This is a genomic window from Paenibacillus sp. QJM3NY_38, from assembly GCF_056173265.1.
Genome location: NZ_CM149665.1, coordinates 2,469,387 through 2,930,759, shown reverse-complemented (window position 1 = coordinate 2,930,759; position 461,373 = coordinate 2,469,387). Strand labels below are relative to the sequence as shown.

Sequence of the window (461,373 nt, the reverse complement as noted above, 5' to 3'; positions counted from 1 at the left end):
GTTGCTTCTCTATGCGTCATCCGTATGTTTGAGTTGACACCAAAAGTGTAAACCCTGTTTCCATATTCATCTAGTTTGTATGAATCCTTTACCGCCTTGATCTTTCCCGAATCATTTAGGGCGACGTTGGCATCAATGATGCATACAGTCATAGCATAAGACCAGAACACTAATGACTTTTGTTTTAATCTGTTTAAGGCATTATCTACACTTCTCGTTAGTGAGTCCCTGGATAGATCGTAGAACTCATATATCTCCTTTTCGCTTATGTCAGTATGTATACTTAATTTGGGGATGTGCTTACGTGCATAATTGTAGTTTTCATGTGTCATGTTGAGTAAAAGGAATAAAGAACTTTTAGGCAAGAATGATTGACCGTTCCAATCCTGCATGAGTAGATCAAGTATTAACTCTTCAATATCGCTTATATATCCGTATCTGCTGAGTTTGTGTCTAGGTTTCTTATACACTTTATCAATGAAAAACTTATGACCTATCCTAGTATATGCAAAATATATTAACCAGTCTTCTAATTGTTTTTGTTTAGCTGCACCCGTTTTAATAGGTTCATTTATAAATTTGCATATTTCCTTGTAATTCTTGAATGTTAAACCTTTCTTTAGTTTGGATGTGTCGATGTTGATTCCTCCTTTATGTATGTGATGATGTCAATGTGTATATGGAAATGGATATACACTGTTTTATTGTAACATAATTTATTTAGTATGTATATTTTTATTTTATTTATGAATTGTGAGTGGGTAATACATGATCAGGTGATAGTGTATACCGTGAATGAGCGTGTGTAGGTTGATTGTATATACACTTAGGCGTATATATGGATGCATATGAGAACAGAGTATAATAGTATCAGGAGATTGGAATATAATAGAGTTGAACATAGTAATGATCGATAGTAATAAATAAACCAGATACAAGATGAGTAAAAGTTAGTGTATTAGTTATATAGTACAGTATATAAGTCTTGCAGAAAAGTCGGCCTGTTACTATACGATTCTAAGGGACAAAAAAACGTCCCACAGGAGGGAAAAGGAATTCCCCTTTTGAAATCGCACAAAAAGTAACAATTTTTTACAGAAATTTTTCGCTCAAAATTTTGACCATCCCAGCAGCTGATCCCGTCCCAACTGACACATAATATATCTTATATACCAGATAGGAGGGTATAGGGGGGGTAGAAAAAAGTATAAAAAGTGGTCAAATTACCAAAAATTTCGGCAGCACTTCCATCTACACACTCAACTTATTTATTTGCTCTCCCTCCTCTTTTACATATCTTATTTCCGTCACTTTTCCCTATTTTCACCTAAAATTGAATCGTAAACGCAATCGTAACACACTCGTTTTCTCCTTATTTTATATACGCTTTTTACCATCACTTTTTTACGTAATCCCCTCATTTTTATCAATTTTGCCTCCAAAATAGCCATTTTTCCCTTATTTTATATAGGTTTATACGATAAAAACGTATCCGATCACCTATTTCGAGCACTTTTTCACCTCATTTTGATCAATTTTCCCTTATTTTATATGCACTTTTACAATTGATCTGTTAATCGTCCCCCTTTCCCCTGGTTTCCTGGGCAGAAACTTTTGTTAAATGTTTCCCTCAGTATTGATAAATTGTGGTAAGATAAGATCAATAATGCAGATTAGGATTTTTGGCATATCATTTACTTTAGGGGGTCGTTTTTTGCGTACTATACTTCCTCTGATACTTGTTGCTGCAGGTGTTATTTTAGGATTGAATGAGAATTCAATGTTTTATCTTCTCTCTGTAGTCGGATTGGTTTGGTATATCAGTGTATACAATGCCGACAAGAAAAGGGAGTCTGAACAACAGCAAGAAATCTCCAATAAGCAGTATGAAATCAGCAGTTACACACCGTCACAACAATTCTCAGCATACGGCAAAGCAATTTCCATTGATGAAAAGTCAAATAAATTGGCCATTTCTGACCTGAACAATAACTATACATTCAACTTTTCAGATATCATTGAATCAGAGATCATTGAAGATGACTCAACCATAACCAAGACATCACGTACATCTCAAATTGGAGGAGCATTGGTTGGTGGTGCATTAGCTGGAGGTGTAGGGGCTGTAGTTGGAGGATTGTCTGGTTCCAAAACAAGCGAAAAAGCGGTCAATAAGATAACCCTAAAGATTGTGGTTAACAACTTACAGACTCCAAACTTCTATATTGACTTCCTGAACAGTGCTAATCCGCTCAACAACAGTGATTCACGTTTGATTGAAGCAAGAGACAAGGCTAATCACTGGCACAGTTTGCTAAGCGTAATTATCAAAAGACAAACAGCATAAACAACAAAAGAACCTCTTTTACCAGGAGGTTCTTTTAACATTATCCTCAAACATCCATTTTGAGTTCCAATTCATTGATAATTAATAATGAATTTCAGACACATCTATCCTCGGACGACCAAACACCTTAACTAAACCATATGCATCAAAAATCATGTAAATTAATCATGATTTCAGACCAACTTTAACATCATACCAAAACAACTAAGATTATCACCTAATTCAAACCATATTCCAACAATTTATAACAGTTATCCTATACCCTATCCCTCAACATCAAATCTAAGCTTCAAATTGTAAATAATTTATCAGTAAATCAGAAGACAACTCCCCTTCAAGGTACAAATACCCTCCCTTAAAATTACAACTTCAAAATTCATAATAAATTATCATCAAATTTAACCATTCCTCATCCTCAACAATTTAACCATTCCTCCACCCCAAACAAGCAATGGCAAATCAGGGGGCAAAAGTTTTCCGGCCCCCTATTAAATACTGATTTTATATGTTTATTATTTATATATTTTTAACTCTTTATATACGTGCAAAAATTACCACTTATAACTTGCATATTTTGCACTTCAGTCTGGTAATTCTTGCACCCTAAGTGGTAATTTTTGCACTTAGGAATTTCAATGCCTGAAATCGGGGGTTTCAAAGGCAACAAAAAAGAGACTAAAGTAAATTCTCTAGTCTCACATCATAGTGATTATTCCACCTGTTCCAGTTTACCTCTCCCACTTCATCATATTCGGGTAAGGGGTCATGTTGCGTCACTTTTAACAATCTTGATTTCACCAATTTTTTATTATACTCGATAATACTTCTGTTCGATAATTTTGTTTCAGACTTAATTGTCTCTTGGGATGGGTAGCAGTATCGTCTAATACTATCTTTTCTGTTGATGTAGCTCTCATAATAAAACATTAGTCTTATTCCTGGATATCCAATTTCATTTATGTATTTAAATATTGAAGCTGGCAAGCGAGTAAAGTTGTTTTTCAGATTAAACCTGGATGTATTAATAATAACAGAACTCGTGGAGCGCCTGTTTAATTCGACCTGATCACAAATATATTCTAGTTTCCTGAGTCTGTCGAATGAACCCTTGAGTGTTCTGTTGTCGCTAATATTTAGCACTTCCTTAAACTTTGTAGCGTCTATATTTACTTGACCGTTAGAGCCAGAAGTAAACATTAGAAACAACAGTCTGGAGAACACGCAAAAATCAATACTCAACAAATTCCCATCACGCACAATCTTATTGGGAACATGCACAAACAACGGGCTACTCATTTATATTCACACCTTGTTTTAGCAGTTCACACAAATGTGTGTTTCTCCTCTTGCTTTCCACTTTACGGATAGCAAAATTAATCGTTTCTGCTTGACTCAATAAGATTGCCTTCTTCTTACCCCTAGTTAGCATTGTGTATAGCATGTTTGCAGTAACCTGAAATTTATGTGATCGGTCAACAATACTCAGTACTGCAGGAGCGCTATCCCCTTGTGCCTTATGTCCTGTTCTGCACCAGGCTGCTAATAACTGACCAGCATTACTAAAATCAAATCTGAATGGTCCAGTATCGAACTCAATAATAATCCCTTTCATTTCAGATTCCAATAAATCTTCATCATTGCTCTTCTTGTCATCCTCAAATTTTATATTGACTACTGTTCCAGAATCTCCATTAACAATATCAACTTCCTTATTCTCAATGTTTATTTTTCTATACATATTTACGGTGTTTAAAACATAATCCCCAACTCGCACAATATTTTCTTTGTCTTTTCCATATGTATATTCAAGCTTTTCGTCACTCTCTGGATTTACTATACTCTGTATATATTTATTTATTTGAACTGTTCCAAGCTTGTTCTTCTTTGTTGGAGATAAAACCATAATTTCTTGCGGAGTGAATTCGCTAAGTAGGTAATTGTAATAATGTTTGTACCCCTTCTCCATATCTGGCTGCTGAACACAGTGTATAAGCAGATCCTTACCAAAAAGTTTCTTTCCTTGAAAATTATCCGGTAGAAAATATTCTCCTTTACGGATTTTGGTTGCTATATCAAGGAGACCGCCTTCCTCTTGCCTAAAAACAATATCAAGTTTTGTAATTGGCAATACTCCACTTTGAATCGCATCATGAAGGAAGTTGCCTGCTGCTATTGACAAAAATTGGAAGTCATCGCCCACAAATAGTATTCTTGCTTTTGGATTCTTTATCTTAGATAACAGTGTAGAAAGGATAAATACATCGGTCATTCCTGACTCATCAATAATTACAAAATCTTCGGTGATCACATAATTTTCTTGTTCTTCTTTTGGGGCTCCGTAACCTATCTTTCTATGTATTGTAATAGCATCAAAGTTCGTGTATGTTTTTGTTACTTTGGCAGCTTGAGCAGATGGTGATAGTAGTACATAAGACAATTTCAGTTCATTCAATAATTCAATTAAGAATTTCTGCAACTGAGTTTTCCCACTGCCAGCATATCCTACAAGCAATCCAACTTTATGTTTCTGAATCATTCTAAAGAAATCTTTCTGTTGGTGTGTTAGTCCTTTCTTTAGAATATCCTTGTGTTCACTTTCTATTTCGCTAATGATCTCCTCGGGATTAAATCCTAACATTTCGTTGGGGCTTTCTAAGTGCATCTTAATAAGAGTACTTGCAATGTATCTTTCGGCATTATAGGTTTTTTGAAGAGACACCTTATCATCAATAAATATCAGTTCTTCTGTAATATCTAATGTTTCTTCAATCAACGATTGGTTAACCTCAAGTATTTCGATTGCCCTTCCTATCAATTCATCCCGATAAATAAAAGTATGTCCTTGCTGTTCGTTATCTTCAATGGTGTATCGGATTCCATACTTTAATCTCTCAACGTCATCTAGTTGTACACCCATTGCCCTGGCAATCTTGTCTGCTTTTTTAAATCCATATCCACTGAGTTGAGTTAAAACATAAGGGCATTCATCGAGCTTCTGACTTGCCAATTGCATTGATCCAAAGATGTTTTTTAGTTTAACAAGTGTATCATAGTTAATTCCGAATCGAGCATACTTGCCCAACATATCTTTAAACTCTAAGTTTTGTTCAATCCGTTCTTTAATTCTCTTAACAGTTTTTTCACCAAAGTGCTTCACTTTTTTATGATCTAACTTATCTTCAAGAATTAGTTTTATAACATCTTCATCAGGATAAGCCTTGTAAAGTTCAGTAAGTTGAGTCTCCGTCATCATGGTCGATAGAAAATCTCGTTGTCCGTCTATGGTTTCCGGAATTTCTTGATAAGGATGTGTCACCACATTATATGTAGCACCGAACCTTGGATCGACTTTATCAAGTGTTATTTCTGCCGAGTATTCAGTTCCTAACTCTAGTCGCTGCATTACCCCTTTGATTGAAAAGCAATCGTAACTGTTTAACATCACATCCTCATGTTTAGCTATACATGAATAGATTCTAAAGTCATTTCTATTTGCAGCTTCCGTCTTGGGGTACAGCATCTTGACGGGGGTCAATTTTAGTTTAATAATATCCAATTACACATCTCCTTTTGATTTAATGATCTCTTGTGCTTCTTTCTGCATATTTAAAACTGCACCTGCTCCCTGGTTCATAATTAGTGATATCAATTCTTCCTTGCTTAATTCATGAAATACAGAGTCATCAACCTCCTGTCCCACTCGTAAACTCAAGCTTTGACTATAATCTTTGGTCTTATGTCTGTAGTATTTATTAGTGGTATTAATGTTGCTGTGGTTTAGGTGATCTTTTACCTCCTCCAAAGTTCCATAACTCGCCGCTACATTTCTAAAGCTATGGAAGACAATGTTTCGTTCCACTGGAATATTCATTTCTTCTTTTAAGGAATCCATCATGCATTGAATTGTTGTAGTGCTTAGATGAAATATTTTATTATCTTTATATTTCTTGTAATAGGGTTGATCTTTAATCAAGAGCAGTTCATTGTACAAAGAAGCAGAAATTGGTACAGTATGTTTCTTGCCGCCTTTACCTATTGTATTTATCAAATAAAAAGCATCATTCGGATTCTTCGTAATATTTGACCATTCAAGATCAAGCAAGGAACTTTTGCGTAAGCTTGTTGTGTACGCAAGTCGTATTAATGCGGACTTCTCATGGCCTTTGCGCTGCTTTCGAACCAGATCAGCCATCATTTCAGCTTCGTGATGATAAAGAGCTCCAGCGCCCTCAGAATCGTCTGGTAAGACATCAACTTTGACATGCTTAGAGTTTACATCATAACCATTAATCTCTAAGAATTCATATAGACTTTGAATTGCGGCCATAGCAGCGTTAATTGTTGTGTTTGAATAATTTGCGGTATGTTTTCTTAAAAAAGTTTGATACTTAATTACATCAGCATTCCTAACATGAAGATCACCCCTGTCCAACATTTCTAAAGTTTTTCCATTTGCAAACCACATAAAGAAATTCCTTAGATGTCGTTCATAATTAAGCTGCGTATTAGTACTCTGGAACTTATCAATGAAAATACGAATATCTTCATATACAGATCCTGTACGCAAACCAACAACTGCATTCTTAATTGCGCTCATACGTTTAACTCCTTTCAATATAATTGTTGATTCTATTTTAATACTCGAACGAATTATTTGTCAATAAAATAAATATATTTAATTTGTTGACACATTAAAAGTATCATGTTATATTTGATTCACAGGAACAAGATTTCCTGAAAATTCTAAATAAAAGGAAGGATGCAAAATGTTTAATGGCAAAGAAATCTTTATTACACCGTAACTGGGAGGAACTATACTATGACGGAGAAGTGGATTATTTCGATGAAAGAGATGTTTCATTAGATATGAAGCAAGGGACTAATGATTGTATTAAATACATAGAAGAAGAATCTGATTATGATATCCTATGGTACAAAAATGAAGCACAAAAGAAATATTATCGTGAACCATATAATCCAAAGCAAGTTGCAGAAATTTATTAAAAATAAATATAATTATTTTATTATATGGAGGAATTATGACAAATCACAATGAGTTAGATATTTGTCCTCACTGCGAAGAGATATATCAGTTTTGCGAGTGCGAAACCGAAGACTCAGTTGCAGAGGGGTTAGGTTTTATTGTGGATGATGAGGGAAGATGGGTATATGATAGCAGATTACATTATTAATTATAGGAGGTAAAATTATTGACTGAACTTCACAAGCCCGTATACATACCGTCTATTGAGGGTAGTGACATATACAACCATATGTTCAGGGGTAGAGAATTAGATTTAAAATACATAGGAATGATTCCATCAAGTTTAGAACTGAATAAATTAATAAGTATCGGATTTAAAACAACAACTAAAAAAACTAACGGAAAATTACTATCTAACGACATCATTAATGTGAAGTTTAGGCAGAAAGTTGATTCAGGAAAACAGGTAATCAAGAAATTAGAGACTAAAATAGCAAAGTTAGAGGACAAACATGAATACTGTGAGAAGTTAAATAACTTCATTGAACTGATTCGGTCAGAATCCGACCTGCAAAAATGGGACGGGGTTTCACAATCAGAACTTAGAAATAAACTATATACAGAAGGCTTCGTATTAAATGGTGTTAAATATGTGGTATATAAGCGATCAAGTGCTAAGTCACGAGTTGGCCAATGCTTGTTTATTAAAGAGAGATTTTATGAACCAATGATTAAATGGAGTCGTATGGGAATTGAGTTTCGAGACGATAACATTGATATCGACTTTCCCTCCCTACTCGCCTATGAGAGTCTTGTGGGATCATCGCTTGAAGATACCGTACAGATAGACCCCAATAACATATTAATAATTGATGACGTAAATAGTACTTTTAAAAGGATATCAAATGTAGTCAGGACTGGTTCTGATGGTTACCTAGACAGTTTCCTTGAAGAGTCCTTGATTACAAATAGTTTGTTTGATGGGGAATCTCTACTAGAATCTAATTATTTTCCTGAAGGAAAATCAATGATGTTACTTCGAAACCACATGTTTAAAAGTGCGGCCTTTAATTGTAATATACAAAAGTTTTTAAGGCAGCATTGTCCTCCAGAAGTCAATTATGATGAGTGGGAACTCACCAACATGTATTCAGAAAAAATCTTGGCAAAAGATGTTCACTTAATTACTACACCAAGTAGCCTTAAAGCTTTGAAATTTAGTCACCTTAAGGGCTCAGAAAAGAGCATGTGGAACTATTGGAAGAAAATTGTGGCAAAAGATAACTGTGTGTTCGGTGTTTGCAAAAGTGAAAAGAAGTCAAAACGAGGATATGACGATGCTGGCAGAGTTTTGCAACAAACTAGTTACCAAATGCTAAATTCATTGCCTATGACTAAAGAAGACATAAAGAACTTTACTTCTTTTGAAAAAGAATACATAAACAGGTTAAAAAATGAGGATAGTTTTTTTATTTCATACTTAGAGCAGACTAAAAATGACATGAATACAAATGAGATGTTTGTTGACCTCTACAATACCAACCAGGATATAGTTAAAACAAAATTATTTAAAAACTTTCGAAAAAAGACCATTTCATCTTATGTTACACACGTCAAAAATGGTAAGGTACGTTTAAATGGTGACTACTGTGTGATGCTGGGCAATCCTATAGAGTTCTTGTATCACGCAATTGGGAAACTAGATACTGAAGATCCGAAGGCAGTTGATCTCAAGGATAATGAAGTTTATACAACCTTGTTTGAGGAAACTGAACTAAGTGGTTTTAGAAACCCCCATACAAGTCCAAACAACGTTTTGCTAGTTAAAAACAAGAAGAGTCAGTACATAGATAACTATCTTAACTTGACAGACAATATTGTTTGCGTAAATGCTATTAATTTTCCTTTACAGGATATCCTTTCAGGAAGTGATTATGATAGTGATACAGTCCTTCTCATAAAAGACAAACACTTACTGAAATTAACTAAAAGAGTTTTTGGAAAATATAATGTTTGTATAAATCAGGTCTCAAGTAGCAAAAGAAAATACAAGGTAAGCAATAAAGATATGGCAATCATTGATAACGAATTATCAAATAGTCAAAAATATATCGGTCGTACCGTGAATATTGGTCAACTCTGTATGTCTCGGTATTGGGATATGCTGAACAAGGGACTTTCTGAAGAAGAGATTTCGGGACTTATAAAGAAAATTGATGTGGTCACTGTACTATCAGGTATATGTATTGATCTTGCTAAAAAAATGTTCGATATTGATATCAATAAAGAGATAGACCGTATTTCAAAGACCAAGGAATTACTTAAAAAGAAGCCACTATTCTGGAAGTATGTTAGTCAATCTAATGAAATAGTCACTACAATGTACGATTGTCCGATGGACTTTCTGTTTAAGGAAATGACCATGTTAAACTACGCTGATCCAATCGAGGAGGTTCCATTTTACGATTTATTGGCTCCAGGAGAAACTAAAAAGAGTAACAGGCGACAAGAAATAAAAATTCTGAGTTACGTTGAAACAATGGTTACAAAGATAAATAATACATATTCAAGTAATTTATCGGAAGAGGAACGAGATCGAAAAATTGATGATATCATAAAGTATTACAGATTTTACATCGATAAAATTCAAATAAGTGAACCTACGATGCACTCGCTCTTGGTTAAAATTTCGAAAAACAAGAAAGATAAAATTGCATCAAGGTTGTTAAATACGCTCTATACTTCTCATAAAGACTTATTTTTACGCTGTTTTCGGCAAAAATTGCACACTTTTTAAATAAACATATGCAAATAAACCATATAAAATAAGGTTTTTTTGGAGATCCGAAAGGTCTCCATATGATAGGGGGTAAAATCTCTATCAAAACTACTAATAAAATTTAAAGGGAGAATATAAAAACATGAACAAGAAGGAACTAATCATTGCGACAGCCGCACAAACTGATTTTCAAAAAAAGGATGTAGAACTTGCAGTTGATGCAGTTTTTGAACAAATTACAAATGCACTGGTAAAAGGCGAGGAAGTAAATATTCCTGGTTTCGGTAAATTTTCAGTTAAAGAGAAAGCTGCTCGCACTGCAAGAAATCCTCAAACCAATGAAGCAATTAAGGTCCCGGCTAAAAAGGCTCCTTCTTTCAAATTTGCCAAAGCAATAAAAGATGTTGTTAAAGGCTAATAATATAAACATATATAAATCAAATATAGGAAACGCATGGTGGGGTATACTCCCACCCTCCTAGCTTTAGGAGGGATATTATTCTTTTATCAGATGTTTCAGGTTTTTCTAATGGTAGCAAAAAAATAGTATTAGTACAATGTGACTATTGCGGAAGCGTACAAGAAAAGATGTATTCCCAATACTTATTGTATGGAAGAAAAGAAATCCTTAACAAAGACAATTGTAAGTCATGCTTAAAATTGAAAGAGTTGGAGATTAGACTCTTACAGTTATTTATTCCCGATAAAGAAAAGTATTTAAAACACATGATTGAGAACAGGCGTTCCGATCTCTGCGGTATTTATTCCATAACAAATATAAACAACAATAAAAAGTATGTTGGTTCTTCTAAAAATGTATTTAAAAGATGGCAGGGACATCTAATTGATCTTGAAAACAATACACATCATTCAAAAGAATTAAATAACGACTATCTAATTGATGGCCCTGAGGCTTTTAAATGGGAACTACTGTATATACATAACAAAGAAAATTCAGTTGAATTAACAGATATAGAGTATGAATACATAAGAAAGTATAAGTGTTATGACATTCGATACGGATACAATATTGTATACAAGACTAAGGACGACATAGCGAAATGCTCTAATTGCAAAGAAAGAAAATTCGATAATTCGAATAAACTCAATGAGAAACAGGTAGTCGAAATAATTAAATTGTTGGCACATGGCCACCCTAACATTTACTTGGCTAATAAATTTAATGTTAATGAATCAACAATTAGTGATATTAAATGTGGGAGGACTTGGAGACACATTGATACGCCAGAACGCCAAGCCATTCTTTCTATTAATGACAACCTTAAAGGGCAAAATAATAGTTGTTCAAAACTAAAGGATGATCAAGTAAAAGAAATAAAACTCCTTTTATATGAAAATAAGGAAACGATGACATCGATTGCAAAGAATTATAATGTAACTAGAACAACAATAGGGCACATAAAAAGTGGAAAGTTATGGAGCCACATAACAATCTGACATAATGCTGTAAACAATCAATAAAAGTAATTTTATTTAGAAAAATATACATATAGACTTAATCAAAGAGGTATGGTCTCAAATAGACGATGCCTCCTCCCCATTCTACCGATGAGAGGTATCCCTTATGCCATTACCCAAAGATAATATGCTTTTTGGTTTTGCTCCTATTCTAACAACTGAGCAACGTTCTTACGTTGATAGCATTTTCGATAATCAGGTTACCATTGTTAATGCTTGCGCAGGAAGTGGCAAAACAACATTGGCAGTTGCTTGTGCGAAAGTCTTAAAAAGAGATTTAATATACATCTTCTCCCCTGTAGAAGAGAATGTTTTAGGATATACACCTGGTGATGTATTCGAAAAGGAAGAAAAATATACGGTCCCATTGAAAGATGCTTTGATGAAAATAAACGAAGATCCTTCAACGGCAATTGTTTCAGAAGATAACTTACAGAATGTGAAGAATGGCAAAGCGTGGGTTTATCCTATGTCTCACGTATTTGCTCGTGGAACTAATATTGAGGGTAACAAGCTTGTAATTGTGGACGAAGCACAGAACTTCACCCACGGGGAATTAAAGAAGATACTTACTCGAATCCATGATGATGTTATTGTCGTAATTATTGGCCATGACAAGCAATGTGATCTAGCAGATCCAACCATGAGTGGCTTTGTTCCTTATCTAGAGTTTCTAAAGGATGAACCATATGTTAATGTTTGCAAACTCTCGAAAAACTTTAGAGGAAGATTTGCCACCAAAGCTGATCAAATGGTTATTTAAACCAATATTAACTAATAGGGAGAAAATGATAATGGCAAAGAGCAAAACAACCGAGTCTTATAAAGGCGAATTCAATTACGAAACGATGGAATTAACGGAAGAAACCAAGGAAGGAATTTTTGTATATGACATCAAAGAAGCATTGAAGCGATTTGATGGCAAGAATCTTTCCTTTCAACTCGTAGAAGAAAATCCAGTGAAACCAAAGGAGTGATTGAATGACTCCTGAATTGAAACGCAAGTCCGAAGAAACAATTGAAGATTATCTTATTCGGCTTGGCAGTAATCTTGATGCTTACAATCTGACATGGACTACTGCTGCAGACTTGCTTAATAAAGAGTCTATGGAAGAATACACGGAAGCCAAGTGGAGAAAAGATTACAATGCATATCTTAAATGGAAACAATACATAGTTGAAAACATCGATAGTGATTTGGCACAAGATATTAAAGATGCCACTATTGAACAACGTAAAGAGCGTATTAAACTACAAACTGAGAAAATTGAATATAATAAACTCCTTCGCGAGGTGGCAAGGGCCGAACTTCTAGAGGAAAAAATCATCGAATCAGTCAACAATCGCCCCACTATCTCTATCCCCAACATTTACATTAAACCTAACAATAGTAAAAGGGATTTTATCCTCCCCGTTTGTGATATTCACGATGGCGTAGAATTTGAATTAACTGGTTGGGAGGGCGAGGTTCTTAACGCTTACTCTCCTGAAATTATGGAAAAGCGCATGTGGAACCTTCTGGAACAGTTTGTGAATGTTAATGATCAGTACAGAATCAACCATGTTACCCTGCCAAATCTAGGTGATAGTGTTGATGGTATCCTTCGTATGAGCCAATTGATGAGTCTTAAACTTGGTGTCACTGATTCCGCTATTCATTTTGCTGAATTTATGAGCCAATGGCTTAACGAACTTTCGAAATATTGTATGGTTGACTACTATTCTATTTTCGGTAATCACGATCAAATGCGGATGTTATCCGGTAAACGTGATGAATTCCCCCATGAGAATGCACAGAAATGGATTACAACGTTAATCAATGCTAATCTTCGTGGAAACAAGAATGTGACTGTGGCTAACTGTAATGAATTCATGTATCTAGATGTTTTAGGAACAAAGATTTTAGGTGTCCACGGTGAGAACGAAAAGAACCTGGAGAATAGTATCAAGGACTATGTTCTGACTTACGGCAAACCAGTAGATATTTTATTGTCAGGTCACTTACACCATTCACATGAAAAGACAATCGGCATGAACGGTATGAAAGATATTGAATACATTCAGTGTCCGTCTGTAATAGGCATAGATGATTACTCACTTAAATTAAAGAAAACCTCTAATGCTGGCGCTAAAATTATGATTATTGAAGAAGGTAAGGGTAGAACTATTACCCACAATATTAAATTAAAATAATACATATGGTAAGCATAGAGTTTTTATGCCGCTGCCTTCAATAAGGAGGCGCTTATTGTGACAGAAGATGAATATTTTGCATCTGAACCACCAGAGGAACAAGATCTCCCCTCCTCATTCTTGTCGGATGAGGATTTACCAGGAGAAACCAATGTTCTAGTTATTCCGAATTATAAACCAAATGTAGATTTAATATTGGATAATTATGTAGAGTATTGCGCAAAAGCCAAAACTAAAGATGAATTAAAGCAATGTCTTTTTGCACTGTGGGATCAAGCAACAGCGCATGGTGCATTATCTGAACGATTAGATAAGTTACAGTGTGATGTTGAAATGCTGCAAATCGATTTGATGAATATGAATGGCTATCAGATTGAATATGTTGATGATGACGAAATTGAATAAAGTACAAAGAATTTATTGGGCGATTGAACTAATCGTCTTTTTTGTTGTTTGTATTTTTAGTAAGAGGGGATTCCTGCCACAAGGAATCTTAAACAGGTACCTACTCCCTTCCTACCCTCTTACTTCAATAATTATGGGAGTAGACTGGAAGGTGAAACGATGAAAAGATTGGGAGCAAAACAAACTAGGCCTACAAAACTTTGTACTAAATGCAAAAAGGAACTAAGTTTAAATCAGTTTTATAATAACAATAATCCAATGTCGGATGGAAAATCACCTATTTGCAAAAAATGCATTACAGAACTGATTGATTATACAGATATTAGAACAATTTACTCAACACTCAGAGCAATGGATTTACCTTTTATAGTCGATTTATGGAACGGTTGTGTTAATCGTGGAGGCAATATTTTTGGTAATTACATGCGCCAAATAAACTCATTACCGAATCATAAGGGATCGACATGGGAAGATAGTGTGTTTGAAGAACAAGTGATAGATGATCAGATAAGTGGGGAAATCTCCCCAATCAGTGCTCAGACAATAGTGGTCACCCAGGAACTCATTGATAAATGGGGTAACTATCCTGCTGAGGAAATCATCCTTTTTGAAAAGAAATATCAACAGTTAAAAGTTAATTACCCTGAAAGAACAGCAATGCACATTGAGGCACTTCAGATATATGTTCGGTACCGTGTTAAAGAGGAACTGGCTACTCAAAAAGGGGCATCCAAAGAAGCTGAAAGTTGGGGAAAACTTGCAAAAGAAGCCGCAACAGCTGCAAAAATTAACCCTTCCCAACTTTCTAAATCAGATCTATCAGATGGATTAGACAGTTTTTCGCAATTAACCAGAAACGTTGAACAAGCGGTTGATATAATCGAAATACTGCCTAGATTTAAAGAAAAGCCGCAAGACAAAGTGGATTTTACGATTTGGTGTTATGCGAACTATGTGCGCGATTTAAAAGGTCTTCCACCAGTTGATTATAAAGAAATTTATCACTTCTACGAAGAACGCAAAAAAGAATATGAGAGACATATAGAGGACGAAGATAATGTCTTCCTATAAAAACTTTCAAAGTAATAGTGCAAAGCATACAAAAAATCGATCAGACCAAAGAGATCCGGATTTTAATAACAATATCCAAATGGTATCTGATTTACAGGTGGACAGTTTTACTAAAAATCTTCACAAATATAAGGACTTTGTAAGTTGGTGCCGATGGAATCCAGATCTTTGGTATGACTTGATTACTCCTGAAACTGGTGGCATAAGACTTGATTTAGATCAGCGTATCTTTTTAAGATGTATTGCAAGATTTATTTCTACATATGGAGTTTTTCCTCGGGGCTATGGTAAGACGCTAATCGAGGTAATGGGAATGGTTCATGCAGCGATCTTCTATCCAGATATTGAAATATCAATGACAGCCCAAACATTACAAAATGCGAGCAGCATTTTTGAAGATAAGTGGAGAGAGTTGACGAGATTCTATCCTTTGCTTAAAAACGAGGTTTCGGGTAATCCTTCTTTTACTAAGGATAGCGCTGAAGTTAATTTTATCTCTGGAGGAAGAATTGATATTCTTGCTAATGCACAGAGCAGTAAGGGACAGAGAAGAAAAAGACTTCAGATTGAGGAATCTGCCTTGCTGAATAATGCATTATTTGAGGACTGTTTAGAGCCAATCCCTAACGTTCCAAGAAGAACCATCGGGAAAGAAGCGATGATAAATCCCGAAGAGCTCAATGGGCAAATTAATTTTTTTACAACATCGGGATTTAGAGGATCGGATGAGTTTGAAAGAAATCTAAGAATGATTGACGAAATGGCAGAACTGAAAGGGAAGATTGTGCTAGGTTCTGATTGGCAACTTGCTGTCAACTATGGTCGTGGGGAACCCAAGTCGGCAATCTTAGATAAGAAAGCAAAATTAAGTCCCACATTTTTTGCGATGAACTATGAAAGTAAATGGGTTAACAATATAGCCCCTTACGATGGCGACATCGTAAGTAAACTCAGTGAACCTGTACTTGCAGGGTGTGCTTCAATATTGAAGTGCTATCGGTGGAAATCTAAACTATTATTTGGCTAACTCTTTGATGAGGTGCAAGAAAATAAAGTGGTCAATTGAATCTGTTGATGAATTCGTCAAAAGCAATAGCAGCAGTATATTACTAAGCAGTACATATATAAGTACCAAGAAAAAGTTATTATTTTTATGTAACTGTGGCAATAAATTTCTTACGACTTTTGAAAAGTTCAAGGATAGAAATAAAAGAAAGTGTAATAAATGTAGCTATGCTATTGAAGCAATAAGAAATTCTTTTTCTTATGAAGAAATAAAGCAATATATTAAAACTAACAGCGACTGCGAATTACTGAGCAAGGAGTACATCAGAGGCGATGCGCCATTGAGTCTGAGATGTCATTGTGGTCGTATTTTTAAAACTACTTTTTATTATTTTAAAAAGAATAACTCCAAATGTTGCAATTATTGTGGGAATCTTTTTTCGCGTGGGGAAAAAGTCGTTGAAGAATATCTCAAATCAATAAACTTAAGATATGAATCCCAATTTAAGTTTGATGAACTACGGGCAGATAATGGGAAGCATAGATTGCGCTTTGATTTTGCGGTATTTAATAATGATAATTCCATTAGATTTCTTATTGAGTATGATGGAAAACAACATTTTCAGGCAGTTGAATATTTTGGCGGACACAAATCTCTTCTTCAGACAAGAAGAAACGACAGAAAAAAAGAGAATTTTTGCAAAAGTAAAAATATACCTCTGGTGAGAATTCCGTATAGTTACAATAATGAGCAAGTTGAAGAATACATAAATAATATAGTTAGCCAAACTATAGCATGACAATACCGAGCCAAGCCATTCGATTGTTAATTCGATTTGGAAGGTGTAACGACTATTCCGTAAGGAAGTAGGTTTACGGTGAAAGTCCGTATTCCGAAGCGCTGAGCATCCAATAACTTAGTTGGATGATGATATAGTCTAGTCCCCATATAAATATGTCGAAAGACAGGGTATAAACGCGGAGCCTCAGATGGCGCAATAGTAAACATTAACAAGGTTATTGATTTAAGGACTCTCAATACGCCGGAATTTAAAAGTGATGGCAAGTCCGAATACATTCTTTCTGTTGACGTTGCTCGATCATCCTCACAAAACAATAACCAAACCTCCATTTCCGTTCTAAAACTTAAGAGAAATAAAGATGGAAAAATATTGAGAATTTGTTTGGTCAACCTCATAAATCTCCCTAATGGATTAAACTTTACTGCTCAAGCAATTGAAGTTAAGCGATTAAAACAAATATATAATGCCCTTGCAGTTATTGTTGACGTAAATGGTGTCGGCGCAGGCTTAAAAGATGAATTACTAAAAGATACTGTTGATCCCATAACAGGAGACAGTTTGGGATGTTGGGATACTATAAATACTGATGATGAACCAGAATCTAGTGATTCGGAAAAGATCGTTTATGCCCTTACTTCTCAAGGTATCAACCATGATATAATAGTTAATTTCATAGATATGGTAGAGAGTAATAAACTACAACTTCTGGTCAAGAACACGGACAATAACTATGATATTAACGACAAAGAACATGTAAAAAGAATCTATCCTCACACTCAAACGGATTTATTACTCGAAGAAATTGCTAACCTGAAACTTAAACAACTATCGAGTGGAAAATACACAGTTGAACAGTTAACGAAGCGTGTAGATAAGGATAGATACAGTTCTTTAAGTATGGGTCTATGGTACATAAAAAATTTTATGGACAGAGTAAAAGAAAAACCTCAAATAAACCCATATGACTTCCTGCTAATGAGAAAACCCAACATTTATTTTAAACGGTAAGGTGGTGATAATTTGAGTGATATACAGTCACAGCAGGAGATAGATGGTAAGCAACTAAAAAATCAGATGTTGGAGACCTTCAAGAAAATTGCTTTGATTAATCTAAATCAAGAAAATGCTTCAAGTCGTGTAGTTGGTCACTACACTAAAGAAGAAATAAAAAAATACTTAAGCAATTTATCGAACTTAGAGAGTCAAAAGAAATTAAGGAAAATTAGTAGGCAGCTTTACTATACCTCGTCTCAATATAGGCGCTTAATTAACTACTACTCCACCCTATTCAACCTTGATTATGTAGTTGAAGGTTATGGAAACAATCCCGAAAAGATCAATATTGATAAATACAGAGAGTCTTATTTCAAACACGTAGACTATATTGAAAAGATGAATATTAAACATGAATTTACAAAGGCAAGGTTAATTGCCTATAGAGATGGTATATTTTTCGGGTATGCAAGAGTCAGCAAGGATGGATTCTTTATTCAGGAAATAAACCCCGATTACTGCAGACTCTCCTTTATAGATCCCTCGACAGGATTATTGGGTTATTCTTTCGATTTTTCAACTATCAATAATTCGACAAATAAAATAGAGATGTATCCTGAAGAGTTTCAAAAGATGTACAAGAAGTTTCAGGATGGCAAGATGCAATCAAATCTCCAAAAGATTCAATCTCCATTCGCCATATGCCTAAAAACAAATTGCGATACATATGCTATTCCCCCATTCGTTTCTCTATTCGAAGATTTATTGGATATTGCTGATTTCAAAGCATTAAATAAAAATAATGAGGAAATTGGTAATTATAAATTACTCTTTCAGAAGATACCTATCAAAACGGATAAGGATGCATCTGCAAACTCATTCTTGATTGACAAAGACTTTGCACAAGTATTTCATGACAACATCGAAGCAAATCTCCCCCCTCAAGTTGGCTTAATGACTTCCCCAATGGATATCGAAGCCATTAACTTTGATCGTGATGCAGTTGACAAGAATAAAGTTGGCCAAGCAACTAGTCAATATTGGAACGAAGCTGGTGTATCGGAACTATTGTTTGGTTCAAGTGCGAATACTAGCACAGGTTTAAAATCCTCTATTATTGCCGATGAGTCGGATGCGTACCTTCTGATCAAAGATATTGAAAGATGGATTAACGAACATTTGAAGCATACTCATGATAGTTCTCACAAATTTAGAGTGAGAATTCTAAAAACCACAGAGCATAATGTGAACAGTTACCGAGATGCAAGGCTTAAAGAAGCTCAATTTGGTATGCCAGTTAAAAATGAAATTATGGCTACTACAGGAGCACAGCCGAGTTCTATCTATCTCAACGCATTTTTGGAGAATGAAGTTCTGCAGCTTACAGATAAGTTGATACCACTTAAGTCTTCACATATTGGCGATACAAACAACGATGAGGGCGGAGCTCCAGAGAAGGACGAAAGTGATTTAACTGATAAGGGAATGCAAACAAAGAATCTTGGTAGTAATGAATCCGAGTAAGGAGTCATATAAGGATGGAATATGGGTAAACCGAAAAAACAAAAGTGGACTGAGGAAGAAAAAGATATTCTTGTTAGAATGTACGGAAAGTTTCCATTAGAACATATTGCCCAACAACTACCCCTATGGAATATCTCTTCTATAAAGACTAAGATTCGCAAGATGAAATTAAATAAAAAAATCTATGTTGATAACTCTTCCCTGCCAGATCTCTTTAAATCTTATAAAGATGTTTTGAACGGCAATCAAATTAAACTCTATTGTGTAGGAATTAAAAGAGAACATCTAATCTTGCTGTTTAAATACTATTTAAGTAAAAACAGTATTCAGACGGATAGAAACTTTTGGATTAATTCTATAATAGGCAGTGTTCTTGAAAAAGCAGGTTTAAAGCAAAGAGTAAAAAAATCATTTAAGGGCTATTATGATTTCATCTCTTGCTGCTATCCGAAATATAAATTTAAAGAGTGGGAATTCAGATGGTTAAATGTTAGCGATGGGTTTTGGGACGACCAGGCCAATAGGATTTCCGCCATTAAATTTGGAATACAAAAGATGTTGTCTGATGGGATTATTAAAAATGAAATTGAAGCATTATCCATATCCAGCTTTCACTTCGAAAAATACTTTCATCAAACACTTATTACTTATCGTGGTTATGGATTTCTATATGAATACTTTAACTTCAATAAAATTAATATTGAAGGTTATGACCGTAGGTATTGTGAGGGTATATTGTTTTCAAGTAAAGAAGAAAAGGACGTATATCTTTTTCTTAAAAATTACTTCCCAAATATAAGAAAATGTAATAGTACAGATAAATTGTATAATTATGATTTCAACGAAAACTATATACCTGATTTTATCGCAGATGATATAGTCATCGAATATTATGGGATGTATAAAAGTAAAAATAATAATATTCATGATATCTATAAAACTTATAAAGAGAAGACATTGAGAAAGCATAGGTTTTATGAGAAATCAAATTATAGATATCTCCCAATATTTAAAGAAGATATGAAGAAAAATGGACATAAATTACTATCAAAAATAATTAGAATTAAAGGAGGTGATAATTTAAATGTCATTTAGAGTAAACACCTCATTTCCTATCGCTTTTGAGAAAGTTAATAATTATCATGACAGCAGATTTACATTTGTAAAAATATACCTTTGCCACGTTGGAGAGAATTTAAACAACAGTTATTTTTCAAAAGAAGTACTCACTAGAATGTCCGATTCTCTAGGACTTATACCTATTCTTGGCTATATATCTAGCGATAATTATAACGGAGACGACTTTAATGGGCATGAGTCTAGAATTATCATTGAAGAAAATGGAATCAAATATGAATATATTGGAAGACCATATGGTGTTATTCTAGAAAATCATAATGCTAGATTTGAAAATAAGTTATGTGATGATGGAGTAACAAGAGAGTTTCTTGTTTGCGATGGTGCCTTGTGGAATAAGTTCACTGATTGTGTTGATATCTTTAATAGAGACGGTGTCAAATCGCAGTCAATGGAACTGGAGCCATCATCAATAAAAGGAGAATACAAAGAAGATAGACTATTTCACTTTAGTCAAGCTAGAGTTGAAGGTGCCTGCATTCTTGGAGAAGGAGTCATTCCAGCTATGACAGGAAGTACTATTGAGAAGTATTCTCTAAACAAAAATTCTATCATCAATGAGTTTTCAAAAATGATGCTTGAACTAAAGTTTTCTTTAACAAAATCAACCTCTTTTGAGGATGATATAAATAACAAAGATACACAAGGAGGAAATAAAGTGGATAAAATCCTTGAAATGCTTGCTCGTTATAGTGTAACCCTTGATGAATTGCAGGCAAAAGGTATTAACCACGAAGACTTCTCTCTTGAAGAACTAGAAGAAAAAGTTAAGTCGGAGTTTGCACAAACAAATGAAGATATTAAATCGGATGATACCGATGAGGATAAACAAACTTTTGCACTAACTGGTTCCCAATTGTTTGAGGAAGTTGCTCGTGAAATTAATACATTTGGAAATGTAGATTTTTATGGTTACGAGTATCCGAGATATGCTCTCGTAGATGTAGATACTGAGAATGGAAAAGTAATCACTCAAGACTACGAAAATTGGTATTTAGTGGGCTTTGATTACAGCATGTCTGGTGACCAAGTAAATATTGACAAAGAGTCCGCCAAAAGATTTAAGGTAAGTTATTCACCAATGGAACTAGAATCTGAAGAGAACTTTTCTACTGAACTATTCAAGAAATTTGCCGAGGAAATTAAGACTAAAGCAGAAGAAAAAATTACTGCTGATTTCCAGGTTAAGTTGGCTGAGAAAGATAATGAACTCTCTGATCAGTCTCAAAAATATAGTGAACTTCAAGAACAGTTTGCTCAAGTGTCTGAGAAGTATGCAGCAAAGATTCAAGAAGAACGAGAGACTAAAGAAGCAGAATTGTTTTCGTCCTTCTCTGCAGAACTAACAGATGAGGAAATGAAAGAAGTAAAAGAGAAAAAGTCAGATTATTCTCTTGATGAACTTCAAGACAAACTTTTTGCTTTGGTTGGTAAAAAGAAAGCCAAGTTTAGTTTAGAGAAACCAGCAGTCATCGACTTAAATACGGATGAAACCAAGAAGAAAAAGCCTGGAAAGTCTTACGATGTTTTATTTGAACAAGAGTAATACATTTTTCAACACACTAATAGTGTGTTTTTTATTTTGCTTAAAATCTAAGGAGGATTATATTAATGGCTATTCGCACAGATAAATTGCAAGCAGTTTATGCAGGCAATATTGAAACAGTTGTTTTTACTAAGGATGTTCAAAACGGTGAGATTTGTGTTCTTGGAAATCAGGCAGGTCGGGAAGCTGTTCAAGCAGCAACTCCTACTGATGTAACCACTGAGGAAATCCTAATCGTTGCTTCACCAGAGATTGTTTATGATCAGTTGAAAGATGATCTTCTTGACTTTGTAAATAAGGCTGGAAGTATGGCTCGCGCCTATCATTTTACAGTGGGAGACATTATTACAGTTACTGATGATGTAATCGATGGAACCTCTGTAGTTAATCAATATCTTGTACCAAAGAACGGAAGTTCGAAACTTACTCCTGCTGCAGACCTGTCTGGAGGAACTCGATTTGCCGCTAAAGTAATTGAAAAAGGCAAACTTTATGGACAACCAGCAACTGCTTTCAGAGTATTGACAGTTTAAAACAATTATTATTCTAGGAGGATACATATAATTATGGAACGCAATATTATTATTGATCTAGCCACAGATCTGGCAAAAGGATCTATTACTAACTATTCTGCTGAAGAGGCTAATGAAAAACTACGTGAAGCCCTAAATAAACTAACAGGTACTGACGGTAAATTCGATGCAAAGAAATTCCGGCGAAACAAAAATGAAGTCTTTGAAATTTTGGAAGAAGTTGTCGATGCTCGTGTTGAAGAAGGTATTAAGAATCAATTTGATCAATTCGTTGATTATCGCAGTGTAGCATTTGGTGATAAACTTCAATTCCGTCCAGAAACGGACGAACTCTTTGAAGTTGCTAAAATTGCTGGTGGTACCAACAATCTTCGTCGTCAGCGCATCCATCAATATGAAACTTATCAAATCGATACTGAATGGAATGGTGTTAAAATCTATGAAGAACTAGAGCGATTCCTATCTGGTCGAATTGACTGGGTAAAATTGATTGATAGAGTTGAGCGCTCTTTTCAGACTGAAATTACTAACGATATTTTCACAGCTATTAAAGCAGCATACAACGGCCTGACTTCCCCTTACAAGGTAACTGGAGCATGGGATGTCGATGAGTTTAATGAGCTGGTAGAACACGTACGGGCTCAAACAGGTATGACACCAATGGTCATTGGTACTCGCCTGGCTGTTCAAAAAGCAATTCCATTGTATGTTTCCGGCGACATGAAAGATCAGCGAAACAAAGACGGGTACTTTAAAATGATTGACGGAATTACTTTTGGTATCATTCCTCAAGCACATAAAATTGGCACTAATGAGTTTGCTATTGATAACAACTTCTTACTTGTACTTCCTAACGGTAATGAAAAGATTGTAAAATTTGTAATGGAAGGCGAAGCAATGATTAAAGAGGTTCTTGGTCAAGAAAATGCTGACGATACGCAAGAATATACCCTTCGCAAGAAGTATGGTGTAGGAGTTGAACGTGCCGCCCATTACGGAGTTTACATTCTCGTATAATTTTAAATAAACATAATAAAACGAAGGGGTTTATGACCCCTTCTTAATCTTTTTGAAGGGAGTAGAGTATTTTGGCAAGATCCATGAGTAATAAAAACGATTCCAAGCAGGAGCAAACTAATAAGCAAGAAACGAAACAGCCAGAAAGAAAGGTCAAGAAAAAGCTAGACGAAAACATGCTTGTGCCTATCGTCAGTAATGTTGATGGTACATTGATTTACAAAGGTGGACGTTCAGGGCAAGTATGGAAGTTTACTCAATACGGCGATGAAGATGTTATGGAACTAAGTGAACTTCGGGCTATGCTTTCCTCTAATCGAGCATTTCTTGAAAAGGGTTGGCTTAAAGTTCTCGATGATGAAGTAATTGAATATCTCAACCTTCAACGTTTTCAGAAGAATGTTATTGATCGTGATGATATCGATTATATCCTTACACAAGATCCTGAACAAATCAAGCAATCCATTAAAGAATCAAGCACCAACACAAAAGCACTTATTTTCAGTTTCGCAAGAGATAAGTTCCTGCAAGGTGAATTAACAGATTATCATACAATTACAGCAATTGAAGAAGGTTTAGGTCAACCACTAAACCCCACAAAATAAGGGGTGTTGTAAGTGACTTCATTTGATGCCATATACGATGTGTTTTTAAGTCAAATTTCTGATCCTGCTTTTATGGAGCAAGATAGTGATGATCAATTAAAGCATAGGTATTTGCTCAATAGCATTCCAAGGTTCAGAAAGTGTAAGAAAGACCTTTCAAAAAGGGATGATTACGGATTCTCCGAAGAACTTACTGATGAAGAGGTTCTTATTTTGGGAACTTTGATGGTTGTTGAATATCTTAATCCATTAATCATTTCAATTGAAAACCTTAAACAATATTTATCTACAAGGGATTTCTCCATGACCTCACAAGCTGCACATCTAAGGGAATTACGAGAACTAAGAGAAATAAAAAGAAAAGACTCAGAGAAATTAATACTGGACTATACATATAACAATAGTGATCTAAGGAAATTAAGATGAGTTACAAGGACAAATACCTGAGACGAGACACATTTTATGGTGACAATATTAGAGAAATTAGAATCCAGGAAACGAAACGTAAACTTGCTCACCTGATGTATGATGTACCCAATTACTTCCGCGTAGAAAAATATGATTCTAAGAAATTGATTGATATTATTATTACAGATGACAGCGACAATCAAGAATTGAAAGGATTTATAGCAAAAATTGATGAAGATCTTTTTGATGGTGACTCATTTTATTGGAATGGTCAATTATGGATGGTTACTCATTATGATGAAATGGGTGAAATCTATAAGAGTGGCAAATTAAGACTCTCCCCTTCTACATTAAAGTGGATCGATGAGTCTGGGACGATTTTTGAATATCCTTTTGCATTTTTGACAGATAATCTATCTAATTTCGGAGTCGCTGAAGGTAGGGTAATATCACTTCTAAATGATCGAAGAAACATTACTATTAAATCAACAGCAGATACCCAATCCTTATCTGTCGGTCAACGGTTCATCTTCGATGAAGCTGCCTGGAAGGTCATATCAATTAATCGCCTAAATCCACTTGTTGAACTTGTTCTTGAATCCGACACAATAGATCCTAATAAAGACAATATGGAGCTTCGAATTGCTAATTATGTTAAACCAAATTACGAAATAATTCTTAATCAAACAAGCATTTCATTAACTATTGGCGAGACATTTCAGCTTAATCCGACCGTTACAAACAATGGAGAACCCATCCCCTCCCCCACCCTGTCATATACTTCTTCAAATTCTGATGTCTGCAGCGTAGATGAAAGTGGATTAGTAACTGCTTTGTCAGATGATACAGCAACTATATCAATTGGCTACATGGATGTCTCAGTGGATATTGATGTGATTGTCGAAACTTCCCCATCCAATAACTACTCAGTTGTAATAAATGGCGATGATGCAATTTATAAATCCCGAACCAAAACCTATTCCTGTATATTTTATGATAATGGGCAACCAGTTTCGTTGAATGGAACATTCAGCATTACTGATGTTAATGGTAACTCAACGACAATGGCAGTCATCGTATCTCAAGGAAATAATGTCTGCACTGTTCGAGGTGATGCAATCGGTACCGTGTTACTGGTCGTTACCGATTCAACTGGCTCAATAACCAACAATAAGAAAATTGTAATTAAATCTGCTTTATAAGGAGGCGAAGCAGTTGACGAGATTAGGGAATCTGGGTACTGATAAGACGACCATTATGTATCGAATAGCTGATTCTGCCGACCTTTGTAAAGCTCTGTACTACACTGAATCCAATTTTCTCGATCAGCCTGATATTGCCGACACTGGTGAACTCTTTTATAACAATATCTTCCCCTTTAGTCGTATTCCTTTATTGGCTGAAACAGGTAAAACCTATCTTACTATGGCCTTCAGGGATTATAAGAAAGTAAATAATTGTTTTAAAAGCGGATATATCTATTTTCATGCATTCACACATGCGAAACTGATAAGAACTGATCACGGCTTTCTTCGATACGACTTTATTGTTTCTGAGATTGATAAGTTAATAAACAACCAAAGAGGGATAGGCATAGGAAAAACAGAGTTTTATAAAATGGATGAGTACTATGTTAACGATCAGTATATGGGCATGTACATTGCCTATAAGTTGTGGGAGTTTGACTAGATGAATATCGATATTAGTGATGTTCAATTAAAAACATTAGCCAACATACCCTATGATTACAGTGGTATCCCTATCAGACCAAAAACAATCAGTGAAATCGTAGCATCATACAAAGATTATAATGAGAGTTTGAGTTTAATTGGGCTCACAACTAAAGATGTGTTCCCCAATATTGCAGAAGCAGATCCGAATGCCTATCTATTGGAAAAGTCACTGGTCGAAGTCTTATTGATTACGCGAAATTTTGACTTCCTTTTAAGTTATCTTTCAGCATTTGAGTATTTTATTGGCACCAGCATAGAGTTATTAACAGACGGAAATGCTTTGAAGATAAATGGTGCTCTCTTTGAATACGAAGAGTTAAATCATATCGCCACCATCTTGAAAATACAAAATTGTGTTATAAGCAAAGACGATGATGACTTTAATCCATTAAATGATAGGGCGAGGAAGTTAAGAGAGAAGATTCTACAGAGACAGAAGAAATTAAAAGAGATTAAGGGTTCAGATGCTGAAAACCAATTGACCTTTCAAGATCTAATATCAATTCTGGCTTCCAATGGAAATGGTATCAGCATTATCAATATATTCTCATTAAACTATTACCAATTCAATGATCAGTTCAATCGAATGAAGATGATAGATGAATACAATGTCAGTATACAAGCACTAATACATGGTGCTGATTCTAAGGATGTTCAACTTAAGCACTGGATTTCTAAGATGAGTTATTAGTCTCATCTTTTTTTGTTTTTGATTATACTTATATTTGGAGGAATTAACTTATGCGTTATGGCTCACGAGAAATTATGGATGTTGTTCTAAAAGATCCTGTTACACTTGAACCTAAAGTTTATCTCGAATCTTTAACAACAAGCTCTATGGAAGTTGCTGGTGCAACCGTGTATGCTCGCGGTGGTAAAGGACATCCAAAACTTATTGGATGGGATTCCGAGAAAGATATCACTATGAACATGGAAGATGCTTTGATTTCTAAAGAATCTCTTGGAGTTCTGACTGGTTCTAAGTTTACTGCTGGTGCTAAACCAGTTCACAAAAAGGAAGTACTAACTGTTGTTGATGATGCAGGTGATTTGATTGTAACTCTCTCAAAGCCTGTAGCAAGTGGAAAGCCAACTTTCTTCTTCAAGACTGATGATGGTACTTCTATTGGAGAAAAGTTAACCGGAACTGCTTCGGGTAATGAAGTTGTGTTTACGGGTACCGGAGTTGCTGCTGGAGACCTTATTATTGCTGACTACTACTATGAGAGTGCAGCATCTGCTAAAAGCATGACCATTTCCTCTGACGTATTTCCTGGAACTTATTTGTTAGAAGGTACTACCATGTGGAGAAATGAACAAGGATATGATGTGGAAGCTCTTTACACAATTCCAAAACTCAAAATCCTCCCTGGATTTACTATTAATATGGCTTCAAGTGGAGATCCACAACCATTCACTTTCACAGCCGAGGTACTTAAAGACTCCAAGTCTACAGCAATGGTTATCATCGATGTTCTAGAAGAGGACTAATTAAATAAAAATAGAGAGACAAGTGTTTTACTGCTTGTCTCTTTTTAGTTCAGTAGGACATTTTATAGAGCACTCTTTTAAAAAGCATGCTGTTGCAAATGTCTTAAATGATTATAAGGGAGATTACTAAAATGACAAAAAAACTTTCTGTTGCAGCCATCAATAAAGCCAATAAGTCACTTGAAATTAAGAAAAAAATTACTGTACTTGGTGAGTATGAGGTTCAAATTGATCAAACGTTTAAAGAATCTAAAATTGATAAGGTGATCTTTGATTATCTGAGTTTGTTTGAGGAAGTAAGTAGAAATGGAAAAGTCGATGAAGACTTTATTCGTGGAACAGGTGCGATTCTTCACACATTGATTCTACGCGAATTCTCAGATGTTCCGATGATTCCAAAGCAAAGAGAACTTGACAAGATTATCCAGGTCGCTACAACTCTTTATGATACCGGAATAATGGAAGAAGTAATGTCCAACTTTGATGAACTAGAGCTCAAGAAAATTTACAGCAAACTAGAAAATACCAGTAAACGTGCTGGTGAAATTCTTGGTGAATTTGCCCTCTCTTCTTCCCTAGCAGAAAGGAGCAATGAAGATGACAACAGCAAAGAACATGAAGGAACTGGAGAAGTTGATCCAACAGAAGATCAGTAAGGCCCTTCAGCAAAATGTTGCTCCTACAGTAAAACGTGTCATGAAAGAAAAGATTGAAGAAGTAGTTTACAGTGTCTATGATCCGACTATGTACGAACGAGATAAAGAACATGGTGGTTTGCTTGATGAGGACAATATGAAGGTAACAATGCTGAACGATACCACTCTCTCAGTTGAGAATGTCAGATCAGATGATGGTCGAAATGTTGCTGAAATCGTGGAGACGGGAGAAGGTTACGAGTTTGAGTTCCCTTATAATGGCATCCCACGACCATTCACTGAGGCTACCAGAGAAGAACTAAGAAGCACCAATGAACATACATATGCTTTTTACCAAGGATTGAAACGGCAAGGATTAGATGTAAAGATTAAATAAAAGAGTTATTTTATCAATACATAAATATAATTATTAAGGAATTGATTTCATGAGTGAAATTGCTGAGAAATTACCTCCCGTGACTCAGGAGGAGTACGATAAATTTCATGAGTTTAATAAAGAAATACTCTCAGAATTTTTAATGCAGGGTCATTTATCTCCGCACACGTTGAAGCAATATGAGTCTGCCCTAAAGATATTTTTCAGATTCGTATATGAAAAGTGTAAGAACCTTCCTTTGCACGAATTAAAGCCTAAACATGCCCTTCTATATCAAAATTATCTCATTGCTCGTGGTATGGCTTCTAACGCTGTAAAACTTAAGCGTTCCGCTGTATCTTCGCTTTGTGGGTACATGGAGATTTATTATGCTGACGAATATCCTCTATTTAGAAACATCTACAACAAAAAGATCCCAAATCCTCCGAAACAGGTTGTTCACGAAAAGAAACCTTTAACCCCTGATGAAATTGAGCATCTTATCTCCACTCTTGAAGATCAGAACGAGTGGCAAATGGCTGCTTACGTTCGATTTAGCTATATATCAGGCTGTAGACGCGCTGAATCTGTTCAGTTGTTAAAAGAAGTAGTTACTTACGATAAGGTTAAAGACCAAAAGTCTGGCGTTGAAAAGAACTATTATTTAACCAACCCCATTCGCTGTAAAGGTCGCGGAGCTGTAGGTAAGATCCGCAAACTACAGTTCGATGAAACCGCAAAGACTGCTATTCAAAAATGGCTGGATTACCGAGGCGAGGATGACTGTCCTTTTGTATTCGTACAAAAGACTAAAGACGGTAAAGTTTCGCAGTTAAACCCAGGAACATTCAACTACTGGTGCAGTGAAATATTCAGCGACATCGTTGGCCGCAGGGTTCACCCCCATCAACTTAGGTCTTCCCGTGCCACCAACTTGGCTATCTACGAAGAGAAAAATGTAGAAGGAATAAAGAGTTTGTTAGGTCATGAGAGTTCTGAAACAACCATGATTTATATCGTTAAAGAAAACGAAGATGAAGTTGACGATCTATTTTAAAGAAATCCATGTTTTATCAAGTTTTTCCGTTAAAAAAACCCTTATAAATAAAGGGGTTTATTTTTTATCCTCACTATTTTTGGAGGTGATTGCAACATGTTCTACTGTCCTAATTTTCGCCTCACTCATATAAAAAATATTATTAAGGAGTGACAAGTAAGAAATGATTAGCATTGGAATTAGAAGTGATATAGGCATTTCAACTGCCAATCAGGAAATTCTACCTGTAATTGATGCAGGGTGGACTTACCCTAGAGGAAAATATTATGAGTTTTCTTTTCTGAATACTCAACCTTGCACAGTGATAGTTAATGGTAAGGATAAAAATGTGCTCGATGCTGACCAGGGATTTCAAATTGACGACAATGATGCTGTGATTAAATCTGTGGTAATTGTTGAGTCTGGAATCAACTATAAGTGGCATGGCAAATATGGGGCGTGACATAGATGAGCGATAGATTATTCCCTAACGAACTTAGAAATCCAAAGAATAATGCCGATCTGTCAGCCAAAATTTCAAAACAAGAACGTTGGATTGAACAAAGAAAAAAAGAGATCATAAATGTGGTCGATTTTGGAGCAATTGGCGATGGGCAAACGGATTGCACACAGGCATTTATAGATGCCATGAACTTAGCAAATTTTAATGCCCAAGTTTATGTCCCTTCTGGTACATTTATTATTAAAGATACAGTTGAGGTCAAAACTAAACGCATCTTTGGTGATGGACCTTACATAAATACAGATACTCCAGGCACTCTAATTAAATTTGTTCCCACTGAATTTACAGACCTTAAAGGTGCTTTTAAAATCGATAAAGGCGGCGATAGCATTGTCGTTGAAAATCTCAGTGTTATTGGAGATATTAATTATACGACTTCGCGGCTAGTTGAGGACGGATTTATAGATAAAGCCATGTTTGAACAAAGTCGGTATGAAATGTTCGCTCCTGGCTGTACTGCTTTTGATGTTACAGGAAAGTCTAAGCCTATTTTTCGTAACGTTCGAACAAAAAGAATTAAAGTTGGTCTACTACTAGATACTGATAATGGACATGTTTCCTCGTACGATTGTTCCTGGTCAGGTTTGATAGGTGTATACTGTAAAAAGAATGCTTGGGATTACTTCTTTCAAGGTGGAGGAATAAACGGTAATTTCTGTGGTATCTTATTAGGGACAACGTTATATACAGGATACTATGGAGGTATTGGGGTTAAGATGCAGAGAGTACATATGGGATTCTCTCCTTTTGGATTCTATCAGTGCATTGATAACCTAACACACTATAATCAAGCTCAGAACGTTGGTGGATTGATTGGAACTTTGGAAACCGTACGCTTTGAGTCTACAGGTGAAGCTGCAATTAAACTATTGCCAAAATCAAAAACCGATAATTTGAAGATAACTGGTTTTGGTATTGGTGTGAACTACAATAACAATTATGCTTTACCAGGTAACCTGCTCCCCTCAGCTGATCGTCAAAAGTATCTAGCATACTTTGGTACAATGGCACCGGAAATAGATATTCGATCAGGTGATGCTGGTGGTCTATTTAAAGCCAAGTTAGGATCGGCATATATTTATAATTTGGAGGGTATTGGTAAGAACGGTACAATCGAAGGACTTTTACCTGAAAATATAGTATGTGATAGTATAGGCTCTAATGTAAATCTCAATCTGTCTTTAGCAACACTGGAACAGAGCGCGAGAACTAAGGTTACAAATCCTTTTGGATATGGTCAAATTGCAGCAAATCCAGAAGAAGAGAAGAATTGGGTAATACAAAGTGGTTTAAGTATTTGGAAACTAACAGATTTAACCGAAGTTCCACCATTCAGCAAAGAAATGATTGACCTATTGGGGAAAAACATTCCAGTAATAAAGTTTGGAGGGGGAACTGCTGGCACTACTTACAATGTTCGGTTAAAACCAAACGGAACTGACCCGTTAACTATTGACGTTGATCGTCCGATTAATTTTGAGTTTTTTGTTTGCTCGCTTGGTCAAACCTCATTCCGTAGCAGTCTCACATTTAGCGGAGCTCCATCCATGTATGATCAAACTCGTTCATTAGTTCCTGGGACTTGGACTCGTATTGTGGGTAGACTTCGCAAACCATCTTCAAATAAATTAACTGGAATAAATATGGGTGTTCGTGGCGAAGGTGTGTATATTGCTGGAGCACAAATAACTTATGATGATTTAGGAAGTTACAGTCCGTATCCACATGTTTTCACAAATGATGCCATAGAAACAAAGGACGGATTAATTCTAACTGATACTGTAACCGGAGCAAGATATAAACTCACTATTGTTAACGGAACCATAACAACAGAGTCAATCAATTAGTAACAAGATCCACCAAAATACAAAGCCTCCTCCCTTTTAATAAATATAATTAATTTTGCATTAAAAATAGATTGCAAAAGCAATTATTTTCCTGATACAATATGTATACATATTAGGATTGGAGGAATAGTTTTGAAGAGGTATGTTGAATTGGATTCACTCAGAGGGATAGCAGCACTTAGTGTAATATTTAGCCACTTTGTATTCGTTATGTCTGAAATTCCAGGCTGGATACAGATGGCAAATATTACACCCCTAAGATTTTTAAAGGGAGGCCATGAAGCTGTAATATTTTTCTTTGTACTTAGTGGATTCGTACTGTCACTCCCCTTTTTAAATCAGAATAAATATAAATATTCTGGCTATATTACTTCAAGAATATTTAGAATCTATGTGCCATACATTTCGGTATTGATTTTATCATTGTTGCTATATTATGCTACATTCTCACCCTCAATGGTTAACAGCCATTGGTGGAGCACTCCTATAACCATAGGTGAATTCTTCCGTCAATTACTTCTGGTTCCAGAGTTCAATGACAGTGCAATTAATCCCGTAGTTTGGTCATTGACTCAAGAAATGAGAATATCAATTGTCTTTCCTCTAATAATATTGGCCGTTGTTAAATTTAGATGGTATATTAACATTTCTTTAGGGATCGTGCTGTCTGCCTTATCACTGGTATTAAATTATCTTTTTCCTAGCTCTTACTTAAATCCAATTTCAACAAACTACTTCTACACCTTGCATTATATCGGTATGTTTATTGTAGGATCACTGTTAGCCTTACACAAAGATAAAATTATAGACCTAATCAAATCTTCATCTAAAGTATCTAAATTTATATTGTTTTTTACAGGGATTATTTTTTATAGCTATAGCGGAGGCTTAGACAAGGTTCTGAAGAAGGTCTTTTCTCCCAATCAAAATTTGCCATGGATGAATCTGATCGCAGATTGGAGTATCACCATAGGAGTCGCATTAATAATAGTTAGCGCACTTTCAATGACCAAATTCTCCAGTTTCCTAAAACTCAAACCTCTAACTTTCCTAGGTGATATTTCTTATTCTTTGTATTTGGTACACGCCGTTATCTTACTTTCATTTATTCATTTGTTCCAAAACACTGTGTCATTATGGCAAATAGAATTATTAGTAATGGTTGTGGTAATTCCTCTGGCTTATCTTAGTTACTTATTTATTGAAATTCCATCTAAAAAACTTGGAAAGAAAATCTCGAATAAATTCAAAAAAGTCCAATTAGAACGTACCATTACACCATCTTCTAATAAGGCTAACATATCTTAATAAAACTATTCTTTCATCAAGTCCTCCCTCCCCTACCCATTAGTTCTTGAAACAGATCGCATCAATATTGGTGCGGTCTTTTTTGCGTACTAACTAAAAACTCAAATGAATGCAGAAGCGATGTTGTGATCGCTTCTTTTTTATTATTTAAAAGGAAGTGAACACATGTCAAATTCAAATCTTTCCATATTAATATCAGCTGAGTTGAATCAGGGATTAGCTCTACGTGATATCAATACAGCAATTAAAGCCCTTGGTAAATCAAAGAATCTTCAAAAATTGAACTTGAAGATTGATGTTGATGACAGTTTTGTAAAATCCATCAACAAGTTTATTGAAGCAACCGGAAAACTAAATGTAGCACTGGCATCACAGAACAAGGTAGTTCAAGAAACAATTACTGAACACCGAAAACTCGATGGAACAATTGAAAGAACAACTGAGCAAATACTAAAGAATGGCGAGATAATCAATAAGACCAGGGTTATCCATGATGCAAATAAGAAGACTATACAAATGGAATCCCAAGGTTATGAGGCTCAAGTTAAAACCCTTCAACAACTCGAAAAGGAGCTTGAAGGCTATGCCCTTGCCAAACAAAAAGCCAATAAAAACGCTCATGGTCAAGTAACTAGTTACACCAATACATATAAGAACGAACTAGGACAATTGATCAATGTTCGTACCAATTCATCTGGAAAAGTTAAAAATTATGATGAAGTAACTAATTACCTCCAGCAACAGAAAGATGCTCTTGCTCAAGAACAAGCAATTAATAAACAGCGAGAGCAGATTGCACAAGAAGAATACAAAATTCGTAAGGCATTGCAAGACAAGACAGAAAAAGAGCAAGCTGCCCACTATAAGGAACTCGAAGCGCTTGATAAAGCCCACTATCAAGCATTGAAAACAAATAAAGAAAGAGAAGAAGCTTTAGAGAAAATGCACTATTTGGCTCTCCAGCAAAATGCTAAACGAGAGCAGCAGTATCTAAAGTCCTTATCGGATACCGAAACCAAAATTGCAGACATCAGAAGAAGATTCGGCAATGATACAAATGTAAGAAGTGGTCTTGGTGACATCGAATCTCAACTAAACCGTTTGAAGTCTACAGGAAGTATAGGAGACTTCAAATCGCAATTTGACAACATCAACTCACAACTAAAACAAGTAGCGGCAAATGCTAAAACAGCAACCAGTCACACACTTGGTTTTAGTGAGGCAATGAAAACAGCAATGACACGCTTTCCAATATGGATGGCATCGGCAACAGCGTTTTATGCGCCGCTTAGAGCGCTTCAGAATGGCATTCAGTATATTTATGATTTAGATACTGCAATGACCAACCTTCAAAAAGTTACAGATAATACTGCAGAAGAATATCGGCAATTTATCACAGAAGCTCAGGGTGTCGCTGACTCCATTGGTGGCCTAACTCTAGATGTTATTAAATCAACTACTGAATGGGCGCGTCTTGGATATACAATAAAACAAGCTAAAGTCCTTGCAGAAGAAACACTCGTTTACCAAAATGTCGGAGATATCAATACTGCTGAAAAGGCGTCTGAAGCACTGATAGCAACAATTAAAGGCTTTGGTGTTGAGGTAGACGCTCAGGGTAAAAATATTCAAAATGTCGTTGATATTTACAACGAGGTTGGTAATAAATTTGCTATTAGTTCAGCAGGTATTGGTGAAGCAATGAGACGTTCTGCTGCAAGTTTAAGTGGTGCAGGTAACACTATTGAACAATCAGTTGCTATGATCACAGCTGCCAATACAACTATTCAAGATCCTGCAAGAGTGGGTAACGCTCTAAAGACTATTTCAATGCGTATCAGGGGTGTTAGTGACGATGGAGAAGATTTAACCAAACTCCTCCCTACTCTTGAAGCGAAATTTAATTCAGTTGGTCTTTCTCTTAAAAAGAATGACAATACATTCAAAAGTACATATGAGATTTTTGAGGACTTATCTACCGTCTGGGATCGTCTTTCGGACTTCCAACAGGCAGAATTTGTTGAGTTAGTAGCTGGTAAGCATCAAGGCAACATTGCCGCATCAATGATTGCTAACTGGAAAGATGCTCAACTTTCTCTGGAGGCTGGTCTTAACTCTTTTGGCAGTGCCGCAAGAGAAAACGAAAAGTATTTAGAATCCATGGAAGGTCGAATCGCAAAATTTAAGAACGCGGCTAATGCTTTCTGGAGTGATAGTATTAGCACAGATTTTCTAAAATCTTTAATTGATTTTGGTACTGCGGCAATTAAGACTCTCGACAACTTAGGAAATACTTTTTTAATTGTTGGTGGCATAATTTTAACGTTTAAGAGTAGAGCTATTACTGGATTAATTAGTGGACTCTCCTCCACTATCACATCTTTATTTGCAACCAGAGCCGCAATTGTTGCAACGGGTAATGCTGCAAATACGACCGCTGTTGCTCTAACGGGAATGCAAAGAGCACTTGGTATTTTCGGTTTATTGGTATCTGTTGGCTCGTTGATCTACTCAGTGTTTAGTCAAACAAAAAGTTCCGTTGATCAAACAACTGAAAGTGTTGAGAATCTAAAAGAGAGTATTACAGATACATCTTATAGCATCTCTCAACTCGAAAGCCTGAATGAGCAATACAAATCGGGTAACAAGTCTCAAGAGGAACTGCTGTCGATTAGAGAACAAATGAGAGATATCATGCCTTCTATCATTAGTCATTATACTGATGAAGGTGAAGCTGTCTATAAAACCAGTCAAGAAATCGACAGATTGATTCAAAAAGAAAAGGAACTTCTCGCAGCAAAACAAGGCAGATTGGCGATGATGGCATCTGAGGCGTTAACACAGCCTACACAGGATATCGTTGACGCTATGGCAGTAGTTGAGCAAGCAAAAGTTGAACAGAAGTTAGCGGAAGCATCCAAAGCTGCTGCTACATATGTAGAGGAATTCCTTAAGAATAATCGAATCACAATAGATCAAGTTTTCGATCTTGAGGATGTCAGTAAATTAGACAAATTCCAAAGTGACATTGAGAAGATTTTTACAGATCGCGGATTAAGTCAGTATGACGCAAATAAATTCTTTGCGGCTATTGATTGGAATGATTCTGATTTTACCAAGTTCGTTGAATTCATCAATAAGAATTTTGCTAGAATTGACGAAACCATTTCTCTTAACAGTGCAAAAATTGATGAAGCCAAGCAGAAGTTCATTTCTAGTTTTGGAGATATCAATCAGGATTTATTAAACTCTCTCTCAAGCGATGACCAGAACCTAAAAAGTATCCTGGATAAAGTTGCTGAAGAGTATGTAAAGTCAGTTAATATTAATAAAGATAATAAAGACTTAATTATTTCAAACTATAGAAAACTTTCAAAAGATATTGCAACTGCAATAACCTCAGAAAAGATTGATTTATCTGAAATTTTTAAAAGTGGCGACTTCACTATCCTTTCAAACGCTTTATCTGGACTTGAGAAACAGTTCCCTCAAATAAGCACTGTTATTACAGACTTCTCAAACAGCACGAAAGAGGCAAACAAAGCAACGGCAGAACTCGCTAACACAGTTGTCACGCTTAAATCTCAATTAGATAACGTTGCCAAATCTAAAACAAACATTCAGTTGCTCAATAAGGCACAGAAGGAACTGAAAGACACTAATCACGTATCAATTGATACAATGATTGAGTTAATCGAGGTTTATGACGACTACATCGATGTGTCTAACGCCAGTAAAGAACAGATTTTAGACTATATTGAGGTTAAGAAACAAGAAGAGATAGCGGTAGTTGATGCTGAAAAAGCGATGGCTAAGGCCTTTATTAATACTGCCCGTGTTGGGCTATTGGCTATGAAGGCGGCTAACTCAGTTAGTCTCATTCCGATTCCAGAGACAACGTTTTTGGCAGCTGAACAGGCAATCGATCAGTTAGAGAAACGTCTTGGTGCATTGGATGCTGCAGCAGAGAGTCTTAAGTACACTGCAGAAGAAAATAATCGTGAACAAGAGAATAGTAATGAGACTTTTTCCGAGACAAATGAGATTCTAACTGAGACCCAAAAGAGATTACGTGCAATTCAAACCGAATTAGACAAACTAAATAACAAGCGAAGTAAAATTAAAAGAGGATCAGCTGAGTATCGTAAATCGCTAATGGAAGAGATTTCGTTACTCAAAGAACAAAAGAAGCTTTATGAAGAAGGTATCGCCAATCCTGAAAAGTTGGTATCAACTAAGATAACAACCACAACAAAGGGAACTGCCCCATCTTCATCTGCTTATGTTCCATCCTCTTCTACAAGTACAAGAACTACCTCTTCAGGTTCTGCTTCGGGAAGATATGCATCAATTATCAATCAGTATGCGACTCAGTTCGGTGTTGACCCTAGATTAATTGCTGCAATCATCCAGACAGAAAGCGGATTTAATGCAAATGCAGTTTCGTCTGCTGGTGCTCAAGGTTTAATGCAGTTGATGCCTAAAACAGCTAGAGGATTAGGTGTAAAGAATAGTTTTGACCCAGAACAAAACATTAAAGGTGGAACATCGCACTTTGCTCGTCTATTGGATAAATATGATGGCGATGTAACTTTAGCACTCTATGCATACAATGCTGGTGAAGGTAACGTAGACAAATGGAAGAAAACTGGACAACTTAACAATATTCCATTTAAAGAAACTAGAAATTATGCTCCAAAAGTATTGGCTGCTTACAATTCAATGGGTGGAACACTATCCACCACTACAAACACCACCACTGCTGCTCCAGTAGTAGCATCGCCAACTGTTACTTCTTCGGGGTCAGCAAAGAATAAAATTACCCTTCCATCTCAAAGTGAACTTGATGAAGCAAAAAACAATGCAATAAATACAGTTAGTCAGTTAGAAAACACAATCTATAGTAAGACAATTGATTTTATCAATGACGTAGTGCTTGAGTCCAATAATAAGCTTGAGAAGTTTGAGAATAATATCTCAAAGTCAGAAACTAAACAATCCAAATATTCCGAGACATCAAAAGAATGGCGAAAAGAAGAAATGTCTCAGATTAGCTATTTAACTAAGCAACAAGACGAGTTACATAATCAAAATGAGAAACTGAGACAACTTGTTAAAGATAAACAAATCACCTCTGGCGAATTTGATAAGTTAATGGAACAGAATAGTCTTAAATGGCTGGAAATTCAGGAACAGAAACAACAGAAGACTTTTGCTCTCTTTTCAAGTTCATTGAATGAGATTGATGAGCAGATTCAATCATATGGAGATAAGATTGCCTTCTCTAATGCAAAATTGTCAACCATGACTGAAGGCACAGAAAAATATAATAAGGAACTGCTCAGTCAGATCCCACTACTAAAACAACAGCAAAACCTTGCACATAAAGAAGCAGAGTTAATTCGTGAACAACTGAAAAAAGAGAAACTAACCATTTCTCAAAAGAAAGAACTTAGCGAACGATTAAATCAATTATCAACTGATTGGTGGGACTATGAAGCATCTATAAAAGGTGTAACATCAGCCCTCAATAATATCGCCTTTGGAAAAATTACAGACATCTTTGATACCCTCAAAGAATCTCTAAATGCTAGAGATGTGTTTGACATTGACGAGTTTGATGACTCGGTTGATGCTATCATAGCTTCACTCGATAAGATTGATGGAGTCCATCTGGAAGGCGTAAAGTTTGTTGATACATCCAATCAGGCTCGTTCTGAATTACAAGATTATGCGAACAGAGTAAAAGATATTGCTAAGCAAGTGAAAACTGCTCTGGATTTTAGTGTTGATTTAAGCAACGTAAATTTCAGTAACCTCTCTTCTCTTGCATCCCAAATCACTTCACAGGTCAATCTTATTGGTAGTTTAAAGAAAGAAATTGATAAATTAAACAATTCAATCAGAGACACTGAATTGCAGTATCGCAGAGAAGAAGATTCCCTTGAAGATTTAATCAAGAATACAGAGAGATCTTATGATGATCAAATTAATAGACAGCAAGAAATTCTGAAAAATTTAGACGAGCAAATAGAAAAAGAAGACAGACTTAAACGACTACAGGAACTTAATGATGAGATCAACAAAGTTAAGAATGACAAACGGTTCTCTTATATCACTGAAACTGGCGAAGAAATTCTAACATACGACAAAGCCCGAGTTGAGGAACTGGAAAAGGAAAAAGACGAACTAGTCAGACAGTATCAACGTGAAGATGTTAAGAAAGCTGTGCAGGATGAAATTGATAGATTACAAAAGCAAAAAGATGAAACTGTTCGCATACTTCAGGAAAAGCTCGAACGAACCAGACAGATTAATCAACAGAGTCTTGAGTCTATGCGACTTTATCAATCAAGTCTTTCTAATCTTTATTCTCAAACCGTGAATGACACTCAGAATAAAATGACAGAATTTCAAATAGCGCTTCAAAAAGGATTGGAAGACGGAACAATTTCCGCTGATGAAGGGACTAAACTCCTACAGTTTGTAGTTGATGGGTGGCAGGCTTCCTCACTCGTTAAATGGGATGTATATATAGGTCAAGTCCGATCCAAGCTTTCTGAATTACAGGCTATTTATAATGAGATGGCTTCACTAGCGGCTGCTATGGCTTCTATGTCCGCTGCTGCAACAAGTGGTGGTGGGTCTTCAGGAACACCATCAGGCTCTTTCAGCAACTCGTCTGGAAGTTTTACAAATTCACCTGGGCCTATCAGAGGAAAAGTCGTTAGCGTAACAAAGAAATATCACACTGGTGGTGTAGTTGGTGAAGAGCCTTTGGCTCCAAACGAACTGCCTGCTATTTTAAAAATGGGTGAATTGGTGCTCACCAAAGAACATCAACAGAAACTAAAAGAAATGGTAACACAGATACCTAAAATGGTTAATACAATTTCCGACTCTTTCAAGAACACCTTAGCAAATATAAACGTAATTAAACCAACATTAACCATGGACTCAGGAACAACGTACACATTCTCAGGGCCAATTACAGTAAAAGCAAACAACCCAATGGAATTCTTTAAAGGTCTTGAAACTCATATCCAATCCAATAGGAAATAACGGAGGGGCATTTCCCCTCCCTCCTATCTTCTAATAATCGAGGTGATCAAATGGCTATAATGGGTTACGATTTTTACGGCATTCACTTTTTTAGGAGTCCTGGAGGTGCACTTAAAAACACATATTATGGGGAACTAAAGAATGGAATATACGATGAGCTTGAGATTAGAGAAGCCACAGACTCATCGGTTTCTACGGGTAGTGAGAAAGGACAATGGGAAGTTGATACTCGTGCAATCTTTAAGTTTAACGGAGACCTTGAGGGCGGTAATATCAACAATAATGGACTTAAGATTGTATCCTTTATGATCAAACGTAGGAGAGCTGATGAACTCACTTCATATACTTTAGCAACAGTCCCTTTTCAGAATAACGTCAAAATCGAGTATATAGACTACACTCAACCAAACACAGATCTAATTTATAGTATTGTGCCTTTGGCAGAAAACATGTTAGATGGTAAGGCTGTGGAGGTTCAGGTTAGATCTGATTTCGTTGGATTCTGGGTTGTTGACAAAGACACTAATCAAGTACTGGGATTTGATAAAGCAATTGGGTCAATTGAAAATGTTGAAACACAACTTAATCAAGGGAGAACGATAATTGAAACATTAAGCAAGTATCCATCTGTTTATTATTCAGATAAGAATTACGAGACGTTCTCTCTCTCTACGGTAATAATTCCTGAAGAGTTTAGTCGTTCAGGATTAGATTATCAAAAGATTCTCCAAAACTTTATACATAATCATAAACCTTTCCTAGTTAAGTCTTCTGATGGAAGAATGTTTGTGTGCGATATTAGTAATCCAAGATCCTCTACCCCAATGAACACTTGGACTGGACATGATTATACTGTCATCACATTCGATTTCATGGAAATTGGAACTTATGAGGATTACATAAGAGGAGCCATCTAATGATACCATGCTCTCAGGAATTTCTAGACGCAATGAAATCACCAGTCAAACAAGTGTACCTAAAGTTTGAATTCTACGATTCAAAAATGAATTATATAAATGAATATACTAAACAGATTGTAGAAAGCGATCTAGGTTCAATATCAGTAGATTACTCAAGGCCTATCCGCAGAAATTTTACATTCTCTCTACTAAATAAAAATAATGAATTCTCTTTTGGTGAGAGGAATCTAATTTGGATAGACAAAAGAGTAAAAGTTTTTATCGGGCTTAAATTAAGAAACGGTAATATAGAGTATATTCCACAAGGGGTATTCATCCTAACAGAACCGGAAGACAACCACACAATGGACGGGAAAACGACTGTTATCAACGGTCAAGACAAGATGTACCTTTACACCGATAAGCGAGGAAAATTCAAATACCAAACAACCATAGAAGTTGGCGCAAATATAGCTACTGCAATAAAGACACTTGCTGCTAAAGTGGGTGAAACACAGTTTAACTTTGATACAGTTACTGAAACTGTTCCATACACTCTCACCTATGAACCAAACGACAGCCTGTATGATGCCATTTCAGAATTAGCTTTATTGGCAAAATGTGAAATTTACTATGATGTATTTGGCTTTCTAAGACTAAAGAAAATTGACTTGAATGACTTTGATTCACAGCCTATAACATGGACATATAGATACAACGATCCTAACGAAAAATTCTATGCTGGCAACATCAGAAAAATGGATGAATCAAATCTGGCCAATCGTGTTTTTGTATGCGGTGGGTCTTCCCAAACAGCAACTTGTAGTTATGAATTGGTTGTTACGGAATCCAAGCCCTATTGGAAGGATAGTCCATACACTATAGAAAAGATAGGTGACATTCTCTACTATCATAATAACGGAAATCCAGACCCATTATTAAAAACGAAGGAAGAATGCTTCTGGAGGGCCAAATACGAGTTAAAGGGTCGATTGGGTTACTCGGAACAATTGTCATTATCTATCAGCCCAAATTTTCTTCATGATGTTTATGACATTATCCAAATCATTGACCCTGAAAACAGTGTTGAAGGAAAGTTCTTGATCAAGAATTTCTCCTTACCTCTGAGACCTGAATTAATGAATGTTGAATGTGTAAAGCATAGAAAAGTAATTGATAATTGGGATTTCATTGAAATGGAGGCTCAATAATTGCATAACTCTAACTCACAAGACTATATCTACAAATTACTATCCGAAATAGTTCGCACAGAGATTAGAAATTTAGGCCTACTTAATGGAGATTGGCATCTCGGGAAGGTTGACTCTGTAATTAGTAATAAAATGCTTAACGTATTAATTGATGGTTCTTCTACACCACAACCAGTTCCTTGTAATCCCGATATTAATTTCTCCCCTCAAGACAACGTAATTGTGGTCTATATCAATGGAAATTCAAAGGACAAATTTGTCCTATGCAAACGTGCGGTTTAAGGAAGTGGACAAATGGCAATTCAAAAGCCTTTTAATATAAACATTCGCGGTCAAACTCTGGATGGTAATGACCCCACCCCTGTTACTTGGCAAGTCTCAGGAGATATTAGTGTTGCATTTCAAGTAACGGTCTATCGCAACTCGGATAATCAAACAGTCTACAATAGTGGAAAGTTAACATCTTATGCACAAAACCATATAATTCCTTCTGGCTCAATACAAAATGGACTGGAATATAAAATTGATGTAACGATATGGAATCAACAAGGTGCTTCAGCTACATCTGACAGAGAGATCTTCCAAACTTCAAGTAAGCCAACAGTTGTTATGAATCCTGTAGACACAGTCAATTCTCCCTCTTATGTATTTGCTGCAACCTATAGTCAACCTGAGAACATTCCAATTCGATCTTGGGTTATGTACTTATATGACGTTAATAAAACAAAGATATATCAGTCCACAATAAGCACTGACCCAAACATTAGCTTGTTGATTGAAAATCTACAGAGTGGAACAACTTATTATATAGAAACGCAAGCAACAAGCGCAAAAGGATTAGTTAATACATCTGGTTTGATGCAGTTTAAGGTTCAATATCAGCAACCAGACATCAAAGTTAATCTAACTGCTGAGAATGTTGATAATGCTGGAATTAAAATATCATGGAACACAATTCAGATTATTGGTAAAACCAAAAATCCACCTATTTTTATAGATGGAGAATACATAGATTTAAGAAATGATGTATTTGATTTCTCAGAGGGATTCAGTTTACAAGATGATTTTACAATCAAAATTTGGATGAAAGACATCAAAAGTGATGTGGATCTATTTTTCTTAAAGAGCGAAACCGGAACATTGTCACTCCAATACTGGAGTCGAGATAATTGCTTCCACGTGTTCAAAGATGTATATGGGTATCGTTCACATAATGTTAGTCCAAAAGTTGTAGGTACGAATTTGTTTGTTTGTATTCAACAGATTTTTTGTGACATGAATATATTTGCAGAGGTGATCTAATGGCATATTTTTCCAACTTTCCATCTGATATTGATTCGTTTACTTTCAAAACCGAAATTCTTGCTTCTGACGTACCAGCTATTCATCGATTCCAAGAGTTAAAACTTAAAGAAAATCGAACTCCAGCCGAGGAACAAGAATTAGGGCATCTAACTAATCAATTACGCTCCAAACTCATGTCTGCGGACGAATGGAATAAATTCGCAGATGCCCTTGTTAATATGGAAGTTTTCATACGAGACAAAGTGGTGGTCACTATTGACCAGCATAGAGATGCTGCTTTGCAAGCAATTGACCAAAAGACCAACAATGTTATTCAGTACCTGGATGGTACAACTGCTGGCCAATTACGTAATGATATTGGCATCATGGGCGATTTAACAACCACTGCTAAAGGGTCTTTGGTTCAAGCAATAAATGAAGTAAATAGTGAAGTAAAAAACATTCCAGATGCTTCACTCACCGAAAAAGGTTTAGTTCTTCTATCCAATGCAACAGATGGAACTAGAGAGAATGTGGCATCAACTGAAAAGGCGCTTAAAACCGCATTTGATCAGGGTACTGCTGGATTGACAGCTGCACAAAATGCATTAAATAAAATTAATGAAATTGAATCTAAACTATTATGGGGGGCGCTATAAATGCCAGATGTAAGCAAAAGATTAGGTAAGGGTACGTTTGGAACCGCGAGCGCGACTATATATACTGTACCATTCAATACGACCACTTTTATTAAAGCTGTTACCCTATGTAACAAAACAACCACTGATACAACAGTTACATTGACTTTAGCTGGTACTGAAGTTATTTTTCGACACGTAATTAAGGCGAATGATACGATTACTATTCCATTTCTTGATCAGATTTTGCAAGCCGGAGAGACGATAACGGGATACGCTGGAGCGTCGGGAAGTGTTAATTACTATATTAGCGGTCGTGAGGTGACGCCGTAATGCCCGTGTTGGATATTTACTCGCTGGATAACTTTAAATTAGACGGCCAAGGTGGATCTGCTATTTTCAAATCAGCAACAGGTTCTCTGACCGCCCAAAAAACAGACAATTACCCATATCAAGTCACGAATTTAGCGTTCAAACCTATGTTAATTGTGATTCAAATTTATTTGAGAATTGGTGGAGGCTATACAGCTTCGTCTAGAGGATATATAGCTGCCGATGCCTTTGGTTTCCTAAGTGACCCTGCGACTATTAATTATAACAATTCCAATGATGGAACTAGTGGTTCAAGTTCTACGGCGATTTCAACCGCCCTATTCGAAAACAATTCTGTTACTTTTACACTCAGCCACAAACTCGATTATGCGACTAACATTCCTTATGTAGTTTATGGAATTTAAAGGGAGATGTTAAAAATGGATCTAGGTCGAAAAATTTACTGGGATAGTATTACAGGGGGAATTATCATTGATCGGAGAGAGATGGGAGGTGCGGTAAGAGAATCTACAGTTGAAGAGGACTTTCAAACATTTATAAAATTGGCTGAAAGAACTCCAGAAACAGTGCTCGGGATATTATTGGACCATGGTAAATACTCACAAGATTTTGATGAAAGTGTTTCGTACAGTATTGTAGAAATATCAGAGCAGGTTGTAGGTATCACAACATTAATCGGTGATAAACATTACGATCTTAAATTTGAGTACCGTGATCCGAACAATCCAGAAGTACCACAAGAGCCAGTAAAACCATTAACACAAGAGATCGACGAGCTAAAACAGGCAGACATTGAAAATAAGCAAGCAATTGCCGAATTAACGATGATGATTGCGGCTCCAACAGCATGAGAGGAGGTGACCAAATATGGCATTTACAAAAGACAGTGGATTAGTTAAGGTTTGGGTTAGCCTGGTAATGGGTGGAACTTACACATTAGACCAAGTACCGCAATTGTACAATCTTAAGCCAGTTGTAACTGAAGTAGTAAACGGAACGGCATAAAAATAAAAATATTGATAAAAGAGACATTTTATTAAAACTATGTGTTCAAAAAAGCCTTATTTTATAAGGGTTTTTGAAATCATCAAATTATAAAAAATATAGAATTTTTGTTAGAGGGCTCTTCATTTGAGGAGTCCTTTTTATTTTGACTATTGGAGGCAATTCAGTGTATGAATCTACACTTTTCAAATTTTTTGTTTACACCTTAGGAGGCTCGGCAATAACATTTCTTTTTGGAGGTTGGAATCAATCTTTGACAGCTCTTGCCATCTTTGTGGTTGTGGATTATGTAACAGGCATTGCTGCTGCTTATTATGAGGGCAGAAAGAACCCTGGCGATAACACTAAGGGATTGAATTCAAATAAGGGATTCTGGGGAATTTTCAAAAAATTCTTAATGTTTATAGTTATTGCCTTACTCTTTCAAGTCGATAAACTCCTTGGTCTCAATGGGCATCTAAGCTTGATGGTTGGTGGGGTGTGGTTTTATTTGGGGAACGAACTTATCAGTGTCGCAGAGAATCTGGCAAGATTGGATGTCCCATTGCCCTCTCAAATCAAAACTGCAATTACAGCAATGAAAAGTAAGGGTGAAGATAAATCTAATCAAAAATAAAAGGATGATATTTTCTTAAAAGCCCCTACTAGAAGCAATTGCGAAAGTATCATCCCACAAAGATTATAGCATGCATGATGAGTGATGGATATAGCTATTTAGTCTCCCCTACCCTTTTTTATCCTGACTAATAAAATCAATAACTATCTTAAAACAGTTCTCCAATATGGAAACTGTTTTTGTTTATTTAAGGAGTGTTAGAAATATCTAAACCACTAGATGCAGTTAGCGGAATATATAAAATTGAAAACAAAATAAACAATAAGATCTATATTGGAAGCAGTATTAACATAAGACGAAGATGGAATGAACACAAAAGAGATTTAAGAAAACAATCTCATGATAACAAACATCTCCAAAATTCCTGGAATAAATACGGAGCAAGCAAGTTTAAGTTTGAAGTACTAGAGGTAGTTGAAGACAAGACAAAACTCCTCGAAAGGGAGCAATATTATCTAGATGCAATGAAATCGTATGACAAAAAGATTGGGTTCAACATTAATATTTCATCATCTCCAGGCCGCTTGGGAAGAAAACACACACAAGAAACTAAAAATAAAATTGGCGACGCTCACAGAGGGAAAAAATATTCAGAAGAAGTAAAAATAAGGATGAAAAAAGCCCAACAAAATAGAGCTAAATACTATATTGTAAGTGAAGATACGAAAAGGAAGATTAGTATAAGCTCAAAAGGCAGACGTCATACAGAAAAATCCAAAAGAGCCATTGGTGACAGTCGAAGAGGATCAAAAAATGCGATGTCTGCTTTGAACGAAGCGCAAGTTACTGAAATTAAACTTTTGCTTAAACTATCTAATCTTACAGAATCGGATATCGCAAATCTATATTGTGTGTCTTTTCAAACAATTAATAATATTAAAAGAAAACTTGTTTGGACTCATGTTACTATTTCTGACGAAGATAGATTGGATATACATTTAATTCAAACTGTCGAGCAAATCAATAGCAATAAGAAGAAGCCAGTGATTGGTGTACAGGAATATATATTAATTAAAGAATACTTAAAAAAGGGTTATAGAAATTCAGAGATCGTAAATATAACAGGGATTAAAAATAAACGTATCAGTGAGATTCGACATGGAATTATAACAAAAAAATTAAAACGAGATTTAGAGATATACTATTCAAACCCAGAAGAAAAAAATAAATATGACATCACATTCCAAGAACAGTAATAGAAAGGAATATGCGCAATGTCCTTCAAAATGAAATACAACATTATACCAAAATATTTAACCCCAAACACAAAACGCAGATCGGGCATCAAAGCACACAAAATTAAGTTTATTGTTGCTCATGATACAGGCAATAAGGGTTCTACTGCACTAAACAATATAAATTATTATGAGAATTCTAAAAATGAACAATCGGCATCTGCTCACCTTTTTGTTGATGATAAATACATCTTTGAATGCATTCCCGCACTCACGGGCACACCTGAGAAAGCTTGGCATGTCCTTTATAACAAACAAAAAGATAATGAAATGTTTGGTTGTGATGCTAATGATGCAGCAATCGGAGTTGAGTACTGTTACGGCTCTAATATAAATTCTAATGAGGCATATAAGCGTTACATATGGGTCATGGCATACATATGTTATAAGTTCAACCTTGACCCCAAGAAGTCGATTGTAGGACATTTCATACTTGACCCAGGTCGAAAATCAGATCCAAGATCGGGTTTATTGGACAGCCAAAGAACATACGAACAAATGTTAAAAGATGTTGTTACTGAATATGAAGATTGCCTAACCAATAACATTAAAGAGGATGATGAACCTATGACTCAATCTGAAAAACAAGAGTTTGAAAAACTACAACAGACAGTTAAAAATCTAAAGAATGAACTTGACGCACTAACCAACAGTAAAGATGTTCTTAAGAAAGGTATTCAAGAACAAGGAGCATCCATTAAGAATGTAAAGGAGCGCGTTGAATCGTTGGAAGGCAAACATGCAATGAACATTCCTACCTATGCCAAAGAAGCTGTTGAGGCTCTTACTAATCTTAAAGATCAGTGTGGTAACCCTGTTGTTAACACTCCTGAAGGTCGTAGTGCTGATTTCTACTCGCTTGTAACTGTTTTGTATCGTGCTGGTGTATTCAAATAAATATAATTAGGAGGACATTATGAACGATCTACATATTATTCTTATTGTTCTTGCAGCGGCGGTTGCAGGTTTATTTGTCGTACCTGCATTGAAAAAGCGTAACATCATCAATAAAGAAACAATGGAGCAAGTGTCTGATACATTTGACTTTGTTCGCTTGGTTCTTGATGTGGTTAATGTAAAAGGCATTGATAAGAACAAAGCGAACTTCGCTCTTGATGTTGCCGATGAAGTGGTTACACATGTTGGTAAGTTGTATCAGGCAGACAGTAAGGAAGAGAAACTGTCACTTTCATTAGAAATTACCGATAGTATTTTGAAGAAAATGGACGTAACTCCTAGTGAATCAGAGCTCAAATTGATGAAAATTATCGTTGAACAAAGCATTGAGCACTCAGAGAAAACGAAGACTGAATAAAAAGCAAAGCCCCTCTTAAGGATAAATTCCTTTTGAGGGGCTTTTTTTCACGAAATTATGCTTTCACTTTTATCTCCATTTTCCACTGCTGAAACCATATCATTCGGAAGGATCAGCATTAGATCCTGTTTAGATAATTTAGTATGCCTACTCATTAATCTAACAGCCTGATGTCGAATGGATTTTTCAATTAGGTTGCGGACAAGACGAGCATTGCTAAATATAGGTTCACTTATTTTCTCATCAAGTAAAATTTCTCTGAGTTTTCTGCTTGCTGCTTCGCTCAAAGTGTATTCACGTTCTTTAACCATCTTATTAGCAATAAGGATGAGTTCATCAACATCATAATCGCGGAAGTCTATTTTAATAGGAAAGCGAGATGGTAAACCGGTGTTTGTCTCCATAAAGTCAATCATCTCATCGGGGTATCCAGCAAGAATTATTATAAGATCATCCTTCTTGTCTTCCATTACTTTAACAAGACAATCAATTGCCTCTTTACCAAAGTCTTTTTCCCCTCCACGGGCTAGACTATAGGCTTCATCAATAAAAAGTACTCCACCCATCGCTTTTTTAACTAATTCTCTTGTCTTTTGTGCTGTATGGCCGATATATTCCCCAACCAAATCAGCGCGTTCCACTTCGATAAGGTGACCTTTACTTAGTAATCCCATTTTCTGAAACAGTTTGGCAACGAGTCGAGCAACTGTTGTCTTCCCTGTTCCTGGGTTCCCTTTAAATAACATATGAAATGACTGAGCACCAACCTTTAAGCCCACTTCACTTCTCAATTTCTCGATTTGAAGAAAAGCATAAATTTCATAAATCAGATCTTTAACCTTCTCCAAACCAATCATTGAATTCAACTCATGAAATATTTGGTTAATTGATTCATTCTGCTCTGTCTGCTTAGCCGATTCCTTTATCTGCTCCTTAATAAATTCCTTTTCCTCTTCTTGGTTTTTAAATGTAATGTTCATTCGGGAATCGTTAATCGTTATTTGTCTAAGGCTCCCGCCCAAAGAAATCACCTCGCAATAGCAAAGTATGTACTTGCTCATATTCCTCAAGGTGGGCCACTTTTGCATATTGCCTCTGAGACGTTCTATAAGGCCTCACAATCAATTTTATAACATATGTGGGGCTAACGAGTATCATCCTCATTACCTTCCCTTAAAACCTGTCTAGAAAAGGCTGGACTAAAGCCGTACTTTTTATATATCTCATTGAAAGATAAATTATGTCTAAAGTGTAATTCGTAAATTAACGGATACACCTTCTTCCTTTTTAGAGCTGCCCTTTGTTGGGTAGATAACCTGGGAACATTGTGTTTATTAAATAATTGTTTAATGCTCCACCAATCTATACCTAAATGTTTACCTATCTCCTCAAATGACATCAGTTCATCTTGATAAAGATGAATCATTTTCTCAAGATGCTCTTCATAAGAGTCTGGTTTTGATTTAAATTCTTTACCGCCCCACTTGGGCTTACCTAATTCGATTGAATCAAACACATGAAAATCTAAACCATCGCCTTGACCAGCGTATCGATCGCTTCCTTGCCAAAATCCTTCTCGCCACCGCGCGCCAAACTGTAAGCCTCGTCGATGAACAGGATCCCTCCAAGCGCTTTTTTAACCAGCTCTCTGGTCTTTTGTGCCGTGTGACCGATATATTCACCTACGAGGTCCGCCCGTTCCACTTCGACCAGATGACCCTTATTAAGCACGCCCATCTTCTGAAACAGCTTTGCCACGATACGGGCGACTGTTGTTTTCCCTGTTCCGGGATTTCCTTTAAAAATCATATGGTACACATGACCGCCGCTTAATAAGCCTGCTTCCGAACGCATCTGGGCCACTTGAAGCAAAGCATAGATTTCAAATACCAGGTCTTTGATTTGTTCAAGACCTACCAGTTGATCCAGCTCTTTCTGTATTTCCTGGAATAGACTGTGCTGGGAAACAGGGTTTGGCGAAGGGGCCGGTTCGCGTTCCGGAACCGCACTGCTGATGAGTGGAGGTTCCGCGCTGCGGAGCACGACATTAATCTGCCTGGATGGCCGTCCTTCAGATCGGCCGTTAGCGGCCGTTACACGCCCGTTCATTGCTCCTCACCTCTTTATCCAAAGGGCTGACTATCTATTCCAATGTATTCTATTTACAGCCTGCTTATTAGAAGTTTCGTCCTCATAGGACACCCATGGCGATCAACAGCCGATCGGCCGTCCATTTCGTATAAGCCAGCACTTCCCTAGACTTGTGTTTGGCCATCGGCAAAACGGTAGATTCCGTCAGCGATATAGAAGGACGATCATAACCAAGGGTAGTCGCAACCTCCATCGCCCTCGTCCCGTGATAGTCATGGGTTATTATAATGGCGGTCTTCCACCCATGCTCCTCCATTATTGCTTGGCTGAAGAGCAAATTCTCGTAAGTGCTCGTAGCTTCGTTCTCCAGGAAGATTTGTTCCTCGGGTACGCCCGCGTCGACCAAGAAATTTCTCATTCCTTCGGCTTCGGTAAATGGATACCCGGGCTTATCAAGGCCGCCTGAAACGATGAAGGTATCAAAACGGCCTGCATGGTATTCAACCAGTGCATGCTCAAGCCGTTCGCGAAGCCCAGGACTTGGCTGATCTCCCCACATGGAAGCACCCAAGATGATGCCGACATCCGCTCTTTCCGACGGACTGCTGACGGCGCTTTCGATCTTCCAATATGCATAACCTGACCATAGCACTCCAAGAACAACGAGAGAGAGCAGGGTAATCATCCCTCTCCGATACCATGCTCTCTTCTTGGTGCCTGCTCGTGGCAGACTCTTATGTATTTCCTGACGCATTATTTCTTCCTCCTGAACTCTCCGTTATGAAATAACTGGTCGCGATGCTTCAGAGACATCATAAAGTAAGGGAATTCATGCGCGTCGATGGCCCGAAGCAGATTCCGTGCGGTCACCTTGGCAAGCCTGTAATCATCCCGGGTAATGTCATTCCGCCCTAAGGCATCCTCAAGCTCATCTTCATCCAGCAGGAACACTTCACCATTTTTGACGACAACAACGTCCAAATACAGATCATCAAACCAAGGCACACCCTGATCCGTTACCCCTTGTTTCTTGCAAATATCGATGTACCATTGAACAATATTTCGTTTGTCATCAAACATGGCTGTCACGATGAAATGGCTGTCCTTCGGATAATACTGCAGCCATGAATAGCCTTTGTCCGCGATTCGGTAAGTATGACGGCCATACGTCTTCCACAACGGTTCTTTCAGGCCATATATGGTATATAACGTGAGATACCCTGTAAATTGCTCACATTCCACATACCGGGAAGTGAAGTGCCGGCGGGTGATACGGCGCCAATTCGCCCGATCTCCGAATTTACGTTTCATGGAACTTTTCCTCCCCATTCGTATTCCCAGCTTACCACATTTGGGTTTCACACTCAAAACAAAGAAGCCTCCGCAATCATGCGGAGGCTTTCAAAATCATTATGGACTGTCCTGGGACTCGTCAGATCCGTCAACCGGATCCGACGGCTCCACAATGGTTCCCGGTACCGTAGGAATATTGCCCGAATCGGTGTCGGTTCCTCCGGTGCCTGTGTCGCCATTATTAGATCCATCTCCTGAGCCATCCGATCCATCGCCAGGAATTTGACCATCTTGGCCATTCCCGGCTCCGTTTCCATTGTCAGGAGGATTCGTTCCATTACCATTACCGTTACCATTCCCATTTCCGTTGCCATTGCCTGGGCCTTCACCATTCCCTTTGCCTGGCTCGCCATTGCCGTTTCCGTTCCCGTTGCCATCATTTCCAGGAGGGAACTCATTGCCTGCTCCGTTGTCACCTTCATCAACCGGAGGCGGTTCCTGGGTGTCTCCCGGATCGGGTTCCAGATCCTCAGGCGGCAATTCCTCGGACACAGCCACGATTTGTAAAAGGTTCGAAGGTTCCGACTCATCGCCGGTAGATGGATCGAAGGCCGTCACGTAATAATCGTAAGTCAATCCTTCCATCGCACTCATATCCTCTATAGCGGTTCCTCCCAAGGAATCGAGAATGCGGGTGTATTCCGATTCCGACGTTTCCTTACGGTACACGCGGTATTGAATGTTGCCGTGAACCGGATTCCAGCTCAGTGATACAGTCTGAGTCTCCCCATTATAGGAGCCCGTCAAACCGCTGACTGCAGTTAATGTCGTTTCTTCTACAGGCGGCTGTACCGGCTCGGTACTCGGGAAGCTCTTGGCTTCATATCCCTGAACTGCCTTCTCCATCACTTTGCCCCATAGGGAAGCCGAAATCGAACTGCTTCGTTTAAGCAGATGCTGCCGGTCAGGGTTGTCATAACCCATCCATACAGCTGCCGTTAACTCCGGCGTATATCCGACAAACCATACGTCGCGGTTCGAGCTGACGCCCTTATAGCCGCTCTGCGTGGTCCCGGTCTTACCGGCTACCGGACGGCTGATCCGAGCATTTCTACCCGTTCCGTCCTCTACGACGCGCTTCATCATGTCCGTCATTTGCGAAGCCGTCGAAGCGCTCATTACGCGCTTCCCTTTGCTGCCTTTATTCTCAAACACAACCTTGCCTTTGTTATCTTTAATCTGTTTGATCGCAAAAGCCTCTTTAAATTCTCCGCCATTGGCAAAGGCGCTGAAAGCTTGTGCCATCTCAAATGTGTTCGTACCTGTATCCATTCCACCGAGGGCCAGGGATAAGTTCGCGTCGCCTTCGGTCATCTTGATGCCGAGACTCTGAGCAAACTCAAATCCGGCTTTTACGCCGATTTGGTTCAACAGCCATACGGCCGGAATGTTCTCGGAACGCTGAATCGCTTCCGGCATGCCAATGGTCTCCGAGTAACCGTGCAGGTTGTTCGGACAGTAATTGCTGCCAAAACATTGCTTTTTATTACTCAATCTGGAGTCCTTCGTAAACTTCCCGGATTCCAGCGCCGGTGCATACGATACAATCGGCTTCAAGGCGGATCCCGGCTGACGACGGCTGTCGGTAGCCCGGCTGAACCCGCCGCGCGTATATTCCCGTCCACCGGACATGGCTACGATACCGCCGGTTTCCTGGTTTATGATGACCATAGAACCTTCAACCGGCACGTCGTCCGGACTTTCTTCAAAGTTTTCCGGATTCTTGAACTCTTCTTCCATTGCCGTCTGGGCATTCACGTCCATCGTGGTGTAAATCTGATAACCGCCGATGTTAACGTCGTCCTCGGTAAGGCCCCACTTCTCTTCGGCTTCTTCCATGACATAATCGATAAACGCTGTATACTTCTGCTGTCTTTCAGGCGGTGTATAAGCATAGTCCACTTTCTTGGCTTCCGCCGCCTCTTCGGCAGTGATATACCCCTGCTGCTCCATCAAGGTCAATACGACCGCGCGCCGCTCTTTGGAGAGGTCTGGATTCTTAAGCGGATTATATCGGGACGGCCCTTTCGGCATCGCCGCAAGTGTCGCCATTTCCCATAGCTTCAGATCATTCAGATCCGACTTGCCGAAATAACGCTCAGATGCGGCTTTAATGCCGTAATAAGGTCCCCCGAAGTTAATCCGGTTTAAATACATCTCGATAATTTCCTGTTTGCTGTGCTGACGCTCAAGCGCCAGCGCGATCGACATTTCCGTCGCCTTGCGGAAGAATGTTTTGTCCCTGGTCAGGAATATATTCTTCGCCAGCTGCTGCGTGATCGTACTTCCGCCTTCGACCATGGAACGGGCCATGATATCCTTTACAGCTGCGCGGCCGATCGACCACATATCCACGCCGTTGTGCTCCATGAATCGTTTATCTTCTGTTGCAATAAATGCTTGGATCAATTTCTCCGGAATATCCTCGTACTTCACGGGATCACTCTTCTGGAGGGATAGTTCGCCCATCAGCGCGCCATTACGGTCATATACCTTGGAAGTACCGTATGCGGTCAGCTTATCCTGATTCTGCTCCAGCAGCTTTTCACCGCTGATCAGGATGAACAAATAACCTGCAAGCGCACAGAAGATCGCAATGACGGCGGTGAAAAACAACGCCCATGCGATTCGCTTTCCCTTGCCCTTTTTCTTCTTCGCATTCGGTTTCGTGGTTTTGGATGTCTTCGAGTTGTCTTTGTTTTTATTCAACCGTGACATCTGATTATCTTTTCCAGCCATTTGTCCCCCTCCTTACTCCCTTGCGGGATCAAGCCTTCTGACTATAGGTCATGCCTCGGAAAGAAAAGAACAACCTTCTCAGGTTGCTCTCTGCACTCCTTATAAGCTAAACGAATTATAAACCAAAAAGTTTCAAATTAATCAGTTGACGGTATGATTCTGCTCTTTATAAAACCATTCTAAAATCTATTGATCGCTGCTGTTATCCTGCATCAGGGACACATTACGCTGCGGCATGAACGTGGAGATAGCATGCTTGTACACCATTTGCTGACGGCCGTCGCTGTCAATCACGATGGTAAAATTGTCAAAAGCTTTGATCGTTCCACGGATCTGAAAGCCGTTTGTAAGGTATACCGTGGCCGGAATGTTCTCTTTGCGCAGTTGGTTCAAGAACGTGTCTTGGATGTTAATGGACTTGTTCATTAGCCGTACCCCCAATGGTTCATTTAGATTGTTTTGAAAATATATTCAAGATTTCAGTGAAACTTTCCTGCTATTATAGCACGGATTTTTTGATAGTTTGCAGAAAAATTTCCCGAGTCGGTGACGTCTACCCACTCGATGTCCTTCATGTGGCGAAACCAAGATAACTGCCGCTTAGCGAAACGGCGTGTATCGCGCTTGAGCAGCACGACGGCCTCCTCGTAGCTGAATTCTCCGCTAAGGTATGAAACGATTTCCTTATAACCCAGCCCTTGCATGGATACAAGTCCCGGAGCGAATCCTTTGTCCATGAGCGCCGCCACCTCATCAACAAGTCCCTGGCTCAGCATAAGATCAATTCGCTCTTCAATACGGTTATATAGCATTTGCCTGTCCATTGTCAAACCGACCAAGCATAAGTCATAGGGAGATTGCTTGGTTTGGGGCGCCAGCTGGGCCGAAAGTGGGATGCCGGTCATATGGTATACTTCCAAAGCACGAACGACCCGACGTAGGTCATTAGGGTGAAGCCGTTCGGCCGTTTCAGGATCAACCTCTGCCAATTTTTGATGAAGAGCCTCGGCTCCGTGTTCATTGGCATAGCGGAACTGCTCTTCCCTAAAAACTTCATCCGCTCCGGTCTCGCTAAACTGATAGCCGTAGCACACTGACTCCACATAAAGGCCGGTTCCGCCAACAATGAACGGAAGTTTTCCCCGCTGCGTGATCTCCGTAATGAGCCTTTGGCTTTGCTCTTGAAATTCGGCTACCGAATAGGGGTGATCGGGCTCGTGAATGTCAATGAGATGGTGGGGGACGCCTTCCATTTCTTCGACAGAAATTTTGGCTGTTCCGATATCCATTCCCCGGTATACCTGCATCGAATCGCCGGAGATAATCTCACATCCGAATTCCTTCGCAATTTCAATGCTCATTTTGGTTTTACCTACAGCTGTCGGTCCAATAAGAACGAGCAGTTTCGGTTTGGTTTCATCTATCAATGGAAATCACTCCGTACGTTATTTTCGATTTTCCCCGTTCAGGCAATGTAAAGCCAAGCCGTTCAAACTCTCCGCTGGATCGCGCTTCCTTCATGACAACGGTTTTGCGCGCGACCCTAACCGCTTCCCTCACACTTTCCATTTCCAGCGGCTCCCCGTTTGCATAATGTCTCAAAGGATGGATGGAAGCCGATTCGGCGATCGGTTCGCGGAACATCGGATCAAAATAAACAATGTCTACGCTCCGATCCGGCAGCGACTTCAAATAATCCAGGTAATGGCTGTGTCTGACCTCGATTCGCCTCATCGCCTGATCACTGGCCTCCAGATGGCTTTCATAGGTCCGAAGCCCTTCTTTCAGCAGCGCATACAAGGGAAGTGAGCTTTCCAGAGCAGTGATCCGACTGTTCGGGCCGCCCTTGCCCGAAAATACCAGGGAGTCGGCTCCAAGCCCCGCCGTACAATCCAGTACGGAATCCCCTTCCTCCATTCCGGAAGCCTCCAGCATAGGATCGGGTTTTCCGCTCAGTACGCGTTTCAATCGGACAAACCCCATACTCGGATGAAATTCCATGACCGAGCCGTCCGTTCCGCTTAGACGTACATGTCCGTTCAGTACGACCAACACGTCGTCATCTCCGAACCTGCGTGCTAATTTTCGCAATGAATGACCGCCGCGCTGGACATAACGGCAGCCGGTTTCCCGGGCTAAACTTATCGCGCGCTCCACAATGTCCGGCGCTTCCGCTTCTCCAGTTGTTATAATCATGAAGGTCCTCCTTGCTGTTACATAACGCGCTTAAACATTTTCTCCAAATCATAAGTCGAGAACGAAACCACAATCGGTCGTCCATGCGGACATGTGTATGGCTGCCGGCAGGCGCCCAAACGCTGTATCAACGTCATCGCCTCCTGCTCCGTCAGCTTCTGATTGGCTTTGATGGAAGCCTTGCAGGAACACATGATCGACGAGGTTTCTCTCAGCTTGGCGATATCGATATTGCGTTCGCTCAGCACCCATTCAGCCATCTCTTCGATAATGGCCTTCTCGTCGCCCTTGGGGAACCAGAACGGATGGGAACGCACCAGGAAGGTATGACCGCCAAAAAACTCCATATACACACCAACCTTCTCAAACCAGTGCAGCCGTTCCTTCACCTTCTCCGATTCCGAGGGCGTAAATTCCAGCGTAATCGGCAGCAGCAGCTCCTGGGATGCGTCTGCCGGGTTGCCAAACTGTTCGTAGTAATACTCGTAGTTAATCCGCTCATGCGCGGCATGCTGATCAATCAGGTACAGCCCGGTATCATTCTGCGCTATGAGATAAGTGCCGTGATGCTGGCCGATAAGCGTGAGCTCCGGAAATGGCGGGATCTCAGGAGCCGGTCCTGAGGCGGCCTGCAGCCACTCTTTCGTTACGGCAGGAATTCCAGCATTCCCCCTGGTCTCATTGCGGTATTCACTGCGGTAAGAAGAAGCTGCTGCCGTTTCCCGCATTTGCGAGGTGGCAGATGTACCTGCTGCTCCGGACCCATACGCGCGTTTGATATCCGGCTCAGACTGGGTGAAGACCTGCCCCTCCGGCCATTTCGATGCAGGCGGCACCCTGAGAGGCATGTTTCCGCCAATTGAAGGCTCGCCGCTTCCTGGGATTGCGATTTCCCGTTCATTGCCGCTGCCGTTCGCCGAGGCATGGCCTTGCGCAGGAGAAAATTGCAGCTGTTCCTGGATATAGGCGTTGTCGCTTTTACCAATATTTTGTTTGGCCGGGCGTGGAATCAGGATTTCCTGCTGCAGCACCTTGCGAATTTCTTCCTCTACCAAAGCGAACAGCTCTTGCTCTTTACTGAACCGCACCTCCAGTTTGGATGGATGCACATTCACATCAATCAATGAGGGGTGCATGGACAGTTGAATGACAACGAGCGGAAACCGGTTGATTGGCAGCAGCGTATGATAACCTCTCAAAATCGCCTGCATTAAACCGTAGTTCCGAATATACCTCCCATTGATGATCAGCGACATGCCGTTACGGTTGGCCCGGGTATAATCCGGGCGGCTGATATATCCGCTTAGCGTGTAGTCCATATTCTCCGCTTCAAACGGCAGCATCGCTTTGGCCGATTGGGTACCGTATATGGCCGCAATGACCTGAAGGGCATCGCCGTTGCCCAGCGTCTGCAGCAGCGAGTTTCCATTGTGCCTGAGCGTAAAGGCAATATCCGGCCGGGAAAGGGCCAGACGATACATATAGTCGGATATATGCCCCAGCTCGGTTTGGATCGTTTTCATATATTTCAGCCTTGCCGGCGTATTGAAGAACAATTCCTTCACGAGAAAATCCGTTCCTCGGGGTGCAGCCGTTTCTTCGTTCACGCGCAGATGACCGCCTTCGATTTCGATCACCCGTCCGCGGCCATCCTGAGCATTGGACGTAACCAGACGCACCTTGGATACGGCCGCGATGGATGGCAGGGCTTCGCCCCTGAATCCAAGGCTGGTGATTTGAAACAGATCGCGGCCTTCAGCGATTTTGCTTGTCGCATGGCGGTAAAAAGCCGTCTCGCAATCCTCCGGATCAATGCCGGCGCCGTTATCCGTTACGCGAATGCTGTCCAGTCCGCCTTCTTCGACCGTTACGTCAATCTTGGTGCTCCCGGCATCAATGGCGTTCTCGACTAGCTCCTTCACAACGGAGGCAGGCCGCTCCACCACCTCACCGGCAGCAATCTGGTTTGCAATATGCTCGTCCAAAATCCGAATAATCCCCATCGTTCCTACCTCCGTTTCATTTCATTCCCATGCTAAAATCACATATCCTTCGCTTGAAGCTTCAGGTCATTCAGGAATTGCATGGCCTGAAGCGGCGTCATATTCATCACGTCTACGCCTTTAACGGCAGCAATGAGGCTCTTGACGGCAGGATCTTGAGAAGCTTCCTGCGCCATGGAATGCTGATCCTTGCCAGGCTTAACACTCGGTTCAGGCACTTCCTCCTCGCCAAAAATGGAGAGCTGCACCACGCCGCCCTTCCGGTCGGCACCGCTCAAGCTTTCGGTATACAGCATCTTATTATCACGATGCTCATAGACAGCTTCCGGTCCGCTTCGTCTCTCATCGGAAGGAGCTGCGGCAGCTGGCTGCTCGCGCTGCATCACAATCCCTTGCTCCGATGCCACCGCGGCCAGCGAGGCCATCTCCAGGCCCTGCAGGAGCCCATAGGCGCGGTCAATGATGCTGCCGGGCAAACCTGCCAATCTCGCACAGTAAATGCCGTAGCTGCTGTCAGCCGCGCCAGGGATCAGCTTGCGGAGGAAATGCACTTTGTCTCCGCTTTCCTGAACCGCCATGGAATAGTTTTTGAGACCGCCAAGGCTTTCCTGAAGATGGGCGAGCTCATGGAAATGCGTGGATACCAATGCCTTACAGCCGATATGGTCATGCACATACTCAATCACGGCTTGGGCAATCGCCATGCCTTCACTCGTTGACGTACCGCGTCCCAGCTCATCAATAATAATCAGACTGCGGGGCGTTGCTTTTTCCGTCATGACCTGAATATCCGCCATTTCCACCATAAAAGTGCTCTGGCCGCCGATCAGATCGTCTGCCGCTCCGATGCGGGTAAAGATACGGTCCACCAGCGGGATAACCGCGCGCTCTGCCGGAACAAAGCAGCCCATCTGGGCCAAAATCGATAACAAGGCAACCTGGCGCATGTATGTGCTTTTTCCAGCCATATTCGGACCGGTAATCAGCAGGATCGAGGAGCCGTCCTTGCGTAAATCCGTCCCGTTCGCGATAAACGATGAATCCTTCATGACGGCTTCCACGACAGGGTGGCGACCGCCTTCAACGATATAATCATAACCTTCGCTCAGTTCCGGCTTCACGAACCGGTATTCCGCGCTGACCGCGGCCAGGGATTGATAGACGTCAATCTCGGCAATGCGCTCCGCGAGCTTTTGGAGCCGGCTCACTTGGGTATTCAGCTTGTCCCTGAGCTCGGTAAAGAGAGCGTACTCCAGATCCACCATCTTCTCCTGTGCCTCAAGGATCAATCCTTCCTTCTCCTTCAGCTCGGGCGTGACATAACGCTCCGCGTTCGCCAGCGTCTGTTTGCGCTCATACCGGCCTTCCGGCAGGGACGAAAGATTGGACTTCGTCACCTCGATATAATAGCCGAACACCTTGTTGTAACCGATCTTCAGCGACTTGATCCCCGTAGCGGCGCGTTCCTTGGCTTCCAGCTCGGCGATCCAGCGTTTGCCGCTGGTGCTCGCTTCACGAAACTCATCCAGCCGCTCGTGATAGCCCGGCTTGATGATGCCTCCGTCACGCACGGATACCGGCGGTTCGTCAACAATCGCATTCTCGATCAGTTCGCACAGATCGTCGCAAATATCCGTATCCTGAGCCACCCGGCGCAGCGTCTCGGAAGCAGACTGGGCACACAGCTCTTTTAAGGAAGGAATTTGTCTTAATGACAGCTTGAGTGCGTTCAAATCCCGTCCGTTCGCGCTGCCGAACGCGATCCGGCCGACCAACCGCTCCAGATCGTATATCTCTTTAAGCGCCATCCGCAAATCTTCACGCAGTATGTACTGGTTATACAAATGCTCAACAGCCTCCAGCCGCTCTTCAATCCGGCTGCGGGACAGCAGAGGTTTATCGATTCTCCGCCGCAGGAGTCTGGCTCCCATCGAGGTTTCCGTGCGATCCAGAAGCCACAGGAGCGAACCTTTCTTCGAACGCTCACGAACCGTCTCAACCAGCTCCAGGTTGCGTCTGGTGAACGGATCCAGAACCATGTATTGTCCCGGTTCATAGGAAGCAATCTGCGTCAGCTGCCCCAGCGACCGCTTCTGCATCTCGCTTAAATACGAGATCAGCAGGGATATGCAGGCTCTTCGCTCCTCTTCCAGGCGGGCCCAAGCCGGCTCACCGAACTGGGTGCGTACCAATGCGTCCTCCCTACGATCCCATGCCGTATAAACGATGTTGCGGCTGCCTGGAAGCGCCTGAGATGAAATGATATCAAGCAGCGCTGCATCCCCAATAATCTCGGAAGGCTCATAGAGGCCAATCTCATCCCGCAGCCATTCCTCCGAAGATGGAACTGACGTCACATAAAGCTCCCCGGTTGACAGATCGCATGCAGATAAAGACATCAAGCCGCCCGTTTCCGTGACACACACCATGTAATTGTTCGACTTGTCGTGCACAACCTTGCCGTCCATGATGGTCCCCGGCGTCACGACCCGAACGATTTCCCGCCGCACCATGCCTTTGGTGACTGAAGCATCCTCCATCTGTTCGCAGATGGCGACTTTGTACCCCTTCTCAATCAACCGCTGAATATAACCCTCCGCGGAATGATAAGGGACTCCGCACATCGGTATTTTCTCTGCACCGCCGCCTTCGCGGCCGGTCAGCGTAATCTCCAATTCCTTCGATGCAAGGATCGCATCATCAAAAAACATTTCGTAAAAATCGCCTAGGCGGAAAAAAAGAAACGCATCGCGCGCTTGTTCTTTGACCTTCAAATATTGTTCAATCATCGGCGTATATTTAGCCATGACGTACCTCCATTACCTTCTAGCTTGACCTCCATTATAACAGAAATTGACCGCAAGGCATTACGGTTTAACGTGCGCGTTCAAAAAGGTCGGTTTTCAGCACCGAGAAGGTTGGATGAAGCTAGGGAGTGAGGAGCGGAGCGTACGTAGTTTGTACGTGAGCACCGGAAGGCCCGGCTGAATTCAAGATTCGATGCCGAGTTGCTTCTTGATTCACTTCGTGATCAAAATCGGACTTTTTGAACAACCTCTTAAACGGGAATATTCCACAGTGGCCTGATATCTCTGCTTTCATCCCAAGCCCGCCCCGCTTCCATGTGAGCAAGCGCCAGTTCGATTTCGCGGGCAAAGTCCGAATATTCCGGCAGCGCTGATAAATCCCTGTGCCAGCCTGCGATACATTCTTTAAGCACGGACTTGTCGCCTTCATAATAGGCGCGATGGTAACGCTCCGTATTGAATGGCCTCGCCAGCAAACGATCGCTGTATCGAGCTGCCAGGTAGGCAACATACAATGACACCTTCGCGACAAGCGGGGAAACGAGAAAGCTGGGAAGCGTACGGTATTCAAACCCGCCATACGGCTGCCTCCGAAAATCCCCCAGGAACCCATAACGGGGTCTGCGAGAACGCCCCTTGGGGTCTTCGAGCAGCGCCAGCGGCAGAGCCAGATAATTATCCAGCGTCTGAAGAAGAGACAGGGAGAGCGGTACTCCGCTGAAATGAATATGACCGCCTAGCGGGAAATCACCATAAGGCAGGGCTCCTGCCCTCCATGTCAGTGAATGATCGGCAATCAGGCTCTGGGCTTGACGCAGAGCTTTTTGCATTTCAATCATTAACGCCTTCGGATTCGCTCTCGGTAACGGCCTGAGCTCGGCAATGGGGTAAATAACCTCACCCCGAAAACGAACGGCGTCACTGCCGACCGACCCGCCGTGCTCCATAAATTCGGATGCAAACACAATCTCCCCGTTATCCTTCATCAGCACAAACTCGGGATCCATCCCCATGAGCAGCGGCGCAGCCAAAGGGGATTCACCGTCTTCGTTATGCGCGTGAAAACCTGCCGCCGGCACCCCCTTCGCACTCATAACGGTTTTACTCCGGCCCGCTTTCATGCGGATGTCCTCGACTACATATCTTCGCCCTGGCCGGGCATTGATGATAACCTCTCCTTCATCCACACCCAGCGTATACAGCGACCGCAGGGCCGCTTTCTCCAATCGCCGATGCAGGCCATCCTCATACCTCCCGTTCTCGGGGTCAGGCTCAAACATGACTTCACTGCCGCCGAGCTGATAGGAGCGGATTGAGACTGCGGACAGCTGCTCAACATGAACCGCGTACCTGGCCGTGTAATGCTTTTCCTCAACCGAGCCCAAGCCCAGAAGGGACGGTATCCCGGATCTGGACAGACGCGCTTGCGCGAGAAGCACAGCAGCTCCCTTCAAGGGTACATATTCTTTTACAGCAGCTGGTTTTACTTTAAATTGAGCCATCTCCTAGTCCCCCTGTAAAAAAAATAAAAAAGAGGGCATCCGCCCTCCGCAAAGCTGCCCTCACTGCATATGCTAAGATTAGAATCATTCCTACAGGAGGGTTATCTTACAGTTCATCCTCCAGACCTTCGTAATCAAGGTCTTCGTAATCATCGACTTCGTCTCCCAGGACGTAATCGAATTCTTTGTCCTCGTAGTCGCCATGATGATGGCTGCATACTTTGACAACGACCTTGGTTTCGGCAATCAGCTCCACCGCGTACTCTCTCTCTACCCGCAGAATGACACTCGTGCCATTCGAGGATACGCTGGCCTCAACGCAGCTCGGCTCCTGTGTCGCTTCTGCCGACACTTCCACCGTGGATGCACGATGCTTCGGATCCAGATAGGAAAGAGGCACGCGTTCTACATACGATACCGTTTCTTTCGCCACATCGGTCTGTGAATTTTTGTCATAGGAATACCAGATGTTAACATCGTAAGTACCAATAACTTCAATTCCGTCTCCGGCGGCAACCGCCTCGTATTGATGGTTTATAATCCAAGCCCCCAAAATACTGGTCGGATTATTAGGCGGAGTCACGGTATGTGTTACGGTAGAGAATTTACGACCCTTGCCGCAGATCGCCTTCGTGATGATTTCTCTACATTGGTGTTTATGACTCAATGACATCTTCGAACCTCCTCCATACAATCATTCCATACATGTGTATGCAAGACATGGGCGAATGTTGAATGAAGTGGTCCAAATAAATTCATATGATGCTAAAAATATCAGATTTTTTTTTGCAAATCCCAGAGCTATACGGCCGAATCCGCGCGCTTCTGCGGTTTTTTTGCCGTGGGCGCCTTATACTTCTTAGAAATATTCAAATAGTATTCCAGCTCATGGCATAGCTGCAGGATCGCGGACCGGACCTCGAATTCTTCGCGGGTCGTCGGCAGTTCCATCTCCTTGAACCTGTCCTCCAGCTCAATCAGCAGTCCTTCGGACTTGCCCGTATACCCTTCGGCAACGACATCCTTGCTTAATTGATCGAATATTTCAGCCGTCAGCACACCGTGAGGAAGCCGCTCGTACACCTGGGATATTTGATGCATCATGCTCTGGATATTCTCCATCTGTTCCTTCCGCATATAAAAATAGATGTTCCAGGAGCCGTCCGGATGAATCATCTGGTTCTCCGATGCCCGCTTCGCTTCCTCAATTCCTTTCTCAATCTGCCGGTTGGCCTCAATCAGCTCTTTACCGTCCCATATATGTTCAGGATCCCGAAGCGTAAGCGAGAAGTGACGGAAAATGACGGAGAAGAGCCCGTCCACCTTCTGGCGGATCTCCATCATCGCTCCCTCGCTGTTCGGCATATAAACCAGGTTCACAAGCATGGCCGATCCGAGACCGATAATCAACAGTTCGATTTGGGTGAGCAAAATGTCCATACCAATCTCTTCCCCCTGGAACACCCGAAACACCACGACCGAACTGGTTACGATGCCTTCCTTGAAGTTCGCCTTTGAAATCGCGGGAAAGGCAAGCAATATGTATAGAGCCAATACCCAATAATGAAATCCGAGAAAATAAAATAGAATACACGCCAGCACCAGACCCAGCAATGAAGCGAACAATCTGGACGATATGGAGCGCACACTCCGTTTTCGCGTGACGTCAACGCCAAGTATAGCAAGAAGACCGGCGGACGTAGCCCCCGGTATGTTCAAGGCATCTGTAATTAAGATGGCAAGCAGGCTTGCCGCAGCCGTTTTGATGACACGAAATCCCATATGATGAAGAGCCTCCAGGCGAGTTGATGATGACTATATATGTTTCCTTATGTGACCACATATATAAGGTATCTTCATCCTAGCTTATTTTTATGCCATAAACAACCATGCCTGGGGGCAATAGACCAAGCCCATTAACGATGAGTCAGCAATTTCCTTTCTATATATACCACCATTTGATACATGGCTGTTGCCACGACGGCGATAATGAGCAGACTCGACAGCACAAGCGTGAAATTGAATACCTGAAACCCGTACATAATCAAGTAACCGAGACCCGATTGGGCGACCAGAAATTCGCCGACGATGACGCCGACCCACGCCATGCCCACATTGACCTTGAGCGTTGATACGATCGCCGGATACGAAGCTGGCAAAATAACCCGCTGAAACACCTGGCGCTTGGTTCCGCCGAACGTCCGGACGACCTTGATCAGATTGGAATCCACCTCATGAAAACTGTTGTATACAACAAGCGTGGTCACGATGACCGTGATGGATAACGTAGTGACAACAATAGCCGTAAAACCTGCGCCAAACATCACGATAAATATCGGACCCAGCGCTACTTTCGGCATACTGTTGAACACAACCATATAGGGATCCAGAACCTTGTTAAGAAACGGTGACCACCAGATGAATACGGCGAGCAGCGTGCCTACCAGCGTACCAAGCAGAAATCCGACAACCGTCTCCCCTACCGTGATCCCCAAGTGCCCCCATAACTCGCCGCTGATCATATTCCCCCATATGTTGGCAAAAATTTTGGTCGGATAGCTGAAGAGCAGCACGTCTATCCATTTGAATCTCCCCGCCGCTTCCCACCAGATAAAGAATAGCAGCAGCATGCTAAGCTGGACGGTCAGCACGCGTCTGCGTAAACTTTTCTTGCGCTTCATGTGTTTTACATAAATATCCTGGAGCCAGCCCTTCGAAGAAGAAGCATGAGGCTCATCCCTTGATGTCATAGGCTTCACTCCTTCCCGATCGTTTGCATTTCGCCCCAGATCTCATGAAACAATTCGTTGAACCCCGGCTCCTTACGAGCATAAAAAGGCTGTACCTGACGTATGTTCTCAGGAATATTGAACATTCGGTGAATCCTCCCCGGGTTGCGGTTCAGGAGAATGACCCGATCGCTCATCGCAATGGCTTCGGACAAATCATGGGTCACCAGGATGGCGGTCTTCCCGCGCTCCTTCAAGGTGTCCACGATCAGATCCTCAAGCTGCAGCTTCGTCTGATAATCCAGTGCGGAGAAAGGTTCATCCAGCAATAGCAGGCCCGGATCCGTCGCCAAGGTCCTTACAAGCGCAACCCGCTGTCTCATTCCGCCTGACAGCTGGGCGGGATAGAGGTTGCCGCTGTCCCCAAGGCCCATCTCCTTGAGCAAACTCTGAACGATACCGCGACTTTCCGGATTCAACCGCTCCGTCAGTTCCAAGCCGATCAAGGCGTTATCCATAATGGTGCGCCAAGGAAATAAATAGTCCTGCTGCAGCATGTACCCGACCGCCGGCGACGGCCCGGTTACCGGTTTGCCATTCACATAGGCGGCTCCTTTGGATGGCTGCAGCAAGCCGGCAATGACAGACAAAATCGTTGTCTTGCCGCAGCCGCTAGGCCCAACCAGGCTGATGAACTCCCCCGGTTCCACCTTCAATTGAATCCCTTCCACAGCCAGAGAGGCTTCCCGATCCGTGACATATACGTGAGCGATATCATTCAATTCAACTACCGGTACCATTGGTGCTCTCTCCCTTCGTTCTATGGATTAGGCTAATTCATCATTTGGCTTGTTTCGCTTTCTCGGCAAAGCTGTTGTTGACGATTCTTTCAGGCGCTACCCGTTCTTTCAGTTCCCCGGCCTGCTCCATCACGTCCAGCAGATTGTTCCATTCCGCCTCGTCCACGATCGGATCGGTCGCATAGCTGCCCTGCTCCTTGTAGCGTTTAACGGAAGACACTACGATGTCGCGGTCGCTATCCTTAAAATAAGGCATGATCGCATCCGCGATATCTTCCGGGCTGCTCGCATCCACCCATTGCTGTGCCTTGTAAAGGGCATTCGTAAACTTCTGCACCGTGGCATCGTTTTTGTCGATAAAGCTCTGTTTTGTCATGAATACGGTATATGGCAGTCGTCCGCTTTCAACGCCAAAGGAAGCGACCACCTTGCCTCGGCCTTCTTTTTCAAAGATGGAGGCCTGCGGCTCAAAGAGCTGAACAAATTCACCGGTGCCGGAAGCATAAGCAGAGGCGATATTTGCAAAATCGATATTCTGAATCAGTTCCAGGTCCGCATGCGGATCGATTCCTTTTTTACGGAGCGTAAACTCGCCTGCCATCTGCGGCATTCCGCCCTTACGCTGACCGAGGAATACTTTACCCTTCAGGTTGTTCCAGTCAAAAGCGCCCGCATCCCTGGCCATCAAAAATGTCCCGTCTGTCTGCGTCACCTGTCCGAAGTTAATGACCGGATCTTCAGAGCCCTGTTGATACACGTAAATCGAAGTTTCCGAGCCGACAAGTGCCACATCGATGGCTCCCGACAGCAGGGCCGTCATCGTTTTGTCTCCGCCAGGGGTCGTCTGCAGCTCGACATCAAGCCCCTCTTCCTTAAAAAATCCTTTTTCCAATGCGACATACTGCGGCGCATAGAAGATCGAGCGCGTCACTTCGCCAATCTTGACCTTCGTAGCCGATCCGCCGCCACCGCACCCGGCAAGCGCCACTCCGCAAACAAGCAGCATGGTTAACGCCAGCCCCCACCATTTTTGACGCTTCATCGTAACCCTCCATTCCCATTGACCCTTTGTTTCTTTTCAGCATATGCATGTGCCTGCCCAAAGGTTAAACGCCTGATAGATATGCTGGGGGCTGTGTTTGATTGGCAATATGGATATTTGGAAACAAATAACATATCCCTAATCCAAGATTACTCGGAACCACGAATCATAACAAAAACGTCTATTAACGCATTTTCACAGAAGACAGACCGTGTTTAGAGGAAGTTTTCTAGCGAGAAAAGGATGGAAGCCCTCGAAGGTGTATACTGTCTTAATACAAAAAAAAACGCAGCCACTTGGGCTGCGTTTATAATGTGGATCAAAGTTTGTAAATCTCTTTATACTTCTCTTCGAGATAATCGGCCAGATAGTCCGGATTCAGTTCTTCTCCGGTGACGCGCAAGATGATCTCGGACGGCTTCTCGCTCTTTCCGTACTTGTAAACCTTGTCCGTCAGCCATTCCTTGATCGGAGCCAGGTTCCCCTCTTCGATGAGCTGGTCGAGATTCGGCAGTTCTTTGCGCATCGTGTAAAGGAACTGAGCCGCATACATATTGCCGAGGGAATACGAAGCGAAATACCCGAAATCGCCGCCGGACCAGTGAACGTCCTGCAGGACGCCCATTCCGTCATTTGGCGGCATAATGCCGAGATATTCTTTATACTTCGCGTTCCAGGTCTCCGGCAGCTCCTTCACGGCCAAACCTTCGTTAAAGAGTTTCTTCTCGATCTCATAACGAATGATGATATGCAGGTTATAAGTAAGCTCATCCGCCTCAATTCGAATGAGAGAATTCTCTACCTTGTTCGCGGCCAAATAGAAATCCTCGATGTCCACGCCCTTCAATTGTTCAGGGAAATGCTGCTGCAGATCTGCAAAATAACGGCGCCAGAACGGACGGCTGCGACCAATCATATTTTCCCACAGACGGGATTGAGATTCATGGATGCCCATGGAGGTACCACCGGAGAGCGGCGTACCCGCAAGCTCCTTATCGATATTTTGCTCGTAAAGGGCATGCCCTCCCTCATGCAAAGAGCTGAATACCGCACTTAGCACATCATCCGGAAGATACATGGTCGTGATGCGCACGTCACCCGGGTTCAAGCCTGTCGCAAATGGATGCACGCTTTCGTCCAAACGTCCGGCTTCAAAGTCGTAGCCCATCTGCTCCAGCAGGAACAAACTGAATTTCTCCTGCTGTTCTTTCGGGAACAGCTGCTTCAAGAAATCCGTTCTTGGCTTGAAGGACGATTTCTGGATCGCATGAACCAGCGGTACCAGACGCGCTTTCAGGCGGTCGAAGATAGCATCCACCTTTTCCACCGTTAAATCTGGCTCATACATATCAAGGAGTGTGTCGTATCTGGTGTTTTTCACGCCCCAATAATCAATAAACTCTTGCTTGAACGCAACGATCTTCGTTAAGTAAGGTTCGAAACCTTCAAAATCGCTGTTCTTCTTCGCCTCCTCCCACTTCGTCTCCGATTGAGCGGCGAGAATGGAGTACTCCTGGAAGCGTTCAGGCGGGATGGATTTGCTCTGATCGTACACCTTTCGCACTTCCGCAATCATGCGGCGTTTGCGATCATCCAGCTGCTGCGCCTGTTTCGGCTCCGCAAAAAATGATAACAGCTGTCCCATCTCTTCCGATATTTGCAGTTTAAACGCCTCTGTGGATAAAACCCCGATCGTTTCCGAACGAATTTCGGTTCCCTTGCGTGGAGCACCTGTCCGTAAATCCCAATGAAGTAGGCCAATAGCTTCGTAATAACTCATAATTTTGCGAACCAATCGATCAAATTGTTCCCATTGTGGTAAATGTTGTACTGCCATTCCGGCACACCTTCTTTTTTTATAATAGGATTCTTCTATACTCTATTGATGATACGTTTTACAAGGTATATAATCAACTTCCAGAAAGAATAAATAACAATATACATATAAAGGAGTGTCATGAGGCCGTGAATATTCAACTCACCCGGCAAGCCGAGCTGAAGCTGAAGGACAAGCTCGGGGACAAGCCGGGCGCAATCAGGCTGATCTATGACACGGAGGGATGCGGATGTGCCGTCAACGGCGTCCCAAGCCTGCGTATTGTAGATGAGCCGACGACGGAAGATATCGCTGTCGAGACAGGAAGCACGGTGCCGTTTATCGTAAACCGCAAGCAGGCCGTTTTTTTCGAAGAGAAGATGAGGCTGGGCGCCGATCCAGCCACTTACTCCTTCCGGCTGGACAGCAGCGGACAGAACTACGGCACCAATATCCAAGTATTAGATGCCAGAGCGTAACTACAACAATTAAATTATAGATAGATACAAAGGAGAGAAAATCGATGGAAAAACACCTTAACAGCATACTGGAACACAATCGCAGCTTTGTAGAGAATAAAGAGTACGAATCCTACCTGACAGGGCGTTTTCCTGAGAAGAAACTCGTCATTATTACTTGTATGGATACACGATTGGTTGAACTGCTCCCTAAAGCAATGAATTTCAAAAATGGCGATGTCAAAATCATTAAAAACGCCGGCGCCATCATTTCACAGCCCTTCGGAAGTGTTATGCGAAGCGTCATGGTAGCACTGTACGAACTGCACGCCGAAGAAGTCATCGTTGTGGGTCACTACGAATGCGGCATGGCTTCCTTGAACGCCGATGATATGATCCAGCATATGAGAGACCGCGGCATATCCGATGAAGTGTTATCCACGCTGGAAAACTCCGGCATCCGGTTATCCAAATGGCTTCGCGGGTTCGATAACATTACGGACGGCGTAAAAAATACGGTGAGCCTGATCAAAAACCACCCGCTTCTTCCTCCAAACGTTCCCGTTCATGGCATGGTCATCGACCCTAACACCGGTGCGCTTGATCTGGTCGTAGAAGGATACGAGAACGAATAAATCAATCAAAGTCAAATGGAAGCACAAACGCGTACGCGTTTGTGCTTTTTTAGTCACAATTTTGCCAAAAGCAGAGAGAAAGCCCCCTCCCCCAGTTGTCAAACCATACAGTTTCAGTGTACACTTTTTATCAACCGGACCGATAGGCGGATGACCATCCACGCCTTAGCGTCCACGATATGCGTTTCAAAGGGAGTTATGTCCATGAATACGTTGTCATACGGCTTGTTAGGGTTACTAGCAAGAAGAGAATCATCAGGATACGATTTGATGCTTCGAATACAGCCCTTTTGGCAGGCCAAACACAGTCAAATCTATCCTCTGCTGTCCAGCATGGAGGAGAAACAGCTGTTGTCCTCGCATTGGGTTCAGCAAAGTGATAAACCGGACAAGAAAATTTATGCGATTACAGAAAAAGGCATGCAGAAGCTGCGTGAATGGATGTACCAACCGATCGCGCCTGCAGTCACCAAGGATGAACTTTCTCTTCGAACCTTTTGTCTGTGGCTGACGGAAATCGGCATCGCCGTCGATATTTTCGAGGACCGCAGAATCGGGTATCTGGAGAAAAAACGTTATTATGAGCAGATTTTAGAGGGAATTCCGGAGGATACCCGCGAGATTGGAAGCAAGGCTTTCAGCAATTATGTACTCGCTACCAAAGGGCTGATGATGGCTGAAACCGAGCTGAAATGGTGTGATTGGGTACTGGAATTACTGAGACAGCAGCAGCACACAACAGCCTCAAAACATGGTCGCACAAATTTTGAAACCTTATCGTGACTCGTCCGTATTACTCTTTATTACTCTAAATTTACTGGGAGGTTCGACAGAACACGATGAAAAAAGTATTGACGATTCTTGTAGCGATTACACTGTTCTTTGTAGCGCTGACGCCTGATTCCGCAGATGCCAGAAGAGGTGGCGGAGGTTTCAAATCCGGGACCAAGTCATACAACAGCACTCCGAAAAAGGATACTAATAATGTTCAACAAACGAACAACCGTTCCAATACAGGGGCAGCCGCTAACACGAAAAAACCAGGATTTTTCAGCGGCGGCAGCTTGATGAAAGGACTTATGATCGGTGGTCTGGCTGGCTTGCTCTTCGGCAGCATGTTCGCCGGCATGGGCTTCATGGGCGAAATCATGGGATTGCTCATTAACCTGATCGCAATCTGGGCTTTGATTATGATCGTTATGGCTGTTGTACGCGCCGTGAAGAACCGTCGTAAACAAAACGATCCTCGCGACAACAACAATAACAACAATCGGTACTAATCCATGGTTCTAAGCATGGACGAAATCGTCAATGCGGTCTGCCTTCATCAGGCGGAACGCAGAGGCGTCAAACCAACCGATGTATCGCTTGAGCTTAGCTGGGACGAAGATACCGGATATACAGCTGAAGTATGGGTCGGCGGAAGAACGCAATATTTGATTGAGGCTAACCTCATCGAAGCTATTCTCCGCTACCTGTACTCCGAGTACAATATCCGCGCTTACAGTGAGCAAGTACGACTTGAGCTGGAAGACGAGATTATCGCAATCGTTCAGCAATAATACCATCTATCGATAAAGGAGCCGCTTCGCTAATATGCGAAGCGGCTCCTTTTTTGATTACCTAAGATAAGTTCGTACATATGATATCCCCTACTCGCGTACAGCCGAGGCACCAAATGCACGATCATCAACGAGCTCATAGTACGATTGGTTTATAATTCAATGCCTTATCAACGATTTCCTCAGGTGTCAGATCTTTTTCCGGCCAAAAAATCAAATTGCTAATGTCGGGGTGGGGAACATTCCGCTGCAGCAATTCGATCCATTCCCCCACCTCGTCCTCGCTGCCTTCCCCATTATAGAGACTTGTCACCAGATCAAGGATTTGCGCTTTCGTTAATTCGTTCATGTACGGCTCCTTTCTTGTCATCGACCCAGCGCCGAATAAATTCCTTCTCAGACTTACTTCAACCGCTCTCCCTCGCTCTCAATGGACTTCATGTTTTTGTCCGGCTAAACCGTAAAAGAAAAGCTCCAGCAAGGTTTCCATGCTGCCGTTGACATGTTCCCGGTTCCCCGAATCCCAGCGTCGCCCCAGCTCATTCATGAACATCGAGAAGTACAGCATCGTAACCTCTTCGGTTTGGTCCTTATGAATATAACCTTCTTGTTTCCCCAGCGCGACAAACTTCATAAAAAAATCTTTCACCTTCTCCTCGCTGTACTGTTGGATCGTCTGACTAATGCCGCGCTCCTCGGAGGTTTGGAAATTCCGAAACTCTTCCGATAAAAAGGTCAGATTTTTAGCCTCCCGCAGCATGATTTCTTGGGTCTTTTCGGCAAATGAACGCCCGGAATCCAGAATGCGCTCATACACCGCCAACTGCTTGTCCGTCCAATCCCTGATCATATCCATATAGAGCTGATCTTTGGTTCCAAAATAGTTATATATCGTTGCAGGTGACACGCCTGCCTGTTGGGCGATTTCGTTAACGCTAACCTTTTGGTAACCGTGCCTCGAAAAAAGCTGGAAAGCGACAGCGTAGATTTGTTCCATTTTTTTATGCTTTCTGCGTTCATACCCGTTCATGTGTTCTCCACCTCAAATGAAGTATAAACCAAGTTTTAGAGTGTATCAATGTTTTCAGTACAAAACAATTGACATTCCCTGCTCGAAATTATACTCTTTTTGTAGTACATCACTTCATTTACTACATAACTTCAAATTAAATTACGATGAAATGAGGGCGGTATGAAATGAAAGCAATAAAGATTCCTTCGTTTCTGCATGAGGTTTTCGGTGAACAGCAATCCATTGCCACGATTCTTGTCATCTTGGCGTTCGGCGGATGTCTGACCCTAGCGGTAAGCCTTGTTTTTCCGGATATCCTGCATTCTTTGCCTTTATGGCGAGGTATCCTTGCTTTATTGCTTATTTTTGATATTTTCTGCGGCTGTATCGCCAACTTCACCCGCTCGACCAGTAATTTCTATGCAGCCCGTAAAAAACAGCGGATTGTGTTCATCGCAATCCACGTTCATATTCTCCTGGTCGCCGTATTGCTGGATACCGACATGGTGTATGCGGTAGGGATATGGGCATATACCATCGCTGGAGCCGTGATCGTGAATACGCTGATTGGGAAATCATCGCAGCATTTTATAGGAGGCTTGCTCTTGTCGATCGGCATTGGGGGTACGTTCTTGCTGTCCAACATCCAGCCCTACATGTTATTGATTGGCACCCTGTTTATGCTGAAAGTATTGTTCAGCTTCGCTGTCGACCATTATGGGGGAGCAGAACAACGGGCATAAATCCTGCCACGCACTCTATCAAGATCCGTTTCCATTCTTCCAGTCTATATCGGGTGTCATTGACCTGTGCTGTGAGATTGTCGATAATAGTAGATAGTAGAATAAGTTCACTATCTTCAAGGGATTGGAGCTATGTAATGAAATATCATAATCTGGAAGAATGCATTATGGATCTGGAGAAACATGGGCATTTGGTTCGTATACATGAAGAGGTTGATCCTCATTTGGAAATGGCAGCCATACATATGAAGGTCTATGCTGCAGGCGGCCCGGCGCTGCTGTTTGAAAATGTAAAAGGTTCGAGGTTCCGCGCGGTCTCCAACCTGTTCGGGACGATCGAGCGTAGTAAATTCATTTTTCGGGAAACCTTTGCATCCACGCAAGACGTCATTGCGCTGCGCAACGATCCGATGAAGGCGCTCAAAAATCCGTTCAAATATATCGGGACAGGATTAGCAGCTAAAACCGCGTTACCTATCAAAAAAACGGGGGGGCTGCCACCTGGGTTTCAGGAAATCCAAATTTCTGATATGCCGCTGATTAAACACTGGAAGGACGATGGTGGTGCTTTTGTCACGCTGCCTCAAGTCTATTCGGAAGATCCGGAGAAGCCGGGCGTCATGAATTCCAATCTGGGCATGTACCGGGTGCAGCTGACAGGCAACGAATATGAAACGAACAAGGAAGTCGGCATCCATTATCAGATCCACCGGGGCATCGGGATCCATCAAGCCAAGGCTAATAAATTGGGGCAGCCGCTTAAAGTAAGCTGTTTCATCGGGGGTCCTCCTGCTCATACGATTTCAGCGGTTATGCCGCTGCCGGAAGGCATGAGCGAGCTAACCTTTGCCGGCTTGCTGTCCGGACGCCATTTCCGGTACAGCTATGTTGACGGCTACTGCATTAGCCACGATGCGGATTTCGTCATTACAGGGGAAATCCATCCCGGCGAGACCAAGCCCGAGGGACCTTTTGGCGATCATCTGGGCTATTACAGCCTGGTCCATCCGTTTCCCGTCATGCGCGTGCACAAGGTTTACGCCAAACAGCAGGCAATCTATCCATTTACGGTAGTGGGAAGACCGCCGCAGGAAGATACGTCCTTCGGCGAACTGATTCATGAACTGACCGGCGGTGCCATCCGGCAAGAAATCCCGGGTGTCAAAGAGGTGCATGCAGTGGACGCTGCAGGGGTACACCCCTTGCTCTTTGCCATCGGCAGCGAACGTTATACCCCTTATCAACAAGTTAAACAACCAGCTGAGCTTCTCACGATTGCTAATCGGATATTGGGCACGGGCCAATTAAGCTTAGCCAAGTATTTATTCATCGCGGCTGAAGAGATGGAGCCTTTAAGCACACATCGCATCGAGGACTTCTTGACCTATATATTGGAGCGCATCGATCTGCAGCGGGACATCCATTTTCAGACCAATACCACGATCGATACACTCGATTATTCCGGGACCGGACTCAACACCGGCAGCAAGGTCGTATTCGCTGCGGTCGGGGATAAAAAAAGGGATTTGTGCCATGAGCTGCCTGAAGCCCTAAAGAATCTCCCCGGATACTCGCCGGCAAAATGGATCATGCCCGGCATTGTTGCGATCCAGGGAGCCCCTTTTACGAGTTATGCCGAAGTGGAGCAGGAAATGGCGAGCCTAAGCGATGCAATCCGCGAGCGAGGTTCGCTCCCGTCTTGTCCGATGATCATTCTGTGCGATGACAGTGAATTCATGAGTGCGACAATGAATAATTTTCTGTGGGCAACCTTTACGCGCAGCAATCCTTCCCATGACATTCACGGTGTGAACAGCCGCTATGAGCACAAGCATTGGGGCTGTGATACGGTCATTATCGATGCCCGTACGAAGCCGCATCAGGCCCCGCCATTAATACCGGATGAAGAGGTCGAACGCAGCATCATGCGTTTATTTGCGGACGGAGGCAGTTTAAGCCGGATTCCGATACGATAAGTGCTGAGCAATCCTAAAGCGGACTACTAACATTTAAATGAATGCAATTTAAACGGGCTGGTCCTTTTAAGGCCAGCCCGTTGTTATAATATTTCATTTTCTACTTGGGAGGAAGAATATGTTTCCAATACTAGAGACCCAGCGATTAAGACTGCGGGAGATCCAGCATCAGGATGCCGGGGCTATCTACAACTGCTTCTCGAATGATGACGTGACTCGCTATTACGGACAAGACACACTGACCACCATTGAGCAGGCTCTCCAATTCGTTGAGCTCTTCGCTAACAACTACAGGGAGAAACGCGGGGTTCGATGGGGCATCGAACGGAAAGATGCGCAGGGTCTCATCGGCACGATTGGGTATAACGTATGGTCCCCGCGGCATAAGAGGGCCGAGATCGGATATGAATTACATCCTGAATTCTGGGGGCAAGGTTATGCAAGCGAAGCCGCCTCCGCCGTTATCCCATATGGTTTTAAGGAGCTTGGTCTGACGCGCATCGGTGCCGTTGTTTTTATCGAGAACCAGGCTTCCCACGCCCTCCTGACCAAACTCGGATTTGAAGCGGAAGGTGTTCTTCGCCAATATATTTATCAAAATGGCGTGGCGCACGATACGCGGGTGTACTCATTATTAAAGAACCAGTTCCATTTGCGTTAGAGATTGTGCATAAACCGCCGAAGTTTTATTCTCCCGGGGATTCCTTGGCATCCAGAAACGGTTTGTTCACAAAATAATACATAAAACCCATCAGCAGCACGCCGCCAATCAAATTGCCAATCGTTACCGGAATCAGGTTATGCAGTACGCCTTCCAATGAAATCGTGCCGGGATGATTCAGCACGAGCGCAATGGCAAAGGTGCACATATTGGCAACGCTGTGCTCGTATCCGGAAATGAAGAAGCAGAATACAAACAGCATCATGGCGAACATTTTGGCCCCGTCGCCCTTCAATGACATCGGGATAAAAAAGGCAAGGCACACGAGCCAGTTACAGAGAATAGCCCTGAAAAACAGCTGCACCGTCGGGGTGGTCATTTTGTGCTCAACCACATCAAGCAGAAAACCGTTCACGGATGAATCCATGAAAAGTCCGGTCAAAAATATCAGCAGCGCAAACGTGCACGCCCCCAAAATATTCCCCGCATAGCTGAAGACCCACAGCTTGACGACCTCCAGCCACCTTAGTTTCTTGCGGAGAGCGGCGTACGTGTAGTAGAACGTATTCCCCGTAAACAAATCCCCTCCCCCATACGCGATTAGAATGATCGCCGCGCCAAACGTAATGGCGGCCATCGGGTAAGTCAGAGGGGAATGCTCCAGATAAAAGAAGTTGCCTGTCTTAAACGCAACAATGACGCCGAAGCCGATAAACATGCTGGCGAGCATGGAGCGGGCGATGTAACGAAGATGGCTTTGTTTGAAAATTTTGTGTTTTTTGATAGCAAGCTGCTCCACCTTGAGTAATGATTCGGTTTCCATAATTCCTCCTGAAAAAGTCGGTTCTATATAGATTACACGATTTTTCCAATAATTCATATCACCCCATCCATCATTACCCCATTCTCCCCGATGAAACATACATGGTGGGCAGAACTCGATCCACTCCGGGTATCAATTCTGATATTTCATCTTCATAGAATCGTAACCCAATGCCGCTTCGCTTCCACTATTATGGGAAGATAAGTTTGACACACTTGTTTGATGCACAGTGCATGTGGTAATTAGTTGTTACAAAGGAGAGGATGCAACATGAACTTGAAACATCCAGCAAAAAAAGCAATCGTCGCCTTGGCCATGGCAGGCGTCTTCGGCGTAAGTGCAATCGGCGTAAATCATGCTGTTTTTCCGCTTCAGCAAGCAGAAGCCGCCCAGGCCGCTAATTCCGGCGATTATGCTGCAAAGCAAGCGCTCAAGACACTTAACAGCTTTTATAAACCTGCTTTAAAGGGGCAATTCCCTGGAGCCGTCAGCGGTTTAACGATTGGCAAAAGCACGAAGCAGGACGTGTACAAAGCCATTGGCGAGCCTTCCGTGCCCGGCAAGCATGCCGATGCCTTCGATGTATACGGGGCAAACATGGGGAATCCAGGCTACGCCTTTTCCTATAAACTGAACAAAATCCGCGAGATGCGTTATTTTGGCACGAACGTGGAACGACAGACCAACATCGGCGGCATCACCATGAAAATGCTGAAGCAGAACTGGTTTGCACCGGATGCCACAACCACTTTCAAAACCGGAAAAATCAAACAAACCAAGCTCACTTACAACCGGGGAGAGTACAAATTGGAGTTCATCTTTAACAGCAGCACAGAGCTGGACCATATTAATCTGCTGAATTAACCGTGATTGGAAACACTTCACTTACCAATAGCATGTCCAGAATACATCGGAAAGGCCCGGTCTCTTAGAGAGCCGGGCTTTTCGGATTCACGAGAGATCTTCACAGCAAACACTGAAACAACATATCATCCAGCCATTCCTGGCTGTATTCCATCCGCTGAAATCCGGCAGCCAGCATATCCACTTGTTCCCTTAACACAGGAGACTCATCGGTCCCTTCCCGATAGCGGCTCAAAAAATGAAGAAACACATCCACCATACGCAAGCGCATGAGAACCGGAATCGCGCCAATCTCCTCGGCGCTCAGCCGTACGCGTTGGGCAAATCCTTCGCAAAACTGCCTTATGGCCTCCTTCTCGTCGGCCATTCCCATAAATCCCGATATGACGACCGCAGGCTCCATCGCTCTTACATCCTGTGTACAAAATTCAAAATCAAGCAGAGCGGTGACCGTGTGCGGGTGCTCTGCGTCCACCAGCAGGTTCGAAAAGTTCAGATCGCCATGAACCAGCTGCTGCGGCAGATTTTTAAGAGATTCTAGCCTGCTGCATATATCAGCGTACGCTTCTTTTAGTATATGAAGTGCCTCTCCTTGATCCTTGAATGCCGGTGGCGGCTGATTGCAAAAATCAAGTATGAACGCCTCGTTGCACACAGGATAGGACTGAAGCAGCTCGTAATACGGCGGGTACACCGGCTTCATTCCGATTGAACAAACCGCCAGGGCATTCACCAGCTCCCCCGTCTTCTCCCCGAAGGAATACGCTGCTTGAATGCTGCCTTCTTCCGGACGTACTCCCTCAATGTAGGCAAACAGGCAGGTGTAACGCTCACTCCCGTCCTGAACCCGAACCATCTTATCGCCAGACATGGATGGAATAGGAGCCGGTATCTTAAAGCTCAGCGGCACCCGCTGCAGCGAGTCCAGGACCGCAAACTCGAATTCGATTCTTGCCCTGTCTCGATGCGTATTGTAAATGCGCATGACCGAATGGCGTTGTTCATTATGAATAAAATGGGTCGTATTGTTCCAGCCCGTAGGACCTTTAGCCAGCCGACCGTTCCACTCCGGCCAGTTCGCTTGCAGAAGCTGCTGAATCATGATTTTACCTCGCTTACCTGTTAAATCTTAACTTATATAAAGTTATCTCGAATGGATCTTTATGTCTGTGCAACTTCTTCCGTTTTCGCCACAATGACCTTTACACCCATCTCCTGAATCCGGTCCATAACCCCCTGATCCGCCTTGTGATCGGTAATTAACACATCCAGATCTTCGACGGCGCCAGCTCTGGCAAAGCCATCCTGTCCAAGGATCCGATGCGTTGCCATGCCAATTCTGCGGCGGGATACGGCAGAGACCGCGCGTCCAAAAGCGGCAACTTCTGGAGTAGCCACGAATATTCCCTCATCGGAAATACCGCCTCCGCTAACGAAACTGATATCAAATTTAAATTGACGGATAAATTCGTTAGCCAACACGTCCGTGATATTTCCGGAAGGCTTCACCCGTCCGCCAATTAAATAAGTGTCAATCCATTCGCGCTCTCGCAGGGCATCCGCTACACGCATGCAGTTGGTCACGATTGTCAAGGGCATCTGCTCTGGAAGAAACTTCAGCAGTAAGTAGGTAAGCGAGCTGCTGCCAATGAATAACGTATCTCTTTCTCGGACGTATGAAACGGCTAATTGAGCAATGGCGTGCCCTTCCGGAGAGCCTTCACCATACCGCTGTTCCGGAGCCAAGGGCGGCTGCCTGACTTTCATGGAGGGGATGGCGCCTCCGTGCGTTTTCTGGAGTAAACCTTGCTCCTCCATGATTGTCAAATCCCGACGAATCGAATCAATCGATATTTCAAACCGCTCGGCCAAGTCCTTGGCAATCACCCGTTTATCTTGATGCAGCAAAGCAAGAATTTTCTGACGACGTTCCTCGGCAAACATTCCTGATTGATCTTGCACCATACACTTATCCTCCCGTTTATTCATTTTATTTCCACTTCACACCTCGATTATATTCATTTATGTTCCGCTTTTCAAGTGATAATCTTCCGTTTTGTTCATTAATATGCATCTTTGGGTGCGGATAATCCTGAATTTGCCTCATAATCATAATACAACATATCTCATGTTCTACTTTCTCTCCCTCACCACACGGAAACCGCAATTGCCCGTCGAGCTGTCAGGCGTATTCCCGCTGCGTGCCGCGACTCGATAACGGTTGCAATAGGATCTGTGGCACAGGTACGAACCGCCGCGCATCGACCTTCTACCCGTAGACTCACCAAAGAACGGATTGATGGGCGAGGTCATTTGATGATAAGTCGGGCTGAACCAATCGCCGCACCATTCCCATACGTTGCCGGACATGTTATATAGTCCGTAACCATTCGGTTTATAGGCATCTACCGGCGCGGTACCGATATATCCATCGCTAGCGTTATTTTTAACTGGAAATTTCCCCTGCCATATGTTGCATTGATGCTCTCCGTCCAACTTCAGCAGATCTCCCCAAGGATAGGTCCTGCCCTCCAAACCACCGCGCGCCGCATACTCCCACTCCGCTTCTGTGGGAAGCCGCACACCGGCCCAATGGCAATAAACAACCGCATCGTTCCAGGATATATGTACCACCGGATGGCTCATTCGGTCTTCGATGCTCGAATCCGCTCCCTCGGGTGCAGCCCAGTATGCGCCTTCGACCACCAGCCACCAAGGCACTTCCTGCGGAACTTGTGCAACTCTTGCCTTGGTCTCCTCCGAAGCCAGCAGTTCAAATACAAACGACCATCCGAAGTGCTCCGCTTCCGTGACATAACCGGTAGCTTCCACGAACCGTTGAAACTGTTCATTCGTAACGGCATACGGTGAGATTTCAAATCCGGAAACGGTTACGCTGCGAGCCGGACCCTCGCCGTCACGCGGGAACCCTTCATGTGAATTCGTGCCCATCGTAAACGTCCCTCCTGGGATCGTGATCATGTTGGAATGGAGCTCAAATTGAGACTGGTCATGATATTGGCCTTCACTTAGACTGTCCTGATGATCCTTCGGATCGGCTTCTCCCAACTGTACTTTCGCTCTCACGCCAGCGCAGCAAGAATGTTGTTCTCCCATGCTCGGTTCCTCCTATGCTAGATACAGAGAACAGGACAACCACTACCGGAGCGGTTATCCTGCTTCACTTTAACTATATATTTTATACGAATTCCTGCGGATGGCGACGTATCAATTCCGGCACCGCTTCCCCTCGGCCTGTATTCTTCAAACGCTCGATATACCGGGGCAGATGACCTTTCGCATGGTAAGGTCCTCCCTCCTTCATGACCGTCCACAACGGGTCCACGTCATACGGCATCGTTGACATCATATGATCATGCCATTCATTCAGAAGGTATACAGCCTCCCTGCACAGATCCGGTCTTTCAGCTGCCCGATTGTACTGCTCGTGGACATCCTCGGTGATATGGAACAGCATTTCTTTGTCGAACAGATGATAGCCGTCATGATACGTTCGAATGTAGAGCCATTCTCCAAATCGCACGCTTCGCTGACAGACATGGGCGCATTGAGACACCACCAGATACTCCCTGCCGCCGCCTTTACCGGTCCGCAGGCTCTCCGCATAACTGATGCCATCCCAGCTGCGTACCGGTGCAACGTTCAAATATTCCGCCATCGTTGGCAAAAGATCCAGATGATAGTGGAGCTCGGGATCCGTTACCCCCTTCACGATGCCAGGCCCCCGAATGATCATCGGAATGCGGCAAGTGCCCTGATCCGCTGTTCCGTGTTCTCCATAAATGCCAAGCTCCCCCATGTTCTCGCCATGATCCGCGGTAATGATGACAACCAAATCATCCATTACTCCCTTGTTCTCCAGCAATTCGAAGATCGCGCCGATATGCTCGTCCATATGGCGAATGCCGCAATCATAGCCATCCACCATCGTCCGCAGATCCTTCATCGTCCTGATCTCTCCGGGATGACGCGGATAATCGGGGGATACTTCACTATTATACATGTTAATTTCGTTCACCCCATGCGGTCCGACCTTCTTCTGGTGCTCATGAAGCACCTCTTCGGTAATCCAATCGGGAAGCGGCTCCTGCTCAAATGGATTTCCCAGCGACTGAGGTGCGCGATACGGTGTGTGCGGATCCCAGAAGTTCACATAGAGCATCCAGTTATCTTCATCGGCATTGCGATCCAGCCAATCCAGCACGACCGGAGATACTTCTTCCGCAGATTCCAACCCGCCCTTACCCGTATTATACATTTCATTGAAGCCCGCGTAGAAGGTCCATGCCGAATGACGTTCACCGAACGGACTGATCAAGGCGGTCTTCATGCCGGCCCTGCGGAATATAGCTGGAAAGCTCTCCGACCCCAGCTTGTCGCGGAAGTCACGGGTGATACCTTCATGGCGGACATCGGCAGCCGTGCCTCCATGACCGACGACACCGTTGTGAATGCCGAACTTACCTGTCATTAATGCGGTTCTTGAAGGAAAACATGGAGCATCCGAAGTATAGTAATTGTCAAAACGCACGCCTTCCGCCGCAATTCGGTCAATATTCGGCGACGTATTCCGATGATAGCCATAACAGCCTAAATGATCCGGCCTGGTCGAATCCAAATCCAGCAATAATACTCTCATATCCTCATCGATTCCTTCCTTATCTGAATTCACTTGACATCTTTCAAGACTTCACATGTCAGCGTTTACAATTTTTCTGCATTTGTTTGAAATTATAGTCCGCGATCCCTGCAGAGTCGATGTACATTTCGTCACTATGTTGTACGATTCTACTTCGATTTGAAATAACAGGATCACATAATCGAATCAATGAATACTCAAATGAAGCATTATTGTGCTAGGCTATAGGTATAAAATCACTGCGGGGTGTTGTCCTATGATCCAATTGATGAGCGTGAATTTTGATGATTACATACCGAATTGGCGAACCCAGCTGGAGACGATTGAGTACAATGTCCTTGTTGTGGTTAGAGAAGGCAAGGTGAGATACGAAATCAACGGGGAAGACATCATTGCCGAGAAAGAAGACGTACTCTATATCCCTCAGTCGACGAGACGAAGCGGAGGCAACTGGAAGGACACTGCACATCAAAAGCATACCATTCTCTTTACATTGGATCGCCAAGAACCCACAGGAATTCCATTTCTGGATGCGGGTCGATTCATGAAATTCAATCTCTCTCATATCCAATATGTCTACCGGCGCTGTGAGCGCCTGTATGAGGAAATGCGGGGTGGCAAAAGCTACCGTACCATGATCTGTCAGGGCATTATGCAGGAACTCATCGGCATGCTGGCCCGTGAGCTCGAGAAGAATGAGCTGGCACCCAGCAAACGAAACTACGCGGATACCATCAAATCGTATCTGCTGGAGCATTACCGCGAACCCATCGAAATCGATCGATTAGCAAAACTAATCCATCGCTCTCCGAGTTATGCAGCAGCCCTCTTCAAAGAGGTGTACGGTCTTTCACCGATTCGGTATATGCATCAGCTGCGCGTGCTGGAAGCTTGCAGTCTGCTGCTTCATTCGGACATGACCATCGCTCATATCGCCCACTATTTGGGTTATTATGACACGTCCTATTTTTATCGGATGTTTAAAAAACACACCGGCCTGTCGCCCTCCGACTATGTACAGCAAGACGATCGGTCCGATATTTCCATGCTGTTCACTTAATCCTCGCTCGTCTTCATTCATGTTCTTAACGGCTTCTGCCCAGCAAACTGAATGACATGGGACAAGCCTTGATGCCCCTGACCCTCATGACGAACGACCTCTCCCATAAAAAAGTGGACTATGCGCCAATCTGCAAAGGGCTCGAGGAAATCCTCAGGCACGTATAAAAATTGCTGATCCTGCGGTCCCCCGCTGCGATAAGGAATCTGGTACGGTGAATATACCTCAGTGAGGAAATATCCTCCGGGCTTCACCGCTGTCTTCACGCCTTCTAAAGTCCTCGTTCTCAATGCCTTGGGAAAATGTCCAAACACGCAAATGATCTCATCCCATTGGTCCTGCTTCCACAGCGCATCGTGGAGATCCACAAGCTCCGTGCGAATCTGCACACCGCTTGCTTCCGCCAGTCGATTGGCTTTGTTCAGGCCGGATTCCGCGTAATCCCATACGGTAACGTTCATGCCTTCCCGGGCCAGGAACACCGCATTCCGTCCTTCTCCCTCTGCGATAGCCAGTGCGTCGCCCGTTAAGCCTAATTTCTTATGCATATCGGCAATAAATACATTCGGGTCCGTTCCAAACACGTATTCATCTCCCTGAAACCGCTCATTCCATGGATTCATCGTTATTGCACCTCTTTCTTTAAAATCAACGCCATTCTATACACACTGAAGCTCATCCCCATCTTACCATTCCTGCCGCATCGATGTTAGCGTGACTTCCGAATGGTTCGGGGAAATAGCCTCTTTGTGCGTAATCTTCACTGAGCTCGGTCTGGAATAACCATAGTGATTTCCGGAGTCAGCCTTCATAGAATGTCCAGCCAAATTTTGATAGCCGTTGCCAGGATCAAAACTGCCAGCATGATCTGCAGGATCTTTGTGTTCATCTTCTTGCCCGCGGCCGCTCCCAGTGGAGAAGCGATCAAACTGGCAGCAACCATAATAAGGGCCGGGATATAATCCACTTGTCCCGTCGTCAGCTTCCCTACCGTAGAGCCGATGGATGAGATGAAGGTGATTGCGAGTGAGGACGCTATGGTCATCCGCGTCGGTATTTTTAATACAACCAGCATGATCGGAACGAGCAGGAACGCGCCGGCCGCCCCGACGATGCCGGCTCCGATTCCGACCACAAGAGCCAGCGAAGCGGCCAGCCATTTATTGAACTTGACCTGATCCAGCGGAATCTCGTCCACCCCTTGGTTCGGGATGAACATCATAATGGCCGCAATCAGCGCCAATATGCCGTAGATGAGATTGATGCCGCCTTCGCTCATCATCTTGGAGCCGAAACCGCCGATGAAGCTGCCCAGCAGTATGGCCGAACCCATATAGATAATGAGCATTTTGTTCAGATATCCGCCCTTGCGGTATGCCCACACGCCGCCGATCGTGGCGAAGAATACCTGTACGGCGCTTATGCCTGATACTTCATGCGCCGTGAAAGCCGCAAGGCCGAATAACGGCGGGATATACAGCAGCATCGGGTATTTAATGATCGAGCCTCCAATGCCAACCATTCCTGATATATAAGAGCCAATGAACCCGATTAAAAATATCGTAATGATGAAGGATATGCTTAGTTCCATCGTGCTGCCCCCTTATTTCTCTTTAGAAAAGGGAACCTGTCTGGTTCCCCTTGATCTCTTTTTCTCTTGTTTCATCCGATTATTAGCGATCCTTAAAATGAGCGCTGTATAATTCATATTTCTACCTCTTAACATCAGATCGCCATTGTCAAGATTAACGTACCGCGCAGCGGTTCGGCCCGATCTCCATCTCTCGCTGCTGCTCCGTATCCGGATTCATTTTCCCCATGTTCGTTTGGCGGATTTCCTGATAGCTGTTGGGCTGCGGCGGCAGATTTTGCGTGACCAACGTCCGGAACTCTGCCTCATCGGCGATGTTGAGTCCATGGTTTTCCCGGTAAAGCTCTCCCAGTTTCTTCGCGACGGTTCCGTCCTCGTTCAGTTCGTCCATGACCATGAAATGCGCCGGCAGCACGGTCAGATCTTCCGAAAGATGGGTGTAGCGGACATAGAGCGTTTCCCGCAAGTCGCCAACCCAATCCTCCGCCAGCCCCGCCAGATCCGGACGGCCGATGGAATCGATAAACAGAATATCGCCTGTCAGCAAATATTGATCATCAATTACAAACGAGGTGGACCCGATGGTATGGCCCGGAGAATGGAGCGCTTCAATGCGAATTGTGCTGCCGCCGATCGCCACTTCGCCTCCGTTCTTGAGCGGTTCGTACTTAAACGCCACCTCGCCGGCATCCTTTGGCGGAAGCCAGTATACGGCTCCTGTCTGCTTAGCAATCATTCGTCCTCCGGAAATGTGGTCCGCATGGAGATGGGTATCAAACACATGCTTGATGTTTGCATTCAGGCTTTTTGCGAATTCAAGATATACCTCCGTCATACGGGTTGCGTCAAACAATGCCGCTTCACCATTCGATACCGCCATATAAGACAAGCAGCCTTTGCCTATTCGAACAAACTGATAAAGCGTGCCTCCATCTGCCAAACTGCCGATCTTCAGGGGAACAAGGTGTTCACTCCAGGCCTTCATGCCGCCTTTCAAATACGCCACATGCCGGCCGTGCTCGGCCAGCATCTCAGCCACCATCACCGACGAGCCTTCCTTGGCGCATACGACGAGCACTTCTTGATCCTTCGGGATTCGATCCAAAATTTCTTCCACGCCGTCAATCAAATCAAAGTAGGGAATATTCAAATGCTGAATTCCTTCGCCTTCAATCTTCCAGTCCTCGTAATCCGATGGGTTCCGCACGTCCAATATGAACAGGCTCTCTTTGCGAATCGCCTTCATGGCCACTTCTTGCGCTTGCATTTCTCTTACTGTCATGTCGCCTTCCTCCTCATAATTTCAAATGGATCTGAAATGTTAAATTCCTTCCGGCTGCCTATTAAAAGCGCTCAGCATGTTTTTTCAACAGCCATCTTAAACTGCGTTATCGTTCAAGCCCACAGTTTCTCCACACCAGCCGCTCATGCCCGGTACGACGTTTCTAATGCCTGCAAAGCCGTTAGCTGAAAGCTTTTGCGCAGCCAGGTCGCTCCGCGTTCCGGTACGGCAGATGACATAGATTTCATCCTCTTTGTTCAGCTCAGCCATACGTTCATCCAGATCACCAAGAGGAATCGATACGGCATTGCGAATATGCTTGAAAGCAAACTCCGCCGCTTCCCTTACATCCAGAACGACGATTGACGCTTCGGACGCAAGTTTCTCCTCCAGCTGATTATTAGATGCTACATGCGGATAAGTTCGTTCTGCCGTTTCTTCTCCTGATGATTTGCGAAGGTAGTGCTTCAGCACATCCCCCTCTTCAATCGTTCCGAGATATTGATGCCCCGTGCTTTCCGCCCATGCCTGCATGTCGGCCTTGGAGCCTTTGTCGGTTGCCATTACCTCCAGTACATGTCCGGCTTCAAGATCCTTCATCGCTTTTTTCGTGCGGACGATGGGCATCGGGCAAGCCAGCCCCTTAGCATCCAGCCTCATATTCGATTTAATTGCTGCCATATTACATCGAACCTCCATTGTTTTGTTTTCGGACACGCATACCACCAGGGGTATATTTCAGTTCAAAAAAAGGGGGTGCCTATCACACCCATTCTTTTTCAAATAGACACAGTTACTCTGTATTGCCCTCCCATGCGAGCATACCGCCCGTCATATTGACGACTTGATAGCCTTGACCTTCCAAATATTCGGCTGCACGGCCGCTGCTCCCCCCGGAACGGCATACCAAGACATACTCTTTCGACCGATCAAGATCCTGTTTGCGGAATTCAATCAAACCTAAAGGAATGTTGACGGCGCCCGGAATTTTACCTTCCGCGACTTCCTCCGCTTCTCGTACATCGATGATAATCATGTCAGCTCCGTCACTCAGCATATGCTCTACTTCTTTTGGAGAAATCTCTTTCATGTTGTTCAGCGCTCCTTTTACTTTTTATAGTTTAAGACCAGCGATTCATGCCGCCCTTCACGTTAGTCACCATCTCAAAGCCTAATTTCTTTAATGTTTTGCTCGCTTTGTTGCTTCGCATGCCGCTTTGGCAGATCAATACCACTTCCATGTCTTTGGAGAGCGAATCGCTGCTCGACATGAGCCGGTCCAGCGGAATATTACGGAAACCCCGAATGTGATTCCCCTTGAACTCTCCCGGCGTCCGGACATCGATGAACTGCTTGTTTGTGTTTCTGTTTTTAAGCTCTTGCTTCAGCTGTGCCGAGGTAATCTGCCTGACTCCCTGAGCCGGGAGGATTCTCCAAACGACAAACAGAATGATAAGTGCAATGAACGATACATTGAGAATATCCATCTTTATTCCCTCTCTTTATAACAGCAGCCGTCGCCGCTGTTTTCCTTAAATGAACAAGTTAACATTGCCATCCTGAGCATCGCCCAAATACGCAGCAACCCCCGCATACTCAATGCCGTCAAGCAGTTCTTCTTGCTGCAGCCCTAGCAGATCCATCGTCATGGTGCATGCAACAAGCTTGATGTCCTGCTCCTGCGCCATCTCGATCAATTGCGGCAGCGGAACGGCGTTGTGTTTCTTGATCACATCCTTGATCATTTTTGGACCCATCCCGGCAAAATTCATCTTGGAAAGACCCATGTTATCGGATCCGCGCGGCATCATTTTCCCAAACATCTTCTCGATGAAACTTTTCTTCTTGGGCAGCATGACATCCTCGTCCTTACGCAGTGCGTTCAGTCCCCAGAAGGTATGGAATATCGTCACCTCATGGTCATAAGCGGCAGCTCCGTTCGCGATGATATAGGCGGCCATTGCTTTGTCATAATCGCCGCTAAATAATATAATCGTTGTTTTTTTTGTTTCCGTCACGTCGTGATCTCCCCTATAAAATTTGATATATAAATCTCAACGAATGCGTTTATACCCCCATAGGTATATTTTCGTTCAAAAAAAATTATCCCTTTCTAATCCAAAATTTCAATACGTCCCCATCCTCTGCCTGCTCCAGCATCTCGTTGCCCGACGACTTGGCCCATGCCGTCAAATCGCTCTTCGCGCCTCGATCCGTTGCATGAATCTCAAGCACTTGGCCTTGTTGCATCTCCTTCATCTGTTTCTTCGTTTTCACGATCGGCATGGGACATGCCAAGCCTTTCACATCCAATACTTTATCCGCGTTCATTAAAATTCCTCCTTAAAATGATACGTTTATCTGCTTTTCACTAGCAAATTGACCGCTTCAACCACAAGCTTCTCCGTGTCCTGCCCGGTCTCTTCAGCTTTCTGTACGCATTCCACAAGGTTGGAACTGACGACTACGCCGATCGTCCGATCTATTGCCGTCCGCGTTGCGGAGAGCTGGGTAATCACTTCCTTGCAATCCTTGTTCTCTTCCATCATTTTCAGAATGCCGCGCAGCTGACCTTCGATGCGTTTCACCCGATTTTTCATCTGATCATTGTAATCCATCTCGATCCCCTCCTGTCTCTGCACTTTTTAGGATGCATGATTAAAGCATACTGGCTCTGGCTTGCATGCCCTAAATATATACCCCCATAGGTATATTGTCAAATGGATAATTCTAACTTTATGTTTATCAGGACATGTCTGATAATTGTCACACTCTTCCGTGCTGCTATATGTTATTATACCCCGTAGGGTATATAGTAATCCATTTATCATATACACCAAATCAGGGAGGAATATTCGATGGGCAAAAAAATTCTCATTGTCGGCGGCGTAGCGGGAGGAGCCTCGGCAGCTGCCAGACTGCGGAGATTAGATGAGGACTCTGCCATTGTTTTAGTGGAGCGCGGTGAATATATTTCGTTTGCCAACTGCGGTCTGCCCTATTATATAGGAGAAACGATAACCGACCGCGATAAGCTCATGGTGCAGACCGTACCCGGCCTTAGCCGCCGCTACGAGCTGGATATTCGGAATCATAGCGAAGTTACGTCCATACTGCGCGATGAAAAAATGGTTATGATTAAAAACCTTATTACCGGAGAAACCTACACCGAGAGTTATGATTATCTGATCCTGTCACCTGGCGCGAAGCCGATTACGCCGGATATTCGCGGTCTGACCGGATCCCCAAACGTCTTCACTTTGCGCAATATCCCCGATACGGACCGGATTAAGCAGTACGTGGATGAAGTCCAGCCGAAGGAAGCCGTTATTGTCGGGGGTGGATTTATCGGGCTGGAAATGGCCGAGAATCTGGCGGATCGAGGCGTTCAGGTGACAGTCATCGAAATGGCCAACCAGGTGATGGCTCCGCTCGACTACGAAATGGCCGCGATCGTCCAATCGCATCTTAAGGAAAAAGGAGTCCGTCTGATTCTTGAGGATGGCGTAAAAGAGTTTCATAAGGGCGGCCAACAAATCGAGCTTTCCAGCGGCAAACGAATATCAACCGAGATGACTTTGCTTTCTATAGGCGTTCAGCCGGAGAGCTTGCTGGCGTCAGCTGCCGGACTTCCCGTCAATGATCGCGGCGGGATTCAAGTTAACGAATATATGCAGACCGCTGACCCGAGCATTTATGCCATCGGCGATGCGATTGAGGTAAAGGATTATGTCCTACAGAGCCAGGCCTTTATCCCGCTCGCCGGTCCTGCCAACCGGCAGGGGCGCCTGGTTGCAGACCACATCTATGGTAAAACCAATGGTTACAAAGGCACGCTCGGCTCGTCAATCGCCAAGGTCTTTGATCTAACGGTTGCTGCAACAGGCGTTAACGAAAAGCGCCTCAAGCAGATGAACAACCCTTATCAAGCCATCCATATTCACCCCTCGTCTCATGCCGGATACTACCCCGGGGCGTATCCCATTTCCTTGAAGCTGTTATTCCATCCGGAAACAGGTCAAATCTATGGGGCGCAAGCGATTGGAGCAGATGGCGTGGATAAGCGAATCGATGTCATTGCTACAGCAATCAAAGGAGATCTCAATGTATGGGACCTGGCGGAGCTGGAGCTTTCCTACGCGCCCCCTTATTCCTCCGCCAAAGACCCGGTTAACTATGCCGGATATGTTGCCGCCAACATCTTGGACGGTTTGGTTGAAACGGTGCAGTGGCATGAGATCGACGACCTGGTCGGAAACGGTGCAACCTTGATCGACGTTCGCGAGCCTAAGGAAAGGGAAGCGGGTTATATCCCAGGTTCCGTCAACATTCCACTTAACGATCTGCGCAGCCGACTGAAGGAATTGCCGGAGAATGAAATGCTGTACGTGACTTGCCAGGTTGGGCTGCGCGGATATTTGGCTGCCCGTATTTTGGCCCAGCATGGCTTCCGGGTTAAGAATCTCGACGGCGGCTGGAAAACATACGCAGCGGTTTACAAGCCATCATAATCGTTCCTAACTATATCCGTCTGAAATAGATGGAACATGCTGCTTGCAGTAAAAACATGCAAAAAAGCCCCGGAAACACGGGGCTTTTCTTATACAATAGATAATGGCTTAAATCAGCTTGTGCGCATACCATTTCTTGCCGCGGAAGCGCCATAGGAAAATCGCTCCCCGCACTCCCCATTCACAATTCATGGCCAGCCATACGCCAAGGATACTCCAGCCCAGAACGATCCCCATAATATAACCGAGGATCACCCGGAACAGCCACATGGTCAGCATCGAAGTGATTGAGGTAAAACGCGAGTCGCCTGCCGCACGCAGCGCCGAAGGCAGAATAAAGCTTATCGACCACAACGGAACCTGCACGAGCGTGTTGATCAACAGCACCACGAACAGATCGTTCACGATTTCCGGAGGCGGGTTGAACAGCCCTACCAACGGCCGGTAGAGCGGCATCAATATCAGTCCCATCAGGGCCAGCGAGATTGCACCAAGCCATAGAAAGGATTTGATGAACTTGCGGGCATCCGCTATATTGCCGCGACCGATGCATTGACCGACAACGGTCACAATCGTTAAGGACAACGCGCTGGCTGGAATTTGAAATACGGCGGCAAGCGAAGACCCGATCGCGTTCGTTGCTATGGCATACGTACCCAAGCTGACGATAAACACCTGGGTTAACAGCTTTCCCCCGTTAAAAAACATCTGTTCGGCTGCAAACGGAAGCCCGATAAACATAATTTTGCGCAGCATGGATATCGGGAAATGAAACAGATCTCGCAGGCGGATATGCAGCGTGGCATCCACTCTGAACAGATAGTAGAGCGCGCAGGCCGCACCGGCAAAGCGGGCGATGTTAATCGCCAGCGTCATGCCCATAACGCCCATATTCAGCAGGGTGATGAACACGATGTTGAGCAGAACGTAGAGCAGGTTCATGATTAACGACAATGCCAGTGAAGCCCGGGTCTTGCCGATCCCCCGCAGCGCGCCGCAAACCGCCTGCACGATGGCAATTCCGATGAAGGAAGTACTGCTACCGATCAGATACACTCGCGCACTCTCCAGCACCTCGGGTGACGCTGAGCCGAACAGCAGATTCAGCACCGGCTGGTGAAGCCCAATGATCAGCAGCGCGATTGCTAAAGCGATCATCGCCACGGATGTAACAGTAGCCGCTGAAGCCCGGGATACCATCATGGCATTGCCGCTTCCCTTATATTGTGCAACGACGACGGTGCCCCCGGTTGCTACCGCCACGAACACATTGATCAGGAAAATATTCAGGGAGTCCACCATGTTCACGGCGCTGACCGCCGATACGCCCGACGAACTGATCATGGCGGTGTTGACCAAATTCAAACCGATGATGAATGCCTGATCAATCAATATCGGAAAAAATAAAGCAAAAATCTGCCGGTAGTCCATCGACTCCCCGGATAAATGGTGTTGAAGCACACCGTTCATTTGGGTTCGTAATCGAACCAACATCTGTCATCACATTCTTTTCGTTGTAATATAAAAGAAAAAAACTCTTCAAACGAAGAGCTTCAGACTTACGGTATTCAGAAATGGCTGCCGCAACCGTCGCTTGGGAGAGCTCACTCCCTCGCCAAGGGGACAATACGGATTAATTCATTTGATCCCGGATAAACCCCGTCTTTGATTGGAGGATATCACCAGACCCGAGTTCTGTCAACGAATGCAAGCTACAGGAAATGACCGTAATCTGCTGATAAACGGAGCAACATGATAGTCTGGACTTAACGAAGACGTTTCGACAGCCACCCAGACTATTCTCCCCCCAATGATTAATACAGAAACGGCACAATGGCGTATGAAAAGCTCGTTATCAAAAAAATCCCGCTCTCTCCGTTGTTACAGTAGAGATCGGGATTTGGATCAAAACTTCGACACTTGGTTCAAAAACTCGGCTTTTGCCGATATATCCACATAGTGGGTCCCGCTCCGGATGCAAGCTCCGACCCAGGCATCGTCCGCCTGATCCAGACACATGACCACGAGTTTGATCCGTTCCCACTCACTCGCCAGGACCGGCTGCCCCATATCCAATCGCATGGGGAGCACCTTCCCGCTTGTCTCCTGACTGAAACGCTCGGCTCTTTCCAAACTTCTTCCTGCAGCGTATACAAGACCGGGATATTTCTCCCCTAACTCCTCGCATAGGATCCTTCCTACATGCCCATATCCGCCTACAACCACAATGCGTTCCTTCATGATACTTCCTCTCCTAATCGAGCCGCTTTCAGCCGCTCTGCCATGTCATATATCAAGGAATATCCCGGTTTTTTCCGAGCGATCGTCTCCATGTAACGGCTGGCATGCGCATGATTGCAGTCCAGCGAAGCAAGCACTGATTTCACTTTTTTCATGGGTAAACCTCCCTTTTTCCATCATGATGCAAATATGACAGGTCTCTTTCATTCCTTTTGCACACATGACATAATAAGAATCATTCTCAATTATAAGGATGGAGAACGATAACCCTATCCCAGAAATGTGGGGTTTCTTTAGACCGACGAAAAAGGTGACAGAATATGGGCACACAGCTTAACAGCTTATTGAATAAAATAACGGCACTTGGCGGGGCTTTGTCTAATTCCCAAACCTACCGGAGCGAACTCATGAAGCAATTGCGCTGCTGGATTCCTTTCGAATCGGCTTGCTTTACGACGGTAGATCCACGTACACTGCTCTCTACGGGTGCGATCACGGATGAAGACATTGAGGCAATCCATGATCGCCTGTTCGAGTATGAATATCTGCGCAGCGATTACAATCACTTTCATGAACTGGCGAACTCCTTGGAGAAGGTGGCTACGCTAAGCGGAGCTACGAACGGGGCTCTGAACACAAGCCCTCGTTATCTGAACGTCCTGCAGCCGGCAGGCTTTCATGATGAGATGCGTGCCGCATTGGTAGCGGACGGTTTGTGTTGGGGATATCTGACGATATTCCGTCAGGAGGGCCAGCCCTTTTTTAGCGAGGAGGAACGGCAGCTGCTCTCTTCCCTGGCACCATTCATGGCGGCCATGCTGCGTGATCGAAGTCTTCCGCGATCCCCTGTTGATGGAATGGATCACATGCCTGAGCCTGGTTTATTGGTGCTGTCCGAAACGCTCGATATTCTTTCATATAATGCTTCTGCACGGCAGTGGATGTCATTTTCTCCAGGATGCAGAGGATATGGATGCCGCTTCACTCCCCCGCCCGCTGCGGGCAGTCTGCTTCCGGGCTTTGTCCGAGAGCTCCCGAGGTACGGCCTATTCGACGGGCGCTCATACTCGCGTCCGGTTAAGTGATAGCTCCTTTGCCAGCATACGGGCATGCCTTCTGCATGGTCCCGATTCTCTTGCCAAACTTGCAGTCACGCTTGAGCCACAACGGATATGCTGCCGCTTATCTCGGATGCGTTGGGATTAACGGAGCGCGAGAACGAAGTAATCAGCGGAATTCTGCGAGGATTATCCACCAAGGAGCTTGCCCAATCCCTGTTTATTTCCCCCTACACTATTCAGGATCATCTAAAGTCCATATTTGTTAAAACCGGCGTCAACAGCCGGAGGGAATTAATATGGCAGCTTCATTCAAAATATAGCTTGAGTCCTTGAGGGTCGGGCCCGTAATTTTCCCACTACTCCGTTCCCCTCAAAATCTGACCCACCTCAATTTATGCTGCACGGTGGCTATGAACCGCACTCCACACCCAACTTTGGTCGCTACCCCATACCAACTCTATCAATTTGCATATGATATCTAATGATAGATTCAAGGAGGTCTGGTAGCATGACAACCCCTGTGAAGTTTGATGCCATTTTCAGTCTGGGTCACAACTGTCAGGTTGCCGCCCAGTTAAGAAGAAACAAGCTGCGTCATGCAGCTGGCCCGTTGGACTGGTTTAACTTCGCTTCGACTCATGAATTTTGTAAAGTCATTAAAAGGCAATTCAGCGATTTCATGCTTCGGGATAACCTCGACATATACGGCAAATCCGTGAACTGTTACTATGTGCGCGATAAAAGATCTTCCTGTTTATCCTTCCATGATTTCAAGAACAATCCGGAGGAGCCTCCGTTATATGACTACCCCGCTTTTCGTAAGAGGCTGGATCGAAGAATCGAGCGCTTTAACCGCTGCTTGAATTCTGAACAGAAGACCCTGCTCGTGCGGATCATCGCGAATACAAAGGATGCCGAGACGATAGATCAAGTAATACGCGAAGCCTATCCCAACCCGGACGTAAACCTGTTATTTATTATGCTCAGCAGCAGTCCCCAAATTGTAAATCTCCCTTCGTTCTCGGATCGGGTTCTCATCAAGCAAATACCGAAAGGACCCACATGGGAAGGAGATTCGGAGGCTTGGAAGACCATTCTTAGAGAATTTTCGCTCAGTTCAGGGGAATAAGTGTTTGACAAAACCAAAATTTACCTGTATATTTACAAAAAGTGAATCGGAACTCTTACGAAGGAAGCACCCGTAAGTCTGGCGTTGAATGCGCCTTTCTAACGGGTGCTTTTTGTCGTGGGTCCGGCCATTCTGTCATGATGCGAATACCGCTAATGATGATTATTAGTTATTTAAGGAGCGATGTTTATGTTTAGAAGATTACTCACCTCATCCCTTGTTATGGCACTTTTACTCTCTGTCATCCCCATGCCTTTCGCGAATGCAGCTGCGATCGAGTTCACCGATACGGTTCAAGCCCAATTAAATGCCACGGCGGACCGGGCCGGGGGAACCGTACGTACCAGACTCATTAAACAGTACGATGATTTCAAATCCGAACGAAACCAGGTAATGGATTTGGACGATCGAATCTCTTCCCTTCGCTATGCCAATGAAGCCAAAGCTTCGGAAACCCGCAAAAAAATCAGCGAAATCGATAAGGATAAAATCCGCAAGCTGGAGGTTCAGCTGCAAGCAGCCAAAACCAAGTACCAGCCGCTGTTTAATACCTATTCCGCGCTCAATAAACAAATCACCGCAGCCAAAAAACTCAAAGACAAATCGCTCTCCAAGATGCTGCAGTCACAAGCCAGTGGCATGAAGATCCTGGTGTCCTTGGGACGTGATGATATTCGGACTAAGCAGGCGGCGCTTACGGCGGCCAAGAAAGAGAAAGCTTCCAAAGCAGCTAAAGTCCGTTCCATCCTGTCCGAGATTGAATCCTACAAAAGCAAAATCAAAGGCGATAAAAGCGCAATCTCCACGCCGAATAAACTGATGGCAACCGAGTGGAAGAATTTCAAAGCCGCCGTAAAGACCAATGAATCGGCCCGAACCAGCGATGCTCTGTCCAGGCTGCTGACACTCTCCGGTCAGATCCTGACGAAAAAGAAAAGCATCTACAGTCACGAACAAAAAATCGAGTCCGTCATCGCACGCGCTAATGCACTATTAAAGTAACGTTTTACCGAGTCCATACATCCATAGTTTGCCTCCACCCTTCATGATGGACACCCGCCTTTTCTGATTACTGGAGTACATATGCCTACAGCAGAATTTCATGAACCTTCATAGAATATCCAAGCGTGGAGAGGCTTTTGGAGGTGATTCTGGGTGAGAGGGTATAAGAGATCCCGTCGATATCCCGATACAAAAATGTATCCGACCGTACGTTTACATCCATCTTCGCAAAAATATATATCCAAAGTCATTAATAAGGCCGTTCAGAATATTAGCCCGGTGGATAAAACAGAAGCATCCAACATCCACCGAGTCATCAATTACAAAAATATGAATGCACTGATCGTTTCACCATACAATGAGGGCCTTCACTGGAGAACCCCTCAGATCATAACGGAGCAGCTCAAACAGCTGGTTCATGAAGCGTATGTCATTAAAGCATATCCCGGTTTCTTGGCGGAGTTGTTCCAATACCATCCCGATCTGCTGATATTCATAGGGAATGATTATGAATTTAGTCCCGAAGACAAACAGATTCTGGGGCAACTTCCCATGAAGACGGCAATCTGGCTATCCGATCATGATGGCAGTTCGGAGGAAATCAAAGGCATTGCATCCTTATTCGATTATGTTTTTACGCAGACTTCGACACTGATTCCATTTTATCAGTTCGAATCCGACGTGCAGCATGTACATCATCTTCCTTTTGCAGCTGACATGACCATCTTCCATCCCAAGCCTGCTGACGAAGCCTGCCAATCAAGCCTTCTCATATTGGGAGATGCCGCTCCAAGGTTCGATGCCTTTATTTCCCAGCTGCCCTACCTCATGAAAGGGAAGAAGATCTTCGCTTCAGGCCGAGGGTGGGAGCCTTACGGACACATTCGCTGCCTTTCTGCTGACGCCAATCTGGCGAATTATTACAACGGCGCCGACATGGTGATCAACTGGAGCGGCCTCCACCATCACCTATTTGAGTGCGCATCTTGCGGAGCCTTTCAATTGATACGGGAGCATCCGGGTATTTATGATTATTTTAAACCAGGCCATGATGTTGCCGTATTTCACAATCCGGATGATCTGCTTGACAACATCGTTTATTATTCCGCGCAAGTTGAACAGAAACGTTCCATTGCCACGAACGCCTTGCAAGGCAGCATGTATCGATATTCTTTTCTTCAAATGGTTTACCAGTTGCTGCATGTAATGCATACACACTAAGACCAGGTATTCGGGCGAAGCTAGAATGACCTAGGGAGGTATGCTCCTTGAAGCTTATAGCTTTTTTACTGCCACAATTTCATCGTATTCCCGAGAATGATGCGTGGTGGGGGGAAGGCTTCACAGAATGGACCAATACCCGGAAAGCAAGGGCACTATATCCCAAGCATCACCAGCCGAATGAACCTCTGAACGAATATTATTATGATTTAACCTCCTCCGCTGCCAGATTGCGGCAGGCGGAACTGGCCAAGACATACGGAATCTACGGTTTCTGCTACTATCATTATTGGTTTCGGGGCAAGCGACTGCTGGAAACACCAATCAATCAAGTAATGTCATCCAAGGAACCCGATCTTCCCTTCTGCTTTTCGTGGGCCAATGAGTCGTGGACGAGAAGATGGGATGGCGGAGATCAGCAAATTCTGCTCAAGCAGGATTACGGGACGGAACAGGATTGGGAACAGCACTTCGATGAGCTGCTGCCTGCCTTTCAGGATGAGCGATACATTCGAATAGATAATAAACCGCTATTCATCCTTTATAGACCTGAACATATCCCATGCTGCGCTGAAATGGTCCATTATTGGAGGAATCTGGCCATTAGCTGTGGATTGGATGGGCTCTATATCGTTCAGACTCTGGGCGGGTTTCCAACCTCTCCATTAGACATTTTCGATGCAAGCCTGGAATTTGAACCCCATTATACGTTTGCTCACGGCAGCATGGAACGGCTGTGGAGCCATACTCTCGTTGGCGACCAACAACATCTGATGTTCGATTACGACTATGTGTGGGATGGTATGATTAACCGTTCTCATCAACGAAACGGCCGCAAGGTATTTCCTGGAGCTTTTGTGAAGTGGGACAATACGCCTCGTTTAGGTGTCCGGGGGCTCAGTTGTCTCGGTGCGTCTCCCGAAAAGTTCGGTTGGTATCTGGCTAAACAAATCAAGCGGTCAATTCATCTATACCATAGCGAGTTTCTATTTATTAACGCTTGGAACGAATGGGCCGAGGGTGCCTACCTAGAACCTGATAAACGTTATGGTTATCAGTATCTCGAAGCGGTTAAGCAGGCTTTAAAGTCCAACGGGATTCCACTTGATGCCCCAAGTGAATAACAAAAAAAAAGGGGATATCTCCCCGATTTGAGAATCCCGAATTAAGTTAATCGTTGTATGCCGATATTTGCATTCCCGCCGGTGTTATCGATAAAAATCACATAATCAAATCCGTCCGTGCCTTTTAGAACGAGACCGGGTTGATTAACAATGCCCGTGGCAAAATACCGTACGGATTGAACAGTCGGGGCCACGGGTGGGAGAGTCGCCTGATTCGTAGCTTTCAGCTGCTGGCCAGCGATGGCAACTCCGGTCACGTTCAGGTTCTCTCCGACGCTGGCACTTCCTGCCACTGCAAGATCGTTCAGCACGGTCTCGTTTGTATTGACTTGAAGACTTCCTTGTATCGTAGTATTCCCATTCACTTGCAAATGCTGGCCGACGGTTTGGTTTCCATTCACTTGCAGATCCTGTTGTATGGTTTGGTTGCCTGTAACCAGAACGTTATCGAAGGTTGGCATTTCCCTCACTCCTCGTTCTACCAAGTTAATCCATCCTATGCAATATCAATAGTAAAAGGAATAGGGAATTCATACATTTAGTATATTTCGAAAATGCATTGATATAAGAACCCCCTTCAACCATGGGTTGAAGGGGGCTGATGTTTTAAAGAAAGAATCGTATTAATAAGCTCATCGAGCAACTGTTTGTAACGGGTATTGGAACCCAGCCAACCTGGATTGATCAAGCAATGGATAGTCATATAACATGCCTTCGTATATAACCTCGAATGCCGGGTGCTGAAAGAAATCATTCGGGGTTACTGCGGAGGAAGGGCGATCCCATAGATGAATTCTGCTTTGCTTCATTGCCTCCGCTACGAATTGTGAGCAGAAGTACGATCTTTCCCTCGTAATATCAAGTCTCATCAGCACGCCAAACATGCCGATAAGATTGTAGCCGTAAGCATCCTCTTCATCCTTATAGCTTTGAATCACGCGTCTCGCTGCCTCAAGTTGCTCCCGCGTGACCTTTAGACGGAGCAGAGCGCAGCGCGTGCCGGGAAAGTGACGGAAGGTTCCTTCGTATACATCCTCTTCAACAAATCCCCCTATCCAGGGATTGTTGGCGCATTTCCGGCCGAAGCTGAACACTTCATTCAAGTTCTCGTCCAGCGCCAGCGAAGCATGATTATAGGGCGCTGCCGTAATTCGTTTAATCAGTTTGGTAAACATCGTACCCGTATCAGTCAGTAGAACATATATATTTTGGTTATCGGACATTTGCTTTCCCCCACATACTTAATTACATATTTCATTGAAGCCGGATTTCGTCAAATCCTTCGTTAATTCCATTGTAGTAGAGGCAAGCCGTTTCCATAACCGACTATAGGTGTGAATAAGACCTAGACCTAAGTCGAGTTCTCAACTGACCTGGCGACGTGATACCCATAACTATACCCCATATAAGCGACGATAGGAAGATGGCGTCATGCCTTCATGCTCCATAAATCGCTTGTTAAAATAACTGACGCTCGGATAGCCCGCTTCCACTGCAATCTGTCCGATGGTTTTTTCTTTATGGTCGAGCAGCCACTGCTTTGCCATCTGAAGCCGGCAGCGCGTTACAAAATCCATCGGGGTCATCTCCATGACATTGCGGAATAATTTACAGAAATAGTAAGTGGTAACGCCGAGTCTGTCCGCCCACTCCTCCAAAATAAACGGTTGCGAAGCTTCCTGCTGCATAATCGGCAGCAGTTCAAGAATCCGGTTGGCCGAGTTGTTTGATTTATTGTCCGATAATGCCGATGCCTGCTCCACGAATACCGCTAACAAGGAATACGTTAGCGTGGACAGCTGCGCAGGCTTGAGCATCCGATAGGTCTCCGCCTCATATAACAGCGCTTCGTGCGCTTCCTCGAAGGCCGACGGCTGCCGAATGCTCCACAGCTGGCTTTTATGAAATCCGCGTTCGATGAAATAGTTCTGCAGACCGCTGCCATAAAAATGGAACCAACGCACATCCCACGGATCGTCCTCGCTGGTGTAATAACGCTGAGCCTGCATTGGAAAGTACAGCACGGCTTCACCTGGGCCAAGCGTATGGACTACATTTTCGATTTCAACATACCCTTTACCGGAAGCCACATAATGAATATTGAAATTGTTCAGAGACCCGGCTGCCCGCGTGACGGTATGGTCCGGTTCATCCCGGTATATCCCTACCGACTCAGGCAGGCAGAAGAATGGCATTTGCGGTAGGGTCAGCAGATGACTTTGTCGTTTCATCATAATGCTCCTCGAATGACAATATTGTTGTATTGTACTACAAAATAATATTATATCAATTTTATTTCTTGTCTTTTATAATCGCAATATAATCTTAATAAGTTGTATAGGAGCTGATGAACATGACTCAAAAACTTCGTTGGGGAATCCTTGGCTGCGCCAGCATTGCCAAACGCGCGGTCATACCTGGTTTACAGCAATCGCGTCTCAATGAAGTCGTTGCCATTGCCAGCCGCGATCAGGCAAAGGCAGCGCAAACGGCAGAGGAACTGAATATCCCGACTGCATACGGCAGTTACGAGTCCTTGCTCGAGGATTCTTCCATAGATGCGATCTATATTCCGCTTCCCAACCATCTACATAAAGAATGGAGCATCCGTGCCGCGGAAGCCGGTAAACACATTCTATGCGAAAAACCGCTTGCGCTGACGGAAACAGAAGCAGCTGAAATGGCAGAAGCTGCAGCTAAAGCCGGGGTAGTGCTGGCCGAAGCCTTTATGTATCGGTATCACCCTCGGTATGACTTGTTGAAGGAAATGATCAACGCTGGTGCCATCGGGGATATTCGGGGCATACGCAGCGCGTTTACCTTCAACAGCTCCGCCAATCACGGGAATGTCCGCTTTCGCAAGGATTGGGGCGGCGGCTCGATTTATGATATCGGCTGTTATCCGATCAACGCCGCGCGCATCCTGCTGGATAAAGAGCCGGAAGCTGTTACCGTTCAAGCTTTCTTCTCCCCTGAGCATGATCATGTCGACATGATGGCATCCGGATTAATCGAATTTGGAGGGAATGTAGCGCTGACATTTGATTGCGGAATGTGGGCGGCGTATCGCAACCCTCTTGAAATTGTGGGTACGGATGGCCTGATTGAAGTCCCTTACGCCTATAGCCTGCCTGAGGACGGAGCGAACTTCTTCTTAACGACCGGCGAAGGACGTAAAGAAATCGAGGTCCCTCGTGCAAACGCATACAGTGAACAAGGCGACCATATGGCCGAAGCTATTTTGAACAACAAGCCACTTCGCTACTCTGCAGAGGATGCCATTCACAACATGAAAGTCATCGACGCCTGTCTGCAATCTGCCCATGGACGGAAGCGAATTGTGTTGTAATTACACCCAAGGAGGATATGAATATGAAATATATATCAATCAAGGGATTAAACAAACCCGTCTCTGCGCTAATGAAAGGAACGGACTACTTTTATCATGATTCGTATGAGAAAGCAGCCGCGAATATGGATGCATACCTGGCTATCGGCGGCAATTCCGTTGATACCGCCCACATCTACTGTGGGGGTCAAAGCGAAGAAGTGATCGGAAGATACATGCAGGAAAGAGGTAACCGGGATCAGATCGTCATATTGACCAAGGGTGCCCATCATGACCAGAATGGCCCACGCGTAAATAAAAAAGACATCAAGAGCGACATCTCAACGAGTTTTGAACGACTGCAGACGAATTTCATCGATCTGTACGCTCTTCACCGTGACGACCCGGAGGTTCCGGCAGGAGAAGTTATTGAGGCTCTGAACGAATACATTGCCAATGGCAGCGTTGGCGCCATTGGGGTATCCAACTGGACATGGGAGCGCATCCGGGATGCCAATGCCTATGCCGAAGCGAATGGACTGGTCGGTTTCTCCTTCAGCAGCCCGAATCTCAGTCTGGCCAAGCCAAACGAGCCGTTCTGGAAAGGCTGCGTCTCAGCCGATGCAGAGACGATTGCGTGGCATGAAACTGAGCAGTTTCCGCTGCTCTCCTGGTCTTCCCAAGCGCGAGGATTCTTCACCGGCCGGTTCACACCGGAAATTCGGGACAATGCGGATCTTGTGCGGGTATTTTATAGCGATGCGAACTGGGAGCGGTTAGAGCGTGCCAAACAGCTGGCCGCTTCGAAGAATGCGACGGCTATACAGATTGCGCTCGCTTACGTGCTGAACCAGCCCTTCCCGACTTGTGCGTTGATCGGTGCGCAGTCTGCGGAAGAATTAAAATCCTGTGATGAGGGTTCAACCATCCAGCTGACAAAGGAAGAATTAGACTGGTTAGACCTAACGATCGATCAGCTGACTTCAATCTAAATGTTAAAAGCGCCTTGTGCCAGGATATTTACATCCTGCTCAAGGCGCTTTTTATAGGTTAATGACTCGTCTGATATTTTACGCAAGCGCGAATTTTCTCCCGGCGGGTAGAATAATCACGCTGACAGAGCTGTCCTTCCTTACTCCTGTAAACCCCGAAGATATGCTTCATATTCAACCGTAAACTCGAGCGCTTCCCTAAAATCCGGTGATTTAAGCGAAAGGGCCGCGACGACCTCCTCTTTTCCTTTCTCATGCAAGGCTAAGATCCGAGGCTGCCTTGGGACGCGAAACTGTGTATGATCATGATATACAACGATAACGATGGTGCCGAGCGGCTCCTTCACCGGCGAATAAACCGTGCTCCACATCCAGCGCTGCTGGTCTGTCCCTTCCTGACTTCCCCATTCTCTTGAGATGTCGAAGTTACCTGGAAAATTAGGTTCAGGACGTATTCCCAATTCCTTTAATTGTTTATGAATCGGCAAGAATAACAGGTTCAAAAAGGTCCCATACGCCGCATCTCCAGCCTCGTTGTATGCCCTCAGCAGTTTTTCCTGGTTTACGGTAAGTACTGTTTGCCAGTTCCCTTCAATGTGTTCGGAAATGTAGCTTCCGATGGCTTCGATCGGGTTATCCTGTTGTTCTTCCAAAAATTCCTGCAGCGGCTTCAATGATTTCATGTTTAACCCCTTCCATTTCGTGGATTTTGGATGTACCTCTCCAGCATACAACATTCATGCAAATTGTAAGGTTTGCTGAAAATCCGGTCCATATTGGGGGTAAACCTTCTCTAGAGCTTTAATCTCATACAGGTATGTAGGCCGCCGAAACATCCGACCCGGATCGGGATCAAACCATGGTTTAGTTATCCAGGAATCAACTTACTCTAAACCCCTGTAACATGCCGATAATCACATCCATCGTTTCCTCGATGCCCTTATCCGTTTCCGGCATTTGAGCAACCCACAGCGAGCATTCGTTTAAGGCGCCGGACAAGGCATGCGTCATAGCATCAACCGGAACGGTCTTCATCATTCCCTGATTCTGCATGAAGGCTAGCTGCTCCCTTAGGTGACTCATCGAATTCTGCTCGTCCATCTCGCGCCAAGACTCCCACCCTACGACACTCGGACCGTCAATGAGCATAATGCGCTTATTTTGCGGTTCTACCACGGTCGCAATAAAAGCCCGACAGCCATACAGAAGCTGCTCCCAAGGATCCTCGGAGCTATCCGCTTCTGCCTCCACGCGCTGCCCAATTTCTGTCTGCACTAATTCAAGCACGGCAAGAAACAGTCCTTGTTTATTTTTAAAATGATGATACAGCGCACCGCGGGTAACTTTAGCTTCGTCGGCAATCTCCTCTAGTGCCGCATTGGCATAACCTTTTTCCGTGAAATGTGTTCTGGCTACCTTCAGCAGCAGCTGTATAGTTTCGTTAGCTTCGCTTTTGGTTCTTCTCATAATTCGCGTTTCTCTCTCCTATGCATCATTCGGATGCTATTCTCATGGACGTTAGAAGCTTCAGCACTTCCTGATCTCCGCTCTTGGCCATGGATCTTAGCGAATGCTGAAGTATCCAAGGACCGTACGCCCCACACGATTCCAGATGTTCAAGCAGCCAGGGAAGGACGGTATCCCGGTAATCTTTGCATAGATCATGAAGATGATTCGCAACCGATTTGCGGACATAGCCAGAGGAATCCTGCAGAAGGGGCTCTAGCAGCGCCAAATTGTGGGCGGGATCTCCCTTGATCACTGGAATTCGCTTTGCCCACGGCAGACGAGGCCGGGTACCTTCACTAACCAGGCGACGGACATGCGAATTATCATCCGAAAGCCAGTCCTTCAAAATTTCAAGACACAGATCTTCATAATGGAGCAGAAAGGGCCTAATCGCATACTCCGATGTGTGCCGTTTGGTAATTTCATATAACGCGTTCATCGATATCTCAAAGTGATCAAGCCCATATCGTTCCACAAAATATGCAATCGGCATGAGAAAATACCCTTCCGTGAACATTCCTTTCTCTGTTTCATTCTCTGGTCCTATGATGCCGAGTAAAATCTCCAAACTATCCGGATAACCAAAAGGCAGGGCCTGCTGCAATTCTTCCGCAATAACGGCTACCCTTCCTTTCAATTCAAGCGTCGCTGTCTTGCGGCTTACGGCTTCAATGAAAACCTCCGAGTGAAACTCCGGAGCAAGCGGCTTAATTCGATCTGATAAAAGAATCGCCAGCTCTCTTCCAAAGTAGTCCTTTAATGCGGTGGATGTACTCATTTACCGGGTTGGTCATCTTCCGTGGACCACACATCTTCATTATACAGCTCCATAAATGCTTGTGAAGGCGGAATGACTTTAATCATATCAATCAGCACCCCATTCGGGTCACTGGTAATAAAATGCCTCTGCCCAAATTCCTCATCCCGTATATCCAGATGAAGCGGCAGCTTTTCGTGGATGATCAGCCTTTGATACTCGGCATCCACATCCTCCACCTCAAAATTAAGAATCAATCCCTGCACTGGTTTCTGAAAGGAAGACGGTACCGTGGGATGATTTTTGGACAAGAGGGCCATTTCATAAGAGCCTTGTCCCTGGTCTCCATTCTTCAGGCTTACATACCAATCCGCTTCAAAAACAATCTCAAAGCCAAACAACCGTGTGTAAAACTCTGTGCTCTCGGCAACCTTTTCTGTCATGATAACGGGATAAAATCCTTTCAGCTTCATCTGGAAAACATCTCCTTCTATAAATGGGATGAATCCAATTTAACATACAAACAGAATGTATGTAAATGTATTTTTTAAAAATTTCCACAAAAAAAAACCCGCAGACCAGACTGCAGGTTCTTCGTTTGCTACCACAACAAGCTGACAGCCAAGAGATTAAACAATGCTAGCGGCAATATTACATTAGGATTAGGCCCGTATGGCGCAAAGGGCGGATATCCGGGAAAGAATCCTCTGTTGCCTTGTTCTACAAGAATGTACACATTTTTTGCGTCTACGTTTATGACGACGCCTTCGATAGCTTCATCATCCATCGTATGCACTCTTACCTTGCGATTCACCACATTTTTCATAGCAGCATGGGCGCTTTCTCTATGCTTCTTCATGGAATGTACCAGATGGTGATCGCATTGAAACAGCATTTGCGGTTGCGTTGAATAATTGTTCATGATGCTCCTCCTTCGTTCTCTTCTATCCGCATTGTATGCAAATGTCCCGCCAAGGGTGTTCGCCTATGTGAAATCCGTTTAATGCATCGTAGATACGGGTATAGTACAACCAGATGAAGGAGGGTTAAACACCATGGACAAACAAAATATACAGTCAAAACCGGGCAGCTTTTTCATTAAAGATGACGGAAAAACGGTAGCCGAAATCACCTACTCGCCTCAGGGTAACGGAGTAATCAGTATCGATCACACCTATATCTCACCCAGCCTGCGAGGGCAAGGAATCGCCGACGAACTCGTGCGAAAAGTAATAGGATACGCTCGCGAAGAAGATTTGAAAATCATCCCCGCTTGCTCCTATGCCGGGCATTATTTTGACAAAAACGTCGATGACCGTGTCCTGCTGCACACATAAAAAACGAGGATAAAAACATCATTCGCAATCGGATGGACCGTAAGGTTAATCTCGCCAGCCATAAGGATGCTCCTCTTATCGGTTGGCTTTCACCCGCCTTGATGTCCAAGTTCATATGCAGCACTGGTATTTACTATTGCGACAGAGTGATTCTATCCTCTATGATCAAAGGGTATAGCTTAAGTTAGGGAGGCATCTATAATCATGAGGCAAATAGCGGAACATTGGGTCTGGGAACAGATGTTTGATAAAATGCCTATGGGGGCGATCCTGATCTCTGCGGTTGACGAGCCTGTGGCTAAGGTTAATGATCGTTTCTGCGAACTTACCGAATCCAAACGTTCAGACCTGCTTCAGCTCAAACCTTCCGAAATCCAAGTTCTATCCAATCTATCGATACAACAAATATTGCAATCATTTACATATGAACAAACGTCCACGCTCAAGAAAGACTCATATTTTATCCGCCATAACGGAGATCAAGTCCATGTCTCTGTCTCGATTTCCCTGCTGAAACATCCCGCCCCTGGAGAGGCTCCATGGATATTATGCTGTATAGAGCCCGGGACCGTACAGGAGAAATCGCCTTTGCCGCCAACCATTAAGAATGATGAACTCCTTGCACTCATTTCCAAGAGCGGACAAGATCTTATATCCATCAGCAGCGCTGATGGCATCATCGAATACATCTCACCCTCTGTGACGGAAATACTCGGATACACCCAAGAAGAAATGACGGGCCAATGCCGGATCGATTACTATCACCAGGTGGATTCCGAGCAAATGAAAGAACCGGGCAAGCTATTTTCAGAGGAAGACAGTTTCGTTCGACGCATTCTCCATAAGGACGGGCATTATTTATGGTTTGAAACGTCTTTTCAATTAATTCGGGGACCTCACGGTGAAATTAACAAGGTTCTGGCCATTGGACGAAACATTACCAAGCGCAAAACGGATGAGGATACGCTTGCCCATGCGCAGCGGATTGCCAAGATCGGTTCCTGGCGTTGGGACTTGATCACGCATACGCTCACCTACAGCGATGAAATGAGGCGAATTTACGGATATCAGATCCGTGCCACTGAGCCAAACCATAACACGCTGCTGTCATTGGTCGTTCCGGAGGACCGTGAGCGGCTCGAGGCAGCCGTGAGCAGAGCCATTCTAGGAAAAGCGGATGAAATCATCTATCGGATCCAGCTTCAGGACGGCCAAATCCGAACCATTCGAGCTCAATGGGAAGTCTCCGTTACGAAGGAAGGCAGACCTATGGAGATGGTCGGTATGGCGCAGGACATCACCGAGCAGATGCTGATTGAACAGCAGTCGCTGGAGAATGAAAACAAGTACAAGCTCATAACCGAAAATTCCCTTGACTTCATATCGAGCAGCACCATAGACTGTTCAACGTTTCTTTATTGTTCACCTTCCTGTTATTCACTGCTTGGATATCGTCCGGATGAGATGGTTGGCACCAGTATATTCGATTATGTGTATGCCGAGGATATCATACCGCTACAGGACTATTTTAACAATTGCCTGGACGGCAAATTGCTCACACCGATCACCTTCCGTTATATACATAAGGATGGCAGGCACATCTGGTTTGAAGTCAATTGCAAGTACATCAGCACGCAGGATGGCCAAAAGAACGAGATCATCTCGATTGCCCGCGACATCTCCGAACGAAAACTGATGGAATTTAAGCTAAAGGAAAGCGAGCAGCGATACCGTTCTCTATTTGAATATAATCCGTCGGCCGTATACTCCATGAATTTGGATGGCGACTACTTAACGGCCAACCAGAATCTGCAGGAACTGACAGGATATACGCTGGACGAGCTGATCGGGATGTATTTCGGACCGATTGTAGCGGAAAAAGACATGGCTCGCACGTTGTTTCATTTTAACCAGGCAACAGAAGGCATACCTCAGAGCTATGATCTAACGATTATTCATAAGGATGGACATCCCATCGACATCAATACAATTAACATCCCGATTTTCGTGGATGACGAAGTCGTCGGCGTCTATGGCATTACCCGAGATATCACCGAGCGCATACGAACCATGGAAGAGATCAAGAAGCTGAGCCGGGAGCTCACCCTTTTGCTGAATACGGTGTCCGAAGGCATTATCGGGCTGGACATTCACGGACACGTCGCATTTATCAATCCGGCAGGCGCAGCGATGCTGGATTATGAACCGGCCACCACCATCGGAAGACCCTGCGACCAGATCATCAAAGAAATTCGCCATGACGGCACTTTTTATCGGGGGGATGATTCTCCGCTTGTTCGAGCCGTCCAACAAGGCGTACCGCTGTCAAGAGCCGAAATCGTGCTTTGGCGGGGCGACGGCACCAGCTTTCTGGCAGATTATCAGGTCAATCCAATCTGGGACCAAGGTGAGCGCAAAGGCGCCGTTATGGTATTCCGCGATATCACCGACGAGAAAGAAATCATCCGGGCGAAGGAGAATGCCGAGCGGGCAGATCAAGCAAAAACGGAGTTTCTGACCATGATGAGTCACGAACTCCGCACCCCGATGAACGGCATCATCGGCATGATTGAGCTATTACGAACGACCGAGCTTGACGAGGATCAGCTGAATTATACCGATATTTTGATGGAGAGCAGCAGCTCGCTGCTGCACATCCTGAACGAGATTCTCGATTTCAGCAAAATCGAGACCGGCAATATGACACTCATTCATGAACCTATCGATTTACGTTCCTTGCTTGAAGTCGTCATTGATTTATTCTCGGCCAAAGCCAAAGAAAAAGGATTATCATTATCCTGCAGCATCAACAGCTCCACTGTTCCCGATGTGATCATCGGCGATGCTCTTCGGCTGCGGCAAGTGCTAGTTAATCTCATCAGCAATGCCATCAAATTCACGCATGAGGGCAGCATCACAATGAGTGTCGAGGGACTGCGCAGGACCGGGACCCAGGAAATCACGCTTGCTTTCCAAGTAAAGGATACGGGAATTGGCATCCCTGCCGAACAGCAGCATCAGCTGTTTACCTCCTTCTCGCAGCTTCACCCATCCTTGAATCGCAAATATGGGGGTACGGGATTGGGGCTGGCGATCAGTAAAAAACTGGTCGAGCTGATGGGTGGGGTCATCGGCGTCGAGAGTCGCGAAAATGTCGGATCCTCCTTCTACTTTACGATCCCTACCCGTACGCTGCAGGATGATGTCACGGACAAACAAGCATAGGCGTCTCTCTCATGTTCTCTACAACCAAAAGGGTGGTCTACAGCGATGAGCTGTGGACCACCCTTTTCCCATGTATGCAAATGGTATTATTCCTCGTACAGGGACTCCAGTTCGTCGACAAGCGATCCAACATATGCAACCGCTTTGGAGATCGGCTCGGAAGTGGACATATCGACCCCTGCCATAGCCATTAATTCCAGCGGACTCTTGCTGCCTCCGGCTTTTAGGACTTGGAGCCAGCGGTCTACAGCCGGTTGTCCTTCCTCGCGAATCAATTGTGCTGCTGCTGTTGATGCGGTTAGTCCAGCGGCATACGTATATGGATAGAGACCCATATAATAATGCGGCTGTCGCATCCAGGTAAGCTTCGCTCCTTCATCGAGCTCAACCACGTCACCCCAGAAATCGGATAACACCGCGCCTTTTAGCTCAGATAGCTTATCTGCGGTAATCGGCTCATCGGCCATCGCATGGCGGTATACCCGTCGCTGCATTTCCGCTTCCAGAAGGTGAGTCACATAGTTATGGTAATACGTGCTCAGAAGCTGAAGAATAACAGAGCGCCGCATCCGCTTATCCTTGGATTGACTGAGCAGGTGATCCGCCAGCAGCAGCTCGTTCATCGTGGAAGGCGCCTCGATAAAATACAAGGAAGGACGGGCATTGGTGATACGCTGATGGTCGGCTGCCAGCATCAAATGACCAGCATGCCCGACTTCATGCGCTAACGTGAAGGCATTTCGCATATTATCCGCCCATGCCATCAGGATATAAGAATGCACTCCGTATACGGAGGAACAGAACGCTCCCGTAGACTTACCAATATTATCGGCATAGTCCACCCAGCGCTTGGAGAACGTGGATTGAACGATCTCGCCGTATTCAGGACCCAGTATCGACAAGGCACTGGAAATCGTGGAGCATGCTTCTTCATAAGTAACGCTTGGATTGAAATCCGTATCCATCGGTGCTTTCAAATCGCAGAACAGCATTTGATCCAGCCCAAGCACGCGCTTCTTCAGCTTCATCAGTCTTCGCATATGCGGAGCTAACTCCGTCAGAATGGTATCATGAATATGGTTGTACATCTCCATCGTCACTTGCTGCGGCTTCAGCAGCATATCCGTTACGGAATCATACCCCCGAAGCCGGGACATCACTACTTGCTTCTTCACTTCGGTGGCGTAAGCCTCGGCAAATGTATGGCGCGATCCCTGCAGTGACTTCGTGAACGAGGCATAGGCCTCGCGCCGAAGCTGCGTATCCTCGGACATTTCGTAAGAATTCTCGTACAGACGGAAGGAGACCGGCTTGGTTCCGTCATTCACTTGAATATCGTCAAATGTCATATCCGACAGCTTGCTGCGCAAATAGATGCGGTAAGGGGAACCGAGCACCTCTCCCAGCGATGCTAACACGCTTTCCGTCTCAGGACTCAAGCGGTGGGGCTTCGATTCCAGCAACAATGTCAAGCTTCGGGCATAAGGAACAAGCCCGTCTTCCTTCGTTATGTATTGTTCGATGATTCCATCCTCGAGATCCAGCAGCTCCGATTCAATAAACGTCAGGGAAGATTGGATGCGTGAGAGAACATCGCCCGTTTTGGCCGAATTTGCCAGATTGGCCGGATTGGTTCCGTCTTCCGATTGTCGTAATCTGGCGTACGCCCCGACTCTGCTGATGCTCTCCATCAGAGCTTCCTGTTCATTCAAACACTCCAGAAGAACGGATGCACCCTCTCCCAGCCTGCCTCTGAATCGAGTCAATTGAGCAGCTTGCGATTCAATCGCTTTTAATCCCGCTTCGAATGCTTCTTGCGAGACAAACAAATCATCCAGATTCCAAGTTGCCTCGATTGGAACCTCACTTCGTGTCAACAATTTCCCCATGGAATACAACTCCTCTCGTGTCTTGTCCTCTCATGATTGACGACAGCAGTTACTATTTGATTAGCAACTGTATAACAATTCCATCATATCACAGTTTTTTAAGGGATCGTATCCGCTTTTCGACCTTGACTTCTGACCCTATTTATGGATATAGTTAATTCATACTCTTATCTAAAGGAGAGATTTTGATGTCGGTGGTCGTTCTTAACTAACCAAATTTCATATGGATCGAAATGTAAAATTTTGGGCATTTCCTGTATTGGGATATGTTTATTTTTTGATGGATTTTCATTTCGTCCGTTGAATTAGTTAAGAACTGCGGATATCAATGGAAGCCCCTTTAGGGTTTATTCAGATATGATATGGTTATCCGTGCTGAGTTCAGCACGGATTTTTTGGGTCTCCCCCTCCTTTTATTCAAAAGGGTTATTTGGAGCCGTCCCATAACGCCATGCCATCAGAATAACGATCTTTGGGCGGAAAGCGAACCTTAGTAGTTCGCTTTCCGCCCTTTTTGTGTTGTATGCCATCCATTTCATAGTCAAAAGGAGAATGTAACCCATGAAACCCTTCGCATTAAACAAATTGGAATACGAGAAAATACGAACCGAGCTTGAACGCTTTGCCGTATCGTATCTGGGAATCGAGCATATCCGGAAAATGGCCCCCCTCACCCAGATGAAAGCCATCCGCAACAAACTGAATGAAACGGAGGAAGCCAAAACCCTGCTCCTTACCGGAGCTAGCGTTCCTATTCCTTCACTGGAGGGCATTGAAATGATCCTGGATCTGCTCGGCACCGGTTACGTGCTGTCTGAGCGCGATTTCGGGAACATGGTCCAATATCTGAGAAGCTGCCGTCAGCTCATTCAGTATATGAAAGCCAAGGACGGGATTGCTCCATTGATCAGTTCCTACGCCACATCCATGCATGAACTGCGTCCACTTCTGTCCGAAATCGAACGCAGCATTCACGGGGGGCGTGTTGTGGATAGCGCGAGCAAAGATTTGGCCAAAATCCGCAAAAAAATCATCGTAGCCGAAGAACGGATCAAGCGTAAGCTCGACAGCCTGATGAGCCGTTACAAAGGGATCTTGCAAGAGCATGTTATCAGCAAACGCGGAGATCGTTACGTGCTGCCCATCAAGAAGGAGCACCGTAAATCCGTGAATGGCTCGATTCTGGATGAATCGGCCAGCGGGCAGACGGTATTCATCGAGCCCTCCGACTTGCAGGGACTTCAGATGGAATTGAATTTCCTGCACGCCGATGAAGTCCGCGAAGAAACGAAGGTGCTGAGTGATTTGACCGCACTAGCCGAGCAATATCAATTCGAACTGAGAACCAATGCCGACATTGTTGGAATCTACGACTACATCATAGCCAGAGGCAAGTACGCCGTTTCCATCGGCGGGCGCAATGTAAGCCTGAACCAGGAGGGGTTCATCCATCTAAAATCCGCGGTGCATCCTTTAATCGGCTCCACGATGGTACCGCTGGACTTCTCTATCGGGGAGCGGTATAAAACCTTGATCATTACAGGGCCTAATACCGGCGGCAAAACTTCTGCTCTGAAGACGGTTGGTCTCATCACCGTAATGGTGCAATCCGGTCTACTGGTTCCTGTCGCGGAAGGCAGCCATTGCGCCATCTTTGACGAGGTTTCCGTCGATATCGGAGATGGGCAGAGTTTGGAGCATGCCCTCAGTACGTTCTCTGCGCATATTCGCAACATCCGCGACATTTTGCAGACAGCCGGCCGGTCCACGCTTGTACTGCTCGATGAAATGGCGTCGGGAACGGATCCCGGTGAAGGCGTAGGATTGTCGATCGCCATTCTGGAGGAGTTGAGTCAACGTCAAGCAACGGTTGTGGTAACCACCCATTTTACCGAAATCAAAAATTTTGCCGAGCGCACCTCCGGCTTTGAGAATGCCCGCATGGAATTTGATGCCGACACACTCGAGCCGCTCTATCGTCTGCGGATTGGTGAAGCCGGGCACAGTTATGCCTTTGTCATTGCAGCGAAGCTGGGCATACCGGAGTCGATCATTGCCAGATCGCGGGAAATCACGGAAGCGGGAATGGCAAGAGAGAACACGGCCCTTATCCAAATGGATAGCTCAGAGTCCGGTGATGAGGCTGAAGAAGAGCGTCCCGAAGAATACGTTACGTTGTCGACAGACAAACAGGATAAGCTGATGAATGATGAAGATCATCAAGATGTAGATTCTCCCTCTTCCCTCTATCAATTAGGCGATCGTGTCTACGTGCCTTATTTGAAACGAAGCGGAACCGTGTATGAAACCATCGACGGTAGAGGTAATATCGGTGTAATGATTCAGAAGGATAGACTGAAAATTAACCATAAACGGCTGAAGCCTTATATTGCAGCCAAGGATCTTTATCCGGAGGATTATGATCTTGATATTGTTTTTGAGAGCAAAGAGAACCGGAAGAAGCGTAAACTGATGAACCGCAAGCACGTTGAAGGACTGCAGATCGAAACGAAACCGGAATAACGAAACTCTTGACGGTGGGTTGACCAGGACATCAATAAGAATGCTAAGGATTTTCGGAGGAGAGATTACGATGAACATACGTACAGAAACCAAGAACGATTACGAGAAGGTCCAGAACCTTCTCACTCAGGCTTTTCCCGGACAGGAAGAAGCGATTCTAGTACGGCGGCTGCGGGAGGATAAAGATTTTCAACGGGAATTGTCAATCGTAGCGGAAGAAGATGGGATCATTAAGGGACATATTATGTTCAGCCGGTCTAGCCTTTTTGACGGGGTTTATAACCATCACGTGGCTGCGCTAGGGCCCCTGGCCGTGCTTCCGGATTATCAACGACAAGGGATCGGCGGGAAATTGATTGAAGAAGGCAAACGGCTGTGTTTCTCGCATGGCTATCCACTTGTTTTTCTGTTCGGCCATCCGGCATATTACCCCCGTTACGGATTTGTGCAGGCCAGAGCCTATGGAATCGACATCACCCAATTTACGGTTTCCGATGAAGTGTTTATGGTTGCCGAGCTTCAGCCGGGCGCGCTCGATCACCTGCATGGCGAATTCCGTTTCCACTCCGCTTTCGAAGATTTGGGGTAAGTCGAGCTTCAAAGTCCATATCATCCGAATAGGTTTGATCAAGCCGGGGAATCCTTGGTGGCATTCAGCTTCTGATATGTTGTACAATAAAATCTAAATGACTATTTGAAGGATGGTTTTCAACATGTATGTAGCTCAGGATTGGCAAGATTACGAGGTCATCGATACCGGAGGCGGAGAAAAGCTGGAACGCTGGGGCGACGTGATTCTCAGACGTCCGGATCCGCAGATCATATGGCCGATTGAACGTGAGGATGGACAGTGGCGCAGTGTGCACGGACACTATCATCGCAGCTCGTCGGGCGGCGGACAATGGGACATGAAAAAGCAGCTTCCGGACCGGTGGACCATCTCATACGACCAATTGAAATTTCATATTCGACCAACCAATTTTAAACATACCGGTTTGTTTCCGGAGCAGGCAGCCAACTGGCGCTGGATGATGGATAAGATCGCTTCAGCCGGACGTCCGGTCAGCGTGCTGAACCTGTTCGCGTATACCGGCGGAGCAACCGTCGCGGCCGCTTCGGCCGGAGCTCAGGTTGTTCATGTGGATGCTGCGAAGGGGATGGTTCAATGGGCCAAGGAAAACGCGGCATTGTCCGGACTTGCCGACCGTCCTATCCGTTATATCACGGATGATGTGTTTAAATTCGTGCAACGTGAGCAGCGGCGGGGGAACAAATACGATGCGATCATTATGGACCCTCCGTCTTATGGCCGCGGACCAAGTGGAGAAACGTGGAAGCTTGAGCAAAGCTTGTATCCCTTCCTCGAAAGCTGCTTGAGCATCGTATCGGATAATCCGCTGTTCATGCTGATTAACTCCTATACAACCGGAATCTCCCCTACCGTTCTGAATAACATGCTGACCATGACCATGAAGCCGAAATACGGCGGTACCATCAGTGCGGGAGAGATCGGATTGCCGATTACCCGCTCCGGCATGAACCTGCCGTGCGGCATCCTGGGTCGATGGGAGTCCTGATTCGATGAACAAGCGGGAACCAGCAGCATATCCGGTTGTGCCGATTCTGTTCGAGGATAATCATGTGTTAGGAGTAGCCAAGCCGGTCAACATCCCCTCCCAAGAGGATGCTACCGGCGATCCCGACATGCTGACCATTCTGAAACAGGACATTAAGGAGCGCTACGATAAACCGGGCAATGTATTTTTGGGATTGGTGCACCGTCTGGACCGTCCGGTTGGGGGAGCGATGGTGTTTGCAAAGACTTCCAAAGCCGCATCCCGATTATCGGAAGCCGTCCGCAGTCGCAGCTTTCGCAAGCAATATGTGGCGGTCGTTCATGGGATTCCTTCGAAAACTTCAGGCCGGCTCGTAAATCTGCTGTATAAGGATGTAAAAACCAACACCGTTCATGTCACTACTAAAGGAACGGACGGGGCCAAGGAGGCCATTCTGGATTACACCGTGCTCCAAACGTCCGAAGGCTTCAGCCTCGTCCTGATCGAGCTGCACACGGGCAGGCCGCACCAAATCCGTGTACAGCTGAGCCATGCGGGACATCCGCTGTTCGGAGACCAGAAGTATGGAAGCAAGGTGAACAAAGCAGGCCAGCAGATTGCCTTATGGTCCGTATTGGTCGGATTTCCTCATCCCGTTACTAAAGAGGAAATCTCCATTCGTTCCATGCCGCCCTCCGACTATCCCTGGAGCCTTTTCTCGATGGAGAAGCTGGCCTCCACATGACGGTCCTATCCATAGAATTCAAAAAAACCGAAATCCCGTCTTGGATTTCGGTTTTTTTATACCTCTGTTTCATAATGGCAAAAACTGTAATATTTTATCCCTGTACGATAATATATTATCCCTTTACTTTTATCAAAGAATGCCGAAAAATAGTAACTAGATAGTTTAACATTTTTTAGATTATTTGTACAATCATGGTATAAACTCTGCTTGCGAGTTTATATAGATCAATGGTGCCAAGGAGGAGGATGATCAAAAGCTGTTCATGAATGGTTACACGGTCGGCTCGGTTGTTTGTGATGTGTAACAATGCAAGGAAACTCACAGCTCAGGGAGGTTTGATCAGCAACAAGTGTCCGCTGAATTTCAAATTAAATATTCAAGGAGGTATTTGTTATGGACCAGGTTCAATATCAAACAAATCGCCGCTTGCATTTGAAACCGCTGTGGATTTTTTTAGGAAGCACTCTGTTGTTCTTCACCATCATGATCATCACGGCAAGCAGCGTCTCCGCTCATGGGTATATTGAATCACCAGCCAGTCGTGGTTATAAGTGTAAGCTCGGAGAGAACACCAATTGCGGCAGAATCATATATGAACCGCATTCCCTCGAGGGAAAAGGTAACTTCCCCATCGGTGGACCGGCGGATGGTCAGATTGCTGGTGCTGGAATTTTTCACGAACTCAATGAACAATCACCTACCCGCTGGAGTAAAGTGAACATGAACGGCGGGCCGAATACATTTAAATGGGTGCTGACCGCAGCTCACGCCACATCCGATTGGAAATATTATATTACGAAAAAAGGCTGGGATTCCAGCAAACCCCTCGCACGCGCAGATCTCGAATTGTTCTGCTCCTTCAATGACGGTGGCAAACGTCCGCCGAACACCGTAACCCACACCTGTAATGTTCCTACCGACCGCACCGGCTACTATCTGATCCTAGCCGTCTGGGAGATCGCCGATACAGGCAACGCCTTCTATAACGTAATCGATGTGAACCTGAATAACGGCAGCGGAAATCAGGACACGCAAGCTCCAACCGCACCGGGTAACTTAAGATCCACAGGCGTCACCAGCAGCAGCATTTCGCTCTCCTGGAACGCTGCCACGGATAATGTGGGGGTAACAGGCTATGAAATCTATCAAGGATCTAATCTAGTAACAACCGTATCAGGGTCAACCTTAAGCCATACCGTCACCGGTCTGCAAGCGTCAACCTCCTATACCTTTACGGTAAAAGCACGCGATGGAGCAGGCAATGTCTCCACGGCGAGCAGTCCGTTAACGATTGCCACATCCAATCCGGTACCGGACACTCAAGCTCCGACGGCTCCCGCCAATTTACGATCAGTCGGATCTACCTCAACCAGCGTATCATTAGCCTGGAACAATTCCACGGATAATGTCGGCGTTAGCGGCTATGAAGTTTATCGGGGCACAACGCTGGTGGCCACGGTATCCGGCAGCACGCTTACCTATACGGTCGGCGGGTTAGCACCCAACACAGCCTATAGCTTCACCGTTAAAGCTCGTGATGCGGCTGGCAACGTCTCCCCTGCAAGCAATGAACTGCAAGTTACCACGGCGGACGGTTCCACACCGGAAACTCCGGCCTGGGCACCAAACACTTCATATCAGCAAGGAGCCTTAGTCACATATGGTGGCAACACCTATGAGTGCCGTCAAGCCCACACGTCCCTGCCTGGTTGGGAACCCTCCAACGTGCCGGCTTTATGGTTGCTTAAGTCATAATCTCAATACGTCATGTAAGATTCGAAACGTGATATAAGATAATGCTCCAAAAGTATGAAAATATGTAACAGCCCCAAGGGTGAGCTGCCGTCTGCAGCCGCCCAGGGGGCTTCTCTACGTTTACGACGTTAGCTATAGCTTTAGAACTTATACCTCAACCAGAACTTCCTTTGGAGCTGTACTAATCTTTCCTAACAGATAAACAAGCAGCTGCTGATTATGCGAGGATATGCGGTTCAAAATTTGGGTAAGGTACTCATCCCTAACCTGTAACCCCCGTGTATATTCCTCACGCCCTTTATAGGAAATCGTCACCCAGACGATCCGTCTGTCATTCGCGTCCCGTTCCCGTTTGATCAATCCATTCTTCTCCATCCGGTCCAATAGCATGGTTACGGCTGCCGGACTTGTGGCCAGGTAAGGAATGAAATCGGAAGGTTTCATTCGCTTTAATTCAGCAAGCACCTCCAGCACCATCAGTTGCGATTCCGTCAATGTCGGTGCTAATCCGGCTTCCATATGGAGCTTATAATCCTTGGCCAGCTTGGACCACACCTTGGCGAATTCGGCAGTATGCATATTTATCCCGTCCCTTCAATTGTGCTGTCATGATCAAACATCGGATTCCATCCGTGGATGTTGCGCTGTACTTCGGTGAATGGATTTCGATTTCGTGTGAACCCTAGTCATGATTCCATAATAGTTTATAGGATTAACTTTTCGCGGGCGACCTCTCAATATCCTTCTTTTTTCGTTAAAAAATATAATTTCCAACCAAGCGACAAAACCTGCCAACCCTTATATGACGGCATTTTTCAAGGTTCACCCTGCTTCGACATAGTCGGGCATATGTCAAATAGTATAAATAACAGCTCTAATGTTGCGGGAAACGCAGAATATAGCAAAAGCACCTCGACAAATATCATCGAAGGTGCTTTTCGTCCGTCTATCTTATCTTCTCCAAACTTGGAAATCTCCTAAAAAAGGATGTTACGCAATCTTGTTTAACTTTCTTGACCTGACTCCGCATGCGGAAGAGTTACCAGATCGACAATCCGTCCTTGCTTGCCAACATCGGCAAGCAGTTTGCCTATCGATTTACGTTCCGCGATCGGAACTTTTTCGGTGTGAATCAGATGGGCTTGCCCATCTTCGCTGTACGCCATAATCTGCAGCGGTTCACGGCAATAGAAAGCACCGACAATGGCGCTGCCGTTAGGCTTCACCCGCTTGCCTTCCTTAAACTCAAACGTAGCCATGCCTTTTCCGCCGCGGCTTTGCGTCTGGTAATCCAGCAGCAAGCTGCGCTTGCCATAGCCAAGATCCGTGATAGTCAAAATCTCACCCTCATCGTTCTCCACCCATAATGCCGCAACGACTTCATCCCCGTCACGGAGCTGGATTCCTCGAACCCCGCCGGAAACGCGTCCCATGGCGTTGACTTCCTGCTCATTAAACCGGATGCTCATCCCTTCTTTCGATATTAGCACAATATCTTTATTGTTATCACTCACGACGACCTGGATAATGCTGTCTTCCGCAGCGACCTTGGCTGCCGCAACGGCGCCAGCCCGCTTGGTGACATACTCCTTGAGCTCTGTGCGTTTCACTTGACCTTTGCGGCTGACAAACACAAGCGACTTGCCCTCTTCTTCAAAGTTCGAAACCGGAATGACCGATACGATGTGATCCTCTTTCGGTACCTGAATCACGTTAACGATGGCCGTACCGGCATCCTTCCATTTGTATTCCGGAATCTGGTGAACCGGCAATAAGAAATACTGTCCACGGCTCGTGAATATAAGCAGATTCTCCAGGGTATTGACTTCAAACAGACGTGTGATGTAATCCCCTTCCTTAACGCCTGAGCTTTCCAGCTCACCGCCGCTTCGGGTGAAGGATAACATGCTGGTACGCTTGATGTAGCCTTCATTAGACAGAGTTACGAGCACGTCCTCTGCGTTCACCAGCACTTCAAGATTAACCTTGATCTCTTCCACTTCTTCCTGAATGACAGAACGCCGGTCGATGCCGTATTTCTCGCGAATTTCAAGCAGCTCTTTGCGAATGACGGCAATCAGCTTCTTATCGCTGTCCAGTATCGCACGCAAGCCCTCGATTTTCTTCATTAACTCGTCCAGCTCTTTTTGCAGGGAATGAATTTCAAGGTTCGTAAGGCGGTATAATTGCAAGGTCAATATGGAATCGGCTTGTCTCTCCGTGAAACCGAACATCCATTGCAGATTGTTCTGGGCATCCTGGCGATTCTTGGACGCTTTGATCGCCGCAATGACCTCATCCAGGATATTTAAAGCCTTAACCAGGCCTTCCAATACATGCGCCCGATCCTCTGCTTTCTCCAGCTCAAACTGGGTCCGGTGCGTGACGACTTCACGCTGATGTTTGATATAGGCGGATAACATGTCTTTAAGCCCCAGTTGTTGAGGGGTTTTATTCACGATCGCAACCATATTGAAATTATACGTAATTTGCAGATCGGTTTTCTTGAACAAATAAGCCAGAATCCCGTTTGCGTCGGCATCCTTCTTCAGCTCAACGACGATGCGAAGTCCTTCTCGTCCGCTCTCATCGCGAACCTCGGCGATACCCTCGACTTTTTTCTCCAGTCGTATGTTCTCCATCGTGGTAACAAGCCGTGACTTAACGACCTGATAAGGAATTTCCGTGATGACAATCTGCTGCTTGCCGCCGCGAAGCGATTCAATGTCCGTCTTCGACCGCAGATAAACGCGGCCTTTGCCTGTCCGATAGGCATCCAAAATGCCTTCGCCGCCCATGATGATTCCGCTGGTCGGGAAGTCCGGACCTTTGATAAAGGTCATAATCTCCGCCAGCTCAATCTCCGGCTTCTGCATAACGGCAATACAAGCATCGATCACTTCCCGCAGATTGTGAGGCGGGATTTCAGTGGCAAAGCCCGCGGAAATCCCGCTAGCTCCGTTCACAAGCAGGTTTGGGTACCGTGAAGGCAGCACAACCGGTTCCTTGGCCGTGTTATCAAAATTATCCTTAAACAGTACGGTCCGCTTCTCGATATCCCGAAGCAGCTCCATGGCAATCGGCGATAACCTTGCCTCGGTATAACGCATCGCTGCGGCGGGATCATCATCCTGGGAACCCCAGTTTCCGTGGCCGTCCACGAGCACATGTCCCATCTTCCATGGCTGAGCCATCCGAACCATACCTTCATAAATCGATGAGTCCCCGTGCGGATGGTAATTACCCATGACATCCCCGACGGTTTTCGCCGATTTACGGTATGGTTTATCCGGTGTGTTACCCGAATCGTACATGGCATACAGGATCCGGCGCTGAACGGGCTTCAGCCCGTCACGAACGTCCGGGATCGCCCGGTCCTGAATAATATACTTGGAATACCGGCCAAATCGATCACCTACGACCTCTTCCAGAAAAGCCGGCAAAAATTGCTCAGATAAACTCATTCCTTCACCTTCTATTCCTCAAACTCTGCGAAGTTTACATTTTCTACGATCCACCGTTTGCGGGGATCTACTTTATCTCCCATCAGCGTAGACACGCGACGCTCCGCTTTGGCAGCATCATCGATTTGTACCTGCAGCAATGTCCGTGTTTCCGGGTTCATCGTTGTTTCCCATAATTGCTCCGGGTTCATCTCGCCCAGACCTTTGTAACGCTGCAGCTCGAAGTTTTTGAATTCCTTCAAATAGTTAGCCAGCTGCTCATCCGTCCAGGCATACCGAACGGTTTCCAGCTTCCCGGATTTGCTGGCGATTTTATACAGTGGAGGCTGCGCAAGGTAGACGCGGCCTTCATCAATCAACGGTTTCATGTATCTGTAGAAGAACGTAAGCAGCAGCACCTGAATATGAGCGCCATCCGTATCCGCATCCGTCATGATGATGATTTTCGAATAATTGCTGTCCCCGGCGGTAAACTCCGTACCGATCCCTGCACCAATGGCAGATACAATCGCTCGGTATTCATCATTCTTCAGGATGTCGGCCAGCTTCGATTTCTCCGGATTCATCGGTTTCCCTTTAAGAGGCAGTATAGCCTGGATTTTCGAATCCCGTCCCTGCTTCGCAGAACCGCCAGCGGAGTCCCCTTCGACTATAAACAATTCGGTTCGCGTAAAGTCTTTGGACTGCGCAGGCGTCAGCTTGCCGCCCAGATTGGAGCTTTCGCTGCGCTTCTTGCCGGTGCGCATCTCATCCCTTGCTTTACGGGCCGCTTCACGCGCTTTGGAAGCCTGGATGGCCTTCTTCAGCAGCGTTTGTGCGATCTGCGGATTCTCCTCGAGGAAGATTTGCATCTTCTCGGTGACAATGCTGTCAACCGCACTGCGCGCAGAAGCGCTTCCCAGCTGGTCCTTGGTCTGTCCGACAAATTCGACCTCAGCCATCTTGACGCTGATCACGGTCATCATGCCTTCCCGAAGATCATTGCCTTCCAGGTTCTTGTCCTTTTCCTTCAAAAGATTGTTCTTGCGGGCATAATCATTCATGACACGGGTGTAAGCTGTCTTAAAGCCCGTCTCATGCGTACCACCCCCGCGCGTCGGGATGGAGTTAACGAAAGAAGCCAGCGTTTCGGTATATCCCGCATTATATTGAAGGGCGATTTCAACTTCGATATCATCCTTCTCCGCATAAAAATGGATCACATCATGGAGCACGTCCTTGCCTTCATTCAGGAACTGAACGAACTGGCTTGCGCCGCCTTCATAGAAAAACTCTTCCCCGTTGCCGCTGCGCTCGTCTTTCAATACAATCCGGAGTCCGGAGTTCAAGAAGGCAATTTCCTGTAAGCGCTCTGCTAGTGTGTCGTAATTCAGATGTGTTCCCGCGGTAAACACGCGCGCATCCGGTTTAAACGTAATCTTCGTCCCTGTTTTGTTCGTATTGCCAAGCACCTCAAGACCCGTTACAGGTTCCCCGACATGCTCTTTTCCTTTTTTGTCCTGCCAGTATTCAAATCGTTGGCGATGAATTTTACCGTCACGGTAAATTTCCACCTCCAGCCACTCGGACAGCGCATTGGTTACGGATGCGCCAACGCCATGAAGACCGCCGGACTTCTTATATCCGGAACCACCGAATTTACCGCCGGCATGCAAAATCGTAAATACAACCTGCGGGGTGGGGATGCCTGTCTTGTGCATTCCGGTTGGAATACCGCGTCCGTTGTCGTATACCGTCGCGGACCCGTCTTTATGCAATGTAATTTCAATTCTCGAGCAGTACTTGGCCAAATGCTCGTCTACGGCGTTGTCCACAATTTCCCATACCAGATGATGCAAGCCTGACGAGCTTGTGCTCCCTATGTACATGCCTGGCCGTTTGCGCACCGCAACGAGGCCTTCGAGCACTTGAATGTCGTCAGCATCGTATCCTGAACGGTTGTTACCGCCGTTCTTCGATGACTCTGCAAACATATCGATCTGTTCGACCATTCATGCTCCTCCTTCAATTTCACGTATCTCGTGTATTTCTATTTCTACATTTCAATATTTTAGAAGAACGCTGTTCCCTAAAAAATGCAAACAAATGTTTCATGCTTTGTCCATTTTAATTCAAGATATCCCTTCTCGTAAAGACACTGAATGAAACAATAACCGCACAAATGGCCCAGACGGCCAATACGGCAAGGGAAAAATTCAAAGTCATCCCCTCAATTGGCGGCAAATTGCCTGCTAAATAATTCGTTAAATTGAGGTTTACCATGAACAAATATTTCGCGCTGCTCCAGGCCGATGCCATATTCGTCAGAATATTTCCGGCAATCAATGCGGCCATCATAATCACAATGCTCGCCGCCGTGCTTCGAACCAGCACGGACACCATAAAGGCAAGCATACCGACGCATACGCCGACAAACCATACCAATCCACCCTGCATCAGCAAATACTTCCACTGTGGGACAGCATGAACGCCGGACATATCCACATCAGACCCAACAATTTGGAATCCCGTGAATACCGGTATGTCAAATCCCTTGTATCCGAAGGCTAGACCGGAAATCAGATAGGCTATGACAAAGGTGGAAACGACAATAAGAGACGTAAACATGATCAAGGCGATCAGTTTGCTGAGCAGCACCTTCCATCGCTTCACAGGCCTTGTCAGCAGCATTTTGATGGTGCCGGTCGTCCGTTCACCGGAGACGATATCCGAGGCGATCGCCATAATGAGCAGCGGAATAAACAGGGATATCGCATTATTCAAAAATTCCCGTGTAAACGTAACCCCGTTTGGTTGATTAGGATTCACATCATGCTGCAAATAATACTGCATTTGCTGAATAAAGATTTGCCTGTATCGTTTCCATTCATCCGGCACCCTGTCACTGCTTAGCGAATTCTCATTATCCGTGATTCGCTGCTGAAGTTCAAGCCGCCAATCACTGTTGAACTTCTCCCGGCTCCGTTCAGCTGACTTCATCTGGGCATAAGTAAACATGGGAACCAGAACAAGAAGAACGAGCAGGACAACATAAAACCGCTTTCGTTTGATAATTTTGATGCACTCGTTTTTGATCAGGGGCAACAGGTTAATCAATACTCTCACCCTCCGTCATCTGCAGGAACAGCTGCTCCAGCGTAGGATTGATCCGATGAACCTCCCGGACCTGTACTCCCGCGGCCACCAGCCGTTCCACAGCTCTTGACGTGTATGTAGTGCTCATACGGGTCACAACAGCATCCGGAGACATGCCTGCGAGCAAATTATCGTCGAGCACGTCTTCGGGGCGCTCGACAATGTGGCAATAATCCAGCTTTTGCAATATTCGTTTTCCTTGCACGGCGGGATTCAGATCCCAGATCACATGATCGCTGTTGCCGGCAATCAATTCTTCGACCTCGCCAACCGCAAGCACTCTTCCGCTGCTGATGATCGCCACGCGATCGCATAATAGCTGGATTTCGCTCAGCAGATGACTCGAGACAAAAACAGCCAATCCTTCCTCGGCTAATCGATGGATGAACTGCCGCATCTCTTTGATCCCTTTCGGATCAAGACCGTTTGTCGGCTCGTCAAGAATGAGCAGCCTCGGTCTGCCGAGCAGGGCTTGGGCTATCCCAAGCCGCTGCCGCATTCCCAGAGAATACGTGCTCACCTTGTCGTGAATTCTTCGATCCAATCTCACCGTATCCACAACTTCCTGTATTCGCTGCTGGTCAATGCCGGGCTGCATTCGCGCAAAATGCTCAAGATTTTCCCACCCCGTCATATATGAATACATTTCAGGATTCTCCACGATGGAACCGATATAACGCAGCGCCTGCTCCTGCTGGCGGTTCACATCATAACCGCAAACCTCGATCCTGCCGGAGGTCGGTTTGATCAGATCCACCAGCATCCGGATCGTGGTCGTCTTTCCTGCCCCGTTCGGCCCCAAGAACCCGAAAATTTCGCCTGCGCGCACGTCGAACGAGACATCATGTATAATCCATTTTCGACCGATTTTCTTTTTTACATGCTGGACAGATAGCACGATTTCTTGAGCTTGTTCATTCATCGTTTTCCAACTCCCCATATGACATCCTCATCATGCCTAGAGCATACCCTCTACAATTCGATCCGCTATAGCCTGATATCCTGCCCCGTTCGGATGAAAATGGTCCGAGGACAGATACTCGCCCAGCTTGTGCTGAAACAGATCGAACGTAGGGACCAATGTCATATTGGGATCCCGGTTCACAATCTCCATGACCGAATGATTCCAGGCAGAGACCACGATATTCCCGGGTATGAGCAAATCCTCCAAATCGGAAAAAGGATGATAGAGACCGATATAAACGATTCGGGCATCCGGATTAATGGCGCGAATCTTCTCCAGAATCGCCTGCAGTCGTTCAGAGGCCTGCGGCAATGCGGCCATCAGTTTGGCAGGTTCGAGCTCCAACTCATCGGAATCCGCCGCCCCGTCCATCAGCCCGCTGCCTTGAAATATATCATTGCCTCCGATCGAAAGCATAATCACATTGGCTTGCTTCAAGGCATACTGTATTCCCTTGTCGTCCAGCTTGGGAAGCAGTGCTTCGGTAGTCATTCCGTTTATGGCCAGGTTTGCCAGCAGGCTCGCTGTTCGTCCATCGCCGTTTAATTGATCCACGCTCCGGCGGACAAAACCGCTCCCGGTATTGTCCCCTGTTCCCTTGGCCAGTGAATCTCCAATCGCAGTTACCTTTAAATCATGGGGCAAAACCGGTTGTGACGGATCGCTCCCCGGCTGCTCCGGCGCTGTCTCTTCTTCGGACGCCTCGGATCCGCCACCGGTCAGCAAAGGCTGTCCTTGCGGATCATTAATATCTTTGAACGCATACATAAAACCGATAATGAGCACAATCGTTACAATAACCGACACGGAGGCAGTGATTCGCCATATCCATGCAGATGATTTCATGACATTCCCCCTACTAAATTCCTCATTACATTACCTTAAGACTTCTATATAAAATTTGCAAATCAAAACACGCAAAGAAGACTGCCCCGGACGCAATCTTTGGATGCGTGACCGGGGCAGCCTTTTCATATGAAACAAGATAAGTGCTTATTGACTGATGAACTCTTGAACCCAATATCCGTTATAGTATCCAACACCGATCATGGTGAAATTCGGAGACAGGATGTTTTCACGATGACCTTGGCTGTTCATCCAGGAGTTCATTACTTCTTGAGGCGTACGTTGTCCTTTAGCGATATTCTCGCCGGCATAGCCGTAAGAAATACCGTAAGCTTTCATCATATCAAATGGCGAACCATGTGTCGGTGAAGTGTGGCTGAAGTAATTGTTATTACTCATATCCTTCGCTTTATCCAGCGCTACGGTTGTTAGCTTAGCATGGACCGTGAGCGGCTTCAGACCTGCATTCGCACGTTCTTTGTTCACCAATGTGACAACCTCGGAAGCAAAATTCGATTGTTCCGTTGTACCCGCAGGCTGGGACGGTTTTGTAGATGGAGTGCTAGTCTCAGGCTTGCTTGTTTCCGGTTTGCTGGTTTCAGGTTGCGTCACTTCTGGTTTAGTGGTTTCTGGCTTGCTGGTTTGCGGAGTCTCAACAGGTTTGTCTGCCTGAGGTTTTTCCGTTTGCGGCTTCTGAACCACCCATTTAAACTGTGATTCAAAACCTTGGCTCTCCAGGAATTTCTGGATCTTTTGCTGCCAGTTCACATAATTATTACTCTCAGCAGGTGCTGCGGATGCCGTAGTAGGCAGCATGATACCGACAGCCAGTACAGCAGCAATGCTGCCGCCTGCGATTTTCTTTATCCAATGGTTGTTCATAAATGCTCATCTCCTATGCTCATAGTTGTGAGTTTGCTTGACCGCCCGTTCTAAGATGACTTTCATGGGTGCTGGACGATCAAACAATAGTTACATTTTTGTAATCTCGTACGAACACATTGTAACACATTTGATACCTTGGGCAATCCTACAATTGTTGGAAAAGCGACCTTGAATTCCTACCTATACATAAGTGATCAAGTCGGCACTAGTCCCAGATCATATGTAGTGATCGCTGCCTGATTCAAGCGATAGATCTCCTTTTAAATCGGTGGTCTATCAATCGAGTTTTAGGCCATAACAAGAAAAAACCCATCCCAAAAATGGGATGGGTTCATGAAAAGACCCAGGACTACAGCTTTTTACTAAACTGATATCCAGCCTTTTCAAATCCAATATGCTCATAAAATGCATGTGCGGGAGCAAGTTCTTCCCGGTTGCCGCTTGTGAGAAACAAGAGGTGGCTACCATGCTGTCTTCCCCATGTCTCTGCACCGCGAATCAATCTTTTGCCAATTCCTTGGCCGCGGTAGCTTGAGGTTACAATAACCGAAGTAATTTGAGTGACCGGTTCGGTCATAGTGAAGGATTTGACTTGACGAAGCATGATCATACCAACAACAACACCATCAACTTCAGCAATCAGATTGCCGTACAAAGGATTGTCGTTCATCGCTTCCATCCGTTCACGCATGACATTCAGCGTGGTCGGATAATTCAGTTCGCGCATCAAGGATGTGACAGCTTCCAAATCATTCTTCTCAAAGTTTCGAATCAGCAGTGCAGGCGCAGATAATACGCTTTCGATGCTCATTATACCCTCATGCTTCCCTTCTTCTATGAATTCTGAGTAAACTCTACTTCTATTTTGTAAGTTTATGAAGAAGATTGCAAGTATCAAGCGACATTTTTTTTACATTTGTGTCGGTTTTGTTAAACCTTTGTTAAGCCGTTTTTACAAAAATCGGTATTGCGCTTCAATCAACCCATGGTACGTACCCTGCTTCTGCATAAGCTGGCTGTGATTTCCTTCTTCGATAATCTTCCCGTGATCCAGCACGACGATATGATCGGCATGGCGGATCGTTGACAAACGGTGCGCCACGATGAAGGAGGTTCGGCCCTGAAGCAGCACTTTAAGAGCTTCCTGAATTTTCAACTCCGTCTCGGTATCGATACTCGCCGTTGCTTCATCCAGAATCAGAATCCGCGGATCGGCAAGGAGCGCCCTGGCAAAGGACAGCAGCTGCCGTTGACCCATAGACAGCATATTCCCGCGTTCTTCAACCTCGGTATCGTAACCGCCCGGCATCTGAACGATGAATTCATGGGCGCCGACCGCCTTGGCTACATCCTCAATCTCCTCATTGGTCGCATCCAGACGGCCAAACCGGATATTATCGCGAATCGTGCCGGAGAATATAAAGGTATCCTGCAGCACGATGCCAATCTGATTGCGGAGGCTTTCCACCGTCACCGATTGGATATCGTATCCGTCAATCGTTAGCTTACCTTCGGTAATATCATAGAATCGGCTGAGCAGATTAATGATGGTACTCTTGCCTGATCCGGTATGACCGACAAGCGCAATCGACTGGCCTGCCTTTACATTCAAATTGATCCCTTTGAGAGCCTGACGTCCTTTTTCGTATTCGAACACCACATTCTCCAGCTTGATGTCCCCTTTAATCGTTGGCAATTTCTTCGCCCCGGGCTGATCATCAATGCTCGGCTTCTCGTCAATGAACTCAAATATGCGTTCAGAGGAAGCCATGGCGACAAGCAATTGATTATACATTTGGCCAAGCCGGTTGATCGGCTCCCAGAAGTTTCCGACATATTGGGTGAAGGCAATTAACAGACCGATGGTGAGCTCGCCTTGCTGGATCAACACGGCACCGAGCCAGAACAAGATCAATGAACCGAAACCACCGGTAATTTCGATAAGAGGCCCAAACCCTTGGTTCATGGCGGACGCTTTATCCCAGGACTTTTTGCTGTCCATGTTCATGTTATCAAAGAACTTCATATTCTCTTCTTCTTGCGTGTAAGCTTGGGTTACGCGGATCCCCTGAATCGATTCATTCAAGTGAGAGTTTATCCGCGAGTTCCGAATCCGTACATCCTGCCATGCACGCCGGATGCGTACACGGAGTTTCGTCGAGATGAAGAACATGATCGGTACCGTGACAATAACAGCAAGACCGAGCTTCCAGTTTATTAACAAAAGAATAACGACAATACCTACTAACTGCACGCAGTCGATGATCAGGTTGACAACCCCGTTGGTAAACAAATCCTGCAGGGAGTTAACATCATTCGTAACCCGGACCAGCACAGATCCAGCCGGACGCTTGTCGAAGAAATTGAAGGACAAGCGCTGAATGTGCTGGAACAGATCTGCTCGCAGGTCATAAATGACCCGCTGTCCGATGATATTCGTAAATTTGATACGGAATATCCCCGCAACCCATTGAATGATATACATCGCAAGAACCGCGATTGTAATCTGATACAATAGGGTTAAGCTCGGGTTGCCATCCCTCGGGTCAATGGCCTGGTCGATTGCCAAACTGGTCAAGAACGGAATGGCCAGCTTCGTTATGGTACCGATGACCATCATAAGGCCGATCAACGGGAGAATCTGTTTGGCGTAAGGTTTCATATACGAGATCAGACGCGTCAGCTGCGCCCAGTTAAACGGCTTTTCAATCGCATCGTCGTCCTTGTAGACAAAACGTTCATTCGTTTCTTCCGAAGGCTTCCGCGGCCTCGGAATCTTTTGCTTTTGATGCGGTTCTGTATTTACATTGGCGTTCATGCTTGCACCTGCCCTTGCGTGCCTCCTGCTTGAGCTTGCTTCGCAATAAGGTCCGCATATTGTATTTTGTATACATCCTGATAAGGCCCCGGCACTGCAATCAAATCGTTATGCTTGCCGCGCTGCACAACTCTTCCCTCATCCAGAACGAGAATTTCATCCGCATGACGCAAGGAAGAAATCCGGTGAGCGATAATAAAGGTCGTTCTGCCGTTCATGACTTCCTGGAAACCGGACTGAATTTCATGCTCGGTTTCCATATCTACAGCACTGGTGGCATCATCCAGGATCAGGATTTTCGGATCTTTCAGAAGGGCTCGTGCGATCGCAATCCGCTGCTTCTGTCCGCCGGAGAGTCCCATCCCCCGTTCGCCGACAATGGTATCGTAACCATCCTTCATTTCCATAATAAAGTCATGGGCTTTGGCCAGCTTGGCAACACGGATGATTTCTTCTATGCTAACGTCCTTCATGCCGTAAGAAATATTGTTGCGGATGCTGGACGAGAACAAGAAGGTCTCCTGAAAGACCGTGGCAATCTGGCTGCGCAGACTCCGGATCTTTATATCATTAATGTTCATGCCGTCTAGTTTGATGCTCCCCTGATTCACATTGTAGGCATGCATCAAGAGCTGGATAATGGTCGATTTACCAGACCCCGTTCCGCCAAGCAGGCCGATCACGGAGCCGGGACGAGCATCCAAATTAATATCTTTGACGGCTGCCATCTTGTTACCGTAAGCAAAGGTGACATTATCAAATACGACATGACCCTTCACCTCGCTTGGCACCAAATCTACCGCACGTTCACGGTCTTCGACATCAATCGGCTGATTCAGCAGCTCCAGCACCCGTTCACCCGATGCCTTGGACTGCGTGTAGTTATTAATGTGAAACCCGATTCCCCAAAGCGGGCCGATTATGTACCAGATCAAAGTAAAGAAAGCTGCCAGTTCCCCTACCGTCATGGAACCTTGGATGACCATCGCTCCGCCGACGGCTAGCAAAATGACGACACTGATATTCGCAAAGAGCTCCATCATCGGGAAATAACGGGCCCATAGTGAAGAGGCAAATATCTGGTTGGTTTTGTAACGCTCATTCCGTTCGGAGAATTTCACCACTTCGTGAGGCTCGCGAGCAAAAGACTTTACGGTACGAACACCCGTGATATTCTCCTGAACCGCGGTCGTCAGCGAGCTTAGTGCCAGACGCATCTCCTGGAACGCCGGATGGATCTTGGATTCGAACTTTAGAGCCGCCACAACCAAAAATGGCATCGCTACCAAAGTTACGAGCGTCAATTTCCAGCTAATGGTAAACATCATAATGGAACCGAAAGTCACCATCAATACCAGATTGAGCAGCTGCGCAAAACCGAAGCCGATAAACATTCGGATCGCTTCCAAATCGCCCGTCAGCCGTGACATCAAATCCCCGGTCCGAGCCGTATCATAGTAACGGAACGATAGAAATTGCAATTTTTCATAGCAGGCGTTTCGTAGCGCATAAGCCAGGTAGTTCCCCAGCCTCCCCCCAAAAAATCCGTGCAAAAACTGCATGAAAGCTTTAAGGATGACCACACCCAGCACAGTGAGTGCCAGCTGCGGTACGATACCGTAATTCTCCAGCTTGATTGCATCGTCAATCAGCACTTTTAACAGATGCGGATAGACAAGTCCTAAAGCGGTTGCAATCGCCAGACACAGCATGGAAAGAAAAAGATAACTTCGTTTCTCCCAAAAGAAGCCCTGCAGTTGCCTGAGAACATTCATGTTTATCCTCCTTTGGATTATTTTCGTTCAGGTTATGTAGCATTTATGAAGTTTATCATCGACCTGAACCCGCGGCAAAGAGGGAAAACCGCCATAAATGAGCCAAAAGGACCTAAAGGGGGCAAATAGTATAACTTATCTTTGTTTCATAATGAAATCATCGGAAATTCTCATTAATACTAGGGGATATAATCACATTGTCAGTCCCTTCAACCATCAGGCTTCATCCATGATTTCCGACTTTTTTGAACATGCTTGAAAAAGGGTAAAATCCTAAGCCGTTTTCACCCCAGTGGCGAACGTTGTAGCAGATTAAAATACGTCATACCATCCTCTTGACCTTTATCCACCCGAACGAGCATAGGAAAAAAGACGCCCCGCCAGGATGGCATATGGGACGCCCTTGGATGGAAAAGTATGCGATTGGAGTTTAGACCTGCATAACATCGTTATTCGTATGGAAGCTTCAGACTCCAACATCTTTACCTTTCGTTGTGTGTGCACATGTTATGGCATAAGATCCGCTATTACCGAGCCGCCTGAATCATAGCTTCCAGCTCATCCGCCAGCTTACTCCACATCAACGGAGATTGACCGTCCTGCAGCGAACCGAGGATGGCAGCCATGGATTCCTTCAGCTGTTCCTCCAACACCGATACATGATGCTGCAATGAACGTACACTCATTCGAACATAGTGGTCCGTCAGCTGCTCTTCCCGAATGCTCACCACACTCGCCACGGCTTCCTTCACCTTCGGCTCTGCCGCTTCTCGAAGCTTGGAGCTTCCGCTGCCCTCAAAGAAATGCTTCGGGTTCTTAAAGGTCGACCAGAAGGACAACCAATCCCCCTGTATTTGCAATTCCGTTTCTTCCAGCTCCGGCGGTGACCAGTCTTTATCCCGCCGGATGGCGAGGGATAAGCCCTCGGCCATATCGTTGATATCCGCTGCCGCTTTAAGCGCTGCGTCTTCGGTTAATTTGCGACCGGCCATCTCTAATCGAAGCGTTGTTGCCCATAGCTCCTGATCCAGCTCCATGGACATCGTCCGCATCAAATCACGCCCGCAAGCCGCAAAGGCCGATTTCAGGTGACCTGCGTCCTCCCGAAGCACGGAAGGATTAAACGACTCCTGAAAGAAACGGTTCATGGCATAATCCAGCCGCTGCCGTACATGAAACAGCAGCTCGCTGCTTTCCTGCGCGATATCACGGGACATGTTAAACTCCGATAAAGCCGCAAGACGGGATAAGGCTCGTGTGTGAACCTCTTCCAGCTCCACGATTTTACGCTCGCGCGTGGTCTCATCCTGGGCTGCCATATCGGCCCAAGCTCTGATTCGATCCCTCACCGAAGCCAGTTCATCATAACCGGCGCGCTCTGAAAGCCTTGGCAGCTCTTCAACCGCAAATCGGCTAAGCGCATCTTCGAATACAGGGAACCCCGATTCCTTCAATTTCGCTTCATCCCCATATAGCTTACTATCCAGCGCTGCCAAACTGGAAACAGGGAAGATATGCGGGCTGCCTACCCCGCTGGACGTCAGGTTGGTACGAACATGCTTCACCACCTCATCCAGCTCCTCTTCGGATTGTGCAAGATCTGCGGCATTGACGATAAAAAACATTTTATCCAGCGCAAAGCTGTCTTTAACCCTGCCCAGCTGGGACAGGAATTGCCGATCCGCTTTGGAGAAAGCATGGTTGTAATACGTTACGTATACGATAGCGTCCGCATTTTTAATATAATTGAACGTTACGCCCGTGTGCCGGGCATGAAGGGAATCGGCTCCAGGCGTATCCACCAGCACGATCCCCTGCTCTGTCATCGGACAGCTGTAATACAGATCGATCCCGTCGACAAAACAGGATTTGGTTTCGTCGGCCACATAGCCCCGATATTCCGCCAGCTCTACGGTTTCTGTTATACCCAGTTTGGTCTCCATCATATCAAAGCCGGCAGCCGCGGCCTTCAGAAACCCATAATGCGGCAAGCCTGCCGGATGAATACCGGCCGGATTCAATGCTTCTGCGACGCTTCGCCAATTGCTCGGAGTTGGTTCTTGGAGACCCAGCACGCTGAAGGAGTACTTCAAATCGTCCCACCACATCTCGCGGCTCTTCATGCGCACGTCTGCGGTACCATGGGTTTTCCCTTCTGCCGGTGCCAGAATCCGGTTCACCGCCGCCGTTGTCGGGTGCGGTGATACCGGCAATACCGACTCGCCAAGCAGAGCATTGGCGAAGGAGGACTTCCCGGCGCTGAACGCACCGAACAGCGCCAAAGTGAACGAGCCGCCCGCAAGCGCATCCGCGCGGGCGGTTATATCCCGCGCGGCCGATGCCAGCGCGGGATGCGGCGCCAGCATCGCAGCCGCCGCGCGCAGCTCGGCTGCCGCGGCATCCAGCCGCTGGCGGCGCTGCGGTGCCGCCGCCTGCGCCCCGGCGGCGCGGGGCGCCGTGCGCCCGTGCCCCGGCTGCGCCGCCGGGGTGCCGCCCTGGGCAGCCGCTGGCGCGAGCTGCCCTTCCGGCTCCCTCACCTCCGGCAGGAGGCCGGGGGTGAGGGAGGTGCGCGGCGGGAGCAGCTGCGCCAGCTCGGCCGCACGGGCGGCTTCCGCCTGCTGCAAGGCTGCATAGCTGGCGGAAGCCGCAGATTGCGCCAGGAGCTCGGCACCCTGGCGCTCCAGGTCCTGCAGACGGACGGCCGCAGCGTCCGTCAATACCGCCTTCAGCCGGTCGGCAAGCACCAACACGGCCCTGCGGTAGCTGCCCTTGATTTCCTCGGCCAGCTCCCGGTTATAGTTCAGTACGTATTCACCGGACACCGTCGCTTCCGGATTCACGGTCCGCGTAATCATATCCTCCCGCACACCGGGAAGCTCAGCGTCCATCAGGCTCTCCCATTCGGTATTCCACTCCGTATGCTGTTCCACGCTTTTACGGAACAGCGAACGCAGATGCCAATCGATCTGCGATGCGGTCTGTTCCTCCAATCGATGATAGAAAGCCTCGAGACGGCGCCGACGCTCCTCCTCCGTTTTGCCGCCTGTGAACAGAAACCCGACTTTAAACCCGCTTTTGCGGCTTTCCAGGAAAGCCAGACTTAAATCCCGAACATCCGCCGGCGTCAGATTGGCGTTTGCCAGAAGGGCATCCGCTTCTTTGCGCAGCTCCGAGCGAACGGTCTCTGGCAGCAGCTGGACGGTTCTTTTTTGATCCTCCAGCTCCTGCAGCCGCGCTTTCATCGCCGCTGCGGCCTCCTCGCCGCCCATTTCCTCCAGCAGCCGCTCCTTCTCTTCCTGATGGCTTCTGGTATAGGCCTCTACATGTTGATCGGCAGCATGACGAATGGAGCAGGATACGCTGTAGCGCAGCAACGGCTCCTTATGAGATATCAATTCACCGATCAAGGACTTTAGTAGCCCCCATTGATTATAGGGATGATCCTGAGCTTTAAGCGAAGTGCATAGCAGCCCCTTATACGTGATCTTCCACTGGGCGAACGCCTTCTTCACGTCATTCAGATAAGCAGAAAGCGTCAACTCTTCATCACGATGCTTGTCGATCTGATTTACGATCAGGTACAGCGGTTTGCCCCAATCGGACAAACTCTTGGCAAACATCAGATTACTCTCGGACTGCACATGATTATAATCCATGACGTAAAAAACGATGTCAGCCATATGGAGGGCAGAATGCGTGGCAAGCCGGTGCCCGTCATCCGTTGAGTCAACCCCGGGGGTATCCATCAAGACGCCATCTTCGCCAAGCAGCGGCACATCATCCCACACTTCAATTGCGGAATACTCCCGGCCCTCCTTGCAGTATTCGGCAAGTTCGTCAATGGTTACCGTTAAAGGCTCTCCAGGCTCCGCAGCAGATCGGTGAATCAACGCCCGCGGCTCACCGCTTCGGATTGTAACCACATTCGCACTCGTAGGTACCGGACCCGAGGGCAGCACCTTTTTGCCGCAAAGCGCATTAATCATGCTCGACTTCCCTGCGGAAAAATGTCCGCAGAAGGCCAGCGTCAATTCACCACCTGTACCCTTGCGTATTAAATCCTCCGTCAATGCGGAGGAAGATTCGTCATTCCACTCCAAAAAACGGTCGCGAACTCTGGTTAGTTCCGTAACACTGTATCCGATTTCATGCTCAGCCATCAACTTCAATGTCATTTCTCGCTCCTGTCCATTGATCTCTCAATTTCTGACACATTCTATTCACATCATTTTATTTTATCACCGCTTGCACTGTAAAGGAATCATTGCATTTCATTTTCGGCCGTTGTCTTGATATAACAGTCCTTTATCTATGCAAAATGGCAGGTCAAGGAAGTGATCTTCCTTGCCTGCCATGGGTCCAAACCTTCTTAATGCCGGCAAATACAGGAGGAATGAGGTAAAAGTACACACTCGATCACCCTGTAAGAACCAGGTTTATCTCATTTTTTAAAACATCAAATTTGAAGAACTTAAGATACAACGGTGTTTTCTTCTGCCGGAATTAAAATTTCGAATACATTTCCGTGCTGCAGAATGGTTAACCCGCGTGATTTATCGCGCATGACCACCACTTCAGGCTTCTGCGACATACGCTCCAGATAATGCTCGGGAGCATCCCCGGAATGACTGAACGTCACGCCTTCGACTTCTTGCTCTTCATTCTCACTCAGCTGGCTTTGGCTCTCCACAACATGTTCAAAAATATCTGAGAACAATTCAAAATTGTCGGTGTAAACAGAGATGCATTTCATGTGTAATCCCATCCTCTTTTAAATTTAGCTCATGCCGATCCAGGATACCGTCCTCTTTCACCTCGCGAAAAACCGACTTTTGATCACTGTTGTTTCCAGATTTCCATTCACCCATGCGGCTAAAGATAGAAATCCGGAGACAAAGGCAAGCATTGCGCTTGCTTGCAATTATGTCCATTTCGCTAGCTATTCATTAAAGTACCGTGTTCCCAACGAATCAGATGAATCTTTTTTTGTCTATTTCTTGCTGTTTTACAGTTGTTCCTTATTCTTCCTGACTGCTAAGGTTTTCATACGTTTCTTTCCTTCACGGCAAACATCCAGCAATGGGCATACCGGGCATTGCGGATTTTGTGCCTTACAGTGATACCGTCCGAAAAAAATGATCCGATGATGGGTCAGCGTCCATTCTTCACGCGGTACCCGCTTCATCAGCTTTTTCTCCACTTCCAGCACGGAATCTTTCCAGGCTGCCAGTCCAAGTCGCTTGGAAACCCGCTCCACATGCGTGTCTACCGCGATGGCAGGCACACCAAAGGCATTGGAAACGACGACATTGGCTGTCTTGCGTCCAACCCCAGGTAATGTGACCAGTTCATCATGAGCTTCCGGCACCTCACCGCCATACTGTTCGATCAGAATCCTGCACAAATTCTGAATATGTTTGGCCTTATTCCGGTATAAACCGATCCGCCTAATATCCTGCTCAAGTTCCTCAATCGGTACCGATACATAATCCAGAGGCGTTTTGTATTTCTGGAACAGATCCTTTGTTACTTTATTAACCGTTTCATCCGTGCACTGGGCGGACAGCAGCACGGCGATGGTCAGCTCAAACGCATTGCTGTGATGCAGTTCGCAATGTGCATCCGGAAACATGCTCTCCATCGTGTCCAAAATATGCCGTACCGTTGCCGCATTCATATGATTTCCCTCCCGCAAAAAAAAATCTTGATGCGGAAATCCCCGCATCAAGACGGTGTTTCTCGAGCAATCCCAGGTCGATAATTTACTGTTTTACGATCTCAACAACGACACCGTTGTTTAAGTACAGTACAATATTATCATTTTCCTTAAGGGATTGCACGGACAAAGTAGTGTCACCTTGATGAACAAATACTTTGTCGGATAATACATACCGGAAATTATCGTTAATCGATTTACGTTTTACTTGAATTTCCGTACTGCTTGCCTGCCAGAATGCACGTTCAACCTTCTCCAGAACCTGGATAATGGTTACGCCCTGAATGTCCTTTCGAATCTCTACGCGATCTCCTGAGGTCAATGCGCTTAAATTCGAAGCCGTTGAACCATTCTTAACGACTTTAACTCCGCCGCTTACACCTAACGTCTGGCTATTGCCTGAATAATCCTTCATGGTCAATGCATTTGCGGAAGCATCAACGCTTGTCACTTCGCCAAGCGTCAATTTAACTTCAGCTACCGCTACAGGCGTTAAGCCTTGGAACGTTATATTAACGAGTGCTCCCGGACGCAAATCAGCGAGCAGAATTGCTTGTCCGGTTTCGCCGGTCAATATGGATTTATCGGTATAAATATCGCTTGTGGAGCCGTTAGCTTTCACTCGAATACGGTTCCTTGTGGGTTCCGTTGAAACAACCTCAAATTGTGCGGAAGTTTTGAGTTTTAAGCTCTGTAAGTAATCCTGATTGTTCGACAGTTGGGCTAACACTTCGTCACCAATCCGTAAATCTGCCAGGGATGCGCCTGATCTGCCGAAGATTTCTACAATCGGACTATTGTAGTAAGAGATTTCTTCCACTTTACCGTTAGCGGTCATAATCGAAATCACTTGCTTGGATGTGTTAATGCTGTTAATTTTACCTTCAACTTTGTATACCACTTCTAATGAGAGTACGCGGGTACCAATCAGGGAGACACTTACCTTGCGTCCCGAGACAAGCAGTGGTCCAACTTTATCCAGCGTGGTTCCGTAGCTCGAGTCCAGCTTCGTCTTGTCATCCAAGACGATTACACGAGGCTGGTTGTTCGCATCCTTGACAGTCAGCCAATGTGTCTTCCCGTCGTAATTTACGACAGTAACGGCATCCAACTGCTCAATTTGACGACCCGTTACTTCGATTTTCGAAATTTTTTCCTCACCGTTAATGGTCAGTGTTACCTGGTCACCGGATACGGCATCAGCGAGTAAATCGGACAGAACAGGTTTAGCCACACCGTTTATCATAATTTCCGGCTTCTCTGCCAGATACTTCGTTTCGAGCTGCGTGCTTCCACTTCGCTTGTATGTGATGGTCTTCCCGTTCTCTTCAATGGAATAAAGCATTGCCTGCACGCTACGATCGACGCTTTGCGTAACTTCCAGCGTCTGCAGAACGCTGTTTTCTACCGTAAAGTTCACGGTGTAGCCGTTCTTCAATTCAGCCGGAGCCAAAATTTGATTCTGATATCGGATGACGGTTGCATCATCCCACGTGTACGTGTCCTCATAACCGGTGCTATCCTTAAGGGTTACTCTTTTGTTTACCGTATCCACGTTCTGAACAACGCCTGCTCCCGTCTTGTTAACCAAGCCGCTCTTTACGCGGATTGAAACGATTTTCTTCTGCGGGCTGTACGTTTCGCGTTCAATCGTAAGCAAACTGCCGGCAGCAAGCGTCTTCGGATCGATCTTGGTTCCGTTCTGATCCAGGAACACCGTGCTTGGCTCGTAACTCAGCTCTTCAAAGGTGCTGCCAGTATCCAGCCAAATGACGTTGTTCGGCGACAAACGTGCATATGTGCGGTCAAACCGCTCCACTTGCTGGGTCGAATCCGTAATTTCCACGTAAGCAGCGGTTCCGTTATTCACGATGACCACCGCTTGTGTGTAAGGATTGATCTCCGAGAATTGCAATCTCTTCTCCGAATCCGAGGTGAAATACGCTGTGGAATTATCCAGCTTGAATGAATTCAGCTTGCCATCGGCATAAAGCTCCAGCTTGCCGTTCTCGATCGAAGCGATAGAACCTTTGTATTGGTTCTCGTAATTTGTGGTAATGTAGGCTTGGGCCCGGCTGAGGAACGTTGCAAGCTGGGCACGGGTAACGGCCCCTTGCGGATCGAACTTGTTGCCGTTCAAGCCTTTTGCAAGACCTAACTCAACCGCTATATTAACATAACCCAGACGATCCGGGGATATCTTGGCGTTATCCGCAAAGCCTGTCGCTTTATTTTTGGCTGCATCAGCCTCCGCCGTACGTCCAATGGAACGGACAAGGACTTCGGTTATCCATTCCCGGGATGCTTTCTGCGCGCCCCAAATGACTTTCTCGTCCGTATATCCGGATTCTTTTTGCTTGTCGAGCAGGTTTTGCTGAAAAGCCAGTTCAACGTACTTCGTAAAATAGTCATTCACTTTAATATTTGTCGGTAATGTCGCAGCGCCGCTGCTTAATTGATCCTGCATGCTTAAGAACCGGATCGCCATCGTTACGGCTTCCTGCTGCGTTACGGGATCGTTCGGACGAAACTTTCCGTTATTCCCGGTCACGATCCCCTGTGCTGCTAACTGATAAATATACTTTTCTCCCCAATATCCGGCATTCACGTCACTGAATGCGTTTATGGCCGTTTGGGATGCATTTGCCGTTGTCGCATTTGCCGCTTCTTCATCTGCCGAGACGATCGAAGCCCCGCCTCCGAATGCTATAAGTCCGGCCATGACGGCGGAGACCACTTTTTTGGAATGAACATGTTTGCTGTGTCTAAGTACCATTTTCTTTCCCCTCTCAATAACTACTGCTTCATCATATACTAATATTCGACAGCAGATCGTGATCTCCTTCAACCATCATTACCGAGTCATCGGATTTTCCAAATCGACATGACCCATTAACGATTCGGTCTGCTGACCATCCACCAGAATTTGAAGTGATTTCGCTTCGTCAAACTGGAAAAAGGTTTTTTTGATCGCATCGATGGCAAACGACTCGCCGCCTGCACCCAGGTTAGCTTCGTCCGGGACCGTCACATCGAGCGTCAGAGCTCCGTTTTCAAATTTCAACGAATTCAGTCCGATTTTCTCCCACAGGGGAACCATATCACCCTTATCGCTCTTTTGTAATGCTTGATAGGCCGCTTCGTATTTTTCTTGATCTTCCTTATACGTAATTTCGGCCGTACCTTCTACCAGCTCCATCAAATCAGGATCCGTGTAATAGGCTTTGATGCTCTCTGTTTTTGCTTCCGGCGTTGTCACTTCGCTGCCGCTGCCCGTAGACGATCCACCTGATCCGTTCGACGTTCCACTATGATCCTGTCCTGTCTGATTATCAGGTGCAGGCGTTATTTGCTCCGGTGTATCGTTTGGAGCTGCTCCGGGTTTCTGTCCGCAACCGGCACCAATCAGCATTACGGCTGCCAATAGGCCAGCCGACCATATTTTTTTATTCAAAAGTAGCCACCTCCTGCAATCACGTTCACTGTCGTATCGTTAATCAACCTTTAAATAACCTTTGATGCCTCTGACAATAGCCTCGGCTACTCGATCCTGCGTTGCCGGATCAAATAGCTTGCTCTCATCGGTCTTGTTGCTCAGGAATCCGACTTCCAGCAGAGCGCCAGGCATTTTGGTCTCGCGAATGACATGGAAATTGCCGTATCTCACTCCGCGATCCTTTAAGCCCATAGCCTTTACGATCTCTTTATGGAGTGCATTCGCCAGCGCTTTGTCAGATTCATTGTAGTAATACGTTTCGGTTCCGCTTGCAGTGGAAGGGCCGCTATTAGCATGTATCGATATGAAAACATCAGCCTTCAGATCATTCGCAATTTTTGCGCGATCCTTCAGCTCGAGGAAAGTATCGTTACTGCGAGTCAAAACGACTTCGATATTTTGTTCTTTGGCCAACAGTTTCTCAACTTTCAGCGCCATCGCGAGGTTGAAATCCTTCTCCCTCTTCTTGGTTACCCCGATAGCTCCCGGATCGTGGTCTCCATGACCCGCATCTATGACCACAAGCTTCTTCCCGCCTGCACCAGGTGCAGGGTTAGAGCCCGTATTCAAATCCACAATGAATAGGCCCGATCCGTTCTCAAGGCCTGAAATGGTGTAATTTTTGGCATAGTTGAGATCAATGACAATGCGCACGGTCATCGGATTGCTGTTGTACAAGGAATAACGTACAGATTTGACATCCGGATATCCCGTTACGTCCATCTGACCGGTCTTCATCACGTCATCAAAGCTGGCGTTGCTGCTGAACGTATCCGAGAAATTCGTGTTCACCATATCAATGACGATACGGTCCGGATTGCTAAGCTTTGATACATTCGGCTTGGCATTGCCCGTAACGGCGACCATCAGCCTGTTTTCACTGAAACTGATACCGTCTACAGTCGACGTAGTTACGCCGGGTTCTTCACCAGGGTTACTCCCGTCGTAGGACGAGGTCAGATAGACTGACTTCTGCGCATTATCCCATCTTACTTGAAGGCCCATCTGCTCACTTACAAACCGGATCGGAACCAGTGTTGTTCCGCCACGAAGAACAGGTGCCTTGGTCATTTGTACGCGCTGACCGTTGATATCAGCTTGCTGACTCCCAATCACCATCGTTACTGTCTGCGAGCCGTCTTGGACAGTTACCGTCTTGGTCGCCTTGTTCCAGTACACGTCAAATCCCAGATTCTCGGAAATGACTCGGATTGGAACCATGACGGTGCCATTATTGTTCTCGACCTTCACGCCAGATGACAGATTGATTTGTTGGCCATCCAGGTAAATCTTTGCGCTGTACGAACTCGCATCCGCCATTTTAGGAAACGCAATCATGATGACAACCAGAAACATTAAAAAACCGAACTTCTTCATCCTTCACCCCTACCATCCTATTATTTTGCCACAGATTGGCGTTTCTGCACTCGGCCTGTCCGACATTACCTGACAACCTATAGACGCAAAGTCACGATGAAAGTTGCGAAATTGTTCCCTTTTTACCAAAAAAACACCTATTTCAAAAACCGAAATAGGTGTTTGGTCCTGCATTTGAATTTCGTTAATAGTTCCTTATAATTACTTCCGAGTCATTGGATGCTCGAGCTCAACATGTCCCATTAAACTTTCGATCTGATTACCGTCTACCAGCAATTCCAGGGACTGCACCTCATCGAACTGGAAGAAGGTTTTCTGTAAGGCATCAATCGCAAACATTTCCCCTCCAGCTCCGAGATTGGCTTCCGCTGGTTTGGTGATATCCAGTGTCAAAGCGCCATTTTCAAACTTGAGAGAATTCAACGTGATTTTAACAGACCATAGTGGACTTAGTTCAGCATCACTGCTCGTTTGAAGTCCTTCAAAGGCTTTCTTATATTTATCCTCTTCACCCGTATACGTGATCTCTTTGCTTGCCTCTTTCAAGTCCATGATTTCGGGATCCGTATAATAGACTTTAATATTGACCTTCTTCGCTTGATCCTCGGTAGCTTTCACATCCTTTGTATCCTCAGGGGTTCCAGTACTTTCACCGGTTGTACCCTGCGGTGGTGTGCTTGCTCCCTCGCCTGCGTTTACAGGTATTGCTTCATCTTCCTTATGATCATCAGCCGCCGTTTCTTCCGGATTATCCTGCGGCGTTTGTACTTCTTCTGTTGCGGTCTCCGGATTTGTCTCGGCAGGGGCTGCAGTCGGCTTCTGTCCACAGCCGGCACTAAATGCAAGCAGCAGCGCCAGCAATCCTGTCATCCAATATTTTTTGTTCATGACTTTCGTCCCCCTCTAAGTTCTTCAAATCTTGTACACATTATTGTACTTTAAGATATTCTTTAATACCCGCTACAATACCTTGTGCAACACGATTTTGGAAATCGTCTTCAAACAACTGGGCTTCGTCACCCTTGTTGCTTAAAAAGCCAATCTCGAGCAGGACAGCCGGCATCGTCGTTTCTCTCGTCACATGAAGACTGCTATATTTGACTCCCCGATCCATGAGTTCAGTCGCCTTGACAAGATGTTTATGCATCACGTTTGCCAAAGGTTTGCTGGCATCTCTCGTGAAGTAAGTCTCAGTGCCGTGCGGACTGCTGGAATTGTTGCTGTTTCCGTGAATCGATACAAATATATCGGCCTTTATGGAATTCGCCACTTTCACGCGATCGCTAAGACCCAGCGTTGAATCGTCGCTCCGCGTCATCACCACATTAATGTTCTTTTCGTTTCTCAGCAAGGCTTCCACTTTCAAAGCAATGTTAAGATTAAGAACCTTCTCCTGATTGCCGTTCGCGCTGATCGCGCCCGGCTGACTGCCGCCGTGACCGGCGTCAATAACAACCGTCTTCTTGCCGTTACCGGTTACCGGGGGAACGGGCGGTACGAGGATTTCTCCCTCTGCGTTCAGGTCGACGATGATGATGCCTGATTCCTGGGTCACCGCATAATTCTTAGGTCCGGTCAAATCCAATACGATACGCACGGTTGGCGGATTGTCGCTGAACACGGCATATCTAATATTCGTAACGTCAGTGTAATCCGTAACTTCCATATTGCCGCCGTTCTGCTCGTTCACGGAATGTCCGCTCAGGAAGGAAGCAGAGTACACGGTGCCCGGAAGATCGATAACGATCCGATCATGCCCCGTCATGCTGAACACTTTTGGCGTAACCGCACCTTCTGTAGCAATCATCAACCGGTTGTCGCTAAAGCTGAGTCCCGTCATGGCTGCCTGGTTCCCTGTTTCGACAGGCGGAGGTGTTTGACTTCCCGGATTGTTTCCGGCACCTGGATCAACCTCTCCTTCGGAGACCGGTGGAACGGAGCTGGAGAGGAACACTGCCTTCGTCTGGTTGTCCCATTTCACGTCAAGCCCCATCTGTTCACTCACAAACCGAAGCGGCACAAGCGTGCTCTGTCCATTTAAGACAGGCGGCAAATTCAGATCAACCTGAGCACCGTTCAATTCTGCCTGATGGCTGCCGACCACCATGCGGACCGTCTTCTCGCTGTTCTCAACGGTAACGGTTTGGCTGGCCTTCTCCCAGCCTACCTTGAAGCCGAGATTCTCGGATACCACGCGGATCGGAATCATCACGTTACCTTTCATGTTGGCTACCTGGACGCCCGAAGACAAATTCAATGGTTCCCCGTCAAGAAAAATGGCCGCATTTGAAGAACTGGCTTCACCACTTTTCGGAAACGCCAGCAAGAAGACTATCAACATCATTACAAACCCTAACTTCTTCATGAATCCACCTCGATCATCCCATGATTAAATTTGAAAAGCAAATCTAGCAATATAACTAAAAATATGTAAATCAGCACATTCCCGACCAGACGCTGCCGGACAAATACTGACATAAAACAATGGTTCCTCTTGGCTGCCGCTGCATATTAATTCCATAATACCAAAAAAAACTTCCATTTCCTACACAGGAAATGGAAGTTTAATAATCTTGTAACCTTTTGCAGTGGAATTGCGAGATTAAGCGAACAGACGCTCCCCATGCTTCTTCTCGTATGCATCGATTGCACTTTCATGCTGCAGCGTCAAACCGATGTCATCCAGTCCTTGAAGCAGGAATTGACGGCGGTGCTCATCAAGATCAAAGTCAATATGGAGTCCTTGATCATCCGTTATCGTTTTGCTCTCCAGATCGACGTTCAGCTTATATCCTTCATTACCTTCTGTGCGCTGGAACAATTCTTCCACCTGCTCCTCCGACAATTTGATCGGAAGAATCCCGTTCTTAAAGCAGTTATTGTAGAAAATGTCAGCAAACGATGGAGCGATGACCACGCGGAATCCGTAATCGAGAATCGCCCAAGGGGCATGCTCACGGGAAGAACCACAGCCAAAGTTGGCACGGGAAATCAGAATGGTTGAGCCTTGGTAACGAGGCTGGTTCAGCGAGAAGCTGTCGATATTGCCTCCCTCTTCATCAAACCGCCACTCGTAAAACAGAAACTGTCCAAATCCTGTACGTTCAATCCGTTTCAAAAACTGTTTCGGAATAATGGCGTCCGTATCTACATTCACCCGGTCTACAGGTGCGACAATACCGTGTAATTTCGTAAATGCTTGCATAAACTTCTCCTCCGTCCTTCTTAGCTCACAACTTCTTCGGCTGCAAAGTTCCAGTCACGTACATCCACAAAGCGTCCTTTAACCGCAGCTGCCGCTGCCATTGCCGGCGATACGAGATGCGTTCTGCCGCCGCGGCCTTGGCGTCCTTCGAAGTTACGATTGGACGTGGATGCGCAGCGTTGCCCCGGCTTCAGTACATCCGGATTCATCGCAAGACACATACTGCAGCCTGCTTCACGCCATTCGAAACCCGCTTCAACAAAAATTTTGTCGAGCCCTTCTTGTTCAGCCTGGATCTTCACTCGACCTGATCCGGGAACAACGATGGCTGTCACATTGCTGGACACTTTATGGCCCTTCGCTACGGCTGCTGCCGCACGCAAATCTTCAATGCGTCCATTCGTGCAAGAACCGATAAAGACATAGTCGATCGGAATTTCGGACATTGGCGTCCCTGGCACAAGCGCCATATACTCCAGCGCTTTCTCCGCTGCCTTGCGCTCATTCTCGGTCTTAAAATCCGCAGGGTTAGGAACCGTCGAGGAAATGTCAGTACCCATACCCGGGCTCGTTCCCCAGGTTACTTGCGGGATCAGAGATTCTACATCGAACTCAACCACCACGTCGAACTCGGCGCCTTCGTCTGTCACAAGCTCTTTCCAAGCTGCCACTGCAGCATCAAAAGCTTCGCCTTGCGGAACATATTGACGTCCGCGCAAGTATTCAAACGTCGTTTCATCCGGAGCGATCATGCCCGCTCTGGCTCCGCCTTCGATGGACATGTTGCACACGGTCATGCGCTCTTCCATCGACAATTCGCGGATCGCTTCACCCGTATACTCAATAACATAGCCTGTCGCAAAATCCGTTCCGTATTTCGCGATGACGCCAAGGATCATATCCTTAGCCGTTACACCCGGATTGCGGCGACCGACAAAGCGCACTTCCATGGTCTTTGCTTTGGCCTGCTGCAAACATTGGGTTGCCAGAACATGCTCAACCTCGCTTGTTCCGATACCGAACGCAAGGGCGCCGAATGCACCGTGTGTAGATGTATGGCTGTCGCCGCATACAATCGTTTTGCCCGGATGCGTTAAGCCAAGTTCCGGCCCCATGACGTGCACAACGCCTTGATCAATCGTATCAAGATCATACAGAGTAACGCCAAAATCCTGACAGTTCTTGGTCAGTGTATCGATTTGCTGCTTCGAAATCGGATCCGTAATGTTAAAACGGTCTTTCGTAGGTACGTTGTGATCCATCGTTGCGAAGGTCAGTTCAGGACGGCGTACTTTACGGCCGCTAAGACGCAAACCCTCAAATGCTTGCGGTGAAGTTACCTCGTGAACCAAATGCAGGTCAATGTACAAAATACCCGGCTTGCCTTCTTCTTGATGAATAACGTGGTTATCCCAAATTTTTTCGAACATTGTCTTCTTACTCATCATCATCACCCCATTGTTCTTTACGTCCATGAGAAGATAATTGCTTGTTATCTTCTTTAAATATAAGGAAGATCTACAACGCATCATCTTTACGTTGATAGTAATATATCATTTCCTTCTTCATTGTTCCAAGATATAATATCTATAAAAGTAATAGGATTCAGCTATAACGGAGTGATGCTTAAATGGAACTGAGACAACTGCAATATACGCTGCAAATCGCGGCGGATAAAAATTTTTCCCGAGCCGCGGAGAAGCTTCATATCGCCCAGCCTTCCTTGAGCCAGCAGCTCTCCAAGCTGGAGAAAGAGCTCGGCGTGCTGCTGTTCCAACGCAATACGAGCAACGTTGAGCTCACCCATGCTGGAGCCAGCTTTGTCGAGCATGCCCAGAAGATCATGGACGCCGTCGAGCAGCTGAAGCAGGAGATGTCGGACATCTCCCAGCTTCGAAAGGGTAAGGTCGTAGTCGGCAGCATGCCGATTACAGGTTCTCACCTGCTGCCATGGGTTTTGCCCGCCTTTAAAAAGGGATATCCGGATATTGAGATCACCCTGTTGGAAGATTCCTCCATGAACCTGGAGAAGCTGACGGCCAGCGGCAAGGCCGATCTTAGCCTCCTGGCGCTGCCGCTGTCCGAGCCGTCGCTGTCCTGGATTCCGATCGGTGAGGAAATGATCGACTTGGCCGTTCCTCCGCAGCATCCGCTTGCGCTGCGGGCAGCCTCCGATCCCGTACGGCCCATCACAATCGATGAAATCCGGAACGAAGCGTTTGTTGTCCTCAAAAAAGGACAGGGCTTCCGGAAGCTCACCTTTGATATATGTCGGGAGGCCGGCTTTGAACCGAACGTTGTATTCGAGAGCAGCAACATTGAGACGCTCCAATCTCTGGTCGCAACCGGAATGGGCATAACGCTGGTGCCCCGTTTTATCGCCCGTGCGAAACGCAGCGAGTTTATTCCGGTCTACTTGCCCCTCGCTGATCCGGTTCCGAGCCGCACACTGGTTGTGGCTTACCGCAACGGCCGCTATTTGTCCAAAGCGGCGGATGCGTTCATCGATACTTTTAAGCAGGTCATGGACAAGCTGGTTGTGGAGAGCGTTCAGGACTAGTGCACGCTGCCCCATAAATAAAGAGAAGAAGCTCAGCCAAGGTCAATGAACAAGACCAAGCTGAGCTTCCTTTCAACGTGAAATTATAGCACTCCCATTTCGTTTCAAACGGAGTTTTATTTGCGCAAATTATGCTGGTCAATCAATCGGTTCTGTTCATCCGCAGTACGGGACTGGTCCTGAATCGACTCGTTCTTTCCGTTGCCGCCCCCGGCAACGTTTTCTACAAAGTTGCGGAACTGTTGTTTCTGCTCTTCTTCCTGCTCATGGTTTTGGCTGTCGAATTGGTTATTGTCTGCCATCATTCAAAGCCTCCTCTCAGACGGATTACCCATAGTATACCCGCCTCTGCCCAGATGAAACTTCATTTTTTAGAGGAGTTTAACAATAAATACTTTTATTGAAAATACAAATTCGGACGACGGTCTTCAAAAACCGGAATGCGTCCTCTCACTTCATCCGTAAGACCACAATCCAGCGTACCGGTCAGGATCATTTCCTGCTCATCCCCTTCGGCAATGACCTCCCCCCAGGGATCGATGATCATGGAGTGACCGAAAAAGTCCGTTTCTCCGCTAGTTCCTACTCGATTACACGCAACGACGTACATTTGGTTCTCGATCGCTCTGGCCATGAGCAGTGTTCTCCAATGATGCAGCCGCGGATGCGGCCACTCTGCTGGCACAAACAGCACTTGAGCGCCGCCTAGTGCGAGGGTGCGAGACAGCTCGGGGAAGCGTATATCGTAACAGATCGACGCGCCCGCTTTTAATTGTTCCAGCTCAAAGGTTACGGGCTGCTGCCCGGCTTGCAGAAACTTCTCTTCATCCATCAGGCGGAACAGGTGCATTTTGGAATATTTGGCGATCTGCTCCCCACTCCGGTTAAATACATACATGCTGTTATAAATCCGATCTTCGATTCGTTCGGCTACAGACCCGCCTACGACTTGGATATGATGTTTTCGTGCAAATTCGCTCAGCATGCGAGAGGTTTCCTGTCCCATGGGATCGGCAAGCTCTTGAATTCGGTCCAGCGCATACCCCGTATTCCACATTTCCGGCAGCACGATGACGTCCGGCTTCCTATCAGCCGCTGCGGCCTGCTCCATCATGCCGAGCATTTTACTCATATTGGCCTTTACGTTTCCTATTTCAATATCGGCTTGGATAAGTGCGATATTCAATTGAGCCTTTGCTTCTCCAGTCATCTTGCAGCCTCCTGTTATTCCGGTTGAATCCAGCACCAGCGCCGCTAATCATGAAATCCATGATCGGGCTCTTTTTCAGGAATTCACCCATTCTCTATATGTCTTCATCATAGCCTCCCCCGCCCTGTTGCTGCAACACCCAAGCACCATTTCCCTCTATACACCCCTGATAAATCGTGTTAAATTAATCCTAATTGTTTTCAATATCAGCTGTATTCGAGCGTAATTAGATAACGGAGTGATGAAACTGCAATGAATAACAAATTAAACGAATTCCAAATAGAGCCGGCCGAGATGATGTCCCAGCTGCCCACGCAATTTTTCGCGACCTTGGTCTCCAAGGTAAACCGCCAAGTGGCGCAGGGACATGATGTGATCAATCTCGGACAGGGAAATCCCGATCAGCCTACACCGCCTCATATCGTATCCAGCTTGAAGGAAGCGGCCGACAATCCGCAGTTTCACAAATATTCGCCTTTTACCGGCTTTTCCTTTCTTAAAGAAGCCATTGCGCATCGATATAAAGAAGACTACAACGTTGATCTGGATCCGGAGACGGAGGTAGCGATTCTGTTTGGAGGAAAAACAGGGCTTGTACAGCTTCCGCAAGTGCTCCTGAATCCGGGCGATGTATGTCTTGTCCCGGACCCCGGTTATCCGGATTACTGGTCAGGCGTTGCACTGGCCCGTGCCCAAATGAAATTCATGCCGTTAACCGCTGCTAACCGGTTTCTTCCCGACTATGGCGCGATCACACCAGCAGACAGAGAAAAAGCGAAGCTGATGTTTTTAAATTATCCGAATAATCCGACATCCGCCGTCGCTCCCCTGTCCTTCTACGAGGATACGGTAGCATTCGCCGCCGAACACGGGATCGTCGTAGCCAGCGATTTTGCTTATGGAGCGATCGGGTTTGATGGAGATCGTCCAGTCAGCTTTTTACAGGCAAAAGGAGCCAAAGGAGTTGGCGTGGAATTTTACACGCTCTCCAAAACCTATAATATGGCCGGATGGCGCGTTGGCTTTGCCCTGGGGAACAAAAAAATCATCTCGCTGATCAATATGCTGCAGGACCACATCTACGTCAGCCTGTTCGGCGGCATTCAGGCCGCAGCGGCCACGGCTCTGACATCGCCTCAAGATTGTGTTAAGGCGCTGGTCGCACGCTACCAATCGAGAAGGGACGTTTTCTATAGCGCCCTGTCCGAAATCGGCTGGGAAGCTCAAAAACCAGCTGGCTCCTTTTTCAGCTGGCTGCCGGTACCGAAGGGCTTTACCTCGGTATCCTTTGCCGATCTGCTGCTTGAGGAGGCCAAGGTCGCGGTTGCGCCTGGTGTCGGCTTTGGCGATCACGGCGAAGGATATGTCCGCGTCGGCCTGTTAAGCAGCGAAGAGCGAATGCGGGAAGCCGCCTACCGAATCGGTAAGCTGAACCTGTTCGGTTAACCTTTTTCCTTTTGAAAAAACAAAAACGATGTGCTATTCTTGCAATAACAATTGAATGCAGTTTTCAAAAACGCAATGACGGGACCAGTACGAAAGCATATGGCACGATGACCAGAGAGCGAATTCCATGGGCTGAAAGAATTTGCCGTGACCCCCTTTCCGAAACCTACCCCCGAGCGGCCTGGCTTGCCAGGACAGTGCCTTCTGTTACAGGGCTAAAGCCGGATGAGCTGCGCTCATCAACAAAGGTGGTACCGCGGAAGTCAAACTTTCGTCCTTTTTCATACAGGACGGAAGTTTTTTTATTTTCAGGAAATGGATTCGTTACAGCTATCCCTACCCATCATAAATACAAGGAAGTGATCACGATGCTATCGCGCATCGTCGTAAAAATCGGAAGCAGCTCCCTTACGACAGATGAGGGCGGACTTAATCTGGATTCCATCGCCTTCTTTGCCGGAGAGCTTGCCGCTCTCCGCAAAGCCGGTCATGAGGTTCTGCTCGTGACATCCGGCGCCGTCGCAGCAGGGTTTCGAGAGATCGGCTACGAGAGCAGACCGAAGCTGCTGCATGAGAAGCAAGCATCCGCCGCACTGGGCCAAGCGCTGCTGATGCGTGCTTACCAGAATGCGCTGGCCTCCCATCAATTGAAGGCCGCGCAAATTCTGTTGACGAGAACGGACTTCGCGAACCGCAAACGCATGAATAATGCCAACATGACGATTACGGAGCTTCTGAAGCAAGGCGTTATTCCGATTATTAATGAGAACGACACCGTTTCTATTGACGAACTGAAATTTGGCGATAACGATACGTTATCCGCGCTCGTTGCGAACTTGGTCCGCGCCCAGCAATTAATCATCCTGACCGATACGGATGGTTTGTACACGGCTGATCCACGCAAGTCGCCTGATGCAACGAAATATGAGGAAATTGATGAAATTACCGATGAGATTTACAGCATGGCAGGAGGCGCTGGCTCCAGCGTTGGTACCGGCGGCATGCGATCGAAAATCGATGCTGCCAAAATCGCCACCCGCGGCGGTGTCCCCGTCTTCATCGGCAAAGCCAGCGAGACCGGCGATTTGCTTAAGGCGCTTGAACATGCAGGTAAAGGCACCTATTTTGCTACCCACCTATCCTCCCTGCCGATGAAAAAGCAGTGGCTCGGCTTTATGTCCTCGCCGCTAGGCCGGATCGTTGTCGATCCGGGCGCCGAGAAGGCGCTGATTCACGGAGGCCACAGCCTCCTTCCCGTTGGCATAAAACGGATCGAAGGCAGCTTCCATGCCGGGGACGTGGTGGAAGTCGTTAATATGAACAACGAGAGGCTCGGCAGGGGGATCGTCAATTACGACGAAGACCAGCTGCAAGCCGTGCTCGGTTTGCCGAGCAGTCAAGTGATCGGCATCATCGGGGAAATCCATCGGCTTGAGGTCATTCACCGAGACGAATGGATCACGTTAAAATAATCTGGTTCCCATAACCAATATTGCTTTTCCTAATCATCCAACTAAGGAGGAATTATTATGAGTGAGGTTCGCAATAAAGCTAAGCTGGCCAAACAGGCCGCATTCGGTCTTGGCAGACTGAGCACCGAGGAGAAAAATCAGGCTCTGCTCATCATGGCAGACGCACTGATCCAACGGACAGCTGATATTATGGAAGCAAACGCGGAGGATCTACGTCGCGGGAAGGAGCTTGGCACCTCCGCCTCCCTCCTGGACCGATTGGCACTGAATGAAGCCAGAATCGAGGGCATTGCCGAAGGCTTACGCCAAATCGTGAAGCTGCCGGACCCAATCGGCGACACCTTGGAAACGATCGATCGCCCGAACGGACTGAACATCGTCAAGAAACGTGTTCCCCTTGGCGTGATCGGCATCATTTATGAAGCACGTCCAAATGTGACGGTCGATGCAGCCGGACTGTGCTTGAAGACAGGCAACGCGGTCGTACTTCGCGGGGGTTCTTCCGCCCTCTCCTCCAACCGCAAAATCATCGAGGTGCTTCACGAAGCTATGGAACGCACCGCACTGCCTAAGGATGCGCTGCAGCTTATCGAGGACCCGAACCGTTCCTCCGTGGATGAAATGCTGAAACTCAACGGACTGCTGGATGTCATTATCCCTCGCGGCGGGAGCTCGCTGATCCAGAACGTTGTGTTAAATGCCACGGTGCCCGTGATCGAAACCGGAGCCGGGATATGTCATACCTATATAGATGCATCGGCAGAGCCGGACATGGCAGTTGCCATCAGTCTCAATGCCAAGGTGCAGCGCCCTTCGGTCTGCAATTCCATGGAAACCCTGCTCGTCCATGCTGATTATGCCAAATCACATCTGACCGTGCTGGCCGAAGCATTCCGTGAGCGTAACGTCGAGCTGCGCGGATGTCAGCGTACCCTGGATTACGTTCCTTGGGCTGCAAAAGCGACGCCTGAGGATTACGCAACCGAATACAACGACTATATCTTAAACATCAAAATCGTGGATCACCTGGATGAGGCCATTGAGCATATTTCGATTAATGGCACAAAGCATTCGGAATGTATCGTTACGGAGAATAAGGATCATGCGCAGCGCTTCTTGCAGGAAGTAGACGCAGCTGCTGTTTATCATAACGCTTCGACCCGTTTCACCGATGGCTTTGAATTTGGCTTCGGCGCCGAAATCGGGATCAGCACCCAGAAGCTGCATGCCAGAGGTCCTATGGGATTACCCGCGCTTACTTCCTCCAAATATGTTATTATCGGTAGTGGTCAAATACGCGAATAAATCATTCATCTAAAGCCATGAAGGAGGAAATAACGATGTGCCAATCTCCGCAGAACCGACCTTTAATAGATAAAGCAATCACCTTCTACGGCGCCGGCTCGATGGCCGAAGCGATCGTACGAGGATTAGTCAGCCGTTCTGTCGTGCTTCCTGAGAATATTACGATGCTCAATCGGAGCAATGTTCAGCGCCTTCAGGAACTGAGTGAGCGCTATGGTGTCCAGATCAACAACGACGATGCCGCTAAAATCGAAATTCTGAAAACTTCGCCGGTGATCGTGCTTGCCATGAAACCGAAGGATGCTGCTAAAGCGTTAAAAGAACTGGGACCGAAGCTCTCAAGCGATCAATTGATCATCTCCGTGATTGCCGGACTTTCGATTTATACGACGCAGACGCTGCTTGGAACCCAGCAGCCCATTGCACGTACGATGCCGAATACATCCGCCTCCATCGGGCTTGGTTCCACAGGAATCGCGTTCTCGAAGGAAATCAGCGAAGAACAGCGCCAACTGGTCATGACCTTGTTCGAAGCTGTTGGTAATGTAACGGTCATTGAAGAAGAGAAGATGGATATCTTGACCGGTATATCCGGCAGTGGTCCTGCTTACTTCTATTACATGATGGAAGCCATGACTGCCGCAGGGATCCGCGGCGGCTTGACGCCGGAGCAAAGCCGCGAGCTGACACTCCAAACCATTCTGGGCGCCGCCCGGATGGTGCAGCAGACCGGGGAACAGCCTTCATCGCTGCGCGCGAAAATTACATCGCCGAACGGATCAACGCAAGCGGCCCTCGAAACGCTCGATAAAGGCGATTTCTTCGAAACCGTCATTGCCGCCGTGAACCGCTGTGCTGAGCGCTCCAAAGAAATGGGCGCCATGCTGAAGGAGCAGATCTCATGAGCCGCTGTATCGCAACTTACCGAATCTATGACGACCAGGCGGATTTTCGTAAGAAAGCGACTTCCATCGCCGTTGGCATGACGGTCGGCAGCTGGACCGAGCTGCCGCAAGCCAAGCGTGAAGCGATGCAGAAGCATCTTGGCGAAGTTGTTGACATTCAGGTTCACGAGGGCTGGGAGCCAGGCAGCCGGTACGCAGACGTCAGCATTGCTTATCCGGACATTAATTTCAGCCGGGATATCCCTGCCCTGCTGGTGACCCTGTTCGGCAAAATTTCCATGGACGGGCGCATCAAACTGACTTCCCTGGATTTGTCTCCCGACTTCCTGAGTGCGTTTCCCGGACCGAAATATGGCATCGACGGAGTCCGCGATCTTCTCGGCGTCCAAGACCGCCCACTGCTCATGAGCATATTCAAATCGGTTATCGGAATGAATGCGGACGAGCTTAGAGCCCAATTTATCCGTCAGGCGCTAGGTGGGGTGGATCTTATCAAAGATGATGAAATCCTGTTCGAGAACGACCTCACCCCGATCGAAAAACGGGTCAGCATGTGCATCCAGGCTGCTGCCGACGTGGAACAACAGACAGGCAAAAAACTGCTGTATGCAGCCAATCTGACCGGACGGACGTCGCGGCTGCGTGAGCAAGCGCTGCGTGCGATTGATGCCGGCGCTAACGCCCTGCTCTTTAATGTGCTGTCCTATGGGTATGACGTTTTGCACGAGTTAAGCAGTGATCCGGATATCACCGTGCCTATCGCGGCTCACCCTGCGCTTGCCGGTGCCATTTACCCTTCTCCATACTATGGGATAACGGCTCCGGTGCTGCTCGGCCAGCTGATGCGGATTGCCGGCGCGGATCTGGTGCTCTTCCCTTCTCCTTACGGATCGGTAACGATGCCGAGAGAAGAGAATCTCGCGATACGCGACGAGCTGCACAGCGCTAAACTTGGCGTGAAACGAAGCATGCCGGTACCATCCGCAGGAATTCATCCGGGACTCGTTCCCCGCATCATCCGGGACTTTGGCACCGATGTCGTCGTTAACGCTGGCGGCGGAATCCACGGACATCCGATAGGAACCGAAGCGGGCGGCAAAGCCTTTGTACAAGCGATCGAGGCGACGATGAAATCCGTGCCGCTCGCCCACTTTGCCGAGGAACACGAAGAGCTGAAAGCCGCATTGGACATCTGGGGAGGAGAAGTATGACATCTGGAGATAAACAGCCGATCATTTTTTGCGATTTCGACGGAACCATCACAAACAACGATAACATCGTCGCCATTATGAAGCACTTCAAACCGGAAGGCTTTGAGTCGATCATGCAGGACACGCTTGACCGCACCATTTCAATTCGGGAAGGCGTAGGCCGCATGTTCGCGCTCTTCCCTTCCTCCATGAGAGAAGAAATTACCGAATATGTTCTAAACCATGCAGGGATTCGGGAAGGCTTCAGTGCATTCCTGGATTATTTGAAATCCGAACAGATTGAATTCTACGTCACAAGCGGCGGTATCGATTTCTTTGTCGATCCTCTGCTGAAGCCTTTTGGCATCCCGGCAGACCATATCTTCTGCAACGGCTCCAATTTCGAAGGGGATCGCATTGAGATTACTTGGCCTCATCCTTGCAAGGATTCCTGCCATAACGACTGCGGCATGTGCAAAGTCACGGTGATGGACCGTTTTCCTGTCGATCGGTATTACCGCATTCTGATCGGTGACAGCCTGACCGATTTTGAAGGTGCCAAACAAGCGGATCTGGTTTATTCCCGCTCCTCGCTCACCGAGCAATGCAAGAAGCTAGGCGTACATCATGTACCCTTCGAGACCTTTACCGATATCCAGATCGACATGAAAGATAAGTTTAAACAGGAGGTGCTGTAAGTGGCATTTTCAGATATCCAGCTTGAACAGAAACAGGCTGCCCTGCAGGATCTTAGAGGGATCAAGGAACTGTTCGCTTCTAGAAACTGGTTCCCCGGCACCAGCGGTAATCTATCTGTCCGTGTCGGCGAGTTCAACCCGGAGCAGTTTTATTTTGCGGTGACAGCCAGCGGAAAAGACAAGTCGGTACATACGCCCGAAGATTATCTTTTTGTGGATCAGAACGGCGTGCCTTGCGAAGCAACCGGCTTAAAACCTAGCGCGGAAACCTTGATTCACTGCGAAATTTATCGCAAGACCGGCTGCGGTGCCATTTTCCATGTGCATACCATCGACAACAATCTGATCAGCGATTGGTATGGGGAACAAGGTTATGTCCCTGCCCAAGGAATCGAGCTGATCAAAGCCTTTAATATTTGGGAAGAGGACGCGGCGATTCGCATTCCGATCCTGCCGAACTATGCAGACATTCCACGGATTGCGGAGCTCGTTCCGGATGCGCTCGATCCGGCTGTACCCGGCATATTGCTGCGTAACCACGGCATCTATGCCTGGGGCAAAAATGCATTCGAAGCCAAGAAACATCTGGAGGCTTTTGAGTTTATATTCGAATACGCCTACCGTCGTCTGCTTCTGAATGCAGCCGGATCCAAGTAATATATTCATATTTGCAGATATAGGGCTTGAACAGCCGGATGCTCCCTTATCCAGCGTTCTTGGGGTGCATCCGGCGTTATATTTCCGTTAGGAGTGTGTAAGGATGCTCGAAAGTTTAGCCATTGGCATCGTATTTGTTTTGTATGGTTTGGTCCTCTTTTTGATTCCGCCCAAAAGTTCCAAGAGTTTTTATGCTTATAAAACGACGTCATCTCTCAAAAATGAACGGAACTTTAAAGTTGCCAACGCCTATGTCAGTCTGCTGCTGATGATTTTTGGAGTCATCCTGCTGCTGATCGCCAGGCTTACCGGCCATTTCATGACGACAGGCATTGCGACCGTGATCGTTTTTATCCTGATATACATACTCGTTGAACGAAAATTAAAAAACCTGTAAAACGATTCAAAATCGTTTACAGGTTTTTTCTTTATATAAACTATAGCCGATTCTGCTCATGCTCCGTTAAAGAGATCGAAGGCGCAGGTACCTGATCCGGTGATGCATAAGCATTGAAGATAAACAAACATGTCACAACAAATAGAGCAATATACAACAGATAATACAGATTCTTGGCCACGATATCTCCCTCCATATCTCGTTCATATCTATTTTTGATTAAATCGCTATCGACTTGACCCTAGATGTTATTAATTAATGGACATCTCATTCGTTGTCGCTATCATAATATGAACGCTCTCCCCTTAACGAATCCTTTTTCGAGCCAGTCATCAGCTTGATTCCTCCTCCGATAAGAAGAACGGCGATAATCGCGGTCTTCAAGTAGGAACGAATGCGGTAATCCAGCTGCAGATGAGGAAAATGTGTATCGATATAAGGCATCACAACACTGCTAAATACGAAATAGATTCCGAGTACAAGCAGTCCAAGACCGAGCCAGCGCTGCTGATTCCCAAGTCCCGAGATGATCGGTCGATCGCGCAGCGGCTCCCTGCCGTAACGGCTTACTTGCTGCAGACCGTCAAAGAATGCATAAAACCAGATCAACGGAATCAAGAACAGGAATAGCGACAGCTTAAGTACATCCAACACATAAATGCTGCCAAGAAATAGGACCATGAGCTGCAGTCCGCGTTTTTGCAATCCCAAATACATTTGACCCGCTCCGGGAAACGCCGATAATAAGGTGGCAAACACTTTACTCCGGCGTCCGCTCTCTCTGCCGCTCTCAAGCTCATCAAACAGCGTGCGATCGATAAGAAATTCTCCAGCTTGCTTGCGGTTAACCAGCTGAACCACATCAAACATGCAGTAGAGCCAAATAATGGGCAGCATGCCCAGAAACAGCAGGAATACCGATTCGTGAGTCAAGCCCGTCAAGAACAGCAGAATCGTTCCAAGTCCGAAGAATGCGATCAGGAATGACAACCCTCGCTGCATCAATCCCAGTTGAAAATGCCCCAAACCGGGTATGAAGGACAGCAGTATGGTATAAAAGCGTTCTGACTCATCACTCTTTTCCTGACGAATCTCCATCGGCCGTCCATATTCATCGTGGATAATCGTTACAGGCGTATACCGGATCAAAGCAATTAGCAGGTCAAGCATGCTGATACCCCAGATCATTAAGGCTCCGATAATTCCCAACGCAAAAACCGCGTCGGATGCCGTCATGATCCCAAGCACAAATCCACCGAACAGGCTTGCGAAGAACAAGAATGGATATAGCAGGGCGCGTCCCTTTCTCCCCCAATAATAATGGCCGAGGCCCGGAAGGATATTTAATATAAAGGCAAACCCTTTACTTTTTTGCGGTTGCACTTGGCATCTCCCTTTCTTTTTTCTTATCTGGACATTAGCTGGTCAAGCCAGCCCGTTGTTTTTTCTACCCATTGCTCACTGTAGGAGGGTGTTTCGGATAATGGAACATCATGATTCATTTCGCCGGGAAGAAGTCGGTCAAATGCCCCGGTGAAGAGAAACAGCATGGTAATGGAGGCGGCAATGGTGTAATGGACGATCGCGCGTTCGTACCATCGCTTCGGACGTTCCTGAATCCGCAGCGGTGCTCTATGGGTGTATGGCTTAATTTGTGCGTGCTCCACCACCTGCTGCGTAAATGTTTCCGGGTCTGACAGGCCAGGGAGTTCGGAATCAAGCTCCGCCAGTACCTGCATGTAGATCTCCAGCACGCTGTCATCCGATAACATGAGCTCTTCATAAGAAGACCGTTCTTCTGCCGAGCCTTCTCCTCTAACATATCGTGCCGTCAGCATCTTAAGCTCGTTATCCTTCACGTTCATTTCCATTCCTCCTCCTTCCAAGATTTCCGAATCCATTGTCTGGCCCGGTATAATTTCGATTCCACCGTCTTGACCGTGACATCCAGCTCGGCTGCGATTTGTTCGTAATTTTTCTCTTCCAAATAAAAAGCCGTTATAATAGCGCGGTGATTGTCCGGCAATTGTTTAATTTTCTCTCGAAGTTCCTCTCTTCTCTCCTTATGTACGAGCAGAGAAACCACGTCTTCGTCCCGGGAAGGGAGTTTATCCAGCACTTCATCATGTTCGCCGTGCAGCTGCTCCGGCGGTTTACGGGAAAGCTTCCTCTTCATATCAATCGCTTTATTTAGCGTGATGCGTGTAATCCAGGTTTTAAAGCCTTCAGATCGGTACTGGGGGAGAGCTTTGTATACTTGAATAAACACTTCCTGCGACGCATCTTCCGCTTCCTTGGCATCCCGCAGGACCGAGTATGCCGTATGGAACACGTGCTGGCTGTAATGGTTCACCAGTTCCCGAAAGGCTTCTTGATCACCTTGCAGGATGCGCGTGATTAACGTTTCAGCATCAATAACTCTCCCCTCCTTCCCAAATACATAGACGTCAGCTTTGAAAGCTGCCCCTGCACTTTTTTCAAAAAAATTTTTGATAATTATAAAACTAGACCAACATTGCTTGTCCCATAGTCTGCCCATACCGGTCAAAACAAAAAAAGAACGTCTATCGACGCCCTTCTTAGGAAGGTTACAGGATCATGCCGCTAAGAACAAATAAAACATTCATCACAAAATGCATAACCATCACGGGAACCACCCCTTTGGAACGAATAGCCACGCCACCCATCATGATACCAAAGATTGAAAACAGCAGACAAACCGGCCATGAAAAACCAAGGTGGTAGTGGTATAAACCAAAGGTAACTCCGGTGATGACAAGCCCTTTCAGCTCACCGAATCCACTTACAAAATGACTAAGTATGTATCCCCGCCACAGCAGCTCCTCAAGGACGGCATTGATCAGCGCAAATGATAGTGCATAACCGATAAGAACGAGAAAATGCGGCTGTCCCCAGTCAATAAAGAATGAAAAAATGGAGCAGACGACAACCAGGAAAATGAGCATGAAACGCCAAATCGGGTCTTGAACCGGGCCTTTGAATATCCATGGGAAATAAATCGTTGTTCCCCATGAACCCGTGGCAAGGTATAACGGTTTTTTCTTGGTTAACATGGCCGCCAGTACAAAGGGTAATACAAATAATATCAGGCTTAACCTCGATAGGATGATGGCCCAGGCATCGTGCCCCGCTAATCCATGTTTGATGATTTCACCAGAAGAATGATAGAACATATAACCTATCACCATGATAAGAGCCACGATGGCCGTGTCATTTATCTGAATCGATATCTTGCGTACGCTTCGTAGCTTGCACAATGTATATATTAACAGGATTAGTCCGATTCCCCACGCCGCGGATAGAAGGAATGATGTCCTTTGAACCCATACGATGGTGGCAATCATGATGATCAAGCAGGTGATAAATTCACCTGGGCGGTTCGTAACTTGCAAGCTGTTCTCTCCCATTCTGTATCACGTATTATGATATCATGATACCTTTCTATTATGGCCGGATCAACTAGAGATTGGTGCATCGTCTATTTCTATGGGCTCTACCACATTCAGCAGAAACGGGCGTCCGTGCAAATATTCATGAATATATGCTAGGGCATAGATTTGCTCACCCTTTATACTTTCTGTCTCTCTTGGATTGGAGGCATGGTGGCTATAATTCTCCATCATAATCATGATGAAAAAACACTCCAGAGACTGAAAATAATCCGATCCCAACGACCGTATGCTTTCATATCCTTGAAGCACTTTAAACCGTTGGTACGGAACAAGTGATAACATAACCGCCGCCAGATCGTAGAGAAAAAAACCATAGCCACATCTACCGAAATCAATCGGGTGAGGAACTTCCCCTTCAAATACCACATTCCCCAAATGCAAATCGGCATGAATAAGACCATAGTTGTAATCATCAGCCTTCATATGATCAAGCTGGGATATAACTTTTTCAGCTGCGAGTTGATACAGTGACCATGAGACTTCCGACAAAAAAGTTCCCGCATATCGTTCCAGCTTGGCGAGCGCTTTTCTATAACTGTTCATCCCCCATACGGGCTTACGAAGATCAGAGGATCTTTTGAAGCCAAGTGCAGCATCATGCAGTCTGGCAATCAAGACACCTACCTGATAAGCTTGATCTTCTGTAAGTGCTTCATGGGCATGCACACCCTCCACCCATTTCATCACGGTGATATGGGTGGAGGTGAATCCATCCTCCGTACCGATTTTCAACCATCTTAACCCACTTGGAGTGGTTATACCTGTCGGCACTTTGATACCTGCTGTAATAAGGGTATCCAGGAATTGAAGCTCCAGGTCTATTTCATTACAGGACCGTCGATCCGAATGAATTCTCAATAAGTATGTTTCATTTAAGCTCGTCCTAACTTTATATGTAATCGTGTCCGAAATACCGATATATTCAATCTTAACCCAGCTCAGGTTATATTGCTGAAGTGCCGATATTGCAACCCTTTTGGCTTTTGCGAGCAGCGCACATCTTTGTTCTTCTGTTACAAATTGAAAAAAATCATTCATGTACTCACCTCTGCTCTATGGTTTGAACGTTCTTGAATGATTATAATTGCTCAGCAGCTGTACTTCCTATATAGCGATTGGTTTAAAATGACTTTTATACATAAGAAAAAGCCACATCAGAATCAGTTCCAATGTGACTTTCCGTTACTTGTTTTTGGTATAAACAATTTTTTTGATGGAATCGCAGGATAAACAAAATTGAGAAGAAAGCTGGTCAATCGTAGCGCCCGACGCAAACAACTGCCGGATTTCCAGGTTTCTTTTTTTCAAATACACCCGGCTGCCCGAGTTTTCTCCCCATTTCTTGCGTAACCCTTCAGGTTTCGGGATATACACCATCCCGCCCTGTACATATTTCTGTACTTCCTTCAACAATTCCTCTGGAAGGATAATATCCGCGTTTATATATTTCATGGTAGCTCTGCTCCTTAAAATTAAAATAAGGTTTTAAGGATGCAAAGTCCATTAGATAAACGGCCTCTCTACACGAGGTAATCAGGCGGTAACTTTCTCATCGCTCCATGCAAACAACCGCCGTTGTTCATCATATAGACTTTGCATAGAGCACATCTGCAATCTTCCCATCATGATCTTACCCCTCCCTTCACAAATTATGACATTCCGACTGGTTATGACCATTATAACCGATGTTAAGCGAAAAATCGAAGGGCTCAGTCTCATCCTGATAAGCCGATATTAAACCGCTAAGCTTGCAAACGACCGAAGCATTTCCTCCACGGTTTTAAAATAATAGGTGGGCTCGCATGCCGCCAGCTCCTCTTCGGAACCATACCCATACCCTGCAGCAATGCTGTGTATCCCGCAGTTCCGCGCTCCAATCAGATCATGCTTCCGGTCTCCAATCATAACGGCTTCCGATGTATGAATCCGGCATGTATCCAGAACGTGCTGAATGATTTCAGTCTTGGCGGACCGGGAACCGTCCAGTTCGCTCCCGCACACCATGGAAAAATAAGCGGATAGCTGAAAATGCTCAAGGACCGTTTCGGCAAAAACCGTAGGTTTGGAGGTAGCGACATACAAGCGGCGCCCTTGGGATAACAGCAAACCCAATAGCTCACGTATTCCACCATACACCTCATTTTCATAAAGGCCGGTGTCCTTATAATATTCACGGTAGCTCAATACGGCGCCCCAAGCCTCGGCTTCACTAAAATGATATTTTTCGGTAAAGGTCGCCTGGAGCGGAGGACCGATAAAACATTCCAGCTCGGATAGATCGTTTACGATAATCCCATGCTGACCGAGTGCATAACTTACGGCTTTCGTAATGCCTTCACGCGGATCAGTCAAGGTGCCATCCAAATCAAATAAAATATGATTGTATCTCATTAGATTATCCTCCTCCATGCATGATTCCTAAGCCAGATCCTTGATCTCCAGGAGATCCCTGATCATATAAGCAGGACGATGATGATCACTTAAAGGGGTACCCCGGCGATTATAATAACAAAAATCAATTCCGGCTCTCGTTGCTCCTTCATAATCATCCGTAAGCGAATCCCCTATGTATAACACCTCGCCTGGACCTACCGCCAATTCCTGCAATGCGAGTTCAAAGATCTGCGGGTCCGGCTTCCAGCACTTCACCTCATCCGAAATGATGAAGGAGTCAAAATAATGAAACAATCCTCCTGTTGTCAGGCGTTTACGTTGTGCTTCGCCAATGCCGTTGGATATGACCCCCAGCGCAAAATCGCCATGCAAGTGTTCCAAAATATGGTCGGCATTTGGCTCCATATGGTTGGAACTGCAAAACAACCCCCAGTAGGTTTCCGATATCTCCCGGAATTGATTGAACTCCCGTCTCAATCTTAGGAAGGTATCCGTGAAGGAATGCTCCAGCACCTGCCTAATATCGTGATTGTTCTGAATTCGGTTCACCCAATAATTAAAATTAATCGGTCCAAACGTGCTCCAGAATTCCTCCCACGTCAGATCCTCATGCAGCCGGTAGTGCTCCAGTGCTTGCTGCATGCATGTCCTTTCACTCTGACTATAGTCTAATAACGTGTTATCCAGATCAAAAATAATGGCCTTGTATCTCATCTCCAACTCCCCTTCTAGCGTGCTGCACCTATATCCATTCGTTGATCCGTAGAAGTTCTCCTGCTAATCATAGGACTTAAACTGCATGAATAGAACAGATCATGCACACAAAAAAGCACGCCCGTAGCGGACGTGCTTCTGATCTATCTTCCGATATTTCTAAATTTCTGCGTATAGGCTTTGGCATCCTGTGCGGTACGCACCCGATTGCGGCTCCATTCAAGCAGGATCCGGTCAATGTAGCGGAAATGCAGTTTGCCCGCAAATACCGCTTCTTTCAGAGCCAATAGGATCAACTCGTCCGGATAGCGATCCGCATCAACCCAGCCGGAGATCGTTTCCAGCTCCATGGGCGACAGCGGGCGGCCAAACTCTTTTTCGAAAATGGTGAACAAATTCCGCTCTTCCTTCTCAGGAACAGAATTCCCCGAAACAGCTGATTTGCTGGTAGCAGGGCGGGCATTCAAAAGCGGTGACGCAAACTTGGTTCCTTCAGGGGATTTATCTTTGTGCTCTTCAGCCAGACATGAAGCGAGTTTTTCATACAATCCGTGGAGATTGTAGCGCTCGTAATGAATCCCCTGTGTTTCGTCAACATACTCATCAATCCCGATCAGCCCTACCTTCATCAAGCGCTGCAAGCTGGTAGCGATGAATTCAGTGGGAGCCCCCGTCACTTCCGCAAGCTCCTCCAGCGAAGGAAACGCCTTGAACTCCACCTGCTGATAACCAATCAAATGAATGACCAGCATGGCTTCACGGTCGCTTAAACCAAGTGACCGGTAATGCTTGAGCAAGGCATAAGGAATGATCGCCATTCCTTGGCTCATGCCGGCAGCGGCGCCGGCCGTCCACCCATTCACGCCTGTGTCCACGTTACCGGCGTGGTCCATAGACTCACCTCTCACGGCTTACGGGTACAACCGGTACAGAGTCCGTGGGAACGGAATCGTTTCACGCACATGGTCCAAACCGCAAATCCAAGCAACGGTACGCTCAAGACCTAGACCGAAGCCGGAATGAGGAACGGTGCCGTATTTACGCAAATCCATATACCATTGATAGGTTTCCATCGACAGATCATGCTCCTTGAAGCGCTCTTCAAGCAGCTGCGGATCGTCGATCCGCTGCGATCCGCCAATAATCTCGCCATAACCTTCCGGAGCGATCATATCCGCACACAGAACGACTTCCGGACGATTCGGATCCGGCTTCATGTAGAAAGCCTTGATTCCCGCCGGGTAATGGGTAATAAAGACCGGCTTGTCATACTTCTCGGCAATGGCCGTTTCATGTGGCGCGCCAAAATCCTCACCCCAAGGAATATCGAAATCTTGCGTATGCAGGAATTCAATGGCCTCATCGTACGTAATCCGCGGGAATGGTGCCTGGATCGCCTCCAGCTTCGAAATATCGCGACCGATCGTTTCAAGCTCCTGGCGGCAGTTTTTAACCACGGATTGCACCACATGACTAATGAACTGCTCCTGTACCTGAAGGCTCTCCTCATGGTCCGTGAAGGCCATCTCAGGCTCAATCATCCAGAACTCGATCAGGTGACGGCGAGTTTTGGACTTCTCGGCACGGAACGTCGGACCGAAGGAATAAACCTTACCGAGCGCCATAGCGGCAGCTTCCATGTATAACTGCCCACTCTGGGTCAAATAAGCATCCTCATCAAAATACTTCGTGTGGAACAGGTTCGTTGTACCCTCCGCGGAAGTTGGGGTCAAAATCGGCGGATCCACCAGCGTAAATCCGTTGGAATCAAAGTAATCTTGAACCGCGCGGATAATTTCTGCACGGATTACCATGATCGCACGTTGTTTCTGGGTGCGAAGCCACAGATGACGATGGTCCATTAAGTAATCGACACCATGCTCTTTAGGCGTAATCGGATAGTTTTCCGTAAGATGTATGATTTCAATGCCGGTAACCGTCATCTCGTAACCCGATTGGCTCCGCGGCTCTTCACGTATTACACCCGTCACATACAACGAGCTTTCCTGTGTCAGGCTTTTCGCGTCATCCCATACTTGTTCGGATACTTCACTCTTCACAACAACACCCTGGATATATCCGGATCCATCGCGAAGCTGCAGGAATTGGATCTTTCCGCTGGAACGCTTGTTGTTGATCCAGGCGCCGATCGTGACGGTCTCACCGACATGCTGGTTGACGTTACGAATCACACTTTTGGTGGCCATGCTTAAATCTCTCCCTTATATCACTACTATTTAACGGTTGGAAGCTTGTACGATACGATGCGTATCCCGAGCAATAACCAGTTCTTCGTTGGTAGGGATCACAAGTACCTCGACCTTCGAATTCGCCGCAGAAATACGGCGTGGCTCGCCGGAACGAATGCTGTTCAGCTCCTCATCCAATTCTACTCCGAGATAGGTAAGCTGCTCAAGCACTCTTTGACGAAGAACGACCGAATTCTCGCCGACGCCCGCAGTAAATACGATGACATCCACGCCATTCATGACGGCCGCGTAAGATCCGATGTATTTACGAAGGCGATACTCATACATTTCAAAGGCCAATGTGGAGTTCGGATCGCCTTTTTCCATGCCTTCCGTAATCTCACGCATATCACTGCTGATTCCGGAAATCGCCAGCAAGCCGCTGTGCTTGTTCAGCATGGAGTTCACTTCATTGACGGTCAGCTCTTCCTTATTCATGACAAACGGTACGATTGCAGGGTCCAAATCACCGCTGCGCGTACCCATCATGAGCCCTTCCAGCGGGGTCATCCCCATGGAGGTATCGATGGATTTTCCGCCTTTTACTGCTGTCAGGGAAGCACCGTTACCGATATGGCAGGTTATGATCTTCAGATCCTCCAGCGGCCGGTTCAGGAATTCTGCCGCTGCCTGGCTGACATAGGCGTGGGACGTGCCATGCGCACCGTAACGACGTACTTTATATTTATTATAAAGTACTCTCGGAATAGCGTACAGGTATGATTTCTCCGGCATCGTCTGATGGAACGCCGTATCAAATACAACGACCTGCGGGACGCCCGGCATATTGGTTTCTGCTGCTTTAATCCCCATCATCGATGCGGGATTGTGAAGTGGAGCCAAATCGAACAAGCGGCGGATTTCCGCTTTGGCGTCACTGTCAACGAGCGCGGATTCTTTAAATGACTCCCCGCCGTGCACGACGCGGTGTCCAACGGCCTGAATGCTGCCGATGGAATCGATCACGCCATGCTCCTCGTTCGTGAGCATGCCCAGCACTTTGCGGATGGCCGTGGTATGCTCCAAAATTTCGCTGACTTCGGTTACATCCTGTTTTCCCGTCGGCTTATGCGTCAGAATCGAGGAATCCATGCCGATCCGTTCGACCAAGCCTTTTGCCAGCACGGATTCATCCGTCATGTTGTACAGTTGATACTTCAGTGAAGAACTGCCTGCATTAATTACGAGAATATTCATACCCGGTCACCATCCTTATCGTACTTGAAAAAGCCTTCTCCGGTTTTAACGCCCAGTTGCCCTGCCCGGACCAGTTTCTTCAAGACAATCGATGGACGGTATTTCAGTTCGCCGTACTCGCGGAACATGCGCTCCAGCGCAGCGAGAATGGAATCCAAACCGAAACGGTCGGCCATCTCAAGCGGTCCATGCTGGAAGTTATACCCGATTCTCATTGCGTCATCGATATCCTCCGCCGAAGCCACGCCCTCTTGCAGCAAATGCATCGCTTCATTGATCATGAGGGTAATCATGCGGGTTGTAACGAAACCTGGAGACTCATATACCATGATGCCTTTTTTATCCGAAACTTCTTCAACAAAGCGCTTCGTTTCCGTAAACGTATGATCGGAAGTTTTCAGACCGCGGATGATCTCAACAAGGTCTACCTTCGAAACAGGATGAATGAAGTGCATGCCAATAACACGCTCAGGATATTTGGTAGAGCTGGCGAGCTCCGTCAAACTAAGCGTGGATGTATTACTTGCTAATATCACATGGCTCGGACATACTTGATCAAGCTGTGTAAAGACCTCTTTCTTCGCTTCCAAGTCCTCTATAATGGTCTCAATCACCATATCGCAGGTGCTAAGCTCGGCAAAATGAGTTACTTTTTGAATCCGGTTCAGTATCAATTTCTTCTCTGCCTGGGTAATTCCCCACTTCTCCAATTGTTTATCTAGACTGGTCTCGATCATTCGGTATGAATAGTCCAGTTTCTCTGGAGTTTTCTCTACGAGCAGTACGTCAAGACCTTTGGCTGCCAGCATCTCCGCAATGCCCTGCCCCATAGTCCCGCCGCCTACGACGCCGATTTTTTTGAAGTACATGGTTTCTACTCCACCCTTTCCTTATCTCTATACTTTATTGTACCCCATTTGTCGAAAAATACATTTTCAGAGCACAAAGTATAATAATATCTTAGCACGACAAAAAAGTAAAAAAAAATAACCAGCATAACAATTTATGCTGGTAAAAGCGCGTTTTCACGAAATTGACAACGAAATTGTTCCCCCGAGAGAATTTCTTCCTTCAACAGGATATCAAGAGAATTGTCGAATATTGGCCGTTTCTGTTCCAAGAGATTCTTGGTGCGGTTCATTAACTCTTCCAAAATCACATTATTCTCTTTCATTAACTCTTCAGTTGTTACCATGTTCATGTTAACAATGCCCAGCGACGTCAAACCTGACTTCATCATCGTCTCCACGATGTTCAGCGATTGCTCAAAGTCATTGCTTGAACCTGTGCTTCGGCCTCCGTAAAAGATCTCTTCGGCGGCCGCACCGCCAAGCGCGATCATAATTTGCTCTTCCAGGAAGGTTTTCGTGTATAGATATTGTTCCTCCTGCGGATTATGACGAACATAACCTAGCGCTTTACCACGCGGGCTGAGTGCAACTTGCTTCACACTGCCGGGACGCACAAGCTCTGCCATAATAGCATGTCCCAATTCATGTATGGCAACGCGCTTCTTCTCTTCCAAATTCGATTCACGGTCGGAACGCTCACCCATCATTACCTTGTCAATCGCCATGGACAAATGACGCTGATGGATAAACTGTTCATTCTCGCGCATCGTGTAAATGGCCGCTTCATTCATGACGCTCTCGAGTTGTGCGCCCGAGAAGCCGTATGCTTCCTCGGCGATTTTCTCCAAGTCAACATCTTCATGCAACGGCTTATTGCCCGCATGCAGATTCAAGATATGAGTACGTCCCTTCTTATCCGGCAGATCGACCTGAATGTGACGGTCGAAACGCCCTGGACGCAGCAGTGCGCTATCCAGCATTTCTTTCCGGTTTGTCGCGGCAATAACCAGAATACGAGGAGTATCCTGCGAATAGATGCCATCCATCTCGGTTAGCAGCTGATTCAGCGTCTGGTCGTACTCGCGCTGCTGGCCGCCTTCGCGTTTACCGCCAATGACATCGATCTCATCGATGAAGATAATGGCGTTTTGCTTGTTTTCCTTTGCCGCACGGTTACGGGCATCTTTGAACAAATCCCGGATGCGCCCTGCACCAACACCGACATACATCTCAACAAATTCACTGCCGGATGCAGCAACAAAGATCGAATCCGTGTAATGGGCAGCGGCTTTAGCCATCAACGTCTTCCCTGTTCCCGGAGGCCCGGTGAGAAGAATGCCCTTCAATGGACGAATGCCGAATTTCTTAATGTCTTCATGACGAATCAGAAAATCCAGTGCTTCACGCAGCTCTTGCTTGGCATTATCCTGCCCGCCGATTTCTTCGAACGTCAGCTTGGCAGGTCCGCTCTTTTTCCGCTTCCGCTCATTCGCTGCGCCTACAGCGATGCCGCCCTTCATCTTCGCGATAAACAACAAGCCGCCTACAAGTGCTGCAGCGATGAGCAAGGGCACGATGTTCACGCCGACAAACACAAGGAATACCAGCAAAACCGGAATAAAGCCTAACATGATTTCTTTAGCTAATTTAGGCATGATTCCACACCTCCATGTTGCCAGACTGACGCGGCAAGATTATAAATTTACCAGACTTGCCGTCTGACAAGCTGACATAGACGTTGGTGTCATCAATCGTTGCTTTAGCTTTCAAATTCGGAGACTGGGCAGCAAGCTGCTCGAGCGATGATTGAATATCGGTATACTGCTTATTATCCATCGCTTCAGCGACTGACAGCATCGCCTTCTCCCACCATTGATCCAGTGCTTCCGAGGAATGGTCCTCCACCTGGATTTTCAATTCCCGATTGCCAATCACAGACTTGCCTTCCTTCTTAATATGCTGGACCAGGCCTTGCAAATTTGTATCCGGAGCCAAATCAAGATTCAAAGTAACGGTATTCTGTTTAATATCTATATGTGAATCCTTCACGCCGTCATATTGTGACACAACATTGGCCAGCGGATTTTGCAAAGCCATCTGCCGATACAGAAACCATCCGCCAAAGAGAACCGATGCTGAGATCACGACAGTCAGCACGATAGGTACAATGCGTAGTTTCATGAAGTTCCTCCTTCATTTCTGTATGAAATTTTGTCTATCATGTTGCAACACAATAATACATATAACAACGATATATAGGGATGCATGTAGTTTATATGCTCATTTTGTACAAGTATGAGTATATCACATCTTATATACTTTTTCATGCATGTCTGTGAAAATATTTAGAACAGTTTTTCCATATTATTTCTGAATACGCTTACAATTATAGAGAAATAAGAGAGGAACCCGCCAATATTAAAGGGCCCCTCTCTGCTTCTTATTTATTGATTTGGAAGAATAATGTCATTACCGATGGTGTTACCGTCTTGAAAACGATAAAACCGATAACCGCGCTGACCGTTGTGTTCATACTGCAGCTGCCAAGCATACTCGCCCTCATACATTCCAGGCAGCAGCCGCTTAATTTCTACGCCAGGCAATTCGTTATAAATCTGATCCCGCATCTGGTCTTCAGACAACCCCGTATTCAGCAAAACGGATTGGACAGCCTCGGCACCTGCAACAGGTACGTTGTCATCCGTAAATTTCACCCATACCATACGGTCTTGATTGTCCTGATCCTTCCCGCTTATCACCCAGTAGTTATTGTCCTCGCCCCACACCGATTTATAGGTCTTCCCGGACGTAACCAATTGGCCATGCTGTTTGGCGGCAGCAATTGCCATTCTTTCTTCATTCCAAGCATCTTTCATCACATATGAATAATAGAGCTGTAAACCAAGCAGTAACAGCAGCACGCCGGATACACTCAGCAATATCCACTTCGTTTTTTTCTTCAAATCCGTCTTCCTCGCTCCCCTTGATTATTCCCTAGAGGGTTGTAAGACGCTCAAAGGCACGCTGCGCTTCCCGGCGGATACGTTCCTCATCGAGAGTAAGACTCGCGCCATTCTTCACTACCTGCTTGCCGTCAACCCATACATGCTCAACATCCTTCGCACTGGCGGAGTAGATAGCATGAGAAATGTAATCCGTCTTCGGAAGGAAGTGCGCCTGATCCGTGTTCAGTGCGATCATATCTGCCTTCATACCTACCGCAAGCGTACCAATATCCGTAAGGAAGGCTGACTTGGCTCCATATTCTGTACCCATCCGAAGCGCTTCGGATGCTGGAATTGCGGTTGGATCCCCGCTTACTCCTTTATGGATCAGTGCGGCCAGCCGCATCTCTTCAAACATATCCAGATTATTATTGCTGGCAGGTCCATCGGTACCCAAAGACACGGTGACCCCGGCTTTCAGCAGTTCAGGCACGCGAGCGATGCCGCTGGCAAGCTTCAAATTGCTGCCTGGATTATGCGAAACCATAACTTGATGTTTGGCCAGAATTTCGATTTCTTCATCGGTTAGATGGACGGCATGCGCAAGCAGCGTTGGACGGGAGAACATGCCAAGCTTCTCTAGATGGGCAACAGGGCGAAGTCCGTAGTCATTTACATTCTGAGCGACTTCCGTTTCCGTTTCGGACATATGCGTATGCAAAGGCAAATTCAAATCATGTGATGCTTGCACGAATTTTTCGATGAAATCCGGCGGGCACGTATAGGGTGCATGCGGTGAGATCATCGTCGTAATCCTACCGTCAGCCTGACCATGCCAGTCTTTCGCGAATGCAACCGCCTCATCCAGCTTCTGCTGCTGCACCTCAGGCGGACATAATCCGATGACACCGCGTGTCAGAACGCCGCGCATGCCTGAGTCCTCCACTACCTTTGCAACCTGATCCATATGATCATACATATCCACAAATGTCGTGGTTCCGCCTTTGATCATCTCCAGCACGGAGAGTGAGGTTCCCCAGTATACATCGTCGGCCGTGAATTTGGCTTCCATCGGCCACATTTTTTCCTGAAGCCATACCTGTAGTGCCAGATCGTCGCCATACCCGCGAAGAAGCGACATGGCCGCATGTCCGTGCGTGTTCACCAATCCAGGCAGGAAAAACAGATGGGTTCCGTCGATGATTTCTGTTCCCTCTTGGACAGTCGGCTCTTCTTCACCCAGGTAGGTGATCCGGTCGTTCTCCACGACCATATATCCGCGTAACACGGATCTGCCTTCCTCTAGTACCGCAAACGTTCCGTTTTTAACCATCCACTTCGTTGTCGTCATGTGCATCCTCCTTGCCGTTATCCAAATAATAGGCCAAACTCTGCAAATCCGTAGTAAAATCTGCCGTATGAATCCGGATATGGGCTGGAGCTTTCAGGATGGTCGGTGCAAAATTCAGGATAGCCTCGATGCCTGCCGCGATAAGTTGATTCGCTACATTCTGCGCCTCAAAATCCGGAACGGTGATAATCCCGATACGAATGCCGTACTCATGAACCGTCTTCTCCAGCTCCTCCATCGGCTGTACGACCAAATTGTTAATTTTCATACCAACTTTGGGAGAATACGAATCGAAAACCGCCACAATCTTCATATTGTCCTTCAGAAATGCATTGTAATTCGATAATGCATGTCCAAGATTACCGGCCCCAATCAATGCGACATTGATCTTCTGGTCCAGCTTTAGAATCTGGCGAATTTTCTCGATCAGATAAGATACGTCATATCCGATCCCTTTCCGTCCAAAATCACCGAAATACGCTAGGTCCTTACGAATTTGAGCAGGATTGAGGTCCAGTTTCTGCCCCAGTTCCTGGGAGGAAACCGTGGAGACCTCCCTTTTCTGAAGCTCATTCAAATAGCGCAAGTATACAGGTAATCTGCGGACCACGGCTTCCGAAATTTTTTCCGATTTCATGCATGCTCCCCCTAATAATAGGTTAATAACTACATTTGTTTGTGCTCGTTCATGGTTTCACTTTATTCAGCTTGGTTCTCTATGCCTGCCTCTTCCTGCAGCCATTCCGAAATTCGGGGAACGATCCCCTCTGTCGGCATGTGCTCCATCTTCGGTCCAGGCAAGGAATATAAGAAATACTTCCCATAATAGGATTCAATGACCCGAGTATCGTAGACGATGACAATCCCCTTATCCTGCGCGGTCCGTACCAGTCGGCCAAATCCCTGTTTGAAGCGAATGACCGCTTGCGGAACCGAAAGCTTCATAAACGGGTTCTTCTTCTGCTGCTGCAGAAGCTCGCTCTTGGCTTCGACCAGAGGGTGATTCGGCGGTTGGAACGGCAGCCGGACGATGGCGAGGCAGGTGAGCGCCTCACCGGGTATATCTACTCCTTCCCAGAAGGAGCTGGTGCCCAGCAGAACCGAAGCGCTGCTATCCTGGAATCTCCGGATTAACTTGGTACGGCTGGTTCCGTCCATCCCTTGTCCCAGTACCGTAATATCGCTGGATCCCAGCGCCTCCTTCAAGGGCTCATGCACCTGACGCAGCATGCGGTACGAGGTGAACAGGACAAGCATGCGACCATGCGTTGCGATGGCCGTATCAGCCAATGATTGCACAAGTGTATTCACAAAGAGTGCATCCCCGACCGAGCCCTTCACGCTCGGAAAATCGCGCGGCACAACAAGGAGAGCTTGCTCCCTGTAATTAAACGGGGACGGCAGCAGGACCGTATTCAGGTTGCCGTTATCTGCCGCTTCCTGAAGACCCAAATTCTCGATCATGAACTGAAACGATTTGTCCACCGACAAGGTCGCCGATGTCAGGATCACGCTTTGTTTTTTGTCAAAAAACAATTCCTTTAAGTGGGTGCTGACATCGACGGGCACCGCATAAAGCTGCAGCGATTTGCCGCGGAAGTTGCCGTTCGCCTCCATCCAGTATACCGTACCCTCATCGTTCAGCGACATGAAGGTCCTCAGGACCTCGCGGTGTGCCGCCAGGTCCTTAAACAGACCCGATAGGTCTGTTAACAGACTGTCCGCGCTGTAGTCGTCCAGATCTTCCTTCATTTCGGCAATCAGCTTATCACCCTTGCGAACGACATCGCCCAGCGTCAGATGAATTTGATGCTCCAGCTCAGCCAGCGAATTCCAATCCTTCGGCTTCTTCAGAGGCGATAAGCGAAGCGAGAATTGACCGGCATCCCCCGGAGTCGCGTCTCCGCGCTCCGGAAGCAGTCCGAACAATTGATCGCTGAGCCGGTCCCAATTCTCTTTGACGGTGATCAGATCCGGATAAATCCGGTCGATGACGGAAGACCACTCGACAGCCTTCTCATGGGATGACGCTTGCAGCAGCTGGCGAAGAGCCGGAAGCTGACCGCTGCGGCTGTCTTTGTACATACGGGTCAACGTGTGGACAACCGAAAAATATTTCATCTGCAAGCCAAGGTGCTTGCCGGCGACGTCCTCCAGATGATGCGCTTCATCGATGACGAGACGGTCATAACTAGGAAGCAGCTGGTGATTCGCTTTCACGTCGGTGAACAGCTTCGAATGGTTCGTAATGACAACATCCGCGATGCCCGCTTCATGTTTGGCCCTGTGATAATAACATTTGCGGAACCATGGGCAGGCACGGCCCAGGCAGGAATCCGAATCACTGGAAATGGTCTCCCAGAAATCCCCTCCGCGACCGCCAAGGTTCAGCTCCTCATCATCCCCGTTCTCCGTCTGGGTCAGCCAGACCAGCATCTGCGCCGCGGTGATCACATCTTCCTTCGGGGTATGAAAATCTCTTCTATTTATTTTATGTTCAAATTTTCTCAAACACAAATAATGGCCTCTTCCCTTGAAAATAGCCGCTTTAAAAGGAAAAGGAACAACCTGGGTGAGCAGGGGAATATCCCGGTCACGCAGCTGTTCTTGAAGGTTGATCGTATGCGTGCTCACCATAACCTTCTGTTCCTGCTTCACGCTTTGATAAATCGACGGCAGCAAATACCCGAGGGATTTGCCTGTTCCCGTGCCGGCTTCGATCAATAGATGTTTATTGTTATCGAGTGCCTGCATCACTTCCTGGAACATCATGTCCTGGGCATCCCTGCTCTCGTAATGAGGCAGCGTTTCCTTTAGACGTTCACGGACATCATTCATGTATTGCTCAAAGCTTACATCAGCCAAGGGATTAGGCGCCGTCTCATCCCTGGCAGGAGCAATATCGTTCCAATCGTCAACAGCCAGGGCGAATTGACGATAGTACGTATGGGTGTCTCCGGCTTGTACTGCCTGGAGCTCCCTGTCGGCACGGATGCCGTCAAAGAACCAGGCCAAGTCGCTGTCCTCGTCGGCAAACAGGTCGCTTAACCGCTGCACGGTAAGCAGTGGAAGCTCATCGATCTCCTCCAGGCATTTCAGCAGCGCATAGGCTGTGGCAAGTGCATCGCTGTCCGCCTGATGCGGACGGTCATGCTCCAGGCCGAAATGAGAGGACACCATCCCAAGCTGATAAGAAGGCAGCGAGGGAAAACATATTTTTAAGAAGTGCATCGTATCTAGAATTCGGCCGCTGAACGGTAAATAGCCGCAGCGATCGAGTGCATTCTGCAAAAAGTTAAAATCAAAAGCGACATTGTGCCCAACCAATACAACATCGTCGAGCATGGGCACGAGTTCCATCATCATTTCTTCCAATGACGGAGCATCCGCTACATCACTGTCGGAAATGCCGGTCAAACCGGTAATAAAAGGAGGGATCGGAATCCCGGGATTGACATAGGTGCCGTATACGCGGGAGATGCTTCGATCCTCTTCGATGATGGCCAGTCCAACCTGAATGATCTCATCTGCTGACTGGTTGCCCGTGGTTTCAAAATCCAATACGGCAAATTTCATTTCGATAAAATCCCTTTCCTCCAGACTAATTAACAGCATACCAGAAGTTGCGGGATTTGAACATTCCGGGTAAAAAATCCCCGCTCTCCTCCGTAAGCTCCATACGGCAAAAAGCGATACCAAAGTCTCAAGGATGAGCTCTGACATCGCTTCTTGTTTTAGCTTGATTTTTTACAGCAAAGAGATCAATTGGCTGCCGTACTGGAGTTCCCCGCGATTCTGCTTGCAGACCTCCAAATTGATAATGGGGTCAGGAAGCGTCGGGTCGCTGTGAATCGCCAGTGCGAAATGCTCCTCTGCCTTCCCTTGCTGTCCATTCAACACCTCGATGCATCCAAGCGCATTGTAAATCATCGCCCGCATCTTCTTGTTGTCTGCCAGGGGCAGGATGGACACCAATACATCGGATGCCGGTATGGTTTGCCCCAAATAAAGATGGGACATCGCAATATACAGCTTGATCAGAAGGCTATCCGGAAATACGGTGGCGGCCGCCTCAAACTGCTGTATGGCCGGCTGGAACATCAACAACTTGTAATAACCTTGACCGCGAATAAATGCATCAAGCTGCAATTCAGGCGCTTCGGTCGGTGGAAAAACAGGAGGCGAGGCGGCACTCTCGCGGAAGATGGCCATCTTCTCTTCAAAATGGAGCCATTCCTCGATAATGCCCTCGCTCATGCTTTTGAGCATGTTCCAGTTTTGTACCAGCGCCTGTTTTTGGGGACCTTGAGCAGAAGGGTAATGCTTCACAATTTCATCTAACATGTTGTTCATTTCAGCGAATACATGTTGAAACATAGCTGCATCCCACCCTTAGCGGAAAAATGAGATCAGTGCGTCGACCTGAACTCATTTTCTGTAGAAGACGGTCTTTTCATCCCTTTAAGGTCCCGACACATTTTGGTTCTTAGAAGACCTTTAGAGAACCGCGGCGTGTACCTCACGGTATTCCGTGTTTACCGGCTTATTCAATTCGTCAACGATCACGACCGTTGGGGTGTGGTTGTCGTATTCCTCTTTGGACATCATGGCGTAAGAAATGATGATGACGTTGTCGCCAGGCTGTACAAGCCTTGCAGCTGCCCCGTTCAGGCAAATCACGCCGCTGCCGCGTTCGCCTTTGATCACGTACGTTTCCAAACGGGCGCCATTGTTATTGTTCACGATTTGAACTTTTTCATTCTCCAGAAGATCTGCAGCCTCCATTAGATCCTCATCAATGGTAATGCTGCCCACATAGTTCAGATTGGCTTCCGTCACCGTCGCGCGGTGGATTTTGGATTTCATCATTGTTCTAAACATGGGATCCCCCTACTTTTGGTTGAAGTAACGCATTGTCAATGAGGCGGGTACGGCCAAATCGTACGGCCAGCGCCATAATGACGGTTCTGCCTTCATCCACAATGCGATATGAATCTTCCACAGGAACAAGTTCCGGGAAAGTGAGCAATTCTGCATAATCAATGTCTGCGAGCAGGGACCGGGATATGTAATCCCGAAGAAACGCACGGATCTCTCCTGCCGTCGTCGCTTGTCCCTGCCGGATTGCCTCCTGAGCCGTCCGTAATGAGCCCGACAGCACAAGTGCCTGTTCCCGCTCTTCCGGCTTCAAATACACATTGCGCGAGCTTAGAGCAAGGCCGTCAGCTTCGCGAATGATCGGACAAGGCACGATGGTCACGTCCATGTTCAGGTCCTGTACCATTTGCTCAATCACGGCCACCTGCTGGGCATCCTTCATGCCGAAGAAAGCATAGTCAGGTTTTACGATATTAAACAATTTATTAACAACCGTGGTAACACCGTCAAAATGCCCGGGACGGGAGGCCCCGCACAACAATGACGTAATGTCCGATACGGCAATCTTCGTTTTGGTCGGCTGGGGATACATTTCCTGAACCGTTGGAATAAAAACCACATTCACCCCTTCGGATTCCGCCAACGCCAGATCGCGTGCCTCATCCCGAGGGTAGGTCTCATAATCCTCACCCGGTCCGAATTGAATCGGATTGACAAAGATACTGACGACCACCGTACCTGCCATTTCCCGCGCCTTACGCATCAGGCTGGCGTGCCCTTCATGCAAATAACCCATCGTAGGCACAAGTCCTACCGGACCACTGCCGGATTCTCGGCGGTCCTTAAGTTCTGATCTTAATTCCGCAATGGTGCGAATCACTTTCATGATGTCGTGCCCACCTTCTCCTTTTGACTCCCATATAATGTGGTTGTCGTTTCGGAACCTGCATGATTCTCGGCCTTAAAGACATGCTCCTCGGCCGGGAATGAGCGGTCCTTCACTTCCTTCACGTACTGCGTGATGCCTTCACGGATGATGGAACCGACATCGGCGTAGGTTTTCACAAAACGTTTGTCCCGATAAGGGGACGCGTACTTCAATATATCATGGAATACCAGCACCTGACCGTCACAGTAGCGGCCTGCTCCGATGCCAATCGTCGGTATGCTCAGCGCTTTGGAAATTTCCGCCGCTGCCTCTTCCGTTACCAGCTCCAATACAATGGCAAATGCTCCTGCCGCTTCAAGTGCCTTCGCATCATTCATGAGCCGCTGCGCGTCTTGGGCATCCTTGCCCTGTATGCGGTAGCCGCCAATCTGATTCACCGACTGAGGCGTCAGCCCGATATGGCCCAGCACCGGTACGCCGGACTGTACAATCCGTTTCACGGTGCCGGCGATTTCTTCTCCGCCCTCCATTTTCACGGCATGCGCATGGCCTTCCTGCATCAATCTCCGCACCCCGCGGAGACTTTCATCAATATCCCCGTGGTAGGTCATAAACGGCATATCCGCTACGATGAACGTTTCTTCCGCTCCACGAGCGACTGCACGGGTATGGTATACCATGTCGTCAAGTGTTACCGGAATGGTGGAGTTATAGCCAAGCACGACATTACCGAGGGAATCGCCTACCAATATCATATCAATATCCGCTTCCTCCGCCAGCTTGGCGGAAGGATAATCATACGCGGTCAGCATGGTGATCAGTACACCCTTCTTCTTCATGTTCTTCATCTTTACAATGTTCAGTAGTTGTTTGCCTGCCATTGTGACACAGCCTCCTTTGTGTAAATAAGTTAGACACAATAAAAAAACCTTTTAGCACATACTTGCTAAAAAGTCCGAAAGGCAAAAAAGAGTCACTCGCGATCGTCCCTTCTGTCTCGGTCCTTTCGGCTCAGAGCAGAATCCAACGTAACCGGCATAACAGTTATGAAGGTGTTCTAAAAAAATGTTTCATTTCTACTTGCTGAAGAGTGCAATTCGCTCATGACGATATCGCCTCTTGGTCATAGTATAACAAATTCGAGCCACGATTTCACCATGTTTCATTTACCTGGTATCAAAAAGAATTTCACCGGAATATACGGGGATTAGCTCGTCATCATGATTGCGAACCAACAGCGCGCCGTCTCGGTTGAGTCCTGTGGCAATCCCGCTAAAACGGTCACGGGCCGTCTGCACTTGAACTTCCCTGCCCACCGTGCCGGATAATGCTTCCCAGAGAGAGGCTATAGGCTCGAAGCCCTGCTCGTTGTACAATTCATATAAAACCTCCATCTCCGCCATAATGGACTGAATCAGCCCTGTCCGGTTGACGGTTGCTCCGCCAGCCATGCGAATCGAAGTCGCAACGCCGCGCAGCTCCTCCGGAAAATCCGATTCCTTCAGATTGGCGCTGATTCCGATTCCGGCTATGCAGTAGCGCACCCTTTCGTCTTCTGTTGCAGACTCCAGCAGAATGCCGCAAACCTTTTTGCCTTGAAACAGAATGTCGTTTGGCCATTTAATATCGGTCTGCACACCGCTGCACTTCACAATTGCACGGCATACCGCTACGCCTGTCAATAGGGTCAGCTGCTGGGTTAAATGCAGCGGCTGCTTCGGTCTGAGCACCAGGCTCATCCATATGCCTTTGCCTCTGGGGGAATGGAATTTCCTTCCCATTCTTCCGCGACCGCCTGTCTGCTCTTCCGAGATTACAAGGGTGCCTTCAGCTGCCCCTTCTTCCGCCAATTGCCGGGCATCTTCCTGAGTAGATGACGTTTTGTCAAGCAGCATCAGCGTTTTACCGAAGGTTTGACTGGTCATCCCCGCTGTCAGTTGCTCCACGCTCAGTTTGTCCGGTTCATCGATCATGCGGTAGCCAAGCCGCGGAACGGCCTCAAAATCATATCCCCTTTGACGGAGCTTATTGATCTGCTTCCATACGGCCGTCCGGCTGATGGACAATTTACGACTGATCTCTTCTCCGGACAAAAATTGCCCGGAATGCTCCTGGAACATTTTCAGAAGCGTATTGTCTTGATCATAATCCTTCATTATGAATTACCACCCGCTTTGCTTCTTCAATCAACGATTCCTTATCGTTGTTAATTAAACCTGCCGCCGTTTTCTCCAGCAATTGCCCGAGAAGTGCTCCTAGCCATGGGCCTCCACGCTTGTCCAGCGTTTCAAGCAGTTCGTTTCCGGTAATGGCCAAATCTTTCAAACTCCGAATTCGGAGTTCCCGGAGCCAACCGTCAAGCTGTTCAACTACGCTTAATGAAGCTGAGGCCGCTCCCGTTTGGTTCAATGCCCTCTGCAGCTGCAACCAGCCTTGGGCTGCCTCGGCTCCGTGGACGAGGATCAGCTTAATCCATCGGTGCCTGGCGCTCTCGGTAGCTTCCACTTCCTGCTCTTGCCGATAGGACTCATGAAGCGCTAACAGCTTAACGATGGCTTCCCGCTGCTTATTGGAGAACGTCCACGATCGTAGCAGCTCCTCTGCTTCCTGGGCTGAAATGCCGCAGGCAAGCAGCAGCAGCGCCCAGCGGTTCGTAGAGTGCTCCGGCTCGATCCCATTCATGGCTTCTATCGCTTTCGTGTCATGTCCGGTATATGGAAAGGGCGCCTTCATTCGGGCGTATAAGCCGCTGCGGACAAACAGCTCCAGTCCGCGCAAGGGGGAAGGACCTGTTAGAATCTTTTCAAATTCACTGCGAATGCGCTCCATCGCAATCCAGCTTAAGGTGTCTCTCTCCGAGAGAATCCCTCTCCAAGTATGCACAGCGATGGAGAACCCGAATACGGAAGCGAAACGGATGCAGCGAACCATGCGCAGGGCGTCTTCGCGGAAACGAAGGCGTGCATCGCCCACGCAGCGAATCACCTGCCTGTCAATATCCGCCCGTCCGCCAAACGGATCCACCCAGGAGCCATCAATCCCTCGGGCCATTGCGTTCATCGTAAAATCACGTCGTCGCAAATCCTCCGTTACTTCTTCGACAAAAGCAACCTCCGTTGGATGACGGTGGTCCTCATAACCGCTCTCCACGCGATAGGTCGTCACTTCGAAAGACTGGCCTTCCATCAGCACCGTCACGGTCCCATGCTTGATTCCTGTAGGAATAACCTTGGGAAAGATAGAACAGGTGACCTCGGGCAAGGCGGAGGTAGTTATATCCATATCACTGACCCTGCGTCCCATGTATTCATCACGGACACAGCCTCCGACCCAATACGCTTCATGTCCATGCCGAAGCAGAGTCCGGACCACGTCCGCACTCCGCTCAGCCATATCAGGATCCGCGTTGCGCCATCGTATTGAATTAAACATATCTGCCATAGTTTCCCGTTCCTTTATCCGAAAAACAACGAGAGGGTCGAGCTTAGCCGCAGACCGGCTTCAGCTCGCTAACCTCCCGTCCCAATACTCGGTAATATATTTCTTCGTACTTGCCCCGTATTAATTCATTGCAGAACATCGTTTTGGAACGATGGAGACAAGCCTTGCGAAGCCGCTCGCTAAGCGCTTCATCCTTTACTATTTCAAGCACATGCTGGGCCATTGAATAGGTGTCTCCGATTGGAGCCAAATAGCCGGTTTCGCCATGTGTAATCAACTCGGGAATCCCGCCTGCCGTAGAGCCGACGGTAGGCACTCCGCAGGCCATCGCTTCCAGAGCGACCAGGCCAAAGCTTTCTTTCTCGGAAGGAAGCAGCAGCACATCGGCCATCGATATCACGTGCGCAATTTCATCTTGTTTGCCTAGAAAATGCACCTTGCTACCGAGTCCCAGCTCATTGATCCGGCATTGGATTTTCGGAAGCTCCGGCCCTTCCCCGACAAGCAGCAGTTTCGCCGGTACCTGTTCCTGGACCTGGGCGAATATTTCCAGCACGTCTGCTACCCGTTTTACCGGACGGAAGTTGGAAATATGCATCAAAATCTTTTCATTCTCATCTGCATAATCTTTACGCAGCGATTTCGAATCCCGCGGATAATACACCCGGGGATCCACAAAATTGTAGGTAAGGTCAATATCCCGGCTTATATCCAGCAGCTCCCGCGTTTCTCGAATGAGATCCTGAGAGACAGCCGTAACGGCATCACTTTCGTTAATGGCGAGCCGAATCAGGTCCTTCAGCGATTCATCCTGCGCCAGAACCGTAATATCGGTTCCATGCAGCGTCGTGACGACCTTCAGTTGATCTCCGACCATCTGCTTTGCCAAGAAGGCACACACGGCATGCGGCACCGCATAGTGCACATGAAGCACATCAAGCTGCTGCATTTTGGCTACCTGAGCCATCTTTGTCGCTAGCGACAAATCATATGGCGGGTATCGGAACACATAGTAGTCGTTTACTTCAACTTCATGATAAAAAATATTTTTATGGAAAGTTCCTAACCGGAACGGAATGCTGTGAGCAATAAAATGAACCTGGTGGCCTTGCTCGGCCAGGAGTTTCCCCAGCTCTGTCGCCACCACGCCCGACCCGCCCAATGAAGGGTAACAGGTAATGCCGATTTTTAATGGTTGTTGATTCATGTCAGGCCTCCTTTACGTACGCCTCTATATATTATGCCTGCTTGGAGCCGAATAGATGAACAACATACGGACTTTTACAAGCGAAACCTTCTGCATAAGGAATAAGCCTGCGCGCTCCAAGCAGTGAATCCCTGGCCCGCACACGCTCTATGTACCCCTCGGTCAGCGGAGTAGAGACTGCATCTTCTTCAGCCTTTTGGAACTGGGAACGGTAACAAGACAGGGCCTGCTCCTTAACGGCGTAATGATCCGTAACGTCAACGACCAGGTCCGTTCTTCCGATATCATTAATGAAATAAAAATAAAGCTCGTCCACCTTAACCGGCGGCTGCTCGGGCATGTAACGACGAAGCTTGGCATTAAATACCGCTTCCTCAACCAATCGGCTGCAAGCCACATGGTCCGGATGGCGATCCTCCCAATAAGGAGCAAACACAATCGAGGGAGCAAACTTGCGAATCTCGGCTGTGACCACTTCAATGTTCTCCGGCGTCACAAATAAGCCGCGGTCCGGCAGTCCCAGATTCGTACGGACCTTGAGATCCAGAATCCGGGCAGCCTGGTCTGCCTCTTTCTTGCGAAGGTCGACCGTACCGTTGGACGACATCTCGGCCTGCGTTAGGTCACAGATCCCGACCGACAGTCCCGCTGCCGTATGCTTCGCAATCGTTCCTGCCATCCCGATCTCGGCATCGTCTGCGTGTGCTCCGAAGATTAAAACATCCAGTTGGCTATTCATTAGCTATCCACACCCGGTTTGTATTTATGAACGAGTTCCCGCCATGCAAAATCGCCACGGTCCAGCGCTTTAACAAGAATCTCCGCCGTTGCCACATTGGTAGCAAGCGGTATTCCCTGCACGTCGCACAAACGAAGAAGTGCGTTAATGTCCGGTTCATGAGGCTGTGCCATCAAAGGGTCCCGCAAAAAAATGATCAGATCCATCTCATTGTCCGCAACGAGTGCGCCAATCTGCTGGTCGCCGCCAAGCGGCCCTGAAGCAAAACGGTGAATGCTAAGCTTGGTTTGCTCCATAATACGGGTTCCCGTCGTTCCCGTTGAGTAAAGATTATGATCTTCGAATACATTTTCATACGCGATAACGAAATTGACCATTTCCTCTTTTTTACGGTCATGAGCGATAAATGCAATATTCATAGTAATTTCTCCCCTATGTTAGTCGATAAAATGATCAAATCCATAGACCAAGCCGGTGTACCCCATTACCTTCTCTATAGCCATCTTCACGCCCGGCATATAAGCTGCGCGCTCATAGGAATCATGTCGAATCTTCAAGCTCTGTCCATAACCGCCAAAAATAACTTCCTGCTGGGCAAATACACCCGGCAGACGAACACTGTGGATACGAAAGCCATTATAATACCCGCCTCTGGCGCCCTCGATGACCTCTTCTTCCTTCGGATTGCCCTGCCGGATCTCCTCGCGGTTTGCGGCAATCATTTCCGCTGTTTTGATCGATGTTCCGGAAGGCGCATCAAGCTTCTGGTCGCCATGAGTTTCAATGATTTCAACGTGAGGCAAATATTTGGCAGCCGCAGCGGCAAACTTCATCATCAGGATCGCTCCGATGGAGAAGTTCGGAGCGATCAAACCGCCGATATTCTGCTCCGCACACTGCTTGTCCAACTCTTCGATTTGCTCCGGCGTGAAGCCGGTTGTGCCCATGATCGGACGTACGCCGTGCTTAATGGCCAGAGCCGTGTTGGTATAGGCAAACTGCGGTGCTGTAAAATCAACCATGACATCCGGTTTCGATTCGACCAGCGCCATCTCCAGATCCGAAGTCACCGTAATGCCGCAGGCAGGAAGACCCACAAGCGTCCCTGCATCAGCACCTGCATCCGACCGGCCGACAGCGGCAACCAATTCCAGTTCATCATCGCCCAAAACAAGCTTCACTACTTCTTTACCCATACGGCCGCCGGCACCGACGACCGCAACTGTCCATTTGTTTGCCATTCTACATGTCCTCACTTTCAATCCGATGCTGTATCCTGCATATATGATTTCAAGCGCTGTTTGAGTTCCTCCATAATATGCTGAAGCCCACTCTCCTGCGGGTACAATGAAATGACCTCTTTTAGCGTGGAAATGGCGCGCGCATGCTCATCAAGTTCGCTGTAGACCAGAGCAAGCCATACGTAGGCCTGGGCGTATAATGGGTCCATCGCTACGGCTGATTTCAGATGAGACACGGCCTGATAGAGCTCAGACTTGGTTACGTCCTTGCGATTCTCGACCATTTTTCTGGCACGCTGCACCAGCTCCGCCGCCTTGATATGCTGTAAGTGAAGCGCATATTCCGGTTTGTCCGGCTGCAGTCTGACGGCTTCTTCCGCGTGAGTAATCGCCATTTCCAGTTTGTTGCTTCTGCCGTAGGTAATGGAGCATCGGTAATGCACTTCCGCATCTCCCGGATTCGCAATGATCGCTTGCTCAAACCAACGTAACGCCTCTTCGAAATCATTCTGAAGTATGCATCGATATGCTTTTTGTATATAACTTTCAGGTTTCACGGGCTGTCCCTCCCCACAGCGGGTTTGGTACAGCATATGTAGCAACAGCCTAATCGGTGTTTATTTTCGTCCAACGATCGGCATCACGCGTCGCAAATTTATGCATGACTTTAGCGTGCGCTTCCGCGAGATCAATGCCAAGGGAATTGGCAAAACAAATCGTAATAAACAATATATCTCCAAGTTCCATTTCGATGGAATTGTCTGCTTCATCCGCTTTCTTCGGTTTCTCTCCGAACTGATGATTAACCTCTCTGGCGAGCTCGCCCACCTCTTCCGACATCCGGGCCATCATGGATAAAGGACTGAAATAACCTTCCTTGAATTGTGATATGTATTGATCGACTTCCTGCTGCATTTCAGCCATTGATTTTCCCAAGACTCTATAACTCCCTTCACTGCACAGTCTGCCTCAACTTGTAAATCCAAGCTCAAAGCAGCATTCTCTCATGACGAGCGATTGGTTTTAAACCTATGTTATCGTAAAGCGGATTTGAAAACAAATAATTTTTTATGGCTGGGACATGATCGGCACATACTAGGTAGGTGTACGAGCAACCCAGACATACGGGTAATATCCACCATCGGGAATGCGAGGGGTCTTATGAAAACGTCCAAATTGCTTCATCAGCTTCAAACGATCATTCCGATCATCGCCGGCTCCGCCATTTACGCATTCGGCCTTATGTATTTCATCATTCCGAATGAGCTCATGGAGGGGGGCGTCACCGGCATTACCGTACTGCTTAACTATGCCTTTAACATATCGCCGTCCATCTCAACCATGGCGCTCAATATCCCGCTATTCTTGGTCGGCATGAAAATTCTCGGTAAACGCCAGTCTATTTACACAGGTCTCGGCATTGCCTCATTAACCCTGTTTCTGTGGCTGTTCGAAGCGTTGATCGACCGCGGTTATGTTGTGCCGTTTCACACCGAACAGGATTATATTCTTGCTGCGCTCTACGCAGGCGTCACATTGGGGGCTGGGCTCGGCATTGTGTTCCGGTTTGGCGGTACGACGGGCGGTTCAGACATTATTGCCAGAATCATTAATCGGAAATTCGGCTTCAGCATGGGCCAAATTATTCTATCCCTGGATATCTTGATTATCGGGCTTTCCCTATTCTTTATCCCGCTCGAGCGGATATTGTATACCCTCGTCGCCGTATTCATCGCTTCCAAGGTCATCGATTTCATTCAGGAAGGCGCTTATGCCGCCAAAGCCTTCACCATCATCAGTGATCAGGCGCCCGAACTCGCCCATCGCATATCAACCGAGATGGATCGTGGGGTTACGCTAATCCCCGCAATCGGCGCGTACTCCAAGCAAGCCAAGCATATGGTATACTGCGTCGTATCCCGGCAGGAAATTCGCCGCTTAACGGGAATCGCCAAATCGTTGGACCCTCGGGCATTCATTATCATTAATGATGTCAATGATGTGCATGGCGAAGGATTTAAAGAGGAATAGCCCGGTTCGCACCGGGCCACAATCGGAACTGCTATGAATTTCCGCCTACATTTTGCGAGGGAACATTGGTTTTGAGCTATACAGCTGACCACGGTATTTGCGGTATCCCGCAAACGTTAATGCCGCCAAAATGAAAGCGCAGATGACCAGCTGCCAGGTCCATGGCTCCTTGACCTCTCCCAGCGGAGCTAGGGCAGGTTCATCCTTTTTCTTGCCAAACAACGTGTTGATCATTTCCTCGCCCTGCGAAACCACTTTTTGCACCTGTGCCGTGTCCCCCGATGACACCAGACCCCCTGCATAGGATATCCAGGACTCCATCATGTTGACATCCTCAGGCTTTCGCTGTATGACAACGGAAGGACGGATGAGTTCATAATGTTCACTGAGGCTGGCATACGCTCGTCTCATGCCAGCCTGATCCTGCTGAGCAGCATATTCCCCCATAACCCTCAGGTCTTCACGTATGACCTTGTAATATTGCAGCCATAACGCATCTCTGGCATGGATCAGGCTATCGGTTGCCATACGAAGTTTCCCTGCGGACACCATCCAGTGCTGCGGCTCCTGCGTGGCCCGTGCCGTGGCTTCTTTCATCTCCAAAATACTCTCAGCCAAAACATGAATACCTTCTACACCGGTCAACCCCTGAAATGACGAAGCCTCAAACAACCCGGATACCCGGCGAATATCCTCCAGCACGGCTTGTACATTGCCTTCCTCCACATGACGGTACAGCTGCTCTACTTCCTTGTTCAGCGCCTTGGCCTGTATGGATGCGGCGGGCGAAGTCTCCGACTGTTCATTTGCCGGGGTAGCCCATACAGAATCACCCATGCTGACGGTAACCAGCATAAGCAGTGCAGACAGGCACAGCAGGAGCTTCGGAAAGGTTCGAAACATGGGACATCCCTCCTACCGTATATGTATGGCAGAAGGGTTGCTCATAGAACCGCGTTGCCTACACGGCTAACGGTGTTTGGAATTCCCGTATTTCATGAAGATCCAGCCGGCAAAACCGCTGAAGAGAGTCAAAAGATAGGTGAACAGCTCGACCGCTGAAAGGTCATCATATAGTTGACCCGGCAGCCAAGGAAATACGCCGTACGTATAATCTACGGTGTCATTCAACAGTGTCCATGCGATGGCCCCGGTGAGCGCTGTCCAGCGATAATGAAACAATCGTACGAACAATAACGCTTCCACCGCCATGGCCGTATGTGAAGCAACGAGCATCCAATCCTGCCATGCCAGCACATCCCCTTGGGCTTGTCCGGCAAATATGATAGCAACAGCCCATATTCCATACTTTACCGAAGTAACGACCGCCAGCGCCTCAATGAATTGCTGAAACAAGGAGCCCCCAAGCCCCCGAGGCGGGTAAAGGAGCAGCAGAAGCGCTAAACTGAAGAATAAGCTGGCCGTCGGGCTGTCCGGTACGAATATGACCTGCCATAGCAAGCCATGATCCACGGTATCGACCATTTGACCCCCATACCATATGTATCCATAAATCGTTCCAAGGATGTTGCATATGAGCAGCAACCAGAGAATCGATCGCTTGCTTAGAAATTCCCGGCTCCAAAAATACGAAATCGACAAACTCTGTCCTCCTGTCCTGTTCCTTGTATTGTTCATTTTACGACTAATGCCGATTATACCTAATCCCCACATACATTTCATCTATATTTAACATTTAAAAAAACCTGACCGCAATGCGGTCAGGTTCGTCTATGCATCTTACTCTGCAGCGGCTTCTGCCTTTTGGCTTGCGAGCCAATCAGCCAGCTGATCGAGTTGTTCTTCAGTGACACCAGCACCAAGGGCTATGTCTTTCATAGGCGGCATGCCGCCTTGGCCATTTTCAATAATAGCCATGATCTCTTCTTTTGTATGGGTATCCCCGACACCGCGAAGCGACGGTCCGGATGCCCCTTTCAAATCTGCGGCATGACAAGAGATACAGGTAGCTGTCTTAAAGGTTTCCATCGCGGGATTATCCTTATCAACGATCGCTACAATGCTGTCTTCTGGCTGCTTACCACTACTCGTTGGCAGGCCAGCTGCATGCTTCTCTTCCGCCTCTTCTTCACGCTGAATATGCTCAGGCTTCTGTCCGGTAGCTTCCAGCTCATGCACATAGTGCGTCCAGGCTGCATTCGTCAGATAGATGACTGCAAATAACGACAGAATCATAAGGGCCGAAGTAATAGGCCGCTTGTAGAACCGCCGCTCTTTCCCCGTATCAAGGAAAGGAACAAGGAGCAATGCGCCGAAGGCAACGCCCGAAACACCAATCGTACCCAGTACTACATAATCACCGGAAGCGTATGGAAGCTTCAGGTATTCATACAGGAACAGGAAGTACCAGTCCGGCATCGGGATTACTGAAGCTCCCGGATCCGCCGGATAACCGAGCGGAGCCGGCTCCGAGATGGTCAGCACAAGGAAGCCGACCAGTACAACTACACCAACCATCCATTCCTTCAACAAGAAGTTAGGAATGAACGCTTCTGATTTGCCGGGATAAGCGGTGTAATCCGGCGGCGTAACCCAACCGCTGCCTTTTTTCACACGTGAATCGCCGACATAAACTACTTTCTCATCAGATTTATGACCATGTGCCATAAATATGCGCCTCCCTTCTTCTTATAGTGGACCGGAAATACCTTGTCTGCGGATCATGATAAAGTGTCCTACCAATAGAGCAAGAAGGACAGCCGGAAGGAAGAATACGTGAATCGCGAAGAAACGCGTCAACGTTTCGGCGCCTACGATCGTACCGCCTTGCAGCAATTCTTTAATGATAGGTCCAAGCCAAGGTACGGAGTTCGCAATCTCCAATGTAACTTTTGTAGCGAAGTAAGCTTTGTTATCCCATGGCAGCAGGTAACCTGTCAGACCAAGACCGAGCATAACAAAGAAAATGAGCATACCAACAACCCAGTTCATTTCACGCGGCGCTTTGTAAGAGCCGGTGAAGAACACGCGCATCGTATGCAAGAACATCATCACGATTACCAAGCTTGCGCCCCAGTGGTGCATACCGCGGACAATCTGTCCGAAGGCAACCTGCGTTTGCAGGTACTCAACACTGTTGTAAGCGTTTATGATATCCGGTACATAATACATCGTCAGGAACATCCCCGACAGAATCTGGATGACTGTGATAAAAAACGTCAAGCCGCCGAAACAGTACACAAACGCGGAGAAATGATGCGCCGGGTTTACGTGTTCCGGTACCTCGTGGTCTGCAACGTCTCTCCAAATCGGCGTGATATCGAGACGTTCATCAATCCAGTTGTAGACATTCTTCAACATCTGAATCTACGCCTCCTATTTAACTACGGTATTTGGCACGATGGCGCCGAGGTAAATCCAGCCGTTCTCGATTTTCGTCTCGTACTGGTCAAGCGGCTTCGGCGCTACTGCCAGGTTCTTACCGTCCGGTGTATAACGTGCACCGTGGCAAGGGCAGTGGTATTCATCAGGGAAATTTTTGTTGTTATTCCATCCAACAAGGCATCCCAAATGCTTACAGATCGGTGAAAGCGCTACAATTTCACCCTGATCGTTCTTACGAATCCACGCCGTCAAAGTAGCTGTACTGTTGTACCAGCCGTCCTGCTGTTTGAGCTCGAAATGGAATTCCTGTGGATCGTTGGTAATTTTGCTCTCTTCCGCGACCTTTACAAAAGACCCTTCTTCTTTATTTTGAAGAATCGGATCAACGGCAAAGCGAAGCATTGGCAAAACTACTCCAGCAGCCATATAAGCTGTGGCACCGCCCAACGTGTATGTAAGAAATTGTCTGCGGGACATCTCTTTCTGTCGGGGTGGATTGTGCGATTCTTCATGCTCGTCATTGTGGTTGCTGCTCATTCTGTGTTCAACCCCCTTTGTCAACCGTTCTTAAGTGTCATCAATGATTAAAATCACACGACTTACTAGGACATACTAATAATATCTTAGGCTCCCAAGACCGTCAAGAATTTGAACCCCAAATTTGGGTTCGCTTCCAATAGCCCTTTCATAAATTGTTGGTTTTTTGTCACATTTAGACTCAGCTTTCCTGCTGCCACATTTCACTGATTTGCCCGGTAACGATGGCTGACAAGGGGATGCCTTCGCTAGCTTCCAACCTGCGCCGGGACAGGACCAGCGTGCTTTCAGGCACGTCCTCTATAGAGAGCTCAACATCCGCTGTCATGATAACAACAAATTTAAACCCGCTGGATTTGACATTGTGACAAACTTCATTTAGAAGCTTTATATCTTCAGTATTTCCATATTGTACAGCAGGATATGTAACCAATCTTCCCTTAAACGGAATTTCAGCCAAATCCATAAAATCCCGCAGCCGTTCAAGCGCAGCTGTCGCCTCCCACGGCGTTTCCATACCCGATAATCCGGTAAACGGAATCAGGCAGGTATCAAAAAAAGGTGTAAGTTCCGGCCAAGTCTGCTCGTCCACTTCACTAAATTTCATGCAAGGTACATCCTTTCTACTCACTCATCATCATTTTGTTATCATTATACGAGTGCAAGGGCGGGTAAAGCAAAAAAAAGAAGAAATGCGATAAAGCATTTCTTCAATTCAAAGTCCTCAGTTCATCCGTCAGGTTTCGGAAAGCCACTTCGTCGCCGGAAGCCAGCGCTTCGTCAATTTCTTTATACAGCTCTTCACTCCGATGCTTGCGCAATGCTTCGTCCCACACCATTTCGGCCGCCAGACCTAACATAACCTCGTAAGTAACCTTCATCTTATCCATTAGGATGCACCTCCAAACTAAATTTGCGTATACCTTATATTCTTTCCCTTTAAATGCTTTACTTCCAAAACTTTTTGCGGCTGCTGCGAATGTAACCAAACAACCTAGAGAATCAAATCATTCGAATCGCTGATATGTAAGCCTGCTTCCGCGGCCTTCAAGCCAAGCGCCGTCATTTTGTACGTTGTTCCCATACTCTGGCTCTCTCCTATTCTGAGCATCCCCAAATGCATCAGCATGCGGATAATCCGCTGCTCCAAAATATTTTGTGGACTGTCATAATAGAAAGGACGGATTAGCCAGCCCAGCGATTCGTAAAGAGAGGCTGCGGTGACCCAATCTCTTGCGCATTGACTGATCCAGTATACAAGAGAATTGATATTGGGAATTGCGCCTTTATAAAGTCTTAACCAAAAGCGGAATATCTGTATCACGCTAACTTGATTTCCTTCTTCCATAAGCGCAGTTCCGCTTTCAGTCAGGATCAACCGGGCGTTGTTTTCCCTGAACCATTTTTTAGCGTAAGCATAATCGTACAGCAGTGCAAAGCGATCCGGATATTCAATGCAGGAGCGGCCATACCCGAACCTCCATGCTCCCTTGGTAATCAATGGCTCGGAAATATGCAGTGTACTCATGAGCTGCTGCTGATTTCGCCTATACATGAATCCTTCCTGATTCAACTCGATATCATGTCTGCCGACATATTTAAGAATCAGTTTGAGATCTTCTGCGGCGAGTCCCTGCTCATCCCGGTACACTTCCGGGTCATCACTTAATCGCTGCAGATTTTGATGAAGCCGTTCACGCAGCACGTCACGAAACCGCTCCTTCATATCCGAAGGCACTTGAAACAAATACTTGGTGGAATGGGTGAAGCCGTTAAACAACCAGCCGCTTCGGCGATAACGTGCGACCGCCTCACGCGGACTTTCCGTTTTGGCGGCGGCAGCTTTCTTGTTTGAAGAAGCTTGATCCTCTTTCTCCTCCAATTCCGCCGCATGACGGATCGCAGCCGTCAATTCTTCCAGGCTATAGCCTGTTCGAGTATCAAATGCCAGGTTGTTCAGAAAACGCAAATCGCTTGGTGACAAGCTGCTGACCTGCTCCTCGAAAAACTCTCTGCGTCCGAGCTTGGACAGAATACTCTGGATCAGTTCATGCTTTGAATTCCGCTTAGCGTCACAATCATAGTGATTCGCTATATTGCTAAGCTGTCCAATATCGGCATATGTGAGCATATCCGCTAGATTCATCTTCCATCGCCTCGCCGTTTTACAACCATTATGGGAAGGTTTTGGACATTTGATACCTGATACACTTCGGTTTAACGAAATATTTTTTATTTTTTTTGTATATAGAAATGACTATGCTCTCTTATTAAATGATAGAATACTTACTGATTGCTGCTGAGATTTCGCTTATGATGTATTACATCTAAATAAAATGAAAAAACCACTTTATATGAAGGAAATGATTGAATCACTACAGGAGGACATGATCATGAGAACCCCAGAACATGAAATATAACTAGGTGCAAATCGAATCCGCGGACCTCCATTAAGAGCTTTTCAACAATGAAACAACACTCTTAATAAAAGCTTGGAGGTTATGTGAAATGATAAAAGAAACAGCGTTTATGGCCTTTATTCAAGATATCGATCAACATTTTTCAGGATGGGACTTCTCGCGAATTACAGCATCAGGCCGCATGCAGTCCCATGCTCTCCCCTGGTCTTTAGGCAGCATGGTCATTCCGTTCATGCGAGATGCCGCTACGATGCTGGATATGGGAACAGGCGGAGGAGAGTTCCTATTCTCCCTTCATCCACTGCCGAAAACGGTTTATGCCACTGAAGGGTATAAACCAAACGTACCGATTGCAAGACAAAGACTTGAGCCGCTTGGCGTAAAGGTCGTCTATTTTGAAGAGGATTCCTCGCTGCCTTTGAAGGATCATTTTTTTGATCTGATCATCAATCAGCACGAGTCCTATTCCGCAGCGGAAATCAAAAGAATTCTTAACGAGCAGGGCGTGTTCATAACCCAGCAATCTGGGGGAACCGACTGTTATGGAATCAACGAATGGTTTGGCGTTCCGTTAAATGAAGAGTTCGCGCATTGGGATCTGGCAACCGCTGTCCAAGAACTGCAGGATCACCGTTTCAACGTCACCTTCAGCCGGGAAGCCTTTTCACCGCAGCGGTTTTATGACATCGGTGCACTGGTCTATTACCTGCAAGCGATTCCCTGGCAGATTCCCGATTTCACAGTGGAACGGTACCTTGAGCCTTTATATCGGATTCATCAGGAAATCCGAACCAAGGGCTATTTCGAAGTGCAGCAGCATCGGTTTATTTTAATAGCGCAAGCGTAGATCTTCATCCTAATACCAAAAAAGAGCCTTCCCGCGGGGAAGGCTCTTACTTCATTAATGAATCTCCATGTTACGACTGTTTTGTCAACAGATGCTTGGTACAGTTAAACAGCAGGGGCGACCAGTCATCATCTTTTCTCTCGAGGACGGTGAGCGACAAATTGCCGATTCGCTCGCTTAGAACGCCGCGGCACACCAGCTTGTAGAGCTGCGCTAAAAAACCACCGTGGCTGACAACCAGAATATTAGCGTTTGGGTGTTTATGCCACATATCATCCAAAAAGACAAGCCCCCTGGATTGAAGCTCCAGATCCGTCTCCTGTCCCAAATCGAGCAGGTGCCAATCGGCACCGAATCGGGATTCACGTTCTTCCGCTGTCAAACCTTCCACCTGACCGTACTTGCGCTCGCGCAAACGGTCATCCGGCGGCATCAATGGAATGTTCGACATGGACGAGATGATCTTAGCAGTTTCTTCAGCACGGGAAAGTCCGCTACTAACGGCAAAGTCCCACCGATATGGCTCCTGCAGTAGTCGATCCCCAAGCAAACGGGCTTGACGACGACCTTCCTCATTCAGTGGAATGTCCGTTTGACCTTGGATTTTGCCTAACGCATTCCAATCCGTTAAACCATGACGAACCAAGCCGATTTGCATGCCGCATCTCCTCCATCCTAACCTCTTTTTTATCTTCTGACTCGATTTAATTTTTTCAGGAAAAACATGGCGAATCCAATGCCCAATAGGGATAGTATCATCCAATATTCTGGCTGGGTCGGGCTCATATCAACCACAAAAGGATCAATAATGCCGCTGTTGGTTTTCGGAATCTTGTATTCGTCCTGAGAGTTCAGGGTTTGGGCTGTGTCAGCCACCCCCGTTGGGATGATCCCTGTCGTTACCGCTTCCGGAACTGGCTCCGGCTGATTGCCGGTTGCTGCAAAATAAACGAAGCTGCATACAAACAGCGCCAAAAAACCGGCAATCATGAGTGTCAGCCGCTTGCGGAACACTCGGCTTACCGCCCGACTCTTAGACGTTTCCTCCACCAGCCATGGGAAATCACGATAGATGCGGTCCATCACGTTGCGGTTGATCTGTTCAGGGTCCATGTCGGGGATCTCATGTTCCAGAACATGAACCATGTTCTGGCTTTCCACCCACATTTCGTACTCCGCTGCACACGAGCTGCAGGTTTGAACATGTGCTATCAGCCGTTGTCGCCGCAGATCATTGTCCGGCAAATCCCAGACAGTTTCCATCAGCTCTTGGGCTTCATCGCAAGTCATCTGTTCTTCATCCCTCTCAGATCCTCAATAACCGGCTCATAAAAATAGGGTTCGAGCTGAATTTTGACACTGCCGCGAGCTCTGAATAACAATGACTTAACCGAACTGACGCTTTGACCTAAAATATCTGCGATTTCCTGATAATCCAGTTGATCATATTCCCGCAGAATCAGCGCCGATCTCTGTTTCTCCGGCAAATTATTAATCGCTTCCCTTACCATATGTACTCGTTCACTGCGCAGGATTGCCTGCTCCGGAGCAACCTCCAGCGGAGCCACAGGCACGACCCCGCTCTCCTCCAGCGGCAATGTGCCGCTCCGATGCTTGCGCAGTTCGCTGAGAACGGTGTTGCGGGCTATGGTATAGAGCCAGGTCGAGAAGGATGCATCCACTTCCCGGAATGAGTGCAAACTCCGGAATGCCTTATAAAATGTTTCCGAACATAAATCTTCAGCCATAAGCTCCATGTGCGAACTTTTTAACATATGATAGACAAATGCTAATATTTTTCTCTGATAACGCCGCATTAATTCGGAATAAAGTTCGGTATTGCCTTGCTTAATTTCTTGGATTAGTTGGGAATCCGTCATATGATTTTTCGTTCCTCCTTCACCATCCGGTGCCTCTTCCCTGTCCATTACATCTCCCTCCGGATGCAATGATCAAGGATTTGTGCAAAAGTACCGTCAAACCATATATAGTTACGCCACAAGATGTCTGACTATTCTATGTATTTGGCAATTTCCCCAAATCTTCTACACTAGCACTCTAGCATTATAGCACATATTGGAGAAAAGTTCAGGTTTGTGGCAGCAGCTTTGCCACGGATAGGAATAAAGACAAAAAAAATCCGCCTTCAACATTGAAGGCGGTTGCACACAGTGCAATATTTTGGATAGGAGTGGAGAGAAACCATACTGTACTTTTATTATATGTATACGTTTTCATTTTGTCAACACTGAAAACGCATTTATTTCCGGTTGTTTAAAAACAACCGGAAAATTACTGGTACACCGAGTGTCCTTGCGACAGCAGAAGCTCTTTGGCCCGCTCCTGTTCGATTTCATTGCGGAAGGAAAGCCTCATCACACCAGGCACATCTTCCCGACTCTCGATAATCTGCATGTTGCTGAGGTTGATACTGTTCGTCCCCAAATCCGTCGCTATGCGGCCAATGATACCCGGATGGTCAGGCACGTCCAGATACAAATCATATTGGGGAACGATCATTCCCTTCCTTCGCTCCGGCAGCACACTGCGGAATTCCCCCGCTCTGCGGAAAGCCGCTTCAATAGCAGCCCCGTCCTTCGACTCCAGCATGTCCATAAATCTCTGGATACCTTCGTTCCAGTCTCGTAACAGCGGCAGCATGACATTGCGATTATTTAATAGAATGTCCCGCCAAACGACCGGGTCGCTGGATGCGATACGGGTAATATCCCGGAAGCCCCCTGCAGCCAGCGTACGGTACAACGGATTATCGTCATTGTAGGAGCTGATCTGGTTCACCAAGGCTACTGCGATCACATGAGGCAGATGACTGATAGCTCCAACAATCTCATCGTGCAGCCTAGGCTCCACCTTTACAATGTGAGCACGCGTATACGACAGAAGCTCCACAAGGACGTCCAGCTTCTCCTGAGGGACATCATCCGGCGGAGTAAGCACATAATATGCATTCTCGAATAAGACGGTGGAGGCAGCGCCGACACCGGATCTTTCCGAGCCGGCCATCGGATGTCCTCCGATAAAATAGGCATCCTTAAGCGCAAGTTGGGATGCGCATTCGGCAATACTCGCTTTGGTACTGCCCACATCCGTAATAATGCATCCGGGTTTAAGCCGCAATTCACTCAGACGTTTTATGTACATCTCGAGACTTCCTACCGGAACGCACAAAAATATGACGTCCGCGTCTTGGGCAGCTTCTTCCACCGAAAGTGTAACCTTATCGACAACGCCCTTGGCGATTACCTGGTCGGCATATTCCTGCGTGTGGGCATAACCGGTAACGGTTATGCCTGGTTTTCCTTTGAAGTTTAATGCTAACGAACCGCCGATCAAGCCGACGCCGAAAATAGAAATTTGCATAGTCATATTCTCTCTCTCACTCGTTTCAAGCTGCGATTATGGTTATTTATTAGATCAAGCTGGAGCATTCACTTCTTGGAGCACTTGTTCCAATGCGCCGATGAAAGCCTTGTTTTGTTCTTCAGAGCCAACGGTTACGCGAATGTAGCTCGGGTAAACCTCAAATCCCGGACGTACAATGATGCCTTTGCTCAGCAGGGATTTGAACACTTCAGTGCCCGGTCTCTTCACATCTACCATGATGAAGTTCCCGTTAGCAGGAAAATAGGATAATTCAAGACGATCAAACTCCCGCTGCACATAAGTGATTCCCTCAGCATTCAATTGACGGCATTTAGCTACGAACTCCTGATCTTTCAAGGCGGCCTTCGCGGCCACTTGGGCCAGGCGTCCTGTATTAAACGGCTCACGCACTCGGTTAATCAAGGAGATAACCTCAGGTTGCCCGATGCCGTAGCCGATGCGAAGGGCAGCCAGGCCGTATATTTTGGAGAAGGTACGCAGGATGACCAGATTCGGATAACGCTCCATTAACTTGATGCTGGCCGGATACGAAGCGTCCGTTACATATTCATAATAAGCTTCATCAAGCACAACCATCACGTGAGCAGGGATTTCATCCAGGAAAGATACCAGCTCGCTCTCGGAAACGATGGTTCCGGTCGGATTATTCGGATTGCACACCCAAATGATTTTGGTTTTGTCCGTAACGGTTTTTGCCATGCCCGGCAGATCATGTTTCCCGTTAACCAGAGGCACCTCAATGCTTCTCGCACCTTCAATATCCGCATTCGTTTTATACACCGAGAAGGTCTGATCGGCCATAATGGTTTCGTCTCCCGGCTCCAGGAACGCACGAATAATGAGGGCGATGATTTCATCGGATCCGCATCCGAAAATAATCTGATTGCGTTCAATACCAAGCTGATCAGCAAGCTCCGCCGTTAAATCGGCTGAACTTCCATCCGGATACAGGCTGAGCGTTGCCAGCTCAGCGGTAATGGCTTCGGTTGCGCGCGGTGAGCAGCCGTACGGATTCTCGTTGGAGGCCAGCTTAATGACCACATCCAGGCCTAGTTCTTTTTTGACTTCTTCGATGGGCTTCCCGGGTTGATATACAGGAAGATTAACAATTTGCGCTTTCGGTTTCATTCGATATTCGCCTCACCTTTCATAACTGCTTAAACACAACACTATCCCTTTAATTGTGCCACAAACTCTCTGATTTGCAAAAGTCCCTGCTGTCTTGTCTCTTCTTTCTCAAGGAGGGGAATAGTAGACTCGATCTGACGTACTATGGCACTGCCAACAACGACGCCGTCGCAGATTTTAGAGAATCTGGCAACCTGTTCGCCGGACGAAATGCCAAAACCAATCGCGATAGGCACATTGCTGTACTGCTTCACCGTTTCAAGGAATGACTCCACTCCCGAATAAAAATCGTTGCGCTCGCCTGTCACGCCAAGTGAGGATACGCAATACACAAAGCCGGTTGCTTCCGAAGCAATGCTCGCAATCCGCTCATGGGAGGTAGGTGCCACCAGCGGAATCAGGTGAACGCCCGCGGCATGAGCCCGTTTCCGAACCTCTTCGGATTCCTCCACCGGCAGATCTGGAATAATCAGCCCGCTGATATCATGCCTTACCACTTCTTCGAAGAACACATCCAGTCCGGTCTGCAGGACCGGATTGTAATAGGTGAACAGAATGAACGGCAGCTTGCTGCCTCGTTCTCTCGCCAGGCGCGCGGTCTCCATGCAAGTGCGGATGTTCACCTTGCTCTTCAGGGCACGCTCGGAAGCACGCTGGATGACCGGGCCATCGGCGAGGGGATCAGAATAAGGAACGCCGAGTTCGATAATGTCGGCTCCCGCCATTTCAAGCTCATGTATGATATCCAGCGTCGCTTTCACATCCGGATCCCCAACGGTCAGATAAGGAATCAGGGCCGTCTTGTTTTGTTGATTCAACGACGCAAAGGTCTGGTCAATTCGGTTCATTCAGATTTCCCTCCCGTGTAAGCCATGATGGACTCCACGTCCTTGTCGCCGCGACCGGACAAATTAATGACGACGATATCGTCTTCAGTCCACGCGGACGCCATTTTTACGGCTTGCGCCACGGCATGTGCCGATTCCAGTGCGGGTATGATGCCTTCCGTTCGGCATAGCAGCTGCAAGGCATCCAATGCCTCTTGGTCGGTTATAGGCACATACTGCACACGCTCAATATCTTTTAAGTAGGAATGCTCTGGCCCAACGCCGGGGTAATCCAGACCGGCAGAAATGGAATGCGCCTCCTGAACCTGTCCATACTCATCCTGAAGCAAATAACTCATCGATCCCTGGAATACGCCTTGGGTCCCCTTGGACATGGTGGCCGCATGAAAATCGGTATCGATCCCTTTCCCGGCCGCTTCGACACCGATTAGACCGACTTCCTTATCTTCCAGGAACGGGTAGAACATGCCGATCGCGTTGCTTCCTCCCCCGATCGGTGCAAGAATCGCGTTTGGAAGTCTTCCTTCCGTCTCCAGAATCTGCTTGCGGGTCTCGTCACCGATAATCCGCTGGAAGTTCCGGACCATCATCGGATACGGATGCGGACCTACTGCGGAGCCAAGCACATAGAAGGTATCCTCAACGTTGCTGACCCAGTAGCGAAGCGCCTCGTTGCCGGCATCCTTCAGCGTTCGGCTTCCCGAGGTCACCGGAATCACTTCGGCTCCGAGCATTTTCATGCGGAATACATTCAACTGCTGCCGCTTGGTATCCTCTTCGCCCATGAACACCTTGCATTCGAGACCGAGCAGAGCGGCTACGGTTGCAGTGGCAACCCCATGCTGCCCGGCGCCCGTTTCGGCAATGACCTTGCCTTTGCCCATACGCTTGGCTAGCACACCTTGAGCAATGGCGTTGTTGATTTTGTGGGCGCCTGTGTGGTTCAAATCCTCCCGCTTCAGATAAATTTTAGCCTTGCCGAGATGTTTGCTGAGTCGTTCAGCATAATATAAAGGCGTTTCCCGTCCGGAATACTGTTTAAGCAAATAAGCAATCTCCTCTTTGAAGGCAGGATCCTCCGAAAAGCGAATATACTCTTGTTCAAGCTCTATTAAAGCGTTCATGAGCGTTTCCGGTACAAACCGGCCACCAAACACTCCAAAACGTCCATTACGGTCAGGAAGTTGCGTCATTTCCCCTTCACCCTTTCTATGAATGCCATCACTTTGTTTATGTCCTTCACGCCAGGCTCGCTCTCAACGCCGCTGGATACATCCACGCCGTAGGGAGCGTATTGGCCTATTAAATGCGATACATTATCCGAATCCAATCCGCCGGCTACAAACAAGGGGATCCCTTGCCGTTTCGCCCATTCCTGGTAAGGCGGGATAAGATCCCAGGCAAATGTCTTGCCAGAACCTCCGCCATACACCGGATCATACGTATCGATCAGCAATCCGTCAATGCAGCCCGCATACGGATCCAGTGTTGACAGACGTTCTGATTCCGGGCGGTCACTCTCGATCGATATCGCCTTAAAAACGGAAACCGGGAAGCGCTCCTTCACTTCCCGGCAAAATTGCGGCGATTCCTGACCATGCAGCTGCACGACGTCGAGCGCTGCTTCTCGTAGAAGCTCTACCAGCTCATTCAAATCAGGGTTAACCAAGACGCCGACAGCGGCGGGAATCTTGTTATGATCCCATTCCCGCAATACCTGCATAAGCTGTGCAGCCTGCTGCGGAGATACCTTCCGCCGGCTCTTGGCAAATACGAATCCGATATAATCCACAGGTAAGTTTATCATAGATTTTAGCACTTCAACGCTTTGAAGTCCACATATTTTTAGCGCTGTACTCATCACTCAACATCCCCTTTATTCGACGTCTGCAGCGATCGGCAAGGGTCCCATCAGATCGTTTACCGCGCGGAACACGTCCTGCTGGCGCATGAAATGTTCTCCAACCAGAACGCCGTGTGCTCCCACATAATGCAAGTAGGAAATGTCGGCCGGGCTCGATATACCGCTTTCGCTGATCAAGGTAATTCCCTGCGGTACTTGTGCCGCGATATCGGCGGTTGTCTGCAGCGATGTTTCAAAGGTCCGCAGATTGCGGTTGTTTATTCCGATCAGCTGAGCTGTTCCCAGCCCAAGAACCGATTCCAGCTCTTCCCCATCATGGACCTCAATCAGGCAATCCAAGCCAATCGAGCCGGCGATGTCTATAAACTCCGCGATCCGCTCAGGCTCCAGTATGCTCGCTATTAAGAGAACCGCGTCTGCACCTAACAGTCGCGCCTCGTAAATCTGAGTCTCGTCGATAATGAAATCCTTGCGAAGCAAAGGAATGTTGACAGCCGCCCTTACCGCTTTCAAATACTCTCCACTACCCTGAAAATAGTCCTTGTCGGTCAGCACGGAAAGACAATCGGCGTCGGCTGCTTCATAAGCTTTGGCGATCATAACCGGGTCAAAGTCCGGACGAATTAACCCCTTGGACGGCGAAGCCTTCTTCACCTCGGCAATTAACCCCATGCTGCGGTTACGCCCCATGGACAACGCCTTCTCAAAGCCGAGAGTCGGCGGTAAATCCGCTATTTGCCTCTCTGCCTCCGAGATGCTGAATGTATCTCGCAGCTGAGCAACTTCTCTGCGTTTCGTTTCTACTATTCGATCAAGATACATAACTCATTTCCCCCGTTCTTGAGATCAGCTGCTCCAGCTTGGACTGAGCCAGCCCTGAATCGATAGCTCCCGCTGCGCGCTGCACACCTTCGGCCAAACTATCCGCAAGTCCGGACACATAGATGCAGGCACCGGCATTGGCAAGCACGATATCCCGATAAGCACTGCGCTCACCGCGCAGCACGGATCCGATGATAGCCGCGTTCTCTTTTGCATCGCCGCCCAGAATATCGCTCATCGGATGAACCGACAGTCCCAGGTCATGCGGATGAATATCATACGTTCGGACTTCTCCGCCACGAAGCTCGGATACTCGCGTAGGTGCAGAGATGCTGATTTCATCCAAGCCGTCATGGCTGGTTACCACCATGGCCCGCTTTAAACCAAGCTCTTTAAGCACCTGTGCGATGGTTTCCGTTTTGTTCATATCGTATATCCCGAGCATCTGCCGATCTGCGCCGGCCGGATTTGTCAAAGGCCCCAGCATGTTAAATACGGTTCGAACCCCAAGCTCTTTGCGAGGAGCTGCGGCATATTTCATCGAAGGGTGATAGATCTGGGCAAACAGGAAACAAATTCCGATATCATTCAGACAGGCTGTCGCTTGCTCTGCCGTCAAGTGGATATTCACGCCCAGCGCCTCGAGCACATCGGCGCTGCCCGCCCGTCCCGATGCCGAGCGGTTGCCGTGTTTGGCCACTCTGACCGAAACCGAGGAGGAGATAATGGCGGATACGGTAGAAATGTTAAACTTATGAATCCCGGATCCTCCGGTGCCGCATGTATCCAGCAGCTGGTTTCGCTCGGTAACGACGCGCCCGCCCGCACCACGCATCGCCTCGGCGAAGCCGGTGATCTCTTCGACCGTCTCCCCCTTCATTCTCAAGGCCGTAAGCAGCGCCCCGATTTGGGAATGAGTTGCCTGGCCTTCCATAATGGACTGCATGACCCCGCGCGCTTCCTCCCGGCTCAGATCTTGACCTTGAATCAGCTTCGTAAGGCTGGATTGCATCGTTTCCATGACGTTCATTACGTTCTCCTCCTTCGGTTTAAGGTGTGTATTGGTACAGGTAATCCTGATTAATTAAATCGTCAGCCCCCATGCTGGACGGAAACATCGCTTCCGCGACGCGGATCGCCTTCAGCATCCCTTTGGCTTTGTTGATGGTTTCTTCATATTCCTTCTCCGGTACCGAGTCCCATACGATGCCGGCCCCCGCCTGGACATAAGCTTTACCCTGACGAAAAATGATCGTACGGATCGTAATGCAGGAATCCATATTGCCGCCGAAGCCGAGATAACCGATGGCGCCCGCATACGCGCCTCTTGCTTCCCGTTCCAGCTCCGCAATAATCCCCATGGCCCTTAGCTTCGGAGCACCGGATACCGTTCCTGCCGGCAAGCAGGACAGAAAAGCATCGAAGAAATCCTTATCCTCTCTCAGCTGACCGGAAACGCTGGATACCATATGCATCACGTGGGAATACTTTTCAATCTCCATGAACGTGTCGCACTTCACTGTGCCGAACTCTGACACGCGGCCCAGATCATTGCGGCCCAGATCCACCAGCATCAAATGCTCGGCTCGTTCCTTCTCGTCCTGCAGCAGATCATCGGCCAGCGCCTGGTCTTCGGCCTCATCGCTGCCTCTAGGTCTGGTACCTGCAATCGGCCTTGTTTCCAATCTTCGTCCATCCACCTTCACCAGGGCTTCCGGGGAGGTTCCAACGATAATGTCGTCGTCCATCTTGAGGTAATACATATACGGTGAAGGATTTAGCGTTCTCAGCACCCGGTATACGTGAAGCGGCGATACTTCGGTCTCAATATGGAAGCGTTGGGACAATACCACCTGAAAAATATCGCCAGCACGAATGTATTCCTTCGCTTGCTCCACATTGGAGAGGTACTTCTCTTTTGTCATATTGGATTTAATGTCGCCCATATCAACATCCGCCGGAATGCCTTTGGAGTTCACGTTCTCCCGCGGTCCCTGTTCTTGCAGCTGCTCGGCTGCGGCTTCCAAGGTACGGCATACATCCCGATAGCTTTGCCGGATGATTTCGTCCGAATCCCCCGGCTTCACATGTACGTTGCCAACCAGCATGATCTGCTGCTTCACATGGTCGAAGACAATGACTTGATCGCAAAACATGAACCGGATATCATCCATTCCGAGATCGTCCATCGCATGTGCCGGAAGCTTCTCATAATATTGGAGCAGGTCATATCCGAAAAATCCGATAGCCCCTCCGGTAAAAGGAGGCATCTCCTTCAGCTGCGGGCTGCGGTACGTTCGCAGCAGCGCCTTTAACTCCTCGACAGGCTTTCCTTTCAGCAGGGAACGCTCTCCGTTCCTTTCAATTTCGATCTTTCCTTTTTTACCCGTAATCATTAAGAAGGGGTCTGTTCCAATAAACGAATACCGTGCCCACTGTACTCCGCCCTCAACGCTTTCAAGTAAAAATGCCCGCTTCCGTTCCGCATATCGTTGAAAAATGCGAATCGGGGTTTCCATGTCGGCTAACAGTCTGATCGCTACCGGAATCAGGTTATATTCACCTGCCATAGCCACCACTTGCTCCATTGATGGATTCGCCATGTCAATCCCTCCTTAATTGATGGTATACAACAAAAAAACCTCTACCGAAGTAGAGGTTAACGTTCAGAATAAGTCTATGAAAAAAGAGCGCGGTCAAGGAATTCAGAGCCCATTCAACGACGAACTACAGCGGCTATTGTTCCATTGACGGATACAAGAAATAGGCTTGTAACCAGCCGTGAACATGCTGTACTATTCATCATGAAATCAAGTTCATCCTTAATCCCGATTATGTTATTGCCTAAAATGCCTCAGCTCTTCTCAACTCAACTCATCTGTAAAACCTAACTCTACTCAGCTATTCTGATATCACTATACAGGATGAAGCCCTGTTGCTGCAACCCTAAATTTCTACATCAGGCGTTGGAGCCAGATAAATCCGGGCGCAGCCGCTTGGCTTCATTCAAATACACATGCTTAATCTCGCTCTGGCTTTTATCCGTATTGACCTGAACCATAAACCGGATGCATCGCGGCAGACTGCCTTGGACCGGTATTTCAACCGAACACATCAAAGGGACCAGATCCCAGCCTTCCAGCTGGCGTATCGCTTTGGCCGGAAACGTCGCGTCCAGATCCTGTGTCATCGTAATCCATATATTGCTAATATACTCCGGCTGAAGCTCGTTGCGTCTCACCATCTCTTCAAGGAGCCGCAGCGTTTCCTGTACAATCTCCTGCTCATCGTTGCGGGTGACGGTTGTCGCCCCCCGGATTCCCCGATTCATCATGAACTAACCCTCTCCCTTCAACTGTTCAACCACGGATCGAACAGCTTCTACCGGTACATCCTTAACGATGCTGACGGAGCCGATGGATTCCGGTACGATAAATACCATATTTCCCTCGGCAAACTTTTTATCATGCTGCATAGCTTCCATAATTCGCTCAACCGAGACGTCACCCGGCAAGGTTACCGGCAGATTCACCGCCTTGAGCATGCTCACCGTCTCATTGTGCAGATCCGCAGGTCTGCCAAGCTTTTCGGCAAGGCGGGCCGAGCCTGCCATGCCGATGGCAATCGCCTCGCCGTGCAAGAAGCGTCCGTAGCCGCCAACGGCTTCAATGGCATGACCGATGGTATGTCCGAGATTAAGGATGGCACGCAAACCGCCTTCCCGCTCATCCTGGGATACGACGTTCGCCTTGATCGCGCAGCCGCGCTCCAGGCCATATATCAACGTCTCAGGATCCAGGCTCAGCAGCTTTTGACCATTCTCCCGGCACCAATAGGCAAAATCACGGTCCAGGATCAAACCATGCTTCACCATTTCCGCAAGACCAGAAGACACCTCGCGCGGAGGCAATGACATCAGCGTGTTCACATCGTAAACCACCATAACGGGTTGATGGAACGCGCCGATCATATTTTTGGCTAACGGATGGTTGACCGCCACTTTGCCGCCAACGCTGCTGTCATGGGCCAGGATAGTGGTCGGGATCTGAACAAACGTCACGCCGCGCATATACGTTGCCGCGACGAATCCGGCCAAATCACCAACAACGCCTCCACCCAGCGCAAACACTGCCGAGCTGCGATCCAGCTTGCCGTTGATCGCTGTCGTCATTACCTCTTCATAGACCTGAAGCGATTTGGAGGATTCACCGGAAGGGACAATATGGGAAATAACCGTGTATCCTTCCGATTTTAACTGCTCCTCCACTCGAGACAAATAATGAGGCGCTACTTTATCATCCGTTACAATCAAATGAGGGCTCTTGCGTGTAATTCCATGCTTCGCGCTCAGCTCACCGATGGTGTCCAAAATACCAGCTCCGATATAAATCGGATAGGAACGCTCTCCCAGCTCTACCTGAAGTGTTCTCATATTAGTAGTTCTCCAGCTGCTTCAGGTAGTTCTGGTAATTCGCATGAATTTCTTCCATCGAATCACCGCCAAACTTCTCAAGAAAAGCCTTCGCTACTTCCCAGGTCACAACATGCTCCATGACAACGCTGGCGGTCGGAACCGCACAGGCATCCGAGCGTTCAACCTGAGCCGTGAAAGCTTCCTTTGTATCGATATCCACGCTTTGAAGCGGCTTGTACAGCGTCGGAATCGGCTTCATGACGCCGCGAACGACGATCGGCATGCCGTTGGTCATCCCGCCTTCAAACCCGCCCAGGCGATTGGTTGCACGGTGGTATCCGCGATCTTCGCTGTACATAATCTCGTCATGTACCTGGGAACCGGGCAATTGGCCTGCTTCAAATCCGATTCCGACCTCAACGCCCTTAAAGGCATTAATCGACATCACGCCCTGTGCGATGCGGCCATCCAGCTTGCGGTCATATTGGACATGGCTGCCCAATCCGACCGGCACGCCTTCGATGATGCATTCCACGATGCCGCCGATGGAGTCGCCTTCTTTTTTGATCTGGTCTATGTAGGCTTCCATTTTCTTCTCTGTCTCTTCGTCCACCACGCGAACCGAGGAGGCTTCCGTACGCTCGATCAGCTCATCGATCGAAAGATTGTGCGGGGGAGCTTCGATCTCGCCAATCCGGATGACCTGGCCTGCCACTTTAACGCCGAATTGTGCCAGGAATTGTCTCGCGATAGCACCTACCGCTACGCGAACTGTGGTTTCACGGGCACTGGAGCGTTCCAGCACGTTACGCAGATCCTTCAAATTGTATTTCAAACCGCCGTTTAAGTCGGCATGTCCCGGTCTTGGACGATGTACCCGTCTTTTCACCTCGTCATTGCCCTCAATCGGCTCCACGTTCATAATGTTCTGCCAATGCTTCCAGTCATTATTCTGCACGACCAACGCGATGGGCGCACCGGTTGTATAGCCGTGACGCACACCTCCTAGGATTTGCGCGGTATCCTTCTCGATCTGCATGCGGCGTCCCCGGCCATATCCCTTCTGTCTCCGATGAAGCTGGAAGTTCAATGCTTCGAAATCAAGCTCCAAATTACTTGGAAGTCCTTCGATTATGGTTGTCAGCTGAGGACCGTGCGTTTCCCCGGCAGTTAAAAAGCGTAAGCTCATGATGCTTTTCCCCCTTTAAACTTTTAAGCGTTAAATCGCTAAACTCCGTAAATATCTTCTGCTCATTATAGTATAGGTCTAACGCTTTGACAAGAATGCCGCAAGACAAGCAAAAGCGCCTCTCATCCTCCGGATTGAAAAGCGCTTATGCGTTATGATTAACTGTCTCTATTGAATTTTACGGTAGAAAAAGGTCTCGTTGCTCTCCAGGCCATATTGTCCCGGATTAAAGATCTGTTCCGTGCTGCCCACAAACAAGAATCCGCCTGGCTTCAGGCTTGAGGCAAACTTCTGGTACAGCTTGTGCTTGGCGCCTTCCGTGAAATAAATCATCACGTTTCGGCAAACAATCAGATCATATCCCGTCTCAAAGCGGTCCGTCAGCAGATTCTGCTTATGAAAGGTTACTTCCTTCTTCAAATGCTCACTGAAGCGGTACACCGAACCTTCTTCCTTAAAATAGCGGGCGGCTACATCCGGAGGCACATCCTTCAATGACCTCTCGACATATAGGCCCTCCTTCGCTTTATGTAATGCGCCGTCATCAATATCTGTCGCCGCGATGCGCGCACGGCTCAGCATCTTCTGTTCGGACAGTATCATAGCAAGCGTGTAAGGCTCCTCACCCGTGGAGCACGCGGCGCTCCATATTTTCAATACCCCGGGATTCTGCTGGGATATCTCAGGCAATATTTTGTCACGGAGAACTTCCCACCGGTTAGGGTTGCGCCAAAACTCCGAGACGTTTATTGTCATCCGGTCTAAAAACTCATGAAATAATGGCTTGTCTTTCATCATCGCGTCGTAGAAAGCCGAAAAGGTTTCAAACCCCTTCTTCAAACGCAGCGTTGTCAGCCTTCGCTTCATCTGCGCCTCTTTATAATCTGCGAGATTGATCCCCGTGCTTCGTTCGATGCTGCGAACAAAGCCGATATAATCCGGATCATCCAGCACAGGTTCATGTTCCGTCATCGTATCATCCTGTTTAATCAGATTATGCCGCTGCCTTAGCTTACAGCCAAGGGGACAGCGTCTTGTTATATTCAACCAATTCCTTCGCTTCAAAGAAATTGGCAATTTCGCGTTGCGCGCTCTCCGGTGAATCCGATCCATGAATCAGATTGTGCGGCGTATGAGCGGAAAAATCCCCCCGAATTGTCCCGGGCAGCGCATCCTTCACATTCGTTTTGCCAATCACTTGGCGGGACAAAGCAATGATGTCGTCCCCTTCCCAAACCATCGCAAACACCGGTCCGGATGTTATAAACCTAACCAGGTTTTCAAAAAAATCTTTGCCTTCATGCTCCGCATAATGGCGCTTGGCCTGCTCGTCTGAAATCTGCAGGAACTTGCCTGCAACCAGCTTGAATCCTTTATCCTCCAAACGGCCGACGATTCGGCCGATCAGCCCACGCTGTACACCATCCGGTTTAATCATTAAAAAAGTACGTTCCATTGGCCTCATCACGCTTCCCCTCATTCTAGGATATTGAACAATTATTCCATGCTCAGGTGATGTTACATGTTTGTACCCGTATTTTAACAGAAAGCAACCTCATGGTTAAGGCTAATATGACCGCTTTGTAATAAAATTTGCGATATCTCTAAGCTGTTTTTTGGTCTTGATGTCAGGCAAAGTATCCAATGCGGCCAATGCTTTACGGATATACCGATCAGCGAGCGCCTCAGATCTCGGTATACCATCGCTTGAGGTTACAAGCTTCACGGCGTCAGTCACATCACACTGGCCATTCAGTGCATGAATCCGATCCAGCTCCTGCAGCAGCGGCTCCCTTCGTTTGCTATCTTCGAGAGCGAATATAACGGGAAGCGTAATATTCCCCTGCCTCATATCGCTCCCCGGCGGTTTACCAATCTGCTTCTCCGTCCCGCACAGATCCAGGAGATCGTCCTGAATCTGAAAGGCCATGCCGACGTTATATCCGAATCGATACAGGCTGTTTGCGACCTTGCGGTCCGCATCCGCAGCCAGTGCTCCGAGCTGGCAGCTGACGGCAATCAAGAGCGACGTTTTGCGGCGTATACGCAGAAGGTACCTTCTGACGTCCTGATCGGTATTAAAGAAATCACGAATCTGCTCCATTTCCCCGATGGACATCTCGACCATCGCCTTGGCGAGAATTTGATGAATCTCCGGCTGCTTCAGGTGGGTCGTCAACTCCAGCGCTTTGCCGTATATATAGTCGCCGGTATACATGGCAACCCGGTTGTCCCACTTCGCCTTTACCGTTAGCTTACCTCGCCGCGTGTCCGCATCATCGATCACGTCGTCATGAACGAGCGATGCGCTGTGAATCATCTCGAGCGGCACGGCCACATGCTTTAGCTTGTCAATGTCATAGTCGCCGAACTTACCGCCCATCAGCACAAAAACAGGACGGAGTCGCTTGCCTCCTGCTCTAAGCAGATGCAAGGAAGTCTCGGTCAGATCGGGGCTGTCGCCTTCGACGCTGAGATAGAGTTCCTTCTCGATAACGTCCATATCTTTTTTTAATGTTCCGAATATGTCAAATCGTTTCATCTTTTCACCCGTATGCTTAGATTCTCATTCCATAACTCCGGCACTACCTTGCGATCTTAGCAGGCCAAGCTCATCTACGAACTTGAAATATAAGCGTAATCCTTCCTGTTGTCGTTCGTCAAAATCGTAGCACAGGTTCGTTAAGTCGTCATAACAACAGCCGCTAACTCCTTGGATGCGGCCCGGCCTGCTATTCTCCCCATCTCGTATACAATCGATGATCAATGCGCAAGCTGTCCAATACCTTGCCGACCAGAAAATTCACGATATCATCAATGGTCTTCGGTCCGTAATAGAACGCAGGCATCGCGGGAATGATTTTGACACCAAGCTTGGCCAGCGCCAGCATGTTCTCCAGGTGAATCGCATGCAGAGGCGTCTCTCTCGGGACAAGCACCAGAGGACGGCCTTCTTTCATCATCACATCCGCGGCGCGTCCCATCAGATTGTCGGAAGAGCCGTGCGCGACCGAGGATAATGTCCCCATAGAGCATGGCATGATGATCATGCCTTCGACAAGGTAAGATCCACTGGCTATCGTTGCTCCAATGTCGGAGATCGGATGGTAGATGACACGTCCCTCGTACCCGCCGAATTTCTCGGCCAGCACTTCTTCGCGGTTGCCTGTCTGAAAGCCCATTTCCTCCTTCAGAACGCGCCAGCCCGCATTGGAAACGATCAATTGCACATCATAGCCCAGCGAGAGCAGGCTCTCCGTAAGGCGAACTCCGTATATGCTGCCGCTGGCTCCCGTTATCCCGACAACCCAGCTTTTTCTGCGCAAGGATTTCATCAGATATACCGCACCACCAAATCAATCAGAGTGAATACAAACAGAATGATGCTCAGTGTACTGTTCATCGTAAAAAAGGCGGTTTGCAGACGGCTCATATCGTTTGGCGACAAGATGTAATGCTGATAGAATAAAATCCCGCAGGCGATGACCATGCCGATCAGATACCACCAGCCAACCGGTGTGACAAAGAAAAGAATGATAAAGCCAATAGCCGTTACTACGTGAAAACCGCGCGCGAACCACAACGCTTTATGCAAACCGAACCGGGAAGGAATCGAGTACAGCTTTTCTTTTGCATCAAACTTCTCATCCTGGCAAGCGTAAACAATATCAAATCCCGCCGTCCAGAACGCAAGCGCGATATAGAATACAATGGCCTTCCAGTCGATTTGACCGGTTACCGCAACCCATCCGCCAAGCGGAGCCAACGCTGTTGTAAGCCCGAGCACCAGATGGCAAAGCCAAGTAAACCGTTTGGTATATGAATAAATGATAAGCATAAAAATAGCGATAGGCAGCAAACGGAATGCAAACGGATCCAGCATGTAAGTAGCCCAGAAAAACACCGCGAAAGACAGAATAATGAATAAGATAACTTCCAGCGGTTTTAGCAGGCCTGCCGGAATGGCGCGATTTGCGGTGCGGGGGTTCTTGGCGTCGATATGCTGGTCCGTGAGCCGATTCAATCCGAACGCAGCGCTGCGTGCACCGAACATGGCAAGAAAAATCCACCCGATATCTCCCCATGATGGTAATTGGTCAAACACGACGGCCGATCCTAGAATCGCCCCCATAAAAGCGAAAGGCAGAGCAAACAGTGTATGCTCCACTTTAATCATTTCAAGATAAGTTCCTATTTTCTTAAACATCCAGATTCTCCTTGATCCCAATATGTAAGGCTGCTATGCCACCAGTCAAGGGATAGGCCTGAACCTGTTGAAGTCCGGTCTGACGGAAAGCTTCGGCAAGCTCCTCTCGTCCTGGGAACAATGCCAGCGATTCCGGCAGCCACTTATACTGCTCGTAACGCTTGGCTACCAGTTTCCCCATCCGAGGCAGCACTTGTTGAAAGTAGAAATAATAAATGCCTTTGAACGGCTGCCAAGTCGGCTTGGACAGTTCCAAACATACAACCATCCCGCCAGGCTTAACCACGCGTTTCATTTCATGCAGAACCTGCATGTAATCCGGTACATTGCGAAGACCGAAACCGATCGTCGCGTAGTCGAACTGATTGTCTTCGAACGGCAGGCTCATGGCATTTCCCTGAACCAGCTCTACCTGTTGGTCCAGCCCATGTTTGGTAACCTTTCCTCGGCCGACATTCAGCATCCCCTCACTGAAATCGAGTCCAACTATGTGTCCGGATTCACTTGCCTGTGCCATACTAATCGTCCAGTCGCAAGTACCGCAGCATAGATCGATGGCCGTATCGCCATGGCGCATGTTCATCTTCTTCATCGTAAACTTGCGCCAAGCTTTATGTCTTCGAAAGCTGAGAATATCATTCATCATATCATATTTTCCCGAAATGCTTTCAAAGACGGAATGGACGTATTGCTCTTTTGGATTTTTGCCGTCATGCTTACTCATGCCTAACTTGGTTGTTTGATTATCCACAGCATCCCCCTACCCTTCACTTACGACGGACCGGTACGTGCTTAGCCGTTTCAGGAACGGGTCCAGCATACCGGCGTACGGGCTCTCTCCTACACGGTTTGCCAGCAGCAGCTGTACGGCATTTACGGACTCGCGCAGCTTGTCCAGCAGCTTCTCCGAAACCTTGTGCTTCAGGATCAGCTTCCTCCAGTCCTTCATATCCGTTTTCTTGCCAACCAGCATCTTCCGTTCCTCGTCGCTCCCTGACTCGATCAGATGCCAGTACACGTAACCACATCTGCCGACTTCAGGCGTCGCACAGCGTTCCATCTCCTGCACAAGCGTCTCACATTCCGTAATTTCCTTGAGCAGCTTTTCCCATGTTTCTTGTACGGACACCTCAAGCAGCGGAGTAAAAGAAAGAAACAGCTGCATATTCAGCTGTACCGTTAGCCGTAGATATTCTTCAGAAGGCAGCAGCGTTTTTTTCATTTTGCCGTATAATCTCATCTTCATCACGTTAACATCGCTGACAGCCTTGCTAAGAAGCGAGATGACAGCAATTTCGCCCTTTAAGGCAAGGAGTTGATAAAAACGGCTACTGAAATAATCCCCTGCGAGCACTTTTAACTGCCGGGATCGCATCATCGCCTCTCCTTGATTGCCCTCCGTAACGTCGATGCTCTCATGCGTATCGAGTCCCACCTGAACCAGTGAGGTAACCAGTGCGTACAATTCTTCATGTCCGGCAAGATTTCGTCCCGAATCCTTTAAAAATATGTATAGCAAATGAACACGGGCATCCGGAAAATTCGGAAGTTCCGTGTGGTTCTGAATCATATCATAATTTAAATATTTCTCTGCCAGTTCTGGTACGCGATACGGTTTCATTCTCAGCCTCCGTGCACTTGATGTTCTTTTGTCCAATTGAGCCCACAATCCAATCTATTATAACACATGTTCAAGGCACGTACATGCCCTGTCATCTACTATTTTACCCCTTTCATGGGCTGCTGAACTGCTTTAGCCAAAGATTCGTAAATGTTAGGTTGAGAGCGGCCGCAATGGGTTGCGGAACATCGCCGTTCTCAAGCTGGGTAAGAGCTTCTGCATTGCGCAAGTCCCAGGTATCCTTGTTCATGTTCGAAGCAAGCAGCATATACCGCTTCCCTCCCCAGCGATCGATGGCTACCACTCTTAGATACAACTGCTGCACATTATCCGTTCCTTCGAACGTAAAAGACATTATGCTGGCGATATCCTCATATACCTCGGCGGCCGTTTCCGGGGGGTCGCTTAATTTGATATCCAGCGTCAGGGCGCCTTCATCATAATCTGCCCGGCTTATTTTCAGATGAAGAGGAAGACTCATTAGGGAGTCCACGAGTCCGGCATCGCTTAACTCCCGACTGTGATAGGGAATCGCCGCTGCCACAGCGCCAACCTTATAACGGGCTTGCGATTGAAGCCCCATTAACAGTGTGAGCATGATAAATGCAATCGCCGCGGGCAGGAGTACGGCTCGTACGGATTGCCAGTGCTTCATGTCCTCAACCTCCTCTATACCTAGTTTCTTCCGCTCCTCATGAGTCCATACCTCATTGTATAAAGAAAAAAAGCAGGCTATGCCTGCTTCAAGGAAAACGAGCCGATCGGTTTAGAAGAACGATCGTGAAGTCCATACCACGGCTACTCCCAGCGCGGCGATCCTCGCCAGATTCATGAGGACGAAATTTTGCACCGCGATCACAAATGTCTTCTCTTTGGAAGGATGGGCAGTGAACAGGGCGCTTTTTTTATAAACCGGGACAAGGGTCACGAACACCAGAAGAATTAACACGAGGTGCACCTTCATCAGGAGAAAAGCCACTAGATCCAGATAAGCAAGGCAGTACAGAATTCGGAACAGCTTCAGAGATGGCCTGAATCCTATATATACGGGCAGCGTGTACCTCTTGTTCTCCATATCCTCATCCATGTCGCAGATGTTGTTGGCCAACATGATGTTGGCAATCCCAAGAATGGCCGGCAGTGATACCACCAGCAGCAGCAGTACCTCAGGAAGGTTCACCTGAAGGGACAGAACGCCGTCCTGGAGGTCCAGAACCGCCAGATGACCACCATCCGCATGGATCCATGCCGCAATAAATAGAATGACAAATCCCATAAACAATCCGGAGAACAGCTCGCCTAGCGGCATCCGCGAGATCGGAATCGGTCCGAACGAATATAATATCCCTACGGCAAAAGACAATCCCCCCAGCAGCAGGATTAACCAGCCCGTAGATAAGAACAGCGCGATCCCTGCACCAACGGCTGTCAATAGCAGTACGATGATGACGGACATGACCGCAGGCTCCTTAAGGTTATAACGTACAATGGCATTGTGCTGCTCGTAACCGAACCCGTTCTTTTTAATCGCTTTTTTATAGTCGTAATAGTTATTGATCGCCGTCGTTGCCATATCAAACGACAGCAATGATGCCAGCATCAGGGCAAAATGATATCCATCGAACTGCTGAAAACGAAACAATGCATACAAAGTTCCGAACAGGAACGGAATCATGCTGGCTACCTTCGTCTGAATTTCTACCAGTTTAAAAAAAGCTCGGATTCCCATAACCATCATCCTTTATCCAATTGATCTGATTTCAGATTAAAGGATTTCATGGCCGCGGTCTGTTGGAATTGTACTTGACAAACGAGTTTGCAAATGTGACGAATGTTACTTTTGGAGCAAGATCAAAAAGCCCCACCAATTTGGTGGGGCTTAGCCAAGATCATAATCCTAATTCAGATGCCGGATTCAATCTTCCCGTGCTTGGTCATGACCTCAGCTTTGCCGCGTATTTTCACCGCAGACGTATGATCCGTGAACTGGGCGATAATGACCTCGCCTTTGTCCAGCTTCTCGGTATGATGAAACCGGGTGTCCTGACCTCGGGTAAGGCCAATCACCTGCACGCCATGGTCCAGCGCTTTGACGATAAAATAATCCCCGTTTTGAACGTTCTCCATTGTTCAGACCTCCTCACCGTAAGCTAAAAGAAAAGGCCGTGAACGAATTCACGACCTCTGCTCTTAGGTAATATGTAGAAATCTTTATTTGATTCCGTCTTTGAGCGCTTTACCAGGTTTAAATGCAGGAATTTTGCTCGCAGGGATTTCGATTTCTTCACCTGTTTGCGGGTTGCGGCCTTTCCGTGCGGAACGCTCGCGAACCTCGAAGTTGCCAAAGCCGACCAGCTGTACTTTATCTCCACTTTGCAACGCTTCGGAGATTGCATCGAAAACGGCATCAACCGCTTTAGTTGCATCCTTCTTGGAAAGCTCAGTAGATTCAGCTACTTGTGTAATCAGATCCGATTTATTCATTCTTTCACCTCCCTAACAAGGAATGTGCTCCACTTGCTATTCACTGTTTCCGTTTTACCGCAAATTATACGTGCAATCGGGTATTTTACCCCTATCTCGCGTTTAGAATGCATGACGCGGAACAAATTTATAGTAATACAGCCATCTCATAATTTCAAGCGTTTTGCTTTGCCAGACCAAAGAAAACACGAAAAACAGCCGCTAATCGGGACTTTAGACCCGTTAGCGACTGCGTATTCAACACCTTAGCGATACTCACTTAAAGAATGATCGCGATCAAACCGCCGGAACCTTCGTTGATGATCCGACCTAAAGTTTCTTGCAATTTATATCTTGCATTGTCAGGCATCATCGCGATTTTGCCTTGAATTCCTTCACGAACGATCGAGTGCAGCGAGCGTCCGAATATGTCGGATTCCCAAATTTTGATCGGATCGTTCTCGAAATCCTGCATTAGATAGCGCACAAGCTCTTCGCTCTGCTTCTCTGTGCCGATAATCGGCGAGAACTCGGATTCCACGTCAACCCGAATCATATGGATGGAAGGCGCGGTCGCTTTCAATCTTACCCCGAAGCGAGTGCCTTGACGGATAAGCTCAGGCTCATCCAGCGCCATCTCAGCCAGGGAAGGAGCAGCAATACCGTAACCTGTCGTTTTAACCATTTCAAGCGCTTCAGCGAAGCGGTCGTATTCCCGTTTGGCATGGGAGAACTCCTGCATCAGCTGCAGCAAATGATCTTTACCGCGAATCTCGACACCCACAACCTCCATCAAGATCCGGTCATACAGTTCGTCAGGTGCAAAGAGATCGATCTCGGCAACGCCCTGACCCATATTCATGCCGCTAAGGCCGGCATGGTTGATGAAGTCATACTCCATGAACTGGCTGACCACCCGATCCACGTCACGCAGACGGCGGATATCTTTCACGGTATCTCTGACCGAGTTCTCATAGTTGCTGCGCAGCCAGTGGTTCTCGTTAAGCACCATAACCCAGCTAGGAAGATTAACGTTCACTTCATGCACTGGGAACTCATACAATACTTCACGAAGAACGCCGGTTACATCATCTTCGGTCATCGTGGCTGCACTCAGTGTCATCACCGGAATGTCGTATTTCTCTGCCAGCTCGTTGCGCAGCTGAAGCGCTTCTTCGCTGCGTGGACGCGTCGAGTTAATGACCACCACGAATGGCTTGCCGACTTCCTTCAGTTCCTCGATGACGCGCTCCTCAGCCTCGACATAAGAGCTGCGCGGAATTTCCGCAATGCTTCCGTCTGTGGTGACAACGACGCCAAGCGTGGAGTGCTCCTGAATGACTTTTCGGGTTCCGATTTCAGCCGCTTCCTGGAACGGAATCGGCTCTTCGAACCATGGCGTCGAGATCATTCTCGGGCCATTCTCATCCTCGTAGCCCTTAGCGCCTTCAACGGCATAGCCTACACAATCCACCAGTCTGACGTTGACCTCAAGACCTTCCGTAACTTTGATCTGTACCGCGTTGTTCGGCACGAATTTCGGCTCGGTTGTCATGATCGTTTTCCCAGCAGCACTTTGAGGCAGCTCATCGACAGCTCTTACTCGATCCGCCTCGTTCGTAATGTTCGGGAGAACAACCGTCTCCATAAACCGCTTGATGAAAGTTGATTTTCCCGTACGGACGGCACCGACAACACCTAAGTAAATGTCCCCTCCGGTCCGTTCGGCAATGTCCTTAAAAATGTCCACTTTTTCCAAAAGAGATCCCCTCCTCAAATTACTCCGAAGGAAAAATGCTTTAAGAGCATCCGCTTCGTGTTCCACTCATAGCCAAAGCCATTGCAACAGATGAGCAGCCTTTACAATGTCGCCAGCATCCCGCCGCCGGTATTCCATGAGTTTTGATGGAAACGGCAAAGCGGCGTAACTCGTACATGCATTTGGACTAGTAACATCATATGTACCGGGTTCAAAAATATGACGGTTGCCCCTTAAAGTCCGTCCAGTTTTTTTTAAGATATCGAATAGGCCTATACCAACTAGACACCGCCATCGAATACCGTAAAGAAAAACTACCGCTGGGGCGCGGTTTGTCTTCATGCAACGCGCCTTCAGACGTTTTCATATGCCTCATGATGTGGGCAACCGGCTCTTGCCCGCACTACTCTTTCAGATTATGAATATGCGCACACTTTAATAGATATTCCAAAGAGACTCAACCATTTTCAAAAAAATCTATCGAAGAAGGTTCTCCAGGAAAAAATGCAAACCGCCTCTTTGCTTTCGTGTGCTTATTCTTCAGGCAAATATCGGTAACCATACAGGGTCAACAAAAATACCCGCCGATAACGGCGGGTATAGGTTTAGGATAGCGGCTGAGCAACGGGCTGCCCATCCTTCCATGTATAAGGTACGGATTTTACCGGAACATAATAGGATTCTTTCTCCAGGAACACCCGTAAATCCTCTCCTTCTTGCGGATCGGAACCGTTCTTCTGGATCGCCTGCATAATATCAAAGGCATAATCGGCGTACACCGTTCCCTCTTCATCCATCATAAAGGTCATCTCCTGACCTGAGTATACACTCATCAATCTAACGGATTTAGCATCGGTCTTGGACAGGTCCACCGCCGTGTATCCCGGGTAGAGGGCTTCCCCTGCGGGAAGCGCGTTGTCATGCGCCATTTTGTACAAATTAACCGCTCTCTGAACGTCATTCACCTTCTGGGCCGTGGTCAAGTCCATGACCTTCACGGTTGGCTCCGTTTCCTCATTAATAATGAGAAAATATCCACTGCCGCCCTTCTCAAATGCCGTATCCGGGATTTGGTCAATGTATCCCCGGTTCTTCAGTTGATCAAGGTCGACCCGGTATTTCTCATATCGTGGAACTTCCGGACCTGCCGTAATTATCGGCAAAATTCCCTGTTCTTTATAAAAATCATCTACGGCCGATTGTATCCGCTTGACACTTTCCCTATATGAAACCTTGTTCTCCTGCAATTTCTCGTCAGGATAAAGACACCCTGTCAGCAACATCGGAAACAGCACCAGGACTAAGACGGCAGACATCCGCTTCGAACGGCCTGCCGCTTGGGTCATCCAAGTGTTCATACTCAACTAACATCATCCTTCGCTTTAAATAAAGTCATCGGACTCCCGATTTCTCGCCGCCTCCAGCTGTTTACGTATCACAGCTTTGAGCGGATCCTCGGGAATCATTACCTTGATATGATTCGTGATCCTCGTCTGGCAGGATAGCCGGTAGCCTTGTTCAATCATCGATGTCCCCAGCTTCCTGATTTCCTTGGGCTCCGGAGCGGAGCAATGATCGCGTTCCTCGCTCGGGACAATGATCTTGCACATCAAACAACCGGCTTTGCCTCCGCAACGGGTAGGAATACGCACACCGGCCCGACGCGAGGCATCCAGGACGTTTGTGTGCGGACGAACCTTGACCTTTTTCTGATCCGGTTGAAATAATACCTCGTAGTCCAACGATAAACGCGCTCCTTTTCTTATGTACACCTTCTGCCATACTCCCTGGCTGCTTCACTCAGTACTCCGGTTAAAGTCCGGTTAATCGGTTCAAAACCATTCGATGTTCCCCATGCAGCTGGTTCCGCCTTAATAACTGCTTAAGAAGCGGCATATGATGGTCCATGTCCCGCAGCATCGCTTCCGCAATGGCAACGTATCGATCCGGCCTGTCCCGAAGCACATTAAACACCAGTTCATGGGATAACGGCATGAGCCGTACCGTGGCGCCCTGTATTTGACTCTCTAGTGCTGCAGGATACAGCAATTGATCGATCTCAACACAGTAGGAGGATCCGTTTGATTTCACTTCAAATCCGCCTACCAGCTCAATCGGGACTTTCTCTATTTCATAGTGGCTCAAAATCGAAGAATATATCCCTTCTTGGTCCAAGCGGGGAGCATCCACGGCCATAGAAGCCAGCGACTCATGCAAAGGCTGTACGCCCCCAGTATCGGTATATATATCGATATCTCTCGGCGGTTTGTCCAAAGTTACATCCTGAAGGAGCAAGCTGCAGCTTCCACCGAGCAGCCAAGCCACAGGTACCTGATTCAGCTTATGAATGGCGGTAGCTAACACACTCTCCAATTCCGGCAGATCATTCAGCGTCATGCTGCACCCCTTTACGTATCGTCCCGGATTGGCTTCCTACGTTATATGATGGAGGCCAGTCCAATAATAAAACCGAAAATCATCATCATAAAGGCCACGAACGACAGCGCGCCGCGCAGAAAACCCTTGGTCTTGCTTCGCGCAAGCGTAACCACTATGACGGACAGTGCCATAATCAATAACGCGACTAGGGACAGCCACATCTTTTGCATCGGATCCATGTCACGAAACTCTCCAATCTCTCATCAATTTCAACCTATTATATCACGAAAATGATAGCGCCTCACCCCAGGTATGTTCGAAAAAAAGAACAAAAGCCGCTATCCAATCCGGAGCGTCTTTTGTTCAACATCATCATCGTATCTTATTTGTTCATCATCATTTTCATCAAGGCTTCCATATTGCTCGGATTCATGCCACTTTTCTTCACCGCGCCGACAATCTCCTGGATCGTGTCCTCACTAACAGGTATGTTCGCCATCGAAGATACCTGCTTGATCAGCTGGCGGAGCTGGGCTTCATTTTGCATTGTAGACGGCTTAACCGTGCTAGCCAGCTTATTGACAGCCCCTGAAGAAATTTTCTTGCCGCTTTTCTTGTTAATCGCATTCAGTACATCCTTGTGAAAGCTTTTGCTCATTTCCACCCCTCCTCCGACATCCTCACATCAATATATGAGTCAATCATCGGAATGGTGAATAAGCTAGGTGTGCCATTGCTCCCAAGTTTCAAGCGGCATCATTTCCATCTCTGTTTTGGGATCCCGGCCCATCAAGGCTTCTACGGCGATCCGGGGATTCCGGTCTTTAAACAACACATGGTACAGCTGATCGGCTATCGGCATCTGTACGCCGTATTTCTCGGAAATGGCATGTGCGGCTTGGGTCGTGCGTATTCCTTCCACAACCATACCCATGGAGCCCAGAACCTCATCTAACTTCTTCCCCTGACCGAGCATCGAACCAGCCCGCCAGTTTCGGCTGTGCTGGCTGGTGGCGGTAACCACGAGGTCGCCGATTCCCGCAAGCCCGGCAAACGTCAGCGGATTCGCGCCCATTTCCATGCCGATTCGCAATATTTCTGCCAAACCTCTCGTAATAAGAGCTGCCTTGGCGTTGTCGCCGAAACCCAGTCCGTCGGACATCCCGGCCCCTAAAGCAATGATGTTCTTCAAGGCCCCGGCCAGCTCAACACCGATCATATCCCGGTTCGTGTACACTCTGAAATACGTGTTCATAAACAAATCCTGAGCAGCCACAGCCGCCTTGGCATCCAAAGAAGCCACAACAACCGTTGTCGGGCAGCGTCTGACCACTTCCTCCGCATGGCTCGGTCCTGATAAAACGACAACACGGCCTTCCTCGCAGCCAAGCTCCTCAGATATGACAGTGGACATCCGCTTCAAGGATTCGATCTCAAAGCCTTTGGTTGCGTGAAGCACCAGCATGTCTTCGGTCCAGTACTTCTTCAGTTGGCCCGTCACCTCCCGCATCGCGGACGAAGGCGCAACGATAACCACGGCAGCAGCCGAAGAGACCGCCTCTTTCATATCGGTTGTAGCGCGGATATTCGGTGGTAGCTCCACACCGGGTAAATAACGGTTGTTGGTATGCGACTCGTTGATTTCACGAGTCTGTTCCTCCGTTCTTGTCCAGACGACCACATCCAGATCATTTGAAGCGAGAACACTTGCCAAAGCGGTTCCCCAACTGCCTGCCACCAGAACAGCGACTTTGTCAGACAACGCGCTTCCCTCCTTTGTCCTTTCCTTTTCCGGAACCCAGCTTGTTTTCACGCCCCTGCACAAGCTTCACAATGTTCGAGCGATGCCGCCAGAAGGCGAATATGCATATGATCAAGCTTGTCCAAAAGATCGGCCACGAATAATCCGCGATCAATAGAAAAACAGGGGTAAGCACTACAAATATAAGGGAACCCAAAGATACATAACGGGTAAAAACAATAGATAGGATTGCGATAATGCCTGCTATAAACGCTGGTATAAAGCAAAGCGTAGCAAGCACCCCAATGGCTGTTGCAATCCCTTTGCCGCCTCGAAAGCGGAAGTATAGAGGCCAGTTATGACCGATAATGGCCGCAATACCGCACAATCCCGGCAGCCACGCATTGTCTCCCCCGAGCCATCGTCCGATCCAAACCGCAGCGATGCCCTTAATTACATCCAAAGCCAATACCAGTATGGCAGGTCCCTTTCCCAGGACGCGAAGGGTATTGGTTGCCCCGGCGTTGCCGCTGCCATGCTGACGAATGTCAATCCCTTTCAGGATTTTGGCAAGCAGTACGCTGAAGCTTACTGATCCGAGTAAATAACTCACTACTATCGCTACGATCTCCAAAATCAAGCTATTCTCCCCTAACTCTCATCAGACTTTCTTCGAGTAAATATCCTGATGGGTGTACCTTCAAAGTCAAACGCGGCCCGAATCTTGTTCTCAAGGTAACGCTCATATGAGAAGTGCATCAATTCCGGATCGTTGACGAATACGACCATGGTCGGCGGCTTGACTGCAACCTGTGTCGAATAGTTAATACGCAATCTTCTTCCCTTATCCGTTGGAGGCGGATTGATGGCAATCGCATCGGATATGACATCGTTAAGGAGATGCGTCTGCACGCGCAGCGAATGCTGATCAGCCACATGCTTAACGACAGGGAGCAGCTTCTGCAAACGCTGCTTCGTTTTGGCCGACAGGAAAACAACCGGCGCATAGGTCATGAACAAGAAATGATCGCGGATCTTTTTCTCGAACTGCTGCATCGTTTTGTCATCCTTCTCGACCATATCCCATTTGTTCACAACGAACAAAGAGGCTTTACCGGCCTCATAGGCATAACCGGCAATATGCTTGTCCTGCTCGATGATGCCTTCTTCCCCGTTGATGAGGACGAGAACGACATCCGCACGCTCGATGGCACGCATGGCGCGCATGACACTGTATTTCTCCGTGGTCTCATACACTTTCCCGCGTTTGCGCATGCCCGCCGTATCGATGAGCACATACCGCTGCCCATCCTTCTCGAACGGCGTGTCAATAGCATCGCGAGTGGTACCGGCAACGTCACTGACAATGACGCGCTCTTCTCCCAGAATGGCATTAACCAGGGAGGACTTGCCCACATTCGGTCTGCCAATCAGGGCAACTCGAATAACATCCTCGTCATATCCATCGTCTTCAAGCTCTGGCAGATTCTCGACCACAACGTCCAGCAGGTCGCCGATCCCTGTGCCGTGACTGCCCGATATTCCGACAGGATCGCCAAATCCGAGGGAATAGAACTCATAGATATCATCAACACGCTTCAAATTATCCACTTTGTTTACGCTTAGGATGACAGGTTTACCTGAACGGAACAGAATCTGTGCAACTTCCTCGTCCGATTGGGTAACCCCTGTCTTGGCATCGCACATAAATACGATGACGTCCGCTTCTTCAATTGCAAGCTCGGCCTGCATGCGGATGGATTTCAATATCATGTCATCGCCGTCGATTTCGATACCGCCGGTATCAATGACGCTGAACGCTTTACCATTCCATTCGGCACTACCGTAAATCCGGTCACGGGTAATACCCGGTTTATCTTCAACGATGGCTAATCTGTCGCCAATCAATCGGTTAAATATGGTGGATTTACCGACGTTAGGCCGTCCAACGATAGCCACTACGGGTCTTGCCATAGTCACTCCTCCTGTCAATTCTTACGATTATCATCATAGCAAAAAACGTTACAATTGGCTAACCTTTCATCTTTATTTCTATTATGCTCTACCCCATGTTACAACATCCGCAAACGTTCGTCCCCTAAAAAAACAAATGGCGAACCCAGATTTCTGGGTTCGCCGACTTCGTTATGATAGGTCAATAGACCGAACAAAACTGTTCCCGGGCTTACTTGAATTTGCTCAGCTTATCGCCGAAACGCTCTCCAAGCGTAACGCTCATGCCTTGATTGTTCAAAGAAACGTTCGGGTTGTCTTTCAGGTCGATTTTAGGACCTTTGGACGGTTTTTCAGCGCGTGGAGCTTGAGCTGGCGCTTCTTCCGTTTCTTTGATGCTCAGGCTGATACGTTGCTCAGAAGTGTTGATATCAAGCACTTTAACCTGAACTTCTTGGCCTTCTTTCAATACTTCTTGCGGTGTACCGATATGCTTGTGGGAGATTTGGGAGATATGAACCAAACCTTCAACACCTGGTGCCAGTTCAACGAAAGCTCCGAAAGTAACCAAACGTTTAACAACGCCTGTTACAATGTCGCCCGTGTTGAATTGCTCGCCAGCTGTTTCCCAAGGACCTGGAGCGGCTGCTTTGATACTGAGGCTGATTTTTCCTTTTTCAGGATCTACCTTAAGTACCTTTACACGCACTTGATCACCTTCGGACAATACATCGGCAGGCTTGTCGACGTGGCTCCAAGCGATCTCGGATACGTGAACCAAACCGTCTACGCCGCCAACATCAACAAATGCTCCGAATTGCGTAAGGCGTTGTACTGTACCTTCCAGCACTTGACCATCTTGAAGCTCGGACATCACTTTTTGTTTGTTTGCTTCGAACTCTTCTTCGAGAACATCCTTCTGGGAAAGGATCACTTTGTTGTTCTCGCGGTCCAGTTCCTTCACTTTCACGCGAAGCGTGCGGCCTTTGTAGTCGCTGAAATCTTCAACGAAATGACGCTCTACCATGGATGCAGGAATAAATCCGCGTGCACCCACATCGGCTACGAGTCCGCCTTTAACAACGTCAGCCACCGTTACTTCGAATACGTCCTGATCCGCAAAATGCTTCTCAAGCTCTTCCCACGAATTCTCAGTGTCGATCGCGCGCTTGGAAAGAACCAGGCTTTCCTTGTCGTCGTTAATGCTAACGACTTTGCACTCTACCTCTTGGCCAACCTGAACCGCATCAGATGCGTTATCAAGCTGTACAGAAGACAGTTCGCGAACAGGAATTACGCCGTCATATTTATATCCAATGCTTACATAAGCTTGGTTGTCCTCCAGTTTGACGATCGTCCCTTTCACGGTGTCCCCTTTTTTCAAGGATACGATTTGGTCCAGCTGCTCTTGGTTTTCTACAGCCTCTTCATTTCTTGTTTCTTCCGACATGTCAAATAACCTCCTCAATTCAAACCCCATTTATTTAAACTCGCATTCGCGAAGTTCAAAACATAATTGCTGTAGTATCTTTCCAATCTCCCCATGCTTTTTATGCATGGAACGAAATAAATCAGCTCACGGTTGGCTTGCCGCTTGCGCGCATTTCGTGAATCTTGGCCATGATCAACTCGGTTGCTGCATCCAGCGCTTCCGGTGACTTGTCACCTTCAAAGCTTGATAGATCCACAGGGGCACCATAGATGATTTTCATTTTGCGAAAAAGCTTGTAATCTCCAATGATCGCAGCCGGTATGACCGTCGCCCCGCTGCGGAGAGCGAAACTAGCTGCACCCCGTTTGGCCGCAGTTGAATTGGAATTGCGCGTGCCCTCAGGAAAGATACCCATGATCTCGCCTGTGCGCAGAATCGTGAGGGCGGTTTTGATCGAATCTTTGCTTACTCCCCCGCGCTTGACCGGAAATGCTCCAAGCTGACGAACCAGCCATCCGAACACCGGAATGTTGAACAGTTCCGCCTTGGCCATGAACTTAACCTGGCGCTTGACGTGAATGCCCACAGATATCGGATCTCGAATGCTAATATGATTGCTACAGATTAGCACGCCGCCTTCTGAAGGAATGTTATGTACGCCGACAGATTCAAATCTGTAGAGAATAGCGAACAAACCGCGGACCACCGCTCTGCAAAAAACATAAATCATGCCCATTTCTCCCCATCCCACTTAAGTTTCGCAATATGAAAGAATTGCCTCCACAACCTGATTGATATCCATATGTGTCGTATCCAGTATGATGGCATCCTCTGCGCATCGGAGGGGCGACACTTCACGTTCCTGGTCAAGCCTGTCACGTTCTGCGATATCTCTTTCCAGTTGTTCCAGCGATATGCCTTCATCACTCAACTCATTGAAGCGGCGGAGAGCTCGTTCCTTGACACTGGCCGTCATGAAAATCTTCACTTCAGCATCCGGCAAAACGGTTGTGCCGATGTCACGTCCATCCATGACAACGCCCTTGTCTTCCGCCATTTGCTGCTGTAAACGGACAAGCTTTATCCGCAAACCCTCGATTCGTGCATATTGGGATACCACTGCACTAACCTGATGTGAACGAATATACGGCGTGACGTCTTCCCCGTTCAGCCAGACCATTTGACCATTTTCATGCGGTTTTAATTCAATCACCATATTTTGTGCATGTTGAAGCACTTTTTCGGGATTTTCTGGAGAAATCCCTTGGTTCAGCATGAACCAGGTGACTGCCCTGTACATGGCTCCGGTATCCACGTAGATGTACTGCAGCCTGCTGGCTACCATACGCGCTACGGTGCTTTTACCCGCGCCTGCCGGACCGTCGATGGCAATATTAATTCTGTCGCGATAACCTGTCCCCTGCGTAACCAACGGGGCATTCCTCCTCAAACATCTACCTCGAAATCGAAAGGGCTTACCATCCGTTGCGGACGGGATGACCGTTTCTATAGTGAAAATATATAAGACAGCGCAGATGAAACAAAGGCGTAATCTTATATTTCAAGAAAAAAGCAGGCGCCCGCCTGCGACGTGAAAATTATACCACACTAGCTAGAGTGATGCAAAAGAGAAGGGGTGTTTTCCCCCATCCAATCGTTTACATTTGGCTCGTTAACGGGAACACCCTCCATCTGCTGAATTGGCGAGATATAGGGCCGGCTAGGCTCATAATGCAATAGGAGCTGGGTGATCACCAAGGCAAGCACTAGTCCGATTAGCAGCTTAAGCAGCATGTGCCCGTAGCGGTCATGCAGGGCTTGTCCCTGCTCGGATTCCTTAACTTCCAGTCCTGTTTTTTCGAGAAGCTGGTCGCGTTCGTTTACTACTTCTGACATGGCTGACAGTTCCTCCGGCACAAAATTTTCGGATAGTGTGCCACCTGCTTGTCCCTTTTATGCATTAACGGTTGCGAAAATCAAACTGTCTCTCAAAACAATAACGAATCAGCTTCTGGCGTTCCATATCTGCGATCTGATTAAACTTGAGCATAACGATGCTTCGATTGGTAGGGAGCTCCTTCACCCTCACAACCTCGCCTTCAAACGGGACATGCTCCACGGATCCGTTCTTAAACGGGATAAGGATCCAGCAAGACAAAATACTCCCTTCCGCAATCGCTTGATCCGGCTGCAGATGAAAGGATACGCCACCGCCGCCAACATCGTCGGTTTTGGCTAGAAACTGGCCGCCGTCTTTGGTCATAACGGCTACCTCTAGCTCGGCTTGCACCCGAAGGAAGCTTCTTCTCTGCACCTTCGTAATTTGATCCTGCTCCGGCTTCTTGATGCGAACCAGACGGATAATATCCTCATGGTGGCTAAGGACGTGGGAATTGAAGAAATTTTTGACTCCGCCTTCCGTTAAAAAGTAAGCGGACAGCTCGTCCCCGATGTACAGCTTTTTCAGCTTGCCCGTCCCTTCCTGCAGCGGAACCTCCATATACATCGATTCGTCATCCATGTCGGAAATGCGGGATTTATAAACAATATTAGCTTCCTTCTCATCCCCCGTATCCAACTGGATATAGAGGACATCGTTAATCTTTGGATACAATGCGCTCACCCACTAATTCATCATAATCATTATGTTCCATTATATCACGGGATCCCAAGGCCCATAGGACAAAATCTTCAAATCAAGGTCGATTCATGTCCATCCTCGGGAACTCGGGACTCTCCACCTTGCTTTTAGTTACTTCATCCAACCAAAAAAAAGCCGGGTTCAGGAAATCTCCTGAACCCGGCTTGCATCACACAGTGCTTTGCTTATTTAATTCCTGACTGTGCATCCTTCACGACCTCGACCGTTTCCTCAAGGCCGGTATCCGAGTTAATGTAAATCCGATACTGGGCTCCATTAATCCGCCCGCCGAATTCATAACACAGAGTATCCTCGGAGCGGTCGTTTTTGATTAAGGCTTTACGGTGATAGAGCACTTTAAACTCAGGGTTCAAGACCTTCTCCGCTTCGGCAAGACTAAGTTTCGGCTGCGGGATTTCTCGCTTGATCTGATGCTCGTATACAAAGTCGCTGGCCTGGAATCCAATGACATCCCCATTGTCCATAGCCGAACGAACCGTGATTTTCTCAGGATAAATCAGCACGCCATCCTCTTCACGAACAAAGGAAAAGTTAGCCAGGTTGTCATATTGGTCCGCCGAAACAACCGTCATGTCGGAATAGCCTTTTTTCGTCAGAAATTGCTGGGCTTTGTCGATTGCCGTTTGAACCGACGCTTGCTTGGCACCCACATTCCGCTCATCCGTATAGGAGATCAGCTGGCCGCCTTTTTCGGTAAAGTCCATGCTGAGCATATGACCATTCGGATGCTGTACCTTTGCTGTATACGATACCCACTCGGTGCCGTTTCCGTTCTTCGTCACTTGCACTTTGGCGTCATTGCCCACATCCGAGAACTTCAGCGCTTTGCGTTTCACATCCTCTTCCGATATCGGCATGCCTGCCAATTGCTTCACGGAACGGCGGTTGTAAATGCTGCTTACCGATGGTCCCCAGTCAAGCTCAGGGTAGGACTCCACCTTCTTATCCACCGTTTTGAAGCCGTCAATAATGGAATTATCTTCGACTTTATTGGTAGCCAGTGCCGTCTCTACATCCATCCAGCGCAAACTGTTTGCGATAACCTTGTTCTGCACATGCTGCAAATCCTTTGTAATTTCGCCGGAGTTGGCGTACAAGGATTTCAACGTTTTGACCTCGTTCTCACTGAGCGGCTCCTTCGTCAAATCACGCACACCTGTTTTGTATGCAAAATTAGAAATTCGGGAAAGGAACTCTTCGGTCTTGTTGAAGGGAAGGAGCGTAAGCGGCAGCTGGCTGATCTCATTTTGAGCCTCGCTGGTTAGGCGCCATACATTCATCAAGCCCTTGCGATGCATCCCTTGGGAGGTAGAGCTCACCGCGAGCGTATTGCCGAGTTCGGCATGAATCCTGTCCATATTGTACGACAAGTCATGGAATGCCCGTTGGTATTGGTTCTCGGCATTAATCAATATGGCGTTTTTCTCTTTATTCTCTTGGTAACCCCATACCAGAGCCCCGATCAATAAAATTGTGGCCACAGGAAACAGGATAGCGCTTAATCGTTTGTACATGATGCGATAGTCTCCTTTCTTCTACTCACTGCCGTTAGTTTGACTAGAAGAAAGAAGTCTTATGCATTTCTGTATAATTCCTTCATCCCTTAGAAATCTTCCTCAATCTCGAAGTGATCGCGGTTGTTGCACAGACATTGCTTAAATCCGGTTTCGATCCGGCCCTGTTCCTTTTTTCCCCGCAGCACAAAACGTTCACCGCAATCTTTGCAAAGAATTTTCACTTTTACACGCAAAAAAAGACACCTCCCTTTCTATGATTCCCTGGCTGTCAGCCGAGGTCTATAGAATGAAGTGTGCCCTGATTTGTTAAGTGTTAACCTCTTCCTCCCGCTTAATGAAACGGAAAGGAGAACGGTTGTTAGCTCTAGAGATTTTGCCCATGCCGCCATACCATAGCAGCACCATAAGCGGTACGATGAACCATACCCATGTGTGGGTCAGCAGACTCAGAATCAGGTCGTACAAACCATGCCACATCCAAGGCAGGAACAAGGATAGAACGAGGAAGAACCTTCTTCGTTTTCCTTCCGTGAATCTCGCATGTCCCATGTAGTATCCCATGATGACGCCAAACATTGCGTGTCCCGATACGGGCAGCAGCGCCCGCAGGAACATCGGACCAAAGGCCGCCTGGCTGTACCAGGCGTACAGCAAATTCTCTACCGTAGCAAATCCAAGCGATATCGCCACTGCATAAAGGATGCCGTCATAAGGCTCGTCAAATTCCGTATGGTTAAAAATAATATGATACATTACGAACCATTTCAGAAATTCCTCAACACCCGCCGAAACGAGCAATGAGTTGACTACCGGATTGTCGCCAAGCCATAGTATCATTCCCCGCTGCAAAATCATAACCGGGAAAACGACCAGAACCCCTAACATGAACACTTTGATCACCATGTGCAGGGGCTCTTGATCATACCTATCTTTCAGGTAAAAATACGTGAGCAATGCGAGTCCCGGCGCCAAAGCTGACGCAATTACCGAGAACACCAGCACTAAAATTCCCCTTCCGTTAGTTGCGGGCCTGAAGTCCGGCACGCACGCCCACCTTAATTAATGCTGACGCTGGAAGTGTGTACAGATAACCTCAACCGCTTGCTGAGGCATTACTTTCTTACCGTATTCCTCCAGCATAGCTTCCGTTACTGAAGAGGATTCACCGAATTCAGCCAGCATCGCAATAACCGCGGGCAGCTTCTCGCTATCCAATTCCTCAGGATCGAAGTACAAAAACCATTTATCCATATAGTGATAGAGCTTACCCGCTCCGCCTACAAGGTCCTTCAACATATGCGATGCTTCAATGAGCACTTCAAAATCCTGAAAAACATAGACGATAGTATCACTTTGATCCAGCGTTACTTCCATTTCATAAATCTCGTCCGGCATATCTTCTTCGGACAAGCCGCCGAAATGATGATCGTATTTCCCTCTCGTCACAATAACCACCATGCCCTGGGCAGGCAGTGCAAACACCTCAACGGCAAGAGGTCCGGTGGCATCAAATCCGAGCTCACTGTATGCCTGATCCATCATCTCCGTAAACAGGTCATAAACTTTCGGTATTTCCTGCCACATCTCTTCCTTCTGGATCCCACGCTCACTCAGATCGTCAAACGTGAGGAAAATCCGTATCTTATCTTGACTCAAACGCTCTATTTTCATGACAGGATCCTCCTTACGTAAACAAAAGTTTATAACAAATTATGATGTCTGGATTATGACGTGATAAAAATGGTTTTATATAATTGATTTTATCATTTAATACCCACAAATGCACGTAAATATGTAACTCAAGAAAAAAGAATCATTCGCAGGGATTCGTGTGGCCGGTCCCCGAGAATGATTCAAAATGGTTCATGCCGTTTACAAACCCGGTATGACGGTGTGGGTTTCTTTCAAAATCTGTTCGACTTCGTTCTTGACATCAGGGTTGTTTCGGATAAAATCCTTGACTTGTTTCAGGTTGGCAGCCTTCGAATGAGTCGATGTCTGTACCCCAGCAGTTCCATTGGAATGAGTGGAATCATGTCGGCCTGAACTGGGAGACACGCTTTCTTGGCTCGAGCCGGAATACTGCTGGCTCTTCGTGCCCTGAATTTTACTCATCGCGGTATCCGCGAATCGGCCAAGATTCGCATCTTTCATCATTGAGGAGAAGAACCTGCTGTTATTACGGGTAATCATCCGGCATGCAACGGCGCCGATAATGACACCATATAGAAATGACGAAGTCTTCACAAATGATACCTCCTTCTATGATAAACTCGAGATTATTGTTCTCGCGCCGCCAGGAACTCATGCTACATAAATACAGGAAAGTGAGATGGAATCATGGTTAGAACACGAACAGTACTTCTGCTGGCTTGCTGCCTTATGCTCAGCGCTTGCGGCAACAACGGAGTTGATCAGAAGCAAAGCACGGCCACGGAAGTCGGTAATGACAGAGCAACGCAACAAAATGAAACCTCTGGACAGGCGTCCGCTCCCAAAGAAGGTACCGACAAGTCAACCGAAACGGACAAGCCTGAAGCCGAGCCTGAAGTAGATACTCCCGCGGACCCATCGGATGAAGCCGTCAAGAGTCCCGATGCCGAGGCGCCGACTAAACCGAAGTATCACATGAATAAGGTGTATCGCATCGTCCCCAATGATGATGCCGTATCCGAAAAAGTGGTGCTGCTCACATTTGACGACGGTCCCAAGGAAGAAAAAATGATCAGCCAAATGATCGATACGCTCGACAAACATGACGCCAAAGCGATTTTCTTCGTGAATGGATACCGCGCAAAAGAACATCCTGAACTGCTGAAGCTGATCCATGACCGCGGTCAAATCATTGGAAATCATTCCTGGGACCATATCGACCTGAAAAAAGAAAATAAACAGACGGTAAAGAAACAGATCGGCGATGTCCAGCAAATCGTCAAGGAAGCGACCGGATCGGAACCGAAGTTTTTCCGTCCTCCGTTCGGCTCTGGCGGAGATATTGTTAAGGAAGTTGCCCTTAGTCATGACCTGCTGTTCATGACCTGGTCCAACGGTTCGCTGGATTGGGAAAGCGAAAGCAAAAACAAGCCCGATACCGTCGTCAGCAATGTGCTCGAGCAGCTTCACCCTGGCAGCAACATTCTGATGCACGAGCTTCCGTGGACCGTAGAGGCCCTCGATACCTTGCTGACCAAGCTTGAAGCCAAAGGATATGGCTTTGTGGATCCGCGGCAAATCGAACCGAAAATAAGATAATCCGGGAAAACACAAAAACCTTAATTCTGCCGTCACCATCTGACGATCGAATTAAGGTTTTTTGCGTAATGTAATCACATGGTATTCTGCGGGACATTGCAAGCGCAGCGGGATATGGGAAGTACCGAATCCCCGGCTGATCAGCATCCTGGAAGAATGTTCGGTTTCGCCCGCCTTTCTCGGCAGTGCATACCATCCGGATTTAAACTTCTTGTAAAAGCGCGTCAGACGAACGGCTCCGGCCAACGGCAGCACGATCTGTCCCCCATGGGTATGTCCTGCCAGCACCAGATCCCCATGCACCACATCCTTGCCCTTGATCCATATCGGATCATGCACCAGAATGACGTGATACTGGTCTTCAGCTGCATTCCCCCGAAATCTTGTGTATGGGTGTTTCCGGCTGGCCGGCTGCCTTACGCCGCTAAGAACAATTAGCTCGTTACTCTGTTTTAACGTAACGGTCTTGTCATTCAGCAGCATAACGCCGCTCTCGCGCAACGCTTTACGGACAGCGTCCTTGCCTGCATTCAGATCATGATTCCCCAAGACGGCATAAACGGGTGCGATACGGACCAGCACCGACAAGTTATGCCTCAACCGCTGTAGGGGCACTCCTCTTTCCGTGATATCTCCGCCAAGCAGTACGCAATCCACCGATGAAAGATTGGATAATAGCTTCTCTTCTGACAATTGTCTGCGATGTATATCGGTGATGAACAATATCCGAAACCCGTCAAACGAGTGAGGGATACGTTCGGATACGACTTCTTCCTCACGCACCCGATAGCCCCTGGCCTCAGCCCTCATCCAGCCGATAGCGCCTGCACCGAGTGCCGCAGCACCTGCTATCCACATCAACACACTCATAATAACTCCTTTAACAATTCCTTTAATGGAGGTGCTCCGATAAGTCCCCACCACAGAAGACCTACCATTAACAATATGAAAATGACGATCAATGAGTTCACAAACCATTTGCTCATTCTTACGCGGTACGAGGAATATGTATTCGTGCGTTTAGGAGCAGACACTTCTTCCTCTGTTTGACGCTGACGTGACCGGGTCGATCTCGAACGGCTCAAGCCGTCCGCTGTCGTGCTGCTCTGGGGCTTTTGCTCCACGGAGCTTGCTCGGGGTGGCGATTTAGATCGACTCCTCGTTTCATCCGCTTGTCCCGACTTCGCTGCCGTTCTTTTTTCTGATTGAGCCGTTGACTTGTTTTTGCGGCTTTTATTTCGGCTCTGATGTCGCTGCATTCTGCTAAGTTCGTTCATGTTCCTCTTTCCTCCGAAACCGAATCAACATTCCTGATATGAAATCAATCAGAAAATGGCACAGGATTGGTGCCCAAATGGTACCCGTTTGAATATAGACGTAGCCCAGACCGTAACTGCTTAGGAAAACCCACCCGGTTGGAAGCCAATGTTTTAAATATCTGACATGAATAAGCGCGAACAAGATACTCGTCCAGTACGGTCCGAACGCATGCTGGATGGCTCCTCGAAACAATAACTCCTCGCAGATGGATACAACCAAAGCTATAACAAAAATATGCCAAACCGGCCTTTTTCGGAACAGCATTTCATTGATTCCGCCATCGTCCATACTATCCTCTGACACAAACCGGGATAATACAAAATCCACTACCAGCATGGCGGCAGCAAGTCCGAGCCCCCAATAAACGAACTCGATATCCTTCGGAATGACAAAGAGCCCAAACGGATTCCTCTGCTGAAACAGGATCCAGATCAACCCTGCAATAAGTGTCAATGCTTGGGTAAGATACAGATTAATAAGCAGCAGCCGATCGTTTAATTGGTGGGCTTCGATTCTTTTTACGCGTATTTTAAATTTTTTCATAGAAGATGGGCCTGTCTTTCATCTTGATTTTTAAGATTATCATCGTATACAACCATAGTAATATCAGAATCATTCCATCATAGGCGGGCATATGCATCATAGCAAATTAACGGCATGACATTCAAGGCTATCCCTTGATTCATCCCCTACTTTAAGGCCTATGAACGGAATAAACACCTATTGACACAATGTTAGAGCCATGATACATTATGAAAAAATTAATCTGTGAAAACCGATGATGGAAAAGAGATGCTGTAACGTCCTCAGAGAGCCGATGGTTGGTGCAAATCGGTGGCGTAAAAGTATTCTTGAGCGTTCCTGAGATATTTCGCTGAAACTTGAGTAGGCGCAAATCGGATGATATCCGTTACCAATCATGGTCTGAACAGACCGCTTGAGGCTGCCGCAACATGGCAGCGAATAAGGGTGGCACCACGAATAACTCTCGTCCCTTACTACGGAGGTAGTATGCGGATTGGGAGTTTTTTTATGTTCCTGTCTCTTTGCCACGACACCGCGTCAAACCTGTATAGACCTCTTGCAGCTTTATTGGAATCTTTGGTGTATAACGGAATACGCCCCGCGTAATCCTTATTCAATATTGCAGTACCGCATTTTATAGAGGATTTTAAGGAGGAAGAGAAACCATGTTTAAAGTATTGGTATCGGATCCGATCAGTGATTTGGGGATCCAGCAGTTAATGGATGCCGCCGATGTGCAGGTAGACAAAAAAACCGGGCTCAACGAGGATGAGCTCACTGCCATTATCGGTGAATACGACGGACTCCTCGTACGGAGTCAGACACGTGTGACAGAACGCATTATGAATGCAGGAACCAATCTCAAGGTTGTCGGCCGTGCTGGCGTTGGCGTTGACAACATTGATCTTGAGGCTGCTACGAAGCGCGGGATCGTTGTTATCAATGCGCCAGACGGTAACACGATTACAACAGCGGAGCATACGTTTGCCATGATGATTGCCCTCGCCCGTCACATCCCTCAGGCCTATGCCAAAACGGTGGGCGGTTCCTGGGACCGAAAATCCTTCCTTGGCGTTGAGCTTCGTAACAAAACGCTGGGTGTCATGGGAATGGGCCGAATCGGCAGCGAGGTGGCTAAACGCGCCAAGGCTTTCGGCATGAACATTCTTGCCTTCGATCCGTTCCTGACGGAAGAGCGTGCGGACAAACTGGGCGTGACACTCTCCTCGGTGGATAACATTATCCGCAGCGCCGACTTCATTACGGTCCATACTCCGCTTACGCCGGAAACCCGCCATATGATCGCAAGACCGCAATTCGAAGTGATGAAACGCGGCATGCGGATCGTGAACTGCGCCCGCGGCGGCATCATTGACGAACGCGCCCTTGTCGAAGCGATCGATGAAGGCATTGTTGCCGGAGCCGCATTTGACGTATTCGAACATGAGCCGCCTGAAAGCGATCATCCATTCCTGAACCATCCAAAGGTGATCGTGACCCCGCATTTGGGTGCATCTACCGTTGAGGCTCAGGAGAACGTTGCGATTGACGTGTCGGAACAAGTGCTTCATATCCTGCGCAACGAGCCGTTTAAGAATGCGGTCAACTTCCCGCTTGTAGCGGCCAGCGTAATGAACAAGCTGCAGCCTTACTTCTCGCTCGGCGAGAAATTGGGCAGTGTAGCGGCTCAGATCACCGCACACGCGGTGAAGGAGATTCACGTTGACTATGCAGGCGAGCTGGCTGAAGTCGATACGCAGGCCCTGACCCGATACATCGTGAAGGGTGTGCTGGAACGCCATCTCGGAAGCGAAGTGAATATCGTAAACTCCATGCATTTGGCAAAAAGCCGTGATCTTCACGTCGTTGTCTCCCAGACACCAAAAACCAAAGACTTCACCAACCTCGTTACCGTTACGCTCAAAACGCAAAACGGTTTGGAGCGAATTGTCGCAGGCACACTCCTGCTTGGTTACGGCGAACGGATTGTCCGTCTGGATAAATTCCCGGTCGATATCTCTCCGGAAGGACATCTGATTCTGATCTCCCATAACGACAAACCGGGCATTATCGGTCGTGTCGGAACCCTGCTCGGCGAGAACGATGTCAATATCGCCTCCATGCAGGTTGGACGTAAAGTCATCGGCGGTGAAGCCATCATGCTTCTGACGGTGGATAAAGACGTTCCTAAAGACGTTCTGGTCAAGCTTGCCGGGCTGTCGGAACTGAACACCGCGCAGCAAATCGCGCTGGGCTAAATTCAGGCCAGGTATAAGACAATAAGGGGTTAATCATTGTTCCACGTAGAACAAGATTAACCCCTTTATTTCAACAAAAAAACACGCTCCTTGCGAGCGTGTTTTGTCTTTTGCGGAGATATTCCCTAGGATTCTGCCGATTTTGTTGGAATGATCATCGTAAACACCGTTCCTTCGCCTACTTCACTTGTTGCGTTAATCGTGCCATGATGCGCTGTCACGATATTTTTCACGATGGCGAGTCCTATGCCGGTTCCCACCGTCTCCCCCCGTACACGCGCTTTGTCGGCCTTGTAGAATCGTTCAAAAACAAAAGGCAGATCTTCAGACGGAATACCGACGCCTTGGTCGCTAATCTTCACCTGAAGCGCCTCTGTATTCGATACGGTAATCCGATCGGCAATGATTCGGATCTGCTTGCCTGAAGGCGTATGACGAAAAGCATTGTCCAGCAGATTGGTCAGCACCTGCTCAAGCTTATCTTCATCCGCCGCTTCGAGCAGAAGATTCGAATGAAGTTTGTTGAGCTGAAGATCAATATCGCGTTCCTTGGCACGAACAGTGAACTTCCGGTATACCCTTTCACACAGTTCACCTGCGTCCATCTCCCGCAGGGACAACTCTGCATGCCCTGCTTCCATACGAGTTAAATCAAGCAGATCCTTCACCAGCCGGCCCATCCGCAGGGATTCCTCATGAATCACCTGTATCAGCTCCCTGCTCTCCTCCGGTGAAGCCGCCATCCCGTCAAGCAGCGCTTCACTGTAGCCCTGCATCATGGACAGCGGCGTCCGGATTTCGTGCGACACGTTGGCAATGAAATCCGTACGCATCTTCTCCAGCGTGACCTGCTCGGTAATATCTCTTAATACAACAACGGCGCCGCGGATCACTTCATCCGAATATAAGGGAGCCATATGTGCTGACCAAATTCCCTGCTTCACATGCAGGTCAGCGCTTTGGTCCTTCCCTTCGTTCACGGTGGCATAATAGAGCTCACTGAGCGGTTTCGGCATGACATCGGCCGCCCAGCCTCCGCCCTGCAGCTCATCATCCCACTCCAGCCCTTTCCAGGTTTTCATGATTTCCTGCCCTGGCGGGTTCACCAGAATGACCTGACCGTGGTTATCAAAAGTAATCACGGCGTCGCTCATGCTTCTCAGCACACTGGACAGATGCTCCTTCTCATGGTTCAAGTTGCGGATATTCGTTTCCAGTTCTGCTGCCATATGGTTGAACGTATTGGCCAACTCGCCAATCTCGTCACTGGTCACAAGATTTAGCCGAGTGCCATATTTCCCTTTACGGATGTCATTGGCGGCCTCAATGAGCTGCTGCATGGGCTGGGTAATCTTCGTTAACAGGAACAACCCGAAAAAAGTGGTCATCGAAAAACCGATTATGGCTACATAAGTAAATAAACGTTTGATGGCATCCGAATTCGCAAACGTGGTATCAATATAGGGGAGCAAAAATAATCCGAGTGTCAGCAGCACGCACGCGACTAAACAGGTTATCGTAATCCACAGCTTGCCGACGAGTGATCTCCAGAAACTCACGTTACTTCGGGACCTCCAGCTTGTAACCTACTCCCCATACGGTCGTAATCATCGCTGCGGATTCCGCGGATACCTTATTTAACTTCTCCCGCAGCCTCTTCACGTGCGTATCGACTGTGCGAAGATCGCCGAAAAATTCATAATTCCATACGTCCTTAAGCAGTTCTTCCCGGGAGAATACTTTGTCCGGGGACGAGGCCAGGTAGTGCAGAAGCTCATATTCCTTTGGCGTCAAACTGATTTCATGCCCGCCGGCCGTCACGCGGTGAGCATCATGTTCAATGATCAAATGCGGGAAAACAATGCTGTTGCTTGGGTTTGGTTCCTTGCTCAAATAGGCCGTAGCGGATGAGCGGCGCAAAATCGCCTTCACGCGGTAGATCACCTCGCGCGGACTGAACGGCTTCACAACATAATCGTCGGCTCCCACTTCGAATCCCTGTACGCGGTTTATCTCCTCACCCTTGGCAGTCAGCATGAGAATAGGCGTAGACTTCACCTGGCGGAGACGGGTGCACACTTCGACGCCGTCCATGCCGGGCAGCATGACATCCAGAATAACGAGCCCGTAATCTTCCGAGCTTGCTTTGCGAAGTGCAGTTTCTCCATCTTCCGCCTCTTCGATTTCATACCCTTCCTTCTCCAAATACATTTTTAACAAGCGGCGAATCCGTTCTTCATCATCAACAACAAGAATACGATTTCCGTGCTCTGACATTGGCGGCCAACTCCTTCTTTTTTATAGGGAAAATCAGAAGTGGCCCTCTTGATTAAGAAAGGGCCCTTCTGATTGATCATTCACTGCTATTCTATTGACAATTAATCGGTTCCCGCATAGGAATGCAGACCCGCGATAATCAAGTTGACGCCGACCAGCGTAAACATGACCACGATAAAGCCGATAACGGACAGCCAGGACGAGTGTTTCCCCTGCCAACCGCGCGACAGCCGTAAATGAAGGTACACGCTGTAGAACAACCATGTAATAAGCGCCCACACTTCCTTCGGATCCCAGCCCCAGAACCGGCCCCATGCAATTTCTGCCCAGATCATGGCGAATATGAGACCACCCAGCGTAAATACCGGGAATCCTATCGCAATGGCGCGATAACTGATTTCATCCAGATCGTCCGGATCCAATCTATTCAGTGCAGGCTGAATGAATTTTGCCAGCGGCTTGCGCAGAATCAGGCGGAGCAATCCGTACAGGATCACCCCCGTGATCAGCGACCATACCACCGTATTCAGCTTACGTCCCGCATTCACGCCGTGCATCCAGGACGGGGCTTCCATGAGCGGAGATTTCATGCCCAAGAAGGACTGCATGCTCTCCGTCTCGCTCTTATATGGTGCTACAAGCGGTGGCATGTTATATTCCACTTTTACTATTGTACTATTTTCTGTCTTCGGGTCAACCAAAGTCTGGTTAAATTCAGCTTGATATCCACCTGCACGGAAGCTGTATACCGACAATATAAATCCGATTAGAATCACGATGGCAAACATGACGAGCTCAAGCCAGCGCTGTTCCTTGCGTGAGCCCTTGTCCGTTCCGCTAAAGTTAACGGTACGGAGCAGGTGCATCAGGCCGGCAATAAAACCGACCGCAAAAAACGCATCGCCCAGCGCCGCCAACGTAACGTGAATACCCAACCAATAGGACTGGAGCGAAGGAATCAGCGGCTGCACCTGCTGCGGGAACACGGCGGCGTAGGCCATGATCAGGATTGCCAGTGGCAGTGCAAACAATCCGAGCAGCGACTTTTTGTAGATAAAATAAAGTACGAGGAAGGCAATCATGATTGCCATCGACAAGAAGGTCATAAACTCATACATGTTGCTGACAGGCACATGACCGGAGCCCGCCCATCTCGTAAAGAAGTACAGCAGATGTCCGATCAAACCGATCGATGCCGTAACAAATGCAATCTTTCCCCATTTAGCCAAATGGGCTTCCGGGTCCCGCTTGCGGAACCGTCGTCCCATGACAGCAAGTGCATACATGATAAATGCCACACAGTATAAGGTAAAGGCCACGATAAATGCGTCGCCGCTAAAATCAATTAGATTCATCCTTAGTCCCCCTGTTATTCTCCAATGACTTTTCATCGACTTCGATATTCATTTGCTTGAGGATCGCGGAGACCTCCTTGCGAAGCCCAAACCAGTTCTTGTTCGTATGTGCGCCAAGTGTCAGCGTTCCGTTATCAATACGCAGCCAGATCCGGCGATGGGTGAAATAAAAGCCCATGACCAGACCGACCATACCGATAAAACAACCAATCCAAATGAACGGCATGGCTTTATCCACACGAATATTCAGATAAGTCGTAGATTCCGAAAAGTCCACATCGTCCATGCTGAGAACATCCAGTTGTACGAGCGCTTCCCCACCCGCCAGCTGTGCATTGATCGCTTCCTGGTTAAAGCGTTCCTTATCGATCTGCTTCGGGAAGTAGAAATATTGAATGCCTTCCTTCGGCAGTTCAGGTCCCTTAATCAGAAATAAGAATGCAGGCGCATTCGGGTTAGGTGACAGATTTACCGGTTTGCCGTTATCGCCAAGTCCAAAATCGGTAAAGGATTGTGTAAGCGTTAACGTATATTCTCCCGCCTGATACTCTCTTTGAGGATCGTCGATCGACAATGTGATTTTGCCGTATTCCTTCCCGCTCTTACTGTCAACCAGCACCGGCGAAACCGAACGGAGAATCGGGGTCAGATCATAATCGAATTGATACGCTTTTAACCCTTTGTAATTGAGTGGATGATTCACCTCGATGTTATGACGCGTCACTTCCACGAGCTCGGGCTCTTTACCGAGATCGTCACAATTGGCCTCGCACATATACAGAATCGCCTGCGTTTGGAACTCCTTCGGCAGTACTTTATTCTTGCCTTTAAATTCCTCAGGCATATCGTCCTCGGTATAGAACTCCACCTTAAAGCCATCGTTCAATAAATAATAACTGGTATTCTTGATGCGCACAGGCTCATCTTGAGGGAAGGCCATGTGCTCGTCCATATGCAGTCCAGGAAGATTCCGTCCAAGAACGGCAAGCAGGAAAATAATCAGGCCGATATGAAGAACATAGGGGCCCCAGCGGCTGAACCGCTGCTTCTCCGCCAGCAGGGTTCCACCATCCGTTCGCACGCGGTAGCCCTTTTTCTTAATGATCGGTTTCACCCGTTCAACCCAGTCGGGACCGTCCTCTTCGACTTGTCCTTGGTATACCACCTTTTGGCGGGTAAGGAAGGACATATGCTTCGGAATCCGCTGTCTGCTGAGCGCTTTGTACAGTGGAAGGACCCGGTCCAGACTGCAAATGACAAGCGATGCGCCGATCATGACAAGCAGCAGCACGAACCACCATGACGTGTATGTATGGGACAGCCCGAGCAAGTAATAAATATGCCCCAGCTGCCCGTACTCCTCTTTGTAATAGACAGAGGGGTCAATATTAAGGAATGTGCTTTCCTGCGGAAAGATGGTCCCTAACGAGGAACCAATCAGGGTAAGCAATATCAGATATATTGCTACTTTTACCGAAGAAAAGAAATTCCATACCCGATCGATAATACCGGGATTTTCTTTCTGTGATCGACGAGCAACGCCGTCATACCGCATTTCCAGAATCGGCTGGGCCTCTGCTTCCTCGGTCAGCGGCTTGCCGCATGCCTCGCAGAGGACCGTCCCCGTTGGATTCTGGTGTCCGCAATCACACTTCGTATTCTGGATCAAAGGCTTGGAACCTTGACTCATTTCGCATTCACCAACTGTTCAATTTGTTTGTCAAGGGTGTTCAAATCCAGTTCGCCTATACGGATATGATCAATTTTGCCAGAGGCCGTAACAAAAAAGGTGGTCGGCATCGGTCCAACCCCGAAGCTGGCAACAGCATCCCGTTTAGGATCCATCAGTATGGGGAACTTCACGCCGGTTTGAGCCACAAAATTCTCAACGGTCATTTTGTTCTCGCCCACATTAATTCCGATGATCTCAACGCCTTGACTGCTCCATTTCTCCCACTGGGCTTGAAGAGCCGGCATTTCCCGCACGCATGGCGGACAGTAGGTGCCCCAGAAATTAATCACCCTGGCCTTGCCTTCGTATTCGCTCATGGTATGTACGCTGCCATCCATGCCTAGAAGTTCAAAGTCCGCTGCCTTTTGACCCACTTTGGGAACCTTATCAGAGCCGAATACAACGGTTGCAACGGCGTAAACTCCGACCAGGATGATGGCAAGCAGAATTACAATCTGTACGCTTTTCTTTGATTTGCCCATAAAGCAGCAGCTTCCTTTCTATGACATTCATCATATCGTTTACTACGGGTGTGAACATCCTATGAACAATTATAACGAAATTTGTCATAAACGCCGCTCGCCATTTTGAATATTATGTGTCGGGTTTAACGTTTTCGCTTCGGTTTCCCGCCCGGCTTAGCGGCTTTCGCCATCTGCAAAAGCTGGTTGATTTCATCCGCTGTCAAATGGCGGTACAAACCTCGTTTTAAATTTTGCAGCAGCAGATCCCCATAAGATATCCGCTTCAATCGCGTTACCGGATGGGAGATCGCTTCGAACATCCTTCTGACTTGACGGTTGCGGCCTTCATGGATGGTAATCGATATGACGGATTGTTTATTATCCGGGTCCACATCCTTATATTCCACTTCGGCAGGAGACGTCATTCCGTCCTCCAGCATGATCCCTTGGCGAAGCTTGTCCAGCTCGGTGCCATGGGGCACCCCTTTCACGGTAGCCAAGTATGTTTTGGGCACATGATATTTAGGGTGGCTAAGCAGATTGGCAAACTCGCCGTCATTGGTCAGCAGCAGGAGTCCTTCCGTATCGTAGTCCAAACGTCCAATCGGATATACCCGCTCTTTAATGCCCTTGAGATAATCCGATACAATTTTTCGCCCTTCGGGATCAGAAGCGCTTGTAATAACTCCCTTCGGCTTATTCAGCATAATGTATACCTTTTTCTCATTCTTAATCGGTTTGCCTGAAACCGTAATGATATCCTGAGCTGGATCGGCCTTCGTGCCGAGTTCGGTAACGGTCTCTCCGTTTACCTGCACCTTGCCTTCAAGAATCAATTCCTCGCACTTGCGGCGGGAAGCGACTCCGGCCTGTGCCATAATTTTCTGTAATCTCTCCATGTTCGTTAGGTCACCTCATTCCTAATGATAACCATCGACAGGATAAATCACAAGCGCGTTCCATGGAAAATGTGCCCCAGGGCAGGAGTCGGAGTGAGGAAACAAGTATAACGGGGAAATATCATGGAGTCTGGATAGCTCCAAAATGATTTTGCTGGCGGTAAACAGCTGTGTTTTCTGGTCCAGCGACATGGACTCGTAGCCGATATTAAAGTCGCCCTCCAGACAGATGTGAATCTGGCCCGGGTGAACCAGCACGGATGAAGAAGAAACCGAGCCGTCCGGATGAATTTTAAAATCCCAGTTCCGCGGTTCCCGCTCACACACGGTATGATGAATAACAAAACCCTCGAATTCCATTTCATCACCCCTACTACAATTTGTAATTGCAGCAGTATATGACGCGAGGGAATCGAGGGTATGGGCACACGTCCTGTTACATAGAAAAAACGCTCCGTCTTACTCAGACCGTCCGAATGATCTCAATTAACCGAACACCAGCAGGCAGACTGCGATCGCCGCAATAAAACCGATCACATCAGAGAACAGCCCCACCTTCAGCGCATACCGGCCATTGCGGATTCCGACGGCGCCAAAGTAGACGGTCAGTACGTATAAAGTCGTATCCGTGCTTCCCTGGATGGTCGAAGCGATTCGGCCAATCATGGAATCCGGACCGTATGCCCGGATCAGTTCCGTTGTGTACGCGAGAGAGCCTGTACCTGTCAGCGGCCTGAGAATTCCCAAAGGCAAAATCTCGCTCGGCACGCCTAGCGATTGCAGAAAAGGGCCCGTCCACCCCACAAAAAACTCCAGCGCGCCGGAAGACCTGAACACGCTAATGGCGACCATCATGCCCACCAAGTGCGGGATGATCCCAATCGCCGTGGAGAAGCCGTCCTTGGCTCCATCCACAAACGATTCATATACGGGCACTTTGCGGGTATAAGCATAAAGCGGAATGAATGCGATAATAATGGGAATAGACCAGGCGGAAACGAGATTAATCCATGACAGCAAGATTCATCACCCCTTCACATCCGGGTTCAGGCTTGTACCGATTCCCGGCGGCTTCTGGCGGCGTATCGTCCTTCTTCGATACCATCGGTCAGCCATAATGGCGGCCGCCGTCGCAATTGCTGTGGCCAAAAGCGTGGTCCCAACGATTTCCGAAGGATTAGCGGACTCATAATTCAGCCTGATCGCGATTAGCGTAGTCGGTATGAGCGTAATGCTGGCCGTATTTAATGCCAGCAGGGTACACATCGCCGGAGACGCTGTTTCCTTATCCGGGTTTAACTTCTGAAGCTCCTGCATCGCCTTAATCCCCATCGGAGTCGCCGCATTCCCCAGACCGAACAAATTGGCGCTCATGTTGGACAATATATACCCCATAGCGGGATGATTCTTCGGTACATCCGGGAACAGGAAGCGGACAACCGGGCCCAGCAGCTTGGCAACCTTCTTCAGCAGGCCCGCGTCCTCTGCCAGGCGCATCATGCCTAGCCAGAATACCAGTATGCTGATGAGACCGAAGGAGACGGTTACTCCCGTCTGGGCTCCGTCAAATGCGGCTTTTGTAACACTTTCGATGTTCCCGTTAACTGCCGCAAAGATAAAGCCGATCAGTATCATCCCCATCCAAATCAAATTGATCATCTCTTCGCCCCCGTTTGCTGCCTCGCTCGCGTGAGAATATACGATCTCTTTAGCGAAGGCTAGTTATGATTTGGCCCTGAACAGATGCCTTAGCACTTCTCCTGCAGACTGCCACAGCGACAACGAACCGATGGGTCCGGATGTGCTTCTGGACTTCTGCAAAACCTCAGGGACTTCGGGTAACTTGCTTCCTTCGGCATAGACCGGAACTTTGCCGATGCTGACATTATCGAGCAGCAGTTCAATATGACCCCGCAACCCGAAAGACAAGTCGGGTGTGCTCGCTTTATGCAGGACCAGCCTCTTCACCAGGCGCGATTCCTCATCATGCGCGAACGCATACGTAAAGGAACTGCCCGTGACCAGTGGATAGCCCTGGATCTTCTGCCCTTTCTCCGTAACCTTTTTCAGTGGAAAATGGTTAAATCCGTAATCCAGCATCTTGGAATGATCATTCCAATCGTTGCCGTCATTCAGCGTAACCGCCGCAATCTGCTGACCGTTTCGGGTGGCAGAGCTTACCAGGCAGCGGAATGCTTTTTTGGTGTAACCGGTTTTGACGCCGTCCGCCCCCTCGTAGAAACGAAGCATCTTGTTTTTGTTATCCCATTTGTAGTCCCACGCTTCATTTGGATTCGGTGCTTTCTTGGTCGGCGTTTTGACAATATCGCTAAAGACAGGGTTCTTGAGGGCATAAGCCGTCAGTTTGGCAACGTCATTAGCGGAAGAATAATGATCATCATGATCCAAACCGTGAGGATTCATAAAATGCGAGTTGGTCAAACCGAGTCCGGCCGCCTTCTCGTTCATCAGCAGCACAAAGCCTTCTTCCGTCCCCCCGACATGCTCGGCAATGGCCGTCGCAGCGTCGTTGCCTGATCGCAGCATTAAGCCGTACAGCAGATTCTCAAGTGTCATCTCCTCACCTAGCTTCAGGAAGAGAGAGGAGCCCTCTTTGGCAAACGCATTCTTGGAGACCTTAACGCGATCGTCCAGCTTGCCGTGTTCAATCGCCACAATGGCTGTCATGATCTTGGTCAGGCTTGCGATTCTTAAACGCTCGTCCCCGTTTTTGCTGTAGAGCATTCTACCGGAAGTGACATCAATCAGTGCAGCTGCCTGCGCATGATTGGCGGGGCCATTCTCATGATCTGCATGCACGGGAACAGCCGTGACCAGCAAGCAAGTTATGGCAATCAGCATGGATAACAAAGACTTGCAGTTCGTCCATTTCATTTTCATCATTTTATCCTCCGGTGTTCAGAAATCTTGTACAAGTATATGTCGTCCGCGCTAAAGGTATGTCCATTTCGTGATTATCGGATGAGTTCAGCTTCACTGAATGCTCATATAACCACTTCTCTTTACAGCAAAAATCCCTTCCGTTATGAACGAAAGGGATTTGCTTGCTCCAATCAGTACGCAGGCGGAGGCGTGGTGCTGTTCGCGGCATTGCTTCCTGATTGAAACATCGACTGGATTTGATCGAGTAAATACGGGGTTGCATCAATAATCCGTTCAAACAGATGGGTTTGATTGTCCAGCGGCACGATGTGCACGCCTTCTTTACCCACGACCAGGAAAGCAATCGGCCGAATGGACACGCCACCGCCGCTGCCGCCGCCAAAAGGAAGGGCACTATGATCGTTGTGCGTCCCGTTAGTGGTGGTGGATGAGTGTGTGCCTCCCGCCTCAACGTTGTAGTCGCTACCGCCGGCAGCGAAACCAAACGCCACTTTACTGATTGGCAAGATAACGCTGCCGTGTGAAATCGGTGAAAGAGCCAACTAGCTACAGGTCAGAATTTGACCGTTTAGACGTGCTAAACCCCTACAGAAAATTTACCTTTACCGTAGGCTTACTGTCGATTGTTTCCCTAGACCAGATGATGCTATGGATGATCGACTTGTACGCTCTATTGCACGTTTTAGGGTCATCGCTTTCTGTGATTACATCTCTTACATCCCTGATCGTAACGAGCATATCCTCGTTCCGTGCGTTCTGTGTATTGTCTGACTCCTTCTGTATGTACTCATACTCTTGGGTCAGTTGGTGCAGAACAGCTTCGGCTTTATCCTTACGATCAGCGAATACCTCGTCGGAGTAAACACCCTTCTCGTAGGCATTAAAGATACGATCAATCGCCTTCTCTTGCTCCTTAATTTCCTCAAGCTTCTTCTCAGACATTGCTAAGAGGTTACGGATGTCATCCAGGGTCACACCCTTCTTGATGGCTTCCTCTAGCTCCACCTCTTTGAGCATTATCGCTTGAAGAACGCTTTCCTCTATAACCTCCATACTGATCCCCATATTGATACATCGGTTACCCCAGTGGTCACGATGCTTACATGATTTTAATAGGTCATGAGGGCGGTTGGCACGTTTCTGAATCGCTAGTGTATTGCCACAGAAGGCACACCTTATTATCCCTGAGAAAGGATGTTTCCCTGCCTTCCCCGCGTTAGGTGTTTCACGCTCTCTGCTGATAATGAACATGATTTTGTCATGCTCTCGTTGAGTCTTGACTGCCTTGTGAGCATTATTTACGACCACCCATTCTTGCTTAGGCTTCATGATGATCGTCCCCATTGTAGGGTGCTTAGTCTTCTTACCTACGATGACTTTACCGAGGTGAACCTCATCACAAACGAGTCGTCTCACAACCTCGGGAGTCCACAGTTGATTGCGGGGAGAAGGGATTCCCTTCTTATTTAAGTCCCATGCTATATCAGTAGTTGTGTACCCGTTGAGCACTCCCTCGATCATGGATCGGTACACTGGGAGGTTGCTCTCGTCAGGCTCAGCCTTCTTTGTCAGGCGGTTATAAACATAAGGAAACGGTGGTGTTCCGTTACTCCAATTCCCTGCTAGAGCACCCCGCCGCTTGCCGCCGCGCATACGTCTTGATGTTGCCTTGTACTCCTGGCGGGCGATCATCCCTTGGAAGTCTGCAAGCATCATATCGGACTCGTCGTTAAGGTTAAATACCTTTTGAGGGGTGATGATAAGGGTGTCTGACAGAGCAAAAGTTTTCTCTATTTTGGACTGGTCAACCTTATCACCCCGCCCGAGACGGTCATAGTGAATTACCACTACAGCATCATAAGACTGTGCTTCTACGTCTATGAGAAGCTGTTGCATTTTAGGTCGGGCGAGGATAGAATCCCCTGTCCCAATCTCCGAGTATTCAATGTACTGCCAATCATTCTTTAGGCACAGCTCGACTAATTCGTCTCTGTGTCTATCGAGGTCTTTCTCCTCATCTCCCCGCGATTTACGCAGGTAAATGGCTACGTGCCGTATGTCGTGTTTGTCGTATTGACTCAAGGTTCTACCATCCTTCCTTGGCTCTTTTACTAACTCCTCACGGAATTTCTTTCCTCAGTTTAATACAAAAACGCCCATCTGACAACAGCAGAATAGGCGTTTTATCGGGCTTAAATGTGGTTGGCTCTTTTAGCGGCTTTCATCTCTGAGAGTATCTTGATAAACCGCTCACAGGCTTCGGGGGAAGGAGACCCGCTTACGATTAGCGTACTGTGACCCATATCGACCACAATATCCTCCACCACATTCTGCTCTTGTTGAATTTCCTCGCTCATCAGTATCAATCCCTTCCCCCTAATCTTTTCCCCTGTACAGGTCAGCTTATACCCCAACCTTATCCTGGTGTGTGTCCAGTATCCGAGCAACCTTTCGCATAATCCTCGACACCCTCATTTGGCTGATTTCTTCAATGTCGGCGGTCTGTGTTTGATTGAATCCTTCCAGTCTCCGCTTCAAGACATTAAGCTCTTTCTCGTTGAGCTTACGTTGTACTGACTCGATCACAGCATCAACGTACACCTTGTCTACCACCCCGTCCTCGATACCCTCACCACTGTCAATGATGTCCATGAGAGTTACCACTTGTGACTGAGCAACGTCCATACCAACAGGCTCGTCCAGGTACTTAACACCCTTCCCCACCTGAAGTGCTTTGGTGATCTTCTCCTCATCCTCGTCAAGCAACATGGCAAGATCGGAGGAAGCAGGAAGGTACCCCATCTCATGCTCTAGTCTGTTGATCCTGTTAATCAATTCGTTAGCCGTGCGTGTAGGACGGATGATACTAGCACTGTCTCGAAGGAAGCATCTGATCTCCCTCACGATGGCTGTGACCGCAAAGGAACTGAACTTAACGCCCCGCTCCGTGTCGAAAGCCTTCACTGCTTTCAGGAACCCCATTCTGCCAAGTTGGAGGATGTCGTCCTTTTCTACGCAGTGTTTCTTGACGATCACTTCAGGCTTCCCAATGTACTTGTGAACCGAGTGCCAAATCAGGTTCTCGTTGACTAACATGCAGTCACCCAGGAAGCCCTCGTCTACTTTGCACCGTGCAATATTGCCCATGTAATCCATGGAGTAATGGTCTTTGTTGACCTCTAAATTAACCTTGATGTGTTTAGGTAAGTTGTCCATCTGCGTCCTCCTGGATGTATTTTGGGTATAAAAATGGCGGGAGTCCGTTGGATTTCAACAAACCCCCGCCACTGGCTTAGAAGGTCTACTTCTTGCCTTGGATGCGGTCTTTAAGCGGCTTGGTCATCTTAGCGACCACAGTCTTGGTAGCGTGGATAATCATATCCTCACCAGTCTGCGGGTTCTTCGCTTTCTTCTCTCCGCGCTTACGGTTGAAGAAGTTGAAGAAGTTCGCAAGCTTGACATCCTTACCTGCTTCAAGCTTTTCGGTTACCATATCGAACACAATGTCGATACGCCGTTCCGCTTCCACTTTTGTGATGTTTTCTTTCTCAGACAGTTCGACCACAAGGTCTTTCTTGTATACGACTTCGTTAGTACTCGCCATGATGTAAATCCTCCTCAGAATGATGAATGGTATGAAGCTCTTAACCGTAGGTTAGTGCAGTTGCATGAAAACCTAACGGTGTTTACTGGCTTCCTCAAGCATCCGAGCCATTCTGTCATGGTGTTCCTTGACACTGTTGTAATACCAGGAACGTGCCTTACCTCTGTCCACATTGCCCTCACCTTGGTTATAGGCAATGGTGGCTGTGCGGAGGTTGCCATCGTACCTGTCCAACAGATAGCTCAGGTACTTGATGGAAGTCTTGATGTTGGTCTTAGGGTCGCTAAGCTGACTACGACTAACTCCGAACGTCTTAGCAGTGCTAGGCAACATTTGAAGGAGACCTACTGCTCCTGAGGATGACTCAACGGCGTTCTTGAACCTACTCTCCTGCCACATCATAGCCATGAGCCACATTGTGTCGATTTCGGTACCCTTGGATAGGCTATCAGCCCACCCAATGTACTGAAGCAGTTTCGCCCTGCTGACTGGCTTCTCATTGTGATCCTCAATGTATTGCTCCATAACGTCAGCGATCAGGTCGTGAGTCGGGGGAACAATGACCGACTCCTTCTTCTTCTCAACCGATACTTTCTTAACCTCGACCTTATCTTTCTTAGGCGTGACCTCTGCCTTCTTAACTTCCTTGGTCGGTTCCGTTTCCACTTTCTGCGGTTTCGGTTCCGTCTTCACTTCCTCTTTCTTCGGAGTTTCTAACTCCAAGGTAGTGATAAGGGGAGCAAGTGTGGGTAGGGCTAGAGGTTGCTTATGAACCGATTCAGTGAAGGTAACTTGACTTGCCACAGGCTCATTCTCTGTTCCCTTAGGGGTCGCAAGACCTCCGTACATCACCACTGTTGCTACTGCCACCGTAGTGACTACTGCGATTCTTTTACGAGCGTCCAAGGTAGACTCTCACCTCCTGTGGTTTATTCTTCTGTCGCCACCTCGGGGAACTGTACACCAAGGTACAGGGTTTCGATGTGTGACATAAGTACCTCATGTAGCTCATCGGGAGTAGCTGTGTTAGCATCAATGACTTGGATAAGACAGTCTTCTTCTTCGGACAGTCTACGTGCCAAGGACTGATACACGACCCGCGCCCGACTCTGTAAATCTGCATCCATCTCAAGGATGTCTCGGTCAGGCTTGCGCTTGAAGGAAGTCTCTGCCGAGATGTCCAGGATGAACGTCAGATCGGGTTGACGAATCTTCTTAGCAAGTCCACGGAGCCAATCAAGGTCTACACCACGAGCTACCCCAAAAGCTAGGTTAGACAGAGTGAAGCGATCAAGTATCAGGAAGTCACACCCAGTTTCCTCATACAGAAGGATGTCTTCCATGAAGTCCTGGCGATCAGCTTCGAGAAGCATGTGAACAGCTTCAGCGGTCAGCGAGATGTCTCCCTGGAAGTAACCCAAGAGAACCTGACCGATAGGGGTGTGGTAGCGCGGGAAGCCCGCGACCGCCACATCATGACCTTTTTCTTTCAGTGCAAGGAACAGCTTATTGACCTGAGTCTCTTTGCCGCTTGCATCAATGCCCTCTACCGAGATGATTATCATGCTAGTCCTCCTTCGACAGGAACTCATCGAACTTACTAACCATCTTGAGGTTAGCTGTGATCTCCTTGTCGATGTCAGACTTCTGTGTACCTATGTCGTTGAGCTGAGACTTCAGCTTCTCCTCGCGTCTTTCTGCTTCGTTTTTGGCGGTGGTAAGCTCACCAATGGCTACCCCGATACCGTCCCGAGCCTTCTGAAACGTCTTCAGGTGAGCGTTGACCTTACCTTGTGCCCGCGCCATGCGGTGATGTGGAGCCTTGAGGAATAATGACAGTAAACGTTTGAACATATAACTACCTCCCGTAATGGTTGAATTTATTCAGCGGAGCAAGAGCCGCTATCGGATGAACCCGAGTCGCTTCCGCAGTTGTCATTGCTTCCGTATCCACCGCTGTTGTCTTCGTAGTAGGTCGTTGTCGGGGTGGTATTGTAGTAACTCCCGCCGCTATGATTGCTTGAGCGAGGAGGTTGGGAAACGTTTGGTCGGCGGGAGTCGAAGCGTCCCGTCCTGGTTCCCTGACGATTGATCGGTGCTCTTGCAGTTGGCTTACTAACACTCACGAGTTCATCTCCCCTGCATTGTCGAAGCTCGTCCCGAACCCGCCGCGATCAGCGTTGCCCAGTCCTGCAACTTCGTACAATTCCTTCATGAACAGCGGCAGGAATACTGCTTGGCATACCTTGTCGCCATCGTAGATCGTAGTAGGTGCGTTCGTTTCGTTCTTGAACTCTGCCGCCCACTCATCTCCATCCCCGCAGAACAGGGAGTCCATCACGCCTACACCATTGGTCAGCTTCACTTTCCACTTGCGGTACGTGGAGGATCGTTGGAACAGCAGACCCACAGCTTCCACAGGAATCTCAGTCGCCACATTCAGTGGGATGACTGCTACCTCCCCAGGAGCAAGATGAATAGGTTCATCCAGTCGTGCAAAGAGATCGTACCCTGCATTGCGGGGGTTCTCCTTGTTGAAACCTTGGCGGCTAGTATCCATGCGCTTGTAGGGAATGAACCCGTGTACTTGGGCAGTCGCCTTACCCTTCTTGCCACAATTCTCGCAACCCATTGTTTACTCACCCGCCTGATATGTCATAAGTACCGCGTAGAACGGTTTGCCATAGGACTGGTTGTAAGTGGAGGAGAACTCCATCCCTAACACTAGGGAGGATGGGTTCTCGTCTTGCCACTCACTGACCTGCTTGTCCAAGGCGGCTACCGATGCCGCCGAGAACGTCTTCACCTTGAACGATTGAGCGTATTTACTGATCTTCATCACTTGCCACCGTCCAACAGGTGAAGCTTCGGAGCTTCAGGGAGGATGATCTCAGGCGTGTTCTGCTCTGCCTTCTTCTCCTCAACCAAGGCTTCAAATTCTTCCTCGCTCAACTCTTGAATCTCAAGGTCAAGGGTAGTCGTCAGAATGTAACCCATTCCGTCAGTCAGGTGGACGTTGAAGAACGTCTGCGGCTGTTCGTTGAATGAACCATCCTCATAGTTGAATCCGATGACAGCTTTCTCGTATCCCGCCACAACGCCCGCGAACCACACGTTTACTTTCGTAGTACCACCCGTAGGTGTTTGAACCTCGTGCATGTTCGTTGGTGCATGAACGTACTTACCGATCATGCTTGCTACGATTTCCTCCGTAAGAACCTGTTCTTTTGCTTTGATTACTTGTGCCATTTGTCATTCCTCCAAATTTGTATTTGAGCTTTTCGCTCTCTCACTTTCTCTATACGACATGGTTCGACCTGAGTTAAGCGTACTTTTTCAAGTTTTTCAGGATGTCGATTTTACTGCCCGAATCAACTGGTGGGACGTAAGAGTCCTCAAACTGAGTGACGATAATCTCCCGTGATTTCAACTGCAACGTGACCAGTACACTACGCCCATGGAACTTCATCCGAGACTTCACAAGGATGCGATTCTTGTTCCCATCGAGAACGTACTCGGCTATATCCCCGTTAGCCAGGGACTCCATTACATTGGCTCTCGAAAGACCTTGCTTGAGCATTCCTGAAAGGCACTCGTGAGTGAATGTGAAATTACCGTCCACAAACTTTAAGATCGCTTCTCTTTCTAACTGGGTAATGCTTACTCCATCTTTCCGCATGACTTCACCTCCCTTAATTCCTCTATACGACACGAATAATCGGCAGTTAAATTGGGCATAAAGCAAAAAAAGCACCCCGAAGGGTGCCTTTCATTATCGAACTACGCAATAACTTTTCGTGAAATAAACTCCTTCACCTTAGCCAGTTCACTCTTATCTATGACTACCTCGTCTGATAGATCAGCCGCATGAAAACTAATAATCTCATACGTAAACTCTCTAACCATATCAGCCAATTCCTCAGGGCTTTCAGATACATCCCGCCAAATATCTTCCTCAGCCCAGTCGATTACATCCCTCGCACTTATCTTGAAATGTCTCTCCGCACTTGTTTCAAGCTGAGGGAGTTTTTGTCTGCAACATGTGCAATGTGCTCTTTGCGTGACATACTGCACAGTAACTTTTTCGTTATCCATACCGTTCACCCCCTGGATCACTTCTTCTTACGGTTTTGAAGCTTATCGAAGCCGTTAGCTGTAGATACTTTGGCATACTGCTTGGACTTAGCTTCAAAGAAGTCCGTCTTGGTGGCGTTCAGTGCTTCGTCAGAGAATGGACGAATCCAAGGCATGACGTTCTCCCCTTCAAAGTGCTTACCAAGACCCATCATTACCAGTCGTTGGTTAGCAACCCATTTCACATAGCTCTCGAACTCATCGAGGTCTACGTTATCCAGTTCACCCAGTACGTGATGAGACCATGCGATCTCAAGGTCAACTGCGGTACGGAAGGTCTCAACAGTCCACTGCATGTTCTCCTCAGTGTTCAGCTCAGGGTAATCCTTGAGGAGCTGTTTGAATACCTCGGAGAAGAAGTATACATGCTGACGTTCATCCCGTTGGATATAGGAAGCCATCTCCGCAGTACGCATCATTCGTTGACTCCCCACCCGCGCCAAGCTGTAGAAGAACGCGAATCCCGTGTAGAAGTCCAGTCCTTCCAGGATGATGTCAGCCACCAAAGACTTGAAGAATGTCTGAGGGGTTGGGTTATCGCGGAAGTCCTGGTATAGCTCACGGATAAACAGGTTACGCTTCAGCAATACCTCATCCGTTTTCCAGTACTCGAACACTTCCTTCTGTGTCTCATAGTCTGCGATGGACGACAGCACGTAGGTGTACGATTGGTTATGAATGATCTCTTGTTGACCAATGATGCCACAGATCGCTTGCAGGGATGAGTCCGTAAGATAATCTTTCACGTCTGCCACGTACATACTTTGCATGGAATCCAGTACTCCCAGGAGACCAATGATCTTCAGGTAAGCAGTCTGCTCCTGTTCACTCAGCTCCTCCGCGAACTGCATCTTGTCAGCGTTCATAGGGATTTCATCAGGAATCCAGTGGTTACCGATCAGCACCTTGTAGAGCTTGTACATCTTAGGCATCCGAATGTCGTCCCAGTTCAGAATGCCTGAGCACTCTCCATTGACGATACGGGTTGATTTGTTAGGCGCAGTGATGTCAAAGATGGGCTGTTTTTTCAGTTGTTCCAAGTTAATTCCTCCTTAAATTGTCTTACACTTTCTCTATACGATATGGTTCGACCTAAGTTAAGAAAGAAAAAACTCGCCTATTTCTAAGCGAGTTTTTTCCTATTATAATGGTGTATCTTATGAAGCGCAGGATTCACATTCCTCAGGCATCTCGTTTGCCATGTTACGCACGTAGTAAGTGGTTTTCACACCGCTTTTCCATGCGTCCAGGTGAAGCTCAAGGAAGTCCATTGCGTCGATGTCAGGCTTCACGTACAGGTTGAACGATTGTCCTTGGTCAATGAACCGCTGACGGGATGCTACGTGCTTGATAGACCAGTGTTGGTCAAGCTCGAAGGCATTCTTGCGGTAGTACTGCAAGGTAACCATATTAAGATCAGGTGCAGGGTTGGCAATCTTGTAGGTCGTCTTCTCCTCGTATGTCAGGAGTCCGTACACAGGGTCGATGGAAGCTGTGGAACCTGCGATAACGGATGTCGATCCATTCGGAGCCACCGCGAACAGGTAGCCGTTACGAATACCGTGCTCCATGACATCTAGGCATAACTGGTACCAGTCAAGTCCTTGAGGACTTTCGATTGGGAACAGGTTACCTTCAGCGTCACGACCAACTAAGCCACGATCCACGAAGTAGTTACCATTAGCCCACTCGGAACCTTTGAACAACGGGTACGCACCCTTCTCCTTGGACAGTTTCATAGATGCTCGGATACCGTAGAAGCTGATCTTCTCGTACAGGTTCACGTTATACTCAACAGCCGCATCCGACTCCCACCGCAGATTGTTCAACGCAAGACGGTGGTGGTATCCAAACGTCCCAAGACCGATAGCTCGATATTGTTGGTTGGTGTGTACCGCCTGAAGGACATCAAGCTTATCGGCATTCAGGTCAATGATGTTGTCCAACATACGAACCTCAATTTCAGTGATTCGCTCAAGCTCATGATCCTCTGCTTTACCCAGGTTGATAGAGGACAGGTTACACACCACCATCTCACCAGGAATCTTCTCGATGAGGATGCGAGTCTTACCTTCCTTAGTCACCAGTTCCTCCCGCACTACCTTAGTGGCAGATTGGTTCTGTTCGATCTCTGTGCAGAGGTTAGAGCAGTAGATGATCCCGTGACCTTTGTTAGGGTTGGCACGGTTTACAGTGTCCTTGTAGAACATGTAAGGTACGCCAGTCTCAAGCTGAGAGGTCATGATTCGGATGAAGATGTCGATAGCAGGTACCGTCAATCGTGGCAGAGTTGGGTGATCTACGCACTGTTGGTACAGATCGCGGAAGCTTCCCTTGCCCTGCTCCTCGTCATACACCTCATCCAGTTCAAAGCCCATGATGGTATGAACTTCGTGAGGACAGAACAAGTGCCAGTCGTCCCCGTTGTCTACTGCTTCCATGAACAGGTCAGAAGCAATGAATCCCAGGAAGATGTCGTGTGCTCTCATACGATCATCACCGTTGTTCAGTCGGAGATCGAGGAAGCTCAGGATGTCACGGTGCCAGTCTTGTAGGTATACTGCAATGGAACCTTTACGAGTACCTAACTGGTCTACGGATACCGCAGTGTTGTTGAGCTGTCGAATCCAAGGCACCACGCCCGCCGACTTGTTCTTGTAGCCACGGATGTCGGAGTTACGAGCACGAACCTTGCCCATATACACGCCGATACCGCCACCCATCTTGCTCAACCGAGCTACGTCCGTATTAGAATCGTAGATACCGATAAGCGAGTCGTCTACTGTGTCAATGAAGCAGGACGAGAGCTGACCGCCCTTTGCCTTACCTGCATTGGACATTGTAGGCGTTGCTGTAGTCATCTTCAGGGTTGATTGTGCCCAGTACGCTTCTTTTACCAATTCCAATCGTCTCTCAGGTGGTTCGTTAAGCATCTCAACCATGGAGATAATCATATAACGCTCCTGAGGAAGCTCGAACGTGTTCTTCTCATAGTCCCCTGTCAGGTAACGTTCATCAAGAGTAAGCAGACCGATGAACGTGAACAAGTGGTCGCGGGTATGGTCAATCGTTGCTTCAAGCTCAGCGATGTCACTGTCGGAATATACTTCCAACAATCGGGCATCATAGATACCGATAGATGTGAGGTACTTGAGCAGGGCACTGAAGGAACCATACGGTTTATTCGGGTAAGTCTTGTATTCACGGTTGATCGCCGCTTGCTTGTACAGCTTGGTTCCGTAGATGCGGGATGCTACGAATGTCCAATCAGGGAACTCCTTGTCGATCAGCTCCACCGCAGTCATGTACAGTGCGTTGGTAATATCAACGCTTGCCACTTCTACTCGGTTCAGCTTGGACAATGCACCCTTCAGCAGTACCTCCTGGTCAAGGTTAGGGTGGTTCTCCATGACACGGGAGATGTATACCATCAACCTCTCAAGGTCGAAGCTCATCTCTCTGTTCTCAGGTTTGGTTACGGTCTTGATGCGTGTCTTAATTGCTGTCACGGTTTTCTCTCCCCCACGGTTTATTTTGATAGCCTGTAGTTTGCCATTAGGTGATCCACTACGAAGTCGAGTCCTGGCAATCTCTGCGAAACCATCTCCTCTAGTAACGGAGACAAAGAGCGTAATCCTACCGCTATAATTGGCGTTCTATTAGTATAGGCAGTATGGATTATCACGACTTCATCCACTGAGAGGTTTTCGTTGGTCGCATCGAAGACTACGACATCTGATTGAACCACAGCCCTCTCGACCATGAGCATGTATTCACGGTTACTCATCCCGATGGCTGTAGAAGGGTCATGGTGTGCCCATGCAATGTCGGTATAGGTACTCAAGCTTTCTAACGAGAACCCGATAGCTACTGCGCTAATCACTACCGACCACCGTCCATCCATACGCCTGACCCTTTTTGACTTCCTCAAGGGTCAGCGTCCCAAGTTCCTGACCATCCAGGAATTTGAACAAGTCGGAGACATACACCTCGAACTGTTCCCCTGTATCAGTGTGCTCAATGGTCAGCCCTGCACTTGATCGGGACGAGAACCACCCTACGATCTTGAAGGTACCGCCTACTCGTTGCTTGTCCCGTTTCTTGTTCTCAAGCATAGGACGGACAGGATACTCATGGTTTAAGCAGTAGCCGTACTTGTCATCGTCCTTGTATTCTTTGCCACAGGACGGACAGGATTTGACCATGATCTGATTACTCTTTGCCACTGAACAACCTCCTCCCTTGATCGACGACCTCCCGAAGCTCTTTCAGCTCTCTCATCAGCTTGTGGTACTCGTCTTCCGTCAGGATCGCCACGCTATAATCCAGTCGGGTCAACCCCTGTTTGTCGTCTCGGGTCTCCTTGACAGTGATGTTTTCAAACAGTGGTTTCCTGAACTTATTTGCCATGTCATTGTCGATGATCTTCTTCAGCTCATCGGGAGGGATTTTACAAGTGACTACCTCAAGATCAGTTACCAACCGAGTTGCGTGATACAAGTTCATCCCTTAACCTCCTCAGCATGTCTAACTCCTCTACCATGGTGTAGAACTCTCTATCCCGAATAACGAAGTAGTCAGTGTTCTCACCAAAAGAGAAAGCGAGGGCAGGCATCTTCTTGTTCTCGAACCCTTCCTGCTCAATCTTGTCCATCCATTCCTTCTTGATGGTCATTGACTTGGAAGGCTTCTCCTTGGTCTTGGCTTCTATTTGAAACAGCTCGGATACGATGTCACTCTTGGCGAACCACAACGCCCCCGAAGCCATTACTCTTTTCGCATCTTGTTTGATCTGTTGCAGACTCCGTGTGATACGAGTCTCTTGTCGCTTGGAAGCGATCTGACCTCTGCTCTTAGACATTTACCTGACCCATCCTCTCTACAACCTGCTGTTTAATGGAGCTTTCCACGGCTTCGATAATACGGGGGCTGTTCTCTGATACGATCTGTTGAGTTACTGTAAGGTAAATATCCCTCTTTGTCTGATTCATTCTGTATTTGAGACAGTACCCCAGGGACAGGGCGATAGCGTTAGCTACCCCCGCCACTGCGATACCGTAGGCGATTGGCTCCATACGGTTCATCCCTTCTGTTTCATTTCGTAAATCTTCAGGCGAAGTGTAGCCCGAAGCATAGGGAAGAACAGCCCTACGATTGATGGTGGAATGTCAAGGATGACACGCACCACATGGTACAAGCGGATTACTCGCTCTCTACCAAGGAATACGTTGAGGTACCCTTTGACCATCCCTTCATCCTTGGTTTCAGACCAAATGTGACAAGCTCTGACGATGAAGTAGATAGCATAAGCCGCCCACAGAATCATCTGCCACCAAGTCAAGCTGACGAACGATGTGTACAATCCCACGAACATACGGTTACCCCCTGATTGCGTTTTGGACTAGCTCGTAGATCATGTTGTAAAGCTTGCTATCGTTCTCCTGAACGTCCAACTCCACGGCTTCCTTGACTTTAGCGATACCGTTCCACTTCTGCTCTTTACCTTCCTCATCGGGAACGATCTCCCCAGTAGTGGTGTCAACGAGCTTGAGCCAAGACGTTCCGCTAAGAACACCCACCTCTTTGGCTACCGTTACAAGCTCCATGATTCTGTCCATACCGTAGGCATAGTACAGGTCGATGGAAGCAGTTCGGAACGGCGGTGCGATCTTGTTCTTCGACACCTTCAGCTTGGACTGCTGACCCAGGATAACCTTGGCTGACCCCGATCCTTTAGCGAAGAACTCGCCTTTGCTTACATCCAATGTCTGAGTGGAGTTATGCTTGAATGCCCGTCCACCTGAGGAATCAGTTGGAGTACCATACATGGAGAAGCCACCGATCTTGTCACGCAATTGCTGAATGAAGATCAATGTGGTGCCTGAGTTCTTCAGCTCACCTGAGTTAACGAGCTTACGCATTGCCGAGGAGTTCAACTTGGACGTGCCGCCCACCCGTGTCTCCTTCTCGAAGTCATCGTTCTCCATCTCACTTTTCAGCATGAGACCGTCAGTGGAGTCGAGTACGATGTAAGCGAACCGCTTGCTACGGAGCATGGAAAGAATCATGCCGTAGATTTTCTCTGCGTAGGTGTCGGGCTGAGAAATGAACAGCTTGTCAGTATCCACCCCGAGAGTCTTTGCCCATTCAAGGTTCAGGGCATTCTCCAAGTCAATGATCGCATTGTCACGCTCAGGCTCTACTTGCTGAGCTTCAGCGATTGCCATCAATGCCAGGGTCGTCTTACCTGCCGCTTCACCGCCGCGCAAGAAAACCATACGTCCTTGAGCGAAGCCGCCACCTAGTGCAAGGTCAAGCATCAGGGAACCTGAGGAGCGAACATTAATGTCGAAAAGCTTCTCAGATTTGCCAAGGAGAAACATCGACTGCTCCCCGAACTCCTTACGGAACTGCTGAAGGAGCTTCACCCTCTCAGCGTCATAGTTGTCTGTTACAGCCGTTGCTTGTTCCGTCATCTATCAATCACCCTCCATGAATTTCTCAACGTCAGCCCAGGTTTTCGTTGCGCTAAGCACAGGACTGAAAGCACATACAGCATTGTCGAACGATCCCTCATGAAGTTGCTTAACGTCCCGCAGTGTTCGGAGCAAGGCAACAAACGCTCCTAGCGAGTTATGAACGAACTCATCGTAGCTGATCTTCGATGGGAGGATATCACGCTTGTACACTTCAATCGTTACTCCCTTTGCGATCACTGTACGCTCAAGACCTTTGGATACAGTCACGTAGCTCTTACCGTCATCCAACTTAACCTCAAATTGAATCAAGGCGAACATCCTCCTTCGTGGTGATCTTTACGTTGTAGAAACCGTGCTTATCCCGTTTCACAACTGCGGAGTCTCCCACGGATGTCTTGAAAGTACCATCCGTGAGATTATTCTCCTGCATGAACGGGATGATCTTCTCGTGAACTAGGTCTCGGAAGTTCATCTCCGCACCTCCCTTACTTCTTTTTCTTTTCGAGCTTACGTCTGCGAACAGTCACGAACTCAGACTTGTTCTCACTGAGGAACTGCCCTACGACACTCGAAGTGACAACCTGCTTCTCAACAAGAGCCGAGACTCCTTGGTAATCAAGTTCATCACGCTCACGACCAGTCTTGGAAGCAAGACCATCCTTGTCGAAGGACTTCGTGTAACGATAGTTGTTCTTGAATGCCAAGCAGTGAAGCTCATCCACAGGTACCGTCATCTCAGCCACGCCCTCCTCGCGGAGAATGTCTGCGATCTCGTCCTTGATGCGGGCTTCTGCCAATTCGATCTCAGACTTCTTCAGACGAAGACTCAACAACTCGCTACCCAACGAAACCAACTTAAAATCTTTACTCATGCGTTATTCCCCCTGTTAATTTGTCTTCTTGTATCAAGATTGTCGTTACCTCTGCGGGTGATCTCCCGAGAGATCGCGTTTGCACGATGCTCATATCCTTCACGCAAGGCACGGAAGGTGATAAATGTAGCGAGATTCTGAGTGTAGGTTTGCTCCCACTCCACGTACACTGGCTCTGTGTGGACTGCGGCATCCCGTAGCTCTCGGCTCCCGTCTTGGATTGTGTACAGTTGTTTCTTGATCGTATCCCTGATCTCCCGAGCCGTAGCTTGGTCGATGTCAGCAAGTGCTTCACAGTATCTTGCGTAGGAGATCATTGTCGTCCATCGGTCAAGGAAGTCACCTAGTTCGGAGAATGGTACATTCGCCACCCCACCGTACCGCCGCTTCATCTGCTCCCACTCTGTGAAAAGGTCAACGCCGTTCACAGCGTCCTCAGGCTTTGGTGGGACTGGTAGACCCGCCTTAGCAATTTTGGACTTCGTGGCTTCCCTGGACTCGAATGACTTAATCCCTTGCTCGATCTGCTGTCGAGTCATCTCAGGCATTAGTCACACAACCCCTCGTATCGCTCACCTAACTCGGCAAGCCGTTTCAGTTCGTTGAAGTGGGTGTAGTGGATGGTCACCAGTACGTCCTTGTTGTCACCCTTCTCCTTCATGACAAGGACTGGGGTCTTCTTGGATGCCTTAGCTTCCTCAGCCAACTTATCCCACCAACGGAAGATTGCTATCTTGGTGTAGCACTTGCATTCGATCTCGTAGGTAGAGTGGATAACGTCCCCTGTGCGATCTTCACCTTGGTCGGTTTTGTTGATCGCCCCCGACCCCATGTTCCGCTTAGCACCATCAAAGATGTTCTTTCCTACCCAACGCTCGAATGCTTTCCACAGCTTGTCAGCCATCTTAGAAACCTCCTATATGCCAGTAGATGAATCCGTGGGTTAGCCCCAGGATGTAGAACATGAGGAGGACTAGAATAGCAAGTTGCTCAGGTTCAAGTTGTTTTTTGAACAAGGGCTTAACCCCCTAACGCCGAGAACTCCGTGCGATATTCTCTTGCCTTCTCTTGACGTGCTTCAAGAACTCGTGCAGGAGGTGTGATCTCCCGAAGCTCCACCAGTTTACGGAACTGGCGAGTGATCGTCTCCGCAGGTGTAGCCTTGCGAATCTCTGCCATCTCCTTCACATCGTCATACAGCACCCAGTAGGAAGCTACGAGGTCGTTGTAGTTCTCCTTCACTTCAGGGAAGGCTTTCACCACCTCAATGATGTTCTTGCGAATGTTGAAATACTGCGCTACTTTCGGTTGCTCTTGCATTCTTATTCCTCCTCAAAGTTCCTAAATTGTCTTACACTTTCTCTATACGACATGGATTAAGAGCAGTTAAGGGACTATTTTTAGCAAAGAAAAAGGAGAGCGTTAGCTCTCCTTAATTGCTTTCATAACGATCTCCAACTTATCCAACGGCAGTACCCTGAAGTCGGCACCGCTAATCGCATACAGGAGTTCCCTCCTACGGTTAGCGTCTTTAACCTCTTGGGAAACAGGTTCCAGGTAGTAGCGTGTAGTAAACCACCCCTCACCTGAACGGTGGTCTCCTCGATTGTCAAATAGCAGATCGTTGTCTAGCCTGATCTTTCCAGTAGGGGTAATACGCTTCACTTTATGTATGGCATAACTCTTATCACCGCCATATCGAACGGTATTGTACGCCACCTCGTCCCCTTCCTTTAGACCTTGAACCCACTTTTCGCGTTCTTCTCCTCTTATCATTTCTTCTTCGGCTCCTTTAGGTCTCCGTCACAGAGGTGCTTGAACTCACAGTATCTACAGTTCTCGCTTTCCTCTTTCGGCGGCAGTTCTCCGCGCAGGACGTAGCCTTCGATATTTCTGATACGAGCAACTACCCAATCCATCTGCTCCTGGTTGTACTCAACCATGTAAGCCTTCCACTCCTGGTTACCCTTGTTGAGGTACAGGAACATAACGTACTTCGCCCCCGTCCCTAGGCAGTAGATCGCCCCCTGCTTCAGGTGGTCTTTCAGCGGCTCAATGATCTTGTCATAGTCCGTAGGGTTGATGGTCTTGAACTCGAACAGAATATCCTTGGACATGAACGATAAGGCACCATCGACCATCGCTGAGATCGGGAACTTCTCCGTCCAACGGCTGTCAACGAACTTAACCTCCATTGGTGGTGCATTATGTTCCTTGATCCACTCAATACCTTCCTCCCCGTAGGTCGAAAGCTCCTCAAGCGGGATCAGCTTGATCGGGGATTTGTCATCCTCGTTCATCTTCATCAGGACTTCAGTCTGCACCCATTCGTGGAGCTGAGTACCTACATCCAGGATGCGCTCCGAACGGGCATACTTCTTCTTACGAGGGATTTGTTCGGTCAACTTATAGAACTGCATCCTCCCACACTTGTAGTAGCTTGATGGGTTGAACGCGAGTCTGCCTGATCGTTTGTTGTTACGTGAAGTGAGGAACTTGTCCAATACAGCCGTGAACAGCTCCTCGGGTGTTTTATTAGCTATGTTGTTTTCCTTCTTCACCATGTTTGCTAGTTTCTTCAACGACACAGTTAAGTACCTCCCTTGATTTTTCTATTCCGTAGTACCTAACCTGAACGGCTTGTTGGTTGTCTGCGGTGAAATTCATGACATCAATCTCCATAAGTTCCGTACTGTTAGCAGTCAGTATCTCAAGAATTTCAGTTGCCGCCCACGCCACACAATCGCAGAAATACAACTGACCACTGCACTTAGGGCACCTCGTCCAGTCATCTGCCGACTCTCGCAGATCAAAGAGCTTTTTCCATTCCTTGATCTTCTCAGTTAAGTCAGTCAAAGAACTCACCTGCCACTTCAAATAAGAATTTAATCAGCGGCTTGCCGATCAGACCTACGATCAGACCAACAATACCTCCGACAATGAACCAACCAGGATCAAAGGGATTCATCTGAACAGCCCTCCCCAAATGACTCCTGCGGAAACACCTGTAATGCTCAGGGATAACAACAGGAACAATAGCTCATACTTATTGATGCTTCTGAAGGTGAACTTCCTCACTAGAACCAGTGTGAAGAACGCATAGAATACAAAGAATAACCACGCGATAACTAACATTGAGCCTTCACCCTTTCCTTGGCTTCCTTGGCAAGCTCATCAGCCCGCTCGTTGTATTTGTTACCGTCATGTCCTTTCACCCAGTGCCACTTGATATCGAGGTATTCAGACATGCGATAAATTGCTTTGATAAGATTAAGATTAGGTCGATCAAACCATCCGTCCATCTTCCACCTGTAGCAACGCTCACTGAAGGCATTCACTACGTACTGGCTGTCGGAAACAATATGGATGTCCCAGTGCTTTGCTTTGTCAAAATCCAGGCTTCTTATGGATTCATAAGCCGCCATCATCTCCATCTCTCCGATGGAAGTTCCTTTCTTGCCGCCCGACAGCTCCTTGTAATGGACTACCTCCCTGTCGTCGTTAAGGACGAGGAGCACAGCTCCCCACCCTCCGACACATTCAGGCTTACCATTCTTGGATGTCGAGCCATCTGTGAAGATGGCAATCCGCATTAGTACCCACCCTTACGCCATACGACATCCACTTTGAGGGTTACGAACCGCTGAACGAAGTGGAACTTGCGGTTACCCAGGCTGTAGGTGTACCCGTTCGCAACGATGCGATCACCCAGGTTAGGGCTATCCTTGTGAGCATTTAGCTCCTTAACACGACTTTCGGAGTACATTTCGTACATCTCGAAGCCATCCCCTTCGATGTCACCAGTAGCAATTACATACTTCTTGAACCAATCATAGAAGTCACGGTCAAACCAAAAGTACAACCGCAACCCCCTATCCTTCAGGAACACATGGATTGGTGTGTAAGCACGGGACTTATAACCTAGGAAGTACGATTTCTTGGCGGCAAACCAGTTGCCTTCAGGTAGCTTACGAGCGTCTTGCACCATGAACTGTTCGCTAATTGCTTTCACTTTGTCATTAATCATCCTTATTTCCCCCTGAGAAGGTGGCACCCAGTCTCATCGAACAGGAGTGCTTCACCTTGATTTATGTTGAAATGCACGTTCTCTTTGTCGTAGATCAGTCGCTCTGACTTCTCGTATTGGCTCACCGCTTCAGGCGGTGGGTTCACAGTCACGTTTGTATGATCTGTGACCACCCACCCCCGAGGGTTCGCTCTCTTGTTCGGCTTGGTTTCAACTGACCAACCGTTCTCCACGAGAATGACAGGAGCCTTGGTACAGCTTTTGTAGGTGTGAGAAGTCCACATCTTCTTGGGTAGGCACCAGTGGACGATGTTCTTCACGCCACATCCTCCTCGTCGAACATGGAGAGATCGTCTTCGGACATCTTCTGACCCCACTTCGCTCCAACCTCAATGTCAGATTTAAGACCGCAGTCCAACGGCAGTGCGTTACACATGATGTCTGCGATTCTACGAAGGTTGTCCATACCGATATTCTCAGGTACATCGAAGATGATCTCGTCATGCACCCACATCACGATTCTTGAATCCAACTCCTCAAGAAGCGGTTGAAGCTTGATTGAAGCGATCTTAACCATGTCTGCTGAGGAGCCTTGGATGACAGCGTTAATTCCCATCCGATGACCCCGACCGATGAGCCACTTCTTACCTGACTGCATCTCCTCGTAAACTCTCCGCTTACGACCAAGCATGGTTTCAGTGAATTGGTCAGCATTCATGATCTTGCGTTGCTCAGCCATCCACCGCTTAACGCCTGGGTACGCATCGAAGTAACCTTTGATGTACTCAATAGCTTCTTCCTCGGTGATCTCCAAGGTCTCTGCCAAGCCTTTCTCACTCATACCGTAAATAATTCCGAAGTTAACGACCTTGGCATCTTTACGGAATTTCTCGTACTGAATACCTAGGAAGACATCTTCACGAAGGACTTCAGGGTTCTTCGAGTTGATCTTCTCCTCATTGAACAGCTTGCGAACGTAATCATCGCTAAGGAGTCTGTCTTCCACGAGCTTACCGTCAGGATCAAGGAACAAGTCCTTCATGCCGCGACGATATTCAAACTCCTCATAGGTGACGTTAGGGTTGTTTCGGTTCCACATCCCCACAGCGGTCATACTGTGGACATCCAAACCATCGCGGTAAATCTTCAACAGGGTCTCGTCTTGCGATACATGAGCAAGTACACGAAGCTCTTGTTGCGAGAAGTCAATGGAAGCCAACAAGCGACCATTATCCGAGATGAAGGCGTTACGAATGAGACCGCCCACCTTCGCGGGAATCTGCTGAAGGTTCGGAGAGTTACAACTCATACGTCCTGTCTTAGTCCCTACAGGATTGAATGAGGTATGCACTCGCCCATTCACGAGGTTCTTAGGAAGCTTGTCTGCAAACGCAGTAGTCAGCTTCACCTTCTCGCTGTATTCGAGCATCAGACCGATGACCTCATGAGTCTTCTTCAGCTTCTTGAGCGTCTTCTTGTCTGTACTCATTGGCTTATCTTTATTGACCCTAGGAAGCCCTAGCTTGACGTATAAGGCTTCTGCCTTCTGTGCAGGGGAGTTAAGGTTAATCTCTCCCGTATACGCCCAAATTTTCTGTCTCAGAAGCTCTAGCTCGTTGTGCAAGTCCTTGGCTACTTTCTCAACTAAGTACTCACGATCAAGAAGCACTCCTGCTTGTTCTGCCTTCCACACAATGTCCAGGAAGGGCATCTCTATATTGAAGAACAGGTCATACAGCTTCTTGAGGTTTCCACGGTTCAACGCCCGCCCCTGGAACTCTGCCATCCGATAGGTCAGCTCGGTATCCTTGATAGCGTAGTATCCTGCCAAGCACCCAGTCCGAGTGTTTGGGTCAAGCTTGATTGGGATTTGGTCGAACGTGATCTTACCGAACAACGTGGAGAACTTGTCTGCTTCGACCTTCAGGTAGAACGGTGCCATATCCTTGAGAGCCTTAGACTGGTTTTCATCAAGCACAGCCTGACCGATCATGGTATCGAACCACGGCACAAGCCGTATCTGCATCCAGTTCCATAGGACGTGCATATCGAATTTTGCGTTATGCAGGAGGAACTTCGTGCTCTTGTCCTCCAAGATAGGTCGAAGCATATCTGCTACAAGGTCTTTCGGTAAACAAATCTCGTCAACGTGCTTGAGAGGGATGTAGTATCCTCGGTGAGGTGCGTAGAAACTGATACCTACGATCTCATCGGCAAACGGGTTGACACCCATGGTCTCGGTATCGACTGCTACAACGCTCTGTGTACGGAGCCATCTGCACATATCGTCCAGTTCTTCCATACTCCAAACCATATGGTAGTAGTCGGGCAAGACAGTGTTATTTGCCATCTCAATAATCTGCTGTTCCTTCTTGGTGATCTTCTTAGCGGCTGACTTCTCGGTTACCCCCGCCTTTGCCCGAGACTTCTTTTTCTCGGTCTTGGCTTCACGGTCATCTAGGAGTCCTGTTAGCTCAAGTGCCCCCTGGTCTTCCGCGACCTTGGTCTTACGAGGTGCCCTCTTGCGCTTAGGTAGTTCCACCACTTCAAGACTCATTCAGTACCACCTCCTACTTGCTCTATACGATGAGAAAAGCACCCAGTTAAGGGTGCTTCTCGATTAAGGTCTCGCTTTAGAGATTTTGATTTCTATACCATACTTCTCCCCATCCTCGAAGGTTTGGAGAAGGTGATTGAATATAGCAGTCGCATTCTCACGGTCTCCCTCTGCAACTACAATCAGTTTATGAATACCACCTACAGGAGGGATGATAAGCTCTGCACAGTAGGAGCCTAGACCATCAGCAAGTGCAAGCTCTTGATACTCCTCGTCGCTGATTGGCGCGGTATGTAGACGCTCTGTGTCAATGGTCACACCCTTCTCTTGCATCTCAGTGACGACTGCCTGGGACTCCTTGACGAGCTTGTACGCCGCCACTTCGTTGTCCCACTCCTCGTTCTCGCCCTCAGGCACTTCATACCCCACCTTACCTTTCAGGACGTTCACCTTGTAGCCGTAGATGGTTTGGTACTTAGCACCAAACACTTCTGCAAGGTCGTTGGTTGTCAGCTCAGGGTATTTGGTTACGATATAAGCCACTTTCTGCTTGTCGATCTTCAGGTTGTTATTTCTCACGGATTTCTTCCGCTCCTTTGTTTTTGGTTTGGTTTCAAGGTACGCCTGAACCGCCACATCCACAGCCGCCGCGTCGATCATCTTCCGTGGGTACGTCAATCTACCCGTATGGTGACGGGTGCGGTAGTAGCTGATGACGGTCTCGGAGTAACCAAAAATTTTAGCAAAGTCGTGGTTGTCTAGCTGATGGAACTTCCTGAACGCATACACTAACTTGGCAACGTCCACGCCATCTCCCATTGGTTTCTTCATTGATGTTGACATTGTTTCTTCCTCCTTTAGCTCCCCTTGGACTGGTGGCTGAATACGTAGACCTCCATCCGTACCTATGTGGTACACTTTGGTCTCCTCGTCTTTCTTAGAGAACTCCACACAGCAATCCCGACAATAGTATTGGGAGCGACCCAGTACCCCTAGGTCTGACGAGTTACATGAAGGACATCTGAATCCTAACAGCACTCATAGATCACACCTCTCGTATAAAGTCCTTCTTACTTCCTCTATACGAGGTGGAATGACCATAGTTAAATAAGAAAAGCACCCACAAGGGGTGCCTTATCTCATACTCCTATTTGATTAGAACGGGAAGTCATCGTTGTTCTTGGCACCGCCGCCTTGGTTGCCGCCGCCGTTACTGCTGTCGCCGCTTGGTGCATCAGTCACTTGACCGATACCGCTCATCAGCTTTTGGATGGCTTCACGAGTCAGGGTTTGGGACTCGATCAGAGCTTCCAAGTCCATACGCTCAACCTTCTCGTTGAACGGCTGAGGGTCGCGGGCGAAGAACTGGTACGTGGTGTTCAGCTTCTCGCCTTGACGAGCGATCTTGAAGTCACGTTTCGTGAGGTCACCATACTCCTCAATCAGTCCGAGCAACTGAGTCCCCATAGTCTTGGATGCCTTGAGGATTTTAACCTTCTTGTCAGTGTAATCGTACACTTCCAGGTAGGACTTGAATCCAGGTTTGTTGCCAGTACCTTGCAATGGGTCTTCACTGCGTGGCAGGGCTGTGATCGTCTGCCATTGACCATTAATCTCCAACGTGTACTCCCATACGGAGATGATTTCATCAGCAGGAGTCAAGATACGTACTACAGCCGACTCATTAGGTTTGATCTTCAGCATTGTAGTAGAGTTGTTTGCCGCGTCACGAATTGCTCCAAGACCTTTTTGAATTGCCATGTTTGTTCACCTTATCCTTTTCGTTTTGTAGTGGTGGGCTTCTTGCCCCCTCACTTTCTCTATACGAAGTGATTAAAGGTGAGTTAAGCGAGAGATTGAAAGATTTTTACGGGAGGTTTCACCTGAAGGGATTAAAAAAGCCGCCATGACTATTGTCACAGCGGCGGGGGTATAATAGCGGTACTATTTCTACAGAGCTTCGTACTTCTCTCGGATTGCCTTCCACAGTTGGGAGATACGAGCCTTTGACACTCCCAAGATGTCGGCAATCTCTACGAACTCGTACCCGTTGGAGCGTAGCTTGAAGATTTCTTTCTCACGGTCATTCAGCTTCATGTTCTCCATGATGTCGGTTACGAACTCGAAGTTCTCGAATGCGTATCCCTCATGACCAAGCATGAGTCCCACACCGCTGTCTGCGGCTTCGTCTTCAACGTCGAGATCGGTGGATACAACTTGAACAGCGTTGACCACGTTCAGGTTTTTCTCGGTCATACACTTTCGGTACATGTCCTTGATCTTATTGTCGATCAAGTGGTCTACGAAAGTAGACATCTTTGCTTTCTCCGCATCGTACTGGTCAAGAGACCTGTAGAGCTTAATCATAACCTCCTGGGTTACGTCTTCTTTCTCCATCCCCGCGAACGTCTTGCCTTTAAGCTTTTGGTGGCATTTATCTTGTGCCTTGCTCAAGAATGCCTCCATATCACCGATTGCGAACAGTTCATCGAAACCCATAGCAGTTGTAGTTGACATATTTATTTTTCCCCCAATGGTCGTTTTAGTTTTTAGTTGGATTTTTGATTTCTTCGATGTCCAGGTACCCTGCATCTCTAACCATTGACTCGTATTCGTGGTAAGGGATGACCTTGATGGAACCTAGCTTGTTGTTTCTCAGCAGATCGTTGGAATCCTTGTACTTCTGCTCCTCGATGTCGGTTATTCCATATTGGCGGTTAGGGAACAAAACCACGTTCACCCTAATTGCCGAAAGCTTGGAGATCAGCTCGTATGCTCTGAGCGTACAGGCGACCCCTGCTTCATCGTTGTCGAAGAAAAGATTGACCGTCTTTATCCCTGCCCTCATTAACTCACGAACCTGCTCAGCGAACAATATTCGTCCCAGGATTGCTCCCGCAGGTAACCGTCCTTCGTAGCAGGACATTGTATCAGTTTCGGACTCATTCAGGTAAAGCTCAGTGATTGGTTTCGCGGCTTGTAAGATATAGTATAGACCGTACACTATATCCTTCTTCTCTATGCCCTTCTCATTAAGGAAGCCTTTTCGTGAGACGAAACGCTTCTTAATGAACCGAACCAATCCTTTGCTTGTCCTAACTGGAAAGGTGATTGCCTGAGTTACTTCGTCATAACCCACTTCATACTTACTGATCGTATGCTCGGAAAATCCTCGACCATATATGTACGAATGCCGCTTCTTTGTATATCGGATAACTTCTTCTTCTGGTAAAGACCTCATTCGATCTTTTTTATTGCCGCCGTTCAGTATGCTCTCCATATCTATCGGGTTCCTCTCATTGGAGGTTACCACGAGATAATTCTTCATAATGAACTGCATCCCGAGAAGTTCGTTAGGTAGCCCCACCGCGTGAGCTACAAGACTTGCGAGACTTCCGTGAGCACCACACCCGAAACAGTTGTATCGGTAAGGGTACTCGCTCTCGACCCCACACGCAGGATTGTTTCCGTCATCATGGAAGGGACATAAGAACATAATGTTCTCGCCCTTGTTCATGACCTTTGAGAAAGCCGAAGCATTGTATCGAGAGATACTTCTCTCAAGCCAGTAACCTCTCAGGTCGTCGAGGACTTCTTCAATCTCTAGCTGATAAGACGACAGCAGAGAGTTTTCCATGTTTTGCCCTCCTCACAATATAAAGCCATCACGATATAATTGGCAAGACTTTTATTACGAGTATTTTCCATCCTATTATTTTGTCTAATAAGGATACCAAATGCGAACGGACGTTCGCAAGTCCTATTTTACCTCCTCGCTTCGGTTATTTTCGTATAAAGCGTTAAAATGGCTTACACTTGCTCTATACGCGGCGGTTAAATGATAGTTAAGGGCAAATCAAAAAAACTTTTTTGGGGTCTTTCCTCCTGACGTTCAATAACTTTTTTTCCAATAATTATGTATTGAGGGAATACTACGAACAGGATATAGTGGGGTAGCAAGGAATAGCCTTGCAATCGAACTACAACTGCCAGTTGGACAATCAGCTTGTTGTATAAAAATAATACTTCTCATGTCAGGTTTCAAGGAGTAATTATTTCCAACTGCCTTACGCTTTCAAAAGGAAGGGGATTGGATAAAGGAAGTGGGCTGTACAGTGGAAGTAGGCGACTATTTAAGGGAACTGCGGCTTGATAGAGGACTAACGCAAAAAGAAGTGTGTGATCTTCTTGACATTTCCACCAACTACCTGTCAGAAATTGAGCGTGGCAATAAAGTCCCCAGTGATGTTCTTGTTAGAGAGATCGCCGCAGTATATGGGATTGATGAAGATACAATCTTTAACGCGCTAGGAAGGATACCCTTGTACGCAATGGAGGAGCTTTGTGATTCGACCGACCTCCAACAAGTCCTTAGCAGGATCAGGAAAGACGGAATCTTGAAGGACGAGGAGCGTTACCACTTTTACGAGACGATGTTACAGACTTACGAGAGATATGTAAGAGAGTCTGTAAGAAGAAACAGAGAAGGGAAAGATGGTTAGGGATGTCACAGGTTATATTCGAGGATGTTTCTCTAGCGATACTGTGTTTGTTAGCGGGTCTCATAGGTGGATTCTTGCTTTGTGCCTGGGGATTATCGAAGATAGAGGTTGATATTAAGACAAAGGACTGTCAAGAGGGCTGTGAAGACTAGCTCTCTTAGTTTGGTGGCTACCTCATCGTATGACCATCAGGTATAAGAATCTAAGGAGAGCCAAGCTTACTCTAACGGGTGCCGTGATGGTAATTTTGATTGCCACTGTCTTATCAATCATTTCGATATTCCATATACATCAGTAATAAAAGAGGATGCCCCGAAGGGCATCCTTTATTTTTTCTCTTGCTTCTTGAGGTACTGAACTGCCCACTTACCTGTTGGGTCAAGCTCGATCAATCCGCAAGTCTTCTTCTCAGGACACCCGCCCGCCGTGTAGCAAGGCATGTTCACGTCACCAAAGACTGTCGGGAAGACCTTCTTCAACTGGTTGGTCTCCTGTCTACGGATACGGCGAATCTCGTCTTGTGCTCGTAGGCATAGTCGCTTCTCAGCGTGATGAATCCATGACCATAGGTTCCGAGTATCCATGTACATCGTATTCACGCCTACTGGGAGCCTTGCCCGCATCGTTTCACGAACACGTTCAGGGTTAAGCCCTAAGGCATCCCAAAAGTCGTTCAGCTCATCGTCAGTATACTTAGAGTACCGCTCGATTGCCCTCTCGTGATCGTCAATCCACTCTTGACGCATAATGGCAAGCTGTGCCGCCTTGTCGGGGTTAGTCTTGAACTTCTTCTCGATGAAGGATGTTTCCAGGTAATTTGGTACATAGTAAGTAAGTCCACCATCAGCCGCCCGACAGTATCGCAGGGAACGCTCATCGAAGGAAGCGTGTCGTGCCCGCAAGTCCTGCCGTGCGACGAAGATCGGAACCTTCTTCACGAAAGTTGCGGCTCCGTGCTCAATTACTGTGTTGTGATTGCTGTCGCGGCAGTGCAGGGTAATACGCTGACCTACCTTGTTAGGGGTCAGGGTCTCCTCATCGTGAGCTACCTGCACTGTGTCATAACACAACGCCCCCGCGTTGGCTAATAGTACCTCAGCTCCATCGTACCACCCCACCATGACCGAAGTCAGAAGTGGGATGTCACGAGTTAGCTCAATTACGTTCTTGTACTTCTTACCGTTGTATTCAAACCGTACTGCCATGCTGTCATCTCCTCTTAGTCTTTGTACGGGTCGAACTCATCTGCACCCGCCATGCACACGCCGATAGGTCTCAGAACGTGCATGATGTTCAGCGTACCTTCGTGAGCGTCCAGTACCTCTTGAAGCTTGCGGTACACGAACGGACTCTCATCGGTTCCCGCCCCGCGCAACTCTACACCATACTCTTTGATCGCTTCATCCATCATCTCTTGGGAGATCGCCCCACCTGAGCGGGTTCTGTTTTTGTAGTTCATCTTCCCTGCCGCTTGGGTACGGCTCATGACACGACCTGCTCCGTGGACAGTGCTGTAGAATGCGTTCGCACTTTCCACGCCCTCAACACCCTGAACGATCACCGAGATGTCGCCCATGGAGCCGCCGATGAACCCGAGCTGTCCAGGAGCCAACGGTGTCGCGCCCTTACGGACAACAACGACCTCTTTACCGAAGTGCTCCTCTTTCCATGCGTAGTTGTGGTGATTGTGTACTGCGAGATCGTACTCGGCTCCAAGGATGTCTACCACTTGGTCGATCACATAGTCACGACCTGCGTAGGCGTACCGTCCTGCCAGTTTCATTGCACGGTAGTACATGTCACCGATCTCGCTGTCCAGGTCGAACAGTGTCGGAGGTTGCTCCATCTTCTCCCCAGGAGCCTTGCCGAAGAACTCGCGCCCCGCCGCAAGGTTCAGGAACCCACTCGCAGTCTTGTGACCGAAGCCACGGCTACCGAAGTGGTTCGCAATCCAAACCGCCCCTGTCGATGGCTCAACCAAGATGTCCACGAAGTGGTTACCCGAGCCAACCGTTCCAAGCTGATTACGAGCCAGGGACTCCTTCTTCTGAAGTACACCAAGCTCCTTGAACACAGCCCAATCAGCATCGTCAAACAGCGCGTGATCGACCTTCTCGCTGTTCACCCGACCTACGCCGAAGGAGATTCTACGAGCGATCTCATCCATCACCGCAGGGAGCTTGTCCTGCAAGTCCAGGTAGTGAAGATTGGTTCTCACCGCCTTGTTCCCGCACCCGATGTCGTAGCCGACTCCTGACGGAGAGATTTGACCGTCATAGACGATCACACCACCAACTGGTTGGCTGTATCCGAAGTGACCGTCAGCGCAGAGTACGCCGCCAACCACGTTACCTGTATTCAAGCAAGTATCGAACTGACCGATTGTTTTCTCGTCGTGTTTTCCGTAGATTACTCTTTTCATTTTCGTTTCCCCCTGGTTTCGTTTTTGGTTGTTAGATGATGCACTCGGATGCGTTCTTGTCGTCCCGCATACGCGAGAACTGTGGATGACGGTAGAAACCGTCCTTGGTCTTCTGCATGGCTTTGATCTCCATGACCTCGCCCACGTAGTTCTGAGGGTTTTCGGACATGTCCTTACGAAGCTCCTCAGTGATGCCTGAGCACTCTCCAAGCTCAATCAGATTCCCGTGTTCATCGAACTTGCCGAACTTCACGGCACCCACCCAATCGTTGAAGAAGAACTTGGTGACAGGAACCCAACCCTCTTTCGGTACAAAGACCTTCTCACCGTCTACCACAGTCTCGTCCAAGACATCGTGGGTGTTCATAACTAGCTCTTTCTCACCGCTCGGGTTAAGCCAGTAAGACCACGTTTCAAGCTCTTTGCCCGTGTACTCCTTAACAGCATCCTTGAAGCCCATGATGACGACATCATCATCAATCTCGGTCTTGACCTTCACCCAGTTCTTCGCGGGCTTCTTGCCTGGAACGTACTTGCCTTTAGTGTTCTTGAGCATGATGCCTTCGCCGCCCCGAGCCAGGATACTCTCAAGGAATCCCTTCTTGTCTGTGCGAACATACTGTGAGAGCTTCATGTAGTCGTTAGCTACTATCGGGAACACCTTCTCAAGAATCTCGCGGCGTTCTTCCCACGTCTTGTCGAGTAACCACTCACCCTGATACATGAGGATGTCGTAGACCATGTACACAAGATTTCCTTGCTCAGCTTGACGCTCAAGAGCTTTCTCGGCTTTCGCCCCAAGGATGGAGGTAACTTCGTTTGAAGTTGCTCCTGGTATGTACAGCTCACCGTCAAGGATGAGTCCAGGGAAGACCGAGAGGTGTTCAGACAGGTGAGGAACGCGATCAGTCTTCTCGACGGGGATTCCATCAACATCACTGATACGGCGAGAGAAGAATCTTCCAATGATCGAGAGGTATCGGGAACCGTCCCACTTTTCCTCAGCAATGTAGCTAGGGTCGTTTAGAAAGGCTTCCAGTTTTGCACCGTCCTTGACTGAGGTACCTCCCATCGGCAGTACGTGGTTTTCTAATGGATAATCGCGCATTAAAATGACCTCCTATGATTGGGTTACTTTCTTAGGGCACACCTTTAGTTGCTGTCGAGACTTCTTGCCATTAAGCTCAAGCCATGAAGCGCACTTGTTTTCGAGATACCATTTGCAATCGCGGCAGATGTGCTGAACCACGTTCTGACACCTCATTGGAACTTTGTCTTGAAGCTTAGCGGGGATTCTCTCCCCGCCGCCGCTCACCAAGACTTTATGGCACTTGTCGAAGTAGTCGCATCCGTTACAGGCAACGTTAATTTTGTTGTCCATTCGGAACCTCGATCTTGAGAACACTGAAGGCTACGAGATTCATAACCGTTTCCGCTCCGTGCTCCCGCTCGATGAGATCAAAAGCTTCCTCAGCCGCACCTACGATCTCTTTATCCGAAGTAAACTCCGTGGTTACGATGTCATTCCGCGTCAGCGCGTAAGTCAGTCTGTACAGCATTGTTATCCTCCTCTTGTGCAGTAAGCTCGATGTCTCGAACTTCCGTTAGATCAATGATGTGAGCTACGCCATCCGTATCTTCCAACGTGATCGCCTTGCCCTCGTTCTTGTGCTTGACGAAAAGCCTACGGTACTCTTGCTTGACCTCCTCAGCGGTAAGAGAGATTTCACGGACAACCTTTTCAGAGTCCTTCTCTTTCTGCTGAAGTCTCGGGTTTTCTTCAACCCAAGTCACGGTCTTCTTTTTGCCATTTCCTTTGAAGTAGAAATGAGCCGTGAGCTGTGCATTCATCAGGTAGTACCTCCTTGAAATAAATTGGCTCCCTAATTCCTCTATACGAGGTAGGGAGCCTTGAGTTAAGAGCTAGAACACCATTTCTTCCTTTGTTGTTTCTTCCCATATACCTGTGTCCAGGTCGGTTCTCATGAAAACATCTTCATCCTTCTTACCGCCACGGTTCTTCTTCAGGGACAGTTTGAAGATGTCATCAATCTTGCGGAGAGTAATAACCCTGGTTGCCTTCTGCGCGGGGTTGTCCGACTCTTGGATTTGGTGAAGCTCAGGAGCGGCGTTCGGGTCTTTCTTCTGATCTTTCGCGGAATCACGCCCTGCCTGAGCCAACATGATCGTAGGGGTCTTCGTGTTTAGGTTCACGTCACGGATACCGTTCGTCACATTGATAATGCGGCGGCGAATGTCCCTCTCCCCTGTTCCGTCCGAAAGGTCATACAACTGGTCAAGCAAGATCAGACCTGGACGCTCCGACTCGATGATCGCCCGTATGTCCATAGGGGTGAAGGGCTTTCCACGGTTGGCTTCCTGTGACAAGATAATCATGCGCTGATCTTTCTTCATCAGCTCAGTGGTATACTCGCGGTACAGCTCCGCATCGGTCAGCCGCCCCTCGTTCAAAGCACGGTTACTAAAGTGTGCTCTAAAGGTATCCATACGGTAGGCGACCTCAAGCTCGGGCATCTCCGTGCTGAGGTAGATGATCGGGTCGTTAATGTTTGCCTTCACGAATGACAGCCACGCGGCATAAGCGAAGAACTCGCCCACCCACGACTTACCTTCGTTTGTCCGACCTGCTAAGAGAACAAGGTCATCTTCTTTCCAACCGCCCGTGAGATCGTCCAGTCCTTTGATGCCTGTGGTGATTCCCGACAAGCCTGACTGACCGTGCTTCTCCATGTACTTCTTGTAGCGGTCTTCCGCATGTTTCGTCCATTCGTACTGCCCGATGTTCCCTGTGAACTTCTTCAGCATCACATCGAGGTCGTTCCTCATCTTCCACATGGCTTCGAGGGTCTTACCATCGTTCGTCATGTTCGCGTTCTCTACGAGAACTGGACGGTAATCCATATATGCCCGCTGTTCCCGCAGGACATTGACGCAGTACTCTACAGGGTCAAGCTCCTTCAGCACTCGGAAGTCCTCGAACTCCACCGCCACGGTCTCAATCGTAGGCATATGCCCGTTCATATCATTTCGGAATCCTTCAATCCAAAGGACTACATCCTGAAGGGCAACGAAGTAGGTGTTGTCAATCCCATGCTTCCGCATAAGGTAGGGGTCTTTGCTTTGGAGCCAATGGTTAACGTATGAAAGTTCCTCAAGCACGTTTGATGACCCCCTTCACAGATGCCTTTCTTCTGTCCCGTCCCTCGACCTGGATACCAACGCAATCGGACATTAGTCGGGAAACAGTACGCTTACCAACCACTTCCTCATGCGATAGAGCCTTAGAATCAAAGTTCGACGTGAATATGGTCGAGCGTCCTTCATTAAATCGCTCATTGACGATCAGGTAAGTCTGCTCAGCCGTGAATTTTGAAGTTGTGCCCGCGCCGATGTCATCTAATAGAAGAAAGGGAACTTCTTTTATAGAAGAAACCCGCTTTTGCACTGCTTCATCATCTCTACGATAACGCAGATCATCCATCAGATCGGAGTAGCTGACGAATAACGCCAACGGATTCTCGAAGTCGAACTTCCCAGTCATGCAAGTCTTGTAGATGTACTGGTTCAGGAGCATGGCGGCATTGAACGTTTTTCCCGTACCCGCGCAGCTGTTCCAAAAGAAGAAGTTCGTCCCGTTCTCCTCGACTTCCTCAACGATGTTCTCAACGTACTCGTTAAGACCTTCGTAGATGTAGCGGTTGTCGTCATCCACTGCATAGTTGTAGACATTCGCTTTCAGGTACTTCTTAGGCATCTCCGATAGCTTCAGAGCCTTGTCCAGGCGAAACTTCGGGTTGCACCACTCAGGGTAGGCAGGTGTCTCCACCTCTCCCGAATACCTCTTGCAGAATGGTGTAGCCAAGCATTTCGCACAATCTTTGTACGGGGTATTCATCAGATCACTCCTTAGCTAAATGTGTCGTAGTTGTCTCCGCTGTCCTCAAGCACTGGCTTCTCGCTCTGCTTGTTCATGTACCACGGAAGCTTACCTGTACGAGTGAACTCGTCCAGTACCGCCTGAGTGTTGGTGGAGCCAAACAACCTCACTGTCTTTGGAGCGAATTGGTCGATGCTGAAGAACTTATCGAGGGCTTCCTTGAAGGCGTTGTTGTCGCCCTTGGTCTCTCGCAACTTGTGCATCGTCTTCTGATCTTCTTCCGTCCAAGAGTAAACACTGTGGTACTTCTCTTGATACTGCCGCATGAAGTAGGCGCGGAAGTGGTTCGTGTTCCAGTCCTCTACGGGAGCTTCATCAGGGTTCTTGCTCAAAGCCTTCTTCCTGGCTTTCTCAGGCTTCGTAGGGTCTCCCACCTTCTCTATACCTTCCTCACGGATAACAGGCGGCTTACGGCGACCTGTAGGCTTTGTAGGCACGGGTTCCTCGGGTGTTGTTTGCCCTGACTCCTCTGCGGGAGTATCACCCTGCCATTCCAAGAACCACACCTTGATGAACTCTTTATACTCATCAGGGTTAGGCTCTTTAGACACAGTATCGAAAGCATCAGAGTCCTTGTACTCCGCGAGTGCGTTTGCGAACACCTCCCGCTCATCCGAGCCGAACAATTCCTTACGAACCTCATGGACAATCTCTGAGTGCGCGAGAACGGGAACCGTATGCAGTTCCTCAAGGAGGTACATCAAAGGTCTTCCAGGATTGCGTATTGTCTTGATGAAACCTTTCTGACGTAGCTCCTCAACGTACTTCGTAACGGAGTTCTTCGACCATCCAAGTTCAGCCCTTAGTAGGGCTTGGCTCGGGAAGCACTCCTTGCTTCCGTTGTACGCATACTGGTTGAGATTGTGGTAGAGAGCCTTGGCATCACTCGAAAGAAAGTAACATCTGTCTACCTTGCTGTGGACTTGGGTGAAGCCGAAGTTTACGCCGTACTGAGTAAGAAACTCCTTCTCAGATGAAGCAAACTTGGTTGTAAATCTCTCCTCCATGTTTAATACACACCTCCTACTTGCTCTATACGACTTGGGTAGGCGGCTGTTAAATGGTTGACAAGGTTAGTCGGCATGATTATACTCAGGATTATGAGCGATCAGATTATGAGCGATGGAGGAACCTGCATGAAATTACTTGAGGATTTTTACAATTACATAATGAATGAGAAGAATCTCGCGCTTAACACGGTGGATGGATATGGGAGGGACTTGAGTCAATTCGAGTCATTCATCACTAAGTCGATCACCAAGGTCACCGCAGAGGATGTTTCGTCCTTTCTGTCGCACCGCCGCGCTGAAGGTGACGGGGTATCTACGATCAGCCGCAAGCTGTCAGCGATCAAGTCGTTTTACAATTTTTTGGTTCGCAAAGGTAAGATGAAATATAACCCTGCTTCTTCCATTGAAGGGATGAAAAAGCCCAAGCGACTGCCGCGCCCCGTGGATACGGAGGACATTGACAGGTTGCTTGATGCGATTGATAACCTTAGAGATCGGACTGTGTTCGAGGTACTTTATGGAACTGGTATCCGTAGAGAGGAGCTATGTGCGATCAACGTACAGACCGACATAAACTTTAGGAAGGGTGAGTTAAGGGTCGTAGGTAAGGGGGACAAGGAACGCATTGTGCCGATCTTCCCCCGCACACTGGGTTACATGAAGTCCCTCGCGGCTGAGCATGGTAAGGAGTGGCTGTTCCCCAGTATAAAGACAGGTGGGCACATAGGTAAGCGGCAGATCAATGAGATCGTGAACAAGTGGACGAATGCCGCAGGTCTTGAATGGGTTACGCCGCACAAATTCCGACACTCCTTCGCCACCCACTTACTCGATAACGGCGTTGATCTTGGCGACATCCAGGAACTCCTTGGGCACAGCAGTCCCGAGACGACAAAGATATACGCGGGGGTAAGTAAAGGTCGCGCCCGTAGCGCGGTCATGAAGCACCCGTTGGCAATAGAAAAAGGACAGCCTTGAGCTGTCCTTTAGTATTTCTTAACGGCTATGCGGTTGCCCTTAGAGTCGTAGATGTACCTGTAGTCGGTGTAGGTCGGTGTCGCTCCCATAGTAGATACCAACTTACGCGAGAGGAAGCCGCTCGTTCCGTACTCATAGACAACATCCACTAGGGAAGGGAGAATTACGAAGTCATTACCGTCAAAGAGGTAAATCTCTCCTAAGGAGGTCACCAGGAATGAATCACCCTGGGTATACCCTTCTACGGTATCAGGCATAGTAAGCAGTGGCTCTTTGACGTTCTGCTCCACATAGTTGTCGGTGACCACCTGCCGAACCACCCGCCCGACATCATCGAAAGCGAAATAGGTAACAACGTCCTTGTACTCAACCAAGTCGCTGATCGCATCCCACGGGTCGATCACGTTCAGCTTCCCCCGCTCACCAACAGTCATGCTTACGTTGGTCGTACCGTCAACTATCATATCGGCACTGTGTGTGTCAGGGTGAACATACTTGTTGGCTTCTGCTTCGATCATCTCAAGCTTCAGCCGCTCCTCCACAGTGAACACCTTTTTATTAACCCCGTCTACAAGCATATCTGCCGCGTGGGTTGCAGGGTGCTCGTAGAAGTTGGCGTTCTCTTGAATATTGCCCAGTTTATCCCTCTCAGCCTTGGTGAAGGCTTTATTGGTTGTCCCGTCCGTCAGTATGTCAGCACTGTGCGTCTGAGGATGCTCGTAGACAGTTGTATCCTTTCCATCGACAGTTAGGATACCGTTGGACTTGAAAGCTACCACAGACCCTCCCAGGCGCACATACTCCCCATTGAACAGGTAAGCTGTCGGGCGGTTACCGTTACTCTCGTCAACGACAACAGCGTACACCGCCCCCGCCACCCCGTCAGCAGGGAGATTGTGCTTGGCAACCACAGAGGTCACGTTACCTAGTGATATTTTATCTAGGCGGGCATCAAGGGTTACACTTCCTTCCCGCGCATCCTTGATCTCGTTTTGGAGCTTGACCACCTTGCCGTAGGTAATAATGTCCATGATCTAACCCCCTACCTGATGGTCAAACCAGTTACCTCAACCGTAAACCCCGATTCCATGGAGCCTGGGTTGATGATCTCAATATGCAACTGGGATGTACCATCTTTATCGTCATACGGAATATCTACGTTGTCATAGATACCGTCAAGAAAGTTGCCTGTACTGTATTCTGCTGTATTGAAGTACAGTACCTCCGCTTGCTCCTTATCCGCTCGGTCAAGGATATGAAGCTCCACGTTGGTCTCCACTGTAGGGGTGACCCTTACGGTTTTAATGAGAAAGCGTGGGTTCTCCATCGGGATTGAGACCACCAGTGACTCTCCCCCGCCGTTCATCAGATCAATCGTATGAGAAAGCTCCACTGGTTTGAACACATTCTTCAACTCCTGCATTATTCTCCAAGTCTTATTCATGTGGTGTTCCTCCTTAGTGTAGGGATGTATGTTGACGGATACCTACGAGGAAGTAACGGTTTCAGTACTACCGCGCCGCCACCGCCGCCCTGACCCGAAAAATGCCCTTCAAGATTCTCAGCTTCATCGGGGTACAGATGTTGGAGTATATATTGGTAATACCTATCCTCTGTTGCCGAGAACGTGAGCTGACCTAGCTTGAACTGTCTGATTATCCCCTTCGGGCTGTTTTCGGTAGGCGCGAATACCTTAACCACACTTACAAAATGACCACCTGTGAGATCGTTTAGGTAACCCCGATAGCCTTCTCGGATTCTACCTGCATACCTGGACTCATAAGAGTCGTGTTTAGGTAAGTATCCTACGATGTCGTAGATTGAAAGCTCTTTACTCTTGGTCTTCAGTATGCCGTGAAGATCAGGTCTGAAGAATATACCGTTAAAGGACTTAGGGAGGTCTTCCTGATCGTATCCCCAAATGCTGTAAATATTGTTCTCGGAAGGTACCCCTTGTGTAGGGTGATTAAGGACACCTACAGCATAGCGGTACATAAACCCGCTAACCCTCAACGTCCCTGCCTTACTGAATGATTGACTTGAGTACAGGGATTTGATCGAGGTCTTCTTGGACTGATACAGACCTTGGGTGTACTTTATAAGTACACCCTGCTGTCTGATCGTTCCCGCGAGTTGGGGGTTGTAGACCGAGATTTCAGTTCCTACTGCCATGGTCTACCCCTCCTCTTTATTGCATTAGAACGGCAACTGTATTACCAGGAAGGAAGCTAGAACCTCCCGTAGTAAGTGAGTACACCTTGTAAGTTTTCGAGCTAACGGTGATCTCATCCCCGTGGCTAACACCTGCGGCAGGAGCGAAGTAGATATCAAACAACTCACCCCTAGCACCCTCTGCGCTGTTCGCCATGATACACGGAGACAGATGATACAGACTTCCCCAACCAGGGTTCGTAGGAATCATGGCTGAGTACGCCTTGTAGATGTTGTTAGTTTGGATGTTATCCTTGTCTTTTACGGAACGGACACCGTTGAACCCTTGGTAACTTACACCCAAGCACTGTGCGTTGGAGTTTGGTTCGTTAGAGTATCGGTACAGTAGACCAAAGTACCCCAGGTTAGAGATTCCCGTCACCGAGTTCACGTCCCCCGCCAACCAAATGATTACTCGGTCTGCCGTAAGAGAAACCTGATAATCAATCAGAAGGTTAGTATCAACGGCAATTGTGTGGCAGTAGAAGTTTCTAGTCGTGAACATCTTCCCCGCAGGAACACTCCCGTCTACGTTGCTGACATCCTCAGCTACCGTAACGATGATGTAGTTACCAGTTAAGTCCTTTGAATTTCCTTTCTCAAACTTAATGAACAGCTTATCGGCTCCTGAGGAACCCACCGACTTGAGCACTAAGATGTCCGATGTCTCGAAGAATACAGACCAAGGGGAAGAAGTAATCCCCTTGAATCCATTGGCAATCGACTGGAACAACATATTCATTTTTACCTTACCGCTGAAGAACGACATCTATGTTGCACCTCCTTATATTTTGAACAGCATGACTCGCTGACCGCCCATTACGTTGTTACTTCCGAAGAAGCAAGACTTGCAGTAACGGACATTGTTGGACGTTGTGTACCAAAGCGTATGATTACCGTTCTGCGGCATTTGCTGATCTACTACATGGAAGACGTAGTATTTGTTCTCCCCTAAGTCTAGGATAGAACCGTCAGGGTGCTGTACCGCGTCTTTGAAGCAAGCGGCGTAAACACCATCAAACTGCCCGCGCACACCTTCGCTAGGATTGAACACCATGAACGGGTTGACATAGTAACGACCACCAACCCCTGGGGATGTGAGCTGAGCATCAGTAGTGAAGTTGTAGTACTCGTACTTCGTACCGTTACGAGAACGTCTAACGATACCCCGCCCAACATTGACGTTACCGTATAGGGCATCAGTGCTGTTGCTAATACCTGCGGGCATGTGAGTGAAGATTCCCACGAAGTCATTGGCGATTGCAGGGTCTTCCGTTTCAAGTGGGGCGCAACGCCCCATGTAGATGCGAACTGGGAGTGCGTAGTTCTGGTACGTCTGATACTCCCCGTGAATGAAGATACCCTTTTCCGTGGTCAGAACAGTCCACTTAAAGGTGATGTTGTAGTTGTTGGAGTCAATGGAGAAAGGCATCTCCGTGTACTGCTTGTCAGGGGCATCTGTGAATACGTCACACTTCGGAGAAGCATTGTTGTACATTCCGAACCGAGCTACGGCATTGTAACTCAGGTAAGAAACACCCATAGTGAAGCAGAGACTATTGTCTGCGATATTCTTGAAGACTACGTTGCCCCACGCCCCGCCGCCGTTGACCTGCGCCGCTGTATACTTAGTTACCTGCCACCATGAGTCACCCGCCATCAAAGCTTCCGCTTGGGTAGAGAACTCACTGAGCGTGGATACCCACGAGTATCGTTTAGGTACTGCCATTGTTTAGAACACCTCCATTTAGTCTAATTCAAACAGGATAGCCCGCTGACCGACACCATACAGCATATGGCTGTCAAAGAAGTAGGGCTGTATATTGTGTTGCGAACCGCTCACACTAGTCCAATACTTCCAAGTAGTTGGAGGTGCCTGGTCGTTGACATGAAACACATAGTAACGCTTGCCTTCCAGGTCGATGAAAGAACCATCAGGGTGTTGGTTAGCGTCCTTTAATACCACAGACCTCATTCTCGGGAACTCTCCACGAACGCCTTCCGATGGTTCATACACATACCACGGTGAAAGGAAGTAGCGGTTACCTGCCCCTGGTGAGGTGGCTTGCGAACTCGTGACGAAGTTGTAGTAAGAGTGTTTTGTGTTGTTACGGGATCTCCTGACAACACCCCTGCCTACGTTGTAATAGTCGTTATTCGACCAACTAGTATCATTCACACCCATCTGAGCGTGAGAGAAAACTCCGATGAAGTCTCCTGCAACCGATGGGTCTTCCACGGAATAAGGGGTTAGTCTGCCAAGGTACAGCCTGAATGGGTAAGCATTGCCTGGGTCAGTTTGGGGTTCCCCGAAGATGAAAATACCCTCTTTCAACGGGAATACCGTCCACTTATAGGTTGAATTGTACCTATAGTCGTTACCTGCGCTTTTGTATCCTGTAGCGAAAGGAATGTTACACAACTCCCCCTTCTCCACAGAAATGCTAGGGTAAGGGTCAGTACCACTTGCAGGTCTACTGTAACCTGGGCGCAACTGATAGCTAGACAAGTAATGGTTGCTACCATTCCAGTAGTAGTAGTAATTTAGGCTTAATGAGAAGAACAATTCAGGGTCATTCAGGTTCTCAATGGTGACTCCACCTAATGCCCCTTCATAAGTTCTATTAGCATAGGAAGACGTTGGAATTGAGTAAGGGTCACTCTGAACAAACGTCAACTTCCAGTTCGGGTCAACATACGGGTAGGTACTTAGCTCTGTCGCCAGGGTCTTGAGGAAGTTCCTTACCGTGGATGTGAACTCATAACGTCTGAACCCTTGTACTAATGATGCAGTCATGCGAACACCTCCTTAAATTCCGAACCTGATTTTCAGATCGAGGAGCATGGTTTCCTTCAGGGCGATAAGGAAAGCAGACTTAATCGCATACTGACGTTGCTCCTCCTGACGCTTTACAGAATCCTGCACCATTTCTTCAGTGAACTCATCCGTCACTTCAGGAACGACTACCTCGGGAAGGTTTTGAAGCATCCCGATGTACTGTTGACCAATCTCATCAAAGAGGATGTCGCTATACAGCATGAAGATTACCATTTGCACTTCTTCATCCGTGATCGGGTTACTGTTCATCCCCACCATCTTATCGAAGATCGTGCGGAAGCTTGTCTTAACCTCTGTCATCGAAAAGAACTGTTCCATGTCCCATTACACAACCTTTCTTTTTCTAACTCCTGAGATATTACCTCCCGTATCGTAAAGGTACTCTTTTAGAACCTTACGACCATCAAAGGTGACTGTCTCTGTAGCGACACTACCATCAGGGTTGTATGTGAACTCCGTCAGCTTGATTAGCTGAGGTGTTAGTGCAGTATCGTAGATCGTCTCCTTGACGATCAATCCACTATCCGCATCGTAATCGAAGTAGACATCGACATCTTCCACGTCCTCAAGCAAGTCTAGGCGGCTCTTGATCGCACGATCATCGTAAGTAGCCCCTCCCTGAAGATAGAAGTACATAGCACCATTGTTCGCCTTCTTCTTGAGTAGCCCGCCCTCCCTCTCGTAGGTAACAGTCTTTACTTGACCATTACTCTCGGTGATGAGTTCTTGCAGGAGGTTTCCTTCCGAGTCATACTCATAGTCAATCACACGATTAATTCCTCCTGTGATTGTCTCCCTGCTGACCCGCCCGTCAGGAAGATACTCATACTCCGATGTAGAGTACGTATTCACGATGGAGCCGCGACTAAGAATTGTCACGCGAGAGTCCGTAGGAATGTCGTAATTGAATCTCACTTCAGTCTCGCTATACTCCGTGTAATCCTCACCAACCGACACTCGGATTCCGTCCAATAACACTTCGATTCCATCAGCACCAATTGCGTACTTAGGGCAGGTAAATGTTCTAGTAGGCTCAGGTCTTAAATCGGGAGGATACTCCACTCGGAAAACGGACTGATGCTCCACAGTACCCCTGGATTCCGCTACCTCAAGACGAGACTGCATATTGTTCAGACGGTCGGGGAGACCATCGAAAGGTACACCGTCCTTATCGGTTCGAGATAGCACCACCTCGTCCTTGATCTTGGTGAGGTCAGTAACCGATGTTTCCAGGGTTGCCACATCCTCGATTACACCGTTAACCGTCTCCTTCAGAGTGCCCAGGTCATCTTGCGTGGCGGTTACCTTCTCCTCAAGTGCCTTGAAGTTACCTGCTGATTCAGTCTTCGTTAGGAAGTACCTTTTATCAGCTATGGTAATTGCTTCAGGGGTAGCCCCAACGGTCACGGCACCCAGGACAATACCGTCCTCAGGCTCCGTAGAGACTAACGAGCTACTGAAGGAACCGTCTGTCTTTAAGAAGATGAAGTACGCTGTATCAATCTCAGCCATGAAGGAATAAACGGAGTCAGCCTTGGCTACGATAAGACCATTAATGCTTGCGTAACCCCCGTTGATGGAAACCTTCAGAGTATTTGTTTCGTCCAGGGAAGCGGATTTCAGCGCAAGGTCAGCAAGAGGTACAGACTTCACATCGTCCAGGGAGTCCTGAATCGCTGTCAACCTGTCTTTAAGGCTTGCTTCCTCTCCCCGCGCATCACCAATCTCCGACTCAAGATCGGAAATACGTTCTCCGTGCTCACCTACAGTGGTCTCAAGGGTGCTGAGTTTTCTGTCATGCTCGTCAAGACGTTTTCCATGGTCTGTGACCAACACCGCGTGGTTAGCAACAGCAGGTTCCAATTCACCAATACGAGACTCATGATCGTCTAGCGTGGTTGAATTGTCCTTTCCTAATTGCTCCATGTCGGAAAGGCGTTCAGGTAGGGTAGCATAGGTATCTCTCGCTTCATCAATCTCCGCTAAGTGCTCGTCGATCTCTTGGTGAGAACGAGTACCTTTGTTCAGCAAGCTGTTGTGATCTATCGCACCGCCGCCGCTGTTCCCTGAACTGGCTCCGTTAAATCGGACAGACATTTTCTCACCTCCTGTGAACCCCCTAAGTCCTCTATACGAGGTTCAAGGTAATTAGTTTAGACTACAAGTACGTTGAGGAAACCCTCATCCCAAACGTTACCTGAGCCGCGTAGTTTGTTGAGGTATCAACGCGCTCAACTCTGACCCAAAACTTAAACGGTTCCGAAGGGGTAATCTCCGTAGCGTTTACGAGCATACTCCACGTCCCTGGAACCCCGTCTACATCAGGGGCAACCTTAACAAGGTCTTTATACTGTTCCCCACGATGTGCTGTCAGCTCGAATGTTACGTCAAGAAATGAGCCTGAGACCAGGGTGTTCCTGGCTAGGAAAAGGACATTCTCGGTTACAGACTGCCCTGAGGACATATACCCGAGGAACCTCTCTTGGTTGTCCTCTAGCTTAACGTCGAAGTACCCTCCGCTCTCATCGTATTCCCTATAGTACAGGTCTACTTTTGGCTCGAAGTAGTAAATATCCCCGCCGTAAATACTTAAAATGTCGGACGACTCGAACCTATTACCATCAGGTAGAGTTACTGAAAATCCTCCTGAAAGAGGGTATCCATATCTCTGAAGATCAAATGAGACTGCGGTACTTTCATAGCGGCAGGTTTTCGTATCAAGCACTTCACCAAACTCATTCAGCAGTTCAACCACGTACCCTTCCTTCAAGTTGTCCACTATTGCCGAGGACTTCTTTTGGATGCGTACATAATCAACGACAAATGACTGACCTTCCACCCCGCCATCAACGAAAAGACCAACCTTCGGAACAGCCGACTTGACTTCTTGATTCCCAATGAATTTCCACACCTTACCGTCCTCAGACCAGTAGGCTGAGTACACGCTGAAGCTACGGACAAGTCTAATCCAGGGGTAGGTGTTAGCTACTCCTCTGTCAATGTCAAAGTACTCCTCCAACTTCACGAAGTTATCTCCGTCCGTATAAACGACAATCCCGCCCGTATCCCCTTCTATCGTGGGGTTGTACACGTTCTTGACATCGAGAACAAACTCCCCGATAGTTGTCAGCTCAGTGAAGAACATGTATAGTGGTGAGTCACCGTGTTTCAATTCCAGTGACCCACCACCTACAGTGTACCTAGCGGGGTCGTTAGGGAGTACTTCCCATCTTGAGTTAAGCCCCACATTGTCGAAGTCATCGACATAGATAAGACCTCGCTCTTGACGTTTTACAACTCCCATGCAGACACCCCTTTCTTTACGTGAATAACCATATACGCTTCCCGATCACGCACATCTTAGGACGTTCTTTCCATATCTCAAGAAGACACTTGATTAAGGCTTCAACGCACTTGTCCCCACCGCCGCCTTCGCAGTAAGGAGTAACCAGCACGTCATCACATATCCAGTTGGTCAGCTCCATCCAATCAAGTTGAGCGTACTCGTAACTACGAACGCCAACCTCTTGAAATGAAGTGAATACCCACTTGAACTCGTGCTTGCCCTTTGGTACTGGGTGAGAGAATGTATAGTAACCACCCTCAGTGGTGAATGTCTTGATAAGCTCCCCGTCAATGAAGAAGTCGAGCTGACAGTCAAATGGTTCAGGAACCCACACCCATCTCTCATACGCTTTGAAGTCGTGCATACGGAATGTGGTCATATACCTCTTGCCTGTCCAAGAACTTACATAGCCTTTCTGATCTGTAGTAATCTCTACCCTGTATTTAGTATAGGGCGTTGGCTGTAATCCAGTAACGCTGAACTCGTGATAAGCATCACCGTAGTAGCGTTGATCGAGGACAACAGTGCCATCCTCTCGAATGACCCGTACCCTCATGTGGCTATCATCACAACCACCCATCCAAATAGGCTTGTTGTCCCAAACCTCGAAGTGAGTTACCTCTGCCCATGATTTGTCTACAGGAATGCTGTCCTCCATGGAGAAGGAGCCGCCCCAAATCATTGCACCGTCACCAGGACACCCTTGCTCGAACTTGATCTCAATGTGGTAGTCTTTGACCTCATCGGAAGTGTTTTCGACTGGAATCTCGACGAACTCATCATCCGTGTTAACCACATAACGAGTATCAATCAGGTTCCCTCCCTCGTAAATCTTGATAGCGATTCGAGTTCCCGAACAAGCGTCAAGCATGTTTTGGTAGAGTCGTATAACGTCGAGCCACACATGACTCCCACCGTCAGGCGCGTTTGTATCAGGGGGTGGTTCAGTCCACCAACCATCATCGGGGTGAGGGGAGTCTCCACTTGGGTACACGTTTCCTTGAGCATCTACGCAGTATCCGTTCCAGTACTCATTGAACTTACCGCCGCTCAAGGTGAACCCGCCGCCATTAAGACCTGTTCCCGATCCGTTCCCTTTTCTCAAGGTGTACTGGACTGTGTAGGCTTTCCCTGGCTGAGTATACCCTGAGAAGTTGATACTGTAGTTACCTACGCTTCCGTTGTCCCCGTAGTACTTTTGGGAGTACACCTTCTCACCTGTTTCCTTGTCATACAGATCGACGAGAACGTAAGTCTGATCGTCAAGCCTTGGAGTGTCTATCAACCTCCACTCGTTCAATCCAGTAGGGTCTGATGTCTTCAGACTGATGTCCTTGATCGTGGCGTGGAAGTCGAAGTTATTCGATTCGTCATAGTCATAATCGGGATAGGTGTCGGTAATACCAAAGATGATGGTGTACCAACCTGGGGATACAGCCTTCGTTACGCTAAATGGCTCTGCTTCAGCCCACATATTGTTGCTGATGCTCCCGAAGTTGGCAATCTTACCACCGTGGTACCCTTTGTTATCCTTCTCATTCAAGAGCAAAATCTTCTTTGAAGGGTTACTATCGGGAACAAGAAATACTCGGAACCGTGCCCGCTGATCCCCTGTCCAAATGTACGTATGGTACAGGAAGCTAAGGCTCAAGCTCCCACCACAGTAGAAACGCTCGAATATTTTCTTCGTGTGGGGTGTGTCGAACTCTGTCTGAGGATTTCCTGGTCTAAGACCTCTGACCTTCAGTACGTAGTATTTCTGCGTGGAGTGTTGCCACACGCTATTGTCGTTCGTATACCAGTCACGATTAAGGGCACTCATGTTGATAGGGCGAAGACCTGGGGTAGTGACGTTTTGCGCGGGATATACCTTCAGCTTCTCGAAGTAATCAACTTCCCCGAACTCAGGAGCGTAGAAGCTTCGGGTAATTATCTTGCCATCCTGTTCCACCCCATGAGCAATAGGAACTCCTCCATCGTAGTAAACCCCTCCTTGGTTACCCCAAGCCCATGAGGAAGTACGATCTGCTTCTCCACGGCTTGATGTCTGTCCATAGTCGATCCCATGGACTTCACTTCCGCTTGGGTAGCAGTGTTCTCCGAAGGGGTTGTCTGATCCGCTTCCACCGCCGCTACCGCCTGAGCCACCACTTCCACCCGAGCCGCCACTACCGCCTGTATTCTCGTTGCCAGGTATATACACCTTGCCATCCCGATAAACCCAACGGAATGTGTGGTTTCCAGGAGGTAGTGGGTACATGCAGTTCGTGCCTTCGTCACCACTGTCCTCATTCCCTGTCCACACGGTAACCCCGTCAATCTGAAGTTCTAGCATCTCTCCGCTGTCGAACTGACCACCGTACTGCCAACAGATGTAGCCTGGGTTACTAATGCTTGCAAAGAAATCGCATGTGTACTCTCCACCGTGTCCTTCTGCCCACATTACCCCGTCACCGACAGGTGGTGGGTCTGATGGATCAACTTCGGCTGAAGGGTCAATCCAAGGGGGTCTTATGTCAACCCAGTTCCAACCACTGCTGAAGCTCAACGCAGGGTCGTAGTTATCTTCCTCGTTGAACAGCTCCTCGAACACCATGATGTCGCGGGTCTCCCCAGTTTCAGCGTTGTAGTTATCATCCATTGCAGGGTAGACACGCATGTGCTCCTTGAACGTGACTTTGGCTCCTGGATTCAAGCGTATGTTGTAATTGATCGCATCCCCGTTGTTCTCCGTCCTAGCCCCGCCATCTGTGGAATCCCAATCTCTTTGCACATCGACGTAGCTCCCGAGTGGGGACTCCGTTCGGTACGTTTGGGAAGCCGAGCCGCCATAAGAGAACACCTTCTCGAAGTTGTACGCGAAGGGCTGCTCCGTATAGGAATCACGTATAAGGAATTGAATGTTGTTATTCCCTGCACTTAGCGGGATGCGGATACCGCTCCCTGAACCTCGCTCTCTTGTGTAGTAAACGGACACCCCATTCACCATCACCTCGAAGGCTTCTGTTGGTCGAAGATCATGTTCGTAATTGAATATGAACCACCCATCGTCAGGGATGTATACACTTGTCTGCGCGACCATTACTCCCTCTTGGGGTTCGTCAATCCGAAGGTAGTTTCCATGATTAACCCAGTTCGGTGATCCTGACGTACTCCATGAGTAGTAGTTTAACCCTTGCCCCAAGTGGTACGGCTCCCAATGGTCAATGACTCGCGGTGGGCAGACAACCTCTAAGTTCCCAAAGATGTCAACCGTGGTGTCGTCTCCTACAACCACTTCGTATGAGATCATGGCGTTGTCTGTTTCAGTCTCGGAGTACTCCCCATTCTGAACCCATTCCATCCCGTGAAGGGAATCCGCGTAGCTACCGTGTGCCCCGTCACCGTGCTGTGTCCTGCTTGTGAACTGGTCATCAAAGAACAGTTGGTAATCGGTGTTTGGGTATGGCTCACCGTCAATCCCCATCTTATAGGCGAAGGAGATGGTTCCCTCACACTCGTTCTCAAGCTCCATCGTCATTGTCTTCTTTCTACGGTCATCTGTAATGAACTGACCGTTGAAGTGAGCCAATGCAATACTTTGAGGTGATCTGACGACCCAGTTTCCATCAGTCCTCACGCCCTCCCCGTCTAGGTCATAGTCAGGAGGAGCAGGAGGTTTACGGGTATCGACGATCTCTACGACCTCAATATCCTTGATGTAGATGCCATTGTGTTGCCAAACCTCAGGACGCATCTTCCGAATCAGCCAGTCAAACTTGTACATCTGCCCTGGCTGTAAGGTGAATGCCGCCTGTTGCCATCCCGTTCCTTCGCTCCATTCCCCGCCGACCTGCTGACCATTGATATAGAACAGCACCCCGTTGCCGCGCTTCGCGCTTGCAAGGTACTTGAACCGCACCTGACCGTAACGCTTAACACGCCAATTGAACGTGATCTTAGAGGAGTTACCGATCTCAAGCAGTCCAAGGTCGAGCTTGAGAATCATCTCTGCCCCTGACTGTTCGTTGCCGCCTACCGAGTGAACGGTTACCCACTCCTGATCTTCAGTCGAGGAAACATAGCGGAAGAAGTCAGGGAACTTATGTGAGAACGGCACATCCTTTTTCATCGTAAACAGCGGAATCTCGTATACCGTTGCGTCGAAGTGGTTGAAGTAATTACCGCTGAAGTGATGGTAATACGGTGCAGGGCAGGTCGGTAAAGATACCCCAAGGTGGGTTCCTCCTGGCTCCTGAGCGTTCTCAAGAATCTTATAGATACAGTCCTTAATCATCTGCAAGACCCTTTGGTACTGCGTCTTATCAGGGGGTTGCTGTTGCATTACCCACCATTCAATCCTGCGGTACATATTCCACAAGGCTTCGCGGCACCTAACGCTTGCGTACCACGATTTATCCCTAAGGTATTGCTCAATGATTTGGTCGATGGTATTTTCCAAAGCATCGAGCTGAATCGTCTGCCACCGCCCGATCTGCCCGTACCCAGGGTCACCTAGGATAGGGTTGTTCTCGTCACCATGTCGCTCAGTCTCGCTCCTTGGAGCGTTGGGACTTTGCGGCAGGTGCTCGGGGTGGTTCGGGTTGCCTGTGTCGTAATCCTCAGCGATCTTCGCCCGCATGTTTGCGAACAGAACGCCTTTTTGGGACTTGGTAAATAGCCCAAACGTATGACCCATAAAATCACCTCTTATCCTCTCTATACGAAAAACGGAGCACCGAGTTAATCGGTGCCCGTCAAATCGTATTGAAGTTTGGAGTCAGTGTAGATTTGGATTCGACCATCCATAACCGATACTGACAACTTATACCACTTATCCTTCTCCCACTTGAATGGTTGCATTGGAGAACCTATGGCGGTAGGCGTTCCTCCGACAACTTTGAACAACTGCATCGGTCTTTTCATTCCAAGGCTGTTATCCGTGTCCCCTCCGTGAACCATGAACATCCAGTAGTTGTTCTCGTCGTAGTACTTGAAGATGATGCCCGCGCCATCCCCGTCAGGGAGGTTGGTGTCTACCTTGAAGTCGATTGAGAACTTGTACTTGTCAGCTAAGAAGTTGTTTCGGTACCAACCACCTACTGTAGGGATGTCACTCTTAGAGTAGAACTTACCGATCAGCTTATCACGCTCCCAATCCCCTTCACCGAACTCAACCCAGTCATCGGACTGGGACAGCTCCAACGCATCCATGTCCTTAGAGTAAGGGAAGTACACGTTGAACGGGTCTTCAGGGTCGTAATCCTCAGGTACTCCGAAGCCGCCCTCCCAGTCTTCAGGATTCATGCCGTGATCGAGGAGGTCGTTGGTGTAGTCGTAGATGAGACCTTGCCCCATTGTGTCCATGATCGGAATGTACGCTTCAGATGGTTGGTCGCGGAAGGCTAGGCGGCTGTCCGTTGGCATGAAGCTATCCCTCGGATTCATCTTCGCTTCATGGTAGATTTCCATGAGGTGCGCTGTTCGCTCGGGAAGGAAAGCGTGTAGCTGTTCCAGGTACTCAGCCCGCACTTCGGGACGCTCCGCAAAGATGAATCCTGTGATTACCTGGGCGCACCGCTCCTCGAAAGTGGCGACTAAATCCTCAGGATTCTCGATCTCGGACAGTCGCGCATTCGCTACTGCCTTAGGAGTCTGTCGCTCTATGTGCGATTCGCGCTCCTCTTTGTAAGCCAGTGAATACTCACCCTCAGTGAACCCGTCTCTGCTCTTGGCAGTGGCTAACGAGTACCCCTCACTGGTGAATCCTTTACCGCTCAACTTATTCGCCACAGTGTCTCCATCCTCAACGATCACGGCGTAGTCGGGGAGCTTTCGCCCTTCCGTCAAACCATCATCCATAAAGGAGTTTCGTAGCTTAACACCATTGCCATCCATCTCTTGAATCGTTGCATCCCTTACACCTTTGTCGCTAAGGATGCTCTCGTCCAGTAACCCGCCGCGAATACCTTTGTCGGCAAGCAAACTGCCGCCTTCCAGTGCATCCCTAATCCCCTTCTGACCTGCGATCAGGTCTTCCAGGTAGGACTTCCGAACCCCCTTCATAGCCAAGAGGTTTTGCATTAGAAGGGAATCCCTCAATCCTTTCGTGCCAAGCATTTCTCCTTCTATTGAAGAATCCCGTAGACCTTTGCCGCCGATAATCTCGACATCTAGGAACGAGTCTCGAACTCCTTTACTCCCTAACAAGTTATCGTGAAGCTCAGACGTTCTCTCGCCCTTTCTGCCGTACAGACTATCGTGGAGGTGTGAATCCCTCTCCCCTTTATCTGCAAAGCCTGAGAGGTGAAGTTCTGACAGTCTCACGCCCTTACCCGCAAGAAGGTTTTCCTCCATGGTTCCGTACTGCGGCTTAATAGCCATAAGCAGTTCTTCCAGGTTGCCTTTCTGCGGCTTGATCGCAAGAAGCTCCTCCTCGATATACCCTTGTTGGGGCTTGTCGGCTTGAAGTTCTTCATCGACATGTCCGTACTTGATAGGCAGACCGCCAATGGATTCGATAGGAACATCTGCATACTTAACCTTCGTGCCGCCGACAGGGTACTCGTCAAGGAACCCATATTGTGGTTTGACTGCAACCAACTGGTCTCCGACAGTACCGTACTTGTAAACGACCCCTTGAGTATCTTGGTTCACCCAAGAGTCTTTCGTGTTCTTATCAGCGTCAACCGTCCAGTGCAGTTCGGAGTCCTTGACGTTCTTTTGGGCAAGGAGGTCTCCATTGATAAACGAATCCTTGACATTCTTGAAAGCTGTCAGGTCTTCATCAATGCGAGATTCTTTCCCTAGCTTCACCGCGAATATTTCTTCCCCCGTAACGGAGTCCTTCGTATTCTTGAAGGAGGTTACCATGCCATCATCTAGCACAGAGTCCTTGACGTTTTTGAAAGCGTCCAGTATTTCCTCCATATTCCCGTACTGCGGCTTGATTCCGACAAGGTGATCTTCGATGAGAGATGATTTTGCCGACTTGATGGCAACAACCGTCTGCTCCATCAGAGAATCCTTAGCCAACTTGTCAGCAAATGGAGTCTCATCGTCCAGGGTAGAAACCCTCAGCTTAACCACATTGTCGATTCCTTCATGAAGGTGGAAGTCTTTAGGTTGCTTTATAGCAAGGTCAACCTCAATCAGCTCTACTGAGTCAGGTAGTTTGTCAGAAATGATCTGAAGCTCAAGCTCCCCGATCTTGAATTGATCGGCGTACTCCATGCTGTCGTACAATTCCGAAATACGATCAGGTAGGACACCGAACAAATGGCTGTCGTCAAGTAAAGACTTACGTGGTTCAAATGACCCGAAGACGGTATCATCATCCACTTTGCCCAACCGATAAGTGTTGTGAGCGAATAGCCCTTCCTCGATCTCCGATTGCCTGAACTCCTTGTGACCAAGTGTGTACTCCTCACTGATATAGGTTTGCCGCAGATCAGGGGAGCCAAGCGTGTACTCCTCGCTGATATAGGTTTGCCGTAGGTTAAGAGAACCTAAGGTATACTCGTCACTGGTGAAGGTCTCCCTCAGATTAGGCGTGGCAAGGGAGTATTCGATGTCAACTACCCCTGGTCGTACTATCTTGGTTCCAATGGAGTACTCATCGTCGATTAAGGTATCTCTCTGCTTCGCAGTACCTAGGGTGTATTCTTCACTTAGGTACGTCTGACGAATGACCGCTGAACCTATTGAGTACTCCTCGTTGATATGGAGTTCCCGAGCTTTAGCCGAACCGATGGAATACTCGTCATCAATCACAAGCTCCCTCATCTTTGCTGTGCCCAATGTGTACTCATTGACGGTCTCACCAACACGAGGAGCCGCACTTCCCAGGCTGTAGTCGAGGTCTGTGGTGCCGTACCTCTCCGTAACACCCTCCTTGCGATTATCCTCAACGAACCCGCCGCGCTCACCCTTAGCTCCTTCCAAGCCCTCGCTAATACCCCCGTGGAGTTCCTTAAACCTAACCCCTAACAAATCTTCAGGTGGCTCATAGTGCCCTTGGTCTGCTTTGAGAAGTCCAATCGGGTTATCGAAGTTGAGTACCACTGGCTTATGCTCCCAGTCAGCGTAGGTTACTTCAATGGTTTCACCACGATGATCGAGCTTAACGCCTTCCGTGTGATCGGACACGTTCTCACCCTGCTTAATTCCTTTGCGGGCTTCTGAAGTCTCAATGTCGATGGTTCCATTCTTCTCGCCTTTATCCGCTAGGGAGTATTCAACGTCTACAGTAGAACCTTTGCCATCTCCGTCCTTTCTTGCTTCAGAGGTCTCAATATCAACGGTTCCTTCCTTCAGCTCTTGCATACCTTCCTGGCTGAAAGTGATTAAGCCATTCTTGCCTTCCTCACCCGCTGAAAGGATTCCGACCTCGATCAAGGCATCAATACGCTCACGGACACCGACCAAGAAATCCTCGCTGATATAGGCTTCACTTGACTGGTTGTATACCGCATCAATCATCAGCTCTAAGACAATGGCGGGTCTGTCAAGAAGCTCCCCTGCAATCAATGAATCCTCAAGGTGACCAGGATAAATCTTATTCCCGAGCCAACCCCCGTCATTCATTAGCTCCTTCAGCTTGTCGTCCATGTAAACCATCTGTTTCTGAGTCATGTTCTTCAATGACTCCCACAGATGCTCTACGGTGAGCTTTTTACTACCCTTCAGCGCAACGTACATCTCATCGTCAAGGAATAGGCTCTTGTGCCCTTTGAAGGCTTTGAAAAGCGTGTCCTCCATAAGGGTCTGCTTACCCACTTCCCGATCTGCCCTTATGCTTTCAGGTAGCCACAGATCGTGAGAACTGTCCCTAACAGCTTTGGTAATGTCCGTATAGATGGTTGCATCGAAGGTGGAAGGTCTATCTGCCCCCTCCTCAACTTTAGGGACAAGGAGTTCACGAGGAGCTGTCTTGCTCATGTAGAACTTGTCTTCGATTAACGCTTCAAACTCGTCTACCCTTCGTCCTTCCGCGTACTCTCTGACTACGTGGGCGGCTTCCGTGAATACCCTGGATGCTTCAGGCTTACTTCTTTCAACGTAACCAAGCTCCACGCTATCTCGGATGGCTTCAGGCTTATCACGCAGTATACTGCCGAACTCCATGTAGTCACGAGAAGCTAGGATTTGCTTGTCGGTATCCTCAACCAATCCCATAACGACAATGATTCGCTGTCCTCTGATCTGTTTGGTTATGTCTTCGATCTGCCCAAGTTCGTAGATGTCACGGGTCGCCCAAGGGAACTCCCTTTCGATATAACCAGGGTTGTCGTCGATAATTCTGTGTGCCCAAGGGAACTCGTAGTTTATGCGCCAGTCTTCTTTCCAAATATCACGCTGAGCGTGGTACCTGTCGTAGTTGATGACCCAAGGCTTACTTTGAATCTCCCTCGTCGCCAACAGGTAATCTCGGTTGATTACCCAAGGTTTGCTTTGGATCTCCCTTCTAGCCAACAGAGGATGGTACATGTAATCTGACGGTCTCTCGATTGGAGACCTCCTGTACCTAACCCGCTTAGCCCAGTAGTGATCGTTGTCCACGGACGTGTCCTTAATGAAGTCCCTGTCTGATCTTAGGGTATCGTGGATTAGTGAAGGGAACTGTCGCGTCTTCATCTTTGCAAGGATTGACGGTCTCATAACCAAGCCGCCGAAGTCGTCCACACGGTACCCCAACTGGTGAGCGTACTGCACCACACCACCGAAATCACTGTTACGAATGGATTTATCCAGTTTAGCCAGTTGACCACCGAAGACACTGCTACGATCACCCTGACCTAAGGCTTGGACATCCAACCCCCTCGTATGGTTGAGGTTAGCTAGGATTGCATCGTTCATGATCGTCATGTACTTCTCTTGCAGAGTCTTTAACGAAACCCCTTCCTGCATAGGGTCTTCCGTCACGGCTTGGTGCTTGTACTCCCTTACCGCCGCATCCATGGTTTCCACGTTTGTATCACGGGAATTTTCCGACTTCAGGAGAACCGAATAAACCAAGTCAAGTTCACGTTTGGACATTTTAACTGCCTGGACATCCTCGTGAATGGACGTGCTCTTTAGATAAGTCCTAACCGAGTCGATTACTCTGTCGATCACGGTATCACGTTCGTTATCCATAACAGCACCATCAAGCACAAGCTTATCAGTGAGCATCGAAGCGACCCTATGAGCTTCACCCATGATCTCCTTGTGGGTGCTCATCTGATTCTCCCTTGCTGACTCGATAATTCGGTCTACGATCATACCGAAAACGTCCGTCCGATCAGCTTCCTCCGCATAGTCCATAATCGCCCCAAATTCATTGAATCTGAATCCGATCTTACTAGGGCTGATCTTATCAAGGTTCTTCAGCAGGTTTCGGGTTACCGCAAGATTCTTAAAAATGCGGAGTTCTTTATCATTATCAACCCGCCATCCCCAGTCAGTTCCCTCATGAAGGTCTGCTTCTCGAATTTCCTGCAAGCGTTTAGCTGTAGGTTTATCCTCGATTAGACCTCCATCCCGCAGAGTATCAATACTACCCTCAAACATCTCAGAGCCGGTGCTTTCGGAAAACTTCTTCTGCATCAGCTTGATTCCTTCAGCGATCTCACCGTGAACGGTTTGGGTCTTATCGCCAAGTTCAGCTTCACCAACCTGACCTGTCTTAACGGTCTGACCTTTGGAAAGAACCACGAACTCCTCAATTCCACTGAAGTCTTCTTTAATGGCTTCGATCAGGTTTTCATTGACCGAACCATGAATCAGATTACTGGCAATGTAGAAGTCAAGCATGAGGATACTTGGGTATCGGCTGTAAGGGATGTAAACGAACTTGTAGTCAAGAGGTCGGTTGCCGCTTGCTCCGATCATGAACAGGTACCCCTGTGACGTTTTAACAGTATCTACTACCCTGAAAAAATAGTCGTTCGTTGTGAGCACTCAGACACCCCCTTTAATTAAAAAAGGGAACTCCTGAGTGGAGTCAGGGTTCCCTCTACTGAATCTATACGATTCAGATTTTAAGCTGTTTATACTGGGTAGCGAACCTCTTTCAAGATCGCAACACCCATCCGTTGGTTCGCAGACAGGTTCATGAACGTTTGCTGAGTGTCCGTATCGAAGTAGCGGTACACCTCTTGGTTCCAAGGCTTGCCTTCAACGTCGATGATAAGCTCATCGAGGTGCAGGATGTTGTGCTTGGTAACAGCAATGCAGTTGTCGAACTGACCACGGTAGCCCTCGTATGGATGCACCACGTAGATCGGAGACAAGTGGTATTTGGAAGTCCACTTGGATGCTTGGAAACCTTGAGGTTCCAGTTCCAACCCAGTGTCACCCAGTTCAGGGTCTAAGTAGGCTTTACCTACAGGTGGTGCTTGCGTGATGAACGATGGGTAGTGACGTTGGAACTCAATACCCGATTTCGTCTTCAGCATTTGCAGGGTGTTGTTACCTGCCGAGGTGTACTGACCGAAGTAGTACGTATTGGTCGCCGCAATTTGTGCAATGTCAGGCTCCTCGATCACAGCACCCGCCGTGAGCATTACGTTTCCGTCCACATCGTTCAGGTTGTACTTGAACGGTTTCAGGGCACCAACGTACAGGAAGGACTTCTTGTAGTCCAAGAAGTTCACCGCAGGGTCGGCTACAAGAACGATAGCCAAGCGGTTATTCATGACGTTGATGTACATGTACACAGGCTTCTCTTTGTTTCGGTCAGTTGGCGTGTAGTCTTCCAACGCCCACTGGTACAGCACTGGGTGACCAGTCAGCTTAAACGTAGGAACTGTAGCCACAGGAAGTGATGCAGGTTCTTCACCCTCAAGACCTTCGAGCAACTGAACTGTCAGCGTACTGTGCTCCTCATACCCAGGCGTAGGGGTGATTACACGAGGTACCAGTGCATGGTTGATGAACTGCACATAGAACTTCTTCGTGATCGGAGTAGCTTGGGTACCAATTGTGATGACACCGCGAAGAATCAGTTTAGAAATACGATCTTCGGTGTCCTTCTCCTCGTAGAATACTTCCCAAAGGTTCTGCTCAGCAGTCTCTCCCGCCGTTGCCTCAAACGGATAGGATTCGATTCCTGTGATTTCCTCCTTCAGCTTGTTCAGAAGGTCTTGAGAAGTAGTAATTGTCTCAACGTACTTGAAGTTTGCCATTGAGTGAATCCCTCCTATTTAATCTCTTTCAAGATTGCGATTGTCACTAAGTAAGGTGCAGGGGATTGTTTGAAGAAGTTCATCGGAGACTTGATACTGAAGAACTTGTACACCTCAATCCAATTACCCGCCGCAGGGTTGTCCGTGTCTTTCGGAATCTCTGTGTCAACGATAAGCTCGTCCAGGTTCACGAGGTTTTGGTCGTAGATAGCAACCACACCATCCATATAACCGCGATACCCCTCTGCTTGGTGAACTAAGTACACAGGACTCGCGTGGTACTTTCCAGTCCATAAGGACTTTTGGAAACCGTCCTTGTCGAGTATTAGTTTAGACAGTTCCTTGGGAATCGTCCCTACCTGCGGGTAGTTTGGCAACTGTGTGATGAACGCAGGGTAGTGGGCTTGGTACAAGACATTACCTCGCGTCCGAAGCAAGGATACAGAGTCCATACCGTTGGAAGTATACTCCCCGTACTGGGCGTACTTAGAAGGGTTAAGCTCCGTAAGGATGTCGGATTTTGTGTACCCTGTAAGTTCGTTCTTTAGGTCTCCCATCCCCACCGTCAATCCAAAGTTACCCGCATGATCGAACTCATTGAATGGTACGATCTTACCGAAGTAACCGAAGCTACGGTAATACCCGTGGATGTTCGGGGAAGGGTCTCCCTCAATGACTACCGCGAACCTGTCGTTGTTAACAGAGACGTGGTAAGCAACCAAGTAGTCAGGTCTACGCTTCTTATTAGGCAACCACGATACTGTGGAGTTTCGTCCGTAGAAGAAATGGGACGGTGGGCTAATCAACTCTGTTACCCCATCGTAGTCCTTATCCCAAACGATTGTCTGTGGGTTGTACAGCTTTTCCGCTTCAGGGTCGTTCCACTGCCGATACATGGCTTCTGCCGCTGTTTGGTTAATGACTGTAGGCGTTAACCCAGGCTTCACCGTTTTAGGGTCACAGATTCCATCGTATGTTGCTGATGGAGTACCCTCACTTAACGTACCCACGAAACCTACCCCGTGCTGACAATCGAAGTAATTGTAGTCGCCGCCCGCGAAGTTCTGTGGTTGGGTGAACATGATGTAGTAATCACGTACAGGGATGCCACTAGGAACGTCAGGTGTCGCTTTCAACACAACCTTAGGAGTTGTGAAGTTGGTAGGTTCAGCAATGTAGTAACGCTCTGTGAACGTGTACTTAGTTGCAAGAACTGGTTCGGTAATGTAGTACCTTGTGTATCCGTCCGAGTAGTATTGCTTGTACTCGACTCGTAACTTGTACCCCGACTTATTAAGAGCATAAGCCCAGTCTCCTGGCATTTCAGTCAGAAGCTCGAACTCATTCCAGTCGGTGTTCTCGACTTTCTTACCGTCCTTCTCCGTGTGAATCTGTTTCACGAAGTACGCTCTGTAACCGATGGCTGAAGTATCGTCAGGAATCATAACAACCAAAGCACCAGGGATTGGGATGGTCACGGTTTCTCCACTTGCGTTTGTGTAGGTGTGCTCTGTGACCTTAATCTTCTTCCCAGTAGCTCCGTTCCCTAACATAACCTCATTAAGGAATCCGTCAATATCCATAAGCTCCCTACTGTTCTCCTGAGCTGTAATGGATTGAAGGTTACTCGCCAACTTCAGTACATCATACGATTTACCATCAGTATGCTTGTACTTACCCTGGACAGCCGCACGGGTCATTTCCTTGTAGGTAACCCAAATGTCCGACATGGACTGGTATACCTTCTCCCACCTGTTAGGTACTGTACCCCCAGTAGCCGTAGGGATTTCTGCTCCGACCACCGCATCAGCAAGATTAAAGATGATTTCCTGTGCTTCACTCTCTCCCGTTACGAATCCGCTAAACTTCGTCAATGGAATGGTCTGTGCCATTGTCTCCCTCCTTATCTCAAGAATTTGATGTTGTACCATACCGACTTCGCTTCAGGTACCACATTTACGAAGTCGAACTTGATCTGAGTCCCCGCCGCGATTGGGTACACAATACCGAAGCTGTTACCCATCGAAACGGACTCAGGAAGCTCTTTCGTAAAAATCGTCTGACACACCTTCTCGGTACCAATGGTTAATTCCCAGTAGTCTCCTACGCAGTACTGACTCGCCGCGAAAGCGATAGACAGGAACTCCGTATCGTAAGGAAGTGTGAAAGTGTCTGATTTAGTGGTTTGTGCGGCAGGGATGTCCAACATCTGACCCCTAATAAAAGGGATGGTCTTCTTACTAAAGTGTGGGTATGGCAACTCGCGTACTTTGTCGATCACGCCGCCCGCGACATAAACAATATTGAATGCCATTTGTCCACCCCCTAATTTCTATATACGATTCACGCTTGTTCCAGTTAAGCGTCCTTCATCATCATAGTTTAGACCGATGTGGTAAGTGAGTACCGACTCGCCGCTTGCATCGAAAGTCCTCGAAGTCACTTGCGTCAAGCGAAAGTACTTATAATAGGAATAATCAGGATGCGTGTATCCAACTCCCGCAGGAAATCCCGTGTCATCTTCGGAGCCAAACTTCATCCAAATTGAAACCCTCCACGTCGATTCATAAATCATATCCGCGCCCGTTACTCTATCGGCATCCATCGGATGCTCCCTAAAAAGAGTAACAGAAGGCTCCCCTTCAAGAGGGTTGCCTTCTATGTTGTGGATACTGGTATACTTACGAATCTCACGGTGGATAAGGTCTAACACGGGAAAGACGATATTATCGTTAACAATGCCCGCCATTAAGCCATAACCCCCTTCTTCGACCACATAAGGTCAATTACTTGAAGCATTCCCGCGTCAACGGAGAAGCTTGTTCTGATTCCTTTAATAGTATAGACGGAACGAGTCGTGGTGGTCTTATCTGTCACGAGCACACTGTCTAACACATCGAGCGCAGGATTTGCAGGGATCGAGACTTGGAGAGTTCGGCACATTCGCTTCATATCGAAGAACGCCTTTTCTGCTACCGTTCTCTTTGCCTGTTTTGTCTTTGCCCAAGGGACAGAGATAACCATTGTTCTGATCTCGCCCTTCAACTCAAGAAGGATTTCCTTATCAATGAACTGCCCAGGTTTTCCATCCGAGTCAATGACTACGATGTGACTTCTTCCCCGCGACCAGTCAATTGACTTGGTGATCGAGATGAGGTTATCGTTCTCGGAGAACTCGCCTACAACTGGTTTGTCGTAGTTAATTCTCTCAAGTCTATATGTCCCGTATCTGTCGCAGTAACTTCGGTACGGAAGTTCTCCGATTACTTCCGAGACAGCTTCAGATACTTTAGTGGAATATTGCTCGAAGGTCTTCCCGTACTCCTCAACAAACGGATTGAGCCATCCATTAGGAGTCAGGATTGAATCTGCGTCCTTGACCTCGAACTCCCCTTCCTTATCGGCAATCGGAACAATGACCCTACCTGTTTTCTGATCGACCTCTACAAGGTAGGTCTCGTCGATCACGTAGTCAGGATATGACAAGTCTTCACTTGTCGCCCGCCACCCGATCAGACCTGCGTGTTTAATGAGGTCAAGAGCTACCGTGGATTTAACCCAAGCGGGCTTTTCAAATTCCGTAGGCTGTTCTACCGTAGGTGCAGGAGTCGGTGTTGTAGCCGTACTCTCCCAAGCACTTGGGTTTGCCAGTATGTCTTGGTAGTAAGACCATACCTTGTCCACCCAGTTGTCCCTGTCTCCACTCCATGTCATAGGGGCAATGTCACCACCATCGTGGAAGTAGAGAACATCAGCCTTGGAAGAAACTTTCTTCCCTTTGGATGCTAGAGCTTTGGACATACGTTCGGCACCCCGCTTCATCTGCTCCTGAATACCTTTGTATTTAGGGTCACAGTACCCTGCGCTGTAACATCCGTACCCCAGGATGAAGCTACCGTTTTCTTCCTTACCCATGCCCGCTGTTCCCATTACCGTCTCATGCCTACAGATAGCAAGCAGGAACTTGTAATCAGGAATGCTGTAAGCCGCCGCCTGTGTCTGTGCCGCTTGAATGATTTCTGTCTTCCTGTCGCCGCCTGTAGCCGCAGGTACAGGGTCAGGCACGTTGTCTACATGATCGACCTCAGGGTACGCCTTCTTCTCCGTGATGACCTTCTCGATTGCCCTCTTGTACATGTCCCGAGCCGTGATCTCTAGGGTGGACTCTCCATTCATGTCAACCTTGTCAATCAGCCCCGTGAACATCCTAATCAGATGTTGACCATACCCCATGTAAATGCGGATCGGTGTATTCTCACTAAGGACACCAATATGGAACCCGTTGGCGAAGTACGACCACGGTGACACCATACCTGCTGTCTCAGGGAAATAAGCAGGGTTGTAATCAGGTGAGAAGAATCCTCTCGGGTTAGAAACTGAAAGTCTTGCTTCCCTTGCTTCTGCTTCATACTGGTCATCGACCTCACAGCTAATGATGTTCGGAAGCACCTGTGTATCCATATAAACGAAGGAGCCGACCTGCAAGTACTCCGAGTTAGTAACTGTGTTACTGATGAAATCCTGATACTCGATCTCCTCCCAGGTTCCCTTGGAAGGGTCAATCTCAGCTTCAGCATCGTCCTCTTTAGGTGGGGTTGGTAGGAACTCCTGGATTCGGATGTAGTCGATTGCGAACTTCTTTACGGTAGGTGGTGCAGGGGGTCCGATTCCACCTGGTACTGGTGGTGTAACCATCTCCCCACCGTAGACGACCTGGACTTTGATCTTCTTGGTTCCCTCGGGGATGGCGATGTTCTTCAGTTCGGTTACCTTGGTCAAGTCATACTTACCTTCAAACTTGCTGACATAGCCATACGCCTTGTCGTCCATGAGGATTGAGACCTCATCACCAGTCATCATTCCAGTGAAGTTAGTTCCAAAACCGATACTAAACAACCCTGCGGTTGGCATATTCAGTTTAGTAACATCAATCTCAAACTCTACCGTGGCAGAGCTGACACCGAACGTGTAAACCAACTTACCCCCCGAGTCGTACATCGTCCAACCTGAATCAACAGCGGCAAAGCTTCTGAAGTTCCAACCAAGGGTGTAGATGTCCTTCTCGTACCAGTTGCGTTTATCGAAGTTCTCACTGAGCTTAACCTCTCCTGGATAACCACTCACAAACCCCTCGTCAACTGTTGATTTACCTAATGTCTCGGCATCGGAGTAAAGCTTGCGCTCCTTCTTTAGATAGGCTCTAGGATCAACCGCCTTACCTCCCTCACCTGTTCGAGTGTCTTGGTTAACTCCCTCCCAAACCTCAAAGTGAAGGTGACGACCTTTACCTGCGGCTCTCTCCGCTTCCGATACTCGGTGACCGTTCGTGTAAACTGCGCCCGTATTCCCAAGCTTACCGATGACCTGCCCCTTAGAAACGATGTCATCTAAGGAGACGTTGATCTCGCTAAGGTGGAAGTACTTGGTCATTACTCCACCCGCATGTTTGATGTTAACAGTGTTGCCGCCGCCCTCAGTTCTGCTTCGGGTAATGTTAACAACCTTCCCTGCCCACGCCGCCAAGATCGGAGTCCCGATGTCATCCCACAAGTCAATCCCTTTGTGAGTCCGACCGCCCGAACGAGCCGCACCGAAGTTATCAGTGACCGTAATGGTATCAAACGTCTTGCCTTGTACAGGGAAGGTGATGTCGTCTCCATTGGCAGATGTTTCACCGTCATACACACCATCCGTGGATTCCGCGACCCATACCTTCTTGACGGATGTGATCTCCTCAACCTCTGTGGTGATATAGCGGAACTCCTCTGTCCGTCCAGGGATGAACGCAAGTCTATCGACCTCAACTCTTACATTGGGCAAAGCCCTCTCTCCGAGCTTTAGTCGTTGAGAGAGGACTCTTAGAACCTCATCTGAAATTGGAATCATTGTGCATCCCCCTTATTTGAATCTCTCAAGTGTCCACTTTCTGAATCTGCTCAAGAAGGTTACTGCTTCAGCACGGGTCATGGCGGTATCTCCCAAGAACCATGTAGTAGGCTCTTGATTTCCGTTCACGGGTCTGCCCATATTCGTCAGAACTGCGGCACCGTCTAAGGTCTTGACTACGTTGAATCCCGCAATCAAGGGATCGCCGTTGGAGAAGGTCTCGTCTTCCATCTCCGAAACAGACTGCTTCCACCAGTTGTTCGCTGAGGATTCGACACGCTCGTCCTTGCTTTGGTAGTAGTAAGCAGATGCTCTACCAACATCCTGGAAACGTTCGCTCTCGCCCTTCTTGTAGTAAACCTTCACCTCATCTCCCTCGTTCAGAGGGTAGTTAAACACAATAGTGTGGTTGTCGATCTCCGTAACAACAGGTGCATACTTAGCAACACCGTTCACCTTAACGGCAAGCTTATTCTTGCCCGCAGGGAAGTTACCGTTGAGTCGGAATACCCTCTGACCATTGAAGGCAATAATGGTTTGGTCAATACCTTTAGTAGGGGCTTCCATGTCAGTGAACCTAGCGTACAGAACCTTACGGAGCTTGTTGATTAGGTGGAATGCTTCTCCCCTCGTAATGATTGAGTTAGGGAAGAAACGGTTGTTGTATGTTGGATTGTCCGTTGTTGCCTTAACGCTCTGACTCATCATCTTGTACACGCCGTTCTCGTAAATCCAGTAATTGAACTTACAGGTCACCCCGTTGAGGTTGAACGGCAGGAACAACGAACCACCTGGGCTGACGCAGTAAACGTCCGTTCGGTACCCGATAGCCTTTGTCGCAATGTCAGTAACGGCATCTACGTTACCTGCCGACTGTTGCCAAACCTGTTTAGGGATACTGAGCCTACGGAGCGGCTGACCTCCTGCATACAGGTACTCCTGGTGCTTACGGCTGTAAGGGTCATAGAAGTAAACATCATTCTTTGGAATGACTGTTCTAGGGAGATCGCCCAACCAAGACACAGGAGGTCTTTTCCAGTCCTCGTCCAGGAGGGGTACTCCATAGCTACAGAACGCAACGATCTGACCGCTTTTGCACCCCGTGTAAAGCTCGACATCCGTACCGCCTGATGAGTTATCTGCGGCAGATTTGTATATGGTCTGAACTCCATCAATGAACACAAACAAGGGATTACCCTCGGACGGTGTAATTTTCTTGGAGAGTTTGAACTTAGACTGGTCGGTAGTCGCCTTAATCTCCTCAAAGATGAAAGGCTTACCGCTCTCAAATTGGTTGTATGTCATCCCGTCAACAAAGGCATTACCATCTTCGAGATACATGTTCGTGGCTTCCATTACATCGTTGTAGAACCAGTCACCTTCATTCACATCAACCCATTTTCGCATTGAAAGCACCTCCTCACTTTAGATTAGACAGAAAAGGAGTAGGTCGCCCTACTCCCTGATGATTCGCTCTAGTAGCCTTTTGGTTCTCATGAGGAATGTCACGAACTCAGCTCTCGTCATGAAGTCCTCGGGTCTGAAGTACAGAACAGGGGTTCCGTCAAGTTCAGTAACTACGACAATACCGAGGTTAGCCATGTCCTCAATCGCCGTTCTAGCCCAGTGGTCTTTACCTTCAGTAGTCTCAAGGTCTTGGAACTGCACAACGCTAGTGGCATCGTAGCCGTCCTTCTTGATTAGTGTCATGGTCAGCTCGACCTTGTAACCCTTCTGATCTATGTTAGGGTCTCCCTGATGATAGAACACTGGGTCAGACTTGATTGACTCAACCACCCCGTAGTAGATGTTACCTCGCTCATCATAGAACTTATGAGTCCAACCCACGTACATAGAGTAGTCGCGGTACGATTCCTTGTCCTTGAACAACATGTTGAGGATTGCCTTGTAGGACGACACCCCCATCTGATGGAAGTGCGAGGGAGCATTGATGATCTTGATTTCCTTGACCTGGGGTTGAGGAGAAGGTGTGGAGTAAGGCTCGATGATCCGAGCCTTTACTTCCACGAACTCCATCCCAGTGTCAACGAACAGCTTACGCTTGTACTTATCATTAGCTGAGCCGAACGGGTCACGTTGGGACATTCAGTTTACCTCCTTACAGTCCTTTATAGTTACTGCCCATGTTCGCCTTAACATCATTAGCGAACTGGTTGACGAGACCACTGTTGTTCTTCTTGAGTGTCTTCTCAAGAGCAGAGGTCATTTTCTCAACGTCCTTGGTATCGCCTGTCATGTTGTCGATGTTTACATGAACAGTGACGTTACCCGCCCCCACCATAACGCTCTTGTGGGTGTTGTTCTTAGTCATGTAGTCGAAGTAATCCATGACCTTGAGACCACTTGGCAGGTTGAAGGTCGATTGAGATTGTGAGGTGTTCTTGTTGATCTCAGCAAGGTTCTTAGACTGCTCAACGCCGATGGACTGAAGCTGTTTGAAGATCGTCATGTACTCATCGGAGTTAGGGTTGAATCCCCCAGTTTTCAGGAGAGTATCCCATTCAGTCTTGAACCCTTCCAACTGGGCATTCACGTCAGCTACTCTTGCCTTCTCAAGTGCCTTGACTTCAGGGGCATCGTCCTTCCCGCCGTTAGCCGCCAGGAGATCGTACATCCTTTTGTCGTAGTCCATTTGAGTAAGGTCGAGCTGATCGGTCATCTTACGTTGGAGTTCGTCGATAGCAGAGTTCTTGACACCATCAATCTCAAGCTCTGTTTGAGCCTTCTGTGACTTCAGGTTATCAAGCTCAGCGCCCACCTTGTCCTTCTCATCGCCATCAGCCATCAGGTCGTAAGTCTCCTGTAGCTTCTTGATCGCTTCATCGAAGAACTTCAGGTTTTCTCTGAGGTACTGCTCCATGAGATCACGCATTTGCTTAGAGTCCTCACGAACACCGCTGATGAGAAGTCGGGAACGGTTGATTTGGTAAGTAGACTCGTTATGAGTCACGCCCTTGTTCATCTCACCACTGATCTTAGCCATCAGAGCGTCCAGGCTCTCATAGTCGAGAGTTTGGTTAGCACCGTCAGTTGCAGGGTCAAGCAATCCGTCCTTGTTGGTGTCAAGAGGATGGTACTTGTTCTGCTCCTCCAACTTCTTGTTAAGCTCCATTTGGGCTTCAACCTTGGCTTCAGTTGCTTCCTGCTCGTAGTTGTACTTACTTGCAAGGGTTTCTTCGACGTACTTCCCGTCACCGTCACCTACAGCCTTGAAGCCTTCCCAGTAGTCGCCCCAAGAAGGTGCATTACCGCCGAGCATATTACTCACTCCGCTGAAGGCACCGTCCCAAATAAGGTTAGCCCCTTTCCACCAAGCACCCAAGCCCGAGGATTCCTCCCAGTCTCGGAAGTTGTTGGCAAGCCCTTCCTTATTCTCAGCTCGGATACCCTTCTTCTCAGAGTCAGTCATCCCCATTGCAGTCAGTGGGTCGAGAGCCGCCATCAGAACGTCTGCCCCCGCCAACGCCGCTCCCAGGTACGGGATTGCTTTCAGCGGTCTTGCAAGCTTCAGTCCTTTAGAGAGCGTCTTACCAACGCCACTAATCTTACCGAGGATTCCTTTACCTCCCTTAGCCGCATCAGCCACGTTATCAGCCGCTCCTGCCGCCGCTCTACCTCTACGGACATCCCCTTCAGTAAGCGGGTTTCCGTTACGGTCGGTCATAGGTCTACCGTTTGCATCACGGGCAGGGATACTGTCTCTAGCCATGTCGATCTCAGACTGACGGATAACATTTCCGTTAGGGTCACGGAGGATATCACCGTTATTGTCCCGAGCAGGGGCTTTCTTGTTGAACAGAGAACCCAGGCTCTTAGTTTGGAACACGTCCTTGATCTTAGTGAACACACCTCGCTTGCCGCCACCGTTAGGAAGCAGGTCTTTTGCCAAGAGACCCATCATGGCGTACTCAGCAAGACCCATACCAGTCTGACTCGCGGCACCTGCGGCACCTACACCCATTTCGTTTACCCCGAGGGCACCCGTGAGGTGGGCACGTTCAAGCTCCTTCATCTTGTTGACATACTTGGTAGCGTCCAGGGTTCCCTCTCTGAAGGAGTCGTTGAGCTTGTCAACTTCTCTTTTCAGCTTCGAGATGTCATCGTCCGACATTCCTGCTTCCTTACCGATCTTATTGATCTCCGCATCGTATCGGGAAGCATCGACCGCCCCCGACTGGAACTCACGGTTCAAGAAGTTCAGGTTGTTTCTCAGTTGTGTCGAATCCATACCCATGTCATCCATTGCCAACGTCAGTGCCTTAGCACGGTTTTGGAGCTGAGTCATTGCCTGACCGTTTTCACCAAGCTCAGTGCTCAGGGCTTCAAGACTACGTTTCGTCTTAGCGTCCTGCTCATCAAGGGAACCAAGCTCCTTACGAAGCTGTTCAACCTCTTTGCTCTTGGCTTTAGCAGTGTTGTCTGCTTGGTCACGCTCAGCGGCATGGAAGGAAGCGGCTGTGGTATCCCCATCAGCGACAGCCTTCTGATAGAGTTCTTGGTGCTGATATCGTTTAGCTTGCAGTCCGAGAACTTCACCCTCCTTCTCCACGATCTTGGTGTTCACTTCAGCACGGCGGGAGTTACGAGCTTCCGCACGGCTTTGATGCTGTGCCATCTCCTCTTGGATACCGATCCGTCTAAGGTTCTCCATCCGAGCGTTTTCGTTAAGAGCCATACCGTAGCTCTCAATCTTACCCGCATGTTTCTTCTTATCCGCATTGTCAATAGCATCACTCAGCTTGCCCCACGCGATTCTGACACCCACACCCGCCATGATACGAGCGATAAGACCCATCGTGTCAGCAATACCACCTGCGTTATCCCCGACAATGCGAAGGAACGCTGTGAGGTATGTCGCAAGGTTGGAGAACTCACCTTTCAGTTCCTCCCAAGCTTCGTAAGTAGCGACCTGCCAGGAGGTTTTAATTTGGCTCTGACGGAATTTCCAAGTGTCCATCATACCTGCACGGATGTACATGGCAGTGTTCTCGTCAGCCCCTTGGATTTGAGCAACATAAGCATCAATAGACTCCTTGACACTCAGCTTGCCATCTCCGTCCTTGTCACTACCTTCTGCATCTCCTGTTACGTGCATTACCTTCTCCATTGTGTGTTGAAGGTCAGCCGTGAACGCGGATACCGCCGCCGCACTACCCATGTGCCATTGAGGGAATAGCTTCTGCCACATTTGGATGCGGGACTCATCGTTCATGGTTGCACTTGTCTCAAGGATACTAGCGAAGATGTCCGAGAAGTCTTTCTGTGAACCGTCCTCGTTGTACGGGTTGAGGTTTCCGTACATCTCAGGGTTCGTAGCCGCCATTGCCGCCAACTCATCTCGACCCTTTTTGGTGTAAGGTTTGTCGAGGATCGCTTTCCAGAATGTACCTGATTCCGCACCCGAACGTGCAGTTGCCTGTACGAACATGGAGGAGTACGCGATGGAGTGAGCGAGTGCAGACTCTTTATCCTGATCGCCCATCGCGTTACGGAACATGGAACCTGCCTTCTGTTGAGTTGCGATAAGGTCTTCGATCTTAGCCTGGGAGATGTTCGCCGCCATAATCATCATGTTAGTGACTTTATTGAGGGCGTAACCACTGATACCCCATTGGGAGGAGATAGCTTCAAAGCCCGTAGCAGTTTTCTCTACGTCTACTTCCTCAATCGAACGAACCTTAGCAACTTCCTTGGCGAAAGCGGTGGCTTCATAAGGGTTGTCGTACCTACGGGAAGCGATGTGGTAAGCCAGTCCCACTTCCTCTTGGTCGATACCGTTAAGCAGGGCAATCATTTGAAGGTCTTTAACGGCACCAGTTTTCATGTACTCGTTAACCTGGGCGGTAGCTGTCTCCACCTCAGTAGCCTTCTGTTGCTCAGACAGTGTGCCGCCGTACTTCTCCTCCAACATATCCATTGCACCTTCGACCAGTACCTCACCCAGTCGGGACATGTTTGGAAGCATTTCGGGAGCTGTCACTTCTTCCCCGTTGACGCTCGTGGTGTAAGTTCCACCCGTTTGCTCAAGGTATTTGATTTGGAAGTTCTGAGTTGCCTTAGCCAGTTGGTAGTCCATTTCCTTAGCTGACTGGAAGGATTCATGCAGGAGCATTGTAGGGTAACCCATAGCCGCACCCGCCGTGATGTAGCGCATCGTGTTAAGCACCGAAGTACCAAACCCTCCAAGCATACTGTTGGATTGTTGGTTACGCTTGTCTTGGACAGGGTTACTCATGTAGTTTCCGAGAATGTCTCCCGATCTCCCCAGGTTTGATCCAATGGAACTGGAAGCTCTCAGGGCGTTCTGCGTGACCATCTGCAAAGCTTCGCTGTGCTTGAACAACTCACCCGTAGCTTTGTCAATGGAACCAGTCAGTGTTCTGAGGTTGCCCTCAGCATCCCGCATCTTCGCTGTCCAGGTATTCGTAGCGTTATTCACGTTCAACTGTGTGATCTCGTAGCCTTTGAGAGCATCTACGGTCTTCAGCACAGCGTTCAGTTGCTCTGTGAATACTGCCTTGTCACCTTTCAGAATGTTGGATTCACCGATCTTCTCGCCGCGCTTCTGCTTCTGAGCTTGCAACGCCTTCAGCTCTCTGTTGGTCTTCATCAGCTCGTCGCGGTACAGTCGCGCTTGTACGATGTCACCATCCGTGATTGCTTTGTCGATCATTTCACCGAGCTTAGCAATCGAGGACACATCTACAAGGTTGTCGAGCTTCAGTGCTTCCAGGTCTCTACGGAGCTTGATGAGCTTCGTTTGGAAGGACTCGTCTGCCGCCAGTGCGTTATATCTACGAGCGATCTCAGCCAGTTGGATGTTCAGGGACTTCATCATAGCCTGTACGTTAGCCGCATCCGTGTCGTTATTGATAGGAGACGCTGTTACAGAACCGATACGAGCTTTGTGTGCATCCAGGTCGGATACCAACTTAGCGTAGTCATCGGAGGACAGCTTACGAAGGTACTTGTCCTTCATCTTATCCATAGCAACCGTTTGGTTGGCATCGTACATTCTGCGATTCAGGTCTACCCCCGCCAACCGATTAGCGACCTTCTCCTCTGCAATGCGCTGAGCTTGCAGTTCGAGAACACGGTTCAGGGCATCCTTAGCAGGGTTCATCCGAGTAGCATCAGTAGCTACCGCATTGATGGCGTTCTGCACCGCTTGAATCTCCGCTTGATCGACCTTACCGATCTGACGAATCTTTTCAAGCTTAGCGTTCAGGACATCCATCTCACGGGACACTCTGTTATCCTTCAGCACGTTATCCCACGATGTAGCGATCTCCTTCACACGGTTCAGGATAGTCGCCATGTCTTCCTTGATAACGGACAGGCTTGAGAAGTCCGTGATTGGGCTTCTTACAAGGTCACCTACCCGACCAAGGTGGTTGGATACTTGAGACTGAAGGGTAGCGTAGTCTTCATTGGACAATTTGTTACGGTACTTGCCTAGGAGCCTGTCAGCCCCCACCCGTTGATTGTCCTCGAACACTCTCAGGCGTTCCTCCATAGCCATCTTGCTATTAGCGAGAGACTGCTGACGAACCATTTCCCTCTTAGCTTCGGATTCAGCTTTCGCTTCGGCTTTGCGCTGTTCCGCTTGAAGTGCGCGGTTATCTCTCACGAGATCAGCGTAGTAGTCCTTGGCTTGACTGAACTTCGTAGGGTCAGAGTACGATCCGTTGATGAGGTCTCCCAAGTGAGCGATCTTATTGATAGGTAGTTGACTGTTCATGAGAAGTCGGTTCATCTTCTCACTAAGCTTGTCAATCTGCCCCTCCATACCGCTGACCTTCGCCATTCTGTCGAACCCTTTGGAGATTACGTCAAGCTCACGGTTCAGCTCACGCATTTCCATCCGAGCGTTGGTGATGTCTTTCTCGTTGATGATGTCGGAGGATGCGAGTCTATTGACCTTAGCCTGTACCTCGTTCAGGTAGTTCTCAAGCATAGTGAACTGTTCAGGGTTCAGCTTGTTAAGGAACTTGGTCTTCATACCCTCAACGTTTAATTGAGTGTCGTACCCGTATTCCCTCAGCTTACCTTTCATCTCAGTCGCATTAGCTTGAGTCGTGGAACCCATGTTCATCTTACGGAACTGTTCCACTGTATATCTCAGAGACAGGGAAGCATCCAGGATTGCATCACGCAGGGTTTGGTAGGGCGACTGATCTCCAACGCGGTGTCCTTGTTGGAATCTGCTGATCGCTTCCTGCACCCGAACCAAGTAATCCTTGTCGAGGAAGTTGTGGAGCTGACCTTTCTGCTCAGTGGTCAGGTCACTATTCTCGAAACGGTTCTTGGTGTTCAGCACCTTAATCTGCGCTTCTCTCTCCCAACGGTTCATCATATCGAACTCGTTGTAACCCTTAGGCATCTTGTCTACCGATAGGTAGCGAGGGTCTACCAAGGAGTTAGAGTTCCTGTATGGGTTCCCTACTAAGGTGAAGTCAGTTGACTCCCCGAATGGGAATGGACGTTGTTGAGCCGCCGCATTCACCGCCGCGCCCGCAGGTGGACGGTACCCGATGCTTTGAGTTACAGGAGGAAGGTTCTTAATTCCGTCAATGGCACCCTTGTAGAATGAGTCCAGGTTCTTGGTCAGTGCTTCGACCATACGGAACTGAACAGTGTCCATCATCTCTCCCACACGTCTCACCATTACGTGAACGCTAGTCAGGTCAGGCTGAATGTCTACCTTACCAAGAGCTTCACCGTATGCAGAGATCGCGGAAGTTGTGTTCTTAGCCACGGAGTTATGGAACATGTTCATGACCTGACGAACGCCCTCTGTCATTACCTGCCCAGTAGCCTTCTCAAGGGATACTCCCACCTTGAACGCCTTCTCCCAATCGGATACTCTATCGAACCCTTCTGCTGTAGCCAGGGCACGTCTTACATCCTTGTGGAGTTGTTTAGGGTTCATGAAGATTGCGTTCGCTCCATCAGCGATACCGCCCACGCCTTCGATCACTTTGTTGGAAGCCATGTGCATCATAGATTGCAGAGCATTCCGCATGTGTGCCATAGGCGCGTCTGCCGCAACGTTGAGTGGAGTTGCTTCAGGCTTCCATGCCGCAATATTTGCCATGACCGCTTCCTCAAGTTTCTTTTGGACGTGGGTGACAGCACCCGAAAGAACCAGTGGCTCCTTAGCATCCAGGAAGGTTACATTGCTGTGAGCGATCATACGGTTCAGCTCAGCACTCAGCTTTCCGTGCATTGCTTCAGTTGTAGCGGCAGTCATTGCGAATGCCCCGAACGCATTGTCTACGGCTTTGGAGAACTCGGTGACCGTCTTCTGAAGCGTGGACTCCATCTCTTGCTTGATACGAGCCTGATCGTCTTTCGTGAAGGAAGCGAAGCCCTTAGCGTTGATTCCCTCTGCAAGGGTACGGGCATTCTGCGCCGCTTGGTTGACGATCAGTGTGATAAGCTCCTTGGACTCTTGAGCCATTACAGCATCGAGCTGAGCAGTGTCTTCCGCAGAAGGTTTGGCTCCCGCCCCCTGCCGCAGTTGAGCAAGCAGGTGTTCTGACTGAGTACTAAGGATCGCTTTCAGTGCTGTATTGATCGCAGTAGTGGTGCCTTCAGGCAAAGTAACAGAACCTACGGTACCTGCTTCTCCGTGAGGTACAGCTTTGAATCCTTGAACCATCTCTTTAATCACGTTCTCAATCTCAGCTAGAACGCGAGGACGGAGTTGGTCTACAGGAAGCTCTACTCTAACCTCACCCAACTTAGAGGAGTCGTATCGGAAAGAGGTTACGTTAGTGATAGCACGAGCAAAGGAGTTGAGGACTTCCTTGTTGCTTGCTGTCAGTTGAGCTGTCATCTTATCCAAGGACTCCTGGGAATCCACGAGCATCTTGGCTCTCATCTGCTTAGACCACTCGTTGAAGTGGGAGATGATGAGGTTGAAGTCGATGCCCAGGTTTGCTTGGGACAGGTTCTTCACTGCACTCTCAGCAGATGCAATCAGAAGCTCCTGCACTCCCTTGATACTAGCAACCCATTTGTTCGTTTCTGCCGAGCCTTTAGTGGATGCGCCCGAGGACGGGTCGATACCAAGACGAGCCGCTAAGCCAGTAACGATGCCATTGATCTCGGCTTGGATGTGGTTGTTCACGATATGCCCTACATTGTCGAGGGTAGCCTTGTAGTTGGCGTACTCCTTAGTGCCGACAGGGATAGTCTTGATTTCCTCACCAACAGACGTGATAAGAGAACCGACCTTATCGACAACAGTAGTTCTAAGCTCTTGAATCTTACCCATTACAGCAGTAAGCTCTTTGCTTGTACCGTTCAGTTTCAGACCTTTCAATTCAGCATCGAGTTGAGTGATCTGTGCCACAGTAGTCTCCATAGCCGCACGGAAGTTCATCATTCCCTTATCCAAGTTAGGAAGCTTCTTCAGCTCATCCAGGTTAACGTTCAGGAGATGCTTGTCGATGTCTCCGATGGCTTCCTTGATACGGGATACAGCCATGTTAAGACGAGCAGAGTCGATCTGCACTGGTTGGATGTTACCGATGGTGATGTTCTTAGGATCACTGATGTGCTTCATGAACTCCGAGGATACAGAAGTCATTAGCGTTTTCAGGTGCTCCTCACCCACCTCGAACTTCATAGGCTTAGGAACCTTGGCAAGAGTACCGTCCTTCATCTCTTTCGTAGCCGTACCCCATGCAAAGGACATGCGGTTACTAATCGCCGCTTGAAGTTCCGTGTTGAATCTGTTTTGCAACTCACGGAAGCCATACTCAGAGAACACGAAAGGTTTGACGTTCCCTACCTTGATGGAGGACTGGTCAATGGCTTCCTTGATCTTGGTACGTACTTCAGAAGTCATGCTACTCCACTTCTTCTGAGTCAGGTTAATAGACAGAGGTGCAAGGTCACCCTCGATGGTCACCTTACCGCTAGTCAACTTAGAAGCGATAGCAGACTCTACCGCAGATTGGATGTTCTTTGCATTGAGCTTCAGGTTAGAACCGTCTTTGATCTCTCCGACTGCCTTGGCGATCTTGTCACCAATAGCGAGGTTCATACGCTCTGTATCGTTAGCGACTTTGTGAACAGCGTCCGAGAGGGTATTAAAAGATGTCCCGAGCTTTGAAACCTCGCCCGCGAACTCTCCCGTCTTAGTAACGGACTGTCCAAAGTCCATTAAAATCTCAGTTGTTAATGAGTGTTTTTGCCCTTGAGTTTCAGCCATTACGATCACCGTCCTCATAAATAAATCCCGTTCCACCTTAGTTTAGGCAGAACGGGACAGAACTCACTTATCCTCCGAGAGCTTGTGCTAAGAGACCAATGTCGTCTTCTCCAATCTCGGTATAATCTTCATCATCGAAGGTTCTCTTACGTCTGATCGTACCGTCCTCTCCGACTGACTCTCCTCCCCCACCGCCGCCACCGAACATGCGGAGAGGTGCTGTCATAAGCTCTACCTCGAATTGAATGTATTTCTCGGCTGACTTACACAGCTCCGCGACCTGAGGGAGTGTGTACTCCCAAATCTCCCACTTGTTCAGTCCACAGTGCTTATGGAGGGTGAAGAAAATCTCTCCCCAGTGTAGTGGTTCCTGTGTCTCCACATCACGGATTTCGGTGCCCTCCATCGGCTCCCCCTCGGCGCGTTCTACTTTTTTAGACCGTTCAGACCGATGAGGATGTCGATGACCTTACGGGTAGAGTTTAGATCAAGATACTCGTCCAGGTAATCCCTATTAACGATGTACTCCCCGCCTTCACCTCTAGTGACAATATGCGGATAGTTCTTGAACGCCATTGCGAGAATGTCGAACAAATCTTGCTGACGTTTAGCGTCCTGTTCCTCGTCATCTGTAGGGATGAAGTTGAGGATGATCGCATCCACATTAACTGTCTTCAAGAGCTTCATCAGACGACGAGCATCTTTCAAGTTACATGGGGGAATACGGTACTTCCGTCTATCCCTCAGTGTGATGACTTCATCATCCTCGAAGAAAGCCCGCTCAGCCGCGTCTGCTTCCTCCTGGGTAACCTGCTTATTAGCAGGATCATTCTTAAAACGTTCTGCGGCTTCAGCATTAAGCTTCTCAGCCAGTTCTCGTTCTTCGCGCTCTTTATCTGTTTCCATAAGGTGAACCTCCCCTGAATTTATGTACTCCCCCGAATAATAAAAAACCCTGGCAAGGCAAGGGTCTGTGCAGGGGAGGACACAGATTCCGTTCGATACCTTGCCAGGATTATGTGGTTACGTCTTAGACGCGAGATGTCGCGCTGAAGCGTTTGATGCTTCCCAGTTTACCGTCAGCCCGTTCAGGGTCGAGGATTTGCAGGGAGATTGCGGACGCGGAAGCCGAAGCACGTTGAGCGTTGATGCTGAACGTACCCTTAGCGCGGCACATGTACAGCTCGGTTTCAACACCTGCGAACGTACCGTCTTTTTGTTGGAATGTACCGTGGTGGATCACAGAGATCGGGAACGGTACTTCGTCAACAAGCAGGTCAACCAGGTCTACAACTTCTTCACGCTTGTAGTTCATCACGATGTCTTTACCAACGTGAGCGTTGTTCAGGACAACTACTCCATTGGTGTCATCGAAGAAGAACTCATCAGCCGCGACAGTCGCAGGTACAGTCCCGCCAGGAAGTTTCTTCAGCAACTTGTTCGCGTCCTTCAGTCGGACAGCAAGCTCTCCGTCAGCTCCGTAGATAGTACTTGCGAAGTTAGGAGTAACCTCAGCGAAGCCCGAGTTGAACGTGCCCGCAGTCGCGTTATCCTGTTCATTCAGCACCCATACGAAGGAGTTCACTTGCTCTTGTACTGTAGAACCCATCATCAACTGAATGGCATCCAGGTCGAACTTCGCGTCCGTAGCAGATACCTCAATCGACTTGGACTTAACCAGTACGTCAATTGCGAACAGACCGTCACCACCGAAGATGTCCTCAAGTTCTACGTTGAGGTCGATTTTCAGGTCTTGCAAAGTACCGAGAGTAATGACCTCTACAGCACCCAACGGGTCAGCAGGAAGGCGTTTAGCCATGAAGGTACCTACGCCCTTGATAATCATTTTCTTTGCCATCGACTCGTTCACTCCTTTTGTTAGTAAAAGTCTACTCCTCAAGAGTCACTGAGAACTCAATGACTACCGTGAAGCAATACGTGTTTGTCGCATCAACATCCGTCTCAAACCCTTGAACGAAGTAAGACTCGAAACTCTCGATGTCTTGCATGGGGTGAAGCTCTCCGTCAAACAACTTAATGATTCTGTTTGCGAGACGTTGTGCAGTGTCCACATCATCACTGGTGTAGATGTCAAACACGAACGGGCAAACATACACATAGTGGTTATCAGGATTGCGTCCTCCGTTAGGTGTGTAAAAGGTCACTAACGGCATGTTATCCTCGACCAAGTTAGTTGGCTTGTTTCTCTTTTGAATGCGTCTCGCCTTAACGAGGTTGTCGGCACTAGCCCCTACTCCTAAGTAGTTTAGAACGTCAGGGTCATTCGCTAACACCTTGTAGATACCGTTGTATAAATCCACGACTGCCATTAATACTCCCCCTTAATCTTTTCCGAGAGTGAAAGTCTTTTTGGCTACAAGGTATCTTCTCGGGTCTACCTTGCTAATAGCCGATTTATATTGTTCCAACACGAACTTCTTGGTCGAGTACTTAGTTATTGCTTTCCTGAACCAAAACTCTCCCTTGAAGTCTTGTCCTATTCTCTTGAGTACGGGTCTTCTCTCGCCACCTCTTGGTGAGTTGGTTACACGAGTGTTTCCCCCAAGGTCTCGCCAACGACCTTTCTTGTCTTTTGGCTGAAATACCGAACGGGTTACGGATGGTTGACCTGCACTTCTCCACGGGTTCGGGTCTGCCATGCTTTCAGTCCAGTATCCTGAAGGGTCTTGCTTCCCACCGATACCGTACTCGTAGTAGAGACCGACATATGATCTCTTGAACGAGGAGTTCTGCTCCATTGCTCCGACACCCATCTTCAGGAGTGTTTGAGCCTTGCCGCCCACCGCGCTTGACATCCACTCGGTCTGTAGAGCAACAATCGAAGCGATCATATCGTTCCTGCGATCACGGTCACTCATTGGAGCCTGACCTTCAATACGTACTGTCTTCTTCTCCCTCATATCGAGCTTCCTTGCATTGGCGAGTGCTTCAGCTAGGATGCTCTGTCTGATGGTCATGGTAGCCGCCTTGAGTTCTCTCTTGAGATCAGTTAGGAACTCCTGCTCCTTGAAGTAAATGATGTTGTTCTTCTCTGAGGGTCTTCCTCGTCCACCCCGTGCCATCTACATCACTTCCTTGTCTCGGTACAAACGTCAATCATGACGCACCCCTCGAAGCTGACAAAATCAAGAGCGTCTACCTTGAACGGGGATTTCTTTCCGTTGATAGTAAGACTGATCTTGTCTAGGAGCTTCACGTCAATCAGCGGGGCGTAGATGCGAAACTCCACCTCAGGGAGTAGACCCATATTCTTCTGCTCAATAACCGCTCGTCCCGACTCCACATAAACCCAAAGGTCTTCTGCTACCGTCACAAGGGACTTCTTGATGTTCCCGTTTTCGTCTGCGGTCTCCTCAATCCGCTCCAAGGAGATAGAGCTGTTGCATTCAAGCATCCTACAGATCGTGGCAATCTTGTCTGACTGCACAATCTCATCCATGGAAGCCAGTACAAGGTAGTGCGTACCCGTAATGGCATTGCGTACCAAGTTTCCGTTGTGAACAGTGATCTCGGGAATGAACTGCCCTTGTCTGTGAGCTTCCAGGGAAATCTCAGCGTAGGATACCTTGTTTGCTCTACCTAGGAGGGCTTTGGTCGTTTCAACAACGACTCCCGTGGAGTCAATTACCTCAACGGGAGAGCCTTCGTCCAATATGATCTGTCGCTTAACGTCCTTCACTTCTCATCACGCCCCCGTATCCCAGTTTCGATTAGAGGTGATCTTGCTAATGAGCGGAGCATCTACTCCGTCACCATCAACCACAACCGTGCTGATCTGACTTAGGGATGTTTCGTAATCCGCAAGGAACTGTTGTGCCCTTTCATCCCAATCAACTCTCTCCTTCTTCCACTTCACGTCAATGGTCGATACCTCTTGGTTAACCCGCCGCCCCATGCTAGGGGCGATCAGGTAACAGATGTATGAGACCACAGCATTCTGAATCAGTAGGAGATCGACTGCATCAGTGATCGAGGAGTACTCGGGCACCCGCTTGGTGACGATTGCTTCAGCAAGGTCTACGTACAGTGGTTGGTTAATGTCCGTGTCAGGAACCTCAGAATCTTTCGCTCCCAACTTAGATCGAACGACTGTCTCGTAACCAGTTGTCAGAATAAGCATGGTGCCCCTCCTTTTAGTTAATGAACTGCTCGATACGAACCGTTGGTCGGCTTGCAGATCGAACGAATACCTTCACAGCACCCTTGAACTCTTTCGACTCCCCTGGGGCAGTACGGTCAGCAGGATCGAAGCTAACCATATCCACGTCCGAGTACAGGTCTCCCGCACCCAGGTTCGTGATAACCACACGCTTAGCTTCAGGGTGTACGCCGATGATCTTGTTCTCGTACAGACGGAGCTGATAGTCGTAGGCTACTAGCGGCTCATCGTCGTTAGCCTGGACTGCACCATCATTGCTTGGGGCTTCAGGCTGTTCTTGCCCGACAACTGCTTCGCCAGTTCCTCCTTCTTTCTCTTGAGTTCCTGTGTCTGCTTGTCCATCCTGACCTTCCTCCTTCTCCTTGAGCAGTGCTCTCAGCTCGTTATATTCCAGTCCCTCGATCTGCTCAGCAGGTACACCGAGGTCTTTAAGTGCTTTGATTACGTCAGCCTTCTTCATGGGGATAGCCCTCCTCAATTGGTTTTGATATAAGAAAAGTCGCTACCGCTAGGCGATAGCCTTACAGTAGCGACCTATTGTGGCGTGGATTAGGAGAACGGAGTTACCGCGTCTGCAAAGATGAAGCCCGCAACATCGGAGATCATCTTTTGGTTGTACCAACGCTCAGCTTCTACGATGGTAGCCTTACGACCAACCTCGTACCACTTACGTACTTGTACAGCACCTTGGTTGTCCTTATTCCACATGAAGCTGTATCCGAGGGACACTTGCTTCTTACCAGGGCGCGGTGCGATGTAAGCAAGAACTACCGAGGTTCCCCAAATGTAGTTCAAGTCTTCACGCTGACCTGGGAGGTAAGAACCTGCATTCGTGGCATCAGATACCAGAGCAGAACCTACCAAGAAGTTATCAACGCCGAACACTGCTTTCAGCAACTCTTGCGAGATGATGCCGCGCTCAACGTACTTGATAACGTCCTTGATCTTAGGGTGAAGTTTCAGCACGTTCAGCACTTGCTCGGACATAATCATCGTGTTAGGACGAATACCCGATTTCTTGTGCAGTGCTTCCTTCGCCTTGTGAACGTCCATGATTGGATCAGAGTTATCGTAGTCACTCCACTTGTACGTACCCGCCGAACCGAGCGTCAGGCGCAGGTCGTTGTGGTAGTTGTTCGCGTTCATGACTTGGTTAGCCGCGTCAACCTCTTTGTTCAAGAGGATACCTTCGGTAACAAGCTCCGTACCTTCACTTTCCAGGTCGAACTCCTCATCGGCGTTAGCCGTTTCTTCGTCAGCAATAGCGTGACGCAGGGCGTGTCCCTCAGTGAAGTACGTATCATTGGAAAGAGTCCAGTTGATCTCATTCGCTTCCGTACCAGGGGCACGAAGGTCGTTATGAGTACGGAACTTCTCCATACCGTACACGTAGTAACGGTCAGACTGCTTCTTAACTTCCAACGGTTTGAAGATAGAGTCAGCGATATACGCTTCATTCTTGTAGCCGATGGAGATGTTCGACAGGGTTTTGTCGATATGCACCTTCTGAACTGTAGGCATCTATGTCACTCCTTAATTAGTTGTGGGATGGGGAAGGCTCCGTTACCGAAGCCCCTTTACTACTTAGTGAAGATGTGGTACTGCATCCGTACAGGGATTACATCACCTGCAACCCCGCCCTTTTCAGCGAAGCCCAGTACGTTGTAAGTTCCCGCAGGAGCGTTGTCCACGGAATCACCCTTACCACCTGCAACCGCGTAGATGCGGTCAGTTACCGACACGGTTCCATCGAGGGTAACCAGTGCGATACCTTCCAGTTTGATTGCAATTTGGCGACCTGCTTGAGAACCACCATCACGCAACGGGTCATCTAGTCGCTCGTCGTTGTCGGCTACACCCAATGGGATAGCATTGGCACCTGAAATTTTCGTCAGGTCTTCGCCGCTGTGCTCAACGATGCGGTACAGAGGAATCTCGTTCTTCCCTGTGTCAGGGTTGACGTTAGACTCGTCAATGCGGTAAGACTTTTGAAGTCTCGTGAATTGACCTGCCATTACTCAGCACTCCCATCTTGGTTGGAATATTTCTTGAACATGAGCTTCGTTGCATCCGTAATGGAGACACCTTGCTCTTTCGCGTACTTGTTAGCTTCATCAGCTACGAAGTTACGGAACTCGGTCTCGGTCTCGAAGTCCTCTCGGGATTTCGGTTGACCGTTGTTCAGGCGTTGTTCTCCACCTGCACTACCGTCAGTAATCCGTGCTCCTGCAAAGCGAGTGTTGACCTCAGCTTCAAAGCCTTGGATTACCTCTTTGATCTCAGCAACGGACAAGGTTCCAAGGAACTTCTCGTACATTGTCTTGTTGAAGGCATTACCTTGTGCTCGTACACCAAGGTCGAGAGCTTGTTCAGACAGGTCTTGACGATAAGTGTTAGCCAGTTCAGCCTTCTCCGTCAGCTCCTCGTTCGTGCGAGTCAGCTCCTCGATGGTCACGTCTTTAGTAGCAGAGAGTTGTTTCTCAGCTTCCAAGTTCGTAGCCGCAGTTGCCAGTTCTCCACGAACAGCTTCAAGATCAGCAGTCAGAGTACCAACTTGCGCGTCTTTAGCCGCGAATGCTTCTTTCACTTTGGCAGTCAGTTCATCGGGAGTCTGTGTCTCGGTAATCTCAACACCTACTTGCGAGAACATTGCTTGAAGTTTTGCAAATTCCACTTCGGATTCACTCCTTTGCTTCAGATATTCAGCACCGTTGGTACGATCAGCACTATCCGTGAACAGTACAGAACCATCTCTTGTGTAGTACTGGGTAATAGTCGCGTTCAACGGGATGTTTTTGAAGTTCTCTACTAGATGTAGTTTAGAACCTTTAGATTCTCCGCTAACGCTCTCACCACGAGAAAAGTTATTCTTGATCGTGGCTCTGTTACAAGCACCCGCATATACAAGAGAGTTCTCAAGTAATTCACCGTCTCCGTCCTCTCCCGCGATAACATAACAAGTCTCGGTTCTGAATACTCCGTCATCACCTTTGATCTCGTATTGTTCTCCTGGGTAGTGTGAACAGTTCATGTAGTCACGAATGTCGTGATTACAAAGAGAGCAGTTCCACGTTGCGGCATTGAAGCCAATAGACGTATCGAAGATAGTCCCTGCATCAATCCCCTTTACGAGGTCATCTGTACTCATACCGCTCTCGGTCTGTCGTCCAAGGTCGATATAGAACTGTCCGTAAACTGATTGGGTGTACCCGTATTCCTCATCAAACTCCTCACGAATATCCGCACCGAAGGAGCGACCTACGGGAAGGCTTCTGCTGTTGTGGTTCATCAGAAGCCCTACCCCTCTGTTCGCGTCCTTGACGAATTTCCGAAGGAGGTTCGGGTGCAACTTGGAGGAGTAAGAAGTCACTTGGTCGTCGATCATCATGTTGGGGAAGACATATACTTCCTCCTCAGTCAGCTCTCGGGCAGTGAACTTATTAATCCGCGCAAGTTGCTCGGGTGTTGGTCTTGGCATTTGAACACCTCCTGGATTCATCAACTCTTAACTTAGAGTAGACACTTCCCCTCAAACATCACTTGGTGGTGTCTGAGGAGTCTGTAGGTGTCTTCTCGTCTGTAGTGCCGCTTGTTGCCCCGCCATCCTTGTTCTGAACTGTGCTCTTACCAAGGTGCTCCCAGTCAGGCTCAGCAACGGCAGGAGCGCCCACAGCACCAATAGAAGCCGTGTCTTGGTCAACCCAACCTTGGTCACGCTTGTAAGCCCAGTTCTGAAGTGCGATCTGCTCGAATTGTGCTTGCTCAAGCTCGGTACGAATTTCTACAGGCTCGAACTTAAATTCCACAACCCCTTGCTTGCCCATGACGTTGAGGTACAGCGTGAGTGCGCGACTCATGATTCGCTCGACAACCTCTTGCATGGCTTCTACACCTTTCAGGTAGAGCTTGATCTCCATCTTCGCAAAGCTCTCTGTGTTGCCCGTAGAGCGTCTTCCGAGGATGGTGGATAGTGTTTTAAGTCCTGCTGTGATAAGCCCGTCAATGGCTCTCATAAGCTTCTCAGGGTCGATCAGGGAGCCACCTCCACCGCCGCCCTTGCCGCCGACCATCCCGATCTCAATGGAGTTGAAATGCACGAACGTGTCGTCCACTTCCAGGTCGTTGTACATGTCGATGATTTCTCTCAGCTTCTCGTTGAGCCACTTCTGCTTCTCCTTCTCGTTGTTCCGAATGTTGATAGGCATACGTTGAAGGAGAACGTCCTCAAGGATGGTGATGTCAAAGCGTGGGTAGCCTTGGTTGTGGACTACCGCCTTGATGTCATTCAGAACTTGCATTTGGAACATCACCATGTTGATTGCACCTATTAGCGGAGAACGTCCATATGGATCGTCGATGCGGGCATCTAGTGTCTCGTATAGGAATGTAGGGATGTCCAAGCTGATTCTGTCTGTATCCTGGTAAGGGATGTATCTCTCGTTCTCGTACTTAAAGGTGATCGTCCCTGGGTCTACAGGGGCGAAGAATGCCACGTTCTTCAAATCCTGGGTAAGAACCAACTCAAGTGCGCCCGCCCCACGGGTCACCACGCTCAACAAGAGTGAGTTCAGTACTTTATGGATTGAGTGAGATGGCTCGAACTGCATGATGTTCGGTGCTTCAAGGCGTTGGAATAGCTCTCGAATCAGCTTCTCTCCTGCCTTGTCTGTCTTGTCACTCCCGACCTTGTACACGTTTGTAGTGAACTTTCCTCGCCCGAGACGTAGGAAGTTCCACAAGGCGAACGATACGTCAGGGTGAGCGTCGATCAGAATGTCCAAGAGGTCTTCAATGGAGGAAGACGATAGTGAACGGTCATCCAGTCGTAAGTCCCGCTGAGCTACACGGCTCAGGGAACCACCCGCACCACCGCCGCCTGTTGCGAACTTAGGAATGGTCGTTCGGGTTCCACCAAACTCAGAAGTGCTTTCTCCCGACCATAGCGGGTCACTACTTGTGGTGATTTCCCCTGCTAAGTTCTGCCCGCGCTTTCTACCGCCACCGATAAAGCTCTTGAGGAATCCCTCTTTGGCTTCAGGTGATCTCTGCGTAGATTGTTGCTGTCGCCCTGTCTTGGCGGTCTTGTTCCTGCGAAACAGGCTTGTAAATCTGTCAAGTAAACCCACTCGTTACACCTCCTCTTAGATCAGATCATCAATCTTATGGAACACTTTGCGATGCTCCTCCGCGAACAACTGAACGACTCCATACCCTGGCAGACTCGCAGGGAAGCCTTTCTGCTCTCCGTAGCCGCCATGGACGAGGGATGCTCCCGTGTTCACGAACATTTGCTTCAAAGTAACAGGCTCGTCCTTCCCAGGTGCGGGCAAGAATACTTCTCTCTCGAACTTCAAGAGCTTGTGCGTATGCCCCATGAAGTACATATGAGCAATCGCTGTTTCGCGCATCTTCAACATGGCGTTGATAACAGACGCTTCCGTAGTACCGCCAGTGGCTCCGTGCCATGCGTATGCGGAATAGGTCTGCCCACTCCCAAGGTTGTAGTTCACGATTCCCGAGAACTTTCCGTATGCGTCAGGTCTACCGATTCGGTGACAGAACTCTTGCATGATCTCGAAGGACGTGTCTCGGATAATACGTTCCTCGTGGTTACCTTCAATTACGATGTCGATCAGGTCTGCTACGGGCTTGAATGTCTCCACCGCCACCTCAAACTGTCTTTGAGTCGGGTACGATTCTTCGTAAACAGAGCGACCTACCGATGTCTTAGTTGCAACCTCCATCAGGTCTCCCATCAAAACGATGCGAGTGCGGTTGCGGTTCTTCACTGCGAATTGCAAGGCTTTATCAAGGTACTTAGGGTTGTATTGTTTATTGCCGAAGTGAATGTCCCCGATTGGCAAGACATACATCGACTGATGAGTACCGCTATAGCCCGATAAGAACTGCTTCATCTCTTAGCTCCTCCCCGCATTTGGTCTTTACATAGATTAGACCGAAACGGGTAGGCGGCAACGCGGCGGCGGGAGGGGTCGGGGAGGGTATAAGAAAAGAGCCTACCGAAGAATGGCAGACTCTTTCAAAAGGGTTCTGAGCACCGCGAGGAATATTAGCTTTGGTTATGCTCAGATTGGTTGTTATTATCTTTATATTCTTTGTGCTCAAATTTTGGGATTTCATGTCCCAAATTTCAGGATTTCATGTCCCAAAAAATAGGATTTCATGTCCCAAAAAACAGGATTTTACCGCACTAAAGCGTCTACGATTTTCGCCGTGCTCCTTGGATTACAGGCATAGCGAAGTGCTCGATAGACTCCACTTCATCGGTCGAGCAAATCCACGAAGCACCTGCACGAGCATCGGAGAAGTCTTTCGTCTTGTCCTTATCGTGGTCGATCTTGTTCCCGTTGATGAGCTTGAGGTGGCGAAGCTCGTCATTAGCGTTCATGTGGGTCTCCTCGGGAATGGTGTGGTCGAGAAGTTCGATCATACCTGTGTAGATCAGACCCTTCAGGTTCGTGTAGATTTGCAACTGGAACGGGTTAGACCAGTTCTTGTCTTCCGCTTCCACGCCGTACTGCATAAGCCGCTGAACAACATCTGCGGAGTTGAACTTATCGAACAGAGCTTTCTTGACGTGAACCTGCTGACAGATCATCTCAAGAATCTCTGCTACATTCAGAAGGTCTACTGGAAGGCGCTCCTTCTTAGAAGGCTTCCATTCGAGAATCAAGTCCTCTACAGGTTTGTTCACCCACTTCTCCACGATCTCCCCATTCTCGTTCACCTGGATAACTGTAGGCTCCGCATGGAATAACGAGATACAGTAGGAGTCCGTTTCGACACCACCGTCACCGCCCAGGTAGTAAGTAAAGGATGGGTCTAGGTTCAGATTGTGTACCTCAAGTCCAAGGAAATGTCGCTCCACACCGTTCTGAAGGGTGCGTGTAGAGATTTTAGTCTGCACCACTAGGTTAGAGCACTGCGACTGTTTACCGACCTGTATAACCTCGTCAATGCGCTCAGGGAACTGGAATAGACCTTCCTTGTACTTGGGTGGAATACACTCATACTTCATCATGGAGCCTTCAGGGTCACGATCATAGTCCTTCTTAAAGGATGCCTGACTCTTAGAGGTGTTTACCTCCCACGTCTTTCCGATCATCCCGTAAACCTCGGGGTCTCCTTGTAGAAACTCCTCGTACTTCTTGAACATGAAGTCATCCTGTGATCTAGGGAAGGAGATGAAGATCATGAAAGACTTGCTCTCGTAACGAGACAACGCAGAGGAACGGAATGTAGCGTAAGCATCTTCAGCCTTATCGTACTCAAAGCCCGCAATCTCATCGAAGATAATTACAAGAGGGTTGTACCCCTCAAAGGAGTCTGCTTCGGAGTGAGCGGAGTGAGCCGTGATATTCTTGTAGAAGCGAATTTGGTTCTTAGTCAACTGGAACTCGTTCGGGGATTTAGGTTCCTGAGAAACCCTTTTGAACCACGGGCAGTTATTCAGACGAGCCTTCAGCTTCTTGAAGTATACGTTGTTCGCCTGATACGCATTGATCGCAACGTTAACCAAGTCAATGTTCTCGTCCTGACCGAACCCAAAGTAGTCCTGAGGGTCATTCATACACGCCAGGAGATAGCCTACGTAAGCCAGTATGCCACTTGCGAGGAAGTCCTTGCCGCTACCCTTCCCGAACATTACAACAAGCTCTGTGACCTGTCTGAGGTCTTCAGCGCACAGCTTCTCGTCGCCAGTCATCTTATACCACAAGATGTCATTACACTTCTCCAACAGCTCTACCTGTTTCCCTGGGTAGGGTTTCTCGTTACAGAAGTCCTTGGACGAGAAGAATGTCACGAGATCGACAGGCTCCTCCCGCCAAATCCCCGTCTTTTGAACGTTACCCTCGGCTAGGTTGATGAAGTCATCCATCAGACTTCCCAAGAGATCATCTGCCATATATGTCACCGTCCTTAACTTTCAATAGGTTCTTTCGTATAGAGAAGGTATAAGCAAGCCGATACCCCTCCTAAGCGAGCCATCCTGTTAAAGGGATGGCTTCTGCTTTGCAAAGCAAGTTCTACAAAGAGGTTCATACATATCATCACGCGCCACGAAGGTCGCACCGTCTCCCTTGTAGTAGTTAAGGGAAGCAAACTCCCCGCACGAGCACCGCGTTCTCAGTTTGAAACAGTTGTCGGCAATAGCCGCGATCACAGGCATTTGGAAGAACGGAACACCGTGCCTGTCCATATCCAGTCCAGTAACGAATACACTAATGCCGATCTCCCTCAGATTTTGGAGGGTCGGGATGAGAGTCGGGTCATCGAAGAACAGGGATGCTTCTTCAATCCCTACCGAAGTGAGTCCTGGCTTCACATGAAGAAGAATCTCGCTTGCCTTCTCCACCCGCGTAACAGGGTAGATGAGACCATCATGCGTCTTGATGATGTTAGGCTCGTCCCTGTCGTCCGAGTAAGGCTTGAAGCACACAGCACCTTCTCCTGCTTCCTTCAAGTTGGCAATTAGATTGGTTGACTTGCCAGTGAACATCGTTCCCCAAAAGACCGTAATCTCCCCGTGCTTAGTCATTCGCTTTCCCCCTCATCATGTCTGCGAACCACGTAGTACCTTTAGCCATCTTCAGCTTCTCAGCGATAACAGGAATCTTCTCGGGGCATTCCTCTTTCAACGTAGATAGAACAATGTCCATGAACTTCCTGATGTTGTTGTAATCGTTGATCTCCTTCTGAATCTCCGTCATCTGCTTCAAAAACTCGCGCATTTCAGAGATAACAGCCTTGTACTGGTAAGGGTTAACGAACCTACCTTTCTCGTAGGCATCCTCCTCCATTGCTTCCAGGAGCATCTTCGTCTTGTTGTATAGGGAAGTCACCTCGTGGATAATGTCCAAGTGATTGTTGACTACTTGAACCAATCTGCGCTTGTCCTCTTTTACAATCTGCTTGCTGATCTCAGGCAACTTCTCGAAGAAACGCATGACCACGTACTTGTCGAGGAGATCACCGTCAGGAACCTTACCACTCGCGTTCATCTCATCAGCGATTTGCTGATAGGACATACCGCTCATACGGAGGTTCACTACGTCCTCCTCAAGTTTGTACTTGACGATCTTGCTCTGCTTCGAGGTAAGCGAGAGTTCTTCATTTCTTTCCTCTGCCACTAACCTCACCTCTTTCGTTTTCTTATCTTTAGGTTAGGCTGAACGCACCAAAACGCACCAAAGAAAAACCCCTCTACATGAGAGGGGTCGGTCTGTTTGGAAGCTCGTCTATAATTTTCGCAACCTGTTCGGCACGTTCCTTAATCTCGAACTCATCGGCGGTGATGACGTGGATATGAGAGCAGTAGTTTCCGTGCTCGTAGATACGTTCGGGAGTGATGAGCACGACATCAGCAACAGCTTCCATCTTATGCTTACCCTTCTCGAACTTCTCGGGGTCGGTTAAGGAGTCGAATACTACAAGGTTTGGATAAGCGGTCTCCACTGAGCTTGCCATACGGCTGTCGTTTACCCAGTAGACTACCCTTCCACCCTGCATCAGGGATCGGACATTAGTACCCGCCCGCGCCACCACGAAGTTTGGAAGTTCAGGGAACGGGTACTCTAGCTCATCAACCTGATAGAACTCCTCGCTCGAATTGATGTAGACCACGTTGTACCCAAGTTCGGCTAGTTCCTTCAGGAGCCGCTGTGGTCTTCGCCCGAAGCTTTCGCTGTGGAAGTCGATGGCGGGCAGGTACACGATGGTCGTATTAACCTTTGGTGAGTAACGAGAGAAGTTAAACTCCTCCATGTCAAACTCCATTACCTCAACTGGATCATTCTGCGGTTCAACCGCGTGGCTACCGAAAAGCCGTTTGAACAGTTTTCGCATCGACCTCTCCACCTCCCATCACTTTGTTTATCATCTTAACCGCGTCCATCGCTCGGCTGTCCCAGGAGTTGGCTTGAGCAACCGCTGTTCGTGCCGCAACCTTGGCGGGGCTGTTCTCTTTCAGAGCCTTGTCAACAATCTTGCCGCAGTTAACTCTATCCATGAAGTAGGTAACGTCACTGTATTTGTTGACGATCTCCTCCATACGGGTCGTTACAACAGGCTTGCCCGCTGACAGATACTCGTAGTACTTAATCGGATCACAGCCGCGAATCATCTCCGTCAGCTTGAATGGAACCATGCAAACATCGAACTGAGCGATATATGCAGGAAGAACCTTGTAATCCTTGTGCGGAAGGCAGGTCACGTTCGGATGCACTACGTTCTTCTGATACAGGGCGTTATTCCCGATCAGTACGACACGGTGACCTTTATTGGCGATGTCCGTAATCAACCAGTAGTCCACCCAGGATGCCATCGCCCCGTGGAAGCCCACCACCTTCTGACCCTCATTTACAGTAGGGAAGTCGGGAGGTTTAGGAAGGGAGACCTGAGCTTTCTTGAAGTGCTCATAGTCAGCTCCGTTAGGACACATGAAGATCGGCTTGCCATCGTCCTTATGAGCTTCGTACATAACCTTCGCCGTGGTAGCTACGAGATCGGCTCGGGCGAAGCATTTAGGGATGTAGTTCTTCCAAATAGCGAACTCGTCAGCGGAGTTGTCCAGGTAATCAAATACAGTGAAGTCGAATCTGCGTCCGTCACGATAGTTGTATTGACCTGGGTTGGAGAACCACAGAACCTTCTTACCTTTGACAAGGTGGTCGTAGCTAACCCCCTTACGTACCAGGAACAAGTCTTCGTTGATCTTTTCGATTGGGCGTGACATCTTTTGATACGATTCTTCATTAATGAAGATCGCCCGCACACCTGGAATCTTAGAGAATGCTGTCATCAACTGCTGAGGACGTTGGAATAGTAAGTTCCAGTCCAAGGCAGGTGGGTAAACAATCGTCATTTCAACGCTCTCGAACACCGCGCTCTCCTCCTTCCTTCTATTAAGTAGCCACTTTAGCAATCAATTCAGCCCCTTCCGCATAAGCGTGAATCGGGCGAAGCCGCGTATCTACGAATAACCTGTAACCGAGTCGGCGGGCTTGTTCGCAGAATGGCTCATCTTCCCCAATAGGATGCAGTCCGTATCTTGCTCCTGCTTCTACAACCTCCCTCTTTATCAAGTACACCGCCCCCGTGAGATCGACAGGGATGACTCCCTCCTTGAACTCAGGAACATGCCGCCCACCGATCATGGCATTATGAGCTTTGATCTTCGGGTGGTTTTGGATGAGCATGGAGCATACATCCAAGTCATTGTCGATCAACTGCTGAAGGCTTCCTTCAGGAATGATGATGTCTGTATCAATAGATAGTAGATAGTCGCAGTCGGACTGCAAAAACTCGTGAAGCAGGATGTTCCTAAGTAAAGCAAGATTGCCGTATGAGTATTGACCGCGCACATGACCATACTTCTTCCCAAGGTTATGGGTAGCATACGGGATGCCTTGGTCGATAAGGATTTTCTCAGTCTCGTCCTCGCTGTCATTCAGGATGTACTTGAACTCTTTGTCCACGTCCTGAGCCATCAGCGAATCCAGGTGCCGCCCCAGTATCCACGCTCTGTTTCTTACAGGGGCACCTATAAATACTTTCGCCATTGCCATTCCCCCTTTTCCTCTTTATCTAGTTTAGACCGATAGACATTAGCCTTTTGCCGCGCCCGCCAAAAAAACACCAATTCCATTTTATACAGGTAACACCGGCTTTTTTTGAAATGCCCTTAACTCGTCAGGAATGACCTCGTATAGAGAAAGTGTGAGGGGGATGAAACGATGGACAGATTCAAGGCTCCCGATCACAGGGACGAGCCTTATCCTATCGGAAAGACCTGCCCTTACTGCAAAGAGGACATCCTCGAAGGCGATGAGATTGCTGACTTGCATGACGGTGAAACTGTTCACTCGGACTGCACGGACGAATATCTCCGCGATCAGCATGTTCTCGCTCGATACACCGCAGTGAGAGGGGTGTGATTCTGATAGGGACATTAATTGCACTACTCGCAACAATCGTGTTTGTAGCAATTTTGTTGTGGTTCTTGGCGGCTGTCGTCTTCGTTAAGGTGGCGAAGTTCGCTCTGAAACTCGCAAAACCGTTCATTGAAAACTTAAAAAAGAACAAGGGGGAATAACGGTATGAAGAACAACCGGGGATTATTCATTGGAGGAGCAACAGTAGTAGGATTGGCGGTCGTAGGTACCTTAATCTATCTGATGCTATGCTTGACGACTATCGCACCAGGATATGTGGGTGTGGTTTATGACCGCTCAGGCGGCTTGGAGAAGGAGACACTTCCTCCTGGTTGGCACTTGGTGAGTCCTACGAAGAAGGTAACTGAGTACCCGATCAGTACGGAGACTGTACACTACGAGGAAGACAAAGCGTTCAGCATTGCTACTAAGGACGGTAAGGTTGTCAAAGCCGAGCTGATGTACTCCTACCACATGGATGAGAAGCGTATTCCCGATGTGTTCGCTAAGTTCCGTGGGCGTACTGACAGTGAGATCGAATCGACTTATATGAAAGATCGCCTGTCAGCAATGATTCAAGAGATCACTTCCAACTACGGAGTGCTTGAGGTATATGGTGATAAGCGTGGCGAGATCAACAACAAGGTATTCGAGTCCTTCAGAAAAGACTTGGACGCTGTAGGTATCGAGATCGAAACGTTCAACTTCAGTAAGATCGAACCTGACGCTGAATCTCTGAAGGCTATCCAGTCTTTGGTTGACTCTCAGCTCAAGCTTGAACAACTGAGAATTGAGAAAGACCAAGCTCAAGTCACTGCCGAGAAGTAGTTGGTCGTTGCTAACGGTAACGCTAACGCTAAGATCGCGGAAGCTCAAGGTGAAGCGAAAGCTAACGCCGCACTCCAACAGTCGATCACTCCTGAACTTCTGAAGAAGATGGAGATGGAAGCCCGCTTGAAGTGGGGTTGGGTAACTATCCAAGGTGCTCAAGCTGTTGTGACCGAGAACAAGTAATGGACGAGGGAGGAGAAATCCTCCCTTTTTCCTATTCTATTAAAGAAAGGAGTTGTTAACGATGTACGATTGCTCTGATTGTATGAGCTTCCTGGTGGTTTGTCCTTGCTGTCAGCACTCATTCTGCCCTGACTGCGGAGCTTCTGAGGATGAGATCGAGGAGAAGAAAGAACAGGAAGGTGATGAGGAATGCTAGGAACCTGGGACTTGATTAAGAACTGGTTCCAAATGGCGGCTAACGGTGAACGCCATGCTTCAGTTCGGTTCGGGGATGCTTCCAATACCATCCTTGCCCATGATACTGTACTGACCATGGACTTCATTAAGTTGCATTACGGTTGGATCAGCGACCCTACTTACTGTGGCATTACCCTTCCTAACGCGAATGCAAGGGACATCATCGTTCACTGCTTGCGGAACGCTGACTATGTAGGTCATCTGACACAGACCGATCACTGGTACTTCAAGCCGCTGTTCGATATGTGCTTGCAATACTACCGAGTGGAGCCAAAGGAAACCTTCTATGCGTTCGAGAACAACTATATCGCTCGGTTCAAGCCGTTCTATGACACCTTCAGGGCTTTACCAATTTTGCTCTGCGGAGCCAAAGCTGTCCAGTACAAGGAAGTACTAGAACGCCGCTATGGTTTCACTGGAATTGTTGGTACCGTCGATTGCCCTAACTGGGAAGGGTTGCAGAAGGCTACTAAGGACATGGAAGCCTTATATAAGACCAATCCATGGCGACTTGCCCTTGTTTGTGCAGGTGCTCCTGGCAAAGTACTGGCTGTGAAGGCGAAACAGCTCGGAACAGTGGGTGTAGACTTCGGATCGGGTGCAGATGTAGCCATTCAAGCCGATAAAGAGGGCTTATACGCCTGGGATTACGAAGGATTCCCTGATTATTGGGCAGGAAGACCCCGAAAATGACCCACTTTGACCCCTTTTGGGGTCTTTTTTGTGTTCTATGTGCAAAAAATAACCGATTTTTACACATAATCGAGCATTTTTCGCCATTATTTCACTGTTTTTGAGCCTTTTTCACACTATTTTAGCCCCTTTTTGACCCCCTAAATGAAGAAAAGACCGCCCTATTTAGGACAGTCCTTGGGAACCTGGGTGCTCGTAAGCAGTCCAGGCGGGTCACTTAATTGGTGGGGGATGCAGGAATCGAACCTACGAGATCACCTTCAAAGGGTGATGTCTTGCCACTAAACGAATCCCCGATGGAGCGGAAGGAGGGAATCGAACCCTCACTCGCGGTTTGGAAGACCGCCGCACTACCTTTATACTACTACCGCATGGCACCTGTGGATGGAATCGAACCACCTGGGAACGGTTTTGGAGACCGCCGACTTACCTCTTGCCTTTAACCCTCTCACAGATATGGTGGATTCTGAAGGACTTGAACCTCCGTCTGCGGTATTTCACACCGCCGCTAAACCAACTCAGCTAAGAATCCATATGGGGTGAAGAACGGAATCGAACCGTAGTCTCCTGATTCACAGTCAGGCGTGTTACCACTACACCATCAACACCATGGTTGGAACAGAAGGACTTGAACCTCCAACCTCCCGCTTATCAGACGGGTGCGCTAACCAGTTGCGCCATGTTCCATTAGGCTCCTCCGTCAGGACTTGAACCTGAAACCGTCCCTGCGCTGAGACAGCTCTACCAACTTGAGCATTACGTGAGGAATATTGGCAGGGAAGGCAGGACTCGAACCTGCACCACCGTCTTAGCGAGACAGTATGCCCCCAATTACAATACATCAGCATGGTGGATGAGGTAGGAGTCGAACCTACACAGCCTTTCGACCACGGGTTTACAGCCCGCTATTCTCGCCATTGATTAAGTGCCCATCCATATTCGAGGTTGTTCCTCTATGAAACATAGATTAGTGCAGATACGCTAGGAAATAACGCTCCAACACGAAAAACCTGAGAAAATTTTCCTCAAGTTGAGTTTCTTCTATATAAGAGCATCAAAAGAAGCTCCTACTCCCTCTATACGAAGTTACTGCCTGGGTGTTAAACTGGGAAAATATACTACATAGGGGGAACAACATGATCTACGTAATAGCTGTGATCGTATTCTTAATCTTCGGAGCCTTGACGCGGGGTGCTCCCGTCATCTCCCTCATCCTTATATTAGGGGGATTCGCACTAGCCTTCTTTCTAGGAGTTACTTCGGAACAGATTGAGACTTACAGCCCCGTAATCGGAGGAGCTGTAATCGGGTTCCTATTGGGACTGATAAGCAGGTTCATAGACTGAAAAACAGGAGCGCGGGGGCTAACCTCTCGCTCTTGTCTTTTTAAGACAGAAGCGCACCGCACCAACCCTCCGAGAAAATTCCTGCCCCGCCCGCAGGAGTCCCATTAACTCGCGTAGCGAAAAATGTATTACCCCAGGATTTTCCCCATTAACATAGGAAAGACCATTAATCTTTGACATAGACACAGCCGACCCGCCCCAGTTCCCCATGCCCTTTCCCCGTCCAGGAGTCCCTTCCCCTTATATAAGAGAGCGCCCCTTCCCCATGCCCATTGCCCTTTCCCAATGCCCGATACCCATGCCCCATTCCCCTTGCCCAAGACACGAGACCCCGCCGCCCGCGCCCCGAGACATTGCCCCGAGACCCCACCTCTCGCGCATCAAGGTTCACCAAAAATTTCCCGTAGGTGTCATGATGCTCCTGCGCCGCGTGTGGGATGTACGAAAAACCCGCGACACTGGGGGGGTTGTTCTCTCGACCCCTGTTTGTTTTTATTTTTTATAAAAAAACATTGCTCAAAGGGGTTGCATTCCGTGCCTATTGAGTTCTTAGATATGGTCATCGAGTTGGTCGCCGCCACCGACTCGATAGGGAAACATCCCGAATGCACGACAGGCGGCAAAGACGCGAAATGCGCCTAGATCATTGACAAACACATACACGAAACATGCACGACTTGTGCATGGGATGAAGCTTCTCTTGTGAAGGGTGAAGTATGCCCACATGAAGGATTGAACTATGGCAACAGCCTACGCTTTACGGTTCATGCCCAACATGTAACGAGATATCACGAATTGCCCACGTTACGGGATAGTGTAGTACAAGGTGCGGTATCCGTAAGTTAATCGGAGGTTCAGATGCCTTGCTATGCTAGAGGTCTGTTCACTCATGGGCTAATCAGGGCTACCAAAGGTAGTTACTATTAGTGCCCATCAAGGGCAAAGGAGACTGAAAACCATGATGAACAAAGCCATTACTATGCCTAAATTTGAGAAAGAAGCAAAGAAACGCGCTGATTCCAAGAAGGCACCTGAGAACATTAAGATGAGCGTAAACGATAAGAATAAGCTTGTAATAGAGATCGACTTGAATGTAATCGACAAGGAACCGCTTGTACTTGGGGAGAAGTCTGCCCGTGTAGCATCTACACTTGGCGGTATTCGCTTGAAAAAGGACGGGTTTCAGAACGTTGTACTCAACCTGAACGCCTATATACCAGTGGATGAGTATGTATCCCCTGTACAGGAACCCGCCGCACCTGCCGCACCTGCTACCAGTGTGCCCGCTATGAGTGCCGAGGACATGAAACTGTTCCAAGAGTTCCTGCAATTCAAGAAGATGATGGAAGCCGCAAAGTAATAAGAAGGATACCCGAGCTATGCTTGGGTAGTCCTGACTAGCCCATGAGTAACAGACCTAGGAGCCGATTGCACATAATCCGTATTATGTGATGTCATGGGCAGACCCGAGTGCCCAAGGCACTACTATGCCCAAAAGAGGATGATTCGCATGACATTTGCACAAATACTCGACTTGACCATGAGCCGCAACGAGACCCTAGACCGTTTCACCAAGCTCAATAGGCGTGGTTGGCGTAACCTGTCCACCATCGAGAGAGCTGAACTAGAGATACTTAGGGATAATCTGTATGCCATGAACTACAAGTTGTCGAGTGTATCCTATTGATAGCATGACCTAGCCCTATTCCTTGGGTGCTAGGGTATGCCCATGACCGCACCACGCACCACCCGAGAGCACGGCGAGAGATAGCGAAGCCTAGCACTACTCGTAAAACAGGGGTACGTCTAAGGACACCCAAGGACTCTAGCGAGTCAACATGAGTAACAGTCCTAGCCTTCAACTCACATAACCCAAACATACTCTCATGGGTCTATCCCTCTCATGTCTTATATGTCTGTGCTCTCTCTTATATGGTGAGTGAGTCTTATATAGGATTGTAGACAGCCAACAGGTTGCTCTGCCCCCGCCCGCCCCACCTGGGGTAGGTGTGCCCTAGCCATCCAACAGGATACCGCCATGGGCTTATATAGGCTTACCATCAATTACCTAGTGCATAGTGGTGCCCTCACATGATACGGTTTCCCATACTGTCCAACTGCCAGTGTGACCAACTAGCTGTGGGAGTCATATCCCATGGCTAGGTATGTTCAGACACTTAACTCTTATATGGCTGTGTCGTATAGCTGAATTAGGTGCCTGAACATGCCTAGCCCTACCCCGCCCCACCCCGATTTGGGGTACGTTGGTGCAGGTCAGAGCGTCCCATCGAGTGCTCATAGCACCTAAGCGGAATAGCTCTGTACCACGGGTTCAAGCATGGCATAGATGTGTCAAATTCAAGGAGGAATACCCATGCGTAATAAAGTGATAGTGGCATACGTTGGCAAGGTCGGTGGACTCATGGCATACCTAAGAAACCTCATAGCAGAACAGGAAAGGGTGGGTGCATAGTCATGACAAGGACTCAACAAGTGATAGCCGCAAGCAAGCTTCAACGCAAGTGGGCACTGCGTGAGATGTATGTCTATGGTCAGCTAACCTTCAAGGACAGAGGTGTCTAGGATGGAGATATGGAGATTCGTTTTCCAGTGCAGACAAGGTGGTAGTACACAAAGGGCTACCGTGTCTTGGGATGAAGCTATACAGTTTGCGGGTACTCAATGGGACATCATTGACTACCAAATGGCTTAGACACTGCTCCCCGCCCATCTCCCCGAGGTGGTCGGCATGGAGTGCCTAAGAGCACTACCCTACATACTCAGGAGGAATTTCAGATGAAAAACGGTTTTGTACAGGTAAAGGTTGTTGACGGTGTTGAGGTTCGTGCAAACGAGAAGGGTCAGTTCTTGCTTGGTGCCCTTATTAACAATAACGGTGACACAACTGAGATCAACGGTATCGCCGCAGGTGCTATGCCTTGCATTCATGAGATCAGCGAAGCGGTGAAGGCTATCGCAGGAACGGCTACTATCGCCCTGCTTAACCAACACATCCCGCCGCAACTGATCGAAATGGTAATGACTGATGCTATCGAGGAAGGTGTCAAGCAAGGGGTTATGAAGCACGTAGAGACAGAGATGCCTGAGATTCACGAGATCGGTGAGCGGCTGAAGAAGGGCGACATCGGTGCCCTGTTCGAGATGCTGTTGAAGGCTTAGACACTACTAGGGCATCCAACCTTCGGGTTGGGTGTTCAATGGAGTGCCTAAGAGCACTATCATAACTAGGAGTTGGTTACCATCGAACACGCAACAATCCTGAACAAGATCAGAGCTAAACGTAAGAACAGCAAGACAACACTGGCAGATATTCGCCGCATCGTAGCGGCTCGTGAGTCGGGTGATTGGTCGGAGGTACATAACAGCGAGCTGTACAAAGAGCATAGCGGTGAGTATTGTGAACTGCTTCAGTACATTGAAATGCCTGAGTGGTTGGTGGGTGTTGTGATGCCTACCTTTGTTGACCAACGGTATATACGAGATCGGGACTTAGTGATCGCCGCCCCCACCGCCGAGGATGCCAAGGCACAGTGGTTCGAGCAAATGAAAAACTGGATACGTGAAGACGAGAAGCATCTCGTCAAGGCAGTACGGAAGGGAGAGGAGCTGAAATGAATGAGCTTCTCTCCCTTTTGCTTGCCGAAGGGTTGCGGGCAACGCTCAACCAGTCCTTCGGGAACCTGATCGAGGTTGACTTTGATGATGAGGTCATCCAAGTATGGCAGACCAACGCACCCTATGAGAAACCACGGTTTGAGATCACCGACACGAGAGACTGCATCAAGATGGTGTGCCGCTCGGTTGAATCGGTGCTGACCCACCTCAACCTGTGGAACGAAGCGGTTGTTTGTTAGACACTGCTCCCCGACCATCACTTCGGTGGTGGGCGGTATGGAGTGCCTAAGAGCACCCAAAATACTAGCCCCATGAGGGCACAAGGAGAATGTACACATGGAAAACGTAATCGTAAAGTCGGTAGCAAACAACAAGGCAGTAATCGAAGTTGATATGTCCCAAGACCTGGGCGTGTCGGGTAGCGGTAAGAACATCCTGATCGCTAAGACAGGTTCCAACGTACCAATCGGTGCAGGTGGCGTGAAGATCAACCTGAACGTATACAAGGGACTGCCGAAGGATGAAAACGAACCTGCCATGGACTTCAAGGGTGCCAAGGCTGAGATCGGGTTTGCAGGTGGTGTGGCTAAGGTAGTAGGTAACAAGCTGACAATCGAGGTTGACCTAACCTCTGACCTTGGTGAGTCGGGTAGCGGCAAGAACATCCTGATTGCCAAGACGGGTAGCAACCTGCCGCTGTTCAAGACGATCAAGATGAACCTGAACGTCTACAAGCCAGTACCTAAGGCAACTGCACAGGCACCAATCGACCTAACCAAGAAAGACCCTGAGCAATTGACACTCGTGTAACCCTTAGACCCTGCTAGGGTATCTCACCTTCAGGTGAGGTATCCGATGGAGTGCCTAAGAGCACTATCAAACCCAAGAGGTGACGCAGTATGACAGTGTACAAACGTGCAGAGAACGACAAGGCTACCCTGAAGATCGAGTATGACCAATACCCTTCCAACCCCCGCCACGAGATGGATGGTTGGTTAGGTGAGATGATCTGCTTCCACCGCAGATATACATTGGGTGACAAGCACACCTACGATGAACCCCGTGACTTCCTTGAGTGCCTTGCTGAGGATTACTACAAGGGTGACAAGGAGCTTAATTATCTGAGCATGAACGAGCTGATGGATGTCATCACTCCTCATGTTATCATCCTACCCCTTCACCTTTACGATCACAGCGGCATCACAATGAGCACCGGTTCTTTCGGTGATCGTTGGGATAGTGGTCAGGTTGGCTGGATATATGCTACCAAAGCCAAGTTCCTTGAGGAGACAGGCTACAACGAGGACGAGCTGTTCAGTACCGACACCAAGCGGTTCCCCAAGGTTGGGGAGCATGTGAAGGTCAAGGGATATGAGAACGAGGGTCATAACGGTTGGGTTAAGGTTGTCTCCTTCTCCCGTAGCTTCGTTCAGGTTGACCTCGACTGGCACAAGGCTGAAGGGGCAAAGCGTTTTGAAAGTTGGGTGATAGTCCATGAGGATAGCATCCTTGAGGTCATGAGCAACAAAGCAGTGCAGATGCTTGAGGGTGAGGTTGAGGTATACGACCAGTACCTAACTGGTGATGTGTATGGGTTCGTCCTTGAGATGAAGAAGCCCTGTCACTGCGGTAACCCTGAGTGTGGTCGGGTTGAGGTTGAGGAGGATAGTTGTTGGGGGTTCTATGGAGATGACGTTCACAAGAACGGTATTGCTGACCATATCCCAACTGAGTACCACGAACTACTAGAAGCGTTGAGCTGAGATCAGAACAGACTAGATGAGCCGAGCCGAGCCGAGGGGGATATAGAGATGAGAAGATTAGGGATGCGAGTGAGATTCAATACTGGTGAGCGGGTACGTATAGAGCTTGGTGACTTCGCAGGTTTGACTGGTGAGGTCGCCCCCGCCCCCGAGGGTGCCATGTACAACTGGAAGAAGGAAGTGTTCATTGCACTTGATGGCGGTGAGACCGTCAGAAAATACAAAAACGAGGTGTGTAAATCGTGAGCTATAAATGGGGATTGAACGGTAACGATCTGAACTGGGACGCGGTTACCTGCTTAAACAGCTTCACCTTCGAGCTAGAGGTTGCGATCATGGAGGGCACGGCTGAGCTTGACGAGGACGGTAACGTTACCGACAGCTTCTACCAAGGAGTACAGGACAGCAACCCTACGGTGGTCTACTACCCTGGGGATGAGGTGAGCTTCGCTGAGGTGAAGAACAGCGGCAAGCACATGCTCGACTTCGTACCATGGTTTCTTAACCACGACACGAACTCCAACTTCGTACATGCGGTTGGTGAGGTACCTGATGAGTACTTCACAGACGATTACCTGAAGGATAAGCGTGAAGCTGAGGTTGCATAGACATTGCTCAAGCGAACCCACCGTGGTGTGGGTTCCTTCATGGAGTGCCTATGAGTGCCACTGAGCACGAGCACTGACCGCCGATATGAGGAGATGTTCACATGAACACAAAGAAAACAGCGACATACGAACCTGCAATCATCCTGACGAAAGACTTATTCACCCACGAGGGTACACAGTACCACGTTGAAAGCCGCAAGGCTAAGCGCGGCGAGATGATTCTGACGACCAAGACCATCGGGCACTACAAGAAAGGACAGGTATACGAAGTATCCGACTACACAGGCAAGGAAGCGTGGTGCAAGAACGACGAGGGCTTCCCTATCCCCATCCGTCACGGTGAGTATGCAGTTCTCGTGCCGATGGTTGAAGCACAGCCCCTCCCCACCACAGTGTACTCCCCTTCCATGCTGAATCAGCTTGAATCGAGTGGCACCCCGATATTCAACGGGTATCACCACACGGTGCTTGACTTCAGCGAGGTTGAGGGTGGTCACACACTGGTCATGAAGCTCCCCGCAGGTGACCACATCACGGTTTGCGGCATGATTATGACCGACAGGGTTAACACCATTGTTGATATACAGTACCACGGGGACAACGGTCAGCAGATGATCGGGTTCACTGGGAATGAGACACCTCAGGTACGGGACAGCCGAAGCAAACACAAGCTGTACAGCTTGGACATTCGCCCCGACCACAAGGAAAAACCATACGGTGACACCTTGACACTAGCGTTCCGCAGGGTGGATGAGGTCATCATCGACATCTCCATGAACGCAGGTACTTGGATGGCTGAGAACCCTGACAGTATGCCTGATGGGTATGACTCTCGCACTCTCGTTCGAGCCATCCATGATTGGGCGGTAGAGTTCGAGAAGGAGTTTGGTAACCAAGCACGGGACGACTACTACGAGAGAGTCGATACGTTCACTGAGAAGAAGATCAGCCAGTGGACTAAAGAGTACACCGAATAATCGGACACCGTTACCATACCTCACCCCGCCGTGGGGTATGGAATAGGGTGCCTGATTGCCTATGAGCAACGCACCACTCAAGCTATGAGGTGATTGTGAATGAGTGAAAGAGTAGAGTTCCACGGTAGAATCAATGTCGGTACATACGAGGGTAAGCGCGTAGTGGTCGAAGCCACGATCAAGCTGAAAGATTCCTCTCGTGAGAGTACGACCCATGACCACATCAAATCCTACCACACGCTGTCCATTGTAGGTAGCTACAATGGCGGCGGTGGTCAGTGCATTGACACGCTGAAGAAACTGGATGAGGTAACCATCCCTGAGCAGGACTTGAAAGACCTGATCGAGATTTGGGAACGGTGGCATCTGAACGATATGAAAGCGGCTTGTTGCCACCATGAACCTATACCTGTCAGCTACGATCACGAGGAGTACAAGCATTACGTTTGGCTGAATGCCAAGCGGTGCCCTAACGGTTATCGGTATGGCTCGGCTTGGTTGGTCGAGATGCTACCGACCGAGATTATTGATCGGGTGACTGAAATTTTCACCGCCCAACCAACAGCTAAGTCAATCACCGAAGAATGGGAGCTGACCATGAACGGCAACCGTGGTGAGCTAACGGTCGGTGACATCCAAGTTACTGTGGATTATGTAGGTAAGACCAACCCGATTAAGATATGGGGTGCATCACACAAGGACATTGACTACAAGACGATCTACCAGTACCTCGTTACCTGCATCCACAAGGGGACTCACGAGACCATGAGCTTCGACTTCTTTGATAGCGTCGATAACGGAAGGAAGCCGCCGTTCGTTAAGAGCCTGGGCTACTCGATCATGTGCTGTATCCGAAGTGACTCCTTCACAACGTCAGCCAACTACCCTACCCTTGAGAGCTTCTGCTCCGAGTTTGGGTACGATGCTGACAGCCGCAAAGCCGAGAGAACGTACAAGGCTTGCATCGAGCAGGGTGATAAAATAAGCAGGGTATTCGATGCTGAACTGATCGAAACCCTCCCGCAGTAAAGGGAGGATTGACCTGCATGGATTCAGCAGCCTATGATAAAGTTGTGATCGACGGTCAGTATGCTGACGAATTGTGTCGGCAGTTTGACATGATGAGTTCCGAGACAGGGAGCGTATTCGCCCTGCTCGGACTCCTCCGAGGTGTTAGGTTCCCGCTAACTAAGGGAATCCTTCACCTTGACTACGGCGGCAAGGACGACATCGAGATTACCTTCAACCTTGACGGTGACTCATCGGGTAGCGGTCACTACAAGCACAGCCACGGACTGGAATGGAGAGTTCAGGGTGCTAACATCATCCCCATCTCCAAACCCGCCCGACCGCAGGATATGGACGAGCTTATCAAAGTCGCTCGGTACTTCACCAACCTGTTCAAAGCTGTCATGCAACGTATGGCAGAACGTAAGCAAGAGGTTGTGAGGGACGAGCGGAGCATCCCTAAGGTAAAGAAGGGTAAGGTCAAGCACGGTAAGAAACAGAGGAACCGCACGGTATATGTCAGGCAGACCGTGTACAAGGTATCCTCCCCTCCCCCATCCCCTACCATAGAAGAAGGGGAACGTGAGAAGCGTGACTATGAGCGGCAAACGTTCAGGTGGACAAGGGCAGGACACCACCGCCGACTACGTAACGGCGAGGTTAGGTGGTTCCCCGAGAAAGAGATCATTCTTGATCCTGACGCAGTGAAGGAAAGTAAAACCTACAAAATACAGAAAGGTGAAGGTGAGCAGAATGACGGTTAAACGTAACGAACTGGAAGAAAAGTATGAGAAGGTTGAGGGTACCATCACGGTACCTATCAAGTATACCCTGAATGACTTGGAAGGTCTCCTGATTAGTGCGTGGGAAGGTGGAAGTACATATTGGGTCGGCAAGGTTGAGGTGAACCACCCTAAAGTAGCTAAGCAGGATGCTTATGACGCTGACTGGGCTACCTCTGAGTGGGCTTTCAACGCACTTGTTGAGGGTGGTAGCATCTATGTCGAAGACAACGAGGGTGGGGAATATAAAGGCACCATCACCTTGGAAAGCTTTAAGAAAGGTTTTGAGAAGTTCGTCGCTCACCGCGCTAACCAAAGCGCACTGAACTTTATATACAACGGCAGTATTGATGGTGGTCAACTCGATGCAGGTGATGCTGATGGAGTATTCCAGTATGCGGCATTTGGAGAGTGGGTGTTCGGATGATTAAGGGTATTCACCTTGGTAAGAATGTAGGGCTAGAGGGTATCAAAGAGGTCTACCATGTTGAGGTCGCTGTCACTGAGAACGGGACGGTTAACTTCTTCCTGTTCAAGGACGGTCACCCCCTCTCCCCCGCCGAGATGTCCCCTGGGGAAAAAGAGTTCCTGAAGGGTGAACTGAAATCTGTCGTAGACGATATGCTGAACTAAATAGATGCTGATAGAGAGACCCATCCTAACATACCTGGATGGGTCTTTCGCTTGAGCACCTATAGAGTGCTACTTAACACAACCTCCCCTATCCCGTATAGAGAAGGTAAAGGAGATGAATTTATGCAACACACAAAAGAAAGCATCAAGGAAATGATTATTGGAACTGGTATTCTTCAGGTTACCAACCGAAACGGCGAGGATTTTGCCATTGTGGACGGTTACCATGATATTGACCGCTGTCTGTATATGATCGCTGAAGCACTGGCACCTGAATCCATTCAGGAATACCGTGACTTCCACGATCCAATCAACAATCACCAACTGATCCAAGGTGACCGACTGGTGACATTCGGTAGCCTAGCCTATGCAGGGTGCGCTGTACCTGAGGTTCTTGAGGTCGCCCTTGAGAAGGCAGGGATCGAGGACATATGGTTCGAGAATATCGTTATGGAATATGGGTTCTCAGATCAGTATTGCCTATGTGATGGGTGTAGCAAACCCATATGCCACTTCCCTTCTTCAGGCTCCCCCGACACGCACTACCACAACAATGGCGAGATAGTGTGCGTCGATTGCTTCAAGAGCAACGGTCTGAAGGATGAGTACCTAGAAACCTGCATCAACAACCCTCGGAACGTAGTCCAGTTGGAGCTTGTATCCTTTGATGATCTGTATGCCGAGGGTTTTGAGAAGCACCACCAGTCACCATACCACAACGGTCTGCATGAGGGTATGAATGACGTACCTGAGGAGGTAATGAAGAAACTGAACGAAGAAGGGTTCGGTGAGGTGCTGTTCACCTTGGACGATAACACCCCATTCCATATGACGTTTAGTGCCTGGGTACGCCGAAAGGAAGGCATCGAAGGAAAAGCAGTAATCAGTCCAGAGCTTAGGGATGAGATTATAGAAACAGCAAATAGAGAACTTATCCCCTACGATGTTTATGAGGGCGTTTTGAACGACAGCTTTATCCTGTACGGTGCTAAAAAGATTGTAATCGAGGGTATAAAGCCCAGTGAGTATATTGTATTGCACAATAAGTACGTCAATGTATGGACAAGCGAGACAGAATTAATTGCGACGAACGATATTCAAATCGTTAACAGCTATAAAGAGCTGTTCGGAGAGGGTGAGGAACAATGATCGGACGGTTTGAACGGGTCGTAGTTATCTTCGGTGGCAGGGACGAGCATTTTAACACCTTTGAGGGCGGTAAGTTTGAAGCGCGTACCTATGAGGAGATGGAGGAGATCGAGCGCAAGTTTGATGCACTCGACCACCGCTCCACCTACTGGCAGATGTTTAAGGACAAGTACGTTAAGTGCTCTTGTGGTGAGGAAGTACCCTGTGGTCGCTTCACAAACACATGCGAATGCGGTAGAGACTACAGCTTCGATGGTAGCCTGTTGGCTGATCGCTCCCAATGGGGCGAGGAAACTGGCGAACACTGGACGGAGGGTTACTGATGCAACGTCAAAGCCTTAATACGTGGAAGACCATATTCAAGAACCTTGCTGAAGACGATCAGGAAGTCGAAGTAACATGGTTAGACCCTGGGGATGCAAGTGAGGGTGAGTGGTGCTTACACTGGGAGAACGAGCTTTTCGAGGATGGCTTCGCTACCGAGGAGGAAGCAAACGAGCGGTTGAAACATCTACAAAAACAATTACTGGTGATGGAGGGGTAAACATGTTCAACGTAGTCATCAAAGCATGGAAGAACGACGAAGTGATCGAAACGATTACCAAAGAGCCTGTATCGGAGCGTTCCGCTGAACGTATCGAGAGAGGGGTTAACATCAACCTGAATCACGATGAGTATTACACAGAAGTAGTACCTGCATAGACCCTGCTAGGACAGCTCACCTTCGGGTGGGCTTTTCAATGGAGCGGTCTATAAGGGCTGTAGAAGGGACACCCCACCTTCGGGGTGGACACCCTCCCTTCAAAGGGGGTGACCTGGAAATGGACATCTTCTTCGCTACAGCCTTAGCGGTGTTGGGATTCGTTCTTGCTAGTTTAGGAATTATCAATCGCATTCTTAAAAAGCTTAACGAGTCCGTTCGCCTGTTGAGTAAGCTGAGGACTTCCCTTCGCTTGTTCAACAAAAAGAAAAAGGACAAAGCCGATTCCCTCCCCCGCCAAGGTTCGTGAGTCGATTAAGTCCCTTTCAGGGAGGAACAAGTTCGCCGCTTGTTCCTTCCCTTCTACGGTCTATTATAGCCGCTCTGCTTTACAACATCAAGTGCCGACGAGCACTATCAGGAGGAACTAATATGCAAGAGAATATCAACTTTGAACTGAAAGTAATTAACCCTACCCAGGAGATCATTACCGTATCCGCATCCGTTGACTCAGGGTGGTCGGGTGGTCGCTATCAGGTATCCCTGTCTTACAACCCTTCCCGTAAGGTTTTCATTGTATCCGCTCCAAACTACTGGGTGTCCATGGAAACTACCCGACCACATAACTGTACCAACAAGCTAGGTGAGCACGGTATAGGTAGAAATGACGCATTAGCGATTGAAGCTATCGTCAATCAGATCCTCCTCCCCGCCCTTCACAAGAAGATGGATGCGGCTGAGGAGTTTGAGAACCATGTGTACTCCGATTCGGTTATGGGGTACGTCCGTCAGAACCTTGACCTTGAAGCTGATGATGATTCTAAGGACATGGAGATTGCTCAGATGTCCCGCAACGAGGTGTTCGACCGTGTACTTGAATGGAATGGGTTCATTCGGTACGGAAACACAGTACGTGACTGGGTTGAAGGTGTGTACGGTGTGAAGCTCAGTAAGATTCGTAGGTAATTTGTCCCCTGCTCCCGCCCATCACCTTCGGGTGGTGGTCGGCATGGAGGGTACAACACCCTACCCTATAGTGCCATCGAGCACAGAAAGAGGTTACATCATGAGTTTTTCCAAAATTGATACTGCACAAAATGAACTTATCAACCTGATCCCTAAGGAAGCTAAGGAGACCCGCGAGAACCTGCTTGCAGTGATTAGCGACATCCGTGTCATTCAAAAGGACAACATCCTTGCATGGATTCCTATATGTCACATCGACGAGGAATCCGTTGATCTGAGTGAGTACCGTTACATTGATGACTACGAGATCGTCACTGGTTCGCATATTGCCCCCGACAATAGCTTGTGGCGTTCAGAGGAAGCGTACCGTGAGCACCTTGAGAAGCTTTCGGAAAGGAGGTTTGTTGTAGGTTCCTACTGGAAGGTAGCTGACGTGAACAACGAATACGATTCCTTAGAGTTCGATTCTATGGGTGCCGCTGAAGACCACCTCGAAACGCTTGTAAACGGTGGGGTTGATCGTGAGCTTCTGTTTGTAGTTCAGAAGTGGTGTATACTTACGATGGCAGGTGACAACTACGATAAAGAAGAAGATCGTAACGGAGAGTACACCTACGAGTCGGAAGCTGAGAATGACATTGAAGACTGCCGCGCTGAGTGGATTGACGAACAGGTTAGAGACCTTGGGGAGTTCGAGTATGATGAAATCATGGAGGATACAGTCTTCCGTTACGGTCACAAGAGAACGGTTAACCACGATCTAGCTCAAGACCTGGGGATGGCTGTCGTAAGGTTCAACAACGGTGAGCATGAGGGTTACGAGTACATCGTATCCACAGGGACAGGAACGGATTCCACCCCTTCCTATGTATGCTACCAAGCCATTGAGTTCGGTCACGTCAGCGAGAACGATGCCCGATGGTTTACAGACCATAAGAAAGGATTCTTCATCGACGTTGTAGGTCAGGAATTGTACGAGATGGCTATGAAAGCCATGAACCTAGAGAGATTCATAAAGGGGGTTACCTATACGCCATGAACATGAAGAAGTGTGATGGTTGTTTCAAGGAATCCTTTAGCTCCTGCGGCTATGGTGAACAATGGACTTGCCCACACTGCAACAAAGACATTACACACGTAAAGGTGCAATCCCCACCACAGGTTAAATCCTCTGAGAGGATTAGGTTAGATGCAAAGTACAAGTACGAGCCGTATACAGACAAATGACAAAGAAATTAACAAACGGCTTAACTATCAGGAGGTTGTTTCGTATGAATAAAGTAGGCGTTATGGATGCGATCATGGAGCAGTTCGGTGTTGAGTACGGCGACATCTTTATGGACGATGACGGTACGTTCCAGTTGAACGACGACGAACAGCGTTATCGGTACATAGAGTTACCTGGGGAGACACAGGACGAGTTCCAGTATGCCTTCCATAAGGTAGATTAGGACACTCCCACCCTGCCACTGTCTTATGACGGTGGTAGTAGGGAGTGCCCCAGTGTACCCTGGTGGCACAACCCACCCACGCCACAAATACCATAGAGAGGAGTTTTACCCGTGATTGAGGATGTGGCAGTGTCACTAAAAGAGTATTATGAGGAGAGATACGGTAAGCCTAATGGGGATAGGGAAACATTAGACGTGCTTTATGACATATTCAAAGACCTTATGCACTATAATTTCGTAACAGCCGAGGTTAAGGAGGGTATAAGTGAGTACTACAGACTGATTCAGAACCGAGGGCTACCTGCTTACGAGTGGATACTTGAAGCCTTTCACGTAGTGTCCAAGAAAAGTGTTGAAAAGAGAAACTTTCCATATGTCATCGGAATGTTAAGAGGTTGGTTAAAATTCGGGTTTGGTCACATCCCCTCCCAAGAGGAGGAGGAATTAGTAGACTACTTTCAAGAGGTTACTGGTACAGAAGTCTCTAGCGAAGCGAGACAGTTGTTACAGAACATGATGGGTAGGTACGGAGTCATGAGAATGACGAGAATGATCTCCCAACTCCCTAAGGAAAAGGATACCCTAGACCTTTCCAAGGTCATGGCGGTAATGTTATCTGAACTTCTCGCAACCAAGTATTTAGATAAGTGAACCAATATTCACCAACTCAACCCCTCACCTATCCGAGGGGTTTTTGGTGGTCTGAGATCAAGGGGGAGTTTTACGAATGAAAAGCTCACGAAGACCTACTAACGAACTAACCGACTTCGAGTTGTTACAAGAGGTCGATCAGTTTATACTAGACGCTAAGGCATTAATTGGGAAGGAGGTGAGCACGAGTGCGGATATTGAAGGCACTCAAGCGACTCGTAAGGTCGAACTCAAAAGAAAAGAATTGGAATCAGCATAGATGCCCATACTGTAACCACCTACTGTACGAGAAAACAAATGACTTCGTAGTTGGCTCCGTGAGGGTCAAGTGTCGAAAGTGTAAGAACATTGTAAACGAGTAGTTTTGACTCTTAGACTCTTGGGGGGAAAGAAAAGGTAATGGAATTATTTAGAGATGTCTTGATAATTTCCCCCACTTGTCTTATTATTGTGAGATAACTCCTCAGCTTACACATTCAGACCGCCGTTGGAGAGGAGCCAAATTTAGAGATCATTTAACAGTCGGAGGTTATTTTTATGACGTATTCAAAAAGTCAAATGGACGCAGTTGCTCAACACCTTAGAGATAGGTTTGTGGCAGGTGAAGTCGAGGGTCATGAGATCGTGGTAGCTCTAATAAGCATGGTTAAAGCTGATCGAATTTTATTAGATGATGTTGCACCTATTTTGTATACCGTATATTTTGGTAACCCACAAGGCGTTATGGTTGCTCTTGAAAAAGCTCACACTTTAATTGATGAGGAAATGATTGATTCAATAATAAAGGAAGTTAATGAAAAATAAAAACTACTAATAATACAATAAAATTACCCACTAAAAATACCATATTAACACTGTCTCTTTATTGAATTGAATTTCTACATAGAGAGGAGACAAAATGAGAGAGTTTTATAGTAAGTTCTTCTTGGTCAGTCTAGCTTGTTTCCTTATATTAGGTGTCATAATTTTCTTTGATAATTCATTTATACAGATGCTCCGCGTTATTTTCCACCTCGCCCTGGTTATCCTAGTAATAGGAATTATCGGTTGGCATGAGAATAGGAGAAAGCGGAAGGAGCAGAACATATGGAAAACGTAAATAAGGCAGTTCTGTTTTTGGCTGTAATTGAAACAATGCTTGAAGCTTTGAAAGGTTTGCCTGTTGACCAAACTGAATTGGTTGACTCATTGGCTATGTTGGGTTTTGACCCTATAGAAATCATGTATGATACACAGACGCTCGTTGCATTTCAGAAATTGTGCAGAGGTTTCGTTGAGCTTGAACTTACTGAGGATGACTTATCTGTACTAGAGCAGGGGTAACGTCATGCAGTCATTGAAGCTTCTATCCACTTATGCACGAAACGGGGTAGTCATCCTTAGTAAGCTCAAATCACGGAATTATCCACTCTATCTATATTTGAAATCAAATCTTGAGCAACTTTCCCCCGCCCTGACCGCTCAAGGCGTGGGGGTACTCAATGACTTAAAAACACTCAGAGAGCCTGACAAGATCAGGCTATTTTTGCAGTATCACTATGGCGAGACCGTTGACCTTTCAGAAGTTAGGAAGACTCACAGAACGGTCTACAACTACCTCTTAGGTTATGGAAAGCCCCGAGAGGTAGTTGAGGATTTGGGCTTTAATGTAAAGTACCGATCCCATACCACTAACTTAGAAAAAGACCTGGGTAGTTTAAGAGATTCTGAGGGAAACTTCCCTCCTCTCCCCCAGTCTACATACAACAAAGTCTATTACCGAGCTAAGAAGCAAGGTGTTGACGTAAAACATTACCTCAAGTCCCTAGGGACTTGAGGTTATTTTTTAGGAGGTGATTATTTAACAGCCTTACTCTCACATCGTATAGATCAACTAGGAGGTGTTTGACGTGATAAACGCAGAAAAGATAAAGGGCAATGACGGGAAATGGTGGATTAAGGCTTCTTTTCGCAACGTCAAGACGCTTAGTGACGCGATGAGCGAGGTCAAAGGCGCGATCTTTAGTCCGATTCAAAAGGTTTGGGCAGTTCCGCTGATCTATCGTGAAGACTTTGAGCAAAAGATGGGTAGCTTCCTTATCAATTGGGTTGACGAGGAGAAAGGAAGTAACGGCGGTATTAGCGAGGACGACATCCCAAGCGAACCAGTCGTTCCTGGATACTCAGTAACCTACAATGCAGACGGTGATATTATCGACCATCGTGGGTTTAAGACCCGCCCGTGGGGAGAGTTCCAGGTCAAAGGATTCAACCTGATGGTTAGCAAAGACTTCCTGATCTTAGCTGATGATGCGGGTCTAGGTAAGTCCTGGCAGGTAGCCAACGCCATTGAAGCTAAGAAGAAGCTAGGACACCTGAAACGAGGGATTGTCCTGGCGAAAGCGAGTCTGCTGTTTAACTGGCGTGACGAGATTCATATGCACACCAACCTCAAGTCGGTAGTAATGGCGGGTAACGTCAACCAACGTGCTAAGCTATACAGCCAACTAACAAATGAGGGGGATTGGGATGTCATCATTATGTCCTACGAGACTTTCCGATGTGACATCCACAACCTTGAGCTACTGGATAACTACAAGGAGCTTCAGTTCTGTGTCATGGATGAAGCCCACAAGATCAAGAACCCTTTAAGTAAGATTGGTTCCCTCGTACACCGACTGAACTTCCGTAGCCGCTATGTTCTGACAGCTACCCCACTCCCCAACTCACCGCTTGAAGCATACAACTACCTTCACTTCGGTAAACGTGTTCTGAAGGATTGGTATGAGTTCCGTGGGCACCACGCTATCATGGGCGGCTTTGGTAACAAAGAGATCGTCGGTTATAAGAACATTCCTGAGCTGAAGAACCTGATCCAGGTTAACATGCTTAGAAGACGTAAGAAGGACAAGCTGAAGGAGCTTCCTGAGGTTGCGTTCAAGACAGTTACCCTTTCTATGACCCCTACTCAGTCCAAGATGTATCAGGCTGTTAAGATGGGGATTTTGGAGGAGCTGAAGGATACTTCCTTAGACAGGATTCCATCGGCACTAACTAAGCTCCTTCGACTACAACAGGTTACAGACTCCATCGAACTGATCGGAGCTTCCCCAGGGAAGAATACAAGCTCTAAGCTCCTAGCCCTTGATGAGATGGTCGAGGAACTGGTGGAAAGCGGTAATGAGAAAGTAATCATCTTCTCCCGTTTCCGTACCATGGTGGAGCTGATCGAGAAGCGATACGCAAAACACAAACCTGCGGTTATCCATGGTGACGTGGATGCCAACGGTAAGACTGAGAACTCCGCTGTCCGACTGCTGAAGAAGAAATATGGACAGGAATGGTATGACATGCCTGAGGAGCAAAGACGCAAGCTCCTGGATGAAACTATGACTTCGGAACGCCAACGTGAAGTATACAGGTTCCAAAATGATGAGGAATGTAAAATCTTCATCGGCTGTACACCTGCTTGCCGTGAAGGTCTGACACTCACTCAAGCTACTCACGTTATCTTCCTTGACTGTGAATGGTCACCCGCTTACGTTGAGCAAGCCTTCTCCCGCGCCCACCGTATTGGTCAGCGCAACGCTGTTACCGTATACTACCTCGTTTGTGAAGGTACTATTGATGAGCATGTACAGGAGACCTTACAACGCAAGGAAGCCATGGCACAGACCATGCTCGATGAGGGTATAAACAACCTCGACCTGGGCGTAGCGAAGCAACTGATCGCTTCCCTCGCAGGTATTGATGAAAGGATGGTAGCATGAACCGAGTGAACTCGGAGAACTTCTTTAAGCAAGCACAGCAAGCCGCCGTGGATCAAATGGTTTACTTCGCGGCGTACCACATGTACGAAAAGGAGTTCCCTGACAAGATTACCATCGTTCAAGACTGTATAGACGTTAAGGATGTAAGGCACTTCAATAACTGGCTGAAGAACCGTCCTGAATAGGGCGGTTTCTTTATTTGGAGGACTCTAATGAAGAAACGTGTCGAGGTGAGAAAGATCGCACAACAATTAGGTGTAACCCTTAACATAATTGAGGAGATCAAACTACCCCAGGTTGGCGAGTTTGGTTTCTGTCAGCGCTTCGGAGTCGGTGTTATATCGGAAATTAGTAGAGATGGTTGGTGGTACTATTTCGAGGGTGGGGATGTAGCTGTTAATCAACCCGCAGTCAGGAAAGCCACGGAGTCTGAGATCAATATATGGAGGAGTAAACAATGCCAAGACCTATAAGTAAAGTAATTCTACCTGACGTGCCCCCTGTACCTGAAGGGTACAGACGCAACTGGCTGTGGTGCCGCAAGTGTGATGAGATTTCCTATTACGACTATGTTCCATACGATACAGAAATGCCTAGCTTCCATACTACATGTGGTCATGACTTCTTCAGCGAACTGGAATACCTGAAAGATTCTGAAGTGGAAGGCGGTCTCCCCGTCTCCCCTCCCCCTGTAAAGAAGCGTTCTAAAAAGACTGCTTAAATTATTTTGAATCAGGTCTTAACTGCTCTCAACCGACTTCGTATAGAGAAAGTGAAGGGAGATGAGAGCAAATGAATAAACTAGCTCAGCAAGTTTTAGGGATTGAGCCTTCCGAGGAGAAGGACGTATTCGCTCAAGAAACATCGGTTGGGGAGGACACACTCCGAGAGTACCACTTCCGTAATGAACGTAAGAAGCAGGACGAGAAGTGGCTCAAGGAGAACAAGGGTGCGATCCTCCAAGGGTTGTCCGAGTTAGGAAAGCGCAAGGCAGACTGGGGTGGCTTCCGAGCTTCATACTCAACGCCTGATAAGTCACACTTCGACAAAGCAAAGGTAATCGAGTTCCTTGAGAGCAACTACAGTCACATGCTCTATGAGAACATCGTTACCCAGGTCAAAGTGGTTGATGAGAACGTCCTGGCTGAGTACATCGAAAGTGGTGAGATCGACCTGGAAGCTCTCAAGGCTTACGCATGGGTTGAGAAGTACGATGCACCCCGTCTGACTGTATCGGTGGTCAAGGAATGATTAAGATAGGTGACCCTGTATTCATCCTCCCCGCCCACTCCCTGCGCTTTGCAGGTCGGTGGGGAGAAGTTATGGAGATCACCGAGGAGGAGCCTATGCCCTTGTTGTTACGCTTCAAGGGTATGGACATCCTGTACCGATTTGACTCCCGTAGTGTCCTATCGACTGAGGATTACTACTCCTGGTTCTCGATCAGCCGCCCCTGCCTTAACAAGCTAACGGGCGAGATCATCGAGATTAAGGCGAAGTTGCACCCTCATATCAAAGACACTGACGGTGAAGTACACCACTTCGGTAACCTTCTCCCTGTCACCTACTGCGAACACTGTGGAACCAACACCACAGGCGAGTTTGCCGCGCTGTGCCAAGACTGCGCCTACCCATTACCGATTGAGCGAGGAGATGAAAGTAACAATGGCTAGAACAACAGCTAATCTGTATCACAAAGGAGTCCAGTACCAAGCTGAGGATGTGTATCGTAGCACTTCTACATTTGTACATTACGAGATCATCTCGTTTATGAAGATCAGCGGAGCCGACTTCGTTGTCCTGAAGATCAGTAATCATGAGCAACCATCTATGCACCCTATTGATGAGTTCCACCGATTGGTTGATCTACACGATCTCGTTAAGGTTTCCCGCCCACGATATGAAATTGGTGATCGCTTTGAACACCCTATGTCCAACCGTACTATGAAGGTACTGAGCGTATCTCCTGACAAGTGCAACGCCAATGGCAGTTATGCCTACTTCATGGAGGTCATCAAGGCGAACGGTAAGCCCTTCTACAATGTGATGAGTGAGACATTCCTTGATAAGTGTGTACGGGACAAGTTCTGATGGGAGATATAGCTGATTACTACGCCGACCAAGCAATGTTCGACGAGCCACGTTTCAGAGTCACTGAAGATGACCCGTTAGACGAGCTGACAGCCCTTGTAGACGACGAACTCATCCGTAGGGTACGAATACTCTACCGAGCGGCTAAAGAGCTGTCAGGGGCTATGAACGAGCATGACAGTCGGGTACAGAGTATCTGTAATCACCACCAACTGGTCGGGTATATGACCGAAAAGCAAAAGCGTTCGCTTTGCCTGTACATCCTGAACTTCGGTAAAAGGATTGTCAGTATCTAATGTAAGGAGCAACACCGTTTCAATGAACTATGACTGTGAGAAGTGCGGTAAGCAAAACAAAGACATCTTAGAGCAGGTCAACCACATCATAAATGGGTGTGAAGCCGCTAAAACCAAGGAGGATACCAATGCCAAAAGTAACTGAAGTATACGTTGAAGCTACGTTCACCAAGTCCCTGCCGAACTACCAAAACTACAAACCAACAGCAGGAGTTCGTATGACACCCGCTAAAGACGAATCCACTGACGAAGTGTTCTCCTATGGTTGGGGAATTGTCCACGATCAGATCGCTGAGCAACTGAAGGCGTTCGATGACAAGCCGCAATCAGGTGTCACTAAAGGTCTCAGTAAGTAACCAACAAGAAAGGGTGAGCCAACATGATTAAATTAAACGGTGCAACCCTCAACTTCAAGGTCTTCCCTAACGGGGAGACTTTGGTTGACGGGGATCAGATTTTAGACCTACTAGCAGAAAGAAACTATGACGCTGAGGTCGTCTTCAAGTATGAGAACGACAGTGATCTACTGAAGCTCCTGTTCGTCAAGTCACACCTCGATAGATATTTCTGCAATAGAAGCATTCTGAAGATCGCATACATGCCTTACAGCCGCATGGACAGGTCTGAAGGTGCATCGGTCTTCACTCTGAAGTACGTTGCCAAGATGATTAATAACATGAACTTCGATTACGTTAATGTGATCGAGCCGCACTCTGATGTCACGTTGGCACTACTTGATCGTTGTGAAGCTACATACCCAACCACCTCCCTCCTACACGAGGTCATGATGGAGATAGACTTTGACATTGAGAAAGACTACCTGTTCTTCCCCGATCAAGGTGCTCAAAAGCGTTACGGAAAGAACTTCACTAAATTCAAGCAACTGGTTGGGTTTAAGGAGCGCAACTTTGCTACTGGGGAGATCGACAAGCTTCAATTGGTAGGCTCTGTCGAGGGTAAAGGGTTTAAGGCGATTATTGTGGACGATCTTTGCTCTTACGGAAACACGTTCATCAGAAGCTCCAACGCTCTCCGTGAAGTAGGCGCGGCTAAGGTTCATCTTGTAGTAACCCACGCCGAAGACTCTATCTTCAAAGGAAATGTGTTCACTTCTGAGCTAATTGACCATGTATACACTACAAACACACTGCTCACCGAAGTACTAGAAGCATGGGAGAGCAAGATCAGCGTGAAGGAGTTGATCTAATGTCTGACTTCTTCCTCGATCAGCACAATGTCGTCCAACGTCTCGTTCAGGAGTGGCGAGAGCACGGCAAGATCATCATTGCTTTTGATTACGATGATACTGTGTTCGACTTCCACAAGCGCGGCGTTAAGTACAGTGACGTAATCTCATTGCTTCAGCGTTGTAAACGGGCAGGTGCTTACTTCATCGTCTTCACCTGCTGTCACGAAGGGCAGTACGATGACATTCGTCAGTACCTTCACGAAAACCTGATTCCCTACGACAAGATCAACGAGAATATGGATTTCATCCCTTTCCATGGTCGTAAGGTGTACTATAACATCCTGCTAGATGATCGGGCAGGACTGCACTCAGCTTACTATGCACTGCTTGAAGCAGTAACCCTAATCGAAAAGGAGCTTGCCTAATATGAAAACTACTAACTTCCCTCCTGAACTTATGTGTGACTTCTATAAACTGTCTCACCCTGAGCAGTATCCTGAAGGTACAGAATATGTTTCCTCCACATGGACTCCTCGTGGTAGCCGCCTGGAAGGTGTCAATGAGGTAATGGTGTTTGGTGTGCAAGGCTTCGTGAAGGATTTCTTGATCGACTACTTCAACATCAACTTCTTCAATCTCCCTAAGGACGTGGTGATCGCCCAGTACAAACGATTCATTCGTCATACTATGGGAATTGCTGAACCTAACGCATCCCGTATCGCGGCGTTACATGACCTGGGCTACCTACCTCTGAAGATCAAGGCTCTGAAAGAAGGTACCCTTGCACCTACCCGCGTTCCAGTGGTCACTGTAGAGAACACTCTACCTGCATTCTACTGGCTCACTAACTCCATTGAGACGGTTATGTCCTGTGAGGTGTGGATGCCTTCCACAAGCGCGACAATCGCATTCCAGTACCTTGAGATTCTGACTCGGTATGCCAAGATGACAGGTAGTGACGAGGAAGCTATCCAGTTCCAGGGACACGACTTCTCCATGAGAGGTATGGCAGGTCGTCACGCGGCGGCTTCGAGTGGCGCAGGTCACCTGCTCTCCTTCAGCGGAACAGACACATGCCCTGCCATTGGATACCTTGAGAAGTATTACAATGCAGACATCGAGAACGAACTGGTTGGTACCTCCATCCCCGCCACCGAACACGCTGTAATGTGTGCCAACGGGCAGGACGAGAGAGAAGTTCTATTGCGACTGATGACAGAGGTCTACCCTACTGGATTCTTCTCGGCTGTAATGGACACATGGGACTTCTGGCACGTAATCGAAAAAGTGCTTCCATCCTTGAAGAAAGAGATTATGGGACGAGACGGTAGAGTGGTCTGCCGCCCTGACTCAGGAAACCCTGTTCTGATTCTCTGTGGTGACCCTGATGCTGAGGAGGAGATCGTTCGCAAGGGATTGATCGAAGCATTGTGGGATACCTTCGGAGGTACTGTAACTGATCGTGGCTACAAGCAACTCGATACACATATTGGTGCTATCTATGGTGACTCCATCACTCTTGATCGTTGCGAGGAGATTTGTAAGCGACTGATGGACAAGGGATTCGCTTCGACAAATGTCGTGTTCGGTATTGGATCGTTCACGTACCAGTACAACACCCGCGACACCTTCATGTACGCAATGAAGGCAACCCATGCAGTAATCAACGGTGAGGAGAGACTTCTCTACAAAGACCCTAAGACAGACAGTGGTATGAAGAAGTCGCAGAGAGGTTTGGTTGCTGTTGTCGAAGACGGGAACGGTGGTCTGACTTACAAGGACGGTATGTACAGAGCTGACTACGAGGAGATCGCTCACCTCGACCAATTGGAAGTACTGTTCGTTGACGGTAAGCTAGTACGTGACGAGACATTGAGTGAGATTCGCGCAAGAGTTCGTAAACAACTGAAGTAGGTAAATCCTGTAGGAAGTGGAGCACTCCACTTCCTTTTTCTATTGGACAAGTGTATACTGTTTTTGTATAAACTCCCGAAGGGGGTATGAACAGTGTTATCTGAGGAGCCAATAGGTAAAATTTTTGAAGATGATGTCCACGAGAAAAGACTCGCGGGGAGAACAGTATATGTCTCACGCGGGGCACGAGCAAAAAGGTACCCTCACGAGATGATGACAGGTAAAGAAAGGCGAGACTATATTAGACCAGGAAAGGTTCAGGTGACTAACATGTACGAAAACATTCTGCCTTACGAAGAATTTAAGAAGATCGAACCAATGGAGAAACGTGCAGAGGTTCTTCAAAGTTGGAGAGACAAATTTAACAATGCTCAGATCGAGCGTACCTGGGAGATGAAAACTCACCAGTACTACAAAGTGGTCAAGGAACACGGTCTGAAGACAGCTACCCCAGGCAACGCAAAAGCTAAACAACAATCCATAGGTGCAGGAAGCAACGCTAACCAACGCACCAATAAAAATAATGCAGTCGTACTTAACAGTGAAGGTTTGGGGATTAGTTATGCGGGAGTCTTCAACATTGCCGATCTCGAAACCAAGTTCACTAAGATCGTGGGCTTCCTGAAGGATGAGGGCGGTGCGTTCTCGGTAAGTATCTCAGTCTTTGAGGACATTGCCCCCGAGCAAGCGAATGAAGGAATCAAGATCAACTACAACGGAACGTTCAGTGGTGAGGAGCTGTTGGCTCGTTTCGACAAGATCAGCGGCTTCCTGAAGGACGAGACAGCCAAGTTCAATGTTCGCATCCTGGTTCAAGAAGAAGCCGCTTAATGACTGAAGAAATTAAAGAGCCTGTTAAAGTATTACATCTGACACAACGACAGGTGGAAATGCTGTACCAAGCATTAGGAACCTCGACCCTTGAATGGGAAGATGATGACGGGGTAATGCAACCATCTAATTTTTCTGAAGACGAACAAGAAGAATTAACCGACATACTGGAAGAACTGGTTTACGAACCAATTACTTAAAACAAAAGGAGAGGTAGCACATTGTGCTCCTCTCCTTTTTTATTTCTCGTCCAGGTAACCCTGTCCCTCAGTAGTTGGGTTGTTCAGTACACCTAAGGCGACTAACACCTCTAACCCCCTCTGAATGTAGCTCTCGATCTCAGCCCTCACAGGAAGGTCTACAACCCCCGCAAAGATCAGGATGTCCAGTACAAGGGCGGCGATAGCCAACAGCGTAGGAACGTCCTTCAAACGCTTCCTGATGTCCATAGAGTCTCACCTCCCTTCGTTTCTTAGGCTGACTTAGTACGTCTACGCTCGTCGATCAGAACCTTCAGCAAGATCAGCTCACCGTAAGTCAGCTTCTTCTTACGAACCTTCTCAACCCAAGACCACTCAGAGATGATCTTGTCGTTGTAAGCATCGCCTACGTACTTATCAAGCTCGTCCCACGCCCAGTTAGCATACTCAAGTACTTTATTCACTTCGTCTTCCTCCTCTACAGGTTTTGGCGGGTTCAGTTTGTCGTTGACCGCCTTCTTGAATCTCGTGAACTCACTAGGGTTCTTGATCCACGGCAGAGGGCAGTCCTTCCAACCTACAACACCCTTATGCGTGAAGATCACGTTAGGGAACCCTTCTTCCTTAATCAGGTACACCACAAGGTCTACAGCGTTGTTGAACGTGTCCTCATGGATGCTACCGTCTTTCTCAATACACATCTCAATCCCGACAGTGCTGTTGTTGGGGTAGGTACCAAGTTGAGCAAGAGCTTCCTTGGTGTAAGTCGTGCTACCACAGTGGTAAGCCATCTCGTTGTCAGGGATGTTATTGTAGATCGAAGTACGGTCTACAGAGTACTGAGCACCTGCGTATGTGTCCTTGACATTATCGTTAGGGTTTTGTTGAGCCAGTCCTGCAAAGTACTTACCGATGTTCTTAGCAGGTGCGCCAGGAGATGCGGTATAGTGCATTACAATACCTCTCTTGGCTTTAAGCTTAATACCAGGGCGGCTGAACTTATTAACAGGTAGGTAATCTTTTGTGATCGGGAGCATATTATCCCTCCTTCTTGTTGTCTGTTTTGCTCTCGTCCTCCTCGTCGCCGCGAAGCTTGATGAGAGCCGCTGTGATGAACTTTGGAACTGGGAGTCCCATCTTGCCCATGTTCTCGAAAATACTAATTCCCTCGGTACCAATGATGAACAACAGCATAGCGTTTCTCATAAAGTTGTTCTCGTTACCTGCCACTAGATCAAGCTGATGAGCTACGATCACGAAGACCAATGTCATGGACTTCCTTGCGAGACCCCACCAACCTGTTCGACTTGACAGTTCTTTTCTATACCAAGCACTAACGACACCTGTAAGGTAGTCGAGCACTACGAAAATCGTAACTGCAATAAACAGATGGTCGATACCTCCTACTAAGTAGACCAAAGACGACACCACCCATCCGAACATAACTGTTAGAGCCGTATCTTTGCTCACTCCTCCCTACCCCCTCTCCCTGAAAAGTCCTCTTTATTTAGAGTAGACGGAACAGGGATGAACCTCTCGAATTAAATGGAAAAAGAGACCAGGATTGACCTGATCTCTTTGGGTGGCAAGCATTACTATTTTGTTGAGAACATTCTTACAAGGAACTCCCTATGGCGTTTGTTGAAGTCTTCTATGATCTCCTCATCTGTATGCCCACAGACGGGCTGTAGGTACTCAGGAATCGTCCATTCAGCTATTCGGTATAATTTCCTCGCACTTCTTGCTGAGAGGGGTGTACGGGTCTGTACAGCGTATCTGATGAGGTCACGAGCTTCTTGCTTGTCCATCACAGCTTCTCCTCCTTGAGAATCTGCTTCAATTCTTTATCGGTGATGTCTCCCCGCTCATACTGATCGAACAGTTCCGTTCTCCTAATGTCCTGCGGAGTGGGCGGGTCATTTAATGATTGGTACTTCATTCTACCGTTTACGTTTGTAAAGAATATCTTCGGTGCGGCACTCATGCTTGTACCTCCTCAGGATGTTCAAGATCATACTGCTTTAACTTCTCAAGTCTCTTGAGTCGATTAGTCTCCCTTGTCTTTTCCCCCGCACAGAATTTACAACGAACTCCGTTCCTAAAGTCCTTGATTCTGCCGTAGGCTAACGTACCGCATACACACTTGTATTTGAACCTCTTATTAGAGCCGTTATATTCTCCGATCAGTTCACATCCTTCAGCCGCTAACTCAGCCGCGATGTCTTCAGTGGACTTTCTTACACGCTTCTCAAAACACTCACGACATCTCTGTCCACTCTGCCATCTATTCCAAGTGGTGGGGTATGTGTGATCCTCGGGACAAGTCACATCGAACTTAGTCTGATTGTTTACATACTCGCCTGGATGGAGCACGTAGCCCTCTGTTTCCACAGCAGTCTTGAAAACCTCGTACTTCTGTTCTTGAGACATCTTCTTCCGAGTCTGTTTCTCTTGCTTCCTGATTACTACAGGAGTCTGCACCTTAGTCAAATAACATTCTCTGCATAGCTTTCCTTGCCGCAGGTTGTCCCATGTGGCGGGGTAGATGTGATTGTTGTTGCACTCAACGCTCATAGGCGTTCTATTATTGACGTACTCTGTTTCATGGAGCCTGTACCCAATCTCCGCTAAGAACTGCTGAACTTCGATAAATTTGTTTTTTCTGAAGCTTTCACCATACTTACCGTTCATATTTGGCATTCGCATATCCGTCCTCCCTACATCCCAGTTATTCACGTATATCTACTTTCTCTATACGTACCAAGGGTTTCGGGGTTTAGCACCGCTTTGTTGGCGTGGTATCTTTCAGCCACTACACACCCATCCGGCGTATTCACCGGATCGCCCACAATCGTATTAACGTCCACCATTCCCTTGATGTTTTCCATAGCCGTTTGCATCAAGCCTTGAATAGGGTGTTCTGCCATGATCTTATTCCTCCTTTCACCTTTAACACGCGAACTATAAGTACCAGTCCAGCATACATAGCTTTTCCGCAAGAGATTTTCGCTATGCAGTTAAGCTCTGTGGAAATTTGCGGCGGACCGTTAAAGAGCGGCACCACATCAATTCGGGGAAGCTCTTCCATGACCAGGCGATACGACATCCATCCAAGTAACGTATGCTTGATGCCATGCAGCAGCCCAGTCGCTACCGCCGTGTCGGCCGCATGCTCCAGGGCAATCCGGGTTGACCAGCGCACATCCATAAGATGAACGGCCGACATCGTCTGTCTCAACCACTTTTTGAAACCTTTTGTTGAAAGCATGGCCCGCCCGTAGTCCTTAAATCTGATCGTTTTGCTCGAAGCCTTCTCCTCTTTTGAATCGGGCGCAGTTCCCTGTTCTCCGTCTCCACCAACGGTTTCCTTCTTAAACTCGATCCCACCGTTCGCCAGATGAAAGGGGACTGCATACTTGCGCTTAATCAATCCGAAAATCATTTTGATTTCCGCCAACACTTTATATTCATCTTTTTTTAGAACCACATCCAGCTTAATCGTTACCTTGGAGCTCAGCACAACGATCAGCAATACGATGAGGAGAACGACCAGACCAGCCGCCAGAAAGATCCATATCCTCACGAAGTAACCCCCAGCACGAACTTAGTCAAATGTAATCCGCTTGGCTTAGTATGGCAAAAGCGCCTCCAAATGATGCGAAATTGTTCCAAGTCCTTGAAATTCAAATTTTCGCTAGCCACATAAAAAAATCCCGGACGATGGATTTCACCATGCCCAGGATCAACTTTTTGCTGCAGCCTATAATATTGTATAATGGCTAGCTTTCCTCTACATCATCAAACGTAAGCTGACGACCGTCAAGCTTATCGAACAACAGCTGCGTTTCCTCTTCTAAACTATCGTTATCCTCGAATTGCGACGGCTCCGGCAAATCCTTGATATTGGCAAGCCCGAAATATTCCAGGAAGGACTTGGTCGTTCCATACAGAATCGGTCTGCCAATCGCCTCGGCGCGTCCGACTTCCTCGATCAATCCTTTGCTTACCAGCGTATGGATAGCCCGTTCGGACTTGACGCCGCGGATGTCTTCAATCTCTACGCGCGTAATCGGTTGACGATAAGCCACGATGGAAAGTGTTTCGAGTGCGGCTTGCGACAAGGAGGAGCGGGAAGGCGAATACGCCAGGCGCTCAAAATACGGAGCGTGCTCGGCCAGCGTCGCGATTTTGTAACTCCCCGCAATCTGTACGATCTGAATCCCGCGCTCATGGCGCTCCCATTCCTCCTTCATGTCCTCAAGCGCTTCGCCAACCAGGCCATCCGACTGCTCGGTGATCTCAGCAATTTGCCTAACCGACAAGCCCTCTTCTCCCGACAGGAACAGAAGCCCCTCAATAATCGATTTCAGCTTCGGATAATCCATCAATGCGTCCTTCCCCTCTCCACTCCATGACGATATCTTCAAACAACTTCTCTTGGTAGCACAAAATTTGCTTCATTTTCATCAGCTCCAAAATGGCCAGGAAGGTTACCACGATTTCATGCCGTACCATCTCTTCGTGTAGCAGCTTGGAGAACAGGATTCTGCCTCCAGGCCCAACCTCCTCCAAAGCATCCATGACCTGACGAATCCGGTCCTTAACCGATATTTCATCCCGCTGAATGCGGGCATACGATGTACGTTTGACTGCTTTGCTTAACGCTTTTTGAAAAGCAGCGATCAAATCGGAAATATGTAATCCCTGAACCGGATTCTCTTCCACTTCCGGCATGTAAGGCGTCAGGTCTTCCGCTTCCTTGGAATAAATCAGACTGCGTTCCCATTCCTTCTCATGCAGGTGGCGTGCGATGCCTTTGTACTTACGGTATTCGATCAGCTTCGCAATGAGCTCTGCTCTGGGATCCATGTCATCCTCTTCATAAAAATCGAACTCGTCCATTTCGATAACCGGAGGCTTCGGAAGCAATAGCTTGCTCTTTATAGACAGCAGCGTTGCAGCCATGACCAGAAATTCGCTCGTAATTTCCAGCTCCAGCTCCTGCATGTTGTGCAAATAGGCCATGTATTGTTCGGTAATCTCGCTGACGGGAATATCCTGGATGTCGATTTCCGCTTTATCAATCAAATGCAGCAGCAGATCGAGCGGTCCTTCAAACGTTTCCAGCTTGTATAATACGGTCACGGTGAAACCTCCCGCCAAAAAATAAAATGCAGTGCTCAAAAAAAGAGCACTACATTAAATAAGCACTATTTTAGGCTTTTCGTCAAGTTCGCCATTTCAATGGCTGCCATAGCCGAATCCCAGCCTTTATTGCCGGCCTTCGTTCCCGCGCGTTCCACGGCTTGTTCGATATTCTCCGTTGTCACGACACCGAAAATCGTTGGTACACCGGTCTTCAGGTTAATTGCGGATACCCCCTTGGCCACTTCGTTGCATACATAATCATAATGCGTGGTGGACCCGCGAATGACGGTTCCCAAGGTGATGATTGCATCGTATTTGCCGCTCTCTGCCATTTTTTGGGCAATCAGCGGGATTTCAAACGCACCCGGCACCCAGGCCACATCGATTTCGTTCTCCTGTGCGCCGTGACGCTTCAGTGCGTCCAGTGCGCCGCTCAGCAGCTTGCTGGTGATGAATTCGTTGAATCGACCTACGACGATCCCGTACTTTAGGCCCTCGGATACTAATTTACCTTCAAATATAGTTGCCATGATGAATGACTTCCTTTCGGTTTGGAGTTTATATAAGGTCTTAAGGTGATCATAGTCATTGCTTCGCAACAAGTCGCTGCCGGATCAAATCGTTCTTCCGATCGCTGTTAAATCCTGATTTCATGATCTATTTTTTCAAGGTGGAAATCAGGATTTAAAGGCGACCGCTACCGCTTCTCCAGAACTGATTTGCTCCTCTGCTTATTATGCTCAGGCAAATCCGTCTTCTCAAATAAGACCTTTTGTTATGTGGTGATTAGTTGGTGCTCTCGTTCTGCTCGATATCGCTGAATTTCAGCATATGACCGAGCTTGGCTTGCTTGGTATGCAGGTAGCCCGTGTTATCCTCGTTCTCCGGCATTTGGATTGGAACGCGCTCCACAACCTCAAGACCATAACCTTCGAGGCCTTTGATTTTGCGCGGATTGTTTGTCAGCAAGCGGATTTTTCTGATCCCCAGATCCTTCAGGATCTGGGCTCCGATGCCGTAATCGCGCAGATCGGCCGCAAAGCCGAGCTTCAGGTTGGCGTCCACGGTGTCGAGTCCCTCTTCCTGCAGCTTGTAGGCTTTCAATTTGTTGATTAAGCCGATGCCCCGCCCCTCCTGGCGCATGTAGAGAAGAACGCCTCTGCCTGCTTCATCGATTTGGCGGAGTGCTGCCTCGAACTGGGGACCGCAATCGCAGCGATGGGAGTGAAACACATCTCCTGTCAGGCACTCGGAATGCACGCGCACGAGAACAGGCTCATTCCCGTCGATCTCCCCTTTTACCAAGGCAACATGCTCTTTATTGTCCACGTCGTTGGTGTAGGCTACGGCCTGAAACACGCCGAAGTCGGTCGGCATCCGCACAGCTACCTCTCGCTGGACAAGCTTTTCTTTTTCATTGCGGTAATGAATCAGATCCTTGATGCTAATCAGCTTCAGCTCATGCTTCTTCGCAATCTCCACAAGGTCCGGCAGCCGTGCCATTGTGCCGTCTTCCTTGATTACCTCGCAGATGACACCGGCCGGATAGGAGCCGCTCAATCTGGCAAGATCGACAGCGGCCTCCGTATGTCCTGCCCGGCGCAGGACGCCTCCATCTTTTGCGATCAGCGGGAACATATGACCCGGTCTTCGGAAATCGGACGCAGATGCATTCGAATCCAAAATGCCTTTGACGGTGATGGACCGCTCATAGGCCAATATGCCTGTCGTAGTATCCTTATGATCAATGGAAACCGTAAAGGCCGTTCCATGAAAATCCGTATTTTGGGTAACCATCGGTTTGAGGTCGAGCTCCTGGGCTCTGGCCTGCGTCATGGGCAAACATACGAGCCCACGGCCTTCGGTTATCATAAAATTAATGACCTCCGGGGTTGCCTTATCTGCTAATGCGATAAAATCGCCCTCATTCTCACGGTCTTCATCATCGACAACAATGACGACCTTGCCTTCCTTCAAATCGGTTAACGCCTCTTCGATTGTATGAAATGAAAAGCGTTCATCCATCGCTACTCCTCCTTCTTCCTCATGGAGACTCTATGTGAATCACCAGGCTTAGGCAAATCCGTGTTCCGCAAGATAATCCCTGCTGATCCCCGGTTTTGTCCCGCCTTTGCTACCGGCCCCTTCTGAGCCGTAATGCAGCAGGTGATCTACATATTTCCCTAAAATGTCGCATTCGATATTAATCGTATCGCCCGCTTTTTTATAAGCCAGCACCGTCTCCGCCAGCGTATGGGGGATGATCGATACCGTAAAGGAGGAATCTGTTGTTTTGACAACGGTCAAGCTGATTCCATCCAGTGTGACGGAGCCTTTTGGAATGATATATTTGAATACGTCCCCATTCGCGGGAGCAATCTCATATACCACGGCATTCTGATCCTCCTGCACATTCCGAATGACGCCGACGCCATCCACATGCCCCTGAACGATATGGCCTCCAAATCTGCCTCCGGCAGCCATCGCCCGTTCCAGATTCACCTTTCCGCCTGGCTGCAGTTCCTTCAGATTGGTATTTCTATAGGTTTCCGGCATCACGTCCACCGTAAATATGCCTTTGTCAATGGTTGTAGCCGTCAAGCAAACGCCGTTAACGGATACGCTGTCCCCCAGCTTTAAATCATCCATAATCCGGCTCGCGGAAATGCTCAGCACCATGGCTTCGCCCCTCCGTCCGATTCGCCTCATCTCGCCGATCTCCTCAACCAATCCAGTAAACACAGGTTTCCCTCCTTTCTTTCTCCTTATTTCCAGACCGGAATCCCGGTGACGTAAATATTGTCGCCAAGTCTTTCGGTCTCAAGTCCTGTCAGCTGAATCGCTTGATTCATCTGCTCATACCCGCTGAACATGTAATTTCCCGGGGAATCGTATCCACCAATAATCTTAGGGGCGATGAACAGGATGAGCCGATCCACCAGCTTCTGTTCCAGCATCGAGCCATTCAGCGTGCCCCCACCTTCCAGCAAAATGGAGGCAATCCCCTTCTGCCCCAGCTTCACCAGTGCAGCCTTCAGATCCACACGCGGTCCTGGTCCGCAGGGGATGACCTGAACTCCCTGCTCTTCCAGCACGGACCGCTTCTTCTCATGCGCCTGCTCCGTCGTCAAGATCCACGTCGGCGCCAATCCGTCTGTCACGACATGGCTGTCAAGCGGGATTCGCAAGCTGGAATCCACAATGATCCTAACCGGATGCAAGCCTTCCACACCAAGCCTTGTCGTCAGGCTTGGATTATCCGCGATAACGGTAGACACGCCAACCATGATGCCCTGGTGACGATGACGCAGCGTATGCACAAGCTCTCTTGATTCCTCATTGGATATCCACTTGCTATCACCGGTTTTCGAAGCGATCTTGCCGTCCAGCGTGCTGGCTGTCTTTAACGTTACGAAAGGCTGACCCGTCGTAATGAATTTAATAAAGGTTTCGTTCAAGCGAAGAGCACGTTCCTTAAGGACACCCGTCTCAACCCGGATTCCTGCTGCGCGCAGCATTTGGATCCCATTGCCCGCAACAAGAGGATTGGGATCCTCGCAAGCAACAACCACTCGCTCAACACCCTCGGCAATCAGCCTCTCGCTGCAAGGCGGCGTCGTTCCGTAGTGACTGCAGGGCTCCAGTGTCACGTACACCGTACTGCCCGCTGCTTTGCTGCCAGCCATATTCAGGGCATGAACTTCAGCGTGCGGTGTTCCGCGCTCCAGATGTGTTCCCACCCCTGCAAGCGCGCCATCCTTAACGACGACACAGCCCACAACCGGATTAATCCCGGTTTGGCCCTGAGCACGTTCAGCCAGGTCCAGCGCAAGTGACATATAGAATTCATCGTTGACGATATCCATGCTAAACATGCCCCTTTCTCAACGTTCACACAAAAAAGCCCTGCCAAAGATTCGGGGAATCCTTAACAGGGCTTGATGGAAGTTAATAATCGACACGCTGAATAACCGTTATGGTCGCAGGTTTTGCCTATAGCAAACAACACGAATCTGTTTGCCAGCGACGATATCCAAACATCGCAAACAAAATTCGAATTGCATGTGAAAACCTGCACATAACGCATATCGCGTTGTGTGCACAGACACAAATAGCACATGTTGCTTATGTGTCTTTCACTCCTTCTCCCATCCAGACTATACTGTCGGTCCCGGATTTTCACCAGGTCCACCGCATACGGTGTGTAACAACACACGCATATCCGGGTCACGGACTAAGACGCAGCCATCTGCTTTCTAAAGCTCAATCACTGCGTTCATCACCGCCGGTAGGGAATTTCACCCTGCCCCGAAGGATATTGCTAATTATTCAGTTGTGTCGAGTAATTCCATTAAGTTATCTTTGGTGATCTAAAGTTACCAAAACCCTTGGTAATCAAGGGATAACCCTCGTTTCATAGTTGGTATGAGTGATCCTGTGTAACCCTATGATTATCTAAGGTTATTTATGATTTCCTACCGTTTTCCCTACCAGTTAGCCTAAAAGGAAGGAATTACTCTTAATGAAACGATTATTTTTAAAATTAACATTCATAAACAAAAAAAGCAAGCGAAATACGCATGCTTTAGTCTTATGTATTTATTTTCCTTCAAGCCAAGCTATAAATACTTCTTTGCTTACTTTGATTAGTCTCCTCTTACCTATTCTTATTACATGAAAAGGTGGATCATTTAATAGCTCGTATGTTTGTTTTCTTCCTATATTAAGTATCTTCATAATATCATTAGGTTCTAGGACTGATGGGTATTCACTGTAATTTGTGATTGTTTGTTCTTGTTCAACTACTTTCATTTCTTTATACCGCCTTTTCAATTTCTTTGGCGCATAAAGCAATATGACTATACTTTGTACTGCAGATTCTATGTATTGTTTCTTTTCTCTGTTCAAAACTTAACTGACCCATGATCAAAGCGATGTCAGCTATTTGTAGTTCATATAGAGCCTGGTTGACTTTACTGTTTAAATTATCGCGTGTTTGGTTATCGTTTACTTCTAGGTATTCTCTGATTTGCTTTGCTTTTGAACCTAAAAGAGCAACATTGATCATTTCTGCTTCTCTGACAAATACACCAACATGTGCTTCCTTACCATCACGAGTTAACTTGTAGTTACTATTTAAAGCTGCACACAATTGCTTGTATCCTTCTTTTTCAGGATGTCGAATCATCATCCATTTATTCATTCCTCTGATTGCTTTTTCCATTAAAATAAAATATGATCGAACTTCTTTTCCTATGTCGGAATTTTCAGATAAAGCAATATGTTTAGCGGATTCCACAGTAAAATAATGATTCTCAATATCTTTAAACCCATCATTTACAAGGTGGATTTTTTTCCACCTTGTAATATAATCAACATTCTCAGTCCACCCCTGTTTACATACCTTTCTATTGAACCAATGACTGTATTTTTCATATGGTTTACCAAGATGTTCCCATAAAACTCTATTGTCTATGACAAAATTTTCATTCGTATGCTCTTGCAGGAGCTCAGGAAACTCTTTTTGGTACTTCATCACAACTTTAACTTCTTCCTTATTAAAACCTAACTTGTTTTTTAGATCCTTCTTCTCAAATACCTTTACCTTTACACCATTTTCTAATTTAATATTTTTAATACTATCTCACTCCTTTTAATATTTAATACCAAGCATCTCACCTCGGATAGTCCCTCCCTGAATGAATCGAATTTAATAAACTGATTTACTATTCAGCATGTCATTAAAGTTGTCAGCAAATTTAGGCGTAATCTCATTACGCTCGATCAATCCGCAAATTGCTGATTCTACTTTTGATTTGAGTGTGACATCCTCTTGAATTAGATTAGATAACTCAATCAATAAGTTATGTTGTTGCTGTTCCTCTGGTGTTACGAGATCAGCAAGCATACGAAAACGATGATCCACTAGATGAAACTCATCATCAGAAAGCGTACCCTTGTCGAGTGCTACTCCATCTTTATCAACCAATATGTATCTCCAACAATTGCAATCGGCATCATAGAATAGATGAAGCATTGAATACAGATGAGGCTTTGCTTTAAAGTTAATCTGTTTATGTAGACGGTCTAGTTCTCCTTCTTCATTGCCAATACTCATTGATAGTGAAGTAAATGGTTCTTGTTCAATTAGATTCATTTATGCATTCTCCCTGTTATTTTAACGGGCGATCTCACCCCGTAATCTCCCTCTCTGTAAATTTATTTTATTATGTTTATTTTTTTAATGGTTTTTATGAAATTAGTCTTTACATACCATCCTTTCAACTTCATCCTCAGCATCTTCTACACTAGAAAATTGATCTAGAAATGATGCCATTTCGTTAAGCACGTCTAATGCATGGTCTCTATTTCCAAACTCCCCTAACTCCCAGTAATGAGTATCTAAACCATCATCGATCATGATACCCGAATAATAATTACCATATTTATTTTGATTAAGTATTTTTTCAATTTTCAATACAGGACACGCTCCAATTTATGTATTATCGGTGATAATCCACCGACTTCTAAAACTTAATGAAATCTATCTTTCATCACAATAACTATGAATCTAGTCGGTATACACCGACCATTTTTGTATATGTTTATTTATTTAAAAATCAATTTCAATCGTTCTTCAACAATTTCGTTCATTCTTTTTTCAATTAAAGTTCTAGTTGAATGATGACAATTAGGATTATCAAACTCTAATCCAAGATTAGCAAATTGAACATCTAAGACTGTTAGTTCTAATTCGTTCTCATCGTATGCTTGCTTGATAATCATAGAAGGAATACCTATATCTAGCTTGTCGATGTATGGCTTTAATTCTTTGTATCTTTCAAGTGTATTTAAATACCAACGTCTCTCCTCCACTTCATTGACAGTTCTTTTAAAATTCTCCGTTTTCGTATAATATACTTTTCCAAGAAGTCCAAATTCATAGAGACGCTTATCATTATTAGAAACAAGATAAAACTCTTCGTTTTCGTCAACTTTAACCTTATAAGCCTTATTTAGAGTGATCCCTAATAGTTCATTATCTCTAGTGACACCTAATAACGATCCGAACGAAACAAACTCTGCTTCCTCGATATTATGTACAACTATCAGACTTTTCATTAGTCTACTGTCCTCCTGTTGGGATTAATCTTAATATACAACAAGATTGTCTCATTGTAAACATTTTATTATTTTTATTTATTAAATTGTATACCTAATTGAATTAGCATTGCCCTCTCAACTTCCCATTCAATGAAGGATGGCAAATCAAGCACCTTAAAATCTAATTTATTCTTATCTATTGTTATCATCTGCTCAACAAGAATCGTGCTATCGCTTCCTAGCCCATCAATTTCTGAAGCTTTTGCATTTACATGTGTAGGCATTCTTTTCTTTGTTGGACTTGAAGTCATCGGTGCAATAGTTACCGTTGGTGAATATTTATTACCAATATCATTCTGCAGTATGACTACTGGACGGACACCTCCTTGTTCAGAGCCCTGTCTTCTTCCTAAATCTGCGTTCCAAACTTCCATACGTTTAACTGCTTTCGCCTCAACCCCTTTTCTCTCAGCGACTATAGTCATATGTAATTCATCTCCCTAACCTATTATTTATTATCTACTAATATAATAACCAACTAAAATCATTATAAACCAAATATAATAAAATACAATCGGAACAAATGTTCTTTTTCATAGTTTTTTGTTTTAGTCAATTCCAGTTCGACCCCTTTGAATTGTCCTTGACAAACAGTACCAAGTGCTATATGAAAATCGAAAAAAATAGGGAATCCCATTTTAATTAATGAGATTCCCTATTTTTCTGTTCGTCCATTCATACTATTTCTCTGAATGCTCGATGCTTTGCTTAACGATAATTTTAATTAATTTGAGTTCTGATTCGCTAGGAGTTACGTCCATTTTCTTCAAGATGCTATCAGTAATTTCTAGCGAGAGTGACATTTTATCTTCTTTGCTGTCTGCCTGATACAACTTACCAACATGTGCGGCTACTTCATCAGCAACATCAAGAGCGAAGTTGGCTTTGTTCTTATCGAGTCCTTTTACATTAACCACATCAAGAACCAAGCGAACAAAGTCAAATGTATCAGACACTTGCTCCATTGTTTCTTTATTGATGATATTACGCTTTTTCAATACAGGTACGACAAATAAACCTGCAACTACTGCTGCAAGCACAATAAGAATAATATAAAGATCGTTCATGATATCCTCCTAGTTATATTTATTTGAATACACCAGCACGATACAAAACAGTTACAAGCGAGTAGAAATCAGCGCTACGACCTTCAGGAGTGTTCACAACAGGGTTGCCACACTGATCTTTAAGATTAGTAAGAGCCTCAACAGCTTCTTTGGCATAGGTAGGAATATTCATGGAATGCTTGTTTTCCAACGATTCAACACGCTCTTTAACATTCTTAATTGAAGAACCTTGTTCTTGAATGCCTTTCTTAAGAACATCTTTACTGTTAGCTAGTGCGTCAAGTTCATTCTTTAGATTTTTAACTGTCTGTTGTAGTTTTTCAAACTCTTGTTTTTCAGATTGAGTCATAGGTTCATCATCCTCTTTAATGTTATTGGTTAGGCAATCTTCATATTCAGTAACAACATCTTTTAACATTTGTTCGTATGTTCTTTGGCTGTCCAATAAACCCGATCTTGGATCTGATTTTCGACCTGGGTCAAGTATGAAATGTCCTACAATCGACTTCTTGGGGTCAAGGTTGAACTTATAACATATGTATGCCATGACCCATATGTAACGCTTATATGCCTCATTAGAATTTATATTAGAGCCGTAACAGTACTCAACTCCGATTGCTGCATCATTAGCATCACAACCAAACATTTCATTATCTTTTTGTTTGTTATAAAGGACATGCCAAGCTTTCTCAGGTGTGCCCGTGAGTGCGGGAATGCATTCAAAGATGTATTTATCATCAACAAAAAGGTGAGCAGATGCCGATTGTTCATTTTTAGAATTCTCATAATAATTTATATTGTTTAGTGCAGTAGAACCCTTATTGCCTGTATCATGAGCAACAATAAACTTAATTTTGTGTGCTTTGATGCCCGATCTGCGTTTTGTGTTTGGGGTTAAATATTTTGGTATAATGTTGTATTTCATTTTGAAGGACATTGCGCATATTCCTTTCTATTACTGTTCTTGGAATGTGATGTCATATTTATTTTTTTCTTCTGGGTTTGAATAGTATATCTCTAAATCTCGTTTTAATTTTTTTGTTATAATTCCATGTCGAATCTCACTGATACGTTTATTTTTAATCCCTGTTATATTTACGATCTCTGAATTTCTATAACCCTTTTTTAAGTATTCTTTAATTAATATATATTCCTGTACACCAATCACTGGCTTCTTCTTATTGCTATTGATTTGCTCGACAGTTTGAATTAAATGTATATCCAATCTATCTTCGTCAGAAATAGTAACATGAGTCCAAACAAGTTTTCTTTTAATATTATTAATTGTTTGAAAAGACACACAATATAGATTTGCGATATCCGATTCTGTAAGATTAGATAGTTTAAGCAAAAGTTTAATTTCAGTAACTTGCGCTTCGTTCAAAGCAGACATCGCATTTTTTGATCCTCTTCGACTGTCACCAATGGCTCTTTTGGATTTTTCTGTATGACGTCTGCCTTTTGAGCTTATACTAATCTTCCTTTTCGTATCTTCACTTACAATATAGTATTTAGCTCTATTTTGTTGGGCTTTTTTCATCCTTATTTTTACTTCTTCTGAATATTTTTTCCCTCTGTGAGCGTCGCCAATTTTATTTTTAGTTTCTTGTGTGTGTTTTCTTCCCAAGCGGCCTGGAGATGATGAAATATTAATGTTGAACCCAATCTTTTTGTCATACGATTTCATTGCATCTAGATAATATTGCTCCCTTTCGAGGAGTTTTGTCTTGTCTTCAACTACCTCTAGTACTTCAAACTTAAACTTGCTTGCTCCGTATTTATTCCAGGAATTTTGGAGATGTTTGTTATCATGAGATTGTTTTCTTAAATCTCTTTTGTGTTCATTCCATCTTCGTCTTATGTTAATACTGCTTCCAATATAGATCTTATTGTTTATTTTGTTTTCAATTTTATATATTCCGCTAACTGCATCTAGTGGTTTAGATATTTCTAACACTCCTTAAATAAACAAAAACAGTTTCCATATTGGAGAACTGTTTTAAGATAGTTATTGATTTTATTAGTCAGGATAAAAAAGGGTAGGGGAGACTAAATAGCTATATCCATCACTCATCATGCATGCTATAATCTTTGTGGGATGATACTTTCGCAATTGCTTCTAGTAGGGGCTTTTAAGAAAATATCATCCTTTTATTTTTGATTAGATTTATCTTCACCCTTACTTTTCATTGCTGTAATTGCAGTTTTGATTTGAGAGGGCAATGGGACATCCAATCTTGCCAGATTCTCTGCGACACTGATAAGTTCGTTCCCCAAATAAAACCACACCCCACCAACCATCAAGCTTAGATGCCCATTGAGACCAAGGAGTTTATCGACTTGAAAGAGTAAGGCAATAACTATAAACATTAAGAATTTTTTGAAAATTCCCCAGAATCCCTTATTTGAATTCAATCCCTTAGTGTTATCGCCAGGGTTCTTTCTGCCCTCATAATAAGCAGCAGCAATGCCTGTTACATAATCCACAACCACAAAGATGGCAAGAGCTGTCAAAGATTGATTCCAACCTCCAAAAAGAAATGTTATTGCCGAGCCTCCTAAGGTGTAAACAAAAAATTTGAAAAGTGTAGATTCATACACTGAATTGCCTCCAATAGTCAAAATAAAAAGGACTCCTCAAATGAAGAGCCCTCTAACAAAAATTCTATATTTTTTATAATTTGATGATTTCAAAAACCCTTATAAAATAAGGCTTTTTTGAGCGTAAAAAGTTGATGAAATGCCTCTTTTATTATATTTACATTATAAAGGGTTCAAGATGTTCTTTTAAATCATCTAATCGAACTCCAAAACCCACTGTGCTATCATCCAAAGAGTACCCTCTCATCATCCCAACGATTTCTCCTTTGGTATTAACGATTGGACCACCGCTATTACCTGGAAGGCTTTCAATTAACATAGATGTATTAAACCAGTTAGTACCATTATCCCAGTTTACATAAAAATTGTGTTCAATAACTTTGCCTTCCGTGTATGACAGTAGCCCCTTAAACTTCGAAGGATACCCTGTTGACAAGACAAACTCGCCTACACTTGGCTCCATTTCAGCAAGTTTAAAGTACCCTATTTTCTTCATCTCTCTAATCTTATCGCTGTCGAGTATTGATGGTTTTAAAACAGCAATGTCAGTAGAAGAGTCGAGATAAACTACCTCAATATTGTAGATTTTAGATGAATAAATGTCGTTTAACTGGACAGCGTGAACTCTATCTCCTGCGTCAAGCACATGCTTGCTCGTAATAAAATATCCATTATTAGATATCCATCCTGACCCAGCTAACCATGTAATGTAACCTTTAGAAATATAAATTTTAATAGTACGTTTTTTTGTCTCTTCTATTCTATTAATGAAATCTTGATTCTTTATATCTTTATTATACCCATATGCATGAATAAAATTGGGATTACCAATACAAAGTAAGATTAAAATTAGTGATAAAAATAGATATGGGGATATTTTCCGAAATTTATTTCTAATGTTCATGAAGCTCCTTTCTATTAGGAATAGGCGATCCAAGTATATTCAGTTGACGGGGCACCAACAGCCAGTCTAAAACCACTGTTATTTACATAAGAAACACTACCATCTAATCTTGTGGTATTTAAATTATGCGAGGAAAAATAAACTGGATAACCATTGTAGGTGTATAGGGAGGTAAATGAAGTCATTTTTACAGAAGCTGACCCTGGAGGGAAAACAATTATTGTAGAAGGAATAAACCCTATTGCAAAAATAACTTCCACGTAATGAGCAGAGGTAATAGCACCATCTCCTCGAATAAAATCTAATCGAGCCTCACCAGACGGAACTGTTCCAGTTGCATATCTCTTACTTGTGGGTATCTGACTTATCTTTGAAGCCAAAACGGCTGGCGGATCATTCACATCGGCCTGCACGCCTTTATTTGTAATATTGATTGCAATGCTTTGTTTCTCGGCTGTCGTCATTCTTTCCAGAATTCCTTGGACACCAAAGATGGCTGTGTCTTTAGGTAGGTTTCCAGGATGAAGATTTCCCTCAGCAGTCTGCAATTGGACTGTTGTTACTTTAATCTCACCGTCACCTGGGCCCCCTTTTTGGTAACCCTTTTCCGGATATACGGCTAGCGCACCGTCATCCAACTTTGCTACCCCTGTCGCTGTCCGTACACCCGTGAGATTCGGCATCGCGCCCGTTGTACCAGCAATCGTTGTATCGTTAAGCACCTTATCCGCAGGTACAGGAACACCTGCGACCTTACCTGATCCATTGTGATATCCTGCCTGAATAACTTGATCTGTCTTACCTGGAGTTATCACAACTGCCCCACGGTTCGCCATAGTGCCTGTACGCTCATTCCCGGTCAGATTACTGAACTTCTTTCCGCTTAACACATCTGCTGGATTTGCGTCACCTGTCGCCCGGATAATGGCCGCTATCTTCGGAATGAGCTGAGCCCATGTTTCACTTGTGGATGCCGTAACCCCTATGGAATTGAGAGCGGCAACCACATTGTTTTTCTGCTCAACTCCAAGCGTAAAAGTTTCATTGATCGCACTAACCAGGCTTGATTTATTAGATGTAAGTAATCCAGACAACACACCAACGTCAACGCGTAGATTTTCTGCTAATGCTTGGATATACATCAACGCGAAATCCTGCTTGCTGTCCGTTTCGTAACCGTCCGCAGCTGCCTTGGCCATCTCGGAAGCAAGTCCGCTTAGGCCGCGTGCATACTGCGCTTCTATCTGTGTAACATTCGCCGTCCAAGCGTATTTGTCCAGTGCCATATACGTGACGTAGTAATCAGCGTTAGGGTCAACGTCTGCTGTATTAGCAATTGCGTAGGCTGACCCTCTCGGCACACTATTTGGGTCTGTGCTGTTTCTTTTGCCAAATTTCCACACCGGGTCAGCATTAGCACCTTTGTAGACATTCAGGATAACATCCGTACGGTTTTTAAGGATTGAGCTTCCGGCATTAATGTAGTAACCTTCCCCGGTTAAAGTCGGCGTTACCTTTTCGCGTTGGATAATTCCCGTTGCTACACTGATTTGATTGCCGCCGGGATGAAGTGTAATGCCGCCATCTACTTGAACCATCTTTACTTCGGGTGTTGCCAGCACATAATCTACAGAAGCGTAGGCCGTCCATCCTGGAGCCTTGTTCGCAGCCACATACGCCTCTGTATTCGTGGATGGTGCTGCTCCCGTCAGTAGCGATACCCATCCAGTGTACTTAGTACCATCGTTAGCTGTTGCCTTCCAGCCGTTAAGTAAAGCCCGTATTGCACTGACGTTAGGGTTAACTGCATCTACCCACCCTGTAACCGCGTTTTCTTCTGTTATTACAAGGGTGGTGCCTGTGCTAATGGTGTACACATTTCCAGCGCTTGCCGCTGATTCTCTGCTCCTGAATATGAAATTATCATACCTAATCGCATTGATTGTTTGCCCGTATAAGGCTTTATTATTCAATGTCATGGTGATAGCCTTAAATCCTGTTCCGGCAGCGAATGAAGGTGCCGAAACATTACCGTCGATTAAAAAATCCCGCTCAACTCTCTTTATAAGTTGCGCCTCGTTGCCCTTTACCGCCACCTCATCCCGGACAGTGCCAACAGATGCGAGCGTAACCGGAATGATTAGGCGCTGAGGGTCGGCTGGGACATATGAATTTGGTACAACGTCACCAGCAACCAGCATCATGTCGTATACGTAGGCCGGGTCAGAAGTCGATGAGGCTCCCATAATAAGGAACTTAATAAGGATGCGGTTCTGTGTAGGCGTAAATGATGCTGTGGCGCTAGTCGCTGATATAGTCAAATCCAATAATTCAGCACTAGTCGATGAGTGGCCGATTAACACTCTAGGTGTTCTATTATCACTGGTCCGAACGCCCTTTAGATTTAATGTGTATTTCTGTCCTGCAACTACGTCAACCCAGACACCTCGACCATTTACATTTAAGGAGCCGTTATAAATAGCTAGCTTTCCAGCAACCCATGCATTCGACTTCCCTGTTGATCCGCTGCCTTCGTTATAGTCGTAAGGTTCTGGCGGCAGCAAGTTCTCCCCCTGCTTCGTGATCCCCACGCCTTGTACATGTTGTTTACCGTCCACATGCGGCAGGTGGTCGCGGATATTGGCTTCGGTAATGTCTACGCCAATTCGTGCGTCTAATTCGCTTGAGATTTCGTAGAGTCCCACCCCGTCGAAATTGACAGTGTGGTCCGTGCTTGATGAGTATCTCCCAAGACAAATCGCTACCGAACTTCTGCCCGTTATTTTGATGTATTGGGTTTGCCATTGATTGAGAATGCTTGGATTATAAGCTCTATTCTGTAGGTTTGTGTACCCTTCAGCAGAGTCCACAACAGCAAGCGCTACGGGACCAGTAGTGAGGGAAGAGATATATGCGTCTGCAATAGCCACGTACTTTTTATTCGGGTCAAGGTTAACGGTCTTGCTTCCTTGTCTTCCGTTAGGCCCTATCACCATTTTTGTGCTTTTGGTTCCATATCTTGTTATTGTGGAGTCCTGTGTGACTGTTACTGTTCCGGCTTTGGTCCACCCATCAGCTACACCATCATTATTGCTGTCTGTTTCAAAGTTTCCGTCAGTTCCGAGGAGATTAACCAGCGTATTCCCCCAAAGTTTAAACGTAGGCATCGCCGCCTGATCCGCGGTAATGACAGTAGTACCAGGCTTCAGGGCGGTAGTGATCGGCACCGCGTCCAGCTTGCCGTCCGTATATGCTTTGGCATTCGCTTCCGCTGCATTGGCCTTTTGCTGTGAACCTTCGACTGTCTCAACATTTGGTTTACCAGCTACAGAATCCCAAGTGACAGATGCTGTTGTTTGCAACATCAACATCCAATAAGTTGTATTGGTTGGGACAATTCCAGTGGACTCTTTAATATTTTGATATACCGCACCATTGTAAACTACAATATTCAAGGGCTTATAAGCCGTAGTTGCATTGTATGTCCCTTTATTAACAAGGTTGAGCGCTCGGTCGGTAGCCATTTCACCTTGCGATTTAGCATAGTCACCTTGTGTTTTTGCATACTCCGCTTGGGTTTGTGCATTCGTTGCTTTTGTGTTTGCATTAGTGGCTGCTTCATTAGCAGAAGTTGAGGCAGTGTTGGCATTATCTCTTGCTGAATTTGCGTTAGATGTGGCTGTGTTTGCAGAAGAAATGGCATCAGCAACACTCACCATAGTAGACCAATTTGCAGTTGTAGTTAGTGGTTTATTGAGTGTATTGTCGGCAATACACATATAAATGGTCTGCTTAACAGAGTCGGTGACAACATCTCCAAAATCATATCGAACAGCAGAGGAGTAGGTTCCTTGCCATTGCATGTTAGTGATTTTCTTCCAATAGGTTGTATTGGTTGGAACATTACCCGTAGAATTTGCAACACACATATAAGTAGAACCATTGAAGTAGACGATGTTTCTTATTACATAAGCTGTTGTTGATGAGTAATCACCTTTATGCATTAATGAGTCACCAACACTTTTTGCATAGTCTCCCTGTGTTTGGGCAAATGTGGCCTTGGTGTCGGCTAATGTAGCTTTAGTATTGGCATTATCTCTTGCAGTATTTGCGTTCGTAGTTGCTGTGTTTGCGTTGGTTGTAGCTGTGTTTGCATTTGTAGTTGCAGTTTTGGCAGCATCACCTTGAGCTTTTGCATAATCTCCTTGAGTTGAAGCATATGTCGCTTTAGTATCTGCTAGGTTCGCTTTTGTCTGAGCGTTAGACGCGGCTGTATTGGCACTGACAATTACATCCTCGGTTTGTTCCATCAATTCCGTAAGTTCTTCAATGCTTTTGATAGCATCAGTACCAGCAGTAATGATATCTTCTAGGGTTTCAGTGACTTGACCATCTTGTTCTTTAGTCCAAACTCTTGCTGAACTAATGTAATGATTTCCTCTACCTTTGTAAACCAACGTCAAAGTTAGTCCTTCAGCGGAAGGGTGGAAGTGGACAAGCCCTTCAGTATAATTGACTCGATACTCGTTCGCTGTTAAGTCGCCAGTATATGTGTTGGGTGCTTCGTACATACCATTTATTCTTACTTTATTTAATGAAACTGGGATTTCATTAAGTTGTATAACATTGTTAATGACTTTCTTAGTTTCAGTTATGTCTATGTATGGATCGTCACTTTTTCCGCTACGGTAGAGAGTTATTGTGCTTCTTTTATAATCAAATGATGACATTTAGTACCTCCTTAATGTTGGCATAATAAAAAGCCACTCCCATAAGAGAGTGACTTATTCTAATTCTATATAGTTTTTAGTACTTAATTTTTTTCAAAAGATCCTTTGCGTACCAATTGATACCTTTGTGAGCCAGAGTTGAATTCGAAAAATCAACATTTTTCAGTGCAATTTCTGCAACTTGTGTTGCTTTAAAACGGTTAATTTTTTTATTAGAAAATATACCCTGTACTTTCTTTTGTTAATGTAGTCATCAGCGTTCACTCCTCTCCAGTATCATCTAGAAAATTAAGAAAAGCCCCAGGTGTGGGACTTTTTCTCACAAATATTAAGTTGGCAATTAAGCCTACAACTACTCGTCACTTATTCCCTTACAGTACAACTGCCTTCATTCTTGTTTGCTTTGAGATGGAAATAGCCCATGAGCTTGGAGATTCGTGATGCACTTGTTCAGGCATAGTCTGTAAGAGTTTCATGAAATTTGATTTCTTAATTAATCGATTCGCTTCGATTTCGCTTAAACCAAATTTAACATCCATCTCTTTAACAATTTCACCTATTAGCCAGTGATCTGCCATATCCAATTTAAAAGCCATATTTACCACCTCTTTTTCTAATGGGTTGATCTATAATTATGTATTCTTTATACGTAAGTGCAGTGTTAACAAAATCTTCATCCACATGGAACGACAGTTGATCGTAATCCGCTGAGTATGGAGTAATTCCTTTAAAAAAGACTCCATCTCTTTCATAGCCGTTAATGAGTTGGTCAACGGTTATTTCACCTTTAGAGAACTGTTTACATAAGATTCCGATAAACTTTCCATCAGCTAAAGAACCATATGTCCATTTGTATTGCTGCTCAGAATCCTGAGTTCGTTGAATTCGATTGTAGACAATATATTCTGCCCAATCATTATCCTGGAACTGGAAAACTTTACGCTGCTCTTGACCAACAGTATACAGTAAAGTATTGTCCAATTCAAATGAAATTATTATCCCTCTGTTCTCTCGACTTAAAGCGCCATTTGAACTTCGCTCCCTTTCTTGTAGTAAAAGAGCTCTGTCATTAGCTTGATTAAAACTTGTTGTCGTGTAAAATCCTTTGCCAAAATCTAAATCTATTTTGAATAGCTTTTAAGTGTTTTAGAAGTGTGGCGTGATATACAATTTTAGGGAATCTATGATAATCAGACATCTACTATTCTCCAATGTTTCGAATTAATCCACTCTAACTTCTATTACACTAGGATCTATCTCTATTATACGACAAATAGGAACATATTCCCACAGAACATATGTTTTTAATTACAGAGAACTAATATATCAGCTTATGGAAAATGGTGGAGAAGTCTAACCAAAATCAGGTATAATAACCGATATACATAGTAAGTATCTTTTTACACAATACTTAGATTTCGCATTACTAATTCGTAAGTTGAATATAAATATTCATTCACATCTTTACTGTCCTTAGGGAATGCTATTGTACCCATGAATTCGTACTTTTCTTCGGCTAGTTCAAGTCCTATAAAATAATACTTGTGCGTTGAACTAACTTCTTGTGCGAATAGTTCTAAAACACCGATTTTAAAAAGATCGTTTTGTAAGTCAGATGGGAAAGAGAAATGAATAGTTGGCTTATTCAAAAGTAAATAGGACATATTCTTCCTGACCCATTCCATCAATTTTGTTTCTAAGTCCATTTTTATACACCATGCTTTCTATATAAAGGAGGATAATCTTAATGAAAAAATCAATGTATTTATTGTCTGGTGTTGTGTTAGGAGTTGCCATTGCTAGTTCCACTCCAGTTCTTGCAGCTACTGCAAAGTCAATCGCTGCAAAGATTAACAGTTCAGTTAGCGTTGCCGTAAATGGTGAAAAGGTCAAGTTAAATGCTCAACCGATCAATCACAACAATCTAAATTACTTGCCTGTCGGTGAGATTGGTAGAGCACTAGGGTTAAGTGTTAGTTATGATAAAAAAACAGATACTATTAACATTACTAACCCCTCCCAATCTCTTGGGAATGATCCATCAAGCCAACCTATTCAAGAAGTTCCTAGTAATCCTGGACATGAGGAAATCAAGGAAACTGTTCAGACAGTTAAACTTGGTGAGTCAATCACTAAAGATGGAATAACGATGACAATTGAGAAGATTGAGTATATGGAGGATGGGTTTAGAGTTAACTTCACATTGGTCAATAATTCAAATAAACTATTAACATCGTCCATTGCAGGTTTCTCATTTACAACAAACGATTCCTCCCTTAATACAAAAATTAATAGTAGCTATGGGTATAACCTTGATAAACAAGGAGGAGTAATGCCTGGAGAATCGGTAAAAGGGTACGTTTACACTGACAATATTAGCACTGACTACTCTCTAACAGATATTAGTTACTCTATAACAGTGGATAATGAAGTTAGTGACAAACCTTTTGGAGTATGGAAAATTGAATGATTCAAAGCCGAGGTTGCACACCTCGGCTGTTTTTATGCCCCAACAAAAGATTTAATATATACAGATGCATTTATACGTCCTAATTGAGAAGATGTGAGTTCAATAGTATGCCAGCCTGAAGTTGTAATCCATTGAGTAATATCAATATTTCTATCAGAGCCATATCGAGTACCATCTCTCATAATTCCATCAATGATAACTTGTACTCCTGTGGCATATGTGCTCTCGTATATGCCATAATCTATATCGTGTGTATGTGATGGGATATCAACCCAATGGCTATGATGAGGAACAGTGAATTGATGCTCATGATGAGGAATTTCGAAATTGTGAGTATGGCTAGGAACACTAAATGAATGGTAATGCTGTCCAGATGGAACCCATGTAACGTAACCTGCTCCCGAAACAGGGTATGTAGCTAAACGGGTTTCTTCTCTAATTCCGTGGTTGTGAGAACTACCACTATTCCAATACTCATTTCCAGTTGTATCGCTATGATAACCTCCGTTTAAAGAAGTCACCATTCTACCTCCTCCGCTTGCCGTACTAGTAGAAACTCCCCCACCACTTGATGAGGTAGTACTGGTTCCCCCACCGTAAGCGGCACCTTTGCTATATGCCCTGAATCTCTCCAATGAAAAACTAAGCTTAACTTTGTCTATACGAATTACATCATCGTCGATATAGAACTTTAATTTCAATGGGTGAGAAGAATCAACATTATCAGCTTCCTGTACAGTATCAGTTGAGAGAATGCCATTCTGATCAATTATTGTTTTTCCATTGTCGCCGTACATTGCTAGTCCGTAAATATTTGGTTTGTATTCTCCTAATTCAACACGAACCTTTTTATTTTTATCTCTTATAGTTAGAAGATTCCCCTCAATGGTAAAGGTTCCTAAATCATCAGAAATCAAGAGTTTATTGCCTAGCAGCAGTTTTCCAATTATTCTTTCTGCAACTACACCATCTGCCGTTACAGCTGTTTTCCATGTGTTGCCTCCATCAGAAGAAAGAGCAAGTTGACCATGTTGCAGAATTAATATTTTGTTCGGGCTATTGGGATCTCTTATAATGATTCCACGTCTTGAAATCTCTACATCCTCATTGACTCCTGCAATAATATCACGTTTTACAGCATTCCAGGTGTTGTTGATAATAGTAGTTACATCATCAACAGTAGCTTTAGCGTCATTCCATTTATATTTACTCATATCAACGGTGTTAGATGAGCCTATGACCTTATACAATTGCTTTATAAAGCGCTCTTCATCAGTAAGAAGATCTTCAGCGTTAGTAACTGTTACGTCAATTGTTGAAGCCTTATAATCAAAACTAATATCTGAGACATGTGCCTTTACATGTATTCCTAATTCATCGTGTTCAGCCGTTACAATATCACCAACATTTAATTTACCCACATTATGTTGTTCAGTTAAAATGTCATAGAAATTCACCAAACCAATCTGTACTACAATTTTAGGTTGGCGTATCTTTTCAAACTCTTTCTTGCCATAATCTAAAAGCTCTTGCGGATCAGTTATATTGCTTTCAGTTGCTTCTTTTTCTATGATAAACTGATTCAGTTCTTTTAGTTCATTAGCAGTGAGATTGTTCTCTATTTTCAGGATATTACCAAGATTCACAATCTGATTATCAACTGTTTTAATTTGTGAATTTACTGAATCGACTTCTTGTTGTTTAGAATTAATGGCTGACAACTTTGCATTCTTCTGATTAATTAAATCCTGTGTTGGCTGGCCTGTAGCATTTGCAGTAGCTAAATTATCTTCAATAATGTCTAACTCATTTTTAAGACGATTTAAATCAGTTACCTTAACTGCTAATTGTTCCTGTAGTGATGTCTTTTGATTGAGTAGGTTTTTATAAGTTGTCTGATGCTGTTCTGTTAATTTGCCGTATCGAATTAATGCCTTACAAAGTTCATCAGACATATAGTCACTATGACTGATGACATTACCATTTTGGTCTTGCTGAAATGGATACATAAAATAAGAGAAGTCTTGAATAAAGTTTGATCCTAATGGATTTACATCTTGAATTGACATTCCGTCTTTACCAAATAGTTTAAGACGTGTACAGAACTCATCCGTATTCAACTCTTGTGAAACGTTCTTCATTAGTTTTCCGTATTTCGTTTTGAATCCTTTGTTCACACCATATTGTTCTGGATCATAAAAGCTAATGGTACGATTAATAGTGTCCCATACAATTAAAGCATGAAAAGAAGTTGCTGCTTCATTAACTCCACCCAATACAGTTCCGTTAAAGTCAAAAGAGCGATATTTTAACTCAAACTGAGGATCTACATACCCCACATTCCAAATCGTATTTTTAAGTAAGTCGTGTACGATTTGAGTTAAAGTGTAGGATACCACACTATAATCTTTAATAAGTTTATCCCTTAGCTCATAACCTAGACCAAAACAGTTAATATCTATAGTGTCATTGTCCGACATAGATTTTTTAATACTATCAATAATATAATATTCTTTTTCAATGCCCTGTTCGAATCGAACAAGATATTTTTCCTTTACTATATCAACATGCTTATTCCGTTTGCGCTGATTGAAATCAGTCGTATACAGACCAAGAGAAAAACTAAGTTCACTATTATTTCCTCTACTCAACTTCCTCTTGTCATTATCCACCTCATACAACCTAGCGATAGTTGTTCGTTTTAAGTCAGGTTTACAGAGATAATATTTAGGTTTTTGAATAGCTTTTCTAAATTCCGTTTCTATCAATTATCATTCTCCTAACCATTATTTATATATTGATATTTAAACTTCAATTGGCAGTTTCCAAATACCCTCAGAAAATTTGTGCCGGAGGTTAGAGAGAGATATTCTCCAAATACATCGTCAAAGTGATAGGTTAATGGGATATCTGATTCAATGTCTTCTTTGTCTGAATCAATGACTATGGTTTCGTTGTGAAAGAGGTTGATGAGTCTAAATGTATTACCGCGATTAGAGTCATTGCGTATTGAAATTTCTCCATTGCCAACTTTGGTAACATATATGACTGGTTTGCATGTCAAGTTCCTTTTGTTTTCAATAATGACCTCTGTTCCGCTCGATGTGTTATTTGAGCAATCATACCAGTCAGTTTCATAGATAGGCGAGTATGTATTGGGACCAATACTTCGCATTTGAATCTGCACATACCCTCGCTTCAAACAGTTATGAAGGAGTTTCGTCTCACCTGTATAGATTACGTAATACCACTTTTCAAGGTTGTCTGAGAAGTAAAGTGGCTTATAGAATGATTGATTTCCTAGCCAATTTTCGACAGTCTGTATCTTATCGTCATCAAATGTATCCGTAAAGGCAAAAGTAAGGTTAAGTGTAAATGGTCTTCGTTCAACCTCAATAAAATAGGGGTTTTCTAAGCCACGGATAGAGACTTCCTTGATGCTCTGTTCAGGCATAAACATTTCTTCCTGCATTCCCGATTGCATATTAACATTAATAAGTCCCATTTCATCGCTACGAATCCCGTCATACACAAAATAGAGGCTTTCAGCAATTGTCATTTCATAAATTCACCTCACAAGAAAAAGAAGAGAGCTTATTGTCGCTCTCCTCCAAGATTGTTTAATTTTGTTTTAATTGTAGTAAAGAAACTGTTTGCTCCAGCCTCATCACCATTAAGCTTTTCGATATGGATAGGCATATAAATTTCTGTAACTCCAGCCATCGCAGGTGTCTGTGATTTAGGCATGAGCAAATTAGCAGCCACACTCTTCAATTTATTAGCCATGCTACGAGCAATATCTACTGCAGTAATTAGATTAGCTGTATCCGATTTGTTGAGGATTAACTCTTTTTCATGAGCAAGAAGAAACTTACCGCTTTTACCCCAGGCAGGAGTCATTCCACCCGTTTCCGCAGACATTACAATGTCTTTAAGTTGATCGTATCTACCATCTTGGAAACCATACTGTTGGCGATATGCTTCATTTTTAGAACTCAATGATTTGATTTCGTCTTGTTTGGCTTTGATCGCATTAGTATCAGGTTGTTTGTTCCGCTGGAGTTGAATTACTTCTCGCGTCAAATCCTCAGCACGTTTCTTATTATTCAGATAGTCACTCCAGGCAGCCTGTTTTTGAGTGTCACCAACAGATGGAGGGTACTTTTGAACATTATCAAAATCATTGGTAAAACCATAGTTTAGATTTTCGAAAGCTTGACTGGTTTCAAATGCTTGTTGTTTGAGGAAATCAAAGAATTCGGAATAGCGACCTTTGATTTGATTAAGTTGACTTTCAACGATAGAAGCATCTTCACTCATAAGATTTTGCTTCATTTCATAGAAGTATTTCTCGTTTTCCAAGATATCATTGTAATATTGTTCTTTGGCTTTCTTCTCATTTTCAATGTTATCAATATTATGTTCGTGACTATTATCTTCAGCTTTCTTTTCTTGTTCTAGCTGGTCACGCTTGGCATCCAATTGGTCGTTTAGGTTTTGCTTCCGAAGTTCTCTTTCTCGATCTTGTCTAAACTTAAATATTTCATCTTCTTTAGCAGATAATTGATCTTCAAGCTCTTTCTTTCTAGCCCTACCCTCGATTGAATCATCTAGAGCCAATTTATTGATATCATCTTGCAATTTTTGCTGCTCTTTTAACTTATTATTTAATTCAGTATTGTAATCATCTTCAGAATATTGACGATCTAAAGACTCCAATTGAGCAGCAATAACATCCTCAAAAAGTTTCAACTCTTTATTTAAGTTGTTAACTCTTTGCTCGTGGCGCTTATTCTCGGCATCAGTCTGTTCTTGATATGCTTTAAGAGCAAGTTCTTTTTCTTTCTCAAGCATTCTTTTGTAATTGTCAATTATCTTATCTGCGGCTTCTTCTCTTTGTCTTACGATTGTCTCATTTATCGATTTAATTGCAGCGTTATAATTCCACCATTCCTGGGATAGTTCCTGCAATCTCAAAGTAAGCTTTTCTTTATCAGCAATAGTTAATTTATCTTTCTTTAACTGTTCTCGGATGGCATCTGCTTCTTTACTGGCTAACTGTTGCTGCTCTTTTAATAAAGGAATCTGACTCAATAATTCCTTGTTGTATTTTTCAGTTCCCTCGGTAAGACTTGAAAGTTTTGCATTAGAGAAGGCAATCTTCGAGTCAATTTCATTTCTCTTTTGAGAAATTTCATCCATAGAACTAATAAAGACATTATAAGTTTTTTCTTTTTTCTCAGCCTCTAACTCAAGCCACTTAAGACTGTTCTGTTCCGTCAACTTATCAAATTCACCAGAGGTGATTTGTTTATCTTTAACAAGTTTTCTAAGTTTCTCGTTTTGGTTATGTAACTCATCTTGCTCTTTGGTTAGATAGCTAATCTGAGACATTTCTTCTTTACGCCATTCTTTTGATGTCTCCGAATACTTGGATTGCTTATTCTCAGATTTTGAGATGCTGCTTTCGAACTTTTCTATTTTGTTGTTGGATTCAAGTACTACATCATTTATGAAATCAATAGTCTTACTATAGATAGTGCTTTCCAGAGTACTAACAGTATTGATTGCATTATTCTTAGCTTCATCAAGTTCACTCTGTGAAGGAAGTGTTATTTTGTTTTTCGCTGATCCACCCGTAGAAACTGAAGGAGTAGAGGTTACAGAAGAGGTAGTTACTGCACCACCAACGGCATTGTAATTAGCCAACACTTTTGGAGCATACTCTCTTGTTTCCCGGTATGGAATGTTGCTAATCTGTCCACTCTTGATCCATTTGTCAACATTACCTTCTCCAGCATTGTAAGCATATAAAGCGAGTTCGATATCGCCATTATATTTTTTTACCAGTCTGGCAAAATGAGATGTTCCACCTTTAATATTTTGCTCTGGATCGAAACTATTCTTAACACCCAGCCCTTTTGCCGTTCCTGGCATGAGTTGCATTAAACCTCTTGCTCCAGCAGATGAGACTGCATTAGGATTAAAAGTGCTTTCTGTTTGAATAATCGCAGCGATTAGTTTTGGATCTACACCATACTGTGAAGCATATTTATTAATTAATGACGCATAGTTACCAGATACATTAGATGGTGCAGAGGAGGTAACTGTTCCTGCATACCCTGTAGAAGCAGCACTCTTTGAAGTGGTGGTAACTTTGGTAGATACCAATTTTTCCGGATTCTTAACTCCGTCCTCGTACAGTTTCTTCTGTTCTTTAAGAAGAGAAATCTCTTCCATTAATGATTTTCGATACTCTGCAGAACCCTTTCTGATCTTGCTTCTTTTGTTGTTAAGTTTATCAAGTTCTGTTTGGATTGCACGAAGTCGTTTTTGTGTTTCTGTTAGAATCTCATTGGTTTCCGAGTATGTGTCGTTGCTCTTTTCTTGTTCACGGTTGTTTTCTTCAGAGGTATAAGTTAAGTCCTTGGTTACAGCGTCAATTAAGCCTAATTTTTCTTCAAGTTTATTCAGTCCTGTTTCAGCTAAAGTAAACATTGAATCGGGCATAGGAATAAGATTCACTGAATTAGCCAGCTTCATTGCAGTAATGCTGGCCCTAGCTGTCTGTATAAATACCTTTGCTTTCTCTTTTTCGGTTTCTATAACAGCTATTTTCTCTTCTTTTTTAGCGGTAATGTATTCATATATCTCTTCTTTGCTCTTTCCAGCAACATCAATATAATCACCATACATTTCATTCATCTTTGAAATGGATTCAATCGAAAGGTGATTAGTATCCTTGAGTTCTTTTTGAGCTTTATTTAGGAATCCAATTTCTTCTTTAGCATCAGAAGCACTGTCTATTATTTCATTTAGCTTTGTTAAAGTTGAATTAATCTTAGAACTATCAGACATCTCGTTGTTTAATTCAACCATAGAATTCTTCAACGAAACAACTTGAGCATCAGTCAATCCCAATACTTGGATTAGTTCATTTAATCTAACTGTTTCCTCTTTAGTTTTACTTTCCTTACCAATTAACTCAGTAGCTTGTGCAAGACTCTGATACAGATTGACCAATTCTTCTGTATTGCTTAGTTTCTTCTTATCTATTCCATTGATGATGTCCCTAAAAATATCTCTAGTACTATCATTGACTTTAATATCACTGAATGAAAGAAGTGTTTCCGTCATTGAAACAATCTGCGACTTTAGTTCTTGAGTTTGGTTTGCTATCTTATTTTGAGTTTGTAGGATATTAATCTCTGCAGCAGTTTTGTATTTCTCTGTTGTTTCAATTACCTTATCCATACTTTCTTTACCAGGGATAGCTAACCATTTTAACCCCTCGTCTAAACTCTTCGCCTTGTCTTCTTCGAACTTCTTTAGCTTTTCATTAGCTTCCTCTATACCTTTCAGGGTTTCGTCAAAAGATTCCCTTCCAGTGTTAATTGTTTGTTGTCGTTGTAGCCTTGCTAGTTCTTTGGTGTATTCTATTTCGGATTGTATAGCTTCTTTGTTCTTTAGATGTTTGTTTCCCTTTTCGTCTATTCTGTCAACCAAATTTGGCATCAGTGCAGACAATTGTTCGATTACATCTCTGTATTTTTCCTCTTGAGCAGTATCGGAGAAAACAGAACCATTTTTTGTAGCATCATTCAATTCATTATATTGACCTATAAGCGAATAAATCGAATCACTATTTTGATTATAGGATTCGGCTATGACCTTATTTTGTTCCGCAACTGCTTTAAGAGCTTGTTCCTCTTCTTTGTGTTTAGATACAAGAGAAGAAATCCAGCCCGTCAGTAAAGTAATTGCCACAGATAGACCGAGAGTCACTGTAGTTTGAAGAGCTACAACAGCAAGTCTTGCGGCTACCACTGACCCAGTAAAGGCTTGTGTTGCTTGAGAAACTGCTCCCAAATTCACACCAAAAGCGGCAAGTGTCTTTGTTTGAATCCCTTTGTTGAATGATAATAAGGCTAAAGCAGCCACACCAACTGTTGTTCCAAGTAGACCAAAAGTATCGGTAACCTTAGAAAGAACGCCGATTAGTGCAGTACCTGAATCAATTAACGATTTGAGAGAATCAGATTCAATACTATCGCTCCAAAAAGCGTTTACAGCATTCTTAAACTGTGCGACTTTACCTTGCATGGACTCCAGATAAATCTCATTCTCTCTTGCCGCACTACCAAAGGAGTTCAAACCAGCCTCTAATGAATCTTGAGCGTCTTTCCAGTTGGAAATCATCGATGCAGCAATATTACCTTGGTGTTTACCTGCTACTAGCTCGACAAATTCAGCTTGTTGGAAATCTGAAAGACGATCCCAAACGGAAGCCAAGTCTTCAAAAATTTCATATGTACTTTTAAACGTATTGTCATTCTTTTTAAGAGTTAGGCCAACAGAAGCAAATTTAGCTTCAAGTGTAGGGATGAGATCGGAAAGATCCTCACCTTCCTCGCTAACACCTCTAATACGCATGGAAATTGTTTTTACAATTATACCCTGCCTTTCGGCATATTTAATTTAGGGTTTAGACTGTACCACTATCCTGTAATAAGGATACCCATTGGCAGTCGTTGAGACCTTCCCGTTTAAGGGCTGTGTCTGCGGATCATCCAATCCTTAATATTTTTACTTTACCAAAGACATTACTCTTTGCCGCCATATCATTTCTGATATGGTTTAGTAATTAAGGCTCTAAGGAACTTCCCGCATATTCTGGGTTATTCAATATACATTACTGTATAAGGGCACTAAATTAATGCATTACCTACTCTTGCTGGATCTTGAATAGTCGTATTTGCTGCTGTAATCATGGCAACTGATTGCTCGATTGTGTTCCCGGCACCACTTAAACTTGCCGCAGAACGTCTCATTGCTTCACCAATACCCTGGGAGCTGATTGCAAACTTATTACCAACTTCGTTATAAATATCAACGACTTTTGCTATGTTTTTACCTTGAACATCTACCTCAACACCGAAACCTTTGATAGTAGCAATTAAAGCCTGTGATGCCTTTTCTGCAGATTCAATGTCACCAACATTTTGATAAACCAGTGTTTCCTTAGCCAATGCTTTTGCTTCTTGAATCGTATATCCAAGTCGTGCCCATTCGGTTGTCGATTTGACCACATCTAGGGTTAATCCACCAATTGCATCTCCTATGCTTTGAGCATCCTGAATAAATTGACGGTATTCTTCTGCCGTATTATCTGTTACCTTTTGCAAGTTGGTCATTGCGGTATCTAAATCATAAATATATTGGATACCGTTTTGCATTGCTCTGAGCGGCGCGTAGAAGGCCGTGGCAGCTGCCATCCAGATCGGAAATCTAGACATGGCTGTTTTCATCGCTTCGCCAAAACCAATAGTATGACTCGTTGCAGTCTTCGCATTTGCAGCGACTTGTTTTAATTGTGTATTTAGTTGGTCAAATCTTGATTTAAAATCACCAATACTACCAGCTTGTTTAAGTTGACCAAGTTGGCCTTCAATCCCAACCAGTCCATTGTTTACACTAGAGTCTTTACTGTACCTTCGTTTAATATCTGCAATTTTCGTTTCAGTATCTGCTAGGGTCTTTTGATATTGTTGTTCACGTTTTGCGTTTTGTTGTAGGGCAAGATAATGCGTTTTTTCTAGAGCTTCTTTACGCTCCTTATCAGTTTTTAGTGCTTGGTAGTGAGCCTTATCAAGCGCCTCTAATTGTTTATAGTGGGCAGCTTGTTCTTTTTCGGTTCTATCCTGTAATGCTTTTCGAGTATTGTATTCCTCTTTTGCAATTTGCTCTCGTTGTTTATTGATTGCTTGTTCTTGAGCAACAGCTTCTTTTTGTCTCTTCAGAAAATCATTGATCTCGTCATACTTTCTAACATATCCATCTTGGTCAACGCGGACATTAAGCATGTCGCCATCGTCATTTTTATAGAATCTGTTATACCCAGTTATTTGCCCAGCTGAGTTCTTGCTGGCTTTCTGTTTAGTTAAGGTGTAATCAGACAATTCTCTTTCAAGTTGTTTAATGGTCTTACGCTGGCTTTCATATGCACTTGACTCCGATTGTATTAACTTCTTATTCGCATCATGAACAGTTTTAGTCCGATTGATTACTTCGCCATTTTTGAGAATCTGTTGCGTGGTTTTCTCTATGCTTCCATCAAGTTTCCGGTGTTCCGTAATTGTCTCTTGAACCACTTTGTTTTGTGTAGCCAAGGCAACATTGAGCTTGCTGGCTGAGTCGATAAACTTATTGATCGATTTAACGAAGCTTTCGTCAACGTTAATCTTGATATTAAGTTTTTGAAGAGAAGGGTGTTTAGCTAGAATTTTTAGTTGATCATTAATTGACTTGACGCTAGAACCCATATTCAACTCTGCTGATATGAGAATGGCTAATTTTTCTGACACGTTACAATCACTTCCTTTTAGATAATAAAAAAGAAGCGATCACAACATCGCTTCTGTAGTCATTTCATTATTTTGTTTTGACTAGTTCACAAAAAAGACCGCACCATAATTGATGCGATCTATTTCAAGAACTATTTGTTTTTATGAGTTAAAGAATAATAAATAGTTGTATATCATGTAGGCTATCCCTTTTGCTCCAGATGCGTTAGGGTGATGGTCTGTTGTCACCACTTCTGTTGCTGTCTGCGCCTCAGGAAACTGGAGAACTTGGTCAGTTGCATTATTTAATGAATAAACTGGATGGAAGTTCATATGGACTGGAACTAGATATATATTTTCTGTCTCTTTACCGTCAAACTTTGAAATATAACTTTGATTTTGGCTTTCTCTTGTTGTTTGTGTCTCTATTGTATTCTTCTGCACCCAGGAGTTAGGCGATGCAGGGGGTATCATGCAGACAAATATTTTAACTGTAGGTAAGGACGCTTTTATATTGGCTATCATTTGCACAATATGGCTTCCGTCCCCACCATTCATACCGAGAAAGAAGATAACGTTAGTTATGCCAGTTAGCGAGTTTGTAGAAAGATACTGAGCGAAATCAAAAGCACCACCGAAAACGAACGGTGAAGTCGCATCCGTTCTGAACTTAGATTCTGACCAACCAGCTCTGGCTTCTGATGCATGTCCATAGCTCTGCTTCGTGCCTTTCCAGGTTATTGTGTTGGTGTCAGCCTGAGCAAATTGATCCATGTAAGTCATGACGCCCTCGCCCCAAGCCGTATCGATATAACTGTCTCCGATCATAAGGGTACTGATATCTTTTCCAGTTCCTGCTGCCTTGGCGGTTACGTCAATATCCTTACTCATTACCGCCGCCCCTTTTGAAAAGTCCATTAAAGAAAACGTAAGTTTGTAATCTACATTTGCGGTGACTTTACCCCGGTTTGTACCATCCGCATATTGTACATTTCCATTGTTTGTTGCCGTAAGGCGCATTTTCACAGAATGTCCTAGCATGTGTCGTCGCTCAACTACTGAATCAGCATATAGCCACATCGTCCTTCCTGTAGGGAAGTACAGTTTATTAGGTAGCAGGATTGCAGGTTTGTACACGGCACTAACGTCCTCTAAAGGTTTACGCATAACCCACGCGCTCGGCGCTAACATTTTGAGTTTATAATTAGCGGATCTCCAAGAAGCGCCTCCCCCTGATGTTACGGCATCAATGCTTTTACCGCTGTCGATGAACCTAACAGACGAGTCCAAAAGGTTAGGATCAGCTTGGCTCGATGCTAAGTATATACCGCCTGCCAACACTCCGAACGCCTTTTGCGCTGCGTCACAGTATCCAAAGACTACCGTAATATCGTCATTGAGATTATGCGTCTCATTTAACGCAAAAGTATACTCTCTTACACCCACATATCTAACGAGATGCTTTTCGCTCTTGGCGGTTTTCGCGTTTTTAACGATACAAAAGGCATACGCAAGAGGAGTAGTCCCTATACTACGTCCAGGAAATGAGAATATATTGAATGCCTTGTCCTGAGGCTTGAATTTAATAGAGATGACCGAGATGTTAGTGTGGTTCTGATCAAGCGGTGCAAGGTTCTCCATCACGCTGCTTTCGGGCACATTATCCAGTTCTATGCCGTCTACCGCGTTAAACTGTGGTACTCGTGGTTTTAGTTCGCTAACCTCATTTTGGCTTTTAATTGCTATTGCTCTTGCATTTCTATCCACGCTCACCTAACCCACCGCCTTCCCCTTAACCGTAACGTTGCCGCCTGTTACTGCCCCGATCCTCGCACGGAACGAATATCCTGCAGGTACTTCAACCTGCCAGCTCTCAGGAGAACTATTACTTCCTCCTGTGGTTTGTGATCCATATTTGGTTGGGTCGGAAACATTGAAAACTATACAAGGTACATAGACACCGCTTGGTCCCGCAATTTCGAATGTGGTCGTTCGACTTGTACTAGTTCCCATAATTTCAAAAGTAAGTGTATAGTTACCATCTGTTGGAGCGAATGATGTTCCATTCCCTGCAGCAGTTACTGTGTTCTGAAGGATTACATCTAAAGGTTTGCTGGATAATTGTACTTTTTGAACTGTTCTTAATTCATTATTCATATCTATCACGCACCATACTTTCCAGCCCACTTAAAGCTGATTCCTGGCTCAACGATTACAACAGATTTAATTTGAATATCATTCTCATCAATTTGAAAACCTTGATCGACATCGAGCACATTCTTATCTTTGCCATTAACAATTACAGTACATGGCTGAGTGTTAAGAAAAGAAAACTCATAATATTTCCCTCTAGGATTACTCCAATTTGAGTCAATAATTGGCAGCACTTCTTGATTTGCTGTCGATACCCCTTTGTCACTTCTAATACCTAAACTAATCATTGTTTCGCTTTCACTCCTATGTTTATATTTATTTAAAGCGGTGAAATACACAGGAGTTTTTACATGATGTTATCACCACCACTTATACTAAGGATTCATTATCTACTTCACTTTCACATCAAGCCCTTGCAGTTTTAATCCTCTATACATTGAAGCAATGTGCTCATTAGTGTTTCTCAACTCTTCTCTCGTTGCTTCAATAAAGTCACGAGGGATACCGTTATAAGGAAAATCATAATCATAGCCTTCACCAGTGATTACAATTTCAGCAACATTTCGTCCATCATCTGACCTAATGTTTTCAACTGAAAGTGTTGTGTTATTCAACATTTTCACTTCCATATTTTCTTCATCGAGTAAACCACCATGTTCACGTAGTCTTTCGTACCCACCATCCTCGACAGGAACTGGAGTATAAACACCATATACTCTATCTTCAATTTTTTCTTTCATTACTCGCTTAACCGTGGGAGCAACATTCTGCCTGAGCGCTTTACTGAGGAACTTTTGTTGAAGCACCTTCTCCAGTTCCTTTATACTCTTGACTGTTGTCATCTTGGCTTTCCCCTTCAGATAGAGTCGATGATAGCGCATATTCACCAAGAATCTCACCGACTCGTTTACTATTTGTTTCTAATTTTGAATACACTTTCTTGATTTCTGTTTCATTAAATGCGGCGATTACTTCGCTCATAATTCCAGTATCATAAAGAACCTTGGCTACTTTAATAATCTCTTTCAAGTCTCTGTTTGCTGGAATCATAGGGACATCTGAGAACTCACGGAGAATTAATGTATGTAGAATTGCACCTGTACCAAGAATAAAGTCTTCATCAATGTCTCCGTTCTTACTTGCTTCTTCAAACAGTGTTAAATAGTCAAAGACCACTTTGTCTATTTCAGAATCTCTGAAATTCTGATTAATATTAACCTCGTACTCATTCAAAATGGTGATCTTTTTCTTAGTATCAAGTGACTTATTAGCTTTGTTGATTGCTGAAATCGATAATTTTTTTGTCATATTAATATCTCCCTTATATTATTTAAGACATTTTCAACAGCATACTTTTAAAAAAGCTTGCTCTATAAAATGTCTTATTGAAAATTAATATAGAGACAAGTAATTAATACCTGTCTCTATATATTTATTTTTAATCTTCTTCTAGAACGTCGATAATGACCATGGCGGTAGACTTGGAATCTTTCAGTACTTCTGCATTAAATGTAAAAGGCTGAGGATCTCCACTAGAAGCCATACCGATAGTAAAGCCAGGCAAGATTTTCAGTTTTGGAATTGTGTAAAGAGCTTCCACATCATATCCCTGCTCGGTTCTCCACATTGTTGTACCTTCAAGGAGATATGTACCTGGGAAAACGTCAGCGGAAATAGTCATACTTTTAGCAGTAGCAGTGGAATCATAGTAATAATCAGCAATAATAAGGTCTCCAGCAACAACACCGCTTGGAGCAGCGAATACAGCCTCACTTCCAGTAACAGTTGGAGTCAACTTTTCACCAATAGAAGTACCATCTTTAGTTTTGAAGAAGAATGCTGGTTTTCCAGTAGCTGGTGGTTTGGACAATGTTACAATCAAATTACCTGCATCATCGACTACGGTCAGCACTTCTTTCTTATGTACTTTCTTTACACCAGCAGTAAACTTAGAACCAGTAAGGACACCAAGGGATTCCTTGGAAATGAGCGCATCTTCCATGTTCATTGTAATATCTTTCTCAGAATCCCATCCAATCAGTTTGGGATGTCCTTTGCCCCCGCGAGCATATACAGTTGCACCAGCAATTTCCATAGAACTTGTAGTCAGTGATTCAAGATAAACCTTAGGTTCCAATGTAACCGGATCTTTCAGAACTACATCCATAATCTCTCTAGAGCCATAACGCATAAATAAATTCCTCCAAATATAATATTTAAATTAAAAAAAGACGAGTTATTTAACTCATCTTAGAAATCCAATGTTTTAATTCGATGTTTTTGGAATCAGCACCATGAAGCAGCGCTTGTATGTTGACATTATATTCATCAATCATCTTCATTCGATTGAACTGATCATTAAATTGATAATAATTCAATGAAAAAATATTGAATATGCTAATCCCATTTCCATTTGAAGCTAAAATCGATATCAAATCCTGGAAAGTTAATTGGTTATTGTTATCCGAATCCTTTATCTTCTTTAGTTTCTTTTGTCTTTCAAGTATTCTCTCTCTTAGCTTTCTTGCTCTTTCATTTAATGGATTAAAGTCATCATCATCTCTATTAACTACACAATTCTGTATCTTTAATATCGCAGAAATACACTCTAATTCACTATATTCAAATAGAGCATCATTGATTTTCAAAGCAGAACCATCAGTAACAAGTTCAATATTGGTATCGATGAAGTATTCGAATGCTGAGAGATAATACATGAGAAATTCATGGTTCTGAGTTACTAACATAGCCTCTACTATAGATTGATTCAACAAATACCCATAATGATCTGTCTCGCTTAACTGTGGCAGAAGTTCTCTAACCGTGAGTGAAATCAAACTCAAATTTTCGTTAAATTTATCATAAGATCCTGCGATTTCATTAATCGTTTTGGGTCGAATAGTAATACCGCAATAATTATATGGTATGTTGGCTATTGTCTTTAGTTGAACATCGTTAACATTGATGTTCATTTAGTTAAACTCCCAGAGTTTATAGGCCACATACATTCCCATATACTGTTCATTAACATAGTACTCATCCATTTTGTAGAATTCCGTCTTACCTATCCCAAGTCCTCTTTGTTCATTCATTAGTTTATCAATTTCGGAGATAATGAAGTCATATCTGAGGAAACCATGCTCAGTTCTAATTAAATTGACATGTGTGAACGCATGGAGATAGACAGTTCCACTCTTGAAGCCATTGTTTACCTTCTTAAAGTCCCTGAACGCCATAGTGATGTAGGTTTTACCCGTTTCAGACAATGCAGGTATACGACTAAAGGGGAAGATGTTGTTATAAAACAAATCACCTGTGTCCTCTATATCCGGTTGCTCAAGAAAATTAGGTTCATTATAATATAGGGCTTTGCAAAGGTCGGCTGAATCAGCGAGTCGGTACATGATGGTTGTTTTATCATCACCTAAGTTTTGTAATCTTGACAATCGCCTCCCTCCTTATAATGCAGATTTGATTTGTAATGATTTCTCGGCTTTAATTATTCCAGTTGGATCGGAAACATGAAGAATAACAGTTCCTAATGCGTCTCCTCGCACAGTACAAGTATTGTTGGATTGCTGTGTTATTGTAGCTGCTGAGGTCGGATTGCCATTTACATCTGTCAATCTAAACGCTCCACTCATATCAATAGGCGATCCATTATCATAAAATGTACACGAATACACTTTAGTTCTTGCTCTGTATACTGTGCTATCACCTGCAATGATGACTGAGTAATTGTTAACTGGAACTTGTGATACTGTTACATCGATATTTATACTGACATTCTTGTAGACAACAGCAATTACTGCAGTACCCTCATTTATTGCTTCAATCACTCCACTAGTGTCAACACTGCATACATCATTATCAGACGAGATATAAGTTAAATCTGGTGATACAATCTCTGTTCCATTGTTTAACACCTTAACATCAAGCATCAGAGTGTCTGAGACATTCATTGATACACTGGATGGATTCACTAAGATAGAGTAATTTGGCTTTACATAATCAGCTATTCGAAGATCCATATTGTCTTTTACTGTGTCAATAATATCCGACTCTAAGATTATTTCTATCAAAGGATTTAACCGATTTATGGAGACAACCTTCCAGGCAGCATCATCGAATATAAACCTCTGCCCAACTTTAATCTCCTTGCTTTCAATGGATGAATGGATAGCAATGTTCCTTCTGTCATTGAGAAGGGAAATAACCTTGCCCTCATCGACTCCAAAGTTAGATAGATTATCGGAGTTGAAGATAAATGGATATTCAAGAAGTTCACCATTGGGGTTTTGCCATTTGAGGCTCGATACAGCAAGTCGTAACTTTCCACTCTTATAGATTTCTCCAATTTCATCGTAATGAGAAACCATCCAATATTGACCATTCCAGAAGAATGAATCTCCCACAAATAGATCCTCGTCTATTTTTGCAACAAAAGCTTTCATTTCTTGGTTATCACTATCATCGGTGATGATAACATCAATAGTCTTATTAGAATCGTACTTAGTTACATTGAAATAATTAGGAGAATCGTACATAAGTTCAGATAATTTATTCTTTGTTTCATGGATTCTAATATTTCTAATACTATCCCCATAAAAAGTGTCACGTCTAAGATACTTATCTTTATAACTCATCGAAGTTTCCTTAAATCACCATTATTATAGGTGTAATCTAATATTAACTTGTTGACTTCGCTCCTCTTAATTTCTCTTAAATCGAGTAATTGTCTTAAATGAGCAGCTTGTGAGGTCATAGAAAAATCTTTTGTAGACATGAACTGTTTAAGGTTTTCAATGGAGATGATTAGAGGGTTTAGATATTCTACAACCATCAAAGTTCCCAAGATTAGCAGGTCTTCATCGGTTAAATCTTCCATGAACCCGTTTGTATCTCGATTCGATAGATCGCTCTTACACTTTCTGAATCTAGGAATACTATTAAGCAAATATCGATACTTTAACTCATCATTACTATCCTGATCCATAAAAACTGGGTCAGAAATTTGACTTAAGAACACGTCATAAACTTCATCAAAAGTAGTCACTAGCAACACCCCAACTATTTATTAGGGTCTAGTTTTTGTCCTAAACCTTCTTCAATCGCATTGATAATATGAATATCTCTTAGTTTACCCGTAAGATATTTATCCTTAGCCATCTCATACATTAGCACTTTTGCATTTACAGACGCATCTGCAATAGTCTGATTAATTTGATCTACATCAAGCGTAAACATGTACTCAATGTCATCACGATCGATTGCATTCTTCTGAAAGCGCTGAAGATTGAGATATTCAACAACTTCATCATCTAATACTTTAATCCAACCCTTTTCAAGAAATGCACGATTGGAAGAGAGCATGGCACGAAGTTCACTAAGCTCCATTACATCTTCGTCACCATATTGACTGAATTTCCATACTTGACCTGAACGTCCACCCTTATAAATCAATGTTCCATCAACATTACTAACAATAGGAACTAGCATATTTTCATCTAGCTTTTTTCTAACTTTTCTTTCTGGTTGCTTTGTTTCTTCTTTGTCTGTTTTCTTTTTATTATTGCTCATTGATTTAGCCAAAAACGTAATCTCCCTTCAAAGTAGTAAAGAAGAAGAGCAATAAACCCTTCTTCTTATGTTTCTTTAATTAACTTATACGAGAATATAAACTCCGTAATTAGAAGCGCGCTCAACGCCTACACCATACTTCTTACGAAGAGTGTACTCCTGAGTGTCGTCTGCATTTGTTTGACCAAGAACCTCTTTAATCATAGATTCGCCTTCCATAACGAATTTCACAATTTTTTCATTACCATTCGGAAGAATGAGCAAGAAGTTATTGTCAATAGCAAACTCATCAGTACCAATTTTGTGTGCTTGAGGAATAATACCGAAAGTGATACCATCAACCATTTTAAAGTATCCGTTTTGATTGCGTTCTTTCTTCATGTCATCGGAAACATACTGAGGAACTGCTTTTTGAACAGCAAGACGAGTACCAATAACCATTGGTGTCATACCTGTTTTAGCACGAATATGCTCTACAAGCTCATTGAATTCATCGGCATCAAAAGCACCAGTAACTTTGTATGGAGAAGTCAGGCCATTGTAAGCTGCTTTAACAGCCGTGAAAATATCATTCGTAATTTCGTTCTGGAATGAACGCTCTACTCTATTAATCAATTCAACCCAATCAACCCGACCAGCAAGGAAACGTTCGAGTTCTTCATAAATCTTAACTCCATTCCACTCAGTATCGATTTGATAGGTTTCATGTTGATGAATCCGTTGACGACGAAGGTTATTTGTACCACCAGCAATTTTTGCTACTTCAAACAACTCATCGGTTTCAGGACGGAACTGAAGTTTGTCACCGAATGCTACGCTACGATAATCAACAAACTGATCAAATTGATTTTTGATTCCTTCTTCAACACGCAAATCTACTACTTCCTCAATAATCTCAAAAACTTCATTTTTATTTCTACGGAACTTTTTAGCGTTAAACTTTCCATCAGTTCCAGTTAGTTTGTTAAGAGCCTCACGCAACTTTTCGTTTGCCTCTTCTGTGGAATAATTAGCAACAGAACCTTTTGCAAGGTCTGTAGCCAGATCAATAAGAATATTACGTTCCATAATAATGTGTATCCTCCTAGTATTTTAAATATATTTATTAAACAGTTAGAACTTTAAACGCTGTTGCAGGTTGTCCATAGAGTCTGCCTTTTTCAATTACTTGGGCAGCAAAACGGGTTCCACCAGATAAGTCAGCAGCCGGAACCAGCTTTGTCTTTCCGTTTTCTGGGACCAGATATTGATTAACAACAGAGGTTCCATCAATCACGTCATCAGTAACTGTGATGATGTCTCCTTCCGTATGATGATAGGCACGAGCCGGTTTTCCAGCCTTATTAACGAAGTCGAGAAGATTTTTTTCTTTTTCGTATACAACTTCAGGGGAAGCTACAATCAAAATTTCTTCTTTTGTAACATCAGTAGGAGCAGACGCCTGAACTGTTTCTCTTCCCACGTGTGAACCTAGTACACCAATTTCACCGTTTTGTACATCTTTGTCAAATACAACACTCTCGATATTGCCTGCATAAGTAGCTTGCAATTTATCTGTGCGAATAGCCATTAATATAATCCTCCTTAGAATTTAAGCAAAATAAAAACACACTTTTGGTGTGTTGAATTAATTTAGTTATTAAATAGAACATCATACGATTTACCGGATTTCTTTTGTTTTGTTTCATCTGTATTTAAGTCGATAACTGCAGGTTGTTTCTCAAAACTAAATTTCGCCTTCTTTTTGCCAACTAGTGCAAATAGTTTATCTTGAAGTTCATCAAGCGAATATTCAGACTTTTTCTCTTTAACTTCTTTCATTTCTTCTTCGGTAAGCTCAGAAGAGAATGAGGTGAATAGTTCTGTTTCTTTAGTTTCGCGCTCTTCATTGAGTTTAGCTGAATACTGCTCTGAAACTTGAGTAAACTGCTCATTCAATTCATTGTATTTTTGTGTTTGACGAGAAATTTCACTATCTTTTTCAGTCAGTTTTAACTCATATTCAGAAGTGACTTTTTCTGTTGTCTTGGTTTGAATGTCGTCCGTAAACTTTTTGAAAAACTCAGTAGAGAAATTTGCTTCAGATTCTAATTCCATTGGAGCGTAGTTAACTTTAAATCTTTTAGCAGACTCTTTAGTAATATTAACTTTGTCTCCAGATAGAGAATAATCAAAGCCCACCAGATACCAATTCTCATAATCTTGAGTGACTACCTTATTATTTTCGGTATCACGTCTACAAGAGCATATCTCGGAAACTCGTAACCATAAAAATCTACCATTCCAAATGTATTAATTTCACGAGCAACCTCTTCGAAGAGTTGAGAGCCAGTCAATGCAAATTTTGTTTTAACTTGCGCTTCTAATTCCTCTAAAGAGAAGTCTTCGTGATTGATTCCCTTTGCTCGCAGATCATCAATAGTTAAACTGTATTGAGCAAGCATTTCAAGGATTTCATCCACCCTTTTTCCTCCTCGATGATAATTATGTTTATTTACATCATCCTCAAAAGAGGTTGATTTTTTAAATGAGAACTTCAATTCACTTACCATTTGATTAAATTCGGATTTAAACTTTTCTTTATCTAACTCGTAAGCAACAATAGAAGAACTCTCAAAGCAAGGCTCTACATGTCCGTCAGGATCACTTTCCTTATTGATTCCAAGAATACATAGAGCAGAGAAGACAAATTTTTGAATCTCATAAGTCTTTTGACCATCAATTGTTGTGTAATTTCCCTTTTGGATATCAATCTCCATTGATTGATTGAATTCCTGCCCAATGAGCATTCTGGCTTCTGGATATCGACCAGTCCAAAGGAAAGCATTGTCTACAACAAGATAATCATTCACTTCTCCGGTATCTTCGGTCACTGTTTCCCAGTATATTTCTGCGCTTTCCGGTATTAGGCCATAAGGAAAGGTTGTATTAACCCATTTAGGTTTATCCCCAGAAACATCAATTTCGCCGCCATGACCACCAAAGTTATCTGTATCTTTAAAATACTCTCCGATGATAGGAACATTATAGATTGAAGGAATTGCATTCATTATTGCTTCTTTGGAAATATAGTTATTATTCCGATTTAATCCTGCGTACAAAACTCTAATCTTGCACTTGGAAAAGAGGGGATTGATTGTTTCAATGTCTGTTAGTTTGACATTAAACTTTATGATATTATCCACTTAATCACCTCCTTACTCTGAATCATTACTATCTAAGTTTTTTGTTTGCATTCCTTTATCAGAAAGATCTGCTTCTTCTTTTTCTGGTGCTCCACCTTCATTAGTACTTGAATCTCCGGTATGCGAAGATTTAAGAGGTATGAGCTTGTCTGTCAATTGAAGTACTTCATTTTCTAAGTAAGCATTTAAATAAATTGCACTAGGCTGTGACCCTATGGTCGCCATAATTTCATTTTTAACAGGCATACCAAATTGAGCTTCTTTAAGCCTTGCTTCTCGATAACTGTTCGCATTATGCTCAGTGGTTTTAAGAATTCTTACTCGGAACTTATATTCCGCTGATTGTGTTTGTTTCAAATGTTCATTAATCCATCGCTCAATGTCTTTTACTAAAAAGAAGGCATCTGATTCGTCAACCACGATAGATGACTTTAATCCCGTACTAGAATTTGCACTTGAACCAAACAATAACTCAGACACACCAGCTTCTTTCCAATATTGGCTTGTTGCTTCACCAACCTTGTTTTTATCAACAGCATCTCGATCAAAGTTAATTGCTTCAATATCCATAGGGGAGGTCATTAAACCAACTTGTGGCGGCAGGTTTGATTCGATATTGTCATGAAATACCTGGGCAAAGTCCTTATCAATCAAGAATGAGTTAACAGAAGCATCCTTATCTGTCCTCATCGGAATCTTTTGAAACAGTAGTTTATAGTTCCCAATCTCTTCGTTGTTTTTGTTTAAGGCTTTGAAATCTGCAATGTCCAACAATCCTTCAAACAGCGAAACAAATGGAGGGATAGAATGTGCATCTAAGTTAGATTTAACACATATTGCAAATGGTGACTGAATTTTTTGAAGCTTGGGCTCATTTTTACCAGACTGTATTTTACGATAAATCTTCTGAAATTCTTCTGGATACATTTCAATCTTATTAGTTGTTTTGTTGATCGAAGAGAAATCAAAAGAATAGCCCAACAATCCAGTTGAAGGATCTACGAAAGAAAGTCTGCAATAATCAGGGTTTAGTTCTTGAATGTAAAATCCATTCTTAGTAACTCTTGCAAAACCGTAGAAAATACCATCTCTATATGCAACGAGTCTTGCTTTCGTGAATTCATGTTTGATATTCATCTTTTCAACATAATCAACATTGTTGTAGTATGTTTCTTTATATTTATCAATATCTAACTTTTCAGGATTTGTTCCATATCCCTCAACTACATAGTCAAGATTAAACAAAGTAGCATAGTAATTAATCAATCGTCTATATTGAGAAGACGTATAGTACAATTGTCTACTGATATTCCTCAGTTTCTTTTGATTCTCTACATTAGACATACCATTTAGATATTTTTTGATATCCTCTTTGGTGTAGTTTCCAATAACACGATTAGATGCTGTCTCTGTATTAAGATTAATGAGAGCGATACTCTTAAAAGTCTCAATCATTTGGTTTTTCATTTGCTGCTCATCAATTTGTTGTTGAGATATGACTTCGGTCAAATTTTCACCTCCTTACCGCTTATGGTAAATACTTGGTTTTCGCATGAGAAAATACTCATTAGGGTTGTCTATAATGTTAGGCTTCTTGCTCGTTATATTTTCACGCCTTAAATTCCTTAAATGCCATGCCAACATAGCAATCGTGTATGCTCTGTCATCGCCAATCTTACTTTGTTTGTCTGGAGGAAGATCATACCTAACATTTCCGTTAGTGCTCTTAAATTCGTAAATACTCACTAATTCTTCTTTTGCAATATCTACGTTTACGAGAGCTAACTCTTCATCAAATGACAACTTATGCTGTTTTGAGTTCCCATCCTCACCCATAATATTGAGGATTCCTTTATTGTCATATGTTTCAGTAAAAGTAATCAAATCAAGATTCATCATCTCAATCAAAGCTTCAAACATTTCGCGTTTGTATTTTTGTGGCGATAGCAATTTTAGAATATTTGCAGCATTAGGATATTTATGAGCATGGACACTATATTCATCATGGTTTTTATCAATAAGACCTTTGTGTTTTACATTTTTGGAATCTGTCCAATCAGATAGGAGTCCATCGGCCCATGCTGAAATGCCAGCTCCACCAGCACCTGCATCAATCATCACAGCATCAATGTTTTCATAGTCGGCTGCTTGTGGACCATTATAATCAAGTAATATCTGCTTAAAATGATTGATCTGATCAGGTGTCTTCATTGGAGTCTTTTTTTTCTTTGCGATATCTGTGAAACATACTGAGTTTGAGATGATCATTTTATATCCAACATTGTCATCATAGATGATTTCTGCAGGTGTACAAATAGAGTTGTCATGTTGTCGAGCAGGGTCAATGGCTATGGCGAATCTTTTCTTCCCATCATTAGCTAATACAGGTATCTTTATTTCAGAATTCCTGATTATTGCCGCCCTCTTAATTATTTGTTGGTCTGATCCTTCTGTTGTGAAAATATTCTTGTATTCCCGCATTGCCTTTTCCTTATTGTCTCGCATTGCTGAATCAACAGTTTCTTGAGTCAATAGTGAAACAGGATAGAGTTTACCGTTATATGTAGCATTGATAACAACATCAGAACTGATGTCAGCAACAAAGTATCGCTTATCACCCAAATACATTTTTTTAGCAAAGTCTCTATATTTACGATAAAAATAAGTATCTGTAGAGGATGCAGAAGAAGCATATATCAACTGATTAGGGAATTCCCTCGGTAGCATAGTAACATCTACTTCCCCACCAAGACGAAAATCACTGTTTTGGGCAGTAAATGGCTCGGAAGTTGTAAACAGTTCATCAGGAGCAAAGCCGCTCTCATCATAGAAGTTTAAATTACTTCTTTTCGAACGATTGTTGTCAAAAGAACCATTCAATGACCTAACAATACTGTTGTTGTACAACTTGTACTGGAATGAAGCTGGGTTATGAGTAAAACCGTCTGTGTTTGCTGCACTCTTTACTGTCTCGTTATAAAAAATGTCAGTAAGTCCAGTAAAAGAAGCAATCTCACGTTTAGCTATTTTCTCAATCTTCATAAACATTTCCTGAGACTGAGAACCTACACCAGCTAGAATATATGCTTCAAAATTAGGGATAAGCAAGGATTTCGCCATAATAAAAGGTGACCCAAGGGTCGTTTTCCCCGCATTCCGTCCCATACACCAAAGTACAAAAGGGGTAGTCCAACTTTGCAAGAAAACATACTTCTGATAATCCAATAGCTCCATACCAAAAAATCTTTCAACAAATCTAACGGGGTATTGTCTTCCCCAGTTGACAATTTCAGCTAGTTTTAAGTATCCATCAATTTTGCGTTGAGACATGTTATTTTTCATGATGTCTCACCTTCTTTTGATTTCAACAACTCTTTACGAAGAATTCTGATCTCTTCATTAAGCTTTTCATTACTTTGCTCTAATTGTTGAAGCATTTCCCTTTGTTCTATGATCATTGACGTGTAATCATTTTCATCGAATTGTAATTGTTTAATGATACTTTGATTACTGATGTCAGCAACTTGCCTCATGCCTTCACATGTCTCAATGTTAAATACGTTTACCTCAGCTTCTTCAAAGCCTTTTTCTTGTAATAGCTTAATAACTCCGCTTAGTGTGCCTGAGCCCTTACTTTTATTATTGTTGTGATTAACAGATATCCCATTGTCTTTCGCCAATGCCAACACTGACTTAAGCATCTTCTCTTTAGAGTCAATGAGTGATTTAATTCCACCAGCATTATCAGTTACAGATGATATGTTTGAAGTTGCAAGCGACAGTGCGCTATTGATTTTGTCAAGCTGATTGAATGTTTTAACAATTTCAATTACGGCTGGTAACTTAAAGCTGTCTTCCAATGTGCTGTCATCAAGAAAATCGACTAGTTTATTATAGAGATGTCGTTTATCTAACTCATTTTCAAATTCGAATGGATCATAACCAACCATTCTTATTACATCCTCTTTGTTTGTCCGATCCAATTCATTCGAAACGTCAGAAATCTCTTTTGACTCTACAACCAATTCAACTCGCTCTTGTGTGTTGCCTTCATTACTATCTTTCCAGGTAAGATATTTAAAATCTTTAAGCGCTAGAGTTTTCATGTACAGTCCAAAATGATCACTATTTTTAGCAACAGACTCTTCACCTGAAGAAATCCATAAGTCATGGATGAATGGACGATTTATATTCATTAAAGCGTCTTTAATAGATTGGATATTATTGTAATCAATTTGACCTTTAAGACATTCTTTGCACACTCTTATGTATCCGTCTGAATCCAGTTTGTTATAGGATCTATAGAACAAATCATACCTTAGGTAATTGTTGCAGCTTGTGCACTTCTTCTTGTTTTCTGCTGCTTTTCTCCCTGCCATTTACTCACCTTCCTTTATGTTACTCCCATAATTGAAGATAAAAATGAAGAGAAGGAGACGGGAGGGAGAAGCCCATTTTTAAACCAGCTTAAGCAGCTAGTTCCTTCTCAACAAATAAAAACAAATAAACAGACAATAGATTTGTCTGCTTGGATTCTTTTTATTTGATTAATAATTTCATTATTTTAACCTAATGTTATGTGTAACTGTTCTTCCTTGGCCTTCTTCAATAATCATAACCTTTGCTCCTGCATTGGATGTCTTCTTTAGTTTCAGGGAATAATGATCGATGCCTATAATGCTAGGACATTGAACATATTCGATATCTCGGATACCGTTCATTCCGATTGTTTTTTCATGTGCATGGTGCAAGTGTGCGGAAATCAACAAATCAACTGGCTTATTATAGGTAAGAGTATAATCCTTGATGCTATTCTCCAGGTTCTTTTCGTTCTCACCGTGGACACCTAAGACCCTAGTTCCTAAAACATCAAGATACATAAATTCCCTACAGTTATTGATTGTGACATTTTTATTGTTGCGTAAATTAGCACTAATCAAAGTAGTAATCCATTTTTGTGCATTCTCGTTTGGAAACTCATCACGCTTACCTGATAACATACGCATCTGATCATGATTACCGAAGATTGAATAGTAATCAACAATACAGTATTTGGACAGTTCATAAATCCATTGACTCATGAATTCTCCAAAATGAATTGCAGAATCTGTAACGCCAAGCTTTAGGCTCATCAATTGACTCATTCGAAGGATGCCGTCTACACTATCTCCTAAGTTTGGTAGTGTAACATGGTTAATCTTATATTGGTCATTAATCTGAATGAATTCCTCTAACAAATTCCACATTCTCTTCTCCATAATCTCAGGAGAATATTCATTAAGGGTCTCCCCTTCCCATCCATGAAGTTGAAACTCTACACCATCATGAACATCGCAAATCGGAAAGAGAAAGTCTTTCTTAGCATTGTTCTTCTTTATGTATATATCTGGAACGGTTATTGTTGGACGATTATTAACTGATTCAATAATCTTCTCTTCTAGTAATTCAGCTCTAGCAACTTCGCGAAGAAGTTTGTTGTACTCAATCTTTTCAGTCTGTAGCTTAACTCGCTCCTTTTTAATCTCCAATGAGACATCCTTCATCTCTTGAATAGCTTCATTGTTAGCGTACTTCTTGATACCATACTCGACTCCAGATTCAAAATTCCTAAACCATTTACGATAAACAGATTCAGAATTAGTTAGGTCAAGTTCAGAATTGATAATGTCAGCAACATCTTGCCATGTTTCTAAGTCATATTCTTCTTTATTGCTGCAGATACGGTACTTGTATTCATCAATTGATTCATCTGGTTTACGTGTAAAGTTTGATTCCTTTGAAATATTGGTCATTATGTATTCTCCCTTAATAATGAATATATTTGTATCGTGAAATAGCAAAAAGCCTTATAAAACAAGGGATAATGGTCATATTGATACTTTTGTATCGATAAACCCCTTATAAATAAAGGCTTTTAGGTTGTTTTTGATATGAAAATGATGTGTTTAATGATAATTGTCGATTAAATAATGACGTAAAAACGCTGATAAATAAAGGATTTTTGAGCAATGAGACGATACAAAACACGATAGAAAATGAGCTAATTGGCATAGTTTGAGGTGCGTATAGTTAGAAAAATAAGTTGGGTGTGTAGATGGAAGTGCTAGCGGAATTTTTGGCAATTTGACCAGATTTTATACTTTTTTCTACCCCCCATACCCTGTATAGATGGTATATAAGATATATTATGTGCCATCTGGTGAGGGATTGATTGCTGGATGGTCACCGTCTTTATGCATATCAAGAATTGTAAAAAATTGCTACTTTTAAGCTTGAAAAAAATAGAATTTTCGTTTCTCTTCCTATATGGGGTCGGCTCCTCCTGTGAAATCGTATAGTAACAGGCCGCGTTTTCTCTAAGACTTATTTACGTCATATCATCACTTTATCACGTATTTACGTATCTTATTATATTCACTTATTTAAGTGTGCGAGACTTACTTACGCTATCCACTCATATCCATTCCATTCCCATTACCCTGTTACCTACCTAACATCTCACCACATCTATTCTATGCCTCATCCTGACTCCTTCACGCTATCTATGTACCTTCCTACTAAATCAATCTAACAGTCTTAAATCACGCTTAAAATCCATCTCCAATAAAATAAACATTTGTATTTTCTTTCTTATTTTTATTGTAATTTAATTATGTTTAGTTTATAATATTACTTGTAAGGGAAATCACCAAGGAAGGAGGTGAACCCACAATGCTTGAATACATAAAGCAAAACCTTCCTTTACTAACCTTCCTAATGACTTTATTGTTCGGACTCTTCGATAAGGTTTTAGCTTACCGAAAAGAACAAAGAGAACGAAGGAAGGAACGAGCCGAACGCTTACAGCAAGAAGAACCACAACAAAATGAAACGAGTGCTTATCCTCCACGAAAGGACAAACACTCAAAGCGTTAAGCCAAAATGAGGGGAATCGAAACTTGGTTCCCTTCATCCCTTACAATTATTATAATTCATGGAGTACATACATTCAATAATCGAATGAGAAAGGACAATTGACAATGAACATATTCAAATGGTTATTCATGATCCTGTTACCCGTTACCGTGATCCTTATTGCGTTCACCTACCCAGTAACACCATTTAATGTTACATGCTACATCCTCATAGCTATTGCTTATTACTTTATGCTGCTCAGACCATTGACGAATAAGAAATAACCCAGGCTTAATCGCTTGGGTTTTCTTCTTTATATAAACGTAACATAAACGCACTAAAAGAGGATCATTCACCTTTGTTTTAAAAAGATGATCCTCTTTATAATATGCTTATATTCAATTAGCTTTCATTGTCTAGATAATACCTGATATCAATCCAGTTTCCTTTACGTGTCTTCAAATACAATTTACCTTCAATAAGTTTTCCAGTCCTGTACATCTTATTGACTCCCTTCTATTCCATCTCTTTCGCATCAATCAATCTGAATTCAAATCTACCCTTGCGTTCAATTACTTCCTGGACATCTGTCATCTTAAATAAATCCATTTCTAATTGATTAATGAATACTTCCGTGTATTCGTCTATACTGTCGATATCTCTATTGATTTCGTTCAATACATCAACAACCAATTGATACTTTGGATATTCATTGATGATATCACTCGTCAAACGTCCTAATAGTTCTTTATTTTTATCAAAAGTATTAAAATGACGGTCAATCATTTGACGCATAGTGATGTATTCATCTTGGGTGCATAGCTGCTTGTGCTTGTCACACAATAATTGATAATCTTGTTTGTATTGGTTCATATTCATCTAATACACTCCCGTTCTAGATACTCTTTAGACAACAATTCTGTTATTTCGTCTGAAGCGCTTGTCTCTTCTATAGAAAACGTTAATGTTACTTTCATGTTATACTCTTCATCAAAGCAGGTTAACGCATCTCTTCCAGACGGATCTTTTGTTACTCTATAGTTGTTCGACATTTTTATATCACTCTCCAAAAGTAAGATAGAATTCTCTCATCTCTTGTTTTATGCAAGCGTGAAAGATATCTGTGAACAATTCAGGTCTACTGGTATATTTTTGCAGCTCATATTTTTCAACTGTATCATCGAACTTGAAATTATATAAATAAAATAAATAATCTACTGATTTAAAACAATATTCTTTGATGTGCTCTTTAGGATTGTCGTGTAAAATTTCATGGTTAATTTCGTTTACTGGAATTAAATTTAAAATACTGTTGTCTGAACTATGTGACAAAGGGTAAATGTGGTGTATTACTGATGACTTTGAATTTTGGATAAAAAAATCATTTCCAATATTGCGATAAGTGAACTCATAGAACTTGCGTAACCTTCTCTTCGAATAAGTCTCAAAATAATACCTTGATCCATCATCTATAGGATATTGATTTATTCCCTCATCAAATGTTTCATAAATATTTCCTGTTACTTTCCAGTTATAATCAATTGATTCTTTTTCTATGTCTACTCCATATACTTCTGAAGTATAGCTTATAGCCATTTCTCTATTGAACACTTTGTGATGGTTCAAGTAATTGAAATAATCATTGATTGAAATCATACCTAATAGCTTCATCTGCAACCTCCTGAAATCTTGTTGTAAAATCAACAGTTCCAACACACCGTTACACGAACCAATTACAATGAACGTAATGATGTCATGATGCTATGTTGAGGATTATGTATCTTGTGTTCATACAGGCGCTTCAACCCATCTATAAACGTTTCTCCTGCTTTAACTGCATATTCCTTTACCCTTGCTAACACTGCAACATTCACAGGCTCTACAAACAATGTTTCTAGGGCTACTTTTTCATCCATCATTGTCAGTTCATTCAACGTTGCTTTATCAAAGTGGTACGAACCAATTTCACGAGCCAACTCAACAATTACTGTTCCCGGTTTATCACTATCAATCAATCCGCGACTATCATATTCATTTACAAACTTCGTGCAATCATCATTGTTTTGCAGGAAGAATTTCAATTTTTCTATTACGATGATTGCCTTTGGACTGAGTTCGCAATGATTGATTACCTCTTGGATTGTTACTTGGTTCGCTTGGAATGTTTGGTTCATATGTATCGTCTCCTTTATCGTGTCATTTCTTAACTCTTGATGTAATTATATTACACTAAGCGTAATTTGTAAATACACTAAGTGTAATTTTTTTAAGAAAAACGATAAAAAATAACCTTTTGTGTTACTATAATAGAAGCAATTATTTTAAACGTTTAAAAGGTGGTTGATTTTATGGTAAGAATTAAAGTGTCTGAGCTGCTTGGCAAACATAAAATGACTAGAAAACAACTATCAGAATTAACTGGTATTCGTCCTGGTACAGTAGGCATGCTTTATGATGAGACAATTAAACGTGTGGAAATTGAATGGATAGATAAGATTTGTAAAGTATTCAATTGTCCAATCACAGACGTTATAGAATATTATCCTGACGATGTTCTTAGGGTAGAAATCAACGAATAAATAAATATCATTAATTTGTATATATTTACTTTATTGAAAAAATAACCTCTTTTCACCTATTCCTCTACTCATATCTATTCAACTTTACCCGTAATGCCATTTCAAATTTCTCGCATAACAGCCAGCCTTATTTAGAGCTGGCCTTTTTTGCTTCTTTGCTGGAGCTTCATGCTCACATCTTAATTCATGAGAGATGCATTGCACCTCCACTTTTTGTTTGTAAATATTGCCCCAAACATCGTTTGAAGTCGATTGGGTGTTACGTTGTAAGTCACTTGGCAATTAAGCCGCAATTAAATCACGTTTTCTAACGTCGATCATGTTCAGGAATAAATCCTAAACACTGTCCAAATTAGAATTACTTCTTACTGGATAGCTGTTCCGGTTTCTCAACCTTCACAACTACTCCATATTGATCTATTGTTACTTTTCTCATCTATGTTTTATTTACACGCTGCAGAACGATAACGCATGTTCATACATTAAGCCTTCTCATCCACAACTGTTCTGGAACACTATTCCATATGCGGCGCAACTCTAATTCACTGAAGTTGGGGAACGAATATCTCATGATTTCATAAAATCCAGGTTTGTAATAAAGGGCCATTTTAATAATGTCGTACTCTGGAACGTAATTACTCATTTTTTGAAAGATAGACTTAAAGAAAAATTCTGCCAAACCTTCATCTGAATAAAGATCCATCTTATAATAATGTTCTATAAAACTTACTATTGATACCATGTCATAATAAATAATTCCATTCGAGTCTCTAATCACTGGTTTTGCAGCATCCTCTTTGTAATTAAGAGAGATTTCATCAAGTATATTTGTATAATTGTCTATGGTTCCAATACGACTAAAAAAGAAGTCAGAGTGGACATTAATAATATTTGTAGTGAAGTAATTCTTTCCTTTATTTATCATGTGTAGAACTCTGTTTCTATCCATTAAATATTTGTTCTCGCCTACGCAGGTAACACCATCACCTTCTGGACGTTTTTCTTCTAGATAGTCTATGGCATTAAATGTTTCCTTGATTATAGATATATCGTCGTTGTCTATTTTGAACCACTCATTAATTACTCTTTTACTATACATGAATTTATGAATATCTTTTTCTAACTTGAGATAGTTTACATCCTTTTCGCACTCAATGAAATCAATTAACTCAAAATCAACACTCATATCACCTACATGTTTCGCGCTTGTGATTAGAGCTTTAAATCTATTATTTATGTTATTTGAACATCCAATTTTAACATTTCCATTATTATTATTTCTTACAAAGTAAACTCCACTTTTATCACTGCCTTTAATCACTACATCCATCCTCTTCACATTATTTAGGCCATATTGAAGGACAGCGCCATTTTTGCGCCATCCTCGCAATGGTTCCGTAAATAGATGAGTCTACCACATGATAGACTATGGGGCGTTTCACAACGTACCCAGATTTCAGTAATTCCGTAAATAAGTTTGCCTACCACATGATAGACTAAAGAATTGTCACGACATACCCACAATGGGGCAGCGGATTGTATTACATATGATGCCAATTACAGCAATTCACATATAACGTTATCAATCGTATTCAATTGTCAAAGAACTGAATCTGGCCCTCATTCACCGGAGAGCTTACGGCCTTCCTACAGGAAGTGATCCATAACTAGTATTTAGGACTTGCATAGGAGAGAAAAATAATAAGCTCTTCTTTCCCCTCCCTTATAGTCCTATCTAATCAACGCCGTCAGCCCTTGTGTGGCAAGGGATATCAGTATTTTCTGAATGTACAATGTTAAATTTTTGTCTATTTTTACTTTTATGCTTCTTTTGACAACCCAGACAACGTATCTGATTATTTGTTTTTTTAAGCATTAGTCGAGCACAATCTTTACAAGTGCCAACCTTCTCTCCTTTCCATCTCAAATATTCGTATATGAAATCATCGAATTTTTCAAGTGTAATGATAATTTCATCAGTTTCATCTGCAAACAACACTTTCACACTTGTCGAGGTCACTTTCTTTGATGCTTCTATGTATTCACTCTGTATTAACTTATGTAACAATACATTTTGCTCTTTTTTCCCATCCGTTAACGCTGCATCAGAGAAAATCTCTTTGAACTCCGCATTAACCCAGTATTCCATCTGCTCATTGATTTGATTATATAATTTGGCGTATACGAGCAGAGAAAAGGCCAACTTTTCCAATCTAATACTATTTAGTTGTTTGATTCTGTTCAGTTCGTTTAGAGTAATATGAACTCTCTCAATCTGTACTAGCGGTTTCTTTCCTTTGTCTGTACGCTTTTTCAAGAGTGTTTTAGCTTGATTCACAATTTTACTAACATCTTTATCCCACATTACCGAGTTATATTTTGGTATGTATTTCTGAAGATGAGTATGTATTAATTCCTCAGTTTTATTTGTATTATATCCTTCTGCTAAATAATATCTAGCAAGAACAACTGCAGTTTTCTTGGGATGCTTATCAACATATCCCGTTTCAATAATATTGGTCGCATGTACCCTTTCATTCAAAATAATCTTAATAAGAATCACCTTCCATTTTTTTATGAATCATCTTAAACTGATCACCAGCATATTCAAATTCTCCTTGTTCACTCAACACAGGAATACTATATGTATAATTATTGCTGTTTAACAAATTCTTAATAATCTGTTCTCCTGCCACATCCCAGGCAAACTGCTTAGATTTATTATTTGCTTTTGTTCCGTAACACATATCAACTACAATATTGCATAACTCCTCAGCGTTGTTGCAGATCATTGATGCAGCCTCTTCAAACTTGTTAGCAAATATCAATCTCAATTCTTCCTTTGTTTCCTCATCTTCTGCTTCGTTAATTCTTCGTTTCATATATTCACTCATTTCAATACTGTGCTGTTTATACAGCTTACTTATTTCTCTGTATCTTGTTTGTGAATAAGGAGTATCTGTCTTTAACATCTCTTTATCAAATTGCGATGCTTTAATCTCGGTTGAGATTCCTTCAAATTCCTTTTCAACTTGCCAACATATTCTATTCATTGTTGAGTTAGCAACTGACACTGGCATCATGTCGTAATAATATTTGAGAAATGTTTCTTGATCCTCGTTTCGTTTCTCTAATTGTATGAGTTGTTTGACTGTCATCCCGAATCTTATATAACAATTGCGTTCCGCATTTTCTATGTATTTTCGGTATTTCGCCAAATCTGGCGAATTCTTTTTCCAAATAAAGAAATAGGGCTTTTTGTCTGCTACAATTTCCAGGTTAAGTTCCCGTTTCTGTCGTTGTTCTTCTGCTTCTTCTAGAGGTATTACATTCCCATTAGGGTCCTTGATTACCTTTCCTTTATCATCACAGAGAACCGGAGGATAACTAAGTTTAGGTGTATACCATTCCTTTGGCATGCCTTTTGCTTCTACACCTTTAGTTTTGTCTATAACATTTTGCTGTATCATCTGACCACTCATAATTCGATATATGATCTCTTCGTATTGTGGAGTGTCTTTTTCATACCTAGCCAGAACATCAAACATTGAAGTAATTCGATTGGTTGTTGTTCCAATCTCGTCTCCAAAACTGGCCTTATTCGCCTTAATTAGATCATCCTCAGTAGGAATTACCTTACCAACCTGTTTCTGCATACAAACAATGGCATCCAATTCCTTAACATTGTCCAGTATCACTTTATTGTTAGTCGTAAATACCTGATCTCCATCAAAGTCAGCACCATTGAGCGCATGCGTAGTCGTATCCCAACTGTTAAGAATAGTCACGTTTTTCATGTATTGATACCAAAAAGCTGTCTGTTTATCGTCCTTGAATCTAAAGATGCGAATATTGTTATGATTGGTCATTGGTGCTCTAAAAGCAGCAACCTTATTTACTCCTTTATCAATCCAATACTTGGAGTAAAATTCTCCTTCTTTAAGCAGCCCTGTTAGCGGCATGCCGAAAATACTCTGACACAATGTATATGGATCTCCTGACATTACAGAAAAATTGCCTTTTACTTTTAATACACCAGTCTTAGCTTCATTGATACGATTTCGAATCATTTTATGTATATGAGTTCTAACATATGGATCGTTAATCATTTTCTTATCAATCATAAGGGCTTGTATAAAGTCTGGATTCATATGGATCATATATTTTTCATTAAGCTTCTTACCGTTCAGGTAGAGGATTGCTTTGCGATAATCTCCACCGAGGACATCCTTTATTTCTTGAACCGTTTGACTAATCAGTTCACGGATTTCTTCATCGGTTAATTCCAATGATTGAATAAACTGATAATTTAAATTACCTTCGTTATCCAATTGTTCAGGTGTGGCCTTTGTAACTGCAAAACCATACCCATATTTGTCCCAACACTCTTGCAGGTGTTCCAGGTTTCTATAGGAATCCCACAACTTAACCATTGATGTTGTTAGAATAACATCATAATTCCTTATATCTCTTATATCGCCCCAAGCATCAGGAACCATATAATTCTTAGCTTCATTTTCAGCAAAGTATAGATAATCAAATGGGGATAACTTACCCTTTGTGTACCCATTCCGAATTATCAAAGAAGGAAATCCTTCAATACCTAATTCTTTGCCCCATATCTCACTACGTTCTGGTGTCATTAACCCAAACCCATCTGAGGCAACCATACTGATTGGGAAGTTCTTTTCAGGTTTGACAACAGGGTATTCAGATTTTGTGTCATCTATGGTTATCACATTAGCAAAGAATGAAGTTTCAGCATCCTTAACTACCAATACCCCTTTTGGTTTACTAAGTGGAATACTCGCAGAGCAAGCAAGAGCTTTATAAGCTTCTAGTTTAGCAGGAACAATCTCCTTGCTCATATCCCTTCCCATGTTTAATTTCTCGTCTAAGTAGGGATAAACATCATCTGTTGTGTAAACTACGGTTGATTGTTTACCTCCTCCTGTAGTTGCCAGCAGCCTATTCATTTTTCTATTGTTAATTTTAAACCCTTTTATAGAGTTCAAACGATCAAAGTCTGTCATGCTATCCATAACAATCATGTCATAGTGCTCTGTGTACATAAGACTGTACAGTTCTTCATACTTTGTTGTAATCTTCTTTTTATTTGTCTTGCTGGTCTTCTCCTTCTTCAAATCTTTAATTTCTTTTTTCAACTTACTGATCTCAGATTCTCTATTAAAGTTATCTGGTCTTCCTAACTGTTTATTTTCCCACTGCTGGATAAAACGCAATGCCTGACTGCTTCCCAAAGAAACGATTTCATTATTAGACCTTGCTTCATCCAAAGAAATTTTTAAATCATATTTCCCTTTTTTCAAACGATTTGAATTAATCTTCAAAACATGACTCTGGTTTAGTTTATGTTTAGCCAATAATTAATCCTCCAATTTCAAAATTTAATTTCAACAACACAAGCGAAGCGAATCATGAACGAAAGTAAAGGTTAAGGCTGCGCCGCAACCTGTCTTAGATACTGGTTTTATCTATGGTTTTATAGTCTATGTTTATATATTACTTCTTAGTGGGCAATTTGTAGCTGATGTTTTACCGATTGTTATTCGATAAATTACCTATTGTTCTTCGATGTTTTTTAGGAGTTCTTCGATGATTTACCTATAGAGATTTTCACAATAACTTTTCTAAGTTTACGGTGTAATGATTGTTGAATCTTGAGTTGTGATGCTCACCGTCAATTGAGTATCCATGACTTTCGAGTCGATGGTTAGTTATCTTAATTAGTTTCAACTTCTCAAGCAGTTCATTATGTACACTAACTGTTTTAGGTGATTTTATTCCCGTCTCACTACAAATGCGAAATTCAGAGGGATAACAAAAGTCCTTACGTGAATCCGACCTTGAAATCATACTTTCGTAATAATAAATCAGCCTTACACCTGCATGAGTGATTGCATTATCCCTTAGCATTTCTAATAACTTAATAGGCACTCTAGTGAAGCCTTTTTTTGCTTTAATTCTGTTCATGTTTAGTTCAATCATCGTTGGTCTACTCTGAATTAGTGTATTAATTTCGTTTTTGACATAGCCCTGAGCGTACAATTTTTTAAAAGATTTCTTCAATGTCACATTATCATTAATATTTGTCCAATACTTGAACAATCGGTTATCTATGTAGAATGAATCCTTCTCGCTTTCACCGTCAAAAGAAAACAATTTGAGAGCTAGTAATACACAAAAGTCTCTGGGATTTAAATTACCGTCTCGTACAGCCTCGTTCTTGATATGTATGAATTTGATTCCTGACATCTCATGCCTCCTTATATATGTGTAGAAGCTGCCTACAATGAGACAGCTTTATATGTATTTTTCCATTTTGTTTATGTTTATTTAATTGGCTTCCTTTAGTCCTTTTGTTTTCTTATTACTATAATTAAACTTTAATATTTCATTTTCTTGTTCGTTTAATTTCAGTATCATTGATTGATTGTACAAATATCCACCATTGTACGCAATAGCTCTTTTGGCAAGGTTATTTCTTCTTTCCCACATAATATCTTCTAGTTTAGACATTGCTTGTTTAGGGCTTATATCTCCTTCAATGAGCTTGTTAGATATTTGATGCATTCCAATATAAATTCCATTGTTGGCATTTCTAATATCCAGATAATCACCAACAATTGCTTTCATGTCATTGTTTGCAATTCTATTTAGCCGATATTTATGTATCAGGATATGTCTTGCTACAAAGTATGAAAGTGCCTTTAGATACTGTTCTTTATCTTGATCTGTTTTAATGATTCTCTGTACTGAAGGGAAATGTTCAGTACCAAAGTGCACATCTAGGGTAATATCATACAAGTTAAGTAAATTGATTCTATCCGCTTTAATACTCGATAATACTTCAGTTATTTTTTCAGAAATCTTATTCACAGCAAGCTTTCCACACTTTGGAATGCCAGAGAACTTAAAAATATCTTTGTCTCCCTGGAAAGCGAAAATTAATGCTGCACTTTCTTCCAGTATTTTTTCAAATTGATCTCTCTTATTGCTATTATTCATTTCATCTCTTTTTACAATCAGCTCATAATAGTCTTTTGATTCTTGAAAAATATTATTTAAGTTATTGTTCATTTAATTTCTCCCTTTTAAAATTATTATTATTGATCAATTATTGAATAATCAGCATCGATAAAGTTACTATTCTTGTTTGAGAAAGCATCTCTAGCATCTATTGCAGCCTTGATAAGATTATCAAACATAACAATTGCATCAGAAGTATACATATCATTTAGATCTCTCGGCGGTGTAATAGATAAGAATTTAACACTATCTATTAGTTCGTAAACAAGATTCTGAATGTTGGGTCGTTTCTTCAAATATAATTTACTCTCCGGCGATATATTTCCGTAGTCTGACTGGCTTTCTCGTAGTTTTTCTTCTAGTTCCTTAGCTTGACTAATGTATCTATCCCTTTCAGCTTCAATATCTTTGAGTTTAGTCTTTATGTTCTTATATTGTTCCAATTCATTTTTAACCTTATCTGGAACAACTTCTCTAACAACTTCCTTATGTACAATTCGCGGTGACTGGTTCTTTAAGGATTCAATTGTGTCCTGGAGGGACTTATTCTCATCCCTTAGGCCTTGCACTTCTTGTCTGATCATTTTACTTTCCTCAACAGTAATATCACCTACATCATTACCTAGAGTTTCAAACAGGGCTTGTTGCTCTTCCTCCGTGAGATGGGATAATTGTTCAGCTGCTGTGGTTCCAAGTGCGCCAGAGGACACTAGTGACTGCAGTTGAGGGATTAGAGAGTTGAGTTTGAGCAATCTTTCAGCGTTTCGTTTTGGCTCATTGATAAAATCAGCAATATTTTGAATATTTTTCACTTCGCCATTTTGGCGGTCTGCTTTTCTGTCTCCACCATTCTTAACTCCCCAATACTCCTTCAAGAATCCTGCAATCCTTCCCTTCTTAATCGGATCGCTTTCTGCTTCTCCTCTGCGCTCAATGTTTTCAGCAATAAGCATGTATTCAGCTTGCCATTCATCTACATCAACGATCTCTACTGGAACCTCTATTAGCCCTAAATCTGTTGCAATTCTATAGCGTTGATGACCAGAAATGATAGTATATGCCGTTGTAACCTTCAGTGGATCTCTAATACCATATGTATCAATGCTACGTTTGATTTCCTCATACTTATCACCAGTTATATCAGTGAAATAGAAATCGTTTTTCGGATGAGGATTCAGTTTATTGATATTAATAATTCCCATTCAATTCTCCCTTTTTGTATATGTTTATTTTATTAATATGGATAATATGAATCAATCAACTTGTTTAGTGCTTCAATTTTATCTTCTTTCAATTCCACTTGCCCTCTAAGAAAATTAGAAAAGTAAGGCTGGTTTACCCCAATTTTGCTCGAAAGAAAACCCTTTTTAACCCCCCTATCTTCAATCAACTTCATTACACGTTCTTGAGTCGTCATATTTATCACTCCTTCCCTTTATGTTTTGTACATCATATTCACAGTATATATTATGATTATCGAAATGTAAAGATATTTTTATATTTTTATTTTATTAAAATATCCCCTAGACTTTAATGGCGATTCACCATATTAGAAAACTCTAATGCATATTTGTTTTTTTGTTAATGTTCGTATTTTCAATGTAGACAAAAAAGTCCACATTGAAAAAGTCCATATAGAAAAAAACCTATATTGAAAACACGAACATTATCAAACAACTTCTGATTGTCTTTTAATTATTACACTTATTATTCCATACCAGTGATCAGCTGCTGTTCTGGCCTTGACGAGTTCTGGATGTTCTGGTTTTAAATCCAAACTACTCTTTAGGAAGTCGATACTGAGATTAGGATTTTGGAGATTGTTGACCACGATCTTTAATGTGACCTTATTGACTGCCGTTTCACTCCTTTTAGCCCCTGAAAGCCCTCCTACAACTGCTCCAACACCGCCTGCCAACACGCCACCTACAATTGCTCCCCCTAACTGTGAAGCGCGCGAAGTTTTTGTTACTGACACTTCATTTTCAATGATCTCTGATTCAATAATATCAGAGAAATTAACGACATAATCATTATGTTCGTCTGAGATAGCCAATTTATTTGAATTTTCGTCAATAGAAATAGCTTTTCCATTTAAATAAAACTGTTGAGTTGGTGTATAGTTTTCGATTTGTTGTTGCCTGTTCATGACAATTTGTTCTTGCTGTTTTCGTTCCTTTTCATAGTCTGAATACAATACATAAAACAACCAAGCAGCGCCAATTGTACAAAGGAGAAAGAATGCAGGATTTGAACTAAAACCAAATAATAATCCTAAAAAAACAATAGTACCTCCAATAAATAATTTCACAAAAGCCCTCCGTCCGCTATTAGTTATATAGGTTAATTATACCATAAATATCACTTTTGGTTTGAACTTACCTTCTTGCTGCTTTTAGGGTGATAAACATAATCCTTATTTATTTGCTTCAGAAGGTCAGCATAAGTTGGGTAAATCCTTCCTTTGTATTCGATATTTGAGACATTTAAAGTTTTGTCTTCTTTTCTTCTCATACAAGTACCATCCTTAATCAGTATTATCAGAATAATTTCTCAATACTAGTTATTTTGCTTTTCTTTATTAAATTCCTTTAAATACACAACAAAAAACAATGGACATAAATGATATTTTTGTTTATATTTATTTTATGTGGAAAGGAGGAATTACTTTTATATGCCAATATATGAGTATCAAAAAAAAGGTAAGACGCATTACAGATACGCATTCGAAGTTAAAGATCACAACGGTAAACGGAAAACTATTAAAGAGTCAGGATTCACTGGAAAAATTGAAGCCAGGAAAGCAGAAGCATTAGCGAGGGCTGATTGGGAAAAGGGACAGTTTATTAATCCTTCTAATATGATGTTTGGAGACTACATTACTCAATGGCTCAAAAATAAAAGCAACATAGGTAAGCAATCACGTTACACTAATGAAGGTCATTTAGAGAACCACATACTTCCCGTTCTTGAGTTTGTACCACTACAGAAACTCTCATACAGTCATATCGAAGAACTCTTAAAGGAAATGAGAGGCAAAGGGTTGGCTGAAGGAACTATCAAGAAAGTATACAACTTAGTCCAAACTTCGTTGAAGTCTGCAGTTACAAAAGAACTAATCCTTCGCAATCCAATTGATTTCATGGATGAAAGTTCGAAACCAACTGTTAAAAAAAGCAATGTTGATTATTGGACCAAGGAAGAAGTACAGACATTTCTAAGTAGATTAAACCATCGTCATAAACCATTCTTTATAGTTGCTATTTACACAGGAATGCGGCGAGGTGAATTGATAGGCTTACGCTGGAAAGATATTGACTTTAAGAAAAAACAAATTAGAATTGTGCAAACTATTGGCTTCCTAAACGAAGTGAAGTTGGGAGCAAAAACTGCAGCAGGTAATCGAACTATTACCACTTCGGATTATGTAATCGAGGTATTAACACAGCACAAGAAATTAATTGATGCTGAGAAACGTCAAGGACTTAATTCGGGTAATTATAATGACAATGATTATGTGTTTTGTGATAAGTCGGGTAACCCTATTCAAACTAACAACTTCCATAAATTTTGGGTTAGAGTGGTTAATTCAACCGGAGTTAGAAAAATTAGATTTCACGATCTTAGACACACTTGTGCATCCCTTCTGTTTAGCGCTGGAGTACATCCAAAGATTGTACAAGAGATGCTTGGTCATTCATCAATTAAAGTTACTATGGATACCTATTCTCACATGATGCCGAACATGCAAGAAGATGCCGCTAAGACTCTAGAGAGTTTATTGAATAATGAAGACGATAATTAGATAAACATAATAAATAGATTTATAATTAAAAACCTACCGTTTTCCTACCGTTTTTTACTCGCTATGTTGAGAACCCTTGATACAATTGGGTTTAAAGCATAGCTTTTTTCATATATTTCACCCTGCCCCGAAGGATTAAACATATGAAATTGTTTGATCTTATGAAGAATCTTATCACCACCTTTTGAAAATTGCAAGAAAAACAACTAACTTTTTTAAAGTCTATAACTTAATACCAATATGTGTAATGTATGTAGAAGGAGAATTCTCCCCCAAGGGAGAACAGATAGATAAGATAAACACGGGAACTAGATACAGTTGAAAAGGAGCGCACAACGATGAAAACTTCGCTGGACATTGTCGTCCGTCCTACGGAAATCGACGTCAACGGACATGTAAACAACGCCAAATACCTGGAATATCTGGAGTGGGGTCGTGAGGAATGGTACGAAGCAGGAAATCTTCAATATGACATATTGAAACGGCTCGGCGTCCAGACCGTTACCGTCAATATCAATATTAATTACCGCAAGGAGTGCGGCCAGGGCGAACGGCTGACGATCGTGACCGAACCGCATGCTATGGGTCGTACGAGTTATGTGCTGACTCAGACGATATACAACGAACAGGGAGAGCTGTGCGCGGATGCCGCCGTTACCAGTGTGGCGATGGATGTACATACCCGAAAAAGCCGGCCTGTTCCGGAGGAGCTCCGCCAATTATTCCCTGACCCTGCCTAACCCCTCCCCGGAATATTAAAAACAGGCTCACCCTTATGAGTGAGCCTGTCCTGAACAAAAGCTAATGGTTACGCTTCGTATACTTCTACTTTTTCCATTTTGTCGCGGCCTTTGAATGCATCCACATACTCCATGCCCTCTACAACTTTACCGAACACCGTATGTTGTCCGTCCAAATGCGGCTGCGGCTCGTAGCATACATAGAACTGGCTTCCGCCCGTGTTGCGGCCGGCATGCGCCATGGCCAAGCTTCCACGCTCATGCTTGTTAGGGTTGATTTCGCAGTTGATGGTATAGCCAGGACCGCCGGTTCCCGTTCCCTGTGGGCAGCCGCCTTGAGCAACGAACCCAGGAATTACGCGGTGAAATACAAGACCGTTATAAAAACCGGAGTTCGCCAATTTCTCAAAATTAGCTACCGTATTCGGTGCATCATTCTCGAACAGATCAAGCACTACCTCTTTGCCGTTCTCTAATGTGATCTTCGCTTTTTTAGCCATATGTGTTATCTCCTTCCGTTATTAGAACGCTTTAATCGATTTTATTACAATGCATTCTATAGTTTACTATGAATTGAGCTTCGAAGCAAAAACGATCTTGTCCCCCGTTTACACATCACATCTCAAGTCAAGGCATACCAAAGAGCCCTGACCGCAGCCGGAGGCAGTGGCGGGCCCTCTTGGGTTTTAGAGCCGTAAAACAAACTTCAGTTTAATTGGTTACGGTTTCTTTGGTTACACTTGCCGGCACCACATCATGACTGATGATGTCCGCAAGCGACTCACGGCGTACGACCAGCTTGCTCTGTCCGTCCTTCACGAACACGACTGCAGGTTTGCGGATTCGGTTGTAATTGCTAGCCATGGAATAGTTGTATGCGCCTGTGCAGGATACGGCCAGCAAATCGCCTGTTGCTACCTTCGGAAGCTCCAAGTCCCAGATGAGCATGTCTCCGCTCTCACAGCACTTGCCGGCAATGGATACCGTTTCTTCCGGTTTCTCATTCGCCCGGTTCGCCAGCAGCGCTTCATATTTCGACTCGTACAGCGCCGGGCGCGGGTTGTCCGTCATTCCGCCGTCTACGGCAACGTATTTACGCACTCCGGGAATATCCTTGCTTGTGCCCACCGTATACAGGGTGGTGCCTGCATCACCAACAATGCTCCGGCCCGGTTCCACCCAAATTTCAGGAAGTTCGGAGCCAAGGCCCGCAAAATGGGTCTTCACGGCATCCGTGATCGCTTTTACATACTGGGATACTTGAAGCGGCGTATCGCCATCCACGTAACGGATACCGAAACCACCCCCAAGGTTTACAACCTTGAACACAACCCCCAAACCTTCTTTAACGGAAACCGCGAATTCAGCTACGCGCTGAACAGCCATCTGAAAGCCTTCCACCTCAAAAATCTGGGAGCCGATATGGGAATGAATACCCATCAGATGAATGTTCGCTTGAGCCTCGGCAAGCTTCACCGCTTCATAAGCAGAGCCGTTGCCGATATCAAAGCCAAATTTCGAATCCGTTTGGCCTGTTGAGATATACTCATGCGTATGAGCCTCAACACCCGGTGTCACGCGTAGCAGAATGTTGACCTTCCGATTCTTCTCGGCAGCAATCGCTTGCAGCATATGCAGTTCAACTACGTTATCGACAACGAAACAGCCAATTTCCGCATCCAGCGCCATCTCAATTTCTTCCGGGGTTTTATTATTTCCGTGGAAATGAATCCGGTCTGCCGGGAATCCGGCCTCAAGTGCGGTGTACAGCTCTCCGTCTGATACGACGTCAAGCGACATACCTTCCTGATCGGCCAATTGGCACATGGCCATCACGCAAAACGCCTTACTTGCATACGCGACTTGGAACTTCAAGCCGGACGCCTTGAAGGCCTCGATGTATTCCCGACAACGATTGCGAACCGACTGCTCGTCTACAATATATAATGGTGTTCCATATTGAGCTTTCAAATCGGATGTGTCACACCCGCCGATTTCCAAATGCCCCTGATCGTTAATCTTGCTTGTACCGTGTAAAAACATGCTTACAATTCCTCCGATCCATTGATTCAAAATAGGGTAATCGAATAATTGTTCACAGTATAGCAGACAACGGAAGGTAATCAAAATGGATTTTTCAACACAACATTTGTGTTATTGTTATTGCTCGCCCCTCGGATTCATTTCAGGACCCATTTTGGTGTTGTCGCGCGTTTTATTGTGGGCCGGGCGTCTTCTTGATAGAAGCAGCGGTTTGCGGAACAAAATTTCGCCCATCGCTTTTGCACTAAATGGTATAAATGGCCACAAGTAAGAGGAATTGTAGGAACGGTGTGTCGTCAGGAGCAGAATCAGAAGCGTCGTCCCGATGACAAAACCCTTCACCGCAAACAGGGCTGTTGCAAGCAGAAGGAGCAGCCTGACCATCCGGTTGGCAAGTCCCAGCTCATAACTCGGAGTTGCATACATCCCGATGGATGCAACCGCCATATACAAGACGACCTCGTTGACAAACAATCCGGTCTTAACGGCGATATCGCCGATCAAGATGGCAGCGATCAACCCCATCGCCGACGCTAGCGGCGTCGGTGTATGAACGGCAGCCAAGCGGAGCAAATCCACGCCGAATTCAACGATCAAAAACTGCAGGATAATCGGAATTTTAGCGTTCTCCTGCGGACCGATGATATCGAGTCCCGGCGGCTTCAGTTCAGGATGGACAACAAGCAGCATCCACAGCGGGAGCAGAAACATGGATGCAAAAATGCCAATAAAACGTATCCAGCGGAGATATGTCCCCATAAATGGGGTTTGGCGATTCTCCTCGGCATGCTGACACAGATCCAAAAACGTGGTTGGCATAATCATCACGCTCGGTGAAGTATCTACCATGACAACAACTCGGCCTTCGAGCAGATGGGAGGATACAACATCCGGCCGTTCCGAATATCGGACCAGCGGAAAAGGGTGCCAGCCTTTGTTCACGATTGCTTCTTCGAGCTGTTTATCTCCTAGTGGAAGCCCCTCTAAATCCACCTCCTTGATTTTATCGCGAATCGCCTCAACCTGCGTGCGGTCCACGATATCATCAATGAAAACCAGACACACATCGGTTCTCGTCCGCCTTCCGACCTTCATGACCTCGACGTGAAGTCCCGGATCACGAACCCGTCTTCGCACCAGGTTCACGTTGGTAACGAGTGTCTCCGTAAAACCATCTCTTGCGCCGCGAACGACACGTTCCACCGCAGGCTCCTCGAGCCCGCGCACAGGATATTTCCGGGTATCCAACAAGATGGCGGAATGCGCATCCTCAATGAACAGCGCACATATACCGGAGAGCACTTCGTTAATCACTTTGCTGAGTCTTGTATCCCGCTCCACTTGGACATGGGGAATATAGCGGGTCATCATCTCGGTAAGTGCCTGATTGCTCACATCCTCCGGTGTCAGATACGTCAGCCTTGTCAGTATATCCGTCACCACGGCATCATTCGTGAAGCCGTTTAGGAAGAGAAGCCCCGCATTTCTGCCGGCAAAGTTCATTTCACGGAATACCACATCAAACGAAACTCCAAGACCGATAACTTCCTTAAGCACTTTTTTCAGATCACTCAGCTTTGCGGGGACATGGTCTGTGTGCTGCCAGTAGATGACGGATTCCTCGGTGCTGTTGGAGGTTTCGGCCTCCCTCTTCTCCGCCAGCTCCTGTTCCTCCAATGCTTTGATCTCCGATGGCGGAATGATCGGAATATCGGTCTCCCGTTCGCCGTTATATGTTGTTTTCTCGTCCATAACCTACCTCCTAGCCTTAACTATTACTTGCTGTAAACAAACCAGTCGAACAGAGAGCCCGCTACTTTGCCTGCGACCATGGCCATAAGAAGACCGAACAAATACCCCGTCAACCGGAGCCGCTTGGCCAGAATCGGCAATACATTCAATACTTCGGTCAATGCGGCTGCCAGCATGCCGATGAATATCCCGCACATCAATCCGATCACGGTACTCACAACCGGTCCCAAAGGAACGGACCATCGCCAGAAATCGGCCACCGTGCCGATAAAAGATCCGGCAATTAAAGCCCCTTCATACCAATGGACCCGGTTGTACGTTGCCGTCAGCTGGGACAATCTCGGAATGATGTCCAGCACGATGATGAGCGCAATGACTCCGCCGCCGACGGCGATGCCCCCAGCTACGCCAAGAACAATGGTGAATATCCCTTGCAGAATGGATATCATCATGGTTCCTTACCTGGTGTATCCGCGCTGGCGTTCATTTTCCGATATTCTTCGGCGACCACGAACTGATCCAGATTTTCCTGATAGAGGTACATTTCCACCTCGAGCGGGGTCGGTTCTTCATTCCATTTTTTCTTGAACAAATGATTGAAGAACACCGTCATTCCGAATCCGAGCCCGAGCGAGTATGCAATCTGGAACAAATAAGGATGCTCGTCTCTTTTCCCCGTCACCATCTCGACGATTCGGATCTGTACCTCGAGCATGTTGACATCGGCATGGAAGTTCATAATGGTAAGCGCCGAACCGAAAAACAAGAGCAGCCAAATGAGCGGGAACCACAATTTGGACCGCTTGCTCTCCGGACCAATAAGCTCTACCAGGGTATGATGGTTTCCCATCGGTTCAATATGGGCGCCAGGAATCAAGGCTTGAATTTTCGGGATGATTTGTATCAGATCCATGACAAGGCGGTTGCCATCGATATCCTTCGGCTGCGTAAGCGGCAAGGCTCTCAGCCGTTTCTCCCATTCGGGCTCGCAGACTATGAAGGCGACATCACCTAGTTTGACGGTCTGGTTTCTTGGTAACCGTATGCGGCTCCTTAGCTGCAGAAACACCGTCGGAGTGGGATTAACCTTCATCCGAAACACTCCTTTACTGCTAAATTACCGTTAGTATGGGAAATGTCTCTCCTTTCTACTCGGATTTACCATACTTTCTTTATCCGCTCCATCAACAGGGAGGTTGTTGAAAAATGAAAAGACGCCGTCCCCTAAGGGCGGCGTCAGTTTGAGCAGTTCTTTAGAATAACGGCTGCGAGCCGCTACTGCGCGATCTCGTTCCGTATGCTCTGCAATATTTTTTTCTCAAGTCGCGATACCTGTACTTGGGATATGCCCAGCCGGCTGGCAACTTCCGACTGCGTCTGATCCCGGTAATACCGCAGATATACAATGAGCCGCTCCCGTTCGGTCAAGCCGCCTATCGCTTCATTCAAGGCCAGCTTGTCGAACCATCGTTCCTGCGATTCATCAGCTATCTGATCCATTAGCGTTATGGGATCCCCGTCATTTTCAAATACGGTCTCATGAATCGAGGTTGGCGGTTTGTTCGCCTCTTGGGCAAACACCACTTCCTCGGGGGTTACCCCAAGCTCTTCGGCAACCTCTTTCACCGTTGGAAGCCGATCGAGCTGCTTGGACAGCTCGTCCCGCTTCTTCCTGACTTTGTTGGCCATTTCCTTAAGCGAACGGCTGACCTTCAGGGTCCCGTCGTCCCTTAAGAAGCGCTGAATTTCTCCGATGATCATCGGTACGGCATAGGTCGAGAACTTTACGTCATAACTGAGATCGAACTTGTCCACGGATTTGAGGAGACCGATACAGCCGATCTGAAACAGATCATCAGGCTCATACCCCCGGTTCATAAACCGCTGAACGACAGACCAGACAAGACGAATATTACAGTTGACGAGCGTGTCCCGGGCGACATTATCCCCGCTTTGGCTAAGTGCAATGAGTCGTTTGACCTCCGCGTCGTCCAAATAAGTCTGCGAAGTTTTCTTCACATCGGCATCCATTTGTCCAACCCCTAATTATATAAAGCTTTCTTAGATTCGATCCTCTTTTTCATTTTGATCGACGTACCGCTGCCTGGTTCGCTGACCACTTCAAATTCATCCATGAAATTTTCCATGATGGTGAATCCCATGCCGGATCGCTCCAGCTCTGGCTTTGATGTATAAAGCGGCTGCTTGGCCATCTCCAAGTCTTCGATCCCATGGCCGGAATCTTCAATGCACAGCGTGATCATATCCCCGTCTATGGAGGCTTCAATCTTGACAACCCCATCCGGATCACTATCATAACCGTGGATAATGCTGTTTGTGACCGCTTCGGAGACTACCGTTTTTAGGTCACTCAGCTCATCCATGTTGGGATCCATCTGGGAGATGAACGCAGCCACGGCGACACGGGCAAAGGATTCGTTTTCCGACTTTGCGGCAAACTGCAGAGTCATAAAATTATGCTGTGCTTTTCCTTCACTCATGACACTACCTCCAAACCCGAGAGTGCCGTGCTCTCGTTCTCATATATCGGCATGATCTTGAACAGCCCCGACATTTCAAGCAAGCGGTAAACCTGCGGCTTGACATCGCATACCGCCATCTTTCCGCCTTTTTGCTTGATGAATTTATAGCGTCCCAGGATGACCCCAAGTCCCGAGCTGTCCATAAAGTCCAAGTCCTTTAAGCTCAGCACCAAGTGCTCTGTTTGACGTCTCTGAATAGCTTCATCCAGCTGCATCCGGACATGATCAGCCGTATGATGATCCAGTTCCCCGGACAGACGGACAATCAGTACATGCCTGTGATGCTCCATATCAACATGCAGATTCATGTTTGCTCACTCTCCTCCCTGACATGAACAAAGATTTCTACATTTGAAAATGACATTCCTGCATCCCGACAAAACTAGAAGAAAACTCCTATTAATCTACATGAAACAACCTGCCGGTTGTCCGTTTAAAGAGCTTCCAGAATCCGGCCTTCTTCACCTCGACAGGAGATGTCAGCTCGAACTCCTTCACGACCCGATCACCTTGATATACCGTTAGCTTGCCGACGACTTGTCCGGCGGCTACCGGCGCCTTCAAATTCGGGTCCATCTGAATCTCATGACGGATATCCGGACTTTTTACGCCCTTCTTAACCAGCACGCTGTAATCTTTATCCGCTTGAATCGAGATCTCAGGCACGGTTCCCTTCTGGACCTTCACGATACCTAACACTTCACCCGGTTTATAGATGGAATGCATCGAATACTGGGAGAAGGCATAGTCAAACATGCGAGATACTTCATTATTCCGAGTCTTTGTATCCGGAGCTCCCATGACAACGGCTACAGCGCGCAGTCCGTCCCGTTTGGCCGTTGCCGATAAACAGAATTTGGCCTCTGACGTGTATCCGGTTTTCAATCCGTCAGCACCCGTGTAGAATCGAACCAGCTTGTTTGTGTTGACCAGCCAGAACGGTTTTTCTGAATCTTTACGTAAATAATCCTGATAGGCTCCCGTATATTTGGTGATCTGGTCATATTTCAGCAGCTCCCGGCTCATGACCGCAATGTCGTGGGCCGAAGTATAGTGATTCTCTGCAGGAAGTCCGTTGCAGTTCACAAAATGTGTATCCTTCATTCCCAGCTCGGCCGCTTTCTCGTTCATCAGCTTCACAAACGCTTCCTCTGAGCCGGCAATTTTCTCCGCCACCGCGACGGAGGCATCATTGCCTGATGCCATGGCTATGCCTTTGAGCATCTCATCCACCGTCATCTCTTCGCCGGGCTCAAGAAAGATCTGTGACCCGCCCATGGAGGCCGCATATTCGCTGGTACGCACCTTATCCGTCCACTGCAATTGTCCTTCATCGATGGCCTCCATCGTAAGCAGCATCGTCATAATTTTGGTGATGCTCGCCGGAGGCAGCTTATCATGGCTGTTTTTCTCGTAAATAATGGTTCCGGTATCCGCATCCAGCAATATAGCAGAACGAGCACCTGGTGCCAGTTCCTCTTGAGATGATCCTTCGCCGGGTTTGCTTTTTTCTTCTGCATAACTTGGTACAGCCGCACTGGACAACCCTACAAATAGAACCAGCAATCCAGCGATTAACGCTTTTTTCACTTCCATCCCCTCCTGACATTCGTAATGGCATCCCGAAAAATAACGGGTCTGCTATTCATTGTCGTCAGGATGAAAACAAATTATTCCAGTATTTTACGGAAATATTATCACTTGATCTTAAAAGGAACACAGAATAACCCCATAAAGTGGAGCCTATGCTTCGATGCTTATTCCAAATACTTTGCGGGGACCCCAAACACGTATAAATGCGAATACAGAATGGTTCAGCTTCGCTGAAAACTTATAGCAAAAAAGCTGGACTCGGCAGATATAAATCCGCCGGAGCCCAGCCCCTTGCTAAAATGGGTTATTACATTTTTGGAATAATGGCCATGACAAGCGCAAGGAATTTCTCCCGGACCTTCTCGGCAGTCTCCATAACCTCGTCATGGGATAGCGGCTGATCCAATATTCCGGCTGCCATGTTGCTGATGCAGGAGATGCCCAGCACTTCAAGACCGGCATGTCTGGCCACAATGACCTCAGACACCGTAGACATGCCTACCGCATCCGCGCCGAGCGTACGCAGCATGACGATCTCGGCAGGCGTTTCATAGGTTGGTCCGAGCAAACCTGCATAGACCCCTTCTCTAAGCGCAATGCCCTGACCCACCGCGACTTCTTTTGCCAATTGGCGAAGCTGACGGCTGTAAGCCTGGGACATGTCCGGGAACCGAACGCCAAGCTCCGGATCATTCGGCCCGATTAACGGGTTGGTGCCTGTCATGTTCAGATGATCGGAGATCAGCATGAGGTCACCCGGCTCGAAGGACGTGTTGATGCCGCCCGCCGCATTGGTAACCAGCAGGCTTTTCACGCCCAGCTCTTTCATGACGCGCACCGGGAAAGCCGTCACTTCCGGACCATAGCCTTCATACATATGGAAACGGCCCTTCATCAGAACGACAGGTCGATCGTGTATCGTGCCCAGCAGCAGTTCTCCTTCATGGCCTTCTACGGTGGACACGGGAAAATGAGGAATGTCCGTGTACGGGATGGAGACCGGATTCTCAATTAATTCTGCCAGCACGCCGAGTCCTGAACCCAAAATCAAGCCGACCTGGGGCTCGACACCCTTCTGCCCGCGTATGTATGCCGCTGCTTCCTTAATGCTTTCCTGATGAATTGAACTCATGTTCATACCTCTCCTAACTGAGAATAAGTTGTAGATCCTAGTCGAGCAGGTCCCGCTAAGATCTCGGGTGAAAATGATCATATACTTCCTTCATGCTTTTCTTGGTGGATTGATACATGCCGGTGGTGGATAATGCCGAGTGACCCAGCATCTCCTGAACCGAACGCAAGTCGGCGCCGTTCTGCAGCAAATGAATAGCAAACGAATGGCGAAGGGTATGCGGCGTGATCTCCTCATCGATATCGGCCAGCTTGCCATACTTTTTAATAATTTTCCAAAATCCCTGCCGTGTCAAGCGCGTACCGAGTGAATTCAGGAATAATGCATCCTCGTCCGCATCACGAATCAGCTTGTCCCGCATGTCTTGCATATAAAAAGCCACGCTCTCGGCTGCGATCTGAGTAATTGGAAGAATTCGCTCCTTCCCTCCGGAAACGGCACAGCGCAGAAATCGCAACTCCATATTTATGTCATGCGTATTCAAATTCACCAATTCCGACACCTTAATACCTGAAGCATATAGCAGTTCCAGCATCGCTTTGTCCCTGGCCCCCTGAGGGGTGCCGGAATCCGGGGCCGACAGCAGCTTGTCCACCTGCTCAATGGTTAGCGACTTGGGCGGCTTCCGTTCCGGCTTCGGATTATCCAGCAGCTGGGTCGGATCTTGTCCTATAACGGCTTGACGCACCAAATATTGAAAAAAGGAACGCAAGGAAGCCGTGCAGCGAAGCTGGCTTGATGCCGCCTTGCCCTGCTGCCTCAGTCTTCCCATGTATAATCCAAGCATGGTACGTGTAACTTCCTGCGGATTGATAACGTCTCTTTCCTCTGCAAAAGCAATGAATCCTTGTAAGTCGGCCCGGTACGATTCAATCGTACTTCGGGACAATCCCTTCACGTCTTCCAGATAGGTTACATATTCGTCCAGATATTGTTTCATGATCGTTTTGCTCCTATTCCCGTGTGCCCGTTACAAGCACGATCACTCCCCATACCAGTAGTACAATCGCAGACGTTCCGCCGGCGAATATCGGGAGTCCATGGTGCTTTCAGGCTGAAAAGCCTTAACCGCTTGACCGGAAGGCGCACGGTAAGGATCCACTGGGGTCAGCCAATCTCCCACCCAACCCAGCACGAAGTAAAAAAACATCGTCAGAACAGCAAACATCGTAATAAATCGGATCAGTGAGCCTATTTTTCGGATCGATATAATCACTGGCAGCGCCTCTCTTTCATCTTTGCTTGATCACCAAGTGAAAGTGGGTATTACAGGTATACTTCACGTAAATCCTATGATACAAGCTGCTGGATTATGACGCTTTCCTCTGATGTTCTTTAGTCATTGGACTTGGCGGTTATTGGGATAGAATAAAAAAAACGTCTTATCGACGTACATGGATGATGTAGAATGATAGATTGTTCTTGCGTGAACGATACGAACTCGTGCATGTTCCATATATATTTTGGTTACCATCTAAAAAACCCTCCCGGCTTACCGCCGTAGAGGGCTTGCCGTGATGGTCATCACTGCGGTTTGTTGAATGATATAAAATTATGATTTGTCCTGGTCATTCTTGCCCTTCTCTTTGCAACGGTAGCATATGCCATGGAAATCAAGCCGATGGTCATGAACGGTAAAGTTAAACTCTCGCTCTAACCGCTCTTCCAATGGACCGAGCCAATCCTCGCGTATCTCATCCATGCTTCCACATTGAGTACATATCAAATGATGATGGTGATGCTTCGAAGTATCTGTCCGCAAATCATAACGGGCGACACCATCGCCAAAATTTATCTTCTCGACAACATGAAGCTCACTGAGCAGCTCTAGGGTACGGTACACGGTTGCCAGACCGATCTCCGGAGCCTTCTCTTTCACGAGCATAAATACATCCTCTGCGCTAAGGTGGTCGTCTTCATTTTCCAACAATACGCTTACCGTGGCTTCCCGTTGGGGCGTTAATTTGTATCCTTGGGATTGTAGCTGCTGCTTAATTTTGTCGATCCGCGCTTCCATCGTTTCCCTCCCCCTTGGAAATCACTGCACGTTATTGTTCACTTCCTTCATTATAGGGGGATTTGACAAACAAAGTCAAACGGTTTTGCTTTATGGAAAAATTCGCGGATTATAGCAACATTGGCGTGACCCAGCGCATCATGGCCGGGGTTACCCAGGTTTCAAAAGAAGCGACTCCGAGCGTTATCAGGACCATGAAAAAGGTCAGCATCGCATACGAGGCAAAGGGCTTTACCATGCTCCCGCCGCGATTCATAATAAACCGGTCCCTGATGATGTATAGGGAGAAGGTTATCGCCGCTACGCTGCACATCATAAGCACGGGGATGATGAACAAATTTTGCGGCGCAATCGACACCAAGGCGAACAGCAGTCCTTTCCAAGAATACTGTCCGACCAAGTAACCGACCGTAAACCCAATGAGCACTCCTTTTAAGAAGTCCAATATCAATATTCCCGGAAGCCCGATGACGGACAATCCCAGAATCCATATCAAACCGATCCATTTCAGATGAAGGGCTGCGATGCTCCAGTAAGAAGACTGACTCATGGTTTCTCCACCGTCCTGCACGTTTACAAAAAAGTGGTTTAAATATCGGGCCATCTCCTGCTGCTGCTCCAATGAAAGTGCATTGACCATCAACGCTCCAAACAGGACGCCAACTAAAAACAAGACGCCCACGAACACATAGAGCATGGTCTGATCCTTAAAGGCTTGGCGGAATGATTGCATAGAATAGAGTCTCCTTTCTGTGTCTCTACTCTACTCTATGACCATCACCCTTCTTGTATGACCTAGCGATTGAAAGAGTTGGTCGATTTAGCGGAGAACCTTCCCGTAAGAGCCTCCCCCGCCATCCGATAAGGACAATGTCCCGTTCCTAGCCATCACAATGCTGGCAGCGAGCCCTTCCCCGGCAACAGCGGCAAGCTCCGCTTCCGTAGCCTGGTGAAGGATGTGCATTTCGGTGCCGAAAGCCCCCAGCAGCTTCGACATCGACGATTTGCCAAGGCCCGGGATGAACTCTAGCGGAACCTGATAGTGATATGCCGGCCGGCTTTGCGGTACTATGGGCTCTTTACGGTCAGCGATGTTCAGAATCCGATCAAACACGCCCTGCACCAGCTTGGTACTCCCGCAGTAAGGACAGCGCACCAATTCATGAATATCGCTGCCCTCCTCCAGAATGCTGTCACAGCCGCCGCAGTAAGTACGATGGTATTTTCCGAGTCTGGGATTAAGCCCGTAGTTCGCGCTGATTCTTCGACCGTTACTTGTTCCAAGCGCCTGGCGAAATTCGGTAAATGAAGGCTTCGCCATGTCAATCCGGTTGTATTCCCTGCCGATTTTCCCAAGCGAATGTGCATCCGAGTTGGTTAGAAAGGAGTAGGCGTCCAGTTCGCTTATCCGCCCGGCCATCGAGGAATCAGCACTGAGTCCAAGCTCTATTCCCGCAATCCCGTTCAGGTCCAGCACCTCGCTCATACGATCCGCCATGCTGCCGTACAGTCCCTTATGAGGCGTAAAGACGTGTGCAGGTATCAGCAGCCCGCCGCGATCCAAAATCTCCTGCTGCAGCTCACGAGGGCTGACATAGATGCGCTGTGAACTAAGCTGCACATTCTTCATGTATTTTGCCATCCAGACAGAAAACTCCTGAATGGTGTTCAGGTCAGGGAAATAGGCCAGCACATGGGCTGCGCCACGGCCGCTTTCGCGAATTTCAATCTCGCTTCCAAGCAGGATCACCGTATCCTGATACGCGATGCCGCCTCCATCTATCTCCTGCATGACGCCGCTGTCCAAACATTGGAGTATATCGTGCTGTACCGAAGGAGAATGGCAATCGATGATACCGATCATTTGGATGCCTTTGCGCTCCGAGGCCTCCACGGCTATATTCTCAAAGGTCAAATTGTTACTTGCGCTAATTTTCACAGCTTGTCCGCTGCTTGTGCGCCCTATGTGAATGTGCATGTCGCAGTAATAGGACTGAAGCTTCTCCCCGGTTGACATGTTCTTTTCAGGCTGCAGCATATCAGATTTTTCCTGTCAGGCTATACATATTCCAAGCATAAACGGCGAGAATGGTCTTCGCATCGCTGATTCTTTCTTCTTGTATAAGTGAATACGCCTCTTCCAGCGAGATTTCCATCATCTCTATAAATTCATCCTCATCCGGGTTCATGTCGCCGCTGACCAGATCCTCTGCCAGATATAAGTGAATGATCTCATCTGCAAATCCCGGGGAGGTATAAAAGGAATGCAGTTTACGAATGGAACCGCACGAATAACCCGTTTCTTCCTGTAGTTCGCGCTTCGCCGCTTCCAGCGGATCTTCCCCCCGCTCCAGCTTGCCTGCAGGGATTTCAACCTCACAACGCCCAAGCGGCTGACGAAATTGATTGACGGCCAACATTTTGTCGCCTTTTATAGCAAGCACCGCAACTGCGCCGGGGTGTCTGACAACTTCACGTTTCGCAGTCCCCCCATTGGGCAGTTTCACCGTATCGACCTGCAGTGAAATAATCTTCCCTTCAAAAATCGATTGGGTAGACAGGGTGGTTTCTTCCAGCAATTTATCCGAGGCTTCTCGGTTCTTACTGCCGATATCGCTCACAAAATGACCTCCTTTGTTTAAAAACGGCATGACTGACCATGCTATTGCATAAGGTGTATTATATCAAAATTTACAAGAAAGAAGGAACCTGCCCATGAAAAGCTACAAAGGGGATCATTCCGTACATATGGTAGGACAGGCTTGGCAGATCCGGATCATGCTGAAACAGTGGCAACAGCAATGGGGCTCGGAAACAAAGATTATGGATATAATTTCTAAGTCTTCTAAAAATATTTACGAAAACAAGGGGTGAAATTAGGTCTTACGACCTGATTTTCGACTTTTTTCTATTTTTTTCGAATACGGACCATGACCTTTACACCTATATGGGTGTTATAACATTGGGAGGCTTCGACATGCGACATATACCTATTATTGAAACCGAACCAATCACTAATCCACCTTCAACTGAATATGAGCGCGGTAAGTGGTACAAAAGACGCGGGTATCTTGAGAAGGCTTTAAAGAGCTTCAGGGAAGCTGCGCAATCCGGCCCGACCGACAAGACGAGCTCGGGCTGGAAGGAAGTTGATCTAAGCTGGCTCGAATACGGGTTATTGAGCATGCGGATGCGTTCCTTCGGCAAATCGGAGGAAGCTTTCAGAACCGTCGTACAGCATTCCGGTACCTACGTCCAAGAGGCTCTGAACAAGTGGGCTGCACTCCTGCACATGCAGGGGATTTCAGACAACACGATTTGTGAACGACTCCTGGACGAAACAAGAAGCTTTCCGGCTTCCAACATCATGGTTGGCAGATCACTATTCTACATCGGAGCTTATCCGGAAGCTGCCCATTGTTTTGCTAAACAGGGGAGTTTATATCCAGATACCTGTATCCAATATGTGGCTTGCCTGATCATGACGGGTCAAGTTTCTGTAGCCATGCAGCTCATCGACAGTTACCTTCGCGATTCGACTCACCACCTGCGCGAACTGCCTCGTCCAAGAACTTCTGAAGGGGCACAGCTGGCCAGAATCAGGCAGCTCTGCGAGTGGAACATAAACCATTCGATCCCTGACCGATTTATCGCCATGTCGGATACTATAGAATTAGCACGCGCTGCCGTTTCGCTTAATATGATATCCATAGCCGAACATCTGCTTACCCATAGCGGCGAGCATGCTTATTATGCTCTGATCTGTATTCTTTATGATGAAGGCTACAGAGGACTCGCAATTTCAAAATTAAACCAATTGGAAGCGCTGCCGCTTGAAGAGCAGGACAGCAACTGTATGAAAGTCTGCTTTATAGCGGCAGAGCATTTATATGATCAAGGAAAATATGATGAGGCTGCATCCCTGTTCGAGCAGCTTAGAGTGGTTTATCCCGGGCGTACAGAGATACGATTCGGCGAAGCTGCTTGTTATTTGCAGTCAGCCTTGATCTCCCTCTCTGCCCGCCTTGAGGAACAGTATTCCTCGGCAGTGGCGAGGAAAGAGATTGAACCATACATAGACAACATCAATGCCGCATTGCATGTGGTCGAGAACACGAACTGGCATACCACTTGGTCGCCTGCCCAAAAAAGACGGGAGAACCAATCGCCCATGGCAACCTTGAATTAATCGACAAATCTAAAAGCCCGCAGGGACGTAAAACGTCCGCCGCGGGCTTTATACATTTTCTTCATGTCTGATGATCGACTAAGCCTTAGCCGTTTCCTGGATGATCGCAACAACGATCTGTGCCGCCTTGACCAGATCTGCAGCTTGAATGCGCTCCTGTGTCGTATGAATATCTTGATATCCAATCGCCAAATTGACGGTTGGAATTCCAAGACCGTTAAAAATGTTGGCGTCACTACCGCCTCCGGAGCGGAACGTGCGGGTGGGCAAGCCCAAACCGCCGATGGCACGCTGCGCAAGCTGAACGACCTCATCATGTTCATTAAAACTAAAAGCCGGGTAGACTATCTCGCTAATGAACTCACAATTGGCATTGTACTCCCGCACGGTAGTTTCGAGCGCCTCACGCATATCATTTACTTGCTTATCCACTTTCTCTTGAACGATACTGCGTGCTTCAGCATCAATCTGAACATGATCACAGACGATGTTGGTTGCCCCTCCACCCTGAAACTTGCCAATGTTTGCCGTGGTTTCTTTGTCGATGCGTCCCAGCTTCATTTTGGCTATCGCTTTTGAAGCGACTTGAATGGCACTGATGCCATCCTCCGGATTCACTCCGGCGTGAGCCGACTTGCCCTTGATAATCATTTTGATTTTTGCTTGGGTCGGTGCGGCAACTGCAATGGAGCCTAATTCACCGTTGGAATCCAGGGCAAAGCCGAGATGCGCATCCAAAACATCAGGGTCAAGCGCACGAGCTCCCACCAAACCCGATTCCTCACCTACCGTAATGACAAACTGGACTTGTCCGTGGGGAATGTTATTTTCCCGGATAACCCGAATACCTTCCAGCAGTGCGGCGATGCCCGCTTTGTCATCAGCCCCGAGGATAGTCGTTCCATCACTTCGAATCCAGCCATCATCACCCAAGGTCGGCTTAATGCCTTTACCTGGCGTTACGGTGTCCATATGGCAGGTGAATAGCAGTTTAGGCGCTTGCGAGGACGCCTCGTCCGCTTTCCAGGTAATAATCAGATTTCCTGCTCCGTGCCCTGTCTTCTCTCTGGCATCATCTTCGATGACGTCAAAGCCAAGAACGGAAAATTTATGTTTGAGAACCTTGGAGATCTCTTCTTCATGCTTGGTTTCACTATCGACCTGAACCAATTCCATAAACTCTTGGATGATACGCTCTTCTGAGATCACTGGACTTCCCTCTCTTTCGCAGATACGATACAATGTCTTTATATCTATATCACAATGAAATGATGCTGCTGCATGTATGTTCATCATTAAACCTATTTCAAAGGAGTTACACAATGCAACGTAAAAAGTGGTTTCGAATTGTTATCTACCTCATGCTGATTGCCATGATTGGATCAACGCTGCTGGTTATCCTTGAGCCATTGTTCCTTCGCTGACACCCTGCATTTACGAGCGCCTGCTGTTACAACCAACGAGCCTCATATGGAAATACCCGGGTGAAGAAAGGCACGATCTCCCGGGCTACTTCCTCTACTTCAAAAACCCGCCCCGTACAGTCTTCCAATGAAGTTACACCATATTCCTGTATGCCGCATGGAATGATTCCAGCGAATCCCGCGTCGGCGATCCCGGATTTAATATTAAACGCAAAACCATGGCTTGTCACAAATCCGCGATGCTGGCGGGCTTTATTGAATTTAACGCCGATGGCGCAAATTTTCAGATCCCCTACCCATACCCCGGTGTACTCGGGTTTGCGGCCGGCTTCGATGTTGTATGATGCCAAGTAATCGATGATGACCTGTTCCACATCGCGCAGAAATCCGTGCAGATTCAAATTCTTGCCGCCGTCCAGCAGTAACAGCGGATACCCGACAAGCTGTCCAGGACCATGATATGTAATGTCACCGCCACGATCGATTTCAAACAAGCCGATGCCCTGCTTCTCCAATTCCTCTTTGCTTAAAAGCAAGTGCTCCGGATGACGCTGCGACCCCATGGTATAGGTCGGAGGATGTTGAAGGAGCATCAAGCATTCATGCTGCTCCCCCTGATCGATGGCGGAAACATGTTGTTTCTGAAGCTCCCAAGCCATGCCATAATCTACAACCGGCGTATACGATACATCTAACGGTTTATTCATGTGCTAACGCCTTCTTTCATAGGGTTCCCACTAACCAATGAATGCTCCTGTAATTGACTTTGGTATAAATGACGTCTGCGAACCTTCTTCCGAAGAATCAGTCCGCAGATGCATTGAAGAACATTAATACAGCTTCGTATCCAGGGTATAACCTTCCAGGTTATCTTTGACCCGTTGCAGGAATCTTCCGCAGATAACCCCATCCAAAATCCGATGATCGAGGGATAGACACAGGTTCGCCATGGAACGAACAGCGATCATATCATTGATGACCACAGGCTTTTTAACAATGGATTCAAACGTTAGAATCGCAGCCTGCGGATAGTTGATAATCGGATAAGACAAAATCGAACCGAAGGATCCCGTATTGTTCACCGTAAAGGTACCACCCTGCATGTCGTCTAACTTCAGCTTGCCTTCACGGGTCTTGCGTGCAAGCTCTTCGATCTCTCTAGCCAAGCCGGCAATATTCTTCTGATCGGCACGGTGGATGACCGGCGTCAGCACGGAATCCTCTGTTCCGACGGCCAGGGACAGATTGATATCGCGCTTCACTACGATTTTATCCACGGCCCAGAACGAATTCATGATCGGATAATCTTTAATTGCGTTCACAACGGCTTTTAGCAAAAAGGCCAGATAGGTCAGATTAACCCCTTCCTTACGCTTGAACTCGTCCTTCAGCTGATTACGCAGCAATACGATGTTGGTCACGTCGACCTCAATCATCGTCCACGCGTGCGGAATCTCCGTCACGCTTTGACGCATATTTCTGGCGATCGCATTACGCATCGGCGTAACATCGATAAAGTATTCCGATCTGCCGCCTTCCATTCCTTCCACTTCGATGGTTGGAATTTTCGGCGATTCCGTCAAATGCAGCCCGGAATGACGCACATCCGGAATAGCTGTGCCAAGTGGAGGCGACGGTTCCGCAGGCGTCTGATGCTGCAGCCCTTGAAACGGCGAAGTCCCGCTAGGCTGTATCGTTTCTTGCGGTGCTTGGGCGCTCTGGACTGGTGCTGCTCCGGCAGGAGCGCCTTGGCCTTGGGCTGCTCCTCCCTTTTCAATATAAGCCAGTACGTCTTTACGAGTGATTCTGCCGCCCATGCCTGATCCCTGTACTCGCGAAAGATCAATCTGATGCTCGGCTGCCAGTGTTTGCACAGCTGGGGAATACCGGAAACGCATCGAACCTTCTTCGCTGCCGCTTCCCTCATGCTGACTCACGGGAGCACTTGCAGCCGGCTGGGGAGAAGGATCTGCCCCTTGACCGGAAGCGACAGCGATCCGGCAAATGATCTCGCCAACATTGACGGTCTGGCCCTCCTGGGCAAGAATCTCTCCCATGACGCCGTCCAAGGTGGATGGAATCTCGGCATTGACTTTGTCGGTAATGACTTCACAGATCGGTTCGTACTGCTCGATGGCATCCCCCGGCTTCTTCAGCCACTTGGCAATGGTCGCCGAAACAAGGGATTCCGCCAGCTGAGGCATTGTAACATCGGTCAATTTCTGATTTTGTGACATGCTCACACTCCCTGTTCTTAGTAAAGCGCCAATTGACGCATGGATTCTTTGACTTTGTCCTTGTTAAGCATGAAGAATTTCTCCATCGGCGGACTGATTGGCATAGCTGGTACATCCGGACCGCACAAGCGCATGATCGGGGCATCCAGATCATAGAGGCAGTGCTCCGCAATAATCGCGGCTACTTCCCCTCCGACGCCACCGGTCTTATTATCTTCATGAACGATCAGCACTTTACCCGTTGCACGGGCCGCTTCAATAATCGCTTCCCGGTCAAGCGGCTGTATCGTACGCAGATCCAGAACATGCGCGCTGATGCCTTCTTCCTGCTCAAGCTCTTCGGCAGCCTGCATGGCAAAGTGCAGCGGCAGACTGTAGCTGATCACCGTAATATCCGACCCTTCGCGCAGCAATTTCGCTTTGCCGATCGGTACAACGTAATCATCTTCCGGTACATCGCCAGTAATCAGCTTGTAGCATTTTTTGTTCTCAAAGAACAGTACCGGATCCGGGTCGCGTATCGCAGCTTTCAGCAGCCCCTTCGCATCATAGGCCGAGTACGGCGCAACGATTTTCAATCCCGGCGTTCCGAAGAAAACCGATTCCGGGCACTGGGAATGATACAATCCTCCGAATATTCCGCCGCCGATCGGCGCACGAATCACGACGGGACAGCTCCAGTCGTTATTGGAACGATAGCGGATTTTCGCTGCTTCACTAATAATCTGATTGGTTGCCGGGAACATGAAATCCGAATATTGCATCTCGGCAATCGGCTTCATGCCATACATGGCCGCTCCGATAGCGACACCGGCAATCGCGGACTCCGCGAGCGGGGTATCAAGCACCCTCATTTCGCCGAACTGATCCATCAAACCCTTGGTTGTTGTAAACACGCCGCCTTTGACGCCTACGTCCTCGCCTAACACGAATACGGACTCGTCACGCTCCATCTCTTCCTTCATGGCCAGGCGAATTGCATCGATATATTCCATTACCGCCATCTTTTACACGCCCCCTTCATCATCGGCATATACGTGAAGAAGCGTATCTTCAGGCTTCGGAAATGGAGCCAAGTCTGCAGATTCCGTCGCTTCTTTGATCTCCAGGTTTAATTGCGCAATCAGATCCTGATCGCGTGCTTCGTCCCAGAGCCCGCAGTCGACCAAATAGTTCTTAAAGCGGGCGACGCCGTCTTTCTTCCAGTTCTCTTCGACCTCTTCTTTAGTCCGGTACGCCAAATCGTTATCCGATGTGGAGTGCGGAGACAAACGGTACATCATGGATTCGATCAGTGTCGGACCTTCTCCGCGAATCGCACGCTCACGCGCTTCCTTCACGGCTGCATAGACCTCGAGCGCATCGTTACCATCCACTCGAATGCCGGGGAATCCATAACCGAGCGCGCGGTCGCTTACCTTCCCGCTAATCTGTTTATGAAGCGGCACCGAAATGGCGTATTGGTTATTCTCGCACATGATAATGACAGGAAGTTTGTGAACGCCCGCAAAGTTGCAGCCCTCGTGAAAATCCCCCTGATTGCTTGAGCCTTCGCCAAACGTAACAAACGATACAAAATCCTTCTTCTGCATCTTCGCCGCCAGTGCGATACCCACTGCATGCGGAAGCTGTGTGGTTACAGGGCTGGAGCCCGTCACAATTCGCAGGCGTTTACTGCCAAAGTGTCCAGGCATCTGCCGTCCGCCGCTGTTCGGATCCTCGGCCTTGGCAAAAGCCGACAGCATCAGTTCGCGAGGCGTCATGCCCACTGCCAATACGAATCCATAGTCGCGGTAATAGGGTAAAAAGTAATCTTTCTCCCGGTCGAGGGCAAACGCAGCAGCAACCTGACACGTCTCCTGCCCGATCCCGGATACGTGAAAATTAATTTTGCCCGCACGCTGCAGCAGCAGGTTGCGCTCATCGAATTTTCGCGCCAGCACCATATATTTGTACATGTCTAGCACTTGTCCGTCGGTCAGTCCAAGCTGCGCATGCCTATTGTTGTTTGCCGTAACCGTTTCATGTTCTTTCATGGAGATCCCTCCTTTATGTGAGCCATGACTTCAGGCTTGATCCTTCGCCTTGCAACCTAAGTTTAAAGGCATATTTGATCAAGTATTAAAACCTGGTACTAAGACTTGGCTTAATGTTATTATAATCCCTTTCTCGGCAAAAAGAAATGAGGGATTCCACAAAAGGATGTACTTATCCTTATAATCCGATGGCTCGTCCATCCACCGCAAGCATCGCTTCGCCGATGATTTCGGATAAGGATGGATGGGCATGCACCGCCGCTCCCACTTCCCATGGCGTCGCATCCAGTACTTGCGCCAGTGCCGCTTCGCCGATCAGCTCCGTAACATGCGGACCAATCATATGCACGCCCAGAATATCCTGCGTCTTCTGATCGGCAATGACCTTCACGAACCCCTCCTTCGTTCCGTGGATCAAAGATTTGCCTATCGCCGAGAACGGGAATTTTCCGATCCTGATCTCATGTCCGCGTTCTTTGGCCTGCTTCTCCGTTAGTCCGACGCTGGCTACCTCATGACGGGTATAGATGCAGCGAGGGATCCATTCGCTTCTGTAGGCTTCCGTCTTCTCGCCTGCCAGATGGTTCACCGCTGCTATCCCTTCGTGGCTTGCTGCATGGGCAAGCTGAAGACCCCCGATGCAATCGCCGATTGCGTAAATATGGGGCTCTGTTGTTTGCATATTGACATTCACCACAATGACGCCGTTCGCAACCCGAACGTCGGTATTTTCAAGCCCGATATTTTCAGTGTTACCGATTCTCCCGACAGAGAGAAGCAGCTTGTCCGCTGACAATGTTCTGGTATCGTCCTTTTGCTCAATCGTGATGGACACGCTTTGATTCCGAATCTCACAGCTGTCGGTTTGAATGGAAATGTTGGTGATCACCTCTACGCCTCTGGCGGTGAGCATCTTTGTCAGCTCCCGTCCAACTTCCTCGTCTTCGGCTGGCAGTAGATGGGACGAAGCTTCAACAATCGTGACCTGAACGCCAAAATCATTCAGCATCGAGGCCCATTCCACGCCGATTACGCCGCCCCCTACGATGATGATGGATGCAGGCAGCTCATCCAGCTGAAGCGCATGGTCGCTTGTCAGTATATGTACGCCGTCAGGCTCTAGCCCCGGTAAGTGACGCGGACGCGAACCGGTTGCGATGATCAGATGAGTGGGAACCACGGTTTCCATCTCGCCGTCCGGAAGCTCAACCGCCACTGCCCCGCTGCGCGGAGAGAAAATGGACGGGCCGATAACCCTCCCTTTGCCCTGCACAACGGTAATTTTATTTTTGCGCATCAAATATTGAACGCCCTGGTGCAGCTGAGCGACGATACCGTCTTTGCGCTTCTGTACTTTGTCAAACGCTAGCCGGACCCCGTCCGTCTCGATGCCATAGCTCTCGCTATCCTTCATTTCCGCATACAGCTCGGCACTCCGAAGCAAAGATTTGCTCGGAATACAGCCGCGGTGCAAGCAGGTCCCCCCCAGTTTGTCCTGCTCGATGATGACCACATTTTTACCAAGCTGGGCAGCTCGGATGGCCGCAACATATCCACCGGTTCCCCCGCCAAGAATTGCTACATCACATGTTATAGCCACAACGGCACCTCCATAATAAGTCCAGATATACACTTTCATTGTACTCTCTTTTTTTCGGATTACAAAATCATCATCCATAATGGAAATAGACATTGCCTTATGAAAAAGGTATGATAAACGGTAGTTCATTACATCAGTCGCAGGAAGGAATCTTCTATGAAAATGTTAATTTCCCGCTTTATTGCCATCTTGATTTTGGTTATCCCGGGTTTTATGGCAATGAAGGGTTTCTTAATGATGAAAGATGCGGTTTTTTTATATATTTCCGTTCATGGGGATGACAGTGTGGCAAACCCCGCTTTCGGTTGGCTATCTTTTCTAGGCGGGCTGGCTCTGTTTGTCATTGGTATCGGATTCTTGGGCGGCTGGATTCTGTTCCGGGACCGCAAGCGAAATTACGTTGGACCAAGATTCAAAAAGAAGCGCCAAGCGCCGAAATCAGGAACGCCATCCAAAAGCTAATCCTATCAAATAAACACCGGGGAGCCCTCCCCGGTGTTTATCATATGTTCTGAACTCCGCCGTTTATTCCATCAATGCATCCTTCAATTTACTCGACATTCTGGTTTCTCTGGACGTCGCTTTCAGCGCGGTTTTCCGCAGATTGAAATTTTGCTTCGTCAAAGCTTCCAATTCTTCATACATTGCATGGATTAACGTCAGCGCTTCCGGAGATAAGCCTCCCATGGCTTCTACCTCTCGAATACGCTCTTTCCATACTGCCATCTTGTCGCTCATGCTGATCTTCCTTTCAGGGCATTTCCCTCTTATCTTTCTTCTAAACGATTATGATCCTGCTGCTTTCACTAGCGAACCTTCAAATCAGCGGACAATTCTGCAATCAATTTCGGCATCCAATCGTGCAAATCCCAAAATTTAAAGCCGCCAGCTGCCGCTCTGGCATGATCCATCGTCCAATCTCCCGGAATTCCAAATGGGGACATGTGGTCTGGTGAAGCCGAAGATTGCAGCGGTGCCGACCTTCCAACTTCCTGCTGGATCAGGCTCATCAATTCCCGGACCGAAATCATTCCGCTGGAGCAAGCATTGACTGGGCCCTCCAACTGAACTTGACCTGCCCATTCCAGGAACGCTGCCGCTTCCTCTGCATGCACAAACGAGATTTGCGCGTCAGGATCAGGCAAACCAATAGCTTCTCCTCTGGCTGCATGCTCAATATGAAAATGCAGTCTCCGCGTATAATCATCCGGTCCCAGCACAATCGGCAACCGGACAGCGGTAACGTTCAGGTTGTGGCGACCGAATAATACCGCCTCCGCCTGGCGCTTGCCTTCCTTATAGCTGTAGTCCCCGCTTTCGTTCATCATGACAGGGTATCTGTAAGGATCAAAGTCCTCTTCCCTCACCGGATGATCCGCAAAATCATAGACCGATAACGTAGAGGTCAGCACGTATTGTCCAATCCGTCCGGCAAAGATGTCTGCAGCTTGTCCCGCTTCTTCCGGAGTATAACATATATTATCGTACACGATATCAAAGTCCTGGCTTCCCACTGCCTGTTTTAAACCTTCCGGATCCTTTCGATCCACGGTAAGCCGCGAAACGGCACCCCCGAATGAATCCTGGTGATGTCCGCGCGTCAAAATCGTAACGGCATCGCCTTTAGCCAGCAGCCGGTTAACCAGCCTTTTACCGAAAAAGCGGGTCCCGCCCAATACTAATATCTTTGCCATTTATAATTCCTCCTTACCGGGAAATAAGAATATCATTAATAGTGCCGTACTTATACATCCTCAACCATTTCTTAAAACGATCAGTCCTCTTTTCTCCATCCATATCGAAGACTCCTTCTTTTTTCCTATTTTATATTATGCGGCTTATCTCCTGGAATGTAAAAACCGACCAAGCTGTTAAGCTCAGTCGGTCTGATGTTTGTAGATCGATTCGTTCTAAAACCCCAATTACAAATTGAATCATGGCTTGGAGACCGGTGCATCATCCGCTCTCGGCACCCCGAAATTCGGCGTTCCGTCCTCGTTCCACCGGATGACCTGTACGCGCGTATGCCGATTCGGATCATATAAAGGATCGCCCACGATCTCCTTGTAACTTCTTGCATGATACACCAGAATGTCCTGCGAGCCATCCTCGGAAATCGTGAAGCTGTTATGCCCTGGCCCATATTGGCCATTGGCTTCCGATGTCGTAAACACGGGCACCGGCGACTTGACCCAGGAGCTCGGATTCAGCAGATCACTGTCCTCATCGGCTGTCAGCAGCCCCATGGCATAATTGTGGTCCGTGGCGCTCGCGGAATAGGTCATGAATATTCGCCCGTTTCGCTTCAGAACGGCGGCCCCTTCGTTCACAAGATACCCGATCTTCTCCCAGTCGTACTCAGGAACCGAGATGCATACCTGTTCCCCTGTCAGGGTCCATGGATTTTCCATCAAAGAAATGTACAGATTGGAATTGCCTGGAATGCCCGGATCTTTCTGAGCCCATACATAATATCGTTTGCCTCTATGCTCAAAGGTTGTTGCGTCCAAGGCAAAAGATTCCCACTTCGTGACCACTTGCCCCTTCTCCACCCATTCCCCTTCGAGCGGGTTCGCCGAAACGTTCTCCAGTACGAACATGCGATGATCAAACAATCCGTCCCTCGTTTCTGAAGTATGGGCAGCGGCGAAGTACACATACCATTTGCCATCCAAATAATGAATCTCGGGTGCCCATATGTTGGCACTCATCAGGCCTGACTCATGCTTGCGCCAGATCGTAATTCCTTCAGCATCCGCAAGCCCATGTATCGTTTGCGAACGTCTAAGCTCAATACGGTCATACTCCGGCACGGAACCGGTAAAGTAATAATAACCATCGGTATGTTTATAGATCCAGGGATCAGCCCTTTGTTCAATCAGGGGATTTTTTATATATAATTCAGACATGGTGACGACTCCTATACCTTATAGTTTGACTTCCGCTAGCTTTCTATTTTTAATTGTTTCTATGAATCCTATCTTCTTGCTATCCTTTGATGCCTGCGTTTAAGTTAATCGACTGCACAAAGTATTTCTGGGCAAACAGGAACAACAGCAGCGTCGGAATGATGGCCAGGATCGCAGAACCCATCAATTGTCCGATCATGCGGTAATTGCCGTAAATGTCCTGTAACAACAGCAAACCTGCTGTGACCGGCATCTTCTCCACATCGGTATACACGATGACGGGCCAGAGGAAATCATTCCAGGAACCCGTAAATGAAAACAGGCCGCATACAATCAATACAGGTTTCATGAGCGGCAAAATAATAGAGTAATAGATTCTAAAATCTCCCGCTCCATCCACGCGTGCCGATTCATCCAAATCCTTGGGAACGCCCATCATGAATTGTCTGACCAAAAAAATGTTCCCCATCCCGGCCAAACCTGGGATGATCATTGCCCAAGACGTATTTACCCATCCCAGCGCATCAATGACTTTATAAGACGGGATCAGATTCACTACCCCAGGAAAGAAGGAAATCCCAAGCAAGATAAAGAACAAGGTATCTCTTCCCTTAAAGTTCATGCGCGAGTACCCATAACCTGTAATGGAAATGACAACGATCACGAGCAGCGTATGCATCGTTGCAATAAACACGGAGTTCATCAACCAGCGCAGAATGGGCGCGGTCGACGTGTTTTGCAGGATCGTGACATAATTATCAAAAATCCAGCTGTCGGGCAGCAGTCTGAAACCGCTGGAAACCACCTCAGCCTGGGACCGAAAAGATGTGGTAATGCCAAATATGACCGGAATTGCCCATATCACACACAGGATGATCAGAAATGCGTAAGCTATATATTTTGACACGCTTATGTTGGATGAAGCCTTCTTCGGACCAGAGCGACCAAGCTTGGAATCCGCGTTTACTTCATGTACTACCGGGTTCGACATTGCACAGTACACCTACCTTTTATCGTTTCCGTCGTTTGCAAGCTGATCATGCCGCTAGGACGCGTTTCGGTTCATCACATAATACTGAAGGGCTGAAATGACGAGAATGACCAGTCCGAGCAAAACCGCCATCGCGGATGCCATACCCGCAATCGATTCCCCGTGACCGAAGGCCAGCTGCCGGATATACATCATCAATACGGTCGTGCTCTGTCTGGGTCCTCCGTCCGTCATCATTAATGGCTGACCGAATACGTTAAAGGCTCCGGCTGTCGTCATAACAAAGGTATAGATCAGCGGAAAACGAATGGAAGGCAGTGTAATGCTTGAAAATCTGCGGACAGGCCCCGCTCCATCCATCTCGGCCGATTCATACAAATCCTTCGACACTCCGCTTATGGAAGCCCGGTAGATAATCATGTTGCCACCGACTCCGCCCCACACCGTAATGACAATGATGATCAGCCAGGCATAGGGCTGGTTGGCCGCCCAGACCGTTTCTGAGCCGAAAATATTGTTCGTGATCCCAAGCTGCTTATTGAAGATTAAAGACCAGATCAGTGCCGCTGCGGAAATCGAGATGAGTCCGGGAATATAGAGGATGGACTGAATCACATTTTTCATTTTCACTTTTTTGTGTTCCAGCGATACGGCAATCATTAACGGAATGATGATTAATATAGGGACGCTTAGCACAACAAAGATGAGCGTATTTTTTAATCCATTCATAAATTGGGTATAGAAGGTGGACTCCGTGTCAAACAGAATCGTTTTATAGTTGGCCAAGCCAACCCATACAGGGTCATTAATCAGATTCCATTGCGTAAAGGAAGCATAGATCCCGTATAGGGTCGGCAATAGAATAAATACGATAAAAAGTATCAGATGGGGACCTACAAAGAAATAAGGCGTCAACGACTTCTTATTCATACCCTTTCATTTCTCCTTTGGAAAAGAAAAGTGTCTTGTAAGCAAGGACACTTTTCTTTTTTTCAATCTGCTCTGCTGTCATTTACTTTGCAGCACTGTTGCCTTCCGCGATTTTATCCTCTACAAATTTCTGCATCGTCGCCAGGGTCTCGTCGATATCGACATTGCCTCGTACGATATCCGCTGCATATGTATCCACAGCCTCCGCTACGTATGGATAGTACTCGTAGGTGTAAATGTACAAGGATTCGATTTCTTTTTCGTTGGCGGTAAAGAATGACTGAATATAATTACTGTACTCCGGGCTCTCAATGACCTGTTTACTCGCTACGATCTGTCCCGCTTTTGCCCACTCAATCGAGTTTTGGCGAATGAATTCCAGGAACTGGCCGATGGCCTGCTCTTTCTCGTCCGTTCTCTTATCGTTCTTCAACATGGAGAATAAGTGCGAAGAGGCCCGGTTCGTATACTTATCAGCACTCGTCGAATAAATGTTCGTAACGCCAAAGTCCAATCCATCGACGGTTGCGTGTGCCGTCGAGCTCCATGTGCCGTCTGTGGAAAATAAAACGTTTCCAGATTGGAACATCAGATAGCCGTCCTCACCAAAAGGGGTCATCAAGCCTGCATCCGATATTTTCTTAATCTCCGTAAATGCTTGCTTCATGGCTTCTGTATTTACGGCCGGCTTGCCGTCTTGTTGAATGTCGCCGCCCAGGTTCTGGATTTGCGCTAACACAACCCAGCCCAATAGAGCGTCATTGATAACGTAATCGCCTTCATCCAACTTGCCTTGCAGCGACAAAATTTCATCAATGGTCACGACATCATCATCCAGGAAGCTTTCAACATTGTATTTTTTGAGCAAATTTTTATTGTAATACATCGCATTGCTGTGAATATCAAGGGGTACTGTATATTGGGTGCCCTCTACGTTTCCTGTTGCCCAGGCTTGCGGCAAATAATTATCCGCTTTCAATTCTGGCTGAGCTTGCATGACTGCCGTCATCGGCTCCAACACACCTTGCTTAACGAAGCTAGGAACGCGGTCTGCGTGAATAATGGACAGATCAGGAACGCCTTTGCCTGAATTCAGAACGGTAGATATTTTTGTATACATATCCGAGGTAATCACATGCTTCACTTTATATTCAGGATTGGTGGCGTTGTAATCTTTCACTAGCTGATCCATGTAAGCCCCGTCATCACCCGTCAAAGGCGTCCAGAAGGTAATGGTGTTCTTGTCCCCGCTGCCACATCCCCCCAGTACCGCTACCGCTAACAATACAAGTATCAGTGAAACCCCCATTTTTTTCTTCAACAAACTCTCCTCCTATTACTAATCATTTGGTTAATCATTTACCGGCATGGATCATGAAAACGATTAACTTTGGTTCAGTATACACTCGTTTTGAAAACGGTGTCAATAACATATGTATAAATCTTTATTACTTATTTTCCGTTTAATTAACTTTTATATTAATCATTCGATTGAAAATTTGTTGTATTAAATGTTTAGATTTATATACAGGTTAATAAAGCATGTGTTATGATGCATATAAGTTAATGAACTTGGTTTATGAAAAACTTGTTGAAAGAAGTGGTCATATGCAATTGGAAATAGACAAGTCATCGCTTGTGGTTTACGAGGCTTTGGCCAGCGAAGTTCGAATCAAGATTATTCAGCTGCTTTCCAAAAACAAAATGAATATCAAAGATTTGGCGCAAGAACTTCAAATCAGCAGTCCGATTGTGACAAAACATATTAAAAAACTCGAAGATGCAGGCATTATCCGGACAGAAAAGGTTCCGGGAAAATCGGGACAGCAAAAAATCTCGATCCTGAAGGTGGATCATATTGAAATCAACTTCCCGAAAAAGATTTTCCATTCCTTTGCTTCATATGAGGCTTCCGTGCCAATCGGGCATTATACGGACTATGACCTGAAGCCAACCTGCGGCCTTGCTACCGAGAAGGAATTTATCGGGCGGGTTGACGAACCCAAATACTTCATGGATCCCAAACGTATGGATGCAGAAATCCTGTGGTTTACGGAGGGCTTTATCCAATACAACATCGCGAACTTCCTTCAAAAGGATGAAAAGCTGCAGCAGTTCGAAATCAGCTTGGAGATTTCCTCAGAATTTCCTTTTTCCAATGATGTCTGGCCTTCCGACATCACGTTCTCCTTAAACGGGATCGAACTTGGTACGTGGACAAGCCCGGGGGATTTCGCGGATACGAGGGGGAAGTATACGCCTGCATGGTGGCCGCACAACATCAACCAATACGGTCTGCTCAAAACGATACGAATTACAAGCCATGGTACTTATATCGATGGCGACCCGCTCTCAGCTGTCTCCATAGATGATTTGGATGCAACCTGTGATCGCTGGACCTTTCGAATTGAAGTGAAGGAAGATGCAAAGCACGTGGGAGGTGCCACATTATTCGGCAAGAAGTTCGGAAACCACGAGCAGGATATCCAGTTCAAAATGTATTATCTGTGAGGCCAATCGAAGGTAGATAACACCGAAGATTGTTCATCTGTTAAGTCACCTAAATGAAAACAAACCAGCCGGATTAACGGCTGGTTTGTTTTGCTCAAAGTCCATGACAAACATAAAATCACTCCTTCACAGGTTACGACATTGCAACCAATAAAGGAGTGATTTCAATGTTCCGCGCAAGTAGACATTCAGGGCAACCTCTTCATTACCCTAAATCCCTTCCTCAGTCCTTACCCTTTCAAGATACCTTATGCTCAATTCTCAGCTTGTCAGCGACCATCGCGATAAACTCGCTGTTGGTTGGCTTGGATTTGCTGATGTTGATGGTGTAACCGAACAGATGCGAGATGCTGTCGATGTTACCGCGTGTCCAGGCCACTTCGATCGCATGACGGATCGCACGTTCCACGCGGGAAGGCGTTGTTTTGAATTTCTCTGCGATTGCCGGATACAACGTTTTGGTGATCGC

Annotated in this window: 478 protein-coding genes, 4 tRNA genes, 3 pseudogenes, 1 riboswitch and 1 other annotated feature (2 of these 487 running past the window's edge); of the genes and pseudogenes, 136 read left to right on the top strand and 349 right to left on the bottom strand. The window is 46.3% G+C overall.

The genetic code is table 11. The annotated features are described in order from the left end of the window. A protein-coding gene (locus AC0VZ8_RS13330) for a hypothetical protein (RefSeq protein WP_475487144.1) crosses the window boundary here: on the bottom strand, positions 1-470 show its beginning. 484 nt of this gene lie to the left of the window's left edge; 470 of the gene's 954 nt are visible here — the first part of the coding sequence; the start codon lies at positions 468-470; its stop codon lies beyond the left edge, outside the window. A 1,244-nt stretch (positions 471-1,714) separates the two neighbouring features. On the opposite strand from AC0VZ8_RS13330, the gene AC0VZ8_RS13325 reads away from it, so the two are divergent. Next, positions 1,715-2,347 (top strand): hypothetical protein, encoded by a 633-nt coding sequence (locus AC0VZ8_RS13325; RefSeq protein ID WP_475487143.1) that lies wholly within the window; start codon positions 1,715-1,717, stop codon positions 2,345-2,347. 1,288 nt (positions 2,348-3,635) lie between these two features. Here the strand turns inward: AC0VZ8_RS13325 and AC0VZ8_RS13320 are convergent. Together AC0VZ8_RS13320 and AC0VZ8_RS13315 are read right to left on the bottom strand one after the other, a co-directional pair. Further along, positions 3,636-5,903: an AAA family ATPase gene (locus tag AC0VZ8_RS13320; RefSeq protein WP_475487142.1), complete on the bottom strand. Its 2,268-nt coding sequence runs from the start codon at positions 5,901-5,903 to the stop codon at positions 3,636-3,638. Beyond that, the gene (locus AC0VZ8_RS13315) at positions 5,904-6,944 is read right to left on the bottom strand and encodes a tyrosine-type recombinase/integrase (RefSeq protein WP_475487141.1); all 1,041 of its coding nucleotides are present in this window, start codon (positions 6,942-6,944) and stop codon (positions 5,904-5,906) included. A gap of 176 nt (positions 6,945-7,120) precedes the next feature. Here AC0VZ8_RS13315 and AC0VZ8_RS13310 point away from each other — a divergent pair, with 176 nt between their 5' ends. From AC0VZ8_RS13310 to AC0VZ8_RS13105, 42 genes are all read left to right on the top strand, one after another. Continuing rightward, a complete protein-coding gene (locus AC0VZ8_RS13310; protein ID WP_475487140.1) occupies positions 7,121-7,351 on the top strand; it encodes a hypothetical protein in 231 nt (76 codons plus the stop codon). A gap of 206 nt (positions 7,352-7,557) precedes the next feature. Then, a complete protein-coding gene (locus tag AC0VZ8_RS13305) occupies positions 7,558-10,128 on the top strand; it encodes a hypothetical protein (protein ID WP_475487139.1) in 2,571 nt (856 codons plus the stop codon). Between the two features lie 124 nt (positions 10,129-10,252). Beyond that, a complete protein-coding gene (locus AC0VZ8_RS13300; RefSeq protein WP_475487138.1) occupies positions 10,253-10,528 on the top strand; it encodes an HU family DNA-binding protein in 276 nt (91 codons plus the stop codon). A gap of 170 nt (positions 10,529-10,698) precedes the next feature. Continuing rightward, the gene (locus AC0VZ8_RS13295; protein ID WP_475487137.1) at positions 10,699-11,568 is read left to right on the top strand and encodes a GIY-YIG nuclease family protein; all 870 of its coding nucleotides are present in this window, start codon (positions 10,699-10,701) and stop codon (positions 11,566-11,568) included. Between the two features lie 127 nt (positions 11,569-11,695). Beyond that, positions 11,696-12,352, top strand: a complete 657-nt coding sequence (locus tag AC0VZ8_RS13290) for a PhoH family protein (protein WP_475487136.1) — start codon at positions 11,696-11,698, stop codon at positions 12,350-12,352. A gap of 31 nt (positions 12,353-12,383) precedes the next feature. Then, positions 12,384-12,566 carry a YonK family protein gene (locus tag AC0VZ8_RS13285; protein ID WP_475487135.1) on the top strand — a complete coding sequence of 61 codons (183 nt, stop codon included), beginning with the start codon at positions 12,384-12,386 and terminating at the stop codon, positions 12,564-12,566. Between the two features lie 4 nt (positions 12,567-12,570). Next, positions 12,571-13,782 (top strand): hypothetical protein, encoded by a 1,212-nt coding sequence (locus AC0VZ8_RS13280; RefSeq protein ID WP_475487134.1) that lies wholly within the window; start codon positions 12,571-12,573, stop codon positions 13,780-13,782. A 57-nt stretch (positions 13,783-13,839) separates the two neighbouring features. Beyond that, the gene (locus AC0VZ8_RS13275; RefSeq protein ID WP_475487133.1) at positions 13,840-14,187 is read left to right on the top strand and encodes a hypothetical protein; all 348 of its coding nucleotides are present in this window, start codon (positions 13,840-13,842) and stop codon (positions 14,185-14,187) included. Between the two features lie 159 nt (positions 14,188-14,346). Continuing rightward, the gene (locus AC0VZ8_RS13270; RefSeq protein ID WP_475487132.1) at positions 14,347-15,258 is read left to right on the top strand and encodes a hypothetical protein; all 912 of its coding nucleotides are present in this window, start codon (positions 14,347-14,349) and stop codon (positions 15,256-15,258) included. Next, entirely contained in the window at positions 15,245-16,285 is a 1,041-nt protein-coding gene (locus AC0VZ8_RS13265; RefSeq protein WP_475487131.1) for a hypothetical protein, read from the top strand. The genes AC0VZ8_RS13270 and AC0VZ8_RS13265 overlap by 14 nt, the downstream gene beginning before the upstream one ends. After that, on the top strand, positions 16,278-17,063 hold the full coding sequence (locus AC0VZ8_RS13260) for a DUF2726 domain-containing protein (protein WP_475487130.1): 786 nt from the start codon (positions 16,278-16,280) through the stop codon (positions 17,061-17,063). The genes AC0VZ8_RS13265 and AC0VZ8_RS13260 overlap by 8 nt, the downstream gene beginning before the upstream one ends. A 372-nt stretch (positions 17,064-17,435) precedes the next feature. Further along, entirely contained in the window at positions 17,436-18,074 is a 639-nt protein-coding gene (locus AC0VZ8_RS13255; RefSeq protein ID WP_475487129.1) for a hypothetical protein, read from the top strand. A 12-nt stretch (positions 18,075-18,086) separates the two neighbouring features. Further along, the gene (locus tag AC0VZ8_RS13250; RefSeq protein WP_475487128.1) at positions 18,087-19,583 is read left to right on the top strand and encodes a hypothetical protein; all 1,497 of its coding nucleotides are present in this window, start codon (positions 18,087-18,089) and stop codon (positions 19,581-19,583) included. A gap of 21 nt (positions 19,584-19,604) precedes the next feature. After that, entirely contained in the window at positions 19,605-20,678 is a 1,074-nt protein-coding gene (locus AC0VZ8_RS13245) for a hypothetical protein (RefSeq protein WP_475487127.1), read from the top strand. Then, complete coding sequence (locus AC0VZ8_RS13240; RefSeq protein WP_475487126.1) at positions 20,668-22,266, top strand: hypothetical protein; 1,599 nt, start codon at positions 20,668-20,670, stop codon at positions 22,264-22,266. Before AC0VZ8_RS13245 ends, AC0VZ8_RS13240 begins: the two co-directional genes overlap by 11 nt. A gap of 65 nt (positions 22,267-22,331) precedes the next feature. Further along, entirely contained in the window at positions 22,332-22,799 is a 468-nt protein-coding gene (locus AC0VZ8_RS13235) for a hypothetical protein (protein ID WP_475487125.1), read from the top strand. Between the two features lie 33 nt (positions 22,800-22,832). Further along, positions 22,833-23,816, top strand: coding sequence for a hypothetical protein (locus AC0VZ8_RS13230; protein ID WP_475487124.1), 984 nt, complete (start codon positions 22,833-22,835; stop codon positions 23,814-23,816). Between the two features lie 71 nt (positions 23,817-23,887). Further along, positions 23,888-24,421: a hypothetical protein gene (locus tag AC0VZ8_RS13225; RefSeq protein WP_475487123.1), complete on the top strand. Its 534-nt coding sequence runs from the start codon at positions 23,888-23,890 to the stop codon at positions 24,419-24,421. 12 nt (positions 24,422-24,433) lie between these two features. Beyond that, positions 24,434-24,847: a hypothetical protein gene (locus tag AC0VZ8_RS13220; protein ID WP_475487122.1), complete on the top strand. Its 414-nt coding sequence runs from the start codon at positions 24,434-24,436 to the stop codon at positions 24,845-24,847. Further along, positions 24,844-26,031 (top strand): Ig-like domain-containing protein, encoded by a 1,188-nt coding sequence (locus AC0VZ8_RS13215; RefSeq protein ID WP_475487121.1) that lies wholly within the window; start codon positions 24,844-24,846, stop codon positions 26,029-26,031. The genes AC0VZ8_RS13220 and AC0VZ8_RS13215 overlap by 4 nt, the downstream gene beginning before the upstream one ends. Before the next feature lie 13 nt (positions 26,032-26,044). Next, complete coding sequence (locus tag AC0VZ8_RS13210) at positions 26,045-26,518, top strand: hypothetical protein (protein WP_475487120.1); 474 nt, start codon at positions 26,045-26,047, stop codon at positions 26,516-26,518. Further along, positions 26,519-27,253, top strand: coding sequence for a hypothetical protein (locus AC0VZ8_RS13205; protein ID WP_475487119.1), 735 nt, complete (start codon positions 26,519-26,521; stop codon positions 27,251-27,253). It abuts the gene before it with no gap. 50 nt (positions 27,254-27,303) lie between these two features. Further along, a complete protein-coding gene (locus AC0VZ8_RS13200) occupies positions 27,304-28,053 on the top strand; it encodes a hypothetical protein (protein WP_475487118.1) in 750 nt (249 codons plus the stop codon). 131 nt (positions 28,054-28,184) lie between these two features. Next, positions 28,185-28,709 carry a hypothetical protein gene (locus AC0VZ8_RS13195; protein WP_475487117.1) on the top strand — a complete coding sequence of 175 codons (525 nt, stop codon included), beginning with the start codon at positions 28,185-28,187 and terminating at the stop codon, positions 28,707-28,709. After that, entirely contained in the window at positions 28,651-29,085 is a 435-nt protein-coding gene (locus AC0VZ8_RS13190) for a hypothetical protein (RefSeq protein ID WP_475487116.1), read from the top strand. The genes AC0VZ8_RS13195 and AC0VZ8_RS13190 overlap by 59 nt, the downstream gene beginning before the upstream one ends. 49 nt (positions 29,086-29,134) lie before the next feature. Beyond that, a complete protein-coding gene (locus AC0VZ8_RS13185; protein WP_475487115.1) occupies positions 29,135-30,121 on the top strand; it encodes a tyrosine-type recombinase/integrase in 987 nt (328 codons plus the stop codon). A 163-nt stretch (positions 30,122-30,284) separates the two neighbouring features. After that, complete coding sequence (locus AC0VZ8_RS13180; RefSeq protein WP_475487114.1) at positions 30,285-30,563, top strand: hypothetical protein; 279 nt, start codon at positions 30,285-30,287, stop codon at positions 30,561-30,563. A gap of 5 nt (positions 30,564-30,568) precedes the next feature. After that, positions 30,569-32,470, top strand: a complete 1,902-nt coding sequence (locus AC0VZ8_RS13175) for a glycosyl hydrolase family 28-related protein (protein WP_475487113.1) — start codon at positions 30,569-30,571, stop codon at positions 32,468-32,470. A 132-nt stretch (positions 32,471-32,602) separates the two neighbouring features. Beyond that, positions 32,603-33,778: an acyltransferase family protein gene (locus AC0VZ8_RS13170; RefSeq protein WP_475487112.1), complete on the top strand. Its 1,176-nt coding sequence runs from the start codon at positions 32,603-32,605 to the stop codon at positions 33,776-33,778. Positions 33,779-33,943: 165 nt separating this feature from the next. Then, positions 33,944-40,840 (top strand): phage tail tape measure protein, encoded by a 6,897-nt coding sequence (locus AC0VZ8_RS13165; protein ID WP_475487111.1) that lies wholly within the window; start codon positions 33,944-33,946, stop codon positions 40,838-40,840. Positions 40,841-40,890: 50 nt separating this feature from the next. Beyond that, positions 40,891-41,757: a hypothetical protein gene (locus tag AC0VZ8_RS13160; RefSeq protein WP_475487110.1), complete on the top strand. Its 867-nt coding sequence runs from the start codon at positions 40,891-40,893 to the stop codon at positions 41,755-41,757. Between the two features lie 32 nt (positions 41,758-41,789). After that, positions 41,790-42,950 carry a hypothetical protein gene (locus AC0VZ8_RS13155; protein WP_475487109.1) on the top strand — a complete coding sequence of 387 codons (1,161 nt, stop codon included), beginning with the start codon at positions 41,790-41,792 and terminating at the stop codon, positions 42,948-42,950. 294 nt (positions 42,951-43,244) lie between these two features. Beyond that, the gene (locus AC0VZ8_RS13150; RefSeq protein WP_475487108.1) at positions 43,245-44,252 is read left to right on the top strand and encodes a hypothetical protein; all 1,008 of its coding nucleotides are present in this window, start codon (positions 43,245-43,247) and stop codon (positions 44,250-44,252) included. After that, on the top strand, positions 44,252-44,893 hold the full coding sequence (locus tag AC0VZ8_RS13145) for a phage tail protein (RefSeq protein WP_475487107.1): 642 nt from the start codon (positions 44,252-44,254) through the stop codon (positions 44,891-44,893). Before AC0VZ8_RS13150 ends, AC0VZ8_RS13145 begins: the two co-directional genes overlap by 1 nt. Beyond that, positions 44,894-45,205, top strand: coding sequence for a hypothetical protein (locus AC0VZ8_RS13140; protein ID WP_475487106.1), 312 nt, complete (start codon positions 44,894-44,896; stop codon positions 45,203-45,205). Further along, a complete protein-coding gene (locus AC0VZ8_RS13135; protein WP_475487105.1) occupies positions 45,205-45,609 on the top strand; it encodes a hypothetical protein in 405 nt (134 codons plus the stop codon). The genes AC0VZ8_RS13140 and AC0VZ8_RS13135 overlap by 1 nt, the downstream gene beginning before the upstream one ends. A gap of 15 nt (positions 45,610-45,624) precedes the next feature. Further along, on the top strand, positions 45,625-46,056 hold the full coding sequence (locus tag AC0VZ8_RS13130) for a hypothetical protein (RefSeq protein ID WP_475487104.1): 432 nt from the start codon (positions 45,625-45,627) through the stop codon (positions 46,054-46,056). A gap of 16 nt (positions 46,057-46,072) precedes the next feature. Next, on the top strand, positions 46,073-46,210 hold the full coding sequence (locus AC0VZ8_RS13125; protein ID WP_475487103.1) for a hypothetical protein: 138 nt from the start codon (positions 46,073-46,075) through the stop codon (positions 46,208-46,210). A gap of 166 nt (positions 46,211-46,376) precedes the next feature. After that, a complete protein-coding gene (locus AC0VZ8_RS13120) occupies positions 46,377-46,826 on the top strand; it encodes a phage holin family protein (protein WP_475486870.1) in 450 nt (149 codons plus the stop codon). A gap of 194 nt (positions 46,827-47,020) precedes the next feature. After that, a complete protein-coding gene (locus tag AC0VZ8_RS13115) occupies positions 47,021-48,022 on the top strand; it encodes a GIY-YIG nuclease family protein (protein WP_475486871.1) in 1,002 nt (333 codons plus the stop codon). A gap of 18 nt (positions 48,023-48,040) precedes the next feature. Beyond that, positions 48,041-48,958 carry a peptidoglycan recognition protein family protein gene (locus tag AC0VZ8_RS13110; RefSeq protein ID WP_475487102.1) on the top strand — a complete coding sequence of 306 codons (918 nt, stop codon included), beginning with the start codon at positions 48,041-48,043 and terminating at the stop codon, positions 48,956-48,958. A gap of 19 nt (positions 48,959-48,977) precedes the next feature. Further along, positions 48,978-49,376 carry a hypothetical protein gene (locus AC0VZ8_RS13105; RefSeq protein ID WP_475487101.1) on the top strand — a complete coding sequence of 133 codons (399 nt, stop codon included), beginning with the start codon at positions 48,978-48,980 and terminating at the stop codon, positions 49,374-49,376. A gap of 47 nt (positions 49,377-49,423) precedes the next feature. Here the strand turns inward: AC0VZ8_RS13105 and AC0VZ8_RS13100 are convergent, their stop codons facing one another. The 18 genes and pseudogenes from AC0VZ8_RS13100 to AC0VZ8_RS13015 all read right to left on the bottom strand — a co-directional run bounded on the left by AC0VZ8_RS13100 (position 49,424) and on the right by AC0VZ8_RS13015 (position 70,475). Beyond that, complete coding sequence (locus AC0VZ8_RS13100; RefSeq protein WP_475487100.1) at positions 49,424-50,356, bottom strand: AAA family ATPase; 933 nt, start codon at positions 50,354-50,356, stop codon at positions 49,424-49,426. A gap of 164 nt (positions 50,357-50,520) precedes the next feature. Continuing rightward, positions 50,521-50,892 (bottom strand): hypothetical protein, encoded by a 372-nt coding sequence (locus AC0VZ8_RS13095; protein ID WP_475487099.1) that lies wholly within the window; start codon positions 50,890-50,892, stop codon positions 50,521-50,523. 14 nt (positions 50,893-50,906) lie between these two features. Further along, positions 50,907-51,485, bottom strand: a pseudogene (locus AC0VZ8_RS13090) (AAA family ATPase); the annotation flags it as partial. Between the two features lie 82 nt (positions 51,486-51,567). Further along, positions 51,568-52,221, bottom strand: a complete 654-nt coding sequence (locus tag AC0VZ8_RS13085; RefSeq protein WP_475487098.1) for a YdcF family protein — start codon at positions 52,219-52,221, stop codon at positions 51,568-51,570. Next, positions 52,221-52,778: a ribonuclease FAU-1 family protein gene (locus AC0VZ8_RS13080; protein ID WP_071218240.1), complete on the bottom strand. Its 558-nt coding sequence runs from the start codon at positions 52,776-52,778 to the stop codon at positions 52,221-52,223. The genes AC0VZ8_RS13085 and AC0VZ8_RS13080 overlap by 1 nt, the downstream gene beginning before the upstream one ends. Positions 52,779-52,877: 99 nt before the next feature. Further along, the gene (locus tag AC0VZ8_RS13075) at positions 52,878-55,559 is read right to left on the bottom strand and encodes a transglycosylase domain-containing protein (RefSeq protein WP_475487097.1); all 2,682 of its coding nucleotides are present in this window, start codon (positions 55,557-55,559) and stop codon (positions 52,878-52,880) included. Between the two features lie 186 nt (positions 55,560-55,745). Continuing rightward, complete coding sequence (gene hfq, locus AC0VZ8_RS13070; protein WP_071218242.1) at positions 55,746-55,985, bottom strand: RNA chaperone Hfq; 240 nt, start codon at positions 55,983-55,985, stop codon at positions 55,746-55,748. A gap of 53 nt (positions 55,986-56,038) precedes the next feature. Continuing rightward, entirely contained in the window at positions 56,039-56,986 is a 948-nt protein-coding gene (miaA, locus tag AC0VZ8_RS13065) for a tRNA (adenosine(37)-N6)-dimethylallyltransferase MiaA (RefSeq protein WP_071218243.1), read from the bottom strand. Then, entirely contained in the window at positions 56,976-57,755 is a 780-nt protein-coding gene (locus AC0VZ8_RS13060) for a class I SAM-dependent methyltransferase (protein WP_475487096.1), read from the bottom strand. Before AC0VZ8_RS13060 ends, miaA begins: the two co-directional genes overlap by 11 nt. A 17-nt stretch (positions 57,756-57,772) precedes the next feature. After that, the gene (gene mutL / locus AC0VZ8_RS13055) at positions 57,773-59,758 is read right to left on the bottom strand and encodes a DNA mismatch repair endonuclease MutL (protein ID WP_475487095.1); all 1,986 of its coding nucleotides are present in this window, start codon (positions 59,756-59,758) and stop codon (positions 57,773-57,775) included. Between the two features lie 38 nt (positions 59,759-59,796). Further along, positions 59,797-62,565: a DNA mismatch repair protein MutS gene (mutS, locus tag AC0VZ8_RS13050; protein WP_475487094.1), complete on the bottom strand. Its 2,769-nt coding sequence runs from the start codon at positions 62,563-62,565 to the stop codon at positions 59,797-59,799. 251 nt (positions 62,566-62,816) lie between these two features. Further along, a complete protein-coding gene (locus AC0VZ8_RS13045; RefSeq protein WP_475487093.1) occupies positions 62,817-64,067 on the bottom strand; it encodes a putative amidoligase domain-containing protein in 1,251 nt (416 codons plus the stop codon). 106 nt (positions 64,068-64,173) lie between these two features. Beyond that, complete coding sequence (locus tag AC0VZ8_RS13040) at positions 64,174-64,740, bottom strand: outer spore coat protein CotE (RefSeq protein ID WP_071218248.1); 567 nt, start codon at positions 64,738-64,740, stop codon at positions 64,174-64,176. A 128-nt stretch (positions 64,741-64,868) separates the two neighbouring features. Then, positions 64,869-65,849: an aromatic acid exporter family protein gene (locus AC0VZ8_RS13035; protein ID WP_194542041.1), complete on the bottom strand. Its 981-nt coding sequence runs from the start codon at positions 65,847-65,849 to the stop codon at positions 64,869-64,871. A 134-nt stretch (positions 65,850-65,983) separates the two neighbouring features. Next, positions 65,984-66,817 (bottom strand): ABC transporter permease, encoded by an 834-nt coding sequence (locus tag AC0VZ8_RS13030; RefSeq protein ID WP_475487092.1) that lies wholly within the window; start codon positions 66,815-66,817, stop codon positions 65,984-65,986. 5 nt (positions 66,818-66,822) lie between these two features. Further along, entirely contained in the window at positions 66,823-67,596 is a 774-nt protein-coding gene (locus tag AC0VZ8_RS13025) for an ABC transporter ATP-binding protein (RefSeq protein WP_475487091.1), read from the bottom strand. A 40-nt stretch (positions 67,597-67,636) separates the two neighbouring features. Beyond that, positions 67,637-68,638 (bottom strand): ABC transporter substrate-binding protein, encoded by a 1,002-nt coding sequence (locus tag AC0VZ8_RS13020; RefSeq protein WP_475487090.1) that lies wholly within the window; start codon positions 68,636-68,638, stop codon positions 67,637-67,639. A 319-nt stretch (positions 68,639-68,957) separates the two neighbouring features. Next, complete coding sequence (locus AC0VZ8_RS13015; protein WP_475487089.1) at positions 68,958-70,475, bottom strand: carboxypeptidase M32; 1,518 nt, start codon at positions 70,473-70,475, stop codon at positions 68,958-68,960. 128 nt (positions 70,476-70,603) lie between these two features. On the opposite strand from AC0VZ8_RS13015, the gene AC0VZ8_RS13010 reads away from it, so the two are divergent. The 5 genes from AC0VZ8_RS13010 to AC0VZ8_RS12990 all read left to right on the top strand — a co-directional run bounded on the left by AC0VZ8_RS13010 (position 70,604) and on the right by AC0VZ8_RS12990 (position 73,109). Then, the gene (locus tag AC0VZ8_RS13010) at positions 70,604-70,933 is read left to right on the top strand and encodes an iron-sulfur cluster biosynthesis family protein (protein ID WP_071218254.1); all 330 of its coding nucleotides are present in this window, start codon (positions 70,604-70,606) and stop codon (positions 70,931-70,933) included. A 44-nt stretch (positions 70,934-70,977) separates the two neighbouring features. After that, positions 70,978-71,547, top strand: coding sequence for a beta-class carbonic anhydrase (locus tag AC0VZ8_RS13005; RefSeq protein ID WP_071218255.1), 570 nt, complete (start codon positions 70,978-70,980; stop codon positions 71,545-71,547). 204 nt (positions 71,548-71,751) lie between these two features. Then, positions 71,752-72,330, top strand: a complete 579-nt coding sequence (locus tag AC0VZ8_RS13000) for a PadR family transcriptional regulator (RefSeq protein WP_113056814.1) — start codon at positions 71,752-71,754, stop codon at positions 72,328-72,330. Positions 72,331-72,386: 56 nt separating this feature from the next. Next, the gene (locus tag AC0VZ8_RS12995) at positions 72,387-72,827 is read left to right on the top strand and encodes a hypothetical protein (RefSeq protein WP_475487088.1); all 441 of its coding nucleotides are present in this window, start codon (positions 72,387-72,389) and stop codon (positions 72,825-72,827) included. Positions 72,828-72,830: 3 nt separating this feature from the next. Further along, entirely contained in the window at positions 72,831-73,109 is a 279-nt protein-coding gene (locus AC0VZ8_RS12990) for a YxcD family protein (protein ID WP_071218258.1), read from the top strand. Positions 73,110-73,245: 136 nt separating this feature from the next. Here the strand turns inward: AC0VZ8_RS12990 and AC0VZ8_RS12985 are convergent, their stop codons facing one another. Together AC0VZ8_RS12985 and AC0VZ8_RS12980 are read right to left on the bottom strand one after the other, a co-directional pair. Continuing rightward, the gene (locus tag AC0VZ8_RS12985) at positions 73,246-73,458 is read right to left on the bottom strand and encodes a bacteriocin immunity protein (protein ID WP_475487087.1); all 213 of its coding nucleotides are present in this window, start codon (positions 73,456-73,458) and stop codon (positions 73,246-73,248) included. Between the two features lie 78 nt (positions 73,459-73,536). After that, positions 73,537-74,139 (bottom strand): TetR/AcrR family transcriptional regulator, encoded by a 603-nt coding sequence (locus AC0VZ8_RS12980; protein WP_475487086.1) that lies wholly within the window; start codon positions 74,137-74,139, stop codon positions 73,537-73,539. Positions 74,140-74,306: 167 nt separating this feature from the next. Between AC0VZ8_RS12980 and AC0VZ8_RS12975 the strand changes: the two genes are divergently transcribed. The 3 genes from AC0VZ8_RS12975 (at position 74,307) to AC0VZ8_RS12965 (ending at position 77,501) form a co-directional block, all read left to right on the top strand. Continuing rightward, positions 74,307-74,864, top strand: coding sequence for a hypothetical protein (locus AC0VZ8_RS12975; protein ID WP_475487085.1), 558 nt, complete (start codon positions 74,307-74,309; stop codon positions 74,862-74,864). Between the two features lie 137 nt (positions 74,865-75,001). Then, the gene (locus AC0VZ8_RS12970; RefSeq protein ID WP_475487084.1) at positions 75,002-76,840 is read left to right on the top strand and encodes a UbiD family decarboxylase; all 1,839 of its coding nucleotides are present in this window, start codon (positions 75,002-75,004) and stop codon (positions 76,838-76,840) included. Between the two features lie 118 nt (positions 76,841-76,958). Next, a complete protein-coding gene (locus AC0VZ8_RS12965; protein ID WP_475487083.1) occupies positions 76,959-77,501 on the top strand; it encodes a GNAT family N-acetyltransferase in 543 nt (180 codons plus the stop codon). A gap of 25 nt (positions 77,502-77,526) precedes the next feature. On the opposite strand, the gene AC0VZ8_RS12960 is transcribed toward AC0VZ8_RS12965, so the two are convergent. Next, positions 77,527-78,324, bottom strand: coding sequence for a formate/nitrite transporter family protein (locus tag AC0VZ8_RS12960; protein WP_071218263.1), 798 nt, complete (start codon positions 78,322-78,324; stop codon positions 77,527-77,529). A gap of 270 nt (positions 78,325-78,594) precedes the next feature. Between AC0VZ8_RS12960 and AC0VZ8_RS12955 the strand changes: the two genes are divergently transcribed. Then, positions 78,595-79,188 (top strand): YjgB family protein, encoded by a 594-nt coding sequence (locus AC0VZ8_RS12955; protein ID WP_475487082.1) that lies wholly within the window; start codon positions 78,595-78,597, stop codon positions 79,186-79,188. Between the two features lie 100 nt (positions 79,189-79,288). Here AC0VZ8_RS12955 and AC0VZ8_RS12950 read toward each other — a convergent pair whose 3' ends face one another. The 4 genes from AC0VZ8_RS12950 to AC0VZ8_RS12935 all read right to left on the bottom strand — a co-directional run bounded on the left by AC0VZ8_RS12950 (position 79,289) and on the right by AC0VZ8_RS12935 (position 83,848). Continuing rightward, positions 79,289-80,290, bottom strand: coding sequence for a phosphotransferase enzyme family protein (locus AC0VZ8_RS12950; RefSeq protein WP_475487081.1), 1,002 nt, complete (start codon positions 80,288-80,290; stop codon positions 79,289-79,291). 59 nt (positions 80,291-80,349) lie between these two features. Then, positions 80,350-81,132 (bottom strand): DeoR/GlpR family DNA-binding transcription regulator, encoded by a 783-nt coding sequence (locus tag AC0VZ8_RS12945; RefSeq protein WP_475487682.1) that lies wholly within the window; start codon positions 81,130-81,132, stop codon positions 80,350-80,352. A 189-nt stretch (positions 81,133-81,321) separates the two neighbouring features. Beyond that, positions 81,322-82,305, bottom strand: coding sequence for a formylglycine-generating enzyme family protein (locus tag AC0VZ8_RS12940; RefSeq protein WP_475487080.1), 984 nt, complete (start codon positions 82,303-82,305; stop codon positions 81,322-81,324). An 82-nt stretch (positions 82,306-82,387) separates the two neighbouring features. Next, positions 82,388-83,848 carry a sulfatase family protein gene (locus AC0VZ8_RS12935; protein WP_475487079.1) on the bottom strand — a complete coding sequence of 487 codons (1,461 nt, stop codon included), beginning with the start codon at positions 83,846-83,848 and terminating at the stop codon, positions 82,388-82,390. Between the two features lie 256 nt (positions 83,849-84,104). Between AC0VZ8_RS12935 and AC0VZ8_RS12930 the strand changes: the two genes are divergently transcribed. Next, on the top strand, positions 84,105-84,908 hold the full coding sequence (locus tag AC0VZ8_RS12930) for a helix-turn-helix transcriptional regulator (RefSeq protein WP_475487078.1): 804 nt from the start codon (positions 84,105-84,107) through the stop codon (positions 84,906-84,908). Between the two features lie 17 nt (positions 84,909-84,925). Here AC0VZ8_RS12930 and AC0VZ8_RS12925 read toward each other — a convergent pair whose 3' ends face one another. The 9 genes from AC0VZ8_RS12925 to AC0VZ8_RS12885 all read right to left on the bottom strand — a co-directional run bounded on the left by AC0VZ8_RS12925 (position 84,926) and on the right by AC0VZ8_RS12885 (position 90,399). Next, on the bottom strand, positions 84,926-85,531 hold the full coding sequence (locus AC0VZ8_RS12925) for a class I SAM-dependent methyltransferase (protein WP_475487077.1): 606 nt from the start codon (positions 85,529-85,531) through the stop codon (positions 84,926-84,928). 185 nt (positions 85,532-85,716) lie between these two features. Next, complete coding sequence (locus AC0VZ8_RS12920; protein ID WP_475487076.1) at positions 85,717-86,499, bottom strand: sulfite exporter TauE/SafE family protein; 783 nt, start codon at positions 86,497-86,499, stop codon at positions 85,717-85,719. A gap of 154 nt (positions 86,500-86,653) precedes the next feature. Beyond that, a complete protein-coding gene (locus AC0VZ8_RS12915) occupies positions 86,654-87,781 on the bottom strand; it encodes an MBL fold metallo-hydrolase (protein WP_071218270.1) in 1,128 nt (375 codons plus the stop codon). A 96-nt stretch (positions 87,782-87,877) separates the two neighbouring features. Next, positions 87,878-88,462, bottom strand: a complete 585-nt coding sequence (locus tag AC0VZ8_RS12910) for a sulfurtransferase TusA family protein (RefSeq protein ID WP_475487075.1) — start codon at positions 88,460-88,462, stop codon at positions 87,878-87,880. A 112-nt stretch (positions 88,463-88,574) separates the two neighbouring features. Next, the gene (locus AC0VZ8_RS12905; RefSeq protein ID WP_475487074.1) at positions 88,575-88,871 is read right to left on the bottom strand and encodes a rhodanese-like domain-containing protein; all 297 of its coding nucleotides are present in this window, start codon (positions 88,869-88,871) and stop codon (positions 88,575-88,577) included. A 31-nt stretch (positions 88,872-88,902) separates the two neighbouring features. Beyond that, the gene (locus AC0VZ8_RS12900; protein WP_071218273.1) at positions 88,903-89,268 is read right to left on the bottom strand and encodes a rhodanese-like domain-containing protein; all 366 of its coding nucleotides are present in this window, start codon (positions 89,266-89,268) and stop codon (positions 88,903-88,905) included. Between the two features lie 45 nt (positions 89,269-89,313). Further along, positions 89,314-89,799: a DsrE/DsrF/DrsH-like family protein gene (locus AC0VZ8_RS12895; protein WP_071218274.1), complete on the bottom strand. Its 486-nt coding sequence runs from the start codon at positions 89,797-89,799 to the stop codon at positions 89,314-89,316. A gap of 85 nt (positions 89,800-89,884) precedes the next feature. Continuing rightward, positions 89,885-90,112, bottom strand: coding sequence for a sulfurtransferase TusA family protein (locus tag AC0VZ8_RS12890; RefSeq protein WP_071218275.1), 228 nt, complete (start codon positions 90,110-90,112; stop codon positions 89,885-89,887). A gap of 26 nt (positions 90,113-90,138) precedes the next feature. Then, complete coding sequence (locus AC0VZ8_RS12885; protein WP_071218276.1) at positions 90,139-90,399, bottom strand: metal-sensitive transcriptional regulator; 261 nt, start codon at positions 90,397-90,399, stop codon at positions 90,139-90,141. Between the two features lie 240 nt (positions 90,400-90,639). On the opposite strand from AC0VZ8_RS12885, the gene AC0VZ8_RS12880 reads away from it, so the two are divergent. Further along, positions 90,640-92,292 carry a CoA-disulfide reductase gene (locus AC0VZ8_RS12880; RefSeq protein WP_475487073.1) on the top strand — a complete coding sequence of 551 codons (1,653 nt, stop codon included), beginning with the start codon at positions 90,640-90,642 and terminating at the stop codon, positions 92,290-92,292. 108 nt (positions 92,293-92,400) lie between these two features. Here AC0VZ8_RS12880 and AC0VZ8_RS12875 read toward each other — a convergent pair whose 3' ends face one another. The 3 genes from AC0VZ8_RS12875 to AC0VZ8_RS12865 form a co-directional block, all read right to left on the bottom strand. Continuing rightward, a complete protein-coding gene (locus AC0VZ8_RS12875; protein WP_071218278.1) occupies positions 92,401-93,786 on the bottom strand; it encodes an MATE family efflux transporter in 1,386 nt (461 codons plus the stop codon). Positions 93,787-94,197: 411 nt separating this feature from the next. Then, positions 94,198-94,533 (bottom strand): saccharopine dehydrogenase NADP-binding domain-containing protein, encoded by a 336-nt coding sequence (locus AC0VZ8_RS12870; protein ID WP_475487072.1) that lies wholly within the window; start codon positions 94,531-94,533, stop codon positions 94,198-94,200. After that, positions 94,530-94,688, bottom strand: a complete 159-nt coding sequence (locus AC0VZ8_RS12865; RefSeq protein ID WP_475487071.1) for a hypothetical protein — start codon at positions 94,686-94,688, stop codon at positions 94,530-94,532. Before AC0VZ8_RS12865 ends, AC0VZ8_RS12870 begins: the two co-directional genes overlap by 4 nt. A gap of 165 nt (positions 94,689-94,853) precedes the next feature. On the opposite strand from AC0VZ8_RS12865, the gene AC0VZ8_RS12860 reads away from it, so the two are divergent. From AC0VZ8_RS12860 to AC0VZ8_RS12835, 6 genes are all read left to right on the top strand, one after another. Further along, entirely contained in the window at positions 94,854-95,618 is a 765-nt protein-coding gene (locus AC0VZ8_RS12860; protein WP_475487070.1) for a GAF domain-containing protein, read from the top strand. A gap of 87 nt (positions 95,619-95,705) precedes the next feature. Continuing rightward, positions 95,706-95,927, top strand: coding sequence for a helix-turn-helix transcriptional regulator (locus tag AC0VZ8_RS12855; RefSeq protein WP_071218308.1), 222 nt, complete (start codon positions 95,706-95,708; stop codon positions 95,925-95,927). Between the two features lie 175 nt (positions 95,928-96,102). Next, on the top strand, positions 96,103-96,723 hold the full coding sequence (locus tag AC0VZ8_RS12850) for a DUF1796 family putative cysteine peptidase (RefSeq protein WP_071218309.1): 621 nt from the start codon (positions 96,103-96,105) through the stop codon (positions 96,721-96,723). 189 nt (positions 96,724-96,912) lie between these two features. Continuing rightward, positions 96,913-97,725: a hypothetical protein gene (locus tag AC0VZ8_RS12845; RefSeq protein WP_475487069.1), complete on the top strand. Its 813-nt coding sequence runs from the start codon at positions 96,913-96,915 to the stop codon at positions 97,723-97,725. A gap of 153 nt (positions 97,726-97,878) precedes the next feature. Then, positions 97,879-98,946, top strand: a complete 1,068-nt coding sequence (locus AC0VZ8_RS12840) for a glycosyltransferase family protein (RefSeq protein ID WP_475487068.1) — start codon at positions 97,879-97,881, stop codon at positions 98,944-98,946. A 47-nt stretch (positions 98,947-98,993) separates the two neighbouring features. After that, positions 98,994-100,070, top strand: coding sequence for a glycosyltransferase WbsX family protein (locus tag AC0VZ8_RS12835; RefSeq protein WP_475487067.1), 1,077 nt, complete (start codon positions 98,994-98,996; stop codon positions 100,068-100,070). Positions 100,071-100,111: 41 nt separating this feature from the next. Here the strand turns inward: AC0VZ8_RS12835 and AC0VZ8_RS12830 are convergent, their stop codons facing one another. From AC0VZ8_RS12830 to AC0VZ8_RS12820, 3 genes are all read right to left on the bottom strand, one after another. After that, positions 100,112-100,531 carry a hypothetical protein gene (locus tag AC0VZ8_RS12830; RefSeq protein ID WP_071218313.1) on the bottom strand — a complete coding sequence of 140 codons (420 nt, stop codon included), beginning with the start codon at positions 100,529-100,531 and terminating at the stop codon, positions 100,112-100,114. A gap of 171 nt (positions 100,532-100,702) precedes the next feature. After that, complete coding sequence (locus AC0VZ8_RS12825; protein ID WP_071218314.1) at positions 100,703-101,293, bottom strand: hypothetical protein; 591 nt, start codon at positions 101,291-101,293, stop codon at positions 100,703-100,705. 171 nt (positions 101,294-101,464) lie between these two features. Continuing rightward, positions 101,465-102,301, bottom strand: a complete 837-nt coding sequence (locus AC0VZ8_RS12820; protein WP_071218315.1) for a helix-turn-helix transcriptional regulator — start codon at positions 102,299-102,301, stop codon at positions 101,465-101,467. 122 nt (positions 102,302-102,423) lie between these two features. Here AC0VZ8_RS12820 and AC0VZ8_RS12815 point away from each other — a divergent pair, with 122 nt between their 5' ends. Beyond that, the gene (locus AC0VZ8_RS12815; RefSeq protein WP_475487066.1) at positions 102,424-103,419 is read left to right on the top strand and encodes a Gfo/Idh/MocA family protein; all 996 of its coding nucleotides are present in this window, start codon (positions 102,424-102,426) and stop codon (positions 103,417-103,419) included. Between the two features lie 23 nt (positions 103,420-103,442). After that, positions 103,443-104,390, top strand: coding sequence for an aldo/keto reductase (locus AC0VZ8_RS12810; RefSeq protein WP_071218317.1), 948 nt, complete (start codon positions 103,443-103,445; stop codon positions 104,388-104,390). Between the two features lie 140 nt (positions 104,391-104,530). On the opposite strand, the gene AC0VZ8_RS12805 is transcribed toward AC0VZ8_RS12810, so the two are convergent. From AC0VZ8_RS12805 to AC0VZ8_RS12785, 5 genes are all read right to left on the bottom strand, one after another. Then, positions 104,531-105,073 (bottom strand): DUF6022 family protein, encoded by a 543-nt coding sequence (locus AC0VZ8_RS12805; protein WP_475487065.1) that lies wholly within the window; start codon positions 105,071-105,073, stop codon positions 104,531-104,533. Positions 105,074-105,269: 196 nt separating this feature from the next. After that, positions 105,270-105,857, bottom strand: coding sequence for a TetR/AcrR family transcriptional regulator (locus AC0VZ8_RS12800; protein WP_071218319.1), 588 nt, complete (start codon positions 105,855-105,857; stop codon positions 105,270-105,272). Positions 105,858-105,882: 25 nt separating this feature from the next. Continuing rightward, positions 105,883-106,677, bottom strand: coding sequence for a DNA alkylation repair protein (locus AC0VZ8_RS12795; RefSeq protein ID WP_475487064.1), 795 nt, complete (start codon positions 106,675-106,677; stop codon positions 105,883-105,885). After that, entirely contained in the window at positions 106,674-107,129 is a 456-nt protein-coding gene (locus AC0VZ8_RS12790) for a VOC family protein (protein WP_475487063.1), read from the bottom strand. Before AC0VZ8_RS12790 ends, AC0VZ8_RS12795 begins: the two co-directional genes overlap by 4 nt. Before the next feature lie 128 nt (positions 107,130-107,257). Beyond that, positions 107,258-107,578 (bottom strand): hypothetical protein, encoded by a 321-nt coding sequence (locus tag AC0VZ8_RS12785; RefSeq protein WP_213645066.1) that lies wholly within the window; start codon positions 107,576-107,578, stop codon positions 107,258-107,260. Between the two features lie 133 nt (positions 107,579-107,711). On the opposite strand from AC0VZ8_RS12785, the gene AC0VZ8_RS12780 reads away from it, so the two are divergent. Next, complete coding sequence (locus AC0VZ8_RS12780) at positions 107,712-107,993, top strand: GNAT family N-acetyltransferase (RefSeq protein ID WP_071218323.1); 282 nt, start codon at positions 107,712-107,714, stop codon at positions 107,991-107,993. A gap of 204 nt (positions 107,994-108,197) precedes the next feature. Further along, complete coding sequence (locus tag AC0VZ8_RS12775; protein ID WP_475487062.1) at positions 108,198-111,218, top strand: PAS domain S-box protein; 3,021 nt, start codon at positions 108,198-108,200, stop codon at positions 111,216-111,218. A gap of 86 nt (positions 111,219-111,304) precedes the next feature. On the opposite strand, the gene pepF is transcribed toward AC0VZ8_RS12775, so the two are convergent. Next, positions 111,305-113,107 carry an oligoendopeptidase F gene (pepF, locus tag AC0VZ8_RS12770; protein WP_475487061.1) on the bottom strand — a complete coding sequence of 601 codons (1,803 nt, stop codon included), beginning with the start codon at positions 113,105-113,107 and terminating at the stop codon, positions 111,305-111,307. A 561-nt stretch (positions 113,108-113,668) separates the two neighbouring features. Between pepF and AC0VZ8_RS12765 the strand changes: the two genes are divergently transcribed. The 5 genes from AC0VZ8_RS12765 to AC0VZ8_RS12745 all read left to right on the top strand — a co-directional run bounded on the left by AC0VZ8_RS12765 (position 113,669) and on the right by AC0VZ8_RS12745 (position 119,689). Further along, positions 113,669-115,630, top strand: coding sequence for an endonuclease MutS2 (locus tag AC0VZ8_RS12765; RefSeq protein WP_475487060.1), 1,962 nt, complete (start codon positions 113,669-113,671; stop codon positions 115,628-115,630). A gap of 70 nt (positions 115,631-115,700) precedes the next feature. Then, on the top strand, positions 115,701-116,219 hold the full coding sequence (locus AC0VZ8_RS12760) for a GNAT family N-acetyltransferase (RefSeq protein ID WP_475487059.1): 519 nt from the start codon (positions 115,701-115,703) through the stop codon (positions 116,217-116,219). 124 nt (positions 116,220-116,343) lie between these two features. After that, a complete protein-coding gene (locus AC0VZ8_RS12755) occupies positions 116,344-117,207 on the top strand; it encodes a class I SAM-dependent methyltransferase (RefSeq protein ID WP_475487058.1) in 864 nt (287 codons plus the stop codon). A 4-nt stretch (positions 117,208-117,211) separates the two neighbouring features. After that, a complete protein-coding gene (locus AC0VZ8_RS12750; RefSeq protein WP_475487057.1) occupies positions 117,212-117,931 on the top strand; it encodes an RluA family pseudouridine synthase in 720 nt (239 codons plus the stop codon). 396 nt (positions 117,932-118,327) lie between these two features. Beyond that, positions 118,328-119,689 carry a lytic polysaccharide monooxygenase gene (locus AC0VZ8_RS12745; protein ID WP_475487056.1) on the top strand — a complete coding sequence of 454 codons (1,362 nt, stop codon included), beginning with the start codon at positions 118,328-118,330 and terminating at the stop codon, positions 119,687-119,689. 147 nt (positions 119,690-119,836) lie between these two features. Here AC0VZ8_RS12745 and AC0VZ8_RS12740 read toward each other — a convergent pair whose 3' ends face one another. From AC0VZ8_RS12740 to leuC, 20 genes are all read right to left on the bottom strand, one after another. Then, positions 119,837-120,268 (bottom strand): MarR family transcriptional regulator, encoded by a 432-nt coding sequence (locus AC0VZ8_RS12740; protein WP_071218331.1) that lies wholly within the window; start codon positions 120,266-120,268, stop codon positions 119,837-119,839. A 425-nt stretch (positions 120,269-120,693) separates the two neighbouring features. Beyond that, positions 120,694-123,153, bottom strand: a complete 2,460-nt coding sequence (gene gyrA, locus AC0VZ8_RS12735) for a DNA gyrase subunit A (protein WP_475487055.1) — start codon at positions 123,151-123,153, stop codon at positions 120,694-120,696. A gap of 11 nt (positions 123,154-123,164) precedes the next feature. After that, entirely contained in the window at positions 123,165-125,144 is a 1,980-nt protein-coding gene (gene parE / locus AC0VZ8_RS12730; RefSeq protein WP_071218333.1) for a DNA topoisomerase IV subunit B, read from the bottom strand. A 115-nt stretch (positions 125,145-125,259) separates the two neighbouring features. Then, positions 125,260-126,249 (bottom strand): ABC transporter permease, encoded by a 990-nt coding sequence (locus tag AC0VZ8_RS12725; RefSeq protein ID WP_475487054.1) that lies wholly within the window; start codon positions 126,247-126,249, stop codon positions 125,260-125,262. Then, positions 126,242-127,210, bottom strand: a complete 969-nt coding sequence (locus AC0VZ8_RS12720) for an ABC transporter ATP-binding protein (RefSeq protein WP_475487053.1) — start codon at positions 127,208-127,210, stop codon at positions 126,242-126,244. The genes AC0VZ8_RS12725 and AC0VZ8_RS12720 overlap by 8 nt, the downstream gene beginning before the upstream one ends. A gap of 36 nt (positions 127,211-127,246) precedes the next feature. Further along, positions 127,247-128,098, bottom strand: coding sequence for a GDSL-type esterase/lipase family protein (locus AC0VZ8_RS12715; protein WP_071218335.1), 852 nt, complete (start codon positions 128,096-128,098; stop codon positions 127,247-127,249). 147 nt (positions 128,099-128,245) lie between these two features. After that, positions 128,246-128,980 (bottom strand): CAP domain-containing protein, encoded by a 735-nt coding sequence (locus tag AC0VZ8_RS12710; protein WP_475487052.1) that lies wholly within the window; start codon positions 128,978-128,980, stop codon positions 128,246-128,248. A gap of 352 nt (positions 128,981-129,332) precedes the next feature. Then, entirely contained in the window at positions 129,333-129,794 is a 462-nt protein-coding gene (locus AC0VZ8_RS12705; protein ID WP_071218337.1) for a GNAT family N-acetyltransferase, read from the bottom strand. A 141-nt stretch (positions 129,795-129,935) separates the two neighbouring features. Beyond that, complete coding sequence (locus tag AC0VZ8_RS12700; protein ID WP_475487051.1) at positions 129,936-131,801, bottom strand: ABC transporter ATP-binding protein; 1,866 nt, start codon at positions 131,799-131,801, stop codon at positions 129,936-129,938. Further along, a complete protein-coding gene (locus tag AC0VZ8_RS12695) occupies positions 131,798-133,576 on the bottom strand; it encodes an ABC transporter ATP-binding protein (protein WP_475487050.1) in 1,779 nt (592 codons plus the stop codon). The genes AC0VZ8_RS12700 and AC0VZ8_RS12695 overlap by 4 nt, the downstream gene beginning before the upstream one ends. Before the next feature lie 527 nt (positions 133,577-134,103). Continuing rightward, a complete protein-coding gene (locus tag AC0VZ8_RS12690; protein WP_475487049.1) occupies positions 134,104-137,751 on the bottom strand; it encodes a dynamin family protein in 3,648 nt (1,215 codons plus the stop codon). A gap of 296 nt (positions 137,752-138,047) precedes the next feature. Beyond that, complete coding sequence (locus AC0VZ8_RS12685; RefSeq protein WP_006209564.1) at positions 138,048-138,329, bottom strand: hypothetical protein; 282 nt, start codon at positions 138,327-138,329, stop codon at positions 138,048-138,050. A 252-nt stretch (positions 138,330-138,581) separates the two neighbouring features. Then, positions 138,582-139,253 carry an endonuclease III gene (gene nth, locus AC0VZ8_RS12680; protein WP_260069212.1) on the bottom strand — a complete coding sequence of 224 codons (672 nt, stop codon included), beginning with the start codon at positions 139,251-139,253 and terminating at the stop codon, positions 138,582-138,584. 85 nt (positions 139,254-139,338) lie between these two features. Next, entirely contained in the window at positions 139,339-142,068 is a 2,730-nt protein-coding gene (locus AC0VZ8_RS12675; protein WP_475487048.1) for an S-layer homology domain-containing protein, read from the bottom strand. 78 nt (positions 142,069-142,146) lie between these two features. Continuing rightward, positions 142,147-142,746, bottom strand: a complete 600-nt coding sequence (locus AC0VZ8_RS12670) for a GerMN domain-containing protein (RefSeq protein WP_475487047.1) — start codon at positions 142,744-142,746, stop codon at positions 142,147-142,149. Between the two features lie 39 nt (positions 142,747-142,785). Continuing rightward, on the bottom strand, positions 142,786-144,165 hold the full coding sequence (locus AC0VZ8_RS12665; protein ID WP_071218344.1) for an N-acetylmuramoyl-L-alanine amidase family protein: 1,380 nt from the start codon (positions 144,163-144,165) through the stop codon (positions 142,786-142,788). Between the two features lie 201 nt (positions 144,166-144,366). Then, complete coding sequence (locus AC0VZ8_RS12660; protein WP_475487046.1) at positions 144,367-145,053, bottom strand: GerMN domain-containing protein; 687 nt, start codon at positions 145,051-145,053, stop codon at positions 144,367-144,369. 40 nt (positions 145,054-145,093) lie between these two features. Next, positions 145,094-146,530 carry an N-acetylmuramoyl-L-alanine amidase gene (locus AC0VZ8_RS12655; protein WP_475487045.1) on the bottom strand — a complete coding sequence of 479 codons (1,437 nt, stop codon included), beginning with the start codon at positions 146,528-146,530 and terminating at the stop codon, positions 145,094-145,096. 237 nt (positions 146,531-146,767) lie between these two features. Next, on the bottom strand, positions 146,768-147,370 hold the full coding sequence (gene leuD / locus AC0VZ8_RS12650) for a 3-isopropylmalate dehydratase small subunit (protein WP_071218347.1): 603 nt from the start codon (positions 147,368-147,370) through the stop codon (positions 146,768-146,770). 20 nt (positions 147,371-147,390) lie between these two features. Then, a complete protein-coding gene (leuC, locus tag AC0VZ8_RS12645; protein ID WP_071218348.1) occupies positions 147,391-148,815 on the bottom strand; it encodes a 3-isopropylmalate dehydratase large subunit in 1,425 nt (474 codons plus the stop codon). A gap of 185 nt (positions 148,816-149,000) precedes the next feature. On the opposite strand from leuC, the gene AC0VZ8_RS12640 reads away from it, so the two are divergent. Next, on the top strand, positions 149,001-149,930 hold the full coding sequence (locus AC0VZ8_RS12640) for a LysR family transcriptional regulator (protein WP_475487044.1): 930 nt from the start codon (positions 149,001-149,003) through the stop codon (positions 149,928-149,930). Positions 149,931-150,046: 116 nt separating this feature from the next. Here the strand turns inward: AC0VZ8_RS12640 and AC0VZ8_RS12635 are convergent, their stop codons facing one another. Both AC0VZ8_RS12635 and AC0VZ8_RS12630 read right to left on the bottom strand, forming a co-directional pair. Further along, on the bottom strand, positions 150,047-150,235 hold the full coding sequence (locus AC0VZ8_RS12635) for a hypothetical protein (protein ID WP_233354816.1): 189 nt from the start codon (positions 150,233-150,235) through the stop codon (positions 150,047-150,049). 92 nt (positions 150,236-150,327) lie between these two features. Further along, positions 150,328-151,140: a carbon-nitrogen family hydrolase gene (locus AC0VZ8_RS12630; protein WP_260069206.1), complete on the bottom strand. Its 813-nt coding sequence runs from the start codon at positions 151,138-151,140 to the stop codon at positions 150,328-150,330. A gap of 252 nt (positions 151,141-151,392) precedes the next feature. Between AC0VZ8_RS12630 and AC0VZ8_RS12625 the strand changes: the two genes are divergently transcribed. The 8 genes from AC0VZ8_RS12625 to AC0VZ8_RS12590 all read left to right on the top strand — a co-directional run bounded on the left by AC0VZ8_RS12625 (position 151,393) and on the right by AC0VZ8_RS12590 (position 159,210). Continuing rightward, a complete protein-coding gene (locus tag AC0VZ8_RS12625) occupies positions 151,393-152,586 on the top strand; it encodes a pyridoxal phosphate-dependent aminotransferase (protein WP_260069205.1) in 1,194 nt (397 codons plus the stop codon). 368 nt (positions 152,587-152,954) lie between these two features. Then, positions 152,955-154,058: a glutamate 5-kinase gene (proB, locus tag AC0VZ8_RS12620; protein ID WP_071218352.1), complete on the top strand. Its 1,104-nt coding sequence runs from the start codon at positions 152,955-152,957 to the stop codon at positions 154,056-154,058. Positions 154,059-154,115: 57 nt separating this feature from the next. Continuing rightward, complete coding sequence (locus AC0VZ8_RS12615; RefSeq protein ID WP_475487043.1) at positions 154,116-155,363, top strand: glutamate-5-semialdehyde dehydrogenase; 1,248 nt, start codon at positions 154,116-154,118, stop codon at positions 155,361-155,363. Positions 155,364-155,398: 35 nt separating this feature from the next. Next, entirely contained in the window at positions 155,399-156,268 is an 870-nt protein-coding gene (proC, locus tag AC0VZ8_RS12610) for a pyrroline-5-carboxylate reductase (RefSeq protein ID WP_071218354.1), read from the top strand. Beyond that, complete coding sequence (locus AC0VZ8_RS12605; RefSeq protein ID WP_475487042.1) at positions 156,265-157,479, top strand: 2,3-diketo-5-methylthiopentyl-1-phosphate enolase; 1,215 nt, start codon at positions 156,265-156,267, stop codon at positions 157,477-157,479. Before proC ends, AC0VZ8_RS12605 begins: the two co-directional genes overlap by 4 nt. Next, on the top strand, positions 157,476-158,156 hold the full coding sequence (locus tag AC0VZ8_RS12600; protein WP_475487041.1) for a 2-hydroxy-3-keto-5-methylthiopentenyl-1-phosphate phosphatase: 681 nt from the start codon (positions 157,476-157,478) through the stop codon (positions 158,154-158,156). The genes AC0VZ8_RS12605 and AC0VZ8_RS12600 overlap by 4 nt, the downstream gene beginning before the upstream one ends. After that, a complete protein-coding gene (locus AC0VZ8_RS12595; RefSeq protein WP_113056887.1) occupies positions 158,157-158,813 on the top strand; it encodes a methylthioribulose 1-phosphate dehydratase in 657 nt (218 codons plus the stop codon). Positions 158,814-158,916: 103 nt separating this feature from the next. After that, positions 158,917-159,210: an SdpI family protein gene (locus AC0VZ8_RS12590; RefSeq protein WP_071218358.1), complete on the top strand. Its 294-nt coding sequence runs from the start codon at positions 158,917-158,919 to the stop codon at positions 159,208-159,210. A 40-nt stretch (positions 159,211-159,250) separates the two neighbouring features. Here AC0VZ8_RS12590 and AC0VZ8_RS12585 read toward each other — a convergent pair whose 3' ends face one another. From AC0VZ8_RS12585 to AC0VZ8_RS12435, 31 genes are all read right to left on the bottom strand, one after another. Then, positions 159,251-159,391: a hypothetical protein gene (locus tag AC0VZ8_RS12585; RefSeq protein WP_194541975.1), complete on the bottom strand. Its 141-nt coding sequence runs from the start codon at positions 159,389-159,391 to the stop codon at positions 159,251-159,253. An 86-nt stretch (positions 159,392-159,477) separates the two neighbouring features. After that, positions 159,478-160,593: a DUF6677 family protein gene (locus AC0VZ8_RS12580; RefSeq protein ID WP_260069199.1), complete on the bottom strand. Its 1,116-nt coding sequence runs from the start codon at positions 160,591-160,593 to the stop codon at positions 159,478-159,480. 23 nt (positions 160,594-160,616) lie between these two features. Next, complete coding sequence (locus AC0VZ8_RS12575; RefSeq protein WP_260069198.1) at positions 160,617-161,075, bottom strand: hypothetical protein; 459 nt, start codon at positions 161,073-161,075, stop codon at positions 160,617-160,619. Further along, entirely contained in the window at positions 161,072-161,563 is a 492-nt protein-coding gene (locus tag AC0VZ8_RS12570) for an RNA polymerase sigma factor (protein ID WP_071218426.1), read from the bottom strand. The genes AC0VZ8_RS12575 and AC0VZ8_RS12570 overlap by 4 nt, the downstream gene beginning before the upstream one ends. 235 nt (positions 161,564-161,798) lie before the next feature. Then, complete coding sequence (locus tag AC0VZ8_RS12565) at positions 161,799-162,623, bottom strand: lysostaphin resistance A-like protein (RefSeq protein WP_475487040.1); 825 nt, start codon at positions 162,621-162,623, stop codon at positions 161,799-161,801. A gap of 63 nt (positions 162,624-162,686) precedes the next feature. Then, positions 162,687-163,721, bottom strand: a complete 1,035-nt coding sequence (locus AC0VZ8_RS12560) for a phosphotransferase enzyme family protein (protein WP_475487039.1) — start codon at positions 163,719-163,721, stop codon at positions 162,687-162,689. Positions 163,722-163,865: 144 nt separating this feature from the next. Beyond that, entirely contained in the window at positions 163,866-164,135 is a 270-nt protein-coding gene (locus AC0VZ8_RS12555) for a CD3324 family protein (RefSeq protein ID WP_071218363.1), read from the bottom strand. Positions 164,136-164,417: 282 nt separating this feature from the next. After that, complete coding sequence (locus AC0VZ8_RS12550; RefSeq protein WP_475487038.1) at positions 164,418-165,074, bottom strand: HAD family hydrolase; 657 nt, start codon at positions 165,072-165,074, stop codon at positions 164,418-164,420. A gap of 27 nt (positions 165,075-165,101) precedes the next feature. After that, complete coding sequence (locus tag AC0VZ8_RS12545; RefSeq protein ID WP_475487037.1) at positions 165,102-165,791, bottom strand: HAD family hydrolase; 690 nt, start codon at positions 165,789-165,791, stop codon at positions 165,102-165,104. Between the two features lie 143 nt (positions 165,792-165,934). Beyond that, positions 165,935-166,684: a DnaD domain-containing protein gene (locus tag AC0VZ8_RS12540; protein WP_475487036.1), complete on the bottom strand. Its 750-nt coding sequence runs from the start codon at positions 166,682-166,684 to the stop codon at positions 165,935-165,937. Between the two features lie 18 nt (positions 166,685-166,702). Then, positions 166,703-167,998 carry an asparagine--tRNA ligase gene (asnS, locus tag AC0VZ8_RS12535; protein ID WP_194541967.1) on the bottom strand — a complete coding sequence of 432 codons (1,296 nt, stop codon included), beginning with the start codon at positions 167,996-167,998 and terminating at the stop codon, positions 166,703-166,705. 30 nt (positions 167,999-168,028) lie between these two features. Then, positions 168,029-169,237, bottom strand: a complete 1,209-nt coding sequence (locus AC0VZ8_RS12530) for an acetate/propionate family kinase (RefSeq protein ID WP_071218368.1) — start codon at positions 169,235-169,237, stop codon at positions 168,029-168,031. Continuing rightward, entirely contained in the window at positions 169,234-170,106 is an 873-nt protein-coding gene (locus tag AC0VZ8_RS12525) for a 3-hydroxyacyl-CoA dehydrogenase family protein (protein WP_071218369.1), read from the bottom strand. Before AC0VZ8_RS12525 ends, AC0VZ8_RS12530 begins: the two co-directional genes overlap by 4 nt. Positions 170,107-170,240: 134 nt before the next feature. Next, complete coding sequence (locus AC0VZ8_RS12520; protein WP_071218370.1) at positions 170,241-171,743, bottom strand: AAA family ATPase; 1,503 nt, start codon at positions 171,741-171,743, stop codon at positions 170,241-170,243. Continuing rightward, a complete protein-coding gene (locus AC0VZ8_RS12515; RefSeq protein WP_071218371.1) occupies positions 171,736-172,269 on the bottom strand; it encodes a hypothetical protein in 534 nt (177 codons plus the stop codon). Before AC0VZ8_RS12515 ends, AC0VZ8_RS12520 begins: the two co-directional genes overlap by 8 nt. Positions 172,270-172,532: 263 nt before the next feature. Then, entirely contained in the window at positions 172,533-173,051 is a 519-nt protein-coding gene (locus AC0VZ8_RS12510; RefSeq protein WP_071218372.1) for a cell wall elongation regulator TseB-like domain-containing protein, read from the bottom strand. Between the two features lie 31 nt (positions 173,052-173,082). Next, a complete protein-coding gene (locus AC0VZ8_RS12505; RefSeq protein WP_260069190.1) occupies positions 173,083-174,384 on the bottom strand; it encodes an amidohydrolase in 1,302 nt (433 codons plus the stop codon). Continuing rightward, positions 174,359-175,021, bottom strand: a complete 663-nt coding sequence (locus AC0VZ8_RS12500; protein WP_475487035.1) for a redox-sensing transcriptional repressor Rex — start codon at positions 175,019-175,021, stop codon at positions 174,359-174,361. Before AC0VZ8_RS12500 ends, AC0VZ8_RS12505 begins: the two co-directional genes overlap by 26 nt. A 62-nt stretch (positions 175,022-175,083) precedes the next feature. Next, positions 175,084-177,960: an ATP-dependent DNA helicase DinG gene (gene dinG / locus AC0VZ8_RS12495; protein ID WP_475487034.1), complete on the bottom strand. Its 2,877-nt coding sequence runs from the start codon at positions 177,958-177,960 to the stop codon at positions 175,084-175,086. Positions 177,961-178,131: 171 nt separating this feature from the next. Further along, entirely contained in the window at positions 178,132-178,761 is a 630-nt protein-coding gene (locus AC0VZ8_RS12490) for a hypothetical protein (RefSeq protein ID WP_194541961.1), read from the bottom strand. Between the two features lie 120 nt (positions 178,762-178,881). Beyond that, entirely contained in the window at positions 178,882-179,265 is a 384-nt protein-coding gene (panD, locus tag AC0VZ8_RS12485; RefSeq protein ID WP_071218377.1) for an aspartate 1-decarboxylase, read from the bottom strand. Then, positions 179,258-180,148 carry a pantoate--beta-alanine ligase gene (gene panC, locus AC0VZ8_RS12480; RefSeq protein WP_475487033.1) on the bottom strand — a complete coding sequence of 297 codons (891 nt, stop codon included), beginning with the start codon at positions 180,146-180,148 and terminating at the stop codon, positions 179,258-179,260. The genes panD and panC overlap by 8 nt, the downstream gene beginning before the upstream one ends. Then, complete coding sequence (panB, locus tag AC0VZ8_RS12475; RefSeq protein ID WP_475487032.1) at positions 180,145-181,032, bottom strand: 3-methyl-2-oxobutanoate hydroxymethyltransferase; 888 nt, start codon at positions 181,030-181,032, stop codon at positions 180,145-180,147. The genes panC and panB overlap by 4 nt, the downstream gene beginning before the upstream one ends. Before the next feature lie 285 nt (positions 181,033-181,317). Next, complete coding sequence (locus AC0VZ8_RS12470) at positions 181,318-182,307, bottom strand: biotin--[acetyl-CoA-carboxylase] ligase (protein ID WP_475487031.1); 990 nt, start codon at positions 182,305-182,307, stop codon at positions 181,318-181,320. Next, positions 182,294-183,592 (bottom strand): CCA tRNA nucleotidyltransferase, encoded by a 1,299-nt coding sequence (locus AC0VZ8_RS12465; protein ID WP_071218381.1) that lies wholly within the window; start codon positions 183,590-183,592, stop codon positions 182,294-182,296. Before AC0VZ8_RS12465 ends, AC0VZ8_RS12470 begins: the two co-directional genes overlap by 14 nt. Before the next feature lie 43 nt (positions 183,593-183,635). Continuing rightward, the gene (gene bshA, locus AC0VZ8_RS12460; RefSeq protein ID WP_071218382.1) at positions 183,636-184,799 is read right to left on the bottom strand and encodes an N-acetyl-alpha-D-glucosaminyl L-malate synthase BshA; all 1,164 of its coding nucleotides are present in this window, start codon (positions 184,797-184,799) and stop codon (positions 183,636-183,638) included. Between the two features lie 31 nt (positions 184,800-184,830). Next, complete coding sequence (gene bshB1 / locus AC0VZ8_RS12455) at positions 184,831-185,538, bottom strand: bacillithiol biosynthesis deacetylase BshB1 (RefSeq protein WP_260069185.1); 708 nt, start codon at positions 185,536-185,538, stop codon at positions 184,831-184,833. After that, positions 185,538-185,957, bottom strand: a complete 420-nt coding sequence (mgsA, locus tag AC0VZ8_RS12450) for a methylglyoxal synthase (RefSeq protein ID WP_071218384.1) — start codon at positions 185,955-185,957, stop codon at positions 185,538-185,540. The genes bshB1 and mgsA overlap by 1 nt, the downstream gene beginning before the upstream one ends. A gap of 18 nt (positions 185,958-185,975) precedes the next feature. After that, a complete protein-coding gene (gene dapB / locus AC0VZ8_RS12445) occupies positions 185,976-186,779 on the bottom strand; it encodes a 4-hydroxy-tetrahydrodipicolinate reductase (protein WP_426198408.1) in 804 nt (267 codons plus the stop codon). A 17-nt stretch (positions 186,780-186,796) separates the two neighbouring features. Next, positions 186,797-187,336: a tetratricopeptide repeat protein gene (locus AC0VZ8_RS12440; RefSeq protein WP_071218386.1), complete on the bottom strand. Its 540-nt coding sequence runs from the start codon at positions 187,334-187,336 to the stop codon at positions 186,797-186,799. 49 nt (positions 187,337-187,385) lie between these two features. After that, complete coding sequence (locus AC0VZ8_RS12435; protein ID WP_071218387.1) at positions 187,386-187,715, bottom strand: nucleotide pyrophosphohydrolase; 330 nt, start codon at positions 187,713-187,715, stop codon at positions 187,386-187,388. Positions 187,716-187,940: 225 nt separating this feature from the next. On the opposite strand from AC0VZ8_RS12435, the gene AC0VZ8_RS12430 reads away from it, so the two are divergent. Then, complete coding sequence (locus AC0VZ8_RS12430) at positions 187,941-188,810, top strand: YitT family protein (RefSeq protein WP_216530986.1); 870 nt, start codon at positions 187,941-187,943, stop codon at positions 188,808-188,810. Between the two features lie 45 nt (positions 188,811-188,855). On the opposite strand, the gene AC0VZ8_RS12425 is transcribed toward AC0VZ8_RS12430, so the two are convergent. The 8 genes from AC0VZ8_RS12425 to AC0VZ8_RS12390 all read right to left on the bottom strand — a co-directional run bounded on the left by AC0VZ8_RS12425 (position 188,856) and on the right by AC0VZ8_RS12390 (position 194,838). Next, complete coding sequence (locus AC0VZ8_RS12425; protein WP_475487030.1) at positions 188,856-189,713, bottom strand: sporulation protein YpjB; 858 nt, start codon at positions 189,711-189,713, stop codon at positions 188,856-188,858. 66 nt (positions 189,714-189,779) lie between these two features. Further along, the gene (locus AC0VZ8_RS12420) at positions 189,780-190,412 is read right to left on the bottom strand and encodes a DUF1405 domain-containing protein (protein WP_194541952.1); all 633 of its coding nucleotides are present in this window, start codon (positions 190,410-190,412) and stop codon (positions 189,780-189,782) included. 138 nt (positions 190,413-190,550) lie between these two features. Continuing rightward, positions 190,551-191,438, bottom strand: a complete 888-nt coding sequence (locus tag AC0VZ8_RS12415) for a c-type cytochrome (RefSeq protein WP_475487029.1) — start codon at positions 191,436-191,438, stop codon at positions 190,551-190,553. Positions 191,439-191,459: 21 nt separating this feature from the next. Beyond that, the gene (qcrB, locus tag AC0VZ8_RS12410) at positions 191,460-192,131 is read right to left on the bottom strand and encodes a menaquinol-cytochrome c reductase cytochrome b subunit (RefSeq protein WP_006209500.1); all 672 of its coding nucleotides are present in this window, start codon (positions 192,129-192,131) and stop codon (positions 191,460-191,462) included. A gap of 15 nt (positions 192,132-192,146) precedes the next feature. Next, complete coding sequence (locus tag AC0VZ8_RS12405) at positions 192,147-192,692, bottom strand: Rieske (2Fe-2S) protein (protein ID WP_015734548.1); 546 nt, start codon at positions 192,690-192,692, stop codon at positions 192,147-192,149. Between the two features lie 181 nt (positions 192,693-192,873). Continuing rightward, complete coding sequence (locus AC0VZ8_RS12400; RefSeq protein ID WP_071218392.1) at positions 192,874-193,299, bottom strand: DUF2487 family protein; 426 nt, start codon at positions 193,297-193,299, stop codon at positions 192,874-192,876. A 103-nt stretch (positions 193,300-193,402) separates the two neighbouring features. Next, positions 193,403-193,582: an IDEAL domain-containing protein gene (locus tag AC0VZ8_RS12395; protein WP_006209497.1), complete on the bottom strand. Its 180-nt coding sequence runs from the start codon at positions 193,580-193,582 to the stop codon at positions 193,403-193,405. A 104-nt stretch (positions 193,583-193,686) separates the two neighbouring features. Continuing rightward, positions 193,687-194,838, bottom strand: coding sequence for a hypothetical protein (locus AC0VZ8_RS12390; protein ID WP_475487028.1), 1,152 nt, complete (start codon positions 194,836-194,838; stop codon positions 193,687-193,689). Between the two features lie 362 nt (positions 194,839-195,200). On the opposite strand from AC0VZ8_RS12390, the gene AC0VZ8_RS12385 reads away from it, so the two are divergent. Beyond that, on the top strand, positions 195,201-195,959 hold the full coding sequence (locus AC0VZ8_RS12385; protein ID WP_475487027.1) for a class I SAM-dependent methyltransferase: 759 nt from the start codon (positions 195,201-195,203) through the stop codon (positions 195,957-195,959). Positions 195,960-196,029: 70 nt separating this feature from the next. Here AC0VZ8_RS12385 and AC0VZ8_RS12380 read toward each other — a convergent pair whose 3' ends face one another. The 44 genes from AC0VZ8_RS12380 to AC0VZ8_RS12165 all read right to left on the bottom strand — a co-directional run bounded on the left by AC0VZ8_RS12380 (position 196,030) and on the right by AC0VZ8_RS12165 (position 233,610). Next, positions 196,030-196,617 carry a histidine phosphatase family protein gene (locus AC0VZ8_RS12380; protein ID WP_475487026.1) on the bottom strand — a complete coding sequence of 196 codons (588 nt, stop codon included), beginning with the start codon at positions 196,615-196,617 and terminating at the stop codon, positions 196,030-196,032. Between the two features lie 29 nt (positions 196,618-196,646). Next, the gene (locus tag AC0VZ8_RS12375; protein WP_475487025.1) at positions 196,647-197,249 is read right to left on the bottom strand and encodes an anti-sigma factor family protein; all 603 of its coding nucleotides are present in this window, start codon (positions 197,247-197,249) and stop codon (positions 196,647-196,649) included. Beyond that, on the bottom strand, positions 197,246-197,839 hold the full coding sequence (locus AC0VZ8_RS12370; RefSeq protein ID WP_194545129.1) for an RNA polymerase sigma factor: 594 nt from the start codon (positions 197,837-197,839) through the stop codon (positions 197,246-197,248). The genes AC0VZ8_RS12375 and AC0VZ8_RS12370 overlap by 4 nt, the downstream gene beginning before the upstream one ends. Positions 197,840-198,251: 412 nt before the next feature. Next, complete coding sequence (locus AC0VZ8_RS12365) at positions 198,252-199,340, bottom strand: prephenate dehydrogenase (protein ID WP_201259343.1); 1,089 nt, start codon at positions 199,338-199,340, stop codon at positions 198,252-198,254. A gap of 54 nt (positions 199,341-199,394) precedes the next feature. Then, on the bottom strand, positions 199,395-200,492 hold the full coding sequence (hisC, locus tag AC0VZ8_RS12360; RefSeq protein ID WP_475487024.1) for a histidinol-phosphate transaminase: 1,098 nt from the start codon (positions 200,490-200,492) through the stop codon (positions 199,395-199,397). 41 nt (positions 200,493-200,533) lie between these two features. After that, positions 200,534-201,340 (bottom strand): tryptophan synthase subunit alpha, encoded by an 807-nt coding sequence (gene trpA, locus AC0VZ8_RS12355; protein ID WP_475487023.1) that lies wholly within the window; start codon positions 201,338-201,340, stop codon positions 200,534-200,536. Next, positions 201,337-202,533, bottom strand: a complete 1,197-nt coding sequence (gene trpB, locus AC0VZ8_RS12350; RefSeq protein WP_475487022.1) for a tryptophan synthase subunit beta — start codon at positions 202,531-202,533, stop codon at positions 201,337-201,339. Before trpB ends, trpA begins: the two co-directional genes overlap by 4 nt. Continuing rightward, entirely contained in the window at positions 202,530-203,147 is a 618-nt protein-coding gene (locus tag AC0VZ8_RS12345; RefSeq protein WP_475487021.1) for a phosphoribosylanthranilate isomerase, read from the bottom strand. The genes trpB and AC0VZ8_RS12345 overlap by 4 nt, the downstream gene beginning before the upstream one ends. Before the next feature lie 69 nt (positions 203,148-203,216). Then, positions 203,217-204,026: an indole-3-glycerol phosphate synthase TrpC gene (trpC, locus tag AC0VZ8_RS12340; protein ID WP_071218402.1), complete on the bottom strand. Its 810-nt coding sequence runs from the start codon at positions 204,024-204,026 to the stop codon at positions 203,217-203,219. Continuing rightward, positions 204,016-205,056, bottom strand: a complete 1,041-nt coding sequence (gene trpD, locus AC0VZ8_RS12335; RefSeq protein ID WP_100536321.1) for an anthranilate phosphoribosyltransferase — start codon at positions 205,054-205,056, stop codon at positions 204,016-204,018. The genes trpC and trpD overlap by 11 nt, the downstream gene beginning before the upstream one ends. 19 nt (positions 205,057-205,075) lie before the next feature. Beyond that, a complete protein-coding gene (gene trpE / locus AC0VZ8_RS12330; protein ID WP_260069175.1) occupies positions 205,076-206,629 on the bottom strand; it encodes an anthranilate synthase component I in 1,554 nt (517 codons plus the stop codon). 356 nt (positions 206,630-206,985) lie between these two features. Then, positions 206,986-207,360, bottom strand: a complete 375-nt coding sequence (gene aroH, locus AC0VZ8_RS12325) for a chorismate mutase (RefSeq protein ID WP_009595253.1) — start codon at positions 207,358-207,360, stop codon at positions 206,986-206,988. A 3-nt stretch (positions 207,361-207,363) separates the two neighbouring features. Continuing rightward, the gene (gene aroB / locus AC0VZ8_RS12320) at positions 207,364-208,458 is read right to left on the bottom strand and encodes a 3-dehydroquinate synthase (protein ID WP_475487020.1); all 1,095 of its coding nucleotides are present in this window, start codon (positions 208,456-208,458) and stop codon (positions 207,364-207,366) included. A gap of 1 nt (position 208,459) precedes the next feature. Then, positions 208,460-209,629 carry a chorismate synthase gene (aroC, locus tag AC0VZ8_RS12315; protein ID WP_475487019.1) on the bottom strand — a complete coding sequence of 390 codons (1,170 nt, stop codon included), beginning with the start codon at positions 209,627-209,629 and terminating at the stop codon, positions 208,460-208,462. Positions 209,630-209,797: 168 nt separating this feature from the next. Next, positions 209,798-210,601 (bottom strand): CheR family methyltransferase, encoded by an 804-nt coding sequence (locus AC0VZ8_RS12310; RefSeq protein WP_071218407.1) that lies wholly within the window; start codon positions 210,599-210,601, stop codon positions 209,798-209,800. Positions 210,602-210,641: 40 nt separating this feature from the next. Beyond that, complete coding sequence (gene ndk / locus AC0VZ8_RS12305; protein WP_071218428.1) at positions 210,642-211,085, bottom strand: nucleoside-diphosphate kinase; 444 nt, start codon at positions 211,083-211,085, stop codon at positions 210,642-210,644. 111 nt (positions 211,086-211,196) lie between these two features. Beyond that, positions 211,197-212,171 carry a polyprenyl synthetase family protein gene (locus tag AC0VZ8_RS12300; RefSeq protein ID WP_475487018.1) on the bottom strand — a complete coding sequence of 325 codons (975 nt, stop codon included), beginning with the start codon at positions 212,169-212,171 and terminating at the stop codon, positions 211,197-211,199. Positions 212,172-212,361: 190 nt separating this feature from the next. Further along, the gene (locus AC0VZ8_RS12295; RefSeq protein ID WP_260069172.1) at positions 212,362-212,964 is read right to left on the bottom strand and encodes a UbiX family flavin prenyltransferase; all 603 of its coding nucleotides are present in this window, start codon (positions 212,962-212,964) and stop codon (positions 212,362-212,364) included. Then, the gene (locus tag AC0VZ8_RS12290) at positions 212,964-213,836 is read right to left on the bottom strand and encodes a UbiA-like polyprenyltransferase (protein WP_071218410.1); all 873 of its coding nucleotides are present in this window, start codon (positions 213,834-213,836) and stop codon (positions 212,964-212,966) included. Before AC0VZ8_RS12290 ends, AC0VZ8_RS12295 begins: the two co-directional genes overlap by 1 nt. Continuing rightward, positions 213,829-214,560 (bottom strand): demethylmenaquinone methyltransferase, encoded by a 732-nt coding sequence (locus AC0VZ8_RS12285; RefSeq protein WP_475487681.1) that lies wholly within the window; start codon positions 214,558-214,560, stop codon positions 213,829-213,831. The genes AC0VZ8_RS12290 and AC0VZ8_RS12285 overlap by 8 nt, the downstream gene beginning before the upstream one ends. Positions 214,561-214,596: 36 nt before the next feature. Then, positions 214,597-215,457: a heptaprenyl diphosphate synthase component 1 gene (locus tag AC0VZ8_RS12280; protein ID WP_071218411.1), complete on the bottom strand. Its 861-nt coding sequence runs from the start codon at positions 215,455-215,457 to the stop codon at positions 214,597-214,599. A 112-nt stretch (positions 215,458-215,569) separates the two neighbouring features. Further along, positions 215,570-216,112 (bottom strand): hypothetical protein, encoded by a 543-nt coding sequence (locus tag AC0VZ8_RS12275; protein WP_071218412.1) that lies wholly within the window; start codon positions 216,110-216,112, stop codon positions 215,570-215,572. 111 nt (positions 216,113-216,223) lie between these two features. After that, positions 216,224-217,186, bottom strand: a complete 963-nt coding sequence (locus tag AC0VZ8_RS12270) for a 1,4-dihydroxy-2-naphthoate polyprenyltransferase (RefSeq protein ID WP_475487017.1) — start codon at positions 217,184-217,186, stop codon at positions 216,224-216,226. Positions 217,187-217,359: 173 nt separating this feature from the next. Beyond that, complete coding sequence (gene mtrB / locus AC0VZ8_RS12265) at positions 217,360-217,584, bottom strand: trp RNA-binding attenuation protein MtrB (RefSeq protein WP_071223937.1); 225 nt, start codon at positions 217,582-217,584, stop codon at positions 217,360-217,362. An 84-nt stretch (positions 217,585-217,668) separates the two neighbouring features. Beyond that, complete coding sequence (locus tag AC0VZ8_RS12260; RefSeq protein ID WP_006209463.1) at positions 217,669-217,941, bottom strand: HU family DNA-binding protein; 273 nt, start codon at positions 217,939-217,941, stop codon at positions 217,669-217,671. 259 nt (positions 217,942-218,200) lie between these two features. Then, positions 218,201-219,679 (bottom strand): stage IV sporulation protein A, encoded by a 1,479-nt coding sequence (spoIVA, locus tag AC0VZ8_RS12255; protein ID WP_071223935.1) that lies wholly within the window; start codon positions 219,677-219,679, stop codon positions 218,201-218,203. A gap of 605 nt (positions 219,680-220,284) precedes the next feature. Next, the gene (locus AC0VZ8_RS12250; RefSeq protein WP_162487681.1) at positions 220,285-221,037 is read right to left on the bottom strand and encodes a hypothetical protein; all 753 of its coding nucleotides are present in this window, start codon (positions 221,035-221,037) and stop codon (positions 220,285-220,287) included. A 24-nt stretch (positions 221,038-221,061) separates the two neighbouring features. Further along, entirely contained in the window at positions 221,062-221,421 is a 360-nt protein-coding gene (locus AC0VZ8_RS12245; RefSeq protein ID WP_475487680.1) for a 2Fe-2S iron-sulfur cluster-binding protein, read from the bottom strand. Positions 221,422-221,491: 70 nt separating this feature from the next. Beyond that, a complete protein-coding gene (locus AC0VZ8_RS12240) occupies positions 221,492-222,076 on the bottom strand; it encodes a hypothetical protein (protein ID WP_475487016.1) in 585 nt (194 codons plus the stop codon). A gap of 41 nt (positions 222,077-222,117) precedes the next feature. Then, positions 222,118-222,297: a DUF2768 family protein gene (locus AC0VZ8_RS12235; RefSeq protein WP_071223929.1), complete on the bottom strand. Its 180-nt coding sequence runs from the start codon at positions 222,295-222,297 to the stop codon at positions 222,118-222,120. 143 nt (positions 222,298-222,440) lie between these two features. Beyond that, a complete protein-coding gene (locus AC0VZ8_RS12230; protein WP_006209456.1) occupies positions 222,441-222,716 on the bottom strand; it encodes a stage VI sporulation protein F in 276 nt (91 codons plus the stop codon). 63 nt (positions 222,717-222,779) lie between these two features. Beyond that, the gene (locus tag AC0VZ8_RS12225; RefSeq protein WP_071223927.1) at positions 222,780-223,820 is read right to left on the bottom strand and encodes an NAD(P)H-dependent glycerol-3-phosphate dehydrogenase; all 1,041 of its coding nucleotides are present in this window, start codon (positions 223,818-223,820) and stop codon (positions 222,780-222,782) included. Further along, positions 223,813-224,439, bottom strand: a complete 627-nt coding sequence (gene plsY, locus AC0VZ8_RS12220; RefSeq protein WP_071223926.1) for a glycerol-3-phosphate 1-O-acyltransferase PlsY — start codon at positions 224,437-224,439, stop codon at positions 223,813-223,815. Before plsY ends, AC0VZ8_RS12225 begins: the two co-directional genes overlap by 8 nt. 11 nt (positions 224,440-224,450) lie before the next feature. Further along, on the bottom strand, positions 224,451-225,773 hold the full coding sequence (gene der, locus AC0VZ8_RS12215; protein WP_071223925.1) for a ribosome biogenesis GTPase Der: 1,323 nt from the start codon (positions 225,771-225,773) through the stop codon (positions 224,451-224,453). 211 nt (positions 225,774-225,984) lie between these two features. Continuing rightward, positions 225,985-227,202 (bottom strand): 30S ribosomal protein S1, encoded by a 1,218-nt coding sequence (gene rpsA / locus AC0VZ8_RS12210; RefSeq protein ID WP_071223924.1) that lies wholly within the window; start codon positions 227,200-227,202, stop codon positions 225,985-225,987. 121 nt (positions 227,203-227,323) lie between these two features. Beyond that, positions 227,324-227,914, bottom strand: a complete 591-nt coding sequence (locus AC0VZ8_RS12205) for a lysophospholipid acyltransferase family protein (RefSeq protein ID WP_475487015.1) — start codon at positions 227,912-227,914, stop codon at positions 227,324-227,326. Positions 227,915-227,935: 21 nt separating this feature from the next. Further along, positions 227,936-228,616 (bottom strand): (d)CMP kinase, encoded by a 681-nt coding sequence (gene cmk, locus AC0VZ8_RS12200; RefSeq protein ID WP_071223922.1) that lies wholly within the window; start codon positions 228,614-228,616, stop codon positions 227,936-227,938. 176 nt (positions 228,617-228,792) lie between these two features. Next, positions 228,793-229,080: a DUF5359 family protein gene (locus AC0VZ8_RS12195; RefSeq protein ID WP_475487014.1), complete on the bottom strand. Its 288-nt coding sequence runs from the start codon at positions 229,078-229,080 to the stop codon at positions 228,793-228,795. A gap of 64 nt (positions 229,081-229,144) precedes the next feature. After that, positions 229,145-229,798 (bottom strand): flagellar brake protein, encoded by a 654-nt coding sequence (locus AC0VZ8_RS12190; protein WP_260064437.1) that lies wholly within the window; start codon positions 229,796-229,798, stop codon positions 229,145-229,147. Positions 229,799-230,010: 212 nt separating this feature from the next. Then, on the bottom strand, positions 230,011-231,360 hold the full coding sequence (gene ypeB, locus AC0VZ8_RS12185) for a germination protein YpeB (protein WP_071223919.1): 1,350 nt from the start codon (positions 231,358-231,360) through the stop codon (positions 230,011-230,013). 89 nt (positions 231,361-231,449) lie between these two features. Further along, positions 231,450-231,596: a hypothetical protein gene (locus AC0VZ8_RS12180; RefSeq protein ID WP_181469710.1), complete on the bottom strand. Its 147-nt coding sequence runs from the start codon at positions 231,594-231,596 to the stop codon at positions 231,450-231,452. A gap of 73 nt (positions 231,597-231,669) precedes the next feature. Beyond that, positions 231,670-232,365 (bottom strand): glutamic-type intramembrane protease PrsW, encoded by a 696-nt coding sequence (gene prsW / locus AC0VZ8_RS12175; RefSeq protein WP_071223918.1) that lies wholly within the window; start codon positions 232,363-232,365, stop codon positions 231,670-231,672. 57 nt (positions 232,366-232,422) lie between these two features. Beyond that, positions 232,423-233,034, bottom strand: coding sequence for a genetic competence negative regulator (locus tag AC0VZ8_RS12170; protein WP_071223917.1), 612 nt, complete (start codon positions 233,032-233,034; stop codon positions 232,423-232,425). Between the two features lie 201 nt (positions 233,035-233,235). Further along, positions 233,236-233,610 (bottom strand): hypothetical protein, encoded by a 375-nt coding sequence (locus AC0VZ8_RS12165; protein ID WP_071223916.1) that lies wholly within the window; start codon positions 233,608-233,610, stop codon positions 233,236-233,238. Between the two features lie 93 nt (positions 233,611-233,703). Here AC0VZ8_RS12165 and AC0VZ8_RS12160 point away from each other — a divergent pair, with 93 nt between their 5' ends. After that, positions 233,704-234,615, top strand: coding sequence for a polysaccharide deacetylase family protein (locus tag AC0VZ8_RS12160; protein ID WP_071223915.1), 912 nt, complete (start codon positions 233,704-233,706; stop codon positions 234,613-234,615). A 51-nt stretch (positions 234,616-234,666) separates the two neighbouring features. On the opposite strand, the gene AC0VZ8_RS12155 is transcribed toward AC0VZ8_RS12160, so the two are convergent. The 3 genes from AC0VZ8_RS12155 to AC0VZ8_RS12145 are packed head-to-tail and all read right to left on the bottom strand — an operon-like array spanning position 234,667 to position 236,478. After that, a complete protein-coding gene (locus AC0VZ8_RS12155; RefSeq protein ID WP_475487013.1) occupies positions 234,667-235,485 on the bottom strand; it encodes a metallophosphoesterase in 819 nt (272 codons plus the stop codon). Then, positions 235,482-235,892, bottom strand: a complete 411-nt coding sequence (locus tag AC0VZ8_RS12150) for a hypothetical protein (RefSeq protein WP_475487012.1) — start codon at positions 235,890-235,892, stop codon at positions 235,482-235,484. Before AC0VZ8_RS12150 ends, AC0VZ8_RS12155 begins: the two co-directional genes overlap by 4 nt. Then, complete coding sequence (locus AC0VZ8_RS12145; RefSeq protein WP_071223912.1) at positions 235,879-236,478, bottom strand: CPBP family intramembrane glutamic endopeptidase; 600 nt, start codon at positions 236,476-236,478, stop codon at positions 235,879-235,881. The genes AC0VZ8_RS12150 and AC0VZ8_RS12145 overlap by 14 nt, the downstream gene beginning before the upstream one ends. Positions 236,479-236,704: 226 nt before the next feature. Then, positions 236,705-236,934 (top strand) — a binding site (T-box leader). A 191-nt stretch (positions 236,935-237,125) separates the two neighbouring features. Between AC0VZ8_RS12145 and serA the strand changes: the two genes are divergently transcribed. After that, complete coding sequence (gene serA, locus AC0VZ8_RS12140) at positions 237,126-238,718, top strand: phosphoglycerate dehydrogenase (protein WP_071223911.1); 1,593 nt, start codon at positions 237,126-237,128, stop codon at positions 238,716-238,718. Positions 238,719-238,843: 125 nt separating this feature from the next. Here the strand turns inward: serA and AC0VZ8_RS12135 are convergent, their stop codons facing one another. From AC0VZ8_RS12135 to AC0VZ8_RS11895, 49 genes and pseudogenes are all read right to left on the bottom strand, one after another. After that, positions 238,844-240,277, bottom strand: coding sequence for a cell wall metabolism sensor histidine kinase WalK (locus tag AC0VZ8_RS12135; RefSeq protein WP_260063984.1), 1,434 nt, complete (start codon positions 240,275-240,277; stop codon positions 238,844-238,846). 1 nt (position 240,278) lies between these two features. Then, entirely contained in the window at positions 240,279-240,995 is a 717-nt protein-coding gene (locus AC0VZ8_RS12130) for a response regulator transcription factor (RefSeq protein WP_009595176.1), read from the bottom strand. A gap of 101 nt (positions 240,996-241,096) precedes the next feature. Then, the gene (gene ccsB / locus AC0VZ8_RS12125; RefSeq protein WP_475487011.1) at positions 241,097-242,350 is read right to left on the bottom strand and encodes a c-type cytochrome biogenesis protein CcsB; all 1,254 of its coding nucleotides are present in this window, start codon (positions 242,348-242,350) and stop codon (positions 241,097-241,099) included. Beyond that, positions 242,337-244,040, bottom strand: a complete 1,704-nt coding sequence (resB, locus tag AC0VZ8_RS12120) for a cytochrome c biogenesis protein ResB (protein ID WP_260063985.1) — start codon at positions 244,038-244,040, stop codon at positions 242,337-242,339. Before resB ends, ccsB begins: the two co-directional genes overlap by 14 nt. After that, entirely contained in the window at positions 244,037-244,564 is a 528-nt protein-coding gene (locus AC0VZ8_RS12115; protein ID WP_071223907.1) for a redoxin domain-containing protein, read from the bottom strand. The genes resB and AC0VZ8_RS12115 overlap by 4 nt, the downstream gene beginning before the upstream one ends. A gap of 125 nt (positions 244,565-244,689) precedes the next feature. Next, entirely contained in the window at positions 244,690-245,445 is a 756-nt protein-coding gene (locus AC0VZ8_RS12110) for a pseudouridine synthase (protein WP_071223906.1), read from the bottom strand. A 21-nt stretch (positions 245,446-245,466) separates the two neighbouring features. Beyond that, the gene (locus AC0VZ8_RS12105) at positions 245,467-245,805 is read right to left on the bottom strand and encodes an N-acetylmuramoyl-L-alanine amidase (protein WP_071223905.1); all 339 of its coding nucleotides are present in this window, start codon (positions 245,803-245,805) and stop codon (positions 245,467-245,469) included. A gap of 126 nt (positions 245,806-245,931) precedes the next feature. Continuing rightward, entirely contained in the window at positions 245,932-246,465 is a 534-nt protein-coding gene (locus AC0VZ8_RS12100; RefSeq protein ID WP_071223904.1) for a spore maturation protein, read from the bottom strand. Between the two features lie 6 nt (positions 246,466-246,471). Beyond that, positions 246,472-247,104 carry a nucleoside recognition domain-containing protein gene (locus AC0VZ8_RS12095; RefSeq protein ID WP_194541911.1) on the bottom strand — a complete coding sequence of 211 codons (633 nt, stop codon included), beginning with the start codon at positions 247,102-247,104 and terminating at the stop codon, positions 246,472-246,474. 63 nt (positions 247,105-247,167) lie between these two features. Then, positions 247,168-248,349 (bottom strand): D-alanyl-D-alanine carboxypeptidase family protein, encoded by a 1,182-nt coding sequence (locus AC0VZ8_RS12090; RefSeq protein ID WP_475487010.1) that lies wholly within the window; start codon positions 248,347-248,349, stop codon positions 247,168-247,170. 170 nt (positions 248,350-248,519) lie between these two features. Then, positions 248,520-248,867: pseudogene (locus AC0VZ8_RS12085) on the bottom strand (spore germination protein GerW family protein); the annotation flags it as partial. A gap of 67 nt (positions 248,868-248,934) precedes the next feature. Further along, positions 248,935-250,431 carry a recombinase family protein gene (locus AC0VZ8_RS12080; protein ID WP_475487009.1) on the bottom strand — a complete coding sequence of 499 codons (1,497 nt, stop codon included), beginning with the start codon at positions 250,429-250,431 and terminating at the stop codon, positions 248,935-248,937. 110 nt (positions 250,432-250,541) lie between these two features. Continuing rightward, complete coding sequence (locus AC0VZ8_RS12075; RefSeq protein ID WP_475487008.1) at positions 250,542-250,715, bottom strand: hypothetical protein; 174 nt, start codon at positions 250,713-250,715, stop codon at positions 250,542-250,544. Positions 250,716-250,752: 37 nt separating this feature from the next. Then, positions 250,753-251,565 carry a sigma-70 family RNA polymerase sigma factor gene (locus tag AC0VZ8_RS12070; RefSeq protein WP_475487007.1) on the bottom strand — a complete coding sequence of 271 codons (813 nt, stop codon included), beginning with the start codon at positions 251,563-251,565 and terminating at the stop codon, positions 250,753-250,755. Positions 251,566-251,650: 85 nt separating this feature from the next. Beyond that, complete coding sequence (locus AC0VZ8_RS12065) at positions 251,651-251,953, bottom strand: HU family DNA-binding protein (RefSeq protein WP_475487006.1); 303 nt, start codon at positions 251,951-251,953, stop codon at positions 251,651-251,653. A 72-nt stretch (positions 251,954-252,025) separates the two neighbouring features. After that, positions 252,026-252,646, bottom strand: coding sequence for a lytic transglycosylase domain-containing protein (locus AC0VZ8_RS12060; protein ID WP_475487005.1), 621 nt, complete (start codon positions 252,644-252,646; stop codon positions 252,026-252,028). Positions 252,647-252,882: 236 nt separating this feature from the next. Beyond that, entirely contained in the window at positions 252,883-253,518 is a 636-nt protein-coding gene (locus tag AC0VZ8_RS12055; protein WP_475487004.1) for a dTMP kinase, read from the bottom strand. 1 nt (position 253,519) lies between these two features. After that, positions 253,520-253,807: a hypothetical protein gene (locus AC0VZ8_RS12050; RefSeq protein WP_475487003.1), complete on the bottom strand. Its 288-nt coding sequence runs from the start codon at positions 253,805-253,807 to the stop codon at positions 253,520-253,522. A gap of 26 nt (positions 253,808-253,833) precedes the next feature. Next, complete coding sequence (locus AC0VZ8_RS12045; RefSeq protein WP_475487002.1) at positions 253,834-254,079, bottom strand: hypothetical protein; 246 nt, start codon at positions 254,077-254,079, stop codon at positions 253,834-253,836. After that, complete coding sequence (locus AC0VZ8_RS12040; protein ID WP_475487001.1) at positions 254,076-254,585, bottom strand: dUTP diphosphatase; 510 nt, start codon at positions 254,583-254,585, stop codon at positions 254,076-254,078. The genes AC0VZ8_RS12045 and AC0VZ8_RS12040 overlap by 4 nt, the downstream gene beginning before the upstream one ends. Positions 254,586-254,588: 3 nt before the next feature. Beyond that, a complete protein-coding gene (locus tag AC0VZ8_RS12035; protein ID WP_475487000.1) occupies positions 254,589-254,792 on the bottom strand; it encodes a hypothetical protein in 204 nt (67 codons plus the stop codon). Beyond that, entirely contained in the window at positions 254,792-255,202 is a 411-nt protein-coding gene (locus AC0VZ8_RS12030; protein WP_475486999.1) for a hypothetical protein, read from the bottom strand. The genes AC0VZ8_RS12035 and AC0VZ8_RS12030 overlap by 1 nt, the downstream gene beginning before the upstream one ends. 73 nt (positions 255,203-255,275) lie before the next feature. Then, positions 255,276-255,632 carry a hypothetical protein gene (locus AC0VZ8_RS12025; protein ID WP_475486998.1) on the bottom strand — a complete coding sequence of 119 codons (357 nt, stop codon included), beginning with the start codon at positions 255,630-255,632 and terminating at the stop codon, positions 255,276-255,278. Positions 255,633-255,733: 101 nt separating this feature from the next. Next, on the bottom strand, positions 255,734-256,048 hold the full coding sequence (locus tag AC0VZ8_RS12020; RefSeq protein ID WP_475486997.1) for a hypothetical protein: 315 nt from the start codon (positions 256,046-256,048) through the stop codon (positions 255,734-255,736). A gap of 17 nt (positions 256,049-256,065) precedes the next feature. Then, positions 256,066-257,118 carry a ribonucleotide-diphosphate reductase subunit beta gene (locus tag AC0VZ8_RS12015; RefSeq protein ID WP_475487679.1) on the bottom strand — a complete coding sequence of 351 codons (1,053 nt, stop codon included), beginning with the start codon at positions 257,116-257,118 and terminating at the stop codon, positions 256,066-256,068. 126 nt (positions 257,119-257,244) lie between these two features. Further along, positions 257,245-259,542, bottom strand: coding sequence for a ribonucleoside-diphosphate reductase subunit alpha (locus AC0VZ8_RS12010; RefSeq protein ID WP_475487678.1), 2,298 nt, complete (start codon positions 259,540-259,542; stop codon positions 257,245-257,247). Positions 259,543-259,962: 420 nt separating this feature from the next. Then, the gene (locus AC0VZ8_RS12005; protein ID WP_475486996.1) at positions 259,963-260,313 is read right to left on the bottom strand and encodes a hypothetical protein; all 351 of its coding nucleotides are present in this window, start codon (positions 260,311-260,313) and stop codon (positions 259,963-259,965) included. Continuing rightward, positions 260,300-260,593: a hypothetical protein gene (locus tag AC0VZ8_RS12000; RefSeq protein ID WP_475486995.1), complete on the bottom strand. Its 294-nt coding sequence runs from the start codon at positions 260,591-260,593 to the stop codon at positions 260,300-260,302. The genes AC0VZ8_RS12005 and AC0VZ8_RS12000 overlap by 14 nt, the downstream gene beginning before the upstream one ends. Continuing rightward, on the bottom strand, positions 260,559-260,948 hold the full coding sequence (locus tag AC0VZ8_RS11995; RefSeq protein WP_475486994.1) for a hypothetical protein: 390 nt from the start codon (positions 260,946-260,948) through the stop codon (positions 260,559-260,561). The genes AC0VZ8_RS12000 and AC0VZ8_RS11995 overlap by 35 nt, the downstream gene beginning before the upstream one ends. Beyond that, positions 260,941-261,162 (bottom strand): hypothetical protein, encoded by a 222-nt coding sequence (locus AC0VZ8_RS11990; RefSeq protein WP_475486993.1) that lies wholly within the window; start codon positions 261,160-261,162, stop codon positions 260,941-260,943. Before AC0VZ8_RS11990 ends, AC0VZ8_RS11995 begins: the two co-directional genes overlap by 8 nt. 5 nt (positions 261,163-261,167) lie before the next feature. Continuing rightward, complete coding sequence (locus AC0VZ8_RS11985) at positions 261,168-261,461, bottom strand: hypothetical protein (RefSeq protein ID WP_475486992.1); 294 nt, start codon at positions 261,459-261,461, stop codon at positions 261,168-261,170. A gap of 4 nt (positions 261,462-261,465) precedes the next feature. Further along, positions 261,466-262,563, bottom strand: a complete 1,098-nt coding sequence (locus tag AC0VZ8_RS11980; protein ID WP_475486991.1) for a recombinase RecA — start codon at positions 262,561-262,563, stop codon at positions 261,466-261,468. 3 nt (positions 262,564-262,566) lie between these two features. Then, complete coding sequence (locus tag AC0VZ8_RS11975; protein WP_475486990.1) at positions 262,567-262,875, bottom strand: hypothetical protein; 309 nt, start codon at positions 262,873-262,875, stop codon at positions 262,567-262,569. Then, positions 262,862-263,038: a hypothetical protein gene (locus AC0VZ8_RS11970; RefSeq protein ID WP_475486989.1), complete on the bottom strand. Its 177-nt coding sequence runs from the start codon at positions 263,036-263,038 to the stop codon at positions 262,862-262,864. Before AC0VZ8_RS11970 ends, AC0VZ8_RS11975 begins: the two co-directional genes overlap by 14 nt. 13 nt (positions 263,039-263,051) lie before the next feature. Further along, positions 263,052-263,438 (bottom strand): hypothetical protein, encoded by a 387-nt coding sequence (locus AC0VZ8_RS11965; protein WP_475486988.1) that lies wholly within the window; start codon positions 263,436-263,438, stop codon positions 263,052-263,054. Further along, positions 263,435-263,986, bottom strand: coding sequence for a hypothetical protein (locus AC0VZ8_RS11960; RefSeq protein ID WP_076312944.1), 552 nt, complete (start codon positions 263,984-263,986; stop codon positions 263,435-263,437). Before AC0VZ8_RS11960 ends, AC0VZ8_RS11965 begins: the two co-directional genes overlap by 4 nt. Then, complete coding sequence (locus AC0VZ8_RS11955) at positions 263,986-264,342, bottom strand: putative PDDEXK endonuclease (protein WP_475486987.1); 357 nt, start codon at positions 264,340-264,342, stop codon at positions 263,986-263,988. The genes AC0VZ8_RS11960 and AC0VZ8_RS11955 overlap by 1 nt, the downstream gene beginning before the upstream one ends. Positions 264,343-264,458: 116 nt before the next feature. Beyond that, positions 264,459-264,758: a hypothetical protein gene (locus AC0VZ8_RS11950; RefSeq protein ID WP_475486986.1), complete on the bottom strand. Its 300-nt coding sequence runs from the start codon at positions 264,756-264,758 to the stop codon at positions 264,459-264,461. A 102-nt stretch (positions 264,759-264,860) separates the two neighbouring features. Next, a complete protein-coding gene (locus AC0VZ8_RS11945; protein WP_475486985.1) occupies positions 264,861-265,214 on the bottom strand; it encodes a hypothetical protein in 354 nt (117 codons plus the stop codon). Then, entirely contained in the window at positions 265,211-266,026 is an 816-nt protein-coding gene (locus tag AC0VZ8_RS11940) for a Dna2/Cas4 domain-containing protein (protein ID WP_475486984.1), read from the bottom strand. The genes AC0VZ8_RS11945 and AC0VZ8_RS11940 overlap by 4 nt, the downstream gene beginning before the upstream one ends. Beyond that, on the bottom strand, positions 265,974-266,294 hold the full coding sequence (locus AC0VZ8_RS11935) for a hypothetical protein (RefSeq protein WP_475486983.1): 321 nt from the start codon (positions 266,292-266,294) through the stop codon (positions 265,974-265,976). Before AC0VZ8_RS11935 ends, AC0VZ8_RS11940 begins: the two co-directional genes overlap by 53 nt. A 272-nt stretch (positions 266,295-266,566) precedes the next feature. Beyond that, the gene (locus AC0VZ8_RS11930) at positions 266,567-267,031 is read right to left on the bottom strand and encodes a ribonuclease H family protein (RefSeq protein ID WP_475486982.1); all 465 of its coding nucleotides are present in this window, start codon (positions 267,029-267,031) and stop codon (positions 266,567-266,569) included. Further along, a complete protein-coding gene (locus AC0VZ8_RS11925) occupies positions 267,031-267,465 on the bottom strand; it encodes a hypothetical protein (RefSeq protein ID WP_475486981.1) in 435 nt (144 codons plus the stop codon). The genes AC0VZ8_RS11930 and AC0VZ8_RS11925 overlap by 1 nt, the downstream gene beginning before the upstream one ends. A 2-nt stretch (positions 267,466-267,467) precedes the next feature. After that, positions 267,468-267,785 (bottom strand): hypothetical protein, encoded by a 318-nt coding sequence (locus tag AC0VZ8_RS11920; RefSeq protein WP_475486980.1) that lies wholly within the window; start codon positions 267,783-267,785, stop codon positions 267,468-267,470. Further along, a complete protein-coding gene (locus tag AC0VZ8_RS11915) occupies positions 267,782-270,007 on the bottom strand; it encodes a DNA polymerase (RefSeq protein WP_475486979.1) in 2,226 nt (741 codons plus the stop codon). Before AC0VZ8_RS11915 ends, AC0VZ8_RS11920 begins: the two co-directional genes overlap by 4 nt. 78 nt (positions 270,008-270,085) lie before the next feature. After that, positions 270,086-270,865 (bottom strand): hypothetical protein, encoded by a 780-nt coding sequence (locus tag AC0VZ8_RS11910; RefSeq protein ID WP_475486978.1) that lies wholly within the window; start codon positions 270,863-270,865, stop codon positions 270,086-270,088. A gap of 312 nt (positions 270,866-271,177) precedes the next feature. After that, positions 271,178-271,684: a hypothetical protein gene (locus AC0VZ8_RS11905; RefSeq protein WP_475486977.1), complete on the bottom strand. Its 507-nt coding sequence runs from the start codon at positions 271,682-271,684 to the stop codon at positions 271,178-271,180. Positions 271,685-271,972: 288 nt separating this feature from the next. Then, positions 271,973-272,539, bottom strand: coding sequence for a sigma-70 family RNA polymerase sigma factor (locus tag AC0VZ8_RS11900; protein ID WP_475486976.1), 567 nt, complete (start codon positions 272,537-272,539; stop codon positions 271,973-271,975). Positions 272,540-272,564: 25 nt separating this feature from the next. After that, positions 272,565-273,659, bottom strand: coding sequence for a toprim domain-containing protein (locus AC0VZ8_RS11895; RefSeq protein ID WP_475486975.1), 1,095 nt, complete (start codon positions 273,657-273,659; stop codon positions 272,565-272,567). Positions 273,660-274,137: 478 nt separating this feature from the next. Here AC0VZ8_RS11895 and AC0VZ8_RS11890 point away from each other — a divergent pair, with 478 nt between their 5' ends. Continuing rightward, positions 274,138-274,524, top strand: coding sequence for a helix-turn-helix domain-containing protein (locus AC0VZ8_RS11890; RefSeq protein ID WP_475486974.1), 387 nt, complete (start codon positions 274,138-274,140; stop codon positions 274,522-274,524). 326 nt (positions 274,525-274,850) lie between these two features. On the opposite strand, the gene AC0VZ8_RS11885 is transcribed toward AC0VZ8_RS11890, so the two are convergent. From AC0VZ8_RS11885 to AC0VZ8_RS11850, 8 genes are all read right to left on the bottom strand, one after another. Then, on the bottom strand, positions 274,851-275,594 hold the full coding sequence (locus AC0VZ8_RS11885) for an FAD-dependent thymidylate synthase (RefSeq protein ID WP_475486973.1): 744 nt from the start codon (positions 275,592-275,594) through the stop codon (positions 274,851-274,853). Positions 275,595-275,743: 149 nt separating this feature from the next. After that, positions 275,744-276,946 (bottom strand): RtcB family protein, encoded by a 1,203-nt coding sequence (locus tag AC0VZ8_RS11880; protein WP_475486972.1) that lies wholly within the window; start codon positions 276,944-276,946, stop codon positions 275,744-275,746. A gap of 31 nt (positions 276,947-276,977) precedes the next feature. After that, the gene (locus AC0VZ8_RS11875) at positions 276,978-278,054 is read right to left on the bottom strand and encodes an ATP-dependent DNA ligase (protein WP_475486971.1); all 1,077 of its coding nucleotides are present in this window, start codon (positions 278,052-278,054) and stop codon (positions 276,978-276,980) included. A 256-nt stretch (positions 278,055-278,310) separates the two neighbouring features. After that, positions 278,311-278,505, bottom strand: coding sequence for a hypothetical protein (locus AC0VZ8_RS11870; RefSeq protein ID WP_475486970.1), 195 nt, complete (start codon positions 278,503-278,505; stop codon positions 278,311-278,313). Beyond that, entirely contained in the window at positions 278,468-278,797 is a 330-nt protein-coding gene (locus AC0VZ8_RS11865; protein ID WP_475486969.1) for a hypothetical protein, read from the bottom strand. The genes AC0VZ8_RS11870 and AC0VZ8_RS11865 overlap by 38 nt, the downstream gene beginning before the upstream one ends. Positions 278,798-278,869: 72 nt before the next feature. After that, complete coding sequence (locus AC0VZ8_RS11860; protein ID WP_475486968.1) at positions 278,870-280,126, bottom strand: DnaB-like helicase C-terminal domain-containing protein; 1,257 nt, start codon at positions 280,124-280,126, stop codon at positions 278,870-278,872. After that, the gene (locus AC0VZ8_RS11855; RefSeq protein WP_475486967.1) at positions 280,119-280,862 is read right to left on the bottom strand and encodes an ATP-binding protein; all 744 of its coding nucleotides are present in this window, start codon (positions 280,860-280,862) and stop codon (positions 280,119-280,121) included. Before AC0VZ8_RS11855 ends, AC0VZ8_RS11860 begins: the two co-directional genes overlap by 8 nt. A gap of 11 nt (positions 280,863-280,873) precedes the next feature. Further along, positions 280,874-281,911 (bottom strand): helix-turn-helix domain-containing protein, encoded by a 1,038-nt coding sequence (locus tag AC0VZ8_RS11850; RefSeq protein WP_475486966.1) that lies wholly within the window; start codon positions 281,909-281,911, stop codon positions 280,874-280,876. Between the two features lie 129 nt (positions 281,912-282,040). Here AC0VZ8_RS11850 and AC0VZ8_RS11845 point away from each other — a divergent pair, with 129 nt between their 5' ends. Continuing rightward, a complete protein-coding gene (locus AC0VZ8_RS11845; protein WP_475486965.1) occupies positions 282,041-282,892 on the top strand; it encodes a tyrosine recombinase XerC in 852 nt (283 codons plus the stop codon). Positions 282,893-282,900: 8 nt separating this feature from the next. On the opposite strand, the gene AC0VZ8_RS11840 is transcribed toward AC0VZ8_RS11845, so the two are convergent. From AC0VZ8_RS11840 to AC0VZ8_RS11655, 38 genes are all read right to left on the bottom strand, one after another. Next, a complete protein-coding gene (locus tag AC0VZ8_RS11840) occupies positions 282,901-283,923 on the bottom strand; it encodes a hypothetical protein (RefSeq protein ID WP_475486964.1) in 1,023 nt (340 codons plus the stop codon). A gap of 11 nt (positions 283,924-283,934) precedes the next feature. Next, complete coding sequence (locus tag AC0VZ8_RS11835; RefSeq protein WP_475486963.1) at positions 283,935-284,336, bottom strand: hypothetical protein; 402 nt, start codon at positions 284,334-284,336, stop codon at positions 283,935-283,937. Continuing rightward, the gene (locus AC0VZ8_RS11830; RefSeq protein WP_475486962.1) at positions 284,333-285,064 is read right to left on the bottom strand and encodes a hypothetical protein; all 732 of its coding nucleotides are present in this window, start codon (positions 285,062-285,064) and stop codon (positions 284,333-284,335) included. Before AC0VZ8_RS11830 ends, AC0VZ8_RS11835 begins: the two co-directional genes overlap by 4 nt. 16 nt (positions 285,065-285,080) lie before the next feature. Continuing rightward, positions 285,081-285,872: a hypothetical protein gene (locus tag AC0VZ8_RS11825; protein ID WP_475486961.1), complete on the bottom strand. Its 792-nt coding sequence runs from the start codon at positions 285,870-285,872 to the stop codon at positions 285,081-285,083. 15 nt (positions 285,873-285,887) lie between these two features. Further along, positions 285,888-286,832: a hypothetical protein gene (locus AC0VZ8_RS11820; RefSeq protein WP_475486960.1), complete on the bottom strand. Its 945-nt coding sequence runs from the start codon at positions 286,830-286,832 to the stop codon at positions 285,888-285,890. A gap of 18 nt (positions 286,833-286,850) precedes the next feature. Continuing rightward, positions 286,851-287,900 (bottom strand): hypothetical protein, encoded by a 1,050-nt coding sequence (locus tag AC0VZ8_RS11815; protein ID WP_475486959.1) that lies wholly within the window; start codon positions 287,898-287,900, stop codon positions 286,851-286,853. A gap of 12 nt (positions 287,901-287,912) precedes the next feature. Next, positions 287,913-288,260, bottom strand: a complete 348-nt coding sequence (locus AC0VZ8_RS11810; protein WP_475486958.1) for a hypothetical protein — start codon at positions 288,258-288,260, stop codon at positions 287,913-287,915. 6 nt (positions 288,261-288,266) lie between these two features. Then, complete coding sequence (locus AC0VZ8_RS11805) at positions 288,267-290,039, bottom strand: zinc ribbon domain-containing protein (RefSeq protein ID WP_475486957.1); 1,773 nt, start codon at positions 290,037-290,039, stop codon at positions 288,267-288,269. 61 nt (positions 290,040-290,100) lie between these two features. Next, a complete protein-coding gene (locus AC0VZ8_RS11800; RefSeq protein ID WP_475486956.1) occupies positions 290,101-291,246 on the bottom strand; it encodes a DUF1349 domain-containing protein in 1,146 nt (381 codons plus the stop codon). 16 nt (positions 291,247-291,262) lie between these two features. After that, positions 291,263-295,966: a hypothetical protein gene (locus AC0VZ8_RS11795; RefSeq protein WP_475486955.1), complete on the bottom strand. Its 4,704-nt coding sequence runs from the start codon at positions 295,964-295,966 to the stop codon at positions 291,263-291,265. Positions 295,967-296,010: 44 nt separating this feature from the next. Beyond that, entirely contained in the window at positions 296,011-302,208 is a 6,198-nt protein-coding gene (locus AC0VZ8_RS11790; protein WP_475486954.1) for a hypothetical protein, read from the bottom strand. Positions 302,209-302,297: 89 nt separating this feature from the next. Continuing rightward, entirely contained in the window at positions 302,298-303,434 is a 1,137-nt protein-coding gene (locus AC0VZ8_RS11785) for a hypothetical protein (protein ID WP_475486953.1), read from the bottom strand. Positions 303,435-303,448: 14 nt separating this feature from the next. Further along, positions 303,449-305,326, bottom strand: coding sequence for a hypothetical protein (locus AC0VZ8_RS11780; RefSeq protein WP_475486952.1), 1,878 nt, complete (start codon positions 305,324-305,326; stop codon positions 303,449-303,451). A gap of 11 nt (positions 305,327-305,337) precedes the next feature. After that, the gene (locus tag AC0VZ8_RS11775; protein WP_475486951.1) at positions 305,338-305,748 is read right to left on the bottom strand and encodes a hypothetical protein; all 411 of its coding nucleotides are present in this window, start codon (positions 305,746-305,748) and stop codon (positions 305,338-305,340) included. A gap of 18 nt (positions 305,749-305,766) precedes the next feature. Beyond that, on the bottom strand, positions 305,767-306,183 hold the full coding sequence (locus AC0VZ8_RS11770; RefSeq protein ID WP_475486950.1) for a hypothetical protein: 417 nt from the start codon (positions 306,181-306,183) through the stop codon (positions 305,767-305,769). Beyond that, entirely contained in the window at positions 306,183-309,320 is a 3,138-nt protein-coding gene (locus tag AC0VZ8_RS11765; RefSeq protein WP_475486949.1) for a M23 family metallopeptidase, read from the bottom strand. Before AC0VZ8_RS11765 ends, AC0VZ8_RS11770 begins: the two co-directional genes overlap by 1 nt. A 12-nt stretch (positions 309,321-309,332) precedes the next feature. Next, positions 309,333-310,727 (bottom strand): hypothetical protein, encoded by a 1,395-nt coding sequence (locus AC0VZ8_RS11760; RefSeq protein ID WP_475486948.1) that lies wholly within the window; start codon positions 310,725-310,727, stop codon positions 309,333-309,335. A 48-nt stretch (positions 310,728-310,775) separates the two neighbouring features. Then, positions 310,776-311,426: an S-layer homology domain-containing protein gene (locus tag AC0VZ8_RS11755; protein WP_475486947.1), complete on the bottom strand. Its 651-nt coding sequence runs from the start codon at positions 311,424-311,426 to the stop codon at positions 310,776-310,778. A gap of 13 nt (positions 311,427-311,439) precedes the next feature. Then, the gene (locus AC0VZ8_RS11750) at positions 311,440-320,565 is read right to left on the bottom strand and encodes a phage tail tape measure protein (RefSeq protein ID WP_475486946.1); all 9,126 of its coding nucleotides are present in this window, start codon (positions 320,563-320,565) and stop codon (positions 311,440-311,442) included. A gap of 67 nt (positions 320,566-320,632) precedes the next feature. Further along, on the bottom strand, positions 320,633-320,971 hold the full coding sequence (locus AC0VZ8_RS11745; protein ID WP_475486945.1) for a hypothetical protein: 339 nt from the start codon (positions 320,969-320,971) through the stop codon (positions 320,633-320,635). Positions 320,972-320,991: 20 nt separating this feature from the next. Beyond that, positions 320,992-321,471 (bottom strand): hypothetical protein, encoded by a 480-nt coding sequence (locus tag AC0VZ8_RS11740; protein WP_475486944.1) that lies wholly within the window; start codon positions 321,469-321,471, stop codon positions 320,992-320,994. Between the two features lie 124 nt (positions 321,472-321,595). Further along, positions 321,596-322,423, bottom strand: coding sequence for a hypothetical protein (locus AC0VZ8_RS11735; protein ID WP_475486943.1), 828 nt, complete (start codon positions 322,421-322,423; stop codon positions 321,596-321,598). A gap of 31 nt (positions 322,424-322,454) precedes the next feature. Continuing rightward, positions 322,455-322,895 (bottom strand): hypothetical protein, encoded by a 441-nt coding sequence (locus AC0VZ8_RS11730; RefSeq protein WP_475486942.1) that lies wholly within the window; start codon positions 322,893-322,895, stop codon positions 322,455-322,457. Between the two features lie 12 nt (positions 322,896-322,907). Then, positions 322,908-323,648, bottom strand: coding sequence for a hypothetical protein (locus AC0VZ8_RS11725; RefSeq protein ID WP_475486941.1), 741 nt, complete (start codon positions 323,646-323,648; stop codon positions 322,908-322,910). A 5-nt stretch (positions 323,649-323,653) separates the two neighbouring features. Then, positions 323,654-324,265, bottom strand: a complete 612-nt coding sequence (locus tag AC0VZ8_RS11720; protein WP_475486940.1) for a hypothetical protein — start codon at positions 324,263-324,265, stop codon at positions 323,654-323,656. 6 nt (positions 324,266-324,271) lie between these two features. Next, positions 324,272-324,661, bottom strand: coding sequence for a hypothetical protein (locus tag AC0VZ8_RS11715; protein WP_475486939.1), 390 nt, complete (start codon positions 324,659-324,661; stop codon positions 324,272-324,274). 58 nt (positions 324,662-324,719) lie between these two features. Further along, a complete protein-coding gene (locus AC0VZ8_RS11710) occupies positions 324,720-325,205 on the bottom strand; it encodes a hypothetical protein (RefSeq protein ID WP_475486938.1) in 486 nt (161 codons plus the stop codon). Positions 325,206-325,294: 89 nt separating this feature from the next. Continuing rightward, on the bottom strand, positions 325,295-326,266 hold the full coding sequence (locus tag AC0VZ8_RS11705; RefSeq protein WP_475486937.1) for a major capsid protein: 972 nt from the start codon (positions 326,264-326,266) through the stop codon (positions 325,295-325,297). Between the two features lie 59 nt (positions 326,267-326,325). Beyond that, positions 326,326-326,760, bottom strand: a complete 435-nt coding sequence (locus AC0VZ8_RS11700; protein ID WP_475486936.1) for a hypothetical protein — start codon at positions 326,758-326,760, stop codon at positions 326,326-326,328. Next, positions 326,760-328,223, bottom strand: a complete 1,464-nt coding sequence (locus AC0VZ8_RS11695; protein ID WP_475486935.1) for a hypothetical protein — start codon at positions 328,221-328,223, stop codon at positions 326,760-326,762. The genes AC0VZ8_RS11700 and AC0VZ8_RS11695 overlap by 1 nt, the downstream gene beginning before the upstream one ends. Positions 328,224-328,281: 58 nt before the next feature. Continuing rightward, entirely contained in the window at positions 328,282-329,871 is a 1,590-nt protein-coding gene (locus AC0VZ8_RS11690; protein WP_475486934.1) for a hypothetical protein, read from the bottom strand. Between the two features lie 15 nt (positions 329,872-329,886). After that, a complete protein-coding gene (locus AC0VZ8_RS11685) occupies positions 329,887-330,660 on the bottom strand; it encodes a metallophosphoesterase (RefSeq protein WP_475486933.1) in 774 nt (257 codons plus the stop codon). A gap of 305 nt (positions 330,661-330,965) precedes the next feature. Next, on the bottom strand, positions 330,966-332,672 hold the full coding sequence (locus AC0VZ8_RS11680; RefSeq protein WP_475486932.1) for a hypothetical protein: 1,707 nt from the start codon (positions 332,670-332,672) through the stop codon (positions 330,966-330,968). A gap of 87 nt (positions 332,673-332,759) precedes the next feature. Continuing rightward, positions 332,760-333,305: a thymidine kinase gene (locus AC0VZ8_RS11675; protein WP_475486931.1), complete on the bottom strand. Its 546-nt coding sequence runs from the start codon at positions 333,303-333,305 to the stop codon at positions 332,760-332,762. Next, positions 333,298-333,897 (bottom strand): hypothetical protein, encoded by a 600-nt coding sequence (locus tag AC0VZ8_RS11670; protein ID WP_475486930.1) that lies wholly within the window; start codon positions 333,895-333,897, stop codon positions 333,298-333,300. The genes AC0VZ8_RS11675 and AC0VZ8_RS11670 overlap by 8 nt, the downstream gene beginning before the upstream one ends. A gap of 73 nt (positions 333,898-333,970) precedes the next feature. Beyond that, positions 333,971-334,612 carry a hypothetical protein gene (locus AC0VZ8_RS11665; RefSeq protein WP_475486929.1) on the bottom strand — a complete coding sequence of 214 codons (642 nt, stop codon included), beginning with the start codon at positions 334,610-334,612 and terminating at the stop codon, positions 333,971-333,973. Next, complete coding sequence (locus AC0VZ8_RS11660) at positions 334,581-335,648, bottom strand: glycosyltransferase (RefSeq protein ID WP_475486928.1); 1,068 nt, start codon at positions 335,646-335,648, stop codon at positions 334,581-334,583. Before AC0VZ8_RS11660 ends, AC0VZ8_RS11665 begins: the two co-directional genes overlap by 32 nt. A 22-nt stretch (positions 335,649-335,670) precedes the next feature. Continuing rightward, a complete protein-coding gene (locus tag AC0VZ8_RS11655; RefSeq protein WP_475486927.1) occupies positions 335,671-336,327 on the bottom strand; it encodes a glycosyltransferase family 2 protein in 657 nt (218 codons plus the stop codon). 174 nt (positions 336,328-336,501) lie between these two features. Here AC0VZ8_RS11655 and AC0VZ8_RS11650 point away from each other — a divergent pair, with 174 nt between their 5' ends. The 3 genes from AC0VZ8_RS11650 to AC0VZ8_RS11640 all read left to right on the top strand — a co-directional run bounded on the left by AC0VZ8_RS11650 (position 336,502) and on the right by AC0VZ8_RS11640 (position 338,643). After that, positions 336,502-336,702 carry a hypothetical protein gene (locus AC0VZ8_RS11650; RefSeq protein ID WP_475486926.1) on the top strand — a complete coding sequence of 67 codons (201 nt, stop codon included), beginning with the start codon at positions 336,502-336,504 and terminating at the stop codon, positions 336,700-336,702. A 162-nt stretch (positions 336,703-336,864) separates the two neighbouring features. Then, complete coding sequence (locus tag AC0VZ8_RS11645; RefSeq protein ID WP_475486925.1) at positions 336,865-337,527, top strand: SPFH domain-containing protein; 663 nt, start codon at positions 336,865-336,867, stop codon at positions 337,525-337,527. Positions 337,528-337,902: 375 nt separating this feature from the next. Beyond that, on the top strand, positions 337,903-338,643 hold the full coding sequence (locus AC0VZ8_RS11640) for a GT-D fold domain-containing protein (RefSeq protein ID WP_475486924.1): 741 nt from the start codon (positions 337,903-337,905) through the stop codon (positions 338,641-338,643). Positions 338,644-338,940: 297 nt separating this feature from the next. Here the strand turns inward: AC0VZ8_RS11640 and AC0VZ8_RS11635 are convergent. From AC0VZ8_RS11635 to AC0VZ8_RS11620, 4 genes are all read right to left on the bottom strand, one after another. Further along, positions 338,941-339,014: transfer RNA gene (locus tag AC0VZ8_RS11635), tRNA-Gly, on the bottom strand. Between the two features lie 86 nt (positions 339,015-339,100). Continuing rightward, positions 339,101-339,175 (bottom strand) — tRNA-Phe (locus AC0VZ8_RS11630). 3 nt (positions 339,176-339,178) lie between these two features. After that, a tRNA-His gene (locus AC0VZ8_RS11625) sits at positions 339,179-339,251 on the bottom strand. 2 nt (positions 339,252-339,253) lie between these two features. Then, positions 339,254-339,330, bottom strand: a tRNA-Ile gene (locus AC0VZ8_RS11620). A gap of 449 nt (positions 339,331-339,779) precedes the next feature. Between AC0VZ8_RS11620 and AC0VZ8_RS11615 the strand changes: the two genes are divergently transcribed. The 39 genes from AC0VZ8_RS11615 (at position 339,780) to AC0VZ8_RS11425 (ending at position 364,583) form a co-directional block, all read left to right on the top strand. After that, positions 339,780-339,989: a hypothetical protein gene (locus AC0VZ8_RS11615; protein ID WP_475486923.1), complete on the top strand. Its 210-nt coding sequence runs from the start codon at positions 339,780-339,782 to the stop codon at positions 339,987-339,989. Positions 339,990-340,947: 958 nt separating this feature from the next. Further along, positions 340,948-341,349 (top strand): hypothetical protein, encoded by a 402-nt coding sequence (locus AC0VZ8_RS11610; RefSeq protein WP_475486922.1) that lies wholly within the window; start codon positions 340,948-340,950, stop codon positions 341,347-341,349. Between the two features lie 1,394 nt (positions 341,350-342,743). Beyond that, the gene (locus AC0VZ8_RS11605) at positions 342,744-343,169 is read left to right on the top strand and encodes a hypothetical protein (RefSeq protein WP_475486921.1); all 426 of its coding nucleotides are present in this window, start codon (positions 342,744-342,746) and stop codon (positions 343,167-343,169) included. 72 nt (positions 343,170-343,241) lie between these two features. Beyond that, positions 343,242-343,625 (top strand): hypothetical protein, encoded by a 384-nt coding sequence (locus tag AC0VZ8_RS11600; protein WP_475486920.1) that lies wholly within the window; start codon positions 343,242-343,244, stop codon positions 343,623-343,625. Continuing rightward, positions 343,622-343,864 (top strand): hypothetical protein, encoded by a 243-nt coding sequence (locus AC0VZ8_RS11595; RefSeq protein WP_475486919.1) that lies wholly within the window; start codon positions 343,622-343,624, stop codon positions 343,862-343,864. The genes AC0VZ8_RS11600 and AC0VZ8_RS11595 overlap by 4 nt, the downstream gene beginning before the upstream one ends. 97 nt (positions 343,865-343,961) lie before the next feature. Next, the gene (locus AC0VZ8_RS11590; RefSeq protein WP_475486918.1) at positions 343,962-344,435 is read left to right on the top strand and encodes a hypothetical protein; all 474 of its coding nucleotides are present in this window, start codon (positions 343,962-343,964) and stop codon (positions 344,433-344,435) included. 89 nt (positions 344,436-344,524) lie between these two features. Beyond that, a complete protein-coding gene (locus AC0VZ8_RS11585; protein ID WP_475486917.1) occupies positions 344,525-345,388 on the top strand; it encodes a hypothetical protein in 864 nt (287 codons plus the stop codon). Between the two features lie 63 nt (positions 345,389-345,451). Continuing rightward, positions 345,452-345,634, top strand: coding sequence for a hypothetical protein (locus AC0VZ8_RS11580; protein ID WP_475486916.1), 183 nt, complete (start codon positions 345,452-345,454; stop codon positions 345,632-345,634). After that, positions 345,631-345,996, top strand: a complete 366-nt coding sequence (locus tag AC0VZ8_RS11575; protein WP_475486915.1) for a hypothetical protein — start codon at positions 345,631-345,633, stop codon at positions 345,994-345,996. The genes AC0VZ8_RS11580 and AC0VZ8_RS11575 overlap by 4 nt, the downstream gene beginning before the upstream one ends. Before the next feature lie 101 nt (positions 345,997-346,097). Continuing rightward, positions 346,098-346,973, top strand: a complete 876-nt coding sequence (locus AC0VZ8_RS11570) for a hypothetical protein (RefSeq protein WP_475486914.1) — start codon at positions 346,098-346,100, stop codon at positions 346,971-346,973. A 99-nt stretch (positions 346,974-347,072) separates the two neighbouring features. Continuing rightward, the gene (locus tag AC0VZ8_RS11565) at positions 347,073-348,002 is read left to right on the top strand and encodes a hypothetical protein (RefSeq protein WP_475486913.1); all 930 of its coding nucleotides are present in this window, start codon (positions 347,073-347,075) and stop codon (positions 348,000-348,002) included. A 17-nt stretch (positions 348,003-348,019) separates the two neighbouring features. Beyond that, positions 348,020-348,745, top strand: a complete 726-nt coding sequence (locus AC0VZ8_RS11560; RefSeq protein ID WP_475486912.1) for a hypothetical protein — start codon at positions 348,020-348,022, stop codon at positions 348,743-348,745. Further along, entirely contained in the window at positions 348,735-349,190 is a 456-nt protein-coding gene (locus AC0VZ8_RS11555; protein WP_475486911.1) for a hypothetical protein, read from the top strand. Before AC0VZ8_RS11560 ends, AC0VZ8_RS11555 begins: the two co-directional genes overlap by 11 nt. Beyond that, positions 349,187-349,396, top strand: coding sequence for a hypothetical protein (locus tag AC0VZ8_RS11550; RefSeq protein ID WP_475486910.1), 210 nt, complete (start codon positions 349,187-349,189; stop codon positions 349,394-349,396). Before AC0VZ8_RS11555 ends, AC0VZ8_RS11550 begins: the two co-directional genes overlap by 4 nt. Before the next feature lie 123 nt (positions 349,397-349,519). Continuing rightward, positions 349,520-350,545, top strand: a complete 1,026-nt coding sequence (locus AC0VZ8_RS11545) for a hypothetical protein (protein WP_475486909.1) — start codon at positions 349,520-349,522, stop codon at positions 350,543-350,545. Beyond that, positions 350,542-350,868 (top strand): hypothetical protein, encoded by a 327-nt coding sequence (locus AC0VZ8_RS11540; protein ID WP_475486908.1) that lies wholly within the window; start codon positions 350,542-350,544, stop codon positions 350,866-350,868. Before AC0VZ8_RS11545 ends, AC0VZ8_RS11540 begins: the two co-directional genes overlap by 4 nt. Further along, a complete protein-coding gene (locus AC0VZ8_RS11535) occupies positions 350,868-351,089 on the top strand; it encodes a hypothetical protein (RefSeq protein WP_475486907.1) in 222 nt (73 codons plus the stop codon). The genes AC0VZ8_RS11540 and AC0VZ8_RS11535 overlap by 1 nt, the downstream gene beginning before the upstream one ends. A 2-nt stretch (positions 351,090-351,091) precedes the next feature. Continuing rightward, complete coding sequence (locus AC0VZ8_RS11530; RefSeq protein WP_177178669.1) at positions 351,092-351,247, top strand: hypothetical protein; 156 nt, start codon at positions 351,092-351,094, stop codon at positions 351,245-351,247. 119 nt (positions 351,248-351,366) lie between these two features. Further along, the gene (locus tag AC0VZ8_RS11525; RefSeq protein WP_143042083.1) at positions 351,367-351,555 is read left to right on the top strand and encodes a hypothetical protein; all 189 of its coding nucleotides are present in this window, start codon (positions 351,367-351,369) and stop codon (positions 351,553-351,555) included. Between the two features lie 122 nt (positions 351,556-351,677). Next, a complete protein-coding gene (locus tag AC0VZ8_RS11520) occupies positions 351,678-352,211 on the top strand; it encodes a hypothetical protein (protein WP_475486906.1) in 534 nt (177 codons plus the stop codon). A 43-nt stretch (positions 352,212-352,254) separates the two neighbouring features. Next, complete coding sequence (locus tag AC0VZ8_RS11515) at positions 352,255-353,250, top strand: hypothetical protein (RefSeq protein WP_475486905.1); 996 nt, start codon at positions 352,255-352,257, stop codon at positions 353,248-353,250. A 232-nt stretch (positions 353,251-353,482) separates the two neighbouring features. Beyond that, positions 353,483-353,662 (top strand): hypothetical protein, encoded by a 180-nt coding sequence (locus tag AC0VZ8_RS11510; protein ID WP_475486904.1) that lies wholly within the window; start codon positions 353,483-353,485, stop codon positions 353,660-353,662. A 111-nt stretch (positions 353,663-353,773) separates the two neighbouring features. Then, positions 353,774-354,313: a hypothetical protein gene (locus AC0VZ8_RS11505; RefSeq protein ID WP_475486903.1), complete on the top strand. Its 540-nt coding sequence runs from the start codon at positions 353,774-353,776 to the stop codon at positions 354,311-354,313. A gap of 76 nt (positions 354,314-354,389) precedes the next feature. Further along, a complete protein-coding gene (locus tag AC0VZ8_RS11500; protein ID WP_475486902.1) occupies positions 354,390-354,572 on the top strand; it encodes a hypothetical protein in 183 nt (60 codons plus the stop codon). A gap of 278 nt (positions 354,573-354,850) precedes the next feature. Then, positions 354,851-355,117, top strand: a complete 267-nt coding sequence (locus tag AC0VZ8_RS11495; RefSeq protein ID WP_475486901.1) for a hypothetical protein — start codon at positions 354,851-354,853, stop codon at positions 355,115-355,117. A 282-nt stretch (positions 355,118-355,399) separates the two neighbouring features. Continuing rightward, positions 355,400-355,636 (top strand): hypothetical protein, encoded by a 237-nt coding sequence (locus tag AC0VZ8_RS11490; protein WP_475486900.1) that lies wholly within the window; start codon positions 355,400-355,402, stop codon positions 355,634-355,636. A 4-nt stretch (positions 355,637-355,640) separates the two neighbouring features. After that, a complete protein-coding gene (locus AC0VZ8_RS11485) occupies positions 355,641-356,129 on the top strand; it encodes a hypothetical protein (RefSeq protein ID WP_475486899.1) in 489 nt (162 codons plus the stop codon). Between the two features lie 73 nt (positions 356,130-356,202). Further along, positions 356,203-358,062, top strand: a complete 1,860-nt coding sequence (locus AC0VZ8_RS11480) for a DEAD/DEAH box helicase (RefSeq protein ID WP_475486898.1) — start codon at positions 356,203-356,205, stop codon at positions 358,060-358,062. Continuing rightward, the gene (locus AC0VZ8_RS11475; protein ID WP_475486897.1) at positions 358,059-358,247 is read left to right on the top strand and encodes a hypothetical protein; all 189 of its coding nucleotides are present in this window, start codon (positions 358,059-358,061) and stop codon (positions 358,245-358,247) included. The genes AC0VZ8_RS11480 and AC0VZ8_RS11475 overlap by 4 nt, the downstream gene beginning before the upstream one ends. Before the next feature lie 27 nt (positions 358,248-358,274). After that, positions 358,275-358,535, top strand: coding sequence for a hypothetical protein (locus AC0VZ8_RS11470; RefSeq protein WP_475486896.1), 261 nt, complete (start codon positions 358,275-358,277; stop codon positions 358,533-358,535). A gap of 319 nt (positions 358,536-358,854) precedes the next feature. Beyond that, positions 358,855-359,313 carry a hypothetical protein gene (locus tag AC0VZ8_RS11465; protein WP_475486895.1) on the top strand — a complete coding sequence of 153 codons (459 nt, stop codon included), beginning with the start codon at positions 358,855-358,857 and terminating at the stop codon, positions 359,311-359,313. Next, positions 359,310-359,735 (top strand): hypothetical protein, encoded by a 426-nt coding sequence (locus AC0VZ8_RS11460; RefSeq protein ID WP_475486894.1) that lies wholly within the window; start codon positions 359,310-359,312, stop codon positions 359,733-359,735. The genes AC0VZ8_RS11465 and AC0VZ8_RS11460 overlap by 4 nt, the downstream gene beginning before the upstream one ends. Further along, positions 359,728-360,153, top strand: coding sequence for a hypothetical protein (locus tag AC0VZ8_RS11455; RefSeq protein WP_475486893.1), 426 nt, complete (start codon positions 359,728-359,730; stop codon positions 360,151-360,153). The genes AC0VZ8_RS11460 and AC0VZ8_RS11455 overlap by 8 nt, the downstream gene beginning before the upstream one ends. Positions 360,154-360,577: 424 nt before the next feature. Beyond that, complete coding sequence (locus AC0VZ8_RS11450) at positions 360,578-360,805, top strand: hypothetical protein (RefSeq protein ID WP_475486892.1); 228 nt, start codon at positions 360,578-360,580, stop codon at positions 360,803-360,805. A gap of 23 nt (positions 360,806-360,828) precedes the next feature. Then, a complete protein-coding gene (locus AC0VZ8_RS11445; protein ID WP_475486891.1) occupies positions 360,829-361,656 on the top strand; it encodes a ribose-phosphate pyrophosphokinase in 828 nt (275 codons plus the stop codon). Beyond that, complete coding sequence (locus AC0VZ8_RS11440; protein WP_475486890.1) at positions 361,656-362,063, top strand: hypothetical protein; 408 nt, start codon at positions 361,656-361,658, stop codon at positions 362,061-362,063. Before AC0VZ8_RS11445 ends, AC0VZ8_RS11440 begins: the two co-directional genes overlap by 1 nt. Before the next feature lies 1 nt (position 362,064). Next, positions 362,065-363,552, top strand: coding sequence for a nicotinate phosphoribosyltransferase (locus tag AC0VZ8_RS11435; RefSeq protein WP_475486889.1), 1,488 nt, complete (start codon positions 362,065-362,067; stop codon positions 363,550-363,552). A gap of 270 nt (positions 363,553-363,822) precedes the next feature. Then, on the top strand, positions 363,823-364,383 hold the full coding sequence (locus AC0VZ8_RS11430) for a hypothetical protein (protein WP_475486888.1): 561 nt from the start codon (positions 363,823-363,825) through the stop codon (positions 364,381-364,383). Continuing rightward, a complete protein-coding gene (locus tag AC0VZ8_RS11425) occupies positions 364,383-364,583 on the top strand; it encodes a hypothetical protein (protein WP_475486887.1) in 201 nt (66 codons plus the stop codon). The genes AC0VZ8_RS11430 and AC0VZ8_RS11425 overlap by 1 nt, the downstream gene beginning before the upstream one ends. Positions 364,584-364,622: 39 nt before the next feature. On the opposite strand, the gene AC0VZ8_RS11420 is transcribed toward AC0VZ8_RS11425, so the two are convergent. From AC0VZ8_RS11420 to AC0VZ8_RS11280, 29 genes and pseudogenes are all read right to left on the bottom strand, one after another. Then, positions 364,623-364,832 carry a phage holin family protein gene (locus tag AC0VZ8_RS11420; protein ID WP_475486886.1) on the bottom strand — a complete coding sequence of 70 codons (210 nt, stop codon included), beginning with the start codon at positions 364,830-364,832 and terminating at the stop codon, positions 364,623-364,625. Positions 364,833-364,855: 23 nt separating this feature from the next. Then, on the bottom strand, positions 364,856-365,620 hold the full coding sequence (locus tag AC0VZ8_RS11415; protein ID WP_475486885.1) for a peptidoglycan recognition protein family protein: 765 nt from the start codon (positions 365,618-365,620) through the stop codon (positions 364,856-364,858). Position 365,621: 1 nt separating this feature from the next. Continuing rightward, positions 365,622-366,053, bottom strand: coding sequence for a phage holin family protein (locus AC0VZ8_RS11410; RefSeq protein WP_083655875.1), 432 nt, complete (start codon positions 366,051-366,053; stop codon positions 365,622-365,624). A 125-nt stretch (positions 366,054-366,178) separates the two neighbouring features. Further along, positions 366,179-366,391 carry a hypothetical protein gene (locus AC0VZ8_RS11405; RefSeq protein ID WP_475486884.1) on the bottom strand — a complete coding sequence of 71 codons (213 nt, stop codon included), beginning with the start codon at positions 366,389-366,391 and terminating at the stop codon, positions 366,179-366,181. Continuing rightward, positions 366,391-366,567, bottom strand: a complete 177-nt coding sequence (locus AC0VZ8_RS11400) for a hypothetical protein (protein ID WP_475486883.1) — start codon at positions 366,565-366,567, stop codon at positions 366,391-366,393. Before AC0VZ8_RS11400 ends, AC0VZ8_RS11405 begins: the two co-directional genes overlap by 1 nt. After that, positions 366,564-367,283: a hypothetical protein gene (locus tag AC0VZ8_RS11395; RefSeq protein WP_475486882.1), complete on the bottom strand. Its 720-nt coding sequence runs from the start codon at positions 367,281-367,283 to the stop codon at positions 366,564-366,566. The genes AC0VZ8_RS11400 and AC0VZ8_RS11395 overlap by 4 nt, the downstream gene beginning before the upstream one ends. Positions 367,284-367,393: 110 nt before the next feature. Continuing rightward, positions 367,394-367,510, bottom strand: a pseudogene (locus tag AC0VZ8_RS11390) (GerW family sporulation protein); the annotation flags it as partial. Continuing rightward, positions 367,483-368,166, bottom strand: coding sequence for a DUF2953 domain-containing protein (locus AC0VZ8_RS11385; RefSeq protein ID WP_071223900.1), 684 nt, complete (start codon positions 368,164-368,166; stop codon positions 367,483-367,485). The pseudogene AC0VZ8_RS11390 and the gene AC0VZ8_RS11385, both read right to left, overlap by 28 nt. Before the next feature lie 196 nt (positions 368,167-368,362). Then, entirely contained in the window at positions 368,363-368,968 is a 606-nt protein-coding gene (scpB, locus tag AC0VZ8_RS11380) for an SMC-Scp complex subunit ScpB (protein ID WP_071223899.1), read from the bottom strand. Next, the gene (locus AC0VZ8_RS11375; protein ID WP_071223898.1) at positions 368,937-369,728 is read right to left on the bottom strand and encodes a segregation and condensation protein A; all 792 of its coding nucleotides are present in this window, start codon (positions 369,726-369,728) and stop codon (positions 368,937-368,939) included. Before AC0VZ8_RS11375 ends, scpB begins: the two co-directional genes overlap by 32 nt. A 65-nt stretch (positions 369,729-369,793) precedes the next feature. Continuing rightward, entirely contained in the window at positions 369,794-370,261 is a 468-nt protein-coding gene (gene ribH / locus AC0VZ8_RS11370) for a 6,7-dimethyl-8-ribityllumazine synthase (protein WP_071223897.1), read from the bottom strand. 256 nt (positions 370,262-370,517) lie between these two features. After that, the gene (locus AC0VZ8_RS11365; RefSeq protein ID WP_475486881.1) at positions 370,518-371,756 is read right to left on the bottom strand and encodes a bifunctional 3,4-dihydroxy-2-butanone-4-phosphate synthase/GTP cyclohydrolase II; all 1,239 of its coding nucleotides are present in this window, start codon (positions 371,754-371,756) and stop codon (positions 370,518-370,520) included. A gap of 48 nt (positions 371,757-371,804) precedes the next feature. Continuing rightward, positions 371,805-372,473 (bottom strand): riboflavin synthase, encoded by a 669-nt coding sequence (ribE, locus tag AC0VZ8_RS11360; RefSeq protein ID WP_475486880.1) that lies wholly within the window; start codon positions 372,471-372,473, stop codon positions 371,805-371,807. A gap of 23 nt (positions 372,474-372,496) precedes the next feature. Beyond that, entirely contained in the window at positions 372,497-373,597 is a 1,101-nt protein-coding gene (ribD, locus tag AC0VZ8_RS11355; protein WP_475486879.1) for a bifunctional diaminohydroxyphosphoribosylaminopyrimidine deaminase/5-amino-6-(5-phosphoribosylamino)uracil reductase RibD, read from the bottom strand. Between the two features lie 270 nt (positions 373,598-373,867). Then, positions 373,868-374,051: riboswitch (FMN riboswitch) on the bottom strand. Between the two features lie 279 nt (positions 374,052-374,330). Continuing rightward, on the bottom strand, positions 374,331-374,543 hold the full coding sequence (locus tag AC0VZ8_RS11350) for a helix-turn-helix domain-containing protein (protein WP_475486878.1): 213 nt from the start codon (positions 374,541-374,543) through the stop codon (positions 374,331-374,333). 4 nt (positions 374,544-374,547) lie between these two features. Continuing rightward, on the bottom strand, positions 374,548-375,267 hold the full coding sequence (locus AC0VZ8_RS11345) for an antA/AntB antirepressor family protein (RefSeq protein ID WP_475487677.1): 720 nt from the start codon (positions 375,265-375,267) through the stop codon (positions 374,548-374,550). Positions 375,268-375,441: 174 nt separating this feature from the next. Then, positions 375,442-375,888 (bottom strand): hypothetical protein, encoded by a 447-nt coding sequence (locus AC0VZ8_RS11340; RefSeq protein ID WP_475486877.1) that lies wholly within the window; start codon positions 375,886-375,888, stop codon positions 375,442-375,444. 102 nt (positions 375,889-375,990) lie between these two features. After that, entirely contained in the window at positions 375,991-376,209 is a 219-nt protein-coding gene (locus tag AC0VZ8_RS11335; protein WP_475486876.1) for a hypothetical protein, read from the bottom strand. A gap of 131 nt (positions 376,210-376,340) precedes the next feature. Beyond that, positions 376,341-376,853: a hypothetical protein gene (locus AC0VZ8_RS11330; RefSeq protein WP_475486875.1), complete on the bottom strand. Its 513-nt coding sequence runs from the start codon at positions 376,851-376,853 to the stop codon at positions 376,341-376,343. A gap of 74 nt (positions 376,854-376,927) precedes the next feature. Further along, positions 376,928-377,320 carry a type II toxin-antitoxin system PemK/MazF family toxin gene (locus tag AC0VZ8_RS11325; RefSeq protein ID WP_475486874.1) on the bottom strand — a complete coding sequence of 131 codons (393 nt, stop codon included), beginning with the start codon at positions 377,318-377,320 and terminating at the stop codon, positions 376,928-376,930. Positions 377,321-377,575: 255 nt separating this feature from the next. Beyond that, entirely contained in the window at positions 377,576-377,962 is a 387-nt protein-coding gene (locus tag AC0VZ8_RS11320) for a hypothetical protein (RefSeq protein WP_475486873.1), read from the bottom strand. Positions 377,963-377,981: 19 nt separating this feature from the next. Further along, on the bottom strand, positions 377,982-378,899 hold the full coding sequence (locus AC0VZ8_RS11315) for an N-acetylmuramoyl-L-alanine amidase (protein ID WP_475486872.1): 918 nt from the start codon (positions 378,897-378,899) through the stop codon (positions 377,982-377,984). An 18-nt stretch (positions 378,900-378,917) separates the two neighbouring features. Beyond that, entirely contained in the window at positions 378,918-379,919 is a 1,002-nt protein-coding gene (locus AC0VZ8_RS11310) for a GIY-YIG nuclease family protein (RefSeq protein ID WP_475486871.1), read from the bottom strand. A 194-nt stretch (positions 379,920-380,113) separates the two neighbouring features. Further along, positions 380,114-380,563, bottom strand: coding sequence for a phage holin family protein (locus AC0VZ8_RS11305; protein WP_475486870.1), 450 nt, complete (start codon positions 380,561-380,563; stop codon positions 380,114-380,116). 157 nt (positions 380,564-380,720) lie between these two features. Next, the gene (locus AC0VZ8_RS11300; RefSeq protein WP_475484894.1) at positions 380,721-381,467 is read right to left on the bottom strand and encodes a S1 family peptidase; all 747 of its coding nucleotides are present in this window, start codon (positions 381,465-381,467) and stop codon (positions 380,721-380,723) included. Positions 381,468-381,481: 14 nt separating this feature from the next. Continuing rightward, positions 381,482-386,197, bottom strand: a complete 4,716-nt coding sequence (locus tag AC0VZ8_RS11295; protein ID WP_475486869.1) for a hypothetical protein — start codon at positions 386,195-386,197, stop codon at positions 381,482-381,484. A gap of 371 nt (positions 386,198-386,568) precedes the next feature. After that, positions 386,569-386,793 (bottom strand): hypothetical protein, encoded by a 225-nt coding sequence (locus AC0VZ8_RS11290; RefSeq protein WP_475486868.1) that lies wholly within the window; start codon positions 386,791-386,793, stop codon positions 386,569-386,571. Beyond that, positions 386,783-387,322 (bottom strand): DUF3990 domain-containing protein, encoded by a 540-nt coding sequence (locus tag AC0VZ8_RS11285; protein WP_475487676.1) that lies wholly within the window; start codon positions 387,320-387,322, stop codon positions 386,783-386,785. Before AC0VZ8_RS11285 ends, AC0VZ8_RS11290 begins: the two co-directional genes overlap by 11 nt. A 275-nt stretch (positions 387,323-387,597) precedes the next feature. Then, the gene (locus tag AC0VZ8_RS11280; RefSeq protein WP_475486867.1) at positions 387,598-387,903 is read right to left on the bottom strand and encodes a hypothetical protein; all 306 of its coding nucleotides are present in this window, start codon (positions 387,901-387,903) and stop codon (positions 387,598-387,600) included. 41 nt (positions 387,904-387,944) lie between these two features. On the opposite strand from AC0VZ8_RS11280, the gene AC0VZ8_RS11275 reads away from it, so the two are divergent. Then, positions 387,945-388,667, top strand: coding sequence for a stalk domain-containing protein (locus AC0VZ8_RS11275; protein WP_475486866.1), 723 nt, complete (start codon positions 387,945-387,947; stop codon positions 388,665-388,667). Positions 388,668-388,699: 32 nt separating this feature from the next. Here the strand turns inward: AC0VZ8_RS11275 and AC0VZ8_RS11270 are convergent, their stop codons facing one another. From AC0VZ8_RS11270 to AC0VZ8_RS11160, 23 genes are all read right to left on the bottom strand, one after another. Next, positions 388,700-391,435, bottom strand: a complete 2,736-nt coding sequence (locus AC0VZ8_RS11270; RefSeq protein WP_475486865.1) for a phage tail protein — start codon at positions 391,433-391,435, stop codon at positions 388,700-388,702. A gap of 11 nt (positions 391,436-391,446) precedes the next feature. Further along, on the bottom strand, positions 391,447-392,226 hold the full coding sequence (locus tag AC0VZ8_RS11265) for a hypothetical protein (protein WP_475486864.1): 780 nt from the start codon (positions 392,224-392,226) through the stop codon (positions 391,447-391,449). Between the two features lie 35 nt (positions 392,227-392,261). Then, a complete protein-coding gene (locus AC0VZ8_RS11260) occupies positions 392,262-397,100 on the bottom strand; it encodes a transglycosylase SLT domain-containing protein (protein WP_475486863.1) in 4,839 nt (1,612 codons plus the stop codon). A 275-nt stretch (positions 397,101-397,375) separates the two neighbouring features. Continuing rightward, on the bottom strand, positions 397,376-399,031 hold the full coding sequence (locus AC0VZ8_RS11255; protein ID WP_475486862.1) for a phage tail tape measure protein: 1,656 nt from the start codon (positions 399,029-399,031) through the stop codon (positions 397,376-397,378). 141 nt (positions 399,032-399,172) lie between these two features. Beyond that, a complete protein-coding gene (locus AC0VZ8_RS11250; protein ID WP_475486861.1) occupies positions 399,173-400,783 on the bottom strand; it encodes a hypothetical protein in 1,611 nt (536 codons plus the stop codon). Continuing rightward, the gene (locus tag AC0VZ8_RS11245; RefSeq protein ID WP_475486860.1) at positions 400,784-401,167 is read right to left on the bottom strand and encodes a hypothetical protein; all 384 of its coding nucleotides are present in this window, start codon (positions 401,165-401,167) and stop codon (positions 400,784-400,786) included. It lies immediately after the preceding gene. A 5-nt stretch (positions 401,168-401,172) separates the two neighbouring features. Then, positions 401,173-401,451: a hypothetical protein gene (locus AC0VZ8_RS11240; protein WP_475486859.1), complete on the bottom strand. Its 279-nt coding sequence runs from the start codon at positions 401,449-401,451 to the stop codon at positions 401,173-401,175. Between the two features lie 102 nt (positions 401,452-401,553). Continuing rightward, complete coding sequence (locus AC0VZ8_RS11235) at positions 401,554-402,006, bottom strand: hypothetical protein (protein ID WP_475486858.1); 453 nt, start codon at positions 402,004-402,006, stop codon at positions 401,554-401,556. After that, the gene (locus tag AC0VZ8_RS11230) at positions 401,945-402,472 is read right to left on the bottom strand and encodes a hypothetical protein (protein WP_475486857.1); all 528 of its coding nucleotides are present in this window, start codon (positions 402,470-402,472) and stop codon (positions 401,945-401,947) included. The genes AC0VZ8_RS11235 and AC0VZ8_RS11230 overlap by 62 nt, the downstream gene beginning before the upstream one ends. Positions 402,473-402,602: 130 nt before the next feature. Next, complete coding sequence (locus AC0VZ8_RS11225; protein ID WP_475486856.1) at positions 402,603-403,355, bottom strand: hypothetical protein; 753 nt, start codon at positions 403,353-403,355, stop codon at positions 402,603-402,605. A gap of 49 nt (positions 403,356-403,404) precedes the next feature. Beyond that, on the bottom strand, positions 403,405-404,136 hold the full coding sequence (locus tag AC0VZ8_RS11220; protein ID WP_475486855.1) for a hypothetical protein: 732 nt from the start codon (positions 404,134-404,136) through the stop codon (positions 403,405-403,407). Further along, on the bottom strand, positions 404,137-404,610 hold the full coding sequence (locus AC0VZ8_RS11215; protein WP_475486854.1) for a hypothetical protein: 474 nt from the start codon (positions 404,608-404,610) through the stop codon (positions 404,137-404,139). A 12-nt stretch (positions 404,611-404,622) separates the two neighbouring features. Next, a complete protein-coding gene (locus AC0VZ8_RS11210) occupies positions 404,623-405,810 on the bottom strand; it encodes an Ig-like domain-containing protein (RefSeq protein WP_475484911.1) in 1,188 nt (395 codons plus the stop codon). Next, positions 405,807-406,220 (bottom strand): hypothetical protein, encoded by a 414-nt coding sequence (locus AC0VZ8_RS11205; RefSeq protein WP_475484912.1) that lies wholly within the window; start codon positions 406,218-406,220, stop codon positions 405,807-405,809. The genes AC0VZ8_RS11210 and AC0VZ8_RS11205 overlap by 4 nt, the downstream gene beginning before the upstream one ends. 14 nt (positions 406,221-406,234) lie before the next feature. Continuing rightward, complete coding sequence (locus tag AC0VZ8_RS11200; protein ID WP_475484913.1) at positions 406,235-406,756, bottom strand: hypothetical protein; 522 nt, start codon at positions 406,754-406,756, stop codon at positions 406,235-406,237. A gap of 72 nt (positions 406,757-406,828) precedes the next feature. Continuing rightward, positions 406,829-407,812 (bottom strand): hypothetical protein, encoded by a 984-nt coding sequence (locus AC0VZ8_RS11195; RefSeq protein ID WP_475484914.1) that lies wholly within the window; start codon positions 407,810-407,812, stop codon positions 406,829-406,831. A 37-nt stretch (positions 407,813-407,849) separates the two neighbouring features. Next, on the bottom strand, positions 407,850-408,314 hold the full coding sequence (locus AC0VZ8_RS11190) for a hypothetical protein (protein ID WP_475484915.1): 465 nt from the start codon (positions 408,312-408,314) through the stop codon (positions 407,850-407,852). Between the two features lie 62 nt (positions 408,315-408,376). Next, positions 408,377-408,925, bottom strand: a complete 549-nt coding sequence (locus tag AC0VZ8_RS11185) for a hypothetical protein (protein WP_475486853.1) — start codon at positions 408,923-408,925, stop codon at positions 408,377-408,379. A gap of 29 nt (positions 408,926-408,954) precedes the next feature. Next, a complete protein-coding gene (locus AC0VZ8_RS11180; protein ID WP_475486852.1) occupies positions 408,955-409,929 on the bottom strand; it encodes a hypothetical protein in 975 nt (324 codons plus the stop codon). Positions 409,930-409,941: 12 nt separating this feature from the next. Beyond that, a complete protein-coding gene (locus AC0VZ8_RS11175; RefSeq protein WP_475486851.1) occupies positions 409,942-411,438 on the bottom strand; it encodes a hypothetical protein in 1,497 nt (498 codons plus the stop codon). Positions 411,439-411,450: 12 nt separating this feature from the next. After that, entirely contained in the window at positions 411,451-413,271 is a 1,821-nt protein-coding gene (locus AC0VZ8_RS11170) for a terminase (protein ID WP_475484918.1), read from the bottom strand. Then, a complete protein-coding gene (locus AC0VZ8_RS11165; RefSeq protein ID WP_475486850.1) occupies positions 413,268-414,308 on the bottom strand; it encodes a hypothetical protein in 1,041 nt (346 codons plus the stop codon). Before AC0VZ8_RS11165 ends, AC0VZ8_RS11170 begins: the two co-directional genes overlap by 4 nt. Before the next feature lie 180 nt (positions 414,309-414,488). Continuing rightward, entirely contained in the window at positions 414,489-415,721 is a 1,233-nt protein-coding gene (locus tag AC0VZ8_RS11160) for a hypothetical protein (RefSeq protein WP_475486849.1), read from the bottom strand. Between the two features lie 919 nt (positions 415,722-416,640). Here AC0VZ8_RS11160 and AC0VZ8_RS11155 point away from each other — a divergent pair. After that, positions 416,641-416,844 (top strand): hypothetical protein, encoded by a 204-nt coding sequence (locus AC0VZ8_RS11155; protein WP_475486848.1) that lies wholly within the window; start codon positions 416,641-416,643, stop codon positions 416,842-416,844. A 495-nt stretch (positions 416,845-417,339) separates the two neighbouring features. On the opposite strand, the gene AC0VZ8_RS11150 is transcribed toward AC0VZ8_RS11155, so the two are convergent. The 3 genes from AC0VZ8_RS11150 to AC0VZ8_RS11140 all read right to left on the bottom strand — a co-directional run bounded on the left by AC0VZ8_RS11150 (position 417,340) and on the right by AC0VZ8_RS11140 (position 418,997). Continuing rightward, positions 417,340-417,702 carry a hypothetical protein gene (locus tag AC0VZ8_RS11150; protein ID WP_475486847.1) on the bottom strand — a complete coding sequence of 121 codons (363 nt, stop codon included), beginning with the start codon at positions 417,700-417,702 and terminating at the stop codon, positions 417,340-417,342. Positions 417,703-417,882: 180 nt separating this feature from the next. Continuing rightward, positions 417,883-418,494 carry a hypothetical protein gene (locus AC0VZ8_RS11145; protein WP_475486846.1) on the bottom strand — a complete coding sequence of 204 codons (612 nt, stop codon included), beginning with the start codon at positions 418,492-418,494 and terminating at the stop codon, positions 417,883-417,885. A 62-nt stretch (positions 418,495-418,556) separates the two neighbouring features. Further along, positions 418,557-418,997, bottom strand: a complete 441-nt coding sequence (locus tag AC0VZ8_RS11140; protein ID WP_475486845.1) for a hypothetical protein — start codon at positions 418,995-418,997, stop codon at positions 418,557-418,559. A gap of 174 nt (positions 418,998-419,171) precedes the next feature. On the opposite strand from AC0VZ8_RS11140, the gene AC0VZ8_RS11135 reads away from it, so the two are divergent. Further along, positions 419,172-419,402 carry a helix-turn-helix domain-containing protein gene (locus tag AC0VZ8_RS11135; protein ID WP_475486844.1) on the top strand — a complete coding sequence of 77 codons (231 nt, stop codon included), beginning with the start codon at positions 419,172-419,174 and terminating at the stop codon, positions 419,400-419,402. Positions 419,403-419,877: 475 nt separating this feature from the next. Here the strand turns inward: AC0VZ8_RS11135 and AC0VZ8_RS11130 are convergent, their stop codons facing one another. The 9 genes from AC0VZ8_RS11130 to AC0VZ8_RS11090 all read right to left on the bottom strand — a co-directional run bounded on the left by AC0VZ8_RS11130 (position 419,878) and on the right by AC0VZ8_RS11090 (position 428,966). Beyond that, the gene (locus AC0VZ8_RS11130; protein ID WP_475486843.1) at positions 419,878-420,723 is read right to left on the bottom strand and encodes a GIY-YIG nuclease family protein; all 846 of its coding nucleotides are present in this window, start codon (positions 420,721-420,723) and stop codon (positions 419,878-419,880) included. Between the two features lie 414 nt (positions 420,724-421,137). After that, the gene (locus AC0VZ8_RS11125; protein ID WP_475486842.1) at positions 421,138-421,965 is read right to left on the bottom strand and encodes a hypothetical protein; all 828 of its coding nucleotides are present in this window, start codon (positions 421,963-421,965) and stop codon (positions 421,138-421,140) included. Further along, entirely contained in the window at positions 421,952-424,786 is a 2,835-nt protein-coding gene (locus AC0VZ8_RS11120) for a hypothetical protein (RefSeq protein WP_475486841.1), read from the bottom strand. Before AC0VZ8_RS11120 ends, AC0VZ8_RS11125 begins: the two co-directional genes overlap by 14 nt. 253 nt (positions 424,787-425,039) lie before the next feature. Next, positions 425,040-425,678, bottom strand: coding sequence for a hypothetical protein (locus tag AC0VZ8_RS11115; protein ID WP_475486840.1), 639 nt, complete (start codon positions 425,676-425,678; stop codon positions 425,040-425,042). 81 nt (positions 425,679-425,759) lie between these two features. Further along, a complete protein-coding gene (locus tag AC0VZ8_RS11110; RefSeq protein ID WP_475486839.1) occupies positions 425,760-426,503 on the bottom strand; it encodes a hypothetical protein in 744 nt (247 codons plus the stop codon). A 26-nt stretch (positions 426,504-426,529) separates the two neighbouring features. After that, positions 426,530-427,654, bottom strand: coding sequence for a ParB/RepB/Spo0J family partition protein (locus AC0VZ8_RS11105; RefSeq protein WP_475486838.1), 1,125 nt, complete (start codon positions 427,652-427,654; stop codon positions 426,530-426,532). Positions 427,655-427,686: 32 nt separating this feature from the next. Next, on the bottom strand, positions 427,687-427,869 hold the full coding sequence (locus AC0VZ8_RS11100) for a hypothetical protein (protein WP_475486837.1): 183 nt from the start codon (positions 427,867-427,869) through the stop codon (positions 427,687-427,689). A gap of 252 nt (positions 427,870-428,121) precedes the next feature. Further along, on the bottom strand, positions 428,122-428,763 hold the full coding sequence (locus tag AC0VZ8_RS11095) for a hypothetical protein (protein ID WP_475486836.1): 642 nt from the start codon (positions 428,761-428,763) through the stop codon (positions 428,122-428,124). A 50-nt stretch (positions 428,764-428,813) separates the two neighbouring features. Continuing rightward, positions 428,814-428,966 (bottom strand): hypothetical protein, encoded by a 153-nt coding sequence (locus AC0VZ8_RS11090; protein WP_475486835.1) that lies wholly within the window; start codon positions 428,964-428,966, stop codon positions 428,814-428,816. Positions 428,967-429,126: 160 nt separating this feature from the next. On the opposite strand from AC0VZ8_RS11090, the gene AC0VZ8_RS11085 reads away from it, so the two are divergent. Together AC0VZ8_RS11085 and AC0VZ8_RS11080 are read left to right on the top strand one after the other, a co-directional pair. Beyond that, positions 429,127-430,257: a tyrosine-type recombinase/integrase gene (locus tag AC0VZ8_RS11085; RefSeq protein ID WP_475486834.1), complete on the top strand. Its 1,131-nt coding sequence runs from the start codon at positions 429,127-429,129 to the stop codon at positions 430,255-430,257. A gap of 338 nt (positions 430,258-430,595) precedes the next feature. Then, on the top strand, positions 430,596-430,997 hold the full coding sequence (locus AC0VZ8_RS11080) for an acyl-CoA thioesterase (RefSeq protein WP_071223893.1): 402 nt from the start codon (positions 430,596-430,598) through the stop codon (positions 430,995-430,997). A gap of 68 nt (positions 430,998-431,065) precedes the next feature. On the opposite strand, the gene AC0VZ8_RS11075 is transcribed toward AC0VZ8_RS11080, so the two are convergent. From AC0VZ8_RS11075 to AC0VZ8_RS11000, 16 genes are all read right to left on the bottom strand, one after another. Next, positions 431,066-431,497: a peptidylprolyl isomerase gene (locus AC0VZ8_RS11075; RefSeq protein ID WP_009595227.1), complete on the bottom strand. Its 432-nt coding sequence runs from the start codon at positions 431,495-431,497 to the stop codon at positions 431,066-431,068. 211 nt (positions 431,498-431,708) lie between these two features. After that, on the bottom strand, positions 431,709-433,040 hold the full coding sequence (gene lysA / locus AC0VZ8_RS11070) for a diaminopimelate decarboxylase (RefSeq protein WP_260063992.1): 1,332 nt from the start codon (positions 433,038-433,040) through the stop codon (positions 431,709-431,711). 117 nt (positions 433,041-433,157) lie between these two features. Continuing rightward, a complete protein-coding gene (locus tag AC0VZ8_RS11065; protein ID WP_260063993.1) occupies positions 433,158-434,792 on the bottom strand; it encodes a spore germination protein in 1,635 nt (544 codons plus the stop codon). A gap of 23 nt (positions 434,793-434,815) precedes the next feature. After that, complete coding sequence (locus AC0VZ8_RS11060; protein WP_071223890.1) at positions 434,816-435,244, bottom strand: stage V sporulation protein AB; 429 nt, start codon at positions 435,242-435,244, stop codon at positions 434,816-434,818. After that, complete coding sequence (locus AC0VZ8_RS11055) at positions 435,241-435,885, bottom strand: stage V sporulation protein AA (protein ID WP_071223889.1); 645 nt, start codon at positions 435,883-435,885, stop codon at positions 435,241-435,243. The genes AC0VZ8_RS11060 and AC0VZ8_RS11055 overlap by 4 nt, the downstream gene beginning before the upstream one ends. A gap of 182 nt (positions 435,886-436,067) precedes the next feature. Then, entirely contained in the window at positions 436,068-436,823 is a 756-nt protein-coding gene (gene sigF / locus AC0VZ8_RS11050) for an RNA polymerase sporulation sigma factor SigF (RefSeq protein WP_006209412.1), read from the bottom strand. 11 nt (positions 436,824-436,834) lie between these two features. Continuing rightward, complete coding sequence (gene spoIIAB / locus AC0VZ8_RS11045; RefSeq protein WP_071223888.1) at positions 436,835-437,293, bottom strand: anti-sigma F factor; 459 nt, start codon at positions 437,291-437,293, stop codon at positions 436,835-436,837. After that, the gene (gene spoIIAA, locus AC0VZ8_RS11040; protein ID WP_071223887.1) at positions 437,290-437,643 is read right to left on the bottom strand and encodes an anti-sigma F factor antagonist; all 354 of its coding nucleotides are present in this window, start codon (positions 437,641-437,643) and stop codon (positions 437,290-437,292) included. Before spoIIAA ends, spoIIAB begins: the two co-directional genes overlap by 4 nt. Positions 437,644-437,734: 91 nt before the next feature. Beyond that, positions 437,735-438,925 carry a D-alanyl-D-alanine carboxypeptidase family protein gene (locus AC0VZ8_RS11035; RefSeq protein WP_071223886.1) on the bottom strand — a complete coding sequence of 397 codons (1,191 nt, stop codon included), beginning with the start codon at positions 438,923-438,925 and terminating at the stop codon, positions 437,735-437,737. Positions 438,926-439,235: 310 nt separating this feature from the next. Then, complete coding sequence (locus AC0VZ8_RS11030; RefSeq protein ID WP_071223885.1) at positions 439,236-440,060, bottom strand: purine-nucleoside phosphorylase; 825 nt, start codon at positions 440,058-440,060, stop codon at positions 439,236-439,238. Positions 440,061-440,115: 55 nt separating this feature from the next. Beyond that, positions 440,116-441,000: a site-specific tyrosine recombinase gene (locus AC0VZ8_RS11025; RefSeq protein ID WP_475486833.1), complete on the bottom strand. Its 885-nt coding sequence runs from the start codon at positions 440,998-441,000 to the stop codon at positions 440,116-440,118. Positions 441,001-441,042: 42 nt separating this feature from the next. After that, positions 441,043-441,276 carry a YqzK family protein gene (locus AC0VZ8_RS11020; protein ID WP_100536268.1) on the bottom strand — a complete coding sequence of 78 codons (234 nt, stop codon included), beginning with the start codon at positions 441,274-441,276 and terminating at the stop codon, positions 441,043-441,045. 336 nt (positions 441,277-441,612) lie between these two features. Beyond that, positions 441,613-442,077 carry a ferric iron uptake transcriptional regulator gene (gene fur / locus AC0VZ8_RS11015; protein WP_006209405.1) on the bottom strand — a complete coding sequence of 155 codons (465 nt, stop codon included), beginning with the start codon at positions 442,075-442,077 and terminating at the stop codon, positions 441,613-441,615. A gap of 109 nt (positions 442,078-442,186) precedes the next feature. Then, positions 442,187-442,810: a stage II sporulation protein M gene (gene spoIIM, locus AC0VZ8_RS11010; protein WP_071223882.1), complete on the bottom strand. Its 624-nt coding sequence runs from the start codon at positions 442,808-442,810 to the stop codon at positions 442,187-442,189. 87 nt (positions 442,811-442,897) lie between these two features. Further along, a complete protein-coding gene (locus AC0VZ8_RS11005; RefSeq protein WP_475486832.1) occupies positions 442,898-444,115 on the bottom strand; it encodes an endonuclease Q family protein in 1,218 nt (405 codons plus the stop codon). A 1-nt stretch (position 444,116) separates the two neighbouring features. Further along, a complete protein-coding gene (locus AC0VZ8_RS11000) occupies positions 444,117-444,698 on the bottom strand; it encodes an NUDIX domain-containing protein (RefSeq protein WP_260063996.1) in 582 nt (193 codons plus the stop codon). Between the two features lie 94 nt (positions 444,699-444,792). Between AC0VZ8_RS11000 and mciZ the strand changes: the two genes are divergently transcribed. Both mciZ and AC0VZ8_RS10990 read left to right on the top strand, forming a co-directional pair. Next, positions 444,793-444,951 carry a Z-ring formation inhibitor MciZ gene (gene mciZ, locus AC0VZ8_RS10995; RefSeq protein ID WP_194541891.1) on the top strand — a complete coding sequence of 53 codons (159 nt, stop codon included), beginning with the start codon at positions 444,793-444,795 and terminating at the stop codon, positions 444,949-444,951. Between the two features lie 103 nt (positions 444,952-445,054). After that, positions 445,055-446,266, top strand: a complete 1,212-nt coding sequence (locus AC0VZ8_RS10990; RefSeq protein WP_475486831.1) for a tetratricopeptide repeat protein — start codon at positions 445,055-445,057, stop codon at positions 446,264-446,266. Positions 446,267-446,344: 78 nt separating this feature from the next. On the opposite strand, the gene AC0VZ8_RS10985 is transcribed toward AC0VZ8_RS10990, so the two are convergent. Further along, on the bottom strand, positions 446,345-447,475 hold the full coding sequence (locus AC0VZ8_RS10985) for a tripeptidase T (protein ID WP_475486830.1): 1,131 nt from the start codon (positions 447,473-447,475) through the stop codon (positions 446,345-446,347). Between the two features lie 113 nt (positions 447,476-447,588). Between AC0VZ8_RS10985 and prli42 the strand changes: the two genes are divergently transcribed. Continuing rightward, complete coding sequence (gene prli42 / locus AC0VZ8_RS10980) at positions 447,589-447,690, top strand: stressosome-associated protein Prli42 (RefSeq protein WP_162487679.1); 102 nt, start codon at positions 447,589-447,591, stop codon at positions 447,688-447,690. 26 nt (positions 447,691-447,716) lie between these two features. Here the strand turns inward: prli42 and lipB are convergent, their stop codons facing one another. From lipB to lpdA, 5 genes are all read right to left on the bottom strand, one after another. Then, positions 447,717-448,397 (bottom strand): lipoyl(octanoyl) transferase LipB, encoded by a 681-nt coding sequence (lipB, locus tag AC0VZ8_RS10975; protein WP_071223877.1) that lies wholly within the window; start codon positions 448,395-448,397, stop codon positions 447,717-447,719. A 123-nt stretch (positions 448,398-448,520) separates the two neighbouring features. Beyond that, the gene (locus tag AC0VZ8_RS10970; protein WP_475486829.1) at positions 448,521-449,927 is read right to left on the bottom strand and encodes a dihydrolipoamide acetyltransferase family protein; all 1,407 of its coding nucleotides are present in this window, start codon (positions 449,925-449,927) and stop codon (positions 448,521-448,523) included. A 17-nt stretch (positions 449,928-449,944) separates the two neighbouring features. Then, on the bottom strand, positions 449,945-450,931 hold the full coding sequence (locus tag AC0VZ8_RS10965) for an alpha-ketoacid dehydrogenase subunit beta (protein ID WP_475486828.1): 987 nt from the start codon (positions 450,929-450,931) through the stop codon (positions 449,945-449,947). 3 nt (positions 450,932-450,934) lie between these two features. Next, positions 450,935-451,963, bottom strand: a complete 1,029-nt coding sequence (locus AC0VZ8_RS10960; RefSeq protein WP_260064004.1) for a thiamine pyrophosphate-dependent dehydrogenase E1 component subunit alpha — start codon at positions 451,961-451,963, stop codon at positions 450,935-450,937. 178 nt (positions 451,964-452,141) lie between these two features. Continuing rightward, the gene (gene lpdA, locus AC0VZ8_RS10955; RefSeq protein WP_071223873.1) at positions 452,142-453,563 is read right to left on the bottom strand and encodes a dihydrolipoyl dehydrogenase; all 1,422 of its coding nucleotides are present in this window, start codon (positions 453,561-453,563) and stop codon (positions 452,142-452,144) included. Positions 453,564-453,719: 156 nt separating this feature from the next. Here lpdA and AC0VZ8_RS10950 point away from each other — a divergent pair, with 156 nt between their 5' ends. Continuing rightward, positions 453,720-454,025, top strand: a complete 306-nt coding sequence (locus AC0VZ8_RS10950) for a DUF2627 domain-containing protein (protein WP_071223872.1) — start codon at positions 453,720-453,722, stop codon at positions 454,023-454,025. Between the two features lie 63 nt (positions 454,026-454,088). On the opposite strand, the gene AC0VZ8_RS10945 is transcribed toward AC0VZ8_RS10950, so the two are convergent. The 6 genes from AC0VZ8_RS10945 to AC0VZ8_RS10920 all read right to left on the bottom strand — a co-directional run bounded on the left by AC0VZ8_RS10945 (position 454,089) and on the right by AC0VZ8_RS10920 (position 459,717). Next, positions 454,089-454,301 (bottom strand): hypothetical protein, encoded by a 213-nt coding sequence (locus AC0VZ8_RS10945; protein ID WP_475486827.1) that lies wholly within the window; start codon positions 454,299-454,301, stop codon positions 454,089-454,091. A 68-nt stretch (positions 454,302-454,369) separates the two neighbouring features. After that, entirely contained in the window at positions 454,370-455,257 is an 888-nt protein-coding gene (locus AC0VZ8_RS10940; RefSeq protein ID WP_475486826.1) for an NAD-dependent epimerase/dehydratase family protein, read from the bottom strand. Between the two features lie 240 nt (positions 455,258-455,497). After that, positions 455,498-456,472: a glycoside hydrolase family 43 protein gene (locus AC0VZ8_RS10935; protein WP_071223869.1), complete on the bottom strand. Its 975-nt coding sequence runs from the start codon at positions 456,470-456,472 to the stop codon at positions 455,498-455,500. A 79-nt stretch (positions 456,473-456,551) separates the two neighbouring features. After that, positions 456,552-457,463: a carbohydrate ABC transporter permease gene (locus AC0VZ8_RS10930; RefSeq protein ID WP_475486825.1), complete on the bottom strand. Its 912-nt coding sequence runs from the start codon at positions 457,461-457,463 to the stop codon at positions 456,552-456,554. A gap of 54 nt (positions 457,464-457,517) precedes the next feature. Then, positions 457,518-458,393, bottom strand: coding sequence for a carbohydrate ABC transporter permease (locus tag AC0VZ8_RS10925; protein ID WP_071223867.1), 876 nt, complete (start codon positions 458,391-458,393; stop codon positions 457,518-457,520). A gap of 82 nt (positions 458,394-458,475) precedes the next feature. Beyond that, the gene (locus AC0VZ8_RS10920; RefSeq protein WP_260064010.1) at positions 458,476-459,717 is read right to left on the bottom strand and encodes an extracellular solute-binding protein; all 1,242 of its coding nucleotides are present in this window, start codon (positions 459,715-459,717) and stop codon (positions 458,476-458,478) included. Positions 459,718-460,001: 284 nt separating this feature from the next. Here AC0VZ8_RS10920 and AC0VZ8_RS10915 point away from each other — a divergent pair, with 284 nt between their 5' ends. After that, positions 460,002-460,904, top strand: a complete 903-nt coding sequence (locus tag AC0VZ8_RS10915; protein ID WP_071223865.1) for an ArsR/SmtB family transcription factor — start codon at positions 460,002-460,004, stop codon at positions 460,902-460,904. Between the two features lie 238 nt (positions 460,905-461,142). Here the strand turns inward: AC0VZ8_RS10915 and spo0A are convergent, their stop codons facing one another. Beyond that, positions 461,143-461,373 carry the end of a sporulation transcription factor Spo0A gene (gene spo0A / locus AC0VZ8_RS10910; protein ID WP_194541876.1) on the bottom strand. It continues 573 nt past the right edge of the window, so the window shows 231 of its 804 coding nt (coding positions 574-804); its start codon lies beyond the right edge, outside the window; the stop codon is at positions 461,143-461,145.

Coding starts and splice junctions, on each gene's coding strand:
- AC0VZ8_RS13315 (WP_475487141.1), bottom strand. CDS start 6,944: ATGAGCGCAATTAAGAATGCAGTTGTTGGTTTGCGTACAGGATCTGTA.
- AC0VZ8_RS13310 (WP_475487140.1), top strand. CDS start 7,121: ATGGCAAAGAAATCTTTATTACACCGTAACTGGGAGGAACTATACTAT.
- AC0VZ8_RS13300 (WP_475487138.1), top strand. CDS start 10,253: ATGAACAAGAAGGAACTAATCATTGCGACAGCCGCACAAACTGATTTT.
- AC0VZ8_RS13295 (WP_475487137.1), top strand. CDS start 10,699: ATGTATTCCCAATACTTATTGTATGGAAGAAAAGAAATCCTTAACAAA.
- AC0VZ8_RS13290 (WP_475487136.1), top strand. CDS start 11,696: ATGCCATTACCCAAAGATAATATGCTTTTTGGTTTTGCTCCTATTCTA.
- AC0VZ8_RS13285 (WP_475487135.1), top strand. CDS start 12,384: ATGGCAAAGAGCAAAACAACCGAGTCTTATAAAGGCGAATTCAATTAC.
- AC0VZ8_RS13280 (WP_475487134.1), top strand. CDS start 12,571: ATGACTCCTGAATTGAAACGCAAGTCCGAAGAAACAATTGAAGATTAT.
- AC0VZ8_RS13270 (WP_475487132.1), top strand. CDS start 14,347: ATGAAAAGATTGGGAGCAAAACAAACTAGGCCTACAAAACTTTGTACT.
- AC0VZ8_RS13265 (WP_475487131.1), top strand. CDS start 15,245: ATGTCTTCCTATAAAAACTTTCAAAGTAATAGTGCAAAGCATACAAAA.
- AC0VZ8_RS13245 (WP_475487127.1), top strand. CDS start 19,605: ATGGGTAAACCGAAAAAACAAAAGTGGACTGAGGAAGAAAAAGATATT.
- AC0VZ8_RS13240 (WP_475487126.1), top strand. CDS start 20,668: ATGTCATTTAGAGTAAACACCTCATTTCCTATCGCTTTTGAGAAAGTT.
- AC0VZ8_RS13235 (WP_475487125.1), top strand. CDS start 22,332: ATGGCTATTCGCACAGATAAATTGCAAGCAGTTTATGCAGGCAATATT.
- AC0VZ8_RS13230 (WP_475487124.1), top strand. CDS start 22,833: ATGGAACGCAATATTATTATTGATCTAGCCACAGATCTGGCAAAAGGA.
- AC0VZ8_RS13215 (WP_475487121.1), top strand. CDS start 24,844: ATGAGTTACAAGGACAAATACCTGAGACGAGACACATTTTATGGTGAC.
- AC0VZ8_RS13205 (WP_475487119.1), top strand. CDS start 26,519: ATGAATATCGATATTAGTGATGTTCAATTAAAAACATTAGCCAACATA.
- AC0VZ8_RS13200 (WP_475487118.1), top strand. CDS start 27,304: ATGCGTTATGGCTCACGAGAAATTATGGATGTTGTTCTAAAAGATCCT.
- AC0VZ8_RS13195 (WP_475487117.1), top strand. CDS start 28,185: ATGACAAAAAAACTTTCTGTTGCAGCCATCAATAAAGCCAATAAGTCA.
- AC0VZ8_RS13190 (WP_475487116.1), top strand. CDS start 28,651: ATGACAACAGCAAAGAACATGAAGGAACTGGAGAAGTTGATCCAACAG.
- AC0VZ8_RS13185 (WP_475487115.1), top strand. CDS start 29,135: ATGAGTGAAATTGCTGAGAAATTACCTCCCGTGACTCAGGAGGAGTAC.
- AC0VZ8_RS13180 (WP_475487114.1), top strand. CDS start 30,285: ATGATTAGCATTGGAATTAGAAGTGATATAGGCATTTCAACTGCCAAT.
- AC0VZ8_RS13175 (WP_475487113.1), top strand. CDS start 30,569: ATGAGCGATAGATTATTCCCTAACGAACTTAGAAATCCAAAGAATAAT.
- AC0VZ8_RS13165 (WP_475487111.1), top strand. CDS start 33,944: ATGTCAAATTCAAATCTTTCCATATTAATATCAGCTGAGTTGAATCAG.
- AC0VZ8_RS13160 (WP_475487110.1), top strand. CDS start 40,891: ATGGCTATAATGGGTTACGATTTTTACGGCATTCACTTTTTTAGGAGT.
- AC0VZ8_RS13155 (WP_475487109.1), top strand. CDS start 41,790: ATGAAATCACCAGTCAAACAAGTGTACCTAAAGTTTGAATTCTACGAT.
- AC0VZ8_RS13150 (WP_475487108.1), top strand. CDS start 43,245: ATGGCAATTCAAAAGCCTTTTAATATAAACATTCGCGGTCAAACTCTG.
- AC0VZ8_RS13145 (WP_475487107.1), top strand. CDS start 44,252: ATGGCATATTTTTCCAACTTTCCATCTGATATTGATTCGTTTACTTTC.
- AC0VZ8_RS13140 (WP_475487106.1), top strand. CDS start 44,894: ATGCCAGATGTAAGCAAAAGATTAGGTAAGGGTACGTTTGGAACCGCG.
- AC0VZ8_RS13135 (WP_475487105.1), top strand. CDS start 45,205: ATGCCCGTGTTGGATATTTACTCGCTGGATAACTTTAAATTAGACGGC.
- AC0VZ8_RS13130 (WP_475487104.1), top strand. CDS start 45,625: ATGGATCTAGGTCGAAAAATTTACTGGGATAGTATTACAGGGGGAATT.
- AC0VZ8_RS13125 (WP_475487103.1), top strand. CDS start 46,073: ATGGCATTTACAAAAGACAGTGGATTAGTTAAGGTTTGGGTTAGCCTG.
- AC0VZ8_RS13110 (WP_475487102.1), top strand. CDS start 48,041: ATGTCCTTCAAAATGAAATACAACATTATACCAAAATATTTAACCCCA.
- AC0VZ8_RS13105 (WP_475487101.1), top strand. CDS start 48,978: ATGAACGATCTACATATTATTCTTATTGTTCTTGCAGCGGCGGTTGCA.
- AC0VZ8_RS13100 (WP_475487100.1), bottom strand. CDS start 50,356: ATGAACATTACATTTAAAAACCAAGAAGAGGAAAAGGAATTTATTAAG.
- AC0VZ8_RS13085 (WP_475487098.1), bottom strand. CDS start 52,221: ATGCGTCAGGAAATACATAAGAGTCTGCCACGAGCAGGCACCAAGAAG.
- AC0VZ8_RS13080 (WP_071218240.1), bottom strand. CDS start 52,778: ATGAAACGTAAATTCGGAGATCGGGCGAATTGGCGCCGTATCACCCGC.
- AC0VZ8_RS13075 (WP_475487097.1), bottom strand. CDS start 55,559: ATGGCTGGAAAAGATAATCAGATGTCACGGTTGAATAAAAACAAAGAC.
- hfq (WP_071218242.1), bottom strand. CDS start 55,985: ATGAACAAGTCCATTAACATCCAAGACACGTTCTTGAACCAACTGCGC.
- AC0VZ8_RS13060 (WP_475487096.1), bottom strand. CDS start 57,755: ATGATTATAACAACTGGAGAAGCGGAAGCGCCGGACATTGTGGAGCGC.
- mutL (WP_475487095.1), bottom strand. CDS start 59,758: ATGGGGATTATTCGGATTTTGGACGAGCATATTGCAAACCAGATTGCT.
- mutS (WP_475487094.1), bottom strand. CDS start 62,565: ATGGCTAAATATACGCCGATGATTGAACAATATTTGAAGGTCAAAGAA.
- AC0VZ8_RS13045 (WP_475487093.1), bottom strand. CDS start 64,067: ATGGCTCAATTTAAAGTAAAACCAGCTGCTGTAAAAGAATATGTACCC.
- AC0VZ8_RS13040 (WP_071218248.1), bottom strand. CDS start 64,740: ATGTCATTGAGTCATAAACACCAATGTAGAGAAATCATCACGAAGGCG.
- AC0VZ8_RS13035 (WP_194542041.1), bottom strand. CDS start 65,849: ATGGGATTTCGTGTCATCAAAACGGCTGCGGCAAGCCTGCTTGCCATC.
- AC0VZ8_RS13030 (WP_475487092.1), bottom strand. CDS start 66,817: ATGACATCAAGGGATGAGCCTCATGCTTCTTCTTCGAAGGGCTGGCTC.
- AC0VZ8_RS13025 (WP_475487091.1), bottom strand. CDS start 67,596: ATGGTACCGGTAGTTGAATTGAATGATATCGCTCACGTATATGTCACG.
- AC0VZ8_RS13020 (WP_475487090.1), bottom strand. CDS start 68,638: ATGAAGCGTCAAAAATGGTGGGGGCTGGCGTTAACCATGCTGCTTGTT.
- AC0VZ8_RS13015 (WP_475487089.1), bottom strand. CDS start 70,475: ATGGCAGTACAACATTTACCACAATGGGAACAATTTGATCGATTGGTT.
- AC0VZ8_RS13005 (WP_071218255.1), top strand. CDS start 70,978: ATGGAAAAACACCTTAACAGCATACTGGAACACAATCGCAGCTTTGTA.
- AC0VZ8_RS13000 (WP_113056814.1), top strand. CDS start 71,752: ATGAATACGTTGTCATACGGCTTGTTAGGGTTACTAGCAAGAAGAGAA.
- AC0VZ8_RS12995 (WP_475487088.1), top strand. CDS start 72,387: ATGAAAAAAGTATTGACGATTCTTGTAGCGATTACACTGTTCTTTGTA.
- AC0VZ8_RS12990 (WP_071218258.1), top strand. CDS start 72,831: ATGGTTCTAAGCATGGACGAAATCGTCAATGCGGTCTGCCTTCATCAG.
- AC0VZ8_RS12985 (WP_475487087.1), bottom strand. CDS start 73,458: ATGAACGAATTAACGAAAGCGCAAATCCTTGATCTGGTGACAAGTCTC.
- AC0VZ8_RS12980 (WP_475487086.1), bottom strand. CDS start 74,139: ATGAACGGGTATGAACGCAGAAAGCATAAAAAAATGGAACAAATCTAC.
- AC0VZ8_RS12975 (WP_475487085.1), top strand. CDS start 74,307: ATGAAAGCAATAAAGATTCCTTCGTTTCTGCATGAGGTTTTCGGTGAA.
- AC0VZ8_RS12970 (WP_475487084.1), top strand. CDS start 75,002: ATGAAATATCATAATCTGGAAGAATGCATTATGGATCTGGAGAAACAT.
- AC0VZ8_RS12965 (WP_475487083.1), top strand. CDS start 76,959: ATGTTTCCAATACTAGAGACCCAGCGATTAAGACTGCGGGAGATCCAG.
- AC0VZ8_RS12960 (WP_071218263.1), bottom strand. CDS start 78,324: ATGGAAACCGAATCATTACTCAAGGTGGAGCAGCTTGCTATCAAAAAA.
- AC0VZ8_RS12955 (WP_475487082.1), top strand. CDS start 78,595: ATGAACTTGAAACATCCAGCAAAAAAAGCAATCGTCGCCTTGGCCATG.
- AC0VZ8_RS12950 (WP_475487081.1), bottom strand. CDS start 80,290: ATGATTCAGCAGCTTCTGCAAGCGAACTGGCCGGAGTGGAACGGTCGG.
- AC0VZ8_RS12945 (WP_475487682.1), bottom strand. CDS start 81,132: ATGTTTGCCGAGGAACGTCGTCAGAAAATTCTTGCTTTGCTGCATCAA.
- AC0VZ8_RS12940 (WP_475487080.1), bottom strand. CDS start 82,305: ATGGGAGAACAACATTCTTGCTGCGCTGGCGTGAGAGCGAAAGTACAG.
- AC0VZ8_RS12935 (WP_475487079.1), bottom strand. CDS start 83,848: ATGAGAGTATTATTGCTGGATTTGGATTCGACCAGGCCGGATCATTTA.
- AC0VZ8_RS12930 (WP_475487078.1), top strand. CDS start 84,105: ATGATCCAATTGATGAGCGTGAATTTTGATGATTACATACCGAATTGG.
- AC0VZ8_RS12925 (WP_475487077.1), bottom strand. CDS start 85,531: ATGAATCCATGGAATGAGCGGTTTCAGGGAGATGAATACGTGTTTGGA.
- AC0VZ8_RS12920 (WP_475487076.1), bottom strand. CDS start 86,499: ATGGAACTAAGCATATCCTTCATCATTACGATATTTTTAATCGGGTTC.
- AC0VZ8_RS12915 (WP_071218270.1), bottom strand. CDS start 87,781: ATGACAGTAAGAGAAATGCAAGCGCAAGAAGTGGCCATGAAGGCGATT.
- AC0VZ8_RS12910 (WP_475487075.1), bottom strand. CDS start 88,462: ATGGCAGCAATTAAATCGAATATGAGGCTGGATGCTAAGGGGCTGGCT.
- AC0VZ8_RS12905 (WP_475487074.1), bottom strand. CDS start 88,871: ATGAAAGAGATTTCTCCAAAAGAAGTAGAGCATATGCTGAGTGACGGA.
- AC0VZ8_RS12900 (WP_071218273.1), bottom strand. CDS start 89,268: ATGGATATTCTCAATGTATCGTTCATTGCACTTATCATTCTGTTTGTC.
- AC0VZ8_RS12890 (WP_071218275.1), bottom strand. CDS start 90,112: ATGAACGCGGATAAAGTATTGGATGTGAAAGGCTTGGCATGTCCCATG.
- AC0VZ8_RS12885 (WP_071218276.1), bottom strand. CDS start 90,399: ATGGATTACAATGATCAGATGAAAAATCGGGTGAAACGCATCGAAGGT.
- AC0VZ8_RS12880 (WP_475487073.1), top strand. CDS start 90,640: ATGGGCAAAAAAATTCTCATTGTCGGCGGCGTAGCGGGAGGAGCCTCG.
- AC0VZ8_RS12875 (WP_071218278.1), bottom strand. CDS start 93,786: ATGTTGGTTCGATTACGAACCCAAATGAACGGTGTGCTTCAACACCAT.
- AC0VZ8_RS12870 (WP_475487072.1), bottom strand. CDS start 94,533: ATGAAGGAACGCATTGTGGTTGTAGGCGGATATGGGCATGTAGGAAGG.
- AC0VZ8_RS12865 (WP_475487071.1), bottom strand. CDS start 94,688: ATGAAAAAAGTGAAATCAGTGCTTGCTTCGCTGGACTGCAATCATGCG.
- AC0VZ8_RS12860 (WP_475487070.1), top strand. CDS start 94,854: ATGGGCACACAGCTTAACAGCTTATTGAATAAAATAACGGCACTTGGC.
- AC0VZ8_RS12855 (WP_071218308.1), top strand. CDS start 95,706: ATGCTGCCGCTTATCTCGGATGCGTTGGGATTAACGGAGCGCGAGAAC.
- AC0VZ8_RS12850 (WP_071218309.1), top strand. CDS start 96,103: ATGACAACCCCTGTGAAGTTTGATGCCATTTTCAGTCTGGGTCACAAC.
- AC0VZ8_RS12845 (WP_475487069.1), top strand. CDS start 96,913: ATGTTTAGAAGATTACTCACCTCATCCCTTGTTATGGCACTTTTACTC.
- AC0VZ8_RS12830 (WP_071218313.1), bottom strand. CDS start 100,531: ATGCCAACCTTCGATAACGTTCTGGTTACAGGCAACCAAACCATACAA.
- AC0VZ8_RS12825 (WP_071218314.1), bottom strand. CDS start 101,293: ATGTCCGATAACCAAAATATATATGTTCTACTGACTGATACGGGTACG.
- AC0VZ8_RS12820 (WP_071218315.1), bottom strand. CDS start 102,301: ATGAAACGACAAAGTCATCTGCTGACCCTACCGCAAATGCCATTCTTC.
- AC0VZ8_RS12815 (WP_475487066.1), top strand. CDS start 102,424: ATGACTCAAAAACTTCGTTGGGGAATCCTTGGCTGCGCCAGCATTGCC.
- AC0VZ8_RS12810 (WP_071218317.1), top strand. CDS start 103,443: ATGAAATATATATCAATCAAGGGATTAAACAAACCCGTCTCTGCGCTA.
- AC0VZ8_RS12805 (WP_475487065.1), bottom strand. CDS start 105,073: ATGAAATCATTGAAGCCGCTGCAGGAATTTTTGGAAGAACAACAGGAT.
- AC0VZ8_RS12800 (WP_071218319.1), bottom strand. CDS start 105,857: ATGAGAAGAACCAAAAGCGAAGCTAACGAAACTATACAGCTGCTGCTG.
- AC0VZ8_RS12795 (WP_475487064.1), bottom strand. CDS start 106,677: ATGAGTACATCCACCGCATTAAAGGACTACTTTGGAAGAGAGCTGGCG.
- AC0VZ8_RS12790 (WP_475487063.1), bottom strand. CDS start 107,129: ATGAAGCTGAAAGGATTTTATCCCGTTATCATGACAGAAAAGGTTGCC.
- AC0VZ8_RS12785 (WP_213645066.1), bottom strand. CDS start 107,578: ATGAACAATTATTCAACGCAACCGCAAATGCTGTTTCAATGCGATCAC.
- AC0VZ8_RS12780 (WP_071218323.1), top strand. CDS start 107,712: ATGGACAAACAAAATATACAGTCAAAACCGGGCAGCTTTTTCATTAAA.
- AC0VZ8_RS12775 (WP_475487062.1), top strand. CDS start 108,198: ATGAGGCAAATAGCGGAACATTGGGTCTGGGAACAGATGTTTGATAAA.
- pepF (WP_475487061.1), bottom strand. CDS start 113,107: ATGGGGAAATTGTTGACACGAAGTGAGGTTCCAATCGAGGCAACTTGG.
- AC0VZ8_RS12765 (WP_475487060.1), top strand. CDS start 113,669: ATGAAACCCTTCGCATTAAACAAATTGGAATACGAGAAAATACGAACC.
- AC0VZ8_RS12760 (WP_475487059.1), top strand. CDS start 115,701: ATGAACATACGTACAGAAACCAAGAACGATTACGAGAAGGTCCAGAAC.
- AC0VZ8_RS12755 (WP_475487058.1), top strand. CDS start 116,344: ATGTATGTAGCTCAGGATTGGCAAGATTACGAGGTCATCGATACCGGA.
- AC0VZ8_RS12750 (WP_475487057.1), top strand. CDS start 117,212: ATGAACAAGCGGGAACCAGCAGCATATCCGGTTGTGCCGATTCTGTTC.
- AC0VZ8_RS12745 (WP_475487056.1), top strand. CDS start 118,328: ATGGACCAGGTTCAATATCAAACAAATCGCCGCTTGCATTTGAAACCG.
- AC0VZ8_RS12740 (WP_071218331.1), bottom strand. CDS start 120,268: ATGCATACTGCCGAATTCGCCAAGGTGTGGTCCAAGCTGGCCAAGGAT.
- gyrA (WP_475487055.1), bottom strand. CDS start 123,153: ATGAGTTTATCTGAGCAATTTTTGCCGGCTTTTCTGGAAGAGGTCGTA.
- parE (WP_071218333.1), bottom strand. CDS start 125,144: ATGGTCGAACAGATCGATATGTTTGCAGAGTCATCGAAGAACGGCGGT.
- AC0VZ8_RS12720 (WP_475487053.1), bottom strand. CDS start 127,210: ATGAATGAACAAGCTCAAGAAATCGTGCTATCTGTCCAGCATGTAAAA.
- AC0VZ8_RS12715 (WP_071218335.1), bottom strand. CDS start 128,098: ATGAAATCATCTGCATGGATATGGCGAATCACTGCCTCCGTGTCGGTT.
- AC0VZ8_RS12710 (WP_475487052.1), bottom strand. CDS start 128,980: ATGAACAACCATTGGATAAAGAAAATCGCAGGCGGCAGCATTGCTGCT.
- AC0VZ8_RS12705 (WP_071218337.1), bottom strand. CDS start 129,794: ATGAGCATCGAAAGCGTATTATCTGCGCCTGCACTGCTGATTCGAAAC.
- AC0VZ8_RS12700 (WP_475487051.1), bottom strand. CDS start 131,801: ATGAACGCCAATGTAAATACAGAACCGCATCAAAAGCAAAAGATTCCG.
- AC0VZ8_RS12695 (WP_475487050.1), bottom strand. CDS start 133,576: ATGAATGTTCTCAGGCAACTGCAGGGCTTCTTTTGGGAGAAACGAAGT.
- AC0VZ8_RS12690 (WP_475487049.1), bottom strand. CDS start 137,751: ATGACATTGAAGTTGATGGCTGAGCATGAAATCGGATACAGTGTTACG.
- AC0VZ8_RS12685 (WP_006209564.1), bottom strand. CDS start 138,329: ATGAAATGCATCTCTGTTTACACCGACAATTTTGAATTGTTCTCAGAT.
- nth (WP_260069212.1), bottom strand. CDS start 139,253: ATGAATGCGGCAACGGTACGGCATATTTTGGACACGATGGAGAGCATG.
- AC0VZ8_RS12675 (WP_475487048.1), bottom strand. CDS start 142,068: ATGGTACTTAGACACAGCAAACATGTTCATTCCAAAAAAGTGGTCTCC.
- AC0VZ8_RS12665 (WP_071218344.1), bottom strand. CDS start 144,165: ATGAAGAAGTTCGGTTTTTTAATGTTTCTGGTTGTCATCATGATTGCG.
- AC0VZ8_RS12660 (WP_475487046.1), bottom strand. CDS start 145,053: ATGAACAAAAAATATTGGATGACAGGATTGCTGGCGCTGCTGCTTGCA.
- AC0VZ8_RS12655 (WP_475487045.1), bottom strand. CDS start 146,530: ATGAAGAAGTTAGGGTTTGTAATGATGTTGATAGTCTTCTTGCTGGCG.
- leuD (WP_071218347.1), bottom strand. CDS start 147,370: ATGCAAGCATTTACGAAATTACACGGTATTGTCGCACCTGTAGACCGG.
- leuC (WP_071218348.1), bottom strand. CDS start 148,815: ATGAGTAAGAAGACAATGTTCGAAAAAATTTGGGATAACCACGTTATT.
- AC0VZ8_RS12640 (WP_475487044.1), top strand. CDS start 149,001: ATGGAACTGAGACAACTGCAATATACGCTGCAAATCGCGGCGGATAAA.
- AC0VZ8_RS12635 (WP_233354816.1), bottom strand. CDS start 150,235: ATGATGGCAGACAATAACCAATTCGACAGCCAAAACCATGAGCAGGAA.
- AC0VZ8_RS12630 (WP_260069206.1), bottom strand. CDS start 151,140: ATGACTGGAGAAGCAAAGGCTCAATTGAATATCGCACTTATCCAAGCC.
- AC0VZ8_RS12625 (WP_260069205.1), top strand. CDS start 151,393: ATGAATAACAAATTAAACGAATTCCAAATAGAGCCGGCCGAGATGATG.
- proB (WP_071218352.1), top strand. CDS start 152,955: ATGCTATCGCGCATCGTCGTAAAAATCGGAAGCAGCTCCCTTACGACA.
- AC0VZ8_RS12615 (WP_475487043.1), top strand. CDS start 154,116: ATGAGTGAGGTTCGCAATAAAGCTAAGCTGGCCAAACAGGCCGCATTC.
- proC (WP_071218354.1), top strand. CDS start 155,399: ATGTGCCAATCTCCGCAGAACCGACCTTTAATAGATAAAGCAATCACC.
- AC0VZ8_RS12605 (WP_475487042.1), top strand. CDS start 156,265: ATGAGCCGCTGTATCGCAACTTACCGAATCTATGACGACCAGGCGGAT.
- AC0VZ8_RS12600 (WP_475487041.1), top strand. CDS start 157,476: ATGACATCTGGAGATAAACAGCCGATCATTTTTTGCGATTTCGACGGA.
- AC0VZ8_RS12590 (WP_071218358.1), top strand. CDS start 158,917: ATGCTCGAAAGTTTAGCCATTGGCATCGTATTTGTTTTGTATGGTTTG.
- AC0VZ8_RS12575 (WP_260069198.1), bottom strand. CDS start 161,075: ATGAACGTGAAGGATAACGAGCTTAAGATGCTGACGGCACGATATGTT.
- AC0VZ8_RS12560 (WP_475487039.1), bottom strand. CDS start 163,721: ATGAATGATTTTTTTCAATTTGTAACAGAAGAACAAAGATGTGCGCTG.
- AC0VZ8_RS12555 (WP_071218363.1), bottom strand. CDS start 164,135: ATGAAATATATAAACGCGGATATTATCCTTCCAGAGGAATTGTTGAAG.
- AC0VZ8_RS12550 (WP_475487038.1), bottom strand. CDS start 165,074: ATGAGATACAATCATATTTTATTTGATTTGGATGGCACCTTGACTGAT.
- AC0VZ8_RS12545 (WP_475487037.1), bottom strand. CDS start 165,791: ATGAGATACAAGGCCATTATTTTTGATCTGGATAACACGTTATTAGAC.
- AC0VZ8_RS12540 (WP_475487036.1), bottom strand. CDS start 166,684: ATGGACCACGCCGGTAACGTGGACACAGGCGTGAATGGGTGGACGGCC.
- asnS (WP_194541967.1), bottom strand. CDS start 167,998: ATGGCCACCAAAAGTGTGATTCGTAACGTCAACCAGCATGTCGGTGAG.
- AC0VZ8_RS12530 (WP_071218368.1), bottom strand. CDS start 169,237: ATGAATATTCTCGTAATTAATGCAGGCAGTTCTTCACTGAAGTATCAA.
- AC0VZ8_RS12525 (WP_071218369.1), bottom strand. CDS start 170,106: ATGTACTTCAAAAAAATCGGCGTCGTAGGCGGCGGGACTATGGGGCAG.
- AC0VZ8_RS12520 (WP_071218370.1), bottom strand. CDS start 171,743: ATGCCTAAATTAGCTAAAGAAATCATGTTAGGCTTTATTCCGGTTTTG.
- AC0VZ8_RS12515 (WP_071218371.1), bottom strand. CDS start 172,269: ATGAAACTACGCATTGTACCTATCGTGCTGACTGTCGTGATCTCAGCA.
- AC0VZ8_RS12505 (WP_260069190.1), bottom strand. CDS start 174,384: ATGACGACAACGAAGTGGATGGTTAAAAACGGAACGTTTGCGGTACTA.
- AC0VZ8_RS12500 (WP_475487035.1), bottom strand. CDS start 175,021: ATGAAATCGGAAAAAATTTCGGAAGCCGTGGTCCGCAGATTACCTGTA.
- dinG (WP_475487034.1), bottom strand. CDS start 177,960: ATGAAATTTGCCGTATTGGATTTTGAAACCACGGGCAACCAGTCAGCA.
- AC0VZ8_RS12490 (WP_194541961.1), bottom strand. CDS start 178,761: ATGTTTCAACATGTATTCGCTGAAATGAACAACATGTTAGATGAAATT.
- panD (WP_071218377.1), bottom strand. CDS start 179,265: ATGTTTAGAACAATGATGAAATCCAAAATCCACCGCGCGACGGTGACG.
- panC (WP_475487033.1), bottom strand. CDS start 180,148: ATGAAAGTGATTCGCACCATTGCGGAATTAAGATCAGAACTTAAGGAC.
- panB (WP_475487032.1), bottom strand. CDS start 181,032: ATGGCAGGCAAACAACTACTGAACATTGTAAAGATGAAGAACATGAAG.
- AC0VZ8_RS12470 (WP_475487031.1), bottom strand. CDS start 182,307: ATGAAGGATTATGATCAAGACAATACGCTTCTGAAAATGTTCCAGGAG.
- AC0VZ8_RS12465 (WP_071218381.1), bottom strand. CDS start 183,592: ATGGCAGATATGTTTAATTCAATACGATGGCGCAACGCGGATCCTGAT.
- bshA (WP_071218382.1), bottom strand. CDS start 184,799: ATGAATCAACAACCATTAAAAATCGGCATTACCTGTTACCCTTCATTG.
- bshB1 (WP_260069185.1), bottom strand. CDS start 185,538: ATGAATAGCCAACTGGATGTTTTAATCTTCGGAGCACACGCAGACGAT.
- mgsA (WP_071218384.1), bottom strand. CDS start 185,957: ATGAATATTGCATTTATCGCTCATGACCGTAAAAAAGAGGAAATGGTC.
- dapB (WP_426198408.1), bottom strand. CDS start 186,779: ATGGCAAACAAATGGACAGTTGCGGTCGTCGGTGCCGGCGGCCGTATG.
- AC0VZ8_RS12430 (WP_216530986.1), top strand. CDS start 187,941: ATGAAAACGTCCAAATTGCTTCATCAGCTTCAAACGATCATTCCGATC.
- AC0VZ8_RS12425 (WP_475487030.1), bottom strand. CDS start 189,713: ATGTTTCGAACCTTTCCGAAGCTCCTGCTGTGCCTGTCTGCACTGCTT.
- AC0VZ8_RS12415 (WP_475487029.1), bottom strand. CDS start 191,438: ATGGCACATGGTCATAAATCTGATGAGAAAGTAGTTTATGTCGGCGAT.
- qcrB (WP_006209500.1), bottom strand. CDS start 192,131: ATGTTGAAGAATGTCTACAACTGGATTGATGAACGTCTCGATATCACG.
- AC0VZ8_RS12405 (WP_015734548.1), bottom strand. CDS start 192,692: ATGAGCAGCAACCACAATGACGAGCATGAAGAATCGCACAATCCACCC.
- AC0VZ8_RS12400 (WP_071218392.1), bottom strand. CDS start 193,299: ATGAAATTTAGTGAAGTGGACGAGCAGACTTGGCCGGAACTTACACCT.
- AC0VZ8_RS12395 (WP_006209497.1), bottom strand. CDS start 193,582: ATGGATAAGATGAAGGTTACTTACGAGGTTATGTTAGGTCTGGCGGCC.
- AC0VZ8_RS12390 (WP_475487028.1), bottom strand. CDS start 194,838: ATGAATCTAGCGGATATGCTCACATATGCCGATATTGGACAGCTTAGC.
- AC0VZ8_RS12385 (WP_475487027.1), top strand. CDS start 195,201: ATGATAAAAGAAACAGCGTTTATGGCCTTTATTCAAGATATCGATCAA.
- AC0VZ8_RS12380 (WP_475487026.1), bottom strand. CDS start 196,617: ATGCAAATCGGCTTGGTTCGTCATGGTTTAACGGATTGGAATGCGTTA.
- AC0VZ8_RS12375 (WP_475487025.1), bottom strand. CDS start 197,249: ATGACTTGCGATGAAGCCCAAGAGCTGATGGAAACTGTCTGGGATTTG.
- AC0VZ8_RS12370 (WP_194545129.1), bottom strand. CDS start 197,839: ATGACGGATTCCCAACTAATCCAAGAAATTAAGCAAGGCAATACCGAA.
- AC0VZ8_RS12365 (WP_201259343.1), bottom strand. CDS start 199,340: ATGCAAATTTCTATTTTCGGCGTCGGCTTGATCGGCGGTTCGTTAGCA.
- hisC (WP_475487024.1), bottom strand. CDS start 200,492: ATGAAACCGAAAGCGCAAATTGTTAATCTTCCTGTATATCAACCCGGG.
- trpA (WP_475487023.1), bottom strand. CDS start 201,340: ATGAACCGAATTGACCAGACCTTTGCGTCGTTGAATCAACAAAACAAG.
- trpB (WP_475487022.1), bottom strand. CDS start 202,533: ATGACGCAACTTCCTGACCGTAATGGACGTTTTGGAGTGTTTGGTGGC.
- AC0VZ8_RS12345 (WP_475487021.1), bottom strand. CDS start 203,147: ATGATAAACTTACCTGTGGATTATATCGGATTCGTATTTGCCAAGAGC.
- trpC (WP_071218402.1), bottom strand. CDS start 204,026: ATGTATCTTGATCGAATAGTAGAAACGAAACGCAGAGAAGTTGCTCAG.
- trpD (WP_100536321.1), bottom strand. CDS start 205,056: ATGAACGTCATGGAAACGATGCAATCCAGCCTTACGAAGCTGATTCAA.
- trpE (WP_260069175.1), bottom strand. CDS start 206,629: ATGGCGAATCCATCAATGGAGCAAGTGGTGGCTATGGCAGGTGAATAT.
- aroH (WP_009595253.1), bottom strand. CDS start 207,360: ATGATGAATCGGGGAATCCGGGGGGCGACAACCGTCACCCGCAACGAT.
- aroB (WP_475487020.1), bottom strand. CDS start 208,458: ATGAGAACACTTCAGGTAGAGCTGGGAGAGCGTTCCTATCCGATTTAT.
- aroC (WP_475487019.1), bottom strand. CDS start 209,629: ATGAGCTTACGCTTTTTAACTGCCGGGGAAACGCACGGTCCTCAGCTG.
- AC0VZ8_RS12310 (WP_071218407.1), bottom strand. CDS start 210,601: ATGACGGAACATGAACCTGTGCTGGATGATCCGGATTATATCGGCTTT.
- ndk (WP_071218428.1), bottom strand. CDS start 211,085: ATGGAACGTACTTTTTTAATGATTAAACCGGATGGTGTACAGCGTGGG.
- AC0VZ8_RS12300 (WP_475487018.1), bottom strand. CDS start 212,171: ATGAAACGATTTGACATATTCGGAACATTAAAAAAAGATATGGACGTT.
- AC0VZ8_RS12295 (WP_260069172.1), bottom strand. CDS start 212,964: ATGAAATCCTTGCGCAGAAAAAGCTGGGTTGTCGGGATAACGGGAGCC.
- AC0VZ8_RS12290 (WP_071218410.1), bottom strand. CDS start 213,836: ATGTTTAAGAAAATAGGAACTTATCTTGAAATGATTAAAGTGGAGCAT.
- AC0VZ8_RS12285 (WP_475487681.1), bottom strand. CDS start 214,560: ATGAGTAAGCATGACGGCAAAAATCCAAAAGAGCAATACGTCCATTCC.
- AC0VZ8_RS12280 (WP_071218411.1), bottom strand. CDS start 215,457: ATGAAACCGTATCGCGTACCAGAACTGGCAGAGAAATATTTAAATTAT.
- AC0VZ8_RS12275 (WP_071218412.1), bottom strand. CDS start 216,112: ATGAAGCACTGGCAATCCGTACGAGCCGTACTCCTGCCCGCGGCGATT.
- AC0VZ8_RS12270 (WP_475487017.1), bottom strand. CDS start 217,186: ATGGGAATCCGAGCTTTTTTTAAACTGGTAGAAATTCAGACGAAGGTA.
- mtrB (WP_071223937.1), bottom strand. CDS start 217,584: ATGGAGAACGTTCAAAACGGGGATTATTTTATCGTCAAAGCGCTGGAC.
- AC0VZ8_RS12260 (WP_006209463.1), bottom strand. CDS start 217,941: ATGAATAAATCGGATCTGATTACACAAGTAGCTGAATCTACTGAGCTT.
- AC0VZ8_RS12250 (WP_162487681.1), bottom strand. CDS start 221,037: ATGAACACTTGGATGACCCAAGCGGCAGGCCGTTCGAAGCGGATGTCT.
- AC0VZ8_RS12240 (WP_475487016.1), bottom strand. CDS start 222,076: ATGACGCTGAATGATCTGCCGGAATTGGAGAGTGTGTTAGCTACCGCC.
- AC0VZ8_RS12235 (WP_071223929.1), bottom strand. CDS start 222,297: ATGGATCCGATGCAAAAGATGTGGCTGTCCCTAGTCGCGTTATTGATT.
- AC0VZ8_RS12230 (WP_006209456.1), bottom strand. CDS start 222,716: ATGAGCAAAAGCTTTCACAAGGATGTACTGAATGCGATTAACAAGAAA.
- der (WP_071223925.1), bottom strand. CDS start 225,773: ATGGCAAGACCCGTAGTGGCTATCGTTGGACGGCCTAACGTCGGTAAA.
- rpsA (WP_071223924.1), bottom strand. CDS start 227,202: ATGTCGGAAGAAACAAGAAATGAAGAGGCTGTAGAAAACCAAGAGCAG.
- AC0VZ8_RS12205 (WP_475487015.1), bottom strand. CDS start 227,914: ATGATTTATGTTTTTTGCAGAGCGGTGGTCCGCGGTTTGTTCGCTATT.
- AC0VZ8_RS12195 (WP_475487014.1), bottom strand. CDS start 229,080: ATGTCAGAAGTAGTAAACGAACGCGACCAGCTTCTCGAAAAAACAGGA.
- ypeB (WP_071223919.1), bottom strand. CDS start 231,360: ATGTACAAACGATTAAGCGCTATCCTGTTTCCTGTGGCCACAATTTTA.
- AC0VZ8_RS12170 (WP_071223917.1), bottom strand. CDS start 233,034: ATGAAAATAGAGCGTTTGAGTCAAGATAAGATACGGATTTTCCTCACG.
- AC0VZ8_RS12160 (WP_071223915.1), top strand. CDS start 233,704: ATGGTTAGAACACGAACAGTACTTCTGCTGGCTTGCTGCCTTATGCTC.
- AC0VZ8_RS12155 (WP_475487013.1), bottom strand. CDS start 235,485: ATGAGTGTGTTGATGTGGATAGCAGGTGCTGCGGCACTCGGTGCAGGC.
- AC0VZ8_RS12150 (WP_475487012.1), bottom strand. CDS start 235,892: ATGAACGAACTTAGCAGAATGCAGCGACATCAGAGCCGAAATAAAAGC.
- AC0VZ8_RS12145 (WP_071223912.1), bottom strand. CDS start 236,478: ATGAAAAAATTTAAAATACGCGTAAAAAGAATCGAAGCCCACCAATTA.
- serA (WP_071223911.1), top strand. CDS start 237,126: ATGTTTAAAGTATTGGTATCGGATCCGATCAGTGATTTGGGGATCCAG.
- AC0VZ8_RS12130 (WP_009595176.1), bottom strand. CDS start 240,995: ATGTCAGAGCACGGAAATCGTATTCTTGTTGTTGATGATGAAGAACGG.
- ccsB (WP_475487011.1), bottom strand. CDS start 242,350: ATGAATCTAATTGATTTTAGCGGCGACGCATTTATCGTGGCCTTTACC.
- resB (WP_260063985.1), bottom strand. CDS start 244,040: ATGAGTCAAGGTTCCAAGCCTTTGATCCAGAATACGAAGTGTGATTGC.
- AC0VZ8_RS12115 (WP_071223907.1), bottom strand. CDS start 244,564: ATGGGCAAATCAAAGAAAAGCGTACAGATTGTAATTCTGCTTGCCATC.
- AC0VZ8_RS12110 (WP_071223906.1), bottom strand. CDS start 245,445: ATGGAGAGATTACAGAAAATTATGGCACAGGCCGGAGTCGCTTCCCGC.
- AC0VZ8_RS12105 (WP_071223905.1), bottom strand. CDS start 245,805: ATGGAATTCGAGGGTTTTGTTATTCATCATACCGTGTGTGAGCGGGAA.
- AC0VZ8_RS12095 (WP_194541911.1), bottom strand. CDS start 247,104: ATGATCAATTTGATTTGGATGGGGATGATACTGATCGGCTTTATCTTT.
- AC0VZ8_RS12090 (WP_475487010.1), bottom strand. CDS start 248,349: ATGATGAAAATGAAATGGACGAACTGCAAGTCTTTGTTATCCATGCTG.
- AC0VZ8_RS12070 (WP_475487007.1), bottom strand. CDS start 251,565: ATGGACAACTTACCTAAACACATCAAGGTTAATTTAGAGGTCAACAAA.
- AC0VZ8_RS12065 (WP_475487006.1), bottom strand. CDS start 251,953: ATGGCGAGTACTAACGAAGTCGTATACAAGAAAGACCTTGTGGTCGAA.
- AC0VZ8_RS12055 (WP_475487004.1), bottom strand. CDS start 253,518: ATGATAATCATCTCGGTAGAGGGCATTGATGCAAGCGGCAAAGAGACT.
- AC0VZ8_RS12050 (WP_475487003.1), bottom strand. CDS start 253,807: ATGTTCAAACGTTTACTGTCATTATTCCTCAAGGCTCCACATCACCGC.
- AC0VZ8_RS12040 (WP_475487001.1), bottom strand. CDS start 254,585: ATGGGTTGCGAGAATTGTGGCAAGAAGGGTAAGGCGACTGCCCAAGTA.
- AC0VZ8_RS12035 (WP_475487000.1), bottom strand. CDS start 254,792: ATGAAGATCAGTAAATACGCTCAATCGTTCAAGGTGAAGACGTTCTCG.
- AC0VZ8_RS12030 (WP_475486999.1), bottom strand. CDS start 255,202: ATGGCACAAGTAATCAAAGCAAAAGAACAGGTTCTTACGGAGGAAATC.
- AC0VZ8_RS12025 (WP_475486998.1), bottom strand. CDS start 255,632: ATGCGGAAAGATGGAGTAAGCATTACCCAGTTAGAAAGAGAAGCGATC.
- AC0VZ8_RS12020 (WP_475486997.1), bottom strand. CDS start 256,048: ATGGATAACGAAAAAGTTACTGTGCAGTATGTCACGCAAAGAGCACAT.
- AC0VZ8_RS12010 (WP_475487678.1), bottom strand. CDS start 259,542: ATGAGCTTCGACCTTGAGAGGTTGATGGTATACATCTCCCGTGTCATG.
- AC0VZ8_RS12000 (WP_475486995.1), bottom strand. CDS start 260,593: ATGAACTTGTATCACGCAACTCGGTTGGTAACTGATCTTGAGGTAGTC.
- AC0VZ8_RS11995 (WP_475486994.1), bottom strand. CDS start 260,948: ATGTCTAAGAGCAGAGGTCAGATCGCTTCCAAGCGACAAGAGACTCGT.
- AC0VZ8_RS11990 (WP_475486993.1), bottom strand. CDS start 261,162: ATGGAGCCAATCGCCTACGGTATCGCAGTGGCGGGGGTAGCTAACGCT.
- AC0VZ8_RS11985 (WP_475486992.1), bottom strand. CDS start 261,461: ATGTTCGTGGGATTGTACACATCGTTCGTCAGCTTGACTTGGTGGCAG.
- AC0VZ8_RS11980 (WP_475486991.1), bottom strand. CDS start 262,563: ATGACGGAACAAGCAACGGCTGTAACAGACAACTATGACGCTGAGAGG.
- AC0VZ8_RS11970 (WP_475486989.1), bottom strand. CDS start 263,038: ATGAACTTCCGAGACCTAGTTCACGAGAAGATCATCCCGTTCATGCAG.
- AC0VZ8_RS11965 (WP_475486988.1), bottom strand. CDS start 263,438: ATGAGTAAAGATTTTAAGTTGGTTTCGTTGGGTAGCGAGTTGTTGAGT.
- AC0VZ8_RS11960 (WP_076312944.1), bottom strand. CDS start 263,986: ATGCCTGAGATGACTCGACAGCAGATCGAGCAAGGGATTAAGTCATTC.
- AC0VZ8_RS11955 (WP_475486987.1), bottom strand. CDS start 264,342: ATGGCTGACAAGCTGTGGAAAGCATTCGAGCGTTGGGTAGGAAAGAAC.
- AC0VZ8_RS11950 (WP_475486986.1), bottom strand. CDS start 264,758: ATGCAAGAGCAACCGAAAGTAGCGCAGTATTTCAACATTCGCAAGAAC.
- AC0VZ8_RS11945 (WP_475486985.1), bottom strand. CDS start 265,214: ATGATAAGAGGAGAAGAACGCGAAAAGTGGGTTCAAGGTCTAAAGGAA.
- AC0VZ8_RS11930 (WP_475486982.1), bottom strand. CDS start 267,031: ATGCGGATTGCCATCTTCACAGATGGCTCGACATCCAAGAATGGTAAG.
- AC0VZ8_RS11925 (WP_475486981.1), bottom strand. CDS start 267,465: ATGATTAATGACAAAGTGAAAGCAATTAGCGAACAGTTCATGGTGCAA.
- AC0VZ8_RS11910 (WP_475486978.1), bottom strand. CDS start 270,865: ATGTCAACATCAATGAAGAAACCAATGGGAGATGGCGTGGACGTTGCC.
- AC0VZ8_RS11900 (WP_475486976.1), bottom strand. CDS start 272,539: ATGTCAACTACAACTGCTATGGGTTTCGATGAACTGTTCGCAATCGGT.
- AC0VZ8_RS11895 (WP_475486975.1), bottom strand. CDS start 273,659: ATGGAAAACTCTCTGCTGTCGTCTTATCAGCTAGAGATTGAAGAAGTC.
- AC0VZ8_RS11880 (WP_475486972.1), bottom strand. CDS start 276,946: ATGAAAAGAGTAATCTACGGAAAACACGACGAGAAAACAATCGGTCAG.
- AC0VZ8_RS11875 (WP_475486971.1), bottom strand. CDS start 278,054: ATGCGCGATTATCCATTAGAAAACCACGTACTGCCGATGGGAGGTACC.
- AC0VZ8_RS11870 (WP_475486970.1), bottom strand. CDS start 278,505: ATGCTGTACAGACTGACTTACGCGCTGACGCGGAATGACATCGTAACC.
- AC0VZ8_RS11865 (WP_475486969.1), bottom strand. CDS start 278,797: ATGAATGCACAGCTCACGGCTCATTTCTACTTCAAAGGAAATGGCAAA.
- AC0VZ8_RS11855 (WP_475486967.1), bottom strand. CDS start 280,862: ATGAATACCCCGTACAAAGATTGTGCGAAATGCTTGGCTACACCATTC.
- AC0VZ8_RS11850 (WP_475486966.1), bottom strand. CDS start 281,911: ATGGAGGAGAGATTTACAACCAAGTTTGCTTCATCTGAGAAGGAGTTT.
- AC0VZ8_RS11845 (WP_475486965.1), top strand. CDS start 282,041: ATGAAATTACTTGAGGATTTTTACAATTACATAATGAATGAGAAGAAT.
- AC0VZ8_RS11840 (WP_475486964.1), bottom strand. CDS start 283,923: ATGGACATTATTACCTACGGCAAGGTGGTCAAGCTCCAAAACGAGATC.
- AC0VZ8_RS11835 (WP_475486963.1), bottom strand. CDS start 284,336: ATGAATAAGACTTGGAGAATAATGCAGGAGTTGAAGAATGTGTTCAAA.
- AC0VZ8_RS11830 (WP_475486962.1), bottom strand. CDS start 285,064: ATGGCAGTAGGAACTGAAATCTCGGTCTACAACCCCCAACTCGCGGGA.
- AC0VZ8_RS11825 (WP_475486961.1), bottom strand. CDS start 285,872: ATGTCGTTCTTCAGCGGTAAGGTAAAAATGAATATGTTGTTCCAGTCG.
- AC0VZ8_RS11820 (WP_475486960.1), bottom strand. CDS start 286,832: ATGGCAGTACCTAAACGATACTCGTGGGTATCCACGCTCAGTGAGTTC.
- AC0VZ8_RS11815 (WP_475486959.1), bottom strand. CDS start 287,900: ATGACTGCATCATTAGTACAAGGGTTCAGACGTTATGAGTTCACATCC.
- AC0VZ8_RS11810 (WP_475486958.1), bottom strand. CDS start 288,260: ATGGAACAGTTCTTTTCGATGACAGAGGTTAAGACAAGCTTCCGCACG.
- AC0VZ8_RS11805 (WP_475486957.1), bottom strand. CDS start 290,039: ATGTCTGTCCGATTTAACGGAGCCAGTTCAGGGAACAGCGGCGGCGGT.
- AC0VZ8_RS11800 (WP_475486956.1), bottom strand. CDS start 291,246: ATGGGAGTTGTAAAACGTCAAGAGCGAGGTCTTATCTATGTCGATGAC.
- AC0VZ8_RS11795 (WP_475486955.1), bottom strand. CDS start 295,966: ATGGGTCATACGTTTGGGCTATTTACCAAGTCCCAAAAAGGCGTTCTG.
- AC0VZ8_RS11785 (WP_475486953.1), bottom strand. CDS start 303,434: ATGGCAAACTTCAAGTACGTTGAGACAATTACTACTTCTCAAGACCTT.
- AC0VZ8_RS11780 (WP_475486952.1), bottom strand. CDS start 305,326: ATGGCACAGACCATTCCATTGACGAAGTTTAGCGGATTCGTAACGGGA.
- AC0VZ8_RS11775 (WP_475486951.1), bottom strand. CDS start 305,748: ATGGCATTCAATATTGTTTATGTCGCGGGCGGCGTGATCGACAAAGTA.
- AC0VZ8_RS11770 (WP_475486950.1), bottom strand. CDS start 306,183: ATGGCGGGCATTGTTAACGATAATATCGTCTTTCCCGTGTTAGACCTT.
- AC0VZ8_RS11765 (WP_475486949.1), bottom strand. CDS start 309,320: ATGATTCCAATTTCAGATGAGGTTCTAAGAGTCCTCTCTCAACGACTA.
- AC0VZ8_RS11760 (WP_475486948.1), bottom strand. CDS start 310,727: ATGCGAAAATGGGTTGATGTGAATGAAGGTGACTGGTTCTACAACGAT.
- AC0VZ8_RS11755 (WP_475486947.1), bottom strand. CDS start 311,426: ATGTCCCAACGTGACCCGTTCGGCTCAGCTAATGATAAGTACAAGCGT.
- AC0VZ8_RS11750 (WP_475486946.1), bottom strand. CDS start 320,565: ATGGCTGAAACTCAAGGGCAAAAACACTCATTAACAACTGAGATTTTA.
- AC0VZ8_RS11745 (WP_475486945.1), bottom strand. CDS start 320,971: ATGGAGGGCACCGAAATCCGTGATGTGGAGACACAGGAACCACTACAC.
- AC0VZ8_RS11740 (WP_475486944.1), bottom strand. CDS start 321,471: ATGGAAACAGATAAAGAGCGCGAAGAACGAGAACTGGCTGAGAAGCTT.
- AC0VZ8_RS11735 (WP_475486943.1), bottom strand. CDS start 322,423: ATGGCAAAGAAAATGATTATCAAGGGCGTAGGTACCTTCATGGCTAAA.
- AC0VZ8_RS11730 (WP_475486942.1), bottom strand. CDS start 322,895: ATGGCAGTCGTGGATTTATACAACGGTATCTACAAGGTGTTAGCGAAT.
- AC0VZ8_RS11725 (WP_475486941.1), bottom strand. CDS start 323,648: ATGGCACGGGGTGGACGAGGAAGACCCTCAGAGAAGAACAACATCATT.
- AC0VZ8_RS11710 (WP_475486938.1), bottom strand. CDS start 325,205: ATGAAGAAGGCTGACGTAATCAAAGCACTTAAAGACCTCGGTGTACCT.
- AC0VZ8_RS11705 (WP_475486937.1), bottom strand. CDS start 326,266: ATGCCTACAGTTCAGAAGGTGCATATCGACAAAACCCTGTCGAACATC.
- AC0VZ8_RS11700 (WP_475486936.1), bottom strand. CDS start 326,760: ATGGCAGGTCAATTCACGAGACTTCAAAAGTCTTACCGCATTGACGAG.
- AC0VZ8_RS11695 (WP_475486935.1), bottom strand. CDS start 328,223: ATGCCAAGACCAACACCCGAGCAACTTGCGCGGATTAATAAGTTCACT.
- AC0VZ8_RS11685 (WP_475486933.1), bottom strand. CDS start 330,660: ATGAAGCAGTTCTTATCGGGCTATAGCGGTACTCATCAGTCGATGTAT.
- AC0VZ8_RS11680 (WP_475486932.1), bottom strand. CDS start 332,672: ATGGCAGATGATCTCTTGGGAAGTCTGATGGATGACTTCATCAACCTA.
- AC0VZ8_RS11675 (WP_475486931.1), bottom strand. CDS start 333,305: ATGACTAAGCACGGGGAGATTACGGTCTTTTGGGGAACGATGTTCACT.
- AC0VZ8_RS11665 (WP_475486929.1), bottom strand. CDS start 334,612: ATGCGAAAACTGTTCAAACGGCTTTTCGGTAGCCACGCGGTTGAACCG.
- AC0VZ8_RS11655 (WP_475486927.1), bottom strand. CDS start 336,327: ATGGCGAAAGTATTTATAGGTGCCCCTGTAAGAAACAGAGCGTGGATA.
- AC0VZ8_RS11650 (WP_475486926.1), top strand. CDS start 336,502: ATGGACAGATTCAAGGCTCCCGATCACAGGGACGAGCCTTATCCTATC.
- AC0VZ8_RS11645 (WP_475486925.1), top strand. CDS start 336,865: ATGAAGAACAACCGGGGATTATTCATTGGAGGAGCAACAGTAGTAGGA.
- AC0VZ8_RS11640 (WP_475486924.1), top strand. CDS start 337,903: ATGCTAGGAACCTGGGACTTGATTAAGAACTGGTTCCAAATGGCGGCT.
- AC0VZ8_RS11615 (WP_475486923.1), top strand. CDS start 339,780: ATGATCTACGTAATAGCTGTGATCGTATTCTTAATCTTCGGAGCCTTG.
- AC0VZ8_RS11610 (WP_475486922.1), top strand. CDS start 340,948: ATGATGAACAAAGCCATTACTATGCCTAAATTTGAGAAAGAAGCAAAG.
- AC0VZ8_RS11595 (WP_475486919.1), top strand. CDS start 343,622: ATGAATGAGCTTCTCTCCCTTTTGCTTGCCGAAGGGTTGCGGGCAACG.
- AC0VZ8_RS11590 (WP_475486918.1), top strand. CDS start 343,962: ATGGAAAACGTAATCGTAAAGTCGGTAGCAAACAACAAGGCAGTAATC.
- AC0VZ8_RS11585 (WP_475486917.1), top strand. CDS start 344,525: ATGACAGTGTACAAACGTGCAGAGAACGACAAGGCTACCCTGAAGATC.
- AC0VZ8_RS11580 (WP_475486916.1), top strand. CDS start 345,452: ATGCGAGTGAGATTCAATACTGGTGAGCGGGTACGTATAGAGCTTGGT.
- AC0VZ8_RS11570 (WP_475486914.1), top strand. CDS start 346,098: ATGAACACAAAGAAAACAGCGACATACGAACCTGCAATCATCCTGACG.
- AC0VZ8_RS11565 (WP_475486913.1), top strand. CDS start 347,073: ATGAGTGAAAGAGTAGAGTTCCACGGTAGAATCAATGTCGGTACATAC.
- AC0VZ8_RS11560 (WP_475486912.1), top strand. CDS start 348,020: ATGGATTCAGCAGCCTATGATAAAGTTGTGATCGACGGTCAGTATGCT.
- AC0VZ8_RS11555 (WP_475486911.1), top strand. CDS start 348,735: ATGACGGTTAAACGTAACGAACTGGAAGAAAAGTATGAGAAGGTTGAG.
- AC0VZ8_RS11550 (WP_475486910.1), top strand. CDS start 349,187: ATGATTAAGGGTATTCACCTTGGTAAGAATGTAGGGCTAGAGGGTATC.
- AC0VZ8_RS11545 (WP_475486909.1), top strand. CDS start 349,520: ATGCAACACACAAAAGAAAGCATCAAGGAAATGATTATTGGAACTGGT.
- AC0VZ8_RS11540 (WP_475486908.1), top strand. CDS start 350,542: ATGATCGGACGGTTTGAACGGGTCGTAGTTATCTTCGGTGGCAGGGAC.
- AC0VZ8_RS11535 (WP_475486907.1), top strand. CDS start 350,868: ATGCAACGTCAAAGCCTTAATACGTGGAAGACCATATTCAAGAACCTT.
- AC0VZ8_RS11530 (WP_177178669.1), top strand. CDS start 351,092: ATGTTCAACGTAGTCATCAAAGCATGGAAGAACGACGAAGTGATCGAA.
- AC0VZ8_RS11525 (WP_143042083.1), top strand. CDS start 351,367: ATGGACATCTTCTTCGCTACAGCCTTAGCGGTGTTGGGATTCGTTCTT.
- AC0VZ8_RS11520 (WP_475486906.1), top strand. CDS start 351,678: ATGCAAGAGAATATCAACTTTGAACTGAAAGTAATTAACCCTACCCAG.
- AC0VZ8_RS11515 (WP_475486905.1), top strand. CDS start 352,255: ATGGAGGGTACAACACCCTACCCTATAGTGCCATCGAGCACAGAAAGA.
- AC0VZ8_RS11510 (WP_475486904.1), top strand. CDS start 353,483: ATGAATAAAGTAGGCGTTATGGATGCGATCATGGAGCAGTTCGGTGTT.
- AC0VZ8_RS11500 (WP_475486902.1), top strand. CDS start 354,390: ATGAAAAGCTCACGAAGACCTACTAACGAACTAACCGACTTCGAGTTG.
- AC0VZ8_RS11495 (WP_475486901.1), top strand. CDS start 354,851: ATGACGTATTCAAAAAGTCAAATGGACGCAGTTGCTCAACACCTTAGA.
- AC0VZ8_RS11490 (WP_475486900.1), top strand. CDS start 355,400: ATGGAAAACGTAAATAAGGCAGTTCTGTTTTTGGCTGTAATTGAAACA.
- AC0VZ8_RS11485 (WP_475486899.1), top strand. CDS start 355,641: ATGCAGTCATTGAAGCTTCTATCCACTTATGCACGAAACGGGGTAGTC.
- AC0VZ8_RS11475 (WP_475486897.1), top strand. CDS start 358,059: ATGAACCGAGTGAACTCGGAGAACTTCTTTAAGCAAGCACAGCAAGCC.
- AC0VZ8_RS11470 (WP_475486896.1), top strand. CDS start 358,275: ATGAAGAAACGTGTCGAGGTGAGAAAGATCGCACAACAATTAGGTGTA.
- AC0VZ8_RS11465 (WP_475486895.1), top strand. CDS start 358,855: ATGAATAAACTAGCTCAGCAAGTTTTAGGGATTGAGCCTTCCGAGGAG.
- AC0VZ8_RS11460 (WP_475486894.1), top strand. CDS start 359,310: ATGATTAAGATAGGTGACCCTGTATTCATCCTCCCCGCCCACTCCCTG.
- AC0VZ8_RS11455 (WP_475486893.1), top strand. CDS start 359,728: ATGGCTAGAACAACAGCTAATCTGTATCACAAAGGAGTCCAGTACCAA.
- AC0VZ8_RS11450 (WP_475486892.1), top strand. CDS start 360,578: ATGCCAAAAGTAACTGAAGTATACGTTGAAGCTACGTTCACCAAGTCC.
- AC0VZ8_RS11445 (WP_475486891.1), top strand. CDS start 360,829: ATGATTAAATTAAACGGTGCAACCCTCAACTTCAAGGTCTTCCCTAAC.
- AC0VZ8_RS11440 (WP_475486890.1), top strand. CDS start 361,656: ATGTCTGACTTCTTCCTCGATCAGCACAATGTCGTCCAACGTCTCGTT.
- AC0VZ8_RS11435 (WP_475486889.1), top strand. CDS start 362,065: ATGAAAACTACTAACTTCCCTCCTGAACTTATGTGTGACTTCTATAAA.
- AC0VZ8_RS11430 (WP_475486888.1), top strand. CDS start 363,823: ATGTACGAAAACATTCTGCCTTACGAAGAATTTAAGAAGATCGAACCA.
- AC0VZ8_RS11425 (WP_475486887.1), top strand. CDS start 364,383: ATGACTGAAGAAATTAAAGAGCCTGTTAAAGTATTACATCTGACACAA.
- AC0VZ8_RS11420 (WP_475486886.1), bottom strand. CDS start 364,832: ATGGACATCAGGAAGCGTTTGAAGGACGTTCCTACGCTGTTGGCTATC.
- AC0VZ8_RS11415 (WP_475486885.1), bottom strand. CDS start 365,620: ATGCTCCCGATCACAAAAGATTACCTACCTGTTAATAAGTTCAGCCGC.
- AC0VZ8_RS11405 (WP_475486884.1), bottom strand. CDS start 366,391: ATGGACAAGCAAGAAGCTCGTGACCTCATCAGATACGCTGTACAGACC.
- AC0VZ8_RS11400 (WP_475486883.1), bottom strand. CDS start 366,567: ATGAGTGCCGCACCGAAGATATTCTTTACAAACGTAAACGGTAGAATG.
- AC0VZ8_RS11395 (WP_475486882.1), bottom strand. CDS start 367,283: ATGCCAAATATGAACGGTAAGTATGGTGAAAGCTTCAGAAAAAACAAA.
- scpB (WP_071223899.1), bottom strand. CDS start 368,968: ATGGATTATCCGAAGCTGAAATCGATTATTGAGGGGCTTCTGTTCCTG.
- ribH (WP_071223897.1), bottom strand. CDS start 370,261: ATGGCAACTATATTTGAAGGTAAATTAGTATCCGAGGGCCTAAAGTAC.
- AC0VZ8_RS11365 (WP_475486881.1), bottom strand. CDS start 371,756: ATGGATGAACGCTTTTCATTTCATACAATCGAAGAGGCGTTAACCGAT.
- ribD (WP_475486879.1), bottom strand. CDS start 373,597: ATGGATATCGTCAACGATGAATTCTATATGTCACTTGCGCTGGACCTG.
- AC0VZ8_RS11350 (WP_475486878.1), bottom strand. CDS start 374,543: ATGAAAGTAGTTGAACAAGAACAAACAATCACAAATTACAGTGAATAC.
- AC0VZ8_RS11345 (WP_475487677.1), bottom strand. CDS start 375,267: ATGAAGTACCAAAAAGAGTTTCCTGAGCTCCTGCAAGAGCATACGAAT.
- AC0VZ8_RS11340 (WP_475486877.1), bottom strand. CDS start 375,888: ATGAATCTAATTGAACAAGAACCATTTACTTCACTATCAATGAGTATT.
- AC0VZ8_RS11330 (WP_475486875.1), bottom strand. CDS start 376,853: ATGAAAAGTCTGATAGTTGTACATAATATCGAGGAAGCAGAGTTTGTT.
- AC0VZ8_RS11325 (WP_475486874.1), bottom strand. CDS start 377,320: ATGACTATAGTCGCTGAGAGAAAAGGGGTTGAGGCGAAAGCAGTTAAA.
- AC0VZ8_RS11320 (WP_475486873.1), bottom strand. CDS start 377,962: ATGAACGATCTTTATATTATTCTTATTGTGCTTGCAGCAGTAGTTGCA.
- AC0VZ8_RS11315 (WP_475486872.1), bottom strand. CDS start 378,899: ATGTCCTTCAAAATGAAATACAACATTATACCAAAATATTTAACCCCA.
- AC0VZ8_RS11300 (WP_475484894.1), bottom strand. CDS start 381,467: ATGAACATTAGAAATAAATTTCGGAAAATATCCCCATATCTATTTTTA.
- AC0VZ8_RS11295 (WP_475486869.1), bottom strand. CDS start 386,197: ATGTCATCATTTGATTATAAAAGAAGCACAATAACTCTCTACCGTAGC.
- AC0VZ8_RS11290 (WP_475486868.1), bottom strand. CDS start 386,793: ATGGCTTTTAAATTGGATATGGCAGATCACTGGCTAATAGGTGAAATT.
- AC0VZ8_RS11280 (WP_475486867.1), bottom strand. CDS start 387,903: ATGGACTTAGAAACAAAATTGATGGAATGGGTCAGGAAGAATATGTCC.
- AC0VZ8_RS11275 (WP_475486866.1), top strand. CDS start 387,945: ATGAAAAAATCAATGTATTTATTGTCTGGTGTTGTGTTAGGAGTTGCC.
- AC0VZ8_RS11265 (WP_475486864.1), bottom strand. CDS start 392,226: ATGACAATTGCTGAAAGCCTCTATTTTGTGTATGACGGGATTCGTAGC.
- AC0VZ8_RS11260 (WP_475486863.1), bottom strand. CDS start 397,100: ATGCGTATTAGAGGTGTTAGCGAGGAAGGTGAGGATCTTTCCGATCTC.
- AC0VZ8_RS11245 (WP_475486860.1), bottom strand. CDS start 401,167: ATGAATAATGAATTAAGAACAGTTCAAAAAGTACAATTATCCAGCAAA.
- AC0VZ8_RS11240 (WP_475486859.1), bottom strand. CDS start 401,451: ATGATTAGTTTAGGTATTAGAAGTGACAAAGGGGTATCGACAGCAAAT.
- AC0VZ8_RS11235 (WP_475486858.1), bottom strand. CDS start 402,006: ATGACAACAGTCAAGAGTATAAAGGAACTGGAGAAGGTGCTTCAACAA.
- AC0VZ8_RS11230 (WP_475486857.1), bottom strand. CDS start 402,472: ATGACAAAAAAATTATCGATTTCAGCAATCAACAAAGCTAATAAGTCA.
- AC0VZ8_RS11225 (WP_475486856.1), bottom strand. CDS start 403,355: ATGCGTTATGGCTCTAGAGAGATTATGGATGTAGTTCTGAAAGATCCG.
- AC0VZ8_RS11220 (WP_475486855.1), bottom strand. CDS start 404,136: ATGAACATCAATGTTAACGATGTTCAACTAAAGACAATAGCCAACATA.
- AC0VZ8_RS11210 (WP_475484911.1), bottom strand. CDS start 405,810: ATGAGTTATAAAGATAAGTATCTTAGACGTGACACTTTTTATGGGGAT.
- AC0VZ8_RS11195 (WP_475484914.1), bottom strand. CDS start 407,812: ATGGAACGTAATATTCTTATTGATCTGGCTACAGACCTTGCAAAAGGT.
- AC0VZ8_RS11190 (WP_475484915.1), bottom strand. CDS start 408,314: ATGGCTATTCGCACAGATAAATTGCAAGCTACTTATGCAGGCAATATC.
- AC0VZ8_RS11170 (WP_475484918.1), bottom strand. CDS start 413,271: ATGAAAAATAACATGTCTCAACGCAAAATTGATGGATACTTAAAACTA.
- AC0VZ8_RS11165 (WP_475486850.1), bottom strand. CDS start 414,308: ATGGCAGGGAGAAAAGCAGCAGAAAACAAGAAGAAGTGCACAAGCTGC.
- AC0VZ8_RS11160 (WP_475486849.1), bottom strand. CDS start 415,721: ATGACCAATATTTCAAAGGAATCAAACTTTACACGTAAACCAGATGAA.
- AC0VZ8_RS11155 (WP_475486848.1), top strand. CDS start 416,641: ATGCTTGAATACATAAAGCAAAACCTTCCTTTACTAACCTTCCTAATG.
- AC0VZ8_RS11150 (WP_475486847.1), bottom strand. CDS start 417,702: ATGAATATGAACCAATACAAACAAGATTATCAATTATTGTGTGACAAG.
- AC0VZ8_RS11145 (WP_475486846.1), bottom strand. CDS start 418,494: ATGAAGCTATTAGGTATGATTTCAATCAATGATTATTTCAATTACTTG.
- AC0VZ8_RS11140 (WP_475486845.1), bottom strand. CDS start 418,997: ATGAACCAAACATTCCAAGCGAACCAAGTAACAATCCAAGAGGTAATC.
- AC0VZ8_RS11135 (WP_475486844.1), top strand. CDS start 419,172: ATGGTAAGAATTAAAGTGTCTGAGCTGCTTGGCAAACATAAAATGACT.
- AC0VZ8_RS11115 (WP_475486840.1), bottom strand. CDS start 425,678: ATGTCAGGAATCAAATTCATACATATCAAGAACGAGGCTGTACGAGAC.
- AC0VZ8_RS11110 (WP_475486839.1), bottom strand. CDS start 426,503: ATGAACAATAACTTAAATAATATTTTTCAAGAATCAAAAGACTATTAT.
- AC0VZ8_RS11105 (WP_475486838.1), bottom strand. CDS start 427,654: ATGGGAATTATTAATATCAATAAACTGAATCCTCATCCGAAAAACGAT.
- AC0VZ8_RS11100 (WP_475486837.1), bottom strand. CDS start 427,869: ATGACGACTCAAGAACGTGTAATGAAGTTGATTGAAGATAGGGGGGTT.
- AC0VZ8_RS11090 (WP_475486835.1), bottom strand. CDS start 428,966: ATGAGAAGAAAAGAAGACAAAACTTTAAATGTCTCAAATATCGAATAC.
- AC0VZ8_RS11085 (WP_475486834.1), top strand. CDS start 429,127: ATGCCAATATATGAGTATCAAAAAAAAGGTAAGACGCATTACAGATAC.
- AC0VZ8_RS11080 (WP_071223893.1), top strand. CDS start 430,596: ATGAAAACTTCGCTGGACATTGTCGTCCGTCCTACGGAAATCGACGTC.
- AC0VZ8_RS11075 (WP_009595227.1), bottom strand. CDS start 431,497: ATGGCTAAAAAAGCGAAGATCACATTAGAGAACGGCAAAGAGGTAGTG.
- lysA (WP_260063992.1), bottom strand. CDS start 433,040: ATGTTTTTACACGGTACAAGCAAGATTAACGATCAGGGGCATTTGGAA.
- AC0VZ8_RS11065 (WP_260063993.1), bottom strand. CDS start 434,792: ATGGACGAGAAAACAACATATAACGGCGAACGGGAGACCGATATTCCG.
- AC0VZ8_RS11060 (WP_071223890.1), bottom strand. CDS start 435,244: ATGATGATATCCATTCTGCAAGGGATATTCACCATTGTTCTTGGCGTA.
- AC0VZ8_RS11055 (WP_071223889.1), bottom strand. CDS start 435,885: ATGAAGGTTAATCCCACTCCGACGGTGTTTCTGCAGCTAAGGAGCCGC.
- sigF (WP_006209412.1), bottom strand. CDS start 436,823: ATGGATGCCGATGTGAAGAAAACTTCGCAGACTTATTTGGACGACGCG.
- spoIIAB (WP_071223888.1), bottom strand. CDS start 437,293: ATGAGTGAAGGAAAAGCACAGCATAATTTTATGACTCTGCAGTTTGCC.
- spoIIAA (WP_071223887.1), bottom strand. CDS start 437,643: ATGAATCTGCATGTTGATATGGAGCATCACAGGCATGTACTGATTGTC.
- AC0VZ8_RS11030 (WP_071223885.1), bottom strand. CDS start 440,060: ATGAGTTCAATTCATCAGGAAAGCATTAAGGAAGCAGCGGCATACATA.
- AC0VZ8_RS11025 (WP_475486833.1), bottom strand. CDS start 441,000: ATGAAACAATATCTGGACGAATATGTAACCTATCTGGAAGACGTGAAG.
- fur (WP_006209405.1), bottom strand. CDS start 442,077: ATGGAAGCGCGGATCGACAAAATTAAGCAGCAGCTACAATCCCAAGGA.
- spoIIM (WP_071223882.1), bottom strand. CDS start 442,810: ATGCAATCATTCCGCCAAGCCTTTAAGGATCAGACCATGCTCTATGTG.
- AC0VZ8_RS11005 (WP_475486832.1), bottom strand. CDS start 444,115: ATGCTGCAGCCTGAAAAGAACATGTCAACCGGGGAGAAGCTTCAGTCC.
- mciZ (WP_194541891.1), top strand. CDS start 444,793: ATGAAAAGCTACAAAGGGGATCATTCCGTACATATGGTAGGACAGGCT.
- AC0VZ8_RS10990 (WP_475486831.1), top strand. CDS start 445,055: ATGCGACATATACCTATTATTGAAACCGAACCAATCACTAATCCACCT.
- prli42 (WP_162487679.1), top strand. CDS start 447,589: ATGCAACGTAAAAAGTGGTTTCGAATTGTTATCTACCTCATGCTGATT.
- lipB (WP_071223877.1), bottom strand. CDS start 448,397: ATGAATAAACCGTTAGATGTATCGTATACGCCGGTTGTAGATTATGGC.
- AC0VZ8_RS10970 (WP_475486829.1), bottom strand. CDS start 449,927: ATGTCACAAAATCAGAAATTGACCGATGTTACAATGCCTCAGCTGGCG.
- AC0VZ8_RS10965 (WP_475486828.1), bottom strand. CDS start 450,931: ATGGCGGTAATGGAATATATCGATGCAATTCGCCTGGCCATGAAGGAA.
- AC0VZ8_RS10960 (WP_260064004.1), bottom strand. CDS start 451,963: ATGAAAGAACATGAAACGGTTACGGCAAACAACAATAGGCATGCGCAG.
- AC0VZ8_RS10950 (WP_071223872.1), top strand. CDS start 453,720: ATGAAAATGTTAATTTCCCGCTTTATTGCCATCTTGATTTTGGTTATC.
- AC0VZ8_RS10945 (WP_475486827.1), bottom strand. CDS start 454,301: ATGAGCGACAAGATGGCAGTATGGAAAGAGCGTATTCGAGAGGTAGAA.
- AC0VZ8_RS10940 (WP_475486826.1), bottom strand. CDS start 455,257: ATGGCAAAGATATTAGTATTGGGCGGGACCCGCTTTTTCGGTAAAAGG.
- AC0VZ8_RS10935 (WP_071223869.1), bottom strand. CDS start 456,472: ATGTCTGAATTATATATAAAAAATCCCCTGATTGAACAAAGGGCTGAT.
- AC0VZ8_RS10930 (WP_475486825.1), bottom strand. CDS start 457,463: ATGTCGAACCCGGTAGTACATGAAGTAAACGCGGATTCCAAGCTTGGT.
- AC0VZ8_RS10925 (WP_071223867.1), bottom strand. CDS start 458,393: ATGAATAAGAAGTCGTTGACGCCTTATTTCTTTGTAGGTCCCCATCTG.
- AC0VZ8_RS10915 (WP_071223865.1), top strand. CDS start 460,002: ATGCAATTGGAAATAGACAAGTCATCGCTTGTGGTTTACGAGGCTTTG.